We start from the raw sequence: 387,335 nt of genomic DNA, 5'->3' as shown, positions 1-387,335 counted from the left end.
GACCTCGCCTCACGCCGCCCAGCCGGATGAGCGATCACCCACCACACGCCCGCCGATCTCGTGACCGACGCCCTGACCACCCCGATCCGCACCCGCGCCAGCCACACCGGATCGACCACACACACCGACCACACAGCCCAGCACACGAGCAAAGCATTCACCGAAGCCAGCAGGCCAGCAGGCCAGCAAGAAGTACGGCGAACCATGAGCACGCTCGAGTCCAGCACCGACAACCCACTCGCCGAACCCTTCAACACAACCTTCAAACACGAGACCCCACAAGGACAAAAAGCCGGCCCGACGAACGCCAGGCCCGACTCCACACCTCCCAACAGCTCCACCACCACAACACCCCCCACCGCCACTCCCACCCCGGACAACGATCACCCGTCGCCTCCCAGAACACCTCCCACCTCACACCAACCACCCCGCCACCAGCCACATAACCCGCGCCCAGGAATCAAGCTCAAGGCCCGTGTACCCAGCGTCAACAACAGGCAAGAAACGGGCCGAAAGACTGCCCGGAACCGGCAATGACGGGCTGACCCGCAGCGCGGATGATCTCTCTGTCTGCAACTCGATCACGGAGGCACACTCATGCGACCCACCCGCGCCGCCCTGCTCATCGCGGCCGCCGCCCTGGCGCCGACCCTCGCCGTGGCGACCCCGGCCTTCGCCTCGGGCACTACGGCCGCGTCGTCGCCCGCCGCGACGGCCCTGTCCGGCACGTCGGTCGGCCCCGCGTCCGAGGACGACGACCGTGTCGCCGTGTCCCGCATCCTGGCCCAGGCGATCAAGGACGGCGACAGACGCGTCATCCGCGACGCCAACACGGCGCTCGACGCCAATACCCCAGAAGTCCTGCGCACCTTCCTGGACACGGGCTACCGCCTCGCCCAGGCCGAGGACGACAGCGTCGCGACTTTCCGCATACTCGGGGTCGCCCAAAAGAACGGCGCCCGCGCCGTCATCCGCGAAGCCACCAAGGCCCTGGACAACGGCACCCCAGAAGCCCTCCGCGCCTTCCGCACCACCGGCTACCGCCTCGCCCAGGCCGAAGACGACAGCGTCGCCATCTCCCGCATCCTGGCCAGGCCCGGCATCAGCGACACCCTCCGCGCGGCCTGCAACAAGGCCCTCGACGGCACCCCCGAGGACATGCGGTACTTCCTGGAGACCGGGCAGTACGAGGTGGCCGGCTAGCAGAGCCACCCATAGCGGGACGGACGGGGCGTTCGGCCATGGGCCGGCGCCCCGCTCCCCTGCCTCTGCCCAAGGCGACCGACGGCCGCTTGATCCTGGCCATCGACGTCACACCATGGCTCCGGCCGGACGCCGGCACCAGCCCGGACCGGTCCTTCTGCCATACCTTTGGCCGGGGCGAGGGCAAACACCAGATGATCCCTGGCTGGCCCTACTCGGTCGTGGCAGCGCTGGGCAGCGGGCGCTCGGCCTGGACGGCGCTGCTGGACGCCATCCGCCTGGAGCCCGGAACCGACCTGGCCGCCGTCACCACGGCACACATCCGCGATGTGGTCGAGCGGCTCATCGAGGCCGGTCGTGTTGGTGATGTAGACGTCGGGGAACAGGGGTTGCGACGTTCCGTCCGACCGCTCGACCCTGGCGCTCAGGTGGACTCCCTGGGGAATCGTGCTGGCGCTGTTGAGATAGTCGGGCGTCGCCTGGTAAAACACCGCATCGTTCGGGCCCAGAATGCCGCCGTCCTTCACGGCCTTCACCGACTTCTAGGCCGTCGCCTCGTAGGTCCGCATGCTGGGCGTTCCGGTGTTCATCCCGGCCTGCCAGCAGGGAACGAGATTGGGCAGTCCGTCCTTTTTCGAGCCCGCTCCTCCGAGGACATTGGGGATCAGATGACAGCGGGCGAGCCCGGTACCGGGTGAGTTGAGGCGGGCGAACTCCTGCGCGTCATGCCAGCTGGTGATGTCCCCCTCCGCGCTGGTGCCCTCGTCGGTCGTGGTGCCGAGGCAGGCCTGGGCCACGGTCGCCCACACCCCAGCCGGGCTCCCCAGGACGGTCTGGTTGACGTGCGGGACCGATTCGGTGGTGTACACCTTGACGTGGCCGCCGATATTGCGCTGGGCGACGTGTCGCCGACGAGACCGCCGGACGGATCCGGGACCAGGCGCCGTCCGCGCCGACCACGAGGTCGAACGTCTCCTGCCGCCCGTCCGCGAAATGGACCAGTCCGGCCGTCGGACGCTTCCTTTCGATCGATCCCGTCGCGGGCGGGAGCTGCAACCGGTACAAGTACGCCTGTGCCGGCCCCCGCAACAAGTACGACCTGGACGGCACCTCTCTCATGGAGCGCGTACAGACGAACTGCAATTACTGCAACTGCGTCCGCATGCGCCGCATCTGCGACAGGTCCTCGCACAAGTGCTCGCTGCAATGGGACATGTGGTTCCGCAGGGCATGGAGCGGCGCCTACATCGAAGCCGGCTGGCGCTACGAGCTGTCGGTCAGAGGACACAGAGTCACCTCAGGCAGCTACAGCCACGGCGAATTGGGCTGGTACAACTTCCACGGGTACTGGTACGGCAATGGCGCCCGCGGCAAGCACAGCTGCTGGGGTTTCACATGTTGGAGCGACCCGGGTGACTCCGTGCAGTTCCACGCGCAGGGCATCGCCCGGTTCGGCTACACCAGGTACTGCTGGGATCGGTTCCAGAACTTCGGTGGTGGAGGCAGCTACCGCTGACCGGTCCTAACTGAACGTCCGCTGGGCCGCCCTGGCGATTCCACAGGGAGCCCTTGCCGCGCTGGCCCTGTGACCATTGCGCGGGCGTCATACCGAGACGGCTGACCCGGCCCACCCGGCCGGGTCAGCCGATCCATTCACCATCGAAAGGTGTAGAACCACGTGGCCAAGAGCGAGCCTGAGCTCCGCTACGAACAGCTCTTCGAGCAGTGGCTGAAACGCGTCGAAAACGAGTTGGGCTGGGAGATCGTCCAGAACGGACCGGTCGACTGGATCCGGGACGTCTACCACAAGCACAGGGAACTCCCCGCCGACAGATTCGCGCAGATCGCGTTCGAGCAGAAGGCCAGCTCCGTCCTGGACGCGCTCCCGCCGCTGGTCGCGCATGCCGAGCGGGAAACCGGACTCCGCATCAACATCCGGCCGGAGTTCATCCACCCTCCACCGATCTTCCCGCAGGGATAGTCACGGTGGCAGAGTCGGCCATCCAGTCCTTCGATGCTGCCGGGGTACGCGCCGAAGTAGCCGACGCCATCCAGACCTACCTCGCCGACCGCTACGGACGGCTTTGGCCCCTCTGCCCTGAACACGACAACGGCCTGCACGCCGTCGCACAGGAAGGCGAAGCGCTCTGGTGGTGCAGGGCGAAGAATCATCCGGGCAGCCGCATTCTGCCCGCGTAGACTCCACGGCCCTCTCGCGGCCCAGGCCCCTTCCTTCGCTGGGAGTCCGAGTTTCCGCGCAAGATGTCCTCGAACCTCTTCCTGACCGACGGCACGATCATCGGGCGAGCCCTGATCCAGTTCGGCGACACCGCCGACGGCTTCACAGCGAGCCTGTCGGTCTACTTTCCCGGACGAGGTTCTGGACCACCATCTCCGGCACGTCTCCGTCGAGTTCAGAAACTGGATCGTCGCCGCGGCGGCGGAACGAGCCTGAATACGTGCGGGTGACGCCTGCCGAGGGTTGACGTCGTCAGTCAGACGTCGAGCAGCTGAGGGCCCAGCAACGTACCGGCGTATGCGGCCTCCGGCTCCCAGAGCCAGGCCGCTTTCCTCCACCCATCACCGCAGGTCCATGGGCTTGTGAGCCTTGGCCAGTTGCGCGGACAGTCGCCGGTACATCGGCGCCGTGTGCGGCAGCGCCCCTTCGGAGAACAGGCGGTACATGACCTGGCGCAGCTTGACGCCGCCCTCGTAGCTCTCCACGATCTCCTGGGCCCGCGCCACCACGGCCGACCACCGGATGCGTTCCCGTGCCATACCGGTACTTGTACCCATCGCGTCGCCGCCAGCGGAGCGGGCTTGCCCAGGGTCACCTTGGGCTTGCCCGAGCCCGCCGACGGCTTGCCCGGCTCAGCGGCGCAGACGTGAGAACCAGCCGGTGGCCTTCTGCTCGGGCACGGATTGCCCCTGCTCCTGGTCCTGGTCCCGGAGAGTCGCACCCGGCCAGGCTTCCTCCAATTCGGCCCTCGAGTGCCGCCGGTCGCAGTCCCCGCCCAGCGTCGGTCGGGGCTCCTGGGATGTGCTGCCCCAACCGTCACGCTCGGTGGCCCGCCACCGTTCGTTGGCGAAGTCGCCACCGCACTGGGTGCAGACGGGGCGCCGGGTGTTCCGCCGGAAGCCGTGCTGCTCCACGTCCGCGCGCTCCTGCTCCTGGTGCTCCTGCGGACCGGCCGCCGTGCCGCCGGCGGCCGGTCCGGACTTCTGCTTGCAGGTGTCGCACAGGTGCGGGTGGGAGTCCGGGGTGCCCCAGTCCGTCACCTGTGCCGCCTCCCACCGTGCGTCGGTGAACTTCGCCCCGCAGTCGGCGCACACGGGACGACGCGCCTCACGCTCGGCTACCTTCTTCGCCGCCTGCTCCTGCGCCGCGCGCTGCACCTTCGCCTGGTACTCCCGCTGAGCACGCGCGGTCTCTTCCCGGGCGCGGGTATCGGCGGCCTCGCGGCGAGGGTTGCCGATCGCCCCCCGCAGGGGCTCCATGTGGTCGCGGCCGAAGCGGAGGAAGACCGCGCCGGTCGGGCCGTGCTGGCTCAGGTTCTTCAGCCCGGTCGCGATGGTCGGGATCCGCCCGTCGTAGCGATGGTGTCCGGCCTTCTGCCGCTCGCCCTCCCACAAGTGCCGGGTGAGTTCCATCAGGCGCGGGATCGTGCGGTTGGGGTTGCGCTCGCCGATCCGGTTGAACACCAGCAGGACGGGCGGGTGCGTCTAGTCACCGGAAGAGGTGTCCGGGGACGTCCAGCGGGTGCGCCACATCGGGCGCTCCTTGCCGTCGGTGTCCTTCACCTTCCGCTTGAAGAGCTGGCGTTCATCCTGCTGCGGATCGCAGAGGACATCGTCTGGCCCGTCACGGCCGTGGACGCAGAGGCCGACCTGTGCGCGGACTCCTTCGCCCTGGACGAGGTCGGATGCGTGCTGCTGTCCGCGCTGCGCGACTGGGCGCGGGACTCTCCCACCACGGCGGTGCCGGGCATCGCCCGCAGCATCATCCGGTTCATGGTGAGCATCGTCCCGCACCCCGACCACGAGAACACCGCCGACACCTTGGAGGTGTCGCGCGACGCGCACCTGGCGGTGGCTCACGCGGCGAACGGTGCGCACCGGTAGGCGCACCACCGTGCGGGGTGGATGCGCACAGGGTGCGGTGCGGTGGTGCGCCCGGGTCCATCCGGTGCGCGCCACGATGCGCACCGCCGTCCATCCGGTGCGCCTCCAGTCGGTGGGCGGTGCGCACCGGTGCGGTCGGCGCGCGGGAGTGGTGCGCACCGGGGTGGGGTCGGTGCGGTGGAGTGAGCCTCCGCCAACTTGAAGCCGCAGGTTAAAGGGCTGGTGTGGTCGGTCCTCAGAGTGCTCGTGCTGGTCGTGGGCGGGAGCCCATCGAGAAGATCGTCTGACAGAGGTCGGGATTGTCTCCGAAACGGAGTCAGGGGCGGCGCTCTGGCCCGTGCACCTGGGCTGGGGGCGCAGTCAGCTGCTGGTCAGCGCATGACATCCTGGCCCGGTGCTCCTGAACGATCTCTCCAACAGTGTCGACCTCCGGCCAGTGCGCTATCAGTTCGTCACCGTTCGGGGCGACTCGTACGACGACAACTGGCTGGTCATCGAGGGCACGGTGGCGACTCCTGAGGGAAAGTGGTCCTTCGCCGATCCGTGTCTGCTCACCGATGAAGCCCGCCAGGTGTCCGCGTGGCTGCGCGCGGTGGCCGCAGGGACGGTGGACGTCACCGAACCTGATGCCGAAGGCGAGCTGTCGCCTGACACGTGGTTCATCGAGCCGGTCGTGGCATTCAGCCTCGCCCATCGAATCGAGAGCGGGACCGCGGTGATCCGCGTTCATCTGTCTCTGGAGGCGGCACCTCCGTGGCAACAGGGCGATGATGGGGCTGACATCTACCAGTACGTCGTGGAGGTCAGGTTGGACACCGCAACGCTGCTGCACGCGGCTGACGAGTGGGACCGCTCTCTGGCTTCCCTCCCGTCCCGCTGATCGAGCCACCCGACACTCCCTGGACAACCGATTCCTACCTGCTGGGGTCGGGTGCCCCTCTACGATCCGGTGCATGCTGGATCCCGAACTGCTGGAACGGATCACCGCGCGGCGCGCGGAACTGGACGAACTCGAAGAGCAGCTGGCCAAACAGCTGGCGGAAGTGCGAGCCGAGCGGGACGAACTCGCAGTCGCCGAGCGCGTCCTTGAACGGATGACCGGGCAGCTCGCCGAGGAACGCGCCTCCGCCGGTCCGGTGCCCGGGCAGGTGGGCGGCCGGGCGGTGATGCTGATTCCGCACCGTGAATCGGGCGTGGAGGAGGACTCGCTGCCGTGGGACTATCAGCGCATCCTCGCCGCCGTGCAGCAGGCCGCCGGACCGGTCATGGCCCGCGAGGTCGGCGAGGCGGTGGGGGTGGGTGTCAGCGTGAAGGCCAAGCTGGAACCACTACGCAGCAAGCTGATCAGACTCGTCGATCGCGGCTGGCTCCGCAAGCTGCCCGACGGCCGGTTCACCACCCGCCTGTGATCAGGAAAGCCACCACTCGGAGTAGACCGGCGCGGGCGTAACCGGGGTGCCCCCGGCGGCCGTTGGAATTGTGTGACGAATACCAAAGAGCGCACAGAGGACACCCTCCCGCTTGTCTACCGGTGCCGTCTGCCGTTGTCCACGCGCACCGTCAACCACCTCGCCGATCTGCTGCGGCGTCACCTGAAAGTGATCCGGTCACGATGGCGGATCTTGCCGCCCGGACGAATCGTGGTGATCGTCCTAGCCGTGCTGCGCCACGACCAGCGCCTGGCCGACATGGCCGGCGGCAACGACGTGTCCGAGTCCACCGTCCGCCGCTGGCGCGACGAGTTGATCGCCCTGCTTGCCGCGCAGGCCCCGCGCCTGGACCGCGCCCTGAAGAAGGTCGCCGGCAGGGCGGGGAGGTGGTTCTGATCGACGGCACCCTCATCCACACCCAGCGCCGCACCGGGAAGGCCGACCGGCGTAACTACTCCGGCAAGCACCGCAGCCATGGCCTGCGCTTCCTCGCCCTGACCGACGAGAACGGGCGCCTGATTTTGATATCCGCCGCCCGGCCCGGCCGCACCCACGACAACACCGCCGCCCGCCACAACCACATCCTGGCCCACCTGCGCGCCGCCGGTCTCGGAGCGTTGGCCGACCTCGGCTTCCGCGGCCTGGACAACGACGTACTCGATCCCGTGATCGTCACCGGCTTCCACGCCAGCCGCACTCACAAGCTCACGCCCGGCGAGAAGACCGCCAACCGCGTCCTCGCCATCGGACGCGCACCGGTAGAGCACGGCTTCGCCCACCTCAAGAACTGGCGGATCCTCACCAAGCTCCGCACCGACCCCGCCCAAGCGACCCGTCTCCTGCGCGCCCTGCTCGTTCTGACGAACCTCGAAGTCAACCGCTGACAAACGATCTACTCCGCAGACAGCCGCCCACGACCAGCACGAGCACCCCGAGAGCCGGTCACACCAGCCCTTTGACCTGCGACTTCAAGTTGGCGGAGGCTCACTCACGCCCGATGTCGTCCACTCCACCGAGTGGAGTCGGGCATCGTCGATGCGCACAACCGCACGGGGTGCGCACCTCGGTGGTCGTCCTCTTGGCCGGACTACTGTTTGGTGACGGGCAGTGGCTTGCGTGTGGCGTGGTCCAAGATCGTGCGGTTGCTCAGCGGGGCCTGGAGCTTGTAACTCACATGATCGAGTCTGATGTTGGCCGCGCAGACTTCGCCGGCCTTCTGATGTGTGGTCAGTGACAGAGAGAGTGTGACCGTTGTTTGGCTCTCGGTTCCTGTGAGCTGCCCCTTCTGGCACCCGCCGACCGGGATGACCGTGGTGATGGTCTTGCCGTCTGGGGCGAGGAGTGCCCCTCTGGAGATCGGCTGGGTGGTTGAGGACGGAGTCGATTCAGGGGTCGTTACCTTGGTTGATTTCCCGCATGCGGTGACCACGAGGCCGCTGACGAGCGCGACCGCAAGGGTGATCGCAGGACGTGGGCGTCGGTTCATGCCGGTGGGACGCATGGCGGGTACTCCCGGTTCCGGTGGGGATGGCGCGGTGCCCGGGTTGGTGGCATGAGTGGGACGGTGTGCGTGCCACCAGCCCGGGCAGTGCTGCGGCACTAGGTGTATTGCCCCGGGAGGTTGTGGACGGGTGAGCCAGGTCTCGGTTGAGAGCTCTTGAACGGGTGAGGGCCTTCCGGGTTCGGTGTGGATTGCGACGTCTACACCGACCAGAAAGGCCCTCGTGCCCCACCGTAATGCACCGCTGACCGAGACCGGCCGCCTACGTCTGGCCCGCTGTGTGGTCGAGGACCGCTGGCCGTTGCGGCGAGCCGCCGAGCGTTTCCAGGTCTCACCCACCACGGCCCAGCGATGGGCCGAGCGCTACCGGCAGTCCGGCGAAGCAGGGATGTCCGACCGTTCCTCCCGTCCGCGGACCAGCCCGCGCCGCACCCCGACCCGGACCGAACGACGGATCATCAAGGTGAGGCTCCTGCGCCGCTGGGGACCGGCCCGCATCGCCCACCTGCTGGGTCTGGTGCCCTCCACCGTCCACCGTGTGCTGACCCGCTACGGCCTGGCCCGCCTCACCCACCTGGACCGCGCCACCGGCCACGTCATACGCCGCTACGAACGCGACCGCCCGGGCGAGCTGGTGCACGTGGACATCAAGAAGCTCGGCAACATCCCCGACGGCGGAGGCCACAAGGTGCTGGGCCGGCACGCAGGACGCAGAACCCGTTCCGGCACCGGCTACAGCTACATCCACACCGCCGTCGACGACCACTCCCGCCTCGCCTACAGCGAGATCCTCACCGACGAGAAAAAGGAAACCGCGACAGGTTTCTGGCAGCGGGCCCACGCCTACTTCACCGGTGTGGGTATCACCGTCGAACGCGTCCTGACCGACAACGGCAGTTGCTACCGCTCGCGCACCTGGCGGGACACACTGGCGGCGGCCGGAATCGCGCACAAACGACCCCGGCCCTACCGGCCCCAGACCAACGGCAAGGTCGAACGCCTCAACCGCACCCTGCTCGACGAATGGGCCTACGCCCGCCCCTACCGGTCAGAACAGGAACGACGCGACGCGTTCCCGCACTGGTTGCACTCCTACAATCACCACCGCGGCCACACCGCACTCGCAGGCAAACCACCCGCCAGCCGCGTCCCCAACCTCACAGGGCAATACAACTAGGGCGTGTGTGATGTCGTGATCAGTCGGCGGTTTTCACGAGGTCGTCGATCCAGATCATGGCGGCGCGGAGGTGGAGGCCGGCGAGGTAGCTGTCCGGGGTTTTGTCGTAGCGGGTGGCGATGCCTCGCCAGGCTTTCAGCTTGTTGATCAGACGCTCGAGGGTATTCCGTTCCTTGTAGAGGCCGGCGTCGTGGCTGATGGTCCGGCCGCCTCGTGCGCCCTTCTTCCTGTGGTTGGCGGCCTGGTCCTTCTTCTCTGGGATGACGGCCTTGATTCCGCGTTGCGCAGGTAGGCACGGTTGCCGCGGGACGAGTAGGCCTTGTCCCCGGCGACCGCGCCGGGCGTTGTGCGAGGGCGGCCGACGGGCAGGCGAACTCGAACCTTCTTGAGCACGGGGATGAACTGCGGGCTGTCCCCGGCCTGCCCGGCGGTCAGGACCAGCGCGAGCGGACGGCACTGGCGGTCCGCGGCACGATGAATCTTGCTGGTGAGGCCGCCCCGGGACCTGCCGAGCAGGGCTTCCTGCAGGCGGATCCTGTGTCGGCGCCGGATGCGCCGGCGTTCATCCTGTCCATTCTGTTCCTCCGAGTCGCCCCCTTTTGGGGGGCTGTCTCCTCTTCCCGCACGGCTTCTTCCAAGGTCTTCATGAGGTGCTTGCTGACCCGCATGCCCGCGGCATCGTGGTGAGCACGAACCGTGGTGGAGTCCACGCTGACCAGCGACAAGTCCGTCCTGTCGGCGCCGGCCCCCTGGGCGATCAGGCCTTCCAGCAGAGCGGTGAACACACCCGCGTCCCGCCACACGCGAAAGCGTCCCTAGACGGTCGCCCAGGGTCCGAACTCGGCAGGCATCTCCCGCCACCGCCCACTGGAACGGAACCCCCAGATCACACCCTCGAACTGCTCCCGCAACCGCTCCGGATACGGCCCGTACCTACCGATCGGCAGATGCGGCTCGATGAACTTCCACTGGGCATTGGTGTGTTGCCTACGCGTCACGACAACAGTCCTACCGGACTCCACCCCGCGAACGAGGCAGAACCCAACCGTTGATCACGACATCACACAGGCCCTAGCCCCCTACCTGCATCAGCGCACCACTGGCCGCATCGGCAGCCTCGCCCGCCTCATCCGCCAAGCCGCCATCACCTCCCTCATCGACGGCACCGAACGCATCACCAAAACCACCCTCGACGCGATCCGCCTCGACCACCTCGCCGAGCAGCACCACCGCCCCACACCCCGCCGCGAAGCCGGAGTACCGGACGCCGTGAGCCGGACAGACATCACCACCCGTACTGCGGCCGCAGCCTCCCCCTCCCAGCGTGCCGTCCTCACCCCAGAGGTATGGCTGCGGATCCCGCCAGCCGCTCCGGGCGTGCTCCGTGTACGGCCACTGACCTATGAAGCAACCGCCTCCGACACCCAACGCCTCGCCGGCACCTACCAGCTGACGCCCCCCAGCTCCTCCACGGCATCGGCATCGCCCTCCACCGCCACGCCACCCTGCCAGCAGCCGAACTCCACCTCACCCCGCGCGCGGCCCGGCACCTCGCCGCCCTCGCCCGCACCCCGCTCCCCCACCTCACACGCGCCCTGCCCCACCTCCTGCCCGGCGACGCCCACGGCAACGGAGCAGCCGCGCGCTGGAAGCGGCTCGAGGCCGAGCAGCAGCCCAGTAGTAGTGGTCTACGCCGCGTCTGGATCGGCGAGGCCCGCCTGGAATGCCGTGATGACGGCCTGGGTGCGGTTGTCCGCGCCGAGTTTGGTGAGGATGTTGCCGACGTGGGTCTTCACGGTCTCCTGGCTGACGACGAGCTGCACTGAGATGGCCTGGTTGGACAGGCCGCGCGCCATCAGCCGGAGGATCTCCGTCTCCCGCTGGGTGAGGGCGGCGGTGCGTGCGGCGGCCTCCGGGCGCACGGGCCGGGCCGTGGCCAGGCGGCATACAGCGTCAGGGAAGAGGATCGAGCTGCCCTCTGCGACCAGGCGGACGGCGTGGGCGATCTGCCGGGCGGGGGCCCTTTTGCGGAGGAAGCCGCCCGCGCCGGCGCGTAGCGCGTCGTAGACGTGCTCGTCGTTCTCGAACGTGGTGATGACCAGGACCTTTGGCGGGTCGGCCAGTTCCGCCCGCAGCCGTCGCGTTGCCTCGATGCCGTCGACCGTGGGCATGCGGACATCCATCAGCACGACGTCCGGCCGCAGCTCCCGCACGAGGGGCAGCACTTGGGAGCCGTCGTCGGCTTCACCGACCACCTCGATGTCGGGCTGGGCGGAGAGCAGCGTGCGCAGCCCGGTCCGGGTCAACTCCTCGTCGTCGACGACGAGTACGGTCAGGGGGCGCTCGGCGGGGGTGGTCATGCGAGCGAGCGTAGCGGGAGCCGCGCGGTGAGCCGCCAGCGTTCGCGGCCGTCCTCGTCGTCGTAGGACGGGCCGGCGGAGGTCTCGCCGCACAGGGTGCGCACGCGCTCACGGATGCCGTCGAGGCCCCGACCGGCCGGCCGGCGGCGTGGCGCGCGTGCCTCGGCGGGGAGGTTGAGCAGTTCCACGTCCAGCCAGTCCTTCCCGGCCGTTATGCGCAGGGTGATCGATGACAGGTCGCCGTGGCGCAGCGCGTTGGTCAGGCCCTCCTGGACGATGCGGTACGCCTCGCGGGACACGGTGGCCGGGACTCGGGTGAGGTCGCCGCGGGTCTCGACGCGCAGTTGGGCACCGGCCTGCCGGACCCCGTCGGTGAGCGGGCCGAGGTCGGCGAGGGTCCGCGGGGGTGTGGTGGGGGTGGTCCCGGCGTGCAGGAGGCCGAGGACGTGGTCGAGGTCGTCCATCGCGGTGCGTGTGGTCTCTTCGATGCTGGTGAGGGCGCGCCGTGCGGCCTGCGGGTCGCGGTCCAGCAGTTCGCTCGCGACGGCGGCCTGGATGGTGGAGGCGGTGAGGGTGTGTCCGATCGAGTCGTGCAACTCGCGTGCCAGGCGCTGCTGTCCGGCCAGTCGGTTCAGCTCCTCCTCGGCGGCGGCGAGCCGTTCGGCGGGCCGGTGGTCGAGGAGGACCTGGGCGAGCGGGCGCAGCACGGCTGCGCCGCCCAGAGTGACGTACGAGGCGGCGGCGAGGGTCACGGCGGAGACCAGTGGGGTCCACGCGCCCCGCCATCCGGCTGCCACCGGCACGGTGGTGCCGAACGTCGACACATGGCCGCCGCCGGCCAGCCACACCCCGGGGAACACCGCGGCGGACAGCAGCAGGAGGAAGGTCACGGTGGTCACCGCGAGGCCCACGACTATGTGCGGCACCAGCCATGCCGTCGTCCGCAACCGGTGCTCGCGGCTCATGCCGGGTGCGGGCGTGGGCAGTTCGGTACCGAGGAGAGCGTTCGCCAGGCGTACGCAGCCGGTGCGGGCGGCGCGCGGGAAGCCCAGGGCGGCGAGGACGGCGAGCAGCGCCACCGTGCTCGCGGCGACCCGAAGCAACAGCGGTCGGCCGGGCGGGGCCGCCAACACGGCTGCCAGCGCGGGCGGAAGGCTCAGCAGGGCGCCGACGGCGGCGTGGAGCCACGACCGCGGGCTCCGGATCAACACGGTGCGCATGGCTGGACCGTACTGCCCGGCCGGTGCCCGCCACTTCCCCCGAAAGAGCCAGGTGGGGGCCTCTTTTGGGGGAGCCGTTGTTGGCTCCGGGTAGCGATGCGGGGGCGGGGTCGTGGGTGGGAGCTTTCTCCGTGTCGTCGTCCGGAGATGGGGAAGAGCGCATGGCACAGGAAGCGGACCTCGAAAGGGTCGGGGCAGCGGGCGTGGAGATGCAGCCCGGGGCACGAGGCATGGAGAAGATCGGGCCAACGCCCGCCCGGAGCAAGGGCGTGGTCGTGTTCCTGGCCCTGACGTTCGGTCTGACGTGGCTGTGGCTGCTCTTCGCCCGGCAGCGGCTCGGGCTGACGGCGGTCGATCCGCTGCTTCAACTCCCTTACGCCCTTGGTCCGGGGATCGTGGCGGTCGTCGTGCGCCGCTGGGTCACGAAGGAGGGGTTCGCGGACGCGGGGCTGAGGCTCCGGCTGCGACAGGCGTGGCCGTACTGGATCATCGCCTGGCTCGGTCCGCTGGGCATCGCTGCGGCGTCGGTCGCTCTGGCGGCGGTGCTCGGCCTGTGGGAGCCGGACCTCGCCCCGCTTGGCGAGGTGCTGTCGGGGCTGCCGGGTTGGGCGGGGGTAGCGGCGCTCATGCTGGTCGTGCCGCTGCTCACCCCTCTGTACTGCGGTGAGGAGTTCGGTTGGACCAGCTATCTGCGGCCCCGGCTGTTCGGCGGCCGGACCGTCCCGTCGGTGCTGGCGACCGGGCTGATCTGGGCGGTCTGGCACTTTCCGCTGGCGTTCATCGGCTACGTCGAGTTCCGCGACCGAGCCGTCGGGCTGACCGCGTGGACGGCGTCCTTTCTGGTCCAGGAGGTCTTGCTGTGGTGGCTCTACCGGCGCAGCGGGAGCGTGTGGGTGGCGAGCCTGGCGCACAGCGGCAACAACATGGTGCTGTTCCTGCTGGTCGGCCAGTTGCTCGGCAGCCCCGGGGCGGGCCTGGGCGACCTGGCCACGACGGTGCTCCCGACACTGGCGATGTCCCCGCTCGCCGTCCTGTGCCTACTGGACCGGTCCCTGCGCACCCCCGCCCCGTAAGGCTCCCGCCGCCGGTTGGCATTCCGCGCAGGTATCGCGGGCGGGTTCCGCTCAAATACCGGAGCCACCGCCTCCCCGTCTTCGACGCTCTCGACGAGCAGACCGTCGTGGTCCCGGGAACCGGCACCCTCGACGTCGTGATCCCGTCCCTGGCCGCCTCCCTCGCCGCGGTCCACGCCCAGCGCCGGGCCCTGGAAACCCAGATCAACAGCCTGCTGGAGGCTCACCCTCTTCACCAGGTCCTGACTTCGATGCCGGGAGTCGGAGTCAGGACCGCAGCCGTCCTGCTGGTCACCGTCGGCGACGGAACCGGCTTCCCCAGCGCCGCCCACCTCGCCTCCTACACCGGCCTCGCCCCCACCACCAAGTCGTCGGGAACCTCGATCCACGGCGAGCACGCGCCACGAGGCGGAAACCGGCAGCTCAAACGCGCCATGTTCCTCTCCGCCTTCGCCTGCATGAACGCCGACCCGGCTTCACGCGCCTACTACGACCGGCAAAGAGCCCGCGGCAAAACCCACACCCAAGCCCTCCTCCGCCTCGCCCGCCAACGCATCAGCGTCCTGTTCGCCATACTCCGAGACGGCACCATCTACGAACCCCGGACCCCCGACGTCACTCTCGCCGCATGACCACCCCAAAAACCCGCACACCAGACACCACGTCATTGACGAAAGACATAGAGACGCCCCCCCGTCCCGCTGCTCCTGCGTCAGCTCGTGATGCCGCCGTAGTTCCGCAGGACGTTCAGAGCCCTGTCGAAGGCCGAGTCCCTCTTCTTGTCGAACTCCTCCTTCGTGAACACCGGCTCAGTGAGGTGCGGCGGAATGCCCGTGCCGTCGAAGGTCCTGCCCGACCGGGTCAGGAACTCCTCGTTCGGCAGCCAGGCCGACATGTCGTTGGGGAGCTTGCGCAGCATGACGTCCGAGAAGACGCCCTGTGTGGGCTGCCCGATCCGGACCGTCTTGCCGGGCCGCTCCATGAGGGCCTGGGTGAAGGTCTCCCCCGCGCTGACCGTCGAGCCGCCGGTCAGCACGGCGACCGGCCCGGTGTAACGGGGTCCTTGGGCGGGTGTGACATACGCGGGCTGGGGGCGAGTGTGCCGGGTGGGGTCGGCGGGGTCGTTGCGGGCCCGCTTGGAGTAGGCGACGTAGGATGTGTCCGCGAGGCGCTCGGCGATGTGGATTCCCAGGGCGTCGGAGCCGCCGCCATTAATCCGCAGGTCGATGATCAGACCCTTCAGGCGCTGAGTGCGCTCCTGGCTGAGGACCGTATCCAGCGCCCTGTCGAGCTCGGCCAGCTGGGCGGCGTAGGGGGCTCCATGGCCCGCGTATCCGCCGAACCCGGAGATCCGCACATAGCCCTGTCCGCCGGGGAGGTCGGCGTAGGTGATCCGCCCGTTGGCGAAGTCCTGGAGGTTCCGGGCGTCCTTGAGGTCGTGCGCCACGATGAACTTCTTGACCTTGGTGTCCAACTCCTCGGTGGGCAGGACGGTGCCGGGGCGAACCTGCGCGAAGACGCGATCGCCGTCCTGAACGGCAACATGGGAGTCGTAGAGCGGCTTGACCATCTCGCTGAAGACGGCGAAGAGCTCGTCCTTGGCCGTCTTCGCGTGCACCTTGGGCCGGTATTGGTCGCGGACAGCGTGCCAGTCGATGCCCTTGGCGGAAAAGAAGGGGTAGTTCTCCTCGAAGGACTGCCAGAAGACGTCAAAGGCAGCGAGCGGCCCCTTGGGGGCCGGACGCGTGCAGGCGTCGGGCAACTCCTGGATCCGGCGCAGGTTCCGGTCGCCGACGGAACCGTCCACCCGCACGGACCCGCGGTCACGGCCTCCTTGGGTGCGCACAGTGAGCATAGTGCCGTCGGGCGTGGTGTAGGTGCCGGGGCCGGTCCGCTGCGCGGAGTCGCCCCTGAGGCAGCTGACGGCGGTGGTCTGGTACTCCTGGAGGGTTCCGTTGCGGATGGATAGCACTGTGCCGTAGCCGTCCATGCGCCAGATTCCGTCGGTGGTCGGCTGGTGGGCGGCGGCGGCCGGCGCGGCTCCGCCGGCAAGGGCCAGTGCGACGGCGGTCGCCGTGACAATGCGCACGATCTTGCCTTCTCTGTAGGCGGCCTGCTCGGGACAGCCCCACGGTCGCCGACACGGCGTTCTCCCGGCCATCCGGCTGTCCGGTTGGTCGGGGGTGGGGGCCAGCCCCCCATTACCGGCAGCACTCGGGGGCCATCGCATTGAGGGACCGCCCAGCGCGGACCATGCCGCGCTACTGGTGGGCTCGCGTATTCAACTGTTGCCAGGTCTCCGTGGAGCCCAGCCTGCTGGTGACCGTGTGTGATCGCCAGCGGCGTATCGGCTCCGCGTTCCGCCGGTCTCGTTGAGCAGGCGGGTGGTGGTCTTGTCGTGGTGGCCGAGGGCGTCGGCGACGACGGGAGCGGGCATCTCAAGGAGTTGTTGTCGGATGGCGGCGCCGCGGGCGGCGGCTACTGGGACGCCGATCTTGTTGAGGAGTGCGGACAGGTGGTCGGAGCGGAAGGGCTGGTCCGCTCGGCGGCCTGGGAAGAGCCAGGGTGATGCCTGGTTGGTGGCGGTGTTCACGTGGGTGCGGTCGGCGATGTAGTCCAGCAACAGGGAAGCGGCTGGCTCGGGGACGGGTGAGGCCGGTTCCCCGAGACGGAGAAGTACTGCTTGTCCGTCGTGCACCACGTCGTCGACGGTGAGCCGGACGATCCGGGTGAGGGGCTGTGCGTAGAGGAGCACGACGACGCCGGCGACGCGGAGGATTTTCGGTGTGTCCCCTGGTCGGTCGGCAGGCGGCCGAGGGCGTCCAGGCGTTCGTCTTTGCTCAGCGCGGCTCGGCGGGTGGCTTTCATCGCGGGTATGGAGCGAGAGCGTCGGCAATGGCGGCTCTGCATGGCCCAGTTGAGGAAGCCCCTCAAGCAGTCGCGGCCGTGCTCGCTGTTCTCGGCCCACCAGGCGTCGACGTCGATCTGGCCGCGGGAAGCGAGGGTGGTGTTCCGTTCGCCGAGCCACAGGAGGAAGGCAGTCGCGTACTTGGTCTGCTCGGCGGCGAAGCGGCGGATGCTGGGTGTGATGTGACCCCGGTCGGCTCGCGCCCGCAGCCGGGTTAGGACGCACCAGCTCAGCCGGGTTGCCGGCACAGTGCTTCTGGCCGTTTGGGAACTCGTCACATCACGTGTCGGCCGGCGGCGTACACCGCGGCCTGAGCGGCGACTCGCCGGCCGAGGTGTTCGGCGGTGGCTATGTCGGCCTTGTGGACGCCGTCCGGGCCCCGGTCGGTGTCGGTCTGCGCGCCGGCGCCCAGGTAGATGCCGAGGCGGTTGAGGTCGTTCTCGGAGGCGGTGGTGGAGTGCCATCCGGACATCAGGCCGAGGTTGATCCAGTGCATGCCGTGCTGGGCGGCCAGCACGGAGAAGAACTGCAGGGTGTTCAGCTTGTCGCCGCTCTTCGCACCGGAGTTGGTGAAGCCCGCCGCCAGCTTGTCCTGCCAGGCTTGGGTTGCCCAGCGTTTCGAGGTGGCCTCGGCGAAGACGTGGAAGGCGCCGGACGCGGTGCCCATGTAGGTCGGCGAGCCGAAGACGATCGCGTCGGCGGCGTCGAGCAGCGCCCACTGCTCCTGGGTGATCTCGTCGACCTTGACCAGGTGGGCATCCGCTCCGTGGTCGGCGGCGCCCTCGCGCACCGCTTCGGCCAGCACGGCGGTGTGGCCGAAGCCTGAGTGATAGGCGATGGCGAGGACCGGCGGGACGGCAGCGGCAGACGAAGCAGCTGGGGCGGGCGTGGTCATGCTGGAAGGGCCCTTCAGATCGTTGGCGCGAGGCGGTTCGTTGGCGCGAGGCGGTCAATTTCATGACCATGACGGTGGAGGCTCCTCGCCGGCCTGTATCACCGTCGGTGTCAGCGTCGAGGTCAGCCGTTGACGGGGTACCGGCTGGTGACCGCGACGCGGTTGAACGCGTTCATCAGGATGGCCAGCCAGGAGACGGCGGAGATCTGGTCTTCGGTGAGTAGAGCTGCGGCGGCGTTGTAGTCCTCGTCGCTGACGTGTCCGTCCGACACCCGGGTGACCGCCTCGGTGAGACGGAGGGCGGCGCGCTCGGTCTCGGAGAAATAGCCGGTCTCCTCCCATCCGGGCAGAACAGCGATCCGGTCGGGGTTCTCGCCCTTCTTGAGGGCGTCGCGGGTGTGCATGCGCAGGCAGAACGCGCAGCCGTTGATCTGGGAGGCGCGGATCTTCAGCAGCTCGATCAGGAGAGGGTCGAGACCCGCCGCGGCCGCGGACTCTTCCACCCTCTGGGACAGGGCGATGAGGGCCTTGTAGGAGACCGGATGCTGCTTGCCGATGATCACGCGCTGGGGGTCGTTCATCGTTCCTTCGATTCGTCGCTCGTGTGCCTTCTCATCAGGAAGACGAGGCAGCCCCCGTGGGTGTGACAGCTCAGAGCCGCGCGAGTTTGTCGGGATTGACGACCCTGTGGAAGGCGGTGATCAGACCGTCGGTGATCTGGACCGTGTCCACGCAGTGGACCCGGCCCTCGCGGTAGAACACCATGGCGAGCTCGCCGCCGACCTCGGCGAAGTCGATGCGGTGCAGATGCCACTGGCGCCCCACCCGCACCATGACCTCGGCGACGCGCTCGCCGCCGTGGATGGGCTTGCGCGCCGCGGTAACCTTGCCGCCACCGTCGGTGACGAAGACGGCGTCCGGGTGCAGGAGCCTGATCAGGCCGGCCAGGTCCCCGGCCTCGTACGCGGCGCGGAAAGCCTCAAGGACACGTTCGCGCTCCGCCTTCGATGCCTGCGGCACGGACTGCTTGGCCTTGGCGAGCCGTCGTCGCGCCCGCGAGGCGTGCTGCCTGGCGCCCGCCACCGAGAGGTCCAGGACTTCGGCGATCCTGGCGAACTCGAGACCGAAGACATCGTGCAGGACGAAAGCCACCCGCTCCGGCGGGCTCAGCTCTTGCATGATCAGCAGCATCGCCGAACCGACGGACTCATCGACGAGTACCGGCTGCGAGGCGTCCGGCCCCGTCAGCAACGGCTCCGGCAGCCACGGCCCGACATAGCTCTCCCGACGGTAACGGGCACTTTTGAGAATGTCGTACGAGCGCCGCGCGGCCACCGTCACCAGCCAGGCCCCCAGGTCAGTGACGTCCCGCAGATCCGCTCCGGCCGCCCGCAACCACACGTCCTGCGTCACGTCCTCGGCATCGGCCACACTCCCCAGCAGCCGGTAGGCCACACCGAACACCGCAGGCCGGTGACTCTCCCAACCGGCCCCGAGCGTATCCTCCCGCTCAGACCGTCCAGACGCGTGCCCGTCACCCATACCGATCGCGACCTCCTCCACCGTGGCGACCAGCGTAGCCATCCGAACTCAGGATCGTTCTGAGCACCCGTGTGTGAGCCGGACCCAGCGTGGACGAAGCATGATGATCTGAAGTCAACCAGGTGAGGGCGAACCGTCCCGCCGCGGCCCCGGTCGCGCGAAGGTGACCGGGGCCGAAACGTGAACGGTGGCTTCGGTCGTGGCTTGTGGGCCGTTCAGCTACAGGGCGTTCAGCGACCGATGTCGTCCAGCTCGGTCAAGTCCTCATGAGAGAGGAAGAGTCCCGCGCCGGCGATGTTCTCGCGCAGGTGTGCCGTCGATGACGTGCCGGGGATGAGCAGGATGTTCGGTGATCGCTGCAGCAGCCAGGCCAGCGCGACGGACATCTGTGTCGCCTTCAATCGAGCGGCGACCGCCGAGAGCGCCGAGGACTGAAGCGGGGTAAAGCCCCCGAGGGGGAAGAAGGGCACGTACGCGATGCCCTCGGCGGCAAGCCGGTCGATGAGCTTGTCGTCGTGGCGGTGGGCGACGTTGTACATGTTCTGCACGCACACGATCGGCGCGATGCCCTGCGCCTCGGTGACCTGCTCCTCGGTGGCGTTGCTGACCCCGAGGTGGCGGATCAGGCCCTGCTGCTGGAGTTCCACGAGCGTCTCGAACGCCTCGGCGAGCGAGCCGGGCTGGGGACCTTCGGCGTTGCCGAGTCGGAGGTTGACCAGGTCGAGTACGTCGAGCCCCAGGGACTTGAGGTTGTCGTGGACCTGTCGGCGCAGATCTTCGGGTCGCCGGGCCGTGGGCCAGCCGCCCTGTTCGTCGCGGGTCGCGCCCACCTTGGTCACGATGTGCAGCGACTCGGGATAGGGGTGCAGTGCCTCGCGGATCAACTCGTTGGTGACGCGCGGCCCGTAGGCGTCGCTGGTGTCGATGTGGGTGATACCGAGGTCGACCGCTTCACGCAGAACGGCCAGGGCACCCTCGCGATCGGCGGGCGGCCCCATGACCCACGGGCCGGCCAGTTGCATGGCGCCGTAGCCGAACCGGGTGACGGTCAGGTCACCCAGAGTCCAGGTGTCGCCGGGAAGAGAGAGGGAGGGTGTGCTCATCCTGTTGCCTTTCGTCGTGCACTTGGGGGTGGCGCCTGCTGCCTCCCTGCATCAGCATTGGAGAGAAACTTCCTTTCGGGAAGTAGGCACTTCGGAGTGCGTAACCCACCCATCGGTGAGAGGTGCGATCAGTGACGACGATGAAGGCGGCCCAGAAGAGGGCTCAGGCCAAGGTGGAGTACAACGCGTTCCTGGCAGGGTGCCCCAGCCGGCAGCTGCTCGACCGAATCTCGGACAAGTGGGTCGTCCTGATCCTGTGTGCGCTGGGCGGCGACACCAGCCCTGGCCAGCCCGGTGCAGCACACGCAGACGCCCCGAAGGCGATGCGTTACTCCGAGATCTGTCGTCTTCTGGCCGGGGTCAGCCAGAAGATGCTGACCCAGACGCTACGGTCGCTGGAGCACGATGGTCTGCTCACCCGTACCGTGACACCAACCGTTCCTGTCACCGTCTCCTACGAGCTGACCGACCTCGGCCTCTCGCTCCACCACATGACGCGCGGGCTCAGAAACTGGGCGCAGACACACATGGCCGAGGTCATCGCAAACCGCGAGAACCACGACGCTCGCACCTCCTGACGACTCACATCGCGCTTTCCCCACAGAGGGACAGAGGGCGTGAAGGGCAAGTGCGCCCTTCACGGGCACAGGGGAGACGGCGATGGACTGGATGCACACCATGCGCGAGCTGGCGGAGGATCCGTGCGCAGCAAGGCCCTGGCGCCGAAGTTCGCCGCCACCTGGTCGGCGAGTGCTCCATCCGCGTGCGCCCACTGGTCCAGATCCTCGACGACGCCGAGTTCGCGGCGGCTCTGCAGGCGCCCGTGGCCCAGGCCCGGACGTTCGGATGCTTGTGCGGGGAGAAGTTGTCGAGCACGACGTGCAGCTTCTCCCCGGGCCAGCGGGCACGCAGGGCCTTACAGTAGGCGGTCCTATACCCGGCCGCCGACGCCGCGTCACCACCGCGGTGATCGCTGAGGTGACGGTGAGGACCACCAGTACGACCAGACCGACAAGTACGCCACCGCCCCCGTGCCTGGGTAGCGCCGAGGCCCGAGCGGGTCCTGCGTCGCCCCACCCGCGCGGCGGGGCCCCAAGCACCGCACCTACAGGCGACCCGGGGGCCCAGGACGAAGCCATGCAGCGGCCCAAAGTGCGGCTCAGTGGTACCTTCTTGCCCCGGCGGCCGGACGGCCTACCGCTGGTTTCGTGAAAGCCCCGGCCAAGACAAGCCACCGTCTTCAACTAAGTAACGCCAACCAGAGGTTGGTTGCCCGTGGCACCCGGGTTTGGCTGAAGACCCGTACCGACGGGTGCGGCCGCCCCGCGCCGACCCCAGGGGTCTTCTGGGCGAGCGCGGACAGCAGCTCGATGGCCGTGACGACTCCCACCTCATGCGCCTGCGGCCCGGGTGGCCCCTGCGCCCCGCTTCCACACCACAGATGGCGCGGCGGCACCGGGTGGCGGTGGGTGACCCATCGGCTCGAACCGCCTTGCCTGGTAAGCGAATTGACAACGCGGCGACAGGGGGCAGGACGGCAGGCACACCCAGCCCCCGCAACCGCGACGACACCCCGCGCCAATGGCCCAGCAGCATCCGCGACCCCGCGACCTCCGGCCACATAACGGGGGGGGACTAACCGGCTGTTCCACGCCCACGGCCAGGCTGCCGCCCCGCCGCGGCGCGTTGGAGATACCAGCACCATCCGAGCGTTCGCGCCCTCAGATTGTCGCCGACTCCCCGGGGCCGAGAAGCACCAGTCGGTCCTCCAGGCCCGCGCGTTCGAACGCGGTCCGCAGATAGGCGGCGCCCTCCGTGAAGTGCATCCAGGAGTTGAAGTGCACAGGGACGGCGCGACGAACACCGAGGACGGAGGCGGCCTCGGCGGTCTGCGCGCTGTCCAGAGTGAGCAGCGCGCCGTCGAATAGCCGGGTGCGGACGGCGCCCGCGAACAGCAGCGCGGTGTCCACCGCGCCCACCCTCCGGGCGATGAGCCGGACGAGGTCCAGCGAGGCGTTGTCGCCGCTGACGTAAACGGTGGGCAGTCCGGTGGCGGACAAAATGAAGCCGGTGACGTCGCCGGTGACCGACTCGCAGCCCTCCGGCCCGTGGCGGGCCGGGACGGCGGTGACGACCACCGGGTCACCCGTCGGCCGGGCCAGCTCCAGGGACTCCCAGGGCGCGAGGCCGCGGGCCGTGCCACCGAGGCGGGCGGCGGCGGCCGGAGTGGTGGCGGTGAGCGATGCCTTTGCCAGGACATGGCGGCCGGAGTCGTCAAGGTTGTCCGCGTGCTGGTCGTGGGAGAGCAGCACGGCGTCGACCGGGCCGACCTCATCGGCCCCGAGCGCGGCCGGAGCCAGCTTGGTGAGGATGTTGCCGGTCTCGCTGTGGTAGTCGCCGGGGCCGTCGAAGGTGGGGTCGGTGAGCAGGCGCAGGCCTCCGTAGTTGAGGAGAGCGGTCGGACCACCGAGGGAAAGGATGGACAGCGCAGAAGCAGACATTGCGTATCCTCTAACGGGTTGCTGAGATATTTTCCGTGAGAATGACCGTAGCGATTCTCACGGAAAACGGCAACAGGTATCGTGATGATGTGAGTACTTCGCCCGCCGGAACCACCCCCAGCGACCCGCTGCCGCTGCCGTCCGCCCCGGGCGCAAAGCGCCACCCCGCGCTCGGCCTCGTCAATACGCGGACCATGCGACCCAGCGGCGAATTCGACGACCTCGCAGAGACCGCCGCTGCCGGTGACTGGCTGGCCGGCGTCGGCCTGCTCCCGGCCCGTACTTCACTGGACCCGGGCAGCGCCGACCGCCTCCGCTCCCTGCGCGAGACCGTACGCACGCTGCTCGCCGCACACCTCGACGGCGTACTCCCCGACGCGGCAGCGCTCGCCGAGCTCAACGCCGCGCTCAACGCGGCACAGTTCACTGAGGAACTGCGTTGGGACGACCCGGCCCAAGGCCCCCGCCGAGAGTCGCTGCCATCCAGCGGCACTCCGGTCGACGCTGCCCTCACCCGCCTCGCCCGTAACGCCGTCGACCTGCTCACAGGCCGCGAGGCGGCGTCGATCGCCGCCTGCGGGGCACCTGGCTGCATCCGCTACTTCCTGCGCACCCACGCCGCCCGGCAGTGGTGTTCGACGCGCTGCGGCGACCGCGTGCGGGCCGCCCGCCACTACGCCCGAAATCGCACGCCCGGGCGCCACTGACGCGGCGTCAAGGCAGTCCGCCCGGCCGAGCGGTGCGGTGACCAGGGGGTGGCGGCGCGCGGCCAGTAGCCCCGCCCGCTGGAACCCAGCCGGGAACGAGGGCCAAGAGCCAAGGGGCCGAGCGCCCCCTCTCGACGGCGTGAACGTCGCCAATCAGCGCGCACTTTCCGGGACTTGGGGCCGCCCGACTCCTCGGCCGCGGGCTTGTGTCTACTTCGGCATGAGCACGGTGTCGATGATGTAGACGGTGGCGTTGGCGGTCGGCACGTTGCCGCAGACCACGTTGGCGGAGTCATTGACCTTGTACGCGGTGCCGGAGCCGGACGTGGTGACCTTGCCCTTCTCCAGTGTGTCGAAGGAGCCGTTCTCCAGTTGCTGCGGCGTGAGCTTCTGACCCACCACGTGGTACGTGAGGATCTTGGTCAGGGTGGCCTTGTCGTTGAGGACCTTGTCCAGGTCGGCCTTGGGGATCTTCGCGAACGCGTCGTTGGTCGGCGCGAACACCGTGACGTTCTGCGCGTTGTTGAGCGTGTCGACCAGGCCGGCCTTCTTCACCGCGGCGACAAGCGTGGACAGGGCCGGGTTGTGCGACGCGGCGGTGGCGACCGGGTCCTTGGCCATGCCGTCGAACGAACCCGCGCCGTCCTTCGGCACCGACGCACACGCGGCGCCGAACGGCCTGTCGGTCATCGATGTGTCGCTGCCACTCGACGACTGGGCTCCCGTCGGCGCGGACGCCTCGGACGACGACGCGGAGCTGTCCTTCTTGCTGCCATCACCTCCGCACGCGCTCAGGGCCAGAGGCAGGACGGCGGCAGCCGTGACGGCGATCGCGGCACGACGAAAACGCGGGGTGTTGTTCATGACTTCTCCTTGGGAATGGGCGGGAGGGTACGGCGAGTACTGCGCCGCAACAGAAGTGAGCCGGCAGGTTGGCTTTCACCACAGAGGGGTCAGTCCACGGTGATCACCACCGAGTGCCAGCCGCTGGCGCCGTCCGGGATGGTCGGGGTGCGCTCCTCGGTCTGTGTCCGACCGGTGAGGTCGGTGGCCCGGACCGTCAAGGTGTGACCGCCGGGGGTGGCCTTCCAGGGCAAGGACCACTGGCGCCAGGTGTCGGAGGTGTCCGCCGCGGCGAGGTCGGCCCGCGTCCAGGCGCCGTCGTCCACCCGTACCTCGACCCGGTCGATCCCCCGGTGCTGCGCCCAGGCCACGCCTGCGATCATCACCGTCCCGGCTTTCGGGCGGGCGAACGGTTTCGGGGTGTCGATACGGGACTCGGTCTTGATCGGCGCCTTCTTCGCCCAGGACCGCTTGACCCAGTACGAGTCATACGCGTCGAACGTCGTCAGCTCCAGGTCCTGGAGCCACTTGCACGCGGAGACGTAGCCGTACAGACCCGGAACCACCATGCGGACCGGGAATCCGTGCACGAACGGGAGAGGTTCGCCGTTCATACCCACCGCGAGCAGCGCGTCGCGACCGTCCATGATGTCCTCGACCGGCGTGCCGATCGTCATGCCGTCCACCGAGCGCGCCACCAGCTGGTCGGCCGGGCCACCCCGCGACGGCGGCCGCACCCCCGCCTCCTTGAGCAGACCGGCCAGCGGCACCCCGATCCACCGTGCGTTCCCCACGTACGGGCCGCCGACCTCGTTCGAGACGCAGGCCAACGTGATATCCCGCTCGATCAAGGGGCGCGCCAAAAGATCCTGGAACGTGAGGGTGAGAGGACGGCTGACGCCCTTCCCGTGGATCCTCATCCGCCAATGCGTGGCATCGACCTTCGGGATGATCAGGGCGGTGTCGACACGGTAGAAATCGGTGGTGGGCGTGACGAAGGGGCTGATGCCCGGGGTGTGCAGCACCGCTTCGGCGGGAATCGGCCGAGCCGCCGAAGCAGGGGGCGGAATCACCACCCTGCCGCGGGAAGCCACGGCTCCCCGGCCCCGGGAACCGTTCAGCGACCTGCCCAGCAGCCCCGCCCCTACCGAGGCGGCGCCGGCAGCACTGGCCGCGACCACGAACCCGCGCCGGTCCCAGCCATCCCGCTGCCCGGGAGCCGGGGACCGGCCGGCCACCGCGCCGCCGGGTTCGGGCGCCCCACCGCCAGGTCCGGCCATGCTGTGCGCCGGAGCGGTCAAGCGTCCCACCAACACGTACAGCAGCACCGCTCCGGCCAGGGAGCCGACCACGGACGGCAGTGCGTCAGCGGCACTTGACGAGTCCGGACGGCTGGTCGCGGCCAGCGCGCCCAGGACGCCGAACAGCAGCACACCGGCGGCCCCAGCACGGCGAAAGCGCAGCGCCAGCACACCCAGCGCCAGGGCCAGCAGGGCGAGAACCGCGAGAATGCCCAGCTGGAGGACGAGTTTGTCGTCGGTCCCGAAGTGGCGGATCGCCCAGTCCTTCAACGCGGGCGGCGTGCGGTCGATGGCCGCCCCGCCCACCGCGATCACCGGACCCGACTCCGGGCGGACCGCCGCGGAGACCAACTCGGCGACGGCCAGAGCGAGGAGACCGGCCAGCAGTCCGGACAGGGCTGCGAGCGGAAGGCGGATCCCTGTCCCTCTGCTGCGAATGTTCATCACGGCTCCTATTCGGAACCGATGGGCCATGGGATTGGCCACTCGTCCCAAGGAGTTACGCCGCGCTCGCGGCTGACGGAGCATGGAAGGGCCCCGGCGGGGCGAAACCCCAGGTGAGAGGCGGTTTGCCCTGCGGCCACAGGACTACTCACGCCACGCTGCGGCGCGGCCACACGCGGGGGCGGTCGTCACGATCGGGCACCTGAGCCGTTCGGCGCCTGGCACTGTCGGCACGAACGCACGGGCCCCTCGACCCCTCTCCTCCCCCTCGGCCGGTTCCTCGGCGGCAAGGCGATCGGGCTCGGATCCGAAACCGAAACCGAAACCACGGAGCGTTCGCGGCAATCCGACGCCGCTCCGGCTCCGAATCACCCGCGCAGACACGAGCTCCGGGAGGATCAGCGGGTGAAAGAAACCGTGCACATCGGCGGAGTACGTCAGGTCGGTCCCGATCTGGCCGAGCTCCTGGCCAGGTCCGCGCGTGGTGACGAGCAGGCGTTCTCCTCGCTGTACGACGCGGTCATCGGGCCCGTCTTCGGCCTGGTGCGCGGTGTCCTGCGCGATCCGGCCCAGTCCGAGGAAGTGGCCCAAGAAGTCCTCGTCGACGTGTGGCGTACGGCCGCCCGGTACGAGCCCGAGCGAGGAGGCGTCATGAACTGGGTCCTCACCCTCGCGCACCGCCGGGCCGTGGACCGGGTCCGCTCGGCGCAGGCCTCGGCCGAGCGGGACAACAAAGCCGCGCTGCTCGCCCGGACCCCCGACTTCGACCAGGTGAGTGATGAGGTGGAGACCCGGCTGGAACGCGAGTCGGTACGCCGTTGTCTGCGCACCCTGACGGAGTTGCAGCGCGAGTCGGTCACCCTCGCCTACTACCGGGGCCTGACCTACCGCGAAGTCGGCGAACTGCTGTCCGTGCCGCTCGGCACCATCAAAACTCGCCTGCGAGACGGCCTCATCCGTCTGCGCGACTGCCTGGGGGTGACCGCGTGACCAGCGCCGATCTGCACACGCTGACCGGTGCCTACGCACTGAACGCGCTCTTTGCCGACGAACGCGAGGAGTTCGAGCGTCACCTGGCCGCATGCGGACCCTGCACCCAGGAGGTGCGCGAACTGGCCGCCACGGCGGGCCGGTTGGGACTCGCCATGACCACCACTCCCCCGCCGGCGCTCAAAGACGACGTCCTGCGCAGGATCAGGGCCGTACGCCAGGAGGCCCCCCGCACCGGGCCTCCGCTCCCCGCCTCGGTGCGCACCGGCCGCAGACGCGCCCTGACGCGGTACGCGCTCGCCGCCTGCCTCGCGGCGGCCGTCGGGCTCGGCGCGGTCGCCGCCTGGCAGCATCAGCAGGCCGACACGGCGCGGGAGCAGGCACGAGCGGCCCAGCGCCGGGCCGAGCAACTGGCCGACGTCCTGGCGGCGCCCGACGCCAAGGCGACGCACGTGAGCCTCGGCGGCGACGCCCGCGGCGCCCTCGTCGTCGCCCGCAGCCGGAACCAGGCCGTGTTCCTGTCGTCCCACCTGCCCCGGCCGCCTGCGGGAAAGGTCTACCAACTCTGGTTCGCCGACGCGGGCTCCATGCGATCGGCGGGCCTCATGGACCCCGCCCACGCCACCGAGGCAGTACTGCTCTCCGGTCACGTGGACGAGGCGTCCGGCATGGGCATCACCATCGAGCCGGCGGGCGGTTCCCACCAACCCACCACCACACCCCTGGCCCTCATGACGATCCCTGGCACCTGAACGAGGAAGGCTACGTGGGGGCTGGATCCGTAGGAGTGTTGTCGGGCATGGCCCGGGTCCGGCGGATGGGATGGGCCTCAGCAACGGGCCGCCGAAACCCGCCTGGTGTGCCTCTATGACCCGGAGAGGGCGAAGGCGAGCAGGGCCGTCGAGGTGAAGTCGTCGGCGGGCTCGACCGTCTGCCAGGCCCCCACCTGGTCGACGTAACGGGCGCCCTTGCCGTCGAACCGCTTCCAGTCGTCGGTACCCGCCTCGCAGGCACGCGTCGACTCCAGGGTGTCATTGTCTCCGGAGAGTTTCTTGGCCCCGTTGGGCCCGTTGACGACCGCGCCACGCAGCACCGCGCCCCGGCCGGTGAGGCTGCCCGCCAGGTTCGCCACCTGGTGGGCAGGGCAGTTCGGGAACAGTTCCCCCGTACCGATCATGAAGCTGGTCCCCCAGGCATTGGCACCCAGCGCCCAGCCGCGCTGCTGGCCGGCGAAGGCGTCGTAGTGATGGTCGCCGGTCGCCTTCGCGTAGAGGATGGCCGTGGCCATCAGGCCGAAGGTGTGCGGTACGGCGTCGAAGTCCGTGTAGACCGCGCCGGCGCGGAAGGGGTCCTTCGCGGCGCGGCGCTCGCCGTCGGCGAGTTGGCGGCGCAGATCCGCGGCGACGGCTTCCGACGGTCCCAGCCGCAGCAGGTCCGCGTGGGCCAGCGCACTCACGTCGGAGATGCCGAGTGTGCCGAGGTTGTCCGAGGCCAGGTAGGCACGCGCCCATTTCGCTGCCTGAGTCTGCCAGTCTCCGGCGCGGTCGTCGCCCAACGCCTTTGCGGCCAGGGCCAGTTCGACTGCCCCGAACTCCATGTCGTCCTGCCAGGAGTCCTCGGAGTAGAAGGCGTGCGGGAACGTGGTGACGAGGTGGCCGGGGTCATGGGTGTCGGCCTGACCATAGACGGCGGCGGCCTTCGCCAGCCACTGTCGGGCCCCGGCGGGATCATGAGCCGCTTCGGTCTGCGCGGCCAACGCGAAGGCCGCGGCGACCCGCCCCGCGAGATTGGGGCTGATGGGCGCGCCGGGCTCGTTGGCACGGAAGACCGGACGGAACTTGACGAAGTTGTCCGGGTCACCGGGACGCACGTGCAGCGCGTCGTCGGCTTCCGGCAGCCGCCACACGTCGTGGTCGCTGTGCAGGTCCTTGGTGCCGGCGCCTATGCCGACCTGCGCGTACAGCGTCCGAGTGCGGCCGTCCCACATCTTGTCGAGCCAGGCCAGCCCGTGCTGTGCTTCGGCCGCGAGCCCGGGGGTGGCGGGCAACGCCCTTTGCGCCAGCAGCAGTTCGTCCGTCGCGTAGGAGGCGGTGTGGGTGAACTTGAGATAGTCCCCGGCGTCGAACCAGCCCCCCGCGACATCGACGGGACCACCGACCCGCCGCAGCGGCGCGGTCAGCTCGGTGCCGTCCTTGTTGTACCGGGGCTCGGCGTAAACACTCGCCGAAGCGTCCGTGAGGTGTGCGGGTTTGCGTCCGAGGGGGCCGGGGACGATGTGGTCGCCGTCGCGCTGCGCCTGGAAGAAGCGGACGTTGTCAGCGGCCAGGTTCCGCATCAGCTCGCTCGCGGGAGCCACCGTGAAGCGGGGTGAAGTGGCGTCGGCGGTGCCGGTCAGGCGCAGCCGGTAGGTGCCGGGCGAGGTGAGCCCGGACAGGTCGAGGGTACGTACCGAGTCGTAAGCCTCGTTCCACGCCCCGGTACGGGCCCCGGGGCCGCCGGTGAGGACGGCCCGCCCGGCGTCGTCGACCACTTCGAAGCGCGCCCCGGCCAGCTTGTCGTCCGGCCCCATCGCGAAGGCGACCTTCTGCTCGGCGCTGCCGTAGCCTCCCTGGTCGACCCGGATCGTGACCGGTCCTGGCTGGTCCCCGTGCGGAGGCAACGCGTACCAGACGGCGCCCGCCGCGCCGAGGCAGAGCGCGACACCGAGGACAAGGACGCGGGGGCGTTTGAAGCGCGAAACCATCGGGACGACGCCTTCTGTTGACTGGACGGGACGACTGCCGGGACGCAGCAGAAGCCGGGGCGCGCGGGCCAGACTCCGGGCGTCCGGACAGATCCCCTACCCCGGCCGCGTTGGTGCGACGCTCCAGCCGGCCAAGCATGTCATGCGCGTAGGTGAGGGCGCGGCCGTCGAAATCGGTCGGTCAGGGTTTGTCCTGGGTGTTCGGTGATGCGACGGGGTTCGACGGCCAGCAGGTCGAACAGGGTTTCGCGCTCGTCTGCCTCGGCCCCGGTGAGCGCGTACGCGGCCGGAAGGCCGGGCCGGGTGAGGGCCAGGTGAGCGTCCGTACGCGACGGTCATGGAGTCCGCTGCTCACACGTAGTTGCTCCGCAAGAATAAGGTCGACGGCCTTGCGCCAACCGCTTGTTGTAACCGGGATGCCGGGGCAGAGGGGAACGAGGTGGCGGAGATGGGCATCGGCATGACCCGGCCAGCGGGCCTTTGAGTGAAGCCGAGCATCACCTGCACCACCTGCACATATCGCCAGCGCTGCCGGCTCGGCGTCGCTGAGCTACGGAGCAACCGACACATCCGGACGCTGCGGGGCGAACTGTGGCGCCCTCGCATCGTCCGCGCGTGACAGCGAGAACTTCGCTCAGCTGGGCGCGATGGGCTGTTCGAGGAGTTCGTCCGGTCCGTCGAATCCGCAGCGCCGGTACAGCGGCGCACTGCGCTCGGACGGCCACACGATCAACGTATCCAGGCCGTGAGCGTGCGCATAGCCGGTCACTTCGTCGAGCAGAGCCTTGCCCAGACCGCGATTGCGCTGCTCGGGGACGACGTAGAAGTTCGTCACGTAGCCGAGGGCTTCGGAGTCCGGGTAGGGGCTCGGAACCTTCTCCACCAGACACACGAACACATGACCGCAGGGCCGGCCGCCCACTTCCGCGACCCAGACCCGCCACGGCCCGATCATCCGGGAACGCAGCCACCGCTCGCACTCGGCGGTGAACTCCTCCTCGCCCCGGGGTGTTTCATCTCCACCGTCCTCCACCTTGAACCGCCAGCGCATGGCCGCCAGCGCGGGCGCGTCATCAACCTCTGCCCTACGGATCACAACGTCACTCATGGCCACACTCTCGCAGGCCGAGCCGCCGGGGCGAAACGGCCCACGACCGCCCAGTAGGGGTTCCCCGGTGGTCGTCGGCCGAGCCCCGGGGGCGACCGGGGCTGAGCGGCGCCGGCCGCGCCAGATAGGACAGCTGGGCCCGGGCCGCGCGTCGCGGCCCGGGCCCAGCTGTCCTGTACGGTGCCCGCCTCGCGGCGGGGGTGTGTCAGCTCTGTGCGGTGTCGTCGCCGTCGCTCGTCTGCTCAGCGTTGTCGGCCGCGCCGGTCTTCTCGCGCATCTTGCGCACCAGCTCCGCCTTCTGGTCGGCGGCGCCCTGACGGTCGAGGTTGCGGTGCGGCCCGTTGTTCTGCCGCTCGGCGCGGGACAGCCTCTTTCGCTGGCCGCCGCCCATGCCCACGGGGTTGTTGATGTTCTTGCTCACGGTCACGAGTGCTCCGGTAATGATGTGGAGTGATCTACGGATTCATCGGTGGGGGACGGGCACGGCGATGTCCAAGGACGTCAGCGGGTGCCCGTCACGCGCTCACTCGTAAATCGGCGTCTGGAAGAACATGACCAAGACGGTACCCGGTTTTGTCGGGATCCGCCCACCGGGTTTCTCGCCCCCGGCTCGGCCGGCCCTTCGGTGAGCGACTGCGGACGGTCGCCCAGAGCCCCGATGCCCGTCGGCGGTTTCTGGCCTGGTTGCGGACCGGGTGCGGGTGGCTTCATGAAGCCACCCGCACCCGGTCCGGGCTCGGCCCCGTGAGCCAGGACACTGAACCTCATGAACGCCTTACCCACACTCTCCGCCACTGAGATCATCACTGATCGTCTCCGGCTGCGGAAAGCGCACGACGCCGACATCGACGGCCTCATCGATCTCCAGACCGATCCACAGGTCCGTACCCACCTGGGCGGCCCACGGCCCCGAAGCGTCGTCCAACAGTACTTCGACGCGTACGGCACCACCGCTATCGCGGGCAAGCCCGGTACCTACGTCACCGCCCACGAGAAAACGGACCGATGCATCGGCACACTCGTACTCGACCGCCGCTCCCCCGACCTACCCGGACACATCAACAAGGGAGGCGGGGAGCTGGAGTTGACCTACCTGCTTCGGCGCGGGAGTTGGGGTGCGGGGCTGGCATTCGAGGCAGCCACGGCGGTGCTGAGGGCCGCCGCCGCCGAACTGCCCGACCAGCCCGTTCTGGTGGTGTTCCAGACAGCCAACGAGCGCTCCCTCAAGCTCGCCACGCGACTCGGCTTTCGCCGCGTGGGCACCTTTGAAGCGCATCACGCCCAGCAAACCCTCGCCGTGGCCGACCTGCACTCGTTCAAGGACCGGTTTCCGACCTCTTGACACACGCTGAAGGTGGGGCGGCCGTTACGCCTACGCCGTGCGGCAGGATCGCGTGCGGCAGGGTCGCGTTCGGCACTCAGGCCGGCCGCTCCCCCAAAGGCCGCCCCGTCGGCTTCGCGGCCGTAACCCCCGCGTACGCCCGCTGTTGCAGCCCGGACAGCTGACGCACGTAGAGGATCGCAAGGAGAGCGGCCGCGAGGGTGAGCACGTCGACGCCGATCAACACGCCGGCCGTCTGGTGTGCCGTGGCCGTCTCATCATCTGCTGCGGGCAGGCGTGAGCCGATCAGAGTCAGGACCTTCGATGAGACCCAAACGATCCACCACGCGTTCAGCAGCGCTAGCGGCGCCTTGCGCCCCGCGTACGCGGGATCCGGCCTGACGCAGGCGCGCGTCATGTCACGTGCGATCAGCCAGGGCATGACGAAGTTCACGAGCGGCACGAACCAGGCCCCGATGGCCCACCCCGGGCCCGTGGCGCACGCGCCCGGGTCGAAGGCCTCGGTGTTCGTCCGGGCGCGGTGGAACCAGGCGATGAAGAAGGCGGCCGTGACAACCGTGGCCCACAGCCGCAGCTGAGACGCCGCGTATTCCGGGCCCCGGGCAGCATCGACTTCACCCCACTGTGTCGCGTCGAATCCCGTGGAGGGCATCGTCCGGCCCGAGAGGCGGAAGACGTTCACGTCCGCGAAGACCCCGTACACGGCCGCCGCAGTCGCCAGCACGAGCAATACCGTGACGGCCGCTGCCAGCCCACGCATCGAACGGAAGCGAGGCACCCCGGGCGTGACGGCCGTGCGGGACGGCCCGCCGGCGGCGTCGAACCCGGCATACGTCTCGAATCCCTTGACCCAATCCTCCCCCTCGACTTCACCGGACTCATTGGCCCTTGATGATGAAGCAGACATGTCACGACCCCCCAGGTCAGCGCACCCCGCCCGTGCGGACGCCAGCGGACTGTACGACATTGCTCCGCGCGACGTCCATGCAGTTCAGCGCACCCGACGCCACCCGGACGCCGACCGCGCGCCCGTCGTCCAACTCGTCCCGACCCTGACCCTGACCGTCCCATGTCACACCTCAGGAGACCGGCGCGACGAGGCGGCCGCCGATCGGCACTGGGCGGGAGACACCGTCGTTGGCGTACGTCTCAGGACGTAAATCCGTGGGGTGATGCCGCACAGCAGGGGACCGTGGCAATGTTCCGCGTGCCCACGGACCCACCGTCGCGGCACGATCCCCGTGATTCCGGAGGACCCATGACCACCACGCCGTTCACTGCCCGGACAAGCATGACGCGTCGGCGCATGCTGGGAGCGGCGCTGGCCGCTGGGGCTGCCGTGCCGCTTGCCGCCGTCGCCGGTCCCGCGTGGGCGGACCCGGGTGCGGAGCCCGCCCCGAAACGGCTCACGCTGCCCGTGCCCAACGGCCCGTACCCGGTGGGCATGGTTCAACTGCACCTGATCGACCGGTCGCGCCCCGACGACGTCGCAGGTGCGGGGCGTTTCCGCGAGCTGATGGCCACCGTTTGGTACCCGGCCCGGAACGTCGAGTGCCATCCGCCGGCACCCTGGATGCCGGACGGCGCTCTTGAGGCGTTCCTCACCGATCAGGGATTCAGCGACCTGATCCCCCTGGCTCCGCTCACTTCTGGCCATGTCTGCGCTCCCGTGCGGCAGTTGGGCCGACGGCTGCCCGTCGTGGTGTTCTCGCACGGCGCGCACAGCCACCAGGGCGACCACACCCTCATGGTCCAGGAGCTCGCCAGCCACGGATACGCAGCTGTGACGGTGGCTCATCAATACGACACGTACACCGAGTTCCCCGACGGCCGGGTCGCCGTCCCGCTCCGCGACCAAAAGGCGCCGACGCTGCCGGGGGATTTCGCCGCTGACCTGCGCTTCGTCCTGGACTGCGTCGAGCAGCTTGCCGCCGGCCGCAATCCGGACCTGGCCCAGCGCGAACTGCCGGCCGGGCTGCTCGGCTCCCTCGACCCGCGGCGTATAGGCGCGTTCGGCTGGTCGAAGGGTGGAACGGCCACCGCGTGCGCCATGCTCGCGGACGATCGTATCCGGGCCGGGCTGAGCCTCGACGGCCTGATGCAGATGAACCCCCCGCTGGCCGGCGACCTGGACCGGCCCTTCATGATGATGTCCGCCGAGTTCACCCGGGCCGCGGACCCCGAGGCCGCCGCGTTCTGGTCGCACCTGCGGGGCTGGCGGCTGAACATCCGGGCCGAGGGCGCCGTCCACATCTCCTACGGCGACAACGAGGCGCTGTTCCCCCAGGTGGCGAAGGTGAGGGGATGGAGCGAGCAGCAGCTCCAGAAGGTGATCGGCACTCTCGACCCCGACCAGGCCGTAAAAATCCAACAGGCGTACCCGCTCGCGTTCTTCGACGCACATCTGCGCCATCGGCAGGGACACCTCCTCGACGGGCCGTCGCCTGCCTTTCCGGCGGTGACGTTCCTCCCCTGAGCGATACCCGGCATCCCACTACAGCGGCCCGGCGTGCGGCGTGCGTGCGTCCGCGCAAGCACCTCATTGCCCCTTCGGCCCGCACTTCGCTGAGCCCCTTCGGGCGGACGTCCGCCGGGCCGCACGGGTGCGGCGGGCTGGGGCGGGCGGGTGCGGGACGGTTCCGGGGGAGCTCGTACAGGAACGTGCGGACACCTACTCGTCCAGGAACGCGCGGGCACCTAACGGAAACATGCCATGACTACGACGGAAGTGTGGCGCCCACCGCTCTGCTGCCCCTGCTGCGCACGTCCGTGCGGCGGTTGCACGCCTCGGCGGCGGTCCTGGCGGACGACGACGTGCGGGCCCCTCGTTGCTGCCCGGCTGGACCCGCGCGCACGTACTCACACACATCGCCCGCAGCCCGACTCGCGTACCGGCTGCTGACTGCCGCCCGCACGGGCGCGGACCTCGCGCAGCGTCGACGAGGCGCAGCGGACGCGGGAAATCGAGGAGGGCGCGGGGCGGCCGGCCGTCGAGTTGGGCTGTTGAGGCGACCGCGGCCGGTCCTCGGGATCGAACATCGCTGGCCCACCGTGACGCGGCGCGACCGCCATCGCGGTCCTCCTTCGATGGCGGTCGCGCCGTGTCTCAGTTCAGCCGGGTGGTGGCGTAGGCCTGGATCGCGTCGCGCTGGTACGCGGCCAGGCCGGGAACGATGGCCTCGTATGCGGCGCGCCACGTCTCGTTGACAACGACGGAGCGTCCGATGGCCCGGTAGTCCTCGGCGGAGACAGCGCGCAGTTCGCTCAGTGCCCGGTACTGGGCGTCGATCTCGGCCTGGACCGGGTCGGAGTCGGCCGGGTGGCCTGCGGCCATGAGGTCAGCCAGCCGGATCATCTGCGCGGTGCGCTCACGGTGTGCGGCGTCGGCGTCGGCCTGGCTCATCGCGGCGGCGCGTCGTCCGACCGCTTCGGCGAGTTCGGGGAACTCGCGCATGTTCTCCTCGTACTGGGAGGGCGTCACGCCCTCGAAGAGGTTCTCCGGGCGGTTGATGGTCATGAGATTGCCGTCCTTCCTGGACTGCTCCATTTCGGCGATCGTGCGGGAAACGGTGCCGGCCAGTGCGTCGAGCCGGTCCCGTTCCGCGAGGAGGCGCCGGTGGTGGCCCCGCAGGGCATCCACCTCGTCTACCTGCTCAGACAGGATCCGACCGATCTCCGGCAGCCCGACGCCCAGCGCCCGCAACACGAGGATCTGTTGCAGCCGCAGGAGCTGGCCCTCCTCGTAGTAGCGGCGCCCATTGGCACCGATCCGGGCCGGCGGCAGCAGGCCTGTCTCGTCGTAGTGGCGCAGGGTCCGGGCGGTAACGCCCGACATCCGGGCCACTTCCGCAATCGGCCACTCCATTACGACTCCTGCACGTGTGTGTCGCCGGGCCGGTGTCTCCGGCCCTGGTCATGACGGTAGGAGCTGCCGCAACGGCAGCTTCAACCCCGAGACCCAAGATCCTCGCAATCGAACAGGCACGGTTTACGCCCGCTGCCGAAACTCGTGAACATCTGGACGGAACCTGCGCGGCAAGCCCCACCCGGTCGGACCCCGCCCGCCATCGGCACGCGCCGTCACGCGCTGGATCCTCCCCCACCCCGACGCCCTGCTCGAAGGCGACCGGATCCAACTCAAGGCCGTTTTGGCCAACTGCCCCGAACTGACAGCACTCGCCGAGCACGTGCGCTCCTTCGGCCACATGGTCGCTCGTCTCCAGGGCGACCAGTTGCCGACCTGGATCGAAGCGGCCTGTTCCGCTGCCGACCTGCCCAGCCTCCGGCACTTTGCTCAGCACCTGGAACGCGACCTCGACGCCGTCATCGCGGGCCCCACACTGCCCTGGAACTCCGGCGTCGTCGAAGGCCACGTCAACCGGATCAAGTTGCTCAAACGCCAGATGTTCGGCGGCCCGGCTTCGCTCTCCTGAGGAAAAGGGTTCTTCTGGCCAGCTGACCATAGCCACCCATAGGGTGACGGGGACGAGAGAAGATGCACCATGGATCCCCGCATACCCCGCCTGCGTCGCAAGCTGGCCGCGATCCCGTTCCAACCACTGCGCAGCCACTCCTTCGGAGAAGAACAACACAAGTTCCGCCTCGGTCCGAAGCTGGCAGAAGCACGCGTCGCTGCGTTCGAGGCCGAGCACAACATCGCCCTGCCGGACGCCTACCGGCACTTCCTCACGCACATCGGCGGCTCAGGCGCGGCACCGTTCTACGGCCTCATGCCGTTGGAGCGGTGTTCCCTGTTGGTCATGAACCCGCGTGAAGAACCGGGGACACCCCGTGGATTCGACGACGCAGAACCCGGGATTCACGGACGCGACCTCTTCCTCCACGTCATCGAAATGGGCTGCACCGACGTATGCGTCATCGCGGTGACCGGTCCCCTCACCGGCCGCGTCCTCATCGGCAACAGCGACGGGTTCTGGGGCCCCAACGTTTCCTCCGCCACCGACTTCCTCGATTGGTACGAACGCTGGCTCAACCACATGAGCGCCGGACGCGACAACCGGGCCCTGGAACTCACCTCGCCTCAGCTTCGTGCCCACCCCGACAGGCGTCGCCTAGTACCGAAGTTTTGACTCTTCGTAGCCACTCCACGGAAAGTAAGCCAGAACCGTCTCTCGTGAAGAGAGCCATGTGGTCCACCCCGCATCCCGCGGACCCGCCCCGGTGTCGCGGCCCGCCACTGTGCGATCACCTCATTCCCCAGGTGCTGACTGAACGTCCGGTGGGCGCGGAAGCGCAGGGCTCTTGGCTCCGTCCGATCACGAGTTCCGCCTGAGGAGGGGCAGAAACCAGCTCCCCCTGACGGGGGAGGTGGCTCGTGCTCGGGAGCGACGCCTGCCGCCTGCCTCGGATGCGATTTTTGATACGCGAAGACCGGCGTCACCACCGTGACCTGAGGAGCACAGATGACCACCGCTGACAACGCACCGCGGAGCAGATGGCGTGGCGGATGGCGGGCCGCTCACGCGCCAGTCGCGGGAGTTCCCCGCTGGGCCCGCGTCATCGCCCATGCCATCCCGTTCCTCGTCCTGCCGTCCGGCATCTGGAGGATCGCGACCGTCGCATTCGGCGGGGCCGGCGACGGCCGTCGCCACGGCCCGGACACTACGCTGGGCCTTCCCAACGCGACGTACGTGATTTTCCTGTCGGTCCTCTCCGAGCTCCTCGCGTTCACCGCGGTCGGACTCATCGCCGCGTGGGGCGAGGTCCTCCCCCGCTGGATTCCGGTACTGCGCGGACGCCGGGTCTCGCTTCCGGCCGCCATGATCCCCGCTGCGACCGGCGCCATCATGCTCACGGTCCTGTGGACGACACTCGCCATCCAGGTCGCTTCCGGGGCCACGTTGCAGGGCAACCCGCTCCCGGATGACTTCCCCACCATTACGCTGCATGGCTGGCGCCTCGGCCTGTTCCTCGCCACCTACGCCCCGCTCCCGTTGTGGGGACCGCTCCTGGGCCTCCTCGCCATCGCCTACTGGCGTCGGCGCCGCATTCCGGCCCTGCCCACCCCCGTGCCGGAGTACCCCGCGGCATGACAGCAACGTCCCAGCCCGGGACGGGACGGACAGCGCCCGTGCTGTCCGAGTGGCTGACCGCGACCGGCGTTCCGCTGGGGAACAGCGAGGGTGGGGGTGGTGCGTATGCCGTGGCGCTCAAGCGGCCGGATACTGTCAGCGATCCCTCGCGCGCGGTCAGTCGGCCCGTGTCGTCTTCAACAGTCGGTTCAGTTCGTCCCCCGCCTCCTCGTACCCGGCGTCGGCGATCCGTCGCAGCGCGCGCAGGTCACCGGCCGCGACCGCGCGTCGAGTGAGCAGAAACCCGGCGCGCGTGGATCCCTCGTCCAACAGCTCACTCAACTCCTCGACGTCGTCGGTTGCTTCGGCAAGGTCGGCCAGCTGGTCCAGGGCGGTCTCGTTGCCGTCGTCGGCCAGCTCGCGCAGAGTCTCCCGGTCGATATTCGTGTTTGCCATGTCGCCATGGTGCGACCCTGCCCCAGGGGAAAGGTCAAGTGGCACGATGGCTCGGTGATCACCATCGGGCAGCTGGCACGGTACGTCGGAGTGTCGATCAAGACGGTTCGCGTCTACCACGACAAGGGGCTGCTCCCTGAGCCCGACCGCGATCCATCTGGCTACCGGCGGTACGGCGCGAACGACGCCATCGACCTGATCAAGATCCGGACGCTCGCCGAAGCCGGCGTCCCCCTGGCCCGTATCCGGGACCTGAGATCAGCGGAGGACGCGGAGTTCCAGCAGGCGCTGTGCGAGATCAACGACGTCCTCACCGCCAGGATCCGGGCTCTTCAGATGACACAACATCGCCTGCATGACCTTGCCGCAGGGCGCCTGGCAGCGTTGCCCGCCGAGGTCGGTGCCCATCTGGAGCACCTGAACGGCTGGGGATTCACCTCTCGATGGGTGGACCTGCAACGTGACCTGTGGATCCTCGTATTCGCCACCTGCCCGGACCGAGCGCTCGCACTGTTCCACGACCAGGCCACGATTCTGGCCGATCCGGCACTGCGGCAGCTCTTCCTTGATTACGACGGCGCGTACGACCTCGAGAGCGACGATCCGCGCATCGACGACCTCGCCCAGAGGATCGTCACCGCGACCCACGAACGTTACGGATCCGGCGAAGTACCCACCCTGGATGCGGACTCTGAGGTCCCCGCGCTCATCCAGGGCACGGTCAACGCCTCGTCCCCGGCATGGCGGCGACTTGACACGTTGATCCGTGCACATCTGGATGCGTGCTCCATCAGCGCGCCATCTCGCGGGTGAGGTTGCAAGCCGGGTCGGTGTTCTCCGCCGGTTGCGTTCGGCGGAGCGTCTTTGTCTGCGGAGCCAGGACTGTTGCCAGCGGTCCGGCTGGGCGGGCTGCGCTCGGCCTGCGTGGTGCACCGGGCAGATACGGTGAGGAAATGATCTCACCTGACCGTAGGGCAACCGAACGTGAGGCGACGGAGACGATCGTCTATCGCGTGGCAGGGAGCGAGAGGGACAAGTCCGCTTTCATCAAAGGGGAGTTCAGCTCGGACACGGTCTTCGAAGTGGTCGGCTCCGAGGACGGGTTCACCATCCGAGCCGCCCGGCTGGACCCGCCAGTTCACAAGGTCTTCCCCGACAACGAGACCGTGGCCGGTGAGACGTCGCAGGCCGAGCGCCGGTTTGTCGCGCTGGATGGCGAACGCGTCTGCGGCTATGTCGACACGGAGTATGAGCCCTGGAATCGCCGGCTCATCATTGCCGATATCGAGGTGACCGGGCCGTACCAGGGCCGGGGAATCGGGCGCACGCTGATGAGCCACGCCATTGGCTGGGCACGGGAATGCGGTGCCGGGCACGTGTGGCTGGAAGTGACGAACATCAACGCTCCGGCCATCCGCGCCTACCAGCGGATGGGGTTCACCTTCTGCGGCCTGGACACGTCCCTCTACAGCGCCACCGAGTCCGAGGGCGAGACGGCGCTGTACATGAGCCTCTTCCTAGAAGGGCTGTCCGGTAAATGATCCCCGGACCGCTCCAGTGCGGCTGAGCGCTGTTGGGCCCGCCGATCTGTCCAGCGACGGTGAGGTGGTGCAGGTGAGGGATGCCGAGCATGGCGTGGGGAAGGCGGGCGATGCCGAGCCGCGGACGCGAACCATCACCGACTGACTGACCGCACTTGTCGGCGTACAACTGCACCAGGGCCTCAACGACCACCTCGCTCACCCCGTAGAGGCCGTCAGGGCGTGCGGGCTCCGTCGGGCCGGTGAGATGTCCGGGGGATAGAAGCCGGTCACACGGTTGCTGCTCGCCGGCGCCGCCCGCTCGATGCTCAAGCGCCACGTCGCCTCCAGGACATGGTGTGTGCCAACACATTGGCTTCGAGCAGGTCCGGGAGAGGCGCCTCATCGGGCATCCCGCCGAGATGGAGCGCGCGGTCGGCTCCCGGGAGGGCGGATTCCACTGCGACGGCGTCCCGCGGGTCCACCGTGTGCACGTCTTCGTTCTCGGCCTCCGGGCGGAGCGGCACGCGGTCGAGCAGGACCAGGCGCGCCGCCTCACGTCGCAGCGCCTCCCCACCATTGAACCGATGGTGCCGACCGCTCCTGTTACCGGTCCTGCGGGGAACTGAGCAAGCAGGCCGCGAACCGTGGGCCAGGGGTAGGGACGTTGACTGGCGGATCGGCGTTCAGTCAGGCCGGTTTGACGGCGAGCGTCGCGAAATAGTGCGACATGTATGGCGCGGAGGCATTGGATTGGTGCGGCGCCTCCGCGAAGCCGGTGAGGACGAACCCGGCGGCGAACTGCCCGGCGATCTGGTCGGTGAGGGTGTGGCTGTATTCGAGCGCGGCATCCGCGCCGAATTTCACGGCGCGTTCCTCGGCGGAGTACTGCGTGACGTCGCTGTAAGGCAGCTTGTGCACCACGATCAACTCGCCGCGCTCATCGAGTGCCTCGTGGTCGAACACGTACACATCAGGGTTGAGGAACCCCGCGAGCAGAGTTCCGCCAGGTCGCAGGACGCGGAAGCACTCACGCCACACCGCTGCCGGGTCTGGCACGAAGAGGTTGGAGACCGGATGGAAGACGACGTCGAATGTCGCGTCACCGAAGGCGCCGAGGTCGCGCATGTCACCCAGGACGGTGCGCAGTTCGAGTCCGTCGCGTGCCGCCACCATCCGGTCCTGGCCGAGCTGGCCGGGTGAGTTGTCGAAAACGGTGACCCGCGCCCCTGTGGCAGCGAGAATCGGGCCCTGCTGGCCGCCGCCGGAGGCCAGGCACAACACGTCCTTGCCGGTCAGGTGCGTCGGCAACCAGGAGCGGTCGACCGGCTGACGCCCGATCAGAGCGATGGACCAGTCGCCCTCGCGGGCGCGCTCGACGTCCTCAGCGCTCACGGGTCTGGACCACTCATTGCCCTCCTGGACGTACTTGTCCCAGGCCGCCCGATTGTGGGCACCCGGGTCGCCCATGGCATCCAGCACGTTGAACCCCCTGCTACGGCCGAGCGGACATCTGCGGTGGACATTCGCGGTACGGACAGTTCGGTGCTCCCAGCCAACACGATGCCTGAGTCCGGATTCAACGAAATTAGCGGGCATCGAGGTTGCCGGGGCTCGACGGGTGGCCGCGCGGCGGATGCGTAAATGCTGTTGGCCCCGGCGACGAGAGCCGTAGGTGTCGCAGGCGACTGTCTTGATGGCCGGTAGGCGCCTGAGGTCGGGCAGTGCCAGTGCCGGGTGGCGGTGCTCCCGGAATCAACGGGCGACACCTTCGCCGACGCTCTTCTCACCACCACCGGGTCACCGGGAGTTGCCGGCCCCGCCAGGGCCCGCACCACCGCGTACTCCCAGACCCGCACCACCGCCATGGCGGCCGCCGCTGGTCTTCCGCACGTGCGTGGTGTCGGCGTCGATGCGGGCACCGTCCGCGCCGATCGGCTTGATGCCCGGTACGCGGGCGCCGTGTTGGTCGACGAGCGTCGAGTGGGGCTCGCCGGGTTCGAAGGCGTGGCGCTCGCCCCATTGGCGCAGGGTGAGGAGCACGGGGAAGAGGTCGCGACCGGCGTCGGTGAGGACGTACTGCAGGCGGCGGCCCGAGGGCGCGGTCTGCTGAGTCAGCACCCCGTGGTCGGTGAGCTTGCGCAGACGGTCAGTGAGGATGTTGCGGGCGATACCGGTCCGTCGCTGGAATTCGGTGAAGGACCGCGCCCCGTCCATCGCGTCCCGGACGACCAGGAGGCTCCAGCGATCGCCGACGAGATCCAGCGCGCGGGCAACCGGGCAGTCGCGATCGGTCCAGGCAGGGCTCGGACTGTCCGTTGCGGGGCTCGGCATGACACCTCCGAAGAGTTGCAGATCGAGACCATCATGCCCTACGGTCAAATTAGTTTCACTTTGCTACTCATCCCCTGAGGAGTGCGATGGACGCCCGGCGACGGTTACTTCTCGCGACCGTGTGCGGTGTCGCGGTGGCGAGCATCTATGCCGCGCAGACAGTGCTGGCGCCCATGGCGGCCAGCCTCGGGATCTCGGCACACCGCGCCGGGTGGATCGTGTCGATGGGCCAGTTCGGCTACCTTGCCGGTCTGGTCCTGCTGGTGCCGCTCGGCGACGTGGTCGCCAACAGGCGTCGGCTCATCGCGACGCACATGATCATCACTGCGGCAGGACTGTTCCTGACGGCTGCGGCTTCAGCCGCCTGGGCGGCCTTCGCCGGGCTCGCGCTGGCCGGGATGTTCGCCGTCGTGGTGCAGACCACGGTGGCCTACGCCGCCTCGGTCTCGCCTCCGGCCGAGCGCGGACGCACCATCGGTGTCGTGACCTCCGGCGTCGTGGTGGGCATCCTGGGCGCGCGGTTCGTCACTGGCGTGCTCGCGCAAGTGTGGGGCTGGCGAAGCATGTACGCCACGCTCGGTGTGCTCGCACTCGCTCTCGCAGCCCTTCTCCTGCGCGCGCTGCCGTCCGACGACGGCCCGCGCCGAACCGCGGACTACCGACAGGCCCTGGTGTCGTTCGGTGCACTGTTCAAGCAACGCCCCTTCCTGATGCGCGGTCTCATCGCGTTCTTCCTGTTCGCGTCGTTCGGCACGTTGTGGAGCGGCCTTTCCCTGCCCCTGGAGGACACGCCGTGGCATCTGAGCGAAAGCCGGATCGGCCTGTTCGGCATCGTCGGACTCGCCGGCGCACTGGGCGCGGCACGTGCGGGGCGGTGGGCGGACGCAGGACGGGCGGTCCCGATCAGCGGACTCGCGCTGGCCCTGCTCATCGTCTCCTGGGCCGCGACCGTGCAGTTGTCCTGGTCCCTGTGGCTGCTCGTCATCGGCATCGTGGTGCTCGACTTCGCCGTCCAGGTCGTGCACGTGAGCAATCAGCACCTACTCACCACCGCCCATCCGGAGCGCGTCGGCACCGCCATCGGTGGCTACATGGTCTTCTACTCCCTCGGTTCCGCCTTCGGCGCGGCCGCCGCCACCTCCGTCTTCACCTCCCACGGCTGGGCCGCCTCCAGCCTCCTCGGGGCCGGATTGGCAACCTGTGCGCTGATCACCTGGGCAACCGACGCACGCCTGCGTTCCAGGACTTCGGCGGCCGGCTCCCGGGCGGCGGACGCGCACCGTGGTGAGGGAGGGAGACAGAGGAGCGAGCCAGAGCGGGCCGGGCCGGTAACGGACCGCTCCAGGATTTCCTGAGAACCGCCTGCCCCGCCCTCACGCGCTACCGGCAAGCTCGGCAGGACGCTGAATGGTCGGGGCCTGCGCACAGACGCGGCCCATTCTCAGTCGATCTGAGACAGCACCGCCGCAAACACCATCCATATGCCCGGCGACCACCGCGCCCGGACCGCCCGCGCATACTCACCATGCGAACCGGCGCCGCACCACTAATGGTGCCAAGCTTCCCCGCCCGTGTTACGGATGAACCGCTGCAACACCTTGAGGGTGGTCCGGTACTCCTCGTCGGAGACACCCGCATGCCGTTCCTCCCAGAGCTCGTCCTGAAGGGCCGCGGCCTTCTTGTAGAAGGCTCTGCCCCCAACCGTGATGCCCAGTCGCCCCCCGGCGTCCTCAGTGATCCAGCCCCGGGCGATGATCGTGTCGATCTCCGACTCCATGGTTTCCGACCCGGTGTCGAGATAGCCCCCAAGGAGACGGCACACCTCATCACGGGTCTTGGCGGTGCCGGCCCTTGCCACCTGGGCGAGGGCCCACCACTGCGGCTGGGTGATTCCGATCCCGGCGAGGGCGGTCCTGGTGCGGCTGACGACGGCCTTGTAAGCCGCCCAACTCCAGTAGCCGATGGGCTGCTTGATCAGGTCGGTGTCACCGTGTGAATACTCCATGGCTTGGATTCCTGTCGTTGCTTGAATCGGTTCGACGAGATCGACCATAGGAACTCAACTGGACTTGAGGTCAAGGGCGTACCGGCCGCTCCCCCGAGGGTGCGGCACGCGCACACCGTGAAAACCCGGCTGCGTGCATCAGGGAATGTTGGCCCTCAGCGTACGGATTCCATAAGCGTACAGATTTCATGATGCACGCGGTGGCGACCAGGATGAGCGTGACCCGTCCCGGAAATTGGCATCGGAATTGCCTTGCAGAAGGCACATGCGACACGCCACATGATCGGGCGAATCTCTGCGGCCGCGAGCAGTCGTGGCGCTCCCCCCGGCACCTGGCCCCTGCCTGCCCCTGCCCATGCCTCCTCCTCCCAGCCGCCGTGGCTCCCACGTCCCGTTCCCGACGGCCAACCAGGCACTCCGGCTCGCCGGCCCTCAGGGCCCACCTCCGGCCCGCCGTCGACAGCCGTTGCCGGTTGCCCTGCGACACGCCCGGAGCGGGGGATTCACGTATCGGCTGACCGGACCAGCCACGTGCGCCGCGTGCCGGGGACAGGCGCCCGGCTGCTAAGCAGGCCGTACCGGCGGGCCCGAAGCGGCCGCCGGCCTACTCCGCCCCACATCGGGAGACACCCGTGTCCATCCGCGTACGCCGTTTCCGTACCGGCCTGTCCGCCGCCGTCACCGCCGCCGCGCTCGGCACGCTCCTCTCACCCGCGCAGGCGGCGAACGCGGGTCCGGACGCCCCAGGAGGGCACCCGGGCCACGGCAACCGCCTCCAGCAGGGACTCGAACGGCTCGTCGCGCAGGACGACGGCCCGCCCGGGGCCATCGCCGTGCTCACCAAGCGCGGCAGGGCCGAGGTGTACAGCGCCGGCGTCGGGGACACCGGAACGGGACGGCCGCCGAGCCCGGACGACCACATGCGCATCGCCAGCATCTCCAAGGCGTACAGCGGGGCCGTCGCACTGCGGCTCGTCGACGAGAAGCTTCTCTCCCTCGACGACACCATCGGCGATCGGCTGCCCGACCAGCCCGCCGACTGGCACGCGGTGACCCTGCGCCAGCTCCTCCAGCACACCAGCGGCCTGCCCGACTTCTCGGCCGACCCCGAGTTCCTGAACATCCTCCAGTCCGACCCCCACCACCTCTTCGACCCGCGCGACCTGCTCGACTTCGTCGCGGACCAGCCACTGCGGTTCCGCCCGGGCTCCCTGTACGAGTACTCCAACTCCGACAACATCGCGGTCGCCCTCATGGCCGAGGCAGCCACAGGCCGTCGTTACGAAGACCTTCTCAAGGATCTCGTCTACCGTCCCCTCGGCCTGCGGCAGACCAGTCTGCCCCTGGGCTACCGGCTCCCCCGCCCGTATCTGCACGGTTACGACATCACTCCGCCCGCCCACGCGGAGGACGTCAGCGAGGCCATCAGCGCCTCCGGTGTGTGGGCCTCCGGCGGCATCGTCGCCACTCCGAAGGAACTGGGCGTCTTCATCCGCGCGTACGGGGGCCCCGCCCTGCTGTCGGAGCAGACCCGCAAGGAACAACTCACCTTCCGCCCGGGCGACTCCTCGGAACCGGCGGGCCCCGGCACCAACGCGGCGGGCCTGGCGATCTTCCAGTACACCACCCGTTGCGGCGTCCTGTACGGCCACACAGGCAATTTCCCCGGTTACACCCAGCTCGCCGCCACCACCCCGGACGGCACCCGTTCCCTCACGTTCTCCATCAACACCCAGACGAGCAAGAGCAACAAGCCCGCACTGCTCGCCCGGCTCCGCACGGTCGAGGAGGACTTCGCCTGCGCGCTGCTCAAGGACCGCTGAGCCGTGATGTCCTCGACCCGACCACGTCGACGCGAGCCGAAGGGCACCGGCTGCGTGGTCGCGCGTTCGACCGGCGTGGCGGCGCGGCGGAGATGAGGGGTGCCGAGGCGGCGTTACCGTCGTGCGGGTGACGGGAAACGACGCCGGCCGGCAGTGGACCACTTCCATGTCGGCGGCCTATGACCAGTACCTCGTGCCGGTGGTCTTCCGGCCCTTCGCGGAGGACCTGACCTCTCGCGCGGCGGCACTTCATCCCGAGCGGATCCTCGAACTGGCCGCGGGGACAGGGGCGTTGACGTCGGACCTGCTCGCAGCGGCTCCCTCGGCCGAGGTCACCGCCACCGACCTCAACGACGCCATGGTCGCACTCGGATCGGTCCGGGCGCCGGGCGCTGTGTGGCGGCAGGCCGACGCACAGCGGTTGCCGTTCCCGGGCGGAAGCTTCGATCTGGTGGTCTGCCAGTTCGGCGTGATGTTCTTTCCCGACCGCGTAGCAGCGTTCGCCGAGGTCCGCCGGGTGCTGGTCCCGGGTGGCCAGTTCCTGTTCAACACGTGGGGCCCGTTCCATACCCATGCCTTCGAAGTCGCCCTCCAGGCCGGGCTGGAGCGGGCCTTTCCGGCCGGGCCGCCGCGCTTCATCCCGACGGTTCCGCACGGCTGCGCCGACCCCGCTGTTGTGGCCGCGGACCTCGCGGCCGCCGGGTTCACGGTCGAGCACGAAGAAGAGCTGACGCTTCAGGGCCGGGCCTCCTCGATCGCCGATCTCGCCACCGGGTACCTCACCGGGACACCCGTGCGTGTGGCCGTCGAGCAGTGCGGGGACGAACAAGCCGTCCACGCCACCGTCATCGAGGAAATGACGGCCCGTCTGGGCCCGGGCCCTGTCACCGCCCCGATGACGGCGTACGTCTTCAGGGCGGCGGCCTGACGGCGGACCACAGCCGCGCCGAGTGTCCGCTCCTTTCGACAGAGCTCGTCATCCAGGGACATGTGAGGTGCGGAAAAGGAGGACGGGTTCCCGGCCGAAGCACTTGTAAACAGTTGCACGGGCCCGGTGTAGCCGTGCCACGGCAGGGCATTCGGTGGCTCGGAGGTTGATAACTATGGTTCCCCTGCTTCTCGTTCTCCTGCTGGCTCTGATCCTGTTCGGCGCGGGTTTCGCACTCAAGGCGCTGTGGTGGATCGCGATCATCGTGCTCGTTGTCTGGCTCGTCGGCTTCGTCGCCCGTCCCAAGGGCGGCAGTGGCCGCTGGTATCGCTGGTAACCACCCCAGCCCCTTCAGGAACTGTGGGCCCCCGCCGCAACACCGGCGCGGGGCCCACAGCCATGAACCGTCCGGGCTCAGCAGGTGGGCACTCCGGGCAGCCACGCCGGACCCTTGATGTAGATGTTCGTCAGCCACGAACCGTCGGTGAGCCGGGACCAGGCATCGTTGGTGTAGCCGTCGGCGGTCACCGTCTGGGCGTGCGCCTGGCAGGCCACGTTGACGGTGGTGGGCTTCGGGAAGTAGTCCACGACGGCGGCGTTCACGTTGGCTTCGGAATGGGTGCGCACCCCGGTGCCCCAGGACTGGAACGCCGTGCTGCCGCCGCTCGGCGGCGGGGTGGAGCTGCCGCCGCAGTCCGGGATGCCGGGCAGCGACGCCGGGCCCTTGATGTAGATGTTCGTCAGCCAGGAGCCGTCGGACAGCTTGGACCAGATGTCATTGGTGTAGCCGTCGGCGGTGACCACCTCGGCGTGTTGTTGGCACATCACCGACACCTGGGTGGGGCCGGGGAACGTGTCCACGACGGACGCGTTGACGCCGGGCGAGGAGTGGGTGCGCACTCGGGTGCCCCAGGTCTCGAAGGTGGTGCCTCCGTTGGCCGGCGGGGGCGGCACCGTGCCGGAGCCGTCGATTCGGACGGCGCCGGCGTAATCGCCACCGGTACGCACCGGCGCCACCCGGATGTGGGTGCCCGATTCGTACGCCTCCACCATCTGCCCTGCGCCGATGTAGACGGCGACATGGTGGATGTGACCGCTGCCCCAGAACATCAGGTCTCCGGGGAGGAGAGGCGCCGATCCCTGGGCCGCGGAGAATCTGGCCGTCGCGTGCGACGTGTGGAACTGGTCGTCGGCTGTGCCGTTGAGCAGGTCGCGGCCGGTCGCCTGGGCGTAGGCGTACCGGGTGAGGCCGGAGCAGTCGAAGCCCTTGCGCTCGTTGTCGTGGAGGCTGTCGGGGTCGGAGCCGTCGTAGTAGCCGTAACTCGCGCCCGGCGTGGCACCATGTCCGCCGCCCCAGCTGTACCAGAGGCCGATCTGGCCGCACGCGGCGCGGACGGCGGCCTCCGCGGTGGCCGAGGCGCCCGGGGCGAGCACATCACAGGTGGCCTGGGGGGAAGCGGGGGCGGCGGACGCGGCGTGCGCCGTCGCGGGCAGAACGGCGGCGAGGGCGAGGGCGGCGACGGCGGCCAGCGAGTGGCCGGCGACGCGGCGCGTCCTGAGGGTGGTGTTCACGGTGCACATCCTCCGTTGACGGGCTGTCAACCCGTGGACCGCGCCGGGCGGACGCCGATATGCCTTCGCGGGAGTGACCTGCGTCACGCACACTCGTGAATGCGGTGCTCATACGCCCTCCGCCCTGCCGCCGTCCCCCTGGTGACCCCGCCGAACTCGGCGTCGACCATCTTGGCCCGACCCCGACACCTTTGCCCCACCCGATCCGTCCTGCACCGTCGGCCGGCCGCGCCCGCGCGTTCGTCGCGTCCGTGGCTGTGCCTGCCGCCCTCCACGTCAGGAGATCTCCGTGCCCCTCTTTCCGTCCTCGCGCCGTTCCCTCGCCACACCTGTCGTCCTCGCCGTCACCGCCACGGCCGTCCTGCTGTCCACCGCGCCGACGGCCGGAGCCCAGACGGCCGGTGGCGCGCCGGCGGCCGGGCGGAGCGGACGCACACCCGGCCCCTACAGCGTCACGGCGTACGAGACCGTCAACATCCGCAGCGCGCCCAACACTTCCTCCCGCGCCTTCGACAAGATCCGCGCCGGGGAGACCCGTTCGGACGCCCTCTGCTGGTCACATGGTGAGACCGTCCGGGACCACGGCTACACCAACGACGTGTGGATCGGTTTCACCGAGGGCTGGGCCAGCGCGGTCTACCTCAAGGGGAACGAGTACGCGGGGCTGCCGGCCGACGCGACGTGCTGAGACGGCGTACGGATGGTGGGGGGGGCGGGACCCGGTGCCCCGCCCTCTCCTTCTCCATTTGCCGTCGTCAGCGGGGCCGGGTCTCGCACAGCGCGGCCCTCATCTTGGCGAGGCCCCGCATCCGGTTGCGCTGCACCGTCCCCCGGTGTGCGCCCAGCCGCTCCCCCGCCACGTCGTGACTCAGCCCCTCCAGATCCACGAGGATCACGGCGGCGGCCTCCTTCGGCGTCAGCAGGGCGAGCAGCGCAAGCGCCGTGCGGCGCGCCTCGCAGCGCTCGACGCCCCCGTCCCAGCCGCCCTCGGGCAGCCGGTCGGTGACCGTCTCCCGGCGGGAGGGACGCTGCCAGGAGTCACGCAGCAGGTTGAGCGCGGTCGCGGAGGCGTAGGCGTACGGATGCTGTTGGGGGGCGAGGGTGCGTTTCCTTGCGCGGCGGGAGAGCCGCAGGTAGGTGTCCTGGAGCAAGTCGTCGGCGTCGTGCGGATTTCCGGTCAGGGCCAGGAGCCGTCGGCGCAGCCGGGGCATGACCTCGGTGAAGACGGCGTCGAACTCGGCCGAGTTCATGCCGTCGGGCGGGCGGTCGGTGGCGCTGCGGCAGGGTTCGATGCGGCTCATCGGATGTTTCCCCCTCGTACCCGCGGTTTCACTGGTCAGGTGGATGCGGGCTTCAGTCGGCCGGGTCAGGGTCAGGCCGGTGCGGCGGTGGGCCGGGGCCCGTCCGGCAGTTCCACGGGGCCGTAGTGGGCGGCCGGCTGCCCGGACAGCAGCGCCCAGTACCGGTCGCCGTAGGACCAGTGCCACCATTCCGTGGGGTAGTTGACGAATCCGGCGGATGTCAGCGCCCGCCGCATGACCTCGCGGTGGGCACGGGCGGTGGCGTCGATGTTCGGCGCGTCCGTACGGCACGCGTTGTCGCTCTCCTCCGGGGAGGCGTTGACCTCGGTGCCCAGGGCCAGTTCGGTGCCGTCCTCGGTGCACAGCGTCAGGTCGATCCCGCCGCCGCTGACGTGCGGGGCGACCTCCGGCGGCGAGATGTAGGCGCTGGCCAGTTCTCGGATCCGACCCGGAGACGCCTCGGGGTGCGCGGCCCGCAAGGCCCCCGCATACCGTTCGAAGTAGACGCGTTGCAGCTCCGGCGGCCGGTATCCCTCGACCACCAGGAGGCGCGTTCCCGAAGGGAGCGCTCGCTGTGCCCGAAGGAGCCGGTCGAGGACACCGGACCGGATCCGGGCGTAGGCGCCGAGGCCGTCGGCCTGCCGGCCGTCGAGCAGCAGCTCGGGTACGCCCCGGATGTCGACGAGCGGTTCCGCGCAGTCCTCCAGCGGGACGGCCGCCACGCGCGGATCGGAGAGAGTGATGATGTCGGTCACGCGTCGATGGTCCCGGGCACCTCTGCAAAACCTCTGCTGGTGCTCTGCAAGCACAGCACCCGTCCGCTGCCCCGACGCGAATCGGCTCCGGTGAACAGATCAGTGTTGCTCCTGACCGACCGGGCAGCGCTCCGCGCAAAACCCCGTCCCGGCAGCGTTCAGCCGCGTTTTTCCCACGCCTCCCTGCTGCCGAGGGCCCGGAAGGCCGCTTGGGCCTGGCGGCGGCCCTCCTCGGCGGCCATGAGGTCACCGTGTGCCTCGTGCACCTCGGCCAGATCGCGCAGGGTGCGGGCGCGCCACAGTGGCAGGGCGAGACGTTCCCAGAGGGCGAGCGCGTCCCGCAACGGTGCCTGCGCGCGGTCCGGGTGGCCGCCTGCCAGGTGCCACTCGCCCCGGGTGCGCAGCACCAGTGCCTCGCCGAAGCGGTCCTCCCGCTCCCGCGCCACCGCCAGACACCGCTCGAGCCGCGCGTCCGCCCGGTCCAGCAGCCCCTGACGCAACTCGACCTTCGCCAGGGCCTGTTCGGTATACATGAGGCCGTAGGAGTCGCCGAGTGAGGTGAAAATGCCCAGCGCCTCGGTGAGCAGCCCCGCGGCGTCCCCCAGCGCGCCGAGCGCTCGGTCGCACAGGGCGATCGCGCGCAGGGTCAGAGCCTCGCCCTGGTGGTCGCCGGCCCGCCGGAACAGCCCCAGGGCCCGGGCCAGCGCCTCGCGGGCCCGATCGCCGCGCCCCTGCTCGAGGTGGACGTAGCCGATCCCGTACAGGGTGCGGGCCAGGCCCGCATCGTCTCCGAGCGTGTCGTACCGCTCCAGGGCGGCGGTGAGCGCTTCGGTCGCCTCCGCGAACCGGGCCTGTTCCCGGCGGATGGTACCGATGCCGACCAGGGCGGTGGCACTCCCCCGCAGGGCGTCGCGCGCCATGTCCCCCGCCAGTCCCTCGGCGTCGTCCGTGGTTGGCGTCCGCTCGCCGAACAGGCGCCGGGCGCGTTCCAGGCAGGCGTACGCCTCCTCGAACCTGTCCTGTTCGTAACGGAGTTGACCGAGGCCGACGAGGAGCCATGCCTCGCCCTCGCCGTCCCCCTCACGGCGCACGGCGTCCAGGGCGACGGTGTGGGACTGCGCCCAGAGGTCGAACTGGTTGTATACGGCGGCGGAACTGGCGATCAGAGCGCCCGCCAGGGTGCGCGCGGCACGCGTCATGCCCTGAGCGGCACAGTGGTGAACAGCCGCGACCAGACAGCTCTGTTCGGCGGCGAACCAGGCGGCGGGCCGGGTCAGGAGCCGGTCCTGGACCTCGGGGCCGAGGCGGCACTCCGGGTCGGGCTTCGGCAGCAGCCAGGAGACCCCGCCAGGTCCCCGGACGGCCGCGCGGTCGGCCAGCGTGAGCCAGCAGGCGACCAGTCGCCGCACGGCGTCCGCTCGTTCGGTGGAGCTCTCCTCGGCCAGGCAGCGCTCGCGGGCGTGTTCCCGCACGAGGTCGTGGATGCGATACCGGTTCTCGCCGGTGCCGTCGACGCCGAGCACGTCGATGAGGTGGCAGTCGACGAGCCGTTCGACGGCCTCCTCCGCCTCCTCGGTGCCGATGTCGAGGAGCGGCGCGGCGATCCAGGCGGCGAAGTCGGGCAGGTCCATCAGCGCGAGGCGGCGCAGCGCCCGGCGCTCGGGCGGGTCCAGTTCCGCGTAACCCAGTTCGAGGCTGGCTCTCAACTCCAGGTCACCGACGCGCAGTTCGTTGAGGCGGCGGCGTTCGTCCCGCAGGCGTCCGGCCAGCTGCCGGGGCCGCCAGTGCGGCCGGGCGGCCAGCCGGGCGCCGGCGATCCGCAGGGCGAGCGGGAGTTGGCCGCACAGGCTGACGATCTCGGCGAGGCCGTCCGGCTCGGGGCGCGAGCCGGAGTGGCCGGCGACCGTGGTCAGCAGGTGCAGTGCCTCGTCCTGGCCGGGTACGGACAGGACGAGGCGGACCGCGCCCTCCAGCGCGGTCAGCCGTCGCCGGCTGGTGACCAGCACGGCCGAGCCGGGACCGGGCGGCACCAGGGGCCGCAGCCCGGCCTCGTTGGGAGCGTTGTCCAGGACCAACAGGATGCGCCGGTCCGCGAGTTGGGTTCGGTAGAGACCGATCAGGTCTTCGGCGCCGGCAACGGGCTCGGGGTCGACACCGAGTGCTCGCAGCAGCCTGGTGAGCGCGTCGACGGTGCTCAGCGGGGTGGTGTCGGAGGCGCGCAGGTCGAGGAAGAGACGCCCGTCGGGGAAGAGGGGCGCCGCGAGGTGGGCGGCATGGACGGCGAGCGCGGTCTTTCCCATGCCGGGGCGGCCGGAGATGACCGCGATGGGTGGGGCGGTCCTGGCGGGATCGCGCGCCTGGCCGAGTAGCGTGCCGAGCCAGGTGACCTGGTGGGTCCGGCCCACGAAGTCGGCGACGTCCGGCGGGAGATGGGAGGGCGGGCGGTCCGTCCGGTCCCCGGTCTCGGACGCGCCGGGGCGGGTCGGACCGGCCGAGGCCGCGGGATCCGTCGGCGCCTCGGGCACAGGGACGTCCGGACCAGTGGGCTCGGGGGCCGCGGAGTCGGCGGGCGCACGACCGGGCGCGGGGGTGGACACACGGCCGGAGGCCGGGCCGGACGCGGGTGTGTTCGCCGTACCGAGGTAGCCTGCGGCGAGCGCGGGGTCGTTGTGGAGCACGGCGAGGTGGAGTGCGTGCAGTTCGGGTCCCGGGTCGAGCCCGAGGTCGGCGCGGAGTATGTCGCGGCCCTCCTGGAAGACCCGCAGCGCGTCGGGCGCCCGGCCGATCCGGAGCAGGGCGGTCATCAGTTGGGCGCGCGGTCGTTCGCGCAACGGATGGGCGGCGACGTGAGACATGAGCGGGGCGACGATCTCACTGTCGTGGCCCATTTTCAGCCGCAGGGCGTAGATGTGCTCCTGCCCGTCGAGCCGCAGCTCCTTCAGTCTGGCCGCCTCGATCCGGGCGAAGGACTGGGTGACGCCTTCCAGGGCGTCCTGCCCGCGCCACAGGGCGAGGGCTTCGGTGAGCAGGTCCAGGGCCTCGGTGTCGCGTCCTGCGGCTTCGGCGCGCCGGCCGGCCGACAGCAGCCGTTCGAACCGGCGCGCGTCGACCTGTTCTGGGTCCAGATCGGCGAGATAGCCGGGGGCCCGGGTGCGGATCGCGATGGCGGCTCCGGCCGGCACCAGGGCGCGACGGGCGGCGGCGACGTGCGAGGCGACCAGCGCGCCGGCGGTCGCCGGGGCGCGTTCCTCCCACACGAGGTCCACCAGCTTTGCGGTGGAGAGGACTTCGCCCAGATGCACGACGAGCGCGGACAGCAACGCCACGGGTCTCGATCCGCCAAGAGACAGATTTCGCTTCCCGTCGTCCCACACCTCGACCGGCCCGAGCAGGCGCACTTCGATCATCGTTCCCCGGCAAGCATCGATCCCGCACAAGGCCCGACAACGATATCCGCACGACGGGTGCGGGTGTCGCACGCCGCAGGTAATTGTCCGGTTTCGAGCGCTCCGCAGATCAGGATCGTGGCTCATACCCCCGAGTGCTGGAGCGGACGGAAGCGCGCCGCACGTAACTCGCTCTCCCTTGCCCTCCCTTGCCCCTGTTGCCTGCCCTTGCCGTGCCCGCCCGCGAGGGGCACTCATACGGACCGGGAACGCGCCACGTCCGCTCTGTGACGACAAGTCACCGAGCGAGGAGATGACGATGACGAACACCCTGCGCGCGGCGGCGCGTTCTCTGCGGCGCGCGATCCCGGCCGGCGCCGTCGCGACGGCCGCCGCGCTTCCCCTCATGCTTCCCACCTCGGCCCAGGCGTCCCCGTCGGACGCCCAGGTGTACGTGTGGGCGACCGGCGTGAACGTACGGGAATGCGCGGGTACCTCGGCGAGCTGCCCGCCGATCGGTCACGCGCAGATCGGCAAGCGGTGGGTGACGGCGTACTGCCAGCGGCAGAGCACTGAGGTGGTGGACGGGCCCTATCGGAACAACTGGTGGGTACAGGTGAACGCCGGCGGCCCGATCGGCTGGATCAGCGCGGTGTACGTGCGCGGCGGCGACAACGATCAGCCGGTACCCGGCCTGTCCACCGACTCCGACTGCCGCTGAGACCGAAGAACGGTGGCGCGGCCGCTCATACGAGGGGTCCGTGGACACCGTCTCCCGGATGACGAGTCACCACCGTCCACCGAAACCGAGAGGGGCACCCGCTGTGTCCTCGAAGTCCATGACCCGAATGTTCTCCTTGCGGGCGCTGTGCGCCACCCTGCTCGGCCTGACCGCCGCGCTGGGCCTGATGGCGGCTCCCGCGCAGGCCGACATCAAGACGTCAACCGTCCACATCTGGGCCAGTCAGGTACGTGTACGTGAGTGTTCGAACACCTCCTGCGGACTGGCCTCGCAGGAGCGGCTCACCAACGTGAACGTGCAGGCGTTCTGCCAGCGGTGGGACGGGCGCGTCTCCGACGGCCCCTATTACAACCACTACTGGGTCGAGATCGTCACGCCGGGCGGGTGGCTGGGCTGGGTGAGCGCCGTGTACGTCAGCGGCGGCTCCAACGACGGCCCGGTGCCCGGCGTGCCGGTCGAGACCAACTCCGGCCCCGTGTACTGCGAATACCCGTGACCGGGGAGTACGGACCGGCAACCGCACCACTGAAAGGGAACATCGTGAACGTCCAGCACCTGATGTCCGGACGGCGGCTGCGCCAGACGGCCGTCGCCCTCGCCTCCGCCGCGTGCCTGAGCACGGCAGTGGTCGGCGTCGCAAGCGCGGACGAGCCATCGTCCGAGATCAGCCGGGTCGCCGCGGCGAGCGCTGTCGCCCCGTCGAGCGCCGTCTCACCGGCGGCGGTCGAGCACTTCGGCAACATGGCTACCGGCGGCTGCCTCGACGACAGCTTCCCGTACGGCTTCCGGGGGTTCGGCTGCAACAACAGCGACTTCCAGAACTGGAACGTACGCATCTGGCAGGAGGACGGCACCCGCCAGTTCCGCAACGTTTCGACCGGTCGCTGCATGTACGGCGGGGTGGGAGCCGGGAGCCACCCGTACACCACGGCCTGCGACTCCTCCAAGCAGCAGAGCTGGTGGGTGTACGCGCGGGGCGACCAGGTGAGTTTCGAGAACCAGGCCACCGGCCTGTGCCTCGACGACAGCGAGTACGGGCTGCGCATGATGGCCTGCACCCACAACCGCAACCAGACCTGGCGCTGACCGCGCGCCGGAGGCCGGCGCCGAGGGATGGACGGGGGTCATCCCTTCGGCGCCGGCTGTCGCACCTCCGGGCCAGACCGGCGACCCACACTTCCCCCGCGACGGAACGCCCGGTTCAGTTGAACTCCTCGGTGGTCCTCGGCGTCTCTCGTGATCAGCAGATCCGCCACTGATGGGACCTTCCCGACACCAACGCCCGGTCCCGGCGAAACCCATGCGGTCACAGCACTACCTTCGGCTACGCATCATCGACATGAGCAATCCGTGAGTCTCGTCGTCGGCCGCGACCACGAGCCCACGGTCCGTCTCATGGATCGGGGCGCCGTCGATCCCGGTGACTACGCAGCCGGCGGCCCGGCACAACGCGATGCCTGCCGCGAAGTGCACGCTCCTGGAAAGGCCGCCGCCGTCGGTGACATACGCGGCGCGCTTGCCGGCGGCGACCCAGGTCAGCGCCAACGTCGTGGACACGACCCGAGGCCGGAACCGTTCGACGAACTCAGGCCGGCCCAGCAGATCCACGGCCCGGAAGCCGGGCGCACTCGGGAACGGTGGATCCAGGTTGACATCCACCAACCGGGAAGCGGGCGACGGCCTCAACGGAGTGTCGTCGGCCCCGTCACGTCGTACCCAGGCAGTCTCCCCGTCGGTGAAGAAAATCTCCCCGCTGAACGGATCGGCCACCGCCGCCGCCCCGCCGAGCAGCGCCACGTTGACGGCCACCAGCATGTTGCCGACGGCGTAATTCAGCGTGCCGCACAGAGGATCCACCAACCACTGGCGCGCGGCGTCGACGGCGCCCCGCCGGCCGCCTTCCTCGCCGAGCACCGCGTCATCGGGGCGGGCGGCACGGATGACGCCAAGGATCCTTGCCTCGGCCTCCACATCGGCGGTGGTGGCGAAGTCCCCGCCACCCTTGTCGACGCGGTCCAGCCGCCGGCCGTACAGGTCGCGGATCACGTCCGCGCCGGCCCTCGCCCCGGCTGTCGCGACCGCGGCGTCGTCGAAACCCGCGTATGAGTTGATCACGCCATGCAGACTATCGAGACGAGGCCGCCGCTCCGGCGTCAGTCGCGCTGCCAGAGGGCTGGGACGTTCGGCGGCTCCCATCCGGTGATGGCGGTGTGGGCCTGGAGGCAGCGGTACGAGGAGCCGCCGTAGGTGACCACGTCGCCGGCACGGTAGGACGTGCCCGCCGTCCAGGTGCCCGACGGGGGTGTGGTGGGTGGGGTGGTGGGCGGGTTGGTGGGGCCTTGGGGCGCGTCCAGCACGAAGTCGTACGTGCCTTCCCGTGCGGGGCCGACCTGGCGGACGTTCATGAGCAGACGCGCGTCGAAGATGGTGTCCGTGCTGTTGCGGGGTTCCCCGGGGAAGTACAGCTGGGTGGTGATGATCGGCTGGCCGGGGGATTGCAGCTTGACGTGGATGTGCCGGGTGCGGCCCGGGTAGAGCCCGGGCACGATGGTGGTCAGGCTGAACGCCCCCTGATCGGTGCTGAATTGATGGCCGCGGAACGCGTACCCGGTGTTGTCGTAGTCGCCGTTGTCGTCGGCCTGCCAGAAGTCGAGGAGGGCTCCGGCGATCGGCCGGCAGGTCCGGCTGAAGACGTATCCGGTGACCGTGAGGCGGGTGCCCGGGGTGCTGTCGGTGATCAGTGAGGCGCGCAGCGGGGAGTTGGGTTTGAAGTAGGGGCCTTCGATCTGCTCGATGGTCGTCTCGTCCCCGTCATGGCACTGCGGAGTCACCTCGAGGGGCCTGGTGGCCGTGCCGCGGTCGCGGGCCAGGGCCACTCCCCCTCGGACCAATAGGGGGGCCGCGCTCAGTGCGGCAGCGGCGCGTAGTACCGCTTTGCGGCTGATCCGGGGGGACTTGGCGCTTTCGGCGGGTCCTTCGAGCGGCTTTTCGTCAGCAGGCATCGCAGGTCTCCTGTGGGAAGGGGGCGGGGCCGGGGTGCTGCGCGTCGGCCGTCCGGACCTGTAGTCGTGGAGCGGCGCGCCACACGGCAGGAGCCGCCGCAGGGCGGTCGTGGCCCCTGCCAGTAGGACGGCGGGCCGGGCCGCCTGCGGCCTGCACTCACGTTATGAGCCGCCCCCACCGGCGGCGATGGACTCGATCCGGGGATCATGGTGATTTCCTCCGGCGCCGGACCGGAACGTGCCGGGCGACATGCCGGTTTCCCTCCGGAAGAACCGGCAGAAGTACGCGGGGTCGCGAAATCCGACCGCTGCGGAGACCTGACGTATGGTCAATTCCGTTGCCATCAGCAGCCGTTTGGCCTCCAGGGTGCGGCGCAGACGGATCAGACCGCCCGGGGTCAACCCCGTGGCCTGCCGCACCGACGCCTGGAGGTGCCCCGGGGAGATGCGCAGCTCTTGCGCGTACGAGTCGACCGATCGGCGAGTGCCGCCCGGGAGTTCGAGGAGCCGGGTGAAGTCTGCCGCCACCTCCGTGGCCCGGTCGCGCGGAGTGGCCTCCACGCCGGGTGGGCAGGTTCGCAGGGCTCGTACGATGAGGATCTGCAAACTGGCGCGCAGGAGCAAGGGGTAACCGGGCAGCAGGGCTCGGTACTCGGCCTTCATGTCCGCCAGGAGTGCTTCGATGGGCCCTGACTGGTCGCCAGGGCAGTGCCCTGGTTCGGCCGACAGTGTGCGCAGCGACGTCACATTCTGCGACCGGGAGGGCAGAAAGTCCTCGTTGAACAGAACCACTTGGCCGGTGAGCTCTTCGGCGTCAACCCAGTGGTGCACTTGGCCGGGAGCAATGACGCACAACTGCGGTGGGTGCAGTGGGCGGTGCACGGAATCCAGTACATGGGTACCCCGGCCGCCCGTGACGTAGACGATCTCGTAGAAGGTGTGGCGGTGCGGGAAGTTGGCGCGTGACAGCGCTCCGATCGTGTCGAACGTGCCGATGGCGAAGGGCAGTAGATGCGGCAGAGGGACGTCCAGGCGATGCAGCGGGATTTCGAAGCGTCGGGTGTGGTGTGGCTCCTCCATCCCGGCAGTCTGGGACAACGCTCCCTGTCAGGTCCAGACCAACGGCGTCATGCGGCCGAAGTGGCGCGAATAGCTGGCGCAGCATCCGTACCGGGCCCGGCCGGGCAGCGGCGTTTGACGGTCAGGCCGCCGCCCAAGGAACAAACGAAGTCCCCCCGCACAGGTCGGAAGAAGAGGAGGCCAATCCAAGCTAATCCGATCCGCGGCGGCCGTTGATGACGGCGCGTACGGCTCGGTCGCCGCGTGGGTCGGCCATCAGCCGGGCGATGTCCCACCAGCGCAGGAGCAACGCCGGATAGTGCGGCAGAACCGCCTCCATGAAATCCCGGTTGAACCGTGCGCGGACGCTTTCATGGCGCAGGGCGGCACTGATGTCGTCCAGGGACGGCGGAACGTGGCGGACGGCGGGCGGCAGCGCGGCCTCGTACTCCGGCGCCAGCTTGTGGCCCGGCTGGGCCATGATGTTGCCGCCCAGCGCGTCGGCGACCTCGTCCTCCAGCTCGTTCTGGACCTGCACGCAACGCTCCCACCAGCGGTCCCGAAAAGCGCCCAGGGACTCCAGGTCGGCCAGATCGGCGGCGTCGCGCTGTTCGTCGAACTCCGCGCGCTCATCACTGGGCAGAGCTGCCCGGATCGCGCCGAGAGTCTTCGCGGGGTGGCGCGGCGGAGCCTCGCCGAGGTGGCCCACCCACTGGTCGGCGCCCTCATCGTCAGAAGGTGGTCCCCACACCAGGGCGCCGCCCCGCATGCCGGGCTTCTCCGGACCGGCGGCCGCCAAGGGCGCTTCCAGGCTGACCGCCATGAGCTCCAAGTAGGCGGGCAGCGACTCGTACTCCTTCTCACGCTCGCCGTACGTGCCCCACCGGCACACTTCCCCAGTCCCCCCGTCCAGGTAGAGGCCGGTGCCGGTTTCGTCAAAGCGGGAGGAGCAGAACGGTATCCACGACGGCTTCCACAGCACCAGGGGACTCTCGTCCTCGCCGTACTCCTCCTGGGACCGCATCTGGATCTGGTGGGCCTCGATCACAGCGTCCAGCGGCATCAGGGTCCAATCGCCCAGCATGACCCCCGTACCCCGCACGCCGTCCTCGCCCGCAGAGAGCCGCCACAGCGCCTTCAACTCCTGCGGAACGCTCACGCCGAGGGTCGCTTCCAGGGCCGCGATCTCGTCATCGCGGGCGCCGGGTCTGAGCGCCGCGTACGACGGCGGCGCGTACTCGGCCAGCCATTCCACGATCCTGCTCCATGCCCGGGTGACGCGCACATCCGCTGGTGTGTCAGGGGTCATGGTCACCACGTTCGCACGATGTCCCGGCTCAGCACTCAGCGGGGCTCGAACTCGTCGCGGGAGCCGTCCGCCGTCGATACTCCAATTGCCGTCAGTAACCGCTCCGTTGAGGTCCCCTCACGGCGCCGACAGCCCGGCCTTGGCGCTTTCCGACAGCCGCACCGCAGGGCGGCGCGCGTTTCCAGCGCCACTGCGGCTCCGTCGGCCGGCCCGCCACGACGTCCGGCGACAGAACCTCCCTTGCCTGCGTCCCCCATATTTCCCATCGAATTACTAGGAAATCGTTGACGGCCCGCCCGGCCGGTGCGCAGGATGGGCGCATGGGCCCCACGCAGCAGCGACTCATACGCCGTCGGCACGTCGACTTCGGTCGCGTCGTCAGCGTCGCCTGTCCCACGTAGGGGCGCGCCGCTCACACGTCCGCGCCGAGACCACGCCTCAACGGCCCTGGCGCACCTACCCGCGCGGCTCGCGGGCCCAACTCCCCTCCCCGCCGCCAACCTTGAGGAGACCACCGCCATGGGCGTTGCCACCGCGCCGTCCGTACCCGTCTCGGAATTCGACCGGAACGAGCCCAGCCGTACGCACTGGCAGCGAGTGGCCCGTGAGAGCGCGGACGACCTGGCCACGGACGCGGTGGCCAGGGAGCAGGCGGGCCGGGCCCCCTTCGACGAGGTGTCCCGGCTGCGGGAGGCGGGGCTCCTGACGCTTCTCGTCCCGCGCGAGCTCGGGGGCGGCGGCGCCGACTGGCCGACGGCCTACGCCGTCGTCCGGGAGATCGCCGCCGCCGACGGCGCGGTCGGTCAACTGCTCGCCTGTCACTACTTCCTGTCGTGGAGCGCCCGGTTGTTCGCCGAGCCGGCCCGCGCCGCCGAGATCGAGCGGAGGACCGTGGCGGAGCGGTGGTGCTGGGGCGGCGGACTCGGGCGCCAGGAGCTGCCGCTGACACTGACCAGGAAGGCCGGCGGCTATGTGCTGGAGGGCCGCCAGAGCTATGCCACCGGCGTCCTGGTCGCCGACCGCCTCGCGGTGCGGGCCGAGCGGGCCGACACCGGACAGCCCTTCGCCGTCGTCGTCGATGCCACCCGTCTCGGCGTGCGGATCGACGAGGAGGCCGACACCTTCGGCCAGCGGCTCGCGGCCGGCGGGACCGTGGAGTTCGACGCCGTACCGGTCACGGCCCGCGACGTGCTGGGCTCCCTGTCGGCGGACGAGGACGTCCTGTCACCCCGGGCCGCCCTGTCCTCGCCGGTGGGGCGGCTCCTCTCGGTCCAGCTCCTCCTCGGCATGACCGAGGGGGTGCTCGCCGAAGCACGTGATTACAGCAGGGCGGGCCGCTCCACCTGGCACCCGGACTGGCCGGTCGGCTCCCCCCAGGACCCGCAGGTACTGACCACCTACGGAGAACTCACCGTCCTGGCCCGCTCCGCGGCGGCCCTCGCCGATGAGGCCCTGAAGGCCGTGTGCGGTGGGCTGGCTCGCGGTGACGAGCTCACCTACGACGAGTACGCGGAGGTCTCCGTCCTCGTGGCCGTGGCCGAAGCCGCCGCCTCCAGGGCGGCGCAGGAGTCCACCGCCCGCGCTCTGGACATCATCGGCGCCCGCTCCGTCTCCTCGCGCCTGGGCTTCGACCGCTTCTGGCGCAACGCACGGGCCCACACGCTGTACGAGCCCGTCAGCCACCGGCTCCGCGACGTCGGGGACTACTTCCTCAACGACGCCCACCCGCCGTTCGTCCTGCCCCTGAGACCCTGACCGACGTCAGGGCGGCGTCGTACGGGCCGCCGGCAACAGCGCTCGGACGCTTCGGCCACCTGCCCCGGACGCACACGCGAGCCACACGGAATACTGAGCTCATGAGGATTTCAGCCAGGGCCGACTACGCGGTACGCGCCGCCTTGCAGCTCGCCGCGTCACCGGATGCCGGGCCATTGAAGGCCGAGGCCATCGCCGACGCCCAGAGCATCCCGCACAAATTCCTCGAAAGCATCCTCAACGACATGCGCCGGGGCGGTCTCGTGCTCAGCCGGCGCGGCGGCAACGGCGGCTACCGGCTGGCCAGGGCCGCCGCGTCCATCAGCATCGCCGACGTCATCCGCGTCGTGGACGGTCCGTTGGTCTCGGTACGCGGTGTGCGCCCGCCGGAACTGTCCTACACCGGCCCCGCCGAGTCACTGCTCCCCCTGTGGATCGCCCTGCGGTCCAATGTGCGCGAGATCCTGGACGGTGTGTCCCTCGCCGATGTCGCCACGGCTCAACTGCCCGCGTCCGTATCGGAGTTGGCCGACTCTCCGGGAGCCTGGGTGAACCCCTGAAAGGCGGTGTGCCGCCCCGTGCCCTCTGCCCACCCCGTTCCCTCTGCCCGTCGCGCCGCCGTCAGGGGCGCGCGAGCCGGGCCGCGAGATAGGGCGCGGTGACGCTGCGGCGGGCCCTGGCCACCTTGGCCGGCGGGCCCGCCGCGACCACCCGGCCGCCGGCGTCGCCGCCGCCCGGTCCGAGGTCGATCACCCAGTCGGCGGTGGCGATCGTGTCCAGGTCGTGCTCGACGAGGACGACCGTGTTGCCGGCGTCGACGAGCCGGTGCAGCTGGCGCAGCAGCAGCGCGACGTCCGCGGGGTGCAGCCCCGCCGTGGGTTCGTCGAGCAGGTAGAGCGCGTGCCCGCGCCGAGCGCGTTGCAGTTCGGTGGCGAGTTTGACGCGTTGCGCCTCGCCACCACTGAGCTCCGTGGCGGGCTGGCCAAGACGCAGATACCCGAGCCCCACCTCGCGCAGTGTCTCCAGACTGCGCGAGGCGGCCGGGACGGCGGAGAGGAATTCGGCGGCGGCGTCGACGGACAGCGCCAGCACCTCCGCGATGTTCTTGCCCTGGTAGGTGACCTCCAGTGTTTCGGTGTTGTACCGGGCGCCCCGACAGGTGGGGCACGGCGCGTAGGTGCCCGGCAGGAACAGCAGCTCCACCGCGACGAAGCCCTCGCCCTGGCACGTCTCGCACCGGCCGTCGGACACATTGAAGGAGAACCGCCCGGCCGAGTAGCCGCGCGCCCTGGCCTCGTCCGTCGCCGCGTACACCTTGCGCACCGCGTCGAACAACCCTGTGTACGTGGCCAGGTTGGACCGGGGAGTCCGGCCGATGGGCCGCTGGTCGACCAGCACAAGACGGTCGAACGACTCGACCCCCGACGCGTCCTGGACATCGACCTCGAGGCGCGCCTCGTCGGGCTCGTCGGGCTCATCGGGTGCGAGTCCGAGGTGCCCGCGGACGACCTCGGCGAGCACCTGGCTCACCAGGGTCGACTTTCCCGAGCCGGAGACGCCTGTGACCGCCGTCAGCACGCACAGCGGTACGTCGAGGGACACATCGCGCAGATTGTGACGCGAGACGCCGCGCAGACGCAGCCAACCCTGCGGTGTCCGAGGGCGATGATCAAGCGGTTGGGCGCGCCCGAACAGGTACTGACTCGTGGCCGAATCCCCGACCCGCTCGAGCCCGGCGACCGGGCCGCTGTACAGCACGCGGCCCCCGCCCTCGCCGGCGCCCGGGCCGATGTCGACCACCCAGTCCGCCCGCCGTACGACGTCCATGTCGTGCTCCACGACGAACAGCGAGTTGCCCGCCGCCTTGAGGCGGTCCAACACGTCGAGCAGTGGTTGAGCGTCGGCCGGGTGCAGGCCGGCGGAGGGTTCGTCGAGGACGTAGACGACGCCGAAAAGACCCGAGCGCAGCTGGGTGGCGATCCGCAGGCGCTGCGCCTCGCCGGGCGACAGGGTGGTGGAGCGGCGCCCGAGACTCAGGTATCCAAGGCCCAGGTGAAGCAGTACGTCGATGCGCGCGACCAGATCGCCGCAGATGCGGACCGCGACCTCGGTGGTCTCCCCGGACCGGGCGGTCGACGTGGATGCGTCGGCCCTGGCGCGCCTCGCGACGGGCCGCAGCGATGCCAGGACCTCGGCGAGCGGCATCGCGTTGATCTCGGCGATGGAACGTCCGGCGAAGGTCACGGCCAGCGCCTCGGGCCGCAGTCCGCTGCCGTGGCACCCGGGGCAGGGAACACTCCGGACGAACCGGAGCGCCCGTTCACGCGTCTTCTCGCTCTTGGAGTCGGCGAGCACATGCATGACGTGCTTGCGCGCGCTCCAGAACTTGCCTTGGTAGCCGTAGTCGACGCGCCCCTCCTCCGGCTCGACGTACACGGAGGGCTGCTCGTCCGTATACAGCAGCCAGTCCCTGTCCTTCTTCCTGAGCCTGCGCCACGGTCGGTCGATGTCGATCCCCAGGCCGTTGACGACGCTGCGGAGGTTGGCGCCCTGCCAGGCGCCCGGCCACGCGGCGATCGCCCCTTCCCGGATGCTCAGCGAGGAGTCAGGGACGAGCAGGTCCTCGGCGACATCGTGCACGACGCCGAGCCCGTGGCACTGCGGGCAGGCGCCGGCCGCGGTGTTGGGGGAGAACGACTCGGCTTCCAGCCGTGCGGCGCCGGGCGGATAGGTGCCGGCCCGGGAGTACAGCATGCGCAGCAGATTGGAGAGCGTGGTGAGGGTGCCGACCGTCGAACGTGAGCTGGGCGACCCGCGTCGCTGTTGCAGGGCCACGGCGGGTGGCAGCCCGGTGATCTCCCGCACGTGCGGTGCGCCGGCCTGCTGCAAAAGCCTGCGGGCATACGGTGCCACGGACTCGAAGTAGCGCCGCTGAGCCTCCGCGTAGAGCGTGCCGAAGGCGAGCGAGGACTTGCCCGAACCGGAGACACCGGTGAAGGCGACCATCGCGTCTCGCGGAACGTCGACGTCGATGTTCCGCAGGTTGTTCTCCCTGGCCCCCCGGACCTGCACGAAAGGGCTGCGCGCGTCCTTGTTCACCCCTCCTGATTACCTGATCGCGCCGGGAACCGCGCGACGGACGCCGTCATGTGCGGAGCGCGGCGGTTCCTGCGCGACCCATTGACACTTCCGGCCGCGCATCACTACCGTCGCGCCAGCATTTCGAACGTGTGACGACATTTCGAACGTCACAGACAGCGGCCTCGGGAGCAACTGCCTTGCGAATCACGGGAATCAGCACCCATGTAGTCGGAACCCCCTGGCGTAACCTCACCTATGTACAGGTCCACACGGACGAGGGCCTGACCGGCGTCGGCGAGACCCGCATGCTCGGTCGCACCGACGCCTTGATCGGCTATCTCCGCGAAGCCGAGGCCAACCACATCGCGGGCTCCGACCCGTTCGCGATCGAGGACCTGGTCCGGCGGATGAAGTACGGCGACTACGGGCGGGCCGGCGAGATCGTGATGTCGGGCATCGCGGTGGTGGAGATGGCCTGCTGGGACATCAAGGGCAAGGCGCTCGGCGTCCCGGTGTGGGAGCTGCTGGGCGGTCGGGTGACCGACCGGGTCAAGGCGTACGCCAACGGCTGGTACACCACCGAGCGCACACCGGAGGCCTACCACAAGGCGGCGGCCGCCGTCGTGGAGCGGGGTTACCGGGCACTGAAGATCGACCCGTTCGGCACCGGCCACTTCGAGCTCGACCGTCAGCAGTCGTTGTACGCCGTCTCGTTGATCGAGGCGGTACGCGACGCCATCGGGCCGGACACCGAGCTGATGCTGGAGATGCACGGCCGGTTCTCGCCCTCGACCGCCATCCGTCTCGCCCACGAGCTGGCGCCGTTCGAGCCGGCGTGGCTCGAGGAGCCGGTCCCGCCGGAGAACCTCAAGGCACTGGCGAAGGTCGCGCAGAAGGTCGACATCCCGCTGGCGACCGGCGAACGCGTCCATGACCGGATCGAGTTCCGCGAGCTCTTCGAGTCGCAGGCCGTGGACATCATCCAGCCGGACGTCGGCCACCTCGGCGGCATTCTGGAGACCAGGAAGCTCGCGGCGACGGCGCAGACGCACTACATGCTGGTCGCGCCCCACAACGTGGGTGGTTCGGTCCTGACCGCGGCCTCGCTCCACGTCGCGGGCTGCACGCCCAACTTCAAAATCCTGGAGCACTTCAACGACTTCGCGGACGCGCAGATCAAGGAGGTGGTCATGGGCGCCCCCCAGGTGGTCGACGGTTACTTCGAGCTGCCCCAGGGGCCGGGGCTCGGTGTGGAGCTCGACGTGGACGCGGCGGCCGAATTCCCCCAGCAGCAGGCCCGGTTCGACCTGTGGGCCGAGGGCTGGGAGAAGCGCGACCCCTGCGGTGCGCGGCGATGAGCAGTCGCGCCATCGTGGTCGACGCGCCGGGCAGCCACCGCCTGGTCACCGGTCCGCGCCCCGAGCCAGGTCCCGGCGAGGCCGTCGTGCGGGTCGCGGCCGCCGGGATCTGCCTGAGCGACCGCGAAGTGTACGAAGGCCGCCGCGCCCCCGGTTACGTGCGTTATCCGCTCACCCCCGGCCACGAGTGGTCGGGAACGGTGGAGGCCATCGGGGCGGGTGTCGATCCCGGGCTGGTGGGGCGCGGGACGGTCGCCGAGGGCTTTCGCAGTTGCGGGACCTGTGAGCGGTGCCGCTGCGGCGAGACCTCGCTGTGCGACGCCGCGTACGCCGAGACCGGCTTCACGCATCCCGGCGGCTTCGCCGACCACGTGGTGGTCCCGGCCCGGCTGCTGCACCCGCTGCCCGACGGCGCGGACCTGCGCGCGGCCGCCCTGCTCGAACCGGCCGCCGTGGTCGCCGCCGCCGTACGGGCCGGGGCACCGGAGGCGGGCGAACGGATCGCCGTCGTGGGGGCGGGCACGCTCGGCCTGCTCGCCGTCCAGTTCCTCGCCGGGTACTCGCCCGTGGAACTGACGGTGATCGACCCCCGCCTCGAACGGGCCGAACGGGCCCGCGCCATGGGCGCCACCGAGGCCCGCGCGCCCGAGCGGTCGGCCGATGTACGCGGCCGCTACGACCTGGTCGTCGAGACGGCCGGAGCGCCGTCCACCGCCGCCGATTGCTGCCTGCTGGCCCGGCGCGGTGGCCGCGTGGTCCTGACCGGGATGTTCGCGGCGGGCGCCCGGGGAATCGACCCGGCGCACCTGTCGGTCAGCCAGCTCACCGTGCGCAGCGTCTTCGGGGCGTCCCGCGCCGCCTGGTCCTTCGCCGTCCGGGCGTACACAGCGGGGCGGATCGATCCGGCCGCGCTGATCACCCACGAGTTCCCGCTTGACCGGTACGCCGATGCCCTCGCGCTGGTCGGTGGCGGGGACCCCGCCACCGGAAAGGTCCTGCTGCGCCCCTAGGCGCGGCTTCATGCCCCATGGCCCGAACCTCGTTCGAGATATCGAACCTTCTCGCCCACCGCTCACGCAAGGAAGCCCGCCTGTGACCGACACATCAGCCCCCTGCCCCCAAGAGACGCGGCCCCGCCGCCCCGGCGAGCGGGCCCTGACGGCGCTCGGCCTCGCCGCGCCCGCCGACAACCCCGCCGACTCCTCTCCCCACCTCTTCCCCGACGGCGGTGCCTGGCGCACCGAGATCCCCTCGGTCGAGGGGCCCGAGGCGCTGAGTGTCGTCCTCAAGGAGTCCACCCGCCTGGATGTGCCCGTGCACCGCGTCAGTCAGGGCAGCGGAGTGTGGATGCTCACCGATGCGGAGATCACCGACATGGCCGGGGCATGTGCGGCACGCGGTATCGAGCTCTGCCTCTTCACCGGCCCGCGTGGCACCTGGGACACCGGCGGCTCCACGCGCACCGGCTCCGGCGGCGCCGGACTGCGCGCCCGGGGCCACGACGCGCTCGCGGGATGCCTCGAAGACGCCCTGCGGGCAACGGAGTTGGGAGTTCCCTGCCTGCTCGTGGCCGACGAGGGCGTGCTGTGGACACTGCACCGGCTGCGCGAGCAGGGGCTGCTGCCGGCGGACACCACGCTCAAGGTCTCGGCGCTGATCGGCCCGGTCAACCCCGCATCGGTCTCGGTGTACGAACGGCTCGGCGCGGACTCGGTGAACGTCCCCTCGGATCTGACGGGCCATCATCTCACCGAGATCCGCCGGGTGTCGGGGGTGCCGCTCGACCTGTACATCGAGGCGCCTGACGACCTCGGCGGATATGTGCGCATGTACGAGACGGCCGAGCTGATCCGCAGGGCCGCTCCGCTGTATCTGAAGTTCGGCCTGTCCAGGGCGCCCGGCATCTACCCGTACGGCGCGCATCTGCGGGACACCGCCCTGGAAACGGCGCGCGAACGCGTGCGCCGGGGCCGCCTCGTGCTGGACCTGCTCGCCCGGCACGGCGCCGACGGCGGCATCTCCCCGCTCGGCTCCCGTCTGCCCGGCCCCCTCAACCGCTTCTCCCTCCAGAAGGACTGATGACCATGCGCCACACCCGCAGAGCAGCCCTCGCCCTCCTCGCCGGCTCCCTGGCCCTCGCGCTCACCGCCTGCGGCCAGAGCGGCGACGGCGGCAGCAAGGACACCAAGAAGGGCGGCAAGGGCTCCACCATCGGCATCGCCATGCCCACCAAGTCCTCCGAGCGGTGGATCAACGACGGCGACAACATGGTCAAGCAGTTCCAGGCGCTCGGCTACAAGACCGACCTCCAGTACGGCGAGGACAACGTCGACCAGCAGGTGGCCCAGATCGAAAACATGATCACCAAGGGCGTCGACGTACTGGTGATCGCGGCCATCGACGGCCGGGCCCTGAGCGACGTCCTCAAGCAGGCCGCCGACCAGCACATCGAGGTGATCTCCTACGACCGGCTCATCCTCGGCACACCGAACGTGGACTACTACGCCTCCTTCGATAACGAGAAGGTCGGCGTGCTCCAAGCCACCTACATCCTCGACAAGTTGGGCCTCAAGAACGGCAGCAAGAAGGGGCCGTTCACCATCGAGCTGTTCGCCGGATCACCGGACGACAACAACACCCGCTACTTCTTCCAGGGCGCCATGAAGACGCTCCGGCCCTACCTCGACAGCAAGCAGCTGGTGGTACGGAGCGGGCAGATCCAGCTCAACCAGGTGACCACGCTGCGCTGGGACGGCGCGACCGCGCAGAAGCGCATGGACGACCTGCTGACCAAGGCGTACTCCTCGGCGCGCGTGGACGCCGTGCTGTCACCGTACGACGGGATCTCCATCGGCATCCTGTCCTCGCTGCGTTCCGGCGGATACGGGACGGCCGCGAAGCCCTACCCCGTCGTCACCGGGCAGGACGCCGAAGTGGCATCAGTGAAGTCGATCATCGCCGGCGATCAGACCCAGACCGTCTACAAGGACACCCGGGCGCTCGCCAAACAGGCCGTGCAGATGGCCGACGCCGTCCTGAACCACAAGACCCCCGAGGTCAACGACACCAAGACGTACGACAACGAGAAGAAGGTCGTGCCCTCCTTCCTGCTCAACCCCGTGAGCGTCGACAGGTCCAACTACCGGTCGGTGCTGGTGGATTCGGGATACATCAAAGCGAGCGCCCTGAAGTGAGTGCCCCTGCCCCGGAGGCGCCGGTCCTCCACATGCGCTCCATCGTCAAGACGTTCCCGGGGGTCCGGGCCCTGTCCGACGTCTCGCTCACCGTCGCAGCCGGTGAGGTCCACGCCGTGTGCGGAGAGAACGGCGCGGGCAAGTCGACCCTGATGAAGGTCCTCAGCGGCGTCCATCCGCACGGGAGTTACGAGGGCGACATCCTGTTCCAGGGCGAGCCGTGCGCCTTCAAGGACATCCGGGCGAGCGAGGCGCGCGGCATCGTCATCATCCACCAGGAGCTCGCGCTCATCCCCTACCTGTCGATCGCCGAGAACATCTTCCTCGGCAACGAGCACGCCACCCACGGGGTGATCAGCTGGAACGAGACGCTGAAGCAGGCCGCCCGGCTCCTGAAACGGGTGGGTCTGAACGAGCACCCGGGAACCAGAGTCGCGGACATCGGCGTGGGCAAGCAGCAGCTGGTGGAGATCGCGAAGGCCCTCTCCAAGAAAGTCGGACTGCTCATCCTGGACGAGCCGACAGCCGCCCTCAACGACGAGGACAGCTCCCATCTCCTGCGCATGATAACGGAGTTGAAGCAGCAAGGCATCACCTCGATCATCATCTCGCACAAACTCAACGAGATCGCCGCCGTCGCCGACTCGGTCACCGTCATCCGCGACGGGCGCACCATCGAAACCCTGGACGTGAGGGATCCCGCCACGACCGAGGACCGGATCATCCGGGCCATGGTGGGCCGCGATCTCGACCACCGCTTCCCCCAACGGACGCCGTACGGGGGCGATCCGGGCGCCCATCCGGCCCTCGAGGTGCGGCACTGGACCGTGCACCACCCCATCGACCAGCAGCGCAAGGTCGTCGACGACGTCACTCTGCGGGTGAACCGAGGTGAGATCGTCGGCATCGCGGGCCTGATGGGCGCCGGCCGCACCGAACTCGCGATGAGCGTGTTCGGCCGCTCCTACGGGCGGGGCATCAGCGGCACGGTGCACAAGGACGGCCGCGAGATCCGCACCCGGACCGTGCCCGAGGCGGTCGGCCACGGCATCGCGTATGTCACCGAGGACCGCAAACAGTACGGCCTGAACCTCATCGACAACATCGCCCGCAACATCACCAGCGTCGCCCTCGGCAAGGTGTCCCGGGGCCAAGTGGTCGACGAGCACGAGGAGCGCCGGGTCGCGGAGTCGTACCGCGGGTCCATGAACATCAAGGCGCCCACGGTCTTCGAGCAGGTGGGCCGGCTGTCCGGCGGCAACCAGCAGAAGGTCGTGCTCAGCAAATGGATCTTCGCGGATCCCGATGTGCTGATCCTCGACGAGCCGACCCGGGGCATCGACGTGGGTGCCAAGTACGAGATCTACACCGTCATCGACCAGCTCGCGGCTCAAGGCAAGGCCGTCGTCTTCATCTCCTCCGAACTCCCCGAACTGCTCGGCATGTGCGATCGCATCTACACGATGGCGGCCGGCCGGCTCACCGGTGAGATCGCGCGGGCGCAGGCGACCCAGGAAGTGCTGATGCGCCACATGACCACGAACAAGAGGTAGTCGCCATGGGTCCGGTCTCCACCGACACCCCCCGGAGCGCCCCCTCGGCGCCCGGCTCCCCGCGTCCGGCCCCCGGTGCGCTGCTGCTTGCCGCGGCGCGCCGCAACATGCGCCAGTACGGCATGCTGGTCGCGCTCGGCCTGATCGTCGTGCTGTTCCAGATCTGGACCGGCGGGGTGCTGCTCAAGCCGAACAACGTCACCAATCTGGTCCTCCAGAACAGTTACATCCTCGTCCTCGCCATCGGCATGATGATCGTCATCATCGCCGGCCACATCGACCTGTCGGTCGGCTCGCTCGCGGCCTTCGTCTCGGCGGCCTGTGCGGTCATGATGGTCGAACACCATGTGCCCTGGGTGCTCGCCCTGGCCGTGGCGCTGCTCATCGGGGCGCTCGCCGGCGCCTGGCAGGGCTTCTGGATCGCGTACGTCGGGATTCCGTCGTTCATCGTCACCCTGGCCGGGATGCTGCTCTTCCGCGGCGGCACCCAGATCCTGCTCGGTTCGCGCTCGCTCGGCCCGTTTCCCGACGGCTTCCAGAAGATATCCACGGGCTACCTCCCGGCGCTCGGGCCGGACACCAACTACCACAACCTGACCCTGCTGTTGGGCCTGGTCCTGATCGCCGTCGTGGTGGTCCAGGAGTCGCGGTCGCGGCGACGCCAGCGGGCGTACGCACTCGATGTGCTGCCCCGGGGCCTGTTCGTCGCCAAGCTGGTGGCGATGGTCGCCGCCGTACTCGCGTTCACGATGACGCTGGCCAGCTACCGGGGTGTGCCGGTGGTGCTGCTCCTGCTCGCGGCGCTGCTCATCGGCCTGGGCTTCGTGATGCGCAACGCGGTCGTCGGGCGCCATGTGTACGCGCTGGGCGGCAATCAGGCGGCGGCGAAACTGTCCGGCGTCAAGGACAAGCGGGTCACCTTCCTGGTCTTCGTCACCATGGGGGTGCTCGCGGCGCTGGCCGGTGTCGTCTTCGCAGCCCGTCTGAACGCGGGCACCCCCAACGCGGGCGTGAACTTCGAACTGGAGGCGATCGCCGCCTCGTTCATCGGCGGCGCCTCGATGAGCGGCGGCGTGGGCACGGTGTTCGGCGCCATCATCGGCGGCCTGGTCCTCGGCGTACTCAACAACGGCATGTCACTGGTCGGCGTCGGTTCGGACTACCAGCAGGTCATCAAGGGGCTCGTGCTCCTGGCCGCGGTGGGCTTCGACGTCTACAACAAGCGCAAGGTCGGTTCGTGAGTCCTTCCGATTACCCTCTCCTCGAAGGAGTCGCACCATGAGCACCAGCAGACGCACCGTACTGGCGGCAGGCGCCGCTGTCGGACTGGCCACGACTGCCCTGGGCGCCACCGCCGCCCACGCCGCAGCCCGCCCCTCCCCCTCCAGGAAGCACTTCGGCACCCTGGCCGACGGCACAGCGGTGGACGTCTGGAGCGTCGCCAACGGCGGTATCCGGCTCCAGGTCCTGTCCTACGGCGGCATCATCCACTCACTCGAAGTCCCGGACCCGGGCGGTCACTTGGCGAACATCGCGCTCGGCTTCGACAATCTGGCGGACTACGTCGACAAGAGCCCCTACTTCGGCGGGCTCATCGGAAGGTACGGCAACCGCATCGCCGCGGGCCGCTTCACTCTCGACGGCCACACGTATCAACTCCCGCTCAACGACGGGGCGAACAGCCTGCACGGCGGCACCCGGGGCTTCGACAAGCAGATGTGGCACGTGGAGCCGTTCACCCGCGGCTCGGACACCGGCCTCGTCCTGACCCGGACCTCGCCGGACGGTGAGATGGGCTACCCGGGCACCTTGCGGGTCCGCGTCACCTACACCCTGACCGCGCGCGGCGCCTGGCGGATCGACTACGAGGCGACGACCGACCGGCCGACCGTCGTCAACCTCACCAGCCACACCTACTTCAACTTGGCGGGCGAGGGCAGCGGTCCGGTGGAACACCACACCTTGGAAGTGGCGGCCTCACGCTTCACACCCGTCGACGCGGGCCTCATCCCGACCGGCGAACTGGCCCGGGTCGCGGGCACGCCCTTCGACTTCCGACGCGCCAAGCCGGTAGGACGCGACATCCGCGAGGGCCACCAGCAACTGGTCCGCGCCAAGGGCTTCGACCACAACTGGGTACTCGACAAGGGGATCACGTCCGCGCCGCGCCACGCCCTCACCCTCAGTGAACCGACCTCGGGCCGCGTGATGCGGATGTACACCACCGAGCCGGGCCTCCAGTTCTACAGCGGCAACTTCCTGGACGCCACGCTGGTGGGCACGTCGGGCCGCGCCTACCGGCAGGGCGACGCCCTGTGCCTGGAGGCCCAGCACTTCCCCGACTCCCCCAACCAGCCGTCGTTTCCGTCGACGGTGCTGCGCCCCGGCACGACGTACCGGACCTCGACGGTGCACTCCTTCTCGACGCGCTGAGCACAACCGTGCGCCCCGCCGGATTCCGGTGGGGCGCACGGTATTTGACGGCTAGTCAGCCCGCGAAGGCGAAGCCCGGCAGCCCTCGTCCCGCGCCCGGGAGCACCAGCACCGACCCCGCGAGGGGATGCGGGGCGCTCTGCCCGACGCGGGCGGTGGTGATGTACAGGTCGGTGAGGTCCGGGCCACCGAACGCGCAGGCGGTGGGGCAGCGCACGGGCAGGGGGACGGCCAAATCGAGGGTGCCGTCCGTCGCGTACCGCCGGACCGCGCCGCCGCCCCACAACGCCACCCAGACGCCGCCCTCGCCATCCACGGCGAGCCCGTCGGGATGTCCGGCGGTCGCGGGTATGGCGGCGAACGGCCGCCTGTCGTGGGCGAGTTGGCCGTCGAAGTCGAAGACGTCGATGCGTCCGGTCGGGGTGTCGATGTAGTACATGAGCCGGCTGTCCGGGCTCCAGCCGATGCCGTTGCTCACGCTCGCGTCGCCCAGGACCTCGGTCGCCGTGCCGTCCGGGGCGATCCGGGACAGTGAGCCGCCGCCCGGCGCCTCGTCGTACCGCATGGTGCCGGCCCACAGCGCCCCGTCGGGGGAGACTGCCGCGTCGTTGGCGCGCCGTCCCGCGACGGGGTCGCGCACCAGCCAGCTGAATCCGCCGTCGGGACCGTACAGTCCCACTCCGTCCCGCAGGTTGACGACCAGACCGCCACCGGCCCTCGGCTTCGCCGCGCCGACGTGCTGTTCGGTGGCCATGACGGTACGGCGGCCGTCACTGGTCGCGTAGGTGTGGATGCGGGAGGAGAGGATGTCGACCCAGATCAGCCGCCCGGTCGCGGGGTCCCAGGTGGGCCCCTCCCCCAGTACGGCCGCTTCGCGGACCGCGAGTTCCCATCTCATCGCATCCCCCGGTGGCCCAGGCGTTCGGACAGGTCCGCCGCGCCCTTCTGGGCGAGCTCGGCCAGCTCCACCTCCCGCCGCTCGCTCCACCTGACCATCGGCACGGAGACCGACAGCGCGGCGACGACCCGCCCCGCGCCGTCCCTGACCGGCGCGGCCACACAGCTCACGTCCGGATTGGACTCCTGGTGCTCGACGGCGACACCCCGGGCACGGATCCCGTCGAGAGCGGTGCGCAGGGCGGCGGGGTCGGTGATGCTGGCGGGGGTCATGGCGGCGAGTTCACGCCCGGACAGGCGCGCGTCGAGTTCGGCCTCGGGCAGCGCGGCGAGCAGCATTTTACCGACGGAGGTGCAGTGGGCGGGGAGCCTGCGGCCGGCGGCCGAGACCATGCGGACGGCGTGGGTGGAGTCGACCTTGGCGATGTAGATGACGTCGGCGTCCTCCAGGATCGCGACGTGGACGGTCTCGTCGCAGGTCTCGGCGACCTCGCGTGCCACCTGTTGCCCCTCGGCGGCGAGGTCGAGTTGTTCGGCGTAACGGCTGCCGAGCTGATAGGTGCGCACACCGAGGCGGTAGCGGCCGGGCTGCTCGGGCACGGGCGCGAGGTAGGAACGCGCGGACAGGGTGGTCAGCAGCTCATGGACGGTGGTGCGCGGCAGCCCCAGCCGACGTGTGACATCGGGCGCGGAGAGGCTGCCCTCGCTCTCCAGAAAGAGTTCGAGGACGTCCATCGCCCTGGTCACCGCGGGAACCAGTCGGCCCATGCTCGGCCACCCACCCTTCGTGTTCGAAACTACGATCATCGACCGACATGACGAACACAGGCTATCCACTGCGGTGTTGGCCCGGCAATGGCCCCGGTCGGGGATCCCCCGCCCGGCCCAGGCCCCGGCTTCGGCCCGGGACCCGGGCCGAAGCGGGTGGGTCGTGCCGCGGCGTGCCTGGCCGATGGCAAGAACCGCTGGATCACCAGCGGTCCACTGCGGCAGGCGGTGACGGAGGCCTTGGCAGCCGCCGGCCCCCGCCCCGCCGGCCCCTGACAGCCGACGCGACCACTCCGCACGACTACCCCTCGGCAAGCTGCCTGCGCACCTCGAAGTGGAAGCATCCGTATTCAAGTGCCCTGACATGTACGAGCACGACGTCAGGATCGTTGAACGCGTCGTCGAGGGCCGCGTCGAAGGCAGTCGCGGCGTCGGCCGGAATCTCCAGAAGGCGGCCGCCCGCGATATGGCCCCGGGCGTCATAGCGCCGCACGGTCCGCAGAGCGCCCGGCCGCGCGAGGGGGTAGACCTCACCCGGGGTGAACCCGTCGCAGGCACCGGCGTGAATGAAAACGGGACCCTGCTCGTCGTACGCGCCCGGATCCACGCCACTCATGGCGGCCCAGCGGCGCAACGGGGCGTACGAAACAAGGGCGATCCGCTCGCCGGGTGTGATGGGCCGCAGGCAGCAGCGCAGTGGAGAGCCCTCGTCGTCGCTGGTCGCCAGGTACGGGGCGCAGGGACGGCCCGCGTCGTCGACGGACCGCAGTTCCTTCAGGACGGCTGCGTCAACGGGGAGCACGGTGTATTTGGTCATGTGCCCAGGCTGGATCGGCGCATGGGCTGTCGCTGGCGGGAACCGGACGTCACCTTGGTGTGTGCGCCCGCGCGCACCCCGAGTGGCCCCTGCGGGCGTCAGCCCCTCGCGCTGCGCCTTACGCGCTTTTTTGCAAGCATGAGAGGTGTGTCGGCTCACCCGTTGATCAGCTTCGGTCACAGCACGACGACTCGCGATCAGCTGGCCGCCCTGCTCCTGGGCGCGGGGATCGAGTCCGTGGTGGACGTCCGTACCGCGCCCGGCAGTCGGCGCAACCCCGACGTGATGCGCGAGGAACTGGCTCGATGGCTGCCGGGATATGGCGTCGAGTACCGGTGGGATAAAGACCTGGGCGGTTTCCGCACCGCCTCCCCCGATTCACCTGACGTGGTGTGGCGCAACGAATCCTTCCGGGGGTACGCGGGCTACACGCGTGACCCTCGTTTCCTCAGCGCGATGGACGATCTCCTGCCGCAGGCCGCCCTGCGCCGGACGGCTGTCATGTGCAGCGAGGCCGTCTGGTGGCGCTGCCACCGCAGGATCATCGCGGACTTCACGGTGCTGGCCCGAGGCGTACCGGTTCTCCACCTGATGCCCGATGGCAGGCTCACCCCGCATCGGCCGACCGCCGGCGTGCGCCTGCGCGACGACGGCCTCCTCGTCTACGACGACACGGCCGGAGCGGCTTCTGCCTGACGAACCGGTGTGCTCCCTTCTCATCCCCTGCTTGCCCTGCTTGCGCGACGCCACCCGGATCGGCTGGTACGGCGGGTTTACCGGAAGGATCAGGAGGCGACGTTCTCTGGCACCTCCACGCCCCTCGCGGTGACCAGACGCGCCGTACCGTCGACCAGCCGGTAGGACAGGCCCACCACCGCGGTACTGCCCGCGGCCACCGCGTCCGAGAGAACCCTGGAACGGTCGAACAACAGGTCCACGGTGTGCCGTATGTGCTCGGCGATGAACTCCTCGTCCTGCGTGTGGCCCGCCGCATGCGAGGCCAGCACGCTGGGAGTGACCCGCTCGATGACATCACGGACGTACCCGACGGCCGTCGTGCCGTCCTGGACGGCGGCGCGGGCGGCCGCCACAGCGCCGCACGCGTCGTGACCGAGCACCACGACCAAGGGACACCCGAGCACGCTCACGCCGTACTCGACACTCCCCAGCACCTCCGGGCCCATGACGTGCCCGGCCGTGCGCACCACGAACAAGTCCCCGAGGCCCCGGTCGAAGATGATCTCGGCGGCCAGCCTGGAATCGGAGCATCCGAAGAGGACGGCGAACGGATTCTGGCCGGGTGCGACCTCGGTACGACGAGCGGCACCCTGATTGGGATGCTCGGGCAGGCCGGTCAGAAACCGCTGGTTGCCGGCCAGCAGCATCTCGAGCGCGGCCCGGGGTGTTGGTGTCTGCACGTGGGTCATGACACGCAGGCTATCGTCCGCCGCAGCAGACTGGATGGTCGAGCCCGTCGGGACAGGATGGTGGAGCCCGGTCGGCAGTGCGTTGAGGGCGCCAAGGAGTCAGTACGTACTCGGCCAGTCAGGCGACGCGACACGCCTCGACACGGGCGTGGTGGTTCGACGGGTGGCTCGGTGAGCATCGGCGAGGCCGGCCTCCGCGGGGCACCGGTCAACCGCTGATGGTGGCGAGTCCGGCGATGCCCGCGGCGTACATGACTACGACGGCGAGGCTGTCGATTCCCATCCGCAGATACTGGCGTCGGGGCCTGAAGATGAGTCCGGCTACGTAGACGCTGGTAAGGACGGCGCCCAGGGCGGTGAGGTAGATGTCGGTGTGGTGGGCGGCGGGCAGAACCGGCTTGCCCGAGATCAGGGTGGCCAGCAGGAACAGAACCGGAAGGAAGGCGTTGCCGCCGAAGATGTCGCTGATGGCCAGTTGGTAGTCACCCAGTTTCGTCGAGGTCAGGCCGGTGCTGACCTCCGGCAGGGAGGTGGCCGCGGCCAGCACGGTGGCACCGAACAGAATCCCGGACAGGCCCTGCCGGCCGAAGAACTCCTCGCCGCTGCGTTCGATGACCACGCCGGCGACCAGTGTCGCCAGGGCGGCGGCGGCGAAGACGAGAGCGGCGCGAGTGGTGCCGACGCCCTTGGCGGTGGCGGACTTCTCCTTCTTTCCCTTGGAGTGGCCGCGCGGCTCCGGCTGGGCGTCCGGGGCGTCGCCGCCCGCGTGCCACGGCAGGCTCTTGCCCGCCCGGTTCGCCAGCAGCAGCCCGACGATCCACAGCGCGCCGATGGCCAAGGAGGCGGGGTCGAGACGGGCGAACGACAAGTCGCCGGGCAACTGAGTGCCCATCACGACAACGGCCAGCACGACGATCACCAGGACACCCTCAAGGACCAGGACCAGACTGGCCGCGAGCCGGGTCAGCGGGGCGCGAGGGCGTACTCCGGCAGCGTCGAGCACCACCAGGACCACGGTTTGTAGCGCGATACCGCCCAGGATGTTGCCGACCGCGACATCGAGCTGCCCGCTCATGGCGGCGCTCACGGTAATGGCGATCTCCGGGAGGTTCGTCGCGATGGCCAAGAGGATCAGCCCGCCCAACGCGCTGCCCAGGCGCAGCCGTTCGGACAGCACATCCGTCGTGTCGGACAGCTTGATGCCCGCGTACCAGATCACCGCCGCACTCGCGAGGAACAGCACCAGCAGCAACGGCGAACTCAAAGATCCCATGGCTCGACCCGTACCCGCAGCCACGAGTCCCATCACACCCGCATACACGGGACTTGACCGTGCCGGCGGCGGCGTGCTTTACGGGGTGCGAGGACCGTGCCAGTCCAGGCACAGCACGGTGGCGTCGTCCTGCACCTGGCCGTCGCAGGCGTCGCTGACCGCCGCGACCATGGTCCGCACGACCTCACGCGGATGCTCCGTGGCGGTGTCGCGCATGAGACCGCGCAAGTCGACGCTTGCCGCTTGACGTTCCTGCATGCCATCGGTGAGGAGTATGAGGCGGTCACCGGGACGCAGATCCAGGTCCTGTACGTCAAAAGCGCCCTGCACCGGAACACCGAAGGGGAGGTTGACGTGCAGTTTGACTTCCTCGACCGCGCCGTCGCGCAACCGCAGCGGCCAGACGTGGCCTGCGTTGACGAGCTGGGCTCTGCTCTCGTCCAGGGCTATGCGCAGCAGCTGACCGGTGGCGAAGGTGCGGCGACCGTGTTCGAGCAGGGCCAGGTGTGTCCGGCGGGCCTGTTCAGCGAGATCCAAGCCGGCGCGGCGGGCGCCGCGGGAGGCGTTGACCAGGAGGGTGGCCATGAGAGAGGCGTCGACGTCGTGGCCCATGGCATCGGTGATGGACAGGTGCAGCGTGTTCTCATCGAGGCTGTAGTCGTAGGTGTCACCCGCGATGTCGGAGGCGGGGACCAGGGCGCCGGCGAGGGAGAATTCGGCGGACTCGCACGAGGGCGCCGACGGCAGGAGCTGGCGCTGGATCTCCGCGGCCAGGGTGACGGAGGCGGTGCGGTTCCCCCAGTGATACAGGTCGGTGAAGCGGCGATCGGTGACGATGATGTAGGCGAGCGCGTGCGCGACCTCTTCGACCTGGTCCAGGACGTCCTGGGTGACGTGGTCCAGGCGTACCTCCAGCACCCCTATCGCGTCGCCGCGGTTGGAGACCGGCGCGAACACCCGCTGCTCACGGGCACCGTTCGCCACCGCCACCACCTTCTGGGTGCGCAGGACCTCGTTGTAGACGCTGCCGTCCAGAGGAACCCTGTCGGCGCCACGTTCCTGAGGTGCCGTTCCCTCCTCGTTGACTCGCAGCAGGCGCCTGCCGACAACGTCGACGAACAGGAACGACACATAGCGCGCGCCGAACCGCTCCCGCAGATTCTGCGCTACGACATCGAGCGAGCGCACGGGCGCCGCGGCCTCCGCCGCTGCCAGCACGTCGCCAAGTCCGATCCGATCACGCTCCACAGCGACCTCCCTGAGTTCAGGCCAATCTCCTTCCCCTCACCGCCCCGGGCATCACAGTCTCTCCACATGCCGAAGGCCACACCGGCTCGACGCGGAGACTGATCACCAGCTCGCGCGCGGCCACCGCCTGGCGTCCGGCGCTGCGGTTCCGGCCCCGGCTCCTGGTGTGACGTGTCAGCGGCTTCTCTGTGACGTGTCCTCGGGTGTTTTCCGCCCGGGGCCGTGAACATCGATGAGTATGAAAGGCAACGAGCAGGCGCCCAGGGACCACCGTCTGGCCTGGGAGGACGATCAGGACTTCGCCGACGCGAACCGCGGTCTTCTGGGCCGGCTCGAGCCCGGCAGGGTGACCGACACGGACGGAGGCTTGGTCTGGGACGCCGACGCCTACGGCTTCCTGGACGATGGCTGTCCGCCCACCGTGCACCCTTCACTGTGGCGGCAGAGCCGCCTGGTGGCGCGGCAGGGGCTGTACGAGGTGGTCCCCGGGATCTATCAGGTGCGCGGCCTCGACCTGTCGAACATCTCCTTCGTGGAGGGCGAACGCGGCGTCATCGTCGTCGACCCGCTGATCAGCGCGGAGGTCGCGGCCGCCGCGCTGGCCCTGTACCGCGAGCACCGCGGCGAGCGGCCAGTGACAGCGGTGATCTACACGCACTCCCACGTGGACCACTTCGGCGGAGTGCGTGGCGTCGTCGACGCGGCCCAAGTGGCGGCCGGGCGGGTGCCGGTCATCGCGCCGGTCGGATTCCTCGAACACGCGGCGAGCGAGAACGTCTTCACCGGTACGGCCATGGCGCGCCGGGCCAGTTACATGTACGGGGCGTCGCTGCCCAAGGGGCCCGCCGGACAGATCGGGTGCGGTCTGGGGCAGACCACGTCCACCGGCAGCGTCGGCTTGATCGCACCCACCCTGGACGTCACCCGCACCGGTCAGGAGGAGACCATCGACGGGGTGCGCATCGTTTTCCAGCTCACTCCGGGCACCGAGGCTCCGGCGGAGATGAACTTCCACTTCCCCTGCGGGTGCTGTGCGCCGCCGAGAACGCCTGCCACACCCTGCACAACGTCCTCACCCTGCGCGGCGCCCTGGTCCGTGACCCGAGCGCGTGGGCCCGCTACCTGACCGAGACGATCCGGTTGTTCGCCACGGACACCGACGTCGTCTTCGGCTCCCACCACTGGCCGACCTGGGGACAGGAACGCGCCGTCCGCTTCCTCGAGGAGCAGCGCGACGCCTACGCGTACCTGCACGACCAGTCCGTACGGCTGATCAACGCCGGGCACACGGGCGCGGAGATCGCCGAAGTGCTGCGTTTCCCTCCCGGCCTGGAGCGCGCCTGGCACGCCCGGGGCTACTACGGCTCGTTGAGTCACAACGCCAAGGCGGTCTACCAGCGGTACATGGGCTGGTTCGACGGTAACCCCGCCCACCTGTGGCAGCACCCGCCGACGGAGGCCGCCCGCCGGTACGTGGAGTTCATGGGCGGCGCCGACGCTGTCGTCGCCAAGGCGCGTGCGTCCTACGACGCGGGGGATCTGCGGTGGGTCGCGGAAGTGCTGGGCCACGTCCTGTTCGCCGAACCCGAACACGCCAAGGCGCGCGCTCTTCAGGCCGAGACGTTCGAGCGGATCGGGCAGGGCTCCGAGTGCGGCCCGTGGCGCAACTTCTACCTCATGGGCGCCGCCGAGCTGCGAGAGGGCATCCTCGGTACCCCGACGCGTTCGGCGCCGGACATCCTGGCGGCGCTCACCGTCGAGCAGATCTTCCAGTCGATGGCGGTACGGCTGAACGGGCCGCGCGCCGCCGGGGCCGGACGGCTGGTGCTGCGCTGGGAGTTCACCGACACCGGTGAGAACTGGACCCTGCTGCTGTCCAACGGCGCGCTGACCCCCATGCGGGGTGACGCACCGCGCGGCGAACGGCCCGTCGCCACCTTGCGGTTGGCGCGTACCACCCTCGATGCGGTCCTGGGTGGCCGCACGACGTTCGCCGCCGAGATCGCGGGCGGCGGGGTGGCGCTCGACGGCGACGCTCAGGCGCTGCTGACCTTCGCGGGACTACTGGACGCGCCCGATCCCGACTTCGCGATCGTCACCCCGTAGCGTCGGCGGCTCGCACGGACAGGGCCGCGAGTGCCAGTGCCGTGTCCCTTGGTGAGCCGAGGTCGAGGCCGGTCAATTCCTGGATCCGGGTGAGCCGGTTGTCCACCGAATTGGGGTGGAGGCGCAGCACGCGCGCGGTGGCCCGGCGGTCCTGTCGCCGACCCAGGTGGATGCGGAGGGTCTGGAGGAGTTCGGGGCGGCCGTCCAGCGGGGTGAGGAGGGCCGCGATCCCGTCGCTCGCGTCGCTCGGCCGGGACAAGTGGTACTCCAGCAGGACGTCGTCGAGCCGGTGCAGGCCTGCCGGCCGGCCGCACGCCCGGGCCACGCGGACCACCTCCGTCACTCGACGGCCGACCGCCGGAATGTCCCGCGCCGACTGTGCCCGGGCACAGGCCAGCCGTACCTCCGGGCCCACCGCCTCGCGCAGTGCGTCGAGAAGCCGCGGGGGTGCTTCGCCGCATCCGGGGACGACGACATGGCCGCCCCCGCCATCCAGCAGAGCGAGGGTTTCGGCGCCGAACGCCCGGTCGAGTGCGGTCTGGACTCGACGAAGCAAACGCCGTACCGCCACCGGCGAGCGCTCACCGGAGGGCGTCGGCTCCGTGAAGTGCGTGTACAGCACCAGCGTGGGCCCGGCCACCACGGGGTCGTCCGGATGCCTGGCTCCCTCGAGCAGGGCACGGGCGCGAGAACGGCGCTGCTCCTGCCGTTCCGCGACGAGAGCGGCCTGCTCATCGAGGTAGCTCTCGGTTACGGCGCCCACGACTCGGTCCTCCGCGGTGAACAGCGCCTCGGCCAGCTCGGCCAGGGCGTCCTGCTCCTCGGGGGCGGCAGCCTCCCGCAACACCCGCCACAGCTCCCGCACGCCCAGGCCGTACGTGCGCAGCAGCAGATGCAGCGGCATGCCCTCTTCGGCGCGCTGGGCGGCACGCTCCTGGAAGTGCTCCAGCGCGTCCGGGGCCGCTCCCCCGTCGGTGCCACGCAGGAACGACCGCATCGCGTGCCGGGCCGTCGCCGCGATCTCCACGTCTTTGACGTCGGCGGGCAAGCCGGAGTACCCGCGCAGTTGCTCGAACACCTCACGCGCCATGCGCCGGGCCAGTTCGTTCACCTTCGGCTCGCAGCGGGCGGCCAGCGCCACCGCGGCCGGGGAGAGGCCGGCCAACCGTCCGTGGTCGCGCGGATCTTCTCGCACCGTGGTCCACCTCGCCGCCGACTGTGAACGGTCACCGTACCCGCCGTACACGACCGTGACCCCGCCGGGTGTCGTCGCGGCCCTTTCCGCCATGACACGACACAGCCCCTGACAGGTCCGCGCACGGCTCCGGTTGGCGAACCACGTGAGTCCTGCCGGCCTTCACGCTGGTCAATCACGGCAAAACACCCGCGCGAGCCTCAGCACTCAAGTTGTCCGTTGTGCCCGATGCCATTTAGATACGAGGCATGTCGCAGCCCGGGACGCTCATCCTGATCATGGCCATCGCCGTCCTTGCGCCCCTGCTCGCCTACGGCCTCCGCCGCCGGCTCTCGGTCCCGCTGGTCATCTTCGAGATCGCGCTGGGCATCCTGATCGGCCCTGACGTCCTCGGCTGGGCCCATCACGACCAGGTCATCGACACCCTGTCGGACCTCGGTCTGACCATGCTGATCTTCCTCGCCGGGTATGAGCTCGACTTCGCGGCGGTCCGCGGTGACACCCTGCGCCGCTCGATCAGCGCATGGGTGATCTCCCTGGGCGTCGGGCTCGGCATCGCCTTTGCCCTCACCGGCGGTACCGCCGCCAAGAGCTTCGTCATCGGCACCGCGCTCACCAGTACGGCGCTCGGCACCGTCCTGCCGATCCTGCGCGACTCCGGCGACCTGCACAGCCGGTTCGGCACGACAGTCCTCGCCTTCGGCGCCGTAGGAGAGTTCGGCCCCGTCATCGCCATGGCTCTGCTCCTCAGCGGCCGAAAGCCCGGGGCATCCACCGCACTGCTCCTGGCCTTCGCCGCCGTCACCGCGGGCGCCGTCTTCTGGGCCCTGCGGCCCCGCCCGCCCTGGTTCTCCCACATCATCGACAAGACCCTGCACAGCAGCGGCCAGTTCGCCGTCCGCTACGTGATGCTCGTGCTCGCCGCCATGCTCGGCCTGTCCCATGCCTTCGGTCTCGACACCTTGCTCGGCGCCTTCGCCGCAGGGGTGATCACCCGCCTGATCCTGCGCAGCGCCGCGCCCGGCAGCAGCACGGAGGTGCTGGGCAAGATCGAGGCGATGGGCTTTGGCTTCCTCGTACCGCTGTTCTTCATCGTCACCGGAATCGACTTCAATCTCGACGCCCTCCTCGACGACGGCCGCCCTCTCGCCCTTCTGCTCGCCTTCCTCCTCCTCTTCCTGCTGGTCCGTGGCACGCCCCTCTACCTACTGGCCCCGCGCGACCTGTCCCGCAGGGACCGCACCGCCCTGCTCCTGCACGGCTCCACCTGCCTTCCCCTCGTCGTCGCCATCACCACACTCGGCCTTGACAACAAAACCATCACCACCGGCGAAGCCGCCGCCCTGGTCGGCGCGGCCATGGTGTCCGTCCTCGTCTTCCCGCTCCTGGCCCTCAGGCTCCGCGCCGGCCAAGCCATGTCGCACCCGTTCGCGTCCCGGCCGCGGCCGGGCGCGAGCGAGGAACCCTGGTGACGCTGTGATCGGCCGTTGCGGCCGCCGAGCCCCTGGGCCGCGGGAGGGGCGGTGCGTGCCGGTCGCGGTGAGAGGGGAGCCCCGACCGTCCGGCTTCCAGGACGAAGCACCGCGCGTACGTTTGCGATGGCCCGATGGGGACATACGCACGAGCAGCGTGTCCGGCGGGCGCGTGGCGGAATTTCACCTGACGGGCGCGGCGCACGCTTCGACCGTGCGGCAATCGACGTGAACAGGCATGGATTCCTCAGCAGGGGCATATTGGGTGGAGACCGCTCGGGGAGCGCCTGTTGACGAGAGCGATGAGCCCCTGAAGGGGACGTGCACCTGCTCAGTGGGAGAGACGGCCACATGGACCGTGCGGGATCTTCGGACAGCGATTCCCTGCACGCTGTCGCCCGGCAGGTGTCCGAAGCGGCAGAGGCGTTGGTCATGGCCTGGAACGGGGCGGCGCAGACGGCGGTCCCCCGCCTCTCCGCCCTCCAACTGGAGGCTCTGTCGGTCGCCCGCCGGTATCCGGGCATCAATCTCACCGGCCTCGCCGAACGCATCGGGGCCACGTCTCCCGCGGCCAGCAGGCTGTGCGACAGGCTGGAGGCGGCGGGGCTCCTCGACCGCCGGCGCACCTCGGCCAACCGCCGCGAGATCGAGCTGACGCTCACGGCGTCCGGCCGGGAAATGCTGGAGGTCTTGTCCGAACGCCGCCTCACGGCGATCAGCGACATTCTCCAGCGGGTGACCGTGGCGCAACGAGGAGCGCTCCTCGCGGGGCTGCGGGCCTTCACGGAAGCCGTGGAGGCCGAGGAGGCCGCGGTTCCCGAGCCCTGAACCCAGGCCTGACGCTCAATTCGCCGACGGTTGCTTTCCTCGCCAGTCCAGACAGACGACCGCCGCGTCGGCGGCGAGTTCCTCGCCCCCGTGGTACTGCATAAGCCCGTCCACCACGGCCCGCGCCGTTTCATGGGTCGAACCACCGCGAGCGGCGGCGATGGTCTCCCGCAGCGCCTGTTCGCCGAAGGGATCGCTGCCGGCGTTCTGGGCGGCGTGGACGCCACTGCTGACAATGATCAACCGGTCGCCGGGGTCGAGGGAGAACCGCTCCACGCGGTACTGGGTCTCTTCGAACATGCCGAGCGGGAGCTGGGCGTCGAGCTGGACGCGTTCCACAACGCCACTGCGCATGCGGAACAGTTGAGGAGATCCGGCGTCCACGACATCCGTCCGGCCGGTCGCCAGCTCGATGCGCAGCAGCAGGGTGGGGGCCGACACCCTGCCCACGTACTCACCGTAGACCGCCTGGTCGGCGAGGCATGCCTGGTCCTCGAGGGACATGCCGGCGCGGCGTGCGTTGCGCAGGGCGTTGACCGCGAGGTTGGTCAGAAGGGCCGCCTGGATGCCCTGGCCCTGGCCGTCGGTGACCGTGATGGTGAGCGCGTCGTCGGTGACGCTCCAGTCGAAGTTGTCACCGCCCACGGCGTAGGCCGGCTCCAGGTGGGCGCCGAGAGTGAACTCCTCCCGCGCGAAACCGCGCCCCGGCAGGAGCTGCCACTGCATCTCGGCGGCGAGCGTGAGGCGTCGCCGACGGCGCGCCTGGAGGTAGAGGTCGGTGTCGCGCTCCGCGACCAGCAGCTCGTGTCCCAGGGCGGTGGCGAAGGCCGCGAGATCCAGCACGCCCGAAGCGCCCTGGATCGCCGACTCGGGCAGGCGGATGGAGACAATGCCCAGCCGGTCGCCTCGTACCGTGATCGGTACATGCACCAGCACCATGTCCGGCTCTTCGGTGACTTCGACAACGGGTGCTTCGGCGGTGAAGGCGCGGCCGGCGGCGCTGCCGTCCCGGATGGTTGCCGCCTCGCCGGTGTGGGGCAGGTGGGTCACGGGCTGGAGGACGGTCAGACCGTAGTCTGCCAGCAGCAGCGTCACGTTCCTGGCTTGTACGTACTGGGCCAGCAGCGAGCGCGTCGTGGCCAGCAGGGCCGTCGGGGGCGCCTGGCGAAGGGCGTTTTCCGCGAGGCCGAGCCAGCCTGCCGGGTGCCTGTTCATGGCCTTCTTTCCCGTACACGAGCGAGCCTCGCCCCGGGCGGGCCGGACCATCGCTGTGTGTTCATCGACCGCACCCCATCTTCCTCACTTCCCGGCGGGAGTCCACCGGTCAGGAACGTCCATGGGGAGTGTTGCCGCCCGGCAATCGTATCCGGCGGCCGATGTCGGCGACGGGCGGACGGCGCGGGGCCCGGTCCGGCGGGTTCCGCGGACCCGGGCGCACGATGGCCCGCCCGCTTCACCGCGGCGTTCCGTGCGGTGGTCTCGGTATACGGATGGCCAGGGCGAGGGTGTCGTCGGGGTGCAGGACGACGGTGTGCATCTCGGCGGCGATCGCGGCCGGGATCGCGGCGAGTGGCTTCTCGGCGTGCCTGCGTGCCGACGCGACGAGCCGTTCTTCGCCTTCGAGCGGGTTTCGACGGCTCTCGGTGAGGCCGTCGGTGTACAGGATGAGCAGATCGCCCGGGTCCAGCCGGGTCCGCAGGACCCGTTCGCTGCCGGGCATGGGGAAGCCGACGCCTCTGCCGGGTACTTGCAGGTAGCGGGCGCTGCCCCCGGCTTGGAGCAGCAGAGCCGGCGGGTGGCTTCCGTTGGCCAGCTGCACCTCGCCGGTGGCGGGGTGGATCCGGGCGAGGAGCGCTGTTGCCATCAGGGCCGGGTCCAGTGGCGTGAGCAGGTCGTGGGCGCGCCCCAGGATGGATTGCAGCGGATGTCCCTCGAGCGCGAGGGTACGGACCGCGTGCGTGACGTCGAGGGCGCTTCTGGTGCTGCGCACCCCGTGGCCGAGCGCGTCGACGATGGTGACGTGGAGTGTTCCGTCCGCCAGGGTGAACCAGTCGTAGAGGTCTCCCCCGGTGGGGGCGTGCGGGTCGGCCGGCTCGTAGTGGACGGCCAGTTCCAGGCCCTCGACTCGCAGGGGCGCGGGCCGCAGCGCGTCTTCGAGTTCCTTCAGCATGGACCCGTGTGCTTGGCGCAACTGCTCGTCGCGTTCCTCGAGTTGGACGTAGAGGGCGAGGACGCCGCCGTTGGTTTCGGCCAGTTCGTGCTTGAGGCGGCGGTGCTCGGCCATGAGGACGTCGGCGTGGGCGAGGGTCGCGCGCAGTTCCTCATCCAGCGCCTCCGCCTCGCTCTGCGGGGCGCTGCCCGGCTGGGGGCGGCCGAGGCGCTGGGGCGCGCCCTCCTTGGCCAGCGGGACGCGCCAGGTCACGGACGTCGCCGGCGTCGTGGGGGCGGGGGGCAGGGGCAGGTCCGTGGCGATGAGCGGGCCGAGGGTGTGGGGCGCGGTGAGGGTGGCGGCCATGACAGGCGTCCCGCCGTCCCGGTCCGTCTCGACGTCGGTGACGAAGGTGACGGTTCGCCGGGCGGCGAACTCCGGTGCGGCCACGTCGGCGACCGACAGCACGAGGCGGGAGCGGACCTCGGCGGGCAGTCCGTAGCGTTGCGCGGCGCGGCGCACCGCCCTGCGCAGGGCGGGCAGCGCGCTGAAGGTGCCGTTCATGGGTGCCTCGGGAGGGGCCTGACGGCGAGGACCGTCGCGTCGTCGCGGGAGCTGCGGTAGTTGTGCGTCACCCAGGCGGTGAGCAGCTGCGGGGGCAGGCGCAGCGTGAACAGGGAGGGGGCGTGGGTCCAGCGGGCGTCGATGCCGTCGGTGTGCAGGACGGCCGTGGTGCCCGCCGGCAGCGGAATGGCGTGGGTCTGGGGCGTGGGCATGCGCCATCCCACGACGCCTGGCTGTCCGGTCAGCCGGTGGTGGACGCCTTCGTGGGACAGGGCCACGGCGCGGATGTTGCCGATCCCGCAGTACAGGGCGCGTTCGCCCTCCAGGCGCAGAGCGGCGACGGCGGCGCCGCGGGTGTGGCGCAGGGCTCGGTGCAAGGTGGCGAGGATGTCGGGCAGCGGGCGCGCGGCGGCGGCCCGGAAGGTACGCAGTGCGCCCTGGGCGGCTTCGGCGGCTTCGGGCCCGTGGCCCAGGCCGTCGATGGCCACCGCGGTACGGGTGCTGCCGTTGTCGATCACCGCGCCGGCGTCTCCGCAGTGCTCCTCGCCGTCGGCGGGCAGACACACCAGGGCAGTGCTCTGGCGGGCTTCGGCCGGGTCATCGGGACGGGTGAGGCGCGCGCACGCGAAGGTGCCCGTCCCGACCTGGGTACGGATCGTGAAGTCGCTCGCGATGCGGCTGACCGCGCCGAGCCCCGCTCCCAGGGTGCCCACGGTGGTGTATCCGTCGGTCAGGCAGCGTTCCAGTTCGGGCATGCCCGGGCCCCGGTCCACGGCCAGGATCTCCACGCCGCGGCCCAGCGCGAGGGGCTGGATGTACAGGGCCCCGTCCCTGGCGTGCTTGTCGATGTTGCTGGCCAGCTCGGAGGCGAGCACCGCCGCCTGGTCCGGGAGCGCGCCGGGCAGCCCGCACCGCTCGCCGAGCGAGCGGGCGGCGGCGGCCGCCATGTGCACCGCGCTGTGGTGGTCGATACGGACATGGGCTGCGGCGGTGGGAGGCGGTGTCATTGGTCGGTCCACCGGGCGACGATCACGGTCGTGCCTTTCCCCACCTCGGTACGCACCTCGAAGTCGTGCATGAGCCGACGCGCGCCACCCAGTCCGTGGCCAAGTCCCGCGCCGGTGGTGAATCCGTCGGCGAGCGCGGCGTCGAGGTCGGGGATGCCGGGGCCGTCGTCGCTTATGGTCAGGCGCAGTCCTGTACCGTCGGCCCGGCTGAGGTGTTCGATGGTGAGGGTCCCGCCCCCGCCGTGGATATAGGCGTTGCGTGCCAGTTCGCTTGCGGCCGTCACGACGCGGGTCTGGTCGATGATGCCGAAGCCCGCTCTCACTGTGGCCGCGCGCACGGCGTGCCGGACCGCCAGCAGATCCTCTTCCGTGCTCAGCACCTGGAGTTCGGGCGCCGGGTTCTGCTCCCGCGTCCGCACAGGGGCGGCCGCGGTGGTGCGGTCAGCGAGTTGGGTCATGGTCCGCCCCTCCCGGGGGCTGCTGGTGCCATCCGAGTGCCGCCATGCCCTGTTCCGCGTTCAGAGCTGTTTCGACCCCGTCGAGTTCCAGTCCCAGTTCGACCAGGGTGATGGCCACGGCGGGCCGCAGTCCGGCCACGATGACCCGGGCTCCCAACAGGCGTGCCATGGAGGTCATCTCCATCAGCACGCGCGCCACGAAGGAGTCGATCATCTCAAGCCGTGAGATGTCGATCAGGACACCGCGTGCCTCCTCCTCGGATATGCGGTGCGTGAGTTCGTCGGTGAAGGCCAGAGCGGACTTGTCGTCGAGTTCGTTGAGCAGCCCGGTGATCAGGACGTCGCCCAGACGCAGGATCGGGACCCCGCCCGTCCGCTGCTCCCTCACCGACGCACCACCGCCTGACGGACAGGATCCGACGTCAGTTTGATCGCCTCGGACAGGGCGTCGGCCAGGCTTGCACGCGTGAGGATCTTCGACAGGTCGATGCCGAGTTGCGCGATGGTCTGCGCGATCGGCGGCCGGATGCCGCTGATGACACAGTCCGCGCCCATCAGACGCACCGCGTTGACGGTCTGCATCAGGTGCTGGGCCACCGCGGTGTCCACGGTGGGAACCCCGGTGATGTCGATGATCGCGACCTGCGCCTCGTGTTCCTGGATCGCCTGTAGCAGGTTCTCCATCACGACTTGCGTACGCGCGGTGTCGAGGGTGCCGATGAGCGGCACGGCCAGGACATGCCGCCACAGGCGCACCACCGGCGTCGACAGTTCAAGGAGCTGCCGGCTCTGCCGGCGGATGATCTCTTCCCGGCCCTCGACATAGGTGTCGAACGACAGCGCCCCGGCCGCGTCCAGCAGCCGGTTGACCAGCAGGACGGCCGCGAACAGCTCGGCCGCGTCATCGCTCGCGCCCTGAACCGACTCCAGCACGGCCTCCTTGAGGGCCAGGACGGCCAGCGACGTCGCGGTCGGCGTCGCGCCGCCCCGGGCCCGCCGCAGCGAGAGGTCGATCACCGACCGGCGCAACTCCTCGTGCGCGTTCACCACTTGGGCCACGGGAAGGGCGGTGTCCAGCCCCGCGACGAGGGCGGTGACGAGCGCGTCGGCCTCTTCACGCAGTTCGCGCTCGCCGATACCCGCTCTCAACTCGTCCTGGGCCAGCTGCAGCTCCACCCATCGGTCGGCTACCGTGTCGGCGTTCGCCCGCAACGCCTTCCCCACACGTCGGCGTACCGCGGTCTCGCTGATACCCACCCGGATCCCTTTCGTCAGCCTGCCTGTGGGGAGGGACGCTCAGGCTCTTGAGCCGGATACGCGTCGCCCGCCAACTGTTGTCGTGTGGCAAATATACGCACGGGTGAAGCGAACGGGAAAGGCCCGCCCTCCCACGACTCGACAAAGGCCTTGGCCGCCGCCGGAAATCCCCATCCCCGGGGGCGCCGGACAGGGCGGCGCGGCCGGGCGTCGGCGCTCGCCACGGGGGACGCCGGGCCGTGTCATCATCCGCGCATGGAACTCGTCGCGCCGGAACCGGCCGCCAACCGCAGCCGCACGCCCAAGGAGAAGGGCGACCCGGCGCGACGAAGACGTACGGCCAATCACCCCGGGACCGCCCCTTCGAACAGTTTCCCCTAGGCAACACTTGCCATTTGACAACAATGATGCGGAGCCGCACTCTAGACGCGGCCGCGGTCGCACGTGCGCCCCGAGCCGCCGTGGAGGACTGACAACTGTGAAACTGATGGGCGTGGGCCTGTGCGGCGGCGTCAAGCAGTGCCCGCCGATTCGCCGCGTACGTGCCGGGTGGCGTCTCGGGTGGCGTCCTTCTCGCGCAGCACCGCCGACCGGAAGCAGGCGAGCCCTTGCGCGAAGGCAGACCGCTCGGCAGGCGTCATCCCGGCTACCACCTCGGCCAGCGAGGCCTCACGGCGCGCCCTCAGGTCCTTGAGGTAGCGCGTCCCCTTGCCGGACAGGCGCAGTTCGACCTCCCGTCGGCTGGCCGAACTGGGCGTTCGCTCGATGAAGTCGAGCGCATGGAGACGGTCGCACATGCGGCTGACCGACGAGGGGGCCGAACCCAGCTCTTCGCCGAGGGCGCGCAGATTGATGCCGTCGTTGTCCGCGAGAATGTACAGAACCCGCAGCTGAGAGGTCGACACTGGAGCGGTCGGCGCCAGGTCCCTGCTCTGGCCCCACAGCACCTCAAGCACCTCGATCGCCTCGCGGGCGGCGAACGCGGCCGCTTCAGGGCGGCCGGCCGAGCCCTCGTCGAAGTGTCCGCTCTCCACAGGCACGGTCTTCAGCCGTCTTGGCAGTCGCTGAGGCACAAAAAGACCCTCCCGCTCCTCTGCGTCTTCATCTTCATCCTGAATAGGCGGTATCCGAACGGTGGACAGATTCACGGCGGCGGAACGCGCGCTGCGCCAGGCGGCGCCGCACGCTCTGCTGCAAGCGGTGCAGGACGCTCTCGCCACGCACTACGGAGCCGTCTCCGTCGACCTGCTCATGGCCGACTACGCGATGACCATACTGCAACCCGTCAGCGAGCTCCCCTACACCGCCGAACCGATCCCTGTCCACACCAGCTCCCCGGGGCGAGCGTTCGGTGCCCAGCAACCCTACGTCGTGACGGACGAGCGCGCTGGCCTGCTGACCGTCCATCTGCCCGTCAGCGTGCGTGGGGACCGCATCGGCGTGCTCGCCGTGGTGCTGCCGCGCGACAGCTACGAGGGCCCGGCCGAGCAGGAGCTCAGCGACATCGCCGAAGTGCTCGGGCACGAGATCGTCGTGGGTGAGCGCGACACCGACGTCTACCTCCAGGCGCGGCGCGCCAACCGCCTGACCCTGGCCGCCGAAATGCAGTGGCAACTGCTGCCCGGCCGCTCCTGCTCCCGCCCGGAGTACGAGATCGGAGCCCAGCTGGAGCCCGCGTACGCGATCTACGGCGACAACTTCGACTGGTCCTCCTCCGCCGACCACCTCACTTTGGTCATCACCAACGGCATGGGGGAAGGCATCGAAGCCGCCCTTCTCACCAACCTGGCGGTCAACGCGCTGCGCAACGCCCGCCGGGCCGGTCTGTCCCTGTCCGACCAGGCATGCCTCGCCGACCAAGCCGTCTACGGCCACTACCACGGCCACGCGCACCTCTCCACCCTGCTGCTCCGCTTCGACCTCGACACGGGACGGACCCAGATCGTCGACGCGGGCTCCCCCCGCATGTGGCGTCTGCGCCAAGGGAAGGCCGAACAGATCCACTTCGAGGCGCAGATGCCGCTCGGCATGTTCGAGGACACCCCCTACACAACCGAGTCCTTCCAGGTCGAGCCCGGGGACCGGCTCGTCTTCGTCAGCGACGGCGTCTATGACGTCGCCTCCCCGGCAGGGGAGCGTTACAGCGAGAAGGCCCTGATGCGAGCCCTCACCAGCACCCGCCTCCTGCCCGCCTCCCAGGTCCCCCGCGCCGTGCTGCAAGAACTCGCCGGCCACCGCGGTCCCATTGAGGCCGACGACGACGCCATGGTCGTCTGCCTCGACTGGAACGGCCGTCCCGACCAGGCCTGACCGGAAGAACCGCCCCGGGCCTCCGCCGCGCGCCGGGACGGAGGCCACGCCCTACGACGCGTCCGGCACCGACTGCACGTTGCCGGACGCGTTGCACCGTACGGTCCAGATGCCGGGGGTGGCCGCCTCGTGGACGCGTACGTCCACGGCGGACGGCTGCTTGCCGCCGGGGACGACGGCGTTGGCGACGGTGCAGACGAGTTGGGTCACGCCGAGGCCACCACCGTTCATCCTGGCCACCGGCACCGGAAGGTAGAGGTCCACCACTCCCGACCCGGCCGTCGCGGTGGGATGGCCCGGCCGCCGCCGTCGGACGAGGCGTCCTTGACTTCCACCCCTCCGGCCTCAGGGCGGGGGCGTCTGCGCCGGCGATGGAGTCTCCCACCCACAGCACCTTCGTGCCGTTGCCGCCGGAGCCCGGCTTGGACTGCGCTGCCGCCTGGCCGGCGCTGCGCCCCGAGTCCTCGTCCTGACCGCCGCAGCCGACCAGCGCGACGCCGAGCACGGCGGCGAGAGCGGTTGCGCCCGCGACACGGCGAGTGAGACGGCGGGGGTCCGGTGGGCAGGGTGGGGGGCGGGACGGAGGGCGGAACGGTGGCCGGTCGAACCGGAATGGTTGCTGTTCATGCATGCAGCGAACCAGCACACATCGGGCGTACCGCCCGTTGTCATCGATCGCTCACACAACGGGGAAGGAGCCGTCAAGGAGCAGGGGGCCGGTTGCAACAGGGGGTGGGAGGGGCGCGGGCTGCGGTGGCCCCCGGGGGACGGTCGTGATGACCGTCCCCCGGGCCTCCGGCCGCTGGTGCGGCCGACGGGGAGACGACAAGGAAGGGACGCTGCGGCGGCGCGCGGCGACGATACGAGACGCCGCGCCGGGCGATACCTTTACCGACTTACCGGCCTACCGACTTACCGGCCTACCGACTTACTGGCCTACCGACTTACCGGGCTGCCGACTTACTCGGCTTACCGGCTTACCGACGTCAGCGAATGACGACGAGGTGGCTCTCGCCGCCGCCCACCGCGGTGGAGGTGGCCCAGCCGAATCCCTTGCGAGCGGTGTGGACGTGGGAGGTGCTCGCGAAGCCCGCCCAGCGGCCGGCGACGAAGGGGTGGTGTCCGGAGACGACACCCGTGGAACGTCCGCCGGTAGCGACGTCCGCGTAAGCAGGGGCGGCGGCACTTCCCAGTGCCAGTACGGTGACGGACACGGCCACGATCCTGTTGAGCTTGCTCTTCATAAGAGAGTTCCTCTCCACGGGGGATATCTCGACCAGCGCCTGAGCTGATCCTGTTCGAGCGAGACTTGGGCGAGACCCGAGTCAGGAAGTTTCCTGGCGGTACGCCCAGGCCTGCGCATCTGGTCTCCCACCCCTCTTTCCTGACGTGAGAAAACCCGACACCTACTCCGCACCGAAACAGCTCATCCAGCCGAAAAACTCATATCAGCGCCACAGTTGACCCACCCACGCCGGGGCGAGTTCGTCGAGGTGGCTACCCGCGGGGTTCGAGGCCGTCGAGGATGACGTCGATCAGGCGGGTACGGGTCCGCGCGTCCGCTGTGACCTGAGCCGCCCGGCCGGCCGCGATCAGCAGGGCGATCAGATCGTCGAACGACACGTCCTGGCGGACGATCCCGGCGACCTGGGCGCGCCGGAGCAGGCCGCCGACGGCCGAGCGCAGCCGGCCCATGGCCTCGGGATCGGCATCCATCCGCAGATCCCCCAGGGCGTCGGCGAGGATCAGCTTTTCGGGCGATGCGATGGCGGCGTCGGTGAAGAAGTCCCGGAACCAGCTCGGCGGAGCATCGTCCGTCCCGGCGGTCAGGGCGCGGCCGGCCAGGTGCTCGATGCGCTGCTCGTACACCGCCTTGAGCAGCACTTCCTTCGTCGGGAAGTGCCGGAAGACGGTGCCGATCCCGACTCCGGCCCGTCGGGCGATCTCCTCCGTCGACGCCGCGACGCCGTGTTCGACGAAAACCTCGTCGGCGGCCTGGAGAACGGCGGACCTATTGCGTGCGGCGTCGGCTCGGGGAGACACGAGAACCTTCCTTGACAAGCGGAGTCACCACTCCGTAACGTTCGAAACGGAGTAACCACTCCGATTCCAGCTTCTGGAGGTCATCATGCCCGACAACACGGTTCTTGGTCCCCGTGATGTGTTCGAGCTTCTGTTGAAGTCGCTCGCCGATCGGGACCTGGCGACGATGATCGGCCTGTACGCCGAGGACGCGGTGGTGCGGCAGCCGTTCGCCAAGCCGACGGAGGTGGTACTGACCGGCCGCGCCGAGATCGAGCAGCACCTCGCCGGGTTCAGCACGGCGCCGGTGGCGCTTTCGCCTCGGAACATCGAGGTGCGCGAGACGGCGGAACCGCAGGTCGTCGTGTGCGAGTGGGACAACGACGTCACCCGGACGACAGACGGCAGAAGCGTGAGCACGCACAACATCGCCGTGCTCTGCGTCCGGGACGGACAGGTCGTGTGGTCGCGCGACTATCACGACCACGCCGCCCTGGCCGGTCTGCTGTCTTGACCTGACGCCGCCTGACTCCAGCCACCCTGACGCCCGATCAAGGTTCCACGGGCGCCGGAAGCGGTCTCGGCGCCCGCCCGAGCCCCGGCGGTTCAGCGGGCGAGGGAGACCGCGAAGGGCTGGAAGCCGTTACGGCGCAGGACATGGGGAACGACGAGGATCATGGCTTCGGTGGCGCGGGCCGTCGTGATGTCGCCCAGGTCCTCGATCCACGTGGGTTGCCAGCCCAGGTCGCCGAGCAGACGGGCGACGGTCTGCTTCGCGGGTCCGTCGTTGCCCGAGAGGTAGGCGGTCGGTGGGGTGGTCAGCGTGTCGGGGGCGGTCATGACCATGAACAGCATGGTGTTCAGCGTCTTGACCACGTGAGTGTCGGGCAGGGCCGCCTGCAAGTGCTCCGCGAGGCTGCTGCCGGGGTAGCACAGGTCGCCGGGCAGGCCGTCTGCGGCGTCGTGGGTGGCGTTGGAGACGTCGATGAGAATTTTGCCGGCGAGTTCGCCGCGCAGGCCGGACAGGCGGTCAAGGGCGCTGTCGCCGGGCGTCGCGTTGATCACGACGTCCTCGGCCCGGGCGGCGGCGCGCTGATCGGCGAAGGAGACCCGGGGGACTGCGCCTTGGGCGGTCACCTCGGTCTCTTTCACCGGCCCACGCTGCCCGAGGATGACGTGGTGTCCGGCGGCGGCGAGCTTGTCGGCGAGATTGGTGCCGACGCGGCCGGCGCCCAGGATGCCGATGGTGGTCATGGCGGTGTGGACCTCACTGTGCTGGTGGTACGGGACGGGGGCACGAGGGGAGGTGGAAGGGGGAGTGATCAGGCGATCGGCGCGAGCACCTTGAGGGCGGCCGCGTGGATGCCGGGCGCGGCGGCCAGGAAATCACCGCTGGCCGTGCTCCAGGGTTCGCCCGCCAGGTCGGTGACGGTACCTCCGGCCTCGGCGACCAGCAGCGCACCGGCCACCAGGCCCGAGCGCACGTCGGAGAACTGCCAGAAGGCGTCCATGCGTCCGGCGGCGACGTGGATGAGCTGCATCGTCGCGGGCACCGACACGCGCACGACGAGGCCGTTGACGAGCATGGCGGTGACGGAGTCACCGATCCGTCGGAACGTGTGCTCGTCCTCGCCGGGCTTGGCCTGCCCGGTGCCGGTGAGCGCGGCGCCGAGGTCGGTCTTGGCGGACACCGCAAGGGGCCGGTCGTTGAGACGGGCTCCGCCGCCGGCGACAGCGGTGTAGGTGTCACCGGTCAACGGCAGGTGCACGACGGTGAGTACCGGCTGATTGTCGCGGACCAACGTGGCGGTGACGGCCCAGTCGTCCATCCCGTGGACGTGGTTGATGTTGCCCTCGGCAGGGTCGACCACCCACCACTCCCCCGGCGGGAGAGCGCCGCCGGCCAGTTCGTCCTCGGACCACAGCGATCCTTGCCGGGCCCGCAGCAGCGGCTCGCGCAGCACGTCGAGTACGGCACGGTCGTTGGCATGGATCTCGTCGACGATCCCATCCAGGCTCACACCTCGGGCGTGCGAGGTGTGGCGGTCGCGCAGTATGAGGCCGGCGGCCTTCACCGCGGCCGTCACGTCGGACATGAGCGTCCGGTCCACGTCAAAAGGCATGGCTGTGTTCATGGAGGGCTCCCCTGCGGTTCGGTGGATGCGGGGCGGCTTGTCCCGCACCCGCACTTCGAAGGTAGGCGGCTCGCCAACTATCAACAAGTGCATGCTATTTACTCATAGAGTTACCGTCATGCAACTGGATCTGAATCTGCTCACGGCACTGGACGCCCTGCTCGAAGAGGGCAGCGTGGCCGGCGCGGCAGCCCGACTCCACGTCACCGCGCCGGCCATGAGCCGTTCCCTTGGCCGCATCCGCAAGGTCACCGGTGATCAGATACTCGTCCGCACCGGCCGCAGCATGGTCCCCACCACCCGGGCGCTGGCCATGCGCGCGCAGGTGCACGCTCTCGTGCAGCAGGCACACCAACTCATGTCCGCGCGGCAGGAACTCGATCTGGCTGGCCTCGAGAGGGTGTTCACCGTCCGTTGGCACGACGCCCTGATGGCCGCGTGCGGAATGGCCCTGATCACCACCGTTCACCGGCAGGCCCCGGGTGTCCAGCTGCGCTTTCCGGCCGAACCCGGCGCGGACACCCCCGAGTTGCGCCGAGGTGAGGTCGATCTCGAATCGAGCTCCAGCCGGCCGACGCTCCCCGACATCCGTCACCGTCTCCTCGGCAGGGACCAGTTGGTCGTCGCGGTCCGCCCGGGTCACCCCCTCGCCGAAGGCCCGCTGAGCCTGGAGCGCTACGTGGCCGCCGACCATCTGACCGTCTCGCGGCGCGGACGCCTGCGTGACCAGATCGACGATGCCCTCGGCGCGCGCGGCGGCGACGCACGCCGAATCATCGCCGCCGCGCCCACCACCGACTTCGCTCTGCGCCTCGCGCTCGGTACGGACCTGCTCGTCACCCTTCCCGACGCCGTAACCCGCCCGGCCCGGGACCAGCTGGGTCTGCTCACTCTGCCGCTGCCACTCCCGATGCCGGACGTCCCGCTGTATCTGCTGTGGCACCAGCGCTTCGACGACGACCGTGCCCACACCTGGCTGCGTGAGACCGCCGCGGAAACGGTCCGGGCGCTGTTCACCGCGCCCGCGAGCGGGGCCGTACCATCTCCCGATGGACCTTCCCACACTTGAACTCGCCTTCCCCGGGCCGGAACGTGACCGTGGCGTGGCGGCCATCCTGAGTGGCGAGAAGACCGCGCTCACGGGCCTGCTCGACCTCTACGCGCACGCCGGTGAGCCAGTACCGGAAGTCGGCCGGCGTTTCTCCGTGCTCGACTCCGAGGGCCGTCGGGCCGTGACGATCGAACTCGTCGACGTGCGGGTCGTTCCCCTGAAGGAGGTGGACGACGACTTCGCGCGATCGGAGGGGCGTGGCTACGCCGATGTCGCGGAGTGGCGAGCGGCGCACGAAGTGTTCTTCCGGAGCGAGGGCGTACGTGCGTTGCTGGGCCGCACTCCGGTCATGGGCGACGACACTCTCGTCGTCGCGCAGCGCTTTCGCGTGGTCGAGTCCGGGTGACCGGAGGCGGCTCCGCGCGCTCTGTCCCAGTCGCCCCTGCCCGCCGGCCCGGCCCTTGTCCCGTACGGCTGCGGGCACCAGGCGACGGCCGGGCCCGGCCCTGGTGCGCGCCGGTGCGCATATGACTCCGAGGACGGGGAATCCGGTGATCAAAAGCGAGAGAGGCTGTCTGAGATGCTTGCACCCCATTCGAAGACGCTGCGGGTCCTTCTGGCCCAGTACGCGGAGGCGCGCATTGCCCACGCCTACCAGCAGCACCCCCACGCGGCGGAACAGCTCAGAGATGTCGCCTCCACCCTGTGCGCGGTGACCGCCACAACCTGCGTGGAGGACGCCATCGCGGCGGCCGACATGTTCCTCGCCCAGCCGTCCACCGTGACGGGGGCCGAAGTGAACCAGGCAGACCTCGCGGCTTGAACCTTCCCTGATCCGGCCGCCGGTGTCGGCCCCCCGACTGCCTCCCTGGTGCCATCTCCCGTACGCGGCCGATGAGTTGCATGTGATCGTCCCCGAATCGGTGCCGTCGGCCACGCTGCTGGTCGTCATGCACAGTCCGTTAAACACGTTCTGCCACACTTTGAACAGCCCCGGCCGGAAGTCGTCGCCCCGCTCAGACGTCAGGATGGGCCAGGCGGCTCAGCAGGGCCACGGCGTCTTGATGCGCCACCGATTGGAAGAAGCGCGCGTCGACGTTCTCGACCGCCGCGATGGCGCGCGGGGCCAGTTCGGCGCCGGCGCTGGTGACCCGCAGGCGTTTGGCGCGGGTGTCGGCGGGGTCGACCTCGCGCTCGATCAGTCCCTTGGCCTCCAGGGCGCGCAGGACTTGCGAGGTCATTTTGACGTCGGTGCCTGCCTGACGGGCCAGCGCCAGCTGGTTGGGCTCCTCGCCCCGCGTGTTCAGCCACCACGCGCAGGCGAGCAGGACGAACTGGACGTGGGTGAGGTCGAGGGGGCTGAGGGCCGCCGCGATGTCGCGTTGCCACCGCAAGGTGGCATGCCAGAGCAGGAAGCCGGGACTTTCACCCGGGTTGAGCGCCATCAGGCCTGCGCCAGCTCGACCAGGGCCGACATGGTCTCCGGCCAGTCCGCGGTGACGGCCGGACCTATCCGAGGGCCGACCTCGTCGGCGTCGGCTCCGGTGATCTCCATCCGGTACGTCACCTTGGTGCGCTGCCGCTCGCCCTGGCTCAGCCGGTGGACGGTACGCAGGAGCAGGCCGTCGAACCGCGCCTCGTCGACGAACAGTTCGTTGGGCAGCGCCTCGGCCACGAGCAGGTGCACCGGGTCGTCCTCGGCCGGTGACATCACGATCTCGGCGCCCGCCCGGAACGGACCACTGATCCGGATGCCCGCGATGTCGGCGTTCCAGGTTCCCCAGTTCTCGACATCGGCCCACAGGCTCCAGATCGCCTCAGGCGCGGCGTCCGTCTCGATGCTGTGCTCGTACGTCCACATGGATGGCCTCCCGACCTCGTAATTGATCTGTGGAGAGATTATCCGTGCGCAGACTATCTGTCCACTGGGACGCGTCGCCGTGAACGGGCGGCGCCCGCCTCGACCCCCGCGGCCGGAAGCAGGGTGCAGCCCGCCGTCATTCGGGGCGGCTGAACACATGGGCGGCCCACAGCAGCGCCACGGTTCCCAGCGTCAGCAGGAGGGCGCCTTCGACCAGGAGCGGGGGCTGGAAGCTGGACCAGGTGACTCCCGCGCCGCTCGCCTGGCCCGGTACGCGCAGGGCGATGCAGCGGCGGAGCAGATCCACTCCGTAGGCCAGCGGGTTGGCCGCGGCCACGGTGTGCGCCCAGCCCGGGAGGTTCGCGATGGGGAAGAAACCGCCCGAGAAGAGGACCAGCGGCATCATCACCAGGCCCAGCAGCATGTTGAAGATCTCCGGCCGGCTCAGGCTCACGGCCAGGGTCAGGGCCAGAGCCGTGAGGGTGAAGGAGCACAGGATCATGGCGGCGATGAGCAGCAGCAACAGCACTGGGTCGTAAGGCAGGCCGATGGCGCCGACCAGTGCGAGCAGGACAGCACCCTGCGCCGTGGAGACGAGGGTGCCTCCGGCGCAGGTTCCCAGGAGCAGGGTGGGACGGCGGACCGGGGCCATCAGGAGTTCGCGCAGGTAGCCGCTCTGGCGGTCGGTGATCAGACGGATCCCGACCATGATGGTCGGCGTCTGCACCGTCATCATCAGTACACCGGGAAAGAGGTAGCTCTGATAGCCGACCCCCAGGGACGCGGTGGGGATCAACGTGGCCAGTCCGCCGCCGAGGACGAACAGGTAGATGACCGGTTGCACCAGCATCAGAGCCGTGTGGACGGGCTGGGACGCCAGGCGCAGCAGGTCACGGTGGACCAGCGCGTGGATCGCGCGCGCTTCGTGGCGAAGACCTGAGATCTTTTCCCGGCTGGTGTCGGCACTGTCGGCTGCGTCGCCGGAGACATCGGGACGGTCGGGGCGGTCGGGGCCGGAGTGGGCGTCCGGCGTGTGCAGGGCGGGCGCGGTCATGAGGCCTCCTCGGTGGCGTCCGCGACGGGATCCGACGGCGCGGCGGCCATTGCCCGGTGGGTCCCGGAGGTGTGGATGCTGCGGCCGGTGTGGTGGAAGAAGACGTCGTCGAGTGTCGGCGGGGTCGCGGACGCGGCGTGCACCGCGATGGCATGGGCCTCAAGTGCCGCGCACAGGCGGGGAATCCAGGTGCTTCCGTCGGAGATCCGCAGGGTCACCCCTTCGCTGTCCCCGGTGACGGTGACGCCTGGCGGCACGGCGCCGGCGACGATCTGCCGCGCGGAGGCGTTGTCGCTGGTGCGCAGCGCCACCCGGTCGTCCCCGATCGCCGCCCTCAGCTCGCAGGCGGTGCCCTGGGCCACGAGCCGGCCGTGGTCGATGATGCCGAGGCGGTCGCAGTTCTCGGCCTCCTCCAGATAGTGCGTGGTGATGAAGAGCGTGCTTCCGTGCTGGTCCCGCACCACCCGCAGGTAGTCCCAGACCTGGGCGCGGGCGTGCGGATCCAGGCCGGTGGTCGGCTCGTCGAGGAAAAGGATCTCGGGCGCGTGCAGCAGGCCCCTGGCGAGTTCCAGTCGACGCCGCATGCCACCGGACAGGGTCCGCACCAAGGACCGCCGCCGGTCGGCGAGGCCCACCTTTTCCAGCGTCTCACCGGTGCGCAGCCGGGCGTGGCGGCGGCTCAGACCATAGAGACGAGCGTGGACGTACAGGTTCTGCTGTGCCGTCAGGTCCGGGTCGAGTGCGCTGTTCTGGAAGAGCAGTCCGACCTTGGCGCGTACCTGGTCCGGCTGCCCGATCACGTCGATGCCGGCGACCGTGGCCTGCCCGGCGGTGGGACGGGCCAGGGCGCACAGCAACGCGATGGTGGTGGACTTGCCCGCGCCATTGGGGCCGAGGAAGGCGTAGGTTTCGCCTCTCAGTACGTCCAGGTCGAGGCCGTGAACGGCATGCGTGGTGGTGCCGTCGGGGCCGGGGTAGCTCTTGACGAGACCGCGTGTGCTGATCGCGAGGGCGGGCCCGGCCGCGCTTGGCGTGGCGTCCGGACTGCCGGTGGCCGGCGCGAGGGGTGCCCGGGCACGAGTGTGGTCGTCGGCAGGTGGCTGCATGGTCGAGTCCTCAACTACCGGAGTTTTTCCGCGGTCCATGGGAGGGGTGCTCGTGGGTCCGCCGGTCACGGGGACGGCTCCGGCCGGTGGCCGCGGAAGCGACCACCGGCCGGAGGTTCTGGGGACTAGCTGCAGCTGACGCCCACGCAGACGGTGTTGAGCAGGGTCAGCAGACCGGTGCACGCACAGGTCCCGCCGAACTGCGCCTCGTCGACGCCGACCGGGTCGGTTTCCGGAAGGGCGTGCAGGTGGGCCAGAACCTCAAGGTCTTGGTTCTCCATGGCGTTTCTCCTTCTCTGTGAGGTGATGTGCTCTGCGAGGTGGCGACGGCGGCCGGCCGAGCCGCCGTCGCTCAGCCCGGCTGCTGGATCATCCAGAGCCGGGGGCTTGGGTGGCGTGTCCGTTGCAGGAACGCCAGGATTCCGGCCGATCCGTCGCTCCAGCTCGTCGAGATGTTTCCGTGTTCGTTGGGGAAGACGACGTGCCTGCCGCGGTGGGCCCGTTCCGAGACGACGAGCCGGGCCAGCTGATCGGCCATCGCGTCGTAGACGGGGTCTTGGGAGGCCTGGGCCATGTCGAGGAGGAAGTCGCCGTTGCCCGCGAGTCCGTGGCACTGGGTCAGGGCGGCTCGGGAGGCGCGCTCCACGACTGCCCAAGCGGCCCGGCGGGCGAGATCGCCGAACCTCTCGTCCCCGGTCGCCTGCCAGAGGCGTACCAGGAACGAACCGATGCCGGCCGAGCCGTGGCACCAGTACGGCGCCGTCGGTACGTCCGTGGCCTGCGCCGGCCACTGGGCCGCGCGGCCGACCATCACGACATGGGTGGCCAGATGTTCCCCCGCCGCCAACGCCAGCTCCTTGTGCTCGGGGCAGCCGGAGATCGCCGCTGCGGCGAGAAGGAAGCAGCCGATGCCGGACGTGCCGTGGGCGAAGCCCAGATAGCGTTTGCCGGCCTCTTCGGAAACGGCCTCGGCGGGGACGGGCCAGCTCACGCCGGCCGGCTCGGGGCGGGCCGCGCGAACCAGCCGGTCGGCATCCGCCACGACCCGTTCGGCGAGCCTATGGTCCCCGGTTCGCTGCCACAGGTGGGCCGCGGCCAGTCCACTTCCCGCGCAGCCGTGGGTGATGTCGTAGCTGGGCGTCCACTCCTGCGGCGCCAGCGCCAGGGCCACCGCGTGGTCCATGAGGACGGGGTCGTCGATCGCGCGTCCGGCCTCGTACAGCGCCCATGCCGTGCCGCGGCCCCCGAAGTGCAGGCCCGGGCGTATGGATCGGGTGTCGCACCGTGCGGCGATCCAGCTGCCCGCTGCGTGCAGGATCGCGGGCAGGCGCGGATCCGCGGTCGCCTCGAAGTACCGGGTCAGGACCGCCAGCGGTCCGGCCGCGCCCTGCTGCACGGTGCACGGTCCGGTCTCCCCGGCGAGGGTGGACACGGGCCACAGCCGCCGGTCGTCGGCGGGCGTCATGGAATCGACGAGGTGGTCCACGATGCCGGTAATGGCCGTCTGCGTGGTGTCGCGTGACGACGTGTCCTGCCTCGCCGGGGGTACGGCGTATTCCGGCGGGTCCGGGCGCCTATCGGGGCGAGCCGCCCGCTCATTCACCGCGCGGAGCGCCGCACGTGCGGCGGCCGGGTCCCATCGCACGCCGGGGTCGTCCCTCGTCAGCCCGAGAATCATCTCGCTCAGACCGTCGGGCAGGTCCAGCACTTCGGCGCAGGCCTTCAGCCATGCGGCGAACCGCTGCTCGGCGGGCCTGGCGCCCGGCTCCTCGGTGAGCAGGTTCGCGACCTTGCCCGCCAGGACGAAACACACGGTGGCGCCGAGGCTGTAGTAGTCGGCCGTCGGTGAGACGGGCGCGCCCACCAGGCGTTCGGGGGCGCTGAAGCAGGGTGTCCCGACCCGGGTCGGGAGCATGATGTCGTCCTTGAGGACCGCGAGCTCCAGATCGATGAGACGCAGTTCGCCGTCGGGACGGACCATCACGTTGCCGGGTGTGAAGTCCCGCAGTACACAGCCATGGGCGTGTGCCGCCGCGACCAGGTCGATCAGGCGCTCGGCCTGGACCAGCGCGTCAGCGCGGTAGCGCTCGCTTCCGACGTCACGAAAGCGCTCGGCGACCCAGGTGTGCAGGGGCACTCCCGGCACTTCCTCCTGCGCGAGGAACAGATGGCCGCCCGTCTCGAACAGCGCGAGGGGCGCGGGCGCGAGGCCGGTGCCTTTCAGCTTCTCCAGCGTGCGGGCTTCGGCGCGCAGCCAGTCACGGACGTCGGATCCGGCGGCGTTCCCCTCGACGTGCGGGCGGGCCTCCTTGAGCACGACGGGCAGGCCCGTGGTGACGTCCGTCCCCCGGTAGACGCCCCCCTTGTTGGTGTGCCGGATCGCTTCCCGCACCGAGAACCGCCGCCCGAGCAGAACGGGGCTGCTCGCGGCCTTCTCCCGCTGTGGTGGCAGCGGGACCGAGGCCGGGAAGGGGCTGACCGCCCAGGTGGGCGGCGCGTACTGGCCGGTCCGTTTGTCTTCCACGGGGTTGCCGTCGGGGTCCTCGATGAACCATATGAGCAGACCGTGGTCCGACAGTCTGCGCCGGCCGACGAAGGCGCCGTAGCGATAATGCACGAGGCTGCCCGGGGCGTAGGGCTGGTCCGAGAGGACCCGGGGACCCGCCAGGCCCGAAGTGGCGTTGTGCAGCTCCAGTGCTATGCGGGCGGCATCCTCGTCGGAGGGCGGGTAAACGGTGATGAACTTTCCGGAACTTCCTCGGGGCGTCGCACGGGAGTTGAGCGCGTTCACCTGGTCGAGCGAGCGGGCGAACTTGAATATCAGCTTCTCTCCCAGCAGCACATCCAAAGACCGTATGAGGACTTCCGGCGCCGAGGCGGCCGTGGCGGACACGTGCAGCTTCCAGCCCTGAGGGCGTTGCACAGCGGACCGGTTGGTGAGGCGGCACCACGTCTCGTCCACGTCGGTCACCCAACGCGCTCCCGTAGTCGCTTCCTCCAGTTTCCCGCGAAGCAGGGCTTCGAGATCGACCTCGATCGTGTGATTCGTCATGCCTCTTCCTCTCAACGGTGAAACCGCTGGTGGAATATGCCTCAGGTGAAAAGAAAAGCTATAGCTTGATCTCGTCTTGTGGTGACGTGTCCAGCTGGCGCACGGCGGCATTGGGACGTCGGCGGCGCAGTCCGGCGCAGCAGGCGGCGCCCGGGGCCATCCGACCCCGAATGGGCCACTTGTTCGAAAATCCAGTTGCCGACTGTCGCAGGGCAGGGAGCAGGAATATCGAGGTGTTTCGGAGCCGTTCAGCATTTTCTGGGTGGTACGACCTCGTCGCGAGACGATATGCCGAGACCTCGCGACTACGTCCCTCCGAGTCGCACGATATGAATCTGATGGTGGTCTGGGGACGGCCCCGAGCGACGGCGGCCGCCACGCGTTAATTCACCCTCCCCGCCGCCTCCGCACGGCGGGAAATGGGCTGGCATCAGGTTCATCATTGACCGGACCCAGATTTTAGATCAATCAAGCCGATGGATCACAAACAGCGACCTCGGCCACCGGGAACGTTATCGGTTCGGGTTGTTGCCGCACAGCTTTGCCGTCGACCAGTGGACCGTAAAGAGCACAATTCCGCCACGGTTTTCACCGAGCCGGGAAGGGTAATCACGATCACGGGATGACGGCCATCGACAGCCGAAACTATTCCGCCGCCCAAGAGATTGAACCGTCAACGCGAAGGGGTGACCTTCCCTCGGCGCGACCTCTCCGCAGATTGACTGCCTCTTGAAATCCGATCAAGAATGCACCGGCTGGTCGGCGCCGAACCGGGCCCCAGCCAATTCGAGCAGCGCCGTCGTCCAAAACGCGTACCGCAGGCGTCCCGCACCCCCTTCTCCGGCCAGAAGATCGGCGCGCGGGGCGCGGTCCCGGAAGCCCGGGCGCGAGGCCGCGCGCTCCAGCCAGGGGCAGCGCACCGCCCAACACCTGGTGTACGGGGGCGCTTTCACTCGCGGGGCCGCCCGATGGCCGGTAAGCAGTTGCCCGGCCGGGCCGCCGCCGCGCACTGTCCGATCCGGCCGGCCCACTTCGGAGCACGACGACGCCGCATGGGCATCGTCCCGGCAGCCCATGCGCGGGCATGGGCATCGCCCCGGCAGACCGTGGGCGGGCATGGGCATCGTCCCGGCAGACAGTGAGCGGGACGTCCTTCAGGCAGAGCACCACCGCCGACCCACACCCGGCCCCGTCCCGGCATGCGCGAGCCGGGTCGACGGGCCAGGGTGGAAGCATGATCGAACCACCCATCGTGGTCCACAGGCCCCTCGGTCGCGGCGGCCGCCATGTGACCGCCCTCGGCCAGGACATCGGAGTGGCCTACTCCGATCTGGACGTCATCGAATTCCTCCGGCAGTCAGGAATCGACGAGACCGACGCCGAGGCCATGGTCGACGGCGACTCCCCGGAGATCGCGTGGCAGGGCGCCCCGGCGCACGAGTACGGAGCAGCCTGACGCGCGCTTTTTCGCTGTCGCCGGACCGGACACTGGTGCGCCGGCCGCGCTCAGGCTCTGCGGCGGCGCAGGCCCACGGCCCGCGACGGATCGCTATCGTAGATCCGGACTCATCGCACCAGGCGACGCCGATGCAGTCGCAGAGCTGGAGGATCCCCGAGCCGAGCATGACCGGCGCCAAGTCCTTGCGCCCCCGGGCCGCGGCCAGACCGCTCTCGTCAGCTCCGGCCACATCGCGGTCGAGGAAGGTCACATCGAGATCAGGGACCGCGTCCGGAACCCGGCCGGCGAGCGCGTAGTACCCGCGACGGCCGCCCGTCCGCAACCGCTCACGCCGTGGCGGTCGACTCCTCGTTGGTGCCCGGACCGGTCGTCAGTTGCGCAACGGTCGGCGCGGGCCCTGGTGCTCCACGGTCGAAACGACGCGGACCAGGGCGGGAGCGGCCGGGGCGGAACCGAAGCCGAAACGCACGGGCGGTGAGACGGGCGCGAGCGGACCGAGGTCGGTGCCGCCGAGCCGGACCCGGGCGGTGACGATCGGCCGCAGGTCACCAGCCGCGTACCACTGACGGTATCCCGGACGCGAGCTGCCTGTGGTGCGAACGCCGGCCATCAGCCGGGCAGGGACGTCGGCGACGGCCGCCCACAGGGGGCTCCGGACCAGCGGTCGCGGAACCACCCGCAGGGCCAGACCGAGGGCATTTCGGCGCCCGACGGAGAACCGCAGGTCCAAGGGGCCCGCCGTGACGTCCCAGACACCGTCGCGTACGACCACCTTCACCGCCACGCGTCGGACGTCGTCGAAGTGGTAGACGGCGGAGACGTACGCCGCCGTCTCCGAGGTCGGTGCCAGAAGGGTCCGCCATCCATCGGCGTGCTCCACCATGACGTCGCTGAACGAGCCGAACGGAGACCGCGGCCAGTGACCGACGACGACGCGCGTGCCCGACTCCGTTCCCACAGCGGCGATCCATCCGTCAAAGGTCAGCCGTTCGGTTTCCACCCCGTCTGCATACCGCACACACCTCGTTTCCGGGTGCGCGGCACTCCGGTCCGAGATCACCGGGGCCGGGGCCGGCCGAGGGCTGAAGGGGACGCCTCCCCTCCCCCGCAGCCCCCAACTCCCTCGCGGCCGGGCCGCGTTGGCGTCGGCGCGCACGGTACGCAAGGAGGCAAGGAAGGGCGCTGGGCCCAAGGTCGTGTTGTGGAGGTGCCGACCGCTCCGCACAATGATGTCTGATGGCCGCCAGCAAGGTCGTGCTGTGGTGATCATGCTGGCGGCATGACGATGTCATCCACTACGGACTCAGTAACAGTCCTCACCGGCATGTATGCGGCTGAGGCCGAGTACTTGGCTGCAGGAGGCCCCGGCGAGGCTTCGTTCGACCTGCTCGCCCCCTTCTTCGCGCCGGATGTCGAACTGCATCAAGCAGATGCTCTGCCCTATGGAGGTACGTGGCGTGGGCACAGCGGCATGAAGCAGTTCTTCCTCAGGATGGGAGACGTGTGGGAGTCGTTCGACATGGTGGAGCAGGAGATACTTGCCACCGGTGAGACTGCGGTCGTGCTCACACAGGTTCGTGCTCGTGCTCGTGCGACCGGCCGTGAACTCAGCTTTCCGATTCTGCAAGCGATCACGGTCATGGACGGGCGGATCACCGAGGTTCGTCCGTTCTACTGGGACACGCGGGCTATCGCCGACGCCTGCGCCGCCCCGACACCGACACCGACAGACTGAGGTCGACGGCAACACGCTGGTCATGGCCACTCGGCCAGGACTGCCGCCAGCACGGCCGCCTCGCAGGGGACGGCAAGCTTGTCGTGTCTCATGGCCACGACCCGGTGGCGCTTGAGGCGCTTCACCCCGCCCTCGACCGCGTGGCGCTCGCGGTAGTCGCTCGTGTCGAACTTCGGCGGCCGACCACACCTCAGGAGCGTCCGATGCCGTGGTCGGCCGGCTTGACGGCAACGCGGCCGGGCGGGTCCTTGTGCAGGCCCCCCTTGTCGCCGCCCCCGGCCGCGTACTTGTGGGCCCGGCAGACGGTCGAGTCGACGTTCACCTCCCAGGTGATCAGGCGCTTCACACCCGCCTCGGCCCGGAGCTTGGTAAGGATCCTGGCCCAGGTGCCATCCCGCTGCTGCCAGCACCGAACAGGTCATGGACCCGGTCCCGGGGCCCGTAGCGTTCCGGCACATCGCGCCAGGGCGCACCGGTCCGGGGCCGTCACCGTACGCCGTCCATCAGCTGCTGCCACGTCCACACAGGACGACCGCCGGCTCGCCGCCCCGTCGCGGGACTGACGAACCAGCAGCCTCTCAAGCCGCTTCCGATACACGCCCCAGCAGTAGCCGTCCAACCTGGCGGCGGCCGGGGTGAGTCGGGGTTAGGGGTGGCCGGCTCGGTCGGAGGCGGCGGATCGCAGGAGGTCGAGGAGGTTGCTGCCGGGGTAACCCCGAAAATCCGCGTAGGCGTGGCGGTAGTAACAGCTCCAGTAGCTCACGACTCGCCGTTGGGTACGTGCGAAGAAGGCGGGGTGTCCACGATGAACCGCCCGTAGGCCAGGTTGCCTCGGGTGCCGGGGGCCACGAGGTCACGGAGCTCGTCGCGTATGACGACCAGGATCTCCAGGACGTACTCGCCGGCCAACTGCACGACGAAGGGAATGACCCACGGGTCCGTGGAATCGACGATTTTCTCCAGGTGTCGTTGCCTGACCATCCCGTTGGAGTGCCTTGAGTACAGGCAGTGCAGAAGCTGCCGTTGGCGCGACGAAAGCAACGCCATCGCCTCGGGCAGTGGCTCGTCGTTGTAGCGGCGCCCAGGAATCAACACCTGCCGGCCCTCCACGACGACCGGGAACGAGGCATGCGGTGGGAGCCGGGAATCAGGCAGCACCGCCAAGGCCACCTAGGCATCACGGGCGAGTTCGGCTGGGAACGCCGCGATCAACCGGCTACTGATGTCGGAAAGCGGCTGCATGAGCTGAGAATAGTCGGACGTCTCGAAAGGGCAGTCGGTAAAAAATCTCCGCCCTGGTTCTGCTGGACACGACGGTGGTGCCCACGCGAAGTCGGAGCGAAAGCATGACCCCTGCGGGGTGCGAGCGGAATGTCTCAGCACGGCCGGGCTCAGTCCCACCACGCGTTTGCGCCGAGAACCGGTGCCAGCTCCGGCACACACGTCAACTGGGTTAGGGCCTGTCAGGCGGATCATGCCGCAGTCGCGGGGGCTGGCATGCACATCTGCGTTATCCGGTGACGCTCACCTCGTACAGCCTGGTCCGCGACAAACCCTAGCCGTGACCAGGGCGCACGTTGAGCCACATGAGAGTGACGCCAGGTGCGGGTGATGATGGGCGGCTACTCCAGCAGCCGTTGCCTGATTAGCTCCATCACTTCCGCGCGGCTGCGCTTGCCGTTGTCGGCGGCGTTGAAGTGGTTGCCGATGCGCACGGAAACGGCGAGCAGGCAGCGGACCTCGACCTCGTCCTCGTCTGGGCAGAAGGAGGAGAACAGGGAACGCAGGTAGTCCATACGGCGGTTGTCGACGCGGCGCAGGCGCGCGGCGACGGCCGCATCGCGGCGGGCCCAGTCACGGATCGCTATATCGGCGGTGGTGCCCCGCACCGGCCCGTCGGTGGCGGCGGCGATGGCGAACAGCCGCTCCAGTCTGGCCCTGGCGTCTCCCCCGCCGCTCTCAACCTGCTCGATCACGCTCTCGGTGACCTCGTACTCCCAGGTGTCGAGCATTTCGGTGAGCAGCGCGCCCCGGTTGCGGAAGTACCCGTAGAAGCCACCCTTGCTGACGCCGAGTGCCTGCGCCAGTGCCTCGATCCGGACGGTTTCGGGGCCGCCTGCGACCAGTGCCCGCAAGCCTTCCTCGATCCACTTGCCGCGTGGCGTGCGGGTCGCGCCCATGGTGTGTGCCTCCTCACGTCTCCGCCGAGTATACGGGTGCGCATAGATGGGCCTACTCTCGATACATACGCAGCCGTATAGATGGGGGCCTGCTCATGCGACTTCCCCGAACCGCTCACACCGACCGCCCCTGGCGGATCCACGAGATCGCCGACGACTTCACGGTCGAGGACGTGTGGGCAATGCCCACCCCCGGCGGACCCGAGGACCTTGTGTGGCTGGTGCGCCAGACCGCCGAAGGAATCAGGAGCGGGGTGAGCGGAGAGGGTCCCGTCTCCCGCGTGCTCTTCGCCGTCCGCTGGAAGCTCGGAGCACTGCTCGGCTAGGACAAGCCCGGTACCGGCATCAGCACCCGGCTGCCTTCCCTGCGCGACCGGTTGCCGGCGGACCTTCGCGAGGGCCCTCAGGGCCCCGACCTCGGCTCGTCCCCGTTCACCTCCCTCTATCAGCGGGACGACGAGTGGGCCGCCGAGATGGGCAACAAGACCGTGCACGCGGTGATGCACATCGGCTGGGTCCCGGACGGGTCCGGCGGCTACCGCGGCCAGATGGCCGTCCTGGTGAAGCCGAACGGGCTGTTCGGCACCCTCTACATGGCCGCCATCAAGCCCTTCCGGTACATCGGGGTGTACCCGGCGCTGATGCGTTCCATCGGCCGCAAGTGGCAGGCGAACGCCGCCGGGCGGAGCGTGCGCTGACCGGCTCCGTCCTCAGCCAACGCGCGGCGCATCTCCGGCAGGTTGTTCACGACCGCAGCCAGAGCCGGATTGCTGCGGCGGTGACGGTGCCGTGGAAGATGTAGGCCCGCTTGTCGTATCTCGTCGCGACAGCCCGTGAGTTCTTGAGCGCGTTGATCGTCCGCTCGACTTCGTTCCTGCGCTTGTAGGTCGTGTTGTCGAATCCGGTGGGCCGGCCGCCTTTGCTGCCTCGTCGTTGGCGGTTGGTCCGCTGGTTCTTCGGCTCAGAGATGGTGTGCCTGATCTGGCGTCTACGCAGGTGGCGGCGGCGCCAGATCAAGCACACGATCCCCGAGCCGAAGAGCCATAGCCGCTTCGATGCCGTGCTCCCGAACCGGGTCAGCTCCTTGTCCAGGGCCGCACGAAGGCCCGCCGCATCGACGCCGGGTATTGCCTGCGGGTCATAACCAACAACAAGTACGGAAGACATGTAGCCAACCTACTCGCGCCTCTCCGAGCATGATCCGCCGGACAGACCCTAGACGGCCAAGGAGTTGAAGGTCTCCCTCATCATCCGGTCGATGGTGCCGGGCCGGCCGGCCAGGGAGTCGAAGAGATCGGCGAGCAGCCACAGGACGAAGCCGTGGACCAATGCCTCCTCGGGCGGGATCTGCCCGAAACGGTCGCGCCACGCCACGGTGTCCATGCCCATCGCGGCGGCCATGAGGACTCCGGTGGCCATCGGCACTTGAGCCGGGCCAGCCAGTTCGAAGGTGGGCAACCTGCGAATGACAGCCGGGATGAGGTCGCCGAGCGGATCGAGGCGGTCCTCGGCAGCTGCCTGTTCGGCGATCAGATAGCCGGTCAGCACACCCACCAGGAACACCGTGCCCCGGGCCACCTCTTCGCGCCCATGGGTCTCCGTCGCGGCCCTGATGCGCCCCTGCGCCTTCCCACGCTCATCGGCCGGAGTCCGCTTCTCCAGCACCCGGTAGGAATCCCACGCCGCGCGGATGGCCTCGTCCGCCACCACGCCTACGCCGCCGCCTTCGTCTTCGCCTTCACTTCGCATGGGTCGACCGTAAGTGAGAGGTGCGCTACGGAGAAACCCGTGAACGGCCCCTACAGCGAGGCCGAGGTGTCCGCACGCCGTGAGGCGCAGGCCTTGGACCAGCTCGTGCAGACCGCCGAGTACGCCCCCCGACGGCCGGCGGGCCCAGTTCGGCGGCGTGATCGACGTTCGGCCGACCGCCGTCGCCGAGGTGGACTGCCAAGCCAACCGCGACTTTCTGGCCCGCCACCCGGCTCTTTGCAAGCCCTGCGACGACAAGGATGTCCACCGCCCCTGCCTGACCGGCGGCCGTAACGGGCCGGGGCCGGGGCCGGGGCCGGGCCCTCGCACCCCACCCCCCGAAGCCCCTCCGCACGCTCAACTACTCCACCCCATGGGCTAGTATGAAAAACGAACTAGTCGGAGGTCCACAGGGGGGTCATGCCTCCACGGGAGGGGTCATGCCGGACGTCCCATCAGCCTGGCTGCGCGCGTCTCTGCCTCTGTGCCTGCTCGGCATGCTGGCGTCCGAGGGCGAGAGCTATGGATACGCCCTGATCCAGCGCCTGGGCGAGGCCGGGCTCGGGGGCCTCAAAGCGGCCACCCTTTACCCCGCGCTGGGCAAATTGGAAGAAGAGGGCGCGGTCGAAGTGCGGTGGAGCGCGGGAGACGGCGGGCCGGGCCGCAAGTACTACCGGCTCACCTCCGCAGGAGAAACCCGGCTGGCACAGGAGTACCAGTCCTGGCGGGCCCTGGACGACGTGGTGAGCGCGCTGGCCGGTGGTCGCTTCGCCGTACGGACGACACCCGGCGATGATGGGGACCAACGATGAAGGCGCGCGACACCGGGCAGCAGCAGGTCTGGACGCACAAGGACGACGAGCAGTGGGCGGCGCGGTTCGAGCTCGCCCTGGCCTGCCGCCACGACGCGCCCAGCAGCCTGGCCGAGGAAGTCCTGGCCGAGGTGCGCGAGATCGCGGCAGAGGCAGGACGACCCGTACAGGACGTGGCCGGTGACCCCGACGCCTACGCGGACACCGTTGCGGCGGAGCGCATCAGTGAAGTGCGGCGCAGCTCGGCCGACATGCACGGCGTGTCGCCCGGAGGCCGGTTCACGGGGGCGCTGGCGCTCGCGGGCGTGCAGGTGGTGCTGTTCGGCATCATGCTGTGGGTGTCCGAGGGATTCTGGCTGTCGGCCGGATGGCCTCAGCTGTCGGGTGCGGCGCTGCTGACCACGGTGTTCGTGGCGGCCGTCGGGGTACTGCCCGAACTGCGGGCCGCCGCTCGGCTGCTCGCCTGGCGGATCACCCTGGTCGCGGTCTGCGTGCTCGTCGTGGCGACCGCCACCCTGTTCACCTCCGTCCCGGCCGACCCGTTTGTCCGCGTGCCCGCGCCGACGCTGTTCGGCGTCGGTGGGCTCTTGGCCTTCGCGGGATTCCGGCTCTCCGACGAGCGGGCCGGGCGCTGGCTCGCGGGGGCACCCGCACCGGCGCGGCCCGTTGACGACGAGGCCTGGCTCGCCCGGCTGGAAGCGCTGCTCAAGGGGCGTCACGGATATCGGTCCGGAACAGCGGCCCGCTCCCGGGAAGAGGCCCGCGACCACCTCGAGGCGTCAGGCGGCAGCGCCGTCGAGGAGTTCGGGCCTGTCGAGATCTACGCGATGCGGCTGGCCGAAGGTCCGGCGCGCGCCGGCCGCTCCGCACGCGCGCAGCTGTTCCCGGCCGCAGCCATGTGCGCGCTGTGCGCTTGGTGGGGGTGTGACCTGCTCACCCACCCCGAGCCGGGGTCCGCATGGTTCTGGATCAAGGCGGGGGTTCTGCTGCTGGGCATGTGGACGTGCGGTTCGACCCTTCGCGGCCTGCGCGCGGCACTGCGCCGCGACACCGGGAAGAACGCCGGGCGGCGACGCCTGCGAGGGTGACGGCGGCCCGGGAGGGCAGCTGGGGGGCTTGTCATAGCGGGACGGGATGCCGCGTCATTGTTTGAGGCGGTTGCAACACCGTTCCCCGAAGTCGCGCTGCGTGTACAGCTGTTTGCCCGAGCGGGACGCGCGTCCGAGCGCCGGAGGGCCCCGGCTCCCTGTGGGGCTCGGGCCGCGTGCCGGTGGAGTAAGCGAGGCGGTGTCAGCGCGGCGGCGGGGTCGACCCATACCAGCCAGACGGTGTCCCCGACTACGGCCGCCCCCGCCTGAGCGGCCCGGCACATGTGCTCGGAGGTGCCTGCCGCCCCTGGCCCACCGCCGAAACGAGTGCGCCCCGGTCGCCCAACCGCTTCCGCCTCCCTCCGGCAATGGGCAGCAGCGTGTGGCAACGACCGGACGACGAACCCCCAATCGGTATCGGACAGGTCATGCCGACATGGCGCGGCCACGCTTTCGCCAGCTCGGCGCCCTGTTCGTCGAGTTCGCGCAGCACCCGCTGACGCACCTAGGTGAGGGGCGCTGGACCTTCTTCGCCTCGGTGGCGAGGACGAGCCGCTTCGCGCCGTTGCGCAGGCCCATTCCCTCCCTCCACCGGAAGGACGACCGCGCCACTCCCCCCGCTATGTCCTGATGTTCGGCGGAGTGTCAGGAGCGTCCGCGCGTATGGCTCATTGTGGCCTGGTCGCGGTCGCGGTCGCTGAGCCACCGTGGAGCATGGCGGATTCAACGCACTCATCGCGGTCGACTGGCTGATGGATCTTCCTCGCGGAGACCCGTTCATCATTTACGGGACAGGTATTTCGCTTGCGGGTGTGACGTGCAGGGATTTCTTGCATTCACCATCAGGTCCGCTTCCATCAGGTCCGCTTCCATCAGGTCCGCCACCGAACCCGCTTCGATGGTGATCACGCCCGACCGGCGCCCCCAGCAAGAATCTCTTCAGCGGATCGCGTGTCAATTTCCGGCTGCTCCACGACCGCGATTCACCACTGCGACGCGCACAGGGAGAGAAATGAGATGACGACAGAAATGGCAACCGCGCTGCACGACCAAGTCACCTCGCTCATGGCTGAGTTGGAGCGACACCCCGTCTACGACAACGGCTACTTCAAGCTCCTCGAGAACTCGCCGTGGAACAGCCGGACGTACGACTTCCACCGGGCGAACTTCTTCCACCGGACCGAGGGCACGGTCAAGGGCATCGCCCATGTGTGTGCTGAGGCCGCGGCGCATGACGACCGGGACACGCTGGTCCTGTTCTCCTGCATCCTCAACGAGGAGGCCGGGAACGGCGAGGCCGGCAGGTGCCACGAAGTGCTGATGGAGAATGCGCACAACCTGTACGGCCAGGTCGAGTTCGGTCTGCCGCCGTTGCGCGTCAAGGACGCGCGGAACAGCGAGCTGGTCCTCCCCGAGACGTTCGAGTACCGGCGGCGCACCCTCGAACTGCTCGGGGACAGCTACCACCGCATGCTGGGCGTCGCCATGGCCCTGGAATCCCACGCGGACAGGATGCTGCAAGTCTGCCGTACGGCGTTCCGCAACAGCAACAACGAGCTCAGCAAGGACCGGTTCGTCGACAACGTCGAGATCTATTTCAACGTCCACGTCGGCGACGAGGGCGTCGAGGAACGGCACGCGGCCGACGCCAAGCAGTGCGTCCTGAACAATTGCCATTCCGACGCGGATGTCGCCGAGATCGCCCACGGGGCGAAAGAGACCCTGAAAATCCAACTGGACATGTGGAATGCGATGGAAAAGGTCGCTCACGGCTTGAACGCGTAATCGGGGGAGGTCCTCGTACGATCATGCAGAAGAACCGCGGCATATCCCGTGCCGTCCTGAGCATCCCACCGTCAGCGACACATGGAACGGCAGCGAGAATCGCGCGACTGAACCAGGGACTCACCGAGAAAGACCGGATGATCGACCTCAGCATCGGCGCACTGGACACACCGGCCGATCCCAGGATCGACCAGGGCGTGGTCGACTTCATCCAGACCCGGCCACAAATGATTCACGCATTCGCACCCGTGAAGGGATTCCCGTTCCTGCTGGAGTCCGTCGCGGCGCGGGTGGCCCGCCTGCACGCAGTCGAGTATGACCCGGACAGCGAGATCATGGTGACGCCGGGCGGTGTGAAGGGGTCGATTTCGGCAGCCTTCCACACCCTGCTCGACCCCGGTGACGAGGTCGTGATTCCGGTACCCAACTGGCCGCACTACTCGGACATGGTGCGGCTGCACGAGGCCGTCCCAAGGACGGTCCTGGTGACGGCGGAGGACGGCCTCACGGCACAGGCCCTGGAGGAAGTCCTCACCGAGCGGACCAAAATTGTCGTCCTTGGTGACTGCGTCAACCCGACGGGCAAGATCTACTCGACCGAGGAACTGTCGGCACTGGCCGAGGTCGTGGGCCTGCACAACACGCGGCGCGAGGCCGAAGGCGAGAGCCCTGCCCACGTCCTGTTCGATTCGCCCTACGAGGCCCATGTCCTTGGGCCCCGGGCCAAGACCTTCGCCGCCATCGATGTGAAGCTCACGGACGGCAGCCGCTGCTCCATGCGGCCGTGGACGGTGTCGGTGACCGGCCCCGGCAAGACCTATGGGATGCACGGCGACCGCATCGGCTATCTCTGCGGTCCGCCCGACATCGTGGAGGCGGCCGCACGGGCGCAGGTCAACCTGACGTCATTCGCCTCCACCTACGGTCAGGTCGCCACACACATCGCCCTGCAACCGGAGATGGACGAGGTGGCGACCTCCAGGGCGAAGACCGCGCGCGCCAACCTCGAGGCCATGCTGGAACAACTCGACACGGTCCCTTCGCTGCGCGTCAGACCGCCCCAGGGTGGCTACTTCCTGTTCATCGATCTGTCCGCCCACGCCGAGGCCTACCGGCGGCTCGGCCACAGCTCCGCCGAAGAGTTCCTGCTGACCAAGGCGAGGGTTGCCACGATCTCGGGCAGCCACTTCGCGGAGGGCGAGGAACTTCGCCATTTCGTGCGGATCAACTGCGGCCGGACGGCTTCGCTGCTCACCGAGGCCGGCAGGCGCATCAGGAACGCCCTCGCGCGCCTGGACCCCTGAGGCAGGTGCGGCGAAGACCCGGGGCTCCGTGGCACCGCTCCTTTGGAGTGGTGCCACGGCCTCCTGGCGGTCGGTGGCACTTCCCCCCTTCCGTCCCGCGCCCCGGCATACTCTCGTTCAGGCCCCGGCTCAGTCAGGCGACGCACCCTCCACCCACGTACACACCGGAGGCGACCCTCATGGAGCAAGAGTTCAGGGACCGCTGCAAGCGCGCGTTCAGAGGCCGTCACCAGCTGCGCGCGGCGGCGAGCCCGCGCCGCCCTCGTCCCGGCCGGTCCCCGACGCCCCTCACCTACATACCTGTCCGCGAGCATCCACTGCGGCGCGGCCTCCAACTCCTCGCCGGTCTCGCCCTGTTCGGACTCAGTCTGTCCGCCATGGTCCGGACCTCACTGGGCAACAATCCATGGAGTGTCCTGTACGAGGGCCTTGCACAGCGCACCCCGCTGAGCTTCGGCATGATCAGCGGTGTCCTCGGCGTCCTCGTACTCCTGCTCTGGATCCCGCTCAAACAGCGGCCGACACTGGGCACGGTCGCGAACATCGTCGTGGTGGCCTGCTCGTCCGATCTGGGCCTCTGGCTCATCCCCGACGACCTCGCCATCCTGCCCCGGATCGGCCTGCTCGCCGGGTGTGTGGTCCTCAATGGCCTCTCCATCGCGGTATACGTCGGAGCGCGCTTCGGGCCCGGACCCCGCGACGGACTCATGACCGGCGTGGCCGCCGTATCCGGTCGCTCCATCCGGCTGGTACGCACGTTGATCGAGGTCACGGTGCTCGGCGTCGGCTGGCTGCTCGGTGGAAGCGCGGGCATCGGCACGGTGCTGTACGCGGTGATGGTCGGCCCGGTCACCCAGTTCTTCCTGCCCTGGTTCGCCTACCGCAGGGCGGATGAGCATCCCACGGCGACACCGGAACCGTCCCAGGGAGACGAATCCGGCCGCATCCGGCCACAACGGGGCGCGGGGGCGGCTCAGTTCCGCGGACGGTACATCGCGAAGCCGTCGCCGGACGGCCCCGCCGATCTCGGCTGACCCTCTGAGCCAGATGCCAGCACGTGGTCAACTGCCGTATTCAAAGGCCGAGTTGCTTGACCCCACGTACACAGCAACGGCCATCGCGTACTCCCCCCGCGCCTTCACGCACAGGGAAAGTCCCGCGATGGCCGTTCCGTGTCCCAGGTGGCTTCCCGTCCTCCGCCCACCTACACGGCTCGGGGACGGGAAGACCGCCAAGCTCAGACCTGGCCGCGCCAGGCGCCGGTCTCACGGCCGCGGTCCTCGATGAACTCCTTGAACCGCTTCAGGTCTCCGGTGACCTGCCGCTTGACCACCCCCAGCTTGTCCCCCACGTTCTCCTTGAGGCCTTCGGGCTCGTAGTCGAGTTGCAGCATGACCTTGGTCTTCGTGTCACTCAGGCGGTGGAAGGTGACCACACCCGCCTGCCTGACCTCGCCGTCCAGGGTGGTCCAGGCGACGCGCTCGTCGGGGATCTGCTCGGTGATCTCCGCTTCGAACTCCTTGGTGACACCACCGATCTTCGTCACCCAGTGCGTCATCTTGTCCGTACGCTGCTCGATCCGCTCCACACCGTCCATGAAGTGCGGAAACGACTCGAACTGGGTCCACTGGTCGTAGGCCGTGCGGACGGGGACCTCAACCTCGATGGACTCCTCAACCTTCGACACGACAAGTCCTTTCCCTCAGTCGGCGGGCCGGGCGAAAGTGTCCGGCCACGAGCGTCATGGCCACCGCCTGCCCCCCATGGCCGCGGCCATTACACGTACGGATCCACGGCATGGACCCGGGTGCGCGGTCACGGCCGCTCGGGCTCGCGCAGCAGGGCGGCCAGTTCGTCCGCGTCCAGAATGATGTCGAAGGTCTCGGCGAGCAGTGTGCCGATCCCGGCGGGCTCGATCTCCTTTTCCGTACACATGCCGTCGGGGGTGAATGTCTTCCAGGTGGTCCCGTCGAGCTGATGGTGTTCGGCGCCCGTGAACCTCTGGACGAACAGCCGTGTCACGAAGGGCGAGCGGGGGTGGGTGCCGATGTAGTGGCTGCCCATGCGGTAGTCGATGGGGTACTGCTGCACCAGGACGAAGGTGTTGCGGTCCGTCCAGCCGTCGGCGCCGTACTGGTAGAACCGCCAGTCGTCGGCCAGGGCTCCGGGACGCCGCTCCAGCCGGTAGCGCCAGCCGTCGGCCTCCAGTGTCGCGCCGTCGGCGAGCTCGATGGGGGCGGTGGGGCCGCTGCCGAAGCCCACGTCGCACAGCCAGGCCCGCGGGTCGTCGGGGAAGCGGACGACGACCATGGCGTGTGTGGCCGCGGTGATCTTCGTAGCGCCGAGCGTGATGCGAGCGCTGATCCCGGTGATGTCGAAGCCGAGGCGTTCGAGGGCGGAGGCGAACAGGACGACGTGCTCGTAGCAGTAGCCGCCGCGCCTGCGGCGCACCAGCCGGTCCTGGACCGAGGCCAGGTCGATGGGGAGAGGGATACCGAGAGCGGCGTGCACGTTCTCGAAGGGGATCGATGTCGTGTGGGCGCGCTGGAGCCGGGCGAGGGTGTCGAGGGTGGCGTCGCGCGGGCCACTGAAAACGATCCGGTCCAAGTAGGCGTCGAGGTCCAGCTCCTCGCCCTGCCACACCGACACACCCTGCTTCGCTTCCATGCCCTCGCCTCTCCCACAGTCATTTCGCGGCCCCGTACAGCTACGCGCTACGCCTGCGCGCCGACCGCGCCCCCGGAGCCTACGGGCCGGGCAGGCCGGCGGGCGACGCGGTGCCCGGGCCACCCCTCAGGCCGCGCTGATCGGCGCGGGGTCGTCGGGGAGTCGCCAGGCGCCCCCGCGGTCCTCTTTCGACATCCGCGCCGCGATCTCGGGGACGCGCAGGAAGCACGCCAGTGCGGTGGTGGCCTGGAAGGCATTGATGGCGCGTTGGCTCATCGGCATGCCCAGGCGCAGCAGGCGGGGGTTGACCGCGCCCTGGATCTCGTCGACGAAGGGCCGCAGTACGCGGTCGTAGTTCGCCAGTGCGGTGGGCAGGTCGCCCGGGTGCCGGTTGATCTCGCCGGCCAGGACGTGGGCGCCGACCAGGCCGCCGGAGATGCCCATGCCGCTGTAGGGAGAGGCGCAGTGCGCGGCGTCCCCGGCCAGGACCACACGCCCCCTGGACCAGGTGTCGGAGCGGACCTGCACTGTCTCCTGGGAGTAGAAGAACGGGCTGGTCTTCATGCCCGCGATGAAACGCTCGGTCTGCCAGCCGGCATCGCGGAACCTGCTCGCCCAGAACTCCTGCTGGTCCTCGACGGGCGCGCGGTGGATCGCGGATGCCTCCGCGGAATTCTCCCGCATCACGAAGTACACCTGGGTCTCGGTCGCGTTGTGGCTGCGCCGCATGATCTGGCGGCCGCCCGGCACCATGCACGTGTCCCGGATGTCACTGTCGGACGCGATGCGCGGAACGAACCAGTAGGCCATGTGCACGCCGACGCGCCAGTACGGATCGAAGCCCTGCGGCAGGAGCGCCCGCCGGATGCGCGAGCCCTGCCCGTCCGCGCCGATCAGCAGGTCGAACTCGCCGGAGGAACCGTCGGAGAAGTGCGCCACGACCCGGTGTGCGTCCTGCTCGAACCCGTCCACGCTCGCGCCGAAGACGTGGTCGGTGTCGTGCCGCGTCGCATCGTGCAGGATGCGGACGAGGTCCCCGCGCATGATCTCGTACTCGGACGTGAGGGTCTGCCGGCCGCGTCCCGAGGTGTTGGCCATGATCGTCGCCCTGGTCCTGCCACGGGAGTTGATGAAGGCGACGCCGGCCTCGTCCACCAGTTTGGCCCGGACGGCGTCGAGAAGCCCCATCCGCCTGACGGCGTCGATTCCCTGCCCCCGCAGATCGACCTGGGCCCCGGCATCCCGCAACGACGGAGAGCGCTCGGCGACGGTTACTCGGTGGCGGCCGCGGGTGAGCCAGAAGGCCAGAGCCTGCCCCGCGATTCCGCCGCCGGCGATGAGGACCCGCAGAGGTTGTCCAACAGGACCCTTCGTCATGTCCGCTCCCCAAAATCTATCAGTGAAAGATTCCTTTTCACCTTCATCTATCGGCGATAGATTGTCAACGTGACCAAGATGAACCGCGAGGCCGTCGTCGCCGAAGCGCTCGGCCTGCTCGACGAGGTGGGCCTGGACGCCGTGAGCACGAGGCGACTGGCGAGAAGACTGAAGGTGGAACAGCCGTCGCTCTACTGGTACTTCCGCACCAAGAAGGACCTCCTCGCCGCCATGGCGGCCGCCGCGATGGAACCCCACGCGGCCACGCCCCTCCCGACGCCCAAAGACGACTGGCGCGAGTGGTTCGCGGACAACACGCGCGGTTTCCGGCGCACCCTGCTGATGCGCCGGGACGGCGCACGGCTCCACGCCGGCACCACCCCCACCGCCGACTTCGAGCGGATCCGCCACAAAGTGAACTTTCTTGTCGCGTCCGGCGTCCCCGAACGGGACGCGCAGATGGCGATGCTGGCGGCCGGGCGCTTCACGGTCGGCAGCGTCCTGGAGGAGCAGGCGGACACCGGCCCCGGGGGCGCGGCTCTACCCGACGATGTGCCGGCGCTCGACCACGAGTCGGCGTTCGAGGCGGGCCTCGCTCTCATCCTGAGCGGCCTGATCCATCGAACCGGGATGCGGGAGTGACGGCGGCGCGGCCGGTTCCGAGGGCCAGGTGGCAGGTAGACGGGGTGCCGGCGGCGCCCCCGGACCCGCTGAGTTGACACGAGGGCGCCCGGGAGCGGCGGGCGACCGGCGCGCGAGACCAGGCCTTTGACGCGAGGCGAGGCGAGGAGCGGGCGCGGGCGCGGGCGACGCGGGCCAGGATGTTCCGTGCCGGAATGTGCCCTGCCGGTGCGCGATCGGCCCGCGATCGGCCGGGGAGTGACCGCGACGGCGCCTCCCGGTGCACGGAGGCCGTGGCGGTGCCTGGCCCCCCTCACCAGGCACCTTCGATCGACACCGTCAGAACTGGCGCACACGGCGGACAAGCCGCCGCGAATCGCGCCGCCCCGCGCTACTTCACGAACTTCCAAGTGATCCCATTGATGACACCGACGTCCAGCGCCGCGAATTTACGGAACGCGGTCTGGCTGAGGTCGATGTGCGTCCGCTCGCACGACAGGCACTTGTCCCGTACGGGCACTGTGATGGTCTTGCCGTGATAGGTGACCTGCACCGAAATACCCTTGCACAAAGGGTCGTTGTTCGGGTTCGCGGTGGTCCACCAAGCCGGCGAGACGGCGACCAGATCCTGACTCGACGCGTCGATCTGCGTACCGCAGGCGCCGTAACCCTTGTCGTTGTAGTACGTGGCCTTACCGGACATCGCCTGCCCGATGGGTATGGAGGCATGGGCCGTACCGGCACCGAACGCGACACCCACCACTGCGGCGGCCAGGGCTCCGCTCCATCTCCCGAGTTTCATACGGTGACACCTCGTTCCCGTTGCGCGCTCTCCGCCTGAGAGCGCTCTCATGCGGCCGGAGCATGGTCGGCACGGGTACGGAGCTTCAAGAAGTCGAGGGAGCGGGTGGCGTCAACACGCCCTTCCGCAGGCGCACTTGACCGTCGCGCGCGCAGTGGCTCACTAGGCAGGAGACGGCGCCGACACCGCCGCACCCAGCCTGGAGCGCGCTGCCGGAAGACGGCGTGATGTGAACGCGGTACCCGATGCGACGGCCTGCGCGGCCCGAAGGCCCGGCCCCAGGCGCCAGAGGTTCGCTCATGACGCCGGTATACAGGCGGGCGGGAGCGGCTTGCGTCGTTGTCCCCCAGCGGTGGCTCCGCTCCTGCCTGCCCCGCCACCCGCAGCGGCACAACGCCCACGAACAGCCTGGAGCTGCTACCTGGAGCTGCTACCCGGTGGCTTCACCCCTACCGAAGCCGGCATCCTGTGCGCGCACCAGGAAGGCTCGGCACTGATCCAGCGCGCTGCTCACGCCCAACTAGGGTGCGGATAGGGTGATTTGCGGCAAACGGCAGTAGCCTCAGCTGCTGGCGGGCAAGGGAGGCGTCGCGCCGGGCGCGAGTCCACGTGGTCATCGAGTCACCGGGCAGGTGACCACCCACGTGTACCGTTATCCGTTATCCGTTATCCGTTATCCGTTACAGCGTGACCGGTTACAGCGTGACCACGATTTTGCCGTGAACATGCCTCTCAGCCTGCGTCATCACCGCTTCGCGAATCCGCTCCACCGTGAAGGTCGCCGCGATCGGCACGGTGATCTCGCCGGAGTGGACCGCGTCGGCGATCCCCTTCAGGGTGCCCGGAGCCGCGTCGAGGGCGCCCGCCATGCGCACGCCGGGCGGCGGGGCGGGGCCGTCGGCGACGACGGAGATCCGTTCGGGCACCACGCCGAGTTTCAGCGCCGTCTCGGCCGCCTCCCTTCCGAACAGGTCGGTGGCTGCGGTGATCCCTTCGGGGGCCAGGGTCCGCACCCGATCCGCCAGGCCGGGGCCGTACGCCACGGGTATGGCCCCGAGCCCGCGCAGGAATCCGAACGTGCCCTCGGACGCGGTGCCGAGCACCCGGGCGCCCGCGAGCTTCGCCAACTGCACGGCGAAGATCCCGACGCCACCGGCGGCCCCACCGATCAGGACGGTGTCCCCGCTGCGGAGACCGATCGCCGCGAGCGCGGCGGCAGCTGTCAGGCCGGACACCGGGAGCGTGCTCGCCACCGCGTCACCGACGCCTTCCGGAGTCGGCCACAGCGTTGCGGTAGGCGTCTTGACCAGCACGAAGTCGGCGACGGACCGGCCGATCGCGGCCCCGAACACCCGGTCGCCGATCGCGAAACCGGTGGCATCTGCGCCCACCTCGTCCACCACTCCGGCGAAGTCGCTGCCGAACCCGGCGGGCAGGGTGATACCGAACCGCGCCGCCATGTCGGGCTTTGCGGCGATCTGCCAGTCCATCGGGTTGAGTCCGGCGGCCGTGACCCGGACGCGCACCTCGTCCGGCGCGGCGTGCGGCTCGGGTATCTCCTGCACTTCGAGGACTTCGGGACTGCCGAACCTCTCATAACGGACAGCTCTGCTCATCAGCGATCTCCCGGTAAGTGATGGGACTTGGTCTCATCGACCGTACACGAGTGATGGGACGAAGTCCCGTAGACTATGCCCATGGCTCGCTGGCAACCCGACGCACCAGAACGACTCGCCGCCGCCGCACTCGAACTCTTCGAGGCGCACGGCTACGAGAGCACGACCGTGATCGAGATCGCGGAGCGCGCGGGGCTCACGAAGAGCACGTTCTTCCGGTACTTCAAGGACAAGCGCGAAGTGCTCTTCGGCGGGGGGACGGTGGCCGGTCTGCTCGTCGAGGGGATCTCCGCCGCGCCACCGTCCGCCGGGCCGCTCGACGCGGTGGCGTACGCACTCGACGCGCTCGGCCGGACGTTCTTCACCGCCGACCGCCGCGAATTCAGCGCCCGGCGCCAGGCCGTGCTGAACGCCCATACGGAACTGCGTGAACGCGAAGCCCTGAAGAGGACCGACCTCACCGCCTCGATGATCGAGGCTCTTGCCCGCCGCGGAGTCCCTGGCCGGCCGGCACGCGTGACCGCCGAACTGGGCAAGCTCGTCTGGGAGATCGCCTACGACCAGTGGCTCGACACCGCCAATAGCGAGGGCTTCGGCCCGCTGGCCCGGCAAGCGCTCGCCGAGGTGCGCGCCGCCGCAGCCCCGCGGTAGTCGTGCGACGGTGCGGATGAGGGCCGGTCGCGCGACCAGGCGGTTTCCTCTGGGTGTCAGCGCGTCCGCATCATTGGGTATCCGGCACACCGATTGCCCCATGCGGCGTTACCTGTACGCCTCCCGGTTGGCAGGCCGGCGCGGTCGCCGATGCCGCCGACCATTGATCCCAACGGCTTCGAGCCGATCCGCCGCGTGCTGGCCGGGCTTGTCTCGTCGGCGACGGCCAGGAACGGTTCGGCTGCGTGTCCAAGACCCAGGTGACCGACTTCGACGACTTGTCCGTGAAATGAACGGCGGTGTTCTTCGGGAAGCCCGCGCCCGTGATGGTGACCTCGGTCGTCCCTGCCCACCCGTGGTGGGGCTGAAGTCGCTCCAGGCCGGCGGCACCGCGTCCCGGGTGTTCCCACCCTCACGCCTGATGCCGCCCTCGACCCCTTCACCGCCCCCGGTGACGGCTCGGCATACCGACATCACTTCACCGGGCCCTACGAGCGCCGGACCCTCGCGAACATCGGCCACAACCTGCCGCAGGAGGCGCCAGCCGCCTTCGCACAGGCGGTAGTTGACGCGGACCGTCGGTGACGACCCCTGCGCCCGGTTGCCGGAGTGGAGCTCGACCAGGACCATCCGCGTCACCCCACGGGGGCACGTGGCGCCGGTCGGCGGTACGGCGTTACTGGGGCTTGAACGAGCGGATCTGGTAACTGCCTTGCAGGTTGCCGCGCCCACCGGACGGGGTGGAGCCGACGCGCGCGTGGTAGTTCGTCTGCGTGTAGTACTGGACGCGGTGGCCCGTCCTGTTCCGCACGGAGAGCACGTTCTTGCCCTTCTGGATGAAGGAGCAGTTGTCCGCGGTGTTGGCCAGTTTGGACTGTGACCACTGGCAGCGGGTGCCGTTGCCGTTCCAGCCGCTGTAGATGCAGAAGTAGCCGGGCGAGCAGTTGTAGGCCGCGGCACGTGCGGGGGCCGAGGGGGCCGCCGTCGCGGTGGGCACGACACCGAGCGCGGCGACCAGGGCCACGGAGGCGACGGCGAACGAGTGGATACGACGCATGGGGGCAACTCCTCTTCGTCGGCGGTCCGTTCCGGCCCTCAAGGACTTGGGACGACGAGGACCGACATGGACGCGGGACGGGCCACGGCCGAGCGGTCGCGCCGCCGACCGGGTCCCACGGGAACGTCGTCCAGTATTCAGTCGCCTTCGAGCCCGTCAGCAGGCCATTTCTCGCCGACCGCGCGGGTGCGGAAGCACAGGGGCGCGCGCTCCGGTGGTGCGCCGGACTCCACACCGCGCGCCCTGCGGCCACGCCCTCACGACGGGCACGTCACGCGTGCCCGTCGTACTGTCCGTCGCATTGAGATGGGTGTTGTCCGTCGTACTGAGATGGGTGCGGCCGGGCGCGCTGTGGCGGTTCCGGCCGCGCCCACGGTTACAGAGTCAGGGTTACAGAGTGCGGGCCAGGCGCTCGGTGAGCAGCCGGGTGAAGCGGGAGGGGTCGGGCAGGTCACCGCCTTCGGCGAGGAGCGCGCTGCCGTAGATCAGTTCGGCGGTCTCCGCGAGCGCGGGGTCGTCGGCGTTGGTGTCGTGTGCTGTGCGCAGGGCGGTGACGAGCGGGTGGGTGGGGTTGAGCTCCAGGATGCGCTTGACGGTGGGGAGTTGCTGCCCCATCGCCCGGTACATCTTCTCCAGGGTCGGTGTCACATCGTGGGTGTCGCCGACGACGCACGCCGCCGACGTGGTCAGGCGTGAGGACAGCCGGACCTCCTTGACGTGTTCGGACAGGGTGGTGGTCAGCCACGGCAGCAGAGCGGCGAAGTCCTGTTCGCGCTGATTCTTCTGCGTGTCGGCTTCATGGTCGCCGTCGCCGGACTCCTCCAGGTCGACCTGTCCCTTGGCGATGGACTGGAGGCGGTGGCCGTCGAAGGCCGTGACCCGGTCCACCCACACCTCGTCGACGGGGTCGGTGAGGATCAGGACCTCGTACCCCTTGGCGGTGAACGCCTCCATGTGCGGTGAGTTCTCCACCATCGCGCGGTTCTCGCCGGTCAGGTAGTAGATGGTGTCCTGACCGTCCTTCATGCGCCCGACGTACTCGCGCAGTGTGGTGGTCTTCTCCGGGTCGTGCGTGGACGCGGCGGACACCAGCTCCAGCAGGGCGTCGGTGTTGTCCGTCTCCTCGATCAGGCCTTCCTTCAGCACCCGGCCGAACTCCGCCCACAGCTTCACATAACGCTCGGTGTCCTTGGTCTGCATGTCCTTGATGGCGCCGAGGACCTTCTTGACCAGACGCCGGCGCACGCCGCGGATCTGGCGGTCGTGCTGAAGGATCTCGCGGGAGACGTTCAGCGACAGGTCGTGCGCGTCCACCACGCCCTTGACGAAGCGCAGGTAGTTGGGCATGAGCGCTTCGCAGTCGTCCATGATGAACACCCGCTTGACGTACAGCTGCACGCCGCGCTTGGTCTCGCGGGAGAACAGGTCGAACGGTGCCTGCGAGGGGATGAACAGCAGCGCCTCGTACTCGAAGGTGCCTTCGGCGCGCATGTGGATGGTCTCGGCCGGGGCCAGCCAGTCGTGGCTGATCTGCTGGTAGAACTCGTTGTACTCCTCCTCGGTGACCTCGCTGCGCGGCCGGGCCCACAGCGCCTTCATCGAGTTGAGTGTGTCGACCTCGCGGGTGGTCTCACCTTCGGTGTCGGTGCGCTCGGTGGCCATGCGGATCGGCCAGCGGATGAAGTCCGAGTACTGCTTGACGATCTGACGGATCTTCGACTCGGACAGGTAGTCGGCGAGCCCGTCCTCGCTGTCGGCGGGCTTGAGATGCAAGGTCACCGACGTGCCCACCGGCAGGCCGTCGACGGCCTGGATGTCGTAGGTGCCCTCTCCGTCGGACTCCCACTGCGTGCCGGAGCCGGTGCCGGCTCGCCGCGTGCGCAGGGTGACCTTGTCGGCGACCATGAACGCCGAGTAGAAGCCGACGCCGAACTGCCCGATCAGGTTCTCGGCCGTGGCGGCGTCCTTCGACTCTTTGATCTTCTCCAGCAGACCGGCGGTGCCGGACTTGGCGATCGTGCCGATCAGCTCGACGAGATCGTCCCGGCTCATGCCGATCCCGTTGTCGCGGACGGTCAGGGTACGGGCGTCCTTGTCGACCTCCAGCGAGATGTGCGGGTCGGAGGTGTCGACCCCAGCGAGGGCGGAGTCGGTCAGCGATTCCAGCCGCAGTTTGTCCAGGGCGTCGGAGGCGTTCGAGATCAGCTCGCGCAGGAAGATGTCCTTGTTCGAGTAGATCGAGTGGATCACCAGTCGGAGCAACTGGCGGGTCTCGGCCTGGAATTCCAGCGTCTCGACACTGCTGCCCATGGGGGGCCCTTTCTGTGGGAAGGTCATGAACGGACAGAACTGGGGCCGGGACGGCACCACATGGCCCGCCTCGGCATGGATGGTTGTGGGCAGGCCGGGAACGCCTCCGCGTCCACGACGAGGTGGGGCGCCCGTCGGCCGCAGGGGCAAGGGGCTCGGCGCCGTTCGCGGCGCCGGGGGCTGCGCGCGGGGATGGCTGCGCTCGCTTCGGATGCGCGGGGGTGGCGCGTGGCGATCGGCCCGGCGAGGCGGCGCGGGCCGGCGGCGCCGGTGGGTTCGGCGGCCCGATGGCGGGTAGCGCCGTGCACCGCGTCCCCGGCGGGGAAGGACACCGGGGCGTGGTCGTCGGTGCTCGCGGCCGATCGCACTGCTGATGTCACGGGCACCCCCCTAGGCCAGTCATCAAGTGGACGACATGCCTTCTGTCGTCCATTGGACGACATGGTACAACGCTGTCCGGGGAGCGCACGGGCAACAACGGTTCGACCACGTGACCGGCGTTACCAGGATGCCGGTACGCCTCGCTCGTTGCTCCGTGCCGTACCGGCGTACATGGGCCCTATGACCGCGGACAGTGGATACCGCCAGGGTTTACCCACTGACGCGGTGAGTGGATTCAGGGGTCATTCAGCGGCACGATTCGGGCGGCCCGGTTCGGTCTCTAACGTCGGGTGGTGAAGGAACCGCTCGCGATGAGACAGGGAGATTGGTGTGCTGAAGCTCAGGATCGCCGCGTTGGCAACGTCTGCCGTACTGCTCGGATCAGGCGCGGTCACGGTGGCAACGGCCGCTCAGGCGCAAGCGTCACCGAAGTGCGTCGTGTGGGAGAAGAACACCACCAGGTTCTCCGGCTGGTGCGATGGCCGGGGGCCGGCGAGTTACCGCGCCACCATCACGTGCCGGCACGGCAGCGCGCATCAGGGGGCATGGGTGTGGCAGGGAGACCGCCGCGGTTCGACGGCGTGGTGCGAGAAGAACGACCGCGTCGCCAGCAAGTGGCAGTTCCGGACCGCTTGACCCTGTGATGTGCTCGGACCCCGGCCGCGAGGGCGACCGGGGTCCAGGTATTACTGTGCGTCGTTCCCACGTCCGTGTTGTGTCATGCCCGGGGCGGGCAACAGCCGCGTTCCGTCCGGCTCGTCGATCGCGAACGAGTACCCGTAGCCAGGTGTCGAGTTCGACGTACCGCTATGACACCTCACCGCGCGTCCGAGCAGACACGGTCCGGGCCGATGGTCATCGCCGTGCCCTCGACATGCTCTGCCCGCACCGACAGACCGTTCGCGACGACATCGTCGAGCACCAACAGGGGCAACGGCACCGGCGGGACAAGGCGCGTCGAGACGGCCAGGGGCAGCACGCCGAAGGCGCGGCCGCGCACCATGGACGCGCTGAACTCGACGGAGCCCGTCAGCGTGAGCCGCTCGGCGACCACACACGACGCCGCGGCCGTTGTAGCGCCGTAGAGGATACGAGGACGGCGCAAGTCGATGGTCGCCGCTCGGCAGGTGCCCGCGACGGGCGGACAGTACAGCCCCGTCACCGTCAGCGTCCGCGCCCGCAGTTCGACCCCGCCGGCGCCGGGCCGGACGGCCGGGCCGGACACCGACCAGCACGCGCGGACCGCCGTGGCCGCTCGCGCTCGTTCGCCGGGAGCCGGCTCCTGGTGAGGCAGTGACGCGGGGCGGCACTCCTTGTCGGGCAGCACGCCGTGCGGCCCCGGCGCCGTATCCCGGGGAGCGGGGCTCGGCGCGGGCCCGGGCCCGGACGGCGGCCCGGACGGCGGCCCGGACGGCGGCCCGGGCTCGGCGCCGGCCAGCGGCAGGCCCACGACGAGCATCCCCGCGACCGCGAGCAGCAGGACGCCCGGACGGAAGGCCCCGTTCTTCACCCCTCCCCCTCCCCCGAGGGAACGGGCATCCCGCCCACATCCGTTGCGGGCGCGCCGGGTTGCCAGGCCAGGGCGAGAGATCCGCCGAGCAGCGCGAGCAGTATGCCGACGAAGAAGCCTCCGAGGTTGGCCAGTGGATAGGACAACAGACCCAGCGCGACCGCCACGCCGCCGCTGTACGGCGCCCGGGCCGGCCTGACCCACATGTGCGCCGCACAGCCGGCCAGCGCCGCCGCCAAGAACAGCACCACCGCCCCGCTGGTTCCCTGCACCGGCAGCAGCCCGACCTCCGCCAGCGGGAAGTACCCCAGTTCGACAGCCGCGGCGGCCACCAGTGCGCAGGCCGGCAGCGGGCGAGGCGTCGTCCCGGTCAACACGGATGTTCCCCGGCCCGTACGTCCATCGTGGCATCACTCAGCGAGAACATTCCCGCCGTCAGCGACCACGCCTCCATCCGCATGTGCTCGATGGTGAGCGTGCGGGCCTGCTGCCCGTAGACACCGGCGGGTCCTGTGATGCCGCCGCCGTCGAGCGTCGACGCGTCCCGGCCCATCTCCACCGACCCGAACGACATGTCCCCTCGCAGGGCATCGAGATCGAGCACCAACTGCGAGGCTTTCACCGGTCGTTGGCCGTCCGAGTGGATCTGGAGCGTCACCGTGCCGAAGGGGGTGTGGGCCACCGCCGACTGGCACAGTCCGTACAGTTTGGCCTCGCGGATTCCCACCACGGCAACCGCGTGACGCCCGCCGGAACCGTCCTGCCGGAACGAGGCGAACTGCACCGCGCCTTCCGCCTCGATGTGCTGGGACGTGACCGAGAAGGGGCTTCTGGCGACCGCGAAGGAGACGGGGATCGCGGCCGCGGTCGTCGTCATGACGGTGCCGGCGGCCAGCGCCAGCGCGCCGGCCCCCGCGAGGGTGAAGCGCCGCCAGTTCGTTCTTCCCTTACTCGTGGCCCGTCGGCGGCTGTGCACAGGACAAGGGGGAGTGCCAGAGCGACGCAACAGCGTTCCTTCCCGAAATCGGCCCCCGCCCCCTTCAACGCCGGAGCCCGGCCGAGGTTGCGCCCCTCCGGGTGGGAAACACCCGCCCGGTCCCCCGGTCCCTGTGCCGAGTCGCCCCGGCCCGGGCAATCGTTCACCTGCGCAGCTCTGCGCCTCCGGCGGCGACTGGCGTACGGTTTTGGGCAACCTAGCCGGGAGGACACCCGTGGGTGAGAACAAACGCCTGATGCTGGCCGGCGAGTGGTATCTGCCGGACGACCCCGAACTCCTCGCCGACTCCGCGCGCCGCACCCGGTTGTGCGCCGCGTACGACGCGGCCGCCACGGCATCGGCCGCCGAGCAGCACGCGATCCTCGCGGAACTGCTCGGTTCGGTGGACGCGTCCGTACGGGTCCGACCGCCGTTCCGGTGTGACTTCGGCTACAACATCAACGTCGGCGCGGGTACGTTCGTGAACTTCGGCGCGGTGTTCCTCGACACCGGGACCATCACCGTCGGGGCCGATGTCCAGATCGGCCCGAACGTTCAACTCCTCACGCCTGCCCACGAGTTGGACGCCGGGCGAAGACGGGCCGGCTGGGAGAGGGCCCTGCCTGTGACCGTCGGGGACAATGTGTGGCTGGGCGGCGGGGTGATCGTCTGCCCCGGGGTGAGCATCGGCGCGGACACGGTGGTGGGCGCGGGCGCCGTCGTCACCGGAGACCTGCCGCCGGGCGTGCTCGCGGTCGGCAACCCGGCCCGGGTGGTGCGGAAGCTGACGTGAACGGGATGGGCCATGGGGGCCGGAGAGGCCGTGCTCACGGGCCCGGGTGATCTCCTCCGGCCCGGCGGCCCGCCCGGCGGGACTTCAGGTCCTGTCGCCCCCCGGTCGATGAAGCCGCGCGGGCCTTTCAAGCCTGCCGAACCTTCCAATGGATGGACCCGCGAGACCGCTCGGGCCGAGCTGTGGCACTGTGATCTGGGCCCGCACGCCCCTGGAACCGACGTCGGAAAGGAAACCGATCGTGACCGACCCCAAGGACAGGCTGGACGCACTGCGGACGGACATCGAGCGCCGCAACCCGGGCCAGCCCGAGTTCCACCAGGCCGTGCGAGAGGTCCTGGACACCCTGGGTCCCGTCATCTCCGCCCGTCCCGAGTACGCCGGGAGCGGGCTCGTCGAGCGGCTGCTGGAGCCGGAGCGGCAGATCATTTTCCGGGTGCCGTGGACCGACGACCGTGGCCGCGTGCACGTCAACCGCGGATACCGGGTGGAGTTCAACAGCGCGCTCGGCCCGTACAAGGGCGGTCTGCGCTTCCACCCGTCGGTGGACATCGGCGTGGTGAAGTTCCTGGGCTTCGAGCAGATTTTCAAGAACGCGCTGACCGGGCTCGGCATCGGGGGCGGCAAGGGCGGCAGCGACTTCGACCCGCGCGGCAGGTCCGACGCCGAGGTCATGCGTTTCTGCCAGTCGTTCATGACCGAGCTGTCCCGCCACATCGGTGAACACACCGACGTGCCGGCCGGTGACATCGGGGTGGGCGGCCGCGAGATCGGCTACCTGTTCGGCCAGTACCGCCGCATCACCAACCGCTGGGAGGCCGGCGTCCTGACCGGCAAGGGCCAGGGCTGGGGCGGCTCCGCGATCCGCCCCGAGGCCACCGGGTACGGCTCCGTGCTGTTCGCCGCCGAGATGCTGAAGGTGCGCGGCATGTCCCTCGACGGGCTCAGCGCGGTCGTCTCGGGCTCCGGCAACGTGGCCCTGTACACGATCGAAAAGCTTCAGCAGCTCGGCGCCAACCCGCTGACGGCTTCGGACTCCTCCGGCTATGTGGTCGACGACAAGGGCATCGATCTCGCTCTGCTCAAGCAGATCAAGGAGGTGGAGCGGGGCCGCATCAGCGAGTACGCCGCGCGGCGGGGCCCGTCGGCGCGCTTCGTGGGTGACGGCCGGGTCTGGGAGGTGCCGGCGGACGTGGCTTTCCCGTCGGCCACTCAGAACGAGTTGGGCGCCGAAGACGCGCGTGCGCTCATCGCGAGCGGCGTGAAGGCGGTGTCCGAGGGCGCGAACATGCCCACCACGCCCGACGCGGTGCACCTCTTCCAGGAGGCGGGCGTCGCCTTCGGCCCCGGCAAGGCCGCCAACGCGGGCGGTGTAGCCGTCAGCGCCCTGGAGATGGCTCAGAACGCGGGCCGGGTCGCCTGGAGCCGCGAGCGGGTCGAGGACGAACTCGCCGGCATCATGCGGTCCATCCACACGGTCACGCACGAAACCGCCGAGCGCTACGGCGCACCCGGCGACTACGTCACCGGCGCCAACATCGCCGGCTTCGAGCGGGTCGCCGACGCGATGCTGGCCCAGGGCGTCATCTAGGGCCGCACGCGTCGAGCAACGTCCGCCCCGCAGCGACGCGCCGTCCGGGCGGTGATCCGGACGGCGCGGTGTGCGTAAGGCGAGGGTGGGGCGGGGGCGTGGCGGGGGCGTGGCGGGAGGACCTTCCGCGTTCGACGCGATCGCGCCCCACAAGCGGCAATGGCCAGCGGACGCACACCGCACCCGTACTACTCCAGCCATCCGCCGTCGCGCATGACGACCCTGCCGCGAAGTTCCGGCACCCCGCGCCAGGCACGCACGGTCCCCGGCACCACGCTCAGGTACAGGAAGGGGCCCTCTTCCGTACGCGGATCCCAGCCGAACTTGTCCGCGAACGCGTCCGCGGCATCCGTTGGCGCTTCCTGGGCGGGATGGCACGTCGCCTCCCCTTGCAGCAGCACCACGTCGAAGGCGTCGGGAAGAGCCAGCCGCACGCGCGGTTCCCTCCGCGCATTGCGCGCGGTCGCCGAGTTCGCGCCGGTGCACATCCATACCGCGTGTCCGTCCCACAGGAACCACAGGGGCACCTGATGCGGGCCGTGGTCGGGGTGGGCCGTCGACACCCATATGTCGCGCTCCGAGCCCAGCCGCTCCAGGGTGTCCCTCCTGCGCTCCGCCGTGGTGCGGCGGATGATCTCCGTAGCTCGCATGATCGCCGACATTGGCCAATGGATACACGACGCACATGGGGCGCTGGTCCTAGGTCCGGCGGCGGACCATCACCCGCAAAACACCCTCCCCTCCTCCGCTACTTGATGATCGCGTTGGCGACCACCACGATCACGCCCAGCAGCCCGTCACCGACACCGAGCCTCATCGCGGCGCCCCACGTGCGGCCGGCGGCGCGCGCGGCGATGAGACCCCAGCCGAAGAGCAGCACGATGTTGACGCCGAACACGACGTACTCGATGTTGCGCGAACCCCACCAGCCGAGGCCCGCTCCGTACAGCAGCAGCATGGTGGGCGCGGTGGCGGCGACGAGCGGCCATTCCTCCAGCAGGATGCGCCATGGCCCCCCTCCACCGTGGTGGGTCTCGTGGCCGCGCCGGGCGATGATGTGCGCGTAACCGTGGGCCAGGGCGGATGCGACGGCCGTGATCAGCAACCACTTGGTGTCGTACAGCCGGTCCGCGCGCGCCCTCGCCCCGTACTGGGTGAGCGCGGCCACCATCGAACTGGCAAGGACCGCACCGTAGACACCTCCGAACAGCACGTTGGGTTCAGTGGCGAGGCGGCGAAGAGTACGAGTGGGCACGGAGGTCTTCCTGGGAGTGAGCGGGAGAAGCGGTGTCGTCACCCATGACACCGCTTCCCCGGGTCCCTCGGCGGAACACCTCGCCGCGCCTTTTCCGAACTGCCCGATTGGTCCCCAGCCCCGCCAGGAGCCGCGCGCGGCACTCGATCCGTGTCCCGTCGATTCTCGTACGTCTCAACTGCCTCTGCCGCAGCGGCGCGTGCGTGCCGGGGCGCGGATGGCCGGGGCGGGACGGGGCAGGGGTCAGTCATGGGTGACGACATGGTGACACCGCAAACCAGGGGCGCGGCCTACCGCTGTGCGTTCGTCCTTGGTGGAGGAGGGGCGCTCGGCGCCTACGAAGTGGGGATGCTCAGGGCGCTCATCTCGGCCGGCATCGAGCCGGACCTGGTGGTGGGGACGTCGGTGGGCGCCATCAACGGCGCGGCGATCGCGGCCGAGCCCACGGCCGGGGCCGTGGAACGCCTGGGCGAGTTGTGGGGAAGCCTCGGCCGCTCGGGCGTCTTCTCGGGTTCGATGCTGCGGCGCCTGCGCCTCGCCGCCCGCAACCGCACCCACGTCTATTCCTCCGCTCCCCTGTCCGAACTGCTGGAGGCCGGGCTCCCGGCGCGGCGGATCGAGGACCTCGCGGTGCCCTTCCAGTGCGTCGCGGCGGGGATCGAGAGCGCCGCCGAGCACTGGTTCACGAAAGGGCCTCTGGTCCCGGCGGTGATGGCCTCCTGTGCCGTCCCGGGGCTGCTGCCACCCGTCGAGATCGACGGTGAGCACTTCTTCGACGGCGGCCTGATCAACAGCATCCCGGTGGGCCGGGCGGTCGCGGCGGGCGCGCGTACGGTGTACGTCCTTCAAGTGGGGCGCGTGGAGCGGAAGTTGAAGGCGCCCCGGGCGCCTTGGGAAGTGGCCGCCGTGGCCTTCGAGATAGCTCGGCGCCACCGATTCACCCGTGACATGGCGGACCTGCCCTCCGGTGTGGAGGTGCACGTCCTGCCCACGGGGGCGTCGTCCGGCCGGGGTGAGGACATCGCGGGCCGCAAGTTCCAGCACCGCGACTTCGGGCGCTCCCTGGAGCGGATGGAACGTGCGTACGAGGCGTCGATCGCATATCTCGAAGCGGCCGGGAAGCCCGCTCTCCGTACGGGCGGCGTCACCCCATGAGCCGTAAGGCGGGCATACGTGACGTGGCACGGCGGTGTGTCACCGTGCCCGCGCTCGTCGTCCTGATCCCCTTGGCCTGCGCGGTGTTGATCACGACGGTGGCGCTCGCCCCGCTCTCCCTGTTCGCCGGGCGGCACGAACGCGGCTGGCAACCGCAGCGTCTGGCTCTCTACGCCGTCGTGTACCTCGTCGCCGACCTCGTCGGGGTGTGCGCCGCGCTCGTCGTCCGACTGCGCTGTCTGGGCGGTGGCCAGGGGCGCAAGGAGCGGTTGGTGGCCCTCAACTACCGGCTCCTCGCACGCTTGCTCGGGTTCCTGGTGGCTTGCTCCCAGCGGATTTTCTCCGTGCGTGTGGAGGTGGACCCGCTGATCCCGCGGCCCGGCACCCGGTCGCCGGACGGCATGGTCGTCTTCGCTCGCCACGCCGGTCCGGGTGACTCGATCCTGCTGGTCCACGGCCTTCTGTGCGACGCGGGGCTGCGTCCCCAGGTCGTGCTCAAGGAGTTCCTGCGCTGGGACCCCTGCCTGGACGTGGTGCTCGGCTGCCTCCCGCACTGCTTCGTCCCGCGCCACGCCGACGCCGACGGGTGCACGTCGCGGGCCATCGGCGCCCTGGCGGCGCGGCTGCGGCCGGGCGAGGCGCTGGTGGTGTTCCCCGAGGGCGGCAACTTCACCGAACGACGCCGCACGCGGTCCATCCGCTGGCTCGTCCGCACCGGCCAACTGCGCCGGGCCGCTCGCGCACGGCGCCAGCACCACGTCCTGCCGCCGCGCATGGCGGGCCCGCTCGCCGCGCTGACCGGGGCGCGCGGCGCCGGAGCGGACGTCGTCTTCGTCGCGCACACGGGGCTCGACCACATCGACTCCCCGTCCCGCCTGTGGCACTCCATCCCCCTGCGAAAACCGGTGCGTGCCACGTGGTGGAGCGTGCCCGCCCGCGCGATACCGCCCGAGCGCCAGGCCCGCGAGACATGGTTGACGGACCAGTGGTCGCGGGTGGACGCGTGGATCGCCCAGGAGTGGGGCGAGGGGGCGGCTTCGGCGCGTACGGCGTCGTCCTGACGGCAGGCGGATGGTGCGGCGCCGTACCACCTTTGGCCATCAGCGCCCCGGGTGCCGTCGGGTGCCGTCGGGTGCCCTCAGGTTCCCGTGGGCGCCCTTGAGTTCCCCTGGGTTCCTTGGGTGTCGGCCGACGCCGAGCGCGGCTCACCGGCGCATGCCGGGCCTGAGCCGCGTCCGCGCCCCTCGTCACGTCCGTGCCACGGCCTCCAGCGGGCCGAGCCGGGCGGCGTGCCGGGCGGGGACGGCCACCGCGGCAGTGCCCGCCGCGAGACCGAGCGCGACCACCAGCGCGAGGGTGCCCCACGGCAGCGAGAAGGAGTACTGAGGGATCGCGCCGTTGGCGAGTCCGCTGACCTTCCACGCTCCGAACAGCCCTGCTGCCAGCCCGAGAAGGGTGCCGAACGCGGCGACGCACACGGCTTCCAGACGGATCATCGTGCGGATGGCCGAGCGGCCCATGCCGATGGCCCGCAGCACGCCGATCTCCCGGGTGCGCTCCGAGACCGACATGGCAAGGGTGTTGACCATGCCGAGCGTGGAGATCAGCACTCCGAGGGCGAGCAGCCCCAGCACCATGGTCATCATGTCGCCCGCGACGCCGGCCTGTTCCTGGACGAGCTGCCGACGGCTCTGGACCTTCAGGAGCGGGCTGTCGCCCACCGCGGCGCGCAGCCGCTTCTCCAGACCCGTCGAGGTCACTCCCCCGTCGGTGACAACCAGCAGGCGCTGCACGGAGTCGCGCAGGTAGGCGGTCTTCTGTACGTCGCTTCGATAGCCGAGGACGTCCTGGGCGGTGGGGTTGTCCTGGTAGACGCCGACCACCGTGTAACGCTGGTCGTGGTCGCCTGCGCCCATGCTCGCGTCGAGTTGTTGGCCGACGGCGAGGTGGTGCTCCGAGGCGTAACCGCGCGACACGGCGATCCTGCCGGGACCGACGTCGGTGAGGGAGCCGCTGAGGAAGCGGAGCTTCATGACCTCACTCGCGGTGCCGGGGTCGATGCCGGAGATCTGCTTGCCGCCCGGGGTGATCGTGGAGTCCGCCACGGCGGAAGCGGTGCGCACGCCCGGCACCGCCGCGACACGTCGTACGGCAGCGGCGTCGATGGCGGTGGTTGGAGTACGCGTACTGATGGCGTAGTCCGCGCTGAGACCGGCGGCGGCCTGTGCGTCCAGGGCTCGCTTGGTGCAATGGTCGATGACGGCGAGGCCGGAGACGAGCGCCGTGCTGATCAGGAGCGCGGCGGCGGTCGCCGCGGTTCGGCGCGGGTTGCGCAGGGCGTTCTCGCGGGCGAGGTGGCCTGCCGCGCCGAAGCCCGTGGTGAGCCGGCCGAGCAGGCGGATGACCGGCCCGGCGAGGAGCGGGGCGAGCGCGATCAGTCCGACGACGAGGGCGGCGCAACCGAACAGGGCTGTCCGCAGGTTGGCGTCGGTGGCGCCTACCGCGTCGGTCAGCGAGAAGAGGAGTCCCGCGCCAAGGACGGTCAGAGCCAGGCCGACGGCGCCGCGCACGCGGGACAGGGCCGCGGAGGGCGGCTGGTCGGCACCGCGCAGCGCCTCGACGGGCGCGACGCGTGCGGCGCCGCGCGCGGGCAGCCAGGCGGCGAGCACGGTGACACCCACGCCCACGACGAGTGCGGCGATGACCGCCATGGGGCCGATCACCAGAGGCCCGCCGGGCAGCGGATCACCGGAGGTGTCAAGGACGTGGGGCAGCACGGTGGCCACCCCCAGGCCCAGCGCGAAACCGAGCGCCGACGCGGCAAGGCCCACCAGGGCCGCCTCGGCCAGGACGGAACGGACCACCTGGCGGCGGGTGGCACCGATCGCGCGCCACAGCGCGATCTCCCGGGTGCGGCGGGCGATGTCCATGGTGAAGGTGTTGACGATGAGGAAGGTGCCGATGAACAGCGCGACCGTGGCGAAGAGGAGTGGCAGACGCTCGTAACTCTTGGTCCTGGTACCGATGTAGAGGGCCTGCTGAGCGGCCTGGGCGTCGGCGGTGACGGCCTCGGCCCGGGCGGCGGGCAGGACGGCGGTGATCCGGTCGCGGAGTTCGGCCTGGCTGGTGCCGGGGGTGGCTCCCACGTCGATCCCGGTGTAGCGCCCGGGGGCGGCGAACAGCTTCTGGGCGCTCGCCTTGTCGAACACCGCCAGGGTCCCGCCGGCGTTCACGCGGCTGTCGGTGGTGGAAACAAGGCCCACCAAGCGGGGTGTGAGGACCGGTCCCTGCGCGGCGAGGGTGACCCTGTCGCCGAGCCGGTAGCCGCCCGCGTGCGCGGTGCCGCGGTCGAGAGCGACCTCGTCCTGGCCCACCGGGGCCCGGCCCTCGGTCAGCGGGTAGCGGCTGTCCTTGCCGTCGGGCCCGGGATGGTAGGCGGCGCCGAATTTGCCCATCGCGCTGTCGGCCCGCATGGGCGTGCCGTCCTTGGCGGCCAGCGTGACGGTGCCGTCCGCCACCGGGCGGACGGACGCGACGCCGGGCAGGTGGGACAACTCGCGTACGAGGGCGTCGTCGAGGGCCCCGAACTGCTCCTGGGGGGAGGCGCCGGGAGTGTTTTTCGGGCTCACGCTCACGGCGGTGCCCCTGTCGTCGCGTGTCATGGCGGCGCGGTGGGCGGCGGTGGTCGTGTCGGCGAAGATCAGGGAGCCGGAGATGAACGCGACGCCGAGACAGACCGCGAGGACGGTCATGACCAGTCGGGCCTTGTGCGCGAGGACGTTGCGCAGAGCTGTTCGCAGCATGGTGCTTTCCGCGGGTCGGGGTGGGTCGGGGGCGGGGTGGGTCGGGGTGGGCCGGGGGCGGGGTGGGGAGTTGGCGGGCGGAGCGGTCAGCTCGCGTGCCGGCGCTCGGTGTCGAGCGCGAGCATCCGGTCGAGGACGGCGCCGGATGTGGGCTCGCGCAGTTCGTCCACGGGCCGGCCGTCGGCCAGGAAGACGACACGGTCCGCGTGGGCGGCGGCGACCGGGTCATGGGTCACCATCACCACGCTCTGGCCCCACTCGTCGACCGAGTCGCGCAGGAAGCCGAGTACCTGCGCGCCCGAGCGGGAGTCGAGGTTTCCGGTGGGTTCGTCGGCGAAGACGATCTCCGGGCGGGACATCAGGGCCCGGGCCACGGCGACGCGCTGCTGCTGACCGCCGGATAGTTCGGCCGGCCGGTGCGTGAGGCGCCCGGCGAGGCCCGTGGCGGCGATGACGGTGTCGGACCACGCCACGTCGGGACGGCGCCCCGCCAGACGCAGGGGCAGCGTCATGTTCTCCTGCGCCGTAAGGGTGGGCAGCAGGTTGAAGCCCTGAAAGACGAAGCCGACCTTTTCCCGCCGCAGCGTGGTGAGTTGACGATCCGTCAGTTCGGTGAGCTCGACGCCACCGATCCGCGCCGACCCCGAAGTGGCGCGGTCGAGGCCGGCCACGCAGTGCATCAGCGTCGACTTGCCGGATCCCGAAGGGCCCATGACGGCGGTGAACCGGGCCCGTTCGAACTCCACCGTCACGGTGTCCAGCGCCGTGACCTGGGTGGCTCCTCTGCCGTAGACCTTGGTCAGTCGGGAGGCACGGGCCGCCGGCTCGGAGGTGGGGGCGCCTGCGGCTGGGAAGGGAGGGGACGTCTGGGGCACGAGAACTCCGGAGGGTGAACGGCGGCCCGCGAGCGTTCGCGAACCGGGATGTTCCCATCCTTGGGGCTCTCACCTGCGTGGACATCGGCCTCAGGTGGTGATGTGGGCTCTGCTGAAGGTCAGGGAGGGTGTCGCCGTCTCTGCCTTTCGGCAGAGTTCTGCCTCAGGGACACATACCGGCACGGTGTGCCAGGAGAGCCGCCTGCACGCGGCTCGTCGACCCGGTCTTCTCCAGGATGGCACCCACATGCGTCTTCACGGTGCCGATGCCAATCGTCATCCGTTGTGCGATGTCCTGGTTGGACAGCCCTTCCCCCAGCATCGCCAGGACCTCCCGTTCGCGACCGGTCAGGCGGGCGATCCGCTCATCGGGACGGCCTCCCTCGTCGGTGTGCGCGGGGCTCCGGCGCAGCATGCGGGCGATCACCGCGCCGGTGACGCCGGGCGAGAGCACCGCGTCGCCGGCCGCCGCCGCCCGCACGGCGCTGATCAGTTCGTACGGTCCCTCGTCCTTCAGCAGGAACCCCGTGGCGCCGTCGCGCAGCGCCCGCATCACGTTGTCGTCGTCGCCGAACGTCGTCAGCATCACCACGCGCGGGGCGGGTTCGAGGGCGAGCAGCGGCCGGATCGCGGCCAGCCCGTCGCACCGGGGCATCCGGATGTCCACCAGCGCCACATCGGGGTGATGGACGGCGGCTTCGGCGACTGCCCGGTGCCCGTCGGCGGCCTCGGCGACCACCTCGATGCCCTCGGCATGACGCAGAATCAGCCGGACGCCGTGCCGGATCATCTCCTCGTCGTCGGCGAGCAGGACCCGGATCGGTCGTGGCGGTTCGGTCATGGAGTCTCCCAGGGCTGGGCGTCGCGTACGGACGGGACGCTGAAGCGGTCGATGGAGATGAGGCGATGGGCCGCGTCGAAGCAGTATCGGGTGATGTCGAAGGCTCCGGGCCGGGGTCCGTGCCCGGCGGCGGGGAAGACACAGCCCACGGCGCGGGCGGGTCGCGGCGGTTCGTGCCCGGTCGCCGCGGCGCGTTCGGCGGGGCTGTCGAAGACGCCCTTCAGCTCCTCGTACGTCATTCCCAGCCGTGGCCGCGGCGGGTGGACCTCGTGCCTGGGCTGGCCGTACACCAGGGCGATCGCCAGCGCCATCAGCACCCACAGGGCCGTCGCGCCCAGGGCGGACATCAGCGCGCCGGCCGCGCGGGGGGTGCGGGAAAGCGCGGCGGCCTCGTCGTGGGCGGGTGCCGGGGGCGCGTCGGATCCGGCGGAAAGGGGGTGGTCGGGGACGGCGTCGGCCGGCTCGGCGGGCAGGATCGCCTTCACCTGGAATCCACCGCTGGAGCGGGCACCCGCTTCGAAGGTTCCGCCGAGCAGGCCGATGCGCTCGCGCAGTCCCGTCAGCCCACGGCCCGTCCCCTCTGGGGCTCCGGTGTCGGACGGCTCGGGAGGGGCGCTGTTGTCGACCGTCACCACCACCGTGCGGTCGTCGTGCTCGACGCACACCGTGACCGGGGCGGCACGGGCGTACCTGTGCACATTTGTCAGTGCCTCCCGTACCACCCGGTGGACCGCGCGCCGCACCGGCGCGGGACGGGTCTCGATGTCGGGTCCGTCCCAGCGCAGCCGGACATCGACGCCTCCGTCGCGGGACTCCGCGACCAGCGCTTCGACGTCGCTGCGCGTACCCGTGACGTCGGTGAGGGCGTCCGGTCCGGTGTCCCGGCCCAGCGGGCCCAGGACACCGAGGGTCTGCCGCAGTTCACGCATCGCGTCCCGGGTCGCCCGCCGGACCAGGACGGCTTCCTCGCGCAGTTCCGGAGCCGCCCGGTCGAGAGCCAGTTCCAACCCTCCGGCGTGCAGCGACACGAGGCTGAGCCGGTGGCCCACCAGATCGTGCATCTCGGCGGCGATCCGGGACCGCTCCTGGACGCGCGCCTCGCTGTCGGCGGACCGCCGGGCGCGCTCGGCCGCGTCACCGCGCTCGCGCAGCGCGCGCAGCAGCCTGGCCTGCTGTCCGTACACCGTCCCGACCAGCCCCGGCACGACCACGGCGGTCGCCGCCATGACGAAGCCGAGCTCCGCGCTGTACACGGCCGAACCGGGCCCGACCAAGGGGCCCGTCACGACAGCGGAGGCCAGCACCAACAGGCTCGCGCTCCCGAGCAGCCGTACGCGCGTGCGTGGACGAGTCACGTCGAGCGCCACCGCGTAGGCCGCGGCCGCCACCACGGGAGCGGCCACTGGCGCCGCACCGGCGAGCACGGCGACGACCAGGAAGACGGCAGTGGGCCGATGTCCGCGCAGCGCGAAGAGCGGCACCGCGAGAAGGATCACGCACAGCTGGAACACCGGGTGCGGCAGTGACCACAGCGGCCCCGCCACCGCCAGCAGACCCAGCGCGGCGACCGTGACGGTGACGGTCTCGACGACCATCGGGCCCCGCCCGCCCGCACGCGTCACCGTGCCCGCTCCGGGCACGGGCGGGTCGGACGAAAGCGGCTGAAGAGGGGCATGCTCCTCATTATGGATGGCCGGGTGTGCCAGGACGTGGGCCCTGAGGCTGATCCGGATCTCTGCCTTTGGACAGAGCCGGCTCGACCCGCTCGCCACAGCGACCCCCGGGCGCCTCCGGAGGCTACACGCGGGGCCGGCCTGGCGCTGCTCGCGCCCGCGCCCTGTGCCCCACGCACCGGGACCGGGGCGGTCGGCGCGCGCTCGCGACGACACCGTCCGCTGCCGCCCAACTCCGCTACAGCAAGCGGTAGTTGTCGTCAGCTCCCGTCACAAGCCGGAGACGGCGTACGGCGCCGACCTCCACGAGCACGAGGGGGTGCGGATCACGCGCTGCGAGCGCGAGTGGCCAGCAGCGCGGCGAGAGCACATGGCACGAGGAGCAGCCCAAGGGCGGAGCCGTAGCCGACGGTCACTCCCGAGCCGGCGCCGATGCAGGCGTTGAACACGGCCGAGGACGCGCCCAACACCGCTGTCTGGCCCAGGTTCTGGGTGCTCTGCATGGCGGCGCTGGCGTAGCCCTGCCGGCCGGGCGGGCTGTGCGTGAGGGACAGCACGGTCAGGGAAGGGGCGTACATGCCCATGCCGACGGCCGCGATCGCCATGGCCGACGCGGCGGTGTACGCGGGCGTCGCGGGCAGTGTCCCGGCGACCGCGACGACAACCGCGACCGCCTGCACCAGCGCACCGGCCACGACCAAGTGGTGGCGCGGGCGGCGGTCCATGAGGCGGCCCTGCGCCCAGGACGAGGCGGCCCAGGCCACGGCGGCCCCGGTGAAGGCCAGACCGATCACGGAGGGAGGCGCGCCCCGGACGGTGACCAGCAACAGGGGAACGTAGGCCTCCAGCGTGAAGAACACCCCTGAACCCAGGCCGCGCAGCAGCACCGTGACGGGCAGACCGCGCGCGGCACGCCACGTGCCCGGCGGCAACAGCCGCGACACGAACGCCGTCAACAGAGCGAAGCCGCCCGCCGCGAACAACAGATGGCGTACGTCCCACCCGGAGACTCCGTACTGCCCGAGCGCCGCGCCCAGGCTCACCGCGACCGCGATCACCAGAGCGGGACGCGGCGGGGCGTCCTTCGGGGGCGCGGGCGTAACCGAGCTGGCAGGGCCGCGCAGGACCGCCACCACCACCAGCGCGGGCAGCACGGTGAGAGCGGCCAGACCGAAGAACACCGCGCGCCAGGACCACCATTCGGCCACCACGCCCGCCAGCGGAGGACCCACCAGCGACGGGACGACCCAACAGGCGCTCATCAGCGCCAGAACGCGTGGCCGCAGGCGGTCCGGGTACACCCCGCCGATCGCGGTGTTGATCGCCACCGCGACCATGCCGCCGGCCAGCCCGTCGAGGAAGCGTCCGGCCGCCAGTTGCCAGATCGACGTGCTCGCGCCCGACACCAGCAGGGTGACCACGGCCAGCGCCATGCCCGTCGCGAGCGGGCGCTGGGGCCCGGCTCGGTCCGCCCAGTGGCCCGCCAGCACACCGCCGAGCAGACTCGCGGCGACGAAGCAGCCCGCCACCAGCGGGTAGAGCGAAAGCCCGTCCAGGTCCCGTGCCGCCGTCGGCAACGTGGGGGTCACCGCCAGCGCCGCGAGCCCGGTCAGGAACATCACCGCCGCGAAACAGGATGTGGCGGCCATGTACGCCCCGGAGAACAACCCCTCGTCCGTCGCGGCCCGCACCGGCGCCGACGCGTCCCCTCCCGCCGACAGCGACTTGGCGGAGGCCGCTGTGTGAGGTTGGGTGGACGCGGGCGAGCCGCTTGCCTTCGGCTTCGGATCATGAGTCACAAGGGCCCAACGTAGGCGCGGGACATGGCCGTGTGCCACGCATTTCCCGGGGCGTCGGGGCCGCTCGGGCCCGCTGGTGTCGCGCCTGCGTCACAGACCTGTCCCCCTCCCCTGCGCGACCAACACGCCGCCACCTTCATCGCGGCCGGCGCAGCCAGCTGGTGCTCACTTCCCTGAAACGTCGTAAGCCTCGCGAATCGACGCGGGGATACGCCCACGATCATTGACGAGAAACCCATGGGCGCGAGCCCAGCGACGTATCGGGTCGTCTTCCGGACGGGGTTGGAGGCCATGGATTCCAGCGGATGGGCCCGACCCCCTCCACTCCCCCGAGACCACCCCCTCCAGGCGATCCGCCGTCTCGTGGAAGAAGGCGGCCAACGAGGCATACACGCCCGCCTCCATGCCGCTCGCCTCGCCCCAGGATCCGACGGTTCCGCTGAGCGTATCCAGAAATATCCCCGAGAGACCGTCGCGATCTGCGGTCAGGGGTACCCACTCACGACGCCACAACGACTGATCGGGATCTGCGGACGGCTCCATCTCCTCCTGGCCCATCCGGCTGAGGTAGACCCGCTGAATGTCCGTCAGGCCCAGAAAGAGACGGCCGCCCGGGGCGCCGATCTCGCACCCCAACGCCACCAGGCAGGTCTGACCGTCGGGCTGTCTGCCGGCATCGAGGTCGTTCGCCAGCAACCACTGCCGCATCTCGGCCGGCAGTTGCAGCCCCATGTGCAGTTCGGCTTCCCGGATGGCAGCGCGGGTCCCGGGGCCGCCGAGCGCGGCGAAAGTCTCCGGGTCGTTCCGTTCAAGCCACCCGGTCACCCGGCCCCACGCCTCGGTCACGTCCCCTGTCTCGTGCACGGAAACTCCATTCATCTGCGCTCTCCCCCCTTCGCACGGCTGCGCCCCCATGTGGAACCGACCCTCCGACACCGCCGGCTCGCGCCGCGCACACCCCGGTCCCGGACTGTGCGGTTGTCCGTTCGGCGAGGCAACGACCGACGAGGGGCCATGGAAGAACGGTAGGCGGGACCACTGACAATGGCCGACGCGGACCACGCACACGTATCCGCGGCCCATCCAGGGGGCGACCGGCGAAGACAAAGCGGTGCTCCGCGACCGCGACCCGGCCGGCCAGCCGGCCAGACAGTGTGGAACCCCCTACCGGCAGGGGCGCGAGGCCGTCGCGAAGGCTGCCGCAGACGGGGACGACTTGAGAACGGTGTGCTGGTCGAGCGCGAGGAGACCGGCGCCGCCTCATCACGTCACATCGGTCACGAATCCTCGACGCGACTCGTCACGGAGGGGGCACGTGACCCGGTGGGAGCTCGCCACGCTCGGGGAACCAGAGTTCTCCGCCCGGCAGATCCTGGCGAGCCTCTATGAAAAGCTCAAGTTCACGGTTGAGCTGGACCCCCGGCACAAGATCCGCGACCGTGGGCAGGACGGCCTCCGGAACGAGCCTGTGGAACACCAACCACGTCAACAACTGGAGCAACGGCCAGGTCGACGTGAAGTCCAGCTCGAACTCGGCCGTGAACTCGAACAGAGACCGGTCCTCAACAACGGCACGTACTGGTTTGACGCCGGGTTCATTCCGGTGACCAACGTATCGAACAACCGCGAATACACCGGCAATTGGAACTTCACTGCCTACGGGCATTCCTGTTCCGGCCAGACCTCGACCTGGAACTTCTCCTACGGCGGCGCGAGCGGGAGCAACAACCACCCCTACTCGCACTGCAATTGAGGCCTTTGACCAGTCGCCGCGGCGCGTCGCAGCCGTACGTACGCACCGGTACGGCACTCGGCGCGCCACCGCCACAGGCCGCGCGGCTCACGGCGGACGCGGTCCGCGTCGCCGCACCCGTCGCCGAGGCGGCCAGGAAGTCCCCTGCTATCCCGCGTCGACTTGCTCGTGGATTACTCGTGGACCCGGGGCCTTCGTCGCGGGAGTCTCGTCAGCGACCTCCCCGCCGAGGCCCGCGAGCAGGCGCAGGGCGTCTTCGGAAGCGCTGCCCGGGGAAGCCGACAGCACAAGCAGCTCCATGCTCGGTTCGTCCGGCAGCGCGAAGTTCTCCTGGTGCAGTTCGAGCGGCCCGACCAACGGGTGCCGGTACGCCTTGCGGCCGTGGGCGCGGGCGCGTACGTCCGCACGCGCCCAGAGGCGGCGGAAACGCTCACTGCCCATGGCCAACTCGCCGATGAGCGAGGTGAGTCGGGGTTCGTCGGGATACTTGCCCGCGGCCAGGCGAAGGTGGCCGACGCAGTCCAGGGTGCAGGTCTCCCAGTCCGCGTACAGGCCTCCTTCGGCCTCCTCGAGGAAGAGGTGCCGGGCGACGTTCAGGTCCGGCAGCGGACGGCCGTAGAGCAGTCCGGCGAGGCGGTTGCCGGCGAGCACGTCGAGGCGGTGGTTCATGATCAGCGCGGGCGCGCCGGCCACCAGGTCGAGGACCCGCAGCAGCTCGGGCCTGACCCGCCCGCTCGGCGTCTTCGCGCGGCGGCGGCGCTGCCGGGCGAGCCGGTCGAGGTGCCCCCGCTCGGTCTCGTCGAGGCCGAGGACGCGCGCCAACGCGTCGAGGACCTGCTCGGACGGCTGGGTCGCGCGGCCCTGCTCCAGGCGTACGTAGTAGTCGACGCTGACGCCCGACAGGTGCGCGACCTCCTCGCGGCGCAGCCCTTCGACGCGGCGGCGGCTGTCGGCGCAGATGCCGACGGCCCCCGGGGCGACCCGGGCACGCCGGGTCCGCAGGAAGCTCGCAAGATCGTCCATGTCCTCAGTATCACCTCGGTGGCGGCCGTGAAGGTGGTCCTGCCAGTACCAGGAACTCCGGTCCGACGGAAGAGGCGCCCCTGAACACCGGGCGCCGGGCCACCAAGAATCGAGGCGTCCCCTTTCGAAGGAGTTCCCATGAAGACGCTGATCGTCCACGCCCATCCGGAGCCGAAGTCGCTCAACGGCTCGCTCAAGGACCTCGCGGTGTCCACCCTGGAGGGCGCGGGGCACGAGGTCCGGGTGAGCGATCTGTACGCGATGAACTGGAAGGCGGTCGTGGACGCCGCCGACTACGGTCTCGACGCCTCACGTCCGTTGCGGGTCGCCCGGGATTCGGGCCGGGCGTTCGACGCCGGGACGCTCACGCCCGATGTCCGCGCCGAGCAGGAGAAGCTGCTCTGGGCCGACACGATCATCTTCCAGTTCCCGCTGTGGTGGTACACGATGCCCGCGATCCTCAAGGGCTGGGTGGACCGGGTGTTCACCTTCCACTTCGCGTACGGCGTCGGCGAGCACAGCGACACCAAGTACGGCGAGCGCTTCGGCGAAGGGACCTTGAAGGGCAAAAAAGCCCTGTTGTCGGTGACCGTCGGCGGTCTGGAGTCGCATTACTCCGCTCGCGGGATCAACGGCCCCATCGAGGACCTGCTGTTCCCCATCCACCACGGCATCCTCTACTACCCGGGCATCGAGGTGCTGCCGCCGTTCGTGCTGTTCGGCACCGACCGGATGACCGCCCAGGACTACCCGGACGTGGCCAAGGCATGGGAGCAGCGTCTGCTCACTCTGGAGTCGACCGAGCCCGTGGCGTTCCGGCAGCAGAACGGCGGGGACTACGAGCTCCCCTCACTTCGTCTGAAGGAGGGTCTGGAGCCGACAGATGTCACGGGGTTCGGGCTGCACGTGCGCCGCTGAGCGGCGTGGCCGGGCGGCGTGAGAGCGCAAAGGCGCCACCCGGCCATGGGAGCGCGGCGCGCCCGCTCCGCCGGCGGCGCCGCGCACAGCGGATGCGAGAAGCCGTGCGGCACCCGAGCATGGGCTCATGGACGAGGTGAACACCATCAGCGCGGACCGCGAGGGCGCGGGGGCCGACCGCGCGCGACAGCCGCTCGAGGAGGTCCGCGAGGCCCTGGTCTCCTCGGGCTCATGTCTGATGACGTCGGCCGCCGTCTCGCGCTGCCTCGGCATGGACGACGCGGGCTGGGCCCGGTTCGCCGGGCACTGGGAGGAGCTGGGCCCCGACCCGTACGCGGCAGAGACGGGGACGCGGCGGCTGCGGCGATACGGGCGTTTCTCCTTGTCCCGGGCGGGAGACATCGCGGCGCGGCCGAACGGCTCCTTCATCCAGCCGGAGGAGAGCAATCCCCTGTACGTGGAGGTGGACCGCCACTTCGAACCGCTGACCGCCGCCTTCGAGGCGGAACCCGTCCTGGCGTCCTTGATCCGGATGCTCGGCCGGATCGCCTCGTGCCTGGACGACGCGGACGAGTGGAACGTCAAGGTGCACCCCTTCAGAGTCATGGCCGAGGCCGACGGCGCGGGACAGCCCACCCCCGAGGGCCGTCACCGCGACGGCGTCACCTTGGTGACGTCGTTGCTCATCGACCGGGTCAACGCCACCGGCGGCGAGAGCACGGTGTACGACCAGGACGGTACGGAGCTGATGACCACCACACTCAGCCGGCCGGGCACCCTCCTTCTGGGCGACGACCGCGCGACGCTGCACGGCGTCTCCCCGATCCGCCCGCTGGACGCCTCCCGCCCGGGCCACCGGGACGTACTGGTCACTACGCTGGCGCCGCGCTGAGCATGCCGTCCGGTCCCGGCGGGCGGGCGGTCGCCCGCACGAGCCGGTCCACCACCCCGCTCGGCCCGGCGCCGTTCCCCGCCCAGGCGCGTTGGCGACGAGCTCCGTCCCCCTGCTCGGCCAGCCGCCGCAGGAACGCGGTGACCTCGTCGAGGTCCCCGTACCGTTCCAGGACCGGCCGGACATGCCGCACCATCTCCTCGGCGAGCTGTGCCACGGGCCGCACGCGCCCCGTCAGGGCGTCGAAGCCGCTGCCGCTCCAGCCGTCCCGGGCCGCCCGCCAGCACGCGGCCCGCAGCACTTCGCCGCTCCACGGCCGCCCCGGGTCTGCGCGCCGGACGCTGCCCAAAGCGGTGACGACCAGGCTTCGCAGCAACACGGTGATGGCGACGGCGTCGTCGACGTCCTGCGGCACGTCCATGGCGCGGATCTCCACGGTGGGGAGCCTGGGATTGGGCCGCAGGTCCCAGAACGGCATGCCGGGCTCGAGCATCGCCTCCGTGTCGGCGATCGTGACGGCGAGACTTTCATTCTCCTCCAGGGAGGCCGCGTAAGGCGGCGGCCCCAGGCACGGGAAGCGGCTCCTGATGACCGTGCGCCAGCTGGCGTACCCGGTGTCACGGCCTTGGTGGAACGGTGAGTTGGCGCTCATCGCGATGAGCAGCGGCAGCCACGGCCGCAGGTGGTTGATGGTCAGGACGGCCAGTTCGCGGTCGGGCAGATGCACGTGGACATGCAGGGCGCTGATGGCGAAGTCGTCCATCATGCCGCGGTACTGCTCCTGGCCGGCCCGGTAACGCGGGTGGTCCCCCACGTGTGGTGGCCCGTCGTCGCTGAGCACGGGCGTACCCGACGCGCACAGCGCCAGCCCCTCGGCACGGGCCGCGCCCACCAGCGACCCGCGCACCCGCGTCAGATGGTGGCGCACCTCGTTCGCCGTCCGGCACGGGGGCGTGCGCCCTTCCACCTGGCACTCGGCGAACTCCGGGGCGACGAGGTCCCCGACGGTCCCGGCAGCGCGCGCGGCGACCCGCGGGCCGCCCGGCACCGCCAGACGTGTCCCGGGATCAATGAGGAAGTACTCCTCCTCCACACCGATGGTCGGCGGATCAATGGCGCCCTCGACGGCCGAACCGTCACGCGGATCAGTGGTCACCCCTCCAGCATCACCCGAAACGGCACGCCACACGCGCCAAGTGCCGACGCCGACACGCGCGATCGGGCCGCGCGCCCTGGAAGCCGCCAACGCCCGGCCGGCGACGGGCGGCGTGGCGGAGGAGATCGAAAGGTTGCGGTGGATATCGAACACGTAATGACCTCCACGTTCCGCTCGGGGCCGTATACACGCGCTCCCGCGTCGCTCGCCGGGCGAGGCCCTGAGTCGGTCGGAGCCTCGGGCGGGCGAGGCGGTGGTCCTGGTCTGTCGGACCCAGCGCCTAGGCTGTCGCAGGGATCGATCAAGGAGCAGGGCAGTGCGAATAGAGCGTCATCAGGTGGGCGAGGGCGTCGTGTCGGCGGCGGGCGAGGACTTCACGAACCGCATCGGTGGCCGGGTGCGGTCCATGTCGCGCGGAGACCGGATGACCAGCTACACCTGGCAGTTGATCGCGGACGACTTCCTCGACTACCTGGGCGCGCTCTCCGTGACGACCCCCGGCCTCGACACCCCGGAGGCGATGGCTGCCCTCAAGGACGCCTCCGAGGCCGCGGCCGGAGCCGTCGCCTACGCCGCCTATCACCCGCACTGCTCCTTCCAGGTCTTCCTGGAGTACGTGAACTTCGGCATGAGCTACGACCCGGGCGACGACGCGCCCGAGGAGAGCGTCACACCGCGGGAGTGGGTCGAGGCGCTGTGCCTGTCCGTCCTCAGGGACCGGACCGCGTGGCACGGCGAGGCCTTTCATTTCGCCCGGGCCAAGTTCGCGCGGCAGGCGCAGGGCACGCCCACCGGTGAGCTCGCGACCGCGCTGATGGCCGTGGTCCTGGACGACACCGGAGACGACGAGGAGTATCCGCCGAGTACGCGGGCCAAGCTCGCCGCCGTCGACGCGGCTTGGGACCGGTTGCGGGCCCGCGCGCAGGAGAGCGGTGAACCTCTTCTGGACCGGCCGGACAGCACGGCCCTGCGCACCCTGCGCGCCCTGGCGGCCGAGGACCGGCAGGCCTTCGACGCCGGGCTCGCCGACCTCCTCGTCGGTCACCGGGCCATGCAGGGCCCCTCGGCCCCCGCGCGCTCCCTTCTCCCGCTCATCCCTCTCGCACTCGGCGCCCTCGCATACCGGACGCTCGGCTGGGCCCCTGCCATCCGCACCGGCTACCTCCCGCACGCGCTGATCACCGGCTTCGAGACCCGCAGCCCTCGGGTGGGCGGGTTCGGCCGCGACCGTCGCGCGGATGCGGTCGCCGCGCTCGCGGCGGGCCCGCTCGTGGTGGAACGGCCCGCCGACCAGGGGACCGACGACGGTCGGCTGAAGGCTCTGTACGAGCGTTCCCGGCGCGAGGCGCCCATCCCCTTTGCCACCGGTCAGATCCGGCAGGACACGGCTCCCGGCGCCGGCAACTGGCAGCAGGCAGTCGCTTCCGCCCTGATCAGCGGTGTACGTGAGGAACTTGCCCCGCTCGTCCTCACCGGCCCCGGCTCCGACGGCTCCGCGTTCAGCGCGTACCGTGAAGCCCTCCACGCCTACCTCATGGGCACCGATCCCGAAGCGGCCGCGCGGCGAGCGGTGGAGTACACCGAAAAGGCCAAGGACTGGGGCTTCGCGATGCCGCCTGCGGTCCTGCTGTCCCAGCTCGTCGAAGGCGATGAGGAAAGTTTCAACCTGGCCCTGGCCGACGCGCTCGAAGCCCACCGCGACTATTATCGCGTCGCCGATCGCGCGGACGATCCCGAGGCCTCCCTCAACCTCGACATTCTCGCGCTCGCCTGCCATGCCCGCCGCCGAGGCTGGACGATCCGAGTCGAATCCGCCTACCTCCCCCAGGCTCTTCTGAAGGCCGCGCGACCTTTCGATGCATGACCTGACGGCTCCGCGCCGGGGGCGCGAACACATGAAGGGGTGCGCTCCGTCCCCCCGCCACGGCGGCTGGGGGGACGGAGCGCGAATGGGTCAGCCTCCCAACGAGCCGTTCAACAGGCGCTGTTGAGGGCTACGGCGTCGATCCTCTTGCCGAAGTTGGTGTCGTAAGCCATCGCGTAGTCGCCGATGTTGACCTTGCGGAAGTCGCGCGGCTTGTAGTCGATGAAGCACGCGCGGACGTTGGCGTAGAACGAGTACACATGGTCGTGCAGGTTGGGCGGCATGTCCCGGTAGCCGTTGGACGGCATCCACCGCCATGGGGTGCCGGAGTAGTTCCTGTCGTGCCAGAAGCAGACCTCACCCGCCGCGCACTGCGCGGCCGCCCGCTTCAACGCGGCGGCGCTCGAGGCGCGTTGGGGCGCGGGGACGCGGGCCTGAGAGGGGCTGGCCGCGCCGGTCAGCGCGAAACAGGCGGCTGCGACCAACACGGCCAGACTCTTGCGGATACGCACGACGTAACGCTCCTTCTGCTGAGGACTTCATGTGCCGGCACGATGCCTTTGCCCGACCAGTCCAGCACCCGACCCCGCCGAGACCACGACACCGGACAGAAGAGCACCCGTACGGCCGGTGGCACGGACGGGCAGGGGGCGCGCGGGGCGCGGCTGACGCGCCTTCGGGCCGCTCACCGGCAGAGGAAGCGACGCTCAACGTGCTGGGCGGGCGGCGGAATTGGTCCCTTTCAGCGGAGCGGATCTTTTGAGAAGGTGCACCGGTATAGAGGCACTGGCCCGGGCAACTCCGGCCAGCGGTGCTGGCATGAAGTCGCGCCCCCCGGACCCGCATCACGACGACCGCACCCTCGTCCTCGCCGTGCCGCTCGCCCTTCAGGCGACCCAGGTGCCGCGGCAGGCCACCCCGGTAAACCCCGGGCCGAAGGCCAACAGGAGGGTTTCGGCCCCCGTGGCGGGGTGCTCCAGGTGGGTCCGCCGGAGAATATCGAGGACAGCGGCGCCCCCCAGACTTCCGTTCTCCGCCAGACTGTTCCGTGAGTGCCTGACGGTGTGCGGGTCAAGGCCGAGGCGCTGGGTCACGTGGTCGATGATGCCCGGGCCTCCCGGGTGGATGACGGGAACAGTGGGCCGCCAAGGACCGAGCCAGTCGAGCAGGGGATCCATGATCTCCGCCGCGGCTCGGGGCGCTTCTTTGGTGCTGTCGAAGTGCAACCCCGCGGCGTCCAGACGCCCCCGGTAGCGGTCGACGCTCCCGGGCAGCAGGTACTGCCAGGTGTCGTCGATACGCAGACCAGGGCCCAGGGGTGTGCTGGAGACGATGCACGCACCGGCGGAATCGCCGAACAGCGCCTTGTAGACCATGGACTCGACGCTGTCGTCCGCGTGGTTGTAGATGCTGCTGATGACCTCGGAGACGACGACGAGGACGTTCGAGCCACGGGGCAGGGCGGCTGCCATTTCGGTGGCGCGGATCAAGGACTGCACGCCGCCGGCGCACGCCAACGTGGTGGCCGAATGGTGTCGTGTCGTGGGTTTCATGCCGAGCGCGTTGATGAGCCGTACGTCCAGTTGCGGTACGCCCCAGGAAGTGGAGTGACTGGTGATCACGGCGTCGATGTCCGCCGCTGTCAGGCCGTGGTCGTCGAGCGTTTGCCGGGCCGCGCGCTCGGCCATGTCCAAAGCGTCGTTCAAGGCGACCGCGGTACGCGTTTCCACGGGGGCGCGGCCCGAAATGACCTCGGAGTCCAGGGGACGGGTGAAGCGCCGGCTGGTCACACTCGTGTTTTCGATGATGCGCGGCAGGACGCGCAGCCGGGGGTGGTCGGGGTGGTGCTCCATTATGTCGCGGATGATCTCGTCGGTGCTGACCCTGTACTCAGGGAGGTGAATGGCGGGGCGTGATACGAAGCTGGGCTGCATGCTGCTCCTGGGGGTGTAGTGCACGTTGCCGGTCAACCTCTCGGCGATTCATCTCCGAGAGTCAGGTTCGGCCGGTGCGTGGTGGCAGGCGGCAGCCCAGCGGGGTTCGTGCTCGGGAACGTCGCTGCTCGCGGCGTCGTGTCGCCCACGCACACCCCCTTCGTACGCGTGGGCCGCCTGAGGTGGCGCCGGTCGAGGCCGGACGGCTTGCGTGGCCGACGAACTGCCGGGGGGCGGCACGGGCCGCCAACCGAATTCCGGGCCTCCCCCTCTCCAGCAGGAAGGTGCGCGCAGCCTCGTCCACGGGAGCCGAACCTCCTAGGCGATCAACTGTTGATGATCAATTGCCGTTGAGGGGACGGTATTTCAGTGGCAAGCCCGCCCGCCACTGGTTGGCCACTTTCCGTTCCTTGAGCCAAGAGGACGACCGCCGCCGCGATGTCTTCCGGACGCGCGGGACGCCCGAGTGAAATCCGGCCCCGGAGAGTGTGGTCCGATCCACGGGAAACGTCCTTCCGTGGGAGCCCCCGCACGCGCAGAATGATCTCTCATGACTCTTGCTTCTGACTTGCGGCAGATCGCCCCCGGGGTGTTCGCGTGGCGTCCCCGGGCGGACGGCGTGTGGGGGCTGGCCAACTGCGGCCTGATCACCTCCCACGGCGACGCGATACTGGTCGACACGCCCTACACTCCGGCGCTGACGGACACCTTCCTCGACGCCGCTCGCGTGGCAGCCGGTCACACCGCGTTCAACCGAGTGGCCGTCACCCACGCCAATGGCGACCACACTTGGGGCCTCCAGCAGCTGCCGGGTGCCGAGATCATCGCGACTCGGGCGACGCTGGAGCACCAGTGTCTGGAACCGACGCCCCAACAACTGTTCACGCTCTGCCATGACGCCGACCCGAACCAGGCGCTGGGTTGGTACGTCCGCCGGCACTTCGGGCGGTTCGACTTCTCGGACATCCAGGTGCTCCCCCCGACCACCACGTTCACCGGCCGACTCGACCTGCGGGTCGGCTCCATACCCGTCGAACTGCTGGAGGTCGGCCCCGCTCACACCGTCGGCGACCTCATCGTCCACCTGCCCGAGCAACGCGTGGTGTTCGCCGGTGACGTCGTCTTCTCCGGCGATCACCCGTCACACTGGGCCGGCCCCCTCAAGCGGATCTCCGACGCCTGTAGGCGGATCCTGGCGCTCGCCCCGGAATGGATCGTGCCGGGTCACGGCCCACTCATGACTCCCGACGCTCTGCGGGACCACGTGGCCTACCTCGACGACCTCGCCGAACAGGCGGCCTTGCTGCACGCCCAGGGGCTCACCGCGCTCGAAGCCGCCCGCGTCCTGCTCAAGGAGGACCGTTACCCCGGCCTCGCACTGCCGGAGCGGCTCGCGATCACCCTCGGCACGGAATTCCACCATCTCCGCGAGGACTCCTCGACTCCCGACCTGCTCGCGCTGATGACCCAGGCAGCCCACATCGCACGGGACTCCGCGGCGCCGGCTTCGCCGGCTGCGTGAGGCCGGCGCGCACCCACGGAGCGCGGGCAGCTCACCTGATTCGACCCGCGAGCACGGGCCGTGTCAGTCATCGGAACGTGGACGGGCGCGGGTCGGTGGTCGGTTGCCCCGAACCCGCGCCCGTTCATGTCACCCCCGCCGCCCCCGCCGCAGGACCCGCAAACTGTGCGCCGCCATGGGGAATTCGGCTTCCGCCTTGAAGCGGGACGTCTTCCCGTCCGCCGACGGGTCCGCCGTGTCCAGTACCAGGTGCCACTCCTCGCCGAACGCCGCCGGCGGCACGCGGAAGTCGACGGGCTCGTGGAAGCTGTTGAACAGGAGCAGGAACGTGTCGTCGGTGACGGGGCGGCCCCGCGCGTCGCGTTCCATGGGGTCGTCGGCGCACAGGTACACCGCGAGGACGTGTGCGTCGTCGCGCTTCCAGTCCTCGTCGTCCATCTGACACGCGTCGGGCCGCAACCAGACCACCTCGGCGCGCTCCGGCGGGGTGCCGGGGGTGGGGCCGACGGGGAAGTGGCGACGGCGCAGCCCCGGGTGGGCGTGGCGCAGCGCCACCACACGCCGGGTGAAGTCGAGCAGACCGCGCCGCTCGTCGTCCAACTCCCAGTCCACCCAGGAGATTTCGTTGTCCTGGCAGTAGGCGTTGTTGTTGCCGTTCTGGGTGCGCCCCAGCTCGTCACCGTGGGCGAGCATCGGTACGCCCTGGGAGAGCAGGAGCGTCGCGAGCAGGTTGCGCTGCTGGCGCAGGCGCAGCTCCCGTACGTCGGGGTCATCGGTCTCACCCTCGACGCCGCAGTTCCAGGACCGGTTGTCGTCCGCGCCGTCCCGGTTGTCCTCGCCATTGGCCTCATTGTGCTTGGTGTCGTACGAGACGAGGTCGCGCAGCGTGAATCCGTCGTGCGCCACCACGAAGTTCACGCTTGCCCGGGGCCGCCGCCGGTCGTGCTGGTAGAGGTCGGACGAGCCCGTGAGCCGGGACGCGAAGTCGGCCAGGGTGCCGCCCTCGCCCCGCCAGAAGCCGCGCACGGTGTCGCGGTACTGGCCGTTCCACTCCGACCACAGGGAGGGGAAGTTGCCCACCTGATAGCCGCCGTCCCCGATGTCCCAGGGTTCGGCGATCAGCTTGACCTGGCTGATCACCGGGTCCTGCTGGACCAGGTCGAAGAAGACCGAAAGCCGGTCCACCTCGTGGAACTGCCGCGCAAGGGTGGCCGCGAGGTCGAAGCGGAAGCCGTCGACGCGCATCTCGGTGACCCAGTACCGCAGTGAGTCCATGATGAGTTGCAGGACGTTGGGGTGGCGCATCAGCAGGGAGTTGCCGGTGCCGGTGGTGTCGAAGTAGTGCGCGGGGTCGTCGTCGACGAGACGGTAGTACGCCGTGTTGTCGATGCCCCGGAACGACAGGGTGGGGCCCCGCTCGTTGCCTTCGGCCGTGTGGTTGAACACCACGTCCAGGATGACCTCGATCCCGGCGGCGTGCAGAGCCTTCACCATCTCCTTGAACTCGACGACCTGCTCTCCCCGGGTACCGCCGGCCGCGAAGCCGTTGTGCGGCGCGAAGAAGCCGATGGTGTTGTAGCCCCAGTAGTTCGACAGGCCCCGGTCGACGAGGAATCCGTCCTGCGTGAACTGATGCACCGGCATCAACTCCACCGCTGTGACGCCCAGTTCCTTGAGGTGGTCGATCACCTCGGGGTGCGCGAGCCCGGCGTACGTACCGCGCAGTTCCTTGGGCACACTGGGGTGACGCATCGTCAGGCCCCGTACGTGGGCCTCGTAGATCACCGACTCGTGGTAGGGGTGGTTCGGGCGCCGGTCGCCCTCCCAGTCGAAACCCCGGTCGGTCACCACCGCGAACATCCCGTGCCCCGCGCTGTCCAGGCCGTTGGGCGTGCCAGGGTGCTCCGGGTCGGCGGTGAGCAGGGAGGGGTCGCCGTCGAGCTGTCCGTCCACGGCGGTGGCGTACGGGTCGAGCAGCAACTTCGCCGGATCGCAGCGCAGCCCCTCGGACGGCCGGTACGGGCCGTGCACCCGGTAGCCGTACCGCTGGCCGGGGCCCACACCGGGCAGATAGGCGTGCCAGACCGATCCGTCGGCGTCGGTGAGCGGCACGCGCCGCTCGTCGCCGGCGTCGTCGAAGAGGCAGAGTTCCACCCCCTCTGCCACCTCGGAGAAGAGGGCGAAATTGGTTCCGGCGCCGTCGTGGACAGCACCGAGCGGATAAGGACGACCAGGCCACGTCTCCATGACCGTATGAAAACACGAGAGCGCCGGGCGGCCGTTCCCGACGCGGCGGGGCCTGGCGCCTTGGCCCGTTCGCCGGCGTCGGGGCGCGGGCCGGGAACGGGGGCGGGGCCGGGAGCCGGGGACGGGGGCCCGGCCGCAGCGGGCTACTCCTGTCCCTGCTCCTGCGCGGGCGCGGGCGGGAACCCGCCGGTCGCCACCGGTCCCCAGCGCACCGGTGTGACGCGGATCAGGGACTTGCCCTGCTTCACCATCGCCGCGCGGTACTCCGCCCAGTCCGGGTGCTCGCCGCTGATGCTCCGGAAGTAGTCCACCAGGGGCTCGACCGATTCCGGCGCGTCGATGACCTCGGCCTCGCCGTCCACCTGGACCCAGGGTCCGTCCCAGGCGTCCGAGAGGACGATCACGCTGACGCGGGGGTCCCTGCGGGTGTTCCGGGTCTTGGCGCGGTCGGGGTAGGTGGACATGACCAGGCGCCCCGCCTCGTCGACACCGCATGTCAGCGGGGATCCCTGCGGGCCGCCGTCGGTCCGCCGGGTCAGCAGGATCGCGCGGTGCCGAGGGCGGACGAACTCCAGCAACTGGTCGAGTGAGACAGGCGTGTTGGTCGCGATGCGCGGGCTCATACCACGCACCCTACGACAGGCCTGGACCGCCCGAGGCGCGGCACGCGTCGACGCCGGCGGCGACGGCCGCGGGCCGGACGCCCGGACGCGGCGCCACCCACCGTGACAGAGCGCCCGGGGAACGGGTAGGGACAACGAATCCACTCCGCCCCGACCGCAAGGAGAACCCCAGTGACCAGCGACGACCTGACGGCTCGGATCACCCAGGTCGAGACGCGGCTCGCGCAGCCGACGCCGCCTCCACTGGAGGGGCAGGCCAGCATCCCGCTCGACCCGATCCGCCATCACCCCTACACCGGCGACGGCGGGCCCTGCACGACCGCGCTCTTCGGCGAGCGGTGCGCCGAGCCGCCCGGCCATCATGACCCCTCACTGCCCTCACGGCCCGCCTGATCGCCGTCCCGGTCCGGACCGGCGGATCAGCACGCGAGGGCGGGCGCCCGGCACGTCGCGACTGGGGCGCCTCCAGCAAGAAGCCTCCAGTAACAATGGGTGGGACAGACTGAGCGCTCTTCGGCTGCGTCCGCGCGTCAGATGCAGGTGGAAAGCCCCTTGATACAGGAGAAACACGTCGTGACTGATCGGCCTTTGACTCTCATGGCTGTGCACGCCCACCCCGACGACGAGGCCACGGGAACGGGTGGAGTTCTTGCCCGGTACGCGGCGGAGGGCATTCGCACGGTTCTGGTGACGTGTACCGACGGCGGGTGCGGAGACGGCCCCGGAGGGGTCAAGCCGGGTGATCCCGGGCACGACCCGGCGGCCGTCGCCGCTATGCGGCGTGATGAACTCAAGGCCAGCTGCGCGGTCTTGAACATCAGTCATCTGGAAATGCTGGACTACGCCGACTCGGGCATGATGGGCTGGTCCACCAATGACGCCCCCGGCTCGTTCTGGCGGACGCCGGTGGCGGAGGGCGCCGCGAGGCTCGCGGAACTCATGCGGCGCTACGAACCCGATGTAGTCGTCACCTACGACGAGAACGGCTTCTACGGGCACCCGGACCACATCCAGGCGAACCGCGTCACGATGGCGGCACTGGCGATGATCGAGCAGACGCCGAAGGTGTACTGGACGACGGCGCCCCGCTCGCTGATGCGGCGATTCGGTGAGCTCATGCGCGAATTCAACCCGGACGCCCCGGAGCCGGACCCCGCCGAGGCCGCCGCGATGGCGGAGATCGGGCTCCCGGACGAGGAGATCACCACATGGGTGGACACCTCGGCCTACGGCACCCAGAAGTTCGACGCCCTGGCCGCACACGCGAGCCAGGGGGAGAACATCTTCTTCCTGCGGATGGGCGTGGAGAGGTTCACCGAAGTGATGGGCGTCGAAACCTTCGTCCGGGTCCAGGACAGCACCGGGGCCGACGTGCCGGAGAACGACATGTTCGCCGGACTGCGCTGAGGAGACTGACAGGTCATGATGCGACGGGGGCGGCGCGGGCACTCCGCGCCGCCCCGACTCAGAGCGCCGCTGAGCCAGTTGACGGCACGTCATCTACCGGCGCGCCCGGTCCGGTCGGCCCCGTACGATGCAGGGCCCGCAGCAGGCCCGGACGGTGAATGGTCATGCGGCGCACCCGTGAAGTGGTGCCTGGAAGTGGTGCCTTGAAGAGACGCCTTCCGTACGGCATCCGAGCCCAGCGGGGCGGTATGACAGCGCGCGGGGGTGGTGCGAGTGCAGTCGGCCTCTGCCCCTCACGGCGGAGGCCACCGGCGGCCTGCTCGGCGCTGGCGTGGCTCCTCCCTCGGCCGGCGCCTGGGCATGGGCACCGCGATGACCTGCACGGCTGCGTGGAGGGGCGGGCCATCCTGGGCCCCGCCGCCCGAACCGGCCCAACGAGCCGCCGTGGAAGGCGGTTTGGCCCGATCGACGCGCTCGGGCCGGTCGGTCGAAGGGTACTGGTCGAGGTAGGTCGTGCCGCCCACGGCCGGCGATGTCCGGCCGGCGTCGCGGGGGCGCGTGACAGGGACCCGCGTCATCCACTGGTGGGCAGCGGGCGGGACACGAGGTGGTCCCACGTGGCCGTCGCGCAGGCGATGACCTCTTCCAGCTCGGCGCGGGTGGCGCCGTCACGGGCCTGGACGGACAGGCCCTCGACCACCGTGGTGTAGTACCGCGCGATGGCGTCGAGGCCGGCCGGGGGCGCGGTGAGGTCTCCGTCGGCGACTCCTCGGACCAGCCGGTCCCTGATGGTGGCGTGCATGTCGCGCCGCAGGTCGGCAAGGAACTCCCGTACCCCCTGGTTCTCCACCGGTCCGGTGAGCGCGGTCAGGATGAGCATGCAGCCGGTCGGTGTGTCCGGGCGGGTGATCTCGTGCGCGGTGGCGCGCAACATGGCCTCGATCGCGGCGCGCGCGGTCGGCTGCTCGCGCAGGGCGCGCCGGGGCGACTCCCCCGACGTGGCGCCGTAGAGCCCCATGACCTGGCGGAACAGGTTTTCCTTGCTGCCGAAGCAGGCGTAGATGCTGGCCGAGGCGATACCCATGGCCGCGGCAAGATCGCTGAGCGACGTGCCCTCGTAGCCCCGTTCCCAGAACAGGGTCAGGGCCTGGCGCAGGGCGATGTCGGGATCGAATTTGCGCGGCCTGCCTCGAGTGGCCATCAGAATGCCCTGTCCTCCTGTGTACCGTTCGAGCAAGGCTACCTTGACCTGCTCCGTAGGTGGTGAGCGCTTAGTTTGTCGTTCGATACGTAAACACGCGCGAGCGTCCTCGGCATTCCCGCGGCGCCGAGTTCCATGGGTGGGTGGCTTTCGGTGCGGCTGAGGTCGCGACCACGAAGGGCGGCTCCAGGTGCCGGCGCGTGCGCACCGGCTGATCTGGAGCCGCCCTCGTCACAGCTGTCGGGATCCGCTCGTGCGGCGGGCACCGGGGCCAGCCGAGTGCCACATGACCGGCCCGAGGGCGACGATCACCTTGCTGTCCTCCCGTGGTGGTGGGGTGTGGCCGTGGTGGTGGCGTGTGGCCGGGCCCGCTCCGTCAGGACCGCGGGCCGCGCGTCTGGAACGCGTAGAACTTGTTGTTGCCGGTCAGACCGGGGAGCTTGCTGTAACCGGAACCCCAGTAGACGGTGCCGCCGACGATCGCGGCCCCCGCGAGCACGGATCCCCCGGAGGCGAAGCCCCAGAGGGCCGAGCCGGTCTCGGCGTTGAGCGCGAACATGTTGTTTCCGGTGCCGGCGGCGGACGGGGCGAACACGACGCCGTTGGTCACGGCGAGCGGTCCCTGGTCGGAGGCGCCGCCCGGATCGGCGGTCTGCCAGAGGATCTTGCCGGTCGCCGGGTCGAGCGCACCCCACGAGCCGTGGCTCGTCGGCCGGCCCGAGGGTTGCAGGACGTACGGCGCGCCCTGGTAGTCGGAGATGGCCACGTAGATCCGCTTGCCGTCCGTCGCCGATCCCCACTGGACCCCGCCGAGCGGTCCGCCGGGCCCCACCTGGGTGGCCCACAGCATGGCGCCCCCGCGATCGGGGTCGAAGGCGGCATAGACGCCGCTCTTCTGGCCGGCGCCCAGGACGGTCTTGGGTCCGGTGGCCGTCTGGATGGTGAAGAGGTTGACGCCGCTGCCGAAGTCGTAGTCGGAGCCCGTAGGTTGGGGGCAGTTGGGTCCGGGTGTGCCGGACAGGCACGCCAGGTTCCAGTCGTCACCGCTGGACAGACGTTGTGCCCACGCGACCGACCCGTTCGTCATGCGCAGGGCGACGACGGAGTCGAAGTGGTCGTCCGGAGACGTGCACGATTCCTGCGTGCCGCCGTTGCTGATGCACGACGTGTACGCGGGGGCCGTGGGCGTGCTGTAGTTGTTGCCGGTCGTGGTGTACACGACGCCCCTGGCCGGGTCCGGGACGATGGTGCTGCTCCAGATGGCGGCGCCGCTGTATCCCTCCGGTACGACGGGTGTCTTCCACTTCAACGCTCCCGTGGCCGCGTTCAGCGCGACCACGCTGCCCCGGAAGCTGCAACAGGGGTAGCCGGGACTGGTGGCCGCGCCTTCCTCGTTCGAGGAGACGCCCACATAGAGCACGCCCTGGTGGACGATCGGCGCGGCGGTGTCGACCGCGTAGGGGTGGGTGTCGAGTTGGGCCTTCCAACGCAGGGCGCCCGTCTTGGTGTTGACGGCGAGCATCCAGGCGCCCTGCTGGGTGCCGATGTAGAGCGTGTCGGTGCTCAGGTCGACGTAGGGCGTGGTGCGGGAGACCACCTTGGCGGGCGGGTCGGTGAAGACGCCCGGCAGGTAGTCCTTCAGGATGTCCCGGGACCACAGGGCGTGGCCGTTCTTGGCGTTGACCGCGTACAGATGGCCGGACCAGTCGGGGAAGTACACGGCGCCATGGGTGACCGCGGCCCGCGCCGACACGTCACCGCCGGTCGTGAACACCCACTTCTGCGCGAGCGTGGTCACGTTCGCGGTCGTGACCTGGTGCTTCTGGGTGTCCGGTGTGCTCGACGTGTTGTCGGGGTTCTGGCCGAACATCGGCCAGTCCTGGGCCGCTTTGGGCGGTGCCGGGGCCGCGTTCGCCGAGGCGTCCGGGAGCCCGGACACCGTCACGGCGGTCAGGGCCAGTGCCGCGAGGAGGACGGCGGTCCGACGGCGCCACCACCGTGGTGGCGCCTCACTTCCCCTTCTTGCCCATCCGAATCTGCCTTTCATGTTCCACCCCCGTTGTGCTGAGTTGACCGGTTGTGCGGTGTGCTGAGTTCACCGGTCATGCTGAGCCGACCGTTTGGTGTCCCGGGCCCCCCACCCCCGCCCGGAATGTGCGGACCGCCCCGGAGGCGGGGCGGTCCTGGTGTTACGTCACGCGAGTGGGTGGCACCCGGCTCACGCCGGGGGCGCACCCTGGGCCAGCTCGGCGAACTGCCGCTCGAGGATCTTGTCCGGACCGTTGCGCCACATGTCGGTCATGGGCGCCATCGTGGCGTCGGGGAAGATGTCCTCCTCGCCCTTGTCGACCGCGTCGAAGATGGCCTGCGCGGCGGATTCGGGGGACGACTTGGGGATGGGGAGCTGGCGCGTCATGTCGGTGTCGATGGGGCCTGCCAGGACCGCGTGGACCCGGACGCCCTGCCCCGCGAGGAAGGCACGCGCCGTCCGGGTCAGGGAGAACAGGGCCGCCTTCGAGATCGAGTACGACGCGAAGGGCGGCAGGGGCGAGAGCGCGGCCGCCGAGTTGATGGTGATGATGGCGCCGCCGGAGCGGATCAGGGCGCCCTGGAAGGCCTGGGTCACGGCGTGGGTGCCGTGGAAGTTGACCGCCATGTGTCGGTCCAGGACGGCGGGGTCGAACGGGATGTCGGGCAGCATGATGCCCGCGTTGTTGATGAGGACGTCGAGCGAGTCGACCTGCTCGGCGGCCGCCTGGATCTGCGCGGCGTCGGTGATGTCCAGCGTCAGGGGCGTCACCCGGGCGTCGTCGTGGGTCAGGGGCTGGCGGGTACCGGCGTAGACCCGCGCGGCACCCCGCGCAAGGGCCTCGGCGACCAGCGCCTTGCCGATGCCGCGATTGGCCCCTGTCACCAACACGGTCTTGCCTTCGAGGCTCATGGCTCTTGTCTCCTGTCGGGTGCTTCGGAGTGCGGTGGAAGGCAGCCTGGCCCGAGGGCCCCCTGGACCTCGGTCCACTCGTCGGCGTGGCCGCGCGAGCGGAGACTTCAAGGCCGGGCCAACTTTTTTTATCGAGCGACGAATAAATGGTCCCACGGCCCTCGGGCGCGGGTCAAGGTATTTTTTGTCCAATCGACAAAGAAAGCGCGTGCAGTGCGGAGTGCCCCGGACAGGGACCCGTTTCGCGCCGCCCGGGACCGTGCGGAAGGTGGCCTCGGGCTCGCCCGATCCGGCTGGGCACGTCATGAGAAGCGGGGCCGCGCGCCGCCCCGGCACGCTGGGGCGGGTCGCACGGTACGCCGCCCCGGCGCGGGCGGCACTGGGCGGCACTGGGCGGCACTGGGCGGCTGGGCCGAACTTCACCGCGCTGGGGAGTGTCTTCAAAGTGGCGTCGTCCGCCCGTAGTGCGGGGCCGGCGGGGTCTGGTGCGTGCGATCGCAAGGCGGAGGAGGGAGTCGACGCGATGGGGGTCCCCCTGTTCGACGGAGCCGAGACCTTGGGGGAGTCGGCGACCGACGACACCGCCGCGAGCGTGCGTGCCAGACCGCCGGCCGCACGGGACTTCGAAGACACGACCCAGGGAGACCGCCGTGGCCCCACCGCCCTCGATCGGCGCACACGCTCTGCTCGTCCTCCTCCTTCAGGTCGGCCTGCTGTTGTGTGCCGCGCTACTGCTCGGCCGGCTGGCCAACCGCCTCGGCATGCCGGCGGTCGTGGGGGAACTGTGCGCCGGGGTGCTCTTCGGGCCGACCGTGCTCGGCCATCTCGCGCCGCACCTCACCGCCTGGCTGTTCCCCCGTACCGCCGCGCAGTTCAATCTGCTGGACGCGATCGGGCAGCTCGGCGTGGTGCTGCTCGTCGGCGTCACGGGCATGGAGGTCGATCTCGGACTCGTACGCCGCAAGGGGACCGTCGCCCTGCGTGTCGGGCTCGCCGGGCTCGTGATCCCGCTGGCCGCCGGCGTCGCGGCCGGGGCCGTGGCGCCGCGCTCGCTCCTCAGCGGCTCGACGGACCGGGCCACGTTCGCCCTCTTCGTCGGTGTGGCGATGTGCGTGAGCGCCCTGCCGGTCATCGCGAAGACGCTCTCCGACATGAATCTGCTGCACCGCGACATCGGACAGCTGACGATCGCCGCGGGCGTGGTCGACGACGTCATCGGATGGCTGCTCCTGTCGGTCGTCTCCGCGATGGCCACCGTCGGCGTGCGCGCCGGGACCGTCGCGTCCTCGCTGGGGCTGCTCGCCCTCGCCGTCCTGGTGACGGCGACCGTCGCCCGTCCCCTGGTGCGCCGCGTCCTCGCGCGGTGCCGGCGGTCCTCGGGGAGCGGGCCCACGATCGCGGCCACGGTCTGCGTCATCGTGCTGAGCGCGGCGGCGACCCAGGCCATGGGCTTCGAGGCGGCGTTCGGCGCCTTCCTCGGCGGTCTGGTCGTCGGTTCCGTGAACAGAGTGGAAAGCGCGGACCTGGCCCGGCTCGCACCTCTGCGGACGATGGTGGTGTCGGTGTTCGCACCGCTGTTCTTCGCCACCGCCGGGCTCCGGGTGGACCTGACCGCGCTGTCGGGGACGGTCCCGTTGCTCGCCGCCGTCTCGGCGGTCCTGATCGCGGTTGCGGGCAAGTTCGCCGGGGCGTATCTGGGCGCGCTGTCCAGCAGGTTGACCAAGTGGGAGGCGCTGGCGCTGGCCGGCGGGATGAACGCGCGCGGGGTGATCCAGATAGTCGTGGCGGCGGTCGGGCTCCGGGTGGGCGTGCTCGACACGACCACGTACACCGTCGTGATCCTGGTGGCGATCACCACGTCCCTGATGGCGCCGCCGATTCTGCGGTGCGCCATGCCGCACATCTCACCGACCGAGGAGGAGCGCGAGCGCCAGCGGGCGTGGGCCGTCTTCCGCGGTCCGCGTCCGAGCGCCGGCTCCGGGTCGAAAGCCGCCTGAACACCGGCTGGAACGGCGGCCGGAGCCAACCTGGCCGGGGGCCGGGAGAGCCGCCCCCGCGAGGCGCCTCGACGGTCCGCGCGCCGGGGTCCTGCTAGACCACATGAACGAGTGAAGCGGCAGGCATTTGCGGTGGCTTCCGGGAGATGCGTAGTAATGTCCGCTTCCCCTCAGGTCCCCTGGACAAGGAAGCCGATTGCGATGAACGTTCCCCCCACCATGCGCGCCTTGCGACAGATGTCGCTCAGCGGCCCGCAGGACCTTCGTCTGATCACCGACGCGCCGGTGCCGGCGCCCGGGCCGGGTGAGATCCTGATCCGCGTCGGCGCGGCAGGCGTCAACTTCGCGGACATCTCCCAGTCCCGCGGCACCTTCCACAACGGCCCGCAACCGCCCTACCTGGCGGGCTTCGAGGCAGCCGGTGAGGTCGTGGCCGTGGGCGACGGGGTCGAGGGCGCCCGGCCCGGCCACCATGTCGTCGGTGTCGGATACGGCGCCTTCGCGGAGTACATGGTGCTGTCCGCCGCCTCCGTGATGCCGGTGCCGCAGGGCTGGGCGGACGAGCAGGCCCTGGGGATGATGGTGAACTGGCCCACCGCCCTGGCCGCCCTCAAGCCGCTCGGCGGCATCCGGGCCGGCCAGAGTGTGCTGATCCACGCCGCCGCGGGAGCGACCGGCCAGGCAGCCGTGAAGATGGCCAAGCACTACGGCGCGACGGTGATCGCGGCAGCATCGCCGGGCAAGCACGAGACGGTACGCGCGCTCGGCGCCGATCACGTCCTGGACTCGCGCGGCCCCGATCTCGCGGCGGAGGTACTGGCGTTGACCGGGGCCCAGGGCGTGGACCTGGTGGTGGAGTCGGTGGGCGGCGCCACCTTCCAGGCGAGCCTGGCCTCGGCCAAGCGCGTCGTCGGACGGGTCGTGGTGACCGGCCTGCCCGCCGGTGAGGCGCGGATCAGCAACTGGGACCTGGTCTACCGCCATCAGGTGCACGTGATCGGCTTCAACCTCGGGGTGTTGATCCAGTCCGCGCCGGAGGTCTTCGGCGAGGTGATGGGGGAACTGTTCGCGCTCGTCGGCGCGGGCGTGCTCACCGCGGGCCGGCCCACGGTCCACGATCTCGCCGACGGGCCCAAGGCGCTGGCGGAGGTCGAGGCACGCGCCACGGTCGGCAAGATGGCGCTGCTGCCGTGAGCGACCCGGCCCCGCGCGCTCGCGGGGCCTGGCCCGTCATGTTCTCTCGGCGCGCAGCCCGTGGAAGGCGCCGTCGTAGAACAGCAGAGCGTCGTGCTCGTCCCTGAGCCCCATGTCGAGGACTTCGCCCAGGAAGATGGAGTGGTCGCCGCCGTCGTAGGTGGCCGTCAGGGAGCATTCGAGCCAGGCAAGGGCGTCCGTGATGAGCGGGGATCCGGTGCGGGCGCCGGGCGCCCAGGTGACGGGGGCGAACTGCTGGAGCCCGCGCGGGCGGCGGCGGTCGGCGAAGTAGCCGGCCAGTTCCCGCTGGCGCTCCGAGAGCACCGACACCGCGAAGGACTTCTGGTCGAGGACGGCTTCGTGCATGGCCGCCTCCCGCAGGACGCAGATGAGCACGAGCGGCGGGCTCAGCGACACCGATGTGAAGGAGTTCGCGGTCATGCCGTGCGGGGTCGCACCGCCCGTCGTCACGACGGTGACTCCGGTGGTGAACCGGCCGAACACCCGGCGCATGCCCTTGTGGTCGAAGTCGGTGTTACGCCTGGCCACCGCGCCCGGGGCGGGCGGGCCCGGTGTGGCGAGACCCGTGGGGGATGTCCGGTGGGTGTCGGCCATGGTTCAGTCACCGTTCACGATGTGGGCGAGTACGCGCGGCTGCGTGGCGGGCGCGGTCGTGGCGTAGGGCTCAAGGGCCTTGCGCAGTGACGCGGGCACCTTGGCCGGCCGGGTGTCGGCGTTGGGTCCCCGCATGCACGCGACCCGCTGCCCTCCCCGGGCGACCAGGTCCTCCGCATCGCCGCGCACCCGTACATAGTCGAAGGCGAACTCGACCTGAGTCTGTGTCAGGTCCACCAGGCGCATACGGATGGACAGTTCGTCGAACGCGGTGATCTCCGCCAGGAACTCGCACTCGCACTTGAGCGTGAAGAGCTTGAGGTCGTCGCGGATCTCCTCGATGACGCCGGGGGCGTGCTCCAGCAGGAACATTTCCCGGCAACGACCTTGCCAGCGAAGGTAGTTGACGTAGTAGACGTTGCCGACCAGGTTGGTCTCCTCGAAGCCGACCAGGTGCCGGTATTCGTAGTACGGTCGCTTGGTCACGCGCGGCCCTCCTTCGTCTCGGTGAGCATGGTGAAGACCACCGGTGCGGTGCGTTGGCGCAGCGTCGTGGAGAACGTGGCGATGCGCAGGCCGCCCGAGCGCAGGACGACCCAACGGTCCGCCGACGCCCGGGAGATGACCAGCTGGGCGCGCGCGTGGCCAGCCTTGCGCAGGCATTCCTGCGCGCCCCACACCCGGGTGGCGGCGATCGACAGGTCCTCGCCGCGCTCACCTGCGATGAGCTCGGCCAGCGCGCGTCCCTCCACGCCGAGCAGGTCCCGCCACTCCCCCGCCGGACGGTCCACGGCTTCCTCGACGTCGCAGCCCACGGCCCGCTCCCCGGCCACCGCGAAGGTCACGCCCGCGCCGTGCGAGGAGGAGACGTGCGGGCCTGCCCCGGCCTCCGGCTTGCCGTCCGGCCGGTAGCTGAGGGCCGGTTCGTGGCCCAGCGCCAGGGCGAGCGCCGCAGCGGTGCGCGCGCGCCGGCCGGCCACGTCCTGGGCGGCCGCTTCCTCGTCGGGCCACACGGCGACGCGCAGGGCGACGGGCAGCACGGCGGGGCTTCGGCGTTCCAGGTAGGGGCCGAGCAGCGTCGGTGTCCAGGGCCCGGCGCCGTCCTGCTTGCGGACCGCTTGGAGGCGCAGCCCCTCCCAGCGTTCGACGAGCGCCCCCCGCGGATCGCGGACGTCGAGGTCGTACACGTAGGTGTCGTGGTCGCGGGAGCGTTCGGCGGCGTGCAGGGTGACCCGGTCGAAGGTGCGCGAGCGGGCCGGGTCGGCGAGGTGGAGGCGTTCTATGGCGGCGGGCAGCAGAGTCGCGTCGGGGACACAGCACTGGATGGCGTGCATGAGCGCGTCGCGTGTGCCCGGGTCGGCCAGCACGAGCCCGGCCGGCAGGAACCCGCCGAACCACGGCTTGCCGGCCGTGGTGGACACGTCGGCCACGCAGTGCCGCGCCGCCAGGTCCCGGTAGCCGAGCAGCCGCTGGAAGCGCTCCCCCTGGAAGAGCACCGGGCCGTACAGGTCCTCCTTCGGGTCGAGCGGCGCGTACGGCGCCGTCGCCGTCATGGGCGTCGGGTCGTCGGGGGCGGGCACGTCGTAGCGGAGGGTCGCGCGGAAGTGGTCGGCCTGGAAGGCGGTCTCCTCGCTGCGGATCACCGCCTGGACCGTGCCCTGTTCGGTGGCGAGGACGGCGACCCGGATCGTGGTCGTGCCGTCGACGGGGACGACGATGGGACGGTGGAACTCGACGTCCTCCAGGACCGGCGGGCCGACGTGGCCCGTGAGCGCCGCGGCCGCCTGGGCCATGGCCTCCATGCCGAACACGGCAGGGAAGAGCAGATCGCCGTCGAGCAGGTGGTCGCCGAGGTAGGGGTCGTCGCGCGCGCCGAGGTCCACGTCGACGACCAGCTCGACGCCGGGGTAGTACACCCGGGGCCGGTCCACGAAGCGCAACAAAGGCAGGTCGCGCGGTTCGAGGGCGAGGGTGGGCAGGTTCTCGGCGCGGCCCATGACCACGACCGACTGGGGTGCCTCCGGGTCGGCGAGCAGGCGCCGCAGGACGGCGACTCCCTCCTGCGGCGGGATGGGATGGATGCCCTCACGCATCAGCGATTCCAGTACGCCGAGTCGTTCACCCATGCCGGTGCCCGACCAGACCGACCATTCCAGCGCCAGGCAGCGGCAGTTGGGGTACTCCGCCGCGATCCGGCGCGTGAGGTCGGTGAGCCAGTCGTTGGCCGTGGCGTAGTCCGCCTCACCGCGCAGCCCGGCCCGGCCGATGATGCTGCCGAAGGTGACGAGGAGCCGCAGCGAGGCGGGGTCCGTGGCGGCCAGCACGCTCTCCAGGCCGGTGATCTTCGTGGCGAGGGTGCGCCGGAAGGACGACTCGTCGAGGTCGGCGAGCGCGTGCGGCACATTGCGCCCCGCGCCGTGCAGGAGCGCCGTCACGGGGCCGAGCGCCTGGGACACCTCCTGGACCGCGGCCTTGACCTCGTCGGCCGAGGTAATGTCGGCGCGTACGTAGTGGTGGTGGACGCCCGCTTCGGTCATGCGCGCCAGGTTCGCCGCGAGTTCCTGGTCGGTTCTCGGGTCGGAGCGGCCCATGAGTGCGATGGCCGCACCGGTGGTACGCGCCAGGTCGAGCGCGCATTCGGCGGTGATGCCCTTGCCGCCGCCGGTGACCAGCAGCACGTCCCGCGCGTCCAGGGGCACGGAGCGCCCGGGCGCGTCAGGGGCGGGCAGCGGGCGCAGCAGCGGGATGTGGCGTACACCGGCCGCGTCGTACACGGTCTCGCTGAAGCCCGTGGTCGCGGCGACATCGGCGACGATGTCCCGCAGGAGCGCGGCCGGTACCGGCTCGGTCAGGGGCAGGGTGACGAGGGTGGTGGCGACGGCCGGCGCCTCCAGGTGGAGCGTCTTGGCGAGGCCGGCCGCGCCCCGCCGGTCGCCGATGACCACGAAGCGTCCCGGCGCGCCGGGTGACAGCGCGGCGCGTGCGGCGGCGAGCATCAGCTGGATGTGGTCCTCGGCGCAGTCGTGCGGCAGGCACAGCAGGACCCCCGAGCCGAGCCTGGCCCGTCGCAGCGCGGCGCGCAGGGCGGGGGCGAGCGGGTGCCGGTCGGTGGCGAAGAGCTGCCAGTCACCGGGCGCGGGCGGCGTGGCGGCCCGCCCGGCTTCGGCGGGTACGAGTGCGACGGAGAACGCGCGCACCCAGGGGCCCGCGCCGGTGATGTCGGGCGTGGTGTCCTGTTCCCCCTCGCGCGCGGTGTCGCTCAACTCATCGAGCATGTCGGCGAGTTGGGCCAGGGTCGAGGTGGCGAACGCGGAGGTGGCCAGGGGCGCGGCGAGCCCGAGTTCCCGTGCGGCCTGGGTGATGATCTGTCCGACGGTGATGGAGCTGAGGTGGAGTTCGTCGATGGGGTTGCTCTGCGCGCCGACCGCCTCCAGGGGCAGTTCGGCCCGCTCGGCGGCCAGGCGCCGCAGCACCTCCAGGGTGTCGACGTCGTCCCCGAGCGCCGGCGTCTGGGCGACGGGCTCGGGGGCGGCCTGCTCGGCCCAGGGCGCCGCGAGGTGCGGAAGGTCGCTCTCCGGCGCCGATTCGCAGGGGCTGGCCAGGAAGCGCAGCGTCTTGTCGAAGGGGAAAGGACGCGTGAAGCGGTCACGGAAGAGCAGGTCGTGGCGGACGGGAGCGCCCAGCGCGTACGCGATGCCGACCGCGTGCAGCAGCCCCGAGAGCGACATGCTGTCGGCGTCCAGGGACACGGCGGGCACCGCGGGGGCGGTCTCCGCCGCGAGGTTGCCGAGGATGCGCCCGGGGCCCACCTCGATGAAGAGGTCGGCCTCCTTGGCCATCGTCTGGACGGCCTCGGTGAAGCGCACCGGTTCGAGCACCTGCCGGGTCAACAGGTGGGGCACATCGGTCCCGGCCGGCAGGGCGGCGCCGGTGACGGTGGAGACCATGGGGCGGGCCAGGGGCGCGAAGGGTTCGTCGCGCAGGAAGTCGCGCAACGCGGTGGCCGCCGGGGCGACGGCCTGCGAGTGGAACGCGTGCGAGACCGCGATGGTGGTGGCGGACAGGCCCTGGCCCGTGGCGCGCTCGCACACCCGCCGGACGGCGTCGGCCGGCCCGCTCACGACGGTCTGCCGGGGGCTGTTGTACCCGGCGATCACGACGGGCTCGCCGGCCAGGAGCGGCAGGACCTCGTCCGGCGCGGCGGCGACGCTCGCCATGGTGCCGCCGCCTGCGCTCGCCCGTGCCATGATGCGCCCGCGTGCGGCGGCCGCGCGCAGCAGCGCCGCCTCGTCCATCGCGCCCGCCCAGTGCAGCGCGGTCAGTTCGCCCAGACTGTGGCCCGCGGCGGTGACGGCCGTGATGCCGAGCAGGGACAGGATGCGCAGGCCCGCGACGCAGGACGTGACGATCCTCGGCTGGGCGTTCTCGGTCGCGACCAGGTCGGTGCCGCAGGGCAGCGCGAGCGTGCGGTAGAGCTCGTCGACGACGGCGAAACGGCGCCGCAGCGCGCCGCCGTCGCCGCGTCGACCCGCGCCCTGGCCGGGGAAGAGGAAGCCGATCCGGGGCGGGCGGGCCGAGGTGCCCGCGAAGACGCCGTGCTCGGTGTCGAGGACGGAGCGCGCGCCGTTGTCGAGCATGGTCAGGAGCGAGTCGAAGCGGCGCCCTGCCTCCTCGGGGTCGCCGGCCACGACCGCGGCGCGGAAGGGGCGGTCGCCCAGCTCGCGTTCGAGGGTGGCGGCGAGGTCGCCGAGTTCGGCGAAGGAGAGCCTGCCGCACATCTCGGCCAGTCGCGCGATCCGTCCGCGCAGCGAGGCGAAGTCGTCCGCGTCGACCAGCAGCAGTTCGGCGTCCTGCCGCGAGCGGGACAGTGCCCGCACCTTGGGGCCGGGGCCCGCGTCCGGTGCGCTGTCGGCGTGCTCCACGACGACGTGGGCGTTGATGCCGCCGAAGCCCATGGAGGAGACGCCGGAGCGGATGGGGTGCCCGGTGGGCCACTCCTCGGGTTCCAGCGGGACCCTCAACGCGGGCCGCTCGCCGGTCAGTTCGGGGTGCGGGTCGAGGTGGCTGGTGGCCGGCGGGATGACTTCGTGGTGCACGGCGAGGATCGCCTTGATGAGTCCCGCCACCCCGGCGGCCGCCTTGGTGTGTCCGATGTTGCCCTTGATCGTGCTGATCGCCGCCGGTGGCGCCGTGGGGTCGGCGGCGCGCCGTGCCTCGCTGAAGGCCCGCAGTTCTGTCGCATCGCCCACGGCCGTACCGGTGCCGTGGCCTTCGAGGTAGGCGACGGTCTCGATGCCGTATCCGGCCAGCTCGTAGGCGCGCCGCAGCGCGAGGCGGTGTCCCGCTGCCTCGGGGCGGGTGATGCCGCCCTTGCCGTCGGAGGAGTAGCCCCAGCCGGCGAGCACGGCGTAACGGCGAAGACCGCGCGCGATCGCGTCCTCGTCGCGCATCAGCACGAGCATGCCGCAGCCCTCGCCGGGCCAGAACCCGTTGGAGGCACGGTCGTACACCCGCATCTCCCCGGTGGCCAGCGCGCCGGTCTTGGCGAAGCCGATGACCTCGAAGGGGTCGATGCTCAGGTCCACGCCTCCCGCGACGGCCACATCGAGCTGACGGGCGGCCAGGGCGTTGGCCGCGGTCGCCACCGACAGCAGCGAGGAGGAGCACGCGCCGTCGACAGTGAAGCCGCCGCCGTGGAGGTCGAAGTGGTTGCAGACACGGCCGGCGATGGTGTTGGCCAGGCCGCCGGCCAGGGTGTCCTCGTCGATCGGCGGGAAGGCGCTCTTGTAGCGCTCTTCGAGGCCGGGCAAAAAGGCGCCGAGCGCGGTGTCGTCCCAGCCCTGCTCGCGCAGCGCGGCGCCGACGGTGCGCCGTACATAGGGCCAGCGGAGCCGCATGAGGTTGGCGCGGCTGAACTCACCGGTGAGCGTGTTGCCGATCACCACGCCGGTGGCCGACCTCGGCAGCCCTTCGCCGCCGGGGAAGCCGGCGTCACCCAGCGCGCGCGCCGCGGTGTCGAGGGCGAGCCAGTGGGTCATGTCCGTGGAGCGGAAGGTGCTGCCCGCGACGCGGTGGCCCACGCGGTCGAAGTCGAAGCCTTCCAGGACGGCGGCCTTGCGGGAGTAGAAGCGGTCGGGGGCCGTCCGGTCGGGTGAGTAGTAGTCGTCGAGGTTCATGCGCTCGTTCGGCAGCCGGCGAAAGGCGCGACGTCCGGCGAGCACGTTCTGCCACAGCTGCTCGGGCGAGTCCGCGTCGGGGTAGCGGCACGCGAGCCCGACGACCGCAATCCGGTGACCGCTCATGCCCGTATCGCCCCCGCGTCCGTGGTCTGCGGCGTCCGCGCCGGGATCTGTTGGCTCACCGCCGTGGTGTCGGGCCCGCGCCGGGCTCGACGGCGCTGGAAGAGGGACACGGCCCACCAGCCGACGCCCCGGGCACCACAGACGACGACGAGGGCGATGAAGAGGGTGTAGGTGACGTTGAGTTGCATCAGGGCCCCGTAGACGAACGCGACGGATCCGCCGAACATGAACTGGGCCCGGCCCTTCGTCGGTGTCGTACCGGGGTCGGTGATCATGTAGTTGGTGAAGAGCACGAACGCCACGCCGGTCATCGAACCGAGCGCCGAGAACAGCGCGACGTCCCAGATGCCGTGCCGGACGAAGGCCTGGATGGCGAAGCCGCCCATCCAGCCCACGATCAGCGGCACCTTCCGGGTGAGCATGGTGTTGAGGACGGTGCCCGCCGTGGCGATGATGATCGCGATCATGATGCGGAAGTACGTGTTCGCGTTCTCGGTGAACTCGTACGGCGGCGCGATGCTGACCCAGCCGAAGCAGACGAGGGTCATCGTGATGCCGAAGTTGGACGGGTTCATGAAGTGCCGCATCCGCCCGTTGACGGGCGCCTGGAACGCGTGCTTGCCCGCGACGCCGACGAACACCCCGAACAGGACCGGCAGGATCTGGTTGTTGGCGTAGAGCAGCATGTTGACGGCGAGCGCGGTGATGTGCGATGGCAGCAGGAACTCATACAGTCCGCGCGCTCCGCCGCCGAGGAACCGTGGCCTGCGCTGGTAGGCCCACGCGCTGATCAGCTCGAAGGTGATCTCGGTCGTGTAACCCATCAGGACGGCGAAGACCGGCCAGAGATAGGGCTGTTCGAAGCCGAGCAGGGTGTAGCCGAACACATTGAAGGCGGTGATCGACATCGCGAAGTTGCGCAGCGCCAGATACCGGGGGTCGGGTTTCGCCTTGGGGGGCTTGACGGCGGCGCTCGATGGCGCGGTCTCGGCCGGAGTGGGGTGCAGGGCGGCGGTCATGGGCTCGAAACCTCCTGGGCGGTGCCGGTGAGCATCAGGGTGTGGACGCCGGGCCTCAGCCGCAGCGTCTGCTGGTGGAGTCCCCCGTCGGCGTCCCGCCACTGGAGGTGGGCGGAGACGGGACCGCTGTAGGAACCGATCCCGAAATGGACGTCGAAGCTGCGGAAGCCGACATGGCCGCCGCCGCCGTCGAGCTGGGAGATCTGGGTGCCCTGCGGGGTGGTGATCTGGACGGTGGCGCCGTAGGCGGGCGCGCCGATGGCTTCCAGACCCTTGCCGGCGCCGCTCTGGTCGGTGGAGGGGCGGTACAGCTTCAGCTCCAGCGAATGACCGAGGTCCGGCGCCTTGTTGGCGTAGAACGCGGGCGCTCCCCACTGCCGTGCCACCGCGAAGTCCAGGGTTCCCGTACCCGTGGTGTCGCCGGTGGCGACGGCCCGGGTCGGGGTGGGCTCGGCGAGACCGAGATCGGAGCTCACGTTGACGTAGGTGCCGTTGGAGTTCTTGGCGTAGAAGGCCAGGGCCTCATGGCCCGAGACGTCGTCACCGGGCTGGAAGTTGGGCCACATCGCCGGGTTGCTCAGCAGGTCGTCGTTCTCGGTGGCCGCCTCCTGGAGCCAGTTCCACCGGTTGTTGGTGCCCTTGACGAAACCGTCGGTCTGGATCACGTCCTGCTGCCCCTGGTTGAGGAAGTCGCCCGCCTTGACGTCCCAGCACCAGCCGGTCCACGCAAGGCCGTACTGCTGTGCTTCCTGTTCGAAGGGGGCGATGCCCTTGCTGAGCTGCTTCTTCATGTCGGCCGGGTCCGCGGCGTGGTTGACGAAGAGCAGATTGCTCTCCTGAAGGCCCCAGGCGACGTTGATGTTGCTGACGAAGAAGTCGAAGCTGCCGTTGCTGTTCAGGTCGGCGAAGTCGACGCCCATCCCCTTGAAGGAGCCGTTGCCCAGCACGAACGACTTGGGGGTCGTGCCCGTGCGCACGCCCTTGGCCTCGGTGAACTTGATGTGGCCCGGGGTCGACTGGTTGTACAGGAGGTGGCCGTGGCCGAAGTCGTTGGCGATGTAGGCCTCCGGCAGACCGTCACCTGTCAGGTCCGCCCCGGACAGCGCGAGCGTCCAGCCGGTCGAGATCTGGAAGGGGATGGCGTCCTTCTCCTCGACGTAGCGGGCGGCCGGGTGGTCACCGGAGGTGGCGTCGTGCCAGCGCAGCACATGGTCGCCGCCGGCGTTGTTGCCGGAGGAGAGGCTGTTGGTCATCACGACGTTCTTCAGGCCGTGCGGATCGAGTACGTCGGAGTCGGGGAAGTAGTTGCCGACGATGACGGAGGGGTGTCCGCTGCCGTCGAGGTCCGCGATGTACACGGCGTCGGTGTTCCAGCGCGGGCCGTGGTAGGTCCCGTCGGCCGACTGCGAGGGCACGATTTCCTGCGGCACGTACGCGCTCGGTGAGGGCGAGGTGGCGCTCGTCCTCGGCAGGAACAGGATCGGGGTGCGCCCCCAGTACGTCACGAGGAAGCCCATGCGCCCGTCCCCGGTGAAGTCGCCCGCCGCGCAGCCGGTGGGCGCCATCGTGTCGTCGTAGGGCAGCGGCGCCGCCTCGAGGGTGAACGGCGTGAACCGGTCGGCCGCCGGGGCGGTGGGCGTGTAGGTGACGATCACCTTGTTGGTGCGGGTGTCGACCAGGCACATGCCGTCGGCGCGCCCGTGTCCTGTGACGTCGTTGATGGCGACGCCGGCGCCCACCGCCGAGATCCATGAACGGACCTTCTGGTAGGCCGGGTTGACCTGACGGATCGTGTTCATGTGCAGGTTGTCGTAGCCGGGCGGCAGGGTGATGGGCAGTTCGTGGAACGTGTACTTGGCGGCGGTCCGCGCGCCGCCGGACACGCTGACCGCGCTGTCCGCGCCGAAGAACAGCGTGGTGGCGACGGCGACGGCAAGGACGCCCGGCACCAGCCGACGAAGACGCATCCTCAGCCTCATGGCGATCTCCTTTCGAAAGTACGGTCATGAAGGTGCGGGGCGTCTTTGGGCGGCGCGTCCGGGCGGGGGGCCCGAACTACCGTGCGGCAATGGGGGTTTGAGGCCCACGCCGTTTTGGGGCGTACGAGGTCTCACGCCGGGCGCCGCCCGTTCAGCGGGTCTCGGTCGGCGCGGCCTGGGTCAGGGAGGTCTCGATGTCGTCGAGTCCCGGCGGTTCCTGCGGGCCCGGCGTGTGCGCCTGGACCGGGGTCACGAGCTCGGGGTGCGCGGCGAGCGCCGGGGCGATGTGCCGCCAGTCGCCGTTGCGGGCGAACAGGACGTCGCGCAGCGCGGAGAAACCGCGCCGGTAGGCGTCGCGCGTCTCGTCGAGCACGAAGGCCGCGCCGTCCCGTGCGTATGTCAGGAGCGGGAAGACGCAGTTGTCCCGGTACAGCGCGTCCCCGTGCATCCGGTACCACATCACGTGGCGGGCGCCGGGAAGCAGGGTGAACGTCGCCGTCGCGGTCTTCTCGGGGTCGCCGAAGCCCATGTAGGTCGGCAGGAAGTCGATCGCGCGGAAGCGGGCGAAGATGCGCTCACTCGCCTCCTGATGGGTGATCTCGCCGGCGAGTGCGGCGTCCATGTGGAGGCGTGAGGCCTGCGCCATCTCGACGACACCCGGCAGATGGCTGCCGAGCACTCCCATGCGGCTCGGCTCGGTCGTCTTCTCCAGGTGGGAGCGGTCCTTCGTCTTGTGGTAACGCATCAGCAGGGAGAGCGGGCCGAAGGTGCCGAGGAGGCTGCCCATCACCCAGTTGCGGTTCCACGCGTTCCAGGTCTCGTAACTGGCGAAGGAGTCGATGGAGCCGGAGACGACGGTGTCGTAGTGGTCGAAGCCGCGGTTGACCACGTCCTCCATGGGCTTGAACCGCTCGGTCGCGTAGTCGTTCTCCACGACGGCCTTGAGCAGCGATTCGGCGATCATGTCGACCGCGGCGATGAGCACCGACATGCCGCTGGAGTAGAGCGGGTCGATGAAGGCGGCCGCGTGGGGGAGCTGGATGAGGCGGTGTCCGGTCAGGTGGGGCGAGGAGTACTGGATGCGGCCCGAGCGGACCCAGGGGCGCGCGGCGCGCGCCTCGGCGAAGTGCCGGGCGATCGTCGGGTAGGCGGAGATGATCTTGCGGAACTCCCCTTCCGGCGTGCCGTGCGGCTCGGGGTGTTTGCGCCGGTCGAGCATCAGGCCCACGCTGGTCAGCGGGTTGGTCGCGGCGCGGTGGTTGCTGAAGGGGATGACCCACATCCAGCCGCCGTCGAAGACGTGGTGCATGGTGGACTGGCCGAGCGGTGTGATCAGTTTCTGCCGGTCCTTGGGGTCCAGGAGGAGATCGGTGCTCCTGACTCCCATCATGTGGGTGTAGATGGCGCGGGTGTCGGTGCGGAAGCGCGGCACCTCGTCGCGCATGCCGAGCTGGTCGGAGACCATCGACCGCATGCCGGAGGCGTCGATGAGGAGCTTGGCGCGGTAGGTCTCGCCGGAGGTGGCGCGGAGTGCGACCTCGTCGTCCCCGAAGTCGATGTCCTCGATACGGGTCCCGGAATGGAACCTCGCGCCGTAGGTGACCGCGAGCGCGGCGAGGTAGGCGTCGGTGTCCTGGCGGAAGAGGTGGGAGTCGGGGCCGACGGGCGGCGTCAGCGTCCCGAACTGGTTGATCTCCTCGGGCCTGTTCTCCTCGCCGGCCCGGTGGTACATGAAACCGAAGGAGCGCTTTACTCCGCAGTTGCTGCTCACATGCCTGCGGAGTTTGTGGAACGTGCCGATCCAGCCGATCTCGGGGACGCCGTATTTCTCGGCGACGATGCGCAGGCGCAGGCCGGTCTCGGGAATCAGTGATTCGCCGATGGTGAATCTCGGATGGCTGGCGCCTTCCAGCAGCAGAGTGGAAACTCCGTGCCGGGCGAGGATGCACGCGAGCATCGATCCGCCGATTCCAGATCCGAGAATTGCCACTTCATATCGCTGAGTGCCCATGGGTTCCCCATAATCGCGGTCGTCCGCGCGGTCGTCCGTGGATGAAGGTGCGTGGGAGCGCCTGCTCGACGTCTCCAGGATGCCGCCCGGACCTGCGTCGGGCTTCTCTCCTCTTGCCGTCACCGCAGCCTCCCGGAAAGGAAAGCGCAATCCTGGTGGTGCCGGTCCACGCGCCTTGGAATGTGGGCAGGATGGAAGAAGCGGAAGAGCGGAAGGGGTCCGAGACTCAACGGCTGACGACCGCGCCGTGCGGCCGCCTCGGCCCTTCGGGAGGATATTCATGACCCATGCCGTCGCCGAGAAACCGGCGATTCACGAGACCGGTACATCCATGTTCGTCAACGGCCTGTTTCCCCGGCGCCGTTCCCTGGTGATCGCGGTCGGCGTTGTGCTCGGATTTCTGCTGGCGTATGCCTGGTCGCCGCAACTGGCCGACGACCAGATCGGTTTCAACGCGGCGGACGCCATGCTCGGGCACAACGCGCTCACGACCCCCATCGCCGGCGTCACCTCGGGTGTGCTCTTCGCCTTCGTGTCGGGTCTGGCGGGTTCCTTCACCGCGTGCAATGTGATGGTGCTGGGCGCGGTGGGTCCTCTGGTCGGTGAATCGGCCCTGTCACGCCGGGAGTCGCTGGCCCGCATGGCGCGGCCCATCGGCTGGCTGGCCGCCGGCATGCTGCCGCTGTCGGCGCTGTACGGCGCGCTGGTCGGCGTCTTCGGCACCCACATGCCGCAGTTCTCCACCACCCACTCCCCCGGTCTCTCACCGAGGATCATCCAGGCGATGACCGATTTCGGTGTCATCGGTGTCGTCATGATCGTGCTGGGTCTGGCGGCCGCGGGTGTCGTGCCGGATCCGCTGGCCGCGATCTCCCGGCGCTTTCGCAACGCGCCGTTGATCCTCATGGGCATCCTCATCGGCGCCTTCCTGATCGGGCGCCCCTACCCGTTGTTCGGGCAGATGTTCCGCAGCGCGGCGCAGCACCACAACCCGCTGTACGGGGCGGCCTCATTCGCACTCCAGTCGCTGGGGAACATCGTCGTGATGTCGCTGATCGTCCTGCTGATCTCGGTGGTGCTGCGGGGGCGGGCCGGTCGCTGGCTCGCGGCAGAGCCGGCCCGGGTCAGTGCGCTGAGCGCGTCGGGTTTCCTGATCGCCGGTGTGTTCGCGGTCCTGTACTGGGATGTGCGGGTGCTGCATCTGATGGGCTACATCTGGTTCCCGACGGCGCCCTGGCACTGAGTACCGGCACGCGCGGGATCACGCGCGAAAAACGGCCCGGCGCCTTGGGGCGCCGGGCCGTCGCGTGCGGTGCGGGAGGTTCTAGGTCTCGGCCGTGGCCATCAACTCCCCGCTGATCTCCTCCAGTTTGCGGCGCTTGGTCTCGGGGCCGATCCACAGGAAGAGGACGGCGGCAAGGACCAGCGGGACCGCTCCGATGACGGCGGTCACGGCGATCGAGGGGACGCTCGTGGCAGCGACCACGATCGCGATGATGAGCACCCCGCCGAGTTTGGTCATGCCGGCCGCGAGGCCCGAGCCCCGTGAACGCAGCATCGTGGGGTAGATCTCGGCGGCGTACGCCGAGACGACGGCCGCCACCGAGCTGACGGCGGAGAGCGGCACGACCAGCAGCAGCGACAGTACGAGATGGTGGTGGACGAGTGAGTCGCCCGCCACGGCGAAGCCGCCGAGCGCAAGCGCGGAGGCCAGCGAGAGCGTGATGATCGTCCTGCGGCTGCCCCACCATCCGTACGCCACGGCCACCAGAACGGTGAAGGGGAGGCCGAGCAGCGCGGCGTTGCGAACGACGTAGTCGGATTTCACCGCCGAGAACCCGAGGTGTTGCAGGTTGGTCGGCACCCAGAGCTGGAAGCCGTAGGTGACCAGGCCCGTCCCGAGGGCGAGGACCGTGATCGCGAGCGTGGGGCCGGTGAACGGGCGCCGCAGGAGCCGCTGGGCGCTCTCGCGGACCGGCGCCTCGGCGTCGGGGGCGCCGGCCGGGACCTCCCGTACGACGGCGCCGTACCTGGCCATGATCGCGCCGGCCTCCTCCTGACGGCCACGGGCGATCAGATAGCGGGGTGACTCCGGGATCCAGTGGTTGAGCGCGATGAACAGCAGTCCGGTGGGCAGACCGATGAGCCACAGGATGCGCCAGCTGTAGGTCGGCGTGAGCCATCCGGCGAGCCAGCTCGTGGCCGCATAGGCGCCCGCGATGTCGCCGCCGATGAGGACCATCAGCCAGCCCCGGTGCCGTGCGGGGATGGTCTCGGCCATCAGCGCGAACGCGATGGGCAGCATGCCGCCCACCCCGAGCCCCATCAGGAAGCACATGAGCAGGTTCCAGGAGAAGCCGGGCATCGCGCCGCAGATGGAGGTGGTGACGAAGAGGATGCCGGCGAGCAGGATGGAGGAGCGGCGCCCGATGCGGTCACCGAGCCAGCCCCAGATCCACGAGCCGACCACGGTTCCGCCGATCCCGAGGAGTGGCAGCCAGGAGACCGGGATGTGCCCGTGCGGGTTGGCGGGGGATTTCAGCCCGTACTCCTGGGCGACGCCGGGCGCGACGAAGGACAGCGTCGCCGGTTTCATGACGTCGATCGTGATGGCGACGGCGAGGACGACGAGCAGCGCGATGTGCTGGCCCTTGATGGGGGCGTCGTCGATGGCGGTGACGCGGATGCGCCGCGCGGACCGCTGGATCTCGCCTCCGCGCGCGGGCAGCACGCCGTAGAGCGACGCCGCGAAACCGACCACGATGAGCACCATGCCAGTGACCATGGCGGCGTCCGGGTGCATCCCGGACATCATGTAGTGCATGTCGCGTGCGCCGAAGTACATCGGCAGATGCAGCGCGACACCCACGGCGGACAGCAGCACGCCGCACCAGAACGCTGCCGGATGCTCGAACTCCCCCCGGGCACGGTCGATGACCTTCAACGCCACGAGCATTCCTTTCGTCCGGTCGGACACTCCAGACGAGACTAGGGACCCCGGCGGCGCACGCCTTCTTCCAAATTGACCCGATCGGGCGGGGCGGCGGGCCGGGTCAGCCCGCGATCCATGTCGCGTGCAGTCCGTGCGGCACGCGAACGGGCAGCCGCACGCGCGCCACCGGCGCTCCGGTGAAGTCGGCGGTGTCCACAACGACCAGGTCGCTGTGGTCACTTGCCGCGTCGTGGACGAGGCTCAGGAGCCAGCCGTCCGCCTCGGGCGCGTCGGGTCCGCGCGGCACGAAGACCGCTTCGCCGCCGTGGCGGCCGGGACCGAAGTCGTGGGTCTCGGTGCGGCCGAGGGCGAGATCGTGCCGGAGCAGACCGGGGCCCGCCAGGTAACCTCCGCTGCCGCAGGGCGACATGGCGACCGCGAAGCCATAGCGGTTGTACGACCCCTTGTAGCGGTCGTCGATCCTGGGGAACTCCTGCGCCTGCTCGGCCAGTTGTCGCTCGACGACGGTGCCGGCGCGCGGGTCGACCGTCCACCTCCACAGGGTGGGGGCGCTCTCGCCGGGCCGCAGCGGCTCGCGGTCGAAGACCCGGGGGTGGCGCACCAGGTGGATGATGATCCGGTCGCCGCGCTCATAGGCGTTGAGCGGATGGAAGACGTAACAAGGGTCGACGTCCATCCACAGCACCTCGGGATCGGTGGCCTCGCGTGGCAGCACGCCGATCCTGGACTCGTGGTCCGTGCGCCAGCGGTAGGGGACGCGCGATCCGCCGGCCGCGGCGGCCGGGTCGTAGGCGACCGGCAAGTCGTAGAAGATCGCGTGGCGTTCGGTCAGTGAGAAGGCGTGCATCATGGGCGCGCTCTTCACCGCGATGGGCAGGGTTTTGCGTACCCGGCCGTCCGCGCCGACGACCACATACAGGACGTACGGCGGCTCGTGGCAGTAGGCGACCGCGAACATCTCGCCGGTGAGCGGGTCTGTTTGCGGGTGTGCGGAGAACCCGGCCGGGAGGGTCCCGTCGAAGTCGACACGGGCCGATGTGGTCAGGTCGGCGTCGATCCGGACCGGCAGCACTCCCCCGTCGCCGAGCGCGAGGACGCGGCCCCCGTGCTGGAGGAGGTTGTCGCCCGCGTCGTCGGACAGGCCGTGCCGGGGGCCAGGAGTGGGCAGCTCCCCCAGGTGGGCGCAGACCCGGTCGGTGCGCAACCACCGGTTGCGGTACCACTGCGTGCGGCCGTCCTGGATGCGGATGGCGTGCACCATCGGCGCACCTTCGAAGGCGTGTCGGCGCGCGTCGGGCGGGCCCAGGGGGTTGGGGCCGATGCGGGCGAAGGTGCCGTTCAGTCCGGGCGGTAGGCTGCCCGCCACTTCGGGCCGGACCACGGTGGTCTCCCGGGAGACCGGCCGGTAGTTGTCTGCCTGGACATACCGTGTGCCGTCCATCCCGCCTCCGTCACATACCAGCGTTACGTAACGTTGTTATGTTCGGGTCCCTGTGCGACCATGTCAAGGGTGAGCCCTCGAAAAGCCGACCCCGAAGTGAGCGCGAATCTGATCGTGACGGCGGCGCGCATCCTCAAGGAGGAGGGCCCGGGCGCCCTGTCCACGCGCCGCCTCGCCGCCGCCGTGGGCACGTCCACCACCGCGGTGTACACACACTTCGGCGGCATGGACGACCTGGTCAAAGCGGTGGTCCATGAGGGTTTCCGGCGGCTGAACGACCGGATGACCGAGGTCTCACAGACCGACGACCCCGTCGCCGATGTCGCGGCGCTCGGGTACGCCTACCGCGCCAACGCGCTGGAGCATCAGCACCTGTATTCGGTGATGTTCGGCGGGGCGAGCCTCGGCGGTTTCGCGCTCTCGGACGACGAACGGCAGCACGGGCGCTATACGTTGGAGACCCTGGTGGCGGCCGTCACCCGGTGCATGGAGGCGGGCCGGTTCCGCTCCGACGACCCGGCGCGCGTGGCGCATCAGATGTGGATCGGGGTGCACGGGCTCGTCACACTGGAGCTCGGCGGGTACCTCATCGAGCCCTACGACGCCGACACCTGCTTCCAGACGTTGGTGTGCGGGATGCTGGTGGGCGCCGGTGACGACGGCGCCAGGGCGGCGACGGCGATGGACGTCGCACTGGGCCGCCAGAAGGAGCGGACCGCCCCGGCCTCGTGAGCGCCGCACCCCCAAGGCGTCACCATGCGTAATGGGATTCACGCGCGCGGGCGGGCCGGACTCGATCACCAATTCCCTTTCCCTGTCCGCCAATTATGATGATCGACGGGGCGAACGGCGTCGCGCCGGAACGCGGACATTCGCCGCCGCGACCGCAGAACCGCGCCTTCCAATGATCTTCGTGGCCCAGCCGGAGACCCCCTGCGGTAACAGCGGAATCACAGATTCGGAATGTGCGCGGCGACCGCCCTTTAGACGGTCGAATTGGATGGCGGTCCCACGTTCTTCTCCGGGGGATTGACCGGCGCCGGCCAACCGCGGCCGCCGGGGGCGCGCGTCGCCCTTCGGGCGTATCCGTCGCATCGAACGCCAAGAGGCCGAGGTCAGGGGGCCGTTGAGAAAGTCCGGCCCGGACCGGAGGGCGTTCAGGAGGAACACCGGACACGCTGGCACGACCGCCCCCACCCCTCACATGGAAACTGACAGCTGCAAATCCGATACAGGCAACTTCAAAGAAGTGCGGAAGATGGGAGCATGCGCATCATCGAACCGCATCTCAGCGGCTGGTGAAGCGAATCGTCAGCCGATCATGGGCTGGCCGCATCTGACGACGGGGGTCCTGTGGAGGTATCAAAGCTTGCGGTGGAACGTGCCATAACGACGATGTGGGATCACTACAGTGAACCCTTGTCCTTGGACGAGATTGCCGACACCGCAGTACTGAGCAAGTTCTACTTCTCGCGGGTCTTCCGCACCATCACCGGTACCTCGCCCGGGCGCTTCCTGACGGCGATTCGTCTGTACAGCGCCAAGAATCTCCTGCTGGAAACGTCACTGAGCGTCACCGACATCGCGTACCAGGTGGGTTACAACAGCCTGGGCACCTTCACGACCCGGTTCACCCGCAGCGTCGGCGTCTCACCCACCCGCTTCCGCTCACTGTCCCACAGCGGGCTGCCGCCACTGCCCCGCTTCGACCTGGGCAGTGACCGCGGCTCCGGCACGGTGTACGGCACCGTGGTACTGCCACCGAGTGAGACACCGCTGCGCGTCTATGTCGGCGCGTTCGGCAGCCCCATCGTCGAGGGGATGCCGGTCTCCTGCGACATCCTGGAGTGCCCCACCAACGACTGCCGGATACGGAAGTACCGGCTCAGCGCGGTGCCCGTCGGCGAGTGGTACGTACGCGCGGCGGCCGTCGCGGTGCGCTGGGCCGATGTCGATCCCCGCCCCTGGGCGCGCCATCCCCTCTTACTGGGCGCCGGCAAGCCCGTCGTGATGCGTTCCGGTCAGGACGTCGAACTCCGCATCCCCATGCGCACCGTGGACCGGACCGATCTGCCGATCTTGCTGGCCCTGCCGGAGCTGGACAACCGGCTTCTGCCCGAGCCGAAACGCACCGCGCTGCGCGCCCCGGAGCTCGCGTCTCTTTGACGTGGCGTCACCTCAGCAAGCCGACCCCGGCGTGCTCCGCCCGGCGCGGACACGCTCACCTTCAGATCTCCGGGCCACAGGCGATCCGCCGATTGGAGACCAGCATGAGCCGTAGGTGGCGAGCGCTCAGGCGCCGCGTCCTGACCCCGAGCGCGTCCCAGGCGCACCTTTCCGTGCGCGGCTTCCATGTGAAAAGCCCCGCCGCGCGCGAGCTGTTGGAGACGGTGGGCGAGACCTTCCTGACCGGGTACGCGTACGCGGCAGAGGCCCGCGTGCCACAAGAGGCCGAAGAGCGCCTGGAGTCGGTGCCGAGCGAGTTCCGCGGTTTCGCCTACGAGGGCGCGGGCATGGGCTTCGCGATCCGCGACGGTCTCCCGTTCGGCGGCACCCAGGTGAGCCGCTTCCTCGAGGGCAGGGCCCGCGACCACATCTACATGGTCCATGTGGGAATGGGCTGGGCCATGGCGCGGCTGCCCCGGTTCCGCTGGGCGAAGGCTTCGGCGGCCGCCACGGATCCGCTGCTGCGCTGGCTCGTACTGGACGGGTACGGCTTCCACCAGGCCTACTTCCACACCGAGCGGTACGTACGTCAGCAGTACCGCGAACCGGACTTCCCCTGGCCCGTCGGCGGACCTGCCTCCTACGCGAGCCGGGTGATCGACCAGGGCATCGGCCGGGCCATCTGGTTCGTCGCCGGGGCCGACCCGGGCCGGGCCGCCGACCTGATCGAGGCGTTCGACGCGACCCGGCGCGCCGACCTCTACAGCGGCGCCGGACTTGCCACCACCTACGCGGGCGCCGCCGACCAGGACGAGCTGAAGATCTTCCTGCGGCGCGCGGGGGCCCACCGCCCCCAGGTCGCCCAGGGCGCGGTCTTCGCCGCGACCGCCCGCTTCCAGGCCGGTCTCGTCACGGAGCACACCAAGATGGCGACCCAGCTGCTCTGCGGCATCACGCCGGCCCGGGCGGCCGAGCTCGCCGACAAGAGCCGTACCGAGCCCCTGGACGGCACCGCCGTGCCGGCTTACGAACTCTGGCGCCAACGCATCTCCTCGGGGCTCGACGAACTACGGCGGGCCACTCCGTGACCACCACCCATGCTCCGCCCCACCGCCGGCGCGGCCGCATGCCGGGCCCCTCGCGCCTGTTCACCCTGCCCGTCCTCGCCCGGATGGTGCGCAGCCGGCTCGACGTCATGGTGTGGGCCGCCGGCACCTACGGCGACGCGGTCCGTCTGCCGCTCGGACCCAAGACGCTCCACTTCTTCAACCACCCCGACCACGCCAAGCACATCCTGGCCGACAACGCGGGCAACTACACCAAGGGCCTCGGCATGATCCATGCCCGGCGCGCCCTCGGGGACGGTCTGCTCACCAGCGACGGCGAGACGTGGCGCAACCAGCGCAAGGTGATCCAGCCGGTCTTCCAGCCGAAACGAATCACCCGGCAACTAGGGGCCGTCTGCGAGGAGGCCGAGAAACTGGCCGCCCGGCTCGGGGCCCTGGCGGGCAGGGGTCCGGTGGACGTGCGTGAGGAGATGACCGCGTTCACGCTCGGCGTGCTCGGGCGGACGCTGGTCGACGCCGACCTCAGCGAGTTCGATTCGCTCGGTGCGTCCTTCGAGGCCGTCCAGAACCAGGCGATGTTCGACGCGATCACCCTGGGCGCCGTGCCGCTGTGGCTTCCGCTGCCGCTTCAGACGCGTTTCCGGCGGGCCCGGCGGGATCTTCAGCGCATCGTCGACCGGCTGGCCGCCGATCGCGCGGCCGGTCCCGCCGGCGACGACATCGTCTCGCGGCTGATCGAGTCGGTCCGCCACGAAGCGGACCAGCACGCCGGACGGGTCCGCATGCGCGATGAGCTCGTGACCTTGCTGCTCGCCGGGCACGAGACCACCGCTAGCACCCTGAGCTGGGCCTTCCATCTGCTGGACGAGCACCCGCAGGTGTGGCGGCAGCTGCACGAGGAAGCCGTGAAGGTGTTCGGGCACGGACCGCTGACCGTCGAGAGCCTGCACGAACTCACGTACACGACGCAGGTGCTCAACGAGGTCGTCCGGCTCTACCCTCCGGTCTGGCTGCTGCCCCGCATCGCCCGCGAGCGGGACGAGATCGGCGGGTATCGGGTCGGCGCCGGCGCCGATGTGCTGCTGTGCCCCTATCTGCTGCACCGCCACCCGGAGTTCTGGGCGGCGCCCGGCCGCTTCGATCCGCAGCGGTTCGCGCCGGCCGCGTCGGCGGGCCGCAACCGGTACGCCTACATCCCCTTCGGGGCGGGCCCGAGGTTCTGCGTCGGCAACAGCCTCGGCATGATGGAGGCCACCGTCGTCCTCGCCACGCTCGCGCGTGAGCTGCGTCTGTCGAAGGTGCCCGGGTATGAGGTGGCGGGCGAGGCGATGCTCACCCTGCGGATCCGCGGCGGCCTGCCGATGACGGTGCGCCGGGTGTCCTGACCGTCCACGCCACGGCGACGCGGCGGCGCACACAGAAACCGGCCGGAGTCTCCCCCGGCCGGTTCGTGCGTCCCGTCAGGCGCGCAGCCAGTCGGCCGTGCGCTCACCGATCATGATCGACGTGAGGTTCGTGTTGGCCCGGACGGTGTTGGGCATCACCGAGGCGTCGCAGACGTAGAGGGAGTCCAGGCCGTGGACCGCGCACCGCTCGTCGACGACGGCCGAGGGATCGCCGGCCGGGCCCATGCGTACCGTCCCCACCGGGTGATAGGCGCTGTCGAGGCTGGTCTTGACGTACTGGCGGATCATGTCGTCGTTCTCGATCACCGCGTCGCGCAGGACGACGAAGCCCTGCCCCAGTCCACGGATGCCGGGGTGGTTGGCCAGGCGCCAGCTGGTGCGTACGCCCTCCACGAGCAGGTCCAGTTCGCGGCCGCCGTCCGAGAGGAAGTTCAGCTCGATCCGTGGCGGCGCGAGCGGATCCGTCGAGGTCAGGGCGAGCCTGCCCCGGGAGCGCGGACGCTGTGAGACCACCATGACCCCGAGGATCATCTCCGTTCCCGAGAGCATCTGAAGCTCGGGGAAGTGCGTCAGATCGAAGTGGTTCACCATGTAGTACTGGAGGTCGTTGGTGTCGTCGGAGCCCGGCGCCGTGGTGCGCAGGATCTCCTGGAGGAAGGGGCCCGAGGGATCGCAGGCGCCCGGGCGCGGCGCGAGGAAGGCGCCGGTGCGCTGGTGGTCGACGAGGTTGGCGCCAACACCGGGCAGGTCGGCCCGGCTGTCGATGCCGAGCCCGGCCAGCTCGGCCGCGGGACCGATGCCGGACCGCATGAGGATGGTCGGCGACGCCACGGCGCCGGCCGCCAGGATCACCCGCCGCGCGCTGATCGTCTCGTACCCGCCGCCGGGCGCGGAGGCCGTCACGCCCACCGCGCGTTCGCCCTCGAAGACGACGCGGTCGACGACGGTGTGCGCCCTGATGTCCAGGTTGGGGCGCTCGCGTGCCGGTGTCAGATAGGCCATCGCGGTGGTGACCCGGTGCAGTCCGTCGCGCCGGTTGGACGGGATCGGGCCCACCCCGGTCGCCTCGGGGTGATTGTGGTCCTTGACCTCGGGGAAGCCGGCTTCGAGGCAGGCCTCGACGAAGGCGAGCTGTCCCGGGACCAGTTCGTCGGGGCGCCAGCGGCGGATCGGGTAGGGGCCGTTCTGGCCGTGGTACTCGCCGCCGAAGTCGAGGTCGTCCTCCAGGCGCCGGAAGTAGGGCAGTACCTCCTGCCAGGACCACGACGGGTTGCCGGCCGAGGCCCACTCGTCGTAGTCCTCGGGGAGTCCGCGCAGCGCGACCGTGGCGCCGACGGCCGATGAGCCGCCCGTCACCTTGCCGCGCGGGAAGCGGATCCTGCGCCCGTCGTGGATGTCCGCCTTGAACTGCCAGTCGTGGTCGTGGAAGGACATGGCGTTGCCGGTGCGGATGTCGTCCGGCATCTGATGGTGCGTCAGATAATCGGGGCCTGCTTCGAGGAGGAGAACACGGCGCGCCGGGTCCTGGCTCAGTCGCGCGGCGAGCACGGCGCCGGCCGAACCAGCGCCGACGACGATGTCATCGTATTGCGGCGTCATACATCACCCTCGCTGACATGGGCTGCGGGAAGCGCGACGCGAGACGGGCGCACGTCGCAGGGAAGAGCGCGGAGTCCGCGTCCCCGCACCAAGCCTCGCTTTCGAGGGACCGGTGGACTACTCCGGCGTTGCCCGGCGCATCGCGCGGGCCGGGCACGGAGTGAGAAGCCTCAACAGGCCCGCGCCCCCACGCTGGTGTGGTGAAGACCGCGAGCTGTGGTGCCGCGGTCCGAAGGAGGCTGCAATGTCAGAGAATTCATCGGCGCCGCGCCTTGAGGAGGCGCCGGTCGGGGTGAATGCCCTGATCCCCAACACGGCCCGGATCATGGACTATCTGCTCGGCGGGAGCGCCAACTTCGCGTCCGACCGCGCCGTCGGCGACACCGCCTTCGTCAACTGGCCCGGTGAGCCGGGCGGTGTCGAGGGAGTCCGTGTCGACCTGCACGCGGCCCGCGACGCCCTCGGGCGCATCGTCACACATCTGGCGGGCGACTGCGGGATACGGCAGTTCCTCGACCTGGCCAGCGGGCTGCCGACCATGGGCAACACCCATGAGGCCGCGCGCGCGGCCGCGCCCGGCTGCCGTGTCGTATACGTCGACAACGAGCCCAGTGTCGTCGCGCACGGACAGGCCCTGCTCGCGTCCGACCCCGACACCGTCTTCCTCGACGGGGACTTCCGCGACCCCGGCGACATCCTGCGCAGGGCCGCCAAGGTGCTGGACTTCTCCCGGCCGGTCGGGCTCATCCTGTTCGGCGTGCTCCACTTCGTCGAGGACTCCGACGGGCCCGCGAAGATCCTGGCCGATCTGCTCGCCGCCGTCCCCTCCGGCAGCTGTCTGGCGCTCTCCCACTTCGCCAAGGACGACACCGACATGGCCCTCAACGCCATGTTGACGGAGATGGACAAGCAGACCGGCGACTCGGTGGTGCGGCGCACCCGCTCCGAGGTCGAGCGGTTCTTCGACGGCATGGACGTGCTTGCGCCGGGCGTGGTGCGCACGGAGCTGTGGCGCCCGCCCCAGGGTGCGTCGGGACCCGAACCGCTGCCCATGTGGTGCGGCGTGGCCCGCAAGCGGTGAAGGGGACGGGCATGGCTCAGGGGCGGGTCTACGACGACATCATCGTGGGGGCCGGCAGCGCGGGGGCCGTGCTGGCCGCCCGGCTGAGCGAGGACCCCGGGCGCAGGGTCCTGCTGATCGAGGCGGGGCGCCACTACGCTTCGGCGGCGACGACCCCGGACGATCTGCTCGACGCCAACGCGATGTCGCTCGTGAAGCACAGCTGGGGTTTCACCGCCCAGCTCACGCGGGAGCGGCGGGTCATGTTCCCGCTCGGCAAAGTCACCGGCGGCTCCTCGTCGGTGGGCAACACGGTCGTCATCCGGGGGACGCCGCAGGACTACGACGAGTGGGCCGGCAGCGGCAGCCCGCTGTGGGACTGGAAGCACGTGCTTCCCGTCTTTCGCGCGCTGGAGGACGATCTGGACTTCGGCGACCGCGACATCCACGGCCGCGGCGGCCCGGTTCCCGTCAGGCGGTGGCGCCCACAGGAACTGACGGAGGTTCAGCAGGCGTTCCTCGATGTCTGTCTGGCCGCGGGACACCCCTGGGCCGAGGACCACAACGACCCCGGATCCACGGGCGTCGGACCGATCCCGTCCAACCGCCGCGATCCCCGCGTCCGCGTCTCGACGGCGATGTCCTACCTGTGGCCCGCGAGCGCGCGCGACAACCTCTCCATCCTGTCCCGCGCCCTGGTCGACCGCGTCGTCTTCGAGGGCGACCGCGCGGCGGGCGTGGTGGCGTCGGTGGACGGAGGCCCCTGGGAGACCGTCCGGGCGAGGCGGGTGATCCTTTCGGCCGGAGCCGTCGCCTCGCCGGCGATCCTGCTCCGCTCGGGCATCGGGCCCGGTGAGGATCTGCGTGGTCTCGGCCTGCCGGTGCGGGCGGATGTGGCGGCGGTCGGCGCGGGCCTGACCGACCAGCCGCGGATCGGGGTGTTCATGACGCCCAAGCCGGGTTATGAGAACGAGGGCAAGTCGACAGGTCAGATCGTGACCCGCACCAGCGACAGCCGGTTCAACGACCAGTACTACGCGATGGTCAACCGCTTCGACCTCACCCTCCACTTTCCCGAACTGCGCCGGGTCGCCGGGGCGCGGGCGGTGTTCGGGGTGATGGTCGTACTGCGCCGCCAGCACTCGCGCGGCCGGGTCACGCTGGCCTCGTCCGACCCGTTCGCCGCTCCCCGCGTCGACCTCGGCTACCTCTCCGACGAGCGCGACTACCGTCTGCTCGCCGATGGCGTCAGGGGCTGCTGGGAACTGGCGAGCTCACCGAAGATCTTCGACAAGGGCGAGCAGCTGGTCGCGCTCGACGAGCGCGTCATGGACGACGACGAGGCGCTGCGCGACTACATCGAAAGGGCCGTGGACAGCGCCTACAACCCGGTGGGGACGGTGCGCATGGGTCCCGCCGGCGATCCGGGGGCCGCCGTGGACCAGCGCTGCGCGGTGTACGGGGTCGAGAACCTGCATGTCGTGGACGCGTCCATCATGCCGAGCATGGTGTGCGCCAACACGCATCTGACCGTCGTGATGATCGCCGAGCGGGCGGCCGCGCTGCTGCGCGACCGCGGCTGACCCGGCGCCGAGCGAACCCATCGAATTGCCACAGGAGGCGGGCAGATGTGCGGAATCACCGGCTGGGTCTCGTTCGGCCGTGACCTGACGCGCGAACGCGGGGCTCTGGACGCGATGACCCGGACGATGGCGTGCCGGGGCCCCGACGCCGGCGGCACCTGGACCGGCCGGCACGCGGCGCTCGGCCACCGCAGGCTGGCCGTGATCGACCTGGTCGGCGGGGTACAGCCGATGACGGTGGGCACCGACCGCGGCGAGGTGACGCTGGTCCACAGCGGTGAGGTCTACAACTACGTTGAGTTGCGCGACGAGTTGATCCGGGCGGGAGAGCGTTTCACCACGGCCAGTGACACCGAGGTGGTCCTGCGCGGCTATCTGCGCTGGGGAACCGGGCTGGCCGACCGCCTCAACGGCATGTACGCGTTCGCCATCTGGGACGGGCGTGAGCACAAGCTGGTGATGATCCGCGACCGGGTGGGCATCAAGCCGCTCTACTACTGCCGCACGCCGGACGGGGTGCTCTTCGGTTCGGAGCAGAAGGCCATCCTGGCCAACCCCCTCGCCCCGCGTGTGGTCGACACCGAGGGGCTGCGCGAGGCACTGTCGTACGCCTTCACACCGGGGCACGCGATCTGGGCGGGCCTGCGTCAGGTCGAGCCCGGCACCATCGTCACCGTCGACGCGGACGGGCTGCGCGAGCGTACCTACTGGCGTCTGGAGACCAGGCCGCACACCGCCGACGTGGACACCTCGGTGCACCAGGTGCGCGAGCTCCTTGACGACACCGTGCGCCGGCAGCTCGTCGCCGATGTGCCGCGCTGCCTGCTGCTGTCCGGCGGGCTCGACTCCGGCACGCTCACCGCGCTGGCCGCCGCCCACCTCACCGGCGAGCGCGTGCCGACGTTCGCGGTCGACTTCACCGGCCAGACGGAGAACTTCACGCCCGACGATCTGCGCGACGCCCCCGACGCCCCGTTCATCCACGAGGTCGCCGAGCACGTCGGCGCGGACCACACCGACATCGTGCTCGACCCCAAGGCGCTCGCCGATCCCGCCGTGCGCAGAGCCGCTCTCGTGGCGCGCGACACCCCGCTGGGCGTCGGAGACATGGACTTCTCGCTGTATCTGCTCTTCAAGGCGATCCGTGCGAAATCGACCGTCGCCCTGTCGGGAGAAGCGGCCGACGAGCTGTTCGGCGGGTACCGGCACATGCATGTCCCGGCCATCCAGCGCGCCCGGGCGTTCCCCTGGATCGCCGTCAGTGTGGGCCCGTTCGACAAGGACGCCACCGGCATCGACCCGGGTCTGGTGGCGCGGCTGCGACTGGAGGAGTACCGCCTTGACCGGTATGACAGCGCGGTCGGTGAGGTCGAGCGGCTGGAGACGGAGGACGACTTCGAGTACCGCATGCGCGTCATGATCCATCTGCATCTCACCCGCTTCATGCGGTACATGCTCGACCGCAAGGACCGTATGAGCATGGCGGTCGGCCTCGAAGTCCGCGTACCGTTCTGCGACCACCGGCTCGTCGAATACGTCTACAACGCGCCCTGGTCGCTGAAGACCTACGACGGCAGGGAGAAGAGTCTGCTGCGCGGGGCGGCCAAGGACATGCTTCCGGCGTCGGTCGCCTGGCGGCCCAAGAGTCCCTATCCGTCGACGCAGGATCCGTACTACGCCCGCGAACTTCAGGGCCAGGGCCGGGAGTTGCTGGCGGCGCGGCACCACGATGTCTTCGAGCTCGTGGACCGGGACTGGCTCAAGGGCGCCACGGATCGCGGTATGTCCACGATGGACCGGCTCACCCGGCTCGGCCTGGAGCGGACGCTCGACCTGGCCGTATGGCTGGACGTCTACCACCCCGACCTCAAGCTCCCCTGACGCCGGGCGACCCCGCCCCGGTCCGCCGCGACACACGCCTGCGGCGGTCCGGGGCGCGGCTTCGGCGTCGACGCGGCGGGGCGCTCAGCCCAAGGACGCGATGAGTTCCAGGCTCCGCGCGTTCTCCTGCTCGGTGCCGAAGAGCGTCGCCATGAACTCGGTGGCGCCCGCGTCGGCGTACCGCCGCAGTTCGCGCTCCACACGCGCCTCGTCGCCGGTGATCGCGACGTCCACGGCGGTGGCGACGCCTTCGCGCTCCAGCATGGCCCGGTAACTCGGCTCCCCGCCGGTGCCCACGGCCGAGTAGATGTTCCCGAGCAGCGCGCGCCTGGCCGCCGGGTCGTGCGTCACGCACACGGACACACCCACCACGACGCGCGGCGCGGGCCGGCCGGCCCGGCTCGCGGCGCGGGTGATGGTGGGAACCACGTGGTCGGCGACCGTACGGGGCCCGGTGAACTGGGTAATGGTGCCGTCCGTCTCCTCGCCCGCGAGCCGCAGCATCGCCGGGCCGAGCGCGGCGAGCATCAGCGACGGCGCTGTCGTGCCCGGCACTTCGACGGCGCCGGCCGCCGTCAGCGTCTCGCCGCGCAGAGCGACGGGCTCACCGCGCAGGAGGGGCGCCAGCGCCCGCAGGTACTCCCGCAGATGACGCAGCGGCCGGTCGTAGGAGTAGCCGTAGGCGCCCTCGACGGTGGCCCGGTGGCTCAGTCCGATGCCCAGCGTCAGGCGTCCGCCCATCGCGGCCTGCGCCGTGAGGGCCTGCCCGGCCAGGGCGATGGGGTGCCTGGGGAACGTCGGCACGACGGCGGTGCCGAGCTTGATGCCGGGTACCTCACGGCCGGCGACGGCCAGCGCGGTGAGTGCGTCGTGCCCCAGGATCTGAGGCAGCCACGCGGCGCCGACACCCGCCCGCGCCGCGGCTCCGATCTGCTCGATGACACCGTCGAGCGGTACGCCGTGCGTGATGACCAGCACGCCACCGCGCATGTCAGTGCTCATGATCACCTCCTGTGATCCGGCGCCGGGCGGCGCGCGGCCGGCGTGAGGACGACGGCCCTGGTGACGCCATGGCCCGGCGCGGGTGGGAATCGCTCGCTCGTGCACCGCTTCGGACGTGGCCGAGCCCGGTCTCCGCCTCCCGGGCTGCGGGGAGGAAGAGACCGGAGCGCGGCCCGCTCAGTTCGTGGTCACCGCCCGCCGGGGCCGACGGAGGGGCTGTTGCTGTAGGCCGCCAGCCGCCACGTGCCGTCCTTCTTGGCGAGCACCCAGGTGGCGTACACGGTCCGCTCCGGCGGTGCCTCGGTCTCACCGGGGATCAGGACGCCGGTCTGGCTGATCACCACGGCCGCGTCGTCGGTGAGGAAGCGGACGTCCAGCACGTTGTCGGAGGTGCGCGTGCCCTTGAGCGGCCCGTTGAAGGAGAACGCCATGGCTTCGCGGATCTCCTGACGCGACTTCAGGTAGGAGCCGGGCAGGACGGCGCTGGCGTCCTCGAAGTACTCGGCGACGAACGCGTCCGGGTCGGCGTCGTTCCAGGCCTGGTAGACGCCCTTGACGACGTCGAGGACGGCGGCCTCGTCCTGCTTGCGGGTGTCGGTGGTCATGATGGCTACCTCGTTTTCGTAGTTCTCGTGGTTCTCGTAGTTCTCGTGGTTCTCGTTCGTGTGCTTCGGACGGTCCGCGCCCGCCGGCTCGCGCGAGCGGGCGCGGACGGTGACATGGGGTGCCTGGTGGGTGTCAGTCCCGGGCCGCCGCGACGGCCGTCCCGGCGGTTCGCGCGGGGGGCACGGGCGGGACGGGGGCAGTGGTGCGGTGCGCGGGGTAGGCGAGCGACACGAAGATGCCGGCCGCGGAGAACGCCGCGCACAGCCACAGCGCATGGCTGAAGTTGGTGATGAGGGTCTGGTGCGATGTGTAGTTGCCGGCGTGCGCGAAGACGGTCGCGGTGAAAGCGACTCCGAAGACACCGCCGAGTTCGCGCAGCGTCGCGCTGGTACCCGATGCGATGCCGGTCTCCTCGGGACCCACCGAGGTCATCACGCCGTTCGCGACGGTCGGGAACACGATCCCGATGCCGACACCGGCGACGAGCAGCCCCGCCAGGACGCCGCCGAAGGTGACTCCGGGCGTGGCGACCAGCGCGACCCACCCGAACCCGATGGCCTGCAACGCCATGCCGAGCGCCATGAAGGGACGGTTGCCGTACTTGTCGGCGAGGGGGCCCACGACCGGGGCGATGAACATGGAAACGGCCGTCCAGGCGAGCAGGTGCAGCCCGGCCCTGAGCGGACTGTCACCGAGCCCCGACTGGAGGAACTGCGACATCAGGAACAGCGCCCCGAACAGACCGGCGTACATGAAGAAGGTGACCCAACTCGCCGTGTTGAAGGCCCTGTTGCGGAACAGGTCCAGGCGCACCATCGGCCGGCTCCGGCGTCCTTCGACCATCAGGAACACCGCCACCACAACCGCTCCCGCCACGAGCGAGGCGATGACCTGCCAGCTGCTCCAGCCCACGCCGCTGACCCGTACGAGACCCCAGGCGAGGAGGAAGAATCCGACGCAGGCCAGGGCGAGTCCTGGGAGGTCCAGCGGTTGGCGCGGGCCGTAGCTCTCGGTCAGTCGCAGCAGGGAGAGCAGGCCGGCGATCAGGCCGATGGGGACGTTGAACCAGAAGATCCAGTGCCAGCTGAGTCCATTGACGACCGCGCCGCCGATGACGGGTCCGATGGCGACGGCGAACCCCGAGACAGCGCCCCACATGCCGATGGCAGCGCCGCGTTTCTCGACCGGGAAGGCGTCGCTGATCAGCGTGAGCGAGATCGGCATGATGACGGCCGCGCCGAGGCCTTCGCCGGCCCGGGCGGCGATCAGCACGCCGACGGTCGGGGCGAGCGCCGCAAGAGCGGAGGCCGCAGCGAAGATGACGAGCCCGGCCGCGAAGGCCCGGCGACGCCCGAAGCGGTCGGCCAGCGCGGCGGCCGGCAGCAGGAGGCACGCGAAGGTGAGGACGTAGGCGTTGATGGTCCACTCGAGGTCGCCGACGTTCGCGTTGAGGCTGGTGCGCAGCACCGGCAGGGCGGTGGTCACGACCAGGGCGTCCAGGGCGGCCATGAAGACGCCCACTGAGCTGAGGGCCAGCGTCCAGCCCTTATGGGGTGCGAGTGCCCCGGATTCGACGGATTGCATGGTGCGCCTCTCCCTCGGGAGGTTCTGCGGCCTGCGGCCACAGCATCACACTAGTTCTTTGAATCATCTGGTTCAATTTTTGTACCACAGATCAGGGTGGAGGGCGCGCGCAACCGGATGACTGGGGCGCGCGGGGACGGCAGGGGGCCCGTGGCTACGGGCCGGGAGCGCTCACCGGCGGCGGCACTACTTGATGAGGGACCTGATCAGCCGCTCGTCGCCACCGAGCTTCATCCGTCCCGCGGCGATGGCGTCGTCGAGGGTTTCGTCGCCGGCGATGAGTGTCTTGAGGGTGCCGGCATCGGTCATGAGGGTCGCCTCGGGCTCGTAGGCGACCGCACGGGCGATGTCCAGGCCGGTGTCACTGAAGCGCAGCGTGAACCGGTCGTCGTCGATGCGCATGTCGCAGGTGCCGGCCACGGGGGCGCCGGCCGCGAAGACGTACTGGGCCTGGGAGCGAAGCGAGAGCAGCAGCGAGTCCACGGTCGAGGGCGCGTGGCGGTCCCAGAACGGCGACGCGACCGCCCAGTTGCCGAGCGCGAACAGGACGGGCTCCAGGGAGCGGCCCCACTCGGTGAGCTCGTACACCGGACCGCTGACCGGCGCGCCGGCCCGGTACTTGCGCAGCACCCCGATCTCCTCCAGGTCGCGCAGCCGCATCGTGAGGATGTTGGAACTGGCGCCGCAGAGTCCGTCCTTGAGGTCGCGGAAGCGCTTGGGCCCGAGCAGGAGCTCGCGCACCACGAGCAGGGCCCACCGCTCGCCCACCAGGTCCAGCGCGTGGGAGACGGGGCACCCTTCGCCGTAGCTGCGCTTCTTGTTCATCCCTTTACCATAATCCGTCGCGGATGGGAGCCCAGGCCCCGGCGGTGGGAAACCCCGTCGGCCACGGCTTCCCCCGTCCGCCTGGTGCCCGGGTGATACCCGCATTTCAGCGCCCCGACCCGGGCGCGGCCCCCACGACCTCGGCCAGGTAGGCGGCCGCCTTGTCGGGGTCCATGAACCATTCCATGAGGTCGTTGGGGTCGTCGAAGCCCTCGATGTAGCGACGGGCGACTGCGGGGAACTGGTTTGCCGCGCCCAGGAGTTCGAGCATGTGCGGGCGCGGTGGCCCCAGCGTCACGTTGGTCCACTCCGTGGTCGCGCGCCCGTGCCGCGTCCAGAACGATTCGAAGGCGCCGCGCAGGAACGCGCCGTCGAACGGCCGGTCCTCGTGCTCCAGGATGGCCTCGAGGTAGCCGGCCGCGCACTTGGCGGCCATGTTCGCTCCCTGCCCCGTGATGGGGTCGTTGGCCACGACGACATCACCGGCCCCGAGGACCACACCCCCGGAGGGCAGCGTCGCGACCGGATGCCGCACGACGGGGGTGTATCCCCCGCGCAGAGTGCCGCCCGCGTCCGTGAGCTCCAGCTTCGTGAAGTTCTCGCGCGCCCACGGCACGTGCCGTTCGACCAGGTCGACGAAGCGCTCCAGGTGTTCCCGAGGTGAGCGGATGTCCCCGAAGACGTCCAGGGGCCCGCCGGGGATGGCCTCGAAGAACAGGATGTGGCAGGGGCCGGAGAGGGTCAGGGCCGGCATCACGATCATCTCGCCCCGGCCCGGCAGCATGTGGAACTCCACCGTGTGGTCGCCGGGGCCCGCCGGGTCGGGCTGGTAGCCGTTGACGTACACGACCGAGAGCATGCGCTGCGGCGTCGTGTACGGCGAGCGGGACGCGTCGCGTTCGAACAGGCCGGCCAGCCCCTCCTTGCCGGCCGCGACGACCACGAGATCGTGGGTGCTCACCATGGCGTCGAGGTCCGCGACGGTGGCGCTCTTGACGATCAGGTTCCCGCCCCGCTCCTCGAACAGTCGCAGCCAGCGCGCCATCTTGAGCCGCTGGTCGACGTCGGCGCCCGGTTTCTTCAGCGGGCTGACCCAGTCGACGACCGGAACGGGCCCCTCGGCGCCCACCTGGAAGCTGGTGAGGGGGGTGTACGGAGCGAGACCTTCCCAGAAGTAGATACCGAGCTCGCGCTCGAATGCGAGCGTGCTGTCGAATTGGAATTGGGACGACATGACCGTGCCGTGCTCGATCTCGTCGGCCGTGCGCGCCGACATCACGGTGACGTCATAATCGTGCTGTTGCAGCCCGAGCGCGAGTTGCAGCCCGGCCTGCCCGGCACCGACGATCAGGACTTTTCGCACACCGAGCCACCCCCTTGTTTTTCACGGACGGGAGAATGATGACCGGCCATTTCACCGGTGCCTCCAGTGTCCTTGCGCCGGAGGCCGGCGCCTTCTCTCGTTTTGCCCAGCAGGTCCCGGACGCATGGCGCCCTTCCCCTCACCGGCGCGGGCCGGCCTTTTACGGCGTCGGAAAGAAGGTGCGGACGAACTTTTCCCAGGCGCGTTCTCCGAAGATCACCCGCTGGGGCCGAAGAAGCCGCACCGGGATGCCGAGGCGGTAGCGGATCCGGGGGCGGGGCACGGTGATCGCCTTCTCGACGAGGGCGGCGACGTCGCCCGAGCGCAGCGACAGACGGCCACGCCCCTTGGGGCGCTCCACCTCCCGGTAGGCGCCGTGCCAGGCGACGAACCGCTCCCAGAAGTCGCCGTAGGGGTCGTTGTCGGTGGAACCGGGAGCGAGTCCGAGGTCGCCCACGGTGGTCGGGACGAACGCGCCGAGGATGGGCGAGGGTTCGATGACCACGACCTTGATGCCGAAGCGGCGCACTTCGAGCCGCAGCGAGTCGCCGATCGCCTCAAGGGCGTGCTTGGTGGCCTCGTAGTAGCCGCGCCCCGGGGTGGCGAAGAGCCCGAAGATCGAGGACATGATGACGATGCGGCCGGCTCCCTGCGCGCGCATGCCGGGCAGCACCAGTTGCGTCATGCGCGAGAGTCCGAAGACGTTGGTCTCGAACTGGCGGCGGACCTCGTCCATGGGTGTCTGCTCGATCGTGCCGTTGAGGCTGTACGCGGCGTTGTTGATCAGCACGCCGACCGCGCCGTGCTCGGCCGTGATCCGCTCGACCGCCGCGGCCATCGACTTCTCGTCGCTCACGTCGACCCGCAGGGTGGCGATGCCCTCCTGCTCCAGGTCCTTGAGGCCTTCCAGGCTGCGCCCGCTGGCGTAGACCGGCCACCCCTGGCGGTGCAGTCGCAGCGCGAGCGCCCGGCCGGTACCTGAGGAGAGGCCGCTCAGCGAGGAGACACCGGTGATCAGAACCGCGCGGGAGCACGTCATGTCAGGCCCCTGCTCAATCCGCGGCCGGCGCCGGGGCCGGCCCGGAGCCGTCCGGTACCTCCTGCTGGGAGATGCGGCTCCTGGTCACCGTCGTGCCGAGTCCGAGACCGTCCACCAGGCGCGTGATGAAGTTGAACAGCGCCGCGCAGAAGAACGCCTCGAGCAGGTCGTCGGCGCTCCAGCCGGCGTCGAGCGCCTTCTGCCAGTCCTCATCCGTGATCTTGTACGCGTTGCGGCTGAGCTTGGTCAGCAGGTGCAGCAGGACCCGGGTGCGCTCGTCCACCGGCAGGTCGTCGGGCGAGCTGGCCACCTCGATCGCGTGGGCCAGTTCCTCGCTGCCGCCGAAGACCTGGAGGAAGAAGTTGTGCGTCCCGACGCAGTAGGGGCACTGGTTCACCTTCGACGTCCAGGCGGAGATCAGCTCCCTGGTCTGCCGGGGCAGGTTTCCGTGGTTGAAGACGCCGTCGTAGCCGGCCAGCATCGTCTCCAGCAGCTCCGGCCGGGACGAGACAAGGCGGAACATGTCGGGCACGAAGTCCAGCGACGTGACCTTCTTGGCGCGCTCATAGAGCTCCGCCACTTTCCCGGTCGCCTCGGCCTCGTCGACCAGCGGAACACGGACTCCGGAATTGTCATCCATGAGTACACCTTTCTCGTGCGGAATGTCCTCTTCATGAACCGGCCGAAACACGTGGCATGTTCCGCCGGCGGAGCACGGGCATCGCTTCGGCCTGAAAGTCGAGTTCCGGATCGAGGCCCTGCACAATTCCTTCGACCACCAGGAGCGACAACAGCGGGAACGCGAACTCGGGTACCGGATACACGCCGAAACGGCGTTGAATGTCGAAAAGGCGTCCTGCGAATTTCGCCAGGCTGAATTCCTTGGACCGCGCTCCCGCCGACTCGGCCACCAGGCCGGTCAGCTCCGCGCGGAATCCCCCGAGATCGCATCCTTCGGCGACGCTCGCCGCGCTCTCGATGATGATCTCCGCGCAGAGCGGGCCGTTTCCCATGGCCATGTTGATGAAGAAGTCCGCGAACGAGGCACGCACCGGCTCCGACAGCTTGATCACGAAACCCGCGTCGAGGATCACGAGGGAACCGTCGTCCTGGATGTAGAGGTTTCCCGGGTGCAGATCGCAGTGCACGAGTCCGTCCACGAACAGCATTTCGTAGACCGCCGTCATGACCCTGCGCGCGGCGGCCCCGCGCGCCTCGGCGGACAGGGGCCCCGGAGCAGTGCGGGCCGAGCCGTCCACGTACTCCATGACCAGGACGTCCTCGGCGCACAGTTCGGGCAGCGGCGCGGGGATCCGTATCCAGGAGAACTCCCGCAGGTTCGCCCGCAGGGTGCCCAGGGCCGTGCGCTCCGCCTCGAAGTCCAGCTGGCGCAGGATCGCGCCGCCGACCTGTGCGTGCATGACCTTGAACGGCATGGACCGCAGGTGTGGTAGATGCCGCATGGCGCCCATCGCGAGCGCCGTCAGCCGGAAGTCGCGCCGCATCACCCGGCCGATGCCCGGCCTGCGCACCTTCACCGCCACCCGCCGGCCGTCCAGGGTGATGGCGCGGTGCACGGTGGCGATGCTCCCGGTGGCCACCGGCGTCCAGTCGAACGCCGCGAACGGCCACGTCCGGCCCCGGTACGCCCCGCGCACCGCGCCTTCCAAGGCCGCGCGCCGGGGCGGGGGCGTGGCATCGGCCAGCCGGCCGAGTTCCGCGCAGACGCGCTCGGGCAGGAGGTCTTGGCGTGTGCTCAGGAGCTGGCCGATCTTTATGTACGAGGGCCCCAGTGATGTGAGCAGCGCGGTCAGCCGCTCGCCGGCCGGAGCCCATGGCCGTCGCCGAAGCCGGGCGCCGAGCGCGCCGGGGCCGAACACCAGGGCATGTCCCAGCACGGTGCCACTCACCCGGACCGCGCGAAGAGCCGTGCCGGGCAGTTCCCTCAGGGCGGCGTCCGCCACTTTCGCCATGCCCGTCCTCCCCTCAGCCGAGCCACTGGACCCCACACATCCGCGCGAACGAAAGCGCCCGGCCGACGTACCCGGCGTACCCGATGTCCCCGGCGTACCCATGTCCCCGGCGTACCCGACGTCTCCGGCACTCCCGGCGTAGGAAATCGTCGGCGGGTGGCGAGGTGAGCGGCTACTTCGAGCGTGCTCTGCCCCGCTCCGCACGACGGAAGAAGCGCGGCCACGCCCACGCCGCCACACTGGCTCTCCTCACCACGGGCAAGCCGCACAGGGCCGGAGGACAAGAGGGTGGCGCGAGCGCGATATCAGACACACCGGACCATCGCGGAAACGAGGATCACGCCCGCCAAGTGGGACGCCGCGCGCGCGGCCCTGGCCGAAGTCACCGAGCGCTTCGGGGCGTTGGCGGCGCACGCGGATCCGCACGCCATGGCGACGGCCGATTGGAGTGTGGCGGACACGGCGGCCCACGTCACCGCCGTGGCCTGGCTCAACGCCTGTTCGGTGGGGCACGACGACAGCTCGTTCCCCGTGCCGTCGGTCCGGGAGCAGGTCGCCGCGACCACGGTCGACACCTTGGGGGCGGGCCTCAACACGGCGTTCCTCGACGCCTATGCGGAGCGCGAGCTCGGCGAGGTCGTGGCGCGGCTTCGTTCCTCGATCGAGAAGTTCCTCGGCCTGACCGCCTATCAGGACCCCACCACGCTCATGAACTGGCTCGGTGGATCGCGGATCCCGCTGGCCGGCCTGGTCGCCCACCTGACCAACGAACTGCTCCTGCACGGACGTGACATCGCGCGCGCGGTCGACGCGCCCTGGCACGTTCCGGACGCATACGCCGCGCAGTTCTTCGAGCTCTTCCTGGTCGAGATCGCCCGCAACGGCACCGGGCACATCCTCGACCGCAGCGCACCCGAGCGCGAAGGGCGTATCGCGGTGGAGTTCCGCTCCGCCCACACTTCCCCCGTCACGATGGTCCTGGACACCGGACGTCTGTGGGTCGAGGAGCCGAGCCGCGACAACGATGTGCGTGTCCACTTCGAACCCGCCGCCCTGAACCTCGTCCTGTTCCACCGCGTCCCGCACGCGCGGGCGGCGCTGACGGGCTCCCTGCGCGTGTGGGGCCGACGCCCCTGGCTGCTCGTTCCCTTTCTGAGCAAGGTCCGCCTTCCCTGAAGACGGCAAGCCGGGCCTGGTGGGGGACGCACCCGCGTCGCGGCGCGGGCATGCGCCTGTCGGCCGGCAAGGCGGGAGAAGGCAACGCGCCGGATGGTTGCCATCATGCGACGGGGGCGTCCCGGTCTTCCGGGACGGGGCAGGCGCGGTTCGCGCTCGGTACCCGCTCGGTTCGCACTCGGTTCGCACTCGGTACGCGCTCGGTACGCGCTCGGTACGCGCCCGGTACGCGCTCGGTTCGACGAAGGGTGATCGGCGATGCTGATCTGCGTAACTGGCGGTACCGGCTTCGTCGGTGCCCATTCCGTCGCCGCCGTCATCCGGTCCGGCGCACGGGTGCGGATGCTGGTCCGCGACGCGTCGAGGGTGGGACGGGCACTGCGTCCGCTGGGCGTGGATCCGGCCCGCGTGGAGCTGGTGGTCGGCGACGTCACGGACCGGGCCACCGTCGCCAGGGCGGTCGACGGGGCGGACGCGGTGCTGCACGCGGCCTCGGTGTACTCCTTCGACAGCAGGCGGCGCGCCGAGATGCGGGCCACCAATGTGCGCGGCACGCAGCTGGTGCTTTCGTCCGCCGTACGGGCCGGGGCGGACCCCGTCGTCCATGTCTCCACCGTCGGCGCCATGTTCCCCGCCGCGGGCGGTGCGGTCGGGGCTGACTCCCCGCCGGGCATGCCACGCGAGGCCTACTTGGCCAGCAAGTCCGTCGCCGAGGCAGTGGCCCGGCTGCACCAGGAGGAGGGGGCGCCCGTGGTGATCACCTACCCGCCGGCGCTGCTCGGCCCCCATGACCCCCATCTCGGCGACCAGAGCGCCAGACTGCGCAACGCCCTGCGGGGCCTGCTGCCCGTCTGGCCGAGCGGTGGTTTTCCGGTGGGCGACGTCCGGGACACCGCCGGTCTTCATGCGGCTCTGCTCGCCAAGCCGGCCGGGACACGCGAGCGGCACTTCGGCCCCGGCCGATTTCTGACCACCCGTCAGTACGTTCAGGCACTGCGCGAGGCCACCGGGCGCGCGCTCCCCACGATGTTCCTGCCCGCGCGTCCCATGCTCCCGTTGACGATGTTCGCGGACCTGGCGCAGCGCGTCTGGCCCTGGCCCATTCCCGTCGAGTACGGCGCCCTCTACACCTGTCTGCACGCGGCGCCCGTCGACGCGGGCGCCTCCACCTACGGCCTGCTTCCCCGCCCCCTCGGTGAAACCCTGGCCGACAGCGTGCGCTGGCTGTACGAGGCGGGGCACGTGTCGGCGCGGCAGGCGGGCCGTGCGGGCCGGTCGCTCGCGGGGTCCTCGGCATGACGCCCGAGCGGCGCCCCGAGCCCTTCTGGAATCCCACCTACCGCGTCTGCCGCGACAACATCGTCCGGTTGGCACGAGCGCACCCGGGGACGTGGGAGTGGCCGGTGCCCGCGTGCCCGGGCTGGAACGTGCGGGACGTCGTGGCCCATCTGCTGGAGGTGTGCGCGCGGGCCGTCGCCGAAGCACCCTGGAGCGCCGTCCTGCCTCCGGCACTCGCGCCGGATGCCCCGCTCCCCCAACTCCTCTGCTACTGGGAGCAGTTGGACGGGGCGCTCGCCGAGGCGCTGGAACGGACCCCTTGGCTGCGCCGAGGCATGATGCTGCTCGACGTCTTCTCCCATGAACTCGACCTGCGCGGCGCTCTGGACCTTCCCGTGCCCCGGGAGCATCCCGCCTTCGCCGACACGCTGGAACTGGCGGCCATGGGCTTCACGATGTCCGTGAACGCACATCATCTGCCGGCGCTGCGTATCGAGGCGGCCGGCCGGGAGTGGCCGGCCGGCGAAGGCGGCCCCGTCACGTCGCTGCGCGGACCGGGCCTGGAGGTGTTCCGTGCCCTGACCGGCAGGCGCACCCTCGCACAGATCCGCGCGCTGTCCTGGAGCGCGGCGCCCGAGCCCTGGCTGCCTGCCTTCGCCTGGGGTCCCTTCGTCCCGCCCGCGCGGCCGGTGGAGAGCGGCACGCAGGCGGGTGAGCGGCGGCTGTGGTTCCTGCCGCCGTCCTTGAGCTCAGGGGTCGTCGCCCAGGCGGACGTCAGGCGGGACGCCGTCCCGCAGCCCCGTGCGTCCCGGTGACGGCCCGGGCGGCGCGCAAGGTGGCCTGAACCGGCGTCGCCCACAGGAGTGTTGCCCGGCATGGGCCGGGCCGGGCCGGACAGTCATAGGGCGCGGATCACGCAGTACCTCCGCCGTCCGGGATGTCGTCCCCAGGAGTGGTGCCCGCTCATGCCCGTACTCGCACAGCGCACCGTCACAACGCCGGCCGCCGTCCCGAAGGCCGGGCAGCGGGCGGGCGTCCCGCAGGCGCGGGAGTTGCGTCGCGCTCTGCTCACCGCGGCGGCCGCCGCCACCACCGTTCCCGAGCTGGCCTCGGCGCTGTCCCGACGCCTTGAACTCCTTCTGCCGCACGACGGTTCCACCCTGACCGGTCTCGATCCGCTCACCGGCGTCGACTGTCTCCACCACGATGGCGGGCCCGTGGGGGGCGCGGGCCACGAGATGCCCATCGCCCTGACCCACCGCGGCGTGGTGTGGGGCGGCCTCGTCCTGGTGCGGGAGCCGGCGGGCCGGCCCTTCGCGCCCGCGGAGACCCGGCGCGCCGAGCGGCTTGGCGCAACCCTCGCGGTCGCCCTGCGCCACTTCGTCGCGGGCAAGCCCCTGCGTCCCGGGCGGCGCGGGCTGTTCCCCGGCGTGGTCGTGATCGGCCCGGACGACACGATCAGGGGCATGACGCAGACGGCACGCACCTGGCTGGACGAGTTCGTCTCCGAACCGGCGCGCACCCAGGGCGACGAACTGCCCCCTCTGCTGTGGAGCATCACCTCCTTCACGCGGCGCACCCACAGCACCGCCCTCAGCAGGATTCCGACGTGCGGAGGGTGGGTCGCGGTGCACGCGCAGCCGCTCGGCGGACCGCACGGGGAGATCGCGCTCACCTTCCAGTCCGCGCCCGCCTCACAGCTCCTGCCCGCCCTCTTCGTCTGGTACGGATTCACACCACGTGAGCGGGCCATCGTCGAATCGCTCCTCGGAGGCCTCGCGACCAAACGCATTGCCCGGCTGCTCGGCATGTCCCCGCACACCGTCACCGGCCACCTCAGGTCCGTCTACCGCAAGACCGGCACGTCCGGCCGCGAAGAACTCGTCGCGGGGCTGCGGCAGTAGAGCACCGGCCACCGGCCGCGCGCCCGGCCGCCGAGGCACCAACCCCCCAACATACAGGGGGTGTTGCCTGCCTCGGAGGGGCCGCGACACTGGGCGCGTGTCCCGGTGGCGGGATACGGATCACACAGGACAGGAGACGTACATGATGCGAACCTCGGCCTTGACGCCCGTGGTGCGGCGGGTGGATGTGGTGACCGTGCCGCCCGGCGCCGGGGGTGTGGCGGACGGCGGTCTGCTGCCTCCGGCGGGGACCGTGGCCCTCTACGTGGGTGACGTGTCGGCCCCCGCGTGGCGGCGGCTGCGCACGGCGGCGCTCAGCGGCGCCTGGCAGGAGGTGCGGGACACACCCGTGCCTCGGCGCCCCGCCCCCGGAGCGCCGCTGGTGGCCGCATCGCTCGCCCTCGACCTGGTCTGCGCGGGACACACACTGGTGCGCGACCTGGCCCTGCCGCACGGCTTCCCGTTCCGGACGCTGACCTTCCCGTACACCGGAGGCCCGCTGCGTGATACGGACTTCGGCATCATCGAGCACACCGAGTCCCAGCGCCCCGCCGTACGCGTCGCCTGTCTTTTGATGCGACGCGCCCCTGAACTGACGCTTCTGGAGCGGCAGTTGCTCGACACCCTGCATCCCGATGACGGGTACGCGCACATGGGCCCGCCCGAGCCCTGCCAGACGATCACGACGATGGACATGCTGACGGACGGCATCGGGCGTGCGGCGCAGCATGCCGTCGACCAGAAGCACGGCCGCGGTGGCCACGTCCGGGACGGGGCCGCGGTGGCGCTCTCGGAGTCCGACATCCAGCAGATCGCGGGGGATTCGGGTGCTCCCGCAGCCACCGTGGCCGATCTGCTGGCGCTGCGCCGACGCCACCTCGCCCGCTGACGGGGCGACTTGTGGCTTCCCTCGGATTGGCCGTCGTGCTGGGTGCATGGCTCTTCTTGACGGCGGTCGCGGCGCTGCCCCGGTGCGGTGAGGCGGTCCGGGCCCGCCTGCCGTCCTGGTGTGTTCCACTGCTGCCGTCCTGGACGTTCTTCGCACCCAATCCGGCGACGAAGGACAAGGTGCTGATGTACCGCGACGTCCTGGCCAACGGCGCGTACGGACCTCTGCGGCTCGTGCTGGCGGAGGGCGGCGCGCGGGGCCGAGCGGGCAAGGCGCTGTTCGACGCCTCCTCCCACCTCGTGCGCCTGGCCGGGCGCGTGTGGGAGGAGGAGGCGGACGCGCGGACCCGGAGCGCCCGCTTGATGATCAGCACGTCCTATCTCGTCCTGCTCAACCGGGCCGCCTCGGCGGCGCACGACGCGACCGCCGTCGGCTTCGCGTTCGTCGTCGCGCACGCGAGTCTGCGGGACGAGGCGCCCCAAGTGGTCTTCGTCTCCGCCGTGCACCGCCTGGAGAGCACGGCGGGCAACGCCGTCGCGTGGGACACCGGGCTGCGGGAGGGCGCCGTACGGGAGGGCGGCGTACGGGAGGGCAGCGTACGGGAGGGCAGCACCCCATGTTGAACGAGAGTGAGACGGCCCGCGCGATCCTGGCCGTGTGCGGTGCCGGCCTCGCGGTGTCGGCGCGCCGCGATCTGCGCCAGGGTCACGAGTTCGGTGAGGGCGGCGCGCTCGCCTGGGCCGTGGTCGGCGCGGACCAGCACCGCTGCCCACCGGTGGTGCGCGGGCTGTTCGTCTGGGAGCGGTATCGCGGGGTGCTGGCCGCCCAGTTCACGGCCGGATGTGCCGCGCCGGCCGTGGCGGCGCTGTCCGCGACCGGCTCGGCGGCGTTGTCCTGCGTCCTGCTGACCACCCTGCTCCTCGGCCTGCACCGCAACGACTACGGCACCGACGGGGCCGACCAGATGGCCGCGCTCTGCCTGCTCACCGCCGCCGCCACGCTGGTCGTCGGCGGCACGGTGGGCCGGCTCTTCCTCGGCTTCCTCGCCGCCCAGCTGCTCCTCAGCTATCTGATCGCCGGGGCGGCCAAGCTGACCTCGCGCACCTGGCGCGACGGATCCTGCCTAGCCCAGATCCTCTCCACCGACGCCTACGGCTCGCCTGGGATCGCCGCGATTCTACGGGCCCGGCCACTCGTCGCGGCGCTCCTCGGCTGGGGGGTCATGGTCTTGGAAGTGACGTTCTGGGTAACCCTCTTCCTGCCGGCGCAGCCGCGCTGGGGTCTGCTCGCGGCGGGCGCGGCGCTGCACATCGGCATCGCGTTCACCATGGGGCTGAGCACGTTCGTCTTCGCCTTCGTCGGGGCATACCCGGCACTGCTGTTCACCGCCACGTACTTTTCCCCGTGAAGCGCGGGGGCCGCGGCGCTCCCGGCTCCCGCCTGCGGCACCATGGGGGCATGCGAAGCGTGGAAGAGGACACTGTGCGGGATCTGCCCGAGTCAGCGACGGAGCCCGACGGCTCGGCGGTCGTACGCGTGCTCAGCTACAACATCCGCTCCATGCGTGACGACGTCACCGCGCTGGCCCGGGTGATCCGGGCCTGCCGGCCCGACGTCGTCTGCGTCCAGGAAGCACCCCGCTTCTTCCGCTGGCGCAAAGCCGCAGCCCGCCTCGCCAGGGCCTCGGACCTCGTGTACGTGACGGGCGGCGCCACCGCGTCCGGGCCCATGGTCCTCTCCTCGCTGCGCGCCCATGTGGAACGCACCGAGGACATCCTGCTGCCCCGCACGCCGGGCCTGCACCAACGCGGCTTCGCCACCGCCGTCCTGAGGTTCGGCGGGGCGCGGCTCGGGGTGCTCAGCTGCCACCTGAGCGTCGACGACCAGGAGCGTTACGCGCAGGGCAGGTTGCTGCTCGACCGAGTGGCGGCCCTCGGAGTACCGCATGCGATCGCCGCCGGCGACTTCAACGACCGTCCCCACGGCCGTACGTTCGGCCTGCTGGCGTCGTCGCTGCGGGACGGCTGGGCCACCGCGCCGTGGGGGCGGGAGCACACCACCCGGCTCGGCGACCCGCTGCAACGGATCGACGCGGTCTTCGCGACGCCCGGCGTCGAAATCCTCGGGTGCGGGGTGCCGATGGGGCTTCCCGGCGTGGCGGAACAGGACCTCCGCGCGGCCACGGACCACCTGCCCGTGCTGGCCGCCCTGCGCGTACCCGCCGCGTAGCGCGGAACGGCCTTCTCCGGCGCGTCAAGTCGTTTGTTTCTCACCGGAGTTGGAGAAGAGCCTGACGAACCGCGACCGGTCGAGGGCGAGCGCGCCGGGGCCGGTGAACACCAGGAGCAGGAAGACCCAGCAGAACATGGCGGCGGCTTCGCCGCCGTTCTCCAGGGGCCACCACGCGCGGGGCTGGTGGACGGTGAAGTACGCGTAGGCCATCGAGCCGGAGGCCAGCAGCGCGGCCGCACGGGTGGCCAGGCCCAGGACGACCAGGCTTCCGGTCACCAGCTCGATGACGGAGGCGTACCAGTCGGGCCACACTCCGAACCCGACCGTGCCGCCGTCAGGTGCGCCGCCGAGGATCCCGAACAGGGAGGCGGCCCCGTGCGAGGCGAACAACAGGCCGGTCACGATACGAAAGGCCGCGACGGCATGCGCGTGATGCCGGGCGAGGAGGCGCGTGATCATGAGGCTCCTTAAGCGGGTCCCCGCCGACGGCCGCGGGATCGCCGCCCGGGTGCCACAGGGGCCGGGGCGGGCGTGCGCTGTGCGGGGCGGCCGTCGGCCGGGCAGGGCGGCGGGGGCGGGGAATCACAAGGTGAAGTGGTCGAGAAGGCGGGCGATTCGGTACGGACCGGGCGCCGGCCGGTCGGGGGCCCGCCCGTCGGGGAGACGGCCGATTCCTCGACCGGCGGGGAGCACGCGCGATGCGGCCGCCGGGGGTATCGGTGCGGCCGGGTGCGGCAGGACGACGGAGTGCCGCTCCATGGTCAGCTGCCCCCGACGCCGAGGGCGGTGAGCAGCACGAGGACCACCGTCACCACGGCGAACAGGCCGTGGGCGAGGACCACGACGAGGGGGAAGTGCCGCTCGGCGGGGGCGTCCTGGCCGGGGCCCGTGGGGGCGGTGGCGCGGGCGCGGTGGACGGGGATCCAGCGGGCGAGCATGACGAAGCCGAGCAGGGCGACGGGTACCAGCAGGATGAAGGCGGTCCAGGCCAGCGCGTCCTTGTCGGTGACGAGGTAGACGATCCAGACGACCAGACCGATCGCGGCGAGCGAGAAGTGGCCGAAGACCACCGGGACCGGCAGCCGGCTCGTGCCGCCACGGGCGCCTCCGCGCGTGAGCCAGGTGCCGAGCATGTAGAAGCCGCCGAGGGCGGTGATCACCCAGGTGACCAGTGCGGCCGTGTCCATGGGAACTCCAGATGAGAGCGGGTGGCTGCGCCGGCCCGTGCCGGGGCAGGGGGGTCAACAGGTCAACAGGCGGTGGGTCAACGGGCGGGTTCGTCGGGGAACTTGGGGCCAGGGGTGAATCCCTCGACCTGGGTCGCCTCGTCCGCGACCCGGACGCCGTAGCGGTACGCGAGCTTGCCGCCCAGCCACCCCGAGACGCCGAGGGCGGCGAACGCGACGGCGTTGAGGGCCAGCGGCCCCGCGTCGACGCTTCCCTTGGGGCCGGATCCGGCGTGCCGCCACAGGAAGTTGCCGACGTAGGCGGCGGTCACCAGCAGGTTCAGCGACATGTGGACCACAGCGGTCCGAAAGGCCCGTGTGCGGGGCGCAATGGCGAACAGATCGAGGAAGCCCACCAGCGCGGCGGCGAGGGCGCCGAGCACCCCGATGGCGATCAGCCACATCGCCCCACGCGACAGGAATTCCGGATGCCCCACCACATGGGAGGCGATGTCGAAGACCAGGCTGCCCGCCCAGGCCCCGATCGGCACGGTGACCAGCATCGGGTGGAACGGATGCCCGTAGGGGCCGGCGAGCGCGACGCTGACGGGTCGCTTGGCCTGAGCGGAATCGGCCATCTCGGCCACCTCCTTATTTCACCAACAAATCTTGGTCTTATTCAGGAAGCCGGTCAAGCCCACCTGCTCGAAGCCACCCGATAGGGGCCCGAACGGCCGTCCGCCCCACGCATGTCGGCGTTACGGTGAAGGGGTGACTTCCGATCCGACCCCGCCGGCCTCGCCCGATGACGCCGCGCTCGACTCCCTGAGCGCGCTCGGCGAGGGCACCCGGCGGCAGATGTTCTCCTTCATCCGCCGCGCCCGGCGACCCATCACACGCGACGAGGCGGCCGCGAGCGTCGGCATATCGCGCAAGCTCGCCGCCTTCCACCTCGACAAGCTCGTCGACGTCGGCCTGCTGCGCGCGCGTTACGCCTCCCCCACCGGCGTCCGCAAAGTCGGCCGGCAGCCCAAGGTGTACGAGGCCACGGACACCCCGATCCAGGTGAGCATCCCCGACCGCCGGCATGAGTTCCTGGCCGACCTCCTCGTCCAGGCCGTGGTCACCGAAGGGGAGGACGAAACCGCGGCGCAGGCCGCGGTGCGCACCGCCGGGCAGCGCGGGCAAGAGCTCGGCCAGAGCGAGCGCGCGCGGCTGCGCCCCGGCCGCCTCGGCGCCGAGCGCGGTCTGACCCTGTGCGAACGGATGCTGGAGCAGCACGGCTTCGAGCCCGCCCGCGAGGCACCCGACCGGCTCCGTCTGCGCAACTGCCCCTTCCACCCCGTCGCCGCGCAGGCCCCGGACCTGGTCTGCGGCATGAACCACGCCTTCCTCAGCGGGTACCTCCAAGGGCTCCACGCACCCGGGGTCCAGGCGGTCCTGGCCCCCCTGCCGGGCGAATGTTGTGTCGAACTACGCCACACGGCCACGGTGACGCCCACGACCACGGTCACGGGTATGCCCACGACCACGCTCACGCCGGCTGCCGACGACACCACCCAAGCCACCTGACCGCGCACTTCCCGGCAGCCCTGGGCGGGACCGCCGCGACCCGGGATGGGGCTGCCGAGACCTTTGTCGCGACACGACTCCCGGCGCTCCGGCCCGAAGAGCCCTGGTCAGGCGCCGTACGTCCCCAGCGAAGCCAGGAGCAGAGTCGACGAACCGGCGGGCCCGGCCGTCGCGCGTTCCTATGTCACCGTCTTCCAGGCGCTGGCGGACCTGCCGCTGCAAGCCGTCGCCGGCGGCCGCTGTCACGACCGCTTCGAGCGCCGCGACGGGCGATGGCGCTTCCGGGAACGACGGGCCCGCCTCACGCTCGTGGGCGATGTCAGCCGCCATCTGCGCCGAGCCGCCGGGCGGCCGTAGCCGCCCTCGGACGGCGCCGCCCGGGGTCCCGCGCCGATCATGCCCAGGCCATGGGTCCTGGGGCGGCGCGCGCTACTTGGTGGTTTCAGCGCTGGCTGGCGGGTTTGCGCGGAAGCACGGTACGTCGGCCCCGGCAGGGGTAGATGATCTCCACGGAACCACCGGGAAGCGCGCGCTGGTGCTCCAGGGTCAGCCCGGTGGCGGGGTCGAGCGCCGGCGTCAGCCGCGTCCCGCCCCCGAATAGGAGGGGCAGCACGACCAGTTCAAGGGTGTCGAGTGCGCCGATCGCGTGGAACGCTCCGATGGTCAGTGGACCGCCGATGAGATGGATGTCGCCGCCCCGGTTGGCCGCGCGCAGCTTCTCCAGCAGACGTGCCGGGTCGTTGTCGGTGACGACGTGGTCAGGGGTTCCGGCCGGACGGTGCGAGGCGAGCACGAACACATCGAGATCCGGCCACGGCCAGCGGTCGTTGGTCAGCGCGGGTTCGAAGGTGGTACGCCCCATGAGCGCCGCCTCGCACCCCGCGAGGAACTCCCGGACGCCGTGACTTTCGCCGGATACGTACACCGGGTCGGCCGTGAGCGCGGGCCAGCCGCTCGGGGTGGTCACATAGCCATCGGCGCTCATACTCATGCGGGCTCGGATCTGCATGTCTTCTCCTCGGTACGTCGGTACGTCGGTACGTCGGCGGGCCGGTGGGTCGGCGGGTCGGCGGGTCGGCGGGTCGGCGGGTCGGCGGGTCGGTTCATGGCACCCGGCTCCTGGTCCAGTGAGGAAGCCATCGGCATTCGGGCAACACCTCTTGATCACAGAGCCGCGGCCGTTCGCTCACGTCTCTGCCCTGACGTCGAACGCCAGGGCCCCCCGATCGACGCACCAGCGGAAAATTCTGTGCCCGGTGCTTCCCGGCGGCGCTCGGCGAGGGGGCTGGTCCTGGCCTGCGCACCGGGGAACTCCCCGTGCCGTGCCGCGGCGAACTCCGGGCGCGGGCACCTCGATATCGTCCGCGCGTCACCGTACGGTCAACACCGTCCCCGTACGGTGAACACCGTCCCCGTACGGTCAACACGCCCGCCGCGCCGTCCCGTTACTCCTGCCCCTCGACCACCCCAGCACGACCGGGCCGGCGGCGCACATCGATGCCATCGTCGGAACAGGAGCACGTCCATGCGTCTCTACGCCCAGACCCCAGCACGCCGGAGCCGTCAGCTGATCGGGGATCTCATCGCTCTGTTTCTGATCGCGATGACGGTGGCCTTCGCCCTGGTCGTGCGCGAAGCGATCCTGACGCTCGCCGAGCCCGGGCGGAAGGCCGAGAGCGCGGGCGACAGCCTCGCGTCGGGGCTCGACAGCGCCGGTGACGCGGCCTCGAAGGTGCCTTTCGTGGGGGGCTCCTTGAAGAAGCCCCTCCAGTCCGCGGCCGGCGCCGGCACCAATCTGTCCGATGCGGGGCGGTCGTTGCAGGACACTGTGGGGCACGTGGCCACGTTGACGACGATCGCCCTGATCGCCCTTCCCGTCGCCGTGATCCTGGTGATGTGGCTGGTGCCGAGGTTGCGGTGGATCCGGCGCGCCGCCACCACCCGTCTCCTCCTGGACGCCCCCGGCGGCGCCGACCTGCTCGCGCTGCGCGCGCTCACGGGCCCCCAACGGCCGCTGGCCGCGCTCGACACGCCGCCGGGTGGCCTGGCCGACGCCTGGCGCCGCGGGGACCCCGACGTCATCGCCGACCTCTCCACCCTGTCGCTCAGGCGGGCCGGGCTCAAGCCCTGACCCACGCGCCGAGCGCGCCGCCCACGCCTCGCGCCATCACTGGTCGGGCGCCGGGACGGAATCCTGAGCGGGCGACGCCCCCTCCCCACGCCGCAGCAGCGCCGCCGCGCCCAACGCGTTGACACCCAGGAGCGCGGCGGCGAGCAGCAGACTCTCCCGCATGCCGCAGGAGGGGTCGCTCGCGACGAGTGCGCCGAAGACGGCGATGCTCAGTGCCCCGCCCATCTGACGGCTGGTATTGAGCAACGCCGCCGCCGTACCCGCGCGTTCGGCGGGAACGCTGTCCAGCATGAGGGAGGTCAGCGCGGGCATGACCAGGGCGCCGCCGACGCCGAGCGGAACCATCGCCAGGGCGATCAGCCATGCCGGTGTGTCAGGGACGACGGTGGCGAGAGCGCAACACCCCGCCGCCCCCACCAGCAGTCCCGCGACGACCACCGCGATCGACCCGAAGCGTGAAACCGCGTGCGGTGAGAGGTAGTTGAAGAGGGCGGTGATCACCGCCATCGGCACGAACATCAGCCCGGCCGAGAACGGCGACTGCCCCCGTTGCTCCTGGAAGAACAGGCTCAGCACGAACACCCCGCCGTAGAAGGCGGCGTTGCAGGCGAAGCCCGCGACGACCGGCACAGTGACACCGCGACGCCGAAACAGGCCAAGCGGCAGCATGGGCGAGCGCCAGCCTGCCTCGACGGCCACGAAGCCGGCCCCGGCCGGCACGGCGACCGCGACCGTCGCCAGGACCGTGCCGGTCAGTCCGTGATGCCCACCCTCGATGACGGCGTAGGTCACTCCGGCGAGCGCCAACCCGGCCGTGAGCTGTCCCGGCACATCGAACACGGCGGGGCGGCGCGGGGAGCGCCCGGCACGCGTCAGCATCAGCGCGGCGGCCAGGCCGGCGGGCACGTTGAGGAAGAACACCGCGCGCCAACTCCACGCCGTGGTGAGCAGCCCGCCCAGGACGGGCCCCGCCGCGATGGCGACCGCGCCGCCCACGGTCCACAGGGCAATGCCGCGCGACCGGGCCCCCGCATCGGGGAAGGCCTGTCGGATCAGCGCCAGCGAGGCGGGCACCATCACGGCGGCCGCGCTGCCCTGCGCCACGCGGGTGGCCGCCAGCGCGCCGAGCGTCGGCACCAGGCCGCAGGCCAGTGACGCGAGCGTGAAGGCCACCAGCCCGCCGGCGTAGGCGCGTCGGGCGCCGATCGCGTCCGAGAGGGCACCTGCGGACAGCATCAGCGCGGCGAACATCAGCGTGTAGCTGTCGGCCACCCACTGGAGCCCCGAGAGGGCGCCGCCGAGGTCGTCGCGCATGGCGGGCAGTGCCACATTGACACCGGAGACGTCGAGGGTGATCACGAAGAAGCCGAGGACGGCGGCGGCCAGGGCGAAGGTGCCGGAGCCGGCTGGTTCCGGGCCGCCCGGGGCACGGCGGGTGCGCGGGGTGCGGCCGACGCCCGGGGTACGGCGGGCGCCCCGGGTACGGCGGGCGCCCGGGGTGCCCGGCGGGTGCTCGCGGGCGGTCGTCCTGCTTGAGCCATCCTCTGGCTGACGGGCTGAGACCTCACTCCGCGAGGAACTTGCCCCGGATCGCCTGCCGCTCATCATGCGTACTGCTCCTCTCTGTGCCACCTCTGCCCTGTGCCGCCTCTGCCCCAGCCGTCGGCGCGGGCCCAGCCGTCGCCGCGGGCCCCCAGCCTGTCCGTCATCGGGCGGGTGCCGGCAGTCCGGGCCGTGCGGGGGAACGACGTTCCTGGCCCTGACAGGGCCTCTTTGACGGCCATGACTTTTGCGACCATGGACGGATGACTGAAGGCACGGAACTCGGACGCTTTCTGCGTGCGCGCCGGGGCCGGATCCGTCCCCAGGACGTGGGTCTCCCGGCCGGCACCGGCATCCGACGCACGCCGGGGCTGCGCCGCGAGGAGCTGGCGACGCTGGCCGGAGTGAGCGTCGACTACTACACACGCCTGGAGCGCGGCCGCGAGACCCGCCCGTCGCCCGCCGTCGTCGCCGCGCTCGGCGAGGCGCTGCGGTTGTCGGCGGACGCGCTGCAACGCCTGCACGAGCTGGTGGCGCTCGCCGGGGGCCGCGCCCCTGCGGCCTCCCCCGACCCGGCGCACACTGTGCGGAAGTCGGTCCGCGTCATGCTGGAGACGCTGCGTCCGTCGCCGGCGTACGTGGTCAGCAGCGTCAACGGGCTCCTGGCCGCCAACCGGCCCGGCCTGCGGCTCTTCCCCGGCATCACCGACTGGCCGCCGGAGCGGCGCAACGTCACCCGTTACATGTTCCTGCACCCCATGGGCCGCAAGCTGTACCGCGACTGGGAGCGGATGGCGGCGCACAGTGCCGCTCACCTGCGGGCGATGGCGGGCGCCGACCCCGACCTGCCGGCGCTCGCCGAGCTCGTGGGCGAACTGGTGATGAAGAGCCCGGAGTTCGCCCGTCTGTGGGAGCGGTACGACGTGCGGGCGCGGAGCGGCGGCGAAAAGCGCTTCGAGCACCCGGAGGTGGGTTCGATGCGGCTGCACTTCGAAGTGATGGCGATCTTCCGTACGGACGGCCAGCGCCTGGTCACCTACCAGGCGATGCCCGGCACCCCCGACCACGACGCCATGCTCCTGCTCGACATGGCGAGTCCCGAGGAGGCCGACACCCGCCGCGCGTGACGTGCCAAGTCGCACCAGGTCGCGCCGCGTCGCGCCATGCCGTGCCAGGATCGCTACCGCACGGTAGCTTCACGGCTCGATCAGGTGCGATCAGAAACAATCAAGGAGCGGGCGGTATGGGGCGGGTCCTCACAGTAAGCGGCAACATCGTCATCGACGTCTCACCGGACGTGGCCTACCGGGCCGTGAGCCGCCCGTCCGACATGGGCCGCTGGAGCCCGGAGAACCTGGGCACGGCGGGTGGAACGGGAGAAGGGCCCGCCGGTCTCGGCACGACCTTCGTGGGACGCAACCGACGGGGGATGTTCCGCTGGGTGACCCAGTGCACGGTCACCGCCGCCGAGCCGGACCGCAGGTTCGCCTTCCGTGTCCACGCCATCGGCCTCGGCCGCCCTCGCCTGCGGGGCCCGATCGCCACGTGGGAGTACCGCTTCGAACGCGCCGAGGGCGGCACCCGGGTCACCGAAACCTGGACCGACGACCGGACGGCGTGGCCCGACGCCGTCGCCGCCGTCTTCGACCGCGCCGTCACGTCCGGCAGTACGTTCGCCGCCTTCCAGACCCGCAACATCAACAAGACGCTGCGAAACCTTAAGCGGGAGCTGGAATCCCGTGCGGAGGGAACGGGTTGAGGAGACAGAGCGCGCGTCCCACATCCCGCGCCACCCAAGTCCCGCAGAACGGAGCCAGGTTGGCGGCGTTCGCCGTACACCACCAGACATGCCCTGCGACCGGCTGTGGCACGCTCGTCGCTTCGCCTGAACGTGAACACCAAACCAGCTCAACGGCTACTGCAAGATGGTTCAAATGAGCGAATCGACTGAGCAGGTGGAGACCGCAGACCGTCTCTGGCGGGAATTCCGCCAAGAGCCGTTCCCCGACAGCTTGCGACATGCCACGTTCGGGGGCACTCATGTGTGGCTCCTCGAACTGGACATCGCCGGCTGCGTTCTTCGGTGGCTCGACAACAGCGGCACTCTCGACTCGAAGAACAGCGTCCTCCTCAAGAGCAGCATCGCGGACCTGGACCGAGTCATCCCTGAGATCAATGACCTTGCAGGAGCCCAGTACTGCCGGCGGTTGCACCAACTCGCCGTGCTCGCGTCAAGGACATCGTAGAATTGCGGAACTCGATGACGTCCTCGGTTGATGCTGCGCGTACAGCGGCCGGCCTCTCCCCCAAGGCCCGGAACGCAGCGCGACGATGGTGCCGCCGCGCGGTAATGGCGACCCGCGCACACAGCGGGCTCTGGCCGCTTCGCGGCGTCTCGGCGGCCGTGCCCCCTCAGCGCACCAGCAAGTCGACCACCCCCGTCAGGCCCTCTTCCCCACCGCCCTCCGCCAGCCGGCGGCGCATGAGCGTGAAGTAGGGGGTGAGCAGTTCCGGGGTGACGCCTTGTTGCTCGGCGGTGGTCAGGAACGTCGGCACGCCCGCCACCTGCATGGCCAGGTTGGAGACGACACCCTCGGTGTAGTCCCCGCTCCGCAGCTGGTCGGCGGTCTGGTGGACACCCGGGGCCATCGCGACGAGCCAGTCGGCCAGCAGGGGGGCGAGCGTCGCGGGGTCGATGTCCTCCTTGCGGATCAGGGCGAAGGCGTGCGCCGCGCCGGCGAACATTCCGTACATGGCGCTGAGCAGGGCAACGTCTAGCAGGGCCGCGAAACCCGCGTCTTCGCCGACGTACGTGGCGCCGACCGGGGCCGTCAAGGTCCCGCGGTGCTGGTCGAAGAGTTCCCGCGCACCGCTGTAGAAGACGTAGCCGCCGGCTTCGGGTACGCCAATCATCGGAGGCACAGCCATGATGCCGCCGTCCAGATAGCGGGCGCCCCGCTCGCGGGCCCACGTGGCACGTGCGCGGGCCTGCGCGGGGGTACTGGTGGTCAAGTTGACCAGGTCCTTGCCTGCCACGTCGGTGTGGGCCAGCACCTCGTCGACCGAGGCGTCGTCCAGCAGGCACAGGACGACGAGGGCGTTCGCGGCGACCGCGTCGGCGGCGGATTCCGCGGCCTTGGCTCCCTCGCCCGCGAGCGTCGTGGCCCGGGCCGGACCCCGGTTCCAGACCGTGAGCGGGTGGCCGGCGGCGAGCCAGGTACGAGCCAGCGCGGTGCCCATCGCGCCGAGACCGAGGAGTGTGAGCGGAGTCTTCTCAACTGCGGTGTGTGTCATGCGATTAGGCTGGTCGCAGGTCCCGTGATGATCAAGTACGCACTTGACAGTGGGTGGTTACCCCGGGGTGAGCAAGCAGGTCAGGAGGGTGGGGCATGACGACGCTGAAACGGCCGGGCACGCCGCGGGGACACATCTGCGGGATCGACGCCGCCATGGAGGTGATCGGCGGCAAGTGGAAGGTGCTGATCCTGTGGGCGCTCCACGAGCACCCACAGCGCCGCTTCGGCGAGCTGCGTCGGCTGCTTCCCGGGGTCACCGAGAAGGTGCTGGCCTCGCACCTGCGCGAGCTGGAAACCGACGGCATCGTACGGCGCGTGTCGTACGACGAGGTGCCGCCCCGCGTCGAGTACTTCCTGACCGCTACCGGCCGGCGCCTCAATGACGCGCTCCAGCCACTGGCCGTCTGGGGCCGCGAGTGGTCGGCGCCGCAAGAGGTGAAGGAGGGCGAGGGAAAGCAAACCCCTTGCTGAGAGCGCCAGTTGTGGCTCAGCGAGGTCGTGGGGCGGTCGGATCACGACGGTCGGGACCGGCCCGGCCCTCGGCGCGTGTCACCACGGGACGGGCTGCCCGAAGCGGTTCACGTACGCCAAACCCTTGGTGTTCAGGTGGGAGAGGAGCACGTCCACGAGGAGGGGGACGCTCTCCTCCACGGTGTAGGGCGCCTCGTCGCCACCGAGGGCCGTACGGATCCAACCCGGAGCCAGCAGCAGAAAGGCGCGGTCGGTGTCGGCCTCGCGGGCCGCGTAGCTGCGCAGAAACATGTTGAGCGCCGCTTTGCTTCCTCGGTAGACCTCGTGTCCCGCGCGGGTGTTATTGGTGATGCTGCCCTGCCCCGAGGACATGACTCCGATGAGGCCGCTGGGAGTGACCAGGTCGTCCAGGGCTTCGATGGCCCGCAGCGGACTGAGCGCGTTGGTCACCATGATGTCGGTGAAGTCCTGCGTGGGAACTGCTCCGATGGGCGTCGCGTCGTTGTTGGTGGTCCCCGCGTTCACGAAGAGGACGTCCAGGTGGTGGCTCGCCAACCGCTCGCGCAACGGCGCCAGTTGCTCGGGCTCGGTGATGTCGAGGTGTTCGATGCTGATGCGTTCGGGGTGCTGGTCGGCGAGGTCGTGCAGCGGGGTGCGGGCGGCGTCCCGGACGGTGCCGATGACCGACCACCCTCGCTCGGCGAGTTCGCCGGCCATGGCGCATCCCAGTCCACGGGACGCGCCGATGATCAGGGCGGTGGGGACGGGGCCGGGTGTGTGCGGCTGAGGCATGGCGTGTCATCTCCAGAGGTGCTGATACGGGTGGATGGTGTGCGCGAGTGGGACAGCGGGGTGCCGTCGGTCAGGGCCTCGTGGGGTCGATGCCGAAGAGGGCGGCCGCGTTGGCCGAGCGCACCTTGTGGCGGTCGGAATCGGTGGCGAGGTGTCCGAAGAAGGTGTCGATGTCTTCCCGGGTGGGCCGCTGGAAGGGGTAGTCCGTCGAGAAGATCAGCCGGTCGGTGGTCGTGACGGTCAAGGCGTGGTGCAGCAGGGCCGGGTTGAACATGCCCGAGGTGGTGATGAAGACGTTGGCACGGATGTAGTCGGAGACCGTGCGCTGGAGACCGGCGAGGCGCGCGAGGCTGTCGGCCCGGTCGAGCCAGAAGAGCAGCAGCTCGCCCCAGTGCCCAAGGACGATCCGCAGCTCGGGGTGCCGGTCGAAGGTGCCGCGCAGGATGAGCCGCAGGGCGGCGGTGGCCGCTTCCAGGTGCCAGCCCCAGCCGAACGTGGCCAGGCCGAGGTCGGTGAGTGGGTCGAAGCCCCGGTAGGTGGCGTCGCGCAGGGGGTCGGAGGGGACCTGGGGATGAATGAAGACGGGCTGGCCCAGGGCGGCGGCGGTGGCGAAGAAGTCGTCGTAGACGGGGTCGTCGAGCAGCAGGTCGCCTGATCGGCCGTAGACCATGGCGCCCACGTGGCCCTGGGCGGCGGCCCGTTCGAGCTCGGCCGCGACATGTCGCGGAGAGGACATCGGGAGGCTTGACAGGGACCGGAAGCGTGCCGGGTGGGCGTGGACCGCTTCGGTGGCGGTGTCGTTGGCGAGGCGGCTGAGGTCGACTGCCCGCTCGGGAGGCAGGGAGTGCGTTCCGGGCGGGGTCAGGGCCAGGACGGCCAGGTCGATGCCCTGGGCGTCCATGGCGGCGATCCGGCCGGCGCCGAGGTCTTCGAGCCGCTGGAGGGTGTCGCCGTGTTCGTTGAAGGCGAGGCTTTCGTCCGGCCGCGGTACGGCCTTGAGGGCGGACGTCAACTCCGGCAGCATCCAGTGTTCTTCGATGGCGATGAGGGTCACGGGCGGCCTTCCTTGGGTGGAGTGAACGCACGGCCTGGCGCGACAGGGCTGGGGCGGCCGGGCTGGGGCGGCCGGCGGCGACCGCTCGGTCGCTTCGTTCCGTACCCCGGCGAAGCTAGGCGAGACGCAGTTACCTGTCAAATGATAGCTATCCCGCGACAGGTAAATTACACTGAGGACGTGGACAAGAAGCAGGACGAGAAGCAGGACGTGGACGAGAAGCAGAAGGCCAGACTGTTCGAGCTGGCCGACCTGATCCTGGCGATCGGCCGGCACATCCATGCCGCCAAGTCGGACCCGGCGGAGGCGTGGACACCGCTCGAAGCGGCGGTCATGCGCTTCGTCGACCACCAGCCGGGCGCCACCGCCGGCCAGGCGGCGGAGGCCACCCGGCTCATCTCCAGCAACTTCAGCCGCGCCCTGCGCAAGTTGGAGGAGAAGGGACTGGTGCGCAGGGAATCCGATCCCGATGACGCGCGACGCGTACGCCTGTATCCGACGCCGAAAGCCGGTGAGAATCTGCGCCGCCTCGAGGACGTCTGGGGCGGCCTCCTGGCCGAGGCCGTTCCCGACGGTGCCGAGGCGGACGACATGATCGTCGTTCTCCGGCGCATCGAGGCGCAGCTCCTTGCCCGAAGCCGCGGCGGCGCGCAGCGCGACTGAGCCACGGCCGCGCGCGGTAGCGCCGCCCGTCGGCGCGGTGCGGCGCCGCGCGAGTACGGGCCGGTGGGGTCCGGGGCATCCGGGCGCGGCAGGCGCCCGGTCGGGCCGTCGCGTGGCCGCCTGTCCCCGCTCATGGGGTGTCGGCGAAGATGGGGCCAGGTCCGTTCGCCGTCCAAGCAGAGGAGTGCTGGCGCAGATGCCCGCCTCCGGTTCCCCCTCCCGTGCCAAGCCGCCGACGATCGCCGATGTCGCGCGCGCCGCCGAGGTGTCGCGTACGACGGTGTCGCACGCGCTCAACGGCCTCGGCAAGGTGGACCCCCGGACCCGGGAGCGGGTCAAGCGGATCGCGCTCGAACTCGGCTACCGGCCCAACTTGCGCGCGCAGCGGCTGCGTACCGGCCAGGCGAAGGCCATCGCGCTCGTGTCGTCCATGCCGTTCGCGGTGGCCGGCGGGCCCCCCGGCTCGGCTTCTACATGGAGGTGGCGGTCGCCGCCGAGAGAGCGCTCGTCCACGACTACGCGCTGGTGCTCGTGCCGCCGGTGCGGTCCGGGTCCGCGCTCCACTCCCTGGACGTCGACGGGGCCATGGTGGTCGAGCCCGACATCGACGACGCGGCCATCGCGCAACTGCGCGGGCGCGGACTGCCGTACGTCACGCTCGGCCGGCCGGTCGCGGCCGACGACGAGGCACCGTACGTGGGTCTGTGGGGAGACCGGGTGGCGACCGTGCTCCTGACGCACCTGCGGGAGCAGGGGGCCGGACATCCGGCGCTCATCGTGGGGTCGGGCGCGCGGCATTCGTCGGTCGATGCCCGGGCCGCGTACGAACGGATGGCGGCCGAGCAGGGCTGGAATCCCATCGTCGCAGCGTGGCCGGAGACGGGGGCGAGCGGGAGGCGTACGAACGCCGCACGGCGCTGCTCGCGGCACACCCCGGGATCGACGCGGTGTGCGCGCTGGTGGACGCGTTCGCGGTGGGAGCGGTCCGCGCCCTTCAGGTCCGTGAGGACCGTACGCCGGAGGCACCAGCGACTTCACGGACTTCCCCGCGGTGTTCAACCCGGCCTCACAGCTGATCGTGGACCTCTTCGGCACGGACATCGGCAGCCACGTCCGCGTCGCCGTGGGCGTCGCGGGTCTGCCCTGGGACCACCCGGTGGAGATCGGGGCGGAGCTGGAGCTTCGGGACGGCGCCTGAGCGAGGGCCCGTACCGGGCCGGTGTCCGTCTCCCCGTGAACCGGCCGACGGGCGGACGCGAGACCGCCCGGGCCTCAACCGGCCCCGGTCACCTCGGTGTCGGCCGGGGCCGACGGCTGGAAGCACGCTGTCACGTTCTTGCCGCGTGGACAGGGATAGGCGTGCCACTCGTGCGAGAGGGCGTCGATCAGCACCAGGCCACGCCCTCCCGGCGCCTCGGCGTCCGGGGCGCGCTGCTCGGGCAGTTGCGGCGAGGAGTCGTGCACGGTCACGTGCAGACACTCCTCGTCCCAGGTGAGGATCAACTGCGCTGCGCTGTGGGCGTGTACGTGGGCGTTGGTGACCAGCTCGGACACGGTCAGGAGCACCGCGTCCACGACCTCCGGCGCCCGCTGGGCCCAGTCGAGCGTCGCCAGATGGGCCCGCGTCCAGTCCCTGGCCTCTTTGACGCCACTGTTCAGCGGCAGGGAGCGCGCCCACCCCACGGCTTTGAGTGATGAGTCCTTCGCCACTGGTTCTCCTTGTCCCTACGGGGTTCCTACGGGTTCCTACGGGGGTTCCTACCGGGGCACTTACGGGGTCCCCACGGGGGCCGGTACCCCTCCCGTGTGCCCCGAAAGACCCGGCCCAACTGCGCGCCGGTATACGTCGTCGTGTGCGCCCGTGCGCCGCGAAGAACGGAGCGCGGCCGGATCCGTCACGCCGCCGGGGAGGCCCACGAGCCGCCCCAGTTGTCGCAGAAGCCCTTTGGCACCCGTGACCCTTCAGGAACGCGCGGCCATGAATGTCCCACGCCGCCGCTCGGGCATGACGTCAGGAGGGGGCGCACAAATGGGCGCGCACGCATACGGATTCCTAGGAGACGGAGAACGTATCGAAAACGCCCCCGGCGCACTTCACGATTCTGAATGCGCCGGGAAACGCGCGGGGGAATACCGTCGACCCAGACATGCGCCCCAAATGCTTTGCCCAGCAGCCCGGGGAAGGTGGGAGCGCCCCCGAATCGAGGCCTTGCTGCCTGGTCAACGCGCAGGTCATGGCGGAGTCGGCACTGCACGCCAACGGTCCGAGCGCCTGACGGGCGAATTCCGGAACTCGATTTCCTGCATGTCATTTCCGGACAGTGGGACGGTGTTTCGCGTCACCCCGTTGAGACCTGCCGGTCACGCTCGCCCCACACCTTCAGCGCGCTTGTTCGATATCCCGGCAACGGAACACACGTGCCACCTGCGAATCCGAGCACGATGACCTTGCGCCTTGTCGCGAAATGCCGGGATGGCGGATGCCTGCCTTCCGTTCCGCTTGAGTGACGCCCTAGGTTTTCTCTGCGAGCGTGCGTCGTGCCATCGCCGCTCGCCTTCTCCTTCCGGCTTTCTGCCGAGCCCCGCGCCTCCCCTCGAGGAAATCCGCGGCTGAACCCGAAGGTGGTATCGCATGACGATCTCGGAAGATCGCACAGTCCTGCCCACGGACCCGGTGCCGGCCACACCCACCCTCAGCTTCGCCTCTTTCGTAGGGGGCAGGGAGGTGGAGGGCGAGGCGGACTGGGCGTACACCGTTCGTGCCGCCGCGTTGATCGATGACCCGCTGGGGGCCACCGCGTACAAGCGGTCGCTCGACCAGGGAAAGATGTCGCCCAGTGAGTACCCGGAGATCGTTCTGGGCCGGTGCGCGCTGGCGGGACCCGAGCTGACGCGGGCCGCGCTGCGGGCCGCCGCGGAAGCGGCCGTCCCCTGGGCCGCGGTGCCGTTCGACCGGCGTCTGCGGTTCGCCGAATCGTTCCGGCGGGCGGTCGAGGAGCACGTGCCGCAGCTGATCGAGCTGCTTGTCGGCGAAGGGCACCCGCGGCGCCTGGCCGTGTCGGAGGTCTCCAACCTCCTCGCGTTCTTCGGACCCCAGACCACGGGCTGGTGCGCCGCCCAGATGCTCACCGAAGTACAGGACGGCGACCGTGCCCTCGCGCTGCGCCGCCGGCCCGACGGCGTGGTCTGCGTGCAGCCCCCGCAGAACACTCCCCTGCTCAGCGTGGGTGTCGCCCTCCAGGCACTGATCGCGGGCAACAGCCTGGTCGTCCGGCTGTCGCGGCAGGCACCGCTGGCGGCGATGCATCTCGTGCAGCGGGTGGCCGCTCCGGTCCTCGCGGAGCTGGGTGCGCCACCGGGAGTGCTTTCGGCGCTGTGCGCGGACCCGGGCACGACGCTCTCCGCCTGGCTGGCCAGCCCGTACGTGGACGACATCTTCTATTTCGGCGACAGCACGCGCGGCCTGCGGCTTCAGCGTGACTGTCTGGAACGCGGCAAGAAGCCGGTACTCGAACTGGCCGGCAACGATGTGGTCGTGGTCTGGGACGACGCCGACCTCGACCACGCCACGGAAGCGATCACCGAGTCCTTCTACGCGGCCGGCCAGATCTGCTGTGCCCCCAACGTCGTGGTCGCCCATCCCGCGATCGCCGACGAACTCCTGGCCAGGCTGGTGAAGGTGGCGCAGACGCTGCGTCCCGGCTACCCGGAGGACCCTGAGGTCGTTTTGGTCCCGACGCCCAACGCGGCGGGCTACGACGCCGCGTTGGCCGACGCCCGCGCGCACGGCGCCCAGGTCCTCACGGGAGGACGGCACCTGGACGTGGACGGTCGGGAGCGGGACACCGGCATCTTCCTGGAGCCCGCCGTGGCGCGCGTGGACGGCCTGGCCCGGGCGCGCCGGCTGCGCGCCGTCAGCCAGGAGACGTTCTTCCCGCTGCTGACCGTGGTGGTTCCCGCAGCCGAGGACGACGCGCCGCTCCTGGACGCCGTCCTGGACTTCGCCGGGGCGAACGCGTACGGACTGCGCTGCTCGTTGTGGGCGCGCGACGAGCACGTCGTCGCGGAGTTCCTTGGGCGCACCGCGGCTTATGGCCAGTTGCGGGTGAACGATTCACATCTGCTGTCGGGGCCGTACCTGTCCAACCACGGCGGCACCGGTCTCAGCGGTGGCCCGTTCGGCGAGGCGAACTATCCGATGCTGCGCACCAGCCATCTCCAGACGGTCTCGGTCGCCAGGGGGGCCTCGCCGCGCGGGATGCTGAGCGAAGCCGTCGAGCGGACGGTCAACGGCGTCTCCCTTCCGCTGCGGGTTCCGCCGCCGGTTCGCGGCAAGGAGACCCACCCGCGGGGATGGCCGCCGGAGGATCTGCCCGGTGGCCTGCCCGCCCCCTTCACCCCGCGCTTCCAGCAGGACCCGCACCCCACGCTCAAGTGGCTGCGTGAGAACCGCCCGGTGAGCCAAATCGTCACACCGGACGGCGTCGGATGGCTCCTGACCCGGTACGACGACGTACGCACGGCCCACCGGGACAAGCGCGTCAGCTGCGACAGCAAGCGCACTCCGGCCGGGATCCTGTGGGGCGGCGAATGGCCGGCGGAACTGCGTGAGCGGCTGTTCACGCATCTGCTGGACACCGACGACCCGCGCCACGGCGAACTGCGCCATCTGATGGCCCCGCTGTTCACCCCGCAGCGACAGAAGGAATGGCACACCCGGATCACCGAGATCGCCAACGAGCGCGTCGACCGGATGGCCGCTCGCGGCCACGGGGACCTCATGGCCGAGGTCGCCTACCCGCTGGGCGCGCACGTCCTGTTCTCCGTCCTCGGCGCCCCCGCCCCCGACCTGCCGCTCCTGCGCGCCCTGACCTGGCGCCTGGTCGACTGGAACACCACGGTGCCCTATTTCCGGGCGCTGACCTACCAGGCCGACGACATGATGGGTGCCATCCTCGCCGAGAAGCGCCGGCAGCCGGGCGATGATCTGCTCTCCCTGCTCGTACGGGCCTGCGACGAGGAACGGCTCATCACCGAGGACGAGTTGCAGGGCATGTTCTTGCTGATGCTGGTGGCGGGGCAGGACCCCAGCATCAACAGCATCGGGAACAGCATGCACACGCTGCTCACCCACCCCCGGGAGATGGAGCTGCTGCGGGCCGAACCCGAACTGCTCCCCAGCGCGACGGACGAACTGCTGCGGTACAACAGCCCGCTGACGTTCACCAGTTGGCGCGGCACGCTGGAGCCGGTGGAGTTCAGCGGGGTGACCGTCCCCGCCAACGAATCACTGATCGTCTCCCTGGGCTCGGCCAACCGCGACGCGGCCCGCTTCACCGACCCGGACGAGCTGGACTTCCGGCGCACCCCCAACCCGCATCTGGCGTACGGACACGGGGTGCACTACTGCCTGGGTGCGCAGATCGGCAGGCTGACCGCCGAGACGGCGATCGGGACACTGCTGCGGCGACTGCCCGACCTGCGCCTTGCGGGGGAAGTGCGCTGGCGCCCGGGCCAGTTCGAGCGGGGTCTTGAGGCCCTGCCGGTGGCCTGGAGCCCGGACGCCGTCCGCCCCCAGTGATACCCGCGAGAAGCGGCACTCGCTTCCTTCACTCACCAGGAGCGCGGGGAGCGGGTGCCCGACGGACGCAGAAGGGAGGGCCAGCCATGGCCAGGCAGGACATCGTTCGAGAACTGAGCGCCATCCTCCAGGACGTCACGGACACACCGGCCGAACGGGTCGGCGAGAGTGCCGCGTTCGTGGCCGACCTGGAGCTCGACTCCCTGCGCATGGTGCAGGTCGTCGTGGCCGCCGAGGACAGGTTCGGCGTCACCATCAGCGACGAGGACGCCTGGGAGCTGCGGACGGTGGCCGAGGCGGTGACGTACATCGAGCGGGCGCTGCGGTCCGCCGGGCGCGACGTACCAAGCGCTCCGGCGGCGCCCGGGCTCGGGGCCGGGACGGGGGGTTGGGGCGCATGAGCTCCTTCGCGCACTGCCTGCGGGAACAGGCTGAACGGCTCGGCGACAAGCGGTGGTTCGCGTTCGTGGACCACCGGGGGGACGCGATGGTGGAGACCGGGCGGATCACCTTCGCCGAGCTGGACCGCCGGGCGCGCTCCCTCGCGCTGCGCCTGGGTGAGGAGGGCGTGACCGACCAGGCGGTGCTCCTCCTCTACCCGGCGGGCCTGCCGTTCCTGAGCGCCTTCTTCGGCTGCCTGTACGCGCGCTCCATCGCGGTCCCGTCCCCGCTGCCGGCCACCGATCCACGGGCGCTCGAACGGGCGGAGAAGATCATCCAGGACACCGGCGCCCGGCTGATCCTCACCGACTCGGCGCATGTGGACGCGTTGCGGCTCTGGCTGGGGACGGTCGGCCGGGCCGGCACGGTGGAGTGCCTGGCCACCGACACCGCGCAGCTCCCCTCCGGTGACGCCTGGGTCCCGCCGGCCGTGGACGAGGGGACCACGGCCTATGTGCAGTACACCTCGGGTTCCACCGGCGAACCGCGCGGAGTGGTCGTCTCGCACGGGAACCTCCTGCACAACTCCGCCGCGATCAACACCGTCATCCGCTCGCCGGAGTCGGGATCCGGGGCCGGCTGGCTGCCGCACTACCACGACATGGGTCTGGTCGGTCAGCTCCTGCAACCCGTCTACGCAGGGGGCAACATGGTTTTCACCTCCCCCATCACCTTCGTCGCCCGGCCCCTGATCTGGCTGCGGATGATCGACAAGTACCGGGCCGCCTTCACGATGGCCCCCAACTTCGCCTACGAGTGGCTGCTGCGCGGCACGCGGGACGAAGACCTCAAGAAACTCGACATCTCCTGTCTGCAATGGGCCCTCAACGGCGCGGAACCGGTCCGTGTCTCCACGCTGCGCAAGGTGGTCGACCGGCTCGGTCCCATCGGTTTCGCGCCGCGCGCCTGGGCACCCGCCTACGGCATGGCAGAGTCGACCGTCCTGGTGGCCGGAAGCCCGCGCGGCCTGGGTCCCTGCGTGCGGCGCCTCGACCCGGCGGCCCTGGAACGCCATGAGGCCGTCCTCGCCCAACTCGGCGCGCCAGGAGTCGAGTTGGCGTCCAGCGGCCGTCCCGTCGGGGCGGATCTGCGGATCGTGGATCCCGGCTCCCGTACGCAGCTTCCGGCCGGTCGCGTCGGCGAGATCTGGGTGGCGGGGCCGAGCGTCGCCCAGGGCTACTGGCGGCAGGAAACAGCGACGCGCGACACCTTCGGGGCTCGCCTGGACGACGGCACGGGGCCCTTCCTGCGCACCGGCGATCTGGGGTTCCTCCTGGAGGACGAACTCTTCGTCACCGGACGCCTCAAGGAAATGATCATCTTGAACGGGCGCAATCTGTACCCCCAGGACATCGAGGAGGCCGGCCGGGACGCGCACGCGGCCACCGGGGCGGCGGCGGCCTTCGGGGTCGACACCGGACGCGAGCACGTCGTACTGGTCCAGGAGGCCGACGCGAAGAAACTCGACGGACTCTCTTACGCCGAGCTGGGCGCTCGCGTCAAAAAGAGCGTGAAGGCCGCGGCCGGCGCACCGGTGAGCCTCTTTCTGGTGGCGCGCAACACCGTTCCCCGCACCACCAGCGGAAAGATCCAGCGCGCGCGGACGCGCGAGGACCTGTTGGCGGGACGCGTCGATCCGCTGTACGTCGACGCGCACCCCGAGATCAGGGCGTGCCTCCCGGCCTCTTCTGCCCCCTGTGCCCCCTCTGCCCCGCCCGCACCGTCCACACCGTCCACACCGTCCACACCGTCCACACCGTCCACACCGTCCACACCGTCCACCGCATCAGGATGACGGCCCGCCGTGGCCGGCGCGGGTGCCCCGACCGGCCACGCGTGTCCAGCACTTCAGCGAATCGCGGGCCCGCGCGTCCGTGCCTCGTGTCCACCGTTCGGCACCACCCCGGCACCACCCCGGCACCATCCGACAGAAGGACGGCTCAGCATGACGCGACACCGCAGCGGCCTGTCACGGTTCCTCCACGACATCGTCGCCGACATCAAGGACCTGCTGGACGACGTCACCGACTCACTCGGCGACGTCGAGCACGACACCCGTGCCTCCGTGAGCCGCGCGCTGCGACCCGACGACCGCGACCACCGCGACCGTCGCGACCGCCGCGACGACCGCGACGGCGAACGGCGGCGCGAGCGGTACGACGACCGCGCCGGGGACCGCGCGGACGGTTTCACGTCGGAGCTCACCGGGCTGCGGGAAGAGCTGCACCGGCTCGTCGAGCTGCTGGAGAAGGACGAGGAGTCCACGCGAGCCGGGGCCAAGACCGGCTCGGCCTCGAAGTAGCCCACGCGTGGGGTGGCCGTGGCCCTCTTCGGCGCCGCGGCCGCCCCGCGCCCTCCGGCCCGGGGCGCCGCCCCTCAGGCGCGCGGTGTGTCCCCCGGCGCGTACCTCACGCGCTCCCGGCGAGGTGTCCTCCACGGTGCGCGAACGACCCACAGGAGACAGCGTGGCCCTCCCACAACGGCAACCGGATCCCCTCAACACCGCCCCGCGCGAGCCCCGCGCGCGGGCTGCCCGGCGTGGCCCGACCGGCACGCCCTTGACAGGGGGCGGGGGCGAGCGCCGCCGCACGGCCGGTGCCGCGCCCACCCGCGAGGTGTATCGCAGCCACGGGGAACTGTTCGACGGCGCCTCCGGCCGACGGCTGTGCGTGCACGACCTCATCGCCGATCTGCGCGACGGTGGACGGTTCACGGTGACCGACGCCTCGACCGGCCGGGACCTGACCCTGGACACGCTGCTCCAGGCCGTCTCGTTGGGAGTGGACCGACTGGGCACCTGGCTCGACCAGATCCAGCGCAACCTGCTGGGAGACCCGTCGCGTCACCACCACTGCCCCCAGGACACCAGCGCTGCGCCGAAGCCCTGCTGCGGCGCACCGGAAAGCGACAGCGACGCACGCCCGGCGCCGGGGCGGACCGCCGAGTCCTCCCCGACGGCCTTCGCCTCCCGGCCCTTTCCGGGACAGCGGGCGTGAGCCGGGCCCGAGCCCAGCTGCTCCTGAAGGTGGTGGCCCAGCTGGCCGCACGCGAACTGCCCCGCCGGCGCGGCCCGGCCTCCCCGGACAGCAGGGACTCCACGGACCGGGCCCGCCGCCGCGCCGCGGACATCCGGGCGTCCCTCGAACGGCTCGGCCCGCTCTACATCAAGATCGGCCAGATCCTCTCCACCCGCCAGGACCTCGTCCCCCAGACCCTGGCCACCGAACTCGAAAGCCTCCACGACCAGACCACGGCCCTGCCCTTCAGCGCCATGAGGCCCGTCCTCGAAGCCGAACTCGGGCCGGCCTGGGCAAGCCGGTTCAAGGACTTCGACGTGTCCCGGCCGCTGGGGTCGGCCTCGCTCGCCCAGGCCTACAGTGCCCAACTCACCACCGGGGAGAGCGTGGTGGTGAAGGTGCAGCGGCCGGGGGTGCGCGAAGTCGTCAGCGAGGACATGCGCATGATCAGGGCGGCGGCCCGCCTCGGCGCCAGGCGCGCACCCTACTTCACCATGACCATCGATCTGGAGGCCATGCTCGGCGTCGTCTTCGACGCGATGCGGCCGGAGTGCGACTTCACCCTCGAAGCGTCCAACATGGACGCCGCGCGCCGGTCGGTCTCGGGGTTCGACAACCTTGAGGTGCCCGAGGTGGTCCACGCCACGCCGCGCGTCCTCGTCCAGACCATGGCTCCGGGCACCAGCATCCGTGACGCGGACCCCACGGCGTTCAAGGACGAGGAGCGGGTGGCCATCGGTACCAGCCTGCTCACCTTCATGTACCACGGCTATTTCACCGACCGCAGATTCCACGCGGACCCCCACCCCGGCAACATCTTCGTCTGCCCCTCGGGTCCGACCACCTTGATCGACTGGGGCATGGTCGGCCATGTGGACCGGCGCGTCAGCATGAGCGTGGTTCTCATCCTGCTGGGGCTCGCCCGCAACGACGGGCCCTCGGTGGCGGCCGGCTGGCTGGAGATGGGACGGCCCACGCAATGGGCCGATGTGTCCGGGTTCGGCCAGGACATGGCCGCCCTGGTGCCCAAGATCCATGCCGCGTCCCTGGAACACCTCAACTTCGGCGCCGCACTGGGCAATGTCCTCAAGTGCTCCACCAGACGCGGCATACAGACGAGCCCCATGATCTCGATACTGGCCAAGTCCTTCGCCAACATCGAGGGGTCGGTGCGCTATCTGGCCCCCGAGCTGTCCGTCACGGACGTCTTCGTGGAGAACATGCGCGACGTTCTCTTCGCCTACGCCTGTGAGGCGGTCTCGGAGGAACAGCTCGCCACCCATCTGATGCAGGTGATCGCGGCCGCCGGGTCTCTGCCGGGCGAACTGCGTGCCATCACCCGCGCTCTGGCGCAGGGCGATCTCACGCTCCAGGCGGCGCCCGTCCAGGCCGGCCGGCTCTCCCTGGTGGAGAACCGCCTGGACGACCGCACCCGGTATATGACCCGTCGCCTGGTCGCCCTCGGCGCCCTCGCGTGGTGGGCCCACGCCCGCCGCCGCCCGCGCACCTGAACCTCCACCACCGCCCCCGCAAGATGCCACCCCGTCCACCGCGACACCCAAGGAGCGCCGCATGGCCGTTCTCAGTGACGAACTCGTGGAGTGCCTGACCCAGGGGCTCGGCGTGCCCCCCGACACCATCGCCCCGGACGCCACCTTCGAAGACCTCGGTCTCGACTCGCTCGCCCTGCTCGAACTCACCGTCATCTACCAGGAGAAGACCGGTTACGAGCCCACCGGCATCACCCCGCAGTCCACGCTCCTTGAAGCCAGCACCGCGCTCCAGGCGCACGACGACCCCGCCGGCGCCGCTCCGCCCCTCGCCAAGGGGACGCCGTGACAGGGGCGGCGGCCATCACCGGCATCGGCCTTGTCACGCCGTGCGACGTGGGGACCGAAGGCTCGTGGAACGGGCTCCTTTCCGGCAAGTCGACCGCCTCCAGGGACCCGGCCCTCGCCGGGATGCCGGTCGACTTCTCCTGCCAAGTGCCGGGTCTGGACGCGGGGTCGAGACTCACCCCCCGGCTCGCGCTGCGCCTGGATCGCTTCACGCAGATGGCACTCGTCGCGGGCCGGGAAGCCGTCGCGGATGCCCGGCTCGATCCCCTCGTCTGGGACGGCGGCCGCGTCGCCGTCGTGATCGGTGTGGGGACCGCGAGCTTCGACCGGCTCGAAAGCGAGGTCGTCAAGCTCTCCTCGAACCGCGTCCGCGCCGTCTCCCCCCTCCTGATCCCCCGCAGCATCCCCAATATGGCCGCGGGTGAAGTAGCCCTCGATCTGCACGCCCGAGGACCCAGCCTCGCCACCAGCACCGCGTGCGCATCGGGCGCCACGGCGCTGGGGACGGCTCTCATGCTGCTGCGCACCGGCGTCTGCGACGTCGCCGTCGCCGGAGGCGCCGAGTCCGTGTGCAACCGCGTCTCGTCGGCCGGGTTCTCCCAGCTCGGCGCGTTGTCGAGCCGCGTTCACGATCCCGCGGGCGCCTCCCGTCCCTTCGACGCCGAGCGCGACGGCTTCGTCCTGGCGGAGGGCGCCGCGCTGCTGGTCCTTGAGCGCCCCGCGCACGCGCGAGCCCGGGGCGCGCGGGTCCACGCCTTGTTGGCCGGCTATGGGGCGACCTGTGACGCCCACCATCCGACCGCCCCGCCCAGCGACGGCCGGGGCGCCGCAGCCGCGATGCGCGCGGCGCTCGCGGACGCGCTCCTGAGCACCGACGACATCGACCACATCAACACCCACGGCACCAGCACGCCGCTCAACGACGCGGCCGAATACCGGGCCATCCGCAGCGTCTTCACCGAGCCGCCCGCCGTGACCGCCAACAAGGGGACCTGGGGGCACGCGATCGGGGCGGCCGGCGCCATCGAGGCCGCCGTGACCGCGCTGTCCCTGGAGCACCAGACCATTCCGCCGACGGCCAACCACACCACGCGGGACCCGGCGTTCGACCTCGATGTCGTCACCCAGGAGCCGCGCCCCACGAGGTTGAGGGCGGCCCTGAGCAATTCCTTCGGCTTCGGCGGTCACAACGCCGTACTCGTCCTCACCACCGCGTGACGCGCGAGCCGGCCGGTGTCTCGCGGCGGAACAGGGCGGCCCAAAGGAATTCGCGGCCGAAGTGCGGCGACCCGGAATCCTCCTCACACATGCGGCGCACTTCCACCTCCGACAGGTCGGAGAAGATCCAGCGCAGCGCTTCGGGGGTGTACGCCAGGCCGCCCCCCAACGTGCCTGCCCGGTAGAGCTCTTCGTCGGTGAGCTCGCAGCCCATGCCCTGCTCGCCGGCGGCGAAACAGGTGAGGGCGAGATGGCCGCCGGGGGCCAGTACGCGATCGAGGAAGGCCAGGTAGGTGACGCGGCGGTGCGGGGCCAGGTGGTGGAAGCAGCCCGAATCGACGATCAGGTCGTAGGGGCCGTCAAGGCCGGGCAGCGCGAAGGCGTCACCCCGGTGGAAGCGGATGTCGAGACCGGCCTCGCGCGCCCGGTCCTCCGCCCAGGCGACGGCGACCGGGGAGAGGTCGACCGCGTCCACCTCGAAGCCACGGGCCGCAAGATGGAGGGCATTGCGTCCCGGCCCACACCCGAGGTCGAGCGCCCGCCCGCACGCGGTGATCACACCCCGGTCGAGGTGGCCGGCCAGATGCTCGTCAGGTTTCGCCACGAAGAACGGGACCGGCCGTGACCGGTCCGCGTAGAAGCCGTCCCAGAAGTCCCTGCCGTCTCCGGTCGCCAGGCGGCCCGCCTCGGGTTCGGCCGCGAAGTGCCCGTCCAGAAGCGTCAGAACGTCTTCCACCGTGCGTACGGTCCGGTCCATCCGGCCCCCCTTCCACAGGACCTCAGATTATGATCGGGTAGACGAAAAGACCAGGTCAGCGTGTGTGTAGGGGAGTTCCTGACAGGGCTCTGCGCGGCTCGTGGGCGGCCGGGAAGGGGCCGCGTCCGGCGCCGCGTCCGGCATGGGCTCCGTCAGTCGCGCGCGGTCCCGTCAGGGGGCTTGGAGAGGTGTTTCAGGCCCGCGCGGGGCCCACTGATTCAGCGGGTTTCCAGGCCGGACTCGCGCAGCACCAGGTCCGTCGTCGCGCTCAGCGAGCTGGAGGCGGGGATCACCGTCTCGACACCGCCGGGCAACAGGTCCCGTACCTGGTACCACTCCCGCAGGTCCTTCTCGGTGACCTGTTGGGCGATCGGTTTCGTCGCGTGCCGGAGCAGGGTCTCCTCGAAGGGCACATCCAGATAGAAGCAGTGCGCGCGACTGCCGAAGTCGCCCAGCAGTCCGGCAAGCATCTCGCCGTAGTGCGCGCTGTACAGGATGCCTTCTAGCACGGTGTGGAAGCCGTGCTCCAGCGCATGCCTCACGGTCAGGTCGATCAGGCCGATGTTGGCGCCACCGGGGACGTCGCCTTCGCGCAGAACGACGCGTCGCAGGTTGTCCTGCCCGACCAGGGCGAGGCCGCGGCCGTATCGCGCCCGCAGCTCGGCGGCGACGCTGCTCTTGCCGCTCGCGCTGTTGCCCCGCAGCACCACGAGCCGGGTGGAGGTGGAGCTGGACGTGGAAATGGAGGTGGAGGTGGTCGTCGACACGGGTCCACCGTACGACTCAACAAGGCTCCTGGAAACGGGAGTTGACCGGCCCGGGCGTCCCGTCGCTGCGCCCGGGCCGGGCCCCGTACTGCGTCAGGCGCCCCGCTGGACCGGTCCGACGACGGTTCCGGCGTGGACGGTCAGCGCGCCGTGGGCCGAGGACTTGCCCGGAATCTCGCCGCCGGGCGCCATGAGGGTGAAGGTCGCCTCGTCGGCGCGGGCGCCGGGGGCCGCGTTGGGGGCCTGGATGTCGAAGTGCACCGGGTGGCCGGGACCGAAGGTCACCGCCGTGTGCTGCGATCCGTACCGCCCGGCGGTGACCGGGTCGAGCGAACCACGGTGGTAGAACCGCACGTCGGCCGGTGACCCGGCGAGCCGGCACGGTGCGTACCCCGGGGCGGCGGTGAGAGTGACGCGGTAGTGGCGGTGCCCGGAGGAGGCGGGTGCGGGTGTGATCTTCGCGGTGTGGTTGGCGGGACGGCACGCGGAGGGCATCCCGCCGTCGGCGGCCGCCGAGGGTGACGCGAACGCCACTCCGCCTCCCAGCGCCAACACGGTGGCGGCAGCGGTAGCGGTGACGGCGGCGGCAGTGGTGATCTTGTGGACGATACGCATCGCGCGTACTCCCCTCCTGCTCGGCGGCCCACGCGGGGCCACGGGAACGCTGGTCGAAGGCATCCCTCCCCGCCGGCCTGACGGACCAATGTCATAAAGCCGTCACAGTCACGCCATACGCACCACGACCGGCACTTCGGGCGCCTGTCGGCCGGCCGCGCGGCGGGCCTGTCCCGGAGTGGGGCCCGTGGCCAGGACGCGGCCCCCGGCGACGGCGAACCAAGTGCCCTCCGCGACACCCTCCGGTACGGGAACGGCGAGCGCGTCCATCAACTGACCGTCCGGCAGGGCATGTTCGGCGCGCGGCCGGGACATCACGGCTGTGCCCGCGCGCCAGTCGGCCGTCGTGCGCTCGCTCCCGTACCGCCGGGTCCACAGGAGGAACTGCGCCACGATCAAGGGCCCCAGCACCGTCAGGAGCGGGAATCCCGCCGTCAGGACGCCGATCGCGAACAGCCGGCTCACCACTCCCGTGACCGCGATGCCCACGCCGGCCGCCACGAACCCGGCGCGACGGCCGAACGCGCGGGTCGCGACGAGGGGGAACAGGACGAGCAGCAGCAGGTCGCCGAGCCCGATGGCCACCGGCCGGTCGCCGCCGGTCAGCGCGAACAGAGGGGCGAAGGGGCGGCCCCGCACCTGGGTCACGAAGTCGCGCGTGACGTGCGTCAGGGTGGTCGCGACCAGGTCGTAGCAGGTCAGGACAGCCGCGAACGACGCCACATGCACCGGCCGCATCCCGCTCTGGGCCCAGAGGTTGGCGACGCCCATCACGGCGACGGCGAGCAGCACGTCCGTGAGGACGCGTACCGCCACCGCGTGCCCGGTGAGCGCGGCGGACACGGTGAGGCCGGTCGCGGCGAGCGCGATCAGCCAGGACCAGCGGCCCCCGCAGAGCGGCGCGAGAGTGAACTGCGCGGCCAGGCACAGGACCAGGCCGAACAGCGCGGAGACGGCGGCGCCCGGCAGCGAGAGGTAGAGCAGCGGCGCCACGACGACGCCGACGCTGAGAACGGCGATGTCACCTGCGGCGTATACGCCCACCGGGGGCCGTGGCATCCGCACCCGGGCGAAGTAGCAGCCCGCGCCCGCGATCAGGGCGGCGGCGCAGACGCTGAGCGCGACGAGGGCGAGGGGGTTCATACGCCGCTCCCGGTACGGGTCCCGGCCGCGCCGGCCGTTTCGAAGGTGTGTTCCCGCAGGTCCGCGCGGACCGGCGCGGTGACCGGAAGTTCGGCGCGGTCGTCGTACAGGACGATCCCGTCCAGCGGCAGCGCGGCGGCCGTCGCCCGGTCCTCAAGGCGGCCGAGCAGACCGGTGGCGGGCAGCGCCCGCACCAGGAGGTGCAGGCGGGCGCCGGAGCCGGGTTCCCGGGTGAGCGTGTACCGGGCGGGCAGCGGGACCTCCGGTTCGGCCTCGATCAGGTCGAGCAGGGCCCGGGTGGGCAGTTCGGCGCTGAGCGGGCCCGTCCAGCGGCCGAGCACCCCCGAGGTGGCAGGCATGTGGGCCAGTTCGCAGGTGGGCTCCGTGGCGGGCCTGCGGACGAGGTCGCCGGTGGCGTAGCGCAGCAGCAGGGTGCACTCGCGGTAGGGCACGTACGGGGTGTGCACGATCATGCCGGTCGCGCCGGGCGGCGCGGGCTCCCACGTGAGCGGATCCAGCACCTCGAGATGGCCGAACTCGCTGGTGTGGTGCAGATGTCCGGCCGCGCAAGGGGTGGCGCCCGAGGGCAGGGTCTCGGTCATCAGGTACGAGGTCGACACGGGCGCGCCGAAGGCGGCCTCCGCCCGGGCGGCCAGGGGCGCGGACAGCACTTCGCCGCCTACTCCGATGCTTTCGAGGCCGAAGTCGGCCGCCCGCCATCCGTCGCGTTCGGCGAGTTCCACCAGGGCCGCGAGGTAGGAGGCGGCGACCGTGAGGTGGGTGATCTGCGGGGACTTGCCGGGCAGTGCGAGTGGCGCGGCGAGGCGGTCGAGGGCGACGGCCGGGTCCACCGTGCCGAACTGGACGAAGGACGCGCCGACCCGGGTCGCCGACTCGGCCGCGTTGAGCAGCGGCAGCGTGGCCCGCGAGCAGCCCGCGTAGGCGAGGGTGTGCCGGGGGCGCAGGCCGAGGCCCAGGGCCGCGGAGATGGTGCTGAGCGCGATGGTGGTGTCGAGTTCGGCCCGCGAGTACCAGACGGCGGTGGGCACGCCGCTGGTGCCGGTCGTCAGCGCCATCAGGGCGGGTACGGCGGCGGCCGAGACGAAGGCGGTGGGCATGGAGCGCAGCGCCTTCTTCGGCGTGACCGGCACGCGGGCCCAACTGTCCACGTCCAACTCAGCCGGTTCCAGGCCCAGTTCAGCGAAGACCTGGCGGTAGTACGCGGTGTGGCGGGCGGCGGAGCGGGCGGTGGCGCACAGGCTGCGCCGGGTCACGGTGCGGCGCACCTCGGGGTCGATCCGGGCGGCCTGCCCGGCCTGGCCTGGCAGCAGGGCCGAATCGTCGCCGGGTTCGCCGAACTCGGCGAGGGTGGCCACCAGGTCGCGGGCGATCCGCTCCAGGTCCTGCGGGCGTATGCGCCGGTTGCGCAGGATCGCCATGCCGTAGCGGAGCTGGCTCAGGGCGGTGCCGAACAAGGGGCCTCCTGGACTGGACCGGACGGTGTGTCGCCCGGCCCAGGCCGGGGCCGGATCAGGTCAGGCCATGTGCGCGAACATCGCGGCGGTGAGCGTGCTCAGTGCGTACTTGAGGTAGTGCTTGACCATGTCGGTTCCTCCCTCGTCGGGCGGCGGCTCGGTGCCGGCCACTGCGCGGTGCTGAGCTTTCCGACCCGGATCGGCCGGTGGGCAGCGGCAGTCTAGGGACTCTGGGGAGAGCTTCACCAGATGTGGTCACCACCGAATGTTCACGCATTGCCCGCACCCGCCTCACCATTGCGGCGCGCGGGCTCTCGGCGCGCGGGTTCAGTGGCTCCGTCGGCGCCCGTGGCGCGGACGTGCGTGGTCGGAGCCGTACGCGAGGATGACGGCCATGATGAGCGGCGGAAGCGAAAGCATTACGAACGTCATGCAATGGGCCTGCCCGGCACTCCCGCGATGATGCACCCCTCGTTCGGGTGCCGCCCGCCGCTCAAACATCCCACGTTCCGGACGCCCGTCCGGGCGTCGGCGACCGCACGCGTCGTCTCCGTCGACGACGCCGCCACCCACGCCGCCACCCATGTGGAGTAATTCGCGCATCGTCCCCTGGAGCGCCCGGACGAGGCGTGGCGCGGGTGGTGGCCGTTTCGCGCCAAGAGTTGCGGTAGCTGGGGCGGGCGGGTTGTGGCGGGGTTGGAGGTAGAGGTGCGGCGCCACACGGGATGCCGCGCCTTCCCCCACACGTCAGGAGTGATCCGCATGAGCACTGGTGACATGTTCAACCGCCCCGAGGGGCTCAAGGGCCTGGTGGCCTACGACCCGGAGGGAGAGAAGATCGGCGGTGTCGAACAGGTCTACCTCGACGACGCGTCGGGCCGCCCCGAATGGGTGACGGTCAAGACGGGTCTTTTCGGCACCAAGGAATCCTTCGTGCCGCTGGCGGGAGCCCGCCGCGACGGCGAGGCCCTGCACGTGGCGTACGCCAAGAGCATGGTGAAGGACGCCCCGCGCCTGGACGCCGAGGAGCACCTGGACGCCGACGCGGAACGTGAGCTGTACCGGCACTACGGCGTCGACGGCGCCGGCACGCGCACCCCCGGCCCCGGCGGAGCCGCCGGAAGCGTCGACGTGCCCGGCAGCGCCACCGGCACCAACGTCCACGACCGGTACGCCACGGACCAGGAGGGCCTGGTGCGCTCCGAGGAGCGGCTGCGGGTCGGCACCGAGAACACGGAGGTGGGCCGGGCACGGCTGCGCAAGGTCGTCGTGACGGAAGACGTCACCACGACCGTTCCGGTCAGCCATGAGGAGGTACGCGTCGTCCGTGAGCCCCTGGGTGAGGGCGACCGGGCCCGGGCCGACATCGGCGAGGCCGAGACCGAGGTGACGCTCCACGCCGAGCGACCCGTGACGCGCAAGGAGACCGTCCCGGTGGAGCGGGTGCGCCTGGAGACGGAGAAGGTCACCGAGCAGCGCGAGGTGAGCGACACCGTCCGCAAGGAAGAGATCCAGTACGACGACGCGACCGCCAAGGACGAGCGCCGGCGCGGCGAGGGCAACCGTGGCGACAGAGGTCGCCGCTGACCGCTCCGCGGTCGTTCCTGGCCGCTTGCCGCCCCGGCTGACCCGGGGCGGCAAGCGGCCGTGCGCGTGCGTCCGGGCCAGTCGGGCCGGGTGCGCCCAGGCGTGCACCTCCCAGCCGGTCGACGGCCGTGTTGGCGCGCCCGCCTCAGCCGATCGACGGCCGTGCGCATCCGTCTCAACCGGCCGACGGCCGTACGCGCCCGTGCATGCGCCGCTCAGCGGGTCGACGGCCATGGCGCACCCGGCCTCAACGGGCACACTGCCGTACACGCTCATCTCGGCCGCCCGACGGTCGTGCGCGCCCGCCTCTCAGCCGGTCGACTCGTGTGGCACTGGGTGGTCGGGGCGTGTGCTGCCGGAGTGCGGGGCGCCCCGGCGGCCGGTGCCCGCCTCGTCGGTGTCCGGGATCTCGGGGTCCGGCCGGTCACCGCGCGGGGTGCCCTCGGTGCCCTCGGCGTCGGCGTCGTCGGCGGCTTCCCAGGGGTCGCCCTCGGCGCCGGCCTGCTGGTCCGGCAGGTCCCGGGGTATGGGCTCGGGTACGGGCGCTCCGGCGTCTCCTGGTCCTTCGGGCCTGCGGTCGCTCACGACGATTACTCGCTTTCGCTCGGCGTTTTGTACCGGAACGCGTACCCCGGCCGGCCGTGGTGATACCGGCCGATGTGCGACGTGGCCCGGGTCACGCCCCCGTAAGGGCTGCTCTTCCCCGCATTCCCCGGATCCCGGCCGGATGGATCCTCTACGGTACGAACACGCCGCCGCTCGCCGCGGTCCGTACGGAGGAGGAATCCTGTGCTGTCTCGCTACGGCCCCCAGAACGCTCCCGCCGGCGACGTGGGCACCGCACTGATGATGGTCGATTCCCGCCTCAAGGGAATCCACAGCGGCTCGACCGGCAGCGATCCCGAACAGCAGGAACTGACACGGCAGTTCACCGAGTCGCTGAGCTTTTCGGCCCTGGACGACGTCCTTGACGGCACCTGCACCCTCATCTACATGTTCATGACGTGGCTGCGTCATGCCCACGAGGAGCACGAGAAGGACGTCATCGAGTACGTCGTGCCCAACCTCGTGGCCTCCATGCGGATGATGCCGAGGAGCATCCGCCCCGAGGCCATCCCCACCATGGCGGGCCTGGTCATCGCCGCGGGCACCGGCCTGAGCCCCAATCTGTGGCGCAAGCAGTACGGAGACTGGACGGACGCGGAGATGACTCCGCTGGAGGCCACCGCCTTCCTCCTCGCGGAGCACATCAACCGCATCGCCGACGACCCCGACTTCGCCACCCGCCTCATCGCCGAGGCCCTTCCGACCTCGGACGACGATTTCTGAGCCGCCCGCCGCGTCAACTTGCCTGTACAGAAGGCCAGTTGAGCCGATGACGTACTGGCCGCCCTCTGTCGGCGGCGACCCGGCACGGCACGGCACGGTCGATGCCGCCACGGTCCGGGACAACGACGAGGCCCCGCAAGCACGCGTCCTGGCCGGCACGCGTCCCGGCCCGGCGCGTTCCCGCCCCGCCCGCACGGCGGCCCAATCAACGCCGCTGGCCGTGCTCGACGCGGGCAGCGCCGCCAACCTCCCCTCGCGCCAGGTGACTTGACCCCGGCAACGCGACAGGACGGCCCCCGCGGTTCTCTCTCGGGCCTCGGATAGGGAAACCCCTCACACTCCGCGCACTGCCTGGCAGCCGCCCCCCGGAGTGCGGACACTCATGCGTCGGCGCGGCTTCACCCAGAGCCGCGCCGTCCGCCCTCGCACGTGTCCGCCGCCCATTCGGCTTCCCCGCGCGCGGCGATGGCGGACGCCCCCTGCCCGAGGTGAGAGGAACCCCCACTCCCATGCAAATACCAAGAGCCGCGAGACTCTTGACGGTCACGCTGGCCTGTGTCACCGCGTCCGCCATCGCGCTGCCCGCCGCCACGGCGGCCCCGGCCGCCCGGCCGCACCCCGTGCCCGCCGGTGCTTTCGCCCCGGCCCCCTACACGGCGGACCCGACGCCCGGCGTGCGTGCCGGCGTCGTGGACGCCGCGCAGAAGGCGCTGGCAGCGCACGCCGGCGCCGCCCACAAGGCCGACGGGGACGCCTTCTCGGTCCGCAATCTGGTCGTCGACAAGGACGGCGCCGCCTCCGTCCGCTTCGACCGCACGTACAAGGGTCTGCCCGCCTACGGCGGCGACGTGGTTGTGCGCCTGAAGAAGGACGGCGCGTTCCAGTCACTGGCCACCGGGTCCGAAACCTCCGGTGCGGTCTCCACCGAGCCCCGCCTGGCCGCCGCCGACGCCGTGAAGGTGGCACGGGCCGCGTTCAAGGGGCGGATCGGCTCCGTCTCCGCCTCGCACCTCGCGGTGCAGATGGCGGGCACCGACGCCGTGCTGGTCTGGGAGACCGTCGTCAGCGGCGTGCGCGAGGACCAGACACCGAGCCGCCTGCACGTTCTGGTGGACGCCCGTACCGGCAAGGTCGTACGGACCAGTGACGAGGTGAGCACGTTCGCCGCCGAGGGGGCCGCGAACGCCGCCACTTCGAGGGTCGGTGCGGCGGCTCCCGCCGCCGCACCGACGGTCGCCGGGACCGGCCAGTCGATCTACAGCGGCCGCGTGGCGCTGGACGTCACGCAGAGCGGCAGTGGCTACTCGATGCAGGACCCCTCGCACGGCAATGGCTACACGACCAATCTCAACCACGCCACCAGCGGCACGGGTTCCGTCTTCACCAGCTCCACCGGCACCTTCGGCAACGGCTCCACCAGCGACCCCGCCTCCGCGGGCGTCGACGCGCACTACGGCGCGGCGGAGACGTTCGACTACTACAAGAACGTCCAGGGCCGCAATGGCATCTTCGGCGACGGGCGGGGCGTGCCGTCGCGTACGCACTACGGCAACGCGTATGTGAACGCGTTCTGGGACGGCACTCAGATGACGTACGGCGACGGGCAGTCCAATGCGCGTCCGCTGGTCGAACTGGACGTCGCGGGCCATGAGATGAGCCACGGCGTGAGCGGCGCCCTCACCGGCTGGGACGAGACCGGTGAGACCGGCGGCATGAACGAGGGCACCAGCGACATCTTCGGCACCATGGTCGAGTTCTACGCCAACAACCCGGTGGACAAGCCCGACTACACCATGGGCGAGCTCATCAACATCAACGGCGACAACCGGCCGCTGCGCTACATGTACAACCCCTCCCTGGACGGCTCCTCGCCCAACTGCTGGGACAGCGGCAACGGCAGCCTCGACCCGCACTACTCGATGGGCCCCCTCAACCACTGGTTCTTCCTCGCGGCCGTGGGCAGCGGCGATCACGGGTACGGCAACAGCCCCACCTGCGACAGCTCCACGGTCACCGGGATCGGCAACGACAAGGCCGCCAAGATCTGGTACAAGGCGCTGGCGTCCTACGCCAACAGCAGTGAGAACTACCACCAGGCGCGCATCGACTCCCTCAAGGCCGCGGCCGACCTCTACGGCACGCACTGCGCCGAGTACAACACCATCGACGCCGCGTGGGCCGCGGTCAGCGTGACCGGCGCCGACCCCGTACCCGGCAGCTGCAACAGCCAGCCGGGCTCGCCCTCGGTGACCAATCCGGGCAGCCAGAGCGGCACGGTGGGCGCCGCCACCTCCTTGCAGATCAAGGCGAGCGACCCCGGTGGTGAGACCCTGACCTACAGCGCGAGCGGTCTGCCCGCCGGCCTTTCGGTCAACTCCTCGACCGGCCTCATCAGCGGAACTCCGACCACCGCCGGCACCTCGTCGGTGACCGTCACGGCGAAGAACACCGACAACGCCACCGGGTCGGCGTCCTTCACCTGGACCATCAGCGGCGGCGGCACCCCGCCGCAGGGCTGCGACAACCTGCCGGCCTGGAGCGCGAGCACCAGCTACGCACCGGGCGACCAGGTCGCTTACAACGGTCACAAGTGGTCCTCGCAGTGGTACTCGACCGGCGCCCAACCGGGCGCGCCGGGCTCCTGGGCCGTCTGGAAGGACGCGGGCGCCTGCTGATCCCCAGTTCCGGGTGACCCCAACTCCCGTACCGGGCCGGGCCGTCGGTCGTCGACCGGCGGCCCGGCCCGCGTGTGCGGCGGCCCCACGATTGGTCTTGACCTTTCCCCGAGAGCGGTCCTACATTCGGCGACGGCACCATGAAGGGCAGGTTCATGATCGACGTCTGAGACGTGAACGACGCTGTGTGTCCGGAAGGGCTTGCGATGACCGAGCCGACCACCTTGCCGGCAGGCACCCGGCCGCTCACCGTCCGGCGCGGCGCGGTCCACGACACCGTACGGACCCACCTGGCGCGCGGCCGCGGCGTCCTGCTCACCGGCCCCACGGGCATCGGCAGGACCACGGTGACACACCAGCTGATCGCGGACCTGCGTGGCCAGGGGCACCGGATCCTGCACTGCTCCCCCTCCCCCGTCGAGAAGAACACCCCCTTCCTCGGGCTCATCGACCTGTTGGCCGACCTCGGCGACGACGCTCTCGCCGCGCTGGCCGCCCACGAAAGAGCCGCCCTGGAAGGGGCCCTGCTCCGCAGCGCGCCGCGCGCGGGGACCGGCCGGGGCGCCGAGGCCGGGCCCGAAGGCGGTCGCGAAGCACTGGTCCTGCGGATCGCGGTCCGCAAGGTCGTCGCCCTGCTGTGCGGCGCGGGCCCTTGCCTGCTCGTCGTGGATGACACCCAGTGGCTCGACCGGGCGACGGCGGATGTCCTCAACTACATTGCCCGGCGCGTCGGTCCGGGCTTTTCGGTGCTTGCCACTCTGCGGTCCGAAACGGAGCCCGGGCCCTCCCCCGCCGGCCCGGACGGCGCGGTGAGCGCACTCGACCTGTGTCCACGGCCGGTCCGCCAAATCCCCGTCCCGCCCATGACCGTCCATGAGATCGCCGAACTCCTCGAGCGGCACGACCAGCCCCCCTGGCCGCGCCGGCTCGTCGCGCGTCTGCACGAGGCGAGCGGCGGCAATCCCCGCGCGGCCCTCGAACTCAGCGCCGCCCTCGACGAACGCGTCCGGACCCAGGGACTCGACGGCACGGAACTGCCCGACTGCCTCGAAGCGCTCCCGGTGCCGGACTGCCTTCGCCGGCCGCTCGTCGACCGGATCGACGCCCTGCCGGCCCACGCCCGCGACACCCTGGTCCTCGCGGGCGCCGCCGTACGCCCCACGGTGGAGCTGCTGCGGCGCGCGGGCCGCCGGCACGCCGGGGCCGACCTCGACGTCTGCGTACGTCACGGACTCGTCCGCGCCCCTGTGCCGTCGGACCACGAGGCCATCACGTTCCTGGATCCGCTGACGCCGGTGGTGCTCAGGGCCGAGACCCCCTACGAACAGGTGATGGCGGCGCACCGCGCGCTGGCCGACGCTTCCGACGACGCCGTCGAGCGGGCCCATCACATCGCGCGCCTCACCGCCGCCCCCGATCCGGCCGTCGCGGCCGGCCTGTCCGCCGCCGCGTCGGCCGCGCGGCGCAGGGGCGCTCCCCGGACGGCGGCGCGACTTGGCCGCATGGCCGCCGCGTACACACCGGCCGGGCAGGAGTACGCCGACGTCGACCGCAGGCTCACCGCAGCAGAGGACGCCATCGAAGCCGGAGACCTCGGCTTCGCCCGGCAGCTCGCGCATGAGGCCCTGGGCGGCGCCGAACGGCCGGCCGACCGGGTACGGGCCTGGAACGTGGTCATCGACTCCTGCGGCCAGGCGATGGCCGAGATCGCGGACGTCTTCCCCGAAGCGGTGCGCGACGCGGCGGGCGATCCCGCCCTCCTGGCCCAGCTGCACTACCGGATGAGCTGGCGGGCGTGGATGGTGGGCGGCTCCGCGGCGCGCGCCCACGGCCACGCCGTCCGCGCCGCGGGGCTCGCCGCGCGGACCGGTGACCGGTACACCGAGCTGATGGCGCTCACCCAGCAGGCGGCCCTGGAACTCTTCCTCGGGCTCCCCGGGGCGGAGGCCACCCTGGCCGCCGCGCTGGCCGCGCCGCACCACGTACCGGCCATGACGCACCACAACGGGCCGCTGTATCTCAAGTACCGCTTCCACCTGGTACGCGACGAACTCGACGCGGCGCGAACCGAGTTGCGCGCCCTGGTGTACCGGCTGCGTCAGCGGGGGTCGGCGGACAGCCTGAGCCAGTGCCTGATCGGGCTCGCGCAGGTCGAGATCCAACGTGGCCGCTGCGGGCCCGCGCTGACCATCGCCCGGCAGAGCCTGCGCATCACCGAGGAGGCGGGCCTCAGCCAGGGGCCCGCGTGGTACGCGGTGGCGCTGGCCGAAACGGCCGGCGGGAGCCTGAGCCGGGCGCTCACCGCGGCGGAGGCCGCCCGGCGGCACAGCGAGGACGACAACGACCGGCTCTTTCTGCCCCGGGCGCTGCACGCCGAGGGAAGGATCAGACTGTTCCGGGGCCAGAGCGAGCGCGCGGTGGAACTCCTCGCCTGCACCGGCGAGTTGGAGACCGCACAGGGGCAGCGGGACCCCGCGACCCGGCGGTGGCACGCCGACCTCGCTGAGGCCCTGGCCGCCACCGGCCGCCCCGACGAGGCGGACGCCGTCCTGGCCACGGGCCGCCGCCAGGCCGAACGGCTCGCCAGAACGGGTGTCCTGGCCACGCTCGACCGGGCGGCGGCGGTGGTCGCGGCGCAACGTGGTGAACTCACCGACGCCGCAGCGCTGTTGGAGAGCGCGGCGGGACGCCTGCGGATCTCTGGATACCCCCTGGAGGAGGCCCGCGCCCGGGTGGCGCTCGGCCGGGTCCGGCGCAGGCTCGGGGACGAGGGCTCGGCGCACGCCGCGTTCGCGGCCGCGCTCCGCGTCTTCACCAAGGCCGACGCCCGCCCCCTGGCCGTCCTGGCACGCGCCGAACGCGACCGCGCGCAGGACGACGCGGTCCGCCTGCCCGAGGGCGGCCTCTGGTCGGAACAGCTCACATCGACGGAGCAGAGCGTCGTCGCCCGCGTCGCGCAAGGCGCAAGCAACCGCGAGATCGCGGCCGGTCTGGTGGTCAGCGTCAAAACCGTGGAAGCCGCCCTGACCCGCGCCTACCGCAAGCTGGGCGCCAAGTCGCGCGTGGACATCACGCGCATGGTGATGTCGCGGCCCACGGCCTAGCCACGGCCCGGAGCGCGTCGGGTTTCAGGACTCGGGCGTGCCAAGTCGCGGGCGCTGATGAGCAGTTGGGGTCTCAGCCGGGAAGCGCGCCGAAGAGCATGTTTCCGGCGCAGCCCCGCTCCTCGCTGGTGAAGTAGTCCTGGAAGGCCTCGTTGAGTTCGTCGAGGCTGATGGCGCCGTCACCGTTGGTGTCCAGGCGCCGGGCCACGGTGAGAGCGTCGGAGGGGGTGACGCCGAACGTGTGGAGCAGGCGCTCGGTCTCCTCGATCTCCAGCATGTTGGTGCCGTTGGAGTCAGCGGTCGTGAGCAGCGCCACCACCATGGGCAGGAAGTGGGCGAGGTACGCCTCGGGCGTACCCACCAATCGGGCAAGGGCCCGCTCGAACGTGTCGCGGTCCAACGGCGCCGGAGTCCGCGCGCCCGCCGTTTCGTACAGGCGCGTCCAGGATTCCTGAAAGGCTTTGGTGAGGGTGGCGGCGCGGGGGGATTCGGGGGTGTTCCCGAACGCGTCGGCGATGTCGCCGGCCGCGTCGAGCCAGTCACCCTCGTCGATCAGACCGTCACCGTCCTTGTCGAAGAGGCCGAACAGGGCGCCGTATTTGATGGCGAGGAACGTGGGGACCGCCCCGTCGCGCGGGAGCGTGCCCGACGAGGGCAGCGGCGCGGCGGCCGTCGTGAGGTAGGAGCGGGCGACGGGGTTGGCCGAGGACGCGAAGTGCGGGGAGCGGCCCTGGTCGAGGGCGTCCAGGTACTCACAGGTCGCCCGGTGACCCGCCGCCGCCCGGCGTTCGTTGACGGCCAGTTCCTCACGCGGGCCGGCGCGGAAGGGGGCGTCCGCGCCTCCCGGGCCGGCTTCCCCGCTGGGCAGGATGTGCATCCGTACGCCGGGCGGGTGGGCGCTGAGGATCTGCGCGAGCCGGTGCCGGCGTGAGATCTCGAACGCCGTGGGGCCGATCTGCCAGGGCCATCGCGCGGGCCGCAGCGGGCGTTCGCGCTGACGCATCCGGAGCACGTAAACCGTGGTCGCGCCGTAGGCGACGGCCCTGCCGACCGGGGCGGTCTCGACGATGCCGCCGTCCACGTAGTGCTCGTCGCCGATGCGTACGGGTGGCCAAAGCCCTGGCACGGCGCAGGAGGCGAGGACGGCGGGCAGGAGCGGGCCGGAGTCGAAGTAGCGGGCGGCGGCGCGTTCGATGGAGGCGGCCACGCACTGGTAGGGCAGCGCAAGGTCCTCGATGCGTGTCCCGTCACCGAGGTGTGCCCGGACCACCTCGCGCAGGGCGTCCATGGGCGCGAGGGCGGGGTGGCGCCGGAAGGCGTTGACGAGCAGGCCTCCGGGTGTCACCGACATGACGCGCTTTCCCAGCAACTCCCGCCACAGTTCGGTGAGTTGGTCGCAGACCGAGAGGGTGGGGTTGCTCGCGAGCAGCGCGCCCTGGAGGGATCCGACGGAGGTACCGAAGACGAGGTCCGGCACGATGCCGCGTTCGAGGAGCGCACGCAGCATGCCGACCTGGTAGCCGCCCAGTTTGCCGCCCCCGCCGAGGACGAACGCGGTGCGGGGCGCGGCCGCCCGGTCCGTGGCAGGCGCGTGACTGTCCGCTGGGGACATGGCTTCCTCCTGATGACGCTGTCCCTGTCATGGTGGCGCCGGGTTGCCGCGACGTCCCGAGGGGTGGGCCAGGCGGGTGGCGGCACACTGGGTCGGTGGCCACCCGTCGGGCTTCGGCCACGCGGGTGCCCGACCGGCCCGGACGCAGGCCGCTCACCCCGAAGGGCCTCGCCCGAACCCGGCCGACGGGGAGCCCGCTCACCGCGATGCCCGCCCCTCGCCCGCCGCCCCGTCGCGGCGCGTCGCCAGGACCCACGCGTCCAGTTCCGCCCAGCGCTCGTACAGCCAGGTCTCGAAGCCGTCCTGGTCGCGTGGGACTTCCGCCGCTTCGTAGGTCCCCCAGGCGACATGGATCGCCGCGTCGGCGCGGGCCGGGTAGCCGCCGCCCAGACGCCAGGGCAACACGTCCTCGAGCCCGGTGTGTGCGACGACCAGCACCTGCGCGGTGGGCGCGGCGGCGAGCAGGGAGGCCGCGCCCCGGGCGAGGGGCGGCAGCACGCACGGCATCGCCTCAGCGGCGGCGGCCAGGTCGTGCCGGCCGGAGCGCCGCAGATACGCGATGCGCGCCCGGCGGCGCCTGGCGCTGAAGTTCGTGCCTTCGGGCAGGATGACCGCCGCGTCACCGCCGCCGAGCCCGGGCCCCATCGCCGCGAACTCGCGGCCCGCCCTGGCGCGGCCCTCCGCGTTCCACCGCAGCGGAATCAAGGGCGTCAGACCCACCAGGGACGCCGCGCCCGGCAGCAGGACGGCCGCGCTCTTGCACACGCCGTGCACGCGCCGACGCAGCACCTTCATGCCCAGATGGATCCCGAGCTGTGTGTTCAGCAGGCCCGCGTGGCGCAACAGGACCACGACGGGCCGTGCGGGATCCAAGCGCGGCGGTTCGTCGGGGCAACGCATCCGCATACCCGCCCACCTGAGCCCGGTTCCGAAGAACGCGTCGGTCGACCTCCGCGCCAGCAGGACACGCAGCGCGTCATGGTCGGACGGATCGCCCGGACCACGGCGGCACGCCCACCGCAGACGGAGCCCGGCGACGAGGGAGCCGACCTCGCAGGTGAGCAGGTACGCCGCGGACAGGAGAACCAGACGCGTCGGACCGCGCACCGGCGCGGGCAGCCGGGGCCCGAGCACCCGCAGGCACAGGAGCACGGGTGACAGACCGACGGCGAGCAGCACGGACGCCACGAACAGGAGGCCCCGCACCAGCGCGAGGAGTACCCGTAGGGCGCGGGAGGTGACGCGCCCCCACACCTCACCGGGGGCGCGCGCGGGCGCGGCGCGCACCGTCTCGGGGAGGGCGGGGCCGACGCCCTGCTCGATGGGGTTCATGAAGCAACTGGTTCTCACAGCCCGACCCCACCCGCAAACGGAGCCGGACGGGACCAGGGCGTCCGGACGGGGCGCCCCGAAGGCCGAACTCCGCAGGCCGCAGAGGCTGGACTACCCGTTGTGCGCTTCGGGCTCGGTGGCCAGTGACTGCTGGGTGGCCGCCCACGACGCGAGGAGCGCCACATTGTCGGCGGTCGGTGTGCCCGCGGGCGCGGTGTAGACGTTGAGGTGCAGACCAGGTTCGGCGGGCAGTTCCAGGGACTCGATGTCCAAATCGAGCCGGCCCACGACGGGATGGCGCACCCGCTTGCGGCCGGAGCGGTGCAAACGCACGTCCTGCGAGGCCCACCTCTGCCGAAACAGCTCACTGCGCGTCGACAATTCACCGACCAGGGCGATCAGCTTTTCGTCGTGCGGATCGCGGCCGGCCTCCATGCGGAGCTTCGCGGCCACGGCGCCGGCGATCTGGTCGTAGTCGACAAAGAAATCTCTGGCTCCGGGGTCCAGATAGACGAACCGCGCTGTATTCGCTGGCCGTCGCGCGTCGGCCAGCACCGGTGAATACAGCGCGCGAGCCAATTGATTCATCGCGAGTACGTCACAGCGGCCGTTACCGATCCAGGCCGGCGCATCGGAGATCGCGTCGAGCACGCGTCGCAGGGTCGAGCGCACCGTCGTGGCGGGCTTGTGCCGGCGCGGGCCGCTGGGCGTCCTGGACCGGCGCGCGAGGTGGAACAGATGGTTCCGCTCGGCCTCGTCGAGTCGCAGGGCAGTGGCCAGCGCGTCGAGCACGCCATCGGAGGCACCGGCGATGCTGCCGCGCTCCATGCGCACGTAGTAGTCGACCGATACCCCCGCCAGTAGCGCCACCTCCTCGCGGCGCAGACCCTTGACCCGACGGTTGCCGCCGTAAGCGGGCAGTCCCGCCTGTTCGGGTGCGATGCGGGCGCGACGTGAGCTGAGGAATTCCCGGATCTCGGTGCGTAGCTCCATCGTGGCCGTCCCCTCACCGTAGGCGCGTGCCGCAGTCTACGGGGTGCCCGTCGCGGTCGTGGCGATGCCGCCGTCCACCGGGATGATGGTGCCCGTGAGGTAGGAGCCGGCCCGGCCGGCGAGGAACACGGCGATACCCGCCATGTCGTCGTCGCGCCCGAGCCGGCGCAGCGGGGTCGCCGCCGCGATCGTGTCGCCGACGGCGTCGAGCGTGGACGCCATCATCCGCGACGGGAACACTCCCGGTGCTATCGCGTTCACCGTGATGTGCTGGGGGCCGAGCTCTCTGGCAAGCACTCGGGTGAGTTGATGGAGTGCCGCTTTGCTGCCGGCGTACGAGTAGTTGGGCGACTGGGCGACGTGGATGGCGGCGATACTGCCGATGTTGATGATCCGCGCGGGATCATCGACGGTGCCCGCCCTGCGAAGTGCGGGGAGGAGCGCCTGCACCAGCCAGAACGGCGACTTGAGGTTGAGGTCGAGCACCGCGTCCCAGGCCTCGTCCGGGAACGTCTCCAGCGGCTCGCGCCGCATCGCTCCCGCGTTGTTGACCAGGATGTCCAGGCGTTCCGATTCGGCCTTGACGAGACCAGCGAGGCGCCGGCACTCGTCGTGCCTGGACAGGTCGGCGGGGATCGCTCGAACGTCGCCGAATTCGGAGAGCAGACGTTGAGTCTCCGCGCACGCTTCAGGGTCGCGTGAGCTGATGACGACGCGGGCGCCCGCCTGGAGAAGGCCGCGGGCTATCATCACCCCAATTCCTTTGGTGCCGCCCGTGACAAGGGCGCTTTTCCCCCTCAGATCAAAAAGTTCCCCGTGAGTGGTGAATTGGCTGTCCGCCATTGGTATCCGTCCCTGTCTGTCGCTGTCGGCGCTTTCGACTCGATCAGGTTGACAGGCGTTCGGGAGGTCTGGGAGTTCCTGGTGATACAGGTACTGCGAGAGCCCCCTTCGCGCGAAGAGCCCGCACGACCGTCGCCCCCGCGTCGCGGCTGACACGAACCGAGCTGGCGGCCCCGCTCGCCGGCGCCGCGACCTCGTCCGCGCCGCCAGCCGCCGCCCGACAACGCCATGCGCGGGCGGATCGTAGCGACCCGCCGGCATGTCCCACTGGAAAATGCCAGAACTTCCCCCTTCTCACGACACAGCGCGTAACTTCTCCGTCACTGCGGCAACGGAGTCGGGCCGCTGTGATCTGTCATCACCTGATACCGAGGAGGGGATCTCCGCGTGCCCGGAATCGACGAGTGCCTGCTGGAGACGATGCGGCTGCCGGGCGCGCTCGGGGCAGCACTCGTCGACTGGACCAGCGGGCTCGCTCTCGGCACCATCGGCGATTCGCCGGGCGGCGACCACGAGGCGGCCGCGGCGGAGACCGCCGAGTTCGCCAGGAGCGCCATCGAGCATCCCGTGTTCGCACTCGGCGCCAAGGACTCCGCCGACGAACTCCTGCCCGTGGAGGACGTTTTCGTCGCCGCGCACAGCGGATACCACCTTCTGCGCTTCATCAGGACGGCGTACGACAGCAGCGTCTTCCTCTACCTCTGGCTCGATCGCGAGCTTGGCAACCTCGCCCTCGCCCGACTGCGACTGCGCGACCTGGCGGAACGGCTGGTACTCGCGTGAGCCGGACAGTCGAGTCCACCGACGAGCGGCAACTCTCGCCCATGCTGCGGCGGTTGGTGGCCGAACGGGCCACCGGCGCGCTGCTGCGCGACAGCGGCACGCTGTATCTCGTCGACGGCCAGGTGGTGCACGCCGAGAGTCCGTCCGCTCCCGGCATCGACGTGCTGCTCACGGTCGGCGGCCGGTTGCGCCCCGAGGGCTGGCAGTGGGCCGTCGACCAGGCGGGAGCGCGTGGTTCGGTGGGCCGCTTCCTCGTGGACAGCGGTCAAGTGAGCGACGGAGAGCTGGAGTTGTGCCATCTCGGGGCACTGTTCGACGCGGCGTTCTTCACGCTCACACCCGGCAGCGGCCCGACGCGATTTCGCTACGGTGTGGCGCACTGGATCGGGCCGGTGCGGCCCGTGCCGGCCGGCGCGGTGGCGCGCGAGGCGGCCCGGCGGCGGGAGTTGCTGTCCAGGCTCTGGCCGCACCCCGAGGTCGACACCGCCCCGGTGGTGGCGGCGCGAGGTGCGCGCGGCGTGCCGGTCACCGGGCGCCAGCGGGCGCTTCTCGCGCTGGCCGACGGGCTCCGCACCCCGCAGGACATCGCACGGCTGCTCGGCCGCCCGGCCTTCCACACCCTGGTGGACGTCCGCAGACTCGCCGCGTGCGGCGCGATCGAGACCCCGCTTGCGACCGTGCCGCAGAGCGGCATGCCCCCCTCCGTCGCGCTGGCGTCGGCCGAGGCGGAATCCATTGCGGACGTGGCTCTGCTGCGCAGGCTGCGGGACGGCCTTGAGGCCACCCTGTGATCCGCGTCCGCAGGCAGCGTGCCGAAAGGAGACAGATGATGGCGGCAGAGGCGGATGTCCTCGCCGAACTGCGGCGGCTGCGGGTCCGGTTGCCTCAACTCAGCGGCGCCATGGCCGCCAGCGTCGATGGGCTGGTGCTCGCCCAGGACGCCCCGGGCGACACCGAGCCGCTGGCCGCTCTGACCGCCGCCGCACTCGGCGTGGCCCAGCGCCTGACCGACACGGCGGGCCAAGGCGCGTTCCTCGAACTCCTGTTGAGAGGAGACCAGGGCTATGTGGCCACGTACGCGGCGGGCTCGTCCGCCGTGCTCACCCTCCTCGCCCAGCCCCGCGTGAACGTGGGGCGGCTGCATCTCGAAGCCCGCCGGGCCGGCGCGCGGATCGGCGACCTGGTCGACGGCAGCCTCGGCCGACTGGAGGCCCCATGAGTCCCACCCGTCCCCGGGCCGACCGGCCGGGGAACACGACAGACGTCAAACAGCGGAAAGGAAGCACGAATCCCATGGCCAACACGGAAGCCGCGCTCAAGGAAGCGATGACCACCATCGACGGGACCATCGGTGTGGCGCTCGTCGACTACAGCAGTGGCATGGCCCTCGGCACCCTGGGCGGCGGCAAGGACCTCGACCTCGCGGTGGCCGCCGCGGGCAACACCGATGTGGTGCGCGCGAAGGTGCGCACCATGGAACTCCTCGGCCTGAAGGACGAGATCGAGGACATCCTCATCACGCTGGGCACCCAGTACCACCTGATCCGGCTCCTGACCGGGCGCAATCACAACGGGCTCTTCCTCTACCTGGCGCTCGACAAGGGCCGCGCCAACCTGGCCATGGCGCGTCACCAGCTCAGGAAGGTCGAGGCGGAACTGGAGGTGTGACCCGCGCCCGGCGCGGCACCATCCCGCGGCGGCGCCGCACTCCCCCGGAGGCGGCGCCGCGCGGGGCGGGCGGTGTCAGCCGTGCGACGGCGCCGCGCTCAGCCCGTCGAGGGTGAGCGTGAGCAGGCGTTCGGCCTGGTCGCGCTGAGCCGGCTCGGCCGAGGTGAGGGCGATTCCGGCCAGGGCGGCGAACAGGTCGGAGGGCAGGATGTCGCGGCGCAGCGCTCCGGCGGCGACACCGGCCTCCATCAGCGTGGTGATGGCCGTCTGGATCATTTCGCGGCTGTGGCCGTAGGGGTCGCCCCCCGAGGCGACGACGGACCGCAACGCCTCGGCCATGCCGAGCTTGGCGGTGGCGTAGTCGATGAAGTGCCCCATCCAGGTCCGCAGGGCCTCGCGCGCGGGAAGGGTCTCGAGCAGCCCAGGAACGGCGTCGCACAGCCGGGCCACCTCATTGCGGTACGCCGCCTCGATCAGGGTCTCCCGGGTCGGGAAGTTGCGGTACAGGGTGCCGGTCCCCACCCCCGCCACCTTCGCCACGCGCTCGTAGTGCGCGTCCAGTCCTTCCTCGGTGAACACCCGCACCGCGGCAGCCAGGATCTTGTCCCTGTTGCGCTGCGCGTCCGCCCTCAGCGGGCGTCCCGTGTCCTGTGCCATCGACGGCTCGCTCCTTCGTCCACGTTGCTAAGTGGAGGCTCCTCCACTTAGTGTGGGGTCAACCGGCGGCGCCTCCGGTTCCACCGTAGAGCATGCGCCGCACCCCACTCATCTCCCGGAGGTTCCACCGTGTCGGAAATCGACAGCAAGGTCGTCGCGATCACGGGCGCCAGCAGCGGAATCGGCGAGGCGACCGCGCTCCTGCTCGCGGAGCGTGGCGCCACCGTGGTGCTCGGCGCCCGCAGGCCGGACCGCCTGGAGGCGCTGGCCGCCCGCATCGAGAAGGCCGGCGGCCGGGCCGTGTACGCGCCGACGGACGTCAAGCGCCGCGAGGACCTGGCGGGCCTCGTCGAGCTGGCCTGCGACCGGTACGGCAGGCTGGATGTCCTGGTCAGCAACGCCGGCGTCGGTCTGATCTCCCCGATGGACGAACTGCGGGTCGAGGACTGGGAGGAGATGATCGACGTCAACCTCAAGGGCGTCCTGTACGGGATCGCGGCGGCCCTGCCCGTCTTCCGCCGCCAGGGTTTCGGGCACTTCGTCAACACCGTCTCCACCGCCGGGCTGCGGATCGTGCCGCGCCAGGCGGTGTACGCGGCGACCAAGAACGCCGTACGCACCCTCTCCGAGGGCCTGCGCCAGGAAGCCGGCGACCGCCTGCGCGTGACGGTCGTATCGCCCGGCATGACGCGGACGGAGTTCGCGGATTCGATGGCGCCGGACATGAGGAGTGACATCCTCGACAGCATGGCGAAGATCGCGATGTCACCGGACGCCATCGCCCGCGCCATCGCCTTCGCGATCGAGCAGCCTTCCAGCGTGGACGTGGGCGACATCGTCGTACGGCCCACAGCGCAGAGCTGAATCGCGTCGCTCAACTTGCCTGCGCATAGGGGTAGTTGAGGTCGCCCGCGCCCTCGCCTCAGACCTCTCGCGTGACCTCTTCCCGTACGCATTCGATGAGGTAGTCGCCCGTGTCCGGGTCGATGACCACGCCGTGCGCCTCGCTGTGGAAGCCGGGAAAGGCGCGGTCGAAGGCCTCAAGGGCGCCGAGGTAGCGCAGGACCGGCCCGTCGGGGGCGCCGAGTGCTTCTCCCGGCATGAGAACGGGGATGCCGGGCGGGGTGACCGTCACCATGGCCGCGGCCACGCGACCCGCCGCGTCCGCGAGGCGCAGGCGTTCGGTGCCGCCCCGGATGAGCTGCTGATAGCAGTGCCGCGGCGGGACCACGGGGCGGGGCAGGTCACGAAAGGCGGTGTCCAGGGCGTCGATCAGGTCGGCGCGTGTCAGATGTTCGTGCATGTCCTGGCACAGGGCGCGCAAGGTGATGTCGCCGTAGCGCTTGGGGTGGCTCTCGACCAGGTGCGGCAGCACCTGCCGCAGCGGGGCCTCGCCGTCGTGGAGCGCCTTGAAGTCCATCAACGCGTCCATCAGGGTGCCCCACTTGCCCTTGGTGATGCCCATGGAGAAGAGGATGAGCGTGGTGTACGTGTCGGTCTTCTCCACCACGATGCCGCGCTCGGCGAGGTAGGAGGTGAGGACGCGGGCCGGAATGCCCCAGGGCTCGCTCGCGCCCGCCGCCGTGACGCCGGGGCAGGTCAGCGTCACCTTGATGGGGTCGAGCATGCACTGACCCCGGCCCAGGCCCGAGAAGCCGTGCCAGTCCTCGTCGGGGTCGAGCTCCCAGCAGCGCGGTTGGGTGGCGAGCAGCGCGCAGGGCGCGTCGGCGAAGGGGGTACGGGTCCCGGTGTCCGGTTCGACGACGGTCTCCGGCTGCCAGACGCCGAAGAACCAGGCCGGCCGGTCCCCCGCGTCGGCGATGCGGCGCCCGGTCCGCACGACGGCCTGCCGGAACCGGACGGCCTCGGTCACGGCCTCGTTGATCAGCCACTCCCCCTGGGGTCCGTCCATCATGGCGGCGGCGACATCGAGTGAGGCGATGGCGGGGTACAGCGGTGAGGTGGTGCCGTGCATCATGAACGCCTCGTTGAACCGGTCGTGCTCGACCGGGGCGCGCGGAGCGGACCGCACATGCACCATGGCGGCCTGCGACAGCGCGGCGAGGAGTTTGTGGGTGGACTGGGTGGCGAAGACGGTGGGCCGCTCATCGCCAGGGAAGGTGTCCGGACCGACGGCCATCCCGTAGCGGCCTGCGTAGAGGGGATGGAAGCGCGCGTAGGCGAACCACGCCTCGTCGAAGTGGAGCCGGGGGGTGCTCGGCGCGAGGGCACGCGCGGTGCCCACGGTGTCGTAACACAGGCCGTCGTACGTGGAGTTGGTGATGACGGCGTACTGGGCGTCGGGGGACACCGCCCCGGGGGTCAGGGGGTGGGCGGCGATCCGCGCGGCCACCGCCCCGGGCGCGGTCTCACTTGCGGGGAGCGGGCCCGCGAGTCCGTAACCGTTGCGGGTCGGCACGAGATAGACGGGGCGGGCGCCGGAGATCACGAGGCCGTGCAGGACGGACTTGTGGCAGTTGCGGTCGACCAGGGCGATCTCGTCCGTGGTGACGCAGTAGTGGCCGACCATGCGGTCCGCCGTGGAGTCACCGTGCAGGACGAAATAGGTGCGGTCGGAGCCGAAGATGCGGGAGGCGTTGCGCTCCGCGTCCCCGATGGGCCCGTTGTGCTCGAACAGGGAGCCCAACTCACCGACCGAGATGGAGAGATCGGTGCGGAAGAGCCGTTCGCCGTAGTAGTCGAAGAAGGCCCGGCCCACCGGTGACTTCAAGAAGGCCACGCCGCCCGAGTGCGCGGGGGTGTGCCAGGAGTATTCGTGGGCGTCGTCGAAACGCCGCAGCGCCTTGAAGAAGGGCGGCAGGACGGCGTCCCCGTAGGCGTGCGCGGCGTGGGCCACGCGGCCGGCGATGAACGAGGGAGTGTCCTCGAGCGGCCAGACGTACCCGACCACCGTCTCGGCCACCCACAGCGGCAGATGGTCGAGACCGTGGTCGGAGTCCTCGGCCATCACGACGAAGACCGGCAGGTCCTTGAACCGGCGGGAGATCTGCCGCAGCACGCCGGCGCCCCCCGCCTGCGTCTCGTCGTCACCGGCGCCGGCGCGGCCGCGCTCGGAGGGCAGCTCCCACGCCACCATGGCGGCGGTCAGACCGGCCTCGGTCCGCAGGGCCGCACAGGCCGCCTCGGCGGTCCGCGCCCACCGCACTTCGAGCCCCCGGTTCTCCAACTCCTTTCCGATACGCCGAAGTTGCTCCGTATCGGCTCCCCCGCCGAGGGGGTCCTCACGCAGAGCCAGCAGGACACTTCCGTTCGCCATGACCATCTCCACGCTTCCCGATCTTGACCGACAGACGGCAAGCATCCTGGGGATCAAGGCGGAAACGGAGCGGAGCGGGCGCAAACCACCTGTACGGGTCACACGGCGTGACCCCGGTGGTCGACGGTCAAATGGTCATCGCCTCCTGGATCCAGCGGTTCACGCGGTACGGCATCCACCATGCGAGCCCGCCCACCTGAAGCACCAGACGCTCCTCGATGAAGTCCGCGAGGACGGCGGCCGGCACCTCGCCCGCCGGGGCGCCGTAGGCCAGGGTCTCGATGACGCGCTGGTATTCGGGCTCATCCGCCGTGAAGCGGCGCAGCTCCCCCCAGCGCCGGTCACGGATCTGGACGAAGCCGGGGCCCTGCCGCCACAGGCACTTGCACAGGTAGTGGCCCTCACGCCAGCCGCGCAGGGCGCCGGCCGCGTCGGCAGGGCCGTGCAGACTCTGCGGCGGCTGGAGGTGGCTCAGGGCGCGCCAGGTGTCGTCGGGCGCGGCCGGGTCCAGACGCAGCTTCCACTCGACGAGGATGGCCCGTGCCGTCAGGTCCCGCACCAGGCTCAGGAGGCGTACGGCCCGCTCGTCGGCGCCCGGCGCGCCGAGGGCGGCGAGGTCGACAGGTTCGCGCAGCCGCACGAGACGGGCGCCCGCCTCCCACAGCCGGTCGCCCTCCTCGTCCAGGGGGCCGGTCAGTTCGATGTCGCCGAGGTGCATGCCGGGCAGGGCGCACGCCTCGGGGTCGTAGTCGCGCCAGGCGGCGACCGTGAGGGCGTCGGCGCCGGTGGTGAGGGCGGTGCTCATCGCTTCTGTTCCTCCTGCTGCTCGGTCGGTCACGCGCGCTCAGACAGTCACGGGCTCGGCGGTCGCGGGCGCGGTCCTGCCGCCGGCGTCGAGCGCGGCCTGCGCGTGGCGCATGAAGTCCAGCCGCAGCAGATCCTCATTGACGGCGCCGGGCGCGATGTGGACGTACTGGCCGCCGTCGGTGAAGACCAGGCCGAGTGCGACCCAGGAGTCGAGCAGCCGGCGCACCTCGTGCTCCTCGCGTGCGGCGCCCCGGGCGCGGGCCGCCGCCTTGCGGGTGAGCGCGGCGGGCGCGTGGGGCTGGTCGAGGAGGCGGAAGACGGCCAGTTCGAACGGGTCGGTCAGTTCCATCGCACGCCAGGCGAAGGTACGCCGCCGGCTGACCAGGACGATGCGGTCGCCGAGGTCGGTGTGGGTGAGCCGGGCGTCGGCGTGGTGCTTGCGCCAGGCGTCGAGCGCGTCGTTGAGCGCGGTGACGGTGGGCTCGGTGATGCCGCGCCGGGGCGCCTCGAAGACGTACGCGAGGTCGTAGAGCTCGGACTCGGGCAGGTCGTAGGTGAAGCGGTAGTGCTCATCGGGCCGCAGCCCGTCGAAGCCGAGTTCGGGCCGGTTGAAGTAGGGGCTGAAGCGCTCGATGGCGATCCGCGCGGACAGGTCGACGGGCGGGTCGAGGTGTTCGAGCGCGGGTATCTGGGCGATGACGGGGTCGTAGTCCTCGGCCGTCTCGCCGGGGAAACCGTGCAGATAGTTCCACGCCACGGAGAGGCCGGTCTCGGCGCCGTCGCGCAGCATGCGCACGTTCTGGCAGCCGCTGACGCCCTTGTCCATGAGGTCCAGGACGCGGTTGTTCAGGCTCTCGATGCCGGGCTGCACGTAGATGAGTCCGGCCTCGGCGAGCGTGCGCAGCTGGCTGCGGCGCATATTGGCCTTGATCTCGATGTGCATCCGCAGGTCGTAGCCGCTCTCCATGATCCGGGGCAGCACGGTGGTGAGGTAGCCCATGTCGAGGATGTTGTCGACGAGGTACATGTCGAGCACACGGTGCTTGCGGGCCAGCTCCATGATCTCTTCGAAGAACGTGTCGGGGCTCTTGGAGCGGAACTGCATGAACGAGCCGTTGAGGCCGCAGAACGTGCAGTGGTGCTTCTCGCCCCACCAGCAGCCGCGCGCGCCCTCGACGACGAGTTTGGGCTCGGCCCAGTTGCGGGCCACGGAGGCCGCGAGGCGCTCGAAGTAGCCGCTGTAGTCGGGGGCGAGGATGGTGGCGGGCGGCAGCGGGCTCGTGGCCATCGGGTTGACGACGCTCGCGCCCTCGGCGTCGCGGTGGCACAGGCCGGGCACGGTGGCCAGTTCGTCGCTGCCGGCGCCTTCGATGATGGCGGTCAGGAGCTGCGGGAAGGCCGCCTCGCCCTCGCCCCGGATGACGAAGTCCACGAACGGGAAGTTGCGGTGGACGGCCTCGCCCTGTTCCCCGTCGCAGTTGGCGCCGCCCATGACGGTCACGATGCCCGGGGCGAGCCGTTTGACGTATTTGGCGGCGGCGAGGGCGGCGGTGTTCTGCTGGAAGGTGGAGGTGAAGCCGACGACGTCGGGCGCGTACTCCACGATCCGCCGGGCCATCATCTCGACGAACTCCGGCGCTTGGCGGTGGAGTTCCCGTGACATGTGCAGCCGGGACTTGCGCAGTTTGCCCTTCATGGCGGTCGCGAATTCCTCGTCGCGCCAGGTGGGGTCGTCATAGAGCGCCGAGGAGAACACCCAGTCGCCGCAGCCCAGGAAATAGGAGGACAGCGAGTAGAACTGGTAGTCCTCGGGCGCGAATTCGGTGCGCTCGGTGATCCAGTCGGTGAATTCGAGATTGGCGTGCAGGACCTCTGCGCCGGCGCCGGGCACACGTTCGTCCACGCTGCGTTTGAGGATTCCCAGCGCGAGCGAGGGAAGGTCGATCGGCGACCAGGGCATATTGACCAGCAGGACACGCATGTCGGCTCCTCGGTGGGTGCGAAGACGTGACGGGACGGGGGCCAAGGGGCCGGGGGCCATGGGGCCGAGGCTGTGCCGGCCCGGCGGCGGACCGCCGGGCCGGCCGCGAGGATCAGTCCTCTTCGCCGTCTTCGGCGTTGCGGAACGGAACCGTCACGGATATACCGATGCCGGGCTTGCGGTTTTCCTCGTCACCCGCGAGCGGGTCATTGTGGATGATGTCCTTCTGCATGGCCGGAACTCCTCTCTGTGTGGTGGTGCCTTGTCCGGCGGGCGCTCAGGAGCGCACCCGTCCGGGATCCCCGGCCCGTTCGGAGCGGGGAGACTGGGGGGCGGCGCGGTGCCGCCGGCGCAGTGCGCCGTCGAGGAAGACCACGGCGCGGCGCAGGACGGCCACATGGTCGTCGGCCTCGTAGCCGTCGTGGCCGGTGTCCAGCCACATCGACTCGTGCGGTACGCCCGCCCGGCGCAGGGTCTTCAGGTAGTCGCGCACCTGGCCGGGCGGGCACTTGGCGTCCCGGCGCGCGGCGACGACCAGCAGGGGTGCCCGGACGGCGGCCGCGTAGGTCAGGGGTGAGCTGCGCGCGTAGCGTTCGGGCACCTCGTCGGGGGTGCCGCCGAACAGCCGCTCGTCCAGGGCGCGCAGGGCGGGGGTGGTGGTGCGGTGGGCGGCCGCGCAGTCGGCCACGGGTTTGACCGCCACGCCCGCCTGCCACAGCGCGGGCTGCGTGCCGAGGGCGAGCAGCACCAGGTAGCCGCCCCACGAGGTGCCCCACAGGCCGGTCTCCTCGGCGCGCACCACACCCCGGGCGACGAGGTCGGCGCGGACCGAGGCGAGGTCGGCGACCTGGGTGAGGCCGACGCCTTCCCCGAACGCGCTGCGCCAGCGGGGCCCGTATCCGGTCGAGCCGCGGTAGTTGACGCGGACGACGGCGAAGCCGGAGGCGACGAGTGAGTGGACCACCGCGTCGTAGGCGTCCCGGTCGTGGTCGGCGGGCCCGCCGTGGACCAGGAACACCGCGGGACACGCGCCGCGCTGCCCCTCGGGCAGGCTGAGCAGTGAGTGCACCGGCCCGTCAGGGCCCGGCGTCCACAGGTCGCGGTGCTCGCCGGGTACGCGGGCCGGCACGTCGTGGCAGGGAGGCAGCGGGGTGCCGGCGGTGGAGAGGATGCGCGGCGAGGTCGCGGTGTCCGTCCACAGGTAGTGCACGTCGTCACCGGCGCGGGGCGCGGCGTCGAGCAGGGTTCCGCGTGGTGTCGGCAGCAGTTTTACGGTGCGCTCCGCGAGGTGGACACGGTGCAGGGTGCTGCGGCCGTGCCGGTCCTGGCGGACCAGGACCGTGCGGCCATCGGGGTGCCAGCGGGCCGTGATCTCGGTGTCGAAGGCGCACCAGGAGTGCGTGACAGTGCCCTCTTCCGGGATCCAACTGGCCAACAGATAACGGTCGTTGCTCTGGCGTACGAGGAGGAGTTCCGCGCGGCCGGCCACGGGGGCGAAGCCCAGGGACCACAGGCGCCCGCCCGGGCCGTCCCCGGCAAGGACCGCGTGCGGGGCGCCGTCAGCGCCGAGGACGGTCACGGCGCGTGCCGAACCGGCCGCGCCGCTGAGCGCGATGAGCCGGCCGTCGCGGGTGATGCCGGACACGGTGGCGTGTCCTTCGACGCGAGCCACCTCGCGGGCCGCCGCGCCGCGCGGACCGAAGCGCACGGTGGTGGTCCGGGCATCGCCCAGGCCCATGGCGACGTACGCGTCGTCGCTGAGGGCCAGTCCGCGCGGTTCGCCTCGTGGCACGCCCTGGAGGCCGGGCAGGTCGGCGCCGCCCGCGAACGGCTGGAACCACCAGTGTCCCGCGCCGTGTTCGTCCTCGTCGAACCACCACACATGGCCGTCACGGTCGATCGCGCCGTGCACCGTGCCGTGCGGGCGGTCGGTGACCTGGCGGGTCTGTCTACTGGCGGCGTCCCAGGTGAACACCTCGCAGCGGCCGTCGGCGTCGCCCGTGAACACCATCCGGCCGGCGTCCGCGGCACACACCTCGGGCAGCGCCGCCCGGTAGACCTGGTAGCGGCCGCTCATGCCGTCGCCTCCGCCAGACGCGACCGCACCGCGGTGGTCCGCCAGGCGAGCGCGAGCAGGACCCCGGCGCACACCGCGGCGGGCGCGGCCGTCCCCGCACGGGTCACGAACGCGCCGGCCAGGACGGGCGCGAGCGCCGCCGAGCCGCCGACGGCCCCGGCGAGGACCACGCCCGTACGGGCCTGGAGCCCGGGCGGGGTCTCCCGCAGCGCGCGGGCTTGCAGGACGACGGCAACCAGCGGCATCACCAGGCAGAACGCCCCGAACAGTGCCCCGTACGCCCAGGGGCCCTCGGCGGCCGCGAGGCCCGCGGCGAGCGGGACGAGCAGCCACGTCACCGTGACGAGCAGCCGCGCGGCGTCGACGCGGCCCGCCAGGCGGGGCGCGGCGAGCGATCCGGCGAGTCCGGCCGCCCCGGACAGGGCTAGCACCATACCCATCGGCCAGCCGCCGTGGCCGCCCTCGTGGAGGGTGAAGACAGCTCCGTAGTAGAGCGCGACGATCACGCCGTTGACGGTGGCGGTCCATGTCACGACGAGCCTGAGCAGGGGTGAGCTGCGGACCAGGGCGTATCCGGCACCGAGTTCGTCCAGGAGGCGGCGCAGGCGGCGCGTCCGAGGGGCGGGGGCGGGGGCGCCGGGATCCGCGGGGGTGGTGCGGCTCCTGGAATCGGGGCACGCGTCGGCGTCCGTCGGGGGCTCCGCACTCGTCCGGGCCGACGCGGCCGCCCGGCCCTGCTCGGTCGGCCGGTCCTGCTCGGCCGCCCGGTCCTGCTCGGTCGTCCGGTCCTGCGCGGTCGTCCGGTCCTGCGCGGTCGGCCGTCCCTGCGGGCGCAGGTCCGAACCGAGCGCCCGTACGCATCCGGCGGCGACGGCATAGGACAGCGCGTCCGCGAGGAAGGGCAGGGCCCGGGCCGCCTGGTAGAGCGCGCCGCCGAGCGCGGGGCCCAGGATCAGCGCGCCCTGGTCGCCCGCCGAGAGCCCGGCCACCACGCGGGGGCCGTCGGCGGGCGGGGCGATCATCGCCACGGTGCCGGCGGCGGCGGCTTCGTACACGGCCGTGGAGAAACGTTCCACCAGGACGGCACCGAGCAGGAGCGCGAGCGGCGGGCCGCCCTCCCCCTTACCGACGGCGGCCGCGGCGACACCGGCCATGGCGACGGCGGAGGTGGTGGCCGACCAGAACATCACCGGCTTGCGGGCGCCCCGGTCGGCCGGAATGGCCGCGAGGGGGGCGAGCAGCAGACCCGCCGCCGTGGAGGCACCCGCGACGAGCCCCACCACTGCCGCCGAGTGCCCGAGCCCGAGGAGCAGCAGCGGAAGCACCACCCCGGACGCCTGGGTGCCGAGGGCGTCAAAGGCGCTGGCGCACCAGAAGAGCCGGACGTCACGGGAGATGGGCCGTCGGGCAGCCCGCCGGGCAGCGGCGGTGCCAGGACTCATCAACGTCCCGCCAACGCCGCAGAAGTCCCCGGGAGTTCAGGGAAATCCGTTGCACGCACAGCCCACCCCACAGCTTGGTCAGGTTGCGAAGAATATGTGCAGGAATCGAAACGAGCGGGAGCCTAACCAGGCGTCCGGCGGAGCCACAAGGGTTCCGTCCCCGAGGCCGGAATCGAACCCCGTAAGCGCCGGGCAAAGAAACCGGTTGCACTGTCCGGAGCGCCGCCCGGTGGGACGGATTACTCGGGCCGGGGCCGAGGGCGGGCGCGGCGAAGGCGGCCCGCCGTTCCGGGAGTCCGCTCAGGATTGCCGCTTCCGCTTCGCGTCGGCGAACCGCCGGGCCCCGCCCATCCATTCGCGCACGCCGCCTGGCATATGCACATTCCCTCCGGCGAAGCGTCCGCCGCCCCGCGCGCCCGGTCCGGCCCCGGCGCGCCGGCTTCCCGCACGGACCTCGCGGCGGCCCCGGCGGCGCTCCCCCGCCTCCGGCCCGCGCTCGCACGGACGGGTTGCCTCTCGCACGCGCATTGGCCAAAAACGCACGCTCCACCGGCGTGGAGGGGGCCAACGCGACGGGTCCCCGGCCGCGTGATCGACCGGGGACCCGTCAGGGTGTCTCATCGGGCGCCGTCAAGTCGCCCGTAGCGCAAGGGCGTTGACTAGGGGGCCATCTCGTAGGCGCCGGCCAGTGCCTCGACGCGCTCCCACACGCGCGCCGAGCGGGCCTCGTCGACGACGGGGCGGCGCACCGCGCCCAGCGCCCAGTTCTGCTGCTGCTCGGTGGCGGAGTCCTTGCCGTGCAACTCGACGGCGTGCGCGGAGAAGTCACGTACGAGGACGGCGAAGAGCTCGTCGAGCACGTCCTGCTCAAGGCCGGTCAGTCGCGCCTGCTCCAGGATCAGCTGCCCGTGCACGACCAGCGCGAAGAGCTGACCGACGGCGAGCAGCAGGTCGAGGTCGCGGCTCTGCTCCTCGTCGGGGGCCGCAGTGGTGACGAACTCGCAGAGCGCGTCGGCCTGTTCACGGAAACGGGCGACGTTGGGCACCTGCGCGAAGGCGTCGAAGGCGGCGCGCCAGTCGTGGAAGCGGATCGCGCCCAGGCCACGGGCGGGCCCCTGCTGGAAGAGGAACGCGTCGTCGGTGGCGTCGAGGCGCGTCGCGACGGCCGGGTACTCCACGGGGCCCAGGAGGTGGTTGCCCATGAACTTCAGGATCAGCGCCAGGTTGACGTGGACCGTGCCCTCCAGCTTGGGCAGCCCCCGGATCTCGACGGCCGCCTGCGCGAAGTAGTTGTCCTTCTCGAACCCCTTGGCCGCGATCACGTCCCACATCAGGTCGATGACCTTCTCGCCCTCGGTGGTCACCTTCATCTTCGTCATGGGGTTGAACAGGAGGTAACGCCGGTCGTCGGGCCCGGCGGAGCGGAAGTAGTCGACGGCGCGGTCACTGAAGAGCTTCATCCCGACCAGGCGCACATACGCGTCGGTCAACTCCCGCCGCACATGCGGGAAGGCGGTGACCGGGCGGCCGTACAGGACGCGGTTGTGGGCGTGGGTGACGGCCTCGTACATCGCGTGCTCGCAGATGCCGATCGAGGCGGTGCACAGGTTGAACTTGCCGACGTTGACGGTGTTGAGGGCGGCGTCGAAGGCGGCACGGCCGGTGTGCAGGACGTCGGCGGGGCGGACCGGGTAGTTCGCCAGGCGGAACTCGCTGACGTACTTGGAGGAGTCCACGACGTTCTTCACGAGGTGGTACGCCTCGTGACGGCTGTCGGCGGCGAAGAAGACGTACCCGTCGGGGCCTTCGACGTCGGTGCGGCGGCCGAAGACGGAGACGAGGCCGGCCGCGTTGCCGTTGCCGATGTAGTACTTCGAGCCGCTGGCCAGGAACCCGCCGTCACCGTCGGGTTCGAGCAGCATGTCGGTGGAGTAGATGTCGGCGCCGTGGCTCTTCTCCGAGAGTCCGAAGGCGAACACCTCGCCCTGGTCGAGGAGTTGGGCCGCGCGCAGGCGGGCCTCGGCGTTGTCGCTCTGCCACACGGGGCCGAGTCCGAGGATGGTGACCTGCCAGGCGTACCAGTAGTCGAGCCCGTAGAAGCCGAAGATCTCGTTCAGGGCGGCGATCCGCGCGGTGTCCCAGCGCTTGTCGTCCTGCCCCTCGCCGGCGGCGGACGCCGGGGTCAGGAAGGTCGCGAACAGCCCTTCCTTCGCGGAGAAGGCGAGGAAGTCCGCGAGCCAGGCGCGGGAGCGGTAGTCCTCGATCAGCTTGCGCTTGCCGCGCTGCTCGAACCAGTCGACGGTGGCGCGCAGCAGCCTGCGGGTCTCGGGGTCGAAGTGTGCCGGGTCATAGGTGCGGGGGTTGAAGAGCAGCGGGTCGGTCATGGCCATGCGCCTTTCGCAATAGGGGAGTTGAGGGGGCGGCCCGGGGAGCCGGGAGGGCGCGGGCCGGGCGGAGGGGCGCCGCGGGTACGGTCGCCGGTGCGCGTCGGTGGCGCCGGTTCAACGGGCGGCGGCGAGCCGGTTCAGGGTGGCGATCACGTCGTCGAGCCAGGTGAGGGTCATCCGCTCGTACGCGATGCCGCCGCGCAGGACGACATGCTGGAGCTCCCGGCCCGCGTCGGGCGTCTCGGGGGCCTCGGCCTCGATGAAGTCGCGCCGCTCCCCCGCGAGGTACCGGGCGAGCCGGTCGGCGTGCGCCCGGCGGTGCCGCTCCACCTCGCGCAGCAGCGCGGCCGGGTCGTCGAAGGCGGCGCCCCGGATCTTCACGGCGAGCTCGTGCCGGACGCTTTCCGGCTCGATCGGGGCGTGCAGCCACGCGGAGAGCGCGTCCCGGCCGGGAGCGGCGACGGAGTACTCCTTCTTGTCCGGCCGCATCTGCTGGGCCACCTCGCGGGCGTCGATCCAGCCGTCGCTCTCCATGCGCTTGAGGACGCGGTAGATCTGCTGGTGGGTGGCGGTCCAGAAGTAGCCGATGGACCGCTCGAACCGCCGGGCCAGCTCATAGCCGGAGCCCGGCTTCTCCAACAGCGAGACGAGAATCGCGTGCTCAAGCGCCATGCTCGAATCCTTCTATGCAACTCGTTGCATAGACAAGCGGCACCGGCCAGGTGAGACACGGCTCACCCGCCCGGACGCCGAAGAGTGTGTCCGCCGGCGGGGCGCCCGGTCCGTTTGGAACGGTGCCTCACGGGCACTGGCAGGGACCGGAGCAGAAAGCGTACGAACCGGCCTTTACCGGCCGCAGGACCCGACCCCAGAACCAGAACCACGAGGTGAGTCATGAGCGACAACGGCATGGCGGACGACGTCTATCAGCCCACCGGCGACAACGAGGAGCAGGAGGACGCCGCCCCGCTCGACCTCCAGGACGCGCTCGGCGAGCGCACCTATGACGACATGCTCGACGAGGGGTATTCGCCGCCGGAGAAGCCGTTGGGTGTCACCAAGACGGGCGTGACGGCGGCCGAACAGAACGAGGGCGAGTCCCTTGACGAGCGGCTGAGCCAGGAGGTGCCCGACACGGCCGTCCCGGCGGGCGACGGCATCGGGGACCTGCCCGACGGCGAGGGCGAACCACTCGACCCCGAGTCGGGCACGGAGCGCGCCGGACGTCTGGTGGCGCCGGACGAGGGTGTCCGCCCTGACACCACGAAGGAACTGGTCGCCTCCGACGAAGGCATCGACGCGGGCGCGGCGGGCGCGGAGGAGGCGGCGATGCACGTCATCCCCGAGAACGAGCTGCCACCGGAAGCGGAAACCGGAAGCTGAGCCCGGGCCGGGGGCGGGGGCGGGTACACGCTGGTGGCAGGGCGCGGCTCGGGGCGTGCCGGGCCCCCGTGGGCGACGGGCGGTGTCGCGCGGTGTGCGGGTCGGTCGGTCCGCCCGTGCTGGATACGCACGGCGCAACACACCCGCTCCCCGCAGCTTGGACGCAGCGGGACTCGCCGGTACGTGGAGCTCATCCGTGCGCGCCCCGCTGCGGACCGGCGGCCGGGTCGCGCGAGGCTCACGCGCCGCGGCCGAGGCCGACCTCGACCGCTCCGGTCTCGTACGCCGCGATCACCGCTTGGGCCCGGTCTCGTACCTTGAGTTTGCCGAAGAGGCTCGTGATGTGGTTCTTCACCGTCGACCCGCTCACTCCCATGACCTCGGCGATCTCCGCGTTGTCGCGGCCGGTCGCGATCAGCCGCCACACCTCCGTCTCCCGGGGCGTGAGGTCATCGCGGGGCATGCTGGGCACGGCGGGGTGCTGCGGGGCCCTGACGAAGGTGGAGATCAGGCGGGTCATCAGGCGGGGCGCGACAGCCGCCTCGCCCCCGTGCACCACCCGCACCCCGGCCACGAGGTCTTCCGGCGACACATCCTTCGGCAGGAACCCGCAGGCGCCCGCGCGCAGCGCCGCCACCACGTACTCGTCCATGTCGAAGGTGCTGAGCGCCAGCACCCGGCAGTCGGGCACTTCCTGAGTGAGCCTGGCGGTGGCGGCGACGCCGTCCAGGACGGGCATGCGGATGTCCATCACGACCACGTCGGGGCGCAGCCGGCGTGCGAGGGCCACGGCCTCTTCGCCGTCGCCGGCCTCCCCCACCACCTCGATGTCCGGTTCGGGAGCGAGGATCAGGGCGAGCCCGCGCCGTACGAGCGGCTGATCGTCCACGATCAGGACCGTGACCGGCCGCCCGGTGTCCGTCCCGTTCATCAAAGCGCCCCTTGTCCCACGGCCAGCGGAAGAGTGGCCGCCACCCTGAATCCCGCCCCGTCCAGGGGCCCGGCCTCCAGCGTGCCGCCGTGCAGCACCGCACGCTCCCGCATCCCCATCAGGCCGTAGCCGGAGCCCGTATCGCCCGAGGTACGTGAGATCCCGGCGCCGGTTCCGTCGTCCGATATCTCCACCGACACCGCGCGCGGTTCGTAGGTGAGCCGCACCTCCGCGCGCGCCGTACCGGCGTGTCTGCGGGCGTTGGTCAGGGACTCCTGCACGATCCGGAACACCGTGAGGCCGACGCTCGGCGGCAGCGGCCGCTCCTCGCCGCGCACGGCGAGGGCGGTGGGGAGTCCGGCGCGGCAGGACTCCGCGACGATCCGCTCCAGGTCACCGACCCCGGGCTGCGGCTGGGTGGGCTCGTCCTCGACGTCGTCACCGGCCCGCAGTACGTCGAGGAGCTGTCGCATCTCGTGCAGGGCGGTGCGTCCGGAGGCTTCGAGGGTCAGCAGGGCTTCCTTCGCCACGTCGGTGTCGCGGGCCAGGTTGGCGCGGGCGCCGCCCGCCATCAGCTGCATGGTGGTGATGTGGTGAGCCACGATGTCGTGCAACTCCCGTGCGATACGCCGTCGTTCGGCAGCCACCGCCCGGTCGGCGAGCCCCCGGCGCCTGGCCTCGGCGTCCCGCTGCCAACGCCCCACCTCCACGGCCGCGACCACCACGATCACCGCGGCGGCGATGTTGCTGAGGCTGTCCATGAGCGAGGGGCGCGGCCAGGACGACGGGTCGGACAGGAGCAGCAGCACGCCCAGGAGCGATGCCACGACCTGGGTCCGCCGACAGGTCCGTACGACGGTGTAGAGGGCGACCACGACCGCGCCCGTGAAGTGCTGGGTGATCGACACGGTCACGTTGAGGACCAGGCCGAGGGCGACGATCACGGCGAGCACCGGCAGCGGCGCACGGCGCCGTACGAGCAGGGGCAGCGCGGTCGCCACGATGAGCAGGCATCCGCCGACCGGGACGTGTCCCAGCTCGGACTGGGTGGTGAGACTGAACCCGATGAGGTCGAGGGCCGCGACCCCGATCGTCACGAGACCGTCGTTGCGCGACCACGGCAACGCGTCGTCGGCAGACCGGATCCCGAAGGTACGGAATCCGACCCCGGCGGTACGGGATCCGGCCCCGGCGGTACGGGGTCCAGTCCTGGCGGGGCTGGGTCCGGCCCCAGTGATGCCGGACCCAGCCCCGGCGGTGTCAGACCTGGCCCCAGCGGTGCCGGACCCAGCCCCAGCGGTGCCGGACCCAGCCCCGGTGGTGCCGGACCCAGCCCCAGCGGTGCCGGACCCAGCCCCAGCGGTGCCGGACCCAGCCCCGGCAGTGTCAGACCCGGTCCCAGTGATGCCGGACCCAGCCCCGGTGGCGCCGGACCCGGTCCCAGTGGTGCCCCGCACAGGGCGCGTCGTCACCATGAGTCCCCCTCCTTCACCGCGGGCGGTGCACCACGCGGCTGTCTCGGGGTCCAGTTTCGCACCGGCCGCCGGTGCCGCCCGACGCCGGGCGGTCGGGTTCTCCCACTGGGAGCAGGGTCCCAGGCGGGCCCCGTCCCGGCCCGCACTCCCAGTCGCGTTCTCCTTCCACGCTCGGACGATTGTCGCCGTTCTCGCTGGTGAGCTGGGCGCATGCCGAATACACCGCACTTTCTCCACCGTTGGAGGACCCCGTGATCCGCGCCCTGACCCGGTTCTCCACCCGTAACCCGTGGAAGGTCGTCGCCCTGTGGGCGGTGGTGGGTTTCTCCCTGCTCGTCGTCGCCCAGACGCTGATCTTCCGCGTCACCCAGACACAGAGCGGCGACTTCCTGCCGGCGCGCTACGACTCGGCGGCCGCCCTGAAGGTGGCCGAGGAGAAGTTCGGGGCGAAGCCCGATGCCAACGCGGTGACCGTGCTCGTCGCCAGGAAGGACGGCGCACCCCTCAGCCAGGCGGACGAGCAGCGCGTCGCGGCCACGGCGAAGAAACTGAGCGCTCGGCGCGTGACGATGCCGCCGGCCAAGGACGATCAGCCGTCGTTCCTCGCCGAGGATCACTCACAGACGCCCAAGGTCGCTCCGGTCATGGTGGCGCCCGACCGCGGCTTCGAACTCCTGCGGGTCCAGCTGACCGGCAATTCCATGGACCCCGGGATGCACGACCTGTACCGGGCCTTCCGCGACACGGCCAGGGGCGAGTTCGCCGAGGACCGGATGCGTACCGGGTTCACCGGGGGCCTGGCCGATCTGGCCGACACCGAGGAGGCGCAGGAGACCACGTCCAAGGTGGTCGGTGCGGTGATGATGCTCCTGATCGTGGTGATCAACGTTCTGGTGTTCCGCAGTGTGCTCGCCGCGTTCGTGCCGCTGGTCGCGGTCGCGCTCATCAGCGGTGCGGCGACCGGCGCGGTCGCGGGGGCCGCGATGCTCACCGGGGTCCAGCTCGATGCCTCCACTCCGAGCATGATCGGCGTGGTGCTGCTGGGCGTCGGCATCGACTACTTCCTCTTCCTGCTGTTCCGCTTCCGTGAGCAGTTGCGCTCCCGTCCCGACGTCTCGGCGCGGGTGGTGGCGGCGGATGTCAGCGCCCGGGTCGGCACCGCGATCACCTCGGCGGCCCTCACCATCGTGGCGGCGTTCGCCACCCTGGGCATCGCCACGTTCGGGCAGTTCCGCGTCCTGGGTCCCGCGATCGCCGTGTCGGTGCTCGTCATGCTGTTCGCGAGCCTGACGTTGATGCCCGCGCTGCTCGCGGTGACCGGACGTAAAATGTTCTGGCCCTCCCGCTCCCTCACGCGTGAGCCGCGCCCCGGGGCCGCCGCCCGCCTCGGGGACCTGGTCGCCCGCAGACCGCTGGCCATGGTCGTGGCGTCGGTGGCGCTGCTCGGCGCGCTGGCGGTCGGACTCGCCGGGATCCGCATGGACTTCTCGCAGTCGGCAGGTGACCGTGGCACGCCCGCCGCGGCCACGGCCGCCGAGATCGGGCGCAGCCTGCCGGCCGGGGTGTCCGATCCGACCACCGTGTACGTGACGGCCGAACCGGGCCGCACCCTGAGCGCGCACTCGCTCGACGCCCTGCCGGCGGCGCTCACGAAGGTCGACGGGGTGGGGAAGGTCGGCGCCACCGTCCTCAACGGCGACCGCACGGCGGCCCGCATCGACGTCTACCTCACGGCCGACACCCAGAGCGCGGCCGCCCGTGATCTGGTGTCAGGTCCCGTGCGTGCCGCTGTCGCGGGCCATACGCCTGCGGGAACGCGGGCACACGTCGGGGGAACCGCCGCGATCTTCGCCGACATCTCCACCGCCGTCGACCGCGATCTGCGGACGGTTTTCCCCGTGGCGGCGGCGCTCATCGCCCTGATCCTGCTGATCCTGCTGCGCAGCCTCCTCGCCCCGGTCGTCCTGATGATCTCGGTGGGGCTCGGCTTCGCCGCCACGCTCGGCGCCTCCGCCCTCTTCTTCCAGCATCTGCTCGACAAGCCGGGCGTCAACTTCGTCCTGCCGCTGGTGCTGTTCCTGTTCGTCGTCGCCCTCGGCACCGACTACAACATCCTCATCAGCGACCGCATGCGCGAGGAGATGGAGCGCCCGGGGCCGGCCAGGGCCGCCGTCGCGCGCGCGGTGCGGCACACAGCGCCGGCCGTCGCGACGGCCGGCATCGTGCTCGCGGCCTCGTTCGGCAGCCTCGCGGTCACCCCTTCGCCGTCCACGCAGCAGATCGGTTTCGCGACCGGTCTCGGTATCCTCCTCGCCGCGTTCGTCCTGTCCATAGTGCTGGTGCCCGCGCTCACCGCACTGATCGGACGCGCCATCTGGTGGCCGACCCGCACGGCGCGCACACCCCGCCGCGACCGGGTACGCGGGAGTGAGGGGCGGAGTGAGGCGCGGGACGACGAGGGCCGCGTTTACGTTCCCTGACGTACCCTCAGGTGCTGAACTGCCCTGCTGCACGGCGCAGTTGAGTAATCAGGACTCAGCGGTCGGCGCTGCCTGGCGTGGCGTGGACAGGGCGACCGGGCCGGGCGCCTCGAGGAGGCCGGGCGTCGGGCGCCAGTCGCGCCACCGCTCCCACCACGGCTCGCCGTGCTCGATCAGCCGGACGACCTCGGCGGCGGCCTCACGCACCGCCTCCGCCTCGCCCGGCCCGAAGCCTCCGGCGCGCACCCGCTCCTCGAAGTGGTCGACGTCCTTCCACGCGTAGGACGAGCCGTCGGCGGTGATCACGAGGTCGAGTTCCTGGTCGAGCGTGTCGAAGCCTCGCGCCGTGCGGCGCAGGGGTTGCTGGAAGTTGACGTACCAGTCCTGGAGTTCGTCGTCCTTGAAACGGGCCCACACCGCGTACCCGTCGTTGGCCCGCTGCAACTGGAGCACCCCGTCCGACTGCCAGGTGTGCGCGAAGTGCACCCAGGGGTGCGGGCCCCACTTGAACGTGCCGCCGCCGAAGGTGAGCGGTGTGCCCCGCGCCAGATGGGCGGCCAGCAGCACGCCGTCGTCCGCGACGACGCGCAGGGGATAGACCATCCACTCACGTCCGTCGAGGATTTCCCGCCTGACGATGACGTCACCGCTGCGAAAAAGTGGTTCCATGCGCGACCACCCTAAAAGCCCTACCGCTTCGTGCTCTCGCCGGGGTCGCGGTAGTGGACCTCGGCGAACGGCCAGCGCGCCGCCAGCCAGGACCGTACGGCGCTGTGGAGCGGGCCGTCCAGAGCGGCGTGCTCGGCGGACACCCAGGAGCGGACATCGGTCACGCCCGGGTGCGTGCGGGACGGGTAGATGTAGACACAGCCGATCACTTGGTCCGTGTCGTCCAGAACGGTGTAGGTGAAGCCGGTCCGCTCCTCGAAGTCCTTGGCGTGGCCCTTGAGGTCACTCAGGTTGGCGGCGAGGTCCATACCGGCCGGCGGCGGCCAGTCGCCCTGGAAGCCGGGGGTGGCCCGGATGTGCTTGATGCTGGACATCCAGGCGACGTGGTCGGATTCATTGTGCTGCGGCCCCAGCGGCTCCAGACGGAACCCCTCGGCGGCGAGCTCCTGGGGAGGGTCGAAGTCGTGGGGCACGAAAGGCTGTTCGGTCATGGCGCCAGATTAACCTGGCCCGTCATCCGGTCCCGCCGTGGCCGTCGGGGGCGTAATGCCGGCCCGTCTCGTTCCTTTTGGCCGCTCGTGTTCACCCATTTCGGCGCGGACCATCCTGGCTAATCCCGCTCCGTCCGATCCCGTCATTCCCGCCCGTCATTCCCGCCCGCCATTCCCCCCGCCATTCCCGCTCACGGCAGGCTCGCGACGACCCGTACGAGAAAGACGGGCTGTGACATTCAGGATCCGCCGGCCGTGTCCCGCAGGAATTCCGGCACGAAGTCGGCGCCACGGACCGGGGCGGGATATCTCAAATGGGCGAGACGGGCCTGTTCCTGGCGCATATGCATGAAGGATTCCAGGATGTATCCGACCATCAGGACGAGCACCGCGATGATCATGATCGCGGCCGCGAGAACGGCGGTCGGCAGGCGCGGCACGGTGCCGGTCCGGACGAATTCGGCGACCAGCGGGAGACCCAGGACCAGCGAGACCAGCGTGAGCATTGCGGCGATGACGGCGTGGAATTGCGAGGGGCGCTGGCGGCGGGCCAGGCCGAGGATGAGCTTCAGGATGCGCCAGCCGTCGCGGTAGGTGCGCAGTTTGCTGACGCTTCCGGCCGGGCGGTCCTTGAAGTCGACCTCCATTTCGGCGGTGGGCAGGCGCAGACTCAGGGCGTGCACCGTCATCTCGGTCTCGGTCTCGAACTCCCTGGACAGCGCGGGGAAGGACTTGACGTAGCGGCGCGAGAAGACGCGGTAGCCACTGAGCATGTCGCTGACGTCGTTGCCGAACAGCGAGCGCACGGTGCCGGTGAGCACCCGGTTGCCGACCGCGTGGCCGGCTCGGTAGGCGGTCTCGACGATCTCCCGGCGGGCGCCGACGACCTGGTCGTAGGGGCCTTCGAAGAGGAGGTCGACCATCTCGCGGGCGCGCGAGGCGTCGTAGGTGTCGTCCCCGTCGATGATGAGCAGCGCGTCGGCCTCGATGTCGGCGAAGGCGCGGCGGATGACGTTGCCCTTGCCCTTGCGCGGCTCGTGCCGTACGAGGGCGCCCGCCTTCAGGGCCTCGGCGACGGTGTCGTCCGTCGAGGCATTGTCATATACGTAGATGACCGCCTCGGGAAGAGCGGCGCGAAGGTCGTTGACGACCTTTCCGATCGCCGCTTCCTCGTTGTAACAGGGAATGACACACACAATCGCCGGATTCATCAGAGGACCCTCATTATGTGACAAATTCCAGTGGCTCTGGGCGCTGAGTGACCAGATGGTACCCCAGCTTGTTCATTGAGCTTCCTTACCTTTACGTTCTGGTCATGGTGCAATCACCGGCCCTGAGCCGAGCCCTGTCCGCGTGGGTGCGGAAGATCTGGCGGGAGGTCGCCGCCTTTGGCGTCGTCGGTGCTGTCGCGTTCTTCGTGGAGACCGCGACTTTCAATCTGCTCATTCTCGGTGCGCCTTCCAGGAGCAACGGAATCCTGAGTTCGGCGCCGGTTCTCGCTTCCGCGGTGGCCACCTTCCTTGCGATGGTGGTGAGTTGGTTCGGAAACCGTTATTGGACCTACCGGGACCGGCGCAGCGCCGTGGACCGGCGCGAGATCGGCTGGTTCGTCGCCGTGAATCTGGCGGGCATGGCGGTGACCGCCGTCCCCGTGTTCGTGTCCCATCAACTCCTGGGCATGGACACGCCGTTGAGCGACAACGCGGCCCGGCTCATGGGCTGGGCGGGTGCGACGCTGCTGCGGTTCGCCACCTACCGCAATCTCGTCTTCGTCCCCGCCGGAAAGGACTTTGCCCCCGTGTCCTCATCCCTCAGCACGTGGACCACGGCCCTGGGCCGCGCCTGGCGGAGCGGTGCGCTCTGGCCGTGGTGCCTGGGAGCCGTCGCCGCGCTCTGCTCCCTGGCGGTGAACACCGTGTTCCACCCCGGGTACTTGAGCGAGGACAGCACCGATCAGCTGCGCCAGGCCCTGGGACAGCGGCCGATGACGGACTGGCACCCCCCGGTCCTGGCTCTGCTGTGGCGGATCCTCATCCACACCACCGGCGCCATCTCCGCCATGGCGGCGCTGCAAAGTGCCGTGCTGTGGGCCTCGTTGTGGGTTCTGGCCCGGCTGGCGTGGAAGAAGACCGGCAGTCGCGGGCTGTCCCTTGTGATGCTCGCCGTGGGGCTCACGCCGCACGTCCTGACCTTCACGGGGGTGGTGTGGAAGGACGTACACATGGCGTACGCGCTGCTCGCGGCCCTCGCGGTGGCGCTGAGCGCGCGGGAGCTGCCGCCGGGCCGGGCCGGGTCCCGCTGGGCGCTGCTGGTGCTCGGCGTGCTGTTGCTCGCCTATGCCGTCCTGGTCCGCAAGAACGGTCTGCCCGCCGTGGTCCCCGTCTTCGTCCTGCTGGTCCTCGCGGTGTGGCCCTCCCCCGGCCGGCGCCGCTGGCTCGCCGCGACGGGCCTGCTCGTCCTGACCACCGCCGTCGCCGGCGCCGGCGTGTCGCAGGCCACCGAACCGGTGGCGACACGGCAGTACGCGCAGATCCCGCTGGACGATCTCACGCACGTTCTCAGCCCGGCGCAGATCCGCGCGGCGGCCGGGCGGGCGGGCGCGAGCAGTGACTTCCGCGACCGGCTCGTCACCGCGACCGTCGCCTGCGAGCGGCGGAAGATCCCGGCCGACGTGTACTTCAACTGCTATCCGAGGAATCGCTCGCTCGGCGTCACGGAACTGAGCCGCGACGCCGACGTGCTGGTGCGGATGTGGACGCGGGAGATGCCCCGGCACTGGAGGGGCTACGTCGCCTACCGCAGCCGGGTCTTCGCCAAGCTGCTCTTCCAGGGCAATCTGGCGTTCTACGACGGTTCGGTGACCAAGCTCGACGCCTTGCGGGGCGCGCCGGTCAACGAGTCGCTGAAGTTCACCGTGCAGAGCTATGTGACCGGTTTCGCGCACGACGTGCCGATGCTCTTCCAGGGCTGGTTCTGGCTGGCGGTCTCCCTTGTGTTCACGGCGCGGCGCCGGTGGACGGGTCCCTACGCCAGGGAACTGCGCCTGCTCGGGGCCAGTTCGGCCCTTTACATCCTCGCCTACCTGCCGACGGCGCCGCAGTCCAACTTCCGCTATGTGTACTGGCCCGCGCTGGCCGGGACCATCGGGCTCGTGACGGTCCTCGTCGGCTTTCTGGCGCGGCGCCGGGCCGGGTCCGGCCGCCTCGCGCCGGAGGCGGGTCCGTCTGCCAGGAAGGAGAGGCCGGCCGCGCCCACCGGGGCGACCGACACGGGGCCGCACGAGGACGTCACCGTCGCGAGCTGAGCGAGGCGCCGGCCGCTCAGAACAGGAACGGCCAGCCCCTCAGGACAGAAACAGGAGCAAGGGCGACGGCTGAGGCGAGGGCGAGGGCGAGGGCAATGAAAAGGTCAAGCGTTTCCCATCCAGGTCAAGCTTCACGCACGTACGGCACTTAACGGACACCCCTGGAATAGTCGCCTGGGGAAACAGGTTTAGCCGCACGTGCCCCACGCGGGTGCCGCCGACGACCAACTCCCGCCTCCGGAGGCCCCGCAATGTCCCAGCCGACACCTCACCAGCAGGCCGCGTCGCGCGGCACCCGCGGTGTCGTCCCCGTACTCGCCTTCGCCGGCATCACGGTCGCCGTGATGCAGACCCTGCTCGTGCCGGTCATCAAGGACCTGCCGACGCTGCTCAGCACCTCCCCGTCCAACGCCACCTGGGTCATGACGTCGACCCTGCTCGCCGGCGCCGTGGCGACCCCGATCATGGGCCGGCTCGGCGACCTGTACGGCAAGCGCCGCATGCTCCTCGCCAGCCTCGCCATCATGGTGCTCGGCTCGCTGATCGCCGGATTCACCAGCCAGCTCCTCGTGATGATCGCCGGACGCGCCCTCCAGGGCTTCGCCATGGGCGCGATCCCGCTCGGCATCGGCCTGATGCGGGACGAGCTGCCCCGGGAGAAGCTCGGCTCGGCGATGGCCCTGATGAGCTCGTCCATAGGCGTGGGCGGCGGGCTCGCGCTGCCGCTCGCCGCCCTGGTCGCCCAGCACACCGACTGGCACGCGCTGTTCTTCGGCTCGGCGGGCCTTGGCGTGGTGGCCATGGCGCTCACCCTCGTGTTCGTACCCGAGAGCAAGGTCAAGGCGGAGGGCACCTTCGACGTGCTGGGGGCGCTCGGCCTCTCCGCGGGTCTGGTTCTGCTGCTGCTCCCCATCACCAAGGGCAGCGACTGGGGCTGGGGATCGGCAACCACGCTCGGCCTGCTCGGCGCCTCGCTCGTCGTCCTGGTCCTGTGGGGTCTGATGGAGCTGCGCGTCAAGGCGCCGCTGGTGAACCTGCGGACCAGCGCCCGGCGCGAGGTGCTGCTCACCAACCTCGCCTCCACCATGGTCGGCGTGGCCTTCTACGCCATCTCGCTCGTCCTGCCCCAGCTGTTGCAGCTGCCCGCCGCCACCGGGTACGGCCTCGGCCAGTCGATGGTCGTCGCGGGTCTGTGCGTGGCGCCGCTCGGCCTGACCATGATGCTCACCGCCCCCGTCTATGCCCGGCTCTCGGCCAAGTACGGTCCGAAGACCACCCTCATCCTCGGCATGCTGATCATCGCGATCGGATATGGGGCGGGGCTCGGCCTGATGGACGCGGCCTGGCAGACCATCGTCATCTCAGTGATCGTCGGCGCGGGCATCGGCCTCGCCTACTCCTCGCTCCCGGCGCTGATCATCGGCGCCGTCGACCCGTCCGAGACGGGCGCGGCCAACGGTCTCAACACCCTGATGCGGTCGATCGGCACGTCCGTCTCCAGCGCCGTCATCGGCATGGTGCTCGCCAACACCTCGAAGAACTTCGGCCCCGTCGCCCTTCCCACCATGCACGGCTTCCGCGTCTCGTTCCTGATCGCCACGGGCGCGGTCGCCGGTGGTCTCGCGCTCGCCCTCTTCCTGCCCAGGGGCCGTCCGGCCGCCAAGCCGCAACTGCGCGCCAGCAGCGAGGAGGACGCGGTCCTCCAGCGCGTCACCGAAGCACTGGCCGCCTTCCACGGCCGGATCGTGGGCGCGTCCGGCGCGCCGGTGGCCCACGCCAAGGTCACGTTGATCGACCGCCACGGCCGCCAGGCGGGCTCCGCCCACACCGACGAGAGCGGCCGGTACGCGGTCCAGGTCCCCCAGGGCGGGGCCTACGTCCTGGCCGCGACCGCCGCGGGCCACGCGCCGCTGGCCTCCGCGGCCACGCACCACGGGGGCGAGGGCGCGGTGACCGTGGATCTCGCGCTGCCCGTACCCGTCCAGTAGCGGCGCGAACCGACGCACGTCGGCCGTCAACTCCCCTGGGATTCCAGGGGAGTTGACGGCCGTTTTGGGCACCCCCGCGCTTGGCGACGGGGTGCCCGGCGCGTTCGCGCTCGTCCTCGCGGGCCCGGTGGCTAAGTCACCGCGAGGGCGAGGCGCTTGGGGTCGTGTAGTGGCAGACGCCGCCCTCGACCATCTTCAGGTGGCCGGCCACGATCGGCCGCGCGTCCTTGGCGGCCGCCTTGATCTGCGCGTCCTTGCCCGACTTCAGCTCCTCGTCGATCAGCTTGAGTGCCTGCTGATGACCGGTGCTCTGGACCTGGAGCCAGGCCGTGTCGTACGCTTTCGTGCCGTTCTTCGGCTTCAGCGCGGACAGGCTCTTCTGCTGATCGGCGCTGGGATCCTTGGGCAGCGTGATGTTCTTGCTCTTGGCGAGGGTCGCGCCCTTGGCGTCCAGAGAGGTGTGATCACGCACCAGGACGTCGCCGACCTGTTTCACACAACTGCCGTAGGCGTGGGCGTGGGCGTCCTTGCCCGCGGCGATCTCCGCCAGGTTGGCCTGGTGGATGGCCTTGAGGAACGCCGCGTCGGAGCCGGCGGCGGCGCTGGGAGTGGGGCTGGCGGCGGCGAAGGCGGGCGCCGCGCCGGTGAGGGCGAGGGCCGCGACGGCGGCCGCTGTGGCACAGGTGTGGGTGAGACGCATGGAACCTCCACGTGTCCGTGGACCGGATGAGGGTCGCTTCGTCGTCCGGACGGCACGGAGCGTGTCCGTCGGACTTGGCTCAACGCGAATCATCCTAGGTCCGCGCCACCGGGCCCGCCTGTTCACATCACTCTCCGTGACAAACATGGCGGGCCCATGGGTGTGGCCGGCGGCGCAGGCGCGGTCAAGTGGCGGGGTACGGGGCCGCCTTGAGGCGCCGGGCGAGGTGGCTGGCGTTCGCCGCGAGCGTCGCGGTGGCGGCGGCCGTGGCCCTGGGGGTGCTGTCGAGATCGCGGTAGTCGCTCCCCTGCATGGCCTCGCCCACCCAGTAGGTGACCGCCTGGGGCGCAAGGGAGAAACCGATGTCGTTGAGTCCCTGGAAGACGTCCGCGCTCACCTTGTGCGCGCCGTCCTCGTTGCCCACCACGCAGAGCGCCGCGACCTTCCCAAAGACGAGCGGCCGGCCCTCGTCGTCGGTCTCGGACATCTCCGCGTTCAGCCGTTCCATCACCTTCTGCGCCACGCTTGAGGGGTGGCCGAGCCAGATCGGTGTGGAGATCAGCAGGATGTCCGCGCCGAGGACGCTGTCGCGGATCTCGGGCCAGGCGTCCCCGTCACCCATGTCGGTCTTCACCCCCGGCTTCACGTCGTGGTCCACGACCCGGATGACCTTCCCGGTCACCCCGTGCTCGGCGAGCGACTTCATGGTCTGCTCGGCCAGGAGCTGGGAGCTCGATTCGGCGGGGGACGGGGAGAGGGTGCACACGAGCGCGACGGCGCTCAGCGGGACGTCGGCGGAGGCATCGGCGTGGGTCTGCTGCGTATCCATGACTGAACTCCTGCCCCACCACCCGGCGTCCTATCGGGCCGAAAGTACCGAATCCGCGCTCGGCCCCACGACCCGAACGGGCAGGTCACGCCCAAACTCAGCCGACGCCCGCCGGACGCTGGCCGGGCTTGGCCATGGGCGGCCACCATTCGATGAGGAGGAGGGTGGCGTCGTCCCGCAGGTCGCTGTCCTCGGCGTCGAGGATGGAGTGGATGAGGCGGCGCAGCGACTCGGCGGGCAGCTCGCCTGCGGCGGTGGCCAGGATGATGGAGTCCGTGAAGCGGTCCATGCCGAATTCACCGCCGCCGGGGGTGCGGGCCTCGGTGACACCGTCGGTGTAGAGCAGCACGCGGTCGCCGGGCCACAGCGCGAGTTCGTGGATGGCTCTCGGATCGTCGCTGAACCTGGCCGGCAGGCCCATGGGCGGCTGCGCGGTGCGTTCCAGCGCGCCCTCCACGACGCGGCCGTCGCGGATCAGGACCGGCGGCGGGTGCCCGCAGTTGCACCAGCTGAACACTCCCGACGCGAGGTCGAGCTGGGTGAGGATGCCGGTGCAGTACTGATCGGGCAGCCACTGGGCGAGCGCCTGGTCGATGGTCTCGACGAGGTCGGGCAGGCCCGCGCCCGCCCGGCGTGCGTTGCGGCAGCCGGCCAGGGCGACGGAGGTCGTCAGGCCCGAGGCGAGGTCGTGGCCCATGGCGTCGAGAATCGTCGCGTGCAGGGTGGACTGGGTGAGTGAATGGTCGAAGGCGTCGCCGCCGATCTCGTACGCCGGTTCCAGGACGGCGGTGGAGACGACGTGGGCGTTGCCGATGGTGCGCGGCGGGAGGAAGGCGCGCAGCATTTCGGCGGGCAGTTGCATGCGCTCGGTCCGTGCCCGGCGGGCGAAGCTGTCGCTGTAGGCGCGTTTTGACGTGATGGCCATGGCGACGATTCCGGTCAGCATCCGGCAGCGTCGCAGCCGTACGGCGTCCACCGATCGGGTGCGCACGCCGAGCACCCCCAGGCGTTCGGCTCCGTCCACGACGGGCAGCCACACGCGCAGCAGGCCGGTCCGCACGTCCTCGATGCGCTGCGAGACGTTGCGATAGCACCAGCCGGCGACGGATGTGTCGATGTCCAGGGTCTCGAGACCGTCGGTGAGCCCGACCAGGCACCGCTGCTGGAGGTCGGTCAGATAGATGGCGACGTCCCCCAGGCCGAACGCCTCCGCGCAGCGGTTGACCAGGATCGGGAGGTCCATCGGAGTCGCGCTGTGCGCCTGGGCCAGCAGCTCCTCCAGCAGCCGCTCCCCGCAACCGGAATCCCAGGTGTCATCCACGCTCATGGCCGACCGCCTCCTCTCGTGAGGCAGTCTCACACCCCGTCCGGCGCCCCGCCTGCCGTGGAGCGCCCGTGGCCTGCGGCTCTCGGGGGGGCGACGCACGTGAGGCGGGGCGGCCTCCAGGGCCGCCCCGCCTCACGTGGTCGCGTGGGTTCAGATGTTCTCGGCCTGGAACATCCAGGCGTGCTTCTCCAGCTCGGCGGTCAGCCCGATGAGCAGGTCCTGCGTCACCGGGTCCGGCTCGTCGGTGGCCGCGATGCGCTCACGCATCCGCTCGACCACCCGGCCGAGCGCCACGACCAGGACCTCCACCGCCTCGGTGTCCTTGATCCAGCCCTCCGGCACCACGTCGAGCACACTGCTCTCGGCGACCGTGGACGCGCGCCCGTCCGGGTTCAGGCCGAGGGCCGAGGCCCGCTCGGCCACCGTGTCCGAGTACTGGCGCGCCGTGGTGACCACGTCGTCCAGCTGGAGGTGTACGGAGCGGAAACGCGGGCCGACCACGTTCCAGTGCACCTGCTTGGCCGCGAGCGACAGGTCGACCAGATCGACCAGCGCGCCCTGAAGGGCCGAGCCGACCACCTTCAGCTGCGCATCGGACAACGAGCTCTTCACGACAGACACTGCTTGCTCCTTCACTGATTTCTTGGTGCCATGCGCCTGGGCCGTCAATGACAGGGTCAGCGGCCCGAGGCTCCGTAGTAGCGGCCGACCAGGTCGCGGTAGGAGGGATCGTCGAGGTGGGTGGCAGGTTCGAACTCCGGCGAGTCCTTGACCTGGTCCCGGGTGAGGGCGACGTGGATCTTCTTGTCGTCCTGGTCGAGCCGGGTGACGGTGCCGGCCGGCAGCAGGACGCGCTTGCCGAAGATCCACGGGCCGGTGTCCACCACGAGGTGCGCGGAGCCGACCTCGTCGGAGTGGTTGTCGACCTTCCCGATGCTCCCGTCGGCCGCCTCGACCTTCCAGCCGCGCAGGTCGACGCCGGCGAGGTGGCCGCTGGTGTCCTTGTAACCCCACAGATCGCTGTTCATCACAGGGATGTCCTCTTTCCGTTCGTGGTCGCGCCGTTCGTGGCCGCGGCGGGCTCCAGCCGCGGTGTTCGCGTCGGTCCGGACCTGTCACGCTCCGGTCCGGGGCGCTTCGGGAGCGAGAGCTCCCGGGCGTCGAAGGCCCAATCAGCGGTGGAAGGCCTCGTTGGCCTTCTCCTTCGCCTCGCGGGTCTCGCCCTTGACCTGGTCGATGCGTCCTTCGGCGGTGAGCCGTTCGTTCCCGGTCAGGCGGCCGATCGCTTCCTTGGCCCGGCCCTTGGCCTGCTCGGCCTTCGCCTCGGCCTTCTTGTCGGCGGACATCTCTTCGCCTCCAGCCTCTGTCGCCCGTATCAATCGCTGTGGACGTCAGTACGCCTGGCCGCTGTGGAGGATTTCAAACGGGGCCGCCCCCGGTGAGGGGGCTTTGGACGGGCCGGCTCGCGGGGTCCGCGCGGCGCTCAGCCCGCGGTCAGGACCTCGGTGAGGAAGGCGTCCATGTCGATCTGTTCCTGCCCGGCCGGCACGACCTCGTAGGTCTTGTCCAGGAAGTGGCGCAGAGCCGGCTCCCACGCGGAGAACACCGCGCGTCCCCACGCTCCGTCCAGGCCGCATCCGGCAAGTTCGATACGCGTCTCGCGGCGGCCTTCGACGGCTTGCGGCGCCACCCGTACGTCCCCGTCGCCGACCGCGCGACGCAGGCCCTGGGCCAGCAGGTCGCGTTCGATCGTCCACACGACGGCGATGTCTTGCTGCAACTCGAAGCGGAGGCCGACCGCGAAGGGGTCGTCCGCCCGGTAGGTCAGCCGTGTGACCACCGGGACGCGCCCGGCCCCATCGGCCTCCAGGTTCATGAACACGGTCTCGCGCAGGGAACTCAAGGATCGCCTCCAGCATCCGGGCTCGGGCAGGCGTTGGTTCGCGGCGAGTGATGAAGGCGGCGGGGCCCCGGCCCGCATCGGGGTCCCGCCGCAGGCAGCCCTGCCGCCGGTCAGACGCGCGCGGTGTTGTCCTCGGTCATTCCGGCGCGCAGCTTGGTCAAGATGCGCGACAGCAGCCGCGAGACCTGCATCTGCGAGACGCCGAGTTCCGCTCCGATCTCGGACTGCGTCATCTCCAGGCCGAAGCGCATGCTCACGATCCGGCGCTCCCGCTCACTCAGGTCGCCCATCAGGGGCGCGAGCGACTGAAGGTTCTCCACCTTCTCCATGCCCGGGTCGTCCTCACCGAGGAAGTCCACGAGCGTGCGGCTGCGGGCTCCGGCGGCGCTTCCGGCGTCCTCGGAGTCGGCGGACATGTCGAGCGAGCCCGCCGTGTATCCGTTCGCCGCGACGAGGCCTTCGACGACTTCTTCCTCGTCCAGGTCCAGGTGGGCGGCGAGTTCGCGCACCGTCGGGTCGCGGTCGAGGTCGACGGACAGCTTCTCCTTGGCCTTGGCGATGTCCACGCGCAGTTCCTGGAGGCGCCGCGGCACGTGCACCGCCCAGGTCGTGTCGCGGAAGAACCGCTTGATCTCGCCCACGATGTAGGGCACGGCGAAGGAGGTGAACTCGACCTCGCGCGACAGCTCGAACCGGTCGATCGCCTTGATCAGGCCGATGGTGCCGACCTGGATGACGTCCTCCATCTCGCCGCTGCCCCGGTTGCGGAAGCGGCCGGCGGCGAAGCGCACCAGCGACAGGTTCATCTCGATAAGGGTGTTGCGGGCGTACTGGTAATCCGCCGTGCCCTCTTCGAGCACCTGGAGCCGTTCGAAGAAGACCTTGGACAGTTCGCGCGCGTCCTTCGGCGCCACCTTGCCCGCGTCCTCGATCCAGGGCAGCTCGCCGACACCGGGTTCCGTGGTCGTAACCGTCGGCCGGTCGGTCAGCTCGCGTTCCGTCGCCTGCGCCGCTGCCATGAGGACAACCTCCCTAGTCGCCAAAACTTTGTCCGTCGAAGCAAGCGCCTGCCCCCGCCGAACCGGATCATGCACGTCCACATCCAACTGGGTGAAACGAGCCGGGCGTGACCGGTGCTGGCAGGGTACCTTTCATACGCTTTTCGTCCGCTTTTGCTCTTAAGGACATCACACGCGGGGCAGAGCGACGCAGACGTTCTTGCCGCCGTCGGCGGTCGGCGCTACGGCGACGCTCCGGGCCAGATAGCGCACCAGGAGCCAGCCGAAGCCGCCCTCGTATCCCCGCAGGTCAGGGACCCGCTCCTGCGGCGGGACGGGGCTGGGGTCGCGCACGCTGACGCGCAGGCTACTGCGGTCGGCTGCCAGGCGCAGCGCGGTGGCGCCGCCCGCGTGGCGCAGGGCGTTGGTGACGAGCTCGGAGACGACGAGCACGACGTTCTCGATGGTTTCCTTCGACGGCCTCGGCACCAGCGTGGCGAGGAAGGCGCGAGCGGTGTCACGCGCCTGGGCGGCCGTGGCCGGCCCCGTGTCGGGTGCTACGGGGCCGGGTGGAGGGCCAGTGTTGGCAGGCGGGCGAGCCATGGTCGAAACCCCCAAATGATGGGCTCGTAAAAGTGTGTGCTGATGCTTCTGCCCGCAATCTCCCTGGCCGAACGGTCCCCGTGACGTCCGGTTTCGACCGGTTGTGGATCACCCGGTCCCGCCCGGCTGTGGGTCACCCGGTCCCGCCGGCGGCGCCGGGGTCGGCCTCGGCGGCCTTGGCCACATTGCGGGCCATGCCGCCGAATACGACGGCGTGGAAGGGGGACACGCTCCACCAGTAGGCGTGGCCGAGCAGCCCGCGCGGGTGGAAGACCGCCTTCTGCCGGTAGCGGCTGCGCCCGTGCCCGTCCGGTTCCGTACGCATCTCGAGCCACGCGAGTCCCGGCAGCCGCATCTCCGCGCGCAGGCGCAGGAGGCGCCCGGGGACGACCTCCTCGACGCGCCAGAAGTCCAGCGAGTCCCCCACCCGCAGCCGGTGCGCGTCGCGGCGGCCGCGCCCGAGGCCGACGCCGCCCATCAGCCGGTCGAGCCAGCCCCGCACCGCCCAGGCGAGCGGGAAGGAGTACCAGCCGTGCTCGCCGCCGATGCCTTCCACCACGCGCCACAGGGTGTCGCTCGGCGCGTTCACGGTGCGCTGCCGGACGTCGGTGTAGAGGCTGCCGCCCGCCCAGTCGGGGTCGGTGGGCAGCGGGTCGCTGGGGACGCCGGGCAAGGAGGCGTTGGACCAGCGGGTGGCGACCTCGGCCTCGCGTACGCGCCGCAGGGCCAGCTCCAGAGCCTGGTCGAAGCCGAGCGGGGCGCCCGGCTCGTCGGGCACGTACCGCGTGATGTCGTGTTCGCCGCAGACCACCTCGTGGCGCAGGGACTCCGCGAGGGGGCGGGCGATGGCGCGGGGGACGGGGGTGACCAGGCCGATCCAGTGGCTGGACAGCCGGGGGCTGAGCATGGGTACGGGCACGATGAGCCGGTGGGGCAGACCCGCGATCTTGGCGTACCGCTCCATCATGGCGCGGTAGGTCATGATGTCGGGGCCGGCGATGTCGAAGGTTCGGTTGACGTCCCCCGGCATGCCGGCGCTCGCGACCAAGTAGCGCAGCACGTCCCGGATGGCGATGGGCTGGATCCGCGTGCCGACCCAGCTGGGGGTCACCATGACCGGCAGGCGTTCGGTGAGGTAGCGCAGCATCTCGAACGAGGCGGAGCCCGAGCCGATGACGACGGCGGCGCGCAGCACGGTGGCCGGTACGTCGCCGGCCAGGAAGATCCGGCCCACTTCGGCGCGGGAACGCAGGTGCGGCGAGAGGTCACCCACCGGTACGCCGGAGGGGGTGAGCCCGCCGAGGTAGACGATCCGGCGGACCCCGGCGGCGGCCGCGCCGTCGGCGAAGGTGTGGGCCGCCTCGCGGTCGGTCTTCTCGAAGCCCGCGCCGGAGCCGAGCGCGTGCACCAGGTAGTACGCGACGTCGATGCCGCCGAGCGCGCCGGCCACGGAGGCGGGGTCGGTGACATCGCCCCGCGCCACTTCGACCTGGTCGGCCCAGGGCTGGTCGCGCAGTTTCCGGGGGGACCGCGCCAGGCAGCGCACCTGGTGTCCGGCCTTCAGGAGCTCGGGCACCAGTCTGCCGCCGATGTATCCGGTGGCGCCGGTCACCAGACATCTGAGGGGCCGCGCCGTGCCGTGCGCCGTCTCGTCTCCTGAAGCCACCGGGCACCCGCTCTCTGTGCTCGCGCGCCCCGGCGGGGGCCCGGCTCGTCCGCCGGGTGCCGGGGCGCGTTGTCGACGGGGTACACGGTGGCATTCCGGGTCGGGACATCCGCGGACATCGCGTCGTGTCGTGCGGCGTGCCACCGTGCCGCTCCGGGGAGCCCCGGGCGCCGGGTCAGGGCACGACGACGCGTTCCACCAGGAGCCGTACCGCCGCCGCGATCGACTCGGCGTCGATGCCCGCGAGCCGCAGCTGTTCCTCGGGGCTCGCGGAGGCCGGCATGGTGCCCACTCCGAGCCGCACCAGGCGCGGCACCGGACGGCCGTCGGCGAACGCCTCGGCGACCGCGTCCCCGATGCCGCCCTCGGTCCGGTGGTCCTCCACCGTGACCAGGCAGCCCGTCGCCTCGGCCGCCTCCTGGAGGGTCGCCGTGTCGACGGGCTTGACCGAGTACAGGTCGATGATCCGTACGGCGATGCCCTCCCGGTCGAGGAGTTCGCCCGCGCGCAGCGCCTGCTGGACCGTCACGCCCGCCGCGACGACGGTCACCCGGTCCTGGTCTCCGGAGCGCAGCACCTTCGAGCCGCCCGGGGCGAACCGCTCGTCGGGGCCGTAGATGACCGGCGCGTCGCCCCGGCTTGTACGCAGATAGCGCACGCCGGGCAGGTCGGCCATCGCGGCGACCAGCTGGACGGTCTGGTTGGCGTCGCACGGGTAGAGGACCGTGCTGCCGTGCACCGAGCGGAACATCGCCAGGTCCTCCAGACCCATCTGGGACGGGCCGTCCTGGCCGATGGAGACCCCGGCGTGCGAGCCGACGAGGTTGATCCCCGCCTGGCTGACGGCGGCCATGCGGATGAAGTCGTGGGCGCGGGTGAGGAAGGCGGCGAACGACGACGCGAAAGGGACATATCCACGAGTGGACAGGCCCACGGCGGCCGCGACGAGCTGCTGTTCGGCGATGTAGCACTCGAAGTACCGCTCGGGGTGGGCCTTGCCGAAGAACTCCGTACGCGTGGAGTCGCCCACTTCGCCGTCGAGGGCCACCACGTCCTCGCGCGACGAGCCGAGCGCCGCCAGCGCCTTGCCGAACGCGTCACGGGTGGCCATGGAGTCGCCGACGTCGAAGCGCGGCAGGTCGAGAGGGCCGGTGTTCGGATCGTGCCGCTCGGGCGCGGAAGGCGGCGAGGAGACCTCTACGCGGACGAACCGGGGACCGCCGAGCTCCTCGATCGCCGCGTCCGCGTCCGGCAGCGGTTTTCCGTGGTGGCCTTCGCGGTCCTCGACCTCGGCCACCCCGCGTCCCTTCATGGTGTGCGCGATGACGGCGGTGGGCTGCGAGGTCGTGGATGCGGCCTCGGCGAACGCCGTGTCCACCGCGTCGATGTCGTGACCGTCGATCTCGATGGTGTGCCAGCCGAAGGCCTTGAGGCGGCGGGCGTAGGCGTCGAGGTCCCAGCCGTGCCGGGTGGGGCCGCGCTGGCCGAGCCGGTTCACATCGATGATCAGCGTCAGGTTGTCCAGGTTCTCGTACGCCGCGTGCTCGGCGGCCTCCCAGACGGAACCCTCGGCCATCTCGCTGTCACCGGACAGCACCCACACCCGGTAGGGGGCGTGTTCGAGCCGCCGGCCCGCGAGGGCCATGCCGACACCGACAGGGAGCCCCTGCCCGAGGGAGCCGGTCGCCACGTCCACCCAGGGCAGCCGGGGCGTGGGGTGGCCCTCAAAGAGGCTGCCCTGGCTGCGGAACGACAGCAGCTGCTCGTCGTCGATCACGCCCGCCGCGCGGTACATGGCGTACAGGAGCGGGGAGGCGTGGCCCTTGGAGAGGATGAACCGGTCGTTGCCCGGGTGGCCGGGGTTGTCGAAGTCGTAGCGCAGATGCTGGGCGAGCAGGACCGCCGCCAGGTCGGCTGCGGACATGGACGACGTGGGGTGGCCGGAGTTCGCCGCGGCGGCCGCGCGCACGGCGTCCACCCTCAGCTGCTGCCCCAGGTCGGCGAGTTCCAGCGCGGCTTCGCGTTGCATGTCACTCCTTGCGTTCGGCGGCCCGGCGGGCGGACCGGTCGGCGGGTTGCGATGGGGAGGCCGGGGAACGGGGACGGCCGGCTCACCCGGCCCTCAGGCGCGCCTTTCGCGGCCACGCGCGCCGAAGGCCCTGTGCCGGGCCGGGTATCCCCGTGCGGCGAGCCCAAACAGTCACATAGTGCCGTCAACCGGAGCGCGCCGCCGGAGCGCGGCCGATCCCCCGCCGCGCCCGCGCGCCCTCACGCGTACGGCGGCCGGTGTCCAGGAGGATCGGGTCGGCGGGTCGCGGCCGTCGGGCCCGGGCCCGCGCGCCGCCCGCGACCCGCCGCGCCGGCCCGCCCCGCCCCCACGCCCGACCCCCGAGGAGCCGACTCCGTGACCGTGTCCGTCGCCCTGTTCACGTCCGATCTGCGGTTGCACGACAACCCGGTGCTGTCCGCCGCCGTGCGCGGAGCCGATCAGGTGGTCCCGCTGTTCGTGCGGGACGACGGGGTGCGGGCTGCCGGGTTCGACGCGCCCAACCGCCGGGCGTTCCTGGCCGACTGTCTGGCCGACCTGGACGCCGGCCTGCGCGAGCGCGGCGGCCATCTGGTGGTGCGCGAGGGCGACCTCGTGACGGAGGTCTGCGCGGTCGTACGGTCGTCGGGGGCCGAACGGGTCCATCTGGCGGGCGGCGTGAGCCGGTACGCCACCCGGCGCGAGGAACGACTGCGCGCGGCACTCGACACGATCGGCTGCGCCCTGTCGGTGCACGACGCGGTGGTGACCGTGCTCGCGCCGGGCGCCGTCACCCCGTCGGGTGGTGATCACTACACCGTGTTCACGCCGTACTTCCGGCGCTGGTCCCAGCAGGGCGTACGCGACGTGGTGGCGGCGCCGCGCCAGATCTCGGTGCCCCCGATCGCGGCCGGCGATCTGCCTCGGCGCGCCGGGACGGACGGGGTGTCGCCGGGCGTGATGGAGGGCGGCGAGCGCGCGGGCAGGCGGCGGGTGCGGCAGTGGCTCGCGAACGACGTCGCCACGTACGAGGACGACCATGACGACCTGGCGGGCGACGCCACCTCGCGGCTGTCCCCCTTCCTGCACTTCGGCGCGCTGTCGCCGGCCGAGCTCGTGCACCTGGCGCGGCGCGAAGGGTCTTCGGGCGCGGAGGCGTTCGTGCGCCAGCTCGCGTGGCGGGACTTCCACTACCAGGTACTCGCGGCCCGCCCGCGCGCCGCGCATCAGGACTACCGGGCGCGCGGCGACCGCTGGCGCGCCGACGAGCGGGAGATCACCGCCTGGCGCCAGGGACGCACCGGCTATCCGCTGGTGGACGCGGCGATGCGCCAGCTCGCCCACGAGGGGTGGATGCACAACCGGGGCCGGATGCTGGTGGCGAGCTTCCTCACCAAGACCCTGTACGTCGACTGGCGGGTCGGCGCCCGCCACTTCCTCGAGCTCCTGGTGGACGGCGACATCGCCAACAACCAGCTCAACTGGCAGTGGGTGGCGGGAACCGGCACCGACACCCGGCCCAACCGGGTCCTCAACCCGGTGATCCAGAGCAAGCGCTTCGATCCGCAGGGCACTTATGTGACGCGCTGGGTGCCCGAACTCGCGGGCCTGGAGCGCGCGTTCATCCATGAGCCCTGGAAGATGAAGGCCGCCGACCGCGCGGCCCTGGACTACCCGGAACCGGTCGTGGACCTCGCCGAGGGACGCGCCCGCTTCGAGCAGGCACGCGGCGCCTGACCCCGCAGGCCCGGGGAAGGAGCACGCGGCCACAGGGCCCCGGCAGGCGTAGCGCAGGTCACACGCATGGGCCCGCGCGATGGGGGCATGCGTGGCGTAGGCCTTCTCGTGGCCAGGCGTCCCCCGGCCTGGCCCGGCCACGCGGCCCCGCCATTCTCTCCCCCTCCCGAATGCGCGGGGCCGCTCCCTGCCCGGCGCGAGGGGGTGCGCGCGCCGCGCTGTCCGGTCGCCCGCTAGCGCACCGTGACCCCGATGAGGCACGTGTCGTCGTCGGTGTCGGCGTTGGTGTACCTCAGCAGATGGTCGAGCTGGTGCTCCAGCTGGCTGCCCCGGCCCAACTGGCGGGCGCCCTGGGCCACTTGGAGCAGGTTGTCGAGGGAGTCCTGCACCGAGCGGTCGCGGCGCTCGATCAGACCGTCGGTGTACATCATGAGGGTGTCGCCAATCTCCAGCTGGGTCCTGCCCTCCTCGTACCGCGCCTGACCGGTGGCGCCGAGGAGGATGCCACCGAGCTGGGGCAGCGCGCCCGCTTTGCCGTCGCGTACCAGGACGGGCGGCAGATGGCCGGCGCGGGCCCAGCGCAGTTCGCGCGAGGCGGGATCGTACAGACCGCACACCGCCGTCGCCGTCACGTTGTCGGTGAGGTGGTGGGTGACGGTGTTGAGCCAGGCCAGGAGCTGGGCGGGTCCCGCGCCTGTGGTGGCGAGGCCCCGCAGGGCGTTGCGCAGGGCGACCATGCCGGTGGCTGCCTCGATGCCGTGCCCGGCCACGTCGCCCACGCACAGCAGGACGTGGCCCGAGGGAAGCGCCGCGGCGTCGTACCAGTCGCCGCCGACGAGGTGGTCCTTCTCGGCGGGCCGGTAGCGCACGGCCACGCTCAGGTTGTGCAGGTCCACAGGGCCGTGGTTGGGCGGCATGATGGCCTGCTGCAACCGCAGCGCGAGCCGGTTGCGTTCGGCGGTCTCCTGCTGGCTCTGGGCGAGCTGGTCACGGGTGGCCGCGAGGGCGACCTCGGTCCAGTGCTGGGCGGAGACGTCCTGGTAGGCGCCGCGCACCGCGACGACGCGGGTGTTCTCGTCGAGTACGGGTTCGGCGACCACGCGGATGTGCCGGGCCACGCTGTCGGCGCGCTGGAGCCGGAAGGCGGCGGACGCGGGTCGCTGGTGGTGCAGCAGCGCTCGCAGGAACCGGCCGATGGAGTGGGCGTCGTCGGGGTGGACGTGGGCGGCGAGCTGTTCGAGGGGGATCGGCTCGGAGGTGAGCGGCAGCCCGTGGAGTTCGAAGAGGGAGTCGTTCCAGGCGATCTCACCGGAGAGCAGGTTCTCCTCGAACCCTCCGATACGGCCCAGGCGTTGGGCGTGCTGGAGCAGGTTCGCCACCCGGGGGGCACCGTCGTCCAGGCGCCACACCACGAGGACATGGGTCCCCTGGCGGCTGATGCTGACCTGGGCCTGCGTGGTCAGCGCGACGGTGTCGACCACGGCGGCCAGGCGCATGTTCTCGGCGCGGAAGGGCTCCCCGGTGGCGAGGACGTGCTCGATCTTCTCGAAGAGACCGCCTGCCTCGGCGGCGAGCGGATACGCGTCGAGGAGGCGGGCTCCGGCGATCGCGTTGCGCGGCCTGCCCGCGAAGTCGACGAAGCTCGGATTGACGTGCCGGATCAGGAAGTCGGCGGGGGTGTCCGCGACGTCGAGGAGCGGTTCGAGCACCAGGCACGGGTCGAGCAGACCGTCGGTCAGGTCGAGGAGTTCGCTCACCCTGGCGTCGGCGGGCTGCCGCGGCGAAAGGTCGGAGTCGGGGACGGGGTGGCTCTCCAGGGCGAGCGCGCACAGCTCGGCCAGCACCTGCATCTGACGTTCGATGGACTGGGACTGACGGGGCAGACGGCCGGCCCAGCAGATCTCAAGGACGCCGATGATGCGCCCGCCCGTGCCGGCCGGTACCGCTATGCGGCCGCCTCCGAATTCCTGAAGCCCGATGGAGGGCAGGGCCACATCGGCGAGGGCTTCGTACGTCGTGGCGGCCCGGTTGCCGAGGGCCTGCCGCGCCGGGGTGGGGACGCCGGGCGGCACATGGCGCCAGCGCGCCGGTTCCTCGTCGGTGAAGCCCGCGCTGCCGGCCAGGGTCAGGGACTGGTCGGCGTGGGCCGCCCAGATGGCCACGGCGACGGCGCCGAGCGGTTCCAGGGCGTGCTGAAGGATCGACTGCGCGACGGACTGGGCGTCCCCCGCGGCGAGGGCGCCGGCCTCGGCGCTGCGCAGACGCAGGCCCACGGAGGCGGTGGCCGGCTGGGTGGCCTCGGCGAGGAAGTCACGCGCCACGTCGGCGATCTTGTCGCGGGTCGCCTGGTTGACGAGGTCCGCCGCCAGTTCGAGCGTGGAGACGCCGGCCTGCGCGGCCAGGCTGTCCAGCTGGGCCGCCGCCTCGACCGGACTGCACGTCAGGCGCTCGACCAAAATGCCGCTGGCGAGATCGACGAGCGCGCGCCCCTCCGCCTCCGCCTGGGCGCGCCGCAGCTGGTGACGCAGCCGCTGGACGGTGTCCGCGAGCCGCCCCACGGCGCTGCCTTCGCCTTCGGGGCCGGCCGCCGGGCGCGGCGCCGACGCGTCGTCGGTCTGCCGGGGGACGGCGGGGCGGAGCTCCGTCCCGGCCGGCGCGGGGTCCGGCCGGGTGGCCCGGCCGTCGCCGTGCTCGTCCCCGGGCTGGTGGGACTTGGACACGAGCTCACTCCTCACGGATCAGGAGGTGGACTTTTCGGTGACGACGTGGCGGAAGCGGCGCGGGGCGCGTCAGGCGTTCAACTGCCGCTTGATCCGCGCGATCAGCTCGCCCGCGTCCACCGGCTTGGTGACGTAGTCGCTCGCGCCTGAGGCCAGGCTCTTCTCTCGGTCACCGATCATGGCCTTCGCGGTGACGGCGATGATGGGCAGCTCGACGTGGTCGGGCATCGCGCGGATGGCGGCGGTGGCCGCGTACCCGTCCATCTCCGGCATCATCACGTCCATCAGGATGAGATCGATCGCGGGGTGCGCGGCCAGGGTGTCCAGGGCGATCCTGCCGTTCTCCGCCTGGAGCACCGTCATGCCGTGCACTTCGAGGATTCCCGTGATGGCGTACAGGTTGCGGTCGTCGTCGTCGACCACGAGGACGGTGCGCCCGGCGAGCGACTTGTCGGCGTGCTGGCTCACCACGACCGGCTCGTCGGCCCGGACCAGGGGGAGCACGTCGCCGGGCTGGTCGGCGCTCAGGTGCAGCGCGATGCGCTCGCGCAGTTCGTCGAGGCTGGAGATGAGCTCCAACGGCTGGGTGGCCGCCCGCTTCTGCAAGACCCGCTCCTGGTCGGTGCCCAGGCGCCGGTTGTTGTGCGCGAGCACCGGGACGCCGCGCAGCGCCGCGTCGCGCCCCATGTCCTCGAGGAAGCGCAGCGCCGCGTCGTCCGGCAGGTCGAGTTCGAGCACGACGCAGTGGCACGGCGTGGCGGCCAGCGCCTCGGCGGCCTCGTGCACCCCCACGGCCGCGGTGATCTCCACCGTGCCGCGCGGGTCGCCGGGATCGGGGTGGGCGGCGAGATCGCCCACGGCGCTCTCGGCGACCAGCGACAGCAGGCCGCGCGAGCGCTCCTCGACGACCAGGAGCCGCTTGGGCTGTACGGGTTCGGGGGCGGGGGCCGCGGCGTGCCGCGCGTCGGGCTCCTCGACGGGTTCCACGCGCGGCTCGGCCGTCGGCAGGGCCGGGCGGCCGATCTGCACGTTGAGTTCGGCGTAGTCGGGGCGGGCGACCGGCAGATAGAGCGTGAACGTGCTGCCCTGGCCCAGGGTGCTCTCGGCGGTGATCGCGCCGCCGAGCAGGAAGGCGATCTCGCGGCTGATCGAGAGCCCGAGGCCGGTGCCGCCGTACTTGCGGCTCGTCGTCCCGTCGGCCTGCTGGAAGGCGCCGAAAACGGTTTCCAGGTGCTGCGGCGCGATACCGATCCCGGTGTCCACCACATGGAAGGCGATCACGGGACCGCCGCGCCGGGCGGCCTCGGGGGCGAGCTGTTCGTCCAGGACCTCGATCCGCAGCTCGACGCCGCCCTTCTCGGTGAACTTGACGGCGTTGGACAGCAGGTTGCGCAGTACCTGACGGAGCCGGTAGTCGTCGGTGAGCAGTTCGGTGGGCAGGGTCGCGGGCGTCTTCACGGTGAACGTCAGGCTCTTCTGGCTGGTCACCGGCCGGAAGGTGACCTCGATGTAGTCGAGGAGCTTGCGCAGCGAGATCCGTTCGGGGCTGACGTCCATCTTGCCCGCCTCGACCTTGGACAGGTCGAGGATGTCGTTGATGAGCTGGAGCAGGTCCGAACCCGCCGAGTGGATGATGCCCGCGTACTCGACCTGCTTGGCGGTGAGGTTGCGGCTGGGGTTCTGGGCGAGCAACTGGGCCAGGATGAGCAGGCTGTTGAGCGGGGTGCGCAGCTCATGGCTCATGTTGGCCAGGAACTCCGACTTGTACTTGGACGCGAGCGACAGCTGGTGCGCGCGGTCCTCCAGCTCCTGGCGGGCCCGCTCGATCTCCAGGTTCTTGGTCTCGATGTCGCGGTTCTGCGCGACGAGCAGTTCGGCCTTCTCCTCCAACTCGGCGTTGGAGGACTGCAATTCCTCCTGCCGGGACTGCAACTCCTGGGAGCGGACCTGGAGTTCGGCCGTCAGACGTTGCGACTCGCCGAGCAGTTCGTCGGTACGGGCGTTGGCCGTGATGGTGTTGACATTGACCCCGATCGCTTCCATCAGCTGTTCCAGGAAGTCCCGGTGGATGGGGGTGAAGGCGTGCACGGCCGCGAGTTCGATGACGCCGAGCACCTGCTCCTCGACCACGATGGGCAGCACCATCAGGCAGACGGGCTCGGTGCTGCCCAGGCCCGAGGAGACGGTCACATAGCCGGACGGCAGGTCGTCGACGGCGATGGTGCGCTTGCTGCGCGCCGCCTGCCCGACGAAGGACTCACCGAGCCTGAAGCGGGAGCCCGGCGCGTCGGCGGGGCGGGCGTAGGAGCCGACCAGGTTGAGGTGGGTCCCCTCGCTCGTCTCCTCGGCGAGGTAGAAGGCGCCGTACTGGGCGGAGACCAGCGGGGTGAGTTCGTCCATGATGAGCTCGGCGACGATCGCGAGGTCGCGGCGTCCCTGCATCAGTCCGGAGATCCGCGCCAGGTTGGACTTGAGCCAGTCCTGTTCCTCGTTGGCCCGGGTGGTCTCGCGCAAGGACTCCACCATGAAGTTGATGTTGTCCTTGAGGTCGGCGACCTCACCGGAGGCGTCGACGGTGATGGACCGGGTCAGGTCGCCCTCGGCGACGGCGCCGGTGACCTCGGCGATGGCGCGGACCTGGCGGGTCAGGTTCCCGGCGAGTTCGTTGACGTTCTCGGTGAGCCGCTTCCAGGTGCCGGACACGCCTTCGACCTCGGCCTGGCCACCGAGCCGCCCTTCGCTGCCGACCTCGCGGGCGACGCGGGTGACTTCGGCGGCGAACGAGGAGAGCTGGTCGACCATCGTGTTGATCGTCGTCTTGAGCTCCAGGATCTCGCCCCGCGCGTCCACGTCGATCTTGCGGGTCAGATCGCCCTGGGCGACCGCCGTGGTGACCTGGGCGATGTTGCGGACCTGGCTCGTCAGGTTGTGGGCCATGAAGTTGACGTTGTCGGTGAGGTCCTTCCACGTACCGGCGACGTTGGGTACGCGGGCCTGGCCGCCCAGGGTGCCCTCGGTGCCCACTTCGCGGGCCACCCGGGTCACCTCGTCCGCGAACGCGGACAGGGTGTCCACCATGGTGTTGATGACTCCGGCGAGCGCGGCGACCTCACCCTTGGCCTCGACGTTGATCTTCTGCGAGAGGTCACCCTTGGCCACGGCGGTGGCGACCTGCGCGATCGAACGGACCTGGCCGGTCAGGTTGGACGCCATCACATTGACGTTGTCGGTGAGGTCCTTCCACGTGCCCGACACACCCCGGACGGTGGCCTGGCCGCCGAGGTTGCCCTCGGTGCCGACCTCGCGGGCCACCCGGGTGACCTCGTCGGCGAAGGCGCCGAGCTGGTCGACCATCGTGTTGATGGTTTCCTTGAGTTCCAGGATCTCGCCGCGCGCGTCAACCCGGATCTTCTGCGACAGGTCGCCCTTGGCGACCGCCGTCGTCACCTCGGCGATCGAGCGGACCTGCGCGGTCAGGTTGTCGGCCATGACGTTGACGGACTCGGTCAGGTCGCGCCAGGTGCCCGACACATCCCGCACATCGGCCTGACCGCCGAGGCGTCCTTCGGTGCCGACCTCGCGCGCCACCCGGGTCACCTCGCCCGCGAAGGAGGAGAGCTGGTCGACCATCGTGTTGATGGTGTCCTTCAGCTCGAGCACCTCGCCGCGCGCGGTGACCGTGATCTTCTGCGACAGGTCGCCCTTGGCCACGGCGGTGGCGACCTGCGCGATGGAGCGGACCTGGGCGGTGAGGTTGCCCGCCATGCCATTGACGGAGTCGGTGAGGTCCCGCCAGGTGCCGGAGACGCCCTTCACATCCGCCTGGCCGCCGAGGATGCCCTCGGTGCCGACCTCCCGCGCCATGCGAGTGACCTCGTCGGCGAACGCGGAGAGCTGGTCCACCATCGTGTTCACGGTGTTCTTCAGCTCAAGGATCTCGCCCCGGGCATCGACGGTGATCTTCTGCGACAGGTCGCCGCGCGCCACGGCGGTGGTCACCTGGGCGATGTTGCGGACCTGGTCCGTCAGGTTGCCGGCCATGAAGTTGACCGAGTCGGTCAGGTCCCGCCATGTGCCGCCCACGCCGGGCACCTGGGCCTGGCCGCCCAGGCGGCCCTCGCTGCCCACCTCGCGGGCCACGCGGGTGACTTCGTCGGCGAACGCGGAGAGCTGGTCCACCATGGTGTTCACGGTGTTCTTCAGCTCAAGGATCTCGCCCCGGGCCGCCACGTCGATCTTCTGCGACAGATCGCCCTTGGCCACGGCGGTGGCGACCTGCGCGATGTCACGGACCTGGCTCGTGAGGTTGCCCGCCATCGCGTTGACCGAGTCGGTCAGGTCCTTCCACGTACCCGAGACCCCGGGCACATCGGCCTGGCCGCCGAGCCGGCCGTCGGTGCCGACCTCGCGGGCGACGCGGGTCACCTCGGAGGTGAAGAGCGAGAGCTGGTCGACCATGCCGTTGAACACGGTGGCGATCTCGCCGAGCAGGCCGTCGGCCTCGCCGGGCAGCCTCGTACCGAAGTCGCCGTCGCGCACGGCGGTCAGACCCGCGAGGAGCTGGCGCAGTTCCGGTTCACCGACCTGGGCGGCGGCGCTTGCCCCGGCGGTGCGCTGCTGAACAACGTCAGACTTCGTTGAGCCAGTCATCGATCATCGCCTCCGTCATACGCCGGGCCCACGGCCCGTCTCTCCCGCCCAGTCAGTGGGCCGTTGCCACGAAGACCTCACTGGATCCCCACCGCACGCACACGCACCGCCGAGGAGGTTATCCCACTGTTCGGACCGCTCGGGCCGGGGCGTACGAACTGCGGGATCCGGGGCGTCACCTGCGAGTGCGCCGCAGCCGACAGGGCCATCGTCAACTCCCTTGCCCACGGCGGCTCGCGCGCGCCTGGCGGGGGCGAGCCGCACGTGACCCCGATGTGAGCGGGGGGAACGGTCCGGGGTAACTTGAACGCGTTCAAATACGGATCCCGCGCCGGTCGGCGCACGCCGCCGCGACGGGATCCGTTACCCACCGCCCCGAAGGCGAGTACACAGATGGTCATGGGCACGTTGCTCGTATTGCTGATCCCGGGCGTCTTCCCCCTCTGCCTGATCGGACTGGTCGTGGTCATTTTCGCCGTCGCGGCGTCCTTCTTCCTCGTGAGCGAGGAGAGGAGGGCGGGGTGCCTGTTGCTGTCCATCACCGTCCTGGTGGTGCTCTTCCTCTTCCCCGCAGGGGCGATCTGGGCGTCGGCTTCGTGATCCGGCCCGACGGAGAGTGGCGAGAACACGCCCGTGCGATGAACCTCTTGTCGACTCTCCCCTGAGCCGAATGAGGGAGAGCTCACCCGTCCGTTCACGCGGGGGCGCATGCGCCGTGATCGCTGACGGTGTGTCAGGTTCAGTATTTGGTCACGTGTGGGGTTTTTCCGCCCCGGCGGCACAAGCGCAGGCCAGAGTGTGTGCGTCCGGCCGAACCAGCGCCGGGCATCCGCACGATTGGCGCCACCACGCTCCTGTGGAGGGCGCCGCGAATTAGGGGTTCACATGTCTCCTCGTTCCATCAGCCGTGTCGCCGCACTCACCCTGGCCGCCGCCGGCCTCGCCGCGACAGCAGTTGTTCCGGCCACCGCGGCGGCCAGGCCGACTCCGCACTCGCCCGTCGTTCTGGGAGCGATCCAGTACGACAGCCCCGGACGCGACGACCGCTCCCAGAAGAGCCTCAACGCCGAGTGGGTCACCGTCACCAACACGGGCCGCGGCGCCGTGAACCTGCGGGGCTGGACCCTGACCGAGCGGCGCTCCCACCTGACCTACACCTTCCGCGACCTGCGTCTCGGCGGCCACCAGTCGGTGCGGGTCCACACCGGCAGGGGTCACAACACCGGGCGCGACGTCTACCAGGGGCGCCGCGACTACATGTGGGACAACAACACGGACAGCGCCGTCCTGCGTGACGCCCACAAGCGCACCGTGGACGTCAAGTCCTGGCGTCACCGCTGACCCGCTGATCCGCTGATCGCTCCACACCAGTGGTGACGGGCCGGTGCCCGGCGTCCCCCAAGGGGCGCCGGGCACCGCGCTACCACCAGTAGGCGGGGTATTCCGGGGCGGTGGGCCGGATGCGCGAGGCCGCGTACTCCCCCAGGACGAGCAGCATGCAGGCACCCGCCAGGAGCGGTACGAAGCTCTGGGGTGCGGGGTGCTGCAACACGACGACGACCGGGGTGGCGCAGGCCGGTGAGTGGGGGGCCCGGGCCAGGAGCGTGAGCGCGACCGTCACGGCTCCGGCGAGCGCGGTGGCCCAGGGGGAACTGCCCACCGTGGCGAGGACCGCGTAGCCGGTGGCGGCTCCCAGCAGGTGGCCGAGGATCACATTGCGGGGCTGGGACAGCGCCAGCGTGGGCGCACCGTGCACGAGGGCGGCGCTGGCCGCCAGCGGCGGTATGAGGACCGGTTCGTGGATGAGCGTGCCGATGGCGACCAGGACGAGCAGCACTGTGGCGGCCGCGCTGATCGTGTGGAACGCGGCACCCGCCGGGGGCCGGGCCGGAGCGCGGCCCGCCAGTCTGCGCCGGGCCGCCGGTGCGGCGTCGACGTCCGGGGCGCGACCGGCGTCGACGGGGTGGCTCGGGGCGGCAGCGGGCTGGGGCTGGGGTCGGGGCAACTCGCACGACGGCGACAACGGCGACAACGGCGACAACGGGGACAATGGGGACATGGACATGGATCTCTTGGCGGGCCGGCGCGCGGCCGGGCAGGTCGACAGGGGCGGGAACGGTCGACACTGCGCGGGGCAGGTTCTGCGGTCGGCAGAGAACGTGACCTTGCGCCGGCCCGGTGGGGCGGACGCAGTCCGTGGCTCATCCTAACCAACGCCTTCCCGCACCCGTACGGGCCCCTGTGCCCCCGCACCCCCTCTGACCGGCCACGCGACCCGAACCGGGGGACGCCGCGCACGCATCCGGCGCCCGGTTCGCGACGCGGGGAGGCGGGAGACCGGGGTCCGGTGCGCGGGAGACCCGGCGCTGCGGGCACACGGCCGGGCCGCTCGCGCACACGTTCCGCCGGCCGTGAACACGCGTCCGGTGCGGCTCCCTTGATCCCTAGAGTCGCCCGCATGACGATCACGGAACGCAGCGCTACAGGTACGGCGGTGACGACACATACGGAGGTGACCACACGTGCGGTCGTCTACGCGGCCGACGGCCTCACGATGACCGGACACCTCGCGCTCCCGGCCGGTACGGGGCGCGGGCCTGCGGTCCTGGTGGGGCCCGAGGGAATGGGGCTGAGCGACGTCGAGCGCCGCCGGGCCGACGCGCTCGCCGAGCTGGGATACGTGGCGCTGGCCTTCGACCTCCACGGCGGTCGCTATCTGAGCGACCCCGAGGAGATGCGGGCGCGTTGCCTGCCCATGCTCGCCGACCCCGACCGGTTGCGGGACATCGGACACGCGGCCCTGGACGTGCTGCGCGCCGAGCCCCGGACCGACCCCGACCGGATCGCCGCCATCGGTTACGGCACCGGCGGCGCGATCGCGCTGGAACTGGGGCGCGACGGAGCGGGCCTGCGTGCGATCGGCACGGTCAACGCCCTCACCACCGGCCGGCCCGGCGAAGCGGCGCGCATCGACTGTCCGGTGTGGACCGGCGTCGGTTCGGAAGACCCGATCATGCCGCCCGCCCAACGGGACGCGTTCGCCGCCGAGATGCAGGCGGGGGGTGTGGACTGGCGTCTCACCGTGTACGGCGGCGCCCTGCACGCCTTCCACCACCCGCCGGTCGACCACCCCGCACCTGCGGGCGTAGGCCACCACCCTCTGCACGCACGACGCGCCTGGCGTGACGTCCTGGATCTGCTCGCGGAATGCGTACCGACGGCGGAGACGACCCTGGGCCCCGAACGGGCCGACGGGGAGGGCGAGTTGGGAGTCGCCACGTCACACCCCGTCGCCTCGGTGGTCGCTCGTGGGCGTCCGAGCTGATGCCGGGCTACCACTGAGCGCCCCGGCCGCGCCGTTCGAGTGCGGACCGTGCGTGGCTGGTCGCGCAGGTCCTTGCGCCACTGAGCATCCGATGCCGGCCCGCACCGGCACCCTCAGCGGGGGCTCCGGCTCGGCGGGGCCTACACGTGGCCCCGCGCCATGGCGATCAAGCGGTCCACGACCTGCCGGCCCCCCGCCCGCAACCCGTCGTGCTCCCACTCATTGGTCACCCACGCCCGCACCGAACCCACCGCGTCGGCCGTGGCCAGCGAGTCAGCCGTGTCGACGTACATGTCGTCGTGGTAGACGGCGGCGAACACCGGGACCTGGTTGGCCGCGAGGACGTCAGGGGCGTACAGGTCCGGCCAGTCCGTGCGCTGGGCCAGCAGGTCTGCCGTCTCGCGCAGCGGGCGCAGCGCCGGGTCCGTGTCGTACATCCAGGGATAGATCATCTCCCCGGTGAACAGCACGGGGGCGCCGTCCGCGAGGGCCTTGGCGGCGTCGAACTCGGGGAACTCCGCGCGCACCCGCTCGGCGGCCCAGCCGGTCGGGCCCGGATCCACCGACCGCTGCCCGTAGATGGTTTCCTGGAGCACCGCGTAGAGAGGGCCATCGGCGAAGGAGAGCTTCGCCTGGGCGCCGGCCAGGAAGGTGTCGGAGAGCTCAGGGCCCGCACTGCCCTGGATCCAGGCGTCCTCCAGCAGGTAGTGCAGAAGGTGGGAGCCGTTGCCGCTGCCCAGCACGATGCCCAGTGCCTGGAAGGCCTCGACGGTCAGGGTCCCGCCGTCGGGCAGGCGGGCCGGTGCCCCGATCAGGTGCTCGGCGATCCGACGGACGGCTTCGACGTCCTCGGGGTAGCGCGCGTAATGGGCGGCGTTCTTGCGGGCCACCCGCGGGTAGGCCGCCCGGTAGACGTCCGTCGCGCTGCTGCGCAGTCCCGCGAGTCCGCCGGTGACCAGCGCCTCGCGCAGCCCTTCGGGGGCGAGCGAGAGGTAGGTGAGCGTGCAGAACCCGCCGAAGCTCTGCGCGAGCAGCGTCCACCGGCCCTCCTCACCGAGCAGCCGGCGCCGGATCAGTTCGGCGTCGCGGACGATCGAGTCGGCGCGGAAATGGCAGAGATAGTCGGCCTGTTGGGCCGCGCCGCCGCGCAGGGGAAGCGTCTGCCGGTTGGCCGGGGTGGAGCGTCCGGTGCCACGCTGGTCGAGGAGCAGGACGCGGTAGTCCTCCAAGGCCCGGTCGAGCCAGCTGTCCCGGCCCACCGGCCGCCCCGCGCGGCCGCCGGGGCCGCCCTGGAGGTAGAGCAGCCACGGCAGTTCGGCGTTCTCCTGGCCGGCCGCGACCACCTCGCGCGCGTAGACCTCGATCTGCTCGCCCCCGGGCGCGTCGTGGTCCAGAGGCACCTGGAAGAAGTGGTCGGTCAGGACGGTACCCGGCTGTCGGATCACGACGGACATGAGACTCCCTTGTCTATGGCTTGCCTATGGCCTGCACTGGCGCGGCTGGCACGGCTCGTGGGCGTACGCCCTGGTGACCGCGTACGCCTCGGTGTCCACCCGCGTACCGTAATTGACGCCGGGCCCCTGGTGTCAGGGGGTGGCGGGGACGGGCTCCGGCGGGAGCCCTCGGCCATCGCGGGGCCCGGTGCTTTACGAAGCGCGAAGCGCTGTGATTTACGAAGTGCGACGCCCCCTTCTGTACGAAGCGCGACGCCCCCTTGTGTACGAACTGCGGCGCCCCGGGGTGTACGAAGTGCTACGTGACCGAAGAGAACCAGTCGCCCACCGTCCGCGTCTTCATAGCGCTCGCGCCGCCCGACGAGGCGAAGGCCGAGCTGGCGTGCGCCCTCGCGCCCGCATATGAGGCCTATGCGCGGCTGCGCTGGAACCGCGTCGAGGACTGGCACATCACGTTGGCGTTCCTCGGGGAGCTCCCGGCCACGACCGTCCCGCTGCTGCGCCGGCCGCTCGCGGCACTCGCGGCGACGCGGCCCGCCCTGCGGCTGTCGCTGCGCGGCGGCGGGCACTTCGACGAGCGGGTGCTGTGGAGCGGGATCGAAGGGGAGGTGGACGGGCTGCACCGGCTGACGGCCGAAGTGCGCGGCGTGGTCAGGGAGTGCGGCGTCGTCTTCGAGGACCGTCCATTGCGACCGCATCTGACGCTGGCCCGCGCCCGTCGCGACGATCTCTCGAGCGTGGTGAAGGCCGCCGACGGCCTCGCTTCCTTCGCCGGCCGCCCGTGGGCGGCCGAGCGTCTGCACCTGGTCGCCAGCAATGTGGGCCGGGGCCCGGGGTCGATCCGCTACCGGGACATCGCGGCGTGGCCCTTCGACGGCGAGCGCTGAGCCGTACGCGGCGTCACGCGACGGGTATTTGGCGGACGCCGAGCAGGTGGTCCATGGCCAGTTGGTCGAGGTGTTCGAAGGCCATGCCCCGCTCCCCCGCCGCCTCCACGTCGAAGTCCTCGAAGGCGGTGCGGTCGCCGAGCAGGCCCGCCAGGCCGTCCTCGGCGGTGGGCCGGGCCAGGTCGTCCAGGCGAGCGGCGCGCAGCGCCTCGGCCACCTCGGGGTCGGCGCGGAACGCGGCCGAACGCTCCTTCAGGATGAGGTAGTTGCGCATGTTGGCGGCCGCCGACGCCCATACGCCGTCGATGTCCTCGGTGCGCGGCGGTTTGAAGTCGAAGTGCCTCGGCCCCTCGTAGCCGGCCGATTCGAGCAGATCCACCAGCCAGAAGGCGTCGCGCAGGTTGCCCGAGCCGAAGCGCAGGTCCTGGTCGTACTTGATGCCGCACTGGCCGTTGAGGTCGATGTGGAAGAGCTTGCCGGCCCACAGGGCCTGCGCGATGCCATGGGTGAAGTTGAGACCGGCCATCTGCTCGTGGCCCGTCTCGGGGTTGACGCCGACCAGGTCGGGGCGTTCCAGGCGTTCGATGAAGGCCAGGGCGTGTCCGATGGTGGGCAGCAGGATGTCACCGCGCGGCTCATTGGGCTTGGGCTCGATGGCGAAGCGCAGGTCATAGCCTTGTTCCGTGACGTACTGGCCGAGCAGGTCGAACGCTTCCCTCATCCGGTCGAGGGCGAGGCGCACGTCCTTGGCCGCGCCGCTCTCGGCGCCCTCCCTGCCGCCCCAGGCGACGTAGGTGTGCGCGCCCAGCTCCACCGCCAAGTCGATGTTGCGCAGGGTCTTGCGCAGCGCGTACCGGCGGATGTCGCGGTCGTTGGCGGTGAACGCCCCGTCCTTGAAGACGGGGTGGGTGAAGAGGTTGGTGGTGGCCATCGGCACGACCATGCCGGTGGCGTCGAGGGCCTGCCGGAAGCGTTTGACGTGCGACGCGCGCTCGGTGTCCGAGGACCCGAAGGGGATCAGGTCGTCGTCGTGGAAGGTCACGCCGTACGCGCCGAGCCCCGCCAGGCGGCGTACGGACTCGGCGGGGTCGAGGGCCGGGCGGGTCGCGTCGCCGAACGGGTCCCGGCCCTGCCAGCCCACGGTCCACAGCCCGAAGGAGAACTTGTCCTCGGGGGTCGGAGTGAAGCGTTCCGTCATCTTCTCGCCGCCTTCGCGCGGGCCGTCCGACGAGCGTCCGGCTATTTGTTTTCTGGCTTACCAAATAGTGCATGATCGCCGTCCCTTCCGTAACCCCGCCCCTTCCCCTAATTTGGTTGTCCTGTTTTGTTGGACAGCCATGCAAATGGTCGTGCGGCGGCTCCGTCCCCCGCCAGCTCCCCTTGATTCCCGCGCCAGTCCGCCCAAGACCGCACGAGTCCGCACGAGCCCGCACGAGAGGTGCCCCCGGATGCCGCACAGCCCGGTCGTCATCGGCGTCGACAGTTCCACCCAGTCCACCAAGGCACTGTTCGCCGACGCCGTCACGGGCAGGACGCTCGCGGTGGGACGGGCGCCGCACCGCGTCACCGGCACCGCGGGCGCCCGGGAGGGCGATCCGCTGGAGTGGTGGCAGGCGCTGCGTTCGGCCGTCGCGGCGGGCCTGAAGGAGTCGGGCGCCCCCGCGTCCGCCGTCACCGGCATCGCGGTCGCGGGCCAGCAGCACGGCCTGGTGGTCCTCGGCCCCGACCGCCGGCCGCTGCGCCCGGCCCTGCTGTGGAACGACACCCGCTCGGCCCCGCAGGCCCGCGCCCTGGTGGACGCGCTCGGCGGCCCCGGCGCCTGGATTGGGCGCACCGGCTCCGTGCCGGTGGCCGCGGTGACCGCCGCCAAGTGGCAGTGGCTTCGTGAGAACGAGCCCCGGACCGCCGAGCGCTGCGCGGCGGTCCGGCTGCCGCACGACTTCCTCACCGAGCGGCTGACCGGCGCCGCCGCGACCGACCCCGGCGACGCGTCGGGCACCGGCTGGTATGCGGCCGCGACCGGTGCCTACGACCGGGAGATCCTTCAACTCCTGGCGCTGGACGAGGAGTTGCTGCCGGTGGTCGCCGCGACGGGCGGCGCCCGGGTCGGCTCCCTCACCGCGCGCGCCGCCGACGAGCTCGGCCTTTTGGCCGGTGTCGCGGTGGCCGCGGGGACCGGCGACAACATGAGCGCCGCCGTGGGTCTCGGACTCGGCGGCGCCGGGCTCCTCGACCACCCCGTCCTGAGCCTCGGCACCTCCGGCACGGTCTTCGCGGCGACGCGCGCCACGCCCGCCGATCCCGCGCTCAGCGGCTTCGCCGCAGCCGACGGCGGATACCTGCCGCTGGCGTGCACGCTGAACTGCACACTCGCCGTCGACCGGATCGCCACACTGCTGGGGCTCGGCCGCGACGAGGCGGAGCCCGGCGGCGAGGCGGTCCTGCTGCCCTACCTCGACGGCGAACGCACCCCCGACCTTCCGGGCGCCTCCGGACTGCTCACCGGCCTGCGCCATGCCACCACCCCTCGGCAACTCCTGGGCGCGGCCTACGAAGGCGCCACCGTCACCGTGCTGCGCGCGCTGGATCACGTCCTGCGCGCCTGCGGCCTCGACCCGGCCTCCCCCGCCGTCGCGGCCCGTCCCCTGCGGCTCATCGGCGGCGGGGCCAGGGGGCGCGCCTGGGTCGAGACGGTGCGCCGGCTCTCGGGGCGCCCGCTGATCGTCCCGGCCGCCACGGAGCTGGTGGCCATCGGCGCGGCCGCGCTCGCCGCGGCGGCCGCCTCCGGAGACGACCCGGTGGCCGTCGCCCGCGCGTGGGGAACGGGCGAGGGCACGGAACTGGCACCTCTGGAGCGGGACTTGGCGACTTGGGACCGCGTCGTCACCGTGCTCGACGGCGCGGCGGCCACGCTGCTCGACCGCCCGCGTCCCCGGCGTACACAATGAGCGCGCGCCTTCGGCGAACGCCCGGCCCCTGCGGGCACGACCCGGCGTCCCTGCCCGCGCCCATCCGATTCGGCCACGCGCGGGCCGGGACAGAAGGTGACACGTCAGCGGCGGCGCCGGAGCGCGGGGGCGGGCCATCGCGATCCTGGCCGATCAGCCCGTCGCGGCCACCTCCAACCGCCACGGCACACCTTGTCCGAAACTCGCACCATTACGGAACGTCACAGAAGTGCGATCATCGATTCGGCGGGGCATGAGGACTACCAGGGGGTTTTCCATACGCTCCCACTTCGCGCCCCTGCAAGAGGGTCACGGAGAGTGAGAATCCTCCGAGTGTCGACGACGTGGCGGGCACTCAGGACACAAGAGACAGGCAGGCACGACGTGGGCGCAGACGAACTCGCCTTCTGGCTGCGGGCGCGCACCGTGGGCGGCACCATCATCATCGAACTGCACGGCGAGCTGGACATGCTGGCGCACAGGGAACTCGGCCCGCGCATCCGCACGTTGGTGTGCCGGGGGGACGCCGACGTGGTCGTGGACCTGACGGCCGTGACCTTCCTGGACGCCGGCGGCATCCGGCTCCTCCTCGCCATCCGCGACCAGGTGGCGCGGCGAGGCGGTGTCCTGCGGCTGATACGCGGCACCCCGCGCATCTCCCGCATACTGCGGATCGTCCGGCTCGACGCCGCCTTCACCATGCTCGACGCGCTCCCGCACGCCTTGGCCGAAGACGCGGACGCCGAAGACGCGGACGCCGTGGGCGGGGGAAGACCCATGGGGTAACGCGGTACTGCTCGCACCGCGCGCGCTCGGCACGAGGGCGCGGGACGGCTCCCGCCCCGGCCACACACCGGCGCGTGCCCCGGGCGGCCGTCGGGTGACGCGGTCCCGCGCGCCCGGCACGACGGCACGGGCCACACGCGCCCCGGCCGCGCATCGGCGCATGCGTGCCCCACGCGCCGACCGGGCCGCACACCGGCGCGTGCCGTGACGCGACGTGCCCCCGCGCCCCACAATCCTCGGTTCGCCTACCCCGTGCAGCCCGCGCGGCGCCCCGCGCGGATCGCCCGTACCAGACCGGCCACCAGGGCGGCCCGCTCGGCCATGGTGTCCACCACCACGTATTCGTGGTCGGCATGGGCGCCGCCGCCCACCGCCCCCAGTCCGTCGAGAGTGGGCACCCCGAGGGCCGCCGTGAAGTTGCCGTCGCTGCCGCCGCCGACCGCCCTGCCTTCGAGTCCGGGAGCGAGCCGCTGGGCCAGCGCGAACAGTTCCGCCGACGCGGACTCGGGCATCGGGGGCCGGCCCACGGACCCCTCGACCCTGATCTCCGCCTCCGCGACACGCGGGACGAGCCCCGCGAAGGCGGCCTCGATCCGCTCCTTCTCCTCGGCCGACTCGACCCGGACGTCGACCACGACAGTGGCCTGCGCGGGCACCACGTTGTCCAGCGTTCCCGAGGACGCGACGGTCGGAGTGACGGTCGTGCCGATCTCCGGCCGCCCGAGCGCCGCGATGTCCAGGATCTGGTGGGCCGCCTCCACCAGGGCGTTGACCCCGGCCGCCGGTTCGAGGCCCGCGTGCGACGCCCGGCCCGTGATGATGACCTGGAAGGTGCCGCACCCCTTGCGGCCGGTCTTGACGCCGCCCCCGTCGGCGGCGCCCTCGCACACGAGCACCGCGCCGCAGGCAAGAGCGCGTTCCTCGATGAGGGCGCGCGACGAGTGGGAGCCGACCTCTTCGTCGGCCGTCACCAGGATCTCGACCCCGGCGCGGTCCTCAAGCGCCGCCACCGCGTGGACGGCCTGCACGAGGCCGCCCAGCATGTCGAAGACGCCCGGCCCGGTCGCGTGACCGTCCCTCACCCGGAACGGACGGCGCTCCAGGGTGCCGATCGGGAAGACGGTGTCGTGATGACCAAGGATCAGTACGCGTGGCTCGCCACCACCGGACCAGTGCACATGGGGTCCCGCTTCGCTCTCCACGAGCCGCGCCCTGCCGCCGAGCCGGTCCTCGATGACGGCGGCGACCGTGGCGGCCGAGGCCGCGAGTGCGCCCTGATCGCGCGAGGGGGACTCCACCTCGACCAGCGTCCTCAAATCCTCGATCATCGCGTCCACACTCACCGGAACAGCCCTGTGCATCGTCATGCGGCCAGGCTAATGGGCACTCGGGTGGCCTCCCCGAGCGCCCGTCGCGCCCCGCTCATTCGAATGAGGATTTGTCGATAGGGGGCGGTCATGGGGGTACTCGTCGAGTGAGGCCCCCAGCGGCGACGGACGGCATGCAGAGGTGAGTGATGTGACCGCACCCGAGGACCGGAGCACACCCGAGACCGGGCCGGAGCAGGACGACCGGACCACGTTGATCGGCGTCCGGACCCGAGGCGATGCGGATCTGGCGCTGAGATACCTCACCACGCGGTCCGAGACGCCGGCCCAGTTCGCGCTGGGCGCGGCCGCCGCCTACCGCTGGTCCCTCGGCCGCTCCGACCGCGCGCCTGTCACCGGCTCAGCGGCGAGGCATCTGCCGGACCTGACGCTCCTGACCGCCGAAGTGGACGCGGCCGTCGTCCAGCTCGAAGACCCCACATCCGACGGCGGCGTCCGTGACTTCACCCAGGGCGTGCACGACACGCTCGCCTGGCTGTGCGGCTACAGCGACCAGCGGGTCTGAGGGGACCGCCGGGCCTTCCCCGCGGGCCCACCCGCGCGGGTGCCGGGCGCGGGCGTGGGGGGCGCGCCGGCTCAGGACGCGTCGGTGCGCGAGAACACATGCTCGTCCAGGATCAGCCCGATCGCGACGGCCACCGGGATGGCGACCAGCGCGCCGACGATGCCGAGCAGCGCGCCCCCGAGCAGCACGCCCACCACGGTGACCAGCGGATGGACGTCGACGGCGAAGCGCATCACGCGGGGCACGATCAGGTAGTCCTCGGCGACCCGGAACGCGACATAGAAGCCGGCGGTCGCCAGCGCCACCGGCAGCGACACCGAGAGCGCCACCAGGCTGACGACGAAACCGCCGATGGTGGTGCCGACGATGGGGATGAGATCCATCAGGGCGATGAAGACTCCGAGCGCCGCCGGGTAGGGCACACCGGTGACCACGCACCACAGGAAGGAGGCCAGGCCCGCGATCACCGAGGTGAGCACATTGCCGAGCATGTAACGGCCCACCCGGTTCAGGATCTCGTCGGTGACCTCGCGAGTGTGCGGGCGTTTGGTGGCCGCCACGAAGCGCAGGCAGAACCGCTTCAGGGACGGCAGGAAGGCCATCACGTACACCGTCACGACGATGACGACGACCGCTGAGGTCACCGCGCCCACCACGACCCGGCCCGCGCCGAGCAGACCGCCCGCGAGCCCGGCGGCGCCACCGGACGAGAACAGCTGCTTGATCTTGTCGAGTACGTGGTAGCGGTCCTCGAATCTGCCGAGCGCCGAGTTGTGGTCGTGCACCTCGCGCAGCCAGCCGGGCACCGCCTTGACCAGCGCGTTCACCTCGTCCGTCACCGGCGGGACCACCAGCGCCAAGAACCCCGCGAACAGCGCGAGGTTGACGACGAGGACCACGAGGACCGCCCAGCCGCGGCGCAGCCGGTGGCGGGTGAGCCAGGCGACGACAGGTTCGAGGGCCAGGGCGATGAACACGGACAGGAGCAGGAGGGTCAGAAGACTGCCGACCTGGAGGACGGTCTGGACGGTGAGCCACGCCAGCGTCGCGCCGAGGCCGGCGGCGAATCCCACCGCGAGCCAGGAGTTGCCGCCGACCACGGTCCGTCTGCCGGGACGCACGCGCGGGGAGTTCGCCGGGGGCCCGGTCGCCGGCCGCTCGGGGCCGCCGCCCTCAGGCCCGGCCGTACTCACCGGGGCCCCCAAAACTGCCCGGCGCGGGCGAGGCGCAGGCGCGTGATGCGTGCATCTGCCGGTACCTCTCTTCGAGACCGTGGCGGGGGCGGGGCCCGGCCCGCGCGAGCCCTGGCCTTGGGCGTCAGGACAACGTGGCCGCCGGTGCCTCTTCCCCAGTGACCCTAGCCAGGTATCCCGTCACCGGCCTCGTATGCCGCCCGCCTGACCGCCATCCGGCTGAGCCTCGGCGGCCGGCCGTCAGTTCGTACGCCCGTGGCCCGCGGCCAGGGCCGGCTCTTGCCCGGGGGTGATTGACCCCGGATCAGCCGGGTACTGGAGGGGCCCGGGAGGATCGGTTCTTCCGGCACTCCCCGACGGCCCCGGCACCGCGCGCCGTCGTCGGCGCGCCGGTCGGCGGTGCTTTCATGAGCAGGCCCGAAAACCGGGCCTGACAGCTGATCACGGGTCGGGGTCGAGGTGATGCAGGGATGGGCCGAGCGGCGGCCGTGACCGCGGAAGTGCTGCTGTGGTGGTTGCTCCTGACGGGCGGCTGGCTCGTCCTCATCAGCACGGTGGACGCCCTTGAGGTTCTTGTGGGAGCTTTGGCCGGCCTGCTCGCCGCGGTGGCGGCGGCCGGTGCGCGCCGGGCGATGAGCGGCTGGTGACCGGCTGGCTGGTGGCGGCGACGGCCCTGCTCGCGGCGGGGTTCGGCCCCGTGGTGTGGGGGGTGTCGACCGGTCCGCTCGAACGCCGGGTGGTCGCCCAGAACTTCGGCACATCCGTGGTGTGCCTGGTCATGCTGCTGCTCGCGCAGGCGTACTCGCGGCCCTCGTACGTCGATCTCGCGCTGGTCCTCGCCGTGCTCGGACCGGCCGGCACCCTGGTGTACGCGCGGCTGCTCGCCGAGGACCTTGACGACCGTCCCCCGCACGCCAACCTGCTGACCGCGGTGGCCGCGGTGGCCACCGGGGCAGTGGTGGTCGCGGCGTGCGTGGCCACCGGGCCCGGCCGCGCGATGGTCAAACTGCTCCTGATCGGGGTGCTGCTCGTGGCCGGGAACGTGATCGCCTCGCGGGCCCTCGCGGGCGGCTTTCCCGCCTTTCCCTCGGGCGGGGGCGCCGCGAAATGACCGACGCCCTGATCCTGGTCTCGCTGCTGCTCGTCGCGGCGTCGGCGACCGCCGCCGTGGCCGTGCGCGATCCGGCCCGTCAGGCGCTGGTGCTCGCGGTGCTCGGTCTCGCGCTCGCCGTCCTGTTCACGGTCCTCCAGGCCCCCGATGTCGGCCTGTCCCAGCTGGCGGTGGGCTCCGCGCTCACCCCGCTGCTCATCCTGCTGTCCGTACGCAAAGTGCGCCGGCGCGGACAGCACAGGAACGGTGGCCAGTGAGCCGCAGGACGCGCCGCTGGGTACTCGCGGTGGGCATGCTCGCGGTCGCCGCCCTCTACGCCGCCGCCGCGCTGCGCATGCCGCACTTCGGGGGCGCACACCACCCCTACGGCGACCGCGCGGTCGCCGCTGCCCTGTCCCGGCACACCGCCAATGTCATCTCCTCGGTCAACTTCGATCTGCGGGCCTTCGACACCCTGGGTGAGGAGAGCATCCTGTTCGCCTCGGTGCTGGGCACGGTCGTGCTGCTGCGTCAGACCCGCGACGAGCGCGAGGTGGCGCCGGCCCCGGCCGAGGTCGCCGCTCCGGTACGCCGCTACGCGCTGATCATGCTGCCCGTCGCGCTCCTGAGCGGCCTGTACGTCATCGCGCACGGCCAGCTCAGTCCCGGCGGCGGCTTCCAGGGCGGGGTGGTCGTGGCGACCTCGCTGCACCTGTTGTACATCGGCGCCGACTACCACGCCTTGGAGCGGATCCGTCCGGTCGGTCTGTACGAGGTGGGTGACGCGGCGGGCGAGGCCGCCTACCTCGTCCTCGGCGTCGCCGGGCTGCTCGGTGGTTCGGCGTTCCTCGCCAACACCCTGCTTCCGTACGGCACGTTCAACACGCTGGCCTCGGGCGGGACGGTGCCGCTGCTGAACGCGGCGGTCGGCATGGAGGTGGCCTGCGCCGTGGTGGTGCTGCTCGCCCGCTTCCTCGACCAGGCGGTCGAGATCGAGGACGGCGACGTCAAGAAGGGCGGGAACCGATCATGAGCGGGGGCGTGAGGCCACAGTGATGTCCACAGTGCCGTATCTCGTCGCGGGCTGGATTTTCCTGGTGGGCTGCTACGGGCTCGCCACCAGCCGCCATCTGGTGCACGCGGTGGGCTGTCTGACGGTATGTCAGTCCTCGACCTATGTGCTGCTGCTCGCCACGGGCTACCGCAAGGGCGGGACGGCCGCCGTCTTCTCCGACATCGAACCGGGCTCACGGCCCCTGGTGGACCCCGTCGTGCAGGCCCTGGCCCTGACCGATGTCGTGGTGGGCGCCACGGTCACCGCACTGCTGCTGGCTCTGGTGATACAGGTCGCCAAACGTCACGGCACGGTGAATCCCGACGAACTGTCGGAGCTGCGCGGATGAACCACCTGCTCCCCCTGGTCGTGGCCCTGCCCCTGCTCGGCGCCGCGGCACTCGTGGCGGCCGGGCGGCGCCTGCCGCGCCTCGCGGCCGAGCTGACCGGCTGCGCCGTCGCGGCCGCCACGGCGGGGCTCGCGACCGCGCTGTTCCTCAACTCCTCGGCCGGCGCCGTCGAATGGGTCGGCGGCTGGCGCCCCGAGGGCGGCGAGGGCGTGGGCATCGTCCTGGTGGGCGACGGACCCGGCACCGGCATCGCCGCCCTCGTCTGCGTCCTCGTCGTGTCCGTCCTGGTCTACTCCTGGCGGTACTTCGACGAGCCCCCGCAGCGCCACGCGGGCTCCTTCCCTGCCCTGGTGCTGCTCTTCCAGGCGGGCATGTGCGGCTTCGCGCTCGCCGGCGACCTCTTCAACGCCTTCGTCTTCTTCGAGCTGATGAGCGTCGTGGCGTACGCCCTGACCGGCTACCGCGTCGAGGAGGCGAAGGCCGTCCAGGGGGCCCTCACCTTCGGGGTGCTCAACTCCCTGGGCGCGTACGCCACGCTGACCGGGATCGTGCTGCTGTACGCGCGCACCGGCGAGCTGGGCATGCGGCAGATCGGGCAGCACCTGGACGCTCGCGGAGGACCTGACGCGCTGGTCCTCGCGGGCTTCGCGCTCGTCCTGACGGGGCTCCTGGTCAAGGCGGCGGCGCTGCCGTTCCACTTCTGGCTGCCGGACGCCCACGCGGTGGCGCCCACGCCGGTGTGCATGCTGCTGTCCGGCGTCATGGTCGAGCTCGGCGTGTACGGAGCGTGGCGGGTGTACGCGACGGTGTTCGCGGGGCCGGGCGGCGTTCCGGCGCCGGACGCCGAACGCGCCCTGGTGGTGCTCGGCGTCCTCACCGCGCTTGTCGGCGCGCTGATGTGCTGGCAGCAGCGGCACATCAAACGGCTCCTCGCGTACTCGACGGTCGCGCACACCGGCCTCTTCCTGGCCGGCGTCGGCCTCCTGAAGCCGCAGGCGTCGGTCGGGGTGGCCCTGTACGTCCTTGGCCACGCGGGCGTGAAGGCGGCCCTGTTCGCCTGCACCGGCATCCTGCTCGACCGCTACGGCAGCGTGGACGAGCACGAACTGCACGGCCGCGCGCGGGAGTTGCGGGTGGTCGCCGTGCTGTACGCGGTCGGCGCGCTGGCCCTCGCTGGGCTTCCGCCCTTCGGCACGGGCCTCGGCAAGTCGATCACGGAGGAGGCGGGTGGCGCGGGGTTCACCGTGCTGTTCGTGGCCGTGTCGGCGCTCACCGGCGGCGCGGTGCTGCGGGTGACGGCCCGGGTGTTCCTCGGGCTCGGGCCACGGCCGTTGGGCGACCCGGGGTACGAGACGAGCGGAGGGGGTGAGGAGCCGGAGACGCGGGGCCGGATCGGTCTGGTGCCGGCCACGATGGTCGCGGTGCCCGCCGTACTGCTCGCGGGGGCCCTGGCCGCAGGGCTCGTCCCGGGTGTGGCCTCGGCGGTGGGCCGCTCCTTCGACGCGGGTGCGCCCCACGCGCCGCACTGGTCCCTGCCCGGCGTCCTGCTCGGGCTCACCTCGGCCGTGCTGGCCCTCGGCCTCGCGGGCGCGGCGGTGCGCGGGCCCGCGCGCCGGGAGCCGTCCCCGTGGACGGCGCCCCTGCGCCGGCTGCACTCCGGGCACATCGGCGACTACGTGGCCTGGCTGCTCGTGGGCACCGCCCTGCTCGGCGGCCTGGCCCTGCCGGGCATCCTCACCGGCTGACCGGCCCCTTGGCGCCGCTCCCCCGCGACGCACGCGACGACGGCCCCTCGCGCGCTCTGGGTGCGCGGGAGGGGCCGCCATGACGCGGGGCCAGATCACGCCCGGGTCACATGGGGTCGATGCCACGCCCCTCGGACGCCATCTGGCTCTGCTCCTTGAGGTGGCGTGCCTTCTCCTTCAGACGCCGGCGCTCCTCCGGCTCGGTGGCGCGCTCAGCGGCCTGCTCCAGCTCATCGGCCTTCTGCCGCATCTGGCGGGCGCGGGCACCGAACTCGTCTGCGACGCTCATGATCACTCCTGGACTCGGGTGGGTGGTACGGCTGTGCCCAGCCAAACAGCGCCCCGCCCGCCCCGCATCCCGAACAGTCACACACCGTTATATTTCGGGGCAGAGCGCAGCCATTCGAGTAATCTTCCGCTCGCCTGTCATGACGCCTTGATCGCGGGTAAGCGCTCGCCATGACCACCTTCGCTTCCTCACAGATCCTGGCCTCCGGTTCGACGTCCTGGCTGTTCACGGGTGTGGGCGTCGTCATCGTCGCCGTCCTTCTGGGCACGTTCTGGTTCGGCAGCCGGCGCGCGGCGCGCAAGCCGACGCCTCCGCAGGAGCCGCAGCCCCGCTCGGAGTCCTGGGACACCCCCAATTCCGCGCAGCCGCCGGAGCGTTCAGATCCGCCGAGCCGTCCGTAACCCCGGCCGCGCGGCGTCGGCCGGCCCGCTCATCCGCCTGCCCGCTGCGAATGGGCCGCCCGGTCGGAGAGATCACTCAGCCGCAGGGGCCTCGCCGGCGGGTCCGATACGACCAGCCGCGTCTCGGTCCGCCCCTCGGAGGTGACCCGCAGCAGTTCGCCGGGCTCCAACAGGCGCCAGCCGGGATGCTCGTCCATGGGCTCGCTGGCGACGACACACGCCGAGGCGTCGGCCAGGTCCCCGGACTGCACGCGCAGATGGCCACCGCTACCACTGTGGTCCAGGTGCCGGGCCCCGTGCGGGCCGCCCGGCTCACGCTCCAGTACGTACAGCTCGTGCGTGGCGGGGTAGCGCAGGGCCCACAGCTCGTCCACGGTCGCGAGGACGAAGTTGAGGGAGTACACGGGCAGATGGGCCGCGGCCCAGCGCGCGGCGCGCTCGATGCCGAGGCCGATGTCTCCCCCGGCGTCCCGGATCTCCCGTGTGATGAGCGCGAAGAACCGCTCGGAGTCCGTCTGACCGCGCACCAGGGACAGATCGGGGCCGAGCCGCGCCTCAAGGGCCGGCAGGTCTTCGATCACCCCGTTGTGCGCGAAGAGACGCCCCTCCTGCTCGAAGGGGTGGGTGTTGGCCTCGCTCAGGTTGCCGGTCGAGGCGAGGCGGATGTGGGCGAGGAAGGTCGCCGAACAGATCTTGCGCGCCTCACGGGCGAAGTCGCGGTCCTGGTACGCCGCGTCCGGTGCCTTGCGGACCTGGGGCGCGCCGTCGGCGTCGAAGTAACCGAGCCCCGTGCCGTCCGGGTCGCGGTGGCTCTGGACCGAGAGGCTGTCGGGGGCGTCGAGCAGCCAGAAGGTGGCGCGGCTGCGGCGCGGGGCGCTGCTCAGTCCGAACAGACGACACATGCTGACGCCACCTCCGCTCGCGCGGCCGGGACCGGCCCCGTGCGGGCATCGTGCCCGCAGGGGCCGCCGAGCGCAACGCACGTGCGGGCCCGGGGGCTCTAGCTGGGGGTGCTGAGGGTGAACGTGGCCCCGTCGGGGTCGCTCAGGCGGACCCAGGGGCCGGCGGGTGAGATGCCCTCGGCGAGGATCGTCGCACCGTGCCGACGGGCCGTGTCGGCATGGGCCCCGGGGTCCTTGACGGTGAAGTGGGTGTGCCAGTGCGGGCGCAGGCTCGGATCGGGTGCGGCTTCCACCGCTCCCGAGGTCAGCCGCGCCACCACGTGCCCGCCGTGGCGCAGGACGACCTCGTCGTGCTCGTAGCGCACATCGCAGCAGCCCGGCCGCTCGCACGCCCAGTCCAGGACCTCCCCGTAGAAGATCGCCGCGTCGAAGGCGTCCCGGGTCTGCAACCGCGTCCAGGCCGGCGCCGTGTCGCGCCACGTCTCCCACTGCGACACCAACGGCCCCTGCCACAGCCCGAACACCGCCCCGTCCCGGTCCGCCGCCAGCGCCCCGCGCCCGGTGTGCAGCGCGACCGGGCCCACCGCCACCGTGCCACCGCGCTCACGGATCCGGGACGCGGTGACATCGGCGTCCTCCACCGCGAAATACGGCGTCCAGGCCACCGCGACCTGGAGCGCGGGCGCCAGCGCGCCGATCCCCGCCACCGGCACCCCGCCCGACGAGGCGATACGGAACTGCTCACCCAGCGCCCCCGAGCGGAACGTCCAGCCGAAGACCGTGCCGTAGAAATCGAGCGCGGCACTCAGGTCCCGCGCCATCAGGCTCACCCAGCACGGCGCCCCGAACACCGGCGCGCCGGAGCCGAGTCGGGCCGTGGAGTCTGTTGATGGGGGCGTCAAGAAGGGCCTCGCTTCCAGGTGTGCGACACACCGCTGCTGGTCTTTCCCACTATCGCGCCGAAGGGCCTTGGATGCCTGTTGGCCGCGCGGGGCCGACTGGCATCCAAGGCCCTTCGGTGCCGTCCGGCGTTGTCCGCGTGCGCGGCGCCGATCGCGCGGTGCGGCACTGATCGGTCCTCCACCAACACGAGACCCGTGCGGGGCCAACGGGTCTCGTGTTGCGGATGCCGCCGTACGGGTCATGCTGGAGGCATCCGCGCTGTGCTCACCTGGCTACTTTTAGTAGCCCTTGCGTGGTTGCGGACGCGGGAGTGGCCGGCGAGCCGCTCCCGCCGACAAGGGAGCCGTAGTGGTAAGCAACGACAGTCCCCGCCAGTACACCTTGAGCCTGCACGCGACGCCGGAGCGCATACCGCAGATCCGGCGCATCGTCGCCGCTCATCTGCGCCACTGGCGATTGGAGAACATCATCCAGCCCGTCAGCCTGGGCGTGTGCGAACTGCTCACCAACGTCCACCGCCACACCCGGGGCGATCAGCCCTGCGTCCTTGAACTGCGGTGGGCCCGTGGGCAGTTCGCGGCGTCCGTGGCCGACAGTGACCCGCGTCTGCCGCGCCTGCACGGGCCCCAGCCCTTCGCCGAACGCGGCCGCGGCCTCGCCCTGGTCGCCCACCTCAGTGACAGCTGGGGCACGCACCCCACCGCCGGCGGCAAAGTCGTGTGGTTCACGCTCACCGCCCAGCCGCAGGCGCTGCGCCCGCTGCGCGCCCTGCCGCCGACGCCGGTCCTGAGCACCACCGTGAGCGTCGCCGAGCTGCCGCCCCGGGAGCCCCGGGCCCCGGCGCGGCCGTCGCGCTCCGACCAGTGGTGCCTCAGCGACGCCTGAGAAGCGGGCGGCGCCGGCGGCTGATGGTCCCAACCCGTCCGGCGCCTGCGTTCCTCCGTACGCGAGGAACGTACAGGCGGACTACCACGGGGCGGGCGGAGGAAACCTCCGCTCTTCTGCGGGTCCGCCTTCGTGCGGGGAACACGCGCGCAGGGGGAAGGCATCCCGCGCGCGGGATGCCTTCCCCCTGCGGCCGACGCCGCCCAACCAGGCGCCTCAGGCCGCGAGTTGGTCGACCAGGGTCTCGCAGAACGCCTTCAGGTCGTCCGGCTTGCGGCTGGTGATGAGGGTGCTCGGGCTCGACGTGCAGACCTTGACCTGCTCATCGACCCAGGTGCCGCCGGCGTTGGTGATGTCGGTGCGCAGGCTGGGCCACGAGGTCAGGGTGCGGCCGCGCAGCACGTCCGCCTCGACGAGCGTCCATGGCGCGTGGCAGATGGCCGCCACCGGCTTGCCCTGGTCGAAGAAGCCCTTGGCGAAGGCGACGGCGTCCTCGTCCATGCGCAGCGCGTCGGGGTTGGCCACGCCGCCGGGCAGTACCAGGGCGTCGTAGTCGTCCGGCCGTGCCTGGCTCACGGTCCGGTCCACCGGGAAGGTGTCGGCCTTGTCCAGGTGGTTGAAGGCCTGGACGTGACCGGAGTCGGTGGAGACCAGTTCCGGTGTGTGGCCCGCCTCCTTCACGGCCTTCCACGGTTCGGTCAGCTCGACCTGCTCGATGCCTTCCGTAGCCACGAGAAATGCCACCTTCATGGTGTCGCTCCTTATCCGAGTGCACCGCGCGGATCGCGGTGGGGTTCATGTCCTGTCGCGGAACCGGCGCACCGCCCATCCGGCGGCGGCCAGCGCGCCCAGGGCCCCGCCCAAGGTCAGGACGGGGTGCTGGGCCGTCATGACCTGGTACGAGCGGGCGTGGGACTGGTCGTCGAAGATGCCGTGGGCGCCGTGGTCGTCGCCCGGCGCCTTGTCGAGGGGCTGCCACAGATTGCCCCGCGAGGTCTCCGGCTTCAGGTCCTGGCGCTGCTGCGAGTCGTATCCGGTCCGGGCCAGATAGCGGTCGAGCAGCGCGGGTACGAAGCGGTTGGCCCAGACGGTGGCGACCGTGGAGGCGCCGACGTAGTACTGCTTGCGGCCGGGGTGGTCGGCGGCGAAGACCACGGCGCGCGCGGCGACCTCCGGCTGATAGATGGGCGCCACGGGCTGCGGATGCCCCGAAAGGCGCGACCGTACCCAGGAGAACTGGGGCGTGTTGACGGCGGGCATCTGGACGACGGTGATCCGTACCCGGCTCTTGTTGTGCAGGAGTTCGGTGCGCACGGACGAGGTGAACCCGTTCACGGCGTGCTTGGCCCCGCAGTAGGCGGACTGCAACGGAATGGAGCGCTCCCCCAGCGCGGAGCCGACCTGCACGATGGTTCCCCGGTCGCGGGCAAGCATGCGCGAGAGCGCGGTCTGCGTGCCGTGCACGAACCCGAGGTAGGTCACCTCGGTCACCCGCCGGAACTCCTCGGCGGAGATCTCGTCGAAGGGCGCGAACACCGAGGTGAAGGCGACGTTGACCCATACGTCGATCGGTCCGAAGGCCGCTTCGGCGGCTTCGGCGGCCTTCTCGACCTGGTCGGCGTCGGCGACGTCCACGGGGAGCGCGAGGGCGCGCCCGCCGAGCTCCTCGACTTCCGCCGCGGCCGCTTCGAGCCCGGCCTCGCCACGGGCCAGCAGGGCGATCTGTGCGCCACGCTCGGCGAACAGCCGGGCGGTGGCGCGGCCGATGCCGGCGCTCGCTCCGGTGATGACGACGGTCTGGGGCATGGCATTCCTTTCGGGACGCGGCGGCGGTCGTGCGGCTCGGGCCGCCCGGTCAGCCGGAGCGGTGCGGCTCGGCGTCGGCGGCCTTGAACGTCAGTCCGTGGCCCGGGACGCCGTCGGCCCCGGGGGTGAGGTGACCGCCCTGGGGGTCCAACGCCCCCTCGAACCACAGGGATTCGATGCGGACGTGGTCGTGGAACCACTCCAGGTGGCGCAGGTTGGGTACGGCGCGGGCGGCCGCGGCGTGCGCGTGCGGGGCGCAGTGGCCGGAGATCTCCAGGCCGAAGGCCTCGGCGAGCGCGGCGGCCCGCAGCCAGACGGTGATGCCTCCGCAGCGCGTGGCGTCCGCCTGGAGGCAGTCCACCGCGCCGGCCCGCAGCATGTGCCCGAAGTAGGCGAGGGTGTAGCCGTATTCACCGGCCGCCACGTCCACGGCGGTGCCCGCCCTGACCCGGGCGAGGCCGTCGAGGTCGTCGGACGGGACGGGCTCCTCGAACCAGGTGACGCCGTGATCGTCGAGGAAGCGGGCCATCCGGGCGGCCTGTTTGACGGTGTAGGCGCCGTTGGCGTCGACGTACAGTTCGGTGGCGTCGCCGATGGCCGCGCGCGCCTTGGCGATCCGCTCACGGTCGCGGTGCCCGGCGCTGCCCCAGGACTCCCCGATCTTGATCTTGACGCGGGGAATGCCCTGGTCCTCGGCCCAGTGGCGCAGCTGGCGTTCCTGTTGCCGGTCGTCGTACGTGGTGAAGCCGCCGCTCCCGTACACCGGAACGTGGGGCACGGCCGGGCCGAGCAGGTGCGTCAGCGGGAGGCCGAGCAGTCGGGCCTTGAGGTCCCACAGCGCGATGTCCACGGCGGAGATCGCGCCGGCGACCAGACCCGGGCGGCCGTCGTTGCGCACCGCCCGGGTCATCGCCTCGTTCAGGCCCGGCACGTCCCAGGCGGGGCGGCCGGTGACCACGGACGCCAGATGGCCGCGGATGTACGCCGCGGTCTCCGGCGCCCCATAGGTGTAACCGAACCCGGTGGTGGTACCGGAGCGGGCGTGGACCACGACCAGGGTGGTCTTGTCCCACGCCAGCGTTCCGTCGCCCTCCGGCGCGTCGGTGGCCAGCGTGTAGGCGGCCGCCTCGATCGCGTCGACCGAGGGGGCCTCACCGGCCGGTGCGGATGGGGTCACTCGTCGCCGTCCGGGTGGCGGTGGCGGGTGCCGGGGAGCATTTCCTGGACCTTGGCCTTGAGGCCTTGACGGATCATCCCGGCGCGGTCGCTGTCGCCCTTGAGCACCGAGGCGGCCGCTGCCTCGATCTGGTCGAGCGAGGCGTGCGGCGGGATCGGCGGCACGGCCGGGTCGGTGCGGAAGTCGATGACGAAGGGGCGGTCGGCGGCGAGCGCCTGACGCCACGCCCCCTCGACCTCGTCCGGCTTCTCCACGCGGACGCCGCCGAGGCCGATGGAGCGCGCGAAGTCGGCGTAGGCGACGTCGGGCAGGGACTGGGACGGCAGGAATTGCGGGGCGCCCGACATGGCGCGCATCTCCCAGGTGACCTGGTTGAGGTCCTGGTTGTTGAGGACCGCGATGACCAGGGTGTGGTTGCTCCACTCCTGCCAGTACTTGCCGGCCGTGATCAGCTCGGCGAGCCCGTTCATCTGCATGGCTCCGTCGCCCACGATCGCGATGGCCGGCCGGTCGGGGTGGGCGAACTTGGCGCCGATCACATACGGCACGCCCGGCCCCATGGTGGCCAGGGTGCCCGAGAGCGAGCCCCGCATGGCGCCGCGCATGCGCAGGTGGCGGGCGTACCAGTTGGCGGCGGAGCCGGAGTCGGCGGCCAGGATCACGTTGTCGGGGAGCAGGGCGTCGAGGGCGTGCACTACGTGCTCGGGGTTGATGGGATCGGCCTCGACCGCGGCGCGCCGCTCCATCACCTCCCACCAGCGGGCGGTGTCCTTCTCGATCTTCTTGCGCCACTTGTCGTGCTTCTTGCGCTTCAGGAGCGGGATGAGGCGCCGCAGGGTGCCCGCGGAGTCGCCGACGAGGTTGACCTCGAAGGGGTAGCGCAGGCCGATCATCTGAGGGTCGATGTCGATCTGCACCGCGCGGGCCTGGTCGAGTTCGGGCATGAACTGGGTGTAGGGGAAGCTCGATCCGATGACGAGCAGGGTGTCGCAGTCCTGCATCATCTCGTAGCTCGGCCGGGTGCCGAGCAGGCCGATGGAGCCGGTCACATACGGCAGGTCGTCGGGCAGCGCGTCCTTGCCGAGCAGCGCCTTGGCGACGCCCGCGCCCAGGACATCGGCGATCTGCTCCACCTCGGCGCGGGCACCGCGGGCGCCCTGGCCGATGAGGATGGCGACCTTCTCACCGGCGTTCAGGACCTCGGCGGCCCTGGTGATGTCCTCGTCCGCCGGGACGGGGGCGTAGGAGGCCATGCCGAGGCTGGAGGGCACCATCTTGAAGGCGTGCTGGGGCGGGGAGTAGTCGAGTTCCTGCACGTCGGCGGGGATGATGACGGCGGTGACCGTGCGCTGGGCGCGGGCGACGCGCATCGCGCGGTCGATGACGTTGGGCAGCTGCTCGGGGACCGTGACCATCTCGCAGTAGGCGCCCGCCACGTCCTTGTAGAGGCTCAGCAGGTCGACTTCCTGCTGGTAGGAGCCGCCCATGGCGCTGCGGTTGGTCTGGCCGACGATCGCGACGACGGGCACATGGTCGAGTTTGGCGTCGTAGAGGCCGTTGAGCAGGTGGATGGCGCCCGGCCCCGAGGTGGCGGCGCACACGCCGACCTTGCCGGAGAACTTGGCGTAGCCGACCGCTTCGAAGGCGGCCATCTCCTCGTGCCGCGCCTGGATGAACTGGGGCTTGTTCTCGGCGCGCCCCCAGGCGGCGAGCAGGCCGTTGATGCCGTCACCGGGGTAGGCGAAGACGTGCTCGACGTCCCACTCGCTCAGTCGCTTCAGGACGTAGTCGGAGACTTTGATCGACACGGGGGCTGCCTTTCGCTGTTCGTTCACTGGGTGCTGGGGGTGTGGGGGCAAGTGGGCTTGGCCGCGGGGGAGTTGGCCGCACGGGAGTTGGTCGCCCGGGTCACCTGCGGCGCCGGCGGGTCCAGGCGTAGAGGGCGGCCGCGCCGGCGCCGAGCGCGAGGCCCGCCGACGCGGTGGCGAGCCGCGCGTCCCGGGCCGACGGCTCGGGGCGGGCGGCCAGCTTCTCGGGGTGGTCGGCGGGCAGCGGCCCGTCGAGACCGAGGGCCAGCGCCTCGGCCAGGTGCAGCGCGCGGCGCCCGGTGTTGCCCTGCTCGATCTGGGTGCGGCAGCTGAATCCGTCGGCGACGACCAGGGTGCTGGGGGCGGCGCCTCGGACGGCGGGCAGGACGCCCAGTTCGCCGATCTTCATGGACACGTCGTAATGCCCCTGCTCGAAGCCGAAGTTGCCGGCGAGGCCGCAGCAGCCCTCGTCCAGGACGTCCGCGTCCAGGCCCATGCGGCGCATCAGCTCACGGTCGGCGTCGTCCTTGAGGACGGCGTGCTGGTGGCAGTGGGTCTGCACCAGGGCGGTCCGGGAGAGGGCGGGGGGCCGCCAGTCCTCGGGGGCTCGCTGGAGCAGGAATTCGGCGAAGGTCTTGAACTGCTCGGCCAGACGTTGCACGTCCTGGTCGTCCGGCATCAGTTCGGGCGCGTCGGCGCGGAAGACGGCGGTGCAGGACGGTTCGAGCCCGACGATCGGCGTGCCCGCCTCGGTCCAGGGCCGCAGGACGTCGAGGGTGCGGTTCAGTACGCGGCGGGCGGCGCCGAGCTGGCCGGTGGAGATCCAGGTGAGCCCACAGCACACGGCCTTGGCGGGGACGGCGACGTGGAACCCGGCGCTCTCCAGGACCCGCACCGCCGACTTGGCGACGTCGGGGTGGAAGTAGGTGGAGAACGTGTCGGGCCACAGGACCACGGTGCGTTCGTCGGCCGGGTCCGGTTCGGGCAGGCCGCGCGCGGTCCACCACTGAAGGAACGACTCCTCCGCGAACGCGGGCGCCTCGCGCTCGGGCGCCACACCCGCGAGCCGTTTGCCGAGCGGGGCGAGGAGCGGCGCGTGCGCGAGGGCGTTGACGACGCGGGGCGCGAGCCGGGTCAGGCGGGCCCACACGGGCAGCCAGCCCATCGTGTAGTGGGCAGCCGGGCGCGGCCGGCCGGCGTAGTGGTGGGCGAGGAATTCGGCCTTGTAGGTGGCCATGTCGACGCCGGTCGGGCAGTCGGACTTGCAGCCCTTGCAGGCCAGGCACAGATCGAGCGCGTCGTTGACGGCGGTGGAGCGCCAGCCGTCGGTCACCGCCGAGTCGGCGTGGCCGTCCAGCATCTCGAACAGCAGCCGCGAGCGGCCGCGTGTGGAGTGCTCCTCCTCGCCGGTGGCCCGGTAGGAGGGACACATGACGCCGCCGGAGTGGGTGCGGCAGTTGCCGATCCCCACGCAGCGCAGGACCGCCCGGTTGAAGGAGCCGTTGTCGTCGGGGAAGGCGAAGTGCGTGTCGAGTTCCCGTGGCCGCCAGCGCGGGCCGAGCCGCAGGTTCTCGTCCGTGCGGTAGGGGCTCACGATCTTGCCCGGGTTCATCCGCCCGGGTGGGATCGAACAGGGCCTTCATCTCGCCGAAGGCCGCCACCAGCGGTTCACCGAACATCCGGACCAGCAGCTCCCCCCGGCCCTGCCCGTCGCCGTGCTCCCCCGACAGCGAACCGCCGAAGGAGGCCACCAAGTCGGCCGCGCGGAAGAGGAATTGACGGAAGGCGGCCACCCCTTCGGCGGTCTTCAGGCCGAACGGGATGCGAGTGTGCACACAGCCCTGGCCGAAGTGCCCGTACAGCGAGGGGTGGTCGTAGTCGAACTCCTCGAACAGCTTCTTGAGCTCGCGCAGGTAGTCGCCCAGGCGCTCGGGCGGCACCGCCGAGTCCTCCCAGCCCTCCCAGGTCTCCCGCTCGTCGGGCGGCCGCGCGGTCACGCCGAGCCCGGCCTCGCGGGCCTTCAGCATCTCCTGCTCGCGCGTGGTGTCGTCGGAGAACGCCACCGAGGCGTCCTTCTCGTCCCGTCCGAGCGCCCGCAACAGGTCGTGGGCCTGGCCGTCCACCTCGTCCTGGCTGTCGCCGGTGAACTGCACCAGCAGCCAGCTCTCGCCCTCGGGGAAGCTCTCCAGGGATTCGAGGTAGGCGTGCTCCTCGCGCATGAGCTGCGCCATCCGCCCGTCGAGCGCCTCCAGTTGGGAGGGTGAGCTGTGTTCGAGCAGACGCGGCACGTCGTCGGCGGCGGCGCAGATGTCGCTGTAGCCGAGCACGAGGATCGCGTCGCACGGCGGCACGGGAACGAGATCGAGCTCGGCGCGCAGCACCGTCACGAGCGTGCCCTCGCTGCCGACCAGAGCGCGGGCCAGGTCGAAGTCGTTCTCCGGCAGCAGCGAGTCCAGGTTGTAGCCGGAGACCCGGCGGGGGATCTTGGGGTAGCCGCGCCTGACCTCGGCCAGGTTGCGGTCGATGAGGTCCTTGAGCCCCTGGTAGATCTCCGCGCGGCGACCGCCCTCGGCGACGATGGCCTCGAACTCCTCGGCCGTGGTGGGGCCGACCCACATCCGGGTGCCGTCATAGGTGAGCACTTCGAGCCGGCGCACGTTGTCGACGGTCTTGCCGAACGCCTGCGCGGACGCGCCGCAGGAGTTGTTCCCGATCATCCCGCCGAGCGCGCAGTGGCTGTGGGTGGAGGGTTTGGGGCCGAACTTCAGCTTGTGGGGCGCGAGTTGGCGGTTGAGTTCGTCCAGTACGAGGCCGGGTTCCACCACGCAGGTGCGCCGGTCGGGGTCGACCGAGACCAGGGCGTCGCAGTACTTGGTCCAGTCGATGACGACCGCCGTATTGGTGCACTGCCCCGCCAGACTCGTGCCGCCGCCGCGCGACAGGACGGGAGCGCCGAACTCCGCGCACACCGCCACCGCCTCGACTGCGGCGTCCACGGAGCGGGGCACGACCACGCCGATCGGGACCTGGCGGTAGTTGGAGCCGTCGGTGCTGTAGGCGCCACGGCTGCCCGCGTCGAACCGCACCTCGCCGTCGACCCGCTCACGCAGGGCCCGCTCAAGACCCGCGCCGTCCAGACCGGCGCCGCCCAGATTCGCGGTGCCCGGGCCCGCGCCGTCCCGCTCCGCGTCCTCTGCTCGCGCGTCCAGTTCACGGCCGGCCGAAGCGGGGCTGTCGGGCATCTGCATCACTCCAGTTCTCGTCTTCGACCGTCGCTCCCCCCGCGCCCGGCGAGTACCCGTGAGCGGGGTGCCCACACCCTCCCTACGGCTACCGGACGCCGGTCGCCCCCGCCACTCGGCCGTCCGCCGCCGCTCGCGCGTGCGGGGGCCCGGCGCCCCGCCTAGGGTGGCAGGGGACGGGGTCCCCAGTGCCGGACGAACTCGCGGCCCCGGGACGGTTTCCCCGGGCCCACTTCGGCCACCCGGAGAGGGACGCGTCGCGTCCCGCACCCGTGAGGAGTCCGCATGACGGAATACGGCTACTTCCTGTCCAGCGAGGAACACACGCCCGCCGAGTTGGTGGAGCAGGCCCGAATGGCGGAGCAGGCCGGGTTCACCTCGCTGTGGATCTCCGACCATTACCACCCGTGGAACGGCGAGCAGGGGCAGAGCCCGTTCGTCTGGTCGGTGATCGGTGCGCTGTCCCAGGCGGTCTCGCTCCCGGTGGAGACCGCCGTGACGTGCCCCATCGTGCGAATGCACCCCGCCGTCGTCGCCCAGGCCGCGGCCACGAGCGCCGTACAGCTGGGAGGGCGCTTCCGGCTCGGGATCGGCAGCGGGGAGGCCCTGAACGAGCACATCCTGGGCGATCCCTGGCCGGAGGCCGCCGTCCGCCTGGAGATGATGGAGGAAGCCGTCAGGGTGATGCGTCAGCTCTTCACCGGCGAGCAGGTCAGCCACCACGGCAAGCACTACACGGTGGAGAACGCACGGCTCTACACCGTGCCCGACGAGCCCGTTCCCATCGACGTGTCCGCCTTCGGGCCGCTCGCCGCCGAGGTGGCGGGACGGATCGGGGACGGCTTCATCACGATGGCGCCCGACGCCTCCGCCATCGAGCGCTTCCGGCGCAGCGGGGGCGGCAGCAAACCGGTGATGGCCGGGCTCAAGGTCTGCTGGAGCACCGACGAGGAGGAGGCGCTGCGCACCGCGCACCGTCTGTGGCCCAATGAGCAGCTGCCGGGCGAGCTGGCCCAGATCCTGCCCACCCCGGCCCACTTCGAGCAGGCATCCGAACTCGTCACCCCCGACCGCGTACGCGAGAACGTCACGTGCGGACCTGATCCGGACGCTCATGTCGCGGCGGTCAAGGGGTATGTGGATGCCGGGTTCGACACCGTCTACATCAACCAGATCGGCAAGGACCAGCAGGGCTTCTTCGACTTCTACCGCACCAAGGTGCTGCCCCGGCTCGGCTGAGCGGGACCAGAACCGAGGCGGCCCGCGCAAGGACAGCGACGCACCGACCACGGGAGTGACATGACCCGCCCGCACCAGCACGACACCGGCTCCGCCCCGTCCCACCCCGACAGCGCGATGGGCGAAGTCCTCAAGGAGTTCGAGGACGCGCAGACGCGTGACCCCAAGAAGGCGGGACGCAAGGACGCCCACGACGGCGAGGCGGGAGACGCGCTGACGCCGAACGAGCACGCGCAGGAAGAGGCGTCCGACGACTGAGGCGCGATGCCGCGACGCAAGCGGTGCCGCACCGCGAAAGGACGCCTGCCGGGGCTCTGGTCCTCGGCAGGCGTCCTTTCGCGGTGCGCCCCGCTGTTGGGGAGGCACGGCCCTGTTGTTGGGGAGGCACGGCCCTGTTGTTGGGGTAGCGCGGCCCTGTTGTCGGGGTGGGCGCGGCCTGCCTCAGCCCTCGCGTTCCATCTGGGCGAAGATGCTCGTGTCCAGCTGGGAGAGGAGTTCGGCGGGGTCGCGGTAGACGGCCACCGCGCCCGCTTCTTCGAGGTCCGCGCGGGGAATTCCCCCGGCGAGCAGCGCCACGGCGCGCACGCCCGCGGCCGAGGCCGCCTTCATGTCCCAGACCGTGTCCCCCACGAACACCGCGTCCGAGGACGTGGCCTCGGCCAGCTCAAGGGCCCGCTCGACGGGGTCCGGTGCGGGTTTGCCGTCGCTGACGTCGTCCGCGCTGGCCACGCCCGCGATGACGTCGTCGGCGTCGATGGCGCGGCGCAGGGCCTTCAGCTCGGGTCCGCCCGCCGATGTGGCCAGGACGATGCGCCAGCCCCGCCCGGCGAGCTCGCGCAGCAGCCGGCGCGCGCCGTCGAGGGCGGGCAGGCGGTCGAAGTAGGTGCCGTACAGGGCGGTGTGCGCGGCGTTCAACGTCTCGTCCTGGTCCTGGTCGCGGTCCTGGCCGAGCAGATGCCCGATGAGGTCGTCGGAGCCGAGTCCGACCGCCCGGTGGATGTCACGCATCGTCACGTCGTGCCCCGCCTGGCGGAACGCTTCCCACCAGGTGACCACGTGCAGATGGTTGGTGTCGACGAGAGTGCCGTCGACGTCGAACAGCGCCGCACGTGCCATGCGTCTTGCCTTTCGTTACGTGCCCGGGTTGGTTCCGCTCCCCTGCCGATCATGCCGTGCGTCCCGGCCCGCGACATCCGCGGACCGGGAAACGGCTCATGCCGCGCGCCGCTGCCCCGGAAGGTCCTCGGACGCACGCTGCGTGTCCGGCTCGGGCGCCTCGTCCTCCGCCAGATCCGGCACGGCGGCCAAATGGCGGCCTTGTGGCGCCTCGGCGGGCTCGTCCCCGCCCAGCAGGAGCTCTTCGTATCTGCCGAGCCCCAGGACGGCCATCAGCATCAGGCTGGGCAGGAAGACGGCTATGAGGACCACGGCAACTCCTCGTACGGGAGACGGGTCTGCCCGGACCGGGTTGCCCGGGACGCGTGATTGAAACCTGTCGCGCGCAAGTCGTTCCCAGGGCGCATCCTGGCCGCGTACGCCCCGCGACAGGGGGTACTCGGCGAGCCGTCGGCGGCGGTCCTCGCGCGGACGGAGGTTTTGGCCGCAGCGGATCGGCAAAGGGTGGAATATGGTGCAAATCGGCTACACGATGATGACCGAGCAAGCAGGCCCCCGCGCCCTCGTCGAAGACGTGGTCGCGGCCGAGCGTGCGGGCTTCGACTTCTCCGTCACCTCCGACCACTACTTCCCGTGGCTGGAGTCCCAGGGGCACGCGCCCTACGCGTGGAGCGTCCTGGGCGCGGCGGCGCAGGCGACGAGCCGGATCCCGCTCATGACCTACGTGACCTGTCCGACGGTCCGTTACCATCCGGCGGTCGTCGCCCAGAAGGCCGCCACGATGCAGTTGCTGTCCGAGGGCCGCTTCCGCCTCGGCCTGGGCTCCGGAGAAAACCTCAACGAGCATGTCACGGGCGCCGGTTGGCCCTCGCCGCAGGTGCGCATCGGGATGCTGGAAGAGGCCGTCGAAATCATCAGGGACCTGTTCTCCGGCGAGACCGTCAACCACCAGGGCACGTACTTCGACGTGTCCAACGCGCGTCTGTGGGACCTTCCGGACGAGCCGGTGCCGATCGGCGTCGCGGTCTCGGGCGAGCGGTCCTGTGCGCTGGCGGGGCGCCTCGCCGACCTGGTGATCGCCACCGAGCCCAAGAAGAAGCTGATCGACGCCTTCGACCGGCACGGCGGCCAGGGCAAGCCCCGGGTCGGGCAGCTGCCCGTCTGCTTCGACACCGACCGAGACGCGGCGATCGCCCGCGCCCACGACCAGTTCCGCTGGGCGATGGGCGGCTGGCCGGTGAACTCCGAACTGCCGGGCCCCTCGGGCTTCGCGGGCGCGACGAGCTTCGTGACCCGTGACGACGTCGCGGACGCGATCCCGTGCGGCGACGACGTCTCGGCGTTCGTCGAGGCCGTACGCCCCTACGTCGAGGCCGGGTTCACGGAGGTCGCGCTCGTCCAGGTGGGCGGCGACCACCAGCGCCCGTTCATCGAATGGGCGGAGCGGAAGCTGCTTCCCGCGCTGCGCGAACTCTGACCCACGACGACACCCGAGACGACGACACCCGAGGAGACCCATGCCCATCGCGACGTACTGCCTCGTGGCCCTTGACTGTCCCGATCCCGAGGCGCTGGCCGCCTTCTACGCGGCGGTGCTCGGCGGCGAGGTGAAGAACGACGGCGAGGACTGGTACGACCTGTACGCCCCCGGCGGTCACCGCGTCTCCTTCCAGCGCGCGCCGGGTCTCACGCCGCCGGAATGGCCGCGTGGGGACCGCAACTCCCAGCAGCTGCACCTGGACTTCACCGTCCAGGACATGGAGGCGGCCGAGCAGCAGGTCCTCTCCCTCGGCGCCACCCCGCTCGACCTCGACGACCACGGCGGCGAGCGCGGTTTCCGCGTGTACGCGGACCCGGCGGGCCACCCCTTCTGCCTGTGCCGGGCGTGACGCCCCACCCATCCCGCCGAAGCGGGCGCGCGGCCCGCCCGGCGCCCGCTTCTCCCACCGTCCTGTTTGGACACCAGCCCACTGAGCCAGAAGCACGGAGAACAACGTGAACGACACCTCCACCCCGGCCTCCCCCGACTCCCCCGACCTGGTCCAGGTCATGCTCGCGGAGTGCTCCGCGGCCGACGCGGACGCGGTCTTCGAGCTCCTTGGCGCCCACTTCACCTCCGACCGCGCGGGCGTCGTGCCCCACCGCGACGAGGGGCCGCAGCCGGCCGCTTGGAGCGGAAGCTTCTGTGCCGACCACGCTCCCGAGCAGGTGGCGGGGGTCCTTCTGTCCGGACCCGTCACCGCCGAGTTGCAGGGCGGCCCGGTGGCGGTCGAGCGGCTGCGCCGTACGCTGTCCGCGGCCTTCGCGGTCGAGGCGGCGGGCAGCGCGGCGGGCGACCAGGAGGTCGACGTCCAGCTCCGGCTCACAAACGCCTAGCCGCCACCCTCACCCCCAGGGCCGGGGCCTGGGCCGGCGCCGAGGCCGGGTCCGCCGAGGTTCGCCGCGTTCGAACAGGTCCCTATCGGGCGCGCGGACCTACTCTGGTACAAGGAGCGGCAACCCTTCCACGAGAGCGGAGGACATCATGATCGTCCTCGGAGTCATCCTGCTGGTCATCGGCTTCGTGGCCGGCATATCCATCCTGTGGACCATCGGCGTCATCCTCGTCGTCCTCGGCGTCATCCTGTGGATCCTGGGATCCGTGGGTCACGCGGTCGGCGGCCGGCGGCACTACTGGTAACGGCCCCAGGCGGATGCACGGGCGGATGTACTCCATCCGCCGCACGAGAAGCGCCCCGGGGACCGTGTCCGCTCGGTAGCGGCACGGTCCCCGGGGCGCGCCTCACAGGCCGATGACGACCAGGGCCGTGTCGTCGGTGGCGCCGCCGACCGGGATCAGATCGTCCAGGACGGCGTCCGCGAGCGCTTCGGGGCCGGCCCCGTGGTGGCGGGTGAGGGAACCGGCCAGCCGCTGAAGGCCGGTGTCGATGTCCTCGTCGCGGCGCTCGATGAGCCCATCGGTGTACAGCACCAGGCTCGACCCCGCCGCGAAGGGGACCGTGGCCTGCGGCCGGGCGACCGGTTCCGGGCGGGCGCCGAGCGGCGGGTCCGTCGCGGCGTCCAGGAAGCGCACGGTGGCGTCCGGACGCACCAGCGCGGCGGGCGGGTGTCCGGCGCTGCTGTAGGTCAGCGTGTGGCTGCTCCAGTCGATGACCGCTTGGAAGACGGTGGTGGACTCGGCGCCGTCCACCGAGCGGGCGTACAGACTGAGGACGTCCAGGGCGCGCGCGGGCCCCTCGGCGACCAGGGACGCGGCGCTCAGGGCGCTGCGCAGCTGCCCCATCACCCCGGCGGCGGCCAGGCCGTGCCCGACCACGTCGCCGACGGCGACGGCGAGCCGGTCGCCGGGCAGCTCCGCCAGGTCGTACCAGTCCCCGCACACGTTCAGGGCGCCGACGGCGGGCCGGTAGCGCACGGCCGCGGTGCGCTGTCCCAGCGGGCGGGGCAGGGGCAGCATGGCGGCCTGAAGGGAGAGGGCGATCTCGTGTTCCCGGGAGTGGGCCTGGCGCAGCCGGTCGTTGACCTCTTGCAGTTCCCTGGCCCGGTTGTACAGTTCGGCCTCCAGGACCCTGGCCCGGTCGCCGTCCCCGGCGGCGCCGGCTCCGCCACGGGCACGGATGAGTTCGGTGACCTCTTCCACTCGGTGCAGGATCAGGACCACTTCGCCGTCCGGGCCGCGGATGGGGGTGTTGACCGGGCTGAAGTAACGCTCCTCCCACACCCCGGGCCGGGTGGGGTCCTCCACGTCGTACCGTTGGAGCGCCATGGTGTCGCGCTCGCCGCTGGCCGCGACCCGGCGCAGCGAGGCGCCCAGGTTGCGCATGCCGCTGGCGCCCGGGTCGTCGGGGTTGTCCGGAAAGACGTCGAAGAGGTAGTGCCCGACCAACTGCTCGCGGGTCCGGCCCGTCATCGTGGTGAACGCCCTGTTCACATCGGCGTACACGAGGTCGGTGGTCAGCAGGGCCACCGGGGCGGGCAGGGCCCGGAACACCGCCTCGTAGTGGATGCCGGACCCGTTCACCTTGCACCTGCCCGCGCGACGCCGCCTGGATCTCGTGCTTTTCACGATAGGCGGCATCGGCCCGGCGGGCCCGCCGAACGGGCGGGCCACGGTCGTCGTCAGCGGAACTCGGGCGCGTGGTCCAGGGCCCACCGCGCGAAGGTCCCGGCCGGGCGGCCGGCAAGGCGCTCCACGTGATCGGTGATGCGGCGCGAGGCGGGTCGCCGCTCGGAGGCGGCGACCAGTGCCTCCACCAACGGCTCGGGGCGCCCGTCGGCGAGCATCCGCGATCGCGCCAGATCAGGGGCGAGCGCCGCGAAGCGCAGATCACACCCGAGCGCCGCGCCGAGACGCACCACCTGGTCGGACCGCCCCAGCACCTCGGGGCCGGTCAACACGTGGGGTCCGCCGCCCAGTCGACCGCCATCGTCGAGCAGGACGGCCACGGCGGCGTCCGCGACGTCGCGCTCGTCGACGACGGCCGTAGGGGCCATGTCCGGGCCCGAGACGACATCGCCCGCCCGCACCTGTGACACCCAGCCACGGGCGTTGGAGGCCAGCGTGTCACTCCGCAGCACCACGGGGCGCAGCCCGGCGTCATGCAGCAGGGCTTCCATCTCCGCGTGCACCTGCACGATGGGATCGCTCTGCTCCCCTGCTTCATCGTCCACCGCCGACGACGACAGATAGACGACGCGCGGCGCCGCCGCGGCGAGTTCCGCGATCATGGCGTGGGCGGGTGCGGATGTGAGCAGCGGCCAGATGAGGAAGACGGCGTCGATGCCCACCAGCGCCCGGCGCACCGCGCCGGGATCGGTGAGGTCACCGGCCACCCACTCGGCTCCCGGGCGCGCGGCGCCCCGCTCACGCGTGAGGCAGCGTACGCGCGCGCCCTGCGCGGCAAGGCGGATGGCGATCTCCCGGCCGAGGTTGCCGGTCGCGCCGGTGACCAGGATGGATGGGCTGTGCGGGGAGGCTGTGGGCCCCTCGGTGTCAGGCATGATCGAGACGTTAGGGGTTCAGGTCGACATGAAGGCAAGGCGCGTGCGGTGAAGACGATCGGAGAAGTGGCGGCGGAACTCGGCGTGGAGCCGCATGTGCTGCGGCACTGGGAACAGGTGGGAGCACTCACCGTGCGCCGCGACGGCCATGGCTACCGCGTGTACGACGAGAGCGCGCTGGACGCGGCGCGTACGGTCCTGAAGCTGCGCCGGGTCGGTCTCTCCCTGCCCGAGGTCACCGCCGCCATGGCACCGACGAAGGCGGCGGCGCAGGCGGTGGTCAGGGCCAAGATGGCAGCGCTCGAGGAGGAAGTCGCCCACCGTCAGCAGGCGATCACGTTCCTGCGGCACGCCGCCGAGTGCCGGCACCGCTATCTCGACGAGTGTCCGGACTGCGCGGCCTTCGCCCGTGACGCGTGAGCCGCCGTACCGCCGCGCCGTGGACCGCGTCGGCCGGCAGCGGCGGCGGGGCCCTCCCGCGGGTACGACGCGAAGCGCCCGCGCTCCCCACCGCCGGGTGCGGGCGGTGGGGAGCGCGGGCGTCGGTCGTTCAGGGGCGTCCGGTCAGAGCACCGGCACCGGGTAGGTCGGGTACTCCACCCCGGAGACGTGCTGGACGACGCGGATGACCTGGCAGGAGTAGCCGAACTCGTTGTCGTACCAGAGGTAGAGGATCGCGTTGTCGCCGTCGACCTTGGTGGCTCCGGCGTCGACGATCGAGGAGTGGCGCGAGCCGACGAAGTCCATGGAGACGGCGTCGGGAGCGGTCGTGAAGTCGATCTGGCGCTTCAGCGGGGAGTGCAGGGAGACGTCACGCAGGTGGTCGAGGACCTCCTCGCGGGTGGTCTCGCGACCCAGGCGCAGGCTGAGGATGGCGATCGACACGTCCGGCACGGGCACCCGGATCGAGCTGCCGGTGATGGGCGCCTTGAGGTCGGGCAGCGCCTTGGCGACGGCCGACGCGGCGCCGGTCTCGGTGATGACCATGTTCAGCGGCGCGGAGCGGCCCCTGCGGTCGGCCTTGTGGTAATTGTCCAGGAGGTTCTGGTCGTTGGTGAAGGAGTGGACGGTCTCCACGTGGCCGCGCAGCACGCCGTACTCGTCGGCCATGGCCTTCAGCGGCGGGACGATCGCGTTGGTGGTGCAGGAGGCGCAGGACAGGATCTGCTCGTCCGGCTTGATGGTGTCGTGGTTGACGCCGTGGACGATGTTGGGGACGTCGCCCTTGCCCGGGGCGGTCAGGACGACCTTGTCGATGCCGGGGCGCAGGTGCTTCGAAAGCCCCTCGCGGTCGCGCCACTTGCCCGTGTTGTCGATGAGGATGGCGTCCTTGATGCCGTACGCCGTGTAGTCGACCTCGGACGGGTCGTTCGCGTAGATCACCTTGATGGTGTTGCCGTTGGCGACGATCGTGCTCGTCGCCTCGTCCACCGTGATGGTGCCCTGGAACTGGCCGTGGATGGAGTCGCGCCGCAGCAGCGAGGCGCGCTTGACGAGGTCTGCCTCTCCGCCTCCCCGCACCACGATGGCGCGCAGGCGCAGGCCGTTGCCCGAGCCGGACTTCTCGATGAGCAGGCGGGCGACGAGACGGCCGATGCGGCCGAAGCCGTACAGGACGACATCGCGGCCGGCTCGGCGCTCGATCTTGTTCTCGCCGGTGGCGCCGATGACGGCGTCCGCGGTGAACTCCTCGACGGACAGGCCGCGGTCGTCCGCCTTGTAGGTGGCGGCGAGCATGCCGATGTCGATCTGGGAAGGGCCGAGGTCGAGGGTCGTCAGAGCCTGGAGGAACGGCAGCGTCTCGGTGACCGAAAGCTCCTCGCCGGCTATCTGGCGGGCGAATCGGTGGGTCTTCAGAATGCTGACCACCGACTTGTTCACCAGGGAACGGCTGTGCAGCAGGATCGTGACGTCCCGCTCCCGGTGCAGCTTGCCGATGATGGGGATCATCGACTCCGCGATCTCCTCGCGGTTCTTCCAGTTGGTGAACGAGTCGTCATTGACAGTCACGGAAGTTCATCTTTCGAGCTAGGCGGCGCTCATATGCTAACCCCCTGCCCTTTTGATCGTTCAAGCGGTGTCCCCGCGAACGGGGCGGCCTCGCCGACGGGGGCCCGGTCCCCGCTCGGGTACCGGGCGCCGGCGTCTAGCCGAGGGTCCAGCGCTGGAGCGCGGAGCCGGTGTCGGGCTGCTGGGTGACGAGTGCTCCGTCGGCCGCGGCGGCCGTGGTGAGGAGCAGCCCGCTGGCCCTGGACGCGACCGTGTAGCGGCCGTCGGCCGTGGCGGTCACGGACCAGTGCTGGTTGGCGCCGCCGGTGCAGGGCCACTGGATCACCTTGGCCCCGGCGGCGCGGGAGCTCGCGGTGACGTCGGCACAGAGCTTGGACTCGCCGTTGACGATCTGGTAGCCGCCGTCGGGCTGCCGGGTGAAGACCCAGTTCTGGTTGGCTCCCGCGTTGGGGCTCCAGGTGATGAGCTGGGCGCCCTGCTGCGTCGAGTGGCCCGGGTCGTCGAGCGCCTTGCCCGAGGCGGTGAGGGTGTGGGTGCCGTCGAGGGATCCCCCGCTCGCCGGACCGGTCGGGGTGAGGCCGAGGGTCTGCTCTGCGGCGGTGCGCGAGCCGCCGACCGCGCTGCCGGTGGTGTCGCTCCAGCTGCGGACCGGGGTGGTCTCGGCGAGCCGGCCGGCCCGCGCCGAAAGGCCGAGCACGAGCCCGCTGTAGCGGTTGACCAGGCGGTAGGAGCCGGTGGAGGTGACAGGCACGACGAACCACTGCTGGCCGACCGTGGGGCCGCCCGCCCCGGCGGCCGCCAGCACCGGCTTCGCGCCCCACGCGCGCCCGGACTTGGGGGTGGTGGGGACGCCGAGGAGCTTGCCGGTGGATGCGGCGGCGATGCGGTACGAGCCGTCGCCGTCGGAGGTGAACACCCACGACTGAAGCGCCGACCGGGTGGCCGCCGGGTCGGAGGTGACCGAGGCGCCGTCGGCCGCCTGGGCCAGGACCCGGCCGTCCCCGCTCGCGATCCGGTAGGCCTTGGTGACGTCGACCGGGGGCGCGGCGGGCGCGGACGAGCCCACCGTGATGTCCACGTACTCGCCGTCGGCGCCGCCCTGGCAGTCGATGGAGCAGTACGACCTGAAGGTCTTGCCGACGATGGTGGAGCTGGTGCGGTTGGCGCCGTCGAGGAACCAGCGGTACCAGGAGTTGTTGGTGTAGCCGCCGGTGTCCCCTATGAGGTGCCATTTCTGGCTGGCGAGGTCGTCGGTGGCGTAGATGCGCTGCGGCGCCGTCCCGTTGACCGCCTCGGGCTCGCCGATGTAGAGGCCCAGGTAGGCGTTGTAGGTGATGTTCATGACGAACAGCGGTGATTTCGGCGGCAGTTGACCGGCCGCGATCTGCTGGGCCACCGTGCCGGCGTGGGAGGGGTCGTAGTCGCCGGCCACCGGGGTGTACCCCGTGGAGCTCGCGCCGTCGACCGGCACCATGTTGCTCTCCAGGCCCCCCACGCCCGGCTGCGACCAGTGCCCGTCGTACCACTTCTGCCAGGAGCCGCGTGCCATCTTCGAGGAGATCGGCGCGCGGGCGACGTGCGCCAGACTGTCCTCCCAGTTGCCGCCCTTGGCGACGACGCGCGACCCGTAGTAGACGTAGAAGTAGCCCGAAGCGGTGTCGACGAAGAGCCGTTGGTCGCCGTCGCCGTAGGAGTACGTCTCGTGCGGGAACTGCGCGGTGTCGCCGCGCCGAGTGCTGTACGGCGAGGTGATGGCGTGGTCCTTGATGGTCCAGGTGCGGCCCTGGTCCTTGGAGAGCGCGTAGTCGATCGCGTCGAAGTGGATGCCGTCGGAGAACGGCGCCGGGGTGAACTCGTTGTGGACGAGTCCGTACCAGTCCCCGGTGTCCGGGTCGACCCACACGCCGGAGAGGTCGCAGTAGTTCTTCTGCGAGTAGCCCGCGTTGCCGACCGCGTACGTGGCCTCACGGCCGGTGGGGCTGTTGTTGCAGCGCCAGGTCGTGTCGTTGTTCCTGTCGGCGGGGTTGGCCGGGTTCACGGCGTCACTGATCGCGCTCGACCGCTCGGCGCCGTCCATGTCGGTGCCGGTGAAGAAGTCCCAGTACCGGGGGTCCTTCGCGCCGTACAGGGCGGCGGACTGCTGGAAGTAGAAGGTGCCGTCCTTGTCGACGTAGACCGAGGCGGGCGTGTCCGTCGGGTGCGCGTACGGCACGGGCGTCCCGACGCTGACGCTGTACGTGACGTCGTGGGGCGCGGCGGCGGCCGGCGGCGCCACCGAGCCGGCCAGCGCCAGCGCCGCGGCGCCGAGGGCCGCGGCCACTGCTCTGAGGGTGGGGGAGGACACGGGCGCTCCTTCTGTGACGGCCCACAGGTGTGGGGGTGGGGAACGGCGCGCGCCGACGGCCTGGCCGCCCGCGTGCTGCGCAGTCTGTGCACCGCGGCGGCCACCGTCCACGGACATCCGTCGGGCGGACTTGGACTTTTGTCGCCCGGGCGCGGCCCGGCGCCGGAGAGGCCCGCCCCCGCCCGCCGCTTGAATATGCCAAATACGTGCGCTACTGAGCCACGGGCCGGAATACCTGGCCGAAAACTGACTCGCGACCCACGGATTCACATCCCCGCATCCCCTTACTAAAAGGCACGGAACCAGATATTCCGGACGATGAGTTTCGAGGCGCCTAAAGGATGAGTAAGGTGTGGGTCGCTGTCGGTGAACCCGCACATGACCTCGGGCCCGGCTGAATTCCGCATGCGGGGATTCGTAGGCGCGGGGTGTCGTCCGCGGGGACACAGGGAGAGGATCGTGGCTGCCGGCTCGTTCGAGGGACACTACGTGTGGCATCCGGCGGCCGACGATCGCGAGCTGGCACGGGCGTGCACCGATGTGCGGGCCGGCCGCTACCTGGGTGCCCACAACGTCCTCCAAGAGGCGCGCGGGGACCACGAGTTGCGCGCGCACCGCTCCTTGGTGCTGGCCTCCGAGGCGGCCGACTCCGACCTGGCGGAGCGCTGGCTGACCGAGGAACCCGGCCCGGAGGCCGCCCTGTTGGCGGCGCGGGTGGCGATGATTCGCGCGCTGCGCTCGGCCGACGCGAGGGACGCCCGCGCCGACGCGCTGCTGCGCATGGCGCAGGCGGCCTGCGTGCGGGCGGCGCGGCTGCTGCCCCAGGACCCCACGCCCTGGGTGGCCCAACTCGCCCTGGCCCGCATCGACGGCCCCCGGGACGCGGCGCCCAGAGGACTCCTGACGGCGCCGCCCGGGCCCTGGCAGCTGTTCGCCCATGTGCTGCGGCTCGACCCCTGGCACCGCGAGGCCCACCACCGCTTCCTGGCGTGCTTCTTCACCCGCAACGGCGGCTCGGCGAGCGCTCGTTGGGACGTCGCCTCCTTCCTCAGCCACCGGGCGCCCGCCACCTCGGCGCTGCGCCTGCTGCCGCTGGTCGCACTGGTCGAGGACTACGATCCGAGCGCGCTGCTCGCCGACCGCACCTGGCAACAGCCGCAATGGTCCTCCACGGCGCTCGGGATTTACCACAACTGGTTTCCCCAGACGGCCCGTTACCGGTTCACGCCCGTCCTTGACCTCGCCTATCTGGCGCACGCCCTGTTCATGGCGAAGCGGGAATTCGAGGCGCGGGAAGTCCTGACGGCCATGGGTCCCTACGCCTCGCGCATGCCCTGGAGCGTGTTCGGCGATCCCGGGGAGCAGCTGAACCGGGCCCGCAAGTCCTGCGGGCTGCCGACCCCCGCACCCACCTGACCTCGGCCTCTGTGAACGGCCCGCCCGCGAGCACGCTTCTTTTCACCCCAAGGAAAGGTTGCCCCTGTGTCCGAGCAGACGTCCACCGCCCGCTCGTCGAGCAGACCGGCGGAAACATCCGCCACCTTCGACGACGACGCCACACTCCATGCGATGGGATATCCACGGAAACTCACCCGTAGATTTCACGCGTTCGACAATTTCGCCATATCCTTCACCATCATCAACATTATCTCCGGCATCTTCTCCGCCTTCGGTTTCGGAATGGGGGCGGGCGGCCCCCGGATTCTGGTCTTCGGCTGGATCGGCGTCTCGGTGATGGTGCTGTTCGTGGGCGCGGCGATGGGTGAGATCGCGTCCGCCTACCCCACCAGCGGCGCCCTGTACTTCTCGGCGGGCAAGCTCGCCAAGCGGCACCGGGGCGCCTGGTCCTGGTACACGGGATGGCTGAACTTCGTCGGCCAAGTAGGCGGCACTGCCGCCACCAACTACGCCGCCGCCACCTTCATCCAGGCCTTCATCTCCATGCAATGGCCGTCCTACGAGGGGACGCCGCAGCAGACGGTCGGCATCGCCACGGCGATCCTGCTGATCCAGGCGCTGGCCAACACCTACACCGTGCAGCTGGTCGCCGTGGTGAACCGAATCTCCGTGTGGTGGCTCCTGATCGGCATGGTGGTGATCGTCGTCGCCCTGACCGTGAAGCCCGGCTCGCACCAGCCGGTCTCGTTCGCGACGCACTTCGTCAACAGCACCGGCTTCGACAACGGTCTGTACGCCGCGATGCTCGGCCTGCTCGTCACCAGTTGGACGTTCACCGGCTTCGACGGCAGCTTCCACATGTCCGAGGAGACGGTGAAGGCCACCGTCAACACGCCCAAGGGCATCATGCGCGCCATCCTCTACTCGGCGCTCGCCGGCCTCGTCCTCATGCTCGCCCTGGTGTACTCGATCCGTGACTACGCGAGCGAGATCGCCGCGTCGGCGCCGCCGGTGCAGATCCTCGTCGACGCGCTCGGCCTCGGTATGGCCAAGCTGCTCCTGCTGATCGTCATCGGCGCCATGCTGTTCTGCGGACTCGCGAACATGACCAGCAACACCCGGCAGATCTTCGCCTTCTCGCGGGACGGCGCGATGCCGGGCTCGCGCTGGTGGCACTCGGTCTCGCTGCGCACGCGTACGCCCGTGAAGGCGGTGTGGCTCGCGGCCGCGTGCGCCCTGGTCCTGATCATCCCGGGCTGGTGGTCGCACACGGCGTTCACGGCCATCGTCAGCGTCAACGTGGTGGGCCTGTACCTGGCGTACGGCGTGCCCATCTTCCTGCGGCTGCGCCTGAAGGACTTCGAGCCGGGCCCCTGGAACCTGGGCCGCTACGGCAGGCCGGTGGCGGCGGTCGCCGTGGTGTGGATCGTGCTCAGCAGTGTCCTGTTCATGCTGCCCCAGGTCTCCCCCATCACCGCGGACTCCTTCAACTACGCGCCGATCGCGCTCGGCGTGGTCCTGCTCATCGCCACCATCTGGTGGTTCGCGACCGCGCGCCGGCGCTTCCAGGGGCCGGTGAGCTACGGCAGCCCCGACGAGGTGGCGGCGATGGACCTCATCTGAGGACACCGCCCGGGGCCGGGGGGCGACGCCGGGGCGGCGGATTCAGCGGATTGTCTCGTAAAGCGCCGGAGGGGGTCCTGTTCCTCATCCGCTCGCGGCCGCTGTGAGCCGTCGCTCCAAGGGGGTGCGAAAGCTCGGTTTGACGCGCACGTCGGCGAAGAACGCCGTCAGCCGGGCCGCCTCCGCCGCGATCGCCTCGCGTGCCTCGCGGCCCACCCCTTGGCGCGTCAGGAGTTCCGTGACGATCTCGCCGTCGGGACGCTGGGCCCAGCCGCCCACGACGCGGCCGTTCCACCACACGCTGGGCCCGATGTTCCCGTTGGTGTCGAAGAGCTGGGACGTGTACGCGGCGTCGAGGTACCAGTCGCGGCTGCGCCAGCCCATCGGGGTGGGATCGAGCGCGGGCAGCAACGCGGCCCAGGGCTTCGGTTCGGCGGGTGGTTCCAGGTGGGCGGGCAGGGCATGGCCCGCGCCCTCGTCGAGGTCGGCCGCCACCGCGTCGGTGCGGGCCAGCGCCTTGCGGGTGTCCGTCAGCGTCCAGCCCGTCCACCACTTGACGTCCTCGGTGGTGGCGGGACCGTAGGCCGCGAGGTATCGGGCGGCCAGGCGCGCCTTGGCCTCGTCGGCCGGCAGGTCGGGGTGCGGTTCGGCGGGGATCCAGCGGTACTGGCTGGAGGCCCAGGTGCCGAGCGGGCGGCCGCGCCGGATGCGCCCCTCGGCGGCCATCACACCGAGGAAACGGCTGGTGATGCGCGGCCGTGCCTCATACGGCTTGCCCTCGGACTGGACGATCTGCGCCTTCAGCTCCGGTACGTCGTCGGCGATTTGGGCCGCCGTGGCCTCGCCGCGCCGCTCCAGCGCGGCGAGGACCGCCCCCTCGGTTCGGGCGAACCAGCCTGCGTCCAAACCCAGTTGCTCGTGGAGGACCTTCGCCAGGTTGCGGCGTTCGCGGGCCGCGACCGCGCGGGCGGTCGAGGCGTCCACGACGGGAGCGAGTTCGCGCGGGACCACGAACATCGTGCGCCGCATGCAGAGCATCCGCACCAGCGTCCGGTCCTCGTACAGCGCCCGCTCGAGCTCCGTGACGGACGGGGTCCGGAGGCGGGCGGCGACGGAGAGATACACGGAGGCGGGGTCGGTGGCGTGCAGACCGAGCAGCGCCTCGGCCACCGCCTCCGGGGTGGCGGCGCGGGCCGCCGACGCCAGCAGGTGGCGGGCGCCGAGGCGCGCGCGGCGCTCCTCGGCGGTGATCTTCCGACGCGCGTGGGTCATGGTTTGAGACTAGCGACCACACCCGCCGTCGCGTTCAGTCCGTCCAGGATCGTCGGCGCCATGCTCGTACCGGCCAGAAAGAAGCCGAGCAGCGCACAGACGATCGCGTGCGAGAGCTTGAGCCCTCCGCTCCGCAGGAAGATCACCGCGAGGACCACGAGCAGCAGGACCACCGAGATCGAAACAGCCATGACGAGCCTCCTCCACCGCGCCGGCATCCCGGCGTTCGGGCGTCAGTGTGGCGGAGGAGGCGCCGGGATCCCGGCCAAGACATGTACGCCGTACGGGTGTTGACTGCGCGTGACCTCCGGCGCGCGGCGCCCGGGGCGAGTTGGCGTCAGCCGCGTGCCTGCGTCGGCGGCGCGGTCCAGGTGACCGTGCGGTCGCACCAGTCGGCGATGAGGTCCCGGTCGTGGCCGACGGCCAGCAGGGCGGCGCCCGTAGCGCCGCGGTAGGTCTCCACCGCCTCGATCAGGGCGGCGGCGGTCGGTGGGTCCAGGAGGGCGGTCATCTCGTCGCAGATCAGCAGGCGCGGCCTGAGCACCAGGGCGCGCGCGAGGCAAGCGCGTTGGAGGTCACCGTCGCCGACCTCGCCGGCACTACGCGTCAGGAGGGCGCCGCCCAGGCCGACGGCCTGGGCCAGTTCGTCGACGCGCTCGCGGATCTCGATGCGCCGCCCGGTCGCCTTCAGCGGTTCTGCGATCAGGTCGCGCAGCCGCACGCCCGGGTCGGCGGCGCGTCGGGCCCCCTGCTGGACGACGCCCACGGTGGTGCGCAGGGCGCGCGGCACGCGGTCCACGACGGGGACGCCGTCGACGACGACGCTTCCCGCGTCCGGCCGGTGCAGCAGGGCGGCGACCCTGGCCAGCGTGGACTTGCCGCACCCGCCGGGTCCCAGCAGCCCGACCGCCTCGCCGCGCCCCACGGCGAGGCTCATGTCCCGCACGACGGGGCGGCCCCGCTCATAGCCGGCGGTGATGTTGCTGAGCTCTAGCACGACGGGAGTCCTCCCAGGGGGCGTGCCATCCCGGCCATATGCCGGGTATGACCCTGAAGGAACGTTCCGTCAGGCGCACCCCAGGGTACGACGCGGCCACCTCGCCCGAGATGGCCACGCCCCGATCCGAGAGGGCGCGCGGGGAACCACGCGCTCAGCCCGGCACGGCCCGCACCCGTGGCGCGATCCCGCGCGCCCCCTCTGCGGACGCCCTCAGGGCGCCCGCAGATCGACGAGCTCCGCGATCGCGGACCGGTGCTCGCCCGCCGAACCCAGCGCGATCTGGGACGATTTGGCCCGCTTGAGGTAGAGGTGAGCTGGATGCTCCCAGGTCATCCCGATCCCGCCGTGCAACTGCACGCACTCCTCCGCCGCCCGCACGGCGACCCGCGCGCAGTACGCCTGGGTCAGCGCCGCCGCGAGCGGCACCTCCGGGCTGCCGCTCGCGAGCGCGTCCGCGGCGTTGCGGGCGGCCGCGCGCGCCGAGACCACCTCCAGCCAGAGCTGCGCCATGCGGTGCTTGAGCGCCTGGAAGGAGCCGACCGGCCGGTTGAACTGCTTGCGCTCACGGGTGTACGCCACTGTCTCGGCCAGACACCACTCGGCGACCCCCAGCTGCTCGGAGGCCAGCAGCCCCGCCCCGGCGAGCAGACCACGCCGTACGGCACCGGGCGTGGCGTCCCCTCCTGCCAGGAGCGTGCCGCTCGCGCCGTCGAGGGTGACGGTGGCGAGCGGGCGGGTCAGGTCGAGCGGGGTCAGCGGGGCGATCGTGGCGTCGGCCGCGTCCACGGCGTACAGGCCCTGTTCGGTCGGCACGATCAGCACGTCGGCCGTGGCCGCGTCGGCCACCGCCGACATGGTCCCGGCCGGCGTCGCGAGGAGCCGGACCGAGCCGGGCCCCGCGGCGAACGGCACGACGAGCGCGGCCGTCCGGTGCCCGCTCGCCAACTCCCCAAGCAGCGCGGCCACTTGGGTGTTCTTCTGCGGACCCAGCGCCATAAGGGTCTCGGTGGCGATCACGGAGCTGGTGAGGAACGGGACCGGCGCCACCGCGCGCCCGGTCTCCTCAAGGACCACCGCGGCCTCCCGGTGCGAGGCACCCTGCCCGCCCAGCTCCTCGGGTACGAGCAGCCCAGCGAGGTCCATCCCGGCGCCGAGCGCGCGCCACAGCTCGGGGTCGTAAGGCACATCGGACTCGGCGCGCGCGAGCGTGGACGCGGCGTCGGCGCGGTCGGCGAGCAGGGCCCGTACGGCCGCCCTGAGGTCGTCCTCGGCCTCGGAGTACAGCAGGTCGGGAGTGGCTTCTTCGGCGGGCTGCGCTGTCTGCGCCTTCATCGGGCCAGGTCCTTCCAGGCGACGTCCTTGTCATTGCGCGGCTCGGCGGGCAGCCCGAGAACACGTTCGGCGACGATGTTCAGGAGCACTTCGCTCGTGCCGCCCTCGATCGAATTGCCCTTCGAACGCAGATAGCGATAGCCGGCGTCGCGCCCGGTGAAGTCGACGAGTTCAGGCCGGCGCATCGTCCAGTCCGAGTACAACAGGCCCTCAGCCCCGAGGAGTTCGACCTCAAGGCCGCTGATCTCCTGGTTGAGGCGCGCGAAGGCAAGCTTCATGCCGGAGCCCTCGGGCCCCGGCTGGCCCGCGACGAGCTGCTGGCGCAGTCGCTCGCCGGTGAGCCGGGCGACCTCGGCCTCGACCCACAGCGTGAGGAGGCGCTGGTGCAGGTCGTGGGTGCGCAGCTCGGGCCGTTCGCGCCAGACCCGGGCGACCGGACCGATCATTCCGCCCTCACGCGGGATGCGCATGCCGCCGATGGAGACCCGCTCGTTCATGAGGGTGGTCTGGGCGACCTTCCATCCCTCGCCGACCTCCCCGAGCCGGTGCGCGTCGGGGATGCGCACGCCGGTGAGGAACACCTCGTTGAACTCGGCCTCACCGGTGATCTGCCGCAGCGGCCGCACCTCGACGCCGGGGTCGCTCATGTCGCAGATGAAGTAGCTGATGCCCCGGTGCTTGGGCAGCGCCGGGTCGGTGCGGGCGATGAGGATGGCCCAGCGGGCGAGGTGCGCGCTCGACGTCCACACCTTCTGCCCCTCGACGACCCAGGTGTCCCCTTCGCGCACCGCGCGGGTGCCGAGGGCCGCGAGGTCGGAGCCGGCGCCCGGCTCGCTGAAGAGCTGGCACCAGACCTCCTCACCCACCCACAGCGGCCGCAAGAAGCGCCGCTTCTGCTCCTCGGTGCCGTACTTGAGGATGGTCGGCGCGGCCATGCCGAGCCCGATGCCGATCCGGCGCGGGTCGTTGTCGGGCGCACCTGCCGCCGCGAGCTCGGCGTCCACGACCGGTTGCAGGGAGCGCGGCGCGGCAAGGCCGCCGAGCCCCACCGGGTAGTGGACCCAGGCGAGCCCGGCGTCGAAGCGCGCCTTGAGGAAGTCGAGCGGTTCGGTGTCGGCGGGCGGGTGCGCGGCCAGCAACTCCCGCGTACGCGTGCGCAGTTCGGCGGCGTCGGTCATCGGGCGGCTCCTTCCGTGAGGACGACCACGCGGCCGGTGGTCGTGCCGTCGGCGACCCGCTGCACGGCGGCCGCCGCGTCCTTGAGCGGAACCCGCTCGCTGATGAGCGGCTTGATGGCGCCCTCCGCGGCGAGGCGGGTGAGCTGATCGTGGCAGCGCGCGATCGACGCCGGGTCCTTCTGCGCGTACAGACCCCAGTGCAGCCCGACGATCGAGTAGTTCTTCACCAGGGCGTGGTTGAGCGCGGGCGCGGGAACGGAGCCGCTGGCGAAGCCGACGATCACGATCCGTCCCTCGAAGGCGACACACTTGGCGGACTTGGCGTACGCGTCACCGCCGACCGGGTCGTAGATGACGTCGGCGCCACGGCCCCCGGTTGCTTCCTTGACGGCGGCCACGATGTCCTGGCTGCGCCGGTCGATGACGAGGTCGCAGCCCAACTCGCGTGCCACTGCGGCCTTTTCGGTCCCGCCCACTACGCCGATCACGCGCGCGCCGGCGGCCTTGCCCAGCTGCACGGCCGCGCTGCCCACTCCCCCGGCGGCGGCGTGCACGAGCAGCGTCTCGCCCTTTTGGAGGTGGGCCCTGCGGTGCAGGCCGAAGACTCCGGTCTGGTAGCCGATGTGCAGGGCGGCCGCCTCGGCGTCGTCCAGGGCATCGGGCGCGGGCAGCAGCGCCGCCTCGTCGGCGACGACGTACTCGGCGAGGCCGCCGTGCGGCAGCGCCGGGTTGGCGATCACCCGGCGGCCGTCCTCGGTCTCCCCGCAGATCTCGACTCCGGGGGTGAACGGCAGCGGCGGGCGGATCTGGTACTGCCCCCGGCAGAGCAGCGCGTCGGGGAAGTTGATGTTGGCGGCCCGCACCCTCAGGAGCACCTGACCCGGGCCCGGCACGGGCCGGTCGATGTCTTCGAGCCGCATCACCTCGCCCGGCTCGCCGTTCTCGTGCACTCGCCATGCCTGCATTCGGGGGCCTCCACACGCCGGGCGCGATACGGGCTGCGTACCGCTGAGTACGTTCCACTGCTCGCGAGCATACTAAGCGGTCGCTTGCCGCAAGGGAATCATCCTGGCGCACCGGTCCCGATCCGCCGCGCGGCGCGGCCCCGGGGCCTCCCGGGCCACCGGACCTGCCCGTACGGCCACGCCGTCCTGCCCCTGCGCTCCTGGTGCGGGCCGGGGGCCGCCGTGTAGTCAGGAAAGGTTCATATCGCGCGCGGGAAGAAACTCACTTGCGCGACCACGACCACGTCGGCCGCACCGGCACCGGAGCCGGCCGCGCCCCCGTCCGGGGACCGTCGGCGCGCCCCGAGGGCCCGCCGGGCAGCCCCCTCGACCTTCAGGCCCGGGCCGGCAACGCGGCCGTCGTGCAGATGCTCCGGGACGCCGGCCGGCTCAGCAAGCAGGAGCGGCACCAGCACGGCGCCGGGTGCGGTCACCAGCAGGCCGACGGCGCGGCGGTGCAGCGCGCGGCCGGGCCGCAGGCGCCGCGTTCAGCGGTGCACGACGTGCCGCGCTCCGGTGGGCGTCCGCTGGACGAGGCGACCCGTACGGACATGGAGGGCCGGCTGGGCGCGGACTTCTCCGACGTACGCATCCACAGCGACGGCGCCGCCAAGGCCTCCGCCGCCGAAGTGGGCGCCCGGGCCTACACCTCCGGCAGCCACGTCGTCATCGGTGACGGCGGCTCCGACAAGCACACGCACCTGACGTTCCCTGATGCCGCTTGACGCCTCCTGACATCTTTTGCCGCCGGCCCCGGCGCGGGCATGGCGGTTTGCGGCGGCAGCCGGTAAGGATGCGCCCATGACCGACGCCGCCGCACCGCCGCCGCGCCCCGCGTACCCGGGTCTGCCCGCGCCGCCGCCGCTCGGCGCGTGCGCGCTGCCGCCGGGCACGTACGAGGGCAGTGTCGTCCTGGTGACCGGGGGCGGGTCGGGGCTCGGCAGGGCGATGGCCGCCGAGTTCGCGCGGCTCGGCGCCGATCTCATGATCGTGGGCCGTTCGGCCGACCGGCTCAGGGCCGCCGAAGGCGAGCTGGCGGCGCTCGGCGGGCGCGTGGCCGGCGCGGTCTGCGACATCAGGGAGCCGGAGCGCGTGGCCGAGGTCTTCGACGCGGCGGAGCGCTCGCTCGGCCTCCCCTCGGTCCTGGTGAACAACGCGGCGGCCAACTTTCCTTCTCCGGCTGAGGACTTGACGCCGAATGCCTGGCGGGCGGTCCTCGACATCACACTGACCGGCACGTGGTTCATGTCCCGCGAGTTCGCCCGCCGCCACCTCGCGGCCGGCACCCCGGGCTCGGTGATCAACATCGGCGCCTCCTACGCCTGGACCGGCGGCCCGGGTCACGCACACTCGGCGGCGGCGAAGGCGGGCGTACGCAATCTCGTGGAGACGCTGGCCGTGGAGTGGGGCCCGTACGGCATTCAGGTCAACGGTCTCGTGCCGGGCCTGATGCCCCACCCCGACCTGCCGGAACCGGTCCGCGCCACCCTGGAGCGCGCCGACGAACGGGGCGAACTCTCCTCGCGCCAACCCGCGTTACGCGTCGGCCAGCCACGTGAGCTCGGCTGGGCGGCCACCTTCCTTGCCTCACCGTACGCCCGTTTCATCAGCGGCCACACCCTGGTGGTGGACGGGGCGAACTGGCAGCGGCGGGCTCTGGTGTCGCCGCCGGTGAGCAGCGTGCGGGAGCAGTTGGGGCGCGGGCCGTTCAGCACGTAGGCCTCCTGGCCCTCACATCCCCTCGAAGGACGGCGGGCGCTTGGCGGCCTTGGCCGCGTAACCCTCACGGGCGTCCCGCGAGGTGAGCGTGAGGGCGGCGGCCAGAGCCGTCCGGTCGAGGGCTTGGGCGAGGCCCGCGTCGGCGAAGGCGTCGATGTCGCGCTTGACGGCTCGGACGGCGAGGGGTGCGCGGCTCGCGATCCCGGCCGCCGCGTCCCGCGCCGTTCGCTCCAATTCACTGACGGGAACGACCTGTTGGAGCAGACCGATCCGTTCGGCCGTGGCGGCGTCGATCCGCCGGCCGGTGAGGGCGAGCAGCTTGGCCCAGCCCGCGCCCGCCTCGCGCGCGATCCGCAGATCCCCACCGGCGTCCACGGCCACCCCGATGCCGGTCTCCGGGAGCGCGAACACGGCGTCATCGGCGGCGAACCTGATGTCGGCCATCAGCGCCAGTTCGAAACCGAAGCCCAGACAGTAGCCCTGGACGGCGGCGACGACGGGCTGGGGCAATCCGGCGAACGCCGCGAACCGCTCATGGGCCCAGCGAACGCCTTCGTAGTACTGGTACGCGCGTTCGGCCGGGGAGCGTCCGGTGATGTCACCGCCGGGCTCCTTGACGTCGATGCCCGCGCAGAAGGCACGCCCCTCGGCGCGCAGCAGTACGGCTCTGATGGACTCGTCGAAGCGGACGCGGTCGGCGAGCAGGCCCAGTTGACGGGTCGACTCCCAGCTCCATCCGTTGAGCCGGTCGGGGCGGCACAGGGTGAGCACGGCGAGACCGGAGCCGGTGACGTCGAGCCGGATGCGTTCCTCTCCGTCGGCGACCCGCCGGTCCAGGGTGTCGATCATCACCCCTCCACTTGCCTATGCTGACCACCCGTCAGGTCTGTCGAGACTAAGGGACTCCCCCCGTGCGGCGCATCCCTGCGACGGTGACCCCGTCCGGGCCGGGTGAACGTCCGGCCCGGGGTTGGCCGAGCGCTCGCGATCCGTTGGGCGGGTGTTCACCGGTTTCCTCCGCCGCCCTCATCACGGGGCGCGAGACTCACTGGCAGGTCCACGTCACGAGTCTCAACCGACGGCTCTGGAAGGGGCGTTCATGACCGAGTTGACACGACGCAGACTCCTGGGATCGGCAGCCGGAGCACTCGGCGCAGCCGCGGCGCTCTCCCTGCTGCCACCCAGCATCCAAAAGGCGGTCGCCGCGGGTGCGCCGCGCCGGGGCTCACTGCGCGATGTCGAGCACGTCGTCATGCTGATGCAGGAGAACCGCTCCTTCGACCACTACTTCGGGACCCTCTCGGGGGTGCGCGGGTTCAGCGACCCCGACGCTCTGAAGCTTCCCGGCGGGCGGTCGGTGTTCTACCAGCCCGACGCGGTGAACCCCAAGGGCTACCTGCTGCCGTTCCACCTGGACACCCACAGCACGAGCGCCCAGGCCATCCCCTCCACCAGCCACGCCTGGGCCGTGCAGCACCAGGCGTGGAACGGCGGGAAGATGGACCAGTGGCTGCCCGCGCACCGCAAGGCCGACGGCGCCAACGGGCCCTATGTGATGGGCTATTACACGCGCGAAGACATCCCGTTCCAGTTCGCGCTCGCCGAGGCCTTCACCATCTGCGACAACTACTACAGCTCCGTCCTCGGCCCCACCTGGCCCAACCGGCTCTACTGGATGACCGGGAGCATCGACCCGGCCGGCACCGAGGGCGGTCCGGTGATCAGCAACTCCGCGCCCAGCCCCTACCGGTGGACGACGTACGCGGAGCGGTTGCAGGCCGCCGGGATCAGCTGGAAGGTCTACCAGCAGGACGACGACTACGGGTGCAATCTGCTGGAGCAGTTCCAGGCCTTCCGCGAGGCCAAGCCCGGGTCCCCGCTGTACGAGCGCGGGGTACGTCCGCAGCCCGTGGGCACCTTCGAGGACGATGCCCGGGCCGACCGGTTGCCCGCGGTGTCCTGGATCATGCCGACGAGTCACCAGTCCGAGCACCCGGACTATCTGCCGGCCGCCGGCGCGGACTTCGTGGCGCAGAAGATCGAGGCCATCGCCTCCAACCCGAAGGTCTGGGCGAAGACCGCGTTCATCCTCAACTACGACGAGAACGACGGCCTGTTCGACCATGTGGTCCCGCCGACCCCGAAGGCCGGCACCGCGGGCGAGTTCGTCGGCGGGCTGCCCATCGGTGGCGGATTCAGGGTGCCGGCCATCATCATCTCGCCGTGGACGGTGGGCGGCTGGGTGGCGAGCGAGGCGTTCGACCACACGTCAGCGCTGCGCTTCCTCGAGCAGTTCACGGGGGTCGAGGAGCCCAACATCACGGAGTGGCGCAGGCGTACGTTCGGTGACCTGACCTCGGCGTTCCGGTTCAGCACGGGTGCGCCTCGGGCGCCTCGGCTGCCTGACGACACGGCGGAGCAGCTGGCGGAGGCGAAGCGGGAGGTGGCTACGTTGCCGAAGCCGGTGTTGCCGGGGGCGGCGCAGTCCTTTCCCCGGCAGGAGCGGGGGCATCGTCCGCACGTATAGCCATCCGGCGGGGGGAAGGATGGCACACGCGGCCCACCCCCCTGGGGCTCCGCCCCAGACCCCGACCGCGCCTCAAGGGCGCTCGTCCTCAAACGCCGGACGGGCTGAGGTTGCCGGTGCGGGCCGGCGCCAACCCCGCCAAGGGGCGCGGGGAACTGCGCGCCCAGCCCAGCACGGCCCGCAGCCAGGGTCTCTGGGGCTCCGCCCCAGACCCCGTTCGGCCTGAACGGCCTCGTCCTCAAACTCCCCCAAGGCCTTAAAAGCCAGGGGGAACCCCCATGACGGGCTGGGTATGTCCATGCGGGCCAGCACGAGCCCTGCCAGGGGCGCGGGGAACTGCGCGAGAAGCGACCACGGCCCGCAGCCAGGCCCCCGGGGCTCCGCCCCAAACCCCGGACCGGCTGAGGTGGCCCGTGCGGGCCAGCACCAGGTGGCCAGGGGCGCGACCAGCCACGCACGGTCTCACGGGGTTGCCGTGGGGGACGGGGGCTGGGTTCGTCGGGGGAGGAGGGGCTTGCAGAGCGCGAAGGCCTGGGCCGTCTTCGGGTCCGTGGTGTTCAGGCCCCGAAGACCTCCCCCCGCCCCGCCCGGTGACGCCGACGGCAGAACCACCCCGTGGTCCCCCAGGCAACTGGTGAACGCCTTCATCGCGGTGCTGCCCGCACCCCCGCCCCGTCCCCCATTGAACTGCGGCCGCACACTCGCACAGGCCTGCGCCGCCTGGCGCTGGGCCGGGTCGGCGGACGCACCGCCTCCGAAGCCGCCGAAGCCGCCGCCTCCCCCGCCGGGCCGCCGGGCGGCGCCGCTGGGCCTGCCCGAGCCGTTGGGATGTCCGCTGCCGCTCGGCCGGGGCGCCATTGTGACGCCGTGCTGCGCAAGGCACTGCCGGTAGGCGTCCATGCCCTTGGCCGCCGATGCGGACGCCGACGCGGAGGGCTTGGCCTGCGTGGAGGAAGAGCTCGCCGATGACGAGCAGGCCGCGAGCAGCAGACCGCACGCCGCGAACGTCGCGGTGGAGACGGCGACCCGCACGGCGAGCGCGGTGCGCGCGGGGGCGGTGCGCGCGGGGGCGGGCCGGCGCTTGGTCCAGGTCATGTCCGGTGTCTCCTCGGTGCGTTGGGCGGACGACGGCCCGGCCCCGGTGGGCACGCCGTCGGCGACCCACGACTGAACCGCACCCGGGTGGGCGCCCCCGGTGGAAGAGCTGGGAGTTTCCTGGACGCCCGGTCCCCCGCGCGGCGCATGCAGCACGCGGGGCGATCCGTTACGTACCTCTTCTGCCGCGCCGCACCTTTTGCCGGGCCCCGGGGCTCCCAGGAAACTCCCAGAAAGCTCCCAGGGGTTCCAAAGTGCGGGCGGCCAGGATCCGGCGTCATGAAGGTGCTCCCACGACGGCGCAGAGCCGTCCTGATCAACTCGGTGCTCGGTGTGGCCGTCCTCGCGGGCGCCGGCGGCGCCTACGCGGCGGTGACCAGCCATGACGCCGCTCCCGCTCGCGGCGACGCGAAAAGCGTCACGGTCACCAAGGGCACGGTCCTCGCCACCGTGTCCGGCTCGGGGTCCCTCGCCTCGCCCAGCGACGCCGGGGTGAACTTCACCACCGGCGGCAAGCTCACCGAGGTCGACGTCAAACCGGGCGACAAGGTCACCGCGGGCCAGCTGCTCGGCAAGGTGGACGCCACCGCGGCCAGGGAGACCCTCGCGCAGGACGAGGCGTCCCTGACGGCGGCCCGGGCCAACCTCACCAAGGTCCAGGCGGGCCAGCCGAGTGCGAGCGCCGCCTCCGGTTCGGGCAGCGGTTCGTCCGCGCGCGGCACGGCCGGTGCCGCGCCCACTCCCGCCGCCTCCCCCACCGTCGACCCCGCGCAGCTCGCCCAGGCCGAGGCCCAGCTCACCCAGGCCCAGAACGCGGTGGACGCGGCGCAGCGCGCGGTGGACGGGACAAGGCTCACGGCTCCGGTCTCGGGGACCGTGGCCTCGGTGTCGGCGAAGAAGGGCGACACCGTCGCCGGAACCGGCGGCAACGCCGCCGGCGGCAGCGGCGGTTCGGGCGGCGGCTCCAACTCCGGCTCGGGCAGCGCCAGTTCGTCCTCGTCATCGGCCCTGTCCGGTTTCGTGGTGCTCACCAACCCCACGGGGATGCAGGTCACCGCCAACTTCTCCGAGGCCGACGCGCTCAAGCTGAAGCCGGGTCAGGCGGCCACCGTCACCCTCAACGCCGAGTCGGGCACGGTGCTCAACGCCAAGATCCTGTCGGTGAGTTCCCTTCCCGTCAGCGGCGGCTCCGGCTCCGGCGGGGGCGGCAACAGCGGCTCGGGAAGCGCCGTGCAGTACGCGGCCACTCTCACCATCACCAGCCCCACCACCGATCTGCGCACCGGGCTGAGCGCGAGCATCCAGGTCGTCACCGGCGAAGCCTCCGGCGCCCTGTCGGTACCGACGGCCGCCGTGAGCGGAACCGGCGCCAACCGCACGGTGACCGTGGTCAAGGCGGACGGCAGCACCGAGCGCACCGCCGTGACGGTGGGCCTTGAGGGCGACACATCGGACCAGATCCTGAGCGGTCTGAGCGAGGGCGAGAAGGTGCAGCTGGCAAGCGTGTCGGCGACGGGCAACGGCGGGTTCCCGAGCGGCGCCTTCCCCGGCGGCTTCGGCGGCGGTGGCGCGCGCACCCGTGGCGGCGGCGGAGCCGGTGGCGGCTCGCGCGCCGGCGGGGGCGGCGGCGGGGGTGGCCGCGGATGACGCCGCCCCTGTGGCCGCGCCGGAGCGCGGCGCTGCCCGAGCCCGCGTCGGACGACGGACCCTGGGACCCGGCGCCGGTCATCGAGGTGCGCTCGCTGATCAAGACGTACGGTCACGGCGACGCGGCCGTCCACGCGCTCAGCGGGCCGGCCGACCCGGTCAGCGGCCGGGCGCTCGGCCTCGAACTGGTCGTGGACCAGGGCGACTTCGTGGCCGTGATGGGCAGTTCGGGGTCGGGCAAGTCGACCCTGATGAACATTCTGGGGTGCCTGGACGTGCCGACGTCCGGGCGGTACCTCCTGGACGGCATCCACGTCGGCGGGCTCGACGAGCGCCAGCTCTCGTTGGTGCGCAACCGCAAGATCGGCTTCGTGTTCCAGTCGTTCAACCTGGTGCCGCGCACGCCCGCGCTCGCCCAGGTCGAGCTGCCGCTGGCGTACGCGGGAGTGAAGCCGGCCGAGCGGCGCCGTCGCGCCGAGGCCGCGCTCACTCTGGTCGGGCTCGCCGACCGCATGGACCACCGGCCCAATGAACTTTCCGGCGGTCAGCAGCAGCGGGTGGCCGTCGCCCGGGCCCTGGTCACCTCGCCCGCGATGCTGCTCGCGGACGAACCCACCGGAAACCTCGACAGCCACAGCACCGAGGAAGTGCTCGGCGTCGTGGACCGGCTGAACGCGGCGGGGCGCACCGTCGTCCTGATCACCCATGAGGACGAGGTGGCCCGGCACGCCAAGCGGGTCGTCCGCCTCGTCGACGGAAGGATCGTCGAAGACGTGCGACAGGCTCCCGCCGACGGGCCCCCGCCCGCCCTGCGCGAGGGCGGCCTCGTGGTCGGAGGCGGCCGGTGAACCCCTTCGAGACGCTGCGCTTCGCCTTCGGCGGGCTCGCGGCGAACAAGGTGCGCTCCGCCCTGACCATGCTGGGGGTGCTGATCGGCGTGGCCGCGGTCATCGTGCTCCTCGCGGTGGGCAACGGATCCTCGCAGGCTGTGAAGGACTCGATCGAGAAGCTGGGCACCAACGCGCTCACGGTGTCCTCGGGCGGCGGCTTCGGCGGTTCGCGCTCGGCCACCGTGACCAAGCCGCTGACCGTGGACGACGCCAGGGCCCTCGCCGATCCGGCGTCCGCGCCGCACATCGAGTCCGTCGCCCCGGAGACCACCACCTCCCAGACCGCCCTGTACGAGGGCACTTCGCACGCCGTCGGCCAGGTCGTCGGAACCTACCCGGCGTACTTCAAGGCCTCCAACAGCAAGGTGGCCAAGGGCGACTACTTCAGCTCCGACGACGTGCTGGGCTCGCGCAAGGTGGCCGTGATCGGCTCGACCACGGCGACCGACGTGTTCGGCACGGCCGACCCGGTCGGCAAGAAGATGACGCTGGGCGGCACCCCGTTCACGGTGGTCGGCGTGCTCGCCACCAAGGGCGGCACCGGGTTCCAGGACCCGGACGACGTGGTGGTGGCGCCGCTGCCGACCGTGCAGAACGCCTTCACGGGCTTCGGTTCGCTCGGCCAGATCCTCGTGGAGGCCAAGTCGGCCGACGCGACGACGGCGGCGCAGAACGAGATCACCACCGTCCTGATGGGCCGGCACGGCCTCAAGGACCCCTCGGCGCTGGACTTCCGGGTCAGCAGCCAGGCGTCCCTGCTCAGTACGCAGGCGGACACCAACAAGACGTTCACGGTGCTGCTCGGCGCGGTGGCGGCGATCTCGCTGCTGGTCGGCGGGATCGGCATCACCAACATCATGCTGGTGACGGTGACCGAGCGGACCCGCGAGATCGGCATCCGCAAGGCGATCGGCGCGCCGCGTGGCGTCATTCTCGGGCAGTTCCTTGCCGAGTCGACGCTGCTTTCGCTGATCGGTGGCGGCCTCGGGGTCGCGGCGGGTCTGATCGGCTCGCACTTCACCATCGTCGGCATCAAGCCGGTGATCATCCCCGAATCCGTCGTCGGCGCCTTCGCGATCGCCGTGGCGATCGGACTGTTCTTCGGCGGCTACCCGGCCAACCGTGCCGCGAGCCTGCGGCCCATCGAAGCGCTGCGTCACGAATGAACCCCATGTACGAGCAGGGAGAGGACATGTTCGGCAACGCCGATACTGTGCAGAGCGCCCGCCCCGCGGCGGCCGGCGGCCCGGAGGACATCCTCGCCGAACCACCGGACACCCGGGACATTTCCGCCGAGCTCAGCGCGCCGCCACGGCCGCGGTTGCCCTGGCTCACGCTGCTCCTGTCGGGCGGCCTGGTGGCGGGCGTCGCCTTCGCGGGCGGCGCCCTGGTGGAGAAGAGCCAGGACCAGGGCTCGTCCGCGACGCAGCGCACACCGGCCGCCTCCGGCCGCGCCGGCGCCACGGGAGCCGGCCAGCGCCCCGCCTTCGGCTCCGGGCAGGGCGCAGCGAGCGGCCAGCGCCAGGGCGGCGGCGCGGGGGCGGGCGCGGCGGGCGGTCTGACCATCGGTACGGTGAAGCTCGTCGACGGCAGCACCATCTACGTCACCGACACCCAGGGCAACGTCGTCAAGGTCACCACCGCCGGCAGCACCCAGGTCACCGAGGCCAAGAGCGGCAAGGTGTCCGATCTCCAGCCCGGCCAGACGGTCACCGTACGCGGCGACCAGAACGCCTCGGGAGACGTCGCTGCGACGACCGTCACCCAGGGCGGGGCGGGTGGTTTCGGCGGCGGCCGGGGCTGACCGCGCCCAGGCCCACACCGCCACGAGGAGGAAACCGATGGCCCTGACGGACGCAGCCGCACCCGAGGCGAGCCTGCTGGTCGTCGACGACGAGCCCAACATCAGGGAACTGCTCTCGGCCTCGCTGCGCTTCGTCGGCTTCCGGGTCGTCTCGGCGGCGACCGGGGCCGACGCGCTGGCCGCCGTCGCCAAGGAGCGCCCCGATCTGGTGGTGCTCGATGTGATGCTGCCCGACATGACCGGGTTCGCGGTGGTGCGCAGGCTGCGCGAGGAGGCCGGTGGCGGGACGGGCCCCGACCACCTTCCGGTGCTCTTCCTCACCGCCAAGGACGGCGTCGACGACAAGATCAGCGGTCTGACGGCGGGCGGCGACGACTACGTCACCAAGCCGTTCAGCCTGGAGGAACTGATCGCCCGGATCCGCGCGATCCTGCGCCGCACCGGCGGCCCGAGCGGCGAGGGCCGGCTGGTGGCGGGCGATCTCGAACTCGACCCGGTGGGCCACCAGGTGCTGCGCGCCGGGCGGCCGGTCTCGCTCTCGCCGACCGAGTTCAAGCTGCTCGCCTATCTGATGACCAACGTCGACCGGGTCGTGTCCAAGCCGCAGATCCTCGACCATGTGTGGGCGTACGACTTCGGGGGCGACCTCAGCATCGTCGAGTCCTACATCTCCTATGTGCGCCGCAAGGTCGACTCCGGGGCGGACGGCGCGCCCAAACTCATCCACACCGTGCGCGGCATCGGCTATGTGCTGCGCCGCCCGCAGGTCTGAGGGGCCCGCCCGATGCCGAGGTATCCGCGGGCGTGGCTCAGGCACCTGCCGCGCCGTTTCTCCGCGCTGTCCCTGCGCTCCCGGCTCGTGCTGCTCGCCATGGCGCTGGTGGCGCTCGGCCTGACGGTGAGCGACACCGTGGTGCTCAGTTCGGTACGTGCCCAGTTGGTCCAGCGGGTGGACCAGCAGTTGGACCGGTTCGGCGACTCCGTCGCGCACCGGGTCGGCGTCGAGGGCACCCCCACACCCAGGCCCGGCCGTACGGGGGGCGGCCGGGCCTGGCTCCCCAGCCAGTACGTGATCGCCTTCGCCGCCGACGACGGGAAGGTGACCGAGCAGTTCCGTCAGCCCGTCGCGGCGGGCGATCCCCGGCCGCTGTGGCCGTCGATGGACGCGCGGGCACTGCGGGCGCGCCTGGGCAGACCGTTCGAGGTGCCAAGTGATCACGGCGGCGGCAGCTGGCGGGTGCTGATCGTGCCGGTGGACAGCGGAGATCAGGCGCTGCCCGCCGGTGTGGTGGTGGCCGCGCCACTGGAGGAGGTCTCCTCCACGGTCGACCACCTGGCCACCGCCTTCCAGCTCATCGGTGTCGTCGTGGCGCTGCTGCTGGGGGTCGCCGGCTGGTTCGCGGTCCGGGCCGGGCTGCGCCCGCTGCGCCGCATCGAGGCGACCGCGGTGGAGATCGCCGCGGGCCGCCCGCTGTCGCACCGTATGCCGGACGCCTCACCGAGCACGGAGGCCGGCCGGCTCACCAGCGCGCTCAACGGGATGCTCGCGCAGCTCGAATCGGCGTTCGCGGCGCGCGCCGAGTCGGAGGAGCAGATGCGGCGCTTCGTGGCGGACGCCAGCCACGAGCTGCGTACCCCGCTCGCCGGCATCCGGGGCTTCGCCGAGCTGTACCGGATGGGCGCGCTCGCCGACGAGGCCGACGTCAAGCGCACCATGGCCCGGATCGAGAGCGAGGCGGTGCGCCTGGGCGGTCTGGTGGAGGATCTGCTGACCCTGGTCCGCATGGACGCGCAGCGTCCGCTTCAGCTGGCCCCGATGGATCTGCGCACCCTCGCGGTGGACGCCCTGCACGACACCGGGGCCCTCGACCCGGCGCGCGAGGTGACGCTGACCGGGCCCGGTGGCGAAGGGACGCCAGGTCCCGCGCCCGTACTCGGCGACGAGGCGCGGCTGCGGCAGGTGGTCGCCAACCTCGTCGGCAACGCGGTCGCCCACACGCCATCGGGCTCTCCCGTACGCATCGGGGTGGGCACCCACGACGGCCACGGCGTCATCGAAGTCTCCGACGCGGGTCCGGGGCTCACCCACGAGCAGGCGGCCCGGGTCTTCGAGCGGTTCTACCGCGTGGACGCCTCCCGCAGCCGCCAGACCGGTGGCGGCGCGGGGCTCGGCCTCGCCATCGCGTCGGCGCTCGTGCAGGCCCACGGGGGCCGCGTGGAGCTGACGACCGCTCCGGGCCGGGGCGCGGTGTTCCGGGTGCTGCTGCCCGGCGCCGCCTGAGCGGGGCCGCCCCACTCCCCCGGACCGGCCCGAGTGCGGCCGGGGCCAAGGGCTCCTAGCGTGGGTCCATGATCCGGTTCGAGCAGGTCAGCAAGGTGTACCCGGACGGCACCCGGGCCGTCGACGACCTGTCCTTCGAGGTCGCCGAGGGCGAACTGGTCACGCTCGTCGGACCGTCCGGATGCGGCAAGACGACCACCATGATGATGGTGAACCGCCTCATCGAGCCGACGTCGGGGCGCATCCTGGTCGACGGGGAGGACATCGCCACCCTGGACCCGGTCAAGCTGCGCCGCCGCATCGGTTACGTCATCCAGCAGGTCGGGCTCTTCCCGCACCGTACCGTCCTCGACAACACCGCGACCGTCCCGGCGCTGGTGGGGTGGAAACGGGGCAGGGCCAGGACGCGGGCGGCGGAACTGCTCGATCTCGTCGGACTCGACCCCGCGACCTACGGGCCGCGTTACCCCGCTCAGCTTTCCGGCGGTCAGCGCCAACGCGTGGGCGTGGCCCGGGCGTTGGCGGCGGATCCGCCGGTACTGCTGATGGATGAGCCGTTCGGCGCGGTCGACCCCGTCGTGCGTGAGCGGCTGCAGAACGAATTCCTCGGCCTTCAGGCGACGGTGCGCAAGACGGTCCTGCTCGTCACGCACGACATCGAGGAGGCGGTCCGGATGGGCGACCGGATGGCGGTGTACGGGTCGGGGCGCATCGAGCAGTTCGACACCCCGGCCTCGGTCCTCGGCGCGCCCGCCACCTCCTACGTGGCGCAATTCGTGGGCGCGGACCGGGGGTTGAAGCGGCTTTCGGTGACGACCGTCGAGCCGGACGATGTGGAGCAGCCGCCGGTCGTACGCCTCGACGAGCCCGCCGGGGCCGCATCGGCCCGGCTGCGGGCCGAGGGCGCGCGCTGGGCGGTGGTGCTCAACGAGGAGGGCGACCTGCACGGGTGGGTCGGCACGGAGGAGCTTTCGTCGGCCGGACCGGGCGCGGTCGCGGATCTGGCCCGGCGCATGGAGGCGTGGGTGCCGGTCGGCGCCCCGCTCAAGCAGGCGTTCAGCGAGATGTTGCAGTACGACGCGGGCTGGGTCGCGGTACTGGACGGCGCGCGCTTCGTCGGCGTCCTGACCCCGGCGAAGCTGCACGAGGCGCTGCGGCGGTCGGTGGACGCGGATGCGTTGGGGGTGGAGCGGGCGGAGGTCGATTTCGACTCCGTCGCGGACGCGTGAGGGGGGTTCCAGGGGCTCCGCCCCAAACCCGGGCGGGCCCCGGAGCGCCAATCACCCCCCTCGGATCAACCCCTTGGACTTCAGGTACGTCCTCGCCACGTCCTGCGGCAGCCGGCGCCAGCTGTCGACCTGTTCGTTCAGCCGGGCGAGGTCCGCGGTCGTGAGCACGGTGTTGAGTCTGCCCAGCGCGTCCGTCACGCCCTTGCCGCCCGCCCGCGAGCGATTGACCACCGGCACGATGCAGTCCGCGTTCTGAAGGTGTTTGTCGTCGGCGAGCAGCACCAGGCCGAAGGCGTCGAGCGTGGCGTCCGTCGTGGTGGTGAGGACCATCTGGTCCTGACCGCTCTGCACGGCCTGCTTGGCCTGGGTGGTCCCGACCCCCTTGGGGTCGACCGCCGTGACGTCGATGCCGTACGTCTTCTTCAACCCGGGCTCGCAGTACGGGCGTTGCACGCACTCGTCCCCGGCCGCGAGCCGCACCGGAAGCTTCGCGGCGCCGAGGTCGCTCAGTGTCCTGAGCCCGTGCCGGCGCGCGTAGGTCCGCGCCACCGCGAAGGCGTTCTGGTCGACGGCCCTGCCCGGGTCGAGGACGGTCAGACCGCGCGGCGCGGCGAGGGCGCGCAGGGCCGCCATGGTGCGGCCGAGGTCGGGTGAACCCACGGGCTCGGCGTCGGCGCCGTGGGCCTTGGCGTTCAGCCAGTCGGCGAAGGTCGCCGCGTACTCGGCCACCACGTCGATCTGGCCGCTCTCCAGGGCGGGTTCGTAGATCTCCCGGTTGGTGACCGAGAGGATCTTCGTGTGGTAGCCGGCCTGGTCAAGGAGCAGCGCGTACATCTGCGCCAGGAGGTCGCTCTCGGTGAATCCGGCCGAGCCGATCGTCAGATGCCTGCTGTCGCCGGGCGGCGCGGTCACCGAGCCCTGCTGCTCCAGGCTCGGGCCGCCCGCGCAGGCCGTGACCGCGATCAGGGCGAGGACGGCGGGAAGCAGGCGCGGCCTCATCCTGTCCCGCCTCTGGCCCAGTGCGGGGCGAGGCGCTGGACGGCTTCGAAGATCCCCTCGACGACGAGCGCGAACACCGCCACGAGGAGGGCGCCCGCGACCACTTGCGGCGTGGAGGCCAGGTTGAACCCGGCGGTGATGATCCGTCCGAGACCGCCACCGCCCGCGAGGGCCGCGAGCGTGGCGGTCGCGACGAGCTGGACGGCGGCGACGCGTACGCCGGTGAGGATCAGTGGCAGCGCGAGCGGCAGCTCGACGCGGAGCAGGAGCTGGCGCCCGGTCATGCCCATGCCCCGGGCCGCCCGCACCACGTCGCGGTCGACCTCGCGCATGCCGACGTAGGCGTTGGTGAGCAGGGGCGGTACGGCGAAGAGGATCAGGGCGATGATGGTCGGCCACTCGCCGTGCCGGCCCAGCGGGGTGAGCAGGAGCAGGACGAGGACGGCGAAGGTGGGCACGGCGCGCCCCACGTTGGAGACGTTGACGGCGAGCGTGCCGCCCTTGCCCAGATGGCCGAGGACCAGCGCCACCGGCAGCGCGATGAGACAGCTCAGGACGAGGCACAGCGCGGTGAGCCAGAGGTGTTCGCCGAGCCGGTGCCAGATGCCGTTCTCCCCCGACCAGTGGGCGGCCGAGGTGAGCCAGGACCAGGCGTCGGCGAGCGTCGTCATGACGGCGCCGCCCGCGTCCAGGGGGTCAGCAGCCGCTGGACGGCGAGCAGCGCGAGGTCGGCGGCGACGGCGATCAGCACGCACAGGACCGACGCGGTGAGCACCTGCGCCTTGAAGTAGGTGTTCATGCCGGCGTAGATCAGATTGCCGAGCCCCCCGTAGCCGACGATGGCGCCCACCGTCACCAGGGACACCGCCGAGACGGTGGCGATGCGCAGCCCCGCCATGGCGGCGGGCAGGGCGAGCGGCAGCTCCACGGCCAGGAGCAGCCGTACCGGTCCGTAGCCCATGCCCCGGGCCGCCTGCCGGGTGTCCTCGGGCACGGCGCGCAGGCCGGCCAGGATGTTGCGTACGAGCAGCGTCAAGGAGTACAGGACCAGGCCCGCGACGACGATCGAGGCGGAGAGTCCGTACACGGGGAGCAGCAGCGAGAACATGGCGAGGGAAGGGATGGTGTACAGCACGGTCGTCACCCCGAGGACGGGGCCCGAGGCCCAGCGCCAGCGGCGGGCGGCGATGGCCAGGGGCACCGCGATGATCAGGCCGAACAGCACGGAGAGCGCCGTGAGCTGGAGGTGCTGGAGCACCGCGTCCCACAGGATGTGGCGGCGGCTCGACAGGTAGGCGCCGCAGATCCAGTCGTTGTGCGCGAGGCAGTCGTCGGGAGGCGCGGTCACCCGTCCATTGCAGCCGGGACCCGGCCCGGCCGCCCGTCCTGGTGCGCTGTTCGGGGCACGCGTTGAGTCACCCGGACGAAAGGGGCAGGCTTGAGGTGAACGCGGCCGGACGCCACCGGTACATCAGCGCACCCGCCCGGCCGGGGAGAGGTGAGTGTCATGCGCGTACTGCTGAAGGCTCAGCTCGACACCCACAAGACCAACGAAGCCATCCGCGACGGCACTCTGCCCAAGCGCATGCGGACGATGATGGAGACGCTGCGCCCCGAGGCCGCCTACTTCACCGCGGAGGGCGGCTGCCGTACCGCGCTGATCGTCTTCGACCTCGCCGACCCGTCGGGGATCCCGAAGGCCGTCGAGCCGCTGCTCCAGGACCTCGACGCCAAGGTCGACCTCTCACCGGTCATGGACGGGGAGGACCTGGCGAAGGGACTCGCGGCGCTCGGCTGACCGTCGCGGTGCCCGCGGGCACCGGGCCGGGCCCCCAGGGGTGGCCCGGCCCCGCCGTGTCACAGGCCCGCGTCACAGCAGCCGTCGCGCCGCATCAGCCGGCCCACCGCCAGCCAGTCCTCGCCCCGCGCGGCCGTGTGCCTGTCGTGCGGCTCGAAGGCGGCGACCAGATCGGCCGTCGTGTACGGCACACCTCCCCTGAGCGTCCCACTCGTGCGCACCAGGGAGTCGAAGTCGTCGAACGGGTCGCCGTCGATGAGGGTGAGGTCGGCGAGCTTGCCGCGCTCGACCGTACCGAGGTCCTTGTCGAGACCGAAGAGCCGGGCCGGGTGGACCGTCGCGGTGCGCAGGGCCTCGACCGGCGAGAACCCGCCCCGGTGCAGGGCCCGCAGTCCCAGGTGCAGGGAGAGCCCGACGGGGACGAGGGGCTGGTCCGTGCCGAGCGCGATCAGTCCGCCCCCGTCCATGACGCGACGGTAGACGTCCGTCTCGGTGCGCAGGGTGGCCAGTTGGGCCCCGGTGGGCGCCGCGGTGGCCGCCGTTCGCACGGCCTGGGTGTCCCACGGCGGCATGACGGCGGTGACCCGGGGATCATCGGCGAGCGCGGGGTCGGCGCCGAGCAGGGGCGCGGAGGTGAACGGCGTCATGATGAGGGCGAAGTTGACGCCACGGGCCGTGTAGATCTCGACGACGTCCTCGTAGGCGTGTCCGGTCGCCGAGGTGGCGTGCCCGAACTCCGCGCGCTGGGTGGCGAGCAGATGAGTCGTCAGGTCCTGGCCGACCTCGACGCCGGGGGAGATCAGATGGCTTCCCGAGCGCACCCCAAGACGCTCGTGCGCGAAGCGCGCCGCCTCCTTCATGAGCCAACTCGGCGCCCTGACATAGGTTTTGACGAAGTCCCAGTCCAGGGCCGCGCCCCGCTGGAGTGAGCGCTCAAGGCCTGCCTCGGTGCGGTGGGCGCGGCCCATGCTGTACGCGACGCGTGCGCCGTCGAGCAGTTCCCCCGTGGTCAGCAGGCGCGGCCCGGCGAGCTGCCCGGTGGCCACGGCCTCGCGGATGCGGGCCTGCTCGTAGGCGAATCCGCCGAGCGACACGGCGGTCGTGATGCCGTAGGTGAGCTGGCCGACGGTCTGACGGCCGCCGTATGTGCTCTGCCAGGGGTGGGTGTGGGTGTCCCAGAGCCCGGGCACGACGGTCCCGCCGGAGGCGTCGATGGTTCGCAGGGCGCCACGTTCGCGGTGGGCCTCGACGGAGGCGATGCGTCCGTGGGACACCACGATGTCGACGTCCTCGCGCACCGTTTCCCCGGTGCCGTCCCAGAGCCGTCCGGCGTGCACCACGACGTCGGCGGGGGTCGGCCTGCGCTGGTCGAGCGCCACCCGCACGGTGCGCGCCGCTCCCCCCTCGACGCCGATCAGACGCAGCCGCGTCCCGGACAGGTACAGCAGCGTCCTGGAATCGCCCGACCAGGATGGATGGTCGGCGGGTTCGGTGGTGAGGGCGCGCGGCGGACCCTGCGGGGTGCCGTCGGGGGCGACGGGCAGCACCTGGAGGGCGGACTCGACCACGACCGCCATCCACCGTCCGTCTGGCGACCAGACGGGCCCCGAGTCGTAGCGGTCGGCGATGGAGACGTGCGGGGCCACGGCGTGCAGATGGTCGGCCCCTGTGACGGTGTCGACGACCCGGATGACGTTGTATCCCTCGCGGAAGCGCAGGTTGAGGCGGTTGCGGTCGCAGAGCGCGACATGGTGTCCGTCGGGCGACCAGCTGGGCCGGCCGGGCAGTCCTCCGCCGCCGAGCGGCGCCACCAGGACGCGCTCGGTGCCGCTCGCGAGGTCGCGCACGACGAGCCGGCCCGACATGTCGATGGCGGCCAGCCGCTTCCCGTCGGGCGAGAGCGCCGGATGCACGCGGCCGCCCGTGGCGATGGCGCTCTCGGCGCCGGTGGCCAGATCCCGTCGGTAGACGCCGAGCAGCCCGTCGCGGTCGTCGGCGTACAGCAGGGAGCGGCCGTCGCGCGCCCAGACCGGCCCGAGCAGATAGCCGGTGGGCGCGGCCTTGCGCAGCCGCACCGGCGGGCGCCCGCCCGAAAGGTCGGCCAGCCAGAGCGAGTTGAGGGCGGCGAAGGCCACCTGCTTGCCGTCGGGTGACAGAGCGGGCAGATGGATGCCGCGCACCGGACGCACCCGTTCCTCGCCGAGGTCGTACGACTTGACCTGGTATCGCGGCCGGTCCACGGGCAGCGCACCATGGAACGCGATGGCCTCGGGGTCGGCCGGCCGCTCGGGGCGTACGAGCGTGAAGCGGCCGTCCAGGGTGAGCAGCAGTTCCCCGTCGGCCGTCCAGCGCGGCGGCATCGGAGCGATGTCGCCGGCGACGGGCACGGCCTTTGCGTCGACGACCAGGACGCAGGAGGCGTTGGGCGCGGCGGTGGTGCGCAGATAGGCGAGGCGACGGCCGTCGGGTGCGAGGGCGGGGGTCATGACCTGGGCGTTCTCGCTCTCGGTGTGCTCCACCGTGACCGCTTGCCCGCCGTGCGCGGGGACGGCGGCGATGGTGCGGGCGTCCACTCCGAGTCCGAACGGCGTGGTGACAGCCTTGGCGCGGACGAACAGGATCCGCCGGCCGTCGGGCGACCACGTCGGGTCGAAGTCCTCCCACGCGGCGTCCTGGAGCGGGCCGTCCTGCCCGGGGAGCCCGGTGAGGCGGGTAAGCCGGCCGGAGTCCAGGTCCAGGACGTGGATGCGGTAGGCGCTGCCCGTCACCGGGTCCCCGCCGCGTTCGGAGGCGAAGGCGATGCGGGTGCCGTCGGGCGACCATGCCGGGCCCCGGTCGTCCCAGGGGCCTTCGGTGCGTTGGCGCACCTCGGAGCCGTCGGGCCGCATGGTCCAGATGTGGTAACCGCCGCCCTGGTAGGCGCAGAACGCGATGAGCGAGCCGTCCGGGGAGTGTGTGGGGCGGGTCGGCTCGAGCCCGGCCGGTGTGAGCGGCCTGGCCTCGCCGCCGGCCCTCGGGAGCGACCACAGGACGTCCTGGACCTCCGCGATCAGCCGGTCCCCGGCGGGCGAGAGGCTGGCCGCGCCGTTGGTCGCGGCGGTGAAGGACAGCGAGAGCCCGGTGCGCGGCGCCGCAGGCGCGGGCACGGCGCCGACGGCGGTGACGGCCCCGGCCGCGCCTGCGGCCGCGAGGAGTTGACGGCGGGAGAGAGTCAGGGGGGAGCGGGAGGCGGTGGTGTCACGGTCCATGGCACAGCACGCTCGCGCACCGCGCGGCGCACGGGCAACACCGCCATTCCCGCCATACGGGTGCGGCGGCGGACGGGGGCGCCGGCGGGTCCGCGCGTCCGGTCCGGGCCGCCTTCGCGGCGCGCGCAAGACGGCGCAAGACGGCGCAAGACGGCGGCGGACAGCGCCCGGCACAGCGGCGTTGCGGCGGACGGGTGATATTCGGCGGGTGTCGCGGCGCGGCTCGGGCACGGCGGGCGCGGACGTGAAAGAGAGTCAGGCACAGGTCCGGTTTGTATGACAATCATCCCAACCAGAGGAAACGCTCATGCCTGCCGCAGCACTTCACGCCCTCACCCGGCCGCGCGCCCGGGTCACCGCCGTCGCCGCCCTCACTCTCGCGGCCACTGCGCTCACCGCCGCCCCCGCCGCCTTCGCCGCACCCGGCGACAACGGCGACATCAAGATTCACGCGGTGGGTACGCCCTTCACCGACCCGCGCGACGAGCCGAAGGTCTGCAACTTCTACCTCGACGCCTTCGACTTCGACGCCGCGCCCGGCACCAGCTGGAACGCCACCACGGAGCCGATCAGGGCGGGCGGCCCCTCGCTCTCCAGCACCATCCAGCTCGTGTCCGGCACCGGTCACACCCCTCCGCTCACGCTGCCCAACGGGCAGTACAAGCTCAGCTGGAACGTCGTCGGCGGCAAGGGCCCGGGCAAGCAGAAGATCTTCACCGTCGAGTGCCCGGTGTCCGCACCGCGCGCCGCGATCGACGGACACAACGGCCCGCCGCACACCAGGCCGCACGGCGGGGTGCCGGCGGGCGGCGGCGGTCTCGCCGAATCCCCGGGCATCCCGCAGGCGGGGGCCGTGGCGGGCGTAGGACTGGTCGCGGTCGCCGGGGTGCTCTACATCCGCCGACTCCGCCGCCGCACCGATGGCGCAGCGTAGAAGCGCTCCCACCGCCCGGCACCGGACGCGCGCCTACCGCCTGACGAGGACAGCGGCCCTGGCCCTGTCCTTGGTGGTGGGCGGCGTCTGGTGGGCACAGGACGACGGAGCGGGGCCGCCGTCCGCCGCCGGGCCGCGGGAGGCCGAAGTGGCCGCGGCCCCGGCGGGCGACAGCCGGGGGGCGGTGTCCCCGCCCGCGCGCCCGCGCCCGAGCCCGCCCGCGCCGGCCGCGCTGCCGCCGTCGCGCGCGATGTCGCTGGCAATTCCCTACCTCGGCATCGAGGCACCGATCGTCGCCCTCGGCCTCGACGCGCAGCACCGGCTCGCCACGCCTCCCGTCAACAACCCGAAGGTCGTGGGCTGGTACGGCGACGGTCCCTCCCCCGGCGAGACGGGCACCGCCATCGCCGTCGGGCACCGCGACACGCGGACCGGTGCCGCCGTCTTCGCGGACCTCAGGGCGCTGCGCCCCGGCCGCGTCATCGAGGCCCGGCGCACCGACGGCAAGGTCGCCGTGTACACCGTGGACCGGGTCAAGACGTACGAGAAGGCGCACTTCCCCGACCAGGAGGTGTACGGGCCCGCGAGCCGTCCGGAGCTCCGGCTGATCACATGCAGCGGCCGCTTCACGCACAAGGCGGGCTACGAGAGCAACCTCGTCGTCTTCGCCCACCTCGCCCAGGTGCGCACCGCCCCGCCCACCACAGCGGGCACGCCCAGGCCGACGAAACGCCGGTAGGCCCCAGGGACGCACGGCCCCCGCACCAGGCGGCCGGAAAGCGCCCCTTGGGGCTCCGGGGCGTTTCCGTGGCCATTGACACCCCTGTCAATGACATGGACATTACTAGTCGCTCATCCGGTTCCCGCCGCCCCACCCAGGCGGCACCGAACCGCGCTCCACCCCCCACCCTCGTCACATCCATGACGCACGGTCCTGGAGGAGCCATATGAACCGACGCAGATCCACCCTGGCGACCGCCATCCTGTTCGCGACCGCCGCCGCGCTCGCGTCCACGCGGGGCGCCCAGCCCGCCGCCGCCCGTCCTGCCCCCTCCCCCACCGTCATCCCCTCCCCCGACGCGCCCCACCGGGGCACGGTCGCCGGCGTGCGAACCCCGGACCACGATCCCGCCCGGGACCGCGCCGTCGCGGCGCTCAAGAAGGGGCGCGCCAGCGGATTCCGCAAGGACGACGCCGAGCCCACGCACAACTGGTGGGGCGTCTTCCCCCGGCCCGGCACCCACGACGGCATCACCGCGACCCACACCGTCGACCCCTCCTACCGGGTCACCGACGCCGACAACTTCACCTACGCGCCGACCACCAAGGCCCAGAACTCGTGCATGGAGGTGGTCACCGCCTACTGGAACAGCGGCGACGAGATATGGGCGTGGGACTGGTGCGGGGCGGGCGGCCCGGCCAGGACGGTCGCCGTCGACGCGGCCTTCAAGGCCAAGTACACCCAGCCCGCCGGCAAGGAACTCGCCTACAGCGTCCAGCTGGTGCGCGACAGCGCCGCCACCAACTCCTGGTCCTCCTACCTGTACAACTACCGCTCCACGCAATGGGAGTTGCTGTACCGCCAGTCCGGCCAGGACCAGAGCGGCCTCGATCACGGCTGGGACATGTTCGAGATCTACGCGAGCGTCAACCCTGCCACCGGCGCCGGCTACTACTGCTCGGAGGCCCGCGACACCGTCTTCGACAGCAGCTCCATACAGCTGCGCCAGGGCGGCACCTGGAAGCCCGCGAGCCCGGCCGACGCGCCGTGGACCGAGCAGAACCCGGACGGCTCGGAATTCCTGTGCCCCGGCCTGAACTTCATCCAGGCCGGCGCGGACGACCACTGGACGGTGCGCCAGTAACTCCGGCGCGGGGGCGGCATGTTGTGCGGCCACGGCTCTGGGAACCTCAGGTCCGTCCCGCTACCCTCCGCGCATGATTTCCACGGTTGTCTGGGGCACCGGCAACGTCGGCCGTGCGGCGATACGCGCCGTCGACGCCCACCCCGCGCTGCGGCTCACGGCCGTCCTCGTCCACGACCGGGCCAAGGTGGGCCGCGACGCGGGTGAACTCGCCGGGATGGACGCCATGTTGGGCGTGCGGGCCACCGACGACATCGAGGCGGTCCTGGCCGCCGGGCCACGGGCCGTGGTGTACGCGTCGTCGGGCGACACCCGGCCCGACGACGCGCTCGCCGATGCCTGCCGGGCGATCCGGGCGGGCGCCGTGGTGGTCACCTCCGCGCTGTACCCGCTCTACGACCCCGTCGGCGCCCCGTCCAAGCTCCGGGACCCGGTGCTCGCCGCCGTCGCGGCGGGCGGCGGGTCGCTGTTCGTCTCGGGTGTCGATCCTGGCTGGGCAAACGACGTACTGCCGTTGCTCATCAGCGGCCTCGGCAGCACCGTGGACGCGATCCGCTGTCAGGAGATCTTCGACTACTCCGCCTATGAGCAGGAGGAGTCGGTCCGCCACCTCATCGGCATGGGCCACCCCATGGAGTACGAGCCCCTGATGCTCGCCCCGTCCGTCCCGGCCATGGTGTGGGGCGGCCAACTCCGGCTGATAGCACGCGCGTTGGGCATCGAGCTCGACGACATCGACGAGACCGTGGAACGCCGTCCCCTGGGCGCGACGGTACGCACCCGCACGATGGGCACCTTCACGGCGGGCACCCAGGGCGCGGTGCGGTTCGAGGTGCGGGGCATCGTCGGCGGTGAGCCACGCCTGGTGATCGAGCACATCACCCGTATCCACCCCTCCTGCGCCCCCGACTGGCCCGCGCCGCCCGACGGCGGTGACGGGGCACACCGCGTCGTCATCGAGGGGCGGCCGCGCATCTCGGTCACGGTCGAGGCGAGCGACGAGGGCGAGAACCGGTCGGCGGGCGGCAACGCCACCGCGGCCGGCCGTCTGGTCAACGCCATCGACTGGCTCGTGGCCGCCCGTCCCGGGCTCTACGACGCGCTCGACATCCCGCTGCGTCCGGCAGCCGGGGGACTGGGAAGGAAGCAACGATGAGGATCGACATCCCCGAGGGCCAGGAGCCCATCGGGTACGTGTGGGGCGACATGGTCCCCGGCATCGGCCCGGCCGCCGCCGACTTCTCCCTGTCCGTCTACGCCCATACCACCCTCGGGCTGCGGGAGTTCGAGGCCGCGCGCCTGCGCGTCGCGCAGATCAACGGCTGCCGGTTCTGTCTCGACTGGCGCACCGACCGGGACGGCGAGAAGGTCGAGGAGTCGTTCGCCGACGCGGTCACCCAGTGGCGCACCACCGACGCCTTCGACGAGCGCACGCGCCTCGCGGCCGAGTACGCCGAGCGCTACGCCGTGGACCACCACGGGCTCGACGAGGAGTTCTGGGCGCGGATGACCGCGCACTACAGCCAGGTGGAGATCGTGGAGCTGAGCATGAGCATCGGCTCCTGGCTCGCGTTCGGCCGGCTCAACCATGTGCTCGGTCTCGACTCCGTATGCGTCCTTCCCACCACCTGACAACAGGGCCGTCCGGCACCCGGGCGGCCCCGCGCTGCGCCGTCACGCGAGATCGACGGCGATGATCTTCTCGATGTTCCGTTCGGCGAGCGCCGTGATGGTGACGAACGGATTGACGCTGGTGTTGCCCGGGATCAACGAGCCGTCGATGACGTACAGACCCGGATATTCTTGCAGGCGGCCGTAGTTGTCGGTCGCTCTGTCGAGTACGGCACCGCCCAGCGGGTGGTAGGTGAGGGTGTCGTTCCAGACCTTGTAGACGCCGAACAGATCGGTGCGGTAGATCGTCCCCTCCGTGGCGTTGATCTTGTCGAAGATGGTTTTGGCCATGTCGATGGACGCCTGCTTCCAGGCGGTCCGCCAGTCCAGGTCCACCTGGCCGGTCGCGGGGTTCCAGGAGAACGTGCCACGGTTGGGGTTCTTGGTGATCGAGAGGTAGAACGAGGCGTACGTCTCGATGCCGGTGGGCAGCGGGGCGACCTCGGCGAAGGCGCCTCCGGCGTTCCAGTTGTCGATGCCGCCGCAGGGGATCGCGGCCTGGACCATACCGGTGGGGTCCCACAGATAGTTGGCGCGTCCGCACATGACGTTGCCGTTGTCGCCCCAGCCACGGCCCACTTCGCCGTTGAGGCGGGGCAGCGCGCCGGTGGCCTTCAGTGTGACCAGGAGTTTGCTGGTGCCGACGCTGCCCGCCGCGAAGAACACCCGGTCGGCGGTGACGGTTTTGGTGGCGATGACGTCGCCGCCGGTGTTCAGCTGCTCGATGACGACCGTGTAGGCGCCGCCCGGGCCGGGCGACACCGAAGTGACCCGGTGCAGCGGGGAGATGGCGACCCTTCCGGTCGCCCCGGCCTGGGCCAGGTAGGTCTTCTGCAACGACTTCTTGCCGTAGTTGTTGCCGTACAGGATCTCGCCCGCGACGGCCGACTTGGGCACGGTTCCGGCCGCCTCCTGTTTCATGTAGTCCCAGTCGTACACATCGGGCACGAACGTGAACGGGAAGCCGGAGCGCAGGGCCTGCTTGCGGCCGACGCGGGCGAACTGGTAGCAGTCCACCGTGTCGAACCAGGCCGGGTCGATGAGCCCCGAGCCGAGTCCCGCGTTGGCGCGCGGATAGTAAGTGGCGTACATCTCCTCGGGGTTGACCGACGGCAGGATGGCGCCGAAGTTCTCCCGCTTGGGCGTGACCGCCATGCCCCCGTTGACGAGCGAGCCGCCGCCGACGCCGCGCCCCTGGTAGACGGTGATCCCGCTGAAGTCCTCGGCGTCCAGGATGCCGGTGTAGCGGGGGATCGACCGGTCGATCGGGATGCCGAAGAAGTTGCTCAGCGGCTGCTTCGTCCTGGTGCGCAGCCAGTAGGAACGGTAGTCCGGCGCGGTCGTGGCGCAGAAGATCTTGCCGTCCGAGCCCGGGGTGTCCCACGCCATCCCCATCTCGATCATCTGCACGTCGACACCGGCCTGGGCCAGCCGCAGGGCCGCGACCGAGCCGCCGTAGCCGGTGCCGATCACGAGGGCGGGGGCGTGCGCGCCGTCCCCGATGGAGGCGGTCCGGGCGAGGGGCCGCGCCTGGGCCACGGCGCCATGGCCGAGGAGAGCCGCCGCCCCCAGAAGAGAACCTGTTCCAGCGATGAATCTTCGGCGTGATACACCCTGGGAACCCGTATGGTGCATGGTAGTGTCACTCATGTGACATTCCTCACTCTCGACGAGTGAGAACAGGTTCTACTGGCGTGCGCGTGATATGTCACTAGATACCAAGTGGTAACTTCTGGCCGGTACGCGCCCTTGCACCGGGCTGTCCGCTCTGATCCGCGGTAGTCACGGGAGAGCGAATTCAGAGCCGCCCCCAGGCCCGGGCATGCCCGTCACAGGCCGTGGCGCCGGTCGCCGAGCACCACCTCGCAGACCTCGCGCTCCAGCTGCGCGGAGAACGGTTCCAGACGGGCCCGGACAGCCCGGCGGGTCTCCTCCGCGATCAGATCGGCGTTGATCGCCGCCCCGGCGCGCACTCCGGCGGCCGCCGCTACGACGACCTGATCCAGCGGGCTCGCGACATTACCCGCCACCCACACACCGGGCACCTCGGTCGCGCCGGTCACATCGGCCGGAATGTGGCTGCCGATGACGGCTCCCGCCATCTCCAGGTCCGCCGGCTCAAGGCCGAGCGAGCCGAGCACTCCCGCGCGCGCCACCAACTTCGTTGCCACCGCGAGCACCTGACGAGACATCAGAGTGCCGCTGGCCAGTCGCACACCGTGCAGACGCCCCTCCCTCGTCTCCAACGCGGTCACCTCGCCGACCACGACGCGCACGCCCCGGGCGGCCAGCTCCTCGTACTGCTGGTCGTCGGGATCGTCCATGGTGTGCAGGAAGAGCGTGACATCCTCGCTCCACTGCCGCCACAGCAGGGCCTGGTGCACGGCGAGCGGCCCGGTGCCAAGGACGCCGATCGCCCGGTCCCGCACCTCCCAGCCGTGACAGTAGGGGCAGTGCAGCACATCGCTGCCCCACAGCCCGGCGAGGCCGGGAACATCGGGGAGCTCGTCTACCAGGCCCGTGGTGACCAGGAGGCGGCGGGCGCGCACCTCCTGTCCGTCGGCGAGGCGGACCCGGAAACCGTCCCCGTCGCGCTCGGCGCCGGTCGCCGTGCCGCTCAGGAACTGCCCGCCGTAGCCGAGCACTTCGGCCCGGCCCGTCGCCAGGAGTTCGCCGGGCGCCACACCCTCGCGGCCAAGATAGGTGTGGACGCCGTGGGCCGGGGCGTTGCGGGGCTCGCCCGCGTCGATCACCAGGACCGAGCGCCGGGCCCGGCCCAGGGTGAGCGCCCCGCTCAGTCCGGCCGCTCCGCCCCCGATCACCACCACGTCATGGATCTCCCGACGGCCACCCTCGACAGCACTGTTCATCGCGTGTCCCCTTCGCCCATCCCCGTGCGGTACCTCCGCTGCCGCGATGCTGCGTCCACGCGCATCCGATTGACAACGCAACTTGCCAATACGGCAACAGGAAGGCGGCAGAGCCACGGGTCAGGACGGCCTCGCCGACGTGCTGACAGGGGTGGGTCCACGGCTGCGCCTGGGCGGGCCGGCCCCGTACGCACCGGCGCTCGCCCAGGGCTCCTTCGGACGGCGAGGGGGCCGGTCAGGGGCGGCGGCGGGGTTTGGCGCGCTTGGCGCCGCTCTTCGGTGCGGCCGCCCCGCCCCGCGCGTTCTTGCCGCCGGACTTGCCGGCGGTCTTGCCGGACGACTTGCCCGCGGCGGCCTTGCGCGGGGCGCCGCCCTTGTCGGCGCGCTTCTGTTTGGGCTGGGGCGGCGTCGGCGTACGGCCGCGGGTGCTGTTGACGGTGCGGCCACGGACGATCCCGATGAATTCCTCCACCAGGCCGGGCGTGACCTCCTCCTCCGCCCACGACAGCGCGATCCGGGACTCGGGTACGCCCGTGACCGTCCGGTAGGTGAGGTCCTTGCGGTGGTAGAGGCGCGCGAGCGACTGCGGCACGACAAGGAGCCCGATTCCGGCCGCCACCAGCTCGACGGCGTCCTCGGTGGTGGCGGGACGCTCAAGGGCAGCCCGGCCCGGGGGGCGCTCCCAGTCCAGGGTGTCATCGAGCGGGTGCAGCACGATCTCGTCGGCCAGCTCCTCTGCCGAGATCTCCTCGACCGCGGCGACGAGGTGGTCCTTGGGGACCACGACGACCGTCGTCTCGGTGTACAGCGGGATCGCGCTGAGATCCGTACGGTCGATCGGCAGCCGCACGAACCCCGCGTCTGCCTCGCGGGCGCGCAGCACGTCGGGCGCCTGGGCGGCGGAGACCGCGGCGAGGATGAGGGGGACTTCCGGCAGCCGCTCGTTCCAGATCCGCACCCACTTGCTCGGCGTCACACCCGGAACGTAGGCGAGCCGGAACGATGGGGGTTCTTCCGAGCCTGTCACCCCGCCAGGTTACCGGTCGTGGTCGGCGGGATCGCACACGCTCGCTACTCTGGACCCATGACGTCGCACCAGACCACCCAGACGATGAAGCCCGCCACCGCGGCGAAGAAGCTGGGTGTGTACCTCGAGGCCACCCCCGCCGAGTTCCAGGAGGGCGTGGTCTCGCGCACCGAGCTGAACGCGTTGCAGAGCGACCCGCCCCAGTGGCTCCAGGACCTGCGAAGCACCGGCCCGCACCCCCGCCCGGTGGTCGCGGCCAAGCTCGGCGTCTCGATCGCGGGTCTCGCGCGCGGCGGAGTCACCGACGCCCTCACCACGGAGCAGATCGAGGCCCTGAAGCAGGAGAACCCGGAGTGGCTGCGCAAGGAGCGCGCCACCCAGGCGGAGGTCCGCAAGGAGACTGTTCGCATCAAGGAGAAGCAGAAGGAGAAGAGCGCGCAGCAGACCGAGCAGCCCCGGGGCCCGCGCGCCTGATCCCCCGGCGTCCAGACGCCACCCGTTTTCCCGTAGGCCCAGTGCCGCCGCCCAGTCGCCCCGCGACCGGCCGGCGGCATTCGGCGTTACGGGGCTGCGGCTTCCCGGCCCGGGCTTATGCCCGAGCCATGCCCACGCAGCCCCACACCACCGCCGACGTCGTGGCGCGCACCGCCGAACTCGCCGACGCCTTCCGTTCCCAGGGGCTGCCCCTCGTCCTGGTCCGCGTCTCGATCGCCCCCGACGGGGCCGACGCCGCTCCCGGCCGCACGGAGGCCGCCCAGGGCCGTGGCAGCGCACGGCCCGAGGGCTGGGACGCCATCGTCGACGAACTGGCCGGGCACCCCGGCGACATCACCGTCACCAAGCGCAACTGGGGCGCCTTCCACGGCACCGACCTGGACGTGCACCTCCGCCGCCGAGGCGTCACTCAGATCGTGCCGACCGGCGTGGCCACCAGCATCGGGGTGGAACCGACCGCGCGCGGCCCACGAGCACGGCTACCACGTCACTCTGGCCACCGACACCATGACCGACATGAGCGCGGACGCCCACCAGCACAGCGTCGAGCGGATCTTCCCGCGCCTGGGTGAGACCGGCACCACGGCGGAGATCGCCGACCTCCTGGCCAAGCTCCCGGTCTGACGCGCGTCGCCGCTCTCAGGCGTCCTGCGCCGGATGCCCGGCCTCGATGCCCGCGCTGTCGCTCAGCCGGAACACCTCCGCGTCACCTGACGGCGCGGGGGCCTCGGCCTCCAGGGGGCTGAGCAGGAAGCCCACGTGGTCGCCGCCGTCCGTGCGTTCCTCCACCCGGCCCACGAACCAGGCCGGGGCGTCGTCGAGCAGAACCGTACCGGCGGGGCCCTCGTGCCAGGCGACATCGGCGAACTTGTCGCACTCGTCACCCGTAAGCCCGCCGAAGTGCTCCGCGAGTCCGTACTGCGCGCGGCTCAGCTGGTGCACGGCGAGAACATCGGCCGAACGGGCCACCCGGTACGTCCTGTTGGCCTTCGACAGCCACACCATGAACCGCACGGGCACCATGGAGCACTGCGAGGCGAACCCCACCAGGCACCCGGCGCGCTCCTGGCCCGCGGTCGCTGTCACGACGTACATCGGACAGTCCAGGCGGTCGAGGAACCTCTCCATCGCACTCTCCACGGCACTCACCTGTTCCAACCCCTCGTCTCGTGGTCCGCACACTGTGTCCGGCCGGGCCCGGCGACGCCACCCGGTATGCCACCGGTACCCCGAACGGCTGAAAGAAGCGACGAGGCCGCCGCCTTGAGTGTAGGACCGGCGGCCGGGGGCACCCGGGACCTCGGCGAGCGAAGACGGGCACCACACCAGCGGCGTCCGCCGTCCGCGCCCCGCCACAACCGACGATCCGAAGGGACTGCTCCACCATGGAGAACATCTGGGCCTACCCGGAGGCTGCCGCCTACCAGGCCGGTACCGACCTGACCGGGTTCAAGGTCGAGGCGACCGACGGAAGCATCGGCAAGGTCGACAAGTACTCGGAGGAGGTCAGCTCCTCGTACATCGTCGTCGACACCGGCCCCTGGATCTTCGGCAAGCACGTCCTGCTGCCGGCCGGCGTCCTGACGCGTATCGACGCGGCCGAGAAGAAGATCTACGTCGCCTGCACGAAGGACCAGATCAAGGACTCCCCCGAGTTCGACAAGGAGAAGCACCTCGGGGATCCCACCTACCACGAGCAGGTGGGTGGCTACTACGGGCGTCCGCACATGTGACGTCCCCGCCTTCCGCGATGCCCGGCCGTCCCGAGCGGCCGGGCATCGCCATGTGTGTCCCCCTGCTGCCTCGTCCCGTGGAGGCCGCCGGGCCGGGTGTCTCCGGCGTGTGTGCCTCCGGGACTGCGTGTGTGGGGGACTGCGTGTGTGGCTCCGGCGTGTATGTCTCCGGGACGGATCCGTCGGCGCGTTCGTCTCAGGCGGACGCGTCCCGGGTGGCGGATGTCGGCCGCGCACCCGGCGGCGCGTCCGTGATGTCGAGGAAGACGTGCTGTGCCTCCGGCCACGCCTCCACCACGGCGGCCTTGATGCGCTCCGAGACCACCTCGACCTCCTCGCTGTCGAGTCCGGGGCGCAGGTCGATCCGGGCGGCCACCAGCGTGGAGTCAAGGCCGAGCCGCATCGTCAGGAGGTCGGCCACGTTGTCGATCTCGGGCTGCTCGTCGAGCAACGCCCGGATGTGGCGCCGCAGTTCGGGATCGACGGCCTCACCGATGAGCTGGTCGCGGGCCTCCTTGCCGAGCCGGTACGCCACGTACACGAGGAGGAGCCCGATGGCCATCGACGCGGACGCCTCCCACACCACCTGACCGGTGACCATGTGTAGGGCCATGCCCGCCCCGGCCAGCAGGACGCCGAGCACCGCGGTGCCGTCCTCGGCGACGACGGTGCGCAGGGCGGGATCACTGCCGATGCCGCCGCTCTGGCCGCGCACCTGGTACAGCGCCCGCAGGAGCGAGCCGCCCTCGGCCACGAGGGCGACACCCAGGACGGACAGGCCCACGATGTACCCGCCGGTGGACTCCTGCTCGTGATCGTTCAGCGCCTGGACTCCCTGGAAGAAGGAGAAGCAGCCGCCCATGACGAAGATGCCGACGGCGGCGAGGAGCGACCAGAAGTAGCGCTCCTTGCCGTAGCCGAAGGGGTGGCGCTGGTCGGCCGGACGCCGGCTGCGGCGGAGCGCGGCGAGCAGGAAGACCTCGTTCATGCTGTCCGCCACGGAGTGCGCCGCCTCGGAGAGCAGCGCGGGCGACCCGGCCAGCACTCCGGCGACCGCCTTGGCCGCGGCGATCAGGAGGTTGGCCCCGAGCGCCACCAGGACGGTCAACCGGGTCTTGCGGTCCTTCTTGTCCACGGTCACTTCTCCATACCTATGCCACCGCCCGGTCCATGTCGTAGTCCGTGTCGTTGTTCATGACACCGTCCATGACGTCTCGTCGGACAACAGTCCCTGGGGGCGGTGCGACCCGCCCCCAGGGAAGCCACGCGCGGCAGGTCACCGGCGGGCGTTGCTCCGGGAGCCCTCGTAGGCGCGGCGCTTGCGCGCGGATGCCGCCTCCTCGGACTCCTCCGGCTCTTCCTCGTCCGCCTCTTCGGCGTCCTCGGCGTACTCGCCCTCCGCGGGCTCCGCGTCCCCGTCCGCGTCCTCGTCCTCGTACTCCTCCTCGACGGGCTCCTCGTCCTCCTGCGCGTACTCGCCCTCGTCGTCCTCTTCGTACTCCTGGGCGGGCTCTTCGTCGGCCTCGTCGGCCTCGTCGCCCTCAACCTCGTCGTCGTACGCCTCGGGGTCCTCCGGGTCCTCGTCGGAAGAGGGACCGCGCTCGGCGTCCTCCGCCTCCTCCCGGCCGGGCTCGTCCTCGTCGGCGTCCTCGCGGGAATCGCTCTGCTCGGGCTCCCGCTCCTCCTCCTCGGCGACCGCGTCCTCGTGCGTGACCACGACCTCGCCGTCCCTGATCTCGCCGCGCCAGCCGCCCTCTGCCTCGCCGAGCAGCGCGGTGTGACGGGCGAAGTTCTTGAGGTCGAGGCGGGCACGGCGGCCCTGGGCGCGCCAGATGTTGCCCGTCTTCTCGAACAGTCCCTTGGGGTAGTACTCCATGACCAGGAGCACCCGGGTGAGGTTTTCACCCAGCGGGTGGAAGGTGACGACGCCCTTGACGGTCCCCTTGGCGCCCTCGGAGGTCCACGCGATGCGCGCGTCCGGCACCTGTTCGGTGGTGTGCGCCTTCCAACTGCGGGTGGACCAGAAGACCTTGACCTTCCAGTCCGACGTCGTGTCGTCGGCGACGGTCGCGCTCTTGACGCCCTTGGCGAAACTGGCGAACGACTGGAACTGGGTCCACTGGTCGTAGGCGTCGCGCACCGGCACGCCCACGTCGACGGACTCCATGATCACGGTCGGCTTGCGCCCGGCGCCACCCTTCTTGCGGCCACCGCCGAGCCCCTTGAGCATGTCCTTGGCGTTGTCCTTGAGGTGGGAGGCGCCCATCTCCACCGCGGCGCGCACGGGGCCCTTGCCTTCGGCGACCTTGCGGCCGCCTTCGAGGGCCAGCTTGGCGAAGCCGGGGCTGCGGCCCTCGGCGATGTCGGTGAGCTTGACCGTGGTCTCGCCGAGCTTGTGCCCCATGCCCACGAGAAGCCGCTCGCCCTGGGCGAGCAGATAGGACTGGAGCTCCGACTTGAGCCGGTCGGCGGCGGGGCTTGAGGTCAGCGGGTTCTTCGTCTCAGCCACGGTCGCCCTCCCCCTTGCCGCCGCGCCGGCTCGCCGTCTTCTTGGCGGGTGCCCGCTTCGCCGTGCGCTGCGTCGACTTGGCCGTCTTCTTCGCCGAAGCCGCCTTCGACGAGGCCGACTTGGCGGCCGCTCCGCCGACCGGGCGGGACTTGGACGACGCCTTGTCGTCCCCGTCGGACGACCTGGACGAAGACCGGCCCGAGGACCGGGAGGAGGACCGGGACGAGGACCGGCGCGCGGTCGACTTGGCGGGGGCCCCGCCGTCCTCGTCCGACTGCTCCTCGTCGTCCTGCTCGCCCTTCTCGTCCTTCTCGTCCTTCTCGTCGTCGGATTCGACCACGCCGGGGATGACGCCCGACATTCGGTCGTGCACATCGAGGGTGCGATCGTGCAGCCGGTCGGCGAGCCCTTCTATCTGGCGGTTGATGAGCGCGCCCGTCGCGGCCTTGCCGACCCCGCGCAGGTCCTCCCTCAGCTGGTCGCCGATCTCCTTGAACTGCGGGTTGTCGGCCAGTTGCGCCGCCGCGAAGTCCGCGATCGCCCGTGGGCTCAATTGCAGGCGTTTACCCATGACCAGCGTGCCGATACCGAAGGCGAGTTTGGCCTTCTTCGTACGCCCGAGCAGATAGCCCGCGCCCACCGCGAGCCCCAGTCCCAGCCGATTGTTCATGTCAGACCTGTCCTCTCCTCATCTGTCTCGCGACAAAGAGCCCGGGGAAGGACTCATCACACCGGGTAGCCAACAAGGCCAGAGCCAAACCCTGGGACGAGAGGGCGCGCCGGGGCCCACGGGCCGCGTCGGGGGTGGACGCCTCGCGTCGGGGCCACCCCACGGCGTCCGATTCCCGCAGGTCACCGCAGGTCCGGCGGGTCACCGCCGGAACGCCTGCCGCGCTTGACGAGCCGTCAGCTCCTGCGGTGCAGGACGGCGGACAGATGGTGGTGCAGGGGGTTGCCGATCGCGGCCAGGTCGTGGGTGAAGGTCAGGGTCTCGCCGTCGGTCAGTTCATAGCGCCTTCGGGTGGCGTCGACCTCCTTGGCCGTGGGGGTGAGCGCCACCTGCCCGGTACGGATGTCCACCGTGCCGGCCGTGGCGACGCCGACCGCGATCTCCGCGATACCGGTGGGCTGGGTGATCAGGGCCTCCACGCGGCCATCGGCCTGGAGCCGCCACCAGCCGCTCTCGCGGGCCGAAGGGCGCAGGGGCGCGCCGTCGGCGCCGATGAGCCAGGCCCGCGCCTCGTAGCGCAGGAAGGGGCGGCCGTCGTGGGTGAAGGTGACTTCCTGCTCGTACGCGAAGTCCCCCTCCAGAGTCGGATAGCCGCCCTCGCCGCGTCCGAACCAGGTGCCCAGAAAGCCGGTAACGGGCGCGAGCAGTGCGTGCGGGGCGGGCGTCCCGTCCGGGCAGTGGGCGTCGGGGTAGGGGTATGCCGGTACGGGGCGGGGGTGGGCCGCTGCGGGGTCGGTCACGGTGTGCGCTCCTGAGGTCGGGTCCGGTGCCGGACCGAAGCCTAGGGGCCCCATGCCCGGGCGGCCCGCCCGCGACCACCGAAACGCGGCGCGCCTCCTCAACCTGCCTCAAGGAAGCGGAGGTTGGCTCAACCTGCCTCAAGGAGCCGGGGGGTTGGCCTCGACCCCCTCGGTGCTGAGAAGGACGACGGTCGAGTCGGGGCCGAGCCCCAGCGTCGTACGGCGTCGTTCGGCGCCCGCGCCGCCGAGCACCGTCCGCATTCCGGCGAGCGCGGCCGCGCCACAGGGGCCCGAGGACACGCCGAGGGATGCCAGACGGGCCACCGCGTCGGCCGTGGCCGGATCCGGGACGGCGACCGAGGCGTCCAGACCCGCGCGGAGGTAGGGCCAGGCGATGCTGGAGGGGGTGCCGCAGTTCAGGCCGACCATCGTGGTGTCGCCCGTGGTGATGCTGGTGCGTGCTCCGCGCGTGAGGCCGCTCAGCACGCAGGCCGCGGCCTGCGGTTCCACCGAAAGGAGCGCCGGAGAACGCCGGCCGGGCGCAAGGCTCCGGTAGTGCCGCACCACGGCCTGGGCCAGCGATCCCACGCCGACCGGCACGGCGACCAGATCGGGCCCCTCGCCCACCCCGCGCGCGGCCAACTGCTCGTCCAGTTCGGCGCAGAGGGTGGAGTAGCCCTCGACGATCCAACCGGGGATCCGCTCGTAGCCGGGCCAGGCCGTGTCCTGGACGAGGACCGCGTCCGGCGCGGCGGCCGCCTCCGCCGCACGGCGTACCGCCTCGTCGTACGGCCCGGCCACCTCGCTGATCCCCGCCCGCTCGGCGGCGATGGCGGCCACCGCCCGGGGATGGACACCGCGCGGGACGAAGACGTGGGCCCGCTGCCCGAGGCGATGCGCCATGCGGGCCACGGCGCGGCCGTGGTTGCCGTCGGTGGCGGTCACCAGCGTGACGCGTCCCGCCCCTTCGCCGCACGCGGTCCGTTCGTCGAGCACACGCCGGATCGCCCAGGACGCCCCCAGCGCCTTGAACGAGGGCAGCCCGAGCCGGCACGACTCGTCCTTGACGAACACGCGGCCCAGCCCCAACTCCATTGCCAAAGAAGGTAGTTCGACCAATGGAGTGGGCTCGTAGTCGGGCAGCCCGGCGTGGAAGTCGCGCGCACCGGACGGCGCGGGCTCGCACCGCCAGGCGCGGCCGCCGCGCCGGGTTGACCAGAACAGAGGGAGCGGCCCGGTGGCGAGGTGAGCAGCGTCGCGAGGCATCCGACCAGGGTGCGACACTCCCCCGCGTTCGGTCCAGTCCCCGGCCGCTCCAGGCGTGCCGGTCCGCGCTCACCCACGGGACCGCCCGCCACTCCGTACACACCACCACAGGCACCAACTCCCCCGGCATCACCACCTCTTGACGATATGCATTCATGGACGTTATAAACGTTACACCCTCTAACTAACGGCAATGGCTATAGGTAGGCAGTCGCGACTGACGGCCGCCGAACACGTCCGCGCCCTTCACCCGGCAGCCGAGTCCGTACGCATACCGTCCACCACCTACCACCTACCGCCCACTGCCCACTGCCCACTGCCCACTGCCCTGACGAACGTTGACTTCCGACTTTGTGACCAGGAGAGCCCTATGTTCACCCTCCGCAGCACCGGCGCCCGCGCCGCCTTCGTCTCTCTCCCGCTCGTGGCCACGCTCCTCGGTGCCGCCGTGGCGCCCGCGGGGGCCTCTTCGCGCTCGGCCGCCTCGCTCACCTGCCGGGGCCAGGGCGTCGATCCCGACGCCCGCGTCCGCTACCGGACCGAGACCGTGATCCATGCGCCGCTGAGCACCATCTGGAAGGTGCAGACGGACGTGGCGCGCTGGCCGTCCTGGCAGGGCGCCGTCAAGACCGCCGCCCGCCTCGACCACGGTCCGCTCCGAGCCGGATCGGCGTTCCGGTGGACGACCCCCGTGCCGCCCAACCCCGCGACCCCCGCCACCAGCCTGGACATCACCTCCACCGTCAAGCAGATCAAGCACGCCTCCTGCATTCGCTGGACCGGGCCCGCGATCGGTGAGGGGCTGCACATCGACGGCGTCCACGTGTGGAACTTCACCAAGATCAAGGGCGGTGTCCTCGTACGCACCGAGGAGACCCACACCGGTCCGCAGGTGGATGCGAACGTCCCGGCCGCGACCGGCATCCTCCGCGCGGGTCTCGACGCGTGGCTCAAGGATCTGACGAACGTCGCGGAGGCTCGCGCGGCCTCCGGTCAGGCCTGACCCGTCGAACCCACCGGGCCCCGCCCCCGCCGACCCGTGTTCCGCGCCCGCCCCCGCCGCGCCGGATCGGACCGGACCGGACCTGCGAGGGAGGGCCGGACGGGCCGGTCTCCGCCCGTGCCGTCAAGGTAAAGTTGACGTCGACAACGCCGGGAACGGCCAGGTGCGTACCCCTCGCGGCACAGCCGGACGGCACTCCCGCGACTACTGCCGTGCCGGGGCCGACACCGCCCCCGGTGCGGACCGAAGCCGGCAGGAGAAGGCGTGCGCATGACCCTGGTGGCCCGCGCCGCCTCCTGCCCACCGTGACGCCTCACCCCTGAGCGACCGGCCCCGCCTCCAGGAACGCCGCCGGCGCGAGCGGCCCGCACGTCGGCCGCGGTGATCACCTTTTGCCCACGCCCGTGGACCCGCGCAGGGTGTCCCGGGCCGTCCCCGTTCCCCTTCCCGTCCCCATCCCCGCACGCCGTGGCGCCGCCCGCGTGCCCGAGCACGACAGGTACCCCTCTTGACGACGTCCCCTCCGCGTCCGGCCGCCCGGCTGCGCGGCCTCAAGCCCGACTGGCTCGGCGATCCCCGGGTCTGGCGCACCGAGGTGCTGGCCGGCCTGGTGGTGGGGCTCGCGCTGATTCCCGAGGCGATCTCCTTCTCGGTCATCGTCGGCGTCGACCCGGCGATCGGTCTGTTCGCCTCGTTCACGATGGCCGTCACCATCTCCGTCGTCGGCGGGCGGCGCGCCATGATCTCGGCGGCCACCGGCGCCGTGGCGCTGGTCATGGCGCCGCTCTACCGCGAGCACGGCTTCGGGCACCTGGTCGCCGCAGTGATCCTTGCCGGTGTTCTCCAGATCGTCCTGGGTGCGCTCGGAGTGGCGCGGCTGGTGCGGTTCGTGCCGCGCTCGGTGATGGTCGGCTTCGTCAACGCCCTGGCCATCCTCGTCTTCATGGCCCAGGTTCCGGAGATGCGCCAC

Annotated in this window: 358 protein-coding genes and 14 pseudogenes (1 of these 372 only partly in view); 175 read left to right on the top strand and 197 right to left on the bottom strand. The window is 70.9% G+C overall.

Annotated elements, in window-relative coordinates; translation table 11 throughout:
- Nucleotides 1-597 precede the first annotated feature (597 nt).
- Nucleotides 598-1,203, top strand: coding sequence for an ALF repeat-containing protein (locus ABR738_RS37085; RefSeq protein WP_350234399.1), 606 nt, complete (start codon nt 598-600; stop codon nt 1,201-1,203).
- An 89-nt stretch (nt 1,204-1,292) separates the two neighbouring features.
- Nucleotides 1,293-1,901 (top strand): transposase, encoded by a 609-nt coding sequence (locus tag ABR738_RS37840; RefSeq protein ID WP_502964201.1) that lies wholly within the window; start codon nt 1,293-1,295, stop codon nt 1,899-1,901.
- Nucleotides 1,902-2,106: 205 nt separating this feature from the next.
- On the opposite strand, the pseudogene ABR738_RS37070 reads toward ABR738_RS37840, so the two are convergent.
- Nucleotides 2,107-2,205: pseudogene (locus ABR738_RS37070) on the bottom strand (FAD-dependent monooxygenase); the annotation flags it as partial.
- A gap of 115 nt (nt 2,206-2,320) precedes the next feature.
- Between ABR738_RS37070 and ABR738_RS37065 the strand changes: the two are divergent.
- The 3 genes from ABR738_RS37065 to ABR738_RS37055 all read left to right on the top strand — a co-directional run bounded on the left by ABR738_RS37065 (nt 2,321) and on the right by ABR738_RS37055 (nt 3,402).
- Nucleotides 2,321-2,719: a hypothetical protein gene (locus ABR738_RS37065; protein ID WP_350234398.1), complete on the top strand. Its 399-nt coding sequence runs from the start codon at nt 2,321-2,323 to the stop codon at nt 2,717-2,719.
- A 162-nt stretch (nt 2,720-2,881) separates the two neighbouring features.
- Nucleotides 2,882-3,184, top strand: a complete 303-nt coding sequence (locus tag ABR738_RS37060; protein ID WP_350234397.1) for a hypothetical protein — start codon at nt 2,882-2,884, stop codon at nt 3,182-3,184.
- A gap of 5 nt (nt 3,185-3,189) precedes the next feature.
- Complete coding sequence (locus ABR738_RS37055; protein ID WP_350234396.1) at nt 3,190-3,402, top strand: hypothetical protein; 213 nt, start codon at nt 3,190-3,192, stop codon at nt 3,400-3,402.
- Between the two features lie 381 nt (nt 3,403-3,783).
- Here ABR738_RS37055 and ABR738_RS37050 read toward each other — a convergent pair whose 3' ends face one another.
- Both ABR738_RS37050 and ABR738_RS37045 read right to left on the bottom strand, forming a co-directional pair.
- Nucleotides 3,784-3,981 carry a hypothetical protein gene (locus ABR738_RS37050; RefSeq protein WP_350234395.1) on the bottom strand — a complete coding sequence of 66 codons (198 nt, stop codon included), beginning with the start codon at nt 3,979-3,981 and terminating at the stop codon, nt 3,784-3,786.
- Nucleotides 3,982-4,074: 93 nt separating this feature from the next.
- Complete coding sequence (locus ABR738_RS37045) at nt 4,075-4,905, bottom strand: hypothetical protein (protein WP_350234394.1); 831 nt, start codon at nt 4,903-4,905, stop codon at nt 4,075-4,077.
- A gap of 168 nt (nt 4,906-5,073) precedes the next feature.
- Here ABR738_RS37045 and ABR738_RS37040 point away from each other — a divergent pair, with 168 nt between their 5' ends.
- The 5 genes from ABR738_RS37040 (at nt 5,074) to ABR738_RS37020 (ending at nt 7,639) form a co-directional block, all read left to right on the top strand.
- Complete coding sequence (locus ABR738_RS37040; RefSeq protein WP_350234393.1) at nt 5,074-5,325, top strand: hypothetical protein; 252 nt, start codon at nt 5,074-5,076, stop codon at nt 5,323-5,325.
- Between the two features lie 394 nt (nt 5,326-5,719).
- Nucleotides 5,720-6,205: a WapI family immunity protein gene (locus tag ABR738_RS37035; RefSeq protein ID WP_350234392.1), complete on the top strand. Its 486-nt coding sequence runs from the start codon at nt 5,720-5,722 to the stop codon at nt 6,203-6,205.
- A 73-nt stretch (nt 6,206-6,278) separates the two neighbouring features.
- Nucleotides 6,279-6,734, top strand: coding sequence for a hypothetical protein (locus ABR738_RS37030; RefSeq protein ID WP_350234391.1), 456 nt, complete (start codon nt 6,279-6,281; stop codon nt 6,732-6,734).
- Between the two features lie 135 nt (nt 6,735-6,869).
- Nucleotides 6,870-7,151, top strand: a complete 282-nt coding sequence (locus ABR738_RS37025) for a hypothetical protein (RefSeq protein ID WP_350234390.1) — start codon at nt 6,870-6,872, stop codon at nt 7,149-7,151.
- Nucleotides 7,142-7,639: a transposase family protein gene (locus ABR738_RS37020; RefSeq protein WP_350234389.1), complete on the top strand. Its 498-nt coding sequence runs from the start codon at nt 7,142-7,144 to the stop codon at nt 7,637-7,639. The genes ABR738_RS37025 and ABR738_RS37020 overlap by 10 nt, the downstream gene beginning before the upstream one ends.
- Nucleotides 7,640-7,842: 203 nt before the next feature.
- On the opposite strand, the gene ABR738_RS37015 is transcribed toward ABR738_RS37020, so the two are convergent.
- Nucleotides 7,843-8,256 carry a hypothetical protein gene (locus tag ABR738_RS37015; protein WP_350234388.1) on the bottom strand — a complete coding sequence of 138 codons (414 nt, stop codon included), beginning with the start codon at nt 8,254-8,256 and terminating at the stop codon, nt 7,843-7,845.
- A 223-nt stretch (nt 8,257-8,479) separates the two neighbouring features.
- Here ABR738_RS37015 and ABR738_RS37010 point away from each other — a divergent pair, with 223 nt between their 5' ends.
- Nucleotides 8,480-9,433: an IS481 family transposase gene (locus tag ABR738_RS37010; protein ID WP_350234387.1), complete on the top strand. Its 954-nt coding sequence runs from the start codon at nt 8,480-8,482 to the stop codon at nt 9,431-9,433.
- 19 nt (nt 9,434-9,452) lie between these two features.
- On the opposite strand, the pseudogene ABR738_RS37005 reads toward ABR738_RS37010, so the two are convergent.
- Nucleotides 9,453-10,431 (bottom strand): annotated as a pseudogene (locus ABR738_RS37005) (IS5 family transposase).
- A 73-nt stretch (nt 10,432-10,504) separates the two neighbouring features.
- On the opposite strand from ABR738_RS37005, the pseudogene ABR738_RS37000 reads away from it, so the two are divergent.
- Nucleotides 10,505-10,681, top strand: a pseudogene (locus ABR738_RS37000) (ATP/GTP-binding protein); the annotation flags it as partial.
- Between the two features lie 194 nt (nt 10,682-10,875).
- On the opposite strand, the gene ABR738_RS36995 reads toward ABR738_RS37000, so the two are convergent.
- The 3 genes from ABR738_RS36995 to ABR738_RS36985 form a co-directional block, all read right to left on the bottom strand.
- On the bottom strand, nt 10,876-11,016 hold the full coding sequence (locus ABR738_RS36995; protein WP_350234386.1) for a hypothetical protein: 141 nt from the start codon (nt 11,014-11,016) through the stop codon (nt 10,876-10,878).
- A 105-nt stretch (nt 11,017-11,121) separates the two neighbouring features.
- Entirely contained in the window at nt 11,122-11,793 is a 672-nt protein-coding gene (locus ABR738_RS36990) for a response regulator transcription factor (RefSeq protein WP_350234385.1), read from the bottom strand.
- Nucleotides 11,790-13,013, bottom strand: coding sequence for a sensor histidine kinase (locus ABR738_RS36985; RefSeq protein WP_350234384.1), 1,224 nt, complete (start codon nt 13,011-13,013; stop codon nt 11,790-11,792). The genes ABR738_RS36990 and ABR738_RS36985 overlap by 4 nt, the downstream gene beginning before the upstream one ends.
- A 161-nt stretch (nt 13,014-13,174) precedes the next feature.
- Here ABR738_RS36985 and ABR738_RS36980 point away from each other — a divergent pair, with 161 nt between their 5' ends.
- Together ABR738_RS36980 and ABR738_RS36975 are read left to right on the top strand one after the other, a co-directional pair.
- A complete protein-coding gene (locus ABR738_RS36980; RefSeq protein WP_350234383.1) occupies nt 13,175-14,086 on the top strand; it encodes a CPBP family intramembrane glutamic endopeptidase in 912 nt (303 codons plus the stop codon).
- A 77-nt stretch (nt 14,087-14,163) separates the two neighbouring features.
- Nucleotides 14,164-14,718: pseudogene (locus tag ABR738_RS36975) on the top strand (transposase); the annotation flags it as partial.
- A gap of 80 nt (nt 14,719-14,798) precedes the next feature.
- Here ABR738_RS36975 and ABR738_RS36970 read toward each other — a convergent pair.
- Nucleotides 14,799-16,175 (bottom strand): S41 family peptidase, encoded by a 1,377-nt coding sequence (locus tag ABR738_RS36970; RefSeq protein ID WP_350234382.1) that lies wholly within the window; start codon nt 16,173-16,175, stop codon nt 14,799-14,801.
- Nucleotides 16,176-16,415: 240 nt separating this feature from the next.
- On the opposite strand from ABR738_RS36970, the gene ABR738_RS36965 reads away from it, so the two are divergent.
- Both ABR738_RS36965 and ABR738_RS36960 read left to right on the top strand, forming a co-directional pair.
- The gene (locus ABR738_RS36965) at nt 16,416-16,655 is read left to right on the top strand and encodes a hypothetical protein (protein WP_350234381.1); all 240 of its coding nucleotides are present in this window, start codon (nt 16,416-16,418) and stop codon (nt 16,653-16,655) included.
- Between the two features lie 114 nt (nt 16,656-16,769).
- The gene (locus ABR738_RS36960; protein ID WP_350234380.1) at nt 16,770-17,180 is read left to right on the top strand and encodes a hypothetical protein; all 411 of its coding nucleotides are present in this window, start codon (nt 16,770-16,772) and stop codon (nt 17,178-17,180) included.
- Nucleotides 17,181-17,268: 88 nt separating this feature from the next.
- Here ABR738_RS36960 and ABR738_RS36955 read toward each other — a convergent pair whose 3' ends face one another.
- From ABR738_RS36955 to ABR738_RS36940, 4 genes are all read right to left on the bottom strand, one after another.
- Nucleotides 17,269-17,889, bottom strand: coding sequence for a flavodoxin family protein (locus ABR738_RS36955; RefSeq protein WP_350234378.1), 621 nt, complete (start codon nt 17,887-17,889; stop codon nt 17,269-17,271).
- A gap of 122 nt (nt 17,890-18,011) precedes the next feature.
- Complete coding sequence (locus tag ABR738_RS36950) at nt 18,012-18,470, bottom strand: carboxymuconolactone decarboxylase family protein (protein WP_350234377.1); 459 nt, start codon at nt 18,468-18,470, stop codon at nt 18,012-18,014.
- A gap of 70 nt (nt 18,471-18,540) precedes the next feature.
- Nucleotides 18,541-19,431 carry an RNA polymerase sigma factor SigJ gene (gene sigJ, locus ABR738_RS36945; RefSeq protein ID WP_350234894.1) on the bottom strand — a complete coding sequence of 297 codons (891 nt, stop codon included), beginning with the start codon at nt 19,429-19,431 and terminating at the stop codon, nt 18,541-18,543.
- A 230-nt stretch (nt 19,432-19,661) separates the two neighbouring features.
- Nucleotides 19,662-20,534, bottom strand: a complete 873-nt coding sequence (locus ABR738_RS36940; RefSeq protein WP_350234376.1) for an aldo/keto reductase family oxidoreductase — start codon at nt 20,532-20,534, stop codon at nt 19,662-19,664.
- A 140-nt stretch (nt 20,535-20,674) separates the two neighbouring features.
- On the opposite strand from ABR738_RS36940, the gene ABR738_RS36935 reads away from it, so the two are divergent.
- Nucleotides 20,675-21,112, top strand: coding sequence for a winged helix-turn-helix transcriptional regulator (locus ABR738_RS36935; protein ID WP_502964263.1), 438 nt, complete (start codon nt 20,675-20,677; stop codon nt 21,110-21,112).
- A gap of 1,143 nt (nt 21,113-22,255) precedes the next feature.
- Here ABR738_RS36935 and ABR738_RS36930 read toward each other — a convergent pair.
- Nucleotides 22,256-23,035 carry an MBL fold metallo-hydrolase gene (locus tag ABR738_RS36930; protein ID WP_350234374.1) on the bottom strand — a complete coding sequence of 260 codons (780 nt, stop codon included), beginning with the start codon at nt 23,033-23,035 and terminating at the stop codon, nt 22,256-22,258.
- An 89-nt stretch (nt 23,036-23,124) separates the two neighbouring features.
- Between ABR738_RS36930 and ABR738_RS36925 the strand changes: the two genes are divergently transcribed.
- On the top strand, nt 23,125-23,742 hold the full coding sequence (locus tag ABR738_RS36925; protein WP_350234373.1) for a CGNR zinc finger domain-containing protein: 618 nt from the start codon (nt 23,125-23,127) through the stop codon (nt 23,740-23,742).
- A gap of 210 nt (nt 23,743-23,952) precedes the next feature.
- Here the strand turns inward: ABR738_RS36925 and ABR738_RS36920 are convergent, their stop codons facing one another.
- The gene (locus ABR738_RS36920) at nt 23,953-24,606 is read right to left on the bottom strand and encodes a fasciclin domain-containing protein (protein WP_350234372.1); all 654 of its coding nucleotides are present in this window, start codon (nt 24,604-24,606) and stop codon (nt 23,953-23,955) included.
- Nucleotides 24,607-24,695: 89 nt separating this feature from the next.
- Nucleotides 24,696-26,330, bottom strand: coding sequence for a molybdopterin-dependent oxidoreductase (locus tag ABR738_RS36915; RefSeq protein WP_350234371.1), 1,635 nt, complete (start codon nt 26,328-26,330; stop codon nt 24,696-24,698).
- Between the two features lie 405 nt (nt 26,331-26,735).
- Here ABR738_RS36915 and ABR738_RS36910 point away from each other — a divergent pair, with 405 nt between their 5' ends.
- Both ABR738_RS36910 and ABR738_RS36905 read left to right on the top strand, forming a co-directional pair.
- The gene (locus ABR738_RS36910) at nt 26,736-27,320 is read left to right on the top strand and encodes a sigma-70 family RNA polymerase sigma factor (RefSeq protein WP_350234370.1); all 585 of its coding nucleotides are present in this window, start codon (nt 26,736-26,738) and stop codon (nt 27,318-27,320) included.
- A complete protein-coding gene (locus ABR738_RS36905) occupies nt 27,317-28,072 on the top strand; it encodes an anti-sigma factor (protein ID WP_350234368.1) in 756 nt (251 codons plus the stop codon). The genes ABR738_RS36910 and ABR738_RS36905 overlap by 4 nt, the downstream gene beginning before the upstream one ends.
- Nucleotides 28,073-28,185: 113 nt before the next feature.
- On the opposite strand, the gene ABR738_RS36900 is transcribed toward ABR738_RS36905, so the two are convergent.
- The 4 genes and pseudogenes from ABR738_RS36900 to ABR738_RS36890 all read right to left on the bottom strand — a co-directional run bounded on the left by ABR738_RS36900 (nt 28,186) and on the right by ABR738_RS36890 (nt 31,598).
- Nucleotides 28,186-30,063, bottom strand: coding sequence for a glycoside hydrolase family 9 protein (locus ABR738_RS36900; protein WP_350234367.1), 1,878 nt, complete (start codon nt 30,061-30,063; stop codon nt 28,186-28,188).
- A 182-nt stretch (nt 30,064-30,245) separates the two neighbouring features.
- Nucleotides 30,246-30,573 (bottom strand): annotated as a pseudogene (locus tag ABR738_RS37835) (IS982 family transposase); the annotation flags it as partial.
- Nucleotides 30,574-30,697: 124 nt separating this feature from the next.
- Nucleotides 30,698-31,171 carry a GNAT family N-acetyltransferase gene (locus ABR738_RS36895; RefSeq protein WP_350234366.1) on the bottom strand — a complete coding sequence of 158 codons (474 nt, stop codon included), beginning with the start codon at nt 31,169-31,171 and terminating at the stop codon, nt 30,698-30,700.
- A gap of 205 nt (nt 31,172-31,376) precedes the next feature.
- Nucleotides 31,377-31,598 carry a DUF6243 family protein gene (locus ABR738_RS36890; RefSeq protein WP_350234365.1) on the bottom strand — a complete coding sequence of 74 codons (222 nt, stop codon included), beginning with the start codon at nt 31,596-31,598 and terminating at the stop codon, nt 31,377-31,379.
- 339 nt (nt 31,599-31,937) lie between these two features.
- On the opposite strand from ABR738_RS36890, the gene ABR738_RS36885 reads away from it, so the two are divergent.
- A complete protein-coding gene (locus ABR738_RS36885) occupies nt 31,938-32,513 on the top strand; it encodes a GNAT family N-acetyltransferase (protein ID WP_350234364.1) in 576 nt (191 codons plus the stop codon).
- A gap of 76 nt (nt 32,514-32,589) precedes the next feature.
- Here ABR738_RS36885 and ABR738_RS36880 read toward each other — a convergent pair whose 3' ends face one another.
- Complete coding sequence (locus ABR738_RS36880; protein WP_350234363.1) at nt 32,590-33,237, bottom strand: DUF4328 domain-containing protein; 648 nt, start codon at nt 33,235-33,237, stop codon at nt 32,590-32,592.
- 534 nt (nt 33,238-33,771) lie between these two features.
- Between ABR738_RS36880 and ABR738_RS36875 the strand changes: the two genes are divergently transcribed.
- Both ABR738_RS36875 and ABR738_RS36870 read left to right on the top strand, forming a co-directional pair.
- Nucleotides 33,772-34,989, top strand: coding sequence for an alpha/beta hydrolase family protein (locus ABR738_RS36875; RefSeq protein WP_350234362.1), 1,218 nt, complete (start codon nt 33,772-33,774; stop codon nt 34,987-34,989).
- A gap of 346 nt (nt 34,990-35,335) precedes the next feature.
- Nucleotides 35,336-35,644: pseudogene (locus ABR738_RS36870) on the top strand (maleylpyruvate isomerase N-terminal domain-containing protein); the annotation flags it as partial.
- Here the strand turns inward: ABR738_RS36870 and ABR738_RS36865 are convergent.
- Nucleotides 35,620-36,378: a MerR family transcriptional regulator gene (locus ABR738_RS36865; protein ID WP_350234361.1), complete on the bottom strand. Its 759-nt coding sequence runs from the start codon at nt 36,376-36,378 to the stop codon at nt 35,620-35,622. The pseudogene ABR738_RS36870 and the gene ABR738_RS36865 sit on opposite strands and share 25 nt — an antisense overlap.
- A gap of 283 nt (nt 36,379-36,661) precedes the next feature.
- Between ABR738_RS36865 and ABR738_RS36860 the strand changes: the two genes are divergently transcribed.
- The 3 genes from ABR738_RS36860 (at nt 36,662) to ABR738_RS36850 (ending at nt 38,566) form a co-directional block, all read left to right on the top strand.
- On the top strand, nt 36,662-36,946 hold the full coding sequence (locus tag ABR738_RS36860; protein ID WP_350234360.1) for a hypothetical protein: 285 nt from the start codon (nt 36,662-36,664) through the stop codon (nt 36,944-36,946).
- 69 nt (nt 36,947-37,015) lie between these two features.
- On the top strand, nt 37,016-37,603 hold the full coding sequence (locus ABR738_RS36855) for an SMI1/KNR4 family protein (RefSeq protein WP_350234359.1): 588 nt from the start codon (nt 37,016-37,018) through the stop codon (nt 37,601-37,603).
- A gap of 333 nt (nt 37,604-37,936) precedes the next feature.
- Nucleotides 37,937-38,566 (top strand): hypothetical protein, encoded by a 630-nt coding sequence (locus tag ABR738_RS36850; protein WP_350234358.1) that lies wholly within the window; start codon nt 37,937-37,939, stop codon nt 38,564-38,566.
- Nucleotides 38,567-38,722: 156 nt separating this feature from the next.
- On the opposite strand, the gene ABR738_RS36845 is transcribed toward ABR738_RS36850, so the two are convergent.
- Entirely contained in the window at nt 38,723-39,001 is a 279-nt protein-coding gene (locus ABR738_RS36845; RefSeq protein WP_350234357.1) for a hypothetical protein, read from the bottom strand.
- Nucleotides 39,002-39,055: 54 nt separating this feature from the next.
- On the opposite strand from ABR738_RS36845, the gene ABR738_RS36840 reads away from it, so the two are divergent.
- Both ABR738_RS36840 and ABR738_RS36835 read left to right on the top strand, forming a co-directional pair.
- Nucleotides 39,056-39,814 carry a MerR family transcriptional regulator gene (locus ABR738_RS36840; protein ID WP_350234356.1) on the top strand — a complete coding sequence of 253 codons (759 nt, stop codon included), beginning with the start codon at nt 39,056-39,058 and terminating at the stop codon, nt 39,812-39,814.
- 140 nt (nt 39,815-39,954) lie between these two features.
- Complete coding sequence (locus tag ABR738_RS36835) at nt 39,955-40,542, top strand: GNAT family N-acetyltransferase (protein ID WP_350234355.1); 588 nt, start codon at nt 39,955-39,957, stop codon at nt 40,540-40,542.
- 669 nt (nt 40,543-41,211) lie between these two features.
- Here ABR738_RS36835 and ABR738_RS36830 read toward each other — a convergent pair.
- Both ABR738_RS36830 and ABR738_RS36825 read right to left on the bottom strand, forming a co-directional pair.
- Nucleotides 41,212-41,991, bottom strand: coding sequence for a class I SAM-dependent methyltransferase (locus tag ABR738_RS36830; RefSeq protein WP_502964262.1), 780 nt, complete (start codon nt 41,989-41,991; stop codon nt 41,212-41,214).
- Nucleotides 41,992-42,402: 411 nt separating this feature from the next.
- Nucleotides 42,403-42,855 (bottom strand): annotated as a pseudogene (locus ABR738_RS36825) (winged helix-turn-helix transcriptional regulator); the annotation flags it as partial.
- An 86-nt stretch (nt 42,856-42,941) separates the two neighbouring features.
- On the opposite strand from ABR738_RS36825, the gene ABR738_RS36820 reads away from it, so the two are divergent.
- On the top strand, nt 42,942-44,210 hold the full coding sequence (locus ABR738_RS36820; RefSeq protein ID WP_350234351.1) for an MFS transporter: 1,269 nt from the start codon (nt 42,942-42,944) through the stop codon (nt 44,208-44,210).
- Nucleotides 44,211-44,401: 191 nt separating this feature from the next.
- Here ABR738_RS36820 and ABR738_RS36815 read toward each other — a convergent pair whose 3' ends face one another.
- Nucleotides 44,402-44,860, bottom strand: a complete 459-nt coding sequence (locus ABR738_RS36815) for a MarR family winged helix-turn-helix transcriptional regulator (RefSeq protein WP_350234350.1) — start codon at nt 44,858-44,860, stop codon at nt 44,402-44,404.
- Between the two features lie 632 nt (nt 44,861-45,492).
- Between ABR738_RS36815 and ABR738_RS36810 the strand changes: the two genes are divergently transcribed.
- The 3 genes from ABR738_RS36810 (at nt 45,493) to ABR738_RS36800 (ending at nt 47,948) form a co-directional block, all read left to right on the top strand.
- Nucleotides 45,493-46,683: a serine hydrolase domain-containing protein gene (locus ABR738_RS36810; protein WP_350234349.1), complete on the top strand. Its 1,191-nt coding sequence runs from the start codon at nt 45,493-45,495 to the stop codon at nt 46,681-46,683.
- A 166-nt stretch (nt 46,684-46,849) separates the two neighbouring features.
- Nucleotides 46,850-47,611 (top strand): class I SAM-dependent methyltransferase, encoded by a 762-nt coding sequence (locus ABR738_RS36805; RefSeq protein WP_350234893.1) that lies wholly within the window; start codon nt 46,850-46,852, stop codon nt 47,609-47,611.
- 175 nt (nt 47,612-47,786) lie between these two features.
- A complete protein-coding gene (locus tag ABR738_RS36800; RefSeq protein ID WP_100575597.1) occupies nt 47,787-47,948 on the top strand; it encodes a hydrophobic protein in 162 nt (53 codons plus the stop codon).
- 77 nt (nt 47,949-48,025) lie between these two features.
- Here the strand turns inward: ABR738_RS36800 and ABR738_RS36795 are convergent, their stop codons facing one another.
- Entirely contained in the window at nt 48,026-49,192 is a 1,167-nt protein-coding gene (locus ABR738_RS36795) for a C40 family peptidase (RefSeq protein ID WP_350234348.1), read from the bottom strand.
- Between the two features lie 280 nt (nt 49,193-49,472).
- Here ABR738_RS36795 and ABR738_RS36790 point away from each other — a divergent pair, with 280 nt between their 5' ends.
- The gene (locus ABR738_RS36790) at nt 49,473-49,871 is read left to right on the top strand and encodes an SH3 domain-containing protein (protein WP_350234347.1); all 399 of its coding nucleotides are present in this window, start codon (nt 49,473-49,475) and stop codon (nt 49,869-49,871) included.
- 67 nt (nt 49,872-49,938) lie between these two features.
- Here the strand turns inward: ABR738_RS36790 and ABR738_RS36785 are convergent, their stop codons facing one another.
- From ABR738_RS36785 to ABR738_RS36775, 3 genes are all read right to left on the bottom strand, one after another.
- On the bottom strand, nt 49,939-50,484 hold the full coding sequence (locus ABR738_RS36785; protein ID WP_350234346.1) for an RNA polymerase sigma factor: 546 nt from the start codon (nt 50,482-50,484) through the stop codon (nt 49,939-49,941).
- Between the two features lie 71 nt (nt 50,485-50,555).
- Complete coding sequence (locus ABR738_RS36780; protein WP_350234345.1) at nt 50,556-51,239, bottom strand: M15 family metallopeptidase; 684 nt, start codon at nt 51,237-51,239, stop codon at nt 50,556-50,558.
- 158 nt (nt 51,240-51,397) lie between these two features.
- A complete protein-coding gene (locus tag ABR738_RS36775) occupies nt 51,398-54,646 on the bottom strand; it encodes an AfsR/SARP family transcriptional regulator (RefSeq protein ID WP_350234343.1) in 3,249 nt (1,082 codons plus the stop codon).
- Nucleotides 54,647-54,944: 298 nt separating this feature from the next.
- Between ABR738_RS36775 and ABR738_RS36770 the strand changes: the two genes are divergently transcribed.
- The 3 genes from ABR738_RS36770 (at nt 54,945) to ABR738_RS36760 (ending at nt 56,453) form a co-directional block, all read left to right on the top strand.
- Complete coding sequence (locus ABR738_RS36770) at nt 54,945-55,346, top strand: SH3 domain-containing protein (RefSeq protein WP_350234342.1); 402 nt, start codon at nt 54,945-54,947, stop codon at nt 55,344-55,346.
- Nucleotides 55,347-55,464: 118 nt separating this feature from the next.
- Nucleotides 55,465-55,863, top strand: coding sequence for a hypothetical protein (locus tag ABR738_RS36765; RefSeq protein ID WP_350234341.1), 399 nt, complete (start codon nt 55,465-55,467; stop codon nt 55,861-55,863).
- A gap of 44 nt (nt 55,864-55,907) precedes the next feature.
- Nucleotides 55,908-56,453 carry an RICIN domain-containing protein gene (locus tag ABR738_RS36760; RefSeq protein WP_350234340.1) on the top strand — a complete coding sequence of 182 codons (546 nt, stop codon included), beginning with the start codon at nt 55,908-55,910 and terminating at the stop codon, nt 56,451-56,453.
- Between the two features lie 228 nt (nt 56,454-56,681).
- On the opposite strand, the gene ABR738_RS36755 is transcribed toward ABR738_RS36760, so the two are convergent.
- The 4 genes from ABR738_RS36755 to ABR738_RS36740 all read right to left on the bottom strand — a co-directional run bounded on the left by ABR738_RS36755 (nt 56,682) and on the right by ABR738_RS36740 (nt 60,737).
- Nucleotides 56,682-57,482, bottom strand: coding sequence for an inositol monophosphatase family protein (locus ABR738_RS36755; protein WP_350234892.1), 801 nt, complete (start codon nt 57,480-57,482; stop codon nt 56,682-56,684).
- Between the two features lie 38 nt (nt 57,483-57,520).
- Nucleotides 57,521-58,369 carry a dioxygenase family protein gene (locus ABR738_RS36750; RefSeq protein WP_350234339.1) on the bottom strand — a complete coding sequence of 283 codons (849 nt, stop codon included), beginning with the start codon at nt 58,367-58,369 and terminating at the stop codon, nt 57,521-57,523.
- A 162-nt stretch (nt 58,370-58,531) separates the two neighbouring features.
- On the bottom strand, nt 58,532-59,449 hold the full coding sequence (locus ABR738_RS36745; RefSeq protein ID WP_350234338.1) for a helix-turn-helix domain-containing protein: 918 nt from the start codon (nt 59,447-59,449) through the stop codon (nt 58,532-58,534).
- A 190-nt stretch (nt 59,450-59,639) separates the two neighbouring features.
- Complete coding sequence (locus ABR738_RS36740; protein WP_350234337.1) at nt 59,640-60,737, bottom strand: SMI1/KNR4 family protein; 1,098 nt, start codon at nt 60,735-60,737, stop codon at nt 59,640-59,642.
- Nucleotides 60,738-61,256: 519 nt separating this feature from the next.
- Here ABR738_RS36740 and ABR738_RS36735 point away from each other — a divergent pair.
- Together ABR738_RS36735 and ABR738_RS36730 are read left to right on the top strand one after the other, a co-directional pair.
- The gene (locus ABR738_RS36735) at nt 61,257-62,492 is read left to right on the top strand and encodes an acyl-CoA dehydrogenase family protein (protein ID WP_350234336.1); all 1,236 of its coding nucleotides are present in this window, start codon (nt 61,257-61,259) and stop codon (nt 62,490-62,492) included.
- Nucleotides 62,493-62,593: 101 nt separating this feature from the next.
- On the top strand, nt 62,594-63,052 hold the full coding sequence (locus tag ABR738_RS36730; protein WP_350234335.1) for an RrF2 family transcriptional regulator: 459 nt from the start codon (nt 62,594-62,596) through the stop codon (nt 63,050-63,052).
- 61 nt (nt 63,053-63,113) lie between these two features.
- On the opposite strand, the gene uvrA is transcribed toward ABR738_RS36730, so the two are convergent.
- Nucleotides 63,114-65,591, bottom strand: coding sequence for an excinuclease ABC subunit UvrA (uvrA, locus tag ABR738_RS36725; protein WP_350234334.1), 2,478 nt, complete (start codon nt 65,589-65,591; stop codon nt 63,114-63,116).
- A 179-nt stretch (nt 65,592-65,770) separates the two neighbouring features.
- On the opposite strand from uvrA, the gene ABR738_RS36720 reads away from it, so the two are divergent.
- The 7 genes from ABR738_RS36720 to ABR738_RS36690 all read left to right on the top strand — a co-directional run bounded on the left by ABR738_RS36720 (nt 65,771) and on the right by ABR738_RS36690 (nt 74,111).
- Nucleotides 65,771-66,931, top strand: a complete 1,161-nt coding sequence (locus tag ABR738_RS36720) for a mandelate racemase/muconate lactonizing enzyme family protein (protein WP_350234333.1) — start codon at nt 65,771-65,773, stop codon at nt 66,929-66,931.
- A complete protein-coding gene (locus tag ABR738_RS36715; protein ID WP_350234332.1) occupies nt 66,928-67,941 on the top strand; it encodes a zinc-dependent alcohol dehydrogenase in 1,014 nt (337 codons plus the stop codon). The genes ABR738_RS36720 and ABR738_RS36715 overlap by 4 nt, the downstream gene beginning before the upstream one ends.
- Before the next feature lie 82 nt (nt 67,942-68,023).
- Nucleotides 68,024-69,010, top strand: a complete 987-nt coding sequence (locus ABR738_RS36710) for a hypothetical protein (RefSeq protein ID WP_350234331.1) — start codon at nt 68,024-68,026, stop codon at nt 69,008-69,010.
- Entirely contained in the window at nt 69,010-70,125 is a 1,116-nt protein-coding gene (gene chvE, locus ABR738_RS36705) for a multiple monosaccharide ABC transporter substrate-binding protein (protein WP_502964200.1), read from the top strand. The genes ABR738_RS36710 and chvE overlap by 1 nt, the downstream gene beginning before the upstream one ends.
- 32 nt (nt 70,126-70,157) lie before the next feature.
- On the top strand, nt 70,158-71,678 hold the full coding sequence (gene mmsA, locus ABR738_RS36700) for a multiple monosaccharide ABC transporter ATP-binding protein (protein WP_350234329.1): 1,521 nt from the start codon (nt 70,158-70,160) through the stop codon (nt 71,676-71,678).
- A 5-nt stretch (nt 71,679-71,683) separates the two neighbouring features.
- Nucleotides 71,684-72,919: a multiple monosaccharide ABC transporter permease gene (mmsB, locus tag ABR738_RS36695; RefSeq protein ID WP_350234327.1), complete on the top strand. Its 1,236-nt coding sequence runs from the start codon at nt 71,684-71,686 to the stop codon at nt 72,917-72,919.
- Nucleotides 72,920-72,956: 37 nt separating this feature from the next.
- Nucleotides 72,957-74,111 (top strand): aldose epimerase family protein, encoded by a 1,155-nt coding sequence (locus tag ABR738_RS36690; RefSeq protein ID WP_350234326.1) that lies wholly within the window; start codon nt 72,957-72,959, stop codon nt 74,109-74,111.
- Nucleotides 74,112-74,166: 55 nt separating this feature from the next.
- Here the strand turns inward: ABR738_RS36690 and ABR738_RS36685 are convergent, their stop codons facing one another.
- The 3 genes from ABR738_RS36685 to ABR738_RS36675 form a co-directional block, all read right to left on the bottom strand.
- Nucleotides 74,167-75,009, bottom strand: a complete 843-nt coding sequence (locus ABR738_RS36685) for an SMP-30/gluconolactonase/LRE family protein (protein ID WP_350234324.1) — start codon at nt 75,007-75,009, stop codon at nt 74,167-74,169.
- Nucleotides 75,006-75,776, bottom strand: a complete 771-nt coding sequence (locus ABR738_RS36680) for an IclR family transcriptional regulator (protein ID WP_350234323.1) — start codon at nt 75,774-75,776, stop codon at nt 75,006-75,008. Before ABR738_RS36680 ends, ABR738_RS36685 begins: the two co-directional genes overlap by 4 nt.
- A 301-nt stretch (nt 75,777-76,077) precedes the next feature.
- A complete protein-coding gene (locus ABR738_RS36675; protein WP_350234322.1) occupies nt 76,078-76,593 on the bottom strand; it encodes a DUF1203 domain-containing protein in 516 nt (171 codons plus the stop codon).
- A gap of 147 nt (nt 76,594-76,740) precedes the next feature.
- Between ABR738_RS36675 and ABR738_RS36670 the strand changes: the two genes are divergently transcribed.
- Entirely contained in the window at nt 76,741-77,289 is a 549-nt protein-coding gene (locus ABR738_RS36670; RefSeq protein WP_350234321.1) for a DUF488 domain-containing protein, read from the top strand.
- 89 nt (nt 77,290-77,378) lie between these two features.
- On the opposite strand, the gene ABR738_RS36665 is transcribed toward ABR738_RS36670, so the two are convergent.
- From ABR738_RS36665 to ABR738_RS36655, 3 genes are all read right to left on the bottom strand, one after another.
- Nucleotides 77,379-78,020, bottom strand: a complete 642-nt coding sequence (locus ABR738_RS36665; protein WP_350234320.1) for a carbonic anhydrase — start codon at nt 78,018-78,020, stop codon at nt 77,379-77,381.
- 208 nt (nt 78,021-78,228) lie between these two features.
- Nucleotides 78,229-79,293, bottom strand: a complete 1,065-nt coding sequence (locus ABR738_RS36660) for a sodium:calcium antiporter (protein ID WP_350234319.1) — start codon at nt 79,291-79,293, stop codon at nt 78,229-78,231.
- A gap of 78 nt (nt 79,294-79,371) precedes the next feature.
- Nucleotides 79,372-80,541: a PP2C family protein-serine/threonine phosphatase gene (locus ABR738_RS36655; RefSeq protein ID WP_350234318.1), complete on the bottom strand. Its 1,170-nt coding sequence runs from the start codon at nt 80,539-80,541 to the stop codon at nt 79,372-79,374.
- Between the two features lie 238 nt (nt 80,542-80,779).
- On the opposite strand from ABR738_RS36655, the pseudogene ABR738_RS36650 reads away from it, so the two are divergent.
- A pseudogene (locus tag ABR738_RS36650) lies at nt 80,780-82,647 on the top strand (alkyl/aryl-sulfatase).
- Here ABR738_RS36650 and ABR738_RS36645 read toward each other — a convergent pair.
- Nucleotides 82,637-83,842 carry a PucR family transcriptional regulator gene (locus ABR738_RS36645; RefSeq protein ID WP_350234317.1) on the bottom strand — a complete coding sequence of 402 codons (1,206 nt, stop codon included), beginning with the start codon at nt 83,840-83,842 and terminating at the stop codon, nt 82,637-82,639. The pseudogene ABR738_RS36650 and the gene ABR738_RS36645 overlap by 11 nt on opposite strands.
- A 248-nt stretch (nt 83,843-84,090) precedes the next feature.
- On the opposite strand from ABR738_RS36645, the gene ABR738_RS36640 reads away from it, so the two are divergent.
- Together ABR738_RS36640 and ABR738_RS36635 are read left to right on the top strand one after the other, a co-directional pair.
- A complete protein-coding gene (locus tag ABR738_RS36640; RefSeq protein WP_350234316.1) occupies nt 84,091-85,314 on the top strand; it encodes a cation:proton antiporter in 1,224 nt (407 codons plus the stop codon).
- Between the two features lie 351 nt (nt 85,315-85,665).
- Nucleotides 85,666-86,142 (top strand): MarR family transcriptional regulator, encoded by a 477-nt coding sequence (locus tag ABR738_RS36635; protein WP_350234315.1) that lies wholly within the window; start codon nt 85,666-85,668, stop codon nt 86,140-86,142.
- A gap of 15 nt (nt 86,143-86,157) precedes the next feature.
- Here the strand turns inward: ABR738_RS36635 and ABR738_RS36630 are convergent, their stop codons facing one another.
- From ABR738_RS36630 to ABR738_RS36600, 7 genes are all read right to left on the bottom strand, one after another.
- Entirely contained in the window at nt 86,158-87,357 is a 1,200-nt protein-coding gene (locus ABR738_RS36630; RefSeq protein WP_350234314.1) for a PP2C family protein-serine/threonine phosphatase, read from the bottom strand.
- 238 nt (nt 87,358-87,595) lie between these two features.
- Nucleotides 87,596-88,855 (bottom strand): PP2C family protein-serine/threonine phosphatase, encoded by a 1,260-nt coding sequence (locus ABR738_RS36625; protein ID WP_350234313.1) that lies wholly within the window; start codon nt 88,853-88,855, stop codon nt 87,596-87,598.
- Nucleotides 88,852-89,862 (bottom strand): SpoIIE family protein phosphatase, encoded by a 1,011-nt coding sequence (locus ABR738_RS36620; protein WP_350234312.1) that lies wholly within the window; start codon nt 89,860-89,862, stop codon nt 88,852-88,854. The genes ABR738_RS36625 and ABR738_RS36620 overlap by 4 nt, the downstream gene beginning before the upstream one ends.
- A complete protein-coding gene (locus ABR738_RS36615; RefSeq protein WP_350234311.1) occupies nt 89,859-90,320 on the bottom strand; it encodes an ATP-binding protein in 462 nt (153 codons plus the stop codon). Before ABR738_RS36615 ends, ABR738_RS36620 begins: the two co-directional genes overlap by 4 nt.
- On the bottom strand, nt 90,304-90,708 hold the full coding sequence (locus tag ABR738_RS36610) for an STAS domain-containing protein (RefSeq protein WP_350234310.1): 405 nt from the start codon (nt 90,706-90,708) through the stop codon (nt 90,304-90,306). The genes ABR738_RS36615 and ABR738_RS36610 overlap by 17 nt, the downstream gene beginning before the upstream one ends.
- Entirely contained in the window at nt 90,705-91,577 is an 873-nt protein-coding gene (locus ABR738_RS36605) for an STAS domain-containing protein (protein ID WP_350234309.1), read from the bottom strand. Before ABR738_RS36605 ends, ABR738_RS36610 begins: the two co-directional genes overlap by 4 nt.
- 512 nt (nt 91,578-92,089) lie before the next feature.
- Nucleotides 92,090-92,611, bottom strand: a complete 522-nt coding sequence (locus ABR738_RS36600) for a MarR family winged helix-turn-helix transcriptional regulator (protein ID WP_350234889.1) — start codon at nt 92,609-92,611, stop codon at nt 92,090-92,092.
- Between the two features lie 100 nt (nt 92,612-92,711).
- Between ABR738_RS36600 and ABR738_RS36595 the strand changes: the two genes are divergently transcribed.
- Nucleotides 92,712-93,887 carry a PP2C family protein-serine/threonine phosphatase gene (locus ABR738_RS36595; RefSeq protein WP_350234308.1) on the top strand — a complete coding sequence of 392 codons (1,176 nt, stop codon included), beginning with the start codon at nt 92,712-92,714 and terminating at the stop codon, nt 93,885-93,887.
- A gap of 51 nt (nt 93,888-93,938) precedes the next feature.
- Here the strand turns inward: ABR738_RS36595 and ABR738_RS36590 are convergent, their stop codons facing one another.
- From ABR738_RS36590 to ABR738_RS36580, 3 genes are all read right to left on the bottom strand, one after another.
- The gene (locus ABR738_RS36590) at nt 93,939-94,151 is read right to left on the bottom strand and encodes a hypothetical protein (RefSeq protein WP_350234307.1); all 213 of its coding nucleotides are present in this window, start codon (nt 94,149-94,151) and stop codon (nt 93,939-93,941) included.
- A 722-nt stretch (nt 94,152-94,873) separates the two neighbouring features.
- Nucleotides 94,874-95,131 (bottom strand): hypothetical protein, encoded by a 258-nt coding sequence (locus tag ABR738_RS36585; protein WP_350234306.1) that lies wholly within the window; start codon nt 95,129-95,131, stop codon nt 94,874-94,876.
- A gap of 253 nt (nt 95,132-95,384) precedes the next feature.
- Nucleotides 95,385-95,930: a TetR/AcrR family transcriptional regulator gene (locus ABR738_RS36580; RefSeq protein WP_350234305.1), complete on the bottom strand. Its 546-nt coding sequence runs from the start codon at nt 95,928-95,930 to the stop codon at nt 95,385-95,387.
- Nucleotides 95,931-96,015: 85 nt separating this feature from the next.
- Between ABR738_RS36580 and ABR738_RS36575 the strand changes: the two genes are divergently transcribed.
- Entirely contained in the window at nt 96,016-96,423 is a 408-nt protein-coding gene (locus ABR738_RS36575; RefSeq protein ID WP_350234303.1) for a nuclear transport factor 2 family protein, read from the top strand.
- A 92-nt stretch (nt 96,424-96,515) separates the two neighbouring features.
- On the opposite strand, the gene ABR738_RS36570 is transcribed toward ABR738_RS36575, so the two are convergent.
- Nucleotides 96,516-97,163 carry an NADPH-dependent F420 reductase gene (locus ABR738_RS36570; protein WP_350234302.1) on the bottom strand — a complete coding sequence of 216 codons (648 nt, stop codon included), beginning with the start codon at nt 97,161-97,163 and terminating at the stop codon, nt 96,516-96,518.
- Between the two features lie 68 nt (nt 97,164-97,231).
- The gene (locus tag ABR738_RS36565) at nt 97,232-98,044 is read right to left on the bottom strand and encodes an inositol monophosphatase family protein (RefSeq protein WP_350234301.1); all 813 of its coding nucleotides are present in this window, start codon (nt 98,042-98,044) and stop codon (nt 97,232-97,234) included.
- 118 nt (nt 98,045-98,162) lie between these two features.
- On the opposite strand from ABR738_RS36565, the gene ABR738_RS36560 reads away from it, so the two are divergent.
- The 3 genes from ABR738_RS36560 (at nt 98,163) to ABR738_RS36550 (ending at nt 99,918) form a co-directional block, all read left to right on the top strand.
- The gene (locus ABR738_RS36560; protein ID WP_350234300.1) at nt 98,163-99,113 is read left to right on the top strand and encodes a LysR family transcriptional regulator; all 951 of its coding nucleotides are present in this window, start codon (nt 98,163-98,165) and stop codon (nt 99,111-99,113) included.
- Nucleotides 99,094-99,501 (top strand): ASCH domain-containing protein, encoded by a 408-nt coding sequence (locus ABR738_RS36555; protein WP_350234299.1) that lies wholly within the window; start codon nt 99,094-99,096, stop codon nt 99,499-99,501. The genes ABR738_RS36560 and ABR738_RS36555 overlap by 20 nt, the downstream gene beginning before the upstream one ends.
- Nucleotides 99,502-99,675: 174 nt before the next feature.
- Nucleotides 99,676-99,918: a DUF5133 domain-containing protein gene (locus tag ABR738_RS36550; RefSeq protein WP_350234298.1), complete on the top strand. Its 243-nt coding sequence runs from the start codon at nt 99,676-99,678 to the stop codon at nt 99,916-99,918.
- A 193-nt stretch (nt 99,919-100,111) separates the two neighbouring features.
- Here the strand turns inward: ABR738_RS36550 and ABR738_RS36545 are convergent, their stop codons facing one another.
- The 6 genes from ABR738_RS36545 to lanL form a co-directional block, all read right to left on the bottom strand.
- A complete protein-coding gene (locus ABR738_RS36545; protein ID WP_350234297.1) occupies nt 100,112-100,540 on the bottom strand; it encodes a MarR family winged helix-turn-helix transcriptional regulator in 429 nt (142 codons plus the stop codon).
- Nucleotides 100,540-100,956, bottom strand: a complete 417-nt coding sequence (locus tag ABR738_RS36540; protein WP_350234296.1) for an SRPBCC family protein — start codon at nt 100,954-100,956, stop codon at nt 100,540-100,542. The genes ABR738_RS36545 and ABR738_RS36540 overlap by 1 nt, the downstream gene beginning before the upstream one ends.
- 136 nt (nt 100,957-101,092) lie before the next feature.
- Nucleotides 101,093-102,010: an ABC transporter permease gene (locus tag ABR738_RS36535; protein ID WP_350234295.1), complete on the bottom strand. Its 918-nt coding sequence runs from the start codon at nt 102,008-102,010 to the stop codon at nt 101,093-101,095.
- Entirely contained in the window at nt 102,007-103,116 is a 1,110-nt protein-coding gene (locus tag ABR738_RS36530; RefSeq protein WP_350234294.1) for an ATP-binding cassette domain-containing protein, read from the bottom strand. Before ABR738_RS36530 ends, ABR738_RS36535 begins: the two co-directional genes overlap by 4 nt.
- Nucleotides 103,117-103,241: 125 nt before the next feature.
- Nucleotides 103,242-103,397, bottom strand: coding sequence for a VenA family class IV lanthipeptide (locus ABR738_RS36525; protein ID WP_189389786.1), 156 nt, complete (start codon nt 103,395-103,397; stop codon nt 103,242-103,244).
- 71 nt (nt 103,398-103,468) lie between these two features.
- The gene (lanL, locus tag ABR738_RS36520; RefSeq protein ID WP_350234293.1) at nt 103,469-106,168 is read right to left on the bottom strand and encodes a class IV lanthionine synthetase LanL; all 2,700 of its coding nucleotides are present in this window, start codon (nt 106,166-106,168) and stop codon (nt 103,469-103,471) included.
- A 1,234-nt stretch (nt 106,169-107,402) separates the two neighbouring features.
- Between lanL and ABR738_RS36515 the strand changes: the two genes are divergently transcribed.
- Nucleotides 107,403-107,624, top strand: coding sequence for a hypothetical protein (locus ABR738_RS36515; protein ID WP_350234292.1), 222 nt, complete (start codon nt 107,403-107,405; stop codon nt 107,622-107,624).
- Between the two features lie 373 nt (nt 107,625-107,997).
- Here the strand turns inward: ABR738_RS36515 and ABR738_RS36510 are convergent, their stop codons facing one another.
- On the bottom strand, nt 107,998-108,627 hold the full coding sequence (locus ABR738_RS36510; RefSeq protein ID WP_350234291.1) for a hypothetical protein: 630 nt from the start codon (nt 108,625-108,627) through the stop codon (nt 107,998-108,000).
- A gap of 279 nt (nt 108,628-108,906) precedes the next feature.
- On the opposite strand from ABR738_RS36510, the gene ABR738_RS36505 reads away from it, so the two are divergent.
- The gene (locus tag ABR738_RS36505) at nt 108,907-109,362 is read left to right on the top strand and encodes a nuclear transport factor 2 family protein (RefSeq protein WP_350234290.1); all 456 of its coding nucleotides are present in this window, start codon (nt 108,907-108,909) and stop codon (nt 109,360-109,362) included.
- 190 nt (nt 109,363-109,552) lie between these two features.
- Here the strand turns inward: ABR738_RS36505 and ABR738_RS36500 are convergent, their stop codons facing one another.
- The 3 genes from ABR738_RS36500 to ABR738_RS36490 form a co-directional block, all read right to left on the bottom strand.
- Nucleotides 109,553-109,708, bottom strand: coding sequence for a hypothetical protein (locus tag ABR738_RS36500; RefSeq protein ID WP_350234289.1), 156 nt, complete (start codon nt 109,706-109,708; stop codon nt 109,553-109,555).
- A gap of 413 nt (nt 109,709-110,121) precedes the next feature.
- Complete coding sequence (locus tag ABR738_RS36495) at nt 110,122-110,520, bottom strand: hypothetical protein (protein WP_502964199.1); 399 nt, start codon at nt 110,518-110,520, stop codon at nt 110,122-110,124.
- Between the two features lie 464 nt (nt 110,521-110,984).
- On the bottom strand, nt 110,985-111,542 hold the full coding sequence (locus ABR738_RS36490; RefSeq protein WP_350234288.1) for a TetR/AcrR family transcriptional regulator: 558 nt from the start codon (nt 111,540-111,542) through the stop codon (nt 110,985-110,987).
- A gap of 95 nt (nt 111,543-111,637) precedes the next feature.
- On the opposite strand from ABR738_RS36490, the pseudogene ABR738_RS36485 reads away from it, so the two are divergent.
- Nucleotides 111,638-112,240: pseudogene (locus ABR738_RS36485) on the top strand (DUF2867 domain-containing protein).
- Between the two features lie 46 nt (nt 112,241-112,286).
- On the opposite strand, the pseudogene ABR738_RS36480 reads toward ABR738_RS36485, so the two are convergent.
- Nucleotides 112,287-112,547 (bottom strand): annotated as a pseudogene (locus ABR738_RS36480) (IS5/IS1182 family transposase); the annotation flags it as partial.
- Between the two features lie 210 nt (nt 112,548-112,757).
- Nucleotides 112,758-113,291, bottom strand: coding sequence for a hypothetical protein (locus ABR738_RS36475; RefSeq protein ID WP_350234287.1), 534 nt, complete (start codon nt 113,289-113,291; stop codon nt 112,758-112,760).
- A 440-nt stretch (nt 113,292-113,731) separates the two neighbouring features.
- Between ABR738_RS36475 and ABR738_RS36470 the strand changes: the two genes are divergently transcribed.
- From ABR738_RS36470 to ABR738_RS36460, 3 genes are all read left to right on the top strand, one after another.
- The gene (locus ABR738_RS36470) at nt 113,732-114,103 is read left to right on the top strand and encodes a PadR family transcriptional regulator (protein WP_350234286.1); all 372 of its coding nucleotides are present in this window, start codon (nt 113,732-113,734) and stop codon (nt 114,101-114,103) included.
- Nucleotides 114,100-115,191, top strand: a complete 1,092-nt coding sequence (locus ABR738_RS36465) for a hypothetical protein (RefSeq protein ID WP_350234285.1) — start codon at nt 114,100-114,102, stop codon at nt 115,189-115,191. The genes ABR738_RS36470 and ABR738_RS36465 overlap by 4 nt, the downstream gene beginning before the upstream one ends.
- Nucleotides 115,192-115,627: 436 nt before the next feature.
- On the top strand, nt 115,628-115,822 hold the full coding sequence (locus ABR738_RS36460; RefSeq protein ID WP_350234284.1) for a hypothetical protein: 195 nt from the start codon (nt 115,628-115,630) through the stop codon (nt 115,820-115,822).
- 149 nt (nt 115,823-115,971) lie between these two features.
- On the opposite strand, the gene ABR738_RS36455 is transcribed toward ABR738_RS36460, so the two are convergent.
- Nucleotides 115,972-116,100 carry a hypothetical protein gene (locus ABR738_RS36455; RefSeq protein WP_350234283.1) on the bottom strand — a complete coding sequence of 43 codons (129 nt, stop codon included), beginning with the start codon at nt 116,098-116,100 and terminating at the stop codon, nt 115,972-115,974.
- 108 nt (nt 116,101-116,208) lie between these two features.
- Between ABR738_RS36455 and ABR738_RS36450 the strand changes: the two genes are divergently transcribed.
- From ABR738_RS36450 to yczE, 3 genes are all read left to right on the top strand, one after another.
- Nucleotides 116,209-116,976 (top strand): iron-containing redox enzyme family protein, encoded by a 768-nt coding sequence (locus ABR738_RS36450; protein WP_350234282.1) that lies wholly within the window; start codon nt 116,209-116,211, stop codon nt 116,974-116,976.
- Between the two features lie 137 nt (nt 116,977-117,113).
- Nucleotides 117,114-118,280, top strand: a complete 1,167-nt coding sequence (locus ABR738_RS36445; protein WP_350234281.1) for a pyridoxal phosphate-dependent aminotransferase — start codon at nt 117,114-117,116, stop codon at nt 118,278-118,280.
- 179 nt (nt 118,281-118,459) lie between these two features.
- Entirely contained in the window at nt 118,460-119,314 is an 855-nt protein-coding gene (yczE, locus tag ABR738_RS36440; protein ID WP_350234279.1) for a membrane protein YczE, read from the top strand.
- A 203-nt stretch (nt 119,315-119,517) separates the two neighbouring features.
- On the opposite strand, the gene ABR738_RS36435 is transcribed toward yczE, so the two are convergent.
- From ABR738_RS36435 to ABR738_RS36425, 3 genes are all read right to left on the bottom strand, one after another.
- On the bottom strand, nt 119,518-119,967 hold the full coding sequence (locus ABR738_RS36435; protein ID WP_350234278.1) for an SRPBCC family protein: 450 nt from the start codon (nt 119,965-119,967) through the stop codon (nt 119,518-119,520).
- 128 nt (nt 119,968-120,095) lie between these two features.
- Nucleotides 120,096-120,947, bottom strand: coding sequence for an arylamine N-acetyltransferase family protein (locus ABR738_RS36430; protein ID WP_350234277.1), 852 nt, complete (start codon nt 120,945-120,947; stop codon nt 120,096-120,098).
- Nucleotides 120,948-121,073: 126 nt separating this feature from the next.
- Nucleotides 121,074-122,324 carry an FAD-dependent monooxygenase gene (locus tag ABR738_RS36425; protein WP_350234276.1) on the bottom strand — a complete coding sequence of 417 codons (1,251 nt, stop codon included), beginning with the start codon at nt 122,322-122,324 and terminating at the stop codon, nt 121,074-121,076.
- 78 nt (nt 122,325-122,402) lie between these two features.
- Here ABR738_RS36425 and ABR738_RS36420 point away from each other — a divergent pair, with 78 nt between their 5' ends.
- On the top strand, nt 122,403-122,966 hold the full coding sequence (locus tag ABR738_RS36420; protein ID WP_350234888.1) for a TetR/AcrR family transcriptional regulator C-terminal domain-containing protein: 564 nt from the start codon (nt 122,403-122,405) through the stop codon (nt 122,964-122,966).
- A gap of 370 nt (nt 122,967-123,336) precedes the next feature.
- Here the strand turns inward: ABR738_RS36420 and ABR738_RS36415 are convergent, their stop codons facing one another.
- Both ABR738_RS36415 and ABR738_RS36410 read right to left on the bottom strand, forming a co-directional pair.
- Nucleotides 123,337-123,747: a cysteine/serine endopeptidase inhibitor gene (locus ABR738_RS36415; protein ID WP_350234275.1), complete on the bottom strand. Its 411-nt coding sequence runs from the start codon at nt 123,745-123,747 to the stop codon at nt 123,337-123,339.
- Nucleotides 123,748-124,442: 695 nt separating this feature from the next.
- The gene (locus ABR738_RS36410) at nt 124,443-125,363 is read right to left on the bottom strand and encodes an NADP-dependent oxidoreductase (protein ID WP_350234274.1); all 921 of its coding nucleotides are present in this window, start codon (nt 125,361-125,363) and stop codon (nt 124,443-124,445) included.
- Nucleotides 125,364-125,444: 81 nt separating this feature from the next.
- Between ABR738_RS36410 and ABR738_RS36405 the strand changes: the two genes are divergently transcribed.
- Nucleotides 125,445-126,014 carry a TetR/AcrR family transcriptional regulator gene (locus ABR738_RS36405; RefSeq protein WP_350234273.1) on the top strand — a complete coding sequence of 190 codons (570 nt, stop codon included), beginning with the start codon at nt 125,445-125,447 and terminating at the stop codon, nt 126,012-126,014.
- A 70-nt stretch (nt 126,015-126,084) separates the two neighbouring features.
- Here the strand turns inward: ABR738_RS36405 and ABR738_RS36400 are convergent, their stop codons facing one another.
- Nucleotides 126,085-126,393, bottom strand: coding sequence for an IPT/TIG domain-containing protein (locus ABR738_RS36400; protein WP_350234887.1), 309 nt, complete (start codon nt 126,391-126,393; stop codon nt 126,085-126,087).
- A 23-nt stretch (nt 126,394-126,416) separates the two neighbouring features.
- Between ABR738_RS36400 and ABR738_RS36395 the strand changes: the two are divergent.
- Nucleotides 126,417-126,599, top strand: a pseudogene (locus ABR738_RS36395) (alpha/beta hydrolase); the annotation flags it as partial.
- 91 nt (nt 126,600-126,690) lie between these two features.
- On the opposite strand, the gene ABR738_RS36390 reads toward ABR738_RS36395, so the two are convergent.
- Together ABR738_RS36390 and htpG are read right to left on the bottom strand one after the other, a co-directional pair.
- Nucleotides 126,691-127,071, bottom strand: a complete 381-nt coding sequence (locus tag ABR738_RS36390; protein WP_350234272.1) for a peptidase inhibitor family I36 protein — start codon at nt 127,069-127,071, stop codon at nt 126,691-126,693.
- A gap of 390 nt (nt 127,072-127,461) precedes the next feature.
- Nucleotides 127,462-129,381 carry a molecular chaperone HtpG gene (gene htpG, locus ABR738_RS36385; RefSeq protein WP_350234271.1) on the bottom strand — a complete coding sequence of 640 codons (1,920 nt, stop codon included), beginning with the start codon at nt 129,379-129,381 and terminating at the stop codon, nt 127,462-127,464.
- A 711-nt stretch (nt 129,382-130,092) separates the two neighbouring features.
- On the opposite strand from htpG, the gene ABR738_RS36380 reads away from it, so the two are divergent.
- Complete coding sequence (locus tag ABR738_RS36380) at nt 130,093-130,398, top strand: hypothetical protein (protein WP_350234270.1); 306 nt, start codon at nt 130,093-130,095, stop codon at nt 130,396-130,398.
- Nucleotides 130,399-130,579: 181 nt separating this feature from the next.
- Here ABR738_RS36380 and ABR738_RS36375 read toward each other — a convergent pair whose 3' ends face one another.
- From ABR738_RS36375 to ABR738_RS36365, 3 genes are read right to left on the bottom strand one after another with little or no spacing between them, the layout of a single operon-like run.
- Complete coding sequence (locus ABR738_RS36375; protein WP_350234269.1) at nt 130,580-131,272, bottom strand: hypothetical protein; 693 nt, start codon at nt 131,270-131,272, stop codon at nt 130,580-130,582.
- Nucleotides 131,269-131,649 (bottom strand): DUF6114 domain-containing protein, encoded by a 381-nt coding sequence (locus tag ABR738_RS36370; RefSeq protein ID WP_350234268.1) that lies wholly within the window; start codon nt 131,647-131,649, stop codon nt 131,269-131,271. Before ABR738_RS36370 ends, ABR738_RS36375 begins: the two co-directional genes overlap by 4 nt.
- Nucleotides 131,643-132,149 carry a DUF6230 family protein gene (locus ABR738_RS36365; RefSeq protein WP_350234267.1) on the bottom strand — a complete coding sequence of 169 codons (507 nt, stop codon included), beginning with the start codon at nt 132,147-132,149 and terminating at the stop codon, nt 131,643-131,645. The genes ABR738_RS36370 and ABR738_RS36365 overlap by 7 nt, the downstream gene beginning before the upstream one ends.
- A 334-nt stretch (nt 132,150-132,483) precedes the next feature.
- Between ABR738_RS36365 and ABR738_RS36360 the strand changes: the two genes are divergently transcribed.
- Both ABR738_RS36360 and gdhA read left to right on the top strand, forming a co-directional pair.
- On the top strand, nt 132,484-133,041 hold the full coding sequence (locus ABR738_RS36360) for a sugar O-acetyltransferase (RefSeq protein ID WP_350234266.1): 558 nt from the start codon (nt 132,484-132,486) through the stop codon (nt 133,039-133,041).
- Nucleotides 133,042-133,282: 241 nt separating this feature from the next.
- Nucleotides 133,283-134,632: an NADP-specific glutamate dehydrogenase gene (gene gdhA, locus ABR738_RS36355; RefSeq protein ID WP_350234265.1), complete on the top strand. Its 1,350-nt coding sequence runs from the start codon at nt 133,283-133,285 to the stop codon at nt 134,630-134,632.
- A 188-nt stretch (nt 134,633-134,820) separates the two neighbouring features.
- Here gdhA and ABR738_RS36350 read toward each other — a convergent pair whose 3' ends face one another.
- Together ABR738_RS36350 and ABR738_RS36345 are read right to left on the bottom strand one after the other, a co-directional pair.
- Nucleotides 134,821-135,282: a pyridoxamine 5'-phosphate oxidase family protein gene (locus tag ABR738_RS36350; protein WP_350234264.1), complete on the bottom strand. Its 462-nt coding sequence runs from the start codon at nt 135,280-135,282 to the stop codon at nt 134,821-134,823.
- A gap of 98 nt (nt 135,283-135,380) precedes the next feature.
- The gene (locus tag ABR738_RS36345; RefSeq protein WP_350234263.1) at nt 135,381-135,887 is read right to left on the bottom strand and encodes a hypothetical protein; all 507 of its coding nucleotides are present in this window, start codon (nt 135,885-135,887) and stop codon (nt 135,381-135,383) included.
- 261 nt (nt 135,888-136,148) lie between these two features.
- On the opposite strand from ABR738_RS36345, the gene ABR738_RS36340 reads away from it, so the two are divergent.
- Both ABR738_RS36340 and ABR738_RS36335 read left to right on the top strand, forming a co-directional pair.
- Nucleotides 136,149-137,042 (top strand): patatin-like phospholipase family protein, encoded by an 894-nt coding sequence (locus tag ABR738_RS36340; RefSeq protein WP_350234262.1) that lies wholly within the window; start codon nt 136,149-136,151, stop codon nt 137,040-137,042.
- Nucleotides 137,039-138,103, top strand: a complete 1,065-nt coding sequence (locus tag ABR738_RS36335; RefSeq protein WP_350234261.1) for a 1-acyl-sn-glycerol-3-phosphate acyltransferase — start codon at nt 137,039-137,041, stop codon at nt 138,101-138,103. The genes ABR738_RS36340 and ABR738_RS36335 overlap by 4 nt, the downstream gene beginning before the upstream one ends.
- Before the next feature lie 186 nt (nt 138,104-138,289).
- On the opposite strand, the gene ABR738_RS36330 is transcribed toward ABR738_RS36335, so the two are convergent.
- From ABR738_RS36330 to ABR738_RS36305, 6 genes are all read right to left on the bottom strand, one after another.
- The gene (locus ABR738_RS36330; RefSeq protein ID WP_350234260.1) at nt 138,290-140,845 is read right to left on the bottom strand and encodes an ABC transporter permease; all 2,556 of its coding nucleotides are present in this window, start codon (nt 140,843-140,845) and stop codon (nt 138,290-138,292) included.
- A gap of 86 nt (nt 140,846-140,931) precedes the next feature.
- Nucleotides 140,932-141,720 (bottom strand): ABC transporter ATP-binding protein, encoded by a 789-nt coding sequence (locus ABR738_RS36325; protein ID WP_350234259.1) that lies wholly within the window; start codon nt 141,718-141,720, stop codon nt 140,932-140,934.
- 163 nt (nt 141,721-141,883) lie between these two features.
- Nucleotides 141,884-142,561, bottom strand: coding sequence for a response regulator (locus ABR738_RS36320; protein WP_350234258.1), 678 nt, complete (start codon nt 142,559-142,561; stop codon nt 141,884-141,886).
- On the bottom strand, nt 142,558-144,183 hold the full coding sequence (locus ABR738_RS36315) for a sensor histidine kinase (RefSeq protein ID WP_350234257.1): 1,626 nt from the start codon (nt 144,181-144,183) through the stop codon (nt 142,558-142,560). Before ABR738_RS36315 ends, ABR738_RS36320 begins: the two co-directional genes overlap by 4 nt.
- Nucleotides 144,184-144,560: 377 nt before the next feature.
- Entirely contained in the window at nt 144,561-145,883 is a 1,323-nt protein-coding gene (locus ABR738_RS36310) for an MFS transporter (RefSeq protein WP_350234256.1), read from the bottom strand.
- A gap of 315 nt (nt 145,884-146,198) precedes the next feature.
- Complete coding sequence (locus ABR738_RS36305; RefSeq protein ID WP_350234255.1) at nt 146,199-146,897, bottom strand: Lsr2 family DNA-binding protein; 699 nt, start codon at nt 146,895-146,897, stop codon at nt 146,199-146,201.
- 451 nt (nt 146,898-147,348) lie between these two features.
- Here ABR738_RS36305 and ABR738_RS36300 point away from each other — a divergent pair, with 451 nt between their 5' ends.
- On the top strand, nt 147,349-147,786 hold the full coding sequence (locus ABR738_RS36300) for a hypothetical protein (RefSeq protein WP_350234254.1): 438 nt from the start codon (nt 147,349-147,351) through the stop codon (nt 147,784-147,786).
- 147 nt (nt 147,787-147,933) lie between these two features.
- Here ABR738_RS36300 and ABR738_RS36295 read toward each other — a convergent pair whose 3' ends face one another.
- Nucleotides 147,934-148,809: a helix-turn-helix transcriptional regulator gene (locus ABR738_RS36295; RefSeq protein ID WP_350234253.1), complete on the bottom strand. Its 876-nt coding sequence runs from the start codon at nt 148,807-148,809 to the stop codon at nt 147,934-147,936.
- Nucleotides 148,810-148,947: 138 nt separating this feature from the next.
- Here ABR738_RS36295 and ABR738_RS36290 point away from each other — a divergent pair, with 138 nt between their 5' ends.
- Together ABR738_RS36290 and ABR738_RS36285 are read left to right on the top strand one after the other, a co-directional pair.
- Nucleotides 148,948-149,727: an NAD(P)H-dependent oxidoreductase gene (locus tag ABR738_RS36290; protein ID WP_350234252.1), complete on the top strand. Its 780-nt coding sequence runs from the start codon at nt 148,948-148,950 to the stop codon at nt 149,725-149,727.
- A gap of 127 nt (nt 149,728-149,854) precedes the next feature.
- Nucleotides 149,855-150,619, top strand: a complete 765-nt coding sequence (locus tag ABR738_RS36285) for a 2OG-Fe dioxygenase family protein (RefSeq protein ID WP_350234251.1) — start codon at nt 149,855-149,857, stop codon at nt 150,617-150,619.
- On the opposite strand, the gene ABR738_RS36280 is transcribed toward ABR738_RS36285, so the two are convergent.
- A complete protein-coding gene (locus ABR738_RS36280) occupies nt 150,600-151,775 on the bottom strand; it encodes a carboxylate-amine ligase (RefSeq protein ID WP_350234250.1) in 1,176 nt (391 codons plus the stop codon). The genes ABR738_RS36285 and ABR738_RS36280 overlap by 20 nt on opposite strands.
- Before the next feature lie 316 nt (nt 151,776-152,091).
- Between ABR738_RS36280 and ABR738_RS36275 the strand changes: the two genes are divergently transcribed.
- Nucleotides 152,092-153,639, top strand: coding sequence for an immunity 49 family protein (locus tag ABR738_RS36275; protein ID WP_502964198.1), 1,548 nt, complete (start codon nt 152,092-152,094; stop codon nt 153,637-153,639).
- A gap of 110 nt (nt 153,640-153,749) precedes the next feature.
- Here the strand turns inward: ABR738_RS36275 and ABR738_RS36270 are convergent, their stop codons facing one another.
- Nucleotides 153,750-154,151 (bottom strand): peptidase inhibitor family I36 protein, encoded by a 402-nt coding sequence (locus ABR738_RS36270; RefSeq protein WP_350234249.1) that lies wholly within the window; start codon nt 154,149-154,151, stop codon nt 153,750-153,752.
- Between the two features lie 375 nt (nt 154,152-154,526).
- Entirely contained in the window at nt 154,527-155,573 is a 1,047-nt protein-coding gene (locus tag ABR738_RS36265) for a PhlD (protein ID WP_350234248.1), read from the bottom strand.
- 550 nt (nt 155,574-156,123) lie between these two features.
- Here ABR738_RS36265 and ABR738_RS36260 point away from each other — a divergent pair.
- Nucleotides 156,124-157,095 (top strand): MBL fold metallo-hydrolase, encoded by a 972-nt coding sequence (locus tag ABR738_RS36260; protein WP_350234247.1) that lies wholly within the window; start codon nt 156,124-156,126, stop codon nt 157,093-157,095.
- Between the two features lie 129 nt (nt 157,096-157,224).
- Here the strand turns inward: ABR738_RS36260 and glgX are convergent, their stop codons facing one another.
- Both glgX and ABR738_RS36250 read right to left on the bottom strand, forming a co-directional pair.
- On the bottom strand, nt 157,225-159,342 hold the full coding sequence (glgX, locus tag ABR738_RS36255; RefSeq protein WP_350234246.1) for a glycogen debranching protein GlgX: 2,118 nt from the start codon (nt 159,340-159,342) through the stop codon (nt 157,225-157,227).
- A 143-nt stretch (nt 159,343-159,485) separates the two neighbouring features.
- Nucleotides 159,486-159,965: a PPOX class F420-dependent oxidoreductase gene (locus ABR738_RS36250; RefSeq protein WP_350234245.1), complete on the bottom strand. Its 480-nt coding sequence runs from the start codon at nt 159,963-159,965 to the stop codon at nt 159,486-159,488.
- Nucleotides 159,966-160,136: 171 nt separating this feature from the next.
- On the opposite strand from ABR738_RS36250, the gene ABR738_RS36245 reads away from it, so the two are divergent.
- Nucleotides 160,137-160,358, top strand: a complete 222-nt coding sequence (locus ABR738_RS36245) for a hypothetical protein (RefSeq protein WP_350234244.1) — start codon at nt 160,137-160,139, stop codon at nt 160,356-160,358.
- 180 nt (nt 160,359-160,538) lie between these two features.
- Complete coding sequence (locus tag ABR738_RS36240; protein ID WP_350234243.1) at nt 160,539-161,372, top strand: PIG-L family deacetylase; 834 nt, start codon at nt 160,539-160,541, stop codon at nt 161,370-161,372.
- Between the two features lie 574 nt (nt 161,373-161,946).
- Here ABR738_RS36240 and ABR738_RS36235 read toward each other — a convergent pair.
- From ABR738_RS36235 to ABR738_RS36225, 3 genes are all read right to left on the bottom strand, one after another.
- Entirely contained in the window at nt 161,947-162,573 is a 627-nt protein-coding gene (locus tag ABR738_RS36235) for a TetR/AcrR family transcriptional regulator (protein WP_350234242.1), read from the bottom strand.
- Between the two features lie 376 nt (nt 162,574-162,949).
- Nucleotides 162,950-164,518, bottom strand: a complete 1,569-nt coding sequence (locus ABR738_RS36230; protein ID WP_350234241.1) for an outer membrane protein assembly factor BamB family protein — start codon at nt 164,516-164,518, stop codon at nt 162,950-162,952.
- Between the two features lie 273 nt (nt 164,519-164,791).
- Nucleotides 164,792-165,514: an SDR family NAD(P)-dependent oxidoreductase gene (locus ABR738_RS36225; RefSeq protein ID WP_350234240.1), complete on the bottom strand. Its 723-nt coding sequence runs from the start codon at nt 165,512-165,514 to the stop codon at nt 164,792-164,794.
- 650 nt (nt 165,515-166,164) lie between these two features.
- On the opposite strand from ABR738_RS36225, the gene ABR738_RS36220 reads away from it, so the two are divergent.
- Nucleotides 166,165-167,511: a cation:proton antiporter gene (locus ABR738_RS36220; protein WP_350234239.1), complete on the top strand. Its 1,347-nt coding sequence runs from the start codon at nt 166,165-166,167 to the stop codon at nt 167,509-167,511.
- Between the two features lie 201 nt (nt 167,512-167,712).
- On the top strand, nt 167,713-168,705 hold the full coding sequence (locus ABR738_RS36215) for a zinc-binding dehydrogenase (protein ID WP_350234238.1): 993 nt from the start codon (nt 167,713-167,715) through the stop codon (nt 168,703-168,705).
- Nucleotides 168,706-168,741: 36 nt separating this feature from the next.
- Here the strand turns inward: ABR738_RS36215 and ABR738_RS36210 are convergent, their stop codons facing one another.
- The 6 genes from ABR738_RS36210 to ABR738_RS36185 all read right to left on the bottom strand — a co-directional run bounded on the left by ABR738_RS36210 (nt 168,742) and on the right by ABR738_RS36185 (nt 180,577).
- Nucleotides 168,742-169,320: a flavin reductase family protein gene (locus tag ABR738_RS36210; protein WP_350234237.1), complete on the bottom strand. Its 579-nt coding sequence runs from the start codon at nt 169,318-169,320 to the stop codon at nt 168,742-168,744.
- 3 nt (nt 169,321-169,323) lie between these two features.
- Nucleotides 169,324-169,806: an acyl-CoA thioesterase gene (locus ABR738_RS36205; RefSeq protein ID WP_350234236.1), complete on the bottom strand. Its 483-nt coding sequence runs from the start codon at nt 169,804-169,806 to the stop codon at nt 169,324-169,326.
- The gene (locus tag ABR738_RS36200) at nt 169,803-175,622 is read right to left on the bottom strand and encodes a type I polyketide synthase (protein WP_350234235.1); all 5,820 of its coding nucleotides are present in this window, start codon (nt 175,620-175,622) and stop codon (nt 169,803-169,805) included. Before ABR738_RS36200 ends, ABR738_RS36205 begins: the two co-directional genes overlap by 4 nt.
- Nucleotides 175,619-176,641 carry an enediyne biosynthesis protein gene (locus ABR738_RS36195; RefSeq protein ID WP_350234234.1) on the bottom strand — a complete coding sequence of 341 codons (1,023 nt, stop codon included), beginning with the start codon at nt 176,639-176,641 and terminating at the stop codon, nt 175,619-175,621. The genes ABR738_RS36200 and ABR738_RS36195 overlap by 4 nt, the downstream gene beginning before the upstream one ends.
- Complete coding sequence (locus ABR738_RS36190) at nt 176,638-178,620, bottom strand: ASPIC/UnbV domain-containing protein (protein ID WP_350234233.1); 1,983 nt, start codon at nt 178,618-178,620, stop codon at nt 176,638-176,640. Before ABR738_RS36190 ends, ABR738_RS36195 begins: the two co-directional genes overlap by 4 nt.
- A 151-nt stretch (nt 178,621-178,771) precedes the next feature.
- Entirely contained in the window at nt 178,772-180,577 is a 1,806-nt protein-coding gene (locus ABR738_RS36185; protein ID WP_350234232.1) for an NAD(P)/FAD-dependent oxidoreductase, read from the bottom strand.
- A 334-nt stretch (nt 180,578-180,911) separates the two neighbouring features.
- On the opposite strand from ABR738_RS36185, the gene ABR738_RS36180 reads away from it, so the two are divergent.
- On the top strand, nt 180,912-181,874 hold the full coding sequence (locus tag ABR738_RS36180) for a hypothetical protein (protein WP_350234231.1): 963 nt from the start codon (nt 180,912-180,914) through the stop codon (nt 181,872-181,874).
- An 81-nt stretch (nt 181,875-181,955) separates the two neighbouring features.
- On the opposite strand, the gene ABR738_RS36175 is transcribed toward ABR738_RS36180, so the two are convergent.
- Together ABR738_RS36175 and ABR738_RS36170 are read right to left on the bottom strand one after the other, a co-directional pair.
- On the bottom strand, nt 181,956-183,581 hold the full coding sequence (locus tag ABR738_RS36175) for an MFS transporter (RefSeq protein WP_350234230.1): 1,626 nt from the start codon (nt 183,579-183,581) through the stop codon (nt 181,956-181,958).
- Nucleotides 183,582-183,684: 103 nt separating this feature from the next.
- Nucleotides 183,685-185,025 (bottom strand): carotenoid oxygenase family protein, encoded by a 1,341-nt coding sequence (locus tag ABR738_RS36170; RefSeq protein ID WP_350234229.1) that lies wholly within the window; start codon nt 185,023-185,025, stop codon nt 183,685-183,687.
- A 69-nt stretch (nt 185,026-185,094) separates the two neighbouring features.
- Here ABR738_RS36170 and ABR738_RS36165 point away from each other — a divergent pair, with 69 nt between their 5' ends.
- The 4 genes from ABR738_RS36165 (at nt 185,095) to ABR738_RS36150 (ending at nt 189,643) form a co-directional block, all read left to right on the top strand.
- A complete protein-coding gene (locus ABR738_RS36165; RefSeq protein ID WP_350234228.1) occupies nt 185,095-185,757 on the top strand; it encodes a TetR/AcrR family transcriptional regulator in 663 nt (220 codons plus the stop codon).
- Nucleotides 185,758-186,420: 663 nt separating this feature from the next.
- On the top strand, nt 186,421-187,191 hold the full coding sequence (locus ABR738_RS36160; protein ID WP_350234885.1) for a helix-turn-helix transcriptional regulator: 771 nt from the start codon (nt 186,421-186,423) through the stop codon (nt 187,189-187,191).
- A 104-nt stretch (nt 187,192-187,295) separates the two neighbouring features.
- Nucleotides 187,296-188,279, top strand: a complete 984-nt coding sequence (locus ABR738_RS36155; protein ID WP_350234227.1) for a DUF1702 family protein — start codon at nt 187,296-187,298, stop codon at nt 188,277-188,279.
- 38 nt (nt 188,280-188,317) lie between these two features.
- Entirely contained in the window at nt 188,318-189,643 is a 1,326-nt protein-coding gene (locus tag ABR738_RS36150) for a cytochrome P450 (protein WP_502964261.1), read from the top strand.
- Nucleotides 189,644-189,718: 75 nt separating this feature from the next.
- On the opposite strand, the gene ABR738_RS36145 is transcribed toward ABR738_RS36150, so the two are convergent.
- Nucleotides 189,719-191,263 carry a GMC family oxidoreductase gene (locus ABR738_RS36145; RefSeq protein ID WP_350234226.1) on the bottom strand — a complete coding sequence of 515 codons (1,545 nt, stop codon included), beginning with the start codon at nt 191,261-191,263 and terminating at the stop codon, nt 189,719-189,721.
- Between the two features lie 244 nt (nt 191,264-191,507).
- Here ABR738_RS36145 and ABR738_RS36140 point away from each other — a divergent pair, with 244 nt between their 5' ends.
- From ABR738_RS36140 to asnB, 3 genes are read left to right on the top strand one after another with little or no spacing between them, the layout of a single operon-like run.
- On the top strand, nt 191,508-192,344 hold the full coding sequence (locus tag ABR738_RS36140) for an SAM-dependent methyltransferase (RefSeq protein WP_350234225.1): 837 nt from the start codon (nt 191,508-191,510) through the stop codon (nt 192,342-192,344).
- Nucleotides 192,345-192,355: 11 nt separating this feature from the next.
- Nucleotides 192,356-193,906: a GMC family oxidoreductase gene (locus ABR738_RS36135; RefSeq protein ID WP_350234224.1), complete on the top strand. Its 1,551-nt coding sequence runs from the start codon at nt 192,356-192,358 to the stop codon at nt 193,904-193,906.
- A gap of 45 nt (nt 193,907-193,951) precedes the next feature.
- Entirely contained in the window at nt 193,952-195,787 is a 1,836-nt protein-coding gene (gene asnB / locus ABR738_RS36130) for an asparagine synthase (glutamine-hydrolyzing) (RefSeq protein ID WP_350234222.1), read from the top strand.
- 84 nt (nt 195,788-195,871) lie between these two features.
- On the opposite strand, the gene ABR738_RS36125 is transcribed toward asnB, so the two are convergent.
- The 8 genes from ABR738_RS36125 to ABR738_RS36090 all read right to left on the bottom strand — a co-directional run bounded on the left by ABR738_RS36125 (nt 195,872) and on the right by ABR738_RS36090 (nt 204,179).
- On the bottom strand, nt 195,872-196,789 hold the full coding sequence (locus tag ABR738_RS36125) for a TIGR03564 family F420-dependent LLM class oxidoreductase (RefSeq protein ID WP_350234220.1): 918 nt from the start codon (nt 196,787-196,789) through the stop codon (nt 195,872-195,874).
- Between the two features lie 188 nt (nt 196,790-196,977).
- Nucleotides 196,978-197,394 carry an SgcJ/EcaC family oxidoreductase gene (locus ABR738_RS36120; RefSeq protein WP_350234218.1) on the bottom strand — a complete coding sequence of 139 codons (417 nt, stop codon included), beginning with the start codon at nt 197,392-197,394 and terminating at the stop codon, nt 196,978-196,980.
- A gap of 133 nt (nt 197,395-197,527) precedes the next feature.
- Nucleotides 197,528-198,979, bottom strand: a complete 1,452-nt coding sequence (locus ABR738_RS36115; protein WP_350234217.1) for an MFS transporter — start codon at nt 198,977-198,979, stop codon at nt 197,528-197,530.
- 186 nt (nt 198,980-199,165) lie between these two features.
- Nucleotides 199,166-199,804 (bottom strand): winged helix-turn-helix transcriptional regulator, encoded by a 639-nt coding sequence (locus tag ABR738_RS36110; protein ID WP_350234216.1) that lies wholly within the window; start codon nt 199,802-199,804, stop codon nt 199,166-199,168.
- Between the two features lie 106 nt (nt 199,805-199,910).
- Complete coding sequence (locus ABR738_RS36105; RefSeq protein ID WP_350234215.1) at nt 199,911-201,167, bottom strand: styrene monooxygenase/indole monooxygenase family protein; 1,257 nt, start codon at nt 201,165-201,167, stop codon at nt 199,911-199,913.
- 160 nt (nt 201,168-201,327) lie between these two features.
- The gene (locus tag ABR738_RS36100; RefSeq protein WP_350234213.1) at nt 201,328-202,206 is read right to left on the bottom strand and encodes an SDR family NAD(P)-dependent oxidoreductase; all 879 of its coding nucleotides are present in this window, start codon (nt 202,204-202,206) and stop codon (nt 201,328-201,330) included.
- 13 nt (nt 202,207-202,219) lie between these two features.
- Nucleotides 202,220-202,846 (bottom strand): carboxymuconolactone decarboxylase family protein, encoded by a 627-nt coding sequence (locus ABR738_RS36095; protein WP_350234211.1) that lies wholly within the window; start codon nt 202,844-202,846, stop codon nt 202,220-202,222.
- Nucleotides 202,847-202,877: 31 nt separating this feature from the next.
- The gene (locus ABR738_RS36090; protein WP_350234209.1) at nt 202,878-204,179 is read right to left on the bottom strand and encodes an ABC1 kinase family protein; all 1,302 of its coding nucleotides are present in this window, start codon (nt 204,177-204,179) and stop codon (nt 202,878-202,880) included.
- 288 nt (nt 204,180-204,467) lie between these two features.
- Here ABR738_RS36090 and ABR738_RS36085 point away from each other — a divergent pair, with 288 nt between their 5' ends.
- From ABR738_RS36085 to ABR738_RS36050, 8 genes are all read left to right on the top strand, one after another.
- Nucleotides 204,468-205,355, top strand: a complete 888-nt coding sequence (locus ABR738_RS36085; protein ID WP_350234208.1) for a hypothetical protein — start codon at nt 204,468-204,470, stop codon at nt 205,353-205,355.
- A gap of 258 nt (nt 205,356-205,613) precedes the next feature.
- Nucleotides 205,614-206,654 (top strand): NAD-dependent epimerase/dehydratase family protein, encoded by a 1,041-nt coding sequence (locus ABR738_RS36080; protein WP_350234207.1) that lies wholly within the window; start codon nt 205,614-205,616, stop codon nt 206,652-206,654.
- Entirely contained in the window at nt 206,651-207,448 is a 798-nt protein-coding gene (locus tag ABR738_RS36075) for a maleylpyruvate isomerase mycothiol-dependent enzyme family protein (RefSeq protein WP_350234206.1), read from the top strand. Before ABR738_RS36080 ends, ABR738_RS36075 begins: the two co-directional genes overlap by 4 nt.
- Before the next feature lie 150 nt (nt 207,449-207,598).
- A complete protein-coding gene (locus ABR738_RS36070) occupies nt 207,599-208,537 on the top strand; it encodes a helix-turn-helix transcriptional regulator (RefSeq protein ID WP_350234205.1) in 939 nt (312 codons plus the stop codon).
- 142 nt (nt 208,538-208,679) lie between these two features.
- Nucleotides 208,680-209,426 carry a hypothetical protein gene (locus tag ABR738_RS36065; protein WP_350234204.1) on the top strand — a complete coding sequence of 249 codons (747 nt, stop codon included), beginning with the start codon at nt 208,680-208,682 and terminating at the stop codon, nt 209,424-209,426.
- Between the two features lie 35 nt (nt 209,427-209,461).
- On the top strand, nt 209,462-210,049 hold the full coding sequence (locus tag ABR738_RS36060) for a hypothetical protein (protein WP_350234203.1): 588 nt from the start codon (nt 209,462-209,464) through the stop codon (nt 210,047-210,049).
- Nucleotides 210,043-210,834: an HTTM domain-containing protein gene (locus tag ABR738_RS36055; RefSeq protein WP_350234202.1), complete on the top strand. Its 792-nt coding sequence runs from the start codon at nt 210,043-210,045 to the stop codon at nt 210,832-210,834. Before ABR738_RS36060 ends, ABR738_RS36055 begins: the two co-directional genes overlap by 7 nt.
- 50 nt (nt 210,835-210,884) lie before the next feature.
- Entirely contained in the window at nt 210,885-211,655 is a 771-nt protein-coding gene (locus ABR738_RS36050; RefSeq protein WP_350234201.1) for an endonuclease/exonuclease/phosphatase family protein, read from the top strand.
- 24 nt (nt 211,656-211,679) lie between these two features.
- On the opposite strand, the gene ABR738_RS36045 is transcribed toward ABR738_RS36050, so the two are convergent.
- From ABR738_RS36045 to ABR738_RS36035, 3 genes are all read right to left on the bottom strand, one after another.
- Nucleotides 211,680-212,117 carry a DoxX family protein gene (locus ABR738_RS36045; RefSeq protein WP_350234200.1) on the bottom strand — a complete coding sequence of 146 codons (438 nt, stop codon included), beginning with the start codon at nt 212,115-212,117 and terminating at the stop codon, nt 211,680-211,682.
- Nucleotides 212,118-212,419: 302 nt separating this feature from the next.
- Entirely contained in the window at nt 212,420-212,845 is a 426-nt protein-coding gene (locus ABR738_RS36040; protein ID WP_350234199.1) for a hypothetical protein, read from the bottom strand.
- A 77-nt stretch (nt 212,846-212,922) separates the two neighbouring features.
- Nucleotides 212,923-213,462: a DUF2231 domain-containing protein gene (locus ABR738_RS36035; RefSeq protein WP_350234198.1), complete on the bottom strand. Its 540-nt coding sequence runs from the start codon at nt 213,460-213,462 to the stop codon at nt 212,923-212,925.
- Between the two features lie 133 nt (nt 213,463-213,595).
- On the opposite strand from ABR738_RS36035, the gene ABR738_RS36030 reads away from it, so the two are divergent.
- Both ABR738_RS36030 and ABR738_RS36025 read left to right on the top strand, forming a co-directional pair.
- Nucleotides 213,596-214,396, top strand: coding sequence for a helix-turn-helix transcriptional regulator (locus tag ABR738_RS36030; RefSeq protein WP_350234197.1), 801 nt, complete (start codon nt 213,596-213,598; stop codon nt 214,394-214,396).
- A gap of 63 nt (nt 214,397-214,459) precedes the next feature.
- A complete protein-coding gene (locus ABR738_RS36025) occupies nt 214,460-214,753 on the top strand; it encodes a nuclear transport factor 2 family protein (protein WP_350234196.1) in 294 nt (97 codons plus the stop codon).
- Nucleotides 214,754-214,838: 85 nt separating this feature from the next.
- On the opposite strand, the gene ABR738_RS36020 is transcribed toward ABR738_RS36025, so the two are convergent.
- Nucleotides 214,839-215,405: a dihydrofolate reductase family protein gene (locus ABR738_RS36020; protein WP_350234195.1), complete on the bottom strand. Its 567-nt coding sequence runs from the start codon at nt 215,403-215,405 to the stop codon at nt 214,839-214,841.
- Between the two features lie 516 nt (nt 215,406-215,921).
- On the opposite strand from ABR738_RS36020, the gene ABR738_RS36015 reads away from it, so the two are divergent.
- Nucleotides 215,922-216,527 (top strand): hypothetical protein, encoded by a 606-nt coding sequence (locus ABR738_RS36015; RefSeq protein WP_350234194.1) that lies wholly within the window; start codon nt 215,922-215,924, stop codon nt 216,525-216,527.
- A gap of 36 nt (nt 216,528-216,563) precedes the next feature.
- Here ABR738_RS36015 and ABR738_RS36010 read toward each other — a convergent pair whose 3' ends face one another.
- Entirely contained in the window at nt 216,564-218,132 is a 1,569-nt protein-coding gene (locus tag ABR738_RS36010) for an MFS transporter (protein ID WP_350234193.1), read from the bottom strand.
- Between the two features lie 200 nt (nt 218,133-218,332).
- Between ABR738_RS36010 and ABR738_RS36005 the strand changes: the two genes are divergently transcribed.
- The 3 genes from ABR738_RS36005 to ABR738_RS35995 all read left to right on the top strand — a co-directional run bounded on the left by ABR738_RS36005 (nt 218,333) and on the right by ABR738_RS35995 (nt 220,315).
- Nucleotides 218,333-219,196 (top strand): helix-turn-helix transcriptional regulator, encoded by an 864-nt coding sequence (locus ABR738_RS36005; RefSeq protein ID WP_350234192.1) that lies wholly within the window; start codon nt 218,333-218,335, stop codon nt 219,194-219,196.
- 116 nt (nt 219,197-219,312) lie between these two features.
- Nucleotides 219,313-219,828 (top strand): SRPBCC family protein, encoded by a 516-nt coding sequence (locus ABR738_RS36000; protein WP_350234191.1) that lies wholly within the window; start codon nt 219,313-219,315, stop codon nt 219,826-219,828.
- 175 nt (nt 219,829-220,003) lie between these two features.
- Entirely contained in the window at nt 220,004-220,315 is a 312-nt protein-coding gene (locus ABR738_RS35995; RefSeq protein ID WP_350234190.1) for a hypothetical protein, read from the top strand.
- Between the two features lie 166 nt (nt 220,316-220,481).
- On the opposite strand, the gene ABR738_RS35990 is transcribed toward ABR738_RS35995, so the two are convergent.
- Complete coding sequence (locus ABR738_RS35990) at nt 220,482-221,363, bottom strand: NAD(P)-dependent oxidoreductase (protein ID WP_350234189.1); 882 nt, start codon at nt 221,361-221,363, stop codon at nt 220,482-220,484.
- Between the two features lie 95 nt (nt 221,364-221,458).
- On the opposite strand from ABR738_RS35990, the gene ABR738_RS35985 reads away from it, so the two are divergent.
- Nucleotides 221,459-221,836 (top strand): winged helix-turn-helix transcriptional regulator, encoded by a 378-nt coding sequence (locus ABR738_RS35985; RefSeq protein WP_350234188.1) that lies wholly within the window; start codon nt 221,459-221,461, stop codon nt 221,834-221,836.
- Nucleotides 221,837-221,914: 78 nt separating this feature from the next.
- Here ABR738_RS35985 and ABR738_RS35980 read toward each other — a convergent pair whose 3' ends face one another.
- The gene (locus tag ABR738_RS35980; protein ID WP_350234187.1) at nt 221,915-222,628 is read right to left on the bottom strand and encodes an SDR family NAD(P)-dependent oxidoreductase; all 714 of its coding nucleotides are present in this window, start codon (nt 222,626-222,628) and stop codon (nt 221,915-221,917) included.
- 70 nt (nt 222,629-222,698) lie between these two features.
- Entirely contained in the window at nt 222,699-223,682 is a 984-nt protein-coding gene (locus ABR738_RS35975) for an amidohydrolase family protein (RefSeq protein WP_350234186.1), read from the bottom strand.
- A gap of 180 nt (nt 223,683-223,862) precedes the next feature.
- Here ABR738_RS35975 and ABR738_RS35970 point away from each other — a divergent pair, with 180 nt between their 5' ends.
- From ABR738_RS35970 to ABR738_RS35955, 3 genes and pseudogenes are all read left to right on the top strand, one after another.
- The gene (locus ABR738_RS35970; protein WP_350234185.1) at nt 223,863-224,345 is read left to right on the top strand and encodes a MarR family winged helix-turn-helix transcriptional regulator; all 483 of its coding nucleotides are present in this window, start codon (nt 223,863-223,865) and stop codon (nt 224,343-224,345) included.
- Between the two features lie 196 nt (nt 224,346-224,541).
- A pseudogene (locus ABR738_RS37830) lies at nt 224,542-225,343 on the top strand (LacI family DNA-binding transcriptional regulator); the annotation flags it as partial.
- Nucleotides 225,344-225,396: 53 nt separating this feature from the next.
- The gene (locus ABR738_RS35955) at nt 225,397-225,543 is read left to right on the top strand and encodes a RidA family protein (RefSeq protein ID WP_350234184.1); all 147 of its coding nucleotides are present in this window, start codon (nt 225,397-225,399) and stop codon (nt 225,541-225,543) included.
- Between the two features lie 74 nt (nt 225,544-225,617).
- On the opposite strand, the gene ABR738_RS35950 is transcribed toward ABR738_RS35955, so the two are convergent.
- The gene (locus ABR738_RS35950) at nt 225,618-226,055 is read right to left on the bottom strand and encodes an ATP-binding protein (RefSeq protein ID WP_350234183.1); all 438 of its coding nucleotides are present in this window, start codon (nt 226,053-226,055) and stop codon (nt 225,618-225,620) included.
- 922 nt (nt 226,056-226,977) lie between these two features.
- Here ABR738_RS35950 and ABR738_RS35945 point away from each other — a divergent pair.
- From ABR738_RS35945 to ABR738_RS35910, 8 genes are all read left to right on the top strand, one after another.
- Entirely contained in the window at nt 226,978-229,926 is a 2,949-nt protein-coding gene (locus tag ABR738_RS35945) for an aldehyde dehydrogenase family protein (RefSeq protein ID WP_350234182.1), read from the top strand.
- A gap of 86 nt (nt 229,927-230,012) precedes the next feature.
- Nucleotides 230,013-230,327, top strand: a complete 315-nt coding sequence (locus tag ABR738_RS35940) for an acyl carrier protein (RefSeq protein WP_350234181.1) — start codon at nt 230,013-230,015, stop codon at nt 230,325-230,327.
- Entirely contained in the window at nt 230,324-232,162 is a 1,839-nt protein-coding gene (locus ABR738_RS35935; protein ID WP_350234180.1) for a fatty acyl-AMP ligase, read from the top strand. The genes ABR738_RS35940 and ABR738_RS35935 overlap by 4 nt, the downstream gene beginning before the upstream one ends.
- A gap of 150 nt (nt 232,163-232,312) precedes the next feature.
- Nucleotides 232,313-232,669: a hypothetical protein gene (locus tag ABR738_RS35930; RefSeq protein WP_350234179.1), complete on the top strand. Its 357-nt coding sequence runs from the start codon at nt 232,313-232,315 to the stop codon at nt 232,667-232,669.
- A 256-nt stretch (nt 232,670-232,925) separates the two neighbouring features.
- Nucleotides 232,926-233,363 (top strand): hypothetical protein, encoded by a 438-nt coding sequence (locus tag ABR738_RS35925; RefSeq protein ID WP_350234178.1) that lies wholly within the window; start codon nt 232,926-232,928, stop codon nt 233,361-233,363.
- Nucleotides 233,360-234,895 carry an ABC1 kinase family protein gene (locus tag ABR738_RS35920; protein ID WP_350234177.1) on the top strand — a complete coding sequence of 512 codons (1,536 nt, stop codon included), beginning with the start codon at nt 233,360-233,362 and terminating at the stop codon, nt 234,893-234,895. Before ABR738_RS35925 ends, ABR738_RS35920 begins: the two co-directional genes overlap by 4 nt.
- A gap of 61 nt (nt 234,896-234,956) precedes the next feature.
- Entirely contained in the window at nt 234,957-235,223 is a 267-nt protein-coding gene (locus tag ABR738_RS35915; protein ID WP_350234176.1) for an acyl carrier protein, read from the top strand.
- The gene (locus ABR738_RS35910) at nt 235,220-236,440 is read left to right on the top strand and encodes a beta-ketoacyl-[acyl-carrier-protein] synthase family protein (protein ID WP_350234175.1); all 1,221 of its coding nucleotides are present in this window, start codon (nt 235,220-235,222) and stop codon (nt 236,438-236,440) included. The genes ABR738_RS35915 and ABR738_RS35910 overlap by 4 nt, the downstream gene beginning before the upstream one ends.
- On the opposite strand, the gene ABR738_RS35905 is transcribed toward ABR738_RS35910, so the two are convergent.
- The 5 genes from ABR738_RS35905 to ABR738_RS35885 form a co-directional block, all read right to left on the bottom strand.
- Nucleotides 236,427-237,197 (bottom strand): class I SAM-dependent methyltransferase, encoded by a 771-nt coding sequence (locus ABR738_RS35905; protein ID WP_350234174.1) that lies wholly within the window; start codon nt 237,195-237,197, stop codon nt 236,427-236,429. The genes ABR738_RS35910 and ABR738_RS35905 overlap by 14 nt on opposite strands.
- 218 nt (nt 237,198-237,415) lie before the next feature.
- On the bottom strand, nt 237,416-237,964 hold the full coding sequence (locus tag ABR738_RS35900) for an AAA family ATPase (protein WP_350234173.1): 549 nt from the start codon (nt 237,962-237,964) through the stop codon (nt 237,416-237,418).
- Nucleotides 237,965-238,057: 93 nt separating this feature from the next.
- Nucleotides 238,058-238,579: a DUF4232 domain-containing protein gene (locus ABR738_RS35895; RefSeq protein WP_350234172.1), complete on the bottom strand. Its 522-nt coding sequence runs from the start codon at nt 238,577-238,579 to the stop codon at nt 238,058-238,060.
- A gap of 108 nt (nt 238,580-238,687) precedes the next feature.
- Nucleotides 238,688-239,722, bottom strand: a complete 1,035-nt coding sequence (locus tag ABR738_RS35890; protein ID WP_350234170.1) for a hypothetical protein — start codon at nt 239,720-239,722, stop codon at nt 238,688-238,690.
- Nucleotides 239,719-241,197 carry a phenylacetate--CoA ligase family protein gene (locus tag ABR738_RS35885; protein WP_350234169.1) on the bottom strand — a complete coding sequence of 493 codons (1,479 nt, stop codon included), beginning with the start codon at nt 241,195-241,197 and terminating at the stop codon, nt 239,719-239,721. Before ABR738_RS35885 ends, ABR738_RS35890 begins: the two co-directional genes overlap by 4 nt.
- A 435-nt stretch (nt 241,198-241,632) precedes the next feature.
- Between ABR738_RS35885 and ABR738_RS35880 the strand changes: the two genes are divergently transcribed.
- Nucleotides 241,633-241,791 carry a hypothetical protein gene (locus ABR738_RS35880; protein ID WP_350234168.1) on the top strand — a complete coding sequence of 53 codons (159 nt, stop codon included), beginning with the start codon at nt 241,633-241,635 and terminating at the stop codon, nt 241,789-241,791.
- Between the two features lie 168 nt (nt 241,792-241,959).
- Nucleotides 241,960-242,784: a DUF2382 domain-containing protein gene (locus ABR738_RS35875; RefSeq protein ID WP_350234167.1), complete on the top strand. Its 825-nt coding sequence runs from the start codon at nt 241,960-241,962 to the stop codon at nt 242,782-242,784.
- Between the two features lie 309 nt (nt 242,785-243,093).
- Here ABR738_RS35875 and ABR738_RS35870 read toward each other — a convergent pair whose 3' ends face one another.
- The gene (locus ABR738_RS35870; protein ID WP_350234166.1) at nt 243,094-243,369 is read right to left on the bottom strand and encodes a hypothetical protein; all 276 of its coding nucleotides are present in this window, start codon (nt 243,367-243,369) and stop codon (nt 243,094-243,096) included.
- 204 nt (nt 243,370-243,573) lie between these two features.
- On the opposite strand from ABR738_RS35870, the gene ABR738_RS35865 reads away from it, so the two are divergent.
- The 4 genes from ABR738_RS35865 to ABR738_RS35850 all read left to right on the top strand — a co-directional run bounded on the left by ABR738_RS35865 (nt 243,574) and on the right by ABR738_RS35850 (nt 249,892).
- Nucleotides 243,574-244,113 carry a hypothetical protein gene (locus ABR738_RS35865; RefSeq protein ID WP_350234165.1) on the top strand — a complete coding sequence of 180 codons (540 nt, stop codon included), beginning with the start codon at nt 243,574-243,576 and terminating at the stop codon, nt 244,111-244,113.
- A 46-nt stretch (nt 244,114-244,159) separates the two neighbouring features.
- Nucleotides 244,160-244,384 carry a hypothetical protein gene (locus tag ABR738_RS35860; RefSeq protein ID WP_350234163.1) on the top strand — a complete coding sequence of 75 codons (225 nt, stop codon included), beginning with the start codon at nt 244,160-244,162 and terminating at the stop codon, nt 244,382-244,384.
- A gap of 238 nt (nt 244,385-244,622) precedes the next feature.
- On the top strand, nt 244,623-246,788 hold the full coding sequence (locus ABR738_RS35855) for a M4 family metallopeptidase (protein ID WP_350234161.1): 2,166 nt from the start codon (nt 244,623-244,625) through the stop codon (nt 246,786-246,788).
- A 206-nt stretch (nt 246,789-246,994) separates the two neighbouring features.
- Nucleotides 246,995-249,892, top strand: a complete 2,898-nt coding sequence (locus ABR738_RS35850) for an AAA family ATPase (protein WP_350234160.1) — start codon at nt 246,995-246,997, stop codon at nt 249,890-249,892.
- 73 nt (nt 249,893-249,965) lie between these two features.
- Here the strand turns inward: ABR738_RS35850 and ABR738_RS35845 are convergent, their stop codons facing one another.
- The 4 genes from ABR738_RS35845 to ABR738_RS35830 all read right to left on the bottom strand — a co-directional run bounded on the left by ABR738_RS35845 (nt 249,966) and on the right by ABR738_RS35830 (nt 254,672).
- Nucleotides 249,966-251,504 carry a patatin-like phospholipase family protein gene (locus ABR738_RS35845; protein ID WP_350234158.1) on the bottom strand — a complete coding sequence of 513 codons (1,539 nt, stop codon included), beginning with the start codon at nt 251,502-251,504 and terminating at the stop codon, nt 249,966-249,968.
- 198 nt (nt 251,505-251,702) lie between these two features.
- Nucleotides 251,703-252,836 carry a hypothetical protein gene (locus tag ABR738_RS35840; RefSeq protein ID WP_350234157.1) on the bottom strand — a complete coding sequence of 378 codons (1,134 nt, stop codon included), beginning with the start codon at nt 252,834-252,836 and terminating at the stop codon, nt 251,703-251,705.
- Between the two features lie 111 nt (nt 252,837-252,947).
- Entirely contained in the window at nt 252,948-253,829 is an 882-nt protein-coding gene (locus ABR738_RS35835; protein WP_350234155.1) for a helix-turn-helix transcriptional regulator, read from the bottom strand.
- A gap of 36 nt (nt 253,830-253,865) precedes the next feature.
- Nucleotides 253,866-254,672 (bottom strand): SDR family oxidoreductase, encoded by an 807-nt coding sequence (locus tag ABR738_RS35830; protein ID WP_350234154.1) that lies wholly within the window; start codon nt 254,670-254,672, stop codon nt 253,866-253,868.
- Between the two features lie 387 nt (nt 254,673-255,059).
- Between ABR738_RS35830 and ABR738_RS35825 the strand changes: the two genes are divergently transcribed.
- The 4 genes from ABR738_RS35825 (at nt 255,060) to ABR738_RS35810 (ending at nt 257,123) form a co-directional block, all read left to right on the top strand.
- Nucleotides 255,060-255,455, top strand: a complete 396-nt coding sequence (locus tag ABR738_RS35825) for a hypothetical protein (RefSeq protein ID WP_350234153.1) — start codon at nt 255,060-255,062, stop codon at nt 255,453-255,455.
- A 41-nt stretch (nt 255,456-255,496) separates the two neighbouring features.
- Nucleotides 255,497-256,246 carry a transcriptional regulator gene (locus ABR738_RS35820; RefSeq protein WP_350234883.1) on the top strand — a complete coding sequence of 250 codons (750 nt, stop codon included), beginning with the start codon at nt 255,497-255,499 and terminating at the stop codon, nt 256,244-256,246.
- A 38-nt stretch (nt 256,247-256,284) separates the two neighbouring features.
- Nucleotides 256,285-256,674, top strand: coding sequence for a roadblock/LC7 domain-containing protein (locus ABR738_RS35815; protein ID WP_350234152.1), 390 nt, complete (start codon nt 256,285-256,287; stop codon nt 256,672-256,674).
- A 74-nt stretch (nt 256,675-256,748) separates the two neighbouring features.
- A complete protein-coding gene (locus ABR738_RS35810) occupies nt 256,749-257,123 on the top strand; it encodes a hypothetical protein (protein WP_350234151.1) in 375 nt (124 codons plus the stop codon).
- A 75-nt stretch (nt 257,124-257,198) separates the two neighbouring features.
- Here the strand turns inward: ABR738_RS35810 and ABR738_RS35805 are convergent, their stop codons facing one another.
- Nucleotides 257,199-257,780: a TetR/AcrR family transcriptional regulator gene (locus ABR738_RS35805; RefSeq protein WP_350234149.1), complete on the bottom strand. Its 582-nt coding sequence runs from the start codon at nt 257,778-257,780 to the stop codon at nt 257,199-257,201.
- Nucleotides 257,781-257,909: 129 nt separating this feature from the next.
- On the opposite strand from ABR738_RS35805, the gene ABR738_RS35800 reads away from it, so the two are divergent.
- Nucleotides 257,910-258,644: an SDR family oxidoreductase gene (locus tag ABR738_RS35800; protein ID WP_350234148.1), complete on the top strand. Its 735-nt coding sequence runs from the start codon at nt 257,910-257,912 to the stop codon at nt 258,642-258,644.
- A gap of 58 nt (nt 258,645-258,702) precedes the next feature.
- Here the strand turns inward: ABR738_RS35800 and ABR738_RS35795 are convergent, their stop codons facing one another.
- The 7 genes from ABR738_RS35795 to ABR738_RS35765 form a co-directional block, all read right to left on the bottom strand.
- Nucleotides 258,703-261,057, bottom strand: a complete 2,355-nt coding sequence (locus ABR738_RS35795; RefSeq protein ID WP_350234146.1) for an Orn/Lys/Arg family decarboxylase — start codon at nt 261,055-261,057, stop codon at nt 258,703-258,705.
- Between the two features lie 127 nt (nt 261,058-261,184).
- Nucleotides 261,185-261,862 (bottom strand): DUF5825 family protein, encoded by a 678-nt coding sequence (locus ABR738_RS35790; RefSeq protein WP_350234145.1) that lies wholly within the window; start codon nt 261,860-261,862, stop codon nt 261,185-261,187.
- A 39-nt stretch (nt 261,863-261,901) separates the two neighbouring features.
- Nucleotides 261,902-263,845 carry a RiPP maturation radical SAM C-methyltransferase gene (locus tag ABR738_RS35785; RefSeq protein WP_350234144.1) on the bottom strand — a complete coding sequence of 648 codons (1,944 nt, stop codon included), beginning with the start codon at nt 263,843-263,845 and terminating at the stop codon, nt 261,902-261,904.
- Nucleotides 263,846-264,122: 277 nt separating this feature from the next.
- A complete protein-coding gene (locus ABR738_RS35780) occupies nt 264,123-265,922 on the bottom strand; it encodes a S9 family peptidase (protein WP_350234142.1) in 1,800 nt (599 codons plus the stop codon).
- On the bottom strand, nt 265,919-267,364 hold the full coding sequence (locus tag ABR738_RS35775; RefSeq protein WP_350234140.1) for an MFS transporter: 1,446 nt from the start codon (nt 267,362-267,364) through the stop codon (nt 265,919-265,921). The genes ABR738_RS35780 and ABR738_RS35775 overlap by 4 nt, the downstream gene beginning before the upstream one ends.
- Before the next feature lie 659 nt (nt 267,365-268,023).
- On the bottom strand, nt 268,024-269,748 hold the full coding sequence (locus ABR738_RS35770) for an acyl-CoA dehydrogenase family protein (protein ID WP_350234139.1): 1,725 nt from the start codon (nt 269,746-269,748) through the stop codon (nt 268,024-268,026).
- A 117-nt stretch (nt 269,749-269,865) separates the two neighbouring features.
- On the bottom strand, nt 269,866-270,423 hold the full coding sequence (locus tag ABR738_RS35765) for a PadR family transcriptional regulator (RefSeq protein ID WP_350234138.1): 558 nt from the start codon (nt 270,421-270,423) through the stop codon (nt 269,866-269,868).
- A 222-nt stretch (nt 270,424-270,645) separates the two neighbouring features.
- On the opposite strand from ABR738_RS35765, the gene ABR738_RS35760 reads away from it, so the two are divergent.
- Nucleotides 270,646-271,134, top strand: coding sequence for a DUF5709 domain-containing protein (locus ABR738_RS35760; RefSeq protein WP_350234137.1), 489 nt, complete (start codon nt 270,646-270,648; stop codon nt 271,132-271,134).
- Between the two features lie 238 nt (nt 271,135-271,372).
- Here the strand turns inward: ABR738_RS35760 and ABR738_RS35755 are convergent, their stop codons facing one another.
- Both ABR738_RS35755 and ABR738_RS35750 read right to left on the bottom strand, forming a co-directional pair.
- Nucleotides 271,373-272,065 carry a response regulator gene (locus tag ABR738_RS35755; protein ID WP_350234136.1) on the bottom strand — a complete coding sequence of 231 codons (693 nt, stop codon included), beginning with the start codon at nt 272,063-272,065 and terminating at the stop codon, nt 271,373-271,375.
- Nucleotides 272,065-273,162, bottom strand: a complete 1,098-nt coding sequence (locus ABR738_RS35750; RefSeq protein ID WP_350234135.1) for a sensor histidine kinase — start codon at nt 273,160-273,162, stop codon at nt 272,065-272,067. Before ABR738_RS35750 ends, ABR738_RS35755 begins: the two co-directional genes overlap by 1 nt.
- Before the next feature lie 629 nt (nt 273,163-273,791).
- Here ABR738_RS35750 and ABR738_RS35745 point away from each other — a divergent pair.
- A complete protein-coding gene (locus ABR738_RS35745; RefSeq protein WP_350234134.1) occupies nt 273,792-276,020 on the top strand; it encodes an MMPL family transporter in 2,229 nt (742 codons plus the stop codon).
- 48 nt (nt 276,021-276,068) lie between these two features.
- Here the strand turns inward: ABR738_RS35745 and ABR738_RS35740 are convergent, their stop codons facing one another.
- The 3 genes from ABR738_RS35740 to ABR738_RS35730 all read right to left on the bottom strand — a co-directional run bounded on the left by ABR738_RS35740 (nt 276,069) and on the right by ABR738_RS35730 (nt 278,391).
- Nucleotides 276,069-276,689 carry a ribonuclease FAU-1 family protein gene (locus ABR738_RS35740; RefSeq protein ID WP_350234133.1) on the bottom strand — a complete coding sequence of 207 codons (621 nt, stop codon included), beginning with the start codon at nt 276,687-276,689 and terminating at the stop codon, nt 276,069-276,071.
- 20 nt (nt 276,690-276,709) lie between these two features.
- The gene (locus ABR738_RS35735; RefSeq protein ID WP_350234131.1) at nt 276,710-277,180 is read right to left on the bottom strand and encodes a GNAT family N-acetyltransferase; all 471 of its coding nucleotides are present in this window, start codon (nt 277,178-277,180) and stop codon (nt 276,710-276,712) included.
- Between the two features lie 239 nt (nt 277,181-277,419).
- Nucleotides 277,420-278,391, bottom strand: a complete 972-nt coding sequence (locus ABR738_RS35730) for a glycosyltransferase family 2 protein (protein WP_350234130.1) — start codon at nt 278,389-278,391, stop codon at nt 277,420-277,422.
- A gap of 104 nt (nt 278,392-278,495) precedes the next feature.
- Between ABR738_RS35730 and ABR738_RS35725 the strand changes: the two genes are divergently transcribed.
- Nucleotides 278,496-280,484 (top strand): GtrA family protein, encoded by a 1,989-nt coding sequence (locus ABR738_RS35725; protein ID WP_350234128.1) that lies wholly within the window; start codon nt 278,496-278,498, stop codon nt 280,482-280,484.
- Between the two features lie 251 nt (nt 280,485-280,735).
- Nucleotides 280,736-282,472: an MFS transporter gene (locus ABR738_RS35720; RefSeq protein WP_350234127.1), complete on the top strand. Its 1,737-nt coding sequence runs from the start codon at nt 280,736-280,738 to the stop codon at nt 282,470-282,472.
- Between the two features lie 136 nt (nt 282,473-282,608).
- On the opposite strand, the gene ABR738_RS35715 is transcribed toward ABR738_RS35720, so the two are convergent.
- The 11 genes from ABR738_RS35715 to ABR738_RS35665 all read right to left on the bottom strand — a co-directional run bounded on the left by ABR738_RS35715 (nt 282,609) and on the right by ABR738_RS35665 (nt 292,527).
- A complete protein-coding gene (locus ABR738_RS35715) occupies nt 282,609-283,172 on the bottom strand; it encodes a DUF4142 domain-containing protein (RefSeq protein ID WP_350234126.1) in 564 nt (187 codons plus the stop codon).
- Nucleotides 283,173-283,356: 184 nt separating this feature from the next.
- Nucleotides 283,357-284,001 carry a flavodoxin family protein gene (locus ABR738_RS35710; protein WP_350234125.1) on the bottom strand — a complete coding sequence of 215 codons (645 nt, stop codon included), beginning with the start codon at nt 283,999-284,001 and terminating at the stop codon, nt 283,357-283,359.
- Between the two features lie 97 nt (nt 284,002-284,098).
- Complete coding sequence (locus ABR738_RS35705) at nt 284,099-285,328, bottom strand: PP2C family protein-serine/threonine phosphatase (protein WP_350234124.1); 1,230 nt, start codon at nt 285,326-285,328, stop codon at nt 284,099-284,101.
- 150 nt (nt 285,329-285,478) lie between these two features.
- Entirely contained in the window at nt 285,479-285,949 is a 471-nt protein-coding gene (locus tag ABR738_RS35700) for a Dps family protein (protein WP_350234123.1), read from the bottom strand.
- 56 nt (nt 285,950-286,005) lie between these two features.
- Entirely contained in the window at nt 286,006-286,356 is a 351-nt protein-coding gene (locus ABR738_RS35695; RefSeq protein WP_350234122.1) for a PRC-barrel domain containing protein, read from the bottom strand.
- A gap of 144 nt (nt 286,357-286,500) precedes the next feature.
- Nucleotides 286,501-286,674: a CsbD family protein gene (locus tag ABR738_RS35690; protein ID WP_350234121.1), complete on the bottom strand. Its 174-nt coding sequence runs from the start codon at nt 286,672-286,674 to the stop codon at nt 286,501-286,503.
- A gap of 137 nt (nt 286,675-286,811) precedes the next feature.
- On the bottom strand, nt 286,812-287,231 hold the full coding sequence (locus ABR738_RS35685; RefSeq protein WP_350234120.1) for an SsgA family sporulation/cell division regulator: 420 nt from the start codon (nt 287,229-287,231) through the stop codon (nt 286,812-286,814).
- Between the two features lie 110 nt (nt 287,232-287,341).
- On the bottom strand, nt 287,342-288,250 hold the full coding sequence (locus ABR738_RS35680; RefSeq protein WP_350234119.1) for an RNA polymerase sigma factor SigF: 909 nt from the start codon (nt 288,248-288,250) through the stop codon (nt 287,342-287,344).
- Between the two features lie 168 nt (nt 288,251-288,418).
- Nucleotides 288,419-288,832: an ATP-binding protein gene (locus ABR738_RS35675; protein ID WP_350234118.1), complete on the bottom strand. Its 414-nt coding sequence runs from the start codon at nt 288,830-288,832 to the stop codon at nt 288,419-288,421.
- A 133-nt stretch (nt 288,833-288,965) separates the two neighbouring features.
- On the bottom strand, nt 288,966-290,498 hold the full coding sequence (locus tag ABR738_RS35670; RefSeq protein WP_350234117.1) for an SDR family oxidoreductase: 1,533 nt from the start codon (nt 290,496-290,498) through the stop codon (nt 288,966-288,968).
- Between the two features lie 175 nt (nt 290,499-290,673).
- Nucleotides 290,674-292,527 (bottom strand): transketolase, encoded by a 1,854-nt coding sequence (locus ABR738_RS35665; RefSeq protein ID WP_350234116.1) that lies wholly within the window; start codon nt 292,525-292,527, stop codon nt 290,674-290,676.
- A 375-nt stretch (nt 292,528-292,902) separates the two neighbouring features.
- On the opposite strand from ABR738_RS35665, the gene ABR738_RS35660 reads away from it, so the two are divergent.
- Nucleotides 292,903-294,261, top strand: coding sequence for a cryptochrome/photolyase family protein (locus tag ABR738_RS35660; protein WP_350234115.1), 1,359 nt, complete (start codon nt 292,903-292,905; stop codon nt 294,259-294,261).
- Between the two features lie 233 nt (nt 294,262-294,494).
- Here ABR738_RS35660 and ABR738_RS35655 read toward each other — a convergent pair whose 3' ends face one another.
- Both ABR738_RS35655 and ABR738_RS35650 read right to left on the bottom strand, forming a co-directional pair.
- The gene (locus ABR738_RS35655; protein ID WP_350234114.1) at nt 294,495-296,981 is read right to left on the bottom strand and encodes a SpoIIE family protein phosphatase; all 2,487 of its coding nucleotides are present in this window, start codon (nt 296,979-296,981) and stop codon (nt 294,495-294,497) included.
- A 69-nt stretch (nt 296,982-297,050) separates the two neighbouring features.
- Complete coding sequence (locus ABR738_RS35650; protein WP_350234113.1) at nt 297,051-301,631, bottom strand: HAMP domain-containing hybrid sensor histidine kinase/response regulator; 4,581 nt, start codon at nt 301,629-301,631, stop codon at nt 297,051-297,053.
- Nucleotides 301,632-302,030: 399 nt separating this feature from the next.
- On the opposite strand from ABR738_RS35650, the gene ABR738_RS35645 reads away from it, so the two are divergent.
- Together ABR738_RS35645 and ABR738_RS35640 are read left to right on the top strand one after the other, a co-directional pair.
- Nucleotides 302,031-302,231, top strand: coding sequence for a hypothetical protein (locus tag ABR738_RS35645; protein ID WP_350234111.1), 201 nt, complete (start codon nt 302,031-302,033; stop codon nt 302,229-302,231).
- 285 nt (nt 302,232-302,516) lie between these two features.
- Nucleotides 302,517-302,972, top strand: a complete 456-nt coding sequence (locus ABR738_RS35640) for a lamin tail domain-containing protein (RefSeq protein WP_350234110.1) — start codon at nt 302,517-302,519, stop codon at nt 302,970-302,972.
- A 79-nt stretch (nt 302,973-303,051) separates the two neighbouring features.
- On the opposite strand, the gene ABR738_RS35635 is transcribed toward ABR738_RS35640, so the two are convergent.
- Nucleotides 303,052-303,636: an HPP family protein gene (locus tag ABR738_RS35635; RefSeq protein WP_350234109.1), complete on the bottom strand. Its 585-nt coding sequence runs from the start codon at nt 303,634-303,636 to the stop codon at nt 303,052-303,054.
- A 453-nt stretch (nt 303,637-304,089) separates the two neighbouring features.
- Between ABR738_RS35635 and ABR738_RS35630 the strand changes: the two genes are divergently transcribed.
- Nucleotides 304,090-304,956 carry a dienelactone hydrolase family protein gene (locus tag ABR738_RS35630; protein ID WP_350234108.1) on the top strand — a complete coding sequence of 289 codons (867 nt, stop codon included), beginning with the start codon at nt 304,090-304,092 and terminating at the stop codon, nt 304,954-304,956.
- A gap of 140 nt (nt 304,957-305,096) precedes the next feature.
- Here ABR738_RS35630 and ABR738_RS35625 read toward each other — a convergent pair whose 3' ends face one another.
- A complete protein-coding gene (locus ABR738_RS35625; protein ID WP_350234107.1) occupies nt 305,097-306,410 on the bottom strand; it encodes an alpha/beta fold hydrolase in 1,314 nt (437 codons plus the stop codon).
- Nucleotides 306,411-306,712: 302 nt separating this feature from the next.
- Here ABR738_RS35625 and thpR point away from each other — a divergent pair, with 302 nt between their 5' ends.
- Nucleotides 306,713-307,297, top strand: a complete 585-nt coding sequence (gene thpR, locus ABR738_RS35620; RefSeq protein WP_350234106.1) for an RNA 2',3'-cyclic phosphodiesterase — start codon at nt 306,713-306,715, stop codon at nt 307,295-307,297.
- A 13-nt stretch (nt 307,298-307,310) separates the two neighbouring features.
- On the opposite strand, the gene xylA is transcribed toward thpR, so the two are convergent.
- Nucleotides 307,311-308,495: a xylose isomerase gene (xylA, locus tag ABR738_RS35615; RefSeq protein ID WP_350234105.1), complete on the bottom strand. Its 1,185-nt coding sequence runs from the start codon at nt 308,493-308,495 to the stop codon at nt 307,311-307,313.
- A gap of 250 nt (nt 308,496-308,745) precedes the next feature.
- Here xylA and xylB point away from each other — a divergent pair, with 250 nt between their 5' ends.
- Both xylB and ABR738_RS35605 read left to right on the top strand, forming a co-directional pair.
- Entirely contained in the window at nt 308,746-310,245 is a 1,500-nt protein-coding gene (gene xylB, locus ABR738_RS35610; RefSeq protein WP_350234104.1) for a xylulokinase, read from the top strand.
- Nucleotides 310,246-310,629: 384 nt separating this feature from the next.
- Nucleotides 310,630-311,031, top strand: coding sequence for an STAS domain-containing protein (locus ABR738_RS35605; RefSeq protein WP_350234103.1), 402 nt, complete (start codon nt 310,630-310,632; stop codon nt 311,029-311,031).
- A 245-nt stretch (nt 311,032-311,276) separates the two neighbouring features.
- Here ABR738_RS35605 and ABR738_RS35600 read toward each other — a convergent pair whose 3' ends face one another.
- Complete coding sequence (locus tag ABR738_RS35600) at nt 311,277-312,398, bottom strand: M20 family metallopeptidase (protein WP_350234102.1); 1,122 nt, start codon at nt 312,396-312,398, stop codon at nt 311,277-311,279.
- 151 nt (nt 312,399-312,549) lie between these two features.
- Here ABR738_RS35600 and ABR738_RS35595 point away from each other — a divergent pair, with 151 nt between their 5' ends.
- Nucleotides 312,550-312,924, top strand: a complete 375-nt coding sequence (locus ABR738_RS35595) for a hypothetical protein (protein ID WP_350234101.1) — start codon at nt 312,550-312,552, stop codon at nt 312,922-312,924.
- Nucleotides 312,925-312,995: 71 nt separating this feature from the next.
- Here the strand turns inward: ABR738_RS35595 and ABR738_RS35590 are convergent, their stop codons facing one another.
- A complete protein-coding gene (locus tag ABR738_RS35590) occupies nt 312,996-314,045 on the bottom strand; it encodes an AI-2E family transporter (RefSeq protein WP_350234100.1) in 1,050 nt (349 codons plus the stop codon).
- 542 nt (nt 314,046-314,587) lie between these two features.
- Between ABR738_RS35590 and ABR738_RS35585 the strand changes: the two genes are divergently transcribed.
- From ABR738_RS35585 to ABR738_RS35560, 6 genes are read left to right on the top strand one after another with little or no spacing between them, the layout of a single operon-like run.
- Nucleotides 314,588-314,764 (top strand): hypothetical protein, encoded by a 177-nt coding sequence (locus tag ABR738_RS35585; RefSeq protein WP_350234099.1) that lies wholly within the window; start codon nt 314,588-314,590, stop codon nt 314,762-314,764.
- Nucleotides 314,761-315,228 carry an MrpF/PhaF family protein gene (locus ABR738_RS35580; RefSeq protein WP_350234098.1) on the top strand — a complete coding sequence of 156 codons (468 nt, stop codon included), beginning with the start codon at nt 314,761-314,763 and terminating at the stop codon, nt 315,226-315,228. Before ABR738_RS35585 ends, ABR738_RS35580 begins: the two co-directional genes overlap by 4 nt.
- Nucleotides 315,225-315,485: a Na(+)/H(+) antiporter subunit B gene (locus ABR738_RS35575; protein WP_350234097.1), complete on the top strand. Its 261-nt coding sequence runs from the start codon at nt 315,225-315,227 to the stop codon at nt 315,483-315,485. The genes ABR738_RS35580 and ABR738_RS35575 overlap by 4 nt, the downstream gene beginning before the upstream one ends.
- Nucleotides 315,482-316,240 carry a hydrogen gas-evolving membrane-bound hydrogenase subunit E gene (mbhE, locus tag ABR738_RS35570; protein ID WP_350234096.1) on the top strand — a complete coding sequence of 253 codons (759 nt, stop codon included), beginning with the start codon at nt 315,482-315,484 and terminating at the stop codon, nt 316,238-316,240. The genes ABR738_RS35575 and mbhE overlap by 4 nt, the downstream gene beginning before the upstream one ends.
- Before the next feature lie 22 nt (nt 316,241-316,262).
- On the top strand, nt 316,263-316,610 hold the full coding sequence (locus ABR738_RS35565) for a sodium:proton antiporter (protein WP_350234095.1): 348 nt from the start codon (nt 316,263-316,265) through the stop codon (nt 316,608-316,610).
- Nucleotides 316,607-318,355, top strand: coding sequence for a complex I subunit 5 family protein (locus ABR738_RS35560; RefSeq protein WP_350234094.1), 1,749 nt, complete (start codon nt 316,607-316,609; stop codon nt 318,353-318,355). Before ABR738_RS35565 ends, ABR738_RS35560 begins: the two co-directional genes overlap by 4 nt.
- A 106-nt stretch (nt 318,356-318,461) precedes the next feature.
- Here ABR738_RS35560 and ABR738_RS35555 read toward each other — a convergent pair whose 3' ends face one another.
- The gene (locus ABR738_RS35555) at nt 318,462-318,644 is read right to left on the bottom strand and encodes a DUF6381 family protein (protein ID WP_350234093.1); all 183 of its coding nucleotides are present in this window, start codon (nt 318,642-318,644) and stop codon (nt 318,462-318,464) included.
- 170 nt (nt 318,645-318,814) lie between these two features.
- On the opposite strand from ABR738_RS35555, the gene ABR738_RS35550 reads away from it, so the two are divergent.
- Nucleotides 318,815-319,045: a DUF6479 family protein gene (locus ABR738_RS35550; RefSeq protein WP_350234092.1), complete on the top strand. Its 231-nt coding sequence runs from the start codon at nt 318,815-318,817 to the stop codon at nt 319,043-319,045.
- A 29-nt stretch (nt 319,046-319,074) separates the two neighbouring features.
- Here ABR738_RS35550 and ABR738_RS35545 read toward each other — a convergent pair whose 3' ends face one another.
- Nucleotides 319,075-319,947: a class II glutamine amidotransferase gene (locus ABR738_RS35545; RefSeq protein ID WP_350234091.1), complete on the bottom strand. Its 873-nt coding sequence runs from the start codon at nt 319,945-319,947 to the stop codon at nt 319,075-319,077.
- Between the two features lie 98 nt (nt 319,948-320,045).
- A complete protein-coding gene (locus ABR738_RS35540) occupies nt 320,046-320,768 on the bottom strand; it encodes a VOC family protein (RefSeq protein WP_350234090.1) in 723 nt (240 codons plus the stop codon).
- 430 nt (nt 320,769-321,198) lie between these two features.
- Here ABR738_RS35540 and ABR738_RS35535 point away from each other — a divergent pair, with 430 nt between their 5' ends.
- Nucleotides 321,199-321,735, top strand: coding sequence for an ATP-binding protein (locus ABR738_RS35535; RefSeq protein WP_350234089.1), 537 nt, complete (start codon nt 321,199-321,201; stop codon nt 321,733-321,735).
- A gap of 216 nt (nt 321,736-321,951) precedes the next feature.
- Here the strand turns inward: ABR738_RS35535 and ABR738_RS35530 are convergent, their stop codons facing one another.
- The 5 genes and pseudogenes from ABR738_RS35530 to ABR738_RS35510 all read right to left on the bottom strand — a co-directional run bounded on the left by ABR738_RS35530 (nt 321,952) and on the right by ABR738_RS35510 (nt 329,768).
- Nucleotides 321,952-322,485 carry a type 1 glutamine amidotransferase domain-containing protein gene (locus ABR738_RS35530; protein ID WP_350234088.1) on the bottom strand — a complete coding sequence of 178 codons (534 nt, stop codon included), beginning with the start codon at nt 322,483-322,485 and terminating at the stop codon, nt 321,952-321,954.
- 45 nt (nt 322,486-322,530) lie between these two features.
- On the bottom strand, nt 322,531-323,541 hold the full coding sequence (locus tag ABR738_RS35525) for an SDR family oxidoreductase (RefSeq protein ID WP_350234087.1): 1,011 nt from the start codon (nt 323,539-323,541) through the stop codon (nt 322,531-322,533).
- 49 nt (nt 323,542-323,590) lie between these two features.
- Entirely contained in the window at nt 323,591-324,718 is a 1,128-nt protein-coding gene (locus ABR738_RS35520) for an enolase C-terminal domain-like protein (RefSeq protein WP_350234086.1), read from the bottom strand.
- Nucleotides 324,715-326,526: a thiamine pyrophosphate-requiring protein gene (locus tag ABR738_RS35515; protein WP_350234085.1), complete on the bottom strand. Its 1,812-nt coding sequence runs from the start codon at nt 326,524-326,526 to the stop codon at nt 324,715-324,717. Before ABR738_RS35515 ends, ABR738_RS35520 begins: the two co-directional genes overlap by 4 nt.
- A gap of 100 nt (nt 326,527-326,626) precedes the next feature.
- Nucleotides 326,627-329,768, bottom strand: a pseudogene (locus tag ABR738_RS35510) (FAD-binding and (Fe-S)-binding domain-containing protein).
- 285 nt (nt 329,769-330,053) lie between these two features.
- Between ABR738_RS35510 and ABR738_RS35505 the strand changes: the two are divergent.
- Nucleotides 330,054-331,007, top strand: coding sequence for an LLM class F420-dependent oxidoreductase (locus ABR738_RS35505; protein ID WP_350234083.1), 954 nt, complete (start codon nt 330,054-330,056; stop codon nt 331,005-331,007).
- Nucleotides 331,008-331,067: 60 nt separating this feature from the next.
- Nucleotides 331,068-331,265, top strand: coding sequence for a hypothetical protein (locus tag ABR738_RS35500; protein WP_350234082.1), 198 nt, complete (start codon nt 331,068-331,070; stop codon nt 331,263-331,265).
- A 183-nt stretch (nt 331,266-331,448) separates the two neighbouring features.
- Here ABR738_RS35500 and ABR738_RS35495 read toward each other — a convergent pair whose 3' ends face one another.
- Both ABR738_RS35495 and ABR738_RS35490 read right to left on the bottom strand, forming a co-directional pair.
- Nucleotides 331,449-332,123 (bottom strand): HAD family hydrolase, encoded by a 675-nt coding sequence (locus ABR738_RS35495; protein WP_350234081.1) that lies wholly within the window; start codon nt 332,121-332,123, stop codon nt 331,449-331,451.
- Nucleotides 332,124-332,219: 96 nt separating this feature from the next.
- Complete coding sequence (locus ABR738_RS35490) at nt 332,220-332,435, bottom strand: hypothetical protein (RefSeq protein ID WP_350234080.1); 216 nt, start codon at nt 332,433-332,435, stop codon at nt 332,220-332,222.
- Between the two features lie 199 nt (nt 332,436-332,634).
- Here ABR738_RS35490 and ABR738_RS35485 point away from each other — a divergent pair, with 199 nt between their 5' ends.
- From ABR738_RS35485 to ABR738_RS35470, 4 genes are all read left to right on the top strand, one after another.
- Nucleotides 332,635-333,600: an LLM class F420-dependent oxidoreductase gene (locus ABR738_RS35485; protein ID WP_350234079.1), complete on the top strand. Its 966-nt coding sequence runs from the start codon at nt 332,635-332,637 to the stop codon at nt 333,598-333,600.
- Nucleotides 333,601-333,640: 40 nt separating this feature from the next.
- Nucleotides 333,641-334,012 carry a VOC family protein gene (locus tag ABR738_RS35480; protein ID WP_350234078.1) on the top strand — a complete coding sequence of 124 codons (372 nt, stop codon included), beginning with the start codon at nt 333,641-333,643 and terminating at the stop codon, nt 334,010-334,012.
- 106 nt (nt 334,013-334,118) lie between these two features.
- On the top strand, nt 334,119-334,499 hold the full coding sequence (locus ABR738_RS35475; protein ID WP_350234077.1) for a hypothetical protein: 381 nt from the start codon (nt 334,119-334,121) through the stop codon (nt 334,497-334,499).
- Nucleotides 334,500-334,647: 148 nt separating this feature from the next.
- Complete coding sequence (locus ABR738_RS35470; RefSeq protein WP_350234076.1) at nt 334,648-334,803, top strand: DUF6131 family protein; 156 nt, start codon at nt 334,648-334,650, stop codon at nt 334,801-334,803.
- Between the two features lie 102 nt (nt 334,804-334,905).
- On the opposite strand, the gene ABR738_RS35465 is transcribed toward ABR738_RS35470, so the two are convergent.
- Together ABR738_RS35465 and ABR738_RS35460 are read right to left on the bottom strand one after the other, a co-directional pair.
- On the bottom strand, nt 334,906-336,144 hold the full coding sequence (locus tag ABR738_RS35465) for a PP2C family protein-serine/threonine phosphatase (protein ID WP_350234074.1): 1,239 nt from the start codon (nt 336,142-336,144) through the stop codon (nt 334,906-334,908).
- A 98-nt stretch (nt 336,145-336,242) separates the two neighbouring features.
- Nucleotides 336,243-337,124 (bottom strand): SDR family oxidoreductase, encoded by an 882-nt coding sequence (locus ABR738_RS35460; RefSeq protein WP_350234073.1) that lies wholly within the window; start codon nt 337,122-337,124, stop codon nt 336,243-336,245.
- 48 nt (nt 337,125-337,172) lie between these two features.
- Between ABR738_RS35460 and ABR738_RS35455 the strand changes: the two genes are divergently transcribed.
- Complete coding sequence (locus ABR738_RS35455) at nt 337,173-337,544, top strand: MerR family transcriptional regulator (RefSeq protein ID WP_350234072.1); 372 nt, start codon at nt 337,173-337,175, stop codon at nt 337,542-337,544.
- Between the two features lie 144 nt (nt 337,545-337,688).
- On the opposite strand, the gene ABR738_RS35450 is transcribed toward ABR738_RS35455, so the two are convergent.
- Complete coding sequence (locus ABR738_RS35450; RefSeq protein WP_350234071.1) at nt 337,689-339,134, bottom strand: glyceraldehyde-3-phosphate dehydrogenase; 1,446 nt, start codon at nt 339,132-339,134, stop codon at nt 337,689-337,691.
- 136 nt (nt 339,135-339,270) lie between these two features.
- Entirely contained in the window at nt 339,271-341,478 is a 2,208-nt protein-coding gene (locus ABR738_RS35445; protein ID WP_350234070.1) for an RICIN domain-containing protein, read from the bottom strand.
- Between the two features lie 459 nt (nt 341,479-341,937).
- On the opposite strand from ABR738_RS35445, the gene ABR738_RS35440 reads away from it, so the two are divergent.
- A complete protein-coding gene (locus tag ABR738_RS35440) occupies nt 341,938-342,894 on the top strand; it encodes a hypothetical protein (protein ID WP_350234068.1) in 957 nt (318 codons plus the stop codon).
- Between the two features lie 153 nt (nt 342,895-343,047).
- On the top strand, nt 343,048-344,499 hold the full coding sequence (locus tag ABR738_RS35435; RefSeq protein WP_350234882.1) for an amino acid permease: 1,452 nt from the start codon (nt 343,048-343,050) through the stop codon (nt 344,497-344,499).
- Between the two features lie 84 nt (nt 344,500-344,583).
- Here the strand turns inward: ABR738_RS35435 and ABR738_RS35430 are convergent, their stop codons facing one another.
- The 6 genes from ABR738_RS35430 to ABR738_RS35405 form a co-directional block, all read right to left on the bottom strand.
- On the bottom strand, nt 344,584-345,771 hold the full coding sequence (locus ABR738_RS35430) for a winged helix DNA-binding domain-containing protein (RefSeq protein ID WP_350234067.1): 1,188 nt from the start codon (nt 345,769-345,771) through the stop codon (nt 344,584-344,586).
- A complete protein-coding gene (locus tag ABR738_RS35425; RefSeq protein ID WP_350234066.1) occupies nt 345,768-345,962 on the bottom strand; it encodes a hypothetical protein in 195 nt (64 codons plus the stop codon). Before ABR738_RS35425 ends, ABR738_RS35430 begins: the two co-directional genes overlap by 4 nt.
- Nucleotides 345,963-346,108: 146 nt before the next feature.
- Entirely contained in the window at nt 346,109-346,768 is a 660-nt protein-coding gene (locus ABR738_RS35420) for an ABC transporter ATP-binding protein (protein ID WP_350234065.1), read from the bottom strand.
- Nucleotides 346,769-346,981: 213 nt separating this feature from the next.
- A complete protein-coding gene (locus ABR738_RS35415) occupies nt 346,982-348,103 on the bottom strand; it encodes an acyl-CoA dehydrogenase family protein (RefSeq protein ID WP_350234064.1) in 1,122 nt (373 codons plus the stop codon).
- A complete protein-coding gene (locus ABR738_RS35410) occupies nt 348,100-349,281 on the bottom strand; it encodes an acyl-CoA dehydrogenase family protein (RefSeq protein WP_350234063.1) in 1,182 nt (393 codons plus the stop codon). The genes ABR738_RS35415 and ABR738_RS35410 overlap by 4 nt, the downstream gene beginning before the upstream one ends.
- Complete coding sequence (locus ABR738_RS35405; RefSeq protein ID WP_350234062.1) at nt 349,278-350,246, bottom strand: NADPH:quinone oxidoreductase family protein; 969 nt, start codon at nt 350,244-350,246, stop codon at nt 349,278-349,280. The genes ABR738_RS35410 and ABR738_RS35405 overlap by 4 nt, the downstream gene beginning before the upstream one ends.
- A 266-nt stretch (nt 350,247-350,512) precedes the next feature.
- Here ABR738_RS35405 and ABR738_RS35400 point away from each other — a divergent pair, with 266 nt between their 5' ends.
- Nucleotides 350,513-351,010, top strand: a complete 498-nt coding sequence (locus ABR738_RS35400) for an eCIS core domain-containing protein (protein ID WP_502964197.1) — start codon at nt 350,513-350,515, stop codon at nt 351,008-351,010.
- Nucleotides 351,011-351,086: 76 nt separating this feature from the next.
- Nucleotides 351,087-352,004 carry an SDR family oxidoreductase gene (locus ABR738_RS35395; protein ID WP_350234061.1) on the top strand — a complete coding sequence of 306 codons (918 nt, stop codon included), beginning with the start codon at nt 351,087-351,089 and terminating at the stop codon, nt 352,002-352,004.
- Nucleotides 352,005-352,016: 12 nt separating this feature from the next.
- On the opposite strand, the gene ABR738_RS35390 is transcribed toward ABR738_RS35395, so the two are convergent.
- Nucleotides 352,017-352,853, bottom strand: coding sequence for an enoyl-CoA hydratase/isomerase family protein (locus tag ABR738_RS35390; protein ID WP_350234060.1), 837 nt, complete (start codon nt 352,851-352,853; stop codon nt 352,017-352,019).
- Between the two features lie 250 nt (nt 352,854-353,103).
- Between ABR738_RS35390 and ABR738_RS35385 the strand changes: the two genes are divergently transcribed.
- Entirely contained in the window at nt 353,104-354,531 is a 1,428-nt protein-coding gene (locus tag ABR738_RS35385) for an alkaline phosphatase family protein (protein ID WP_350234059.1), read from the top strand.
- A gap of 462 nt (nt 354,532-354,993) precedes the next feature.
- On the opposite strand, the gene ABR738_RS35380 is transcribed toward ABR738_RS35385, so the two are convergent.
- Nucleotides 354,994-355,626 (bottom strand): hypothetical protein, encoded by a 633-nt coding sequence (locus tag ABR738_RS35380; RefSeq protein ID WP_350234058.1) that lies wholly within the window; start codon nt 355,624-355,626, stop codon nt 354,994-354,996.
- A 279-nt stretch (nt 355,627-355,905) separates the two neighbouring features.
- On the opposite strand from ABR738_RS35380, the gene ABR738_RS35375 reads away from it, so the two are divergent.
- The 7 genes from ABR738_RS35375 (at nt 355,906) to ABR738_RS35345 (ending at nt 363,477) form a co-directional block, all read left to right on the top strand.
- Nucleotides 355,906-357,273 carry an efflux RND transporter periplasmic adaptor subunit gene (locus ABR738_RS35375; RefSeq protein WP_350234057.1) on the top strand — a complete coding sequence of 456 codons (1,368 nt, stop codon included), beginning with the start codon at nt 355,906-355,908 and terminating at the stop codon, nt 357,271-357,273.
- Nucleotides 357,270-358,121: an ABC transporter ATP-binding protein gene (locus ABR738_RS35370; RefSeq protein WP_350234056.1), complete on the top strand. Its 852-nt coding sequence runs from the start codon at nt 357,270-357,272 to the stop codon at nt 358,119-358,121. The genes ABR738_RS35375 and ABR738_RS35370 overlap by 4 nt, the downstream gene beginning before the upstream one ends.
- On the top strand, nt 358,118-359,329 hold the full coding sequence (locus ABR738_RS35365) for an ABC transporter permease (RefSeq protein ID WP_350234055.1): 1,212 nt from the start codon (nt 358,118-358,120) through the stop codon (nt 359,327-359,329). Before ABR738_RS35370 ends, ABR738_RS35365 begins: the two co-directional genes overlap by 4 nt.
- 5 nt (nt 359,330-359,334) lie before the next feature.
- On the top strand, nt 359,335-359,967 hold the full coding sequence (locus tag ABR738_RS35360; RefSeq protein WP_350234053.1) for a hypothetical protein: 633 nt from the start codon (nt 359,335-359,337) through the stop codon (nt 359,965-359,967).
- 37 nt (nt 359,968-360,004) lie between these two features.
- On the top strand, nt 360,005-360,739 hold the full coding sequence (locus ABR738_RS35355) for a response regulator transcription factor (protein ID WP_350234052.1): 735 nt from the start codon (nt 360,005-360,007) through the stop codon (nt 360,737-360,739).
- Nucleotides 360,740-360,751: 12 nt separating this feature from the next.
- Nucleotides 360,752-362,248 (top strand): sensor histidine kinase, encoded by a 1,497-nt coding sequence (locus ABR738_RS35350; protein ID WP_350234051.1) that lies wholly within the window; start codon nt 360,752-360,754, stop codon nt 362,246-362,248.
- 68 nt (nt 362,249-362,316) lie between these two features.
- Nucleotides 362,317-363,477 (top strand): betaine/proline/choline family ABC transporter ATP-binding protein, encoded by a 1,161-nt coding sequence (locus tag ABR738_RS35345; protein WP_350234050.1) that lies wholly within the window; start codon nt 362,317-362,319, stop codon nt 363,475-363,477.
- Nucleotides 363,478-363,528: 51 nt separating this feature from the next.
- Here the strand turns inward: ABR738_RS35345 and ABR738_RS35340 are convergent, their stop codons facing one another.
- From ABR738_RS35340 to ABR738_RS35330, 3 genes are read right to left on the bottom strand one after another with little or no spacing between them, the layout of a single operon-like run.
- Nucleotides 363,529-364,476 carry an ABC transporter substrate-binding protein gene (locus ABR738_RS35340; RefSeq protein ID WP_350234048.1) on the bottom strand — a complete coding sequence of 316 codons (948 nt, stop codon included), beginning with the start codon at nt 364,474-364,476 and terminating at the stop codon, nt 363,529-363,531.
- Entirely contained in the window at nt 364,473-365,147 is a 675-nt protein-coding gene (locus tag ABR738_RS35335; RefSeq protein WP_350234047.1) for an ABC transporter permease, read from the bottom strand. Before ABR738_RS35335 ends, ABR738_RS35340 begins: the two co-directional genes overlap by 4 nt.
- On the bottom strand, nt 365,144-365,824 hold the full coding sequence (locus tag ABR738_RS35330) for an ABC transporter permease (protein ID WP_350234046.1): 681 nt from the start codon (nt 365,822-365,824) through the stop codon (nt 365,144-365,146). The genes ABR738_RS35335 and ABR738_RS35330 overlap by 4 nt, the downstream gene beginning before the upstream one ends.
- A 159-nt stretch (nt 365,825-365,983) precedes the next feature.
- Between ABR738_RS35330 and ABR738_RS35325 the strand changes: the two genes are divergently transcribed.
- Complete coding sequence (locus ABR738_RS35325; protein ID WP_350234045.1) at nt 365,984-366,274, top strand: hypothetical protein; 291 nt, start codon at nt 365,984-365,986, stop codon at nt 366,272-366,274.
- 59 nt (nt 366,275-366,333) lie between these two features.
- Here the strand turns inward: ABR738_RS35325 and ABR738_RS35320 are convergent, their stop codons facing one another.
- The gene (locus ABR738_RS35320; protein WP_350234043.1) at nt 366,334-369,522 is read right to left on the bottom strand and encodes an amidohydrolase family protein; all 3,189 of its coding nucleotides are present in this window, start codon (nt 369,520-369,522) and stop codon (nt 366,334-366,336) included.
- 307 nt (nt 369,523-369,829) lie between these two features.
- Here ABR738_RS35320 and ABR738_RS35315 point away from each other — a divergent pair, with 307 nt between their 5' ends.
- The 5 genes from ABR738_RS35315 to ABR738_RS35295 all read left to right on the top strand — a co-directional run bounded on the left by ABR738_RS35315 (nt 369,830) and on the right by ABR738_RS35295 (nt 373,953).
- A complete protein-coding gene (locus ABR738_RS35315; protein WP_350234041.1) occupies nt 369,830-370,456 on the top strand; it encodes a hypothetical protein in 627 nt (208 codons plus the stop codon).
- Complete coding sequence (locus tag ABR738_RS35310; RefSeq protein ID WP_350234040.1) at nt 370,443-371,195, top strand: class F sortase; 753 nt, start codon at nt 370,443-370,445, stop codon at nt 371,193-371,195. The genes ABR738_RS35315 and ABR738_RS35310 overlap by 14 nt, the downstream gene beginning before the upstream one ends.
- 208 nt (nt 371,196-371,403) lie before the next feature.
- Nucleotides 371,404-372,321 carry a carbohydrate-binding protein gene (locus ABR738_RS35305; protein ID WP_350234039.1) on the top strand — a complete coding sequence of 306 codons (918 nt, stop codon included), beginning with the start codon at nt 371,404-371,406 and terminating at the stop codon, nt 372,319-372,321.
- A gap of 73 nt (nt 372,322-372,394) precedes the next feature.
- Nucleotides 372,395-373,477 carry an NAD(P)H-dependent amine dehydrogenase family protein gene (locus ABR738_RS35300; protein ID WP_350234038.1) on the top strand — a complete coding sequence of 361 codons (1,083 nt, stop codon included), beginning with the start codon at nt 372,395-372,397 and terminating at the stop codon, nt 373,475-373,477.
- Nucleotides 373,474-373,953 carry a carboxymuconolactone decarboxylase family protein gene (locus tag ABR738_RS35295; RefSeq protein ID WP_350234037.1) on the top strand — a complete coding sequence of 160 codons (480 nt, stop codon included), beginning with the start codon at nt 373,474-373,476 and terminating at the stop codon, nt 373,951-373,953. The genes ABR738_RS35300 and ABR738_RS35295 overlap by 4 nt, the downstream gene beginning before the upstream one ends.
- 42 nt (nt 373,954-373,995) lie before the next feature.
- On the opposite strand, the gene ABR738_RS35290 is transcribed toward ABR738_RS35295, so the two are convergent.
- The 3 genes from ABR738_RS35290 to ABR738_RS35280 form a co-directional block, all read right to left on the bottom strand.
- The gene (locus ABR738_RS35290; protein ID WP_350234036.1) at nt 373,996-375,642 is read right to left on the bottom strand and encodes a GMC oxidoreductase; all 1,647 of its coding nucleotides are present in this window, start codon (nt 375,640-375,642) and stop codon (nt 373,996-373,998) included.
- A gap of 179 nt (nt 375,643-375,821) precedes the next feature.
- On the bottom strand, nt 375,822-376,862 hold the full coding sequence (locus tag ABR738_RS35285) for an NAD(P)/FAD-dependent oxidoreductase (protein WP_350234035.1): 1,041 nt from the start codon (nt 376,860-376,862) through the stop codon (nt 375,822-375,824).
- 235 nt (nt 376,863-377,097) lie between these two features.
- On the bottom strand, nt 377,098-377,889 hold the full coding sequence (locus tag ABR738_RS35280) for a LysR family transcriptional regulator substrate-binding protein (protein WP_350234034.1): 792 nt from the start codon (nt 377,887-377,889) through the stop codon (nt 377,098-377,100).
- 57 nt (nt 377,890-377,946) lie between these two features.
- Here ABR738_RS35280 and ABR738_RS35275 point away from each other — a divergent pair, with 57 nt between their 5' ends.
- Both ABR738_RS35275 and ABR738_RS35270 read left to right on the top strand, forming a co-directional pair.
- Nucleotides 377,947-378,363 (top strand): DUF5997 family protein, encoded by a 417-nt coding sequence (locus tag ABR738_RS35275; protein WP_350234033.1) that lies wholly within the window; start codon nt 377,947-377,949, stop codon nt 378,361-378,363.
- Between the two features lie 131 nt (nt 378,364-378,494).
- Nucleotides 378,495-379,008 (top strand): annotated as a pseudogene (locus ABR738_RS35270) (isochorismatase family protein); the annotation flags it as partial.
- A gap of 15 nt (nt 379,009-379,023) precedes the next feature.
- On the opposite strand, the gene ABR738_RS35265 reads toward ABR738_RS35270, so the two are convergent.
- Nucleotides 379,024-379,512 carry a flavin reductase family protein gene (locus ABR738_RS35265; protein ID WP_350234880.1) on the bottom strand — a complete coding sequence of 163 codons (489 nt, stop codon included), beginning with the start codon at nt 379,510-379,512 and terminating at the stop codon, nt 379,024-379,026.
- Nucleotides 379,513-379,769: 257 nt separating this feature from the next.
- Here ABR738_RS35265 and ABR738_RS35260 point away from each other — a divergent pair, with 257 nt between their 5' ends.
- Nucleotides 379,770-380,117 carry a PRC-barrel domain-containing protein gene (locus tag ABR738_RS35260; RefSeq protein WP_350234032.1) on the top strand — a complete coding sequence of 116 codons (348 nt, stop codon included), beginning with the start codon at nt 379,770-379,772 and terminating at the stop codon, nt 380,115-380,117.
- A gap of 196 nt (nt 380,118-380,313) precedes the next feature.
- Here ABR738_RS35260 and ABR738_RS35255 read toward each other — a convergent pair whose 3' ends face one another.
- The 5 genes from ABR738_RS35255 to ABR738_RS35235 form a co-directional block, all read right to left on the bottom strand.
- Nucleotides 380,314-381,258, bottom strand: a complete 945-nt coding sequence (locus ABR738_RS35255) for a cation diffusion facilitator family transporter (protein ID WP_502964196.1) — start codon at nt 381,256-381,258, stop codon at nt 380,314-380,316.
- A gap of 135 nt (nt 381,259-381,393) precedes the next feature.
- Entirely contained in the window at nt 381,394-382,626 is a 1,233-nt protein-coding gene (locus ABR738_RS35250) for an SRPBCC family protein (RefSeq protein WP_350234030.1), read from the bottom strand.
- Nucleotides 382,619-383,296 (bottom strand): DNA primase, encoded by a 678-nt coding sequence (locus ABR738_RS35245; protein WP_350234029.1) that lies wholly within the window; start codon nt 383,294-383,296, stop codon nt 382,619-382,621. The genes ABR738_RS35250 and ABR738_RS35245 overlap by 8 nt, the downstream gene beginning before the upstream one ends.
- A gap of 236 nt (nt 383,297-383,532) precedes the next feature.
- On the bottom strand, nt 383,533-384,096 hold the full coding sequence (locus ABR738_RS35240) for a heme-binding beta-barrel domain-containing protein (RefSeq protein WP_350234028.1): 564 nt from the start codon (nt 384,094-384,096) through the stop codon (nt 383,533-383,535).
- A gap of 138 nt (nt 384,097-384,234) precedes the next feature.
- On the bottom strand, nt 384,235-385,362 hold the full coding sequence (locus ABR738_RS35235) for a diaminopropionate ammonia-lyase (RefSeq protein WP_350234027.1): 1,128 nt from the start codon (nt 385,360-385,362) through the stop codon (nt 384,235-384,237).
- Nucleotides 385,363-385,732: 370 nt separating this feature from the next.
- Between ABR738_RS35235 and ABR738_RS35230 the strand changes: the two genes are divergently transcribed.
- On the top strand, nt 385,733-386,365 hold the full coding sequence (locus tag ABR738_RS35230; RefSeq protein ID WP_350234026.1) for an SRPBCC family protein: 633 nt from the start codon (nt 385,733-385,735) through the stop codon (nt 386,363-386,365).
- Between the two features lie 508 nt (nt 386,366-386,873).
- Nucleotides 386,874-387,335, top strand: partial view of a SulP family inorganic anion transporter gene (locus ABR738_RS35225; protein WP_350234025.1) — the start only. It continues 1,044 nt past the right edge of the window; the window shows 462 of its 1,506 coding nt (coding positions 1-462); its start codon is at nt 386,874-386,876; the stop codon falls past the right edge of the window.

The organism is Streptomyces sp. Edi4 (assembly GCF_040253615.1).
Lineage (GTDB): Bacteria > Actinomycetota > Actinomycetes > Streptomycetales > Streptomycetaceae > Streptomyces.
Note: the sequence above shows the minus strand (reverse complement) of the source record. Positions and strands in the feature narration are given on the sequence as shown.

Coding starts and splice junctions, on each gene's coding strand:
- ABR738_RS36920 (WP_350234372.1), bottom strand. CDS start 24,606: ATGAACAACACCCCGCGTTTTCGTCGTGCCGCGATCGCCGTCACGGCT.
- ABR738_RS35785 (WP_350234144.1), bottom strand. CDS start 263,845: ATGCGTGTCCTGCTGGTCAATATGCCCTGGTCGCCGATCGACCTTCCC.
- ABR738_RS35790 (WP_350234145.1), bottom strand. CDS start 261,862: ATGAGCACCGCCCTCACCACCGGCGCCGACGCCCTCACGGTCGCCGCC.
- ABR738_RS36065 (WP_350234204.1), top strand. CDS start 208,680: ATGATGCGAACCTCGGCCTTGACGCCCGTGGTGCGGCGGGTGGATGTG.
- ABR738_RS35545 (WP_350234091.1), bottom strand. CDS start 319,947: ATGTGTCGTCTGTTCGGACTGAGCAGCGCCCCGCGCCGCAGCCGCGCC.
- ABR738_RS36685 (WP_350234324.1), bottom strand. CDS start 75,009: ATGAGATGGGAACTCGCGGTCCGCGAAGCGGCCGTACTGGGGGAGGGG.
- ABR738_RS35480 (WP_350234078.1), top strand. CDS start 333,641: ATGCCCATCGCGACGTACTGCCTCGTGGCCCTTGACTGTCCCGATCCC.
- ABR738_RS36550 (WP_350234298.1), top strand. CDS start 99,676: ATGCTTGCACCCCATTCGAAGACGCTGCGGGTCCTTCTGGCCCAGTAC.
- ABR738_RS36955 (WP_350234378.1), bottom strand. CDS start 17,889: ATGACCACGCCCGCCCCAGCTGCTTCGTCTGCCGCTGCCGTCCCGCCG.
- ABR738_RS36170 (WP_350234229.1), bottom strand. CDS start 185,025: ATGGACGGCACACGGTATGTCCAGGCAGACAACTACCGGCCGGTCTCC.
- ABR738_RS36390 (WP_350234272.1), bottom strand. CDS start 127,071: ATGCGTCGTATCCACTCGTTCGCCGTCGCCTCCGTGGCCCTGGTCGCC.
- ABR738_RS35600 (WP_350234102.1), bottom strand. CDS start 312,398: ATGACGATGCACAGGGCTGTTCCGGTGAGTGTGGACGCGATGATCGAG.
- ABR738_RS36330 (WP_350234260.1), bottom strand. CDS start 140,845: ATGCTGCGAACAGCTCTGCGCAACGTCCTCGCGCACAAGGCCCGACTG.
- ABR738_RS36450 (WP_350234282.1), top strand. CDS start 116,209: ATGACGACAGAAATGGCAACCGCGCTGCACGACCAAGTCACCTCGCTC.
- ABR738_RS35665 (WP_350234116.1), bottom strand. CDS start 292,527: ATGCAACGCGAAGCCGCGCTGGAACTCGCCGACCTGGGGCAGCAGCTG.
- ABR738_RS35830 (WP_350234154.1), bottom strand. CDS start 254,672: ATGGCGGACAGCCAATTCACCACTCACGGGGAACTTTTTGATCTGAGG.
- ABR738_RS36055 (WP_350234202.1), top strand. CDS start 210,043: ATGTTGAACGAGAGTGAGACGGCCCGCGCGATCCTGGCCGTGTGCGGT.
- ABR738_RS35795 (WP_350234146.1), bottom strand. CDS start 261,057: ATGGCGAACGGAAGTGTCCTGCTGGCTCTGCGTGAGGACCCCCTCGGC.
- ABR738_RS35540 (WP_350234090.1), bottom strand. CDS start 320,768: ATGGCGCGGGACCTGAGTGCCGCGCTCGATTTCTACGGCACGGTCTTC.
- ABR738_RS35780 (WP_350234142.1), bottom strand. CDS start 265,922: ATGAGCGGCCGCTACCAGGTCTACCGGGCGGCGCTGCCCGAGGTGTGT.
- mmsB (WP_350234327.1), top strand. CDS start 71,684: ATGGGTCCGGTCTCCACCGACACCCCCCGGAGCGCCCCCTCGGCGCCC.
- ABR738_RS36885 (WP_350234364.1), top strand. CDS start 31,938: ATGAACGCCTTACCCACACTCTCCGCCACTGAGATCATCACTGATCGT.
- ABR738_RS35550 (WP_350234092.1), top strand. CDS start 318,815: ATGACCACCTTCGCTTCCTCACAGATCCTGGCCTCCGGTTCGACGTCC.
- ABR738_RS36665 (WP_350234320.1), bottom strand. CDS start 78,020: ATGACCCACGTGCAGACACCAACACCCCGGGCCGCGCTCGAGATGCTG.
- ABR738_RS35855 (WP_350234161.1), top strand. CDS start 244,623: ATGCAAATACCAAGAGCCGCGAGACTCTTGACGGTCACGCTGGCCTGT.
- ABR738_RS35930 (WP_350234179.1), top strand. CDS start 232,313: ATGACGCGACACCGCAGCGGCCTGTCACGGTTCCTCCACGACATCGTC.
- ABR738_RS36155 (WP_350234227.1), top strand. CDS start 187,296: ATGAGCCGTAGGTGGCGAGCGCTCAGGCGCCGCGTCCTGACCCCGAGC.
- ABR738_RS36310 (WP_350234256.1), bottom strand. CDS start 145,883: ATGGCCGCCACATCCTGTTTCGCGGCGGTGATGTTCCTGACCGGGCTC.
- ABR738_RS36045 (WP_350234200.1), bottom strand. CDS start 212,117: ATGATCACGCGCCTCCTCGCCCGGCATCACGCGCATGCCGTCGCGGCC.
- ABR738_RS35720 (WP_350234127.1), top strand. CDS start 280,736: ATGTCCCAGCCGACACCTCACCAGCAGGCCGCGTCGCGCGGCACCCGC.
- ABR738_RS35735 (WP_350234131.1), bottom strand. CDS start 277,180: ATGACCGAACAGCCTTTCGTGCCCCACGACTTCGACCCTCCCCAGGAG.
- chvE (WP_502964200.1), top strand. CDS start 69,010: ATGACCATGCGCCACACCCGCAGAGCAGCCCTCGCCCTCCTCGCCGGC.
- ABR738_RS35775 (WP_350234140.1), bottom strand. CDS start 267,364: ATGAGTCCTGGCACCGCCGCTGCCCGGCGGGCTGCCCGACGGCCCATC.
- ABR738_RS36115 (WP_350234217.1), bottom strand. CDS start 198,979: ATGCAATCCGTCGAATCCGGGGCACTCGCACCCCATAAGGGCTGGACG.
- ABR738_RS36545 (WP_350234297.1), bottom strand. CDS start 100,540: ATGGCGCTCAACCCGGGTGAAAGTCCCGGCTTCCTGCTCTGGCATGCC.
- ABR738_RS35680 (WP_350234119.1), bottom strand. CDS start 288,250: ATGGCAGCGGCGCAGGCGACGGAACGCGAGCTGACCGACCGGCCGACG.
- ABR738_RS35710 (WP_350234125.1), bottom strand. CDS start 284,001: ATGGATACGCAGCAGACCCACGCCGATGCCTCCGCCGACGTCCCGCTG.
- ABR738_RS36340 (WP_350234262.1), top strand. CDS start 136,149: ATGGTGACACCGCAAACCAGGGGCGCGGCCTACCGCTGTGCGTTCGTC.
- ABR738_RS36990 (WP_350234385.1), bottom strand. CDS start 11,793: ATGACCACCCCCGCCGAGCGCCCCCTGACCGTACTCGTCGTCGACGAC.
- ABR738_RS36095 (WP_350234211.1), bottom strand. CDS start 202,846: ATGGATGACAATTCCGGAGTCCGTGTTCCGCTGGTCGACGAGGCCGAG.
- ABR738_RS36765 (WP_350234341.1), top strand. CDS start 55,465: ATGACCCGAATGTTCTCCTTGCGGGCGCTGTGCGCCACCCTGCTCGGC.
- ABR738_RS36080 (WP_350234207.1), top strand. CDS start 205,614: ATGCTGATCTGCGTAACTGGCGGTACCGGCTTCGTCGGTGCCCATTCC.
- ABR738_RS36820 (WP_350234351.1), top strand. CDS start 42,942: ATGGACGCCCGGCGACGGTTACTTCTCGCGACCGTGTGCGGTGTCGCG.
- ABR738_RS36410 (WP_350234274.1), bottom strand. CDS start 125,363: ATGAGCAGAGCTGTCCGTTATGAGAGGTTCGGCAGTCCCGAAGTCCTC.
- ABR738_RS35890 (WP_350234170.1), bottom strand. CDS start 239,722: ATGAACCCCCTCGCCCTCGTCGCGCTCAGCGTCTGCGCCGCCGCCCTG.
- ABR738_RS35740 (WP_350234133.1), bottom strand. CDS start 276,689: ATGGAACCACTTTTTCGCAGCGGTGACGTCATCGTCAGGCGGGAAATC.
- ABR738_RS35935 (WP_350234180.1), top strand. CDS start 230,324: ATGAGCTCCTTCGCGCACTGCCTGCGGGAACAGGCTGAACGGCTCGGC.
- ABR738_RS35435 (WP_350234882.1), top strand. CDS start 343,048: ATGGGATATCCACGGAAACTCACCCGTAGATTTCACGCGTTCGACAAT.
- ABR738_RS35380 (WP_350234058.1), bottom strand. CDS start 355,626: ATGACCTGGACCAAGCGCCGGCCCGCCCCCGCGCGCACCGCCCCCGCG.
- ABR738_RS37085 (WP_350234399.1), top strand. CDS start 598: ATGCGACCCACCCGCGCCGCCCTGCTCATCGCGGCCGCCGCCCTGGCG.
- ABR738_RS36015 (WP_350234194.1), top strand. CDS start 215,922: ATGCGTCTCTACGCCCAGACCCCAGCACGCCGGAGCCGTCAGCTGATC.
- ABR738_RS36235 (WP_350234242.1), bottom strand. CDS start 162,573: ATGGCCACTCGAGGCAGGCCGCGCAAATTCGATCCCGACATCGCCCTG.
- ABR738_RS35340 (WP_350234048.1), bottom strand. CDS start 364,476: ATGAGGCCGCGCCTGCTTCCCGCCGTCCTCGCCCTGATCGCGGTCACG.
- ABR738_RS36730 (WP_350234335.1), top strand. CDS start 62,594: ATGAGGATTTCAGCCAGGGCCGACTACGCGGTACGCGCCGCCTTGCAG.
- ABR738_RS36005 (WP_350234192.1), top strand. CDS start 218,333: ATGACTGAAGGCACGGAACTCGGACGCTTTCTGCGTGCGCGCCGGGGC.
- ABR738_RS36120 (WP_350234218.1), bottom strand. CDS start 197,394: ATGACCACCGACACCCGCAAGCAGGACGAGGCCGCCGTCCTCGACGTC.
- ABR738_RS36775 (WP_350234343.1), bottom strand. CDS start 54,646: ATGATCGAAGTGCGCCTGCTCGGGCCGGTCGAGGTGTGGGACGACGGG.
- ABR738_RS35385 (WP_350234059.1), top strand. CDS start 353,104: ATGACCGAGTTGACACGACGCAGACTCCTGGGATCGGCAGCCGGAGCA.
- ABR738_RS35575 (WP_350234097.1), top strand. CDS start 315,225: ATGACCGACGCCCTGATCCTGGTCTCGCTGCTGCTCGTCGCGGCGTCG.
- ABR738_RS35345 (WP_350234050.1), top strand. CDS start 362,317: ATGATCCGGTTCGAGCAGGTCAGCAAGGTGTACCCGGACGGCACCCGG.
- ABR738_RS36935 (WP_502964263.1), top strand. CDS start 20,675: ATGAAGGCGGCCCAGAAGAGGGCTCAGGCCAAGGTGGAGTACAACGCG.
- ABR738_RS35940 (WP_350234181.1), top strand. CDS start 230,013: ATGGCCAGGCAGGACATCGTTCGAGAACTGAGCGCCATCCTCCAGGAC.
- ABR738_RS35395 (WP_350234061.1), top strand. CDS start 351,087: ATGACCGACGCCGCCGCACCGCCGCCGCGCCCCGCGTACCCGGGTCTG.
- ABR738_RS36365 (WP_350234267.1), bottom strand. CDS start 132,149: ATGACGACGACCGCGGCCGCGATCCCCGTCTCCTTCGCGGTCGCCAGA.
- ABR738_RS36575 (WP_350234303.1), top strand. CDS start 96,016: ATGCCCGACAACACGGTTCTTGGTCCCCGTGATGTGTTCGAGCTTCTG.
- ABR738_RS35235 (WP_350234027.1), bottom strand. CDS start 385,362: ATGCCTCGCGACGCTGCTCACCTCGCCACCGGGCCGCTCCCTCTGTTC.
- mmsA (WP_350234329.1), top strand. CDS start 70,158: ATGCGCTCCATCGTCAAGACGTTCCCGGGGGTCCGGGCCCTGTCCGAC.
- ABR738_RS35990 (WP_350234189.1), bottom strand. CDS start 221,363: ATGACACACACCGCAGTTGAGAAGACTCCGCTCACACTCCTCGGTCTC.
- ABR738_RS36160 (WP_350234885.1), top strand. CDS start 186,421: ATGTGGGATCACTACAGTGAACCCTTGTCCTTGGACGAGATTGCCGAC.
- ABR738_RS35715 (WP_350234126.1), bottom strand. CDS start 283,172: ATGCGTCTCACCCACACCTGTGCCACAGCGGCCGCCGTCGCGGCCCTC.
- ABR738_RS36180 (WP_350234231.1), top strand. CDS start 180,912: ATGACCCATGCCGTCGCCGAGAAACCGGCGATTCACGAGACCGGTACA.
- ABR738_RS36420 (WP_350234888.1), top strand. CDS start 122,403: ATGAACCGCGAGGCCGTCGTCGCCGAAGCGCTCGGCCTGCTCGACGAG.
- ABR738_RS36570 (WP_350234302.1), bottom strand. CDS start 97,163: ATGACCACCATCGGCATCCTGGGCGCCGGCCGCGTCGGCACCAATCTC.
- ABR738_RS35315 (WP_350234041.1), top strand. CDS start 369,830: ATGCCTGCCGCAGCACTTCACGCCCTCACCCGGCCGCGCGCCCGGGTC.
- ABR738_RS36110 (WP_350234216.1), bottom strand. CDS start 199,804: ATGAACAAGAAGCGCAGCTACGGCGAAGGGTGCCCCGTCTCCCACGCG.
- ABR738_RS37015 (WP_350234388.1), bottom strand. CDS start 8,256: ATGCGTCCCACCGGCATGAACCGACGCCCACGTCCTGCGATCACCCTT.
- ABR738_RS36150 (WP_502964261.1), top strand. CDS start 188,318: ATGCCGGGCCCCTCGCGCCTGTTCACCCTGCCCGTCCTCGCCCGGATG.
- ABR738_RS36675 (WP_350234322.1), bottom strand. CDS start 76,593: ATGACCAAATACACCGTGCTCCCCGTTGACGCAGCCGTCCTGAAGGAA.
- ABR738_RS35485 (WP_350234079.1), top strand. CDS start 332,635: ATGGTGCAAATCGGCTACACGATGATGACCGAGCAAGCAGGCCCCCGC.
- yczE (WP_350234279.1), top strand. CDS start 118,460: ATGGAGCAAGAGTTCAGGGACCGCTGCAAGCGCGCGTTCAGAGGCCGT.
- ABR738_RS36090 (WP_350234209.1), bottom strand. CDS start 204,179: ATGGCGAAAGTGGCGGACGCCGCCCTGAGGGAACTGCCCGGCACGGCT.
- ABR738_RS36215 (WP_350234238.1), top strand. CDS start 167,713: ATGAACGTTCCCCCCACCATGCGCGCCTTGCGACAGATGTCGCTCAGC.
- ABR738_RS36980 (WP_350234383.1), top strand. CDS start 13,175: ATGGCACAGGAAGCGGACCTCGAAAGGGTCGGGGCAGCGGGCGTGGAG.
- ABR738_RS36715 (WP_350234332.1), top strand. CDS start 66,928: ATGAGCAGTCGCGCCATCGTGGTCGACGCGCCGGGCAGCCACCGCCTG.
- ABR738_RS35495 (WP_350234081.1), bottom strand. CDS start 332,123: ATGGCACGTGCGGCGCTGTTCGACGTCGACGGCACTCTCGTCGACACC.
- ABR738_RS35915 (WP_350234176.1), top strand. CDS start 234,957: ATGGCCGTTCTCAGTGACGAACTCGTGGAGTGCCTGACCCAGGGGCTC.
- ABR738_RS35585 (WP_350234099.1), top strand. CDS start 314,588: ATGGGCCGAGCGGCGGCCGTGACCGCGGAAGTGCTGCTGTGGTGGTTG.
- ABR738_RS35705 (WP_350234124.1), bottom strand. CDS start 285,328: ATGAGCGTGGATGACACCTGGGATTCCGGTTGCGGGGAGCGGCTGCTG.
- ABR738_RS35770 (WP_350234139.1), bottom strand. CDS start 269,748: ATGACCGACCCGCTGCTCTTCAACCCCCGCACCTATGACCCGGCACAC.
- ABR738_RS35425 (WP_350234066.1), bottom strand. CDS start 345,962: ATGGCTGTTTCGATCTCGGTGGTCCTGCTGCTCGTGGTCCTCGCGGTG.
- ABR738_RS35390 (WP_350234060.1), bottom strand. CDS start 352,853: ATGATCGACACCCTGGACCGGCGGGTCGCCGACGGAGAGGAACGCATC.
- ABR738_RS36535 (WP_350234295.1), bottom strand. CDS start 102,010: ATGACCGCGCCCGCCCTGCACACGCCGGACGCCCACTCCGGCCCCGAC.
- ABR738_RS36405 (WP_350234273.1), top strand. CDS start 125,445: ATGGCTCGCTGGCAACCCGACGCACCAGAACGACTCGCCGCCGCCGCA.
- ABR738_RS36125 (WP_350234220.1), bottom strand. CDS start 196,789: ATGAGCACTGACATGCGCGGTGGCGTGCTGGTCATCACGCACGGCGTA.
- ABR738_RS36865 (WP_350234361.1), bottom strand. CDS start 36,378: ATGGAGTGGCCGATTGCGGAAGTGGCCCGGATGTCGGGCGTTACCGCC.
- ABR738_RS36035 (WP_350234198.1), bottom strand. CDS start 213,462: ATGGCCGATTCCGCTCAGGCCAAGCGACCCGTCAGCGTCGCGCTCGCC.
- ABR738_RS36295 (WP_350234253.1), bottom strand. CDS start 148,809: ATGGACGATCTTGCGAGCTTCCTGCGGACCCGGCGTGCCCGGGTCGCC.
- ABR738_RS35410 (WP_350234063.1), bottom strand. CDS start 349,281: ATGACCGACGCCGCCGAACTGCGCACGCGTACGCGGGAGTTGCTGGCC.
- ABR738_RS36525 (WP_189389786.1), bottom strand. CDS start 103,397: ATGGAGAACCAAGACCTTGAGGTTCTGGCCCACCTGCACGCCCTTCCG.
- ABR738_RS36470 (WP_350234286.1), top strand. CDS start 113,732: ATGCCGGACGTCCCATCAGCCTGGCTGCGCGCGTCTCTGCCTCTGTGC.
- ABR738_RS35350 (WP_350234051.1), top strand. CDS start 360,752: ATGCCGAGGTATCCGCGGGCGTGGCTCAGGCACCTGCCGCGCCGTTTC.
- ABR738_RS35370 (WP_350234056.1), top strand. CDS start 357,270: ATGACGCCGCCCCTGTGGCCGCGCCGGAGCGCGGCGCTGCCCGAGCCC.
- ABR738_RS35320 (WP_350234043.1), bottom strand. CDS start 369,522: ATGGACCGTGACACCACCGCCTCCCGCTCCCCCCTGACTCTCTCCCGC.
- ABR738_RS35295 (WP_350234037.1), top strand. CDS start 373,474: ATGAGGATCGACATCCCCGAGGGCCAGGAGCCCATCGGGTACGTGTGG.
- ABR738_RS35995 (WP_350234190.1), top strand. CDS start 220,004: ATGAGCGAATCGACTGAGCAGGTGGAGACCGCAGACCGTCTCTGGCGG.
- ABR738_RS35875 (WP_350234167.1), top strand. CDS start 241,960: ATGAGCACTGGTGACATGTTCAACCGCCCCGAGGGGCTCAAGGGCCTG.
- ABR738_RS36135 (WP_350234224.1), top strand. CDS start 192,356: ATGGCTCAGGGGCGGGTCTACGACGACATCATCGTGGGGGCCGGCAGC.
- ABR738_RS35860 (WP_350234163.1), top strand. CDS start 244,160: ATGACGTACTGGCCGCCCTCTGTCGGCGGCGACCCGGCACGGCACGGC.
- ABR738_RS35430 (WP_350234067.1), bottom strand. CDS start 345,771: ATGACCCACGCGCGTCGGAAGATCACCGCCGAGGAGCGCCGCGCGCGC.
- ABR738_RS35730 (WP_350234130.1), bottom strand. CDS start 278,391: ATGAATCCGGCGATTGTGTGTGTCATTCCCTGTTACAACGAGGAAGCG.
- ABR738_RS37065 (WP_350234398.1), top strand. CDS start 2,321: ATGGAGCGCGTACAGACGAACTGCAATTACTGCAACTGCGTCCGCATG.
- ABR738_RS36505 (WP_350234290.1), top strand. CDS start 108,907: ATGACGATGTCATCCACTACGGACTCAGTAACAGTCCTCACCGGCATG.
- ABR738_RS35405 (WP_350234062.1), bottom strand. CDS start 350,246: ATGCAGGCATGGCGAGTGCACGAGAACGGCGAGCCGGGCGAGGTGATG.
- ABR738_RS35460 (WP_350234073.1), bottom strand. CDS start 337,124: ATGCCTGACACCGAGGGGCCCACAGCCTCCCCGCACAGCCCATCCATC.
- ABR738_RS36630 (WP_350234314.1), bottom strand. CDS start 87,357: ATGAACAGGCACCCGGCAGGCTGGCTCGGCCTCGCGGAAAACGCCCTT.
- htpG (WP_350234271.1), bottom strand. CDS start 129,381: ATGGGCAGCAGTGTCGAGACGCTGGAATTCCAGGCCGAGACCCGCCAG.
- ABR738_RS36915 (WP_350234371.1), bottom strand. CDS start 26,330: ATGAACATTCGCAGCAGAGGGACAGGGATCCGCCTTCCGCTCGCAGCC.
- ABR738_RS36800 (WP_100575597.1), top strand. CDS start 47,787: ATGGTTCCCCTGCTTCTCGTTCTCCTGCTGGCTCTGATCCTGTTCGGC.
- ABR738_RS35265 (WP_350234880.1), bottom strand. CDS start 379,512: ATGGAGAGGTTCCTCGACCGCCTGGACTGTCCGATGTACGTCGTGACA.
- ABR738_RS36140 (WP_350234225.1), top strand. CDS start 191,508: ATGTCAGAGAATTCATCGGCGCCGCGCCTTGAGGAGGCGCCGGTCGGG.
- ABR738_RS36425 (WP_350234276.1), bottom strand. CDS start 122,324: ATGACGAAGGGTCCTGTTGGACAACCTCTGCGGGTCCTCATCGCCGGC.
- ABR738_RS36265 (WP_350234248.1), bottom strand. CDS start 155,573: ATGCAGCCCAGCTTCGTATCACGCCCCGCCATTCACCTCCCTGAGTAC.
- ABR738_RS36735 (WP_350234336.1), top strand. CDS start 61,257: ATGGGCGTTGCCACCGCGCCGTCCGTACCCGTCTCGGAATTCGACCGG.
- ABR738_RS36530 (WP_350234294.1), bottom strand. CDS start 103,116: ATGCAGCCACCTGCCGACGACCACACTCGTGCCCGGGCACCCCTCGCG.
- glgX (WP_350234246.1), bottom strand. CDS start 159,342: ATGGAGACGTGGCCTGGTCGTCCTTATCCGCTCGGTGCTGTCCACGAC.
- ABR738_RS36210 (WP_350234237.1), bottom strand. CDS start 169,320: ATGGCCGACACCCACCGGACATCCCCCACGGGTCTCGCCACACCGGGC.
- ABR738_RS35555 (WP_350234093.1), bottom strand. CDS start 318,644: ATGAGCGTCGCAGACGAGTTCGGTGCCCGCGCCCGCCAGATGCGGCAG.
- ABR738_RS35505 (WP_350234083.1), top strand. CDS start 330,054: ATGACGGAATACGGCTACTTCCTGTCCAGCGAGGAACACACGCCCGCC.
- ABR738_RS36900 (WP_350234367.1), bottom strand. CDS start 30,063: ATGGTTTCGCGCTTCAAACGCCCCCGCGTCCTTGTCCTCGGTGTCGCG.
- ABR738_RS36285 (WP_350234251.1), top strand. CDS start 149,855: ATGGACGAGGTGAACACCATCAGCGCGGACCGCGAGGGCGCGGGGGCC.
- ABR738_RS35695 (WP_350234122.1), bottom strand. CDS start 286,356: ATGAACAGCGATCTGTGGGGTTACAAGGACACCAGCGGCCACCTCGCC.
- ABR738_RS35260 (WP_350234032.1), top strand. CDS start 379,770: ATGGAGAACATCTGGGCCTACCCGGAGGCTGCCGCCTACCAGGCCGGT.
- ABR738_RS35470 (WP_350234076.1), top strand. CDS start 334,648: ATGATCGTCCTCGGAGTCATCCTGCTGGTCATCGGCTTCGTGGCCGGC.
- ABR738_RS36000 (WP_350234191.1), top strand. CDS start 219,313: ATGGGGCGGGTCCTCACAGTAAGCGGCAACATCGTCATCGACGTCTCA.
- ABR738_RS35625 (WP_350234107.1), bottom strand. CDS start 306,410: ATGTCCGTCGTGATCCGACAGCCGGGTACCGTCCTGACCGACCACTTC.
- ABR738_RS36830 (WP_502964262.1), bottom strand. CDS start 41,991: ATGGGCGACCCGGGTGCCCACAATCGGGCGGCCTGGGACAAGTACGTC.
- ABR738_RS36795 (WP_350234348.1), bottom strand. CDS start 49,192: ATGTGCACCGTGAACACCACCCTCAGGACGCGCCGCGTCGCCGGCCAC.
- ABR738_RS36445 (WP_350234281.1), top strand. CDS start 117,114: ATGATCGACCTCAGCATCGGCGCACTGGACACACCGGCCGATCCCAGG.
- ABR738_RS35415 (WP_350234064.1), bottom strand. CDS start 348,103: ATGAAGGCGCAGACAGCGCAGCCCGCCGAAGAAGCCACTCCCGACCTG.
- ABR738_RS35765 (WP_350234138.1), bottom strand. CDS start 270,423: ATGGCGCTTGAGCACGCGATTCTCGTCTCGCTGTTGGAGAAGCCGGGC.
- ABR738_RS35630 (WP_350234108.1), top strand. CDS start 304,090: ATGACGATCACGGAACGCAGCGCTACAGGTACGGCGGTGACGACACAT.
- ABR738_RS36805 (WP_350234893.1), top strand. CDS start 46,850: ATGTCGGCGGCCTATGACCAGTACCTCGTGCCGGTGGTCTTCCGGCCC.
- ABR738_RS35835 (WP_350234155.1), bottom strand. CDS start 253,829: ATGGAGCTACGCACCGAGATCCGGGAATTCCTCAGCTCACGTCGCGCC.
- ABR738_RS36615 (WP_350234311.1), bottom strand. CDS start 90,320: ATGACCCAACTCGCTGACCGCACCACCGCGGCCGCCCCTGTGCGGACG.
- ABR738_RS36225 (WP_350234240.1), bottom strand. CDS start 165,514: ATGAGCCTCGAAGGCAAGACCGTGTTGGTGACAGGGGCCAATCGCGGC.
- ABR738_RS36680 (WP_350234323.1), bottom strand. CDS start 75,776: ATGGGCCGACTGGTTCCCGCGGTGACCAGGGCGATGGACGTCCTCGAA.
- ABR738_RS36050 (WP_350234201.1), top strand. CDS start 210,885: ATGCGAAGCGTGGAAGAGGACACTGTGCGGGATCTGCCCGAGTCAGCG.
- ABR738_RS36785 (WP_350234346.1), bottom strand. CDS start 50,484: ATGAGCCGCATCGAACCCTGCCGCAGCGCCACCGACCGCCCGCCCGAC.
- ABR738_RS35810 (WP_350234151.1), top strand. CDS start 256,749: ATGGCCAACACGGAAGCCGCGCTCAAGGAAGCGATGACCACCATCGAC.
- ABR738_RS36200 (WP_350234235.1), bottom strand. CDS start 175,622: ATGAGCGGTCACCGGATTGCGGTCGTCGGGCTCGCGTGCCGCTACCCC.
- ABR738_RS35305 (WP_350234039.1), top strand. CDS start 371,404: ATGAACCGACGCAGATCCACCCTGGCGACCGCCATCCTGTTCGCGACC.
- ABR738_RS36620 (WP_350234312.1), bottom strand. CDS start 89,862: ATGACACCGCCTCCCACCGCCGCAGCCCATGTCCGTATCGACCACCAC.
- ABR738_RS36075 (WP_350234206.1), top strand. CDS start 206,651: ATGACGCCCGAGCGGCGCCCCGAGCCCTTCTGGAATCCCACCTACCGC.
- ABR738_RS36475 (WP_350234287.1), bottom strand. CDS start 113,291: ATGCGAAGTGAAGGCGAAGACGAAGGCGGCGGCGTAGGCGTGGTGGCG.
- ABR738_RS35230 (WP_350234026.1), top strand. CDS start 385,733: ATGTTCACCCTCCGCAGCACCGGCGCCCGCGCCGCCTTCGTCTCTCTC.
- ABR738_RS36415 (WP_350234275.1), bottom strand. CDS start 123,747: ATGAAACTCGGGAGATGGAGCGGAGCCCTGGCCGCCGCAGTGGTGGGT.
- ABR738_RS36750 (WP_350234339.1), bottom strand. CDS start 58,369: ATGCCTGCTGACGAAAAGCCGCTCGAAGGACCCGCCGAAAGCGCCAAG.
- ABR738_RS35650 (WP_350234113.1), bottom strand. CDS start 301,631: ATGACTGGCTCAACGAAGTCTGACGTTGTTCAGCAGCGCACCGCCGGG.
- ABR738_RS35375 (WP_350234057.1), top strand. CDS start 355,906: ATGAAGGTGCTCCCACGACGGCGCAGAGCCGTCCTGATCAACTCGGTG.
- ABR738_RS36950 (WP_350234377.1), bottom strand. CDS start 18,470: ATGAACGACCCCCAGCGCGTGATCATCGGCAAGCAGCATCCGGTCTCC.
- ABR738_RS35325 (WP_350234045.1), top strand. CDS start 365,984: ATGCGCGTACTGCTGAAGGCTCAGCTCGACACCCACAAGACCAACGAA.
- ABR738_RS36560 (WP_350234300.1), top strand. CDS start 98,163: ATGCAACTGGATCTGAATCTGCTCACGGCACTGGACGCCCTGCTCGAA.
- ABR738_RS36690 (WP_350234326.1), top strand. CDS start 72,957: ATGAGCACCAGCAGACGCACCGTACTGGCGGCAGGCGCCGCTGTCGGA.
- sigJ (WP_350234894.1), bottom strand. CDS start 19,431: ATGGGTGACGGGCACGCGTCTGGACGGTCTGAGCGGGAGGATACGCTC.
- ABR738_RS35355 (WP_350234052.1), top strand. CDS start 360,005: ATGGCCCTGACGGACGCAGCCGCACCCGAGGCGAGCCTGCTGGTCGTC.
- ABR738_RS36290 (WP_350234252.1), top strand. CDS start 148,948: ATGAAGACGCTGATCGTCCACGCCCATCCGGAGCCGAAGTCGCTCAAC.
- ABR738_RS35640 (WP_350234110.1), top strand. CDS start 302,517: ATGTCTCCTCGTTCCATCAGCCGTGTCGCCGCACTCACCCTGGCCGCC.
- ABR738_RS36565 (WP_350234301.1), bottom strand. CDS start 98,044: ATGAACACAGCCATGCCTTTTGACGTGGACCGGACGCTCATGTCCGAC.
- ABR738_RS36740 (WP_350234337.1), bottom strand. CDS start 60,737: ATGACCCCTGACACACCAGCGGATGTGCGCGTCACCCGGGCATGGAGC.
- ABR738_RS35845 (WP_350234158.1), bottom strand. CDS start 251,504: ATGTCCCCAGCGGACAGTCACGCGCCTGCCACGGACCGGGCGGCCGCG.
- ABR738_RS36855 (WP_350234359.1), top strand. CDS start 37,016: ATGGATCCCCGCATACCCCGCCTGCGTCGCAAGCTGGCCGCGATCCCG.
- ABR738_RS36875 (WP_350234362.1), top strand. CDS start 33,772: ATGACCACCACGCCGTTCACTGCCCGGACAAGCATGACGCGTCGGCGC.
- ABR738_RS35500 (WP_350234082.1), top strand. CDS start 331,068: ATGACCCGCCCGCACCAGCACGACACCGGCTCCGCCCCGTCCCACCCC.
- ABR738_RS35760 (WP_350234137.1), top strand. CDS start 270,646: ATGAGCGACAACGGCATGGCGGACGACGTCTATCAGCCCACCGGCGAC.
- ABR738_RS36940 (WP_350234376.1), bottom strand. CDS start 20,534: ATGAGCACACCCTCCCTCTCTCTTCCCGGCGACACCTGGACTCTGGGT.
- ABR738_RS35690 (WP_350234121.1), bottom strand. CDS start 286,674: ATGTCCGCCGACAAGAAGGCCGAGGCGAAGGCCGAGCAGGCCAAGGGC.
- ABR738_RS35725 (WP_350234128.1), top strand. CDS start 278,496: ATGGTGCAATCACCGGCCCTGAGCCGAGCCCTGTCCGCGTGGGTGCGG.
- ABR738_RS35840 (WP_350234157.1), bottom strand. CDS start 252,836: ATGAACCCCATCGAGCAGGGCGTCGGCCCCGCCCTCCCCGAGACGGTG.
- ABR738_RS35525 (WP_350234087.1), bottom strand. CDS start 323,541: ATGCCCCAGACCGTCGTCATCACCGGAGCGAGCGCCGGCATCGGCCGC.
- ABR738_RS35335 (WP_350234047.1), bottom strand. CDS start 365,147: ATGACGACGCTCGCCGACGCCTGGTCCTGGCTCACCTCGGCCGCCCAC.
- ABR738_RS36100 (WP_350234213.1), bottom strand. CDS start 202,206: ATGACGTGCTCCCGCGCGGTTCTGATCACCGGTGTCTCCTCGCTGAGC.
- ABR738_RS35310 (WP_350234040.1), top strand. CDS start 370,443: ATGGCGCAGCGTAGAAGCGCTCCCACCGCCCGGCACCGGACGCGCGCC.
- ABR738_RS36020 (WP_350234195.1), bottom strand. CDS start 215,405: ATGCAGATCCGAGCCCGCATGAGTATGAGCGCCGATGGCTATGTGACC.
- ABR738_RS36640 (WP_350234316.1), top strand. CDS start 84,091: ATGTCGCAGCCCGGGACGCTCATCCTGATCATGGCCATCGCCGTCCTT.
- lanL (WP_350234293.1), bottom strand. CDS start 106,168: ATGACGAATCACACGATCGAGGTCGATCTCGAAGCCCTGCTTCGCGGG.
- ABR738_RS36585 (WP_350234306.1), bottom strand. CDS start 95,131: ATGAAGAGCAAGCTCAACAGGATCGTGGCCGTGTCCGTCACCGTACTG.
- ABR738_RS36660 (WP_350234319.1), bottom strand. CDS start 79,293: ATGGGATCTTTGAGTTCGCCGTTGCTGCTGGTGCTGTTCCTCGCGAGT.
- ABR738_RS35565 (WP_350234095.1), top strand. CDS start 316,263: ATGTCCACAGTGCCGTATCTCGTCGCGGGCTGGATTTTCCTGGTGGGC.
- ABR738_RS35895 (WP_350234172.1), bottom strand. CDS start 238,579: ATGCGTATCGTCCACAAGATCACCACTGCCGCCGCCGTCACCGCTACC.
- ABR738_RS35530 (WP_350234088.1), bottom strand. CDS start 322,485: ATGAAGGTGGCATTTCTCGTGGCTACGGAAGGCATCGAGCAGGTCGAG.
- ABR738_RS35850 (WP_350234160.1), top strand. CDS start 246,995: ATGACCGAGCCGACCACCTTGCCGGCAGGCACCCGGCCGCTCACCGTC.
- ABR738_RS36460 (WP_350234284.1), top strand. CDS start 115,628: ATGGCGCGGCCACGCTTTCGCCAGCTCGGCGCCCTGTTCGTCGAGTTC.
- ABR738_RS36930 (WP_350234374.1), bottom strand. CDS start 23,035: ATGTCTGCTTCTGCGCTGTCCATCCTTTCCCTCGGTGGTCCGACCGCT.
- ABR738_RS36070 (WP_350234205.1), top strand. CDS start 207,599: ATGCCCGTACTCGCACAGCGCACCGTCACAACGCCGGCCGCCGTCCCG.
- ABR738_RS35880 (WP_350234168.1), top strand. CDS start 241,633: ATGGGCCTGCCCGGCACTCCCGCGATGATGCACCCCTCGTTCGGGTGC.
- ABR738_RS35820 (WP_350234883.1), top strand. CDS start 255,497: ATGCTGCGGCGGTTGGTGGCCGAACGGGCCACCGGCGCGCTGCTGCGC.
- asnB (WP_350234222.1), top strand. CDS start 193,952: ATGTGCGGAATCACCGGCTGGGTCTCGTTCGGCCGTGACCTGACGCGC.
- ABR738_RS36745 (WP_350234338.1), bottom strand. CDS start 59,449: ATGGAGGAGCCACACCACACCCGACGCTTCGAAATCCCGCTGCATCGC.
- ABR738_RS35245 (WP_350234029.1), bottom strand. CDS start 383,296: ATGAACAATCGGCTGGGACTGGGGCTCGCGGTGGGCGCGGGCTATCTG.
- ABR738_RS36490 (WP_350234288.1), bottom strand. CDS start 111,542: ATGGGCGCGACCCGCACGCCACGCGGCAAGTGGATCGAGGAAGGCTTG.
- xylB (WP_350234104.1), top strand. CDS start 308,746: ATGCCGCACAGCCCGGTCGTCATCGGCGTCGACAGTTCCACCCAGTCC.
- ABR738_RS35675 (WP_350234118.1), bottom strand. CDS start 288,832: ATGGCTCGCCCGCCTGCCAACACTGGCCCTCCACCCGGCCCCGTAGCA.
- ABR738_RS36350 (WP_350234264.1), bottom strand. CDS start 135,282: ATGCGAGCTACGGAGATCATCCGCCGCACCACGGCGGAGCGCAGGAGG.
- ABR738_RS35285 (WP_350234035.1), bottom strand. CDS start 376,862: ATGAACAGTGCTGTCGAGGGTGGCCGTCGGGAGATCCATGACGTGGTG.
- ABR738_RS35805 (WP_350234149.1), bottom strand. CDS start 257,780: ATGGCACAGGACACGGGACGCCCGCTGAGGGCGGACGCGCAGCGCAAC.
- ABR738_RS36625 (WP_350234313.1), bottom strand. CDS start 88,855: ATGAACGGCACCTTCAGCGCGCTGCCCGCCCTGCGCAGGGCGGTGCGC.
- ABR738_RS36250 (WP_350234245.1), bottom strand. CDS start 159,965: ATGAGCCCGCGCATCGCGACCAACACGCCTGTCTCACTCGACCAGTTG.
- ABR738_RS35645 (WP_350234111.1), top strand. CDS start 302,031: ATGGGCACGTTGCTCGTATTGCTGATCCCGGGCGTCTTCCCCCTCTGC.
- ABR738_RS36635 (WP_350234315.1), top strand. CDS start 85,666: ATGGACCGTGCGGGATCTTCGGACAGCGATTCCCTGCACGCTGTCGCC.
- ABR738_RS35945 (WP_350234182.1), top strand. CDS start 226,978: ATGACGATCTCGGAAGATCGCACAGTCCTGCCCACGGACCCGGTGCCG.
- ABR738_RS37050 (WP_350234395.1), bottom strand. CDS start 3,981: ATGGCACGGGAACGCATCCGGTGGTCGGCCGTGGTGGCGCGGGCCCAG.
- ABR738_RS36465 (WP_350234285.1), top strand. CDS start 114,100: ATGAAGGCGCGCGACACCGGGCAGCAGCAGGTCTGGACGCACAAGGAC.
- ABR738_RS36430 (WP_350234277.1), bottom strand. CDS start 120,947: ATGGAAGCGAAGCAGGGTGTGTCGGTGTGGCAGGGCGAGGAGCTGGAC.
- ABR738_RS36850 (WP_350234358.1), top strand. CDS start 37,937: ATGACCACCGCTGACAACGCACCGCGGAGCAGATGGCGTGGCGGATGG.
- ABR738_RS35560 (WP_350234094.1), top strand. CDS start 316,607: ATGAACCACCTGCTCCCCCTGGTCGTGGCCCTGCCCCTGCTCGGCGCC.
- ABR738_RS36145 (WP_350234226.1), bottom strand. CDS start 191,263: ATGACGCCGCAATACGATGACATCGTCGTCGGCGCTGGTTCGGCCGGC.
- ABR738_RS35275 (WP_350234033.1), top strand. CDS start 377,947: ATGACGTCGCACCAGACCACCCAGACGATGAAGCCCGCCACCGCGGCG.
- ABR738_RS36335 (WP_350234261.1), top strand. CDS start 137,039: ATGAGCCGTAAGGCGGGCATACGTGACGTGGCACGGCGGTGTGTCACC.
- ABR738_RS36040 (WP_350234199.1), bottom strand. CDS start 212,845: ATGGACACGGCCGCACTGGTCACCTGGGTGATCACCGCCCTCGGCGGC.
- ABR738_RS37030 (WP_350234391.1), top strand. CDS start 6,279: ATGCTGGATCCCGAACTGCTGGAACGGATCACCGCGCGGCGCGCGGAA.
- ABR738_RS36320 (WP_350234258.1), bottom strand. CDS start 142,561: ATGACCGAACCGCCACGACCGATCCGGGTCCTGCTCGCCGACGACGAG.
- ABR738_RS36770 (WP_350234342.1), top strand. CDS start 54,945: ATGACGAACACCCTGCGCGCGGCGGCGCGTTCTCTGCGGCGCGCGATC.
- ABR738_RS36190 (WP_350234233.1), bottom strand. CDS start 178,620: ATGAGGCTGAGGATGCGTCTTCGTCGGCTGGTGCCGGGCGTCCTTGCC.
- ABR738_RS36195 (WP_350234234.1), bottom strand. CDS start 176,641: ATGACCGCCGCCCTGCACCCCACTCCGGCCGAGACCGCGCCATCGAGC.
- ABR738_RS36985 (WP_350234384.1), bottom strand. CDS start 13,013: ATGCGCACCGTGTTGATCCGGAGCCCGCGGTCGTGGCTCCACGCCGCC.
- ABR738_RS35905 (WP_350234174.1), bottom strand. CDS start 237,197: ATGGACCGGACCGTACGCACGGTGGAAGACGTTCTGACGCTTCTGGAC.
- ABR738_RS36815 (WP_350234350.1), bottom strand. CDS start 44,860: ATGGAGTATTCACACGGTGACACCGACCTGATCAAGCAGCCCATCGGC.
- xylA (WP_350234105.1), bottom strand. CDS start 308,495: ATGACGGAACGCTTCACTCCGACCCCCGAGGACAAGTTCTCCTTCGGG.
- ABR738_RS35980 (WP_350234187.1), bottom strand. CDS start 222,628: ATGCCTCAGCCGCACACACCCGGCCCCGTCCCCACCGCCCTGATCATC.
- ABR738_RS36185 (WP_350234232.1), bottom strand. CDS start 180,577: ATGCTCGCGTGCATCCTCGCCCGGCACGGAGTTTCCACTCTGCTGCTG.
- ABR738_RS35290 (WP_350234036.1), bottom strand. CDS start 375,642: ATGAGTGACACTACCATGCACCATACGGGTTCCCAGGGTGTATCACGC.
- ABR738_RS36835 (WP_350234355.1), top strand. CDS start 39,955: ATGATCTCACCTGACCGTAGGGCAACCGAACGTGAGGCGACGGAGACG.
- ABR738_RS36845 (WP_350234357.1), bottom strand. CDS start 39,001: ATGGCAAACACGAATATCGACCGGGAGACTCTGCGCGAGCTGGCCGAC.
- ABR738_RS35815 (WP_350234152.1), top strand. CDS start 256,285: ATGGCGGCAGAGGCGGATGTCCTCGCCGAACTGCGGCGGCTGCGGGTC.
- ABR738_RS35985 (WP_350234188.1), top strand. CDS start 221,459: ATGACGACGCTGAAACGGCCGGGCACGCCGCGGGGACACATCTGCGGG.
- ABR738_RS36515 (WP_350234292.1), top strand. CDS start 107,403: ATGATCGAACCACCCATCGTGGTCCACAGGCCCCTCGGTCGCGGCGGC.
- ABR738_RS36260 (WP_350234247.1), top strand. CDS start 156,124: ATGACTCTTGCTTCTGACTTGCGGCAGATCGCCCCCGGGGTGTTCGCG.
- ABR738_RS35360 (WP_350234053.1), top strand. CDS start 359,335: ATGTACGAGCAGGGAGAGGACATGTTCGGCAACGCCGATACTGTGCAG.
- ABR738_RS35300 (WP_350234038.1), top strand. CDS start 372,395: ATGATTTCCACGGTTGTCTGGGGCACCGGCAACGTCGGCCGTGCGGCG.
- ABR738_RS36555 (WP_350234299.1), top strand. CDS start 99,094: ATGGACCTTCCCACACTTGAACTCGCCTTCCCCGGGCCGGAACGTGAC.
- ABR738_RS36010 (WP_350234193.1), bottom strand. CDS start 218,132: ATGAGCGGCAGGCGATCCGGGGCAAGTTCCTCGCGGAGTGAGGTCTCA.
- ABR738_RS36540 (WP_350234296.1), bottom strand. CDS start 100,956: ATGTGGACGTACGAGCACAGCATCGAGACGGACGCCGCGCCTGAGGCG.
- ABR738_RS35755 (WP_350234136.1), bottom strand. CDS start 272,065: ATGAACGGGACGGACACCGGGCGGCCGGTCACGGTCCTGATCGTGGAC.
- ABR738_RS36895 (WP_350234366.1), bottom strand. CDS start 31,171: ATGAGTGACGTTGTGATCCGTAGGGCAGAGGTTGATGACGCGCCCGCG.